Annotated in this window: 397 protein-coding genes, 1 tRNA gene, 3 rRNA genes, 6 pseudogenes and 1 riboswitch (2 of these 408 running past the window's edge); of the genes and pseudogenes, 172 read left to right on the forward strand and 235 right to left on the reverse strand. The window is 70.9% G+C overall.

Translation table 11 applies throughout. From position 1 onward, the window contains the following. Window positions 1-602, reverse strand: the 5' portion of a protein-coding gene (locus tag ACQCO7_RS08330; protein WP_464071208.1) for an SseB family protein. The gene continues 124 nt to the left of window position 1, outside the view; the window shows 602 of its 726 coding nt (coding positions 1-602); it begins with the start codon at window positions 600-602; the stop codon falls past the left edge of the window. Window positions 603-751: 149 nt separating this feature from the next. Between ACQCO7_RS08330 and ACQCO7_RS08335 the strand changes: the two genes are divergently transcribed. Beyond that, entirely contained in the window at window positions 752-1,681 is a 930-nt protein-coding gene (locus ACQCO7_RS08335) for a serine hydrolase (RefSeq protein ID WP_464071209.1), read from the forward strand. A gap of 82 nt (window positions 1,682-1,763) precedes the next feature. Here the strand turns inward: ACQCO7_RS08335 and mycP are convergent, their stop codons facing one another. Continuing rightward, on the reverse strand, window positions 1,764-2,960 hold the full coding sequence (gene mycP / locus ACQCO7_RS08340) for a type VII secretion-associated serine protease mycosin (RefSeq protein WP_464077174.1): 1,197 nt from the start codon (window positions 2,958-2,960) through the stop codon (window positions 1,764-1,766). Between the two features lie 293 nt (window positions 2,961-3,253). After that, a complete protein-coding gene (locus tag ACQCO7_RS08345) occupies window positions 3,254-4,225 on the reverse strand; it encodes a hypothetical protein (protein WP_464071210.1) in 972 nt (323 codons plus the stop codon). Window positions 4,226-6,453: 2,228 nt separating this feature from the next. Here ACQCO7_RS08345 and ACQCO7_RS08350 point away from each other — a divergent pair. Next, on the forward strand, window positions 6,454-7,656 hold the full coding sequence (locus ACQCO7_RS08350; protein ID WP_464071211.1) for an amino acid deaminase/aldolase: 1,203 nt from the start codon (window positions 6,454-6,456) through the stop codon (window positions 7,654-7,656). Here the strand turns inward: ACQCO7_RS08350 and ACQCO7_RS08355 are convergent. From ACQCO7_RS08355 to ACQCO7_RS08365, 3 genes are read right to left on the reverse strand one after another with little or no spacing between them, the layout of a single operon-like run. Beyond that, entirely contained in the window at window positions 7,653-8,435 is a 783-nt protein-coding gene (locus tag ACQCO7_RS08355; RefSeq protein ID WP_050374260.1) for a 3-oxoacyl-ACP reductase, read from the reverse strand. The two genes, ACQCO7_RS08350 and ACQCO7_RS08355, sit on opposite strands and share 4 nt — an antisense overlap. Then, entirely contained in the window at window positions 8,432-9,799 is a 1,368-nt protein-coding gene (locus ACQCO7_RS08360) for an aldehyde dehydrogenase family protein (protein ID WP_464071212.1), read from the reverse strand. Before ACQCO7_RS08360 ends, ACQCO7_RS08355 begins: the two co-directional genes overlap by 4 nt. Before the next feature lie 59 nt (window positions 9,800-9,858). Beyond that, entirely contained in the window at window positions 9,859-11,217 is a 1,359-nt protein-coding gene (locus ACQCO7_RS08365) for a glutamine synthetase family protein (protein ID WP_464071213.1), read from the reverse strand. A 75-nt stretch (window positions 11,218-11,292) separates the two neighbouring features. On the opposite strand from ACQCO7_RS08365, the gene ACQCO7_RS08370 reads away from it, so the two are divergent. Both ACQCO7_RS08370 and ACQCO7_RS08375 read left to right on the forward strand, forming a co-directional pair. Then, window positions 11,293-12,024, forward strand: a complete 732-nt coding sequence (locus ACQCO7_RS08370; protein WP_010350275.1) for a FadR/GntR family transcriptional regulator — start codon at window positions 11,293-11,295, stop codon at window positions 12,022-12,024. 47 nt (window positions 12,025-12,071) lie between these two features. Beyond that, on the forward strand, window positions 12,072-12,752 hold the full coding sequence (locus ACQCO7_RS08375) for a gamma-glutamyl-gamma-aminobutyrate hydrolase family protein (RefSeq protein WP_464071214.1): 681 nt from the start codon (window positions 12,072-12,074) through the stop codon (window positions 12,750-12,752). A gap of 2 nt (window positions 12,753-12,754) precedes the next feature. Here ACQCO7_RS08375 and ACQCO7_RS08380 read toward each other — a convergent pair whose 3' ends face one another. The 5 genes from ACQCO7_RS08380 to ACQCO7_RS08400 all read right to left on the reverse strand — a co-directional run bounded on the left by ACQCO7_RS08380 (window position 12,755) and on the right by ACQCO7_RS08400 (window position 18,681). Beyond that, window positions 12,755-13,666: a phosphotransferase gene (locus ACQCO7_RS08380; protein ID WP_464071215.1), complete on the reverse strand. Its 912-nt coding sequence runs from the start codon at window positions 13,664-13,666 to the stop codon at window positions 12,755-12,757. Between the two features lie 327 nt (window positions 13,667-13,993). Further along, on the reverse strand, window positions 13,994-14,908 hold the full coding sequence (locus ACQCO7_RS08385; protein ID WP_464071216.1) for a LysR family transcriptional regulator: 915 nt from the start codon (window positions 14,906-14,908) through the stop codon (window positions 13,994-13,996). A gap of 63 nt (window positions 14,909-14,971) precedes the next feature. Then, window positions 14,972-15,541 carry a helix-turn-helix domain-containing protein gene (locus tag ACQCO7_RS08390; protein WP_464071217.1) on the reverse strand — a complete coding sequence of 190 codons (570 nt, stop codon included), beginning with the start codon at window positions 15,539-15,541 and terminating at the stop codon, window positions 14,972-14,974. A 313-nt stretch (window positions 15,542-15,854) separates the two neighbouring features. After that, the gene (locus ACQCO7_RS08395) at window positions 15,855-17,657 is read right to left on the reverse strand and encodes an ABC transporter permease/substrate binding protein (RefSeq protein ID WP_464071218.1); all 1,803 of its coding nucleotides are present in this window, start codon (window positions 17,655-17,657) and stop codon (window positions 15,855-15,857) included. After that, complete coding sequence (locus ACQCO7_RS08400) at window positions 17,650-18,681, reverse strand: quaternary amine ABC transporter ATP-binding protein (RefSeq protein ID WP_464077175.1); 1,032 nt, start codon at window positions 18,679-18,681, stop codon at window positions 17,650-17,652. The genes ACQCO7_RS08395 and ACQCO7_RS08400 overlap by 8 nt, the downstream gene beginning before the upstream one ends. Before the next feature lie 205 nt (window positions 18,682-18,886). Here ACQCO7_RS08400 and ACQCO7_RS08405 point away from each other — a divergent pair, with 205 nt between their 5' ends. The 3 genes from ACQCO7_RS08405 (at window position 18,887) to ACQCO7_RS08415 (ending at window position 22,471) form a co-directional block, all read left to right on the forward strand. Next, complete coding sequence (locus ACQCO7_RS08405) at window positions 18,887-19,813, forward strand: 5'-3' exonuclease (RefSeq protein ID WP_464071219.1); 927 nt, start codon at window positions 18,887-18,889, stop codon at window positions 19,811-19,813. 173 nt (window positions 19,814-19,986) lie between these two features. Next, window positions 19,987-20,826 (forward strand): siderophore-interacting protein, encoded by an 840-nt coding sequence (locus ACQCO7_RS08410; protein ID WP_464071220.1) that lies wholly within the window; start codon window positions 19,987-19,989, stop codon window positions 20,824-20,826. A 139-nt stretch (window positions 20,827-20,965) separates the two neighbouring features. Next, complete coding sequence (locus tag ACQCO7_RS08415) at window positions 20,966-22,471, forward strand: amino acid permease (protein ID WP_464071221.1); 1,506 nt, start codon at window positions 20,966-20,968, stop codon at window positions 22,469-22,471. A 3-nt stretch (window positions 22,472-22,474) separates the two neighbouring features. Here ACQCO7_RS08415 and ACQCO7_RS08420 read toward each other — a convergent pair whose 3' ends face one another. Further along, complete coding sequence (locus tag ACQCO7_RS08420) at window positions 22,475-23,065, reverse strand: GNAT family N-acetyltransferase (RefSeq protein ID WP_464071222.1); 591 nt, start codon at window positions 23,063-23,065, stop codon at window positions 22,475-22,477. A gap of 86 nt (window positions 23,066-23,151) precedes the next feature. Between ACQCO7_RS08420 and ACQCO7_RS08425 the strand changes: the two genes are divergently transcribed. The 11 genes from ACQCO7_RS08425 to atzF all read left to right on the forward strand — a co-directional run bounded on the left by ACQCO7_RS08425 (window position 23,152) and on the right by atzF (window position 36,474). Beyond that, entirely contained in the window at window positions 23,152-24,114 is a 963-nt protein-coding gene (locus ACQCO7_RS08425) for a pseudouridine synthase (RefSeq protein ID WP_464071223.1), read from the forward strand. A 35-nt stretch (window positions 24,115-24,149) separates the two neighbouring features. After that, window positions 24,150-24,767 carry a TetR/AcrR family transcriptional regulator gene (locus tag ACQCO7_RS08430; protein ID WP_464071224.1) on the forward strand — a complete coding sequence of 206 codons (618 nt, stop codon included), beginning with the start codon at window positions 24,150-24,152 and terminating at the stop codon, window positions 24,765-24,767. A 270-nt stretch (window positions 24,768-25,037) separates the two neighbouring features. Next, entirely contained in the window at window positions 25,038-26,711 is a 1,674-nt protein-coding gene (locus ACQCO7_RS08435; protein ID WP_464071225.1) for an ATP-binding protein, read from the forward strand. Then, complete coding sequence (locus ACQCO7_RS08440) at window positions 26,708-27,115, forward strand: roadblock/LC7 domain-containing protein (protein ID WP_059047605.1); 408 nt, start codon at window positions 26,708-26,710, stop codon at window positions 27,113-27,115. Before ACQCO7_RS08435 ends, ACQCO7_RS08440 begins: the two co-directional genes overlap by 4 nt. Further along, complete coding sequence (locus ACQCO7_RS08445; RefSeq protein ID WP_464071226.1) at window positions 27,112-27,522, forward strand: DUF742 domain-containing protein; 411 nt, start codon at window positions 27,112-27,114, stop codon at window positions 27,520-27,522. The genes ACQCO7_RS08440 and ACQCO7_RS08445 overlap by 4 nt, the downstream gene beginning before the upstream one ends. Then, window positions 27,503-28,123, forward strand: a complete 621-nt coding sequence (locus ACQCO7_RS08450; RefSeq protein ID WP_464071227.1) for a GTP-binding protein — start codon at window positions 27,503-27,505, stop codon at window positions 28,121-28,123. The genes ACQCO7_RS08445 and ACQCO7_RS08450 overlap by 20 nt, the downstream gene beginning before the upstream one ends. 35 nt (window positions 28,124-28,158) lie before the next feature. Next, a complete protein-coding gene (locus ACQCO7_RS08455; protein ID WP_464071228.1) occupies window positions 28,159-29,619 on the forward strand; it encodes a cytochrome P450 in 1,461 nt (486 codons plus the stop codon). Between the two features lie 217 nt (window positions 29,620-29,836). Then, window positions 29,837-30,661, forward strand: a complete 825-nt coding sequence (locus tag ACQCO7_RS08460; RefSeq protein WP_464071229.1) for an urea amidolyase associated protein UAAP1 — start codon at window positions 29,837-29,839, stop codon at window positions 30,659-30,661. Beyond that, window positions 30,658-31,272 carry an urea amidolyase associated protein UAAP2 gene (locus ACQCO7_RS08465; RefSeq protein WP_464071230.1) on the forward strand — a complete coding sequence of 205 codons (615 nt, stop codon included), beginning with the start codon at window positions 30,658-30,660 and terminating at the stop codon, window positions 31,270-31,272. The genes ACQCO7_RS08460 and ACQCO7_RS08465 overlap by 4 nt, the downstream gene beginning before the upstream one ends. Further along, window positions 31,269-34,832, forward strand: coding sequence for a 5-oxoprolinase/urea amidolyase family protein (locus tag ACQCO7_RS08470; protein WP_464071231.1), 3,564 nt, complete (start codon window positions 31,269-31,271; stop codon window positions 34,830-34,832). Before ACQCO7_RS08465 ends, ACQCO7_RS08470 begins: the two co-directional genes overlap by 4 nt. A 16-nt stretch (window positions 34,833-34,848) precedes the next feature. Then, on the forward strand, window positions 34,849-36,474 hold the full coding sequence (atzF, locus tag ACQCO7_RS08475; RefSeq protein WP_464071232.1) for an allophanate hydrolase: 1,626 nt from the start codon (window positions 34,849-34,851) through the stop codon (window positions 36,472-36,474). A gap of 75 nt (window positions 36,475-36,549) precedes the next feature. Here the strand turns inward: atzF and ACQCO7_RS08480 are convergent, their stop codons facing one another. The 11 genes from ACQCO7_RS08480 to ACQCO7_RS08530 all read right to left on the reverse strand — a co-directional run bounded on the left by ACQCO7_RS08480 (window position 36,550) and on the right by ACQCO7_RS08530 (window position 47,892). Then, on the reverse strand, window positions 36,550-39,354 hold the full coding sequence (locus tag ACQCO7_RS08480; RefSeq protein WP_464071233.1) for a DEAD/DEAH box helicase: 2,805 nt from the start codon (window positions 39,352-39,354) through the stop codon (window positions 36,550-36,552). Window positions 39,355-39,473: 119 nt separating this feature from the next. Then, window positions 39,474-40,418, reverse strand: a complete 945-nt coding sequence (tatC, locus tag ACQCO7_RS08485) for a twin-arginine translocase subunit TatC (RefSeq protein WP_464071234.1) — start codon at window positions 40,416-40,418, stop codon at window positions 39,474-39,476. Window positions 40,419-40,465: 47 nt separating this feature from the next. Next, window positions 40,466-40,756, reverse strand: coding sequence for a Sec-independent protein translocase subunit TatA (gene tatA, locus ACQCO7_RS08490; RefSeq protein WP_464071235.1), 291 nt, complete (start codon window positions 40,754-40,756; stop codon window positions 40,466-40,468). A gap of 262 nt (window positions 40,757-41,018) precedes the next feature. Beyond that, window positions 41,019-41,213, reverse strand: a complete 195-nt coding sequence (locus ACQCO7_RS08495; RefSeq protein ID WP_464071236.1) for a hypothetical protein — start codon at window positions 41,211-41,213, stop codon at window positions 41,019-41,021. Window positions 41,214-41,278: 65 nt separating this feature from the next. Next, window positions 41,279-41,551 carry a hypothetical protein gene (locus ACQCO7_RS08500; protein ID WP_464077176.1) on the reverse strand — a complete coding sequence of 91 codons (273 nt, stop codon included), beginning with the start codon at window positions 41,549-41,551 and terminating at the stop codon, window positions 41,279-41,281. Between the two features lie 23 nt (window positions 41,552-41,574). Next, window positions 41,575-42,567, reverse strand: coding sequence for a helix-turn-helix transcriptional regulator (locus ACQCO7_RS08505; RefSeq protein ID WP_464071237.1), 993 nt, complete (start codon window positions 42,565-42,567; stop codon window positions 41,575-41,577). A 16-nt stretch (window positions 42,568-42,583) separates the two neighbouring features. Beyond that, window positions 42,584-43,537 carry a helix-turn-helix transcriptional regulator gene (locus tag ACQCO7_RS08510; protein ID WP_464071238.1) on the reverse strand — a complete coding sequence of 318 codons (954 nt, stop codon included), beginning with the start codon at window positions 43,535-43,537 and terminating at the stop codon, window positions 42,584-42,586. 130 nt (window positions 43,538-43,667) lie between these two features. Then, on the reverse strand, window positions 43,668-44,039 hold the full coding sequence (locus tag ACQCO7_RS08515) for an FKBP-type peptidyl-prolyl cis-trans isomerase (RefSeq protein ID WP_464071239.1): 372 nt from the start codon (window positions 44,037-44,039) through the stop codon (window positions 43,668-43,670). 80 nt (window positions 44,040-44,119) lie between these two features. Then, window positions 44,120-45,127, reverse strand: coding sequence for an FKBP-type peptidyl-prolyl cis-trans isomerase (locus ACQCO7_RS08520; protein ID WP_464071240.1), 1,008 nt, complete (start codon window positions 45,125-45,127; stop codon window positions 44,120-44,122). A gap of 125 nt (window positions 45,128-45,252) precedes the next feature. Continuing rightward, complete coding sequence (gene pafA, locus ACQCO7_RS08525) at window positions 45,253-46,614, reverse strand: Pup--protein ligase (protein WP_010350309.1); 1,362 nt, start codon at window positions 46,612-46,614, stop codon at window positions 45,253-45,255. A 9-nt stretch (window positions 46,615-46,623) separates the two neighbouring features. After that, complete coding sequence (locus ACQCO7_RS08530; RefSeq protein ID WP_464071241.1) at window positions 46,624-47,892, reverse strand: MFS transporter; 1,269 nt, start codon at window positions 47,890-47,892, stop codon at window positions 46,624-46,626. A gap of 93 nt (window positions 47,893-47,985) precedes the next feature. Here ACQCO7_RS08530 and ACQCO7_RS08535 point away from each other — a divergent pair, with 93 nt between their 5' ends. Continuing rightward, on the forward strand, window positions 47,986-49,011 hold the full coding sequence (locus ACQCO7_RS08535) for a LacI family DNA-binding transcriptional regulator (protein WP_464071242.1): 1,026 nt from the start codon (window positions 47,986-47,988) through the stop codon (window positions 49,009-49,011). Window positions 49,012-49,068: 57 nt separating this feature from the next. Here the strand turns inward: ACQCO7_RS08535 and prcA are convergent, their stop codons facing one another. The 6 genes from prcA to arc form a co-directional block, all read right to left on the reverse strand. Beyond that, window positions 49,069-49,830 (reverse strand): proteasome subunit alpha, encoded by a 762-nt coding sequence (gene prcA / locus ACQCO7_RS08540; protein WP_464071243.1) that lies wholly within the window; start codon window positions 49,828-49,830, stop codon window positions 49,069-49,071. Between the two features lie 61 nt (window positions 49,831-49,891). Further along, window positions 49,892-50,737, reverse strand: a complete 846-nt coding sequence (gene prcB, locus ACQCO7_RS08545) for a proteasome subunit beta (protein WP_464071244.1) — start codon at window positions 50,735-50,737, stop codon at window positions 49,892-49,894. After that, a complete protein-coding gene (locus tag ACQCO7_RS08550; RefSeq protein WP_464071245.1) occupies window positions 50,689-51,144 on the reverse strand; it encodes an endonuclease VII domain-containing protein in 456 nt (151 codons plus the stop codon). The genes prcB and ACQCO7_RS08550 overlap by 49 nt, the downstream gene beginning before the upstream one ends. 37 nt (window positions 51,145-51,181) lie before the next feature. Beyond that, window positions 51,182-51,400, reverse strand: a complete 219-nt coding sequence (locus ACQCO7_RS08555; protein WP_050374237.1) for a ubiquitin-like protein Pup — start codon at window positions 51,398-51,400, stop codon at window positions 51,182-51,184. Between the two features lie 154 nt (window positions 51,401-51,554). Then, the gene (gene dop / locus ACQCO7_RS08560) at window positions 51,555-53,066 is read right to left on the reverse strand and encodes a depupylase/deamidase Dop (RefSeq protein ID WP_464071246.1); all 1,512 of its coding nucleotides are present in this window, start codon (window positions 53,064-53,066) and stop codon (window positions 51,555-51,557) included. 274 nt (window positions 53,067-53,340) lie between these two features. Further along, window positions 53,341-55,107, reverse strand: coding sequence for a proteasome ATPase (gene arc / locus ACQCO7_RS08565; protein WP_010350319.1), 1,767 nt, complete (start codon window positions 55,105-55,107; stop codon window positions 53,341-53,343). A 252-nt stretch (window positions 55,108-55,359) separates the two neighbouring features. On the opposite strand from arc, the gene ACQCO7_RS08570 reads away from it, so the two are divergent. Then, on the forward strand, window positions 55,360-55,653 hold the full coding sequence (locus ACQCO7_RS08570; RefSeq protein WP_050374417.1) for a ferredoxin: 294 nt from the start codon (window positions 55,360-55,362) through the stop codon (window positions 55,651-55,653). A gap of 37 nt (window positions 55,654-55,690) precedes the next feature. Here ACQCO7_RS08570 and ACQCO7_RS08575 read toward each other — a convergent pair whose 3' ends face one another. The 3 genes from ACQCO7_RS08575 to ACQCO7_RS08585 all read right to left on the reverse strand — a co-directional run bounded on the left by ACQCO7_RS08575 (window position 55,691) and on the right by ACQCO7_RS08585 (window position 59,325). Beyond that, complete coding sequence (locus tag ACQCO7_RS08575) at window positions 55,691-56,263, reverse strand: hypothetical protein (protein ID WP_464071247.1); 573 nt, start codon at window positions 56,261-56,263, stop codon at window positions 55,691-55,693. 210 nt (window positions 56,264-56,473) lie between these two features. Then, complete coding sequence (locus ACQCO7_RS08580; RefSeq protein WP_409118368.1) at window positions 56,474-57,379, reverse strand: tRNA (adenine-N1)-methyltransferase; 906 nt, start codon at window positions 57,377-57,379, stop codon at window positions 56,474-56,476. A 41-nt stretch (window positions 57,380-57,420) separates the two neighbouring features. Continuing rightward, window positions 57,421-59,325: a site-2 protease family protein gene (locus ACQCO7_RS08585; RefSeq protein WP_464071248.1), complete on the reverse strand. Its 1,905-nt coding sequence runs from the start codon at window positions 59,323-59,325 to the stop codon at window positions 57,421-57,423. A gap of 766 nt (window positions 59,326-60,091) precedes the next feature. Between ACQCO7_RS08585 and ACQCO7_RS08590 the strand changes: the two genes are divergently transcribed. Continuing rightward, window positions 60,092-61,051, forward strand: coding sequence for a RecB family exonuclease (locus ACQCO7_RS08590; protein ID WP_464077177.1), 960 nt, complete (start codon window positions 60,092-60,094; stop codon window positions 61,049-61,051). Between the two features lie 73 nt (window positions 61,052-61,124). Next, window positions 61,125-61,796 carry a response regulator gene (locus ACQCO7_RS08595; protein WP_010350325.1) on the forward strand — a complete coding sequence of 224 codons (672 nt, stop codon included), beginning with the start codon at window positions 61,125-61,127 and terminating at the stop codon, window positions 61,794-61,796. Window positions 61,797-61,875: 79 nt separating this feature from the next. On the opposite strand, the gene ACQCO7_RS08600 is transcribed toward ACQCO7_RS08595, so the two are convergent. The 3 genes from ACQCO7_RS08600 to metH all read right to left on the reverse strand — a co-directional run bounded on the left by ACQCO7_RS08600 (window position 61,876) and on the right by metH (window position 68,193). After that, window positions 61,876-63,456, reverse strand: coding sequence for an ABC transporter substrate-binding protein (locus tag ACQCO7_RS08600; protein WP_464071249.1), 1,581 nt, complete (start codon window positions 63,454-63,456; stop codon window positions 61,876-61,878). 358 nt (window positions 63,457-63,814) lie between these two features. Next, complete coding sequence (locus ACQCO7_RS08605) at window positions 63,815-64,510, reverse strand: HAD family hydrolase (RefSeq protein ID WP_464071250.1); 696 nt, start codon at window positions 64,508-64,510, stop codon at window positions 63,815-63,817. 164 nt (window positions 64,511-64,674) lie between these two features. Further along, complete coding sequence (gene metH / locus ACQCO7_RS08610) at window positions 64,675-68,193, reverse strand: methionine synthase (protein WP_464071251.1); 3,519 nt, start codon at window positions 68,191-68,193, stop codon at window positions 64,675-64,677. A 328-nt stretch (window positions 68,194-68,521) separates the two neighbouring features. On the opposite strand from metH, the gene ACQCO7_RS08615 reads away from it, so the two are divergent. The 5 genes from ACQCO7_RS08615 to ACQCO7_RS08635 all read left to right on the forward strand — a co-directional run bounded on the left by ACQCO7_RS08615 (window position 68,522) and on the right by ACQCO7_RS08635 (window position 74,345). Then, a complete protein-coding gene (locus tag ACQCO7_RS08615) occupies window positions 68,522-69,286 on the forward strand; it encodes an IclR family transcriptional regulator (RefSeq protein WP_010350330.1) in 765 nt (254 codons plus the stop codon). 336 nt (window positions 69,287-69,622) lie between these two features. After that, complete coding sequence (locus ACQCO7_RS08620) at window positions 69,623-70,417, forward strand: MIP/aquaporin family protein (protein WP_464071252.1); 795 nt, start codon at window positions 69,623-69,625, stop codon at window positions 70,415-70,417. A gap of 96 nt (window positions 70,418-70,513) precedes the next feature. Continuing rightward, complete coding sequence (gene glpK / locus ACQCO7_RS08625; RefSeq protein ID WP_464071253.1) at window positions 70,514-72,052, forward strand: glycerol kinase GlpK; 1,539 nt, start codon at window positions 70,514-70,516, stop codon at window positions 72,050-72,052. A 44-nt stretch (window positions 72,053-72,096) separates the two neighbouring features. After that, a complete protein-coding gene (locus tag ACQCO7_RS08630) occupies window positions 72,097-73,713 on the forward strand; it encodes a glycerol-3-phosphate dehydrogenase/oxidase (RefSeq protein ID WP_464071254.1) in 1,617 nt (538 codons plus the stop codon). 95 nt (window positions 73,714-73,808) lie between these two features. Further along, entirely contained in the window at window positions 73,809-74,345 is a 537-nt protein-coding gene (locus tag ACQCO7_RS08635) for an SMI1/KNR4 family protein (RefSeq protein ID WP_464071255.1), read from the forward strand. Here the strand turns inward: ACQCO7_RS08635 and mtnK are convergent. Genes mtnK through ACQCO7_RS08655 form a run of 4 tightly spaced genes read right to left on the reverse strand, consistent with a single transcriptional unit; the run spans window position 74,321 to window position 79,197 of the window. Continuing rightward, window positions 74,321-75,487 carry an S-methyl-5-thioribose kinase gene (gene mtnK, locus ACQCO7_RS08640; protein ID WP_464071256.1) on the reverse strand — a complete coding sequence of 389 codons (1,167 nt, stop codon included), beginning with the start codon at window positions 75,485-75,487 and terminating at the stop codon, window positions 74,321-74,323. The two genes, ACQCO7_RS08635 and mtnK, sit on opposite strands and share 25 nt — an antisense overlap. 10 nt (window positions 75,488-75,497) lie before the next feature. Next, a complete protein-coding gene (locus ACQCO7_RS08645) occupies window positions 75,498-76,544 on the reverse strand; it encodes an ABC transporter permease (RefSeq protein ID WP_464071257.1) in 1,047 nt (348 codons plus the stop codon). 24 nt (window positions 76,545-76,568) lie between these two features. After that, window positions 76,569-78,110 carry a sugar ABC transporter ATP-binding protein gene (locus ACQCO7_RS08650; protein WP_464071258.1) on the reverse strand — a complete coding sequence of 514 codons (1,542 nt, stop codon included), beginning with the start codon at window positions 78,108-78,110 and terminating at the stop codon, window positions 76,569-76,571. Beyond that, the gene (locus tag ACQCO7_RS08655; protein WP_464071259.1) at window positions 78,097-79,197 is read right to left on the reverse strand and encodes a substrate-binding domain-containing protein; all 1,101 of its coding nucleotides are present in this window, start codon (window positions 79,195-79,197) and stop codon (window positions 78,097-78,099) included. Before ACQCO7_RS08655 ends, ACQCO7_RS08650 begins: the two co-directional genes overlap by 14 nt. 381 nt (window positions 79,198-79,578) lie before the next feature. On the opposite strand from ACQCO7_RS08655, the gene ACQCO7_RS08660 reads away from it, so the two are divergent. The 3 genes from ACQCO7_RS08660 to mtnB are packed head-to-tail and all read left to right on the forward strand — an operon-like array spanning window position 79,579 to window position 81,484. Continuing rightward, window positions 79,579-80,163 (forward strand): 1,2-dihydroxy-3-keto-5-methylthiopentene dioxygenase, encoded by a 585-nt coding sequence (locus tag ACQCO7_RS08660; protein WP_464071260.1) that lies wholly within the window; start codon window positions 79,579-79,581, stop codon window positions 80,161-80,163. After that, window positions 80,160-80,879, forward strand: a complete 720-nt coding sequence (gene mtnC / locus ACQCO7_RS08665; RefSeq protein WP_464071261.1) for an acireductone synthase — start codon at window positions 80,160-80,162, stop codon at window positions 80,877-80,879. The genes ACQCO7_RS08660 and mtnC overlap by 4 nt, the downstream gene beginning before the upstream one ends. Then, window positions 80,876-81,484, forward strand: a complete 609-nt coding sequence (mtnB, locus tag ACQCO7_RS08670; RefSeq protein ID WP_409118382.1) for a methylthioribulose 1-phosphate dehydratase — start codon at window positions 80,876-80,878, stop codon at window positions 81,482-81,484. The genes mtnC and mtnB overlap by 4 nt, the downstream gene beginning before the upstream one ends. An 87-nt stretch (window positions 81,485-81,571) precedes the next feature. On the opposite strand, the gene mtnA is transcribed toward mtnB, so the two are convergent. After that, entirely contained in the window at window positions 81,572-82,603 is a 1,032-nt protein-coding gene (gene mtnA, locus ACQCO7_RS08675; RefSeq protein ID WP_464071262.1) for an S-methyl-5-thioribose-1-phosphate isomerase, read from the reverse strand. A 312-nt stretch (window positions 82,604-82,915) separates the two neighbouring features. On the opposite strand from mtnA, the gene ACQCO7_RS08680 reads away from it, so the two are divergent. The 8 genes from ACQCO7_RS08680 (at window position 82,916) to ACQCO7_RS08715 (ending at window position 91,341) form a co-directional block, all read left to right on the forward strand. Continuing rightward, a complete protein-coding gene (locus ACQCO7_RS08680) occupies window positions 82,916-83,962 on the forward strand; it encodes a BMP family ABC transporter substrate-binding protein (protein WP_464071263.1) in 1,047 nt (348 codons plus the stop codon). Next, the gene (locus tag ACQCO7_RS08685) at window positions 83,943-85,544 is read left to right on the forward strand and encodes an ABC transporter ATP-binding protein (protein ID WP_464071264.1); all 1,602 of its coding nucleotides are present in this window, start codon (window positions 83,943-83,945) and stop codon (window positions 85,542-85,544) included. Before ACQCO7_RS08680 ends, ACQCO7_RS08685 begins: the two co-directional genes overlap by 20 nt. Window position 85,545: 1 nt before the next feature. Then, window positions 85,546-86,631 carry an ABC transporter permease gene (locus ACQCO7_RS08690; RefSeq protein WP_464071265.1) on the forward strand — a complete coding sequence of 362 codons (1,086 nt, stop codon included), beginning with the start codon at window positions 85,546-85,548 and terminating at the stop codon, window positions 86,629-86,631. Then, complete coding sequence (locus tag ACQCO7_RS08695) at window positions 86,631-87,497, forward strand: ABC transporter permease (RefSeq protein ID WP_464071266.1); 867 nt, start codon at window positions 86,631-86,633, stop codon at window positions 87,495-87,497. Before ACQCO7_RS08690 ends, ACQCO7_RS08695 begins: the two co-directional genes overlap by 1 nt. Next, window positions 87,494-88,246 (forward strand): nucleoside phosphorylase, encoded by a 753-nt coding sequence (locus ACQCO7_RS08700; RefSeq protein WP_464071267.1) that lies wholly within the window; start codon window positions 87,494-87,496, stop codon window positions 88,244-88,246. The genes ACQCO7_RS08695 and ACQCO7_RS08700 overlap by 4 nt, the downstream gene beginning before the upstream one ends. After that, the gene (locus ACQCO7_RS08705) at window positions 88,243-89,529 is read left to right on the forward strand and encodes an amidohydrolase (protein ID WP_464071268.1); all 1,287 of its coding nucleotides are present in this window, start codon (window positions 88,243-88,245) and stop codon (window positions 89,527-89,529) included. The genes ACQCO7_RS08700 and ACQCO7_RS08705 overlap by 4 nt, the downstream gene beginning before the upstream one ends. A 68-nt stretch (window positions 89,530-89,597) precedes the next feature. Then, the gene (locus tag ACQCO7_RS08710; RefSeq protein WP_055723049.1) at window positions 89,598-90,269 is read left to right on the forward strand and encodes a FadR/GntR family transcriptional regulator; all 672 of its coding nucleotides are present in this window, start codon (window positions 89,598-89,600) and stop codon (window positions 90,267-90,269) included. A gap of 154 nt (window positions 90,270-90,423) precedes the next feature. Further along, window positions 90,424-91,341, forward strand: a complete 918-nt coding sequence (locus ACQCO7_RS08715; RefSeq protein ID WP_464071269.1) for a PAC2 family protein — start codon at window positions 90,424-90,426, stop codon at window positions 91,339-91,341. Between the two features lie 78 nt (window positions 91,342-91,419). On the opposite strand, the gene ACQCO7_RS08720 is transcribed toward ACQCO7_RS08715, so the two are convergent. The 5 genes from ACQCO7_RS08720 to ACQCO7_RS08740 form a co-directional block, all read right to left on the reverse strand. Then, on the reverse strand, window positions 91,420-92,388 hold the full coding sequence (locus ACQCO7_RS08720; RefSeq protein ID WP_464071270.1) for an SMP-30/gluconolactonase/LRE family protein: 969 nt from the start codon (window positions 92,386-92,388) through the stop codon (window positions 91,420-91,422). Between the two features lie 187 nt (window positions 92,389-92,575). Continuing rightward, entirely contained in the window at window positions 92,576-93,805 is a 1,230-nt protein-coding gene (mshC, locus tag ACQCO7_RS08725) for a cysteine--1-D-myo-inosityl 2-amino-2-deoxy-alpha-D-glucopyranoside ligase (RefSeq protein WP_464071271.1), read from the reverse strand. A 122-nt stretch (window positions 93,806-93,927) separates the two neighbouring features. Next, the gene (locus tag ACQCO7_RS08730; RefSeq protein ID WP_464071272.1) at window positions 93,928-94,761 is read right to left on the reverse strand and encodes an SCO1664 family protein; all 834 of its coding nucleotides are present in this window, start codon (window positions 94,759-94,761) and stop codon (window positions 93,928-93,930) included. Beyond that, window positions 94,725-95,315, reverse strand: coding sequence for a DUF3090 domain-containing protein (locus ACQCO7_RS08735; protein ID WP_464071273.1), 591 nt, complete (start codon window positions 95,313-95,315; stop codon window positions 94,725-94,727). The genes ACQCO7_RS08730 and ACQCO7_RS08735 overlap by 37 nt, the downstream gene beginning before the upstream one ends. Before the next feature lie 91 nt (window positions 95,316-95,406). After that, window positions 95,407-96,090, reverse strand: a complete 684-nt coding sequence (locus ACQCO7_RS08740; RefSeq protein WP_464071274.1) for a histidine phosphatase family protein — start codon at window positions 96,088-96,090, stop codon at window positions 95,407-95,409. A gap of 61 nt (window positions 96,091-96,151) precedes the next feature. On the opposite strand from ACQCO7_RS08740, the gene corA reads away from it, so the two are divergent. Then, complete coding sequence (gene corA, locus ACQCO7_RS08745; RefSeq protein WP_464071275.1) at window positions 96,152-97,144, forward strand: magnesium/cobalt transporter CorA; 993 nt, start codon at window positions 96,152-96,154, stop codon at window positions 97,142-97,144. A gap of 156 nt (window positions 97,145-97,300) precedes the next feature. On the opposite strand, the gene ACQCO7_RS08750 is transcribed toward corA, so the two are convergent. Then, on the reverse strand, window positions 97,301-98,356 hold the full coding sequence (locus tag ACQCO7_RS08750; RefSeq protein ID WP_464071276.1) for an LLM class F420-dependent oxidoreductase: 1,056 nt from the start codon (window positions 98,354-98,356) through the stop codon (window positions 97,301-97,303). A 158-nt stretch (window positions 98,357-98,514) separates the two neighbouring features. On the opposite strand from ACQCO7_RS08750, the gene ACQCO7_RS08755 reads away from it, so the two are divergent. Both ACQCO7_RS08755 and ACQCO7_RS08760 read left to right on the forward strand, forming a co-directional pair. Further along, window positions 98,515-99,501, forward strand: a complete 987-nt coding sequence (locus tag ACQCO7_RS08755; protein WP_464071277.1) for an aldo/keto reductase — start codon at window positions 98,515-98,517, stop codon at window positions 99,499-99,501. A gap of 689 nt (window positions 99,502-100,190) precedes the next feature. Then, the gene (locus ACQCO7_RS08760; protein ID WP_464077178.1) at window positions 100,191-102,440 is read left to right on the forward strand and encodes a helix-hairpin-helix domain-containing protein; all 2,250 of its coding nucleotides are present in this window, start codon (window positions 100,191-100,193) and stop codon (window positions 102,438-102,440) included. A gap of 99 nt (window positions 102,441-102,539) precedes the next feature. Here the strand turns inward: ACQCO7_RS08760 and ACQCO7_RS08765 are convergent, their stop codons facing one another. Beyond that, window positions 102,540-103,280: a hypothetical protein gene (locus ACQCO7_RS08765; RefSeq protein ID WP_464071278.1), complete on the reverse strand. Its 741-nt coding sequence runs from the start codon at window positions 103,278-103,280 to the stop codon at window positions 102,540-102,542. A 47-nt stretch (window positions 103,281-103,327) separates the two neighbouring features. Here ACQCO7_RS08765 and ACQCO7_RS08770 point away from each other — a divergent pair, with 47 nt between their 5' ends. Next, on the forward strand, window positions 103,328-103,516 hold the full coding sequence (locus ACQCO7_RS08770; RefSeq protein WP_464071279.1) for a DUF5703 family protein: 189 nt from the start codon (window positions 103,328-103,330) through the stop codon (window positions 103,514-103,516). Between the two features lie 196 nt (window positions 103,517-103,712). Here ACQCO7_RS08770 and ACQCO7_RS08775 read toward each other — a convergent pair whose 3' ends face one another. The 3 genes from ACQCO7_RS08775 to ACQCO7_RS08785 all read right to left on the reverse strand — a co-directional run bounded on the left by ACQCO7_RS08775 (window position 103,713) and on the right by ACQCO7_RS08785 (window position 106,504). Continuing rightward, window positions 103,713-104,687 carry a chaplin gene (locus tag ACQCO7_RS08775; RefSeq protein WP_464071280.1) on the reverse strand — a complete coding sequence of 325 codons (975 nt, stop codon included), beginning with the start codon at window positions 104,685-104,687 and terminating at the stop codon, window positions 103,713-103,715. Window positions 104,688-104,810: 123 nt separating this feature from the next. Then, window positions 104,811-105,044, reverse strand: coding sequence for a chaplin ChpH (chpH, locus tag ACQCO7_RS08780; protein ID WP_010350369.1), 234 nt, complete (start codon window positions 105,042-105,044; stop codon window positions 104,811-104,813). Window positions 105,045-105,178: 134 nt separating this feature from the next. Next, the gene (locus ACQCO7_RS08785) at window positions 105,179-106,504 is read right to left on the reverse strand and encodes a M20/M25/M40 family metallo-hydrolase (protein ID WP_464071281.1); all 1,326 of its coding nucleotides are present in this window, start codon (window positions 106,502-106,504) and stop codon (window positions 105,179-105,181) included. Between the two features lie 183 nt (window positions 106,505-106,687). Between ACQCO7_RS08785 and ACQCO7_RS08790 the strand changes: the two genes are divergently transcribed. The 3 genes from ACQCO7_RS08790 to ACQCO7_RS08800 all read left to right on the forward strand — a co-directional run bounded on the left by ACQCO7_RS08790 (window position 106,688) and on the right by ACQCO7_RS08800 (window position 112,297). Then, window positions 106,688-106,772: transfer RNA gene (locus ACQCO7_RS08790), tRNA-Leu, on the forward strand. A gap of 270 nt (window positions 106,773-107,042) precedes the next feature. Next, window positions 107,043-110,885 (forward strand): Pls/PosA family non-ribosomal peptide synthetase, encoded by a 3,843-nt coding sequence (locus tag ACQCO7_RS08795; RefSeq protein ID WP_464071282.1) that lies wholly within the window; start codon window positions 107,043-107,045, stop codon window positions 110,883-110,885. A gap of 65 nt (window positions 110,886-110,950) precedes the next feature. Then, window positions 110,951-112,297, forward strand: a complete 1,347-nt coding sequence (locus tag ACQCO7_RS08800) for a M1 family metallopeptidase (protein WP_464071283.1) — start codon at window positions 110,951-110,953, stop codon at window positions 112,295-112,297. Window positions 112,298-112,513: 216 nt separating this feature from the next. On the opposite strand, the gene ACQCO7_RS08805 is transcribed toward ACQCO7_RS08800, so the two are convergent. Next, window positions 112,514-116,005: an AAA family ATPase gene (locus ACQCO7_RS08805; protein WP_464071284.1), complete on the reverse strand. Its 3,492-nt coding sequence runs from the start codon at window positions 116,003-116,005 to the stop codon at window positions 112,514-112,516. A gap of 86 nt (window positions 116,006-116,091) precedes the next feature. On the opposite strand from ACQCO7_RS08805, the gene ACQCO7_RS08810 reads away from it, so the two are divergent. Beyond that, entirely contained in the window at window positions 116,092-116,475 is a 384-nt protein-coding gene (locus ACQCO7_RS08810; protein WP_464071285.1) for a YchJ family protein, read from the forward strand. A gap of 3 nt (window positions 116,476-116,478) precedes the next feature. Here the strand turns inward: ACQCO7_RS08810 and ACQCO7_RS08815 are convergent, their stop codons facing one another. Further along, window positions 116,479-117,180 (reverse strand): FadR/GntR family transcriptional regulator, encoded by a 702-nt coding sequence (locus ACQCO7_RS08815; RefSeq protein WP_010350376.1) that lies wholly within the window; start codon window positions 117,178-117,180, stop codon window positions 116,479-116,481. Window positions 117,181-117,321: 141 nt separating this feature from the next. Between ACQCO7_RS08815 and ACQCO7_RS08820 the strand changes: the two genes are divergently transcribed. From ACQCO7_RS08820 to ACQCO7_RS08840, 5 genes are all read left to right on the forward strand, one after another. Then, a complete protein-coding gene (locus ACQCO7_RS08820) occupies window positions 117,322-117,840 on the forward strand; it encodes a gluconokinase (protein WP_464071286.1) in 519 nt (172 codons plus the stop codon). Window positions 117,841-118,172: 332 nt separating this feature from the next. Continuing rightward, window positions 118,173-119,570, forward strand: a complete 1,398-nt coding sequence (locus tag ACQCO7_RS08825) for a GntT/GntP/DsdX family permease (protein ID WP_464071287.1) — start codon at window positions 118,173-118,175, stop codon at window positions 119,568-119,570. A gap of 10 nt (window positions 119,571-119,580) precedes the next feature. Then, window positions 119,581-120,339, forward strand: coding sequence for an SDR family oxidoreductase (locus tag ACQCO7_RS08830; RefSeq protein WP_464071288.1), 759 nt, complete (start codon window positions 119,581-119,583; stop codon window positions 120,337-120,339). A gap of 14 nt (window positions 120,340-120,353) precedes the next feature. Continuing rightward, window positions 120,354-121,361 (forward strand): L-idonate 5-dehydrogenase, encoded by a 1,008-nt coding sequence (locus ACQCO7_RS08835; RefSeq protein ID WP_464071289.1) that lies wholly within the window; start codon window positions 120,354-120,356, stop codon window positions 121,359-121,361. Between the two features lie 623 nt (window positions 121,362-121,984). Beyond that, window positions 121,985-122,605, forward strand: coding sequence for a hypothetical protein (locus ACQCO7_RS08840; RefSeq protein ID WP_464071290.1), 621 nt, complete (start codon window positions 121,985-121,987; stop codon window positions 122,603-122,605). Window positions 122,606-122,665: 60 nt separating this feature from the next. Here the strand turns inward: ACQCO7_RS08840 and ACQCO7_RS08845 are convergent, their stop codons facing one another. The 3 genes from ACQCO7_RS08845 to ACQCO7_RS08855 all read right to left on the reverse strand — a co-directional run bounded on the left by ACQCO7_RS08845 (window position 122,666) and on the right by ACQCO7_RS08855 (window position 125,218). Further along, window positions 122,666-123,301, reverse strand: a complete 636-nt coding sequence (locus ACQCO7_RS08845; protein ID WP_464071291.1) for a cytochrome b/b6 domain-containing protein — start codon at window positions 123,299-123,301, stop codon at window positions 122,666-122,668. Next, window positions 123,285-124,019, reverse strand: coding sequence for a molybdopterin-dependent oxidoreductase (locus tag ACQCO7_RS08850; RefSeq protein ID WP_464071292.1), 735 nt, complete (start codon window positions 124,017-124,019; stop codon window positions 123,285-123,287). The genes ACQCO7_RS08845 and ACQCO7_RS08850 overlap by 17 nt, the downstream gene beginning before the upstream one ends. A 146-nt stretch (window positions 124,020-124,165) precedes the next feature. Beyond that, entirely contained in the window at window positions 124,166-125,218 is a 1,053-nt protein-coding gene (locus tag ACQCO7_RS08855; RefSeq protein ID WP_464077179.1) for a hypothetical protein, read from the reverse strand. A 527-nt stretch (window positions 125,219-125,745) separates the two neighbouring features. Between ACQCO7_RS08855 and ACQCO7_RS08860 the strand changes: the two genes are divergently transcribed. The 4 genes from ACQCO7_RS08860 to ACQCO7_RS08875 all read left to right on the forward strand — a co-directional run bounded on the left by ACQCO7_RS08860 (window position 125,746) and on the right by ACQCO7_RS08875 (window position 128,670). Then, window positions 125,746-126,633: a DMT family transporter gene (locus tag ACQCO7_RS08860; protein ID WP_464071293.1), complete on the forward strand. Its 888-nt coding sequence runs from the start codon at window positions 125,746-125,748 to the stop codon at window positions 126,631-126,633. A 208-nt stretch (window positions 126,634-126,841) separates the two neighbouring features. Further along, complete coding sequence (locus ACQCO7_RS08865; protein WP_464071294.1) at window positions 126,842-127,354, forward strand: NUDIX domain-containing protein; 513 nt, start codon at window positions 126,842-126,844, stop codon at window positions 127,352-127,354. A gap of 534 nt (window positions 127,355-127,888) precedes the next feature. Next, complete coding sequence (locus tag ACQCO7_RS08870) at window positions 127,889-128,281, forward strand: YidH family protein (protein WP_464071295.1); 393 nt, start codon at window positions 127,889-127,891, stop codon at window positions 128,279-128,281. Between the two features lie 29 nt (window positions 128,282-128,310). Further along, on the forward strand, window positions 128,311-128,670 hold the full coding sequence (locus ACQCO7_RS08875; RefSeq protein ID WP_464077180.1) for a DUF202 domain-containing protein: 360 nt from the start codon (window positions 128,311-128,313) through the stop codon (window positions 128,668-128,670). A gap of 283 nt (window positions 128,671-128,953) precedes the next feature. Here the strand turns inward: ACQCO7_RS08875 and ACQCO7_RS08880 are convergent, their stop codons facing one another. Next, window positions 128,954-129,898: an NADP-dependent oxidoreductase gene (locus ACQCO7_RS08880; protein WP_464071296.1), complete on the reverse strand. Its 945-nt coding sequence runs from the start codon at window positions 129,896-129,898 to the stop codon at window positions 128,954-128,956. A gap of 123 nt (window positions 129,899-130,021) precedes the next feature. On the opposite strand from ACQCO7_RS08880, the gene ACQCO7_RS08885 reads away from it, so the two are divergent. The 3 genes from ACQCO7_RS08885 (at window position 130,022) to ACQCO7_RS08895 (ending at window position 132,743) form a co-directional block, all read left to right on the forward strand. Further along, window positions 130,022-130,318: a hypothetical protein gene (locus tag ACQCO7_RS08885; protein ID WP_464071297.1), complete on the forward strand. Its 297-nt coding sequence runs from the start codon at window positions 130,022-130,024 to the stop codon at window positions 130,316-130,318. Between the two features lie 179 nt (window positions 130,319-130,497). Next, complete coding sequence (locus ACQCO7_RS08890) at window positions 130,498-131,523, forward strand: phosphotransferase family protein (RefSeq protein WP_464071298.1); 1,026 nt, start codon at window positions 130,498-130,500, stop codon at window positions 131,521-131,523. Window positions 131,524-131,528: 5 nt separating this feature from the next. Further along, window positions 131,529-132,743: an acyl-CoA dehydrogenase family protein gene (locus tag ACQCO7_RS08895; protein WP_464071299.1), complete on the forward strand. Its 1,215-nt coding sequence runs from the start codon at window positions 131,529-131,531 to the stop codon at window positions 132,741-132,743. Window positions 132,744-132,799: 56 nt separating this feature from the next. Here the strand turns inward: ACQCO7_RS08895 and ACQCO7_RS08900 are convergent, their stop codons facing one another. From ACQCO7_RS08900 to ACQCO7_RS08910, 3 genes are read right to left on the reverse strand one after another with little or no spacing between them, the layout of a single operon-like run. Further along, the gene (locus ACQCO7_RS08900; RefSeq protein ID WP_464071300.1) at window positions 132,800-133,393 is read right to left on the reverse strand and encodes a TetR/AcrR family transcriptional regulator; all 594 of its coding nucleotides are present in this window, start codon (window positions 133,391-133,393) and stop codon (window positions 132,800-132,802) included. Window positions 133,394-133,418: 25 nt separating this feature from the next. Then, window positions 133,419-135,074 carry a class I adenylate-forming enzyme family protein gene (locus tag ACQCO7_RS08905; protein ID WP_464071301.1) on the reverse strand — a complete coding sequence of 552 codons (1,656 nt, stop codon included), beginning with the start codon at window positions 135,072-135,074 and terminating at the stop codon, window positions 133,419-133,421. Then, entirely contained in the window at window positions 135,071-135,835 is a 765-nt protein-coding gene (locus ACQCO7_RS08910; RefSeq protein WP_409118057.1) for an SDR family oxidoreductase, read from the reverse strand. Before ACQCO7_RS08910 ends, ACQCO7_RS08905 begins: the two co-directional genes overlap by 4 nt. A gap of 176 nt (window positions 135,836-136,011) precedes the next feature. Between ACQCO7_RS08910 and ACQCO7_RS08915 the strand changes: the two genes are divergently transcribed. Beyond that, complete coding sequence (locus tag ACQCO7_RS08915) at window positions 136,012-137,274, forward strand: serine-threonine protein kinase (RefSeq protein WP_464071302.1); 1,263 nt, start codon at window positions 136,012-136,014, stop codon at window positions 137,272-137,274. A 61-nt stretch (window positions 137,275-137,335) separates the two neighbouring features. Here ACQCO7_RS08915 and ACQCO7_RS08920 read toward each other — a convergent pair whose 3' ends face one another. Continuing rightward, window positions 137,336-140,092 carry a penicillin acylase family protein gene (locus ACQCO7_RS08920; protein ID WP_464071303.1) on the reverse strand — a complete coding sequence of 919 codons (2,757 nt, stop codon included), beginning with the start codon at window positions 140,090-140,092 and terminating at the stop codon, window positions 137,336-137,338. A gap of 231 nt (window positions 140,093-140,323) precedes the next feature. On the opposite strand from ACQCO7_RS08920, the gene ACQCO7_RS08925 reads away from it, so the two are divergent. Then, the gene (locus ACQCO7_RS08925; protein ID WP_464071304.1) at window positions 140,324-140,926 is read left to right on the forward strand and encodes a hypothetical protein; all 603 of its coding nucleotides are present in this window, start codon (window positions 140,324-140,326) and stop codon (window positions 140,924-140,926) included. A gap of 65 nt (window positions 140,927-140,991) precedes the next feature. Here ACQCO7_RS08925 and ACQCO7_RS08930 read toward each other — a convergent pair whose 3' ends face one another. After that, on the reverse strand, window positions 140,992-141,810 hold the full coding sequence (locus ACQCO7_RS08930; protein WP_464071305.1) for a G1 family glutamic endopeptidase: 819 nt from the start codon (window positions 141,808-141,810) through the stop codon (window positions 140,992-140,994). 250 nt (window positions 141,811-142,060) lie between these two features. Here ACQCO7_RS08930 and ACQCO7_RS08935 point away from each other — a divergent pair, with 250 nt between their 5' ends. After that, complete coding sequence (locus tag ACQCO7_RS08935; protein ID WP_464071306.1) at window positions 142,061-142,960, forward strand: helix-turn-helix domain-containing protein; 900 nt, start codon at window positions 142,061-142,063, stop codon at window positions 142,958-142,960. Window positions 142,961-143,053: 93 nt separating this feature from the next. Here the strand turns inward: ACQCO7_RS08935 and soxR are convergent, their stop codons facing one another. Further along, the gene (gene soxR / locus ACQCO7_RS08940; protein ID WP_464071307.1) at window positions 143,054-143,518 is read right to left on the reverse strand and encodes a redox-sensitive transcriptional activator SoxR; all 465 of its coding nucleotides are present in this window, start codon (window positions 143,516-143,518) and stop codon (window positions 143,054-143,056) included. 116 nt (window positions 143,519-143,634) lie between these two features. On the opposite strand from soxR, the gene ACQCO7_RS08945 reads away from it, so the two are divergent. Next, a complete protein-coding gene (locus ACQCO7_RS08945; protein ID WP_464071308.1) occupies window positions 143,635-144,096 on the forward strand; it encodes a MaoC family dehydratase in 462 nt (153 codons plus the stop codon). A 93-nt stretch (window positions 144,097-144,189) separates the two neighbouring features. Here ACQCO7_RS08945 and ACQCO7_RS08950 read toward each other — a convergent pair whose 3' ends face one another. From ACQCO7_RS08950 to ACQCO7_RS08960, 3 genes are all read right to left on the reverse strand, one after another. Beyond that, the gene (locus ACQCO7_RS08950; RefSeq protein WP_464071309.1) at window positions 144,190-144,816 is read right to left on the reverse strand and encodes a TetR/AcrR family transcriptional regulator; all 627 of its coding nucleotides are present in this window, start codon (window positions 144,814-144,816) and stop codon (window positions 144,190-144,192) included. Between the two features lie 108 nt (window positions 144,817-144,924). Next, on the reverse strand, window positions 144,925-145,209 hold the full coding sequence (locus ACQCO7_RS08955; RefSeq protein WP_010356822.1) for a YiaA/YiaB family inner membrane protein: 285 nt from the start codon (window positions 145,207-145,209) through the stop codon (window positions 144,925-144,927). 86 nt (window positions 145,210-145,295) lie between these two features. Continuing rightward, window positions 145,296-146,447 carry an acyl-CoA dehydrogenase family protein gene (locus tag ACQCO7_RS08960; protein WP_464071310.1) on the reverse strand — a complete coding sequence of 384 codons (1,152 nt, stop codon included), beginning with the start codon at window positions 146,445-146,447 and terminating at the stop codon, window positions 145,296-145,298. Window positions 146,448-146,532: 85 nt separating this feature from the next. On the opposite strand from ACQCO7_RS08960, the gene ACQCO7_RS08965 reads away from it, so the two are divergent. After that, on the forward strand, window positions 146,533-147,192 hold the full coding sequence (locus tag ACQCO7_RS08965) for a TetR/AcrR family transcriptional regulator (protein ID WP_010356824.1): 660 nt from the start codon (window positions 146,533-146,535) through the stop codon (window positions 147,190-147,192). Here the strand turns inward: ACQCO7_RS08965 and ACQCO7_RS08970 are convergent. The 9 genes from ACQCO7_RS08970 to ACQCO7_RS09010 all read right to left on the reverse strand — a co-directional run bounded on the left by ACQCO7_RS08970 (window position 147,158) and on the right by ACQCO7_RS09010 (window position 158,725). Continuing rightward, window positions 147,158-148,477, reverse strand: coding sequence for an MFS transporter (locus ACQCO7_RS08970; protein WP_464071311.1), 1,320 nt, complete (start codon window positions 148,475-148,477; stop codon window positions 147,158-147,160). The genes ACQCO7_RS08965 and ACQCO7_RS08970 overlap by 35 nt on opposite strands. A gap of 147 nt (window positions 148,478-148,624) precedes the next feature. Beyond that, entirely contained in the window at window positions 148,625-149,920 is a 1,296-nt protein-coding gene (locus ACQCO7_RS08975) for an ABC transporter ATP-binding protein (RefSeq protein WP_464071312.1), read from the reverse strand. A gap of 200 nt (window positions 149,921-150,120) precedes the next feature. Beyond that, window positions 150,121-150,990, reverse strand: a complete 870-nt coding sequence (locus tag ACQCO7_RS08980; protein ID WP_464071313.1) for a class F sortase — start codon at window positions 150,988-150,990, stop codon at window positions 150,121-150,123. 16 nt (window positions 150,991-151,006) lie between these two features. Continuing rightward, the gene (locus ACQCO7_RS08985; protein ID WP_464077181.1) at window positions 151,007-151,576 is read right to left on the reverse strand and encodes a hypothetical protein; all 570 of its coding nucleotides are present in this window, start codon (window positions 151,574-151,576) and stop codon (window positions 151,007-151,009) included. Between the two features lie 184 nt (window positions 151,577-151,760). After that, entirely contained in the window at window positions 151,761-153,008 is a 1,248-nt protein-coding gene (locus ACQCO7_RS08990; protein ID WP_464071314.1) for an MFS transporter, read from the reverse strand. A 143-nt stretch (window positions 153,009-153,151) separates the two neighbouring features. Beyond that, the gene (locus ACQCO7_RS08995; RefSeq protein WP_464071315.1) at window positions 153,152-154,609 is read right to left on the reverse strand and encodes a CitMHS family transporter; all 1,458 of its coding nucleotides are present in this window, start codon (window positions 154,607-154,609) and stop codon (window positions 153,152-153,154) included. Between the two features lie 156 nt (window positions 154,610-154,765). Next, window positions 154,766-156,997: a molybdopterin oxidoreductase family protein gene (locus ACQCO7_RS09000; RefSeq protein WP_464071316.1), complete on the reverse strand. Its 2,232-nt coding sequence runs from the start codon at window positions 156,995-156,997 to the stop codon at window positions 154,766-154,768. Window positions 156,998-157,187: 190 nt separating this feature from the next. Continuing rightward, entirely contained in the window at window positions 157,188-157,805 is a 618-nt protein-coding gene (locus tag ACQCO7_RS09005) for a TetR/AcrR family transcriptional regulator (RefSeq protein ID WP_010354361.1), read from the reverse strand. Beyond that, entirely contained in the window at window positions 157,802-158,725 is a 924-nt protein-coding gene (locus tag ACQCO7_RS09010; RefSeq protein WP_464071317.1) for a nuclear transport factor 2 family protein, read from the reverse strand. Before ACQCO7_RS09010 ends, ACQCO7_RS09005 begins: the two co-directional genes overlap by 4 nt. Window positions 158,726-158,884: 159 nt before the next feature. Here ACQCO7_RS09010 and hmgA point away from each other — a divergent pair, with 159 nt between their 5' ends. From hmgA to ACQCO7_RS09025, 3 genes are all read left to right on the forward strand, one after another. After that, window positions 158,885-160,216 carry a homogentisate 1,2-dioxygenase gene (hmgA, locus tag ACQCO7_RS09015; protein ID WP_464071318.1) on the forward strand — a complete coding sequence of 444 codons (1,332 nt, stop codon included), beginning with the start codon at window positions 158,885-158,887 and terminating at the stop codon, window positions 160,214-160,216. After that, complete coding sequence (locus ACQCO7_RS09020) at window positions 160,213-160,962, forward strand: GntR family transcriptional regulator (RefSeq protein WP_464071319.1); 750 nt, start codon at window positions 160,213-160,215, stop codon at window positions 160,960-160,962. The genes hmgA and ACQCO7_RS09020 overlap by 4 nt, the downstream gene beginning before the upstream one ends. Window positions 160,963-161,233: 271 nt before the next feature. After that, window positions 161,234-162,367 (forward strand): type ISP restriction/modification enzyme, encoded by a 1,134-nt coding sequence (locus ACQCO7_RS09025; protein WP_464071320.1) that lies wholly within the window; start codon window positions 161,234-161,236, stop codon window positions 162,365-162,367. Window positions 162,368-162,414: 47 nt separating this feature from the next. On the opposite strand, the gene ACQCO7_RS09030 is transcribed toward ACQCO7_RS09025, so the two are convergent. Next, on the reverse strand, window positions 162,415-163,131 hold the full coding sequence (locus ACQCO7_RS09030) for a TetR/AcrR family transcriptional regulator C-terminal domain-containing protein (RefSeq protein WP_464071321.1): 717 nt from the start codon (window positions 163,129-163,131) through the stop codon (window positions 162,415-162,417). A 63-nt stretch (window positions 163,132-163,194) separates the two neighbouring features. Here ACQCO7_RS09030 and ACQCO7_RS09035 point away from each other — a divergent pair, with 63 nt between their 5' ends. Next, window positions 163,195-164,145 (forward strand): ATP-binding cassette domain-containing protein, encoded by a 951-nt coding sequence (locus tag ACQCO7_RS09035; protein ID WP_464071322.1) that lies wholly within the window; start codon window positions 163,195-163,197, stop codon window positions 164,143-164,145. Then, window positions 164,142-164,930, forward strand: a complete 789-nt coding sequence (locus ACQCO7_RS09040; protein ID WP_464071323.1) for an ABC transporter permease — start codon at window positions 164,142-164,144, stop codon at window positions 164,928-164,930. Before ACQCO7_RS09035 ends, ACQCO7_RS09040 begins: the two co-directional genes overlap by 4 nt. Window positions 164,931-165,131: 201 nt before the next feature. Here the strand turns inward: ACQCO7_RS09040 and ACQCO7_RS09045 are convergent, their stop codons facing one another. From ACQCO7_RS09045 to ACQCO7_RS09055, 3 genes are all read right to left on the reverse strand, one after another. Then, the gene (locus ACQCO7_RS09045; protein ID WP_050368996.1) at window positions 165,132-165,407 is read right to left on the reverse strand and encodes a hypothetical protein; all 276 of its coding nucleotides are present in this window, start codon (window positions 165,405-165,407) and stop codon (window positions 165,132-165,134) included. A 128-nt stretch (window positions 165,408-165,535) separates the two neighbouring features. Beyond that, entirely contained in the window at window positions 165,536-166,369 is an 834-nt protein-coding gene (locus tag ACQCO7_RS09050) for an anti-sigma factor (protein ID WP_464071324.1), read from the reverse strand. Beyond that, a complete protein-coding gene (locus tag ACQCO7_RS09055; RefSeq protein ID WP_010354373.1) occupies window positions 166,366-166,908 on the reverse strand; it encodes a sigma-70 family RNA polymerase sigma factor in 543 nt (180 codons plus the stop codon). The genes ACQCO7_RS09050 and ACQCO7_RS09055 overlap by 4 nt, the downstream gene beginning before the upstream one ends. A 207-nt stretch (window positions 166,909-167,115) precedes the next feature. Between ACQCO7_RS09055 and ACQCO7_RS09060 the strand changes: the two genes are divergently transcribed. The 4 genes from ACQCO7_RS09060 (at window position 167,116) to ACQCO7_RS09075 (ending at window position 174,156) form a co-directional block, all read left to right on the forward strand. Beyond that, window positions 167,116-168,648, forward strand: coding sequence for a DUF4331 domain-containing protein (locus tag ACQCO7_RS09060; protein ID WP_464071325.1), 1,533 nt, complete (start codon window positions 167,116-167,118; stop codon window positions 168,646-168,648). A gap of 430 nt (window positions 168,649-169,078) precedes the next feature. Beyond that, window positions 169,079-170,797 (forward strand): tetratricopeptide repeat protein, encoded by a 1,719-nt coding sequence (locus ACQCO7_RS09065; protein WP_464071326.1) that lies wholly within the window; start codon window positions 169,079-169,081, stop codon window positions 170,795-170,797. Continuing rightward, the gene (locus ACQCO7_RS09070; protein ID WP_464071327.1) at window positions 170,794-172,539 is read left to right on the forward strand and encodes a HoxN/HupN/NixA family nickel/cobalt transporter; all 1,746 of its coding nucleotides are present in this window, start codon (window positions 170,794-170,796) and stop codon (window positions 172,537-172,539) included. The genes ACQCO7_RS09065 and ACQCO7_RS09070 overlap by 4 nt, the downstream gene beginning before the upstream one ends. A 48-nt stretch (window positions 172,540-172,587) precedes the next feature. Then, window positions 172,588-174,156, forward strand: a complete 1,569-nt coding sequence (locus tag ACQCO7_RS09075; protein ID WP_464071328.1) for a serine/threonine-protein kinase — start codon at window positions 172,588-172,590, stop codon at window positions 174,154-174,156. A gap of 7 nt (window positions 174,157-174,163) precedes the next feature. Here ACQCO7_RS09075 and ACQCO7_RS09080 read toward each other — a convergent pair whose 3' ends face one another. Continuing rightward, window positions 174,164-174,961 (reverse strand): SGNH/GDSL hydrolase family protein, encoded by a 798-nt coding sequence (locus tag ACQCO7_RS09080; protein WP_464071329.1) that lies wholly within the window; start codon window positions 174,959-174,961, stop codon window positions 174,164-174,166. A gap of 263 nt (window positions 174,962-175,224) precedes the next feature. Between ACQCO7_RS09080 and ACQCO7_RS09085 the strand changes: the two genes are divergently transcribed. From ACQCO7_RS09085 to ACQCO7_RS09105, 5 genes are all read left to right on the forward strand, one after another. Next, the gene (locus ACQCO7_RS09085; protein ID WP_464071330.1) at window positions 175,225-176,427 is read left to right on the forward strand and encodes a S8 family peptidase; all 1,203 of its coding nucleotides are present in this window, start codon (window positions 175,225-175,227) and stop codon (window positions 176,425-176,427) included. 555 nt (window positions 176,428-176,982) lie between these two features. Then, complete coding sequence (locus tag ACQCO7_RS09090; RefSeq protein WP_464071331.1) at window positions 176,983-177,837, forward strand: glycosyltransferase family 2 protein; 855 nt, start codon at window positions 176,983-176,985, stop codon at window positions 177,835-177,837. Further along, window positions 177,834-178,991, forward strand: a complete 1,158-nt coding sequence (locus ACQCO7_RS09095) for a glycosyltransferase family 2 protein (RefSeq protein ID WP_464071332.1) — start codon at window positions 177,834-177,836, stop codon at window positions 178,989-178,991. Before ACQCO7_RS09090 ends, ACQCO7_RS09095 begins: the two co-directional genes overlap by 4 nt. Further along, entirely contained in the window at window positions 178,988-179,788 is an 801-nt protein-coding gene (locus ACQCO7_RS09100) for a polysaccharide deacetylase family protein (protein ID WP_464071333.1), read from the forward strand. The genes ACQCO7_RS09095 and ACQCO7_RS09100 overlap by 4 nt, the downstream gene beginning before the upstream one ends. Before the next feature lie 127 nt (window positions 179,789-179,915). Then, a complete protein-coding gene (locus ACQCO7_RS09105; RefSeq protein WP_464071334.1) occupies window positions 179,916-181,013 on the forward strand; it encodes a DUF5925 domain-containing protein in 1,098 nt (365 codons plus the stop codon). Between the two features lie 102 nt (window positions 181,014-181,115). On the opposite strand, the gene ACQCO7_RS09110 is transcribed toward ACQCO7_RS09105, so the two are convergent. Then, on the reverse strand, window positions 181,116-181,487 hold the full coding sequence (locus ACQCO7_RS09110) for a GntR family transcriptional regulator (RefSeq protein WP_464071335.1): 372 nt from the start codon (window positions 181,485-181,487) through the stop codon (window positions 181,116-181,118). A gap of 82 nt (window positions 181,488-181,569) precedes the next feature. Between ACQCO7_RS09110 and ACQCO7_RS09115 the strand changes: the two genes are divergently transcribed. Together ACQCO7_RS09115 and ACQCO7_RS09120 are read left to right on the forward strand one after the other, a co-directional pair. Beyond that, window positions 181,570-182,496 carry a GNAT family N-acetyltransferase gene (locus tag ACQCO7_RS09115; protein ID WP_464071336.1) on the forward strand — a complete coding sequence of 309 codons (927 nt, stop codon included), beginning with the start codon at window positions 181,570-181,572 and terminating at the stop codon, window positions 182,494-182,496. Beyond that, the gene (locus ACQCO7_RS09120; protein ID WP_464071337.1) at window positions 182,477-182,974 is read left to right on the forward strand and encodes a ribonuclease FAU-1 family protein; all 498 of its coding nucleotides are present in this window, start codon (window positions 182,477-182,479) and stop codon (window positions 182,972-182,974) included. The genes ACQCO7_RS09115 and ACQCO7_RS09120 overlap by 20 nt, the downstream gene beginning before the upstream one ends. 68 nt (window positions 182,975-183,042) lie before the next feature. Here the strand turns inward: ACQCO7_RS09120 and ACQCO7_RS09125 are convergent, their stop codons facing one another. Further along, window positions 183,043-183,657 carry a class I SAM-dependent methyltransferase gene (locus tag ACQCO7_RS09125; protein ID WP_464071338.1) on the reverse strand — a complete coding sequence of 205 codons (615 nt, stop codon included), beginning with the start codon at window positions 183,655-183,657 and terminating at the stop codon, window positions 183,043-183,045. Between the two features lie 106 nt (window positions 183,658-183,763). Between ACQCO7_RS09125 and ACQCO7_RS09130 the strand changes: the two genes are divergently transcribed. Continuing rightward, window positions 183,764-183,895 (forward strand): hypothetical protein, encoded by a 132-nt coding sequence (locus ACQCO7_RS09130; RefSeq protein ID WP_464071339.1) that lies wholly within the window; start codon window positions 183,764-183,766, stop codon window positions 183,893-183,895. A gap of 1 nt (window position 183,896) precedes the next feature. Here ACQCO7_RS09130 and ACQCO7_RS09135 read toward each other — a convergent pair whose 3' ends face one another. The 7 genes from ACQCO7_RS09135 to ACQCO7_RS09165 all read right to left on the reverse strand — a co-directional run bounded on the left by ACQCO7_RS09135 (window position 183,897) and on the right by ACQCO7_RS09165 (window position 191,793). Next, a complete protein-coding gene (locus ACQCO7_RS09135) occupies window positions 183,897-184,346 on the reverse strand; it encodes a GNAT family N-acetyltransferase (RefSeq protein ID WP_464071340.1) in 450 nt (149 codons plus the stop codon). 78 nt (window positions 184,347-184,424) lie between these two features. Continuing rightward, entirely contained in the window at window positions 184,425-185,327 is a 903-nt protein-coding gene (locus ACQCO7_RS09140; RefSeq protein WP_464071341.1) for an esterase/lipase family protein, read from the reverse strand. Between the two features lie 155 nt (window positions 185,328-185,482). After that, window positions 185,483-186,592, reverse strand: coding sequence for an NADAR family protein (locus tag ACQCO7_RS09145; RefSeq protein WP_464071342.1), 1,110 nt, complete (start codon window positions 186,590-186,592; stop codon window positions 185,483-185,485). Window positions 186,593-186,628: 36 nt separating this feature from the next. Then, a complete protein-coding gene (locus ACQCO7_RS09150; protein ID WP_464077182.1) occupies window positions 186,629-187,429 on the reverse strand; it encodes a slipin family protein in 801 nt (266 codons plus the stop codon). A 154-nt stretch (window positions 187,430-187,583) separates the two neighbouring features. Then, complete coding sequence (locus tag ACQCO7_RS09155; protein ID WP_464071343.1) at window positions 187,584-188,483, reverse strand: S1 family peptidase; 900 nt, start codon at window positions 188,481-188,483, stop codon at window positions 187,584-187,586. A gap of 461 nt (window positions 188,484-188,944) precedes the next feature. Further along, window positions 188,945-189,880 carry an LLM class flavin-dependent oxidoreductase gene (locus ACQCO7_RS09160; protein WP_464071344.1) on the reverse strand — a complete coding sequence of 312 codons (936 nt, stop codon included), beginning with the start codon at window positions 189,878-189,880 and terminating at the stop codon, window positions 188,945-188,947. Next, window positions 189,877-191,793 carry an FAD/NAD(P)-binding protein gene (locus tag ACQCO7_RS09165; RefSeq protein ID WP_464071345.1) on the reverse strand — a complete coding sequence of 639 codons (1,917 nt, stop codon included), beginning with the start codon at window positions 191,791-191,793 and terminating at the stop codon, window positions 189,877-189,879. The genes ACQCO7_RS09160 and ACQCO7_RS09165 overlap by 4 nt, the downstream gene beginning before the upstream one ends. 672 nt (window positions 191,794-192,465) lie before the next feature. Here ACQCO7_RS09165 and ACQCO7_RS09170 point away from each other — a divergent pair. Further along, window positions 192,466-192,903 carry a cell division protein SepF gene (locus ACQCO7_RS09170; RefSeq protein ID WP_010354399.1) on the forward strand — a complete coding sequence of 146 codons (438 nt, stop codon included), beginning with the start codon at window positions 192,466-192,468 and terminating at the stop codon, window positions 192,901-192,903. A 47-nt stretch (window positions 192,904-192,950) separates the two neighbouring features. Here the strand turns inward: ACQCO7_RS09170 and ACQCO7_RS09175 are convergent, their stop codons facing one another. Then, window positions 192,951-194,123, reverse strand: a complete 1,173-nt coding sequence (locus ACQCO7_RS09175) for an acyl-CoA dehydrogenase family protein (protein ID WP_464071346.1) — start codon at window positions 194,121-194,123, stop codon at window positions 192,951-192,953. A 334-nt stretch (window positions 194,124-194,457) separates the two neighbouring features. Next, on the reverse strand, window positions 194,458-196,038 hold the full coding sequence (locus ACQCO7_RS09180) for an MFS transporter (RefSeq protein ID WP_464071347.1): 1,581 nt from the start codon (window positions 196,036-196,038) through the stop codon (window positions 194,458-194,460). A 222-nt stretch (window positions 196,039-196,260) separates the two neighbouring features. On the opposite strand from ACQCO7_RS09180, the gene ACQCO7_RS09185 reads away from it, so the two are divergent. Together ACQCO7_RS09185 and ACQCO7_RS09190 are read left to right on the forward strand one after the other, a co-directional pair. After that, entirely contained in the window at window positions 196,261-197,544 is a 1,284-nt protein-coding gene (locus ACQCO7_RS09185; protein WP_464071348.1) for a mannosyltransferase family protein, read from the forward strand. Window positions 197,545-197,783: 239 nt separating this feature from the next. Continuing rightward, a complete protein-coding gene (locus tag ACQCO7_RS09190; protein ID WP_464071349.1) occupies window positions 197,784-198,806 on the forward strand; it encodes a phosphatase PAP2 family protein in 1,023 nt (340 codons plus the stop codon). Window positions 198,807-198,894: 88 nt separating this feature from the next. Here ACQCO7_RS09190 and ACQCO7_RS09195 read toward each other — a convergent pair whose 3' ends face one another. The 4 genes from ACQCO7_RS09195 to ACQCO7_RS09210 all read right to left on the reverse strand — a co-directional run bounded on the left by ACQCO7_RS09195 (window position 198,895) and on the right by ACQCO7_RS09210 (window position 201,532). Beyond that, window positions 198,895-199,110: an I78 family peptidase inhibitor gene (locus tag ACQCO7_RS09195; RefSeq protein ID WP_464071350.1), complete on the reverse strand. Its 216-nt coding sequence runs from the start codon at window positions 199,108-199,110 to the stop codon at window positions 198,895-198,897. A gap of 466 nt (window positions 199,111-199,576) precedes the next feature. Then, window positions 199,577-200,062 (reverse strand): hypothetical protein, encoded by a 486-nt coding sequence (locus ACQCO7_RS09200; RefSeq protein WP_464071351.1) that lies wholly within the window; start codon window positions 200,060-200,062, stop codon window positions 199,577-199,579. A 91-nt stretch (window positions 200,063-200,153) separates the two neighbouring features. Further along, window positions 200,154-200,705 carry a LysM peptidoglycan-binding domain-containing protein gene (locus ACQCO7_RS09205; protein ID WP_464071352.1) on the reverse strand — a complete coding sequence of 184 codons (552 nt, stop codon included), beginning with the start codon at window positions 200,703-200,705 and terminating at the stop codon, window positions 200,154-200,156. Window positions 200,706-200,821: 116 nt separating this feature from the next. After that, window positions 200,822-201,532, reverse strand: a complete 711-nt coding sequence (locus ACQCO7_RS09210; RefSeq protein WP_464071353.1) for a transglycosylase family protein — start codon at window positions 201,530-201,532, stop codon at window positions 200,822-200,824. Between the two features lie 522 nt (window positions 201,533-202,054). Between ACQCO7_RS09210 and ACQCO7_RS09215 the strand changes: the two genes are divergently transcribed. Next, on the forward strand, window positions 202,055-202,828 hold the full coding sequence (locus tag ACQCO7_RS09215; RefSeq protein WP_464071354.1) for a hypothetical protein: 774 nt from the start codon (window positions 202,055-202,057) through the stop codon (window positions 202,826-202,828). A 62-nt stretch (window positions 202,829-202,890) separates the two neighbouring features. After that, on the forward strand, window positions 202,891-203,283 hold the full coding sequence (locus tag ACQCO7_RS09220) for a hypothetical protein (protein ID WP_464071355.1): 393 nt from the start codon (window positions 202,891-202,893) through the stop codon (window positions 203,281-203,283). Window positions 203,284-203,326: 43 nt separating this feature from the next. Here ACQCO7_RS09220 and der read toward each other — a convergent pair whose 3' ends face one another. The 4 genes from der to ACQCO7_RS09240 form a co-directional block, all read right to left on the reverse strand. Continuing rightward, window positions 203,327-204,817 carry a ribosome biogenesis GTPase Der gene (der, locus tag ACQCO7_RS09225; RefSeq protein WP_464071356.1) on the reverse strand — a complete coding sequence of 497 codons (1,491 nt, stop codon included), beginning with the start codon at window positions 204,815-204,817 and terminating at the stop codon, window positions 203,327-203,329. 52 nt (window positions 204,818-204,869) lie between these two features. Continuing rightward, on the reverse strand, window positions 204,870-205,457 hold the full coding sequence (locus tag ACQCO7_RS09230) for a lysophospholipid acyltransferase family protein (protein WP_050369057.1): 588 nt from the start codon (window positions 205,455-205,457) through the stop codon (window positions 204,870-204,872). A gap of 154 nt (window positions 205,458-205,611) precedes the next feature. Next, entirely contained in the window at window positions 205,612-206,301 is a 690-nt protein-coding gene (gene cmk, locus ACQCO7_RS09235) for a (d)CMP kinase (RefSeq protein ID WP_464071357.1), read from the reverse strand. A gap of 120 nt (window positions 206,302-206,421) precedes the next feature. Continuing rightward, entirely contained in the window at window positions 206,422-207,507 is a 1,086-nt protein-coding gene (locus ACQCO7_RS09240) for a prephenate dehydrogenase (RefSeq protein WP_464071358.1), read from the reverse strand. Between the two features lie 261 nt (window positions 207,508-207,768). On the opposite strand from ACQCO7_RS09240, the gene ACQCO7_RS09245 reads away from it, so the two are divergent. After that, entirely contained in the window at window positions 207,769-208,185 is a 417-nt protein-coding gene (locus ACQCO7_RS09245) for a Rieske (2Fe-2S) protein (RefSeq protein ID WP_464071359.1), read from the forward strand. Between the two features lie 69 nt (window positions 208,186-208,254). Here the strand turns inward: ACQCO7_RS09245 and ACQCO7_RS09250 are convergent, their stop codons facing one another. From ACQCO7_RS09250 to ACQCO7_RS09300, 11 genes are all read right to left on the reverse strand, one after another. Continuing rightward, window positions 208,255-209,274: an ADP-ribosylglycohydrolase family protein gene (locus ACQCO7_RS09250; RefSeq protein WP_464071360.1), complete on the reverse strand. Its 1,020-nt coding sequence runs from the start codon at window positions 209,272-209,274 to the stop codon at window positions 208,255-208,257. Beyond that, window positions 209,271-209,993: an NUDIX hydrolase gene (locus ACQCO7_RS09255; protein ID WP_464071361.1), complete on the reverse strand. Its 723-nt coding sequence runs from the start codon at window positions 209,991-209,993 to the stop codon at window positions 209,271-209,273. The genes ACQCO7_RS09250 and ACQCO7_RS09255 overlap by 4 nt, the downstream gene beginning before the upstream one ends. 198 nt (window positions 209,994-210,191) lie before the next feature. Next, complete coding sequence (locus ACQCO7_RS09260; protein WP_464071362.1) at window positions 210,192-211,325, reverse strand: pseudouridine synthase; 1,134 nt, start codon at window positions 211,323-211,325, stop codon at window positions 210,192-210,194. Continuing rightward, window positions 211,325-211,891, reverse strand: coding sequence for an SMC-Scp complex subunit ScpB (gene scpB, locus ACQCO7_RS09265; RefSeq protein WP_464077183.1), 567 nt, complete (start codon window positions 211,889-211,891; stop codon window positions 211,325-211,327). Before scpB ends, ACQCO7_RS09260 begins: the two co-directional genes overlap by 1 nt. Window positions 211,892-211,941: 50 nt before the next feature. After that, window positions 211,942-212,883: a segregation and condensation protein A gene (locus tag ACQCO7_RS09270; protein WP_464071363.1), complete on the reverse strand. Its 942-nt coding sequence runs from the start codon at window positions 212,881-212,883 to the stop codon at window positions 211,942-211,944. 17 nt (window positions 212,884-212,900) lie between these two features. Then, complete coding sequence (locus tag ACQCO7_RS09275) at window positions 212,901-213,473, reverse strand: hypothetical protein (RefSeq protein ID WP_409118123.1); 573 nt, start codon at window positions 213,471-213,473, stop codon at window positions 212,901-212,903. After that, on the reverse strand, window positions 213,458-214,627 hold the full coding sequence (locus ACQCO7_RS09280; RefSeq protein WP_464071364.1) for a ParA family protein: 1,170 nt from the start codon (window positions 214,625-214,627) through the stop codon (window positions 213,458-213,460). Before ACQCO7_RS09280 ends, ACQCO7_RS09275 begins: the two co-directional genes overlap by 16 nt. A gap of 358 nt (window positions 214,628-214,985) precedes the next feature. Further along, window positions 214,986-216,101 carry an alanine dehydrogenase gene (gene ald, locus ACQCO7_RS09285; RefSeq protein ID WP_464077184.1) on the reverse strand — a complete coding sequence of 372 codons (1,116 nt, stop codon included), beginning with the start codon at window positions 216,099-216,101 and terminating at the stop codon, window positions 214,986-214,988. A 120-nt stretch (window positions 216,102-216,221) separates the two neighbouring features. Continuing rightward, the gene (locus ACQCO7_RS09290; protein ID WP_464071365.1) at window positions 216,222-218,279 is read right to left on the reverse strand and encodes a tetratricopeptide repeat protein; all 2,058 of its coding nucleotides are present in this window, start codon (window positions 218,277-218,279) and stop codon (window positions 216,222-216,224) included. Window positions 218,280-218,510: 231 nt separating this feature from the next. Further along, window positions 218,511-219,137: an NUDIX domain-containing protein gene (locus ACQCO7_RS09295; protein ID WP_464071366.1), complete on the reverse strand. Its 627-nt coding sequence runs from the start codon at window positions 219,135-219,137 to the stop codon at window positions 218,511-218,513. A gap of 86 nt (window positions 219,138-219,223) precedes the next feature. Next, window positions 219,224-220,894, reverse strand: a complete 1,671-nt coding sequence (locus ACQCO7_RS09300; RefSeq protein ID WP_464071367.1) for a CTP synthase — start codon at window positions 220,892-220,894, stop codon at window positions 219,224-219,226. A 518-nt stretch (window positions 220,895-221,412) separates the two neighbouring features. Between ACQCO7_RS09300 and ACQCO7_RS09305 the strand changes: the two genes are divergently transcribed. The 5 genes from ACQCO7_RS09305 to ACQCO7_RS09325 all read left to right on the forward strand — a co-directional run bounded on the left by ACQCO7_RS09305 (window position 221,413) and on the right by ACQCO7_RS09325 (window position 226,641). Continuing rightward, the gene (locus ACQCO7_RS09305; RefSeq protein ID WP_464077185.1) at window positions 221,413-223,215 is read left to right on the forward strand and encodes a glycoside hydrolase family 15 protein; all 1,803 of its coding nucleotides are present in this window, start codon (window positions 221,413-221,415) and stop codon (window positions 223,213-223,215) included. 321 nt (window positions 223,216-223,536) lie between these two features. Then, entirely contained in the window at window positions 223,537-223,881 is a 345-nt protein-coding gene (locus ACQCO7_RS09310; RefSeq protein WP_464071368.1) for a hypothetical protein, read from the forward strand. Further along, window positions 223,878-224,204, forward strand: a complete 327-nt coding sequence (locus tag ACQCO7_RS09315) for a hypothetical protein (RefSeq protein ID WP_464071369.1) — start codon at window positions 223,878-223,880, stop codon at window positions 224,202-224,204. The genes ACQCO7_RS09310 and ACQCO7_RS09315 overlap by 4 nt, the downstream gene beginning before the upstream one ends. 401 nt (window positions 224,205-224,605) lie before the next feature. Further along, complete coding sequence (locus tag ACQCO7_RS09320; protein WP_464071370.1) at window positions 224,606-224,977, forward strand: hypothetical protein; 372 nt, start codon at window positions 224,606-224,608, stop codon at window positions 224,975-224,977. A gap of 68 nt (window positions 224,978-225,045) precedes the next feature. Further along, on the forward strand, window positions 225,046-226,641 hold the full coding sequence (locus ACQCO7_RS09325; RefSeq protein ID WP_464071371.1) for a PucR family transcriptional regulator: 1,596 nt from the start codon (window positions 225,046-225,048) through the stop codon (window positions 226,639-226,641). 4 nt (window positions 226,642-226,645) lie between these two features. Here ACQCO7_RS09325 and ACQCO7_RS09330 read toward each other — a convergent pair whose 3' ends face one another. From ACQCO7_RS09330 to ACQCO7_RS09350, 5 genes are all read right to left on the reverse strand, one after another. Next, window positions 226,646-227,767, reverse strand: coding sequence for a glycosyltransferase family 4 protein (locus ACQCO7_RS09330; RefSeq protein WP_464071372.1), 1,122 nt, complete (start codon window positions 227,765-227,767; stop codon window positions 226,646-226,648). A gap of 333 nt (window positions 227,768-228,100) precedes the next feature. Then, the gene (recN, locus tag ACQCO7_RS09335; protein ID WP_464071373.1) at window positions 228,101-229,843 is read right to left on the reverse strand and encodes a DNA repair protein RecN; all 1,743 of its coding nucleotides are present in this window, start codon (window positions 229,841-229,843) and stop codon (window positions 228,101-228,103) included. 375 nt (window positions 229,844-230,218) lie between these two features. Next, entirely contained in the window at window positions 230,219-231,124 is a 906-nt protein-coding gene (locus ACQCO7_RS09340; RefSeq protein WP_055721544.1) for an NAD kinase, read from the reverse strand. Continuing rightward, window positions 231,121-231,936 (reverse strand): TlyA family RNA methyltransferase, encoded by an 816-nt coding sequence (locus ACQCO7_RS09345; RefSeq protein WP_464071374.1) that lies wholly within the window; start codon window positions 231,934-231,936, stop codon window positions 231,121-231,123. Before ACQCO7_RS09345 ends, ACQCO7_RS09340 begins: the two co-directional genes overlap by 4 nt. 56 nt (window positions 231,937-231,992) lie before the next feature. Then, complete coding sequence (locus ACQCO7_RS09350; RefSeq protein ID WP_464077442.1) at window positions 231,993-232,187, reverse strand: hypothetical protein; 195 nt, start codon at window positions 232,185-232,187, stop codon at window positions 231,993-231,995. Window positions 232,188-232,229: 42 nt separating this feature from the next. Between ACQCO7_RS09350 and ACQCO7_RS09355 the strand changes: the two genes are divergently transcribed. Beyond that, entirely contained in the window at window positions 232,230-232,577 is a 348-nt protein-coding gene (locus ACQCO7_RS09355; protein ID WP_464071375.1) for an SCP2 sterol-binding domain-containing protein, read from the forward strand. Here ACQCO7_RS09355 and ACQCO7_RS09360 read toward each other — a convergent pair. From ACQCO7_RS09360 to ACQCO7_RS09375, 4 genes are read right to left on the reverse strand one after another with little or no spacing between them, the layout of a single operon-like run. Then, on the reverse strand, window positions 232,561-233,526 hold the full coding sequence (locus ACQCO7_RS09360) for an ABC transporter ATP-binding protein (RefSeq protein ID WP_464071376.1): 966 nt from the start codon (window positions 233,524-233,526) through the stop codon (window positions 232,561-232,563). The genes ACQCO7_RS09355 and ACQCO7_RS09360 overlap by 17 nt on opposite strands. Further along, window positions 233,487-234,548, reverse strand: a complete 1,062-nt coding sequence (locus tag ACQCO7_RS09365; RefSeq protein WP_464071377.1) for a FecCD family ABC transporter permease — start codon at window positions 234,546-234,548, stop codon at window positions 233,487-233,489. The genes ACQCO7_RS09360 and ACQCO7_RS09365 overlap by 40 nt, the downstream gene beginning before the upstream one ends. 8 nt (window positions 234,549-234,556) lie before the next feature. Continuing rightward, entirely contained in the window at window positions 234,557-235,591 is a 1,035-nt protein-coding gene (locus ACQCO7_RS09370) for a FecCD family ABC transporter permease (RefSeq protein ID WP_464071378.1), read from the reverse strand. Window positions 235,592-235,649: 58 nt separating this feature from the next. Then, on the reverse strand, window positions 235,650-236,675 hold the full coding sequence (locus tag ACQCO7_RS09375) for an HAD hydrolase-like protein (RefSeq protein ID WP_464071379.1): 1,026 nt from the start codon (window positions 236,673-236,675) through the stop codon (window positions 235,650-235,652). A 72-nt stretch (window positions 236,676-236,747) separates the two neighbouring features. Here ACQCO7_RS09375 and ACQCO7_RS09380 point away from each other — a divergent pair, with 72 nt between their 5' ends. Next, the gene (locus ACQCO7_RS09380; RefSeq protein ID WP_464071380.1) at window positions 236,748-238,034 is read left to right on the forward strand and encodes a DUF1015 family protein; all 1,287 of its coding nucleotides are present in this window, start codon (window positions 236,748-236,750) and stop codon (window positions 238,032-238,034) included. A gap of 57 nt (window positions 238,035-238,091) precedes the next feature. Here ACQCO7_RS09380 and ACQCO7_RS09385 read toward each other — a convergent pair whose 3' ends face one another. The 6 genes and pseudogenes from ACQCO7_RS09385 to ACQCO7_RS09410 all read right to left on the reverse strand — a co-directional run bounded on the left by ACQCO7_RS09385 (window position 238,092) and on the right by ACQCO7_RS09410 (window position 246,721). Then, complete coding sequence (locus ACQCO7_RS09385) at window positions 238,092-238,955, reverse strand: tetratricopeptide repeat protein (protein WP_464077186.1); 864 nt, start codon at window positions 238,953-238,955, stop codon at window positions 238,092-238,094. Between the two features lie 537 nt (window positions 238,956-239,492). Then, a pseudogene (locus ACQCO7_RS09390) lies at window positions 239,493-239,846 on the reverse strand (DEAD/DEAH box helicase); the annotation flags it as partial. Window positions 239,847-240,375: 529 nt separating this feature from the next. Then, a 5S ribosomal RNA gene (rrf, locus tag ACQCO7_RS09395) occupies window positions 240,376-240,492 on the reverse strand. Between the two features lie 109 nt (window positions 240,493-240,601). Then, window positions 240,602-243,725 (reverse strand): 23S ribosomal RNA (locus tag ACQCO7_RS09400). A gap of 300 nt (window positions 243,726-244,025) precedes the next feature. Beyond that, window positions 244,026-245,552 (reverse strand): 16S ribosomal RNA (locus ACQCO7_RS09405). The 16S, 23S and 5S rRNA genes sit together here, the layout of an rRNA operon. 527 nt (window positions 245,553-246,079) lie before the next feature. Beyond that, window positions 246,080-246,721: a DNA-3-methyladenine glycosylase gene (locus ACQCO7_RS09410; protein ID WP_464071381.1), complete on the reverse strand. Its 642-nt coding sequence runs from the start codon at window positions 246,719-246,721 to the stop codon at window positions 246,080-246,082. 150 nt (window positions 246,722-246,871) lie between these two features. Between ACQCO7_RS09410 and ACQCO7_RS09415 the strand changes: the two genes are divergently transcribed. The 3 genes from ACQCO7_RS09415 to ACQCO7_RS09425 all read left to right on the forward strand — a co-directional run bounded on the left by ACQCO7_RS09415 (window position 246,872) and on the right by ACQCO7_RS09425 (window position 248,905). Continuing rightward, complete coding sequence (locus ACQCO7_RS09415; RefSeq protein ID WP_464071382.1) at window positions 246,872-247,654, forward strand: sporulation protein; 783 nt, start codon at window positions 246,872-246,874, stop codon at window positions 247,652-247,654. Between the two features lie 60 nt (window positions 247,655-247,714). Next, window positions 247,715-248,254: a YbhB/YbcL family Raf kinase inhibitor-like protein gene (locus ACQCO7_RS09420; RefSeq protein WP_464071383.1), complete on the forward strand. Its 540-nt coding sequence runs from the start codon at window positions 247,715-247,717 to the stop codon at window positions 248,252-248,254. Window positions 248,255-248,398: 144 nt separating this feature from the next. Further along, complete coding sequence (locus tag ACQCO7_RS09425; RefSeq protein ID WP_464071384.1) at window positions 248,399-248,905, forward strand: HNH endonuclease; 507 nt, start codon at window positions 248,399-248,401, stop codon at window positions 248,903-248,905. A gap of 69 nt (window positions 248,906-248,974) precedes the next feature. Here the strand turns inward: ACQCO7_RS09425 and ACQCO7_RS09430 are convergent, their stop codons facing one another. The 3 genes from ACQCO7_RS09430 to ACQCO7_RS09440 form a co-directional block, all read right to left on the reverse strand. After that, window positions 248,975-249,922: an SPFH domain-containing protein gene (locus ACQCO7_RS09430; protein ID WP_059048460.1), complete on the reverse strand. Its 948-nt coding sequence runs from the start codon at window positions 249,920-249,922 to the stop codon at window positions 248,975-248,977. A 164-nt stretch (window positions 249,923-250,086) separates the two neighbouring features. After that, entirely contained in the window at window positions 250,087-250,515 is a 429-nt protein-coding gene (locus ACQCO7_RS09435) for an NfeD family protein (RefSeq protein ID WP_010355646.1), read from the reverse strand. A 48-nt stretch (window positions 250,516-250,563) separates the two neighbouring features. Then, on the reverse strand, window positions 250,564-251,361 hold the full coding sequence (locus ACQCO7_RS09440; protein ID WP_464071385.1) for an ABC transporter ATP-binding protein: 798 nt from the start codon (window positions 251,359-251,361) through the stop codon (window positions 250,564-250,566). A gap of 347 nt (window positions 251,362-251,708) precedes the next feature. On the opposite strand from ACQCO7_RS09440, the gene ACQCO7_RS09445 reads away from it, so the two are divergent. Further along, a complete protein-coding gene (locus tag ACQCO7_RS09445) occupies window positions 251,709-252,491 on the forward strand; it encodes a hypothetical protein (RefSeq protein WP_464071386.1) in 783 nt (260 codons plus the stop codon). Between the two features lie 268 nt (window positions 252,492-252,759). On the opposite strand, the gene ACQCO7_RS09450 is transcribed toward ACQCO7_RS09445, so the two are convergent. The 4 genes from ACQCO7_RS09450 to ACQCO7_RS09465 form a co-directional block, all read right to left on the reverse strand. Beyond that, complete coding sequence (locus ACQCO7_RS09450) at window positions 252,760-252,999, reverse strand: chaplin (protein WP_055719594.1); 240 nt, start codon at window positions 252,997-252,999, stop codon at window positions 252,760-252,762. Window positions 253,000-253,158: 159 nt separating this feature from the next. After that, a complete protein-coding gene (locus tag ACQCO7_RS09455) occupies window positions 253,159-253,413 on the reverse strand; it encodes a chaplin (RefSeq protein WP_464071387.1) in 255 nt (84 codons plus the stop codon). A 173-nt stretch (window positions 253,414-253,586) separates the two neighbouring features. Then, entirely contained in the window at window positions 253,587-254,228 is a 642-nt protein-coding gene (locus ACQCO7_RS09460; protein ID WP_010355641.1) for a response regulator, read from the reverse strand. Further along, on the reverse strand, window positions 254,221-255,372 hold the full coding sequence (locus ACQCO7_RS09465) for a GAF domain-containing sensor histidine kinase (RefSeq protein ID WP_464071388.1): 1,152 nt from the start codon (window positions 255,370-255,372) through the stop codon (window positions 254,221-254,223). The genes ACQCO7_RS09460 and ACQCO7_RS09465 overlap by 8 nt, the downstream gene beginning before the upstream one ends. 402 nt (window positions 255,373-255,774) lie before the next feature. Between ACQCO7_RS09465 and ACQCO7_RS09470 the strand changes: the two genes are divergently transcribed. Next, the gene (locus ACQCO7_RS09470; protein WP_464071389.1) at window positions 255,775-256,470 is read left to right on the forward strand and encodes a transglycosylase SLT domain-containing protein; all 696 of its coding nucleotides are present in this window, start codon (window positions 255,775-255,777) and stop codon (window positions 256,468-256,470) included. 62 nt (window positions 256,471-256,532) lie between these two features. Here ACQCO7_RS09470 and ACQCO7_RS09475 read toward each other — a convergent pair whose 3' ends face one another. After that, on the reverse strand, window positions 256,533-259,007 hold the full coding sequence (locus tag ACQCO7_RS09475; protein WP_464071390.1) for an ABC transporter ATP-binding protein/permease: 2,475 nt from the start codon (window positions 259,005-259,007) through the stop codon (window positions 256,533-256,535). Between the two features lie 268 nt (window positions 259,008-259,275). On the opposite strand from ACQCO7_RS09475, the gene ACQCO7_RS09480 reads away from it, so the two are divergent. Next, window positions 259,276-260,742, forward strand: coding sequence for a streptophobe family protein (locus tag ACQCO7_RS09480; protein WP_464071391.1), 1,467 nt, complete (start codon window positions 259,276-259,278; stop codon window positions 260,740-260,742). Between the two features lie 471 nt (window positions 260,743-261,213). Continuing rightward, window positions 261,214-262,434, forward strand: a complete 1,221-nt coding sequence (gene serB, locus ACQCO7_RS09485) for a phosphoserine phosphatase SerB (protein ID WP_464071392.1) — start codon at window positions 261,214-261,216, stop codon at window positions 262,432-262,434. A gap of 45 nt (window positions 262,435-262,479) precedes the next feature. On the opposite strand, the gene ACQCO7_RS09490 is transcribed toward serB, so the two are convergent. The 4 genes from ACQCO7_RS09490 to ACQCO7_RS09505 form a co-directional block, all read right to left on the reverse strand. Continuing rightward, window positions 262,480-262,998, reverse strand: coding sequence for a SixA phosphatase family protein (locus tag ACQCO7_RS09490; RefSeq protein ID WP_464071393.1), 519 nt, complete (start codon window positions 262,996-262,998; stop codon window positions 262,480-262,482). A gap of 76 nt (window positions 262,999-263,074) precedes the next feature. Next, window positions 263,075-263,281: a hypothetical protein gene (locus tag ACQCO7_RS09495; protein ID WP_029184123.1), complete on the reverse strand. Its 207-nt coding sequence runs from the start codon at window positions 263,279-263,281 to the stop codon at window positions 263,075-263,077. Window positions 263,282-263,454: 173 nt separating this feature from the next. After that, on the reverse strand, window positions 263,455-263,571 hold the full coding sequence (locus tag ACQCO7_RS09500) for an SGM_5486 family transporter-associated protein (protein WP_010355634.1): 117 nt from the start codon (window positions 263,569-263,571) through the stop codon (window positions 263,455-263,457). 47 nt (window positions 263,572-263,618) lie between these two features. Then, window positions 263,619-264,956 carry a CynX/NimT family MFS transporter gene (locus ACQCO7_RS09505; RefSeq protein ID WP_464071394.1) on the reverse strand — a complete coding sequence of 446 codons (1,338 nt, stop codon included), beginning with the start codon at window positions 264,954-264,956 and terminating at the stop codon, window positions 263,619-263,621. Between the two features lie 84 nt (window positions 264,957-265,040). Here ACQCO7_RS09505 and ACQCO7_RS09510 point away from each other — a divergent pair, with 84 nt between their 5' ends. Continuing rightward, complete coding sequence (locus tag ACQCO7_RS09510) at window positions 265,041-265,730, forward strand: FadR/GntR family transcriptional regulator (protein ID WP_464071395.1); 690 nt, start codon at window positions 265,041-265,043, stop codon at window positions 265,728-265,730. On the opposite strand, the gene ACQCO7_RS09515 is transcribed toward ACQCO7_RS09510, so the two are convergent. The 3 genes from ACQCO7_RS09515 to fabG all read right to left on the reverse strand — a co-directional run bounded on the left by ACQCO7_RS09515 (window position 265,711) and on the right by fabG (window position 267,708). Beyond that, a complete protein-coding gene (locus tag ACQCO7_RS09515; RefSeq protein ID WP_464071396.1) occupies window positions 265,711-266,067 on the reverse strand; it encodes a hypothetical protein in 357 nt (118 codons plus the stop codon). The two genes, ACQCO7_RS09510 and ACQCO7_RS09515, sit on opposite strands and share 20 nt — an antisense overlap. A 148-nt stretch (window positions 266,068-266,215) precedes the next feature. Further along, a complete protein-coding gene (fabI, locus tag ACQCO7_RS09520) occupies window positions 266,216-266,983 on the reverse strand; it encodes an enoyl-ACP reductase FabI (RefSeq protein WP_319166609.1) in 768 nt (255 codons plus the stop codon). 5 nt (window positions 266,984-266,988) lie between these two features. Beyond that, the gene (gene fabG, locus ACQCO7_RS09525; protein ID WP_059044767.1) at window positions 266,989-267,708 is read right to left on the reverse strand and encodes a 3-oxoacyl-[acyl-carrier-protein] reductase; all 720 of its coding nucleotides are present in this window, start codon (window positions 267,706-267,708) and stop codon (window positions 266,989-266,991) included. A gap of 247 nt (window positions 267,709-267,955) precedes the next feature. On the opposite strand from fabG, the gene ACQCO7_RS09530 reads away from it, so the two are divergent. From ACQCO7_RS09530 to tyrS, 3 genes are all read left to right on the forward strand, one after another. Then, a complete protein-coding gene (locus ACQCO7_RS09530; RefSeq protein WP_464071397.1) occupies window positions 267,956-269,479 on the forward strand; it encodes a TldD/PmbA family protein in 1,524 nt (507 codons plus the stop codon). An 82-nt stretch (window positions 269,480-269,561) separates the two neighbouring features. Continuing rightward, window positions 269,562-270,956, forward strand: coding sequence for a metallopeptidase TldD-related protein (locus ACQCO7_RS09535; protein WP_464071398.1), 1,395 nt, complete (start codon window positions 269,562-269,564; stop codon window positions 270,954-270,956). Between the two features lie 44 nt (window positions 270,957-271,000). Then, window positions 271,001-272,269, forward strand: a complete 1,269-nt coding sequence (gene tyrS, locus ACQCO7_RS09540; protein ID WP_464071399.1) for a tyrosine--tRNA ligase — start codon at window positions 271,001-271,003, stop codon at window positions 272,267-272,269. 105 nt (window positions 272,270-272,374) lie between these two features. On the opposite strand, the gene ACQCO7_RS09545 is transcribed toward tyrS, so the two are convergent. Then, window positions 272,375-272,653, reverse strand: coding sequence for a GlsB/YeaQ/YmgE family stress response membrane protein (locus tag ACQCO7_RS09545; protein WP_010355624.1), 279 nt, complete (start codon window positions 272,651-272,653; stop codon window positions 272,375-272,377). A gap of 222 nt (window positions 272,654-272,875) precedes the next feature. On the opposite strand from ACQCO7_RS09545, the gene ACQCO7_RS09550 reads away from it, so the two are divergent. Both ACQCO7_RS09550 and ACQCO7_RS09555 read left to right on the forward strand, forming a co-directional pair. Further along, window positions 272,876-273,259 carry a DUF3099 domain-containing protein gene (locus ACQCO7_RS09550; RefSeq protein WP_464071400.1) on the forward strand — a complete coding sequence of 128 codons (384 nt, stop codon included), beginning with the start codon at window positions 272,876-272,878 and terminating at the stop codon, window positions 273,257-273,259. 204 nt (window positions 273,260-273,463) lie between these two features. Further along, window positions 273,464-273,682: a hypothetical protein gene (locus ACQCO7_RS09555; protein ID WP_464071401.1), complete on the forward strand. Its 219-nt coding sequence runs from the start codon at window positions 273,464-273,466 to the stop codon at window positions 273,680-273,682. A gap of 24 nt (window positions 273,683-273,706) precedes the next feature. Here ACQCO7_RS09555 and moaA read toward each other — a convergent pair whose 3' ends face one another. The 3 genes from moaA to ACQCO7_RS09570 form a co-directional block, all read right to left on the reverse strand. Next, window positions 273,707-274,696, reverse strand: a complete 990-nt coding sequence (gene moaA, locus ACQCO7_RS09560; RefSeq protein ID WP_464071402.1) for a GTP 3',8-cyclase MoaA — start codon at window positions 274,694-274,696, stop codon at window positions 273,707-273,709. Between the two features lie 157 nt (window positions 274,697-274,853). After that, window positions 274,854-276,476 carry a solute symporter family protein gene (locus tag ACQCO7_RS09565; protein WP_464071403.1) on the reverse strand — a complete coding sequence of 541 codons (1,623 nt, stop codon included), beginning with the start codon at window positions 276,474-276,476 and terminating at the stop codon, window positions 274,854-274,856. Continuing rightward, the gene (locus ACQCO7_RS09570; protein ID WP_010355616.1) at window positions 276,473-276,829 is read right to left on the reverse strand and encodes a DUF485 domain-containing protein; all 357 of its coding nucleotides are present in this window, start codon (window positions 276,827-276,829) and stop codon (window positions 276,473-276,475) included. Before ACQCO7_RS09570 ends, ACQCO7_RS09565 begins: the two co-directional genes overlap by 4 nt. Before the next feature lie 344 nt (window positions 276,830-277,173). Here ACQCO7_RS09570 and ACQCO7_RS09575 point away from each other — a divergent pair, with 344 nt between their 5' ends. The 8 genes from ACQCO7_RS09575 to ACQCO7_RS09610 all read left to right on the forward strand — a co-directional run bounded on the left by ACQCO7_RS09575 (window position 277,174) and on the right by ACQCO7_RS09610 (window position 287,719). Further along, complete coding sequence (locus ACQCO7_RS09575) at window positions 277,174-278,721, forward strand: S8 family serine peptidase (RefSeq protein WP_464071404.1); 1,548 nt, start codon at window positions 277,174-277,176, stop codon at window positions 278,719-278,721. An 85-nt stretch (window positions 278,722-278,806) separates the two neighbouring features. Then, window positions 278,807-280,258, forward strand: coding sequence for a CoA transferase (locus tag ACQCO7_RS09580; protein WP_464071405.1), 1,452 nt, complete (start codon window positions 278,807-278,809; stop codon window positions 280,256-280,258). Between the two features lie 31 nt (window positions 280,259-280,289). Next, window positions 280,290-280,487 (forward strand): hypothetical protein, encoded by a 198-nt coding sequence (locus tag ACQCO7_RS09585; protein WP_464071406.1) that lies wholly within the window; start codon window positions 280,290-280,292, stop codon window positions 280,485-280,487. Between the two features lie 162 nt (window positions 280,488-280,649). Then, window positions 280,650-283,223: an MXAN_6230/SCO0854 family RING domain-containing protein gene (locus tag ACQCO7_RS09590; protein ID WP_464071407.1), complete on the forward strand. Its 2,574-nt coding sequence runs from the start codon at window positions 280,650-280,652 to the stop codon at window positions 283,221-283,223. A 41-nt stretch (window positions 283,224-283,264) separates the two neighbouring features. Next, window positions 283,265-284,266, forward strand: coding sequence for a DEDDh family exonuclease (locus ACQCO7_RS09595; RefSeq protein ID WP_464071408.1), 1,002 nt, complete (start codon window positions 283,265-283,267; stop codon window positions 284,264-284,266). 57 nt (window positions 284,267-284,323) lie between these two features. Next, window positions 284,324-285,121 carry an SURF1 family cytochrome oxidase biogenesis protein gene (locus ACQCO7_RS09600; protein WP_464071409.1) on the forward strand — a complete coding sequence of 266 codons (798 nt, stop codon included), beginning with the start codon at window positions 284,324-284,326 and terminating at the stop codon, window positions 285,119-285,121. A gap of 55 nt (window positions 285,122-285,176) precedes the next feature. Then, on the forward strand, window positions 285,177-286,958 hold the full coding sequence (locus ACQCO7_RS09605) for a glycoside hydrolase family 15 protein (protein WP_464071410.1): 1,782 nt from the start codon (window positions 285,177-285,179) through the stop codon (window positions 286,956-286,958). A gap of 5 nt (window positions 286,959-286,963) precedes the next feature. Next, window positions 286,964-287,719, forward strand: a complete 756-nt coding sequence (locus ACQCO7_RS09610) for an SDR family oxidoreductase (protein ID WP_464071411.1) — start codon at window positions 286,964-286,966, stop codon at window positions 287,717-287,719. Between the two features lie 4 nt (window positions 287,720-287,723). Here ACQCO7_RS09610 and amaP read toward each other — a convergent pair whose 3' ends face one another. From amaP to ACQCO7_RS09635, 5 genes are read right to left on the reverse strand one after another with little or no spacing between them, the layout of a single operon-like run. After that, window positions 287,724-288,302, reverse strand: coding sequence for an alkaline shock response membrane anchor protein AmaP (gene amaP, locus ACQCO7_RS09615; protein ID WP_464071412.1), 579 nt, complete (start codon window positions 288,300-288,302; stop codon window positions 287,724-287,726). Between the two features lie 6 nt (window positions 288,303-288,308). Further along, window positions 288,309-288,944 (reverse strand): DUF6286 domain-containing protein, encoded by a 636-nt coding sequence (locus tag ACQCO7_RS09620; RefSeq protein ID WP_464071413.1) that lies wholly within the window; start codon window positions 288,942-288,944, stop codon window positions 288,309-288,311. Next, window positions 288,941-289,285 carry a hypothetical protein gene (locus ACQCO7_RS09625; RefSeq protein WP_464071414.1) on the reverse strand — a complete coding sequence of 115 codons (345 nt, stop codon included), beginning with the start codon at window positions 289,283-289,285 and terminating at the stop codon, window positions 288,941-288,943. Before ACQCO7_RS09625 ends, ACQCO7_RS09620 begins: the two co-directional genes overlap by 4 nt. Next, window positions 289,282-289,467, reverse strand: coding sequence for a hypothetical protein (locus ACQCO7_RS09630; protein ID WP_029184122.1), 186 nt, complete (start codon window positions 289,465-289,467; stop codon window positions 289,282-289,284). The genes ACQCO7_RS09625 and ACQCO7_RS09630 overlap by 4 nt, the downstream gene beginning before the upstream one ends. Window positions 289,468-289,498: 31 nt before the next feature. Next, window positions 289,499-289,963: an Asp23/Gls24 family envelope stress response protein gene (locus ACQCO7_RS09635; RefSeq protein WP_464071415.1), complete on the reverse strand. Its 465-nt coding sequence runs from the start codon at window positions 289,961-289,963 to the stop codon at window positions 289,499-289,501. A 94-nt stretch (window positions 289,964-290,057) separates the two neighbouring features. Here ACQCO7_RS09635 and ACQCO7_RS09640 point away from each other — a divergent pair, with 94 nt between their 5' ends. Next, the gene (locus ACQCO7_RS09640) at window positions 290,058-290,726 is read left to right on the forward strand and encodes a nucleopolyhedrovirus P10 family protein (RefSeq protein ID WP_464071416.1); all 669 of its coding nucleotides are present in this window, start codon (window positions 290,058-290,060) and stop codon (window positions 290,724-290,726) included. Window positions 290,727-290,880: 154 nt separating this feature from the next. On the opposite strand, the gene ACQCO7_RS09645 is transcribed toward ACQCO7_RS09640, so the two are convergent. The 3 genes from ACQCO7_RS09645 to ACQCO7_RS09655 all read right to left on the reverse strand — a co-directional run bounded on the left by ACQCO7_RS09645 (window position 290,881) and on the right by ACQCO7_RS09655 (window position 293,956). Continuing rightward, window positions 290,881-291,672 carry an enoyl-CoA hydratase/isomerase family protein gene (locus ACQCO7_RS09645; RefSeq protein ID WP_464071417.1) on the reverse strand — a complete coding sequence of 264 codons (792 nt, stop codon included), beginning with the start codon at window positions 291,670-291,672 and terminating at the stop codon, window positions 290,881-290,883. A gap of 118 nt (window positions 291,673-291,790) precedes the next feature. Beyond that, a complete protein-coding gene (locus tag ACQCO7_RS09650; RefSeq protein ID WP_010355597.1) occupies window positions 291,791-292,012 on the reverse strand; it encodes a helix-turn-helix domain-containing protein in 222 nt (73 codons plus the stop codon). Window positions 292,013-292,357: 345 nt separating this feature from the next. Beyond that, the gene (locus tag ACQCO7_RS09655; RefSeq protein WP_464071418.1) at window positions 292,358-293,956 is read right to left on the reverse strand and encodes an ABC-F family ATP-binding cassette domain-containing protein; all 1,599 of its coding nucleotides are present in this window, start codon (window positions 293,954-293,956) and stop codon (window positions 292,358-292,360) included. 189 nt (window positions 293,957-294,145) lie between these two features. Here ACQCO7_RS09655 and ypfJ point away from each other — a divergent pair, with 189 nt between their 5' ends. Further along, window positions 294,146-295,036, forward strand: a complete 891-nt coding sequence (gene ypfJ / locus ACQCO7_RS09660) for a KPN_02809 family neutral zinc metallopeptidase (RefSeq protein WP_464071419.1) — start codon at window positions 294,146-294,148, stop codon at window positions 295,034-295,036. Window positions 295,037-295,153: 117 nt separating this feature from the next. Then, entirely contained in the window at window positions 295,154-295,567 is a 414-nt protein-coding gene (locus ACQCO7_RS09665) for a VOC family protein (protein ID WP_040837098.1), read from the forward strand. 54 nt (window positions 295,568-295,621) lie between these two features. Here ACQCO7_RS09665 and ACQCO7_RS09670 read toward each other — a convergent pair whose 3' ends face one another. The 3 genes from ACQCO7_RS09670 to ACQCO7_RS09680 all read right to left on the reverse strand — a co-directional run bounded on the left by ACQCO7_RS09670 (window position 295,622) and on the right by ACQCO7_RS09680 (window position 299,279). Next, entirely contained in the window at window positions 295,622-297,103 is a 1,482-nt protein-coding gene (locus ACQCO7_RS09670; RefSeq protein ID WP_464071420.1) for a hypothetical protein, read from the reverse strand. 214 nt (window positions 297,104-297,317) lie between these two features. Then, window positions 297,318-298,439, reverse strand: coding sequence for an alpha/beta hydrolase (locus ACQCO7_RS09675; RefSeq protein ID WP_464071421.1), 1,122 nt, complete (start codon window positions 298,437-298,439; stop codon window positions 297,318-297,320). Window positions 298,440-298,610: 171 nt separating this feature from the next. Continuing rightward, window positions 298,611-299,279: a class II aldolase/adducin family protein gene (locus ACQCO7_RS09680; RefSeq protein WP_464071422.1), complete on the reverse strand. Its 669-nt coding sequence runs from the start codon at window positions 299,277-299,279 to the stop codon at window positions 298,611-298,613. 129 nt (window positions 299,280-299,408) lie between these two features. Here ACQCO7_RS09680 and ACQCO7_RS09685 point away from each other — a divergent pair, with 129 nt between their 5' ends. The 9 genes from ACQCO7_RS09685 to cobI all read left to right on the forward strand — a co-directional run bounded on the left by ACQCO7_RS09685 (window position 299,409) and on the right by cobI (window position 312,140). Continuing rightward, window positions 299,409-300,626 carry an anion permease gene (locus tag ACQCO7_RS09685; protein WP_464071423.1) on the forward strand — a complete coding sequence of 406 codons (1,218 nt, stop codon included), beginning with the start codon at window positions 299,409-299,411 and terminating at the stop codon, window positions 300,624-300,626. Window positions 300,627-300,646: 20 nt separating this feature from the next. Next, window positions 300,647-300,868, forward strand: a complete 222-nt coding sequence (locus ACQCO7_RS09690) for a hypothetical protein (RefSeq protein ID WP_059044788.1) — start codon at window positions 300,647-300,649, stop codon at window positions 300,866-300,868. Between the two features lie 149 nt (window positions 300,869-301,017). Continuing rightward, window positions 301,018-301,158, forward strand: a riboswitch (cobalamin riboswitch). Between the two features lie 101 nt (window positions 301,159-301,259). Beyond that, window positions 301,260-302,216, forward strand: coding sequence for a cobalamin biosynthesis protein (locus ACQCO7_RS09695; RefSeq protein WP_464071424.1), 957 nt, complete (start codon window positions 301,260-301,262; stop codon window positions 302,214-302,216). After that, complete coding sequence (locus ACQCO7_RS09700; RefSeq protein WP_464071425.1) at window positions 302,213-303,721, forward strand: cobyric acid synthase; 1,509 nt, start codon at window positions 302,213-302,215, stop codon at window positions 303,719-303,721. The genes ACQCO7_RS09695 and ACQCO7_RS09700 overlap by 4 nt, the downstream gene beginning before the upstream one ends. Next, complete coding sequence (gene cobN / locus ACQCO7_RS09705; RefSeq protein WP_464071426.1) at window positions 303,718-307,368, forward strand: cobaltochelatase subunit CobN; 3,651 nt, start codon at window positions 303,718-303,720, stop codon at window positions 307,366-307,368. Before ACQCO7_RS09700 ends, cobN begins: the two co-directional genes overlap by 4 nt. Then, window positions 307,365-309,350, forward strand: coding sequence for a putative cobaltochelatase (locus ACQCO7_RS09710; protein ID WP_464071427.1), 1,986 nt, complete (start codon window positions 307,365-307,367; stop codon window positions 309,348-309,350). The genes cobN and ACQCO7_RS09710 overlap by 4 nt, the downstream gene beginning before the upstream one ends. Beyond that, complete coding sequence (gene cobO / locus ACQCO7_RS09715) at window positions 309,350-309,949, forward strand: cob(I)yrinic acid a,c-diamide adenosyltransferase (protein WP_464071428.1); 600 nt, start codon at window positions 309,350-309,352, stop codon at window positions 309,947-309,949. Before ACQCO7_RS09710 ends, cobO begins: the two co-directional genes overlap by 1 nt. Next, window positions 309,943-311,394, forward strand: coding sequence for a cobyrinate a,c-diamide synthase (locus ACQCO7_RS09720; RefSeq protein WP_464071429.1), 1,452 nt, complete (start codon window positions 309,943-309,945; stop codon window positions 311,392-311,394). The genes cobO and ACQCO7_RS09720 overlap by 7 nt, the downstream gene beginning before the upstream one ends. Further along, window positions 311,391-312,140, forward strand: coding sequence for a precorrin-2 C(20)-methyltransferase (cobI, locus tag ACQCO7_RS09725; protein ID WP_464071430.1), 750 nt, complete (start codon window positions 311,391-311,393; stop codon window positions 312,138-312,140). Before ACQCO7_RS09720 ends, cobI begins: the two co-directional genes overlap by 4 nt. A 170-nt stretch (window positions 312,141-312,310) precedes the next feature. Here cobI and ACQCO7_RS09730 read toward each other — a convergent pair whose 3' ends face one another. Next, on the reverse strand, window positions 312,311-313,156 hold the full coding sequence (locus tag ACQCO7_RS09730; RefSeq protein WP_464071431.1) for a ZIP family metal transporter: 846 nt from the start codon (window positions 313,154-313,156) through the stop codon (window positions 312,311-312,313). 115 nt (window positions 313,157-313,271) lie between these two features. On the opposite strand from ACQCO7_RS09730, the gene cobM reads away from it, so the two are divergent. Genes cobM through cobC form a run of 6 tightly spaced genes read left to right on the forward strand, consistent with a single transcriptional unit; the run spans window position 313,272 to window position 319,595 of the window. Further along, window positions 313,272-314,093 carry a precorrin-4 C(11)-methyltransferase gene (cobM, locus tag ACQCO7_RS09735; RefSeq protein ID WP_464071432.1) on the forward strand — a complete coding sequence of 274 codons (822 nt, stop codon included), beginning with the start codon at window positions 313,272-313,274 and terminating at the stop codon, window positions 314,091-314,093. Then, complete coding sequence (cbiE, locus tag ACQCO7_RS09740; RefSeq protein WP_464071433.1) at window positions 314,090-315,325, forward strand: precorrin-6y C5,15-methyltransferase (decarboxylating) subunit CbiE; 1,236 nt, start codon at window positions 314,090-314,092, stop codon at window positions 315,323-315,325. The genes cobM and cbiE overlap by 4 nt, the downstream gene beginning before the upstream one ends. Further along, window positions 315,322-317,004, forward strand: coding sequence for a precorrin-3B C(17)-methyltransferase (gene cobJ / locus ACQCO7_RS09745; RefSeq protein WP_464071434.1), 1,683 nt, complete (start codon window positions 315,322-315,324; stop codon window positions 317,002-317,004). Before cbiE ends, cobJ begins: the two co-directional genes overlap by 4 nt. Further along, window positions 317,001-317,615, forward strand: a complete 615-nt coding sequence (locus ACQCO7_RS09750; protein WP_464071435.1) for a precorrin-8X methylmutase — start codon at window positions 317,001-317,003, stop codon at window positions 317,613-317,615. Before cobJ ends, ACQCO7_RS09750 begins: the two co-directional genes overlap by 4 nt. Then, window positions 317,612-318,541 (forward strand): sirohydrochlorin chelatase, encoded by a 930-nt coding sequence (locus tag ACQCO7_RS09755; RefSeq protein WP_464071436.1) that lies wholly within the window; start codon window positions 317,612-317,614, stop codon window positions 318,539-318,541. The genes ACQCO7_RS09750 and ACQCO7_RS09755 overlap by 4 nt, the downstream gene beginning before the upstream one ends. After that, window positions 318,531-319,595 carry an Rv2231c family pyridoxal phosphate-dependent protein CobC gene (gene cobC, locus ACQCO7_RS09760; RefSeq protein ID WP_464071437.1) on the forward strand — a complete coding sequence of 355 codons (1,065 nt, stop codon included), beginning with the start codon at window positions 318,531-318,533 and terminating at the stop codon, window positions 319,593-319,595. Before ACQCO7_RS09755 ends, cobC begins: the two co-directional genes overlap by 11 nt. A 138-nt stretch (window positions 319,596-319,733) precedes the next feature. Here cobC and ACQCO7_RS09765 read toward each other — a convergent pair whose 3' ends face one another. From ACQCO7_RS09765 to ACQCO7_RS09785, 5 genes are all read right to left on the reverse strand, one after another. Further along, complete coding sequence (locus ACQCO7_RS09765) at window positions 319,734-320,624, reverse strand: SCO1860 family LAETG-anchored protein (RefSeq protein WP_464071438.1); 891 nt, start codon at window positions 320,622-320,624, stop codon at window positions 319,734-319,736. A gap of 147 nt (window positions 320,625-320,771) precedes the next feature. Continuing rightward, complete coding sequence (locus ACQCO7_RS09770; RefSeq protein ID WP_464071439.1) at window positions 320,772-321,863, reverse strand: amidohydrolase family protein; 1,092 nt, start codon at window positions 321,861-321,863, stop codon at window positions 320,772-320,774. A 10-nt stretch (window positions 321,864-321,873) separates the two neighbouring features. Further along, entirely contained in the window at window positions 321,874-322,665 is a 792-nt protein-coding gene (locus ACQCO7_RS09775) for an amino acid ABC transporter ATP-binding protein (RefSeq protein ID WP_464071440.1), read from the reverse strand. Then, a complete protein-coding gene (locus ACQCO7_RS09780; RefSeq protein ID WP_464071441.1) occupies window positions 322,662-323,465 on the reverse strand; it encodes an amino acid ABC transporter permease in 804 nt (267 codons plus the stop codon). Before ACQCO7_RS09780 ends, ACQCO7_RS09775 begins: the two co-directional genes overlap by 4 nt. Next, entirely contained in the window at window positions 323,462-324,313 is an 852-nt protein-coding gene (locus ACQCO7_RS09785) for a transporter substrate-binding domain-containing protein (protein WP_464071442.1), read from the reverse strand. Before ACQCO7_RS09785 ends, ACQCO7_RS09780 begins: the two co-directional genes overlap by 4 nt. A 193-nt stretch (window positions 324,314-324,506) precedes the next feature. Between ACQCO7_RS09785 and ACQCO7_RS09790 the strand changes: the two genes are divergently transcribed. Both ACQCO7_RS09790 and ACQCO7_RS09795 read left to right on the forward strand, forming a co-directional pair. After that, window positions 324,507-325,610, forward strand: coding sequence for a pyridoxal-phosphate-dependent aminotransferase family protein (locus ACQCO7_RS09790; RefSeq protein WP_464071443.1), 1,104 nt, complete (start codon window positions 324,507-324,509; stop codon window positions 325,608-325,610). A 192-nt stretch (window positions 325,611-325,802) separates the two neighbouring features. Beyond that, entirely contained in the window at window positions 325,803-326,345 is a 543-nt protein-coding gene (locus tag ACQCO7_RS09795) for a DinB family protein (protein WP_464071444.1), read from the forward strand. A 114-nt stretch (window positions 326,346-326,459) separates the two neighbouring features. Here the strand turns inward: ACQCO7_RS09795 and ACQCO7_RS09800 are convergent, their stop codons facing one another. After that, complete coding sequence (locus tag ACQCO7_RS09800; RefSeq protein ID WP_464071445.1) at window positions 326,460-327,524, reverse strand: alkene reductase; 1,065 nt, start codon at window positions 327,522-327,524, stop codon at window positions 326,460-326,462. Between the two features lie 262 nt (window positions 327,525-327,786). Between ACQCO7_RS09800 and ACQCO7_RS09805 the strand changes: the two genes are divergently transcribed. Beyond that, window positions 327,787-328,212 (forward strand): MarR family winged helix-turn-helix transcriptional regulator, encoded by a 426-nt coding sequence (locus tag ACQCO7_RS09805; RefSeq protein ID WP_464071446.1) that lies wholly within the window; start codon window positions 327,787-327,789, stop codon window positions 328,210-328,212. 25 nt (window positions 328,213-328,237) lie between these two features. On the opposite strand, the gene ACQCO7_RS09810 is transcribed toward ACQCO7_RS09805, so the two are convergent. Together ACQCO7_RS09810 and ACQCO7_RS09815 are read right to left on the reverse strand one after the other, a co-directional pair. Further along, window positions 328,238-329,296: an aminotransferase class V-fold PLP-dependent enzyme gene (locus tag ACQCO7_RS09810; RefSeq protein ID WP_464071447.1), complete on the reverse strand. Its 1,059-nt coding sequence runs from the start codon at window positions 329,294-329,296 to the stop codon at window positions 328,238-328,240. An 83-nt stretch (window positions 329,297-329,379) separates the two neighbouring features. Then, window positions 329,380-330,111 (reverse strand): DsbA family oxidoreductase, encoded by a 732-nt coding sequence (locus tag ACQCO7_RS09815; protein WP_464071448.1) that lies wholly within the window; start codon window positions 330,109-330,111, stop codon window positions 329,380-329,382. Window positions 330,112-330,507: 396 nt separating this feature from the next. On the opposite strand from ACQCO7_RS09815, the gene ACQCO7_RS09820 reads away from it, so the two are divergent. Further along, the gene (locus tag ACQCO7_RS09820) at window positions 330,508-330,837 is read left to right on the forward strand and encodes a hypothetical protein (RefSeq protein ID WP_464071449.1); all 330 of its coding nucleotides are present in this window, start codon (window positions 330,508-330,510) and stop codon (window positions 330,835-330,837) included. Between the two features lie 6 nt (window positions 330,838-330,843). On the opposite strand, the pseudogene ACQCO7_RS09825 reads toward ACQCO7_RS09820, so the two are convergent. Both ACQCO7_RS09825 and ACQCO7_RS09830 read right to left on the reverse strand, forming a co-directional pair. Further along, a pseudogene (locus ACQCO7_RS09825) lies at window positions 330,844-331,451 on the reverse strand (DUF1349 domain-containing protein). A gap of 67 nt (window positions 331,452-331,518) precedes the next feature. Continuing rightward, a complete protein-coding gene (locus ACQCO7_RS09830) occupies window positions 331,519-333,048 on the reverse strand; it encodes an aldehyde dehydrogenase (NADP(+)) (RefSeq protein WP_464071450.1) in 1,530 nt (509 codons plus the stop codon). 140 nt (window positions 333,049-333,188) lie between these two features. Between ACQCO7_RS09830 and ACQCO7_RS09835 the strand changes: the two genes are divergently transcribed. The 3 genes from ACQCO7_RS09835 (at window position 333,189) to ACQCO7_RS09845 (ending at window position 335,963) form a co-directional block, all read left to right on the forward strand. Beyond that, window positions 333,189-333,962 (forward strand): IclR family transcriptional regulator, encoded by a 774-nt coding sequence (locus tag ACQCO7_RS09835; RefSeq protein WP_464071451.1) that lies wholly within the window; start codon window positions 333,189-333,191, stop codon window positions 333,960-333,962. Window positions 333,963-333,966: 4 nt separating this feature from the next. Beyond that, window positions 333,967-334,437 carry a GNAT family N-acetyltransferase gene (locus tag ACQCO7_RS09840; protein ID WP_464071452.1) on the forward strand — a complete coding sequence of 157 codons (471 nt, stop codon included), beginning with the start codon at window positions 333,967-333,969 and terminating at the stop codon, window positions 334,435-334,437. 77 nt (window positions 334,438-334,514) lie between these two features. Next, window positions 334,515-335,963 (forward strand): peptidoglycan D,D-transpeptidase FtsI family protein, encoded by a 1,449-nt coding sequence (locus ACQCO7_RS09845; RefSeq protein WP_464071453.1) that lies wholly within the window; start codon window positions 334,515-334,517, stop codon window positions 335,961-335,963. A gap of 16 nt (window positions 335,964-335,979) precedes the next feature. Here ACQCO7_RS09845 and ACQCO7_RS09850 read toward each other — a convergent pair whose 3' ends face one another. After that, a complete protein-coding gene (locus ACQCO7_RS09850; RefSeq protein ID WP_050375428.1) occupies window positions 335,980-337,437 on the reverse strand; it encodes an NCS2 family permease in 1,458 nt (485 codons plus the stop codon). Between the two features lie 288 nt (window positions 337,438-337,725). Between ACQCO7_RS09850 and ACQCO7_RS09855 the strand changes: the two genes are divergently transcribed. From ACQCO7_RS09855 to ACQCO7_RS09865, 3 genes are all read left to right on the forward strand, one after another. Beyond that, entirely contained in the window at window positions 337,726-338,292 is a 567-nt protein-coding gene (locus ACQCO7_RS09855) for a SigE family RNA polymerase sigma factor (protein WP_464071454.1), read from the forward strand. Continuing rightward, the gene (locus tag ACQCO7_RS09860; protein ID WP_464071455.1) at window positions 338,289-339,146 is read left to right on the forward strand and encodes a hypothetical protein; all 858 of its coding nucleotides are present in this window, start codon (window positions 338,289-338,291) and stop codon (window positions 339,144-339,146) included. Before ACQCO7_RS09855 ends, ACQCO7_RS09860 begins: the two co-directional genes overlap by 4 nt. 135 nt (window positions 339,147-339,281) lie before the next feature. Beyond that, a complete protein-coding gene (locus ACQCO7_RS09865; protein WP_464071456.1) occupies window positions 339,282-340,931 on the forward strand; it encodes a rhamnogalacturonan lyase B N-terminal domain-containing protein in 1,650 nt (549 codons plus the stop codon). On the opposite strand, the gene ACQCO7_RS09870 is transcribed toward ACQCO7_RS09865, so the two are convergent. From ACQCO7_RS09870 to ACQCO7_RS09955, 18 genes are all read right to left on the reverse strand, one after another. Continuing rightward, the gene (locus ACQCO7_RS09870) at window positions 340,928-341,845 is read right to left on the reverse strand and encodes a right-handed parallel beta-helix repeat-containing protein (RefSeq protein WP_464071457.1); all 918 of its coding nucleotides are present in this window, start codon (window positions 341,843-341,845) and stop codon (window positions 340,928-340,930) included. The genes ACQCO7_RS09865 and ACQCO7_RS09870 overlap by 4 nt on opposite strands. A 116-nt stretch (window positions 341,846-341,961) precedes the next feature. Beyond that, complete coding sequence (locus ACQCO7_RS09875) at window positions 341,962-343,083, reverse strand: right-handed parallel beta-helix repeat-containing protein (protein WP_464071458.1); 1,122 nt, start codon at window positions 343,081-343,083, stop codon at window positions 341,962-341,964. Window positions 343,084-343,140: 57 nt separating this feature from the next. Then, window positions 343,141-344,172, reverse strand: coding sequence for a pectinesterase family protein (locus ACQCO7_RS09880; protein ID WP_464071459.1), 1,032 nt, complete (start codon window positions 344,170-344,172; stop codon window positions 343,141-343,143). 1 nt (window position 344,173) lies between these two features. Further along, window positions 344,174-345,301, reverse strand: a complete 1,128-nt coding sequence (locus tag ACQCO7_RS09885; RefSeq protein WP_464071460.1) for a pectinesterase family protein — start codon at window positions 345,299-345,301, stop codon at window positions 344,174-344,176. Between the two features lie 117 nt (window positions 345,302-345,418). Further along, window positions 345,419-346,795 carry a pectate lyase family protein gene (locus tag ACQCO7_RS09890; RefSeq protein ID WP_464071461.1) on the reverse strand — a complete coding sequence of 459 codons (1,377 nt, stop codon included), beginning with the start codon at window positions 346,793-346,795 and terminating at the stop codon, window positions 345,419-345,421. A gap of 37 nt (window positions 346,796-346,832) precedes the next feature. Then, window positions 346,833-347,624, reverse strand: coding sequence for a rhamnogalacturonan acetylesterase (locus ACQCO7_RS09895; RefSeq protein WP_464071462.1), 792 nt, complete (start codon window positions 347,622-347,624; stop codon window positions 346,833-346,835). A gap of 142 nt (window positions 347,625-347,766) precedes the next feature. After that, window positions 347,767-349,107: an ABC transporter substrate-binding protein gene (locus ACQCO7_RS09900; RefSeq protein WP_464071463.1), complete on the reverse strand. Its 1,341-nt coding sequence runs from the start codon at window positions 349,105-349,107 to the stop codon at window positions 347,767-347,769. Between the two features lie 47 nt (window positions 349,108-349,154). Further along, entirely contained in the window at window positions 349,155-351,194 is a 2,040-nt protein-coding gene (locus ACQCO7_RS09905; RefSeq protein WP_464071464.1) for a pectinesterase family protein, read from the reverse strand. A 33-nt stretch (window positions 351,195-351,227) separates the two neighbouring features. After that, on the reverse strand, window positions 351,228-352,727 hold the full coding sequence (locus ACQCO7_RS09910) for a glycoside hydrolase family 43 protein (RefSeq protein ID WP_464071465.1): 1,500 nt from the start codon (window positions 352,725-352,727) through the stop codon (window positions 351,228-351,230). Continuing rightward, window positions 352,724-353,569, reverse strand: coding sequence for a DUF6807 domain-containing protein (locus ACQCO7_RS09915; RefSeq protein ID WP_464071466.1), 846 nt, complete (start codon window positions 353,567-353,569; stop codon window positions 352,724-352,726). The genes ACQCO7_RS09910 and ACQCO7_RS09915 overlap by 4 nt, the downstream gene beginning before the upstream one ends. Next, window positions 353,566-354,735, reverse strand: coding sequence for a Gfo/Idh/MocA family protein (locus ACQCO7_RS09920; RefSeq protein WP_464071467.1), 1,170 nt, complete (start codon window positions 354,733-354,735; stop codon window positions 353,566-353,568). Before ACQCO7_RS09920 ends, ACQCO7_RS09915 begins: the two co-directional genes overlap by 4 nt. Further along, window positions 354,732-356,015, reverse strand: coding sequence for a pectate lyase family protein (locus tag ACQCO7_RS09925; RefSeq protein WP_464071468.1), 1,284 nt, complete (start codon window positions 356,013-356,015; stop codon window positions 354,732-354,734). Before ACQCO7_RS09925 ends, ACQCO7_RS09920 begins: the two co-directional genes overlap by 4 nt. Then, entirely contained in the window at window positions 356,012-356,908 is an 897-nt protein-coding gene (locus ACQCO7_RS09930) for a carbohydrate ABC transporter permease (protein ID WP_464071469.1), read from the reverse strand. Before ACQCO7_RS09930 ends, ACQCO7_RS09925 begins: the two co-directional genes overlap by 4 nt. Then, window positions 356,905-357,840: a carbohydrate ABC transporter permease gene (locus tag ACQCO7_RS09935; RefSeq protein ID WP_464071470.1), complete on the reverse strand. Its 936-nt coding sequence runs from the start codon at window positions 357,838-357,840 to the stop codon at window positions 356,905-356,907. The genes ACQCO7_RS09930 and ACQCO7_RS09935 overlap by 4 nt, the downstream gene beginning before the upstream one ends. 97 nt (window positions 357,841-357,937) lie before the next feature. After that, entirely contained in the window at window positions 357,938-359,671 is a 1,734-nt protein-coding gene (araD, locus tag ACQCO7_RS09940; RefSeq protein ID WP_464071471.1) for an L-arabinonate dehydratase, read from the reverse strand. Further along, window positions 359,668-360,579 carry a dihydrodipicolinate synthase family protein gene (locus ACQCO7_RS09945; protein ID WP_464071472.1) on the reverse strand — a complete coding sequence of 304 codons (912 nt, stop codon included), beginning with the start codon at window positions 360,577-360,579 and terminating at the stop codon, window positions 359,668-359,670. Before ACQCO7_RS09945 ends, araD begins: the two co-directional genes overlap by 4 nt. Further along, on the reverse strand, window positions 360,576-361,232 hold the full coding sequence (locus ACQCO7_RS09950) for a GntR family transcriptional regulator (RefSeq protein WP_464071473.1): 657 nt from the start codon (window positions 361,230-361,232) through the stop codon (window positions 360,576-360,578). The genes ACQCO7_RS09945 and ACQCO7_RS09950 overlap by 4 nt, the downstream gene beginning before the upstream one ends. A 132-nt stretch (window positions 361,233-361,364) precedes the next feature. Beyond that, window positions 361,365-362,126 carry an MBL fold metallo-hydrolase gene (locus tag ACQCO7_RS09955; protein WP_464071474.1) on the reverse strand — a complete coding sequence of 254 codons (762 nt, stop codon included), beginning with the start codon at window positions 362,124-362,126 and terminating at the stop codon, window positions 361,365-361,367. Between the two features lie 163 nt (window positions 362,127-362,289). Between ACQCO7_RS09955 and ACQCO7_RS09960 the strand changes: the two genes are divergently transcribed. Further along, window positions 362,290-363,909 carry an MFS transporter gene (locus ACQCO7_RS09960; RefSeq protein WP_464071475.1) on the forward strand — a complete coding sequence of 540 codons (1,620 nt, stop codon included), beginning with the start codon at window positions 362,290-362,292 and terminating at the stop codon, window positions 363,907-363,909. Window positions 363,910-364,048: 139 nt separating this feature from the next. On the opposite strand, the gene ACQCO7_RS09965 is transcribed toward ACQCO7_RS09960, so the two are convergent. From ACQCO7_RS09965 to ACQCO7_RS09985, 5 genes and pseudogenes are all read right to left on the reverse strand, one after another. Continuing rightward, on the reverse strand, window positions 364,049-364,201 hold the full coding sequence (locus ACQCO7_RS09965) for a hypothetical protein (protein ID WP_464071476.1): 153 nt from the start codon (window positions 364,199-364,201) through the stop codon (window positions 364,049-364,051). After that, window positions 364,179-365,321 (reverse strand): cyclophane-forming radical SAM peptide maturase AmcB, encoded by a 1,143-nt coding sequence (amcB, locus tag ACQCO7_RS09970; RefSeq protein ID WP_464071477.1) that lies wholly within the window; start codon window positions 365,319-365,321, stop codon window positions 364,179-364,181. The genes ACQCO7_RS09965 and amcB overlap by 23 nt, the downstream gene beginning before the upstream one ends. Window positions 365,322-365,507: 186 nt before the next feature. Next, window positions 365,508-366,704: a TerD family protein gene (locus ACQCO7_RS09975; RefSeq protein WP_464077187.1), complete on the reverse strand. Its 1,197-nt coding sequence runs from the start codon at window positions 366,702-366,704 to the stop codon at window positions 365,508-365,510. A 129-nt stretch (window positions 366,705-366,833) separates the two neighbouring features. Continuing rightward, complete coding sequence (locus ACQCO7_RS09980; protein ID WP_464071478.1) at window positions 366,834-369,794, reverse strand: S8 family serine peptidase; 2,961 nt, start codon at window positions 369,792-369,794, stop codon at window positions 366,834-366,836. A 183-nt stretch (window positions 369,795-369,977) separates the two neighbouring features. Then, window positions 369,978-370,684: pseudogene (locus ACQCO7_RS09985) on the reverse strand (alcohol dehydrogenase catalytic domain-containing protein). A gap of 138 nt (window positions 370,685-370,822) precedes the next feature. On the opposite strand from ACQCO7_RS09985, the pseudogene ACQCO7_RS09990 reads away from it, so the two are divergent. After that, window positions 370,823-371,258, forward strand: a pseudogene (locus ACQCO7_RS09990) (RNA-guided endonuclease InsQ/TnpB family protein); the annotation flags it as partial. An 87-nt stretch (window positions 371,259-371,345) separates the two neighbouring features. Here ACQCO7_RS09990 and ACQCO7_RS09995 read toward each other — a convergent pair. Then, window positions 371,346-372,155 carry an NAD-dependent epimerase/dehydratase family protein gene (locus ACQCO7_RS09995; protein ID WP_464071479.1) on the reverse strand — a complete coding sequence of 270 codons (810 nt, stop codon included), beginning with the start codon at window positions 372,153-372,155 and terminating at the stop codon, window positions 371,346-371,348. Window positions 372,156-372,416: 261 nt separating this feature from the next. Between ACQCO7_RS09995 and ACQCO7_RS10000 the strand changes: the two genes are divergently transcribed. Both ACQCO7_RS10000 and ACQCO7_RS10005 read left to right on the forward strand, forming a co-directional pair. Beyond that, window positions 372,417-373,358: a 5-dehydro-4-deoxyglucarate dehydratase gene (locus ACQCO7_RS10000; RefSeq protein WP_464071480.1), complete on the forward strand. Its 942-nt coding sequence runs from the start codon at window positions 372,417-372,419 to the stop codon at window positions 373,356-373,358. Continuing rightward, window positions 373,355-374,515 (forward strand): hypothetical protein, encoded by a 1,161-nt coding sequence (locus tag ACQCO7_RS10005; protein WP_464071481.1) that lies wholly within the window; start codon window positions 373,355-373,357, stop codon window positions 374,513-374,515. Before ACQCO7_RS10000 ends, ACQCO7_RS10005 begins: the two co-directional genes overlap by 4 nt. 65 nt (window positions 374,516-374,580) lie before the next feature. Here the strand turns inward: ACQCO7_RS10005 and aac(3) are convergent, their stop codons facing one another. Both aac(3) and ACQCO7_RS10015 read right to left on the reverse strand, forming a co-directional pair. Further along, on the reverse strand, window positions 374,581-375,429 hold the full coding sequence (gene aac(3), locus ACQCO7_RS10010; RefSeq protein WP_464071482.1) for an aminoglycoside 3-N-acetyltransferase: 849 nt from the start codon (window positions 375,427-375,429) through the stop codon (window positions 374,581-374,583). A 209-nt stretch (window positions 375,430-375,638) separates the two neighbouring features. Further along, a complete protein-coding gene (locus ACQCO7_RS10015; protein WP_464071483.1) occupies window positions 375,639-376,205 on the reverse strand; it encodes a TetR/AcrR family transcriptional regulator in 567 nt (188 codons plus the stop codon). Window positions 376,206-376,407: 202 nt separating this feature from the next. Here ACQCO7_RS10015 and ACQCO7_RS10020 point away from each other — a divergent pair. After that, a pseudogene (locus ACQCO7_RS10020) lies at window positions 376,408-377,994 on the forward strand (MFS transporter). On the opposite strand, the gene ACQCO7_RS10025 reads toward ACQCO7_RS10020, so the two are convergent. From ACQCO7_RS10025 to ACQCO7_RS10050, 6 genes are all read right to left on the reverse strand, one after another. Then, window positions 377,927-378,121 carry a hypothetical protein gene (locus ACQCO7_RS10025; RefSeq protein ID WP_464071484.1) on the reverse strand — a complete coding sequence of 65 codons (195 nt, stop codon included), beginning with the start codon at window positions 378,119-378,121 and terminating at the stop codon, window positions 377,927-377,929. The pseudogene ACQCO7_RS10020 and the gene ACQCO7_RS10025 overlap by 68 nt on opposite strands. A 13-nt stretch (window positions 378,122-378,134) precedes the next feature. Then, entirely contained in the window at window positions 378,135-379,151 is a 1,017-nt protein-coding gene (locus ACQCO7_RS10030) for a 1-aminocyclopropane-1-carboxylate deaminase (protein ID WP_464071485.1), read from the reverse strand. A gap of 74 nt (window positions 379,152-379,225) precedes the next feature. Beyond that, entirely contained in the window at window positions 379,226-379,873 is a 648-nt protein-coding gene (locus ACQCO7_RS10035) for a GntR family transcriptional regulator (RefSeq protein WP_464071486.1), read from the reverse strand. A 70-nt stretch (window positions 379,874-379,943) separates the two neighbouring features. Beyond that, entirely contained in the window at window positions 379,944-381,524 is a 1,581-nt protein-coding gene (locus ACQCO7_RS10040) for a TROVE domain-containing protein (protein ID WP_464071487.1), read from the reverse strand. Window positions 381,525-381,878: 354 nt separating this feature from the next. Next, entirely contained in the window at window positions 381,879-383,312 is a 1,434-nt protein-coding gene (locus ACQCO7_RS10045; protein WP_464071488.1) for an alkaline phosphatase PhoX, read from the reverse strand. A gap of 185 nt (window positions 383,313-383,497) precedes the next feature. Continuing rightward, window positions 383,498-384,913 (reverse strand): hypothetical protein, encoded by a 1,416-nt coding sequence (locus ACQCO7_RS10050; RefSeq protein WP_464071489.1) that lies wholly within the window; start codon window positions 384,911-384,913, stop codon window positions 383,498-383,500. Window positions 384,914-385,245: 332 nt separating this feature from the next. On the opposite strand from ACQCO7_RS10050, the gene ACQCO7_RS10055 reads away from it, so the two are divergent. Continuing rightward, window positions 385,246-387,063, forward strand: coding sequence for an endonuclease/exonuclease/phosphatase family protein (locus ACQCO7_RS10055; protein WP_464071490.1), 1,818 nt, complete (start codon window positions 385,246-385,248; stop codon window positions 387,061-387,063). Here ACQCO7_RS10055 and ACQCO7_RS10060 read toward each other — a convergent pair. The 6 genes from ACQCO7_RS10060 to ACQCO7_RS10085 form a co-directional block, all read right to left on the reverse strand. After that, window positions 387,023-388,144, reverse strand: a complete 1,122-nt coding sequence (locus tag ACQCO7_RS10060; protein WP_464071491.1) for a cation:proton antiporter domain-containing protein — start codon at window positions 388,142-388,144, stop codon at window positions 387,023-387,025. The genes ACQCO7_RS10055 and ACQCO7_RS10060 overlap by 41 nt on opposite strands. Beyond that, window positions 388,141-389,178, reverse strand: a complete 1,038-nt coding sequence (locus tag ACQCO7_RS10065) for a hypothetical protein (RefSeq protein ID WP_464071492.1) — start codon at window positions 389,176-389,178, stop codon at window positions 388,141-388,143. Before ACQCO7_RS10065 ends, ACQCO7_RS10060 begins: the two co-directional genes overlap by 4 nt. Before the next feature lie 6 nt (window positions 389,179-389,184). Next, a complete protein-coding gene (locus ACQCO7_RS10070) occupies window positions 389,185-390,048 on the reverse strand; it encodes a hypothetical protein (RefSeq protein WP_464071493.1) in 864 nt (287 codons plus the stop codon). Window positions 390,049-390,114: 66 nt separating this feature from the next. Next, window positions 390,115-394,071, reverse strand: a complete 3,957-nt coding sequence (gene fxsT, locus ACQCO7_RS10075; RefSeq protein WP_464071494.1) for an FxSxx-COOH system tetratricopeptide repeat protein — start codon at window positions 394,069-394,071, stop codon at window positions 390,115-390,117. 23 nt (window positions 394,072-394,094) lie between these two features. Further along, window positions 394,095-394,868 (reverse strand): hypothetical protein, encoded by a 774-nt coding sequence (locus tag ACQCO7_RS10080; protein WP_464071495.1) that lies wholly within the window; start codon window positions 394,866-394,868, stop codon window positions 394,095-394,097. Window positions 394,869-394,913: 45 nt separating this feature from the next. Next, window positions 394,914-396,137 (reverse strand): FxsB family cyclophane-forming radical SAM/SPASM peptide maturase, encoded by a 1,224-nt coding sequence (locus ACQCO7_RS10085; RefSeq protein WP_464071496.1) that lies wholly within the window; start codon window positions 396,135-396,137, stop codon window positions 394,914-394,916. A gap of 464 nt (window positions 396,138-396,601) precedes the next feature. Between ACQCO7_RS10085 and ACQCO7_RS10090 the strand changes: the two genes are divergently transcribed. Genes ACQCO7_RS10090 through ACQCO7_RS10100 form a run of 3 tightly spaced genes read left to right on the forward strand, consistent with a single transcriptional unit; the run spans window position 396,602 to window position 399,773 of the window. Further along, the gene (locus ACQCO7_RS10090; protein ID WP_464071497.1) at window positions 396,602-397,753 is read left to right on the forward strand and encodes a TIR domain-containing protein; all 1,152 of its coding nucleotides are present in this window, start codon (window positions 396,602-396,604) and stop codon (window positions 397,751-397,753) included. Beyond that, window positions 397,750-398,820 (forward strand): hypothetical protein, encoded by a 1,071-nt coding sequence (locus tag ACQCO7_RS10095; RefSeq protein WP_464071498.1) that lies wholly within the window; start codon window positions 397,750-397,752, stop codon window positions 398,818-398,820. Before ACQCO7_RS10090 ends, ACQCO7_RS10095 begins: the two co-directional genes overlap by 4 nt. Beyond that, window positions 398,817-399,773 carry a TIR domain-containing protein gene (locus ACQCO7_RS10100; RefSeq protein ID WP_464071499.1) on the forward strand — a complete coding sequence of 319 codons (957 nt, stop codon included), beginning with the start codon at window positions 398,817-398,819 and terminating at the stop codon, window positions 399,771-399,773. Before ACQCO7_RS10095 ends, ACQCO7_RS10100 begins: the two co-directional genes overlap by 4 nt. Window positions 399,774-399,777: 4 nt before the next feature. Here the strand turns inward: ACQCO7_RS10100 and ACQCO7_RS10105 are convergent, their stop codons facing one another. The 4 genes from ACQCO7_RS10105 to ACQCO7_RS10120 form a co-directional block, all read right to left on the reverse strand. Further along, entirely contained in the window at window positions 399,778-400,512 is a 735-nt protein-coding gene (locus tag ACQCO7_RS10105) for an SRPBCC family protein (RefSeq protein ID WP_464071500.1), read from the reverse strand. A gap of 11 nt (window positions 400,513-400,523) precedes the next feature. Then, entirely contained in the window at window positions 400,524-401,138 is a 615-nt protein-coding gene (locus ACQCO7_RS10110) for an ArsR/SmtB family transcription factor (protein ID WP_464071501.1), read from the reverse strand. A gap of 94 nt (window positions 401,139-401,232) precedes the next feature. Continuing rightward, entirely contained in the window at window positions 401,233-401,889 is a 657-nt protein-coding gene (locus ACQCO7_RS10115; RefSeq protein WP_464071502.1) for a hypothetical protein, read from the reverse strand. After that, window positions 401,886-402,011: a hypothetical protein gene (locus tag ACQCO7_RS10120; protein ID WP_464071503.1), complete on the reverse strand. Its 126-nt coding sequence runs from the start codon at window positions 402,009-402,011 to the stop codon at window positions 401,886-401,888. Before ACQCO7_RS10120 ends, ACQCO7_RS10115 begins: the two co-directional genes overlap by 4 nt. A gap of 163 nt (window positions 402,012-402,174) precedes the next feature. Here ACQCO7_RS10120 and dapA point away from each other — a divergent pair, with 163 nt between their 5' ends. After that, window positions 402,175-403,050: a 4-hydroxy-tetrahydrodipicolinate synthase gene (gene dapA / locus ACQCO7_RS10125; protein WP_464071504.1), complete on the forward strand. Its 876-nt coding sequence runs from the start codon at window positions 402,175-402,177 to the stop codon at window positions 403,048-403,050. A 50-nt stretch (window positions 403,051-403,100) separates the two neighbouring features. Further along, on the forward strand, window positions 403,101-403,607 hold the full coding sequence (locus ACQCO7_RS10130) for a hypothetical protein (protein ID WP_464071505.1): 507 nt from the start codon (window positions 403,101-403,103) through the stop codon (window positions 403,605-403,607). 54 nt (window positions 403,608-403,661) lie between these two features. Here ACQCO7_RS10130 and dapD read toward each other — a convergent pair whose 3' ends face one another. The 3 genes from dapD to ACQCO7_RS10145 form a co-directional block, all read right to left on the reverse strand. Then, entirely contained in the window at window positions 403,662-404,651 is a 990-nt protein-coding gene (gene dapD / locus ACQCO7_RS10135) for a 2,3,4,5-tetrahydropyridine-2,6-dicarboxylate N-succinyltransferase (protein ID WP_409117699.1), read from the reverse strand. A 334-nt stretch (window positions 404,652-404,985) separates the two neighbouring features. Further along, window positions 404,986-405,525 carry a TetR/AcrR family transcriptional regulator gene (locus ACQCO7_RS10140; protein WP_464071506.1) on the reverse strand — a complete coding sequence of 180 codons (540 nt, stop codon included), beginning with the start codon at window positions 405,523-405,525 and terminating at the stop codon, window positions 404,986-404,988. Next, window positions 405,525-405,845, reverse strand: a complete 321-nt coding sequence (locus ACQCO7_RS10145) for a DMT family transporter (protein WP_409119537.1) — start codon at window positions 405,843-405,845, stop codon at window positions 405,525-405,527. The genes ACQCO7_RS10140 and ACQCO7_RS10145 overlap by 1 nt, the downstream gene beginning before the upstream one ends. Window positions 405,846-406,059: 214 nt before the next feature. Here ACQCO7_RS10145 and ACQCO7_RS10150 point away from each other — a divergent pair, with 214 nt between their 5' ends. Next, window positions 406,060-406,971: an AbfB domain-containing protein gene (locus ACQCO7_RS10150; RefSeq protein ID WP_464071507.1), complete on the forward strand. Its 912-nt coding sequence runs from the start codon at window positions 406,060-406,062 to the stop codon at window positions 406,969-406,971. Between the two features lie 75 nt (window positions 406,972-407,046). Here the strand turns inward: ACQCO7_RS10150 and ACQCO7_RS10155 are convergent, their stop codons facing one another. The 8 genes from ACQCO7_RS10155 to ACQCO7_RS10190 all read right to left on the reverse strand — a co-directional run bounded on the left by ACQCO7_RS10155 (window position 407,047) and on the right by ACQCO7_RS10190 (window position 413,602). Further along, window positions 407,047-407,379 carry a metal-sulfur cluster assembly factor gene (locus ACQCO7_RS10155; RefSeq protein ID WP_464071508.1) on the reverse strand — a complete coding sequence of 111 codons (333 nt, stop codon included), beginning with the start codon at window positions 407,377-407,379 and terminating at the stop codon, window positions 407,047-407,049. Then, entirely contained in the window at window positions 407,376-407,843 is a 468-nt protein-coding gene (gene sufU / locus ACQCO7_RS10160) for a Fe-S cluster assembly sulfur transfer protein SufU (RefSeq protein ID WP_464071509.1), read from the reverse strand. Before sufU ends, ACQCO7_RS10155 begins: the two co-directional genes overlap by 4 nt. An 18-nt stretch (window positions 407,844-407,861) precedes the next feature. Next, window positions 407,862-409,118, reverse strand: a complete 1,257-nt coding sequence (locus ACQCO7_RS10165) for a cysteine desulfurase (protein ID WP_464071510.1) — start codon at window positions 409,116-409,118, stop codon at window positions 407,862-407,864. After that, window positions 409,115-409,879 carry a Fe-S cluster assembly ATPase SufC gene (gene sufC, locus ACQCO7_RS10170; protein ID WP_409119532.1) on the reverse strand — a complete coding sequence of 255 codons (765 nt, stop codon included), beginning with the start codon at window positions 409,877-409,879 and terminating at the stop codon, window positions 409,115-409,117. The genes ACQCO7_RS10165 and sufC overlap by 4 nt, the downstream gene beginning before the upstream one ends. Window positions 409,880-409,886: 7 nt before the next feature. Further along, window positions 409,887-410,204, reverse strand: coding sequence for a bifunctional 3-phenylpropionate/cinnamic acid dioxygenase ferredoxin subunit (locus ACQCO7_RS10175; protein ID WP_464071511.1), 318 nt, complete (start codon window positions 410,202-410,204; stop codon window positions 409,887-409,889). Continuing rightward, entirely contained in the window at window positions 410,204-411,385 is a 1,182-nt protein-coding gene (gene sufD / locus ACQCO7_RS10180) for a Fe-S cluster assembly protein SufD (RefSeq protein WP_464071512.1), read from the reverse strand. The genes ACQCO7_RS10175 and sufD overlap by 1 nt, the downstream gene beginning before the upstream one ends. Before the next feature lie 64 nt (window positions 411,386-411,449). Next, on the reverse strand, window positions 411,450-412,865 hold the full coding sequence (gene sufB, locus ACQCO7_RS10185) for a Fe-S cluster assembly protein SufB (protein WP_464071513.1): 1,416 nt from the start codon (window positions 412,863-412,865) through the stop codon (window positions 411,450-411,452). Next, window positions 412,862-413,602 carry a helix-turn-helix transcriptional regulator gene (locus tag ACQCO7_RS10190; RefSeq protein ID WP_464071514.1) on the reverse strand — a complete coding sequence of 247 codons (741 nt, stop codon included), beginning with the start codon at window positions 413,600-413,602 and terminating at the stop codon, window positions 412,862-412,864. Before ACQCO7_RS10190 ends, sufB begins: the two co-directional genes overlap by 4 nt. Before the next feature lie 161 nt (window positions 413,603-413,763). Here ACQCO7_RS10190 and ACQCO7_RS10195 point away from each other — a divergent pair, with 161 nt between their 5' ends. The 4 genes from ACQCO7_RS10195 (at window position 413,764) to ACQCO7_RS10210 (ending at window position 417,483) form a co-directional block, all read left to right on the forward strand. Beyond that, window positions 413,764-414,558, forward strand: coding sequence for an AAC(3) family N-acetyltransferase (locus tag ACQCO7_RS10195; protein ID WP_464071515.1), 795 nt, complete (start codon window positions 413,764-413,766; stop codon window positions 414,556-414,558). Between the two features lie 44 nt (window positions 414,559-414,602). Further along, the gene (locus ACQCO7_RS10200; protein ID WP_464071516.1) at window positions 414,603-415,526 is read left to right on the forward strand and encodes an ABC transporter ATP-binding protein; all 924 of its coding nucleotides are present in this window, start codon (window positions 414,603-414,605) and stop codon (window positions 415,524-415,526) included. Continuing rightward, window positions 415,523-416,293 carry an ABC transporter permease gene (locus ACQCO7_RS10205; protein ID WP_464071517.1) on the forward strand — a complete coding sequence of 257 codons (771 nt, stop codon included), beginning with the start codon at window positions 415,523-415,525 and terminating at the stop codon, window positions 416,291-416,293. Before ACQCO7_RS10200 ends, ACQCO7_RS10205 begins: the two co-directional genes overlap by 4 nt. Window positions 416,294-416,469: 176 nt before the next feature. Then, complete coding sequence (locus tag ACQCO7_RS10210) at window positions 416,470-417,483, forward strand: COX15/CtaA family protein (protein ID WP_464071518.1); 1,014 nt, start codon at window positions 416,470-416,472, stop codon at window positions 417,481-417,483. Window positions 417,484-417,603: 120 nt separating this feature from the next. On the opposite strand, the gene ACQCO7_RS10215 is transcribed toward ACQCO7_RS10210, so the two are convergent. From ACQCO7_RS10215 to ACQCO7_RS10225, 3 genes are all read right to left on the reverse strand, one after another. Next, the gene (locus ACQCO7_RS10215) at window positions 417,604-418,662 is read right to left on the reverse strand and encodes an amidohydrolase (protein ID WP_464071519.1); all 1,059 of its coding nucleotides are present in this window, start codon (window positions 418,660-418,662) and stop codon (window positions 417,604-417,606) included. 140 nt (window positions 418,663-418,802) lie between these two features. After that, window positions 418,803-419,120 (reverse strand): hypothetical protein, encoded by a 318-nt coding sequence (locus tag ACQCO7_RS10220; RefSeq protein WP_464071520.1) that lies wholly within the window; start codon window positions 419,118-419,120, stop codon window positions 418,803-418,805. Between the two features lie 44 nt (window positions 419,121-419,164). After that, window positions 419,165-420,118, reverse strand: a complete 954-nt coding sequence (locus tag ACQCO7_RS10225) for a heme o synthase (RefSeq protein ID WP_464071521.1) — start codon at window positions 420,116-420,118, stop codon at window positions 419,165-419,167. Window positions 420,119-420,507: 389 nt separating this feature from the next. On the opposite strand from ACQCO7_RS10225, the gene tkt reads away from it, so the two are divergent. The 5 genes and pseudogenes from tkt to pgl all read left to right on the forward strand — a co-directional run bounded on the left by tkt (window position 420,508) and on the right by pgl (window position 427,643). Further along, window positions 420,508-422,595: a transketolase gene (gene tkt, locus ACQCO7_RS10230; protein WP_464071522.1), complete on the forward strand. Its 2,088-nt coding sequence runs from the start codon at window positions 420,508-420,510 to the stop codon at window positions 422,593-422,595. Between the two features lie 40 nt (window positions 422,596-422,635). After that, a complete protein-coding gene (gene tal, locus ACQCO7_RS10235) occupies window positions 422,636-423,754 on the forward strand; it encodes a transaldolase (protein WP_464071523.1) in 1,119 nt (372 codons plus the stop codon). A 6-nt stretch (window positions 423,755-423,760) separates the two neighbouring features. Then, window positions 423,761-425,284, forward strand: coding sequence for a glucose-6-phosphate dehydrogenase (gene zwf, locus ACQCO7_RS10240; RefSeq protein ID WP_464071524.1), 1,524 nt, complete (start codon window positions 423,761-423,763; stop codon window positions 425,282-425,284). After that, window positions 425,281-426,261, forward strand: a pseudogene (gene opcA, locus ACQCO7_RS10245) (glucose-6-phosphate dehydrogenase assembly protein OpcA); the annotation flags it as partial. The gene zwf and the pseudogene opcA, both read left to right, overlap by 4 nt. 608 nt (window positions 426,262-426,869) lie before the next feature. Then, window positions 426,870-427,643, forward strand: coding sequence for a 6-phosphogluconolactonase (gene pgl / locus ACQCO7_RS10250; RefSeq protein ID WP_464071525.1), 774 nt, complete (start codon window positions 426,870-426,872; stop codon window positions 427,641-427,643). A gap of 588 nt (window positions 427,644-428,231) precedes the next feature. Here pgl and ACQCO7_RS10255 read toward each other — a convergent pair. From ACQCO7_RS10255 to uvrC, 11 genes are all read right to left on the reverse strand, one after another. After that, the gene (locus ACQCO7_RS10255; protein WP_464071526.1) at window positions 428,232-429,446 is read right to left on the reverse strand and encodes an MFS transporter; all 1,215 of its coding nucleotides are present in this window, start codon (window positions 429,444-429,446) and stop codon (window positions 428,232-428,234) included. 128 nt (window positions 429,447-429,574) lie between these two features. After that, on the reverse strand, window positions 429,575-429,862 hold the full coding sequence (locus ACQCO7_RS10260; RefSeq protein WP_019885342.1) for an RNA polymerase-binding protein RbpA: 288 nt from the start codon (window positions 429,860-429,862) through the stop codon (window positions 429,575-429,577). Between the two features lie 262 nt (window positions 429,863-430,124). Then, a complete protein-coding gene (secG, locus tag ACQCO7_RS10265) occupies window positions 430,125-430,361 on the reverse strand; it encodes a preprotein translocase subunit SecG (protein WP_010352469.1) in 237 nt (78 codons plus the stop codon). A 99-nt stretch (window positions 430,362-430,460) separates the two neighbouring features. Next, window positions 430,461-431,237 carry a triose-phosphate isomerase gene (gene tpiA / locus ACQCO7_RS10270; protein ID WP_464071527.1) on the reverse strand — a complete coding sequence of 259 codons (777 nt, stop codon included), beginning with the start codon at window positions 431,235-431,237 and terminating at the stop codon, window positions 430,461-430,463. Between the two features lie 5 nt (window positions 431,238-431,242). Beyond that, a complete protein-coding gene (locus ACQCO7_RS10275; protein WP_464071528.1) occupies window positions 431,243-432,454 on the reverse strand; it encodes a phosphoglycerate kinase in 1,212 nt (403 codons plus the stop codon). A gap of 139 nt (window positions 432,455-432,593) precedes the next feature. Then, the gene (gene gap / locus ACQCO7_RS10280; protein WP_464071529.1) at window positions 432,594-433,598 is read right to left on the reverse strand and encodes a type I glyceraldehyde-3-phosphate dehydrogenase; all 1,005 of its coding nucleotides are present in this window, start codon (window positions 433,596-433,598) and stop codon (window positions 432,594-432,596) included. A gap of 229 nt (window positions 433,599-433,827) precedes the next feature. Next, window positions 433,828-436,776, reverse strand: a complete 2,949-nt coding sequence (locus ACQCO7_RS10285) for a M14 family metallopeptidase (protein WP_464071530.1) — start codon at window positions 436,774-436,776, stop codon at window positions 433,828-433,830. A 232-nt stretch (window positions 436,777-437,008) separates the two neighbouring features. Further along, window positions 437,009-437,998: a DNA-binding protein WhiA gene (gene whiA, locus ACQCO7_RS10290; RefSeq protein WP_464071531.1), complete on the reverse strand. Its 990-nt coding sequence runs from the start codon at window positions 437,996-437,998 to the stop codon at window positions 437,009-437,011. Beyond that, window positions 437,989-439,065, reverse strand: a complete 1,077-nt coding sequence (locus ACQCO7_RS10295) for a gluconeogenesis factor YvcK family protein (protein ID WP_464071532.1) — start codon at window positions 439,063-439,065, stop codon at window positions 437,989-437,991. The genes whiA and ACQCO7_RS10295 overlap by 10 nt, the downstream gene beginning before the upstream one ends. Continuing rightward, window positions 439,062-440,012 carry an RNase adapter RapZ gene (gene rapZ, locus ACQCO7_RS10300; protein ID WP_464071533.1) on the reverse strand — a complete coding sequence of 317 codons (951 nt, stop codon included), beginning with the start codon at window positions 440,010-440,012 and terminating at the stop codon, window positions 439,062-439,064. Before rapZ ends, ACQCO7_RS10295 begins: the two co-directional genes overlap by 4 nt. Then, window positions 440,009-442,036 carry an excinuclease ABC subunit UvrC gene (gene uvrC, locus ACQCO7_RS10305; protein WP_464071534.1) on the reverse strand — a complete coding sequence of 676 codons (2,028 nt, stop codon included), beginning with the start codon at window positions 442,034-442,036 and terminating at the stop codon, window positions 440,009-440,011. Before uvrC ends, rapZ begins: the two co-directional genes overlap by 4 nt. Window positions 442,037-442,333: 297 nt before the next feature. Here uvrC and ACQCO7_RS10310 point away from each other — a divergent pair, with 297 nt between their 5' ends. The 3 genes from ACQCO7_RS10310 to ACQCO7_RS10320 all read left to right on the forward strand — a co-directional run bounded on the left by ACQCO7_RS10310 (window position 442,334) and on the right by ACQCO7_RS10320 (window position 445,639). Continuing rightward, window positions 442,334-443,287, forward strand: coding sequence for a hypothetical protein (locus ACQCO7_RS10310; protein ID WP_464071535.1), 954 nt, complete (start codon window positions 442,334-442,336; stop codon window positions 443,285-443,287). A gap of 208 nt (window positions 443,288-443,495) precedes the next feature. After that, entirely contained in the window at window positions 443,496-444,731 is a 1,236-nt protein-coding gene (locus ACQCO7_RS10315; RefSeq protein WP_464071536.1) for a LacI family DNA-binding transcriptional regulator, read from the forward strand. Next, window positions 444,728-445,639, forward strand: coding sequence for a carbohydrate kinase family protein (locus tag ACQCO7_RS10320; RefSeq protein ID WP_464071537.1), 912 nt, complete (start codon window positions 444,728-444,730; stop codon window positions 445,637-445,639). Before ACQCO7_RS10315 ends, ACQCO7_RS10320 begins: the two co-directional genes overlap by 4 nt. Before the next feature lie 233 nt (window positions 445,640-445,872). On the opposite strand, the gene uvrA is transcribed toward ACQCO7_RS10320, so the two are convergent. Continuing rightward, a complete protein-coding gene (gene uvrA / locus ACQCO7_RS10325) occupies window positions 445,873-448,794 on the reverse strand; it encodes an excinuclease ABC subunit UvrA (RefSeq protein ID WP_464071538.1) in 2,922 nt (973 codons plus the stop codon). A gap of 222 nt (window positions 448,795-449,016) precedes the next feature. On the opposite strand from uvrA, the gene ACQCO7_RS10330 reads away from it, so the two are divergent. The 5 genes from ACQCO7_RS10330 (at window position 449,017) to ACQCO7_RS10350 (ending at window position 453,182) form a co-directional block, all read left to right on the forward strand. Continuing rightward, complete coding sequence (locus ACQCO7_RS10330) at window positions 449,017-449,703, forward strand: maleylpyruvate isomerase family mycothiol-dependent enzyme (RefSeq protein WP_464071539.1); 687 nt, start codon at window positions 449,017-449,019, stop codon at window positions 449,701-449,703. Between the two features lie 9 nt (window positions 449,704-449,712). After that, on the forward strand, window positions 449,713-450,369 hold the full coding sequence (locus ACQCO7_RS10335; RefSeq protein WP_464071540.1) for an MBL fold metallo-hydrolase: 657 nt from the start codon (window positions 449,713-449,715) through the stop codon (window positions 450,367-450,369). Window positions 450,370-450,673: 304 nt separating this feature from the next. Further along, a complete protein-coding gene (locus ACQCO7_RS10340; RefSeq protein WP_464071541.1) occupies window positions 450,674-451,561 on the forward strand; it encodes an ABC transporter substrate-binding protein in 888 nt (295 codons plus the stop codon). Then, window positions 451,558-452,433, forward strand: coding sequence for an amino acid ABC transporter permease (locus ACQCO7_RS10345; RefSeq protein WP_464071542.1), 876 nt, complete (start codon window positions 451,558-451,560; stop codon window positions 452,431-452,433). The genes ACQCO7_RS10340 and ACQCO7_RS10345 overlap by 4 nt, the downstream gene beginning before the upstream one ends. Then, window positions 452,430-453,182 (forward strand): amino acid ABC transporter ATP-binding protein, encoded by a 753-nt coding sequence (locus ACQCO7_RS10350; protein WP_464071543.1) that lies wholly within the window; start codon window positions 452,430-452,432, stop codon window positions 453,180-453,182. Before ACQCO7_RS10345 ends, ACQCO7_RS10350 begins: the two co-directional genes overlap by 4 nt. Window positions 453,183-453,235: 53 nt before the next feature. Here the strand turns inward: ACQCO7_RS10350 and aroQ are convergent, their stop codons facing one another. Continuing rightward, window positions 453,236-453,709 carry a type II 3-dehydroquinate dehydratase gene (aroQ, locus tag ACQCO7_RS10355; protein ID WP_409114492.1) on the reverse strand — a complete coding sequence of 158 codons (474 nt, stop codon included), beginning with the start codon at window positions 453,707-453,709 and terminating at the stop codon, window positions 453,236-453,238. A 96-nt stretch (window positions 453,710-453,805) separates the two neighbouring features. On the opposite strand from aroQ, the gene ACQCO7_RS10360 reads away from it, so the two are divergent. Continuing rightward, window positions 453,806-454,678, forward strand: the 5' portion of a protein-coding gene (locus tag ACQCO7_RS10360; RefSeq protein WP_464071544.1) for a S66 family peptidase. 174 nt of this gene lie beyond the right edge of the window; only the first 873 of its 1,047 coding nucleotides appear in the window; it begins with the start codon at window positions 453,806-453,808; the stop codon falls past the right edge of the window.

Consider the following 454,678-nt stretch of genomic DNA (forward strand, 5'->3'; position numbering starts at 1 on the left):
GTTTTTGCGGGTACGGCGTTGTCGGTCAGGACCAGGGCCAGCGTGCCGTCCGACTCGCCCGGGCCCAGGTACGCGTGCTGGACTCCTGGCTCTGCGGAGACCGCTTTACGTACCGCTTCCAGGACCGCCGGGTCTTCCAGTGGGTTTGTTGTCGTGCGGCCCTCCGCCAGGGCCAGCAGGGTTTGGCCCGTCAGTTCGAAAGGAACCGGGCCCGCCAGGTCCAGGATCACCGTGTCCGCCTTTTCGTGGGCCGCCGCCTCCAGTGCCTGGTGGAGGCGGACCGCTACCGGGCGGGCCTGGGGGTCCCACTGGGCCAGAGACGCCGTCGATGTGAATGCCGGGAGTGCCTTGCGCGGGCCCGCTTTCAGCGTGGGGATCGCCATGTCGCTCGTCTTCTCGTGACGCAGGCCGTTCTCGTCCTCCTCCACCTCGCCGAGGACCGCCACCACCGGGACCAGGAGGCGCGCGGTCCTCAGGGCCGCCAGGATCGCGGGGACCTCCGTGCGGTCCTGCGTCCATGCCGTGAGCGCCGCCGTGAGCGCCGGGTCGGCCGTGCCGTCGTCGTCGGGGAAGCCGGGGTCGGGAATGTTCTTGTTCGCCACGGTCGTCGACCCTATCGGGGGGATGCTGCTGCGGTTGTGCGGGGCCGGTAACCCCGCGGTCACCGGTTTCACGGTTCTCTCAGGAATCCCTGACACAGGTCTAACGTCCGTCTCACGGGAGACACAGTCACCGCCCCCACCATCGCGGGATGGAGTCCTCCAGACCTGCACGACGCCACCGCGCCCGCTCCTCCCGGCGCCGGACACTCCTCCTGTCCGTGCTCGCCGTCATCGCGATGGCCTGCGGGACGGCGTACGTGAAGACCCACGACGACGCTCCCGGCACCCCCGTATCCTCGGCCCCGGCGGCGACGTCCTCGCCGGCCGCGCGTACCCAGGAGGAGCCTGTGCCGGAGCCCGACCGCACCGCGTCACTGAAGACGGCGATGGGGGCGGTGAGCGTCCCCGGTGACGCCGCCGTGTCCGTCGGGGTGCTCGATCTGGCCTCCGGGGACAGTGCCGTGTACGGGGAGGCCGCGTTCGACACGGCCAGCATCGTGAAGGTCGACATCCTCGCGGCGCTGCTGCTCCAGGCGCAGGACGCGGGGCGCGTGCTGACCGCCCAGGAGAGGTCGTACGCCGCCCTGATGATCGAGAACAGCGACAACGACTCGGCGAGCGCCCTGTGGAACACCATCGGCCAGGCGGAGGGGCTCGACGCGGCCAACGACCGGTTCGGGATGACCGGTACGGAGGGTGGGGAGGGGGCGCTGTGGGGGCTCACGCAGACGACTGCCGCCGATCAACTCGCCCTGCTCCAGCAGGTGTTCGGGGAGTCGTCGACGTTGAGCGACGCTTCCCGGGAGTACGTCCGTGAGCTGATGGCGCAGGTCGAGGCCGATCAGGCGTGGGGGGTGTCGGCTGCCGCGCAGGGGGCGGAGTGGGCGCTGAAGAACGGGTGGCTTCCGCGTAGTACGACGGGGCTGTGGGATGTGAACAGCATCGGGCGGGTGTCGGCTGGGGGCGGGGTGTATCTGGTGGCGGTGCTGTCGGACGGGAGTGTGAGCATGGCGGCGGGGGTGTCGCTGGTGGAGGAGGTGGCGCGGGTGGCGGTGGGGGCGTTCACGGCGGGGTCGTAGCGATGGGGCTCGGTGCCGTAGGGAGTGGCCGGGTGTCGGCGCCGCTCAGGGCCCTGCGGCCCGCCCCGCCGGGGTCGTACCGTCAGAACTCCGTACGCCGCCGGCCCCGCCACAGCACCACCGACGCCACCAGCAGTACTCCCCCGGCGCCGCCCGCCAGTGGGCCCGCCCAGTCCGACGTGTCGGGGTCGTTCTTCTCCTCGTCGGGGCCCGTGCCGAAGTACTCCTTGCCGTACGACTGGGAGGTCAGGCCCTCCGGCTTGAGTTTCTCGGCGGCCCTGATCGCGGCGGCGGGGTCGATGAAGCCGTAGCCCCGGGAGTCGTCCCGGCCGCCGGTGGGGGCGTCGCGGGCGGTGGACTCCAGGACGTTCTTGATCTGCGCCGGGGTGAGGCCGGGGTGCGCGGACTTGACGAGCGCGACCGCGCCGGAGACGAAGGCCGCCGCCGCGCTCGTGCCCCAGCCCTCGTAGTACTTGTGGTCGGGGTCGGCGATCACGACGTCCACGCCGGGGGCGCTGACCGTGGCGTACCAGCGGCGGGTGGAGAAGGAGGCGCGTACGCCGTTCTTGTCGACGGCCGTCGCGGCGATGACGCCGGGGTAGGCGGCCGGGTACGAGATGTGGTCGCCCTTGTCGCCGCCGTTCCCTGCGGAGGCGACGACGACCGAGCCCTTCTTCAGCGCGTACTGGACGGCCTCGTCCTCGGCGGGCTCGGGGTGCGCGGACTCCGAGTCGTCGCCGAGGGACAGGTTGATGACGTCGGCGCCCTGGTCGGCGGCCCAGCGGATGCCTTCGGCGAGGGCGTTGCCGCGGGTGTTCCTCGCGCGCGTGCGGGCCGGGTCGCCGTCCTCCAGGATCACCCTGACGGGGAGGATCTTCGCCTCCGGGGCGATGCCCATGACGCCGTCGCCGTTGTCGTACCCGTGCCCGTGACCTGCGATGATCCCGGCCATCGCGGTACCGTGCCGCGCCCAGGCCCGCTGCCCCGGCACGGCCCCGAACCCGACGAGGTCCTTCGCGGGCAGGACGTTGCCGTCGAGGTCGGGGTGATCGGCCTCGACGCCGGTGTCCAGCACGGCGACGGTGATCCCGGCCCCCTTGGTCGTCCGCCACGCCTCCTGCGTGTGCATCGCGTCCAGGGCCCACTGCTGGTCGCGTATGCCGTCGGCGTAGGCGGTGGTCGGGGGGACGAGGGCGACTGCGGCGGCGAGGAGACAGCCGAGGAGGGCGGCGCGGCAGGTGGTGCGGCGGCGGGTGGTGAAGGGGGGTGGGGTGTGCATGGTGGGGGTGGCGGTGGGGTTGCTCGTGATGGGGGCCGGGGTCGCCCGGCGGGTGTGTGCGGCGGGCGGGGGCTCGGCGCGGTGGCCGCTCGGGGCGGGGGCCGGATCGGTCGGCGAGTTGGCGCCGTGGCTGCTCGGGGCGGGCGTGGCCGGCGGTGAGTCGCCGCAGCGGGTGCTCGTGTCGGCCCGGCGGGTGTGCGGAGCGGTTCGCGAGTCGGTGGGGGCGTTGTTCGTTGCGGGGTGTGGGTTCGGGTGGGGGGTCTGTGCGGGTGGCGATTCGTTTCCGTGGGTGGTCATGACGGCTGCTCCGTCGGGGCGGCGGCCTTGCGCAGGGTTCGTTCGATGCGGTCCGCGAGGCCCTTGGCCTCGTTGCCGAGGCCGGCCTGGGCCACGGACGACGTGGCGCCGGTCGCGGTTGCCTCGGCGGCGGGCTGGGGGGTGTCGACCGTGCGGTTGTCCGCCCAGCCGGAGACGGAGTAGACCACCACGGGCGCGTCCGTCAGGACCGACACCGTCCACGACGCGCGCTGCGCGGTGCCGAAGCGGGCGGCGAGGGTGTTCGGGGCGGCGTACGGGCGGGGCATCAGGTCCGTACGGCGGGCCAGGCCCTCCTTCTCGAACCTCGTGTCCAGCTCGCGCATGCGGGTCGCGTCGGCGGTCGTGAACAGGAGGCCGACGGTGGTCACGTAGCTCTGCGTCGCGTCCACGTACGTCGCTCTCAGGAGGCGGTCGCAGCCCGCCGGGGCGAGGACCTGTGTGAGCAGGGGGTCGAACGCGTTCGCGCAGCCCGCGTCCGGGGCGACGCCGATCCTCGTCCACGTCCTGTCCGCGCCGCCGGGGCCCGCGCCCTGTCCGTCCACCGTCACCGGGAACAGCTGGTCCACGGGGACGCTGTGCCAGATCGCCCCGGCCGCCGCGTAACTCCCGCCGGCCGCCGCCGCGTTGTCCCCGACCAGCCAACTACCGGTGACCGCACCGCCGATGAGACCCAGACCGAGGACGACGCAGGCGGCTGCGGCGGCTATGCGGCCACGGGCCAAGGGGGGGTGGGGGGTGACGCCTTCGAAGCGCTCACCGAAGGCGGGGGCCGTCGGGGGGGTGGGGGTGGCGGTCCAGGAGAGGGAGGGGTCGGGGGTGAGGTGGGGGGGCAGGGGGGAGGGGGAGGCGGGGGGAGGTGTGGGGTGGTTGGGGGTGGGGTGGGGGGCAGGGGTGCCCGAGGGAGCGATGAAGGAGGCCGGGGGTGCCGTGGAGGCTGGGGGTGTCATGGAGGTCGAGGGCACGGCGGAGGCCGGGGGTACGGCAGAGGTCGAGGGCGCTGCCGAGGCCGGGGGCGCCATGGAAGTCGGGGGCGCTGCGGAGGCCGGAGGCCGGGCGTCGCGGCCGGAGCCGGGGGTGTCCGTCGTGGGCTGCGGGGCCGTGGGCCGGGGGGATCCGCCGGTCGCGGGAGCCGAGTACTCACCGACGCGCCCGGAGGAGGTCGGGGGCGTCGGGTTCGGGACGGTCGTGGGCGACGGCATCGGGGGGTTCTGTTCGGGGGTGACACGGGTGGTACCGGGCCGCGCGGACTTGGGCGGGGTGGAGGGGCGCGGGGGGATGGGTTCGGCGGTCCGAGGGGGCCGGCTCTCGGACGCGGGAGTGGCGGCCGGGGGCGACGGGTTCTCGGAAGCGGGCGCTGTGGCCGGGCGCGGTGGGGCTACAGGACCCTCCGACGCGGGCCCCGTGGCGGGGCGCGGTGCGGTGTGGTGGCGCTCCGATGCCGGGGTACCTGTCGGACGCGGTGGGACAGAGTGGCTCTCCGGCCCGGGGGCGGTGGTGGGACGAGGTGAGGCAGGATGACTGCCCGACCCGGGCGCAGTGGCCGAGCGAGACTCGACACGGTGCCCCTCCGCCGCCGGAGTACCCACCGGGCGCGGCGGAACAGAGGGACTCTCCGACCCGGACGCAGCGCCGGGACGATGAGAGGCAGAGCGACTCCCCACCCCAGCCCCAGCCCCAGACGCCGAGCCGGGCTCAAAGCGACGCCCGTCCGACGTGGGACCTGAGCCCGAGCGGGACGGAGGCTTCGGGGCCCGTCCCGAGTCCGAAGTGGGCCGGCCCGTTCCGGAGCCGTGCGGAGACTCCGAGGGGTGTGCCGAGTCCGGAGGGGTGGAATTCGCCGCAGACTCGGAGCGGGCCGGAGCCTCCCGTCCCGACGCGGAACCGTCCCGCTCCGGCGAGGCGGAAGCCGCGTACGACACCCCCGGCGCGGACCGAGGACGCGGCGGCACCGTGGGGCGCGGCGGAGTGGCGCCGTCCTGGGCCTGGTCGTCGTACGACGGCGTCGGACGGGGTGAGGCCAAGCCGTCCGAGGGGAACGGAACGTCGAACTCGGGGGGACGTACCGAGGACGTCGGCGTCCAGGCCGGGGTGTCCGTCGGGGCCGGGCGGACCGGCGGCTCGCCGGAGGGACGGCTCGGCGGAGCCATCCGGCTACGCGAGAACGGCGTCCAGGCACTACCGGAAGCGGGCGAACGCGGAGTGTCACCGCTCGACGCCTGCGCGGCACGGGAGACGTACGGACGAACACCGTCGACGCTGAACGCTGCGCTGGACAACGCGGCGTCGCCACCGAACTCGCCGGCGGAAGGGGCACCGCTTACACCGAACTCGGCGCCGGAAGAGGTACCGCTGGCACCGAACCCGGCGTCGGAAGAAGCACCGCCGACACCAGAGGCGCCGCCAGGAAACGTGCCGTCGGCGCTGAACCCGGCCTCGGAGGAAGCAGCACCGGCACCGAACGCCGTGCCAGAAGACGTGCCGACCCCGGGCCCAGCATCAGAAGCGCCCGCACCGGACCCCGGCGTACCGCCGGACTGCACCCCCCGCCTGCCCCCACCGTCACCCACCCCCGGCCGAGGAGCCGAAGGCGCCACGTCCGGAAACCGGGCAGAAGCCTGCGGCGGCGGAAAAACATCCCCGCCGACCCCCGCACGCGGCACGCTCACATCACGGGAACCGTACGAAGCTCCCCGCGCACCATCACGCACCCCACCGAAACCAGCACCCGACCCCGCCTCGGCCCCCACTCCCCCAACCTCATCAGCGCCCTCTTCACCCACGCCACCCCGAACCACACCGTCCTCACTCACCTCATCCCAAGCCTCACCCCCCACAACACGCCCATCCCCCGCCCCCGCAGACCCCTCCCTCAAGGACGCCCCTTCCGAAACCGTGTGATCCGCCGGAGGGCGCCGCGCTTGCGTGCTCAAGTGCACCCCCCGTTTTTTCCTCGTACCGAGCCGCCCCGCGAGCGGCGGCGTCCCGGTGGACGGTGGTTCCCTCGGGCACGCATACCCGCACAGGTCGACCGGCATCCCGGCCGGAGCCGTCCCCCGTGCGTGCGCGTCACTCTACGGCTTGTCGTGGGGGGAGGGAGAACCCGTACCACCACCCCGGGGCATCTGCCCGTATCGTCCCCCTACCCTGCGGTAATCGCGTCTGGCAGGCTGCGTGCATGACTGTGCGCGCCGCCGACCGGGCCCGTTACGACCGGGCCACCGCTCATCTGGACGCTCCCCTCGCGATCGTCGATCTGGACGCCTTCGACGCGAACGCGGACGACCTGCGCCGCCGGGCCGGGGGGAAGCCGATCCGGGTGGCGAGCAAGTCCGTCCGCTGCCGGGCCCTGCTGGAGCGGGTGCTCGCGAGGGACGGCTTCGCGGGGCTGATGTCGTTCACGCTGGCGGAGTCCCTGTGGCTGGCCCGCTCGGGCTTCGAGGACGTCCTGCTGGCGTACCCGTCGGCGGACCGCACCGGGTACGGGGAACTGGCGGCCGACCCGAAGCTCGCCGCCGCCGTGACGGTCATGGTCGACGACGTGGCCCAGCTCGACCTGATCGACGCCGCGCGGGGCGACGGCCGTGAAGTGATCCGCGTCTGCCTGGAGTTGGACACGGCCCTCCAGATGCTGGGCGGCCGGATCAGGGTCGGCGCGAGAAGGTCCCCCCTGCGCACGCCGTCCCAACTCGCCGACTTCGCCCGCACGGTGACCCGGCGTCAGGGCTTCAAGCTGGTCGGCATCATGGCGTACGAGGGCCACATCGCGGGCGTCGGCGACGCGGTGGCCGGCCGCCCCTTCCGCTCGCGGGCGATCCGGCTGATGCAGTCCACGGCCCGCCGCGAACTCGCGGAACGTCGCGCCGAAGTGGTGCGCGCGGTACGGGCGGTGGCCCCGGACCTGGAGTTCGTGAACGGCGGCGGCACGGGCAGCGTGGAGAGCACGGTCGCCGAGGACGCGGTCACCGAGGTCGCGGCGGGTTCGGGCCTGTACGTCCCGCGTCTGTTCGACAACTACACGTCGTTCACGGGCCGTCCGGCGGCGCTGTTCGCGCAGCCGGTCGTACGCCGCCCGGGTGTCGGCGTGGTGACGGTCCTCGGCGGCGGCTACCCGGCCTCGGGCGCGCCGGGCGTGGACCGCCTGCCGGTGCCGTACCTCCCGGAGGGCCTGAAGTACGACCCGCAGGAGGGCCCCGGCGAGGTGCAGACGCCCCTGCTCGGCGCGCCCGCCGACGATCTGCTGATCGGCGACAAGGTGTGGTTCCGGCACGCGAAGGCCGGTGAACTCTGCGAGCGTTTCGACCAGTTGCACCTGATCGAGGGGGACACCGTCACGGAGACGGTGCCCACCTACCGGGGCGAGGGCCACACGTTCCTCTAGAGCGGGGTCACGTACGCGCCCGAGATCCCGCCGTCCACCAGGAAGTCGGTCGCGTTGACGAACGAGGAGTCGTCGCTCGCCAGGAAGGCGACGGCGGCGGCGATCTCCTCGGCCTCCGCGAACCGGCCCACGGGGATGTGCACGAGCCGCCGGGCCGCGCGCTCGGGGTCCTTGGCGAACAGCTCTTGCAGCAAAGGCGTGTTGACGGGTCCGGGGCACAGCGCGTTGACCCGGATGCCCTCGCGCGCGAACTGCACGCCGAGTTCCCGGGACATGGCCAGCACCCCGCCCTTGGACGCGGTGTACGAGATCTGCGAGGTCGCCGCGCCCATCCTGGCCACGAACGACGCCGTGTTGATGATCGAACCCCGCTGCTGCTGCCGCATGTAGGGCAGCGCGGCCTTGCAACACAGGTACACGGACGTCAGGTTGACCTCCTGGACGCGCTTCCAGGCGTCGAGCCCGGTCTCCAGGATCGAGTCGTCGTCGGGGGGCGAGATCCCGGCGTTGTTGAAGGCGATGTCGACGCTGCCGTACGTGTCGTAGGCGGTCTTGAAGAGCGCCTCGACCTGTTCCGGGTTGGTGACGTCGACCTTCACGAAGAGTCCGCCGACCTCGTCGGCGGCGGCCTTTCCGCCGGTCTCGTCGATGTCGGCGCAGACGACGTGCGCGCCCTCGGCGGCGAGGCGGCGGGCGGTGGCGAGGCCGATGCCGCTGCCGGCTCCGGTGATGACGGCGGTACGGCCGACGAGGCGGCGGCAGACAGGAGTCTCGGTCACTGTGCGGGGTCCTCCGTGCTGATGAAGACGTTCTTGGTCTCGGTGAAGGCGGCGAGCGCGTCGGGGCCGAGTTCACGGCCGACCCCGGACTGCTTGTAGCCCCCGAAGGGGGTCCAGTAGCGCACGCTGGAATGGGAGTTGACGGACAGGTTGCCCGCCTTGACGGCCCGTGAGAGCCGCAGCGCGCGGCCGATGTCCCGGGTCCACAGGGAGCCGGAGAGGCCGTACGGGGTGTCGTTGGCGAGGCGGATCGCGTCGGCCTCGTCGGTGAAGGGGAGCAGGACGGCGACGGGGCCGAAGATCTCCTCGCGGCAGGCGGGCGAGTCGGGGGCCTCGGCGGTCAGGACGGTCGGCGGGAACCAGAACCCGGGGCCGCCGGGGGCGCTGCCGCGCAGGGCGCCGGGTGCGTCGTCCGGCACGAACGACCGTACACGGTCGAGCTGTTGACGGGAGATCAGCGGTCCCATCTGGGTCTTCTCGTCGGCCGGGTCGCCGACGACGACGGCCGCGAGGGCCTCCGCGAGGAACGCGCGCGCCTCGTCGTACACGCTCTCCTGGACGAGGATGCGGGTGCGGGCGCAGCAGTCCTGGCCGGTGTTGTCGAGGAACGAGAAGGGGTCGAGGGCTTTCGCCAGGTCGGCGTCGGCGAACACCACGTTGGGGCTCTTGCCGCCGAGTTCGAGGGTGACCGGCTTGACCGACTTCGCGCAGCGTTCCATGACTTCGCGGCCGGTGCGGGTGGAGCCGGTGAACACGATCTTCGCGACGCCGGGGTGGTCGACGAGGGCGCGGCCCGCGATGTCGCCGTAGCCCGGGACGACTTGGAAGAGGCCCTCGGGAAGCCCGGCGTCCAGGGCGAGTCGAGCCAGGCGCAGGGCGGTGAGCGGGGTCGTCTCGGCGGGCTTGAGGACGACCGCGTTGCCTGCCGCGAGCGCCGGGAAGGAGCCCCAAGCGGCAATGGGCATGGGGAAGTTCCAGGGCGCGATCACGCCGACGACGCCGAGGGGTTCGAGGATCGTGACGTCGAGGCCGCCGGAGACCGGGATCTGACGGCCCGTCAACCTCTCGACGCCGCCCGCCGCGTAGAGGAGCAGGTCGCGCGCGTTGCCCGCCTCCCAGCGGGCGTTGCCGATCGTGTGCCCGGCCTCGCGGACCTCCAGCGCCGCCAACTCCTCGATATGGGCGTCGACCTGGTCGGCGAACCGGCGCAGGAGGCGGGCGCGGTCGGCGGGGGCGAGGGCGGCCCATGCCTCCTGGGCCTTCGTCGCGCGGGCGACGGCCGCGTCCACCTCGGCGGCGTCGGCGGCGGGGACCCTCTCGACGACCTCCTCGGTGGCCGGGTTGAGGACGATCAGCTCGGACAATTCCTGACCTTTCACAGTCGTGTCGCGGTGAACCAGCAGTAAAACAGCAGGCGTTCGCTCTACAGCCGTTCGAACGTGCGGCGCAGTTCCCAGTCCGTGACGGCCGCGTCGAACGCGGCGAGTTCCACGCGCGCCATGTTGAGGTAGTGCGCGACGACCTCCTCCCCGAACGCGGCCTCCGCGATGGGGCTGTGCTCCCAGAGGTCGGCGGCCTCGCGCAGGCTGGTGGGGACGTGTTCGTAGTCGCCGGTGTACGCGTTGCCCGCGCAGGCGGCGGGGAGTTCGAGCTTGTGCTCGACGCCGTACAGGCCCGCCGCGACGAGTGCGGCGACGGCGAGGTGCGGGTTGACGTCGCCGCCGGGGAGGCGGTTCTCGAAGCGCAGGGAGCGGCCGTGGCCGACGACGCGCAGGGCGCAGGTGCGGTTGTCGCGGCCCCAGGCGGCGGCGGTCGGCGCGAAGGAGCCCGGCTGGAACCGCTTGTAGCTGTTGATGTTGGGCGCGTACAGCAGGGAGAAGTCACGCAGGGCGGCGAGCTGACCGGCGAGGAAGTGCCGCATCGTGTCCGTCATACCGTCCGGGCCCGCGAAGACGTTCGCGCCGTCGGCGTCCGTCAACGACAGGTGGATGTGGCAGGAGTTGCCCTCGCGCTCGTCGAACTTGGCCATGAACGTGAGGGATACGCCCTCCTGCGCGGCGATCTCCTTCGCGCCGGTCTTGTAGACGGCGTGCTGGTCGCAGGTGACGAGGGCCTCGTCGTAGCGGAAGACGATCTCGTGCTGGCCGAGGTTGCACTCGCCCTTGGCGGACTCGACGGTCAGGCCCGCGCCGGCCATCTCGTTGCGGATGCGGCGCAGGAGCGGTTCGATACGGCCGGTGCCGAGGATCGAGTAGTCGACGTTGTACTGGTTGACGGGGGTGAGGCCCTTGTAGCCCGCGTCCCACGCCTGCTCGTAGCTGTCGCGGAAGACCATGAACTCCAGCTCCGTGCCGACCTGCGCGGTCCAGCCGAGTTCGGCGAGCCGGTCCAGCTGGCGGCGCAGGATCTGGCGGGGGGCCGCGCCGACCGGGGAGCCGTCCTCCCAGGCCAGGTCGGCGATCAGGAGGGCGGTGCCGGGGTGCCAGGGGATACGGCGCAGGGTGGTGAGGTCGGGGCGCATCGCGAAGTCACCGTAGCCGCTCTCCCAGGACGACATGGCGTAACCCCGGACGGTGTTCATGTCCGTGTCGACGGCGAGGAGGTAGTTGCAGCCCTCCGTACCGTGCTGGAGGACCTCGTCGAGGAAGAAGCGGGCCGCGAACCGCTTGCCCTGGAGGCGGCCCTGCATGTCGGGGAAGGCCAGGACGACCGTGTCGATCTCGCCCGCCGCGACCAGGGCGTGCAGATCCTCGACGGGCAGCGGGGCTATGCGGTCTGGCACGGAGGGCCTCCTCGATGGCGTCCAAGAGCCATAAGGTATTGCTGAAAACCATTGCTTGGGAAGGGGCACGGCCGGATGACGGTGGAGAAGAACACGGGTACGGGTGACCGGCTGACGCCGGTCCTGCGGCCGGTGCGGGCGGGCAACGGCTTCGAGGAGGCGCTGGAGCAGATCCTCCAGGTGGTCCGCCTCGGCCTCGTCCCCGGCGGCGAACGGCTGCCCGCCGAAAGGGAGTTGGCCGAGCGGCTCGGCATCAGCCGGGTGACCCTGCGCGAGGTCCTCAAGGTCCTCCAGGACCAGGGGCTGCTGGAGTCGAGGCGGGGGCGGTACGGCGGTACGTTCGTGCTGCCGCGCTCGGCGGACGGCGAGGACGAACTCCGGCGCCGGATCGCCGAGGTCGACATCGAGGACGTCCTGCGGTTCCGCGAGGTCCTTGAGGTCGGCGCGGCGGGCCTGTGCGCGAGCCACGGCCTCACCGACGTACAGGCCACGCGGCTGCGCGAGGCCCTCGCCGGGACCCACGACGCGCCCCTCGCCGACTACCGCCGCCGCGACACCCTCCTCCACCTCACCCTCGCCGAACTCTGCGGCTCCCCCTCCCTCACCGCCCAGTACGCCGCCGTCCGCGCCCAGGTCAACGACCTCCTCGACTGCATCCCCCTCCTCGTCCGCAACCTCGAACACTCCCAGCGCCAGCACGAGGCCCTCGTCGAAGCGGTCCTCGACGGGGACGCCGACGCCGCGCGCGAGATCATGCGCGAGCACTGCGGGGGCACGGCGGCGCTGCTGCGGGGCTTCCTCACCTGACCTCGGCTCTGCAAAGGTATCCCTGGAGTCCATTACCTGGAGGGTTCATGGCCGGTACGCCGCTCATCGGGATCAGCACCTATCTGGAGCCCGCCGCGAGCTGGCGCGTCTGGGAGCTGGAGGCGGCGCTGCTGCCCGCGGGCTATCCCCGGCTCGTGCAGCGGGCCGGGGGGATCGCGGCGATGCTGCCGCCGGACGCGCCCGCGCGCGCCGCGTCTGCCGTCGCCCGCCTCGACGGGCTCGTCATCTCCGGCGGTCCCGATGTCGATCCCGCTCTGTACGGGGCCTCGCGCGAGGCCCGTACGGATGTCCCCGCGCGCGAACGCGACGCCTGGGAAACGGCGTTGATCTCAGCGGCCCTCGATGCGGACGTGCCGCTGCTCGGCATCTGCCGGGGGATGCAGCTCCTCAACGTCACCCTCGGCGGGACGCTCGTCCAGCACATGGAGGGGCATGTGAAGGCGCCGGGGGTGTTCGGGCGGCACACCGTCACGCCGGTCGCGGGGACCCTGTACGAGGGGATCGTGGCGGAGGCGTCCAGTGTTCCGACGTATCACCATCAGGCGGTCGATCGGCTGGGGGCTGGGCTGGTCGCCTCCGCGTATGCCGAGGACGGGACTGTCGAGGCTGTCGAGCGGGGTGGGGGGTGGACGCTCGGGGTCCAGTGGCATCCCGAGATGGGGGACGACCTGCGGGTGATGCGGGCGCTGGTCGAGGCGGCGGGCTGACGTCACCGGACGCGGGTGCGGAGCCACTCCAACGCGGCGTCTCCCTGGGCCTGTTGGAAGGGGCGGAGGGTGGGGAGGCCGGGGGGAGCGGGTCTGCCCGCGCTGCCGAGGAAGTATCCGGTGAGCGCGGCCAGAGCGACGGTGACCGCGTCCCGGTCGGCCCTCCGGCCCAGGGGATGTTCCGTGAACACGGTCTCCGGGTCCGGGCCGCCCTGTGCGCGGACACTGGGGAGCAGGAGGAGCAGGTCCAGCCAGGGGGCGGCTCTGGTCACGTGGGGCCAGTCCACGAACCAGACGCGGTCGGTGCCGCCGGCCAACAACACGTTGTCGGCTCGCAGATCTCCGTGCGCGAGGGTGTCCCCTCGTACGGCTTCCTCCCACCCTTCGGCCCGCTGGAAGACCGGAAACCCCCGCTCCACCAGCTCCGGCCAGCCGCCGAACGCGTCCGCCAAGTCCTCCGCGGCGGAAGGCGCGTCGAACGGGGCGGGGGTCAGAACCCGCCCCAGTTCCCCGACGGCGTCCAGCACGACTCGCAACTCCCCTGACCTCCAGGGCACATGAGGCTGCCGCCCGGCGACATCCTCGAACACGAGGGCAACCCAGTTCCCGTCGTCATGCACCCCCAACAACCTCGGTGCGGGCACCCCTACGGGCAACGCCGCAGCATTCCGAGCCTCCTGCCGATGCAGAACGGGACTGAACGAATTCACGTCCCCACTGACGGCCTTGACGAACCCCCGCTTCCCCTGACCGGTCACCACCCGAGCCGCAACTCCCGGCGAAAACCCACCGCGCTGGGTAACGGCCCGCGCAACGGGCGCACCGAGTATCCCCGCAACGGCGTCACACACGGAGGCAGGCAGGTCTTCCCAGTCAAGACGGACACCGGCGGCGGGAGGGGCGGAGGAGTTCACGGGGACATGGTGGGCAGAGACAGGCGAGGATGCCCACCGCTTTTCCAAGGGGCGGGAAGGCGAACTCCCGCAAGAACTTGAGCACTATGCGGCTATGCCGAACCGGCACAACGCCGGCGCGAAGGGGGCGAGCCCTCGAAGGACACCGCAAGGAACCCCCCGGCCACACCAACGCCCCAAGGGGCGCGGGGCTGCATCACCATGCGGCTCCGCCGCGCGGGCGCGACCAACCACGACGAACCCTCACCCCCCACCCCACAGAACCCCCCACCTCAAACCTCGCCCCTCCAACAAACCGAGTCGGGTGGGTGGGTGGGCAAAGGCATCTCACCCCCGAGTCAACGCCAACAACTCCCGCGCAGGCCCCACCGGCCGATGCCCAGCCCGCCACACCGCCCTCAACTCCCGCCCCAACGCCACCCCTTCCACCGGCACGGACACCAGCCTCCGCATCGCCAGCTCCTCCCCCACCACCAGCTCACTCAGTACAGCGGGCCCGGCCCCACTCACCGCCGCCGCCTTCACCGCGGTCGTCGACGACAACTCGATCAACGGCCGAAGAGCCAGCCCACCGAGCGCCGCGTCCAGCACCTGCCGGGTCCCGGACCCCTTCTCCCGAAGAATGAGAGGGGTCGCGGCCAACTCCTCCCCCCGCAGAGGCTTCCGCCGCCGCCCCCAGGGATGCCCGGGCGCGACGACGACGATCAACCGGTCATGCCCGATGACGGCGGAATCAAGCCCCGCAGGCAGACTCAGCCCCTCCACGAACCCGAGATCGACCTCGTCCGCCAACAGCTGCTCGGCCACAGCGGCGGAGTTCCCCGCGAGCAACGACACCGCCGTATCGGGCCGTTGAGCGCGAAGCGCCAGCAACCACCCCGGCAACAGATACTCGGCGATGGTCATGCTCGCGGCGACCCGCAACCGGGAGTCCCGCCGGTCCCGAAGCGCCTGGGCCCCGACGTCGAACGCCTCGGCGGCCTCGACGATCCGCCGAGCCCAGTCGGTGACAAGGGCACCCGCATCGGTGAGCCGAGACCCGCGAGGAGACCGGTCGACGAGCGCGACCCCGAGCTGCCGCTCCATGGACCGAACCCGGCTGCTGGCGGCAGGCTGCGTGATCCCCAGTTCGCGCGCGGCGGCCCCCAGACTCCCCACCCGGGCAACGGCGAGCAACAGCTCAAGGGCGCCAAGATCAGGCACCCGATGGGAAAGGGGAACCACCACACCGTCGCTGCTCATAACATCAGCTTATGCCCAGAGCCCCCATAACCCCAGGTCAACCCCACAGAACCCCCGCCCCGCCTACCGCTGCTTCCCACCCCGCACAGCCTCGATGTGCTCGGCGACGGCCACGACCAGAATCCGCGTATCGGGAACGGTGGCCCGCCACCGATGCCGGACCCCGCCGGTCAGATACAGCGTGTCCCCCCGCCCGAGCCGATAGGCCCGCCCCTCCGCCTCGACCTCGACGGCACCGTCGGCGACGTACATCAACTGGTCGTTGCGGTACTGGAATTCACGCCCGGCGTCATGGTCGCCGGTGATCTCGGTGGCGTGCATCTGATGATGCCCCCGGACGAGTGACCGGGACCGGGGAAGGCCCGCGTCCTCCCCCTCGTCGGCGCGGACGACGTCGACGCTGCAAGCGGGATCGGCGGCGGCGAGCAGCTCGACGGCGGTCGTACGGAGCGCGTCCGCGACCTTCTCCAGGGACCCCGTGGAGGGCCGGGCCCGGTCGTTCTCGATCTGGCTGAGAAACGGCACGGACAGCCCGCTGCGCTCGGCGACAGCCGCCAGCGTCAGTTCGAGCGCATGCCTCCGACGCCGTACGGCCGCCCCCACGCGCAGGGGCCGTTCCTTGTGGTCGCCCATAGCTCCGGCTCCCTCCTCCAGCTCGTCGGTCCGCGTCGCCGTGCACACGCCGTCTGATGAGTTCTCTGCACCCTACGCATGTTCCGCAAACCGTTTCATGTGCCCGTCACATCGACGACACACCCCGTGACGCCCGACGCACGGGTTCGCGCCAGTGGATCACACCCACAAAGCCCGCGGAAACGGTCCCCGACCCCCCGGCGGGTCGCGAGCGTACGCCCCGTACGCCCCGAAGTCACCCGTCCGGCTCCCGCGGGGGAGGCCGAAGGGTGACTTCGGGGTACGGCATAGCTCTGCGTGGTTGGCCGAATCCTTACCGTGCCGCAGCGGCCTCGCTCCGCACCGGAGCCCACTTCTCCACCAGCCCGGGGTTCGCCTTGAGCCAGGTGCGTACGGCGTCCTGCTCCTTGCCCTTCCCGGACTTCTGGAGCTGCGCCTCCAGGGACGTCAGCTGCGCCTCGGTCATCCTGAACTCCTTGAGCCAGCGCGCCACTTCGGGCTGGTCCGCCGCGAACCCGGACCGGGCGACGGTGTGCACGTGATCGCCCTCGCCCCAGGCCCCGCGCGGGTCGGCCAGCTTCTTCAGCCCGTACTGGCTGTACGCCCAGTGCGGCGACCACAGCGTGACGACGATCGGCTGCTTGCGCGCGTACGCCCGCTTCAGCTCGGCCAGCATCGCCGGGGTCGAGCCGTCGACGACGTCGTACCCGTCGAGCCCGTACTCCTCGACGACCTTGTCCTTCAGCAGCCCCATCATCCCGGCGCTGGGCTCGATCCCCACGATGCGCCCGCCGAACTCCGAGGCCCGGCTCCTGAGATCGGCAAGGGAGTCGACGTCCTTCACGTACGACGGGACGGTCAGCTCCAGGGACGTCGGGCCGTACCAGGCGCCGAGGTCGTCGAGCCGGTCGCCGTACTTCTTCCAGTACTCGGCGTGGGTGGTCGGCAGCCAGGAGTCCGTCTGGAAGTCGAGCTGGCCGGTGGCGAGGCCGGTGTAGAGGGGTCCGGCGGCGTACTGCGTGGTCGTCACCTCGAAGCCGCGCTCCTGGAGGATCTCCTTCCACAGGTACGTGGACGCGATCCCCTCGTCCCACGGGATGTAGCCGATCCTGATCTCCTGCCCGCGCCCGACGTCCGTCCCCGACGCGTGCGCCGGAACCCCGTTCCCGCCGAACACCCCGAGCCCGCCCGCGACGACCGCGAGCACGGTCACGCAGGACATGGCCACGGCCGGACGCGGCCGGTACGTCCACGCGCTCCCCTTCGCCTTCGCCGCCGCCCGGCGTCCGAGCGGCGAGAGGCGGGTGCCGAGCGCGCCGGTCATCCGGTCGAGGTAGATCGCGAGGACGACGATCCCGAGCCCGGCCTCGAACCCGAGCCCGATGTCGAGCTGGCCGATGGCCTCGTTGACGGCGCCGCCGAGTCCGCCCGTGCCGACCATGCCCGCGATGACGACCATGGACAGGCCCAGCATGATGACCTGGTTGACGCCGGCCATGATGGTCGGCAGGGCGAGCGGCAGCTGTACGCGGAAGAGGGTGTCGCGGGGCGTCGTACCGAACGCCTCGGCGGCCTCGACGAGTTCGGCGTCGACCTGCCTGATCCCCAGCTCGGTCATCCGGACGCCCGGCGCGACCGCGAAGACGAGGGTCGCGACGACCCCGGCCGGTACACCCATGCCGAAGAAGAGGATCGCCGGGATCAGCAGGACCATCGACGGCATCGTCTGGAGCAGGTCGAGCACCGGCCGCAGCGCCGCGCTGACCGCCTTGGAGCGCGCCGCCCACACGCCGAGCGGGAGGGCGATCACCAGCGCGATGAAGGTCGCGACCAGTACCAGCGAGAGCGTCGACATCGACTTCTCCCACAGGTCCAGCGAGTCGATCAGCGCGAACCCGGCGAACGACAGCGCGCCCGCCGTGAGCCCGCGCAGCCACCAGGCGAGGACGGCGAGGATGCCCGCGAGCAGCAGCGGCTCGGGTGCGTTCAGGACGCCGTCGAGGACGTCGTACAGGCCCTCCACCACGGCCTTCACCGCGTCGAACAGCCAGGCGAGATGGTTGACGAGCCAGTCGACACCGGAGTCGACCCAGTCACCGAGGCGCAGCCTAGGCATGGGTACCCGCCTCCTCGGCCATGACCCCGACCAGCAGGTCCGACGTGACGACCCCGACGACCGTCCCCGCGTCGTCGAGCACGGCCACCGGATGATCGACGCGCGCGCAGATCGCGCACAGCTCCGTGAACGGCGTCCCCGGCGTCACGGTCTCGCACGAGCAGTCCGTCTCGTGCGCGTCGGTGTCCATGACGGCGGACGCGGTCAGCACGCGCGAGCGGTCGACGTCCTGGATGAAGGAGGCGACGTAGTCGTCCGCCGGGCGCAGCAGGATGTCCTCGGCGGTGCCGTTCTGGACGATGCGGCCGTCGCGCATGACGGCGATCCGGTCGCCGAGGCGCATCGCCTCGTTGAGGTCGTGGGTGATGAACACGATGGTTTTCTTCAGGGTCTTCTGGAGCGTGAGGAGCTGGTCCTGCATGTCGCGGCGGATCAGCGGGTCGAGCGCGCTGAACGACTCGTCCATGAGGAGGAGGTCGGCGTCGGTGGCCAACGCGCGCGCGAGGCCCACGCGTTGCTGCATACCGCCGGACAACTCGTCGGGCCAGGAGGACTCCCAGCCCTCCAGGCCGCACAACTTCAGCGCCTCGGTGGCGCGTCGCTCGCGCTCGGGGCGCGGGACGCCCTGGACGGCGAGGCCGTACGCCGCGTTGTCGAGGACCGTGCGGTGGGGGAAGAGCGCGAAGTGCTGGAAGACCATGGAGACCTTCCGCGCACGCACCTCCCGCAGCGCGCGGTCGTCGAGCGCGGTCAGGTCCTGGCCGTCGAAGCGGACGTGCCCGGCGGTCGGTTCCAGGAGGCCGTTCAGCATCCGCAGCAGCGTCGACTTGCCGGAGCCGGACAGGCCCATCACGACGAAGATCGAGCCGGGCTCCACGGTGAAGGACGCGTCGATGACGGCGGGCATGGCGCCGTCCGCGCGCAGCTCCTCGCGGGTCTCCCCCTTTCTGAGCCGCTCGACGGCGGCGTCCGGTTTTCTGCCGAACACCTTGTAGATCCGGTCTGCCTCCAGCGTGGCTGACACGCGCACCTCTCCGGTCGGGGACATGGTCGGGAGCGCAACGGGTTGCCGAGTACGCAACCGGCACCGCTCCGAGGGCGCGCCTGCCCGGACCTTTTCCGGCCAAACCCACAGGTGTCCCAGGTCACAGAGGTGCACACCTGTCTCACGCGGCCACGGGGGTGAACGCGGACGGGTCGCTGTCAGTGCCGTGCGGCATGATGCGGGGGTGACCGGACGACTGATGCTTCTCGACACCGCCTCCCTCTACTTCCGCGCCTATTTCGGCGTCCCGGAGTCCGTGAAGGCGCCGGACGGGACGCCCGTGAACGCGGTGCGCGGCCTCCTGGAGTTCATCGACCGGCTGGTCAAGGACCACCACCCCGACGAGCTCGTGGCCTGCATGGACGCCGACTGGCGCCCCCAGTGGCGGGTCGACCTCATCCCGTCGTACAAGGCGCACCGGGTCGCCGAGGAGCGTGCGGCCGGTCCGGACGCCGAGGAGATCCCGGACACGCTGTCCCCGCAGGTGCCGATCATCGAGGCGGTGCTCGACGCGGTGGGCATCGCGCGGGTGGGGGTCGAGGGGTACGAGGCGGACGACGTGATCGGCACGTTCACGGCGCGCGCGAAGGGGCCGGTGGACATCGTCACCGGGGACCGCGACCTGTACCAGCTCGTGGACGACGTACGGGGAGTCCGCGTCCTGTACCCGATCAAGGGCGTCGGCACGCTCCAGATCACCGACGAGGCCGTGCTCCGCGAGAAGTACGGGGTGGACGGGCGCGGGTACGCGGACCTGGCGCTGCTGCGGGGCGACCCGAGCGACGGGCTGCCCGGGGTGCCGGGGATCGGGGAGAAGACGGCGGCGAAACTGCTGGCCGAGTTCGGGGACCTGGCCGGGATCATGGCGGCCGTGGACGACCCGTCGGCGAAGCTGACGCCTTCGCAGCGGGGGCGGCTCGACGAGTCGCGGCCGTACGTCGCCGTCGCGCCGAAGGTCGTGCAGGTCGCCGGGGACGTACCGCTGCCCGAGGTGGAGACGGCGTTGCCGCGGGGGGCTCGGGACGGCGAGCTGGTGGCGGCGCTGGGTGCGCGGTGGGGGTTGGGCGGGTCGCTGGGGAGGTTGCTGGGGACGTTGGAGGGAACCCGGTGAGGTGACGGATTTCCCGTTCCGGAAGTCATGTTCTCGCAAAAAGGAGGGGCGTTCCCGCAGGTGGGCGGGGATCGTGCGGGAACACGCAAACAAGCCCCCTGGCGAAGGGGGCGAGAGTGGGGGGAGTGATGCTAACTTAGGTAAACCTAACCATAACAGCATGGGAGGCCGTCATGTCAGAACGTCCGGCACGGAAGCCGCGGAAGCCCCACTCCGCGCGGGTCGTCCGCACTGAACGGCTCACCCCGCACATGCAACGGGTCGTGCTCGGCGGCGAGGGACTGGCCGAGTTCGCGGCGGGCACCTGCACCGACCACTACGTCAAGATGCTGTTCGCCCCCGAGGGCGTCTCCTACCCGGAGCCCTTCGACATGGAACGCATCCGCGAGGAACTCCCCCGCGAACAATGGCCGGTGACCCGCACCTACACGGTCCGCCACTGGGACGCGGAACACCGCGAGCTGACCCTCGACTTCGTCCTGCACGGCGACGAGGGGCTCGCCGGGCCCTGGGCGATGCGCGTCCAGCCGGGCGAGACCGTCCACTTCATGGGACCCGGCGGCGCCTACGCCCCCTCCCCCGACGCCGACTGGCACCTCTTCGCCGGGGACGAGAGCGCGCTGCCCGCGATCGCCGCCGCGCTTGAGGCGCTGCCCGCGGGGGCCGTCGCCCACGCCTTCATCGAGGTCTCCGGGCCCGAGGAGGAGCAGAAGATCGACTCCGACATCGAGGTCACGTGGCTGCACCGGGGTGAGCGGCCGGTGGGCGATCTGCTCGTCCCGGCCGCACAAGGGCTTGAGTGGCCCGAGGGGCGCGTGCACGCCTTCGTCCACGGCGAGGCGCACTTCGTGAAGGAGCTGCGGCACCTGCTGCGCGTCGAGCGCGAGTTGACCCGCGAGGACCTGTCCATCTCCGGGTACTGGCGGCTCGGGCACGACGAGGACGGATGGCAGGCGTCGAAGCGGGAGTGGAACGCGCGGATCGAGGCGGAGCAGGAGACTCCGGCGGCGTGAGGCCCTGACGCCCGGGGGCCCGTGAGGAGTTGGGTCCGTCTCGGACATGCCCGCGTGACGCGTACGCAACAGCACTTCCCTAATTTCTGTCACCCGACAGGAATACGTGCTGGAGCACGCGCCCAAGGCAGGTGCCGCCGTGACGACCACCCCTCCCCTCCCCGACCTCCACCCCACGACAGCTCACCCCTCCGACTCCCTGGCGGAGTTCGGCTACCGCCAGGAACTGCACCGCAGCCTCGGCCGGTACGCCTCCTTCGCCGCCGGGTTCTCCTTCATCTCCGTCCTCACCACCGTCTTCCAGTTCTTCGCGTTCGGGTACGCGTTCGGCGGCCCCGTCTTCTTCTGGGCCTGGCCGGTGGTGCTGCTCGGCCAGCTCGCGGTGGCCGCCTGCTTCGCCGAACTCGCCGCGCGGTACCCGATCTCCGGGGCGATCTACCAGTGGTCGTCCCGGCTCTCCACGCCCGCGTTCGGCTGGTTCGCGGGCTGGATCATGGTGATCGGCCAGATCGTGGTGGTCGCCGCGGCGGCCCTGGCCCTCCAGATGGTCCTCCCCGCGCTGTGGTCCGGCTTCCAGCTCATCGGCACGGACCCCGCCCCCACGTCACCCGACGGCGCGGCCAACGCGGCGCTCCTGGGCGTGGCCCTCCTCGCCCTGACGACCGTGGTCAACGTCCTGGACAATCGTGTCCTGTCCGCCGTGAACCGCGTCGGCGTCACCGCGGAGATCATCGGCGCGATCCTCATCGTCGTCCTGCTCCTGACGCACTCGGAACGCACCCCGACGATCACGTTCGAAACCACCGGTCACGACGGGGTGCTGGGCGCCCTCCTCGTCGGCTCCTTCACCGCCGCGTACGTCATGATCGGCTTCGACAGCGCGGGCGAGATGAGCGAGGAGACCCATCACCCCCGCCGCACGGCCCCCCGCACGATCCTCACGGCCCTCACCGCCGCCGGCCTGCTGGGCGGCCTGATCGTCCTCGCCGGCATCCTCGCCGCCCCCAGCCTCACGGACGGCCGGCTGGCGACGGACGGCCTGAGCTACGTCCTGACGAGCAGCCTCGGCGACGGGGTGGGCAAGGCGCTGCTGGCGGACGTGGTGGTGGCCATCGCGGTGGCCACCCTGGCCATCCAGACGTCCGCCTCCCGCATGCTCTTCTCGATGGCCCGGGACGGCCACTTGCCGCTCGCGCGAACCCTGTCCCGCGTCAACCCCCGCACCGGCATGCCGACGGCCCCCGCGGTGACCGTGGGCACCCTCGCGGCGGCCCTGCTCCTGCTCAACTTCACGTCCCCGGAAGCGTTCCTGGCGATCGGCACGACCTGCATCGTCATGCTGTACCTGGCCTACGCGATGGTCACGGGCCCGCTCCTCGTCCAGCGCCTGCGCGGCACCTGGGCCCACTCCGAGGGCACGGACGAGACAGGCGCCCCCTTGTTCTCCCTGGGCCGCTGGGGCCTCCCGGTCAACGCGACAGCGGTGACGTACGGCGCCTTGATGACCGTCAACCTCGCCTGGCCCCGGGCAGCCGTGTACGACCCGGAGGGCGGTCACTGGTACTTCCAGTGGTTCACGGTGCTGTTCCTGGGGGCGACGGTGGCGCTCGGGGTGGCGTACCGGGCCCGGCGCCGGAAGGCGTGACGCTCAGGGGGCCGGGTCTCCCTGCACCCGCGCGTGGAGGTGCATGTCGTGCCACCCGTCGGCGTGGAGGCCCGCGCCTCGCCTGGTGCCCTCCAGGGTGAAGCCTGCCTTTTCGGCGACCCGGCAGGAAGCGTTGTTGGCGGTGGCGTGCTGGAGTTCCAGCCGGTGGAACCCGACCTCGTCCAGGGCCCACCGGCTCAGTACGGCGGTGGCCCGCGCGGCCACGCCCCGCCCCCGGGCCTCGGGGGCCGTCCAGTACGCCATCTCGGCGAGGCCGTCGTCGAGCACGATCTCCCTCAGCGCGACCCGCCCGAGCAGCGCATCGGTGCCAGCGTCGGCAACCGCCCACTGAGCGTTCCTCTCCCCCGACCACTGCCCCCGCCACTCCTGCACCCACCCCCCGGCCTCCTCCAGCGACCGCGCCGCCCGCAGGTGCCACCGGTGCATCACCGGGTCCTGGAAAACGGCGTGCACAGCAGGTACGTCCCCCGCCTCGAAGGGCCGCAGCAGCAGCCCGTCCGCCGTGGGCAGGCGAGGCTGGGGACGGCTGGAGAGGGTCCCGGCGGGGAGCACTGGGGCGGTGAGAAAGGGCATACGCAGATCCTGCCGGGGATGCCTGCCGGGATGCAGAGGTTTTTGACGGACAAGGCCCGCACCCCCACCCCGTACCCTGACCTGCCATGAGACGCCGTCGTACCCCCGCCCCTCCCTCCCCCCTCCCCCAGCGGGACGGTGTGGACCCGGTCCGGGTGCGGCTGCCTGGGGAGGGGACGTGGGGGACGGTTCAGGAGTACCTCGTCGGGCGACTCAGCGGGGCCGGAGAGGGTGTCGTCGAGGGCCTGTTCCGGAGAGGTGAGATCGTCGGCGTCGATGGGCAGGCCCTGGACGGGGACAGCCCCTTCGCGCCGGGGGCGTACGTGTGGTTCCACCGGGACGTCCCGCCCGAGATCCCCGTACCCTTCGCCATCGACGTCGTCTACCGCGACGCCCACCTCCTCGTCGCCGACAAGCCCCACTTCCTCGCCACCACCCCCCGAGGCAGCCACATCACCCAGACGGCGCTGGCCCGTCTCCGCAAGGGCCTAGGCATCCCCGCCCTCGGCGCGGCCCACCGTCTGGACCGGCTGACAGCCGGCCTCGTGATGTTCACGGTCCGTCCGCAGGACAGGGGCGCGTACCAGACGCTGTTCAGGGACCGGAAGATCCGGAAGGTGTACGAGGCGGTGGCCCCCCGCACCCCGCGCGAACCCCTCCCCCGCACCCTGAGTTCCCGCATGGAGAAACCCCGCACCTCCCTGACCACGCTGGAGATCCCGGGCCCCCCGAACGCGATCACGCACATCACCGAGACAGCGCACCGCGAGAACCTGGCCCGGTACCGCCTGACCCCGGAAACGGGCCAGACACACCAACTCCGCGTACACATGGCGTCGTTGGGGATCCCCATCCTGGGCGACCCCTTGTACCCGGAGGTCCAACCCCCCATCCCCCCGACGGACTTCCACCGCCCGCTCCAACTCCTCGCCGGAGAACTCCACTTCACGGACCCGGTCACGGGCAGGGAGCACCACCTGTACAGCAGGCGCACGCTGGAGGCGTGGGAGGAGTACGAGGAGTGGTCCGGGGGAAGCGCCCCGGCATAAAGGGCACGAGAACGCACGTGTGCGAGGATCCCCTCATGGCGACAACCCCAGGTGGACGGCGTGTAGGACGCCCCCGGGCGGTGGAGCGCGCGGGACGCGGCGCGGACCCCCGGCGGGAACTGCTGACGGCCGCGGCGGAACTGTTCACCGTGAAGGGGTACGCGGCGACGAGCACGAGGGCGGTGGCGGAGCGGGCGGGAATGCGCCAGGCGACGATGTACCACTACGTGTCCGGCAAAGAGGAACTGCTCGCGGAGCTGCTGGAGTCGACGGTGTCCCCGTCGCTGGCGTACGCACGGACGCTGCTCGCGAAGGAGCAGCCTGCCAGGGACCGCCTGTGGGAGCTGTGCCGGGCGGACGTGGAGGTGCTGTGCGGCGGCGAGCACAACCTGGGCGGCCTGTACCTGCTCCCCGAGGTGCGGGGGGAGCGCTTCGCGGGCTTCAGGGAGTCCCGGGATGAACTGAAGGCGGCGTACCGGGCGTTGGTGGCGGAGGCGACGTCCCTGAAGGACGGCGAGCTGAGCCTCCGTACCGACCTGGTCTTCGGCCTGATCGAGGGCGTGATCCTGGTCCACCGCTCGGACCCGGACCGCCCGGTCTCCGAGTTCGCGCGGGCGACGGCCGACGCGGCGCTGAGGATCGCGGGCGCCTGAACTCCCGTACGCACCGCCCGGGTTCACCCGCCCCGGCGTCAACTCTCGTACGCCCGTACCCGGTCACCGTACGCGTTCGAACGATTCCGCAGCGCGCAAACCGAACGACCATACCCCCACAGGGGGATCCCTTTCAGGCGGTTGCCGAACATGACCCGGCGTTGATCCGGTCGGACTAAGCTCGCCCACGGTGCGCCGAGTTGAGATGTATTCGTGCGCTTGTTCCCGAATATTCTGAAGATGCGGACAATTCCCGACAGAGGGTCCCTCATGGTGAGTGCTCAGTCCTCCACGCAGTCCCCGCCCGGACGTGAACGCCCCTTCGCCCGGGTGCTGTTGCCCCCGGCGATACTGATGACCGCGGTGAGCGGGGCGGCCCTCGCGCTGGTCCCGCGGTCGGCTCGGGTCGCGGTCGGCGTGTGCGGGGCCGTGGCCACGGTGCTGGTGGTGATGACGGCGGTGGAGGTGGTCCGGCGCGGACGCCGGCTACGGGAGCTGCACGCGGACGCGGAGCGCCGCACGGCCGCGCTGGAGCGGCGGATCGAGGCGTACGCGGACCTCAACCTGAGAGTCGTCGAGGACCACATCCCGACGGCGGTGAAGGTGCTGAGGGCGGGCAACTCCCCCCGGGAAGTGGTCCAGTTGATGCCGGACATCGACCCGACGTTCCGCGACCTCGACCGCGCCCAGGCGGGCGTCGTCACGCGGGTCCTGGACATCGTCGAGCACCAGGAGAACCTCCGGGACTCGGCGCTGCGGTCGTACACCTCGGTCGCCCGCCGCATCCAGGCGATCGTGCACCAGCAGAACGACGAGCTGCTGGAGATGGAGTACGACCACGGCAACAACCCGCACGTCTTCGACGACCTGCTGCGCATCGACCACGGCACGGCGATGATCGGCCGCCTCGCGGACTCGGTCGGCGTCATCGGCGGCGGCAGGCCGAGCCGCCAGTGGCCCGCGCCGGTGCCGCTGTACAGCGTGCTGCGCGGCGGCATGTCGCGCATCCTGGAGTACCCGCGGATCAAGCTGGAGTCGATCGCGAAGGTCAACATCCGGGGCATCTCGGTGGAGCCGGTCATCCACGCGTGCGCCGAACTCATGGACAACGCCACGCGGTTCTCCCCTCCGGCGAGCACGGTCCACGTGAACGCGATCGAGGTGCAGACCGGCATCGCCATCGAGATCGAGGACGCCGGCGTCAGCCTCAGCGAGGAGGGCCGCGCCCGGGTCGAACGCATCCTGGAGGACGCCAAGCGCGGCGAGGACATCCACGACGACGGCGGCGCCCCGCAGCTCGGGCTCGCGGTGGTGGGCCGGCTGTGCACGACGTTCAACATGCAGTGCTCGCTGCGGGTCTCGGCGTACGGCGGGGTCCGCGCCGTCCTGATCGTGCCCGCCGAGATGCTCACCGAGGGCCCGGAGACGATCTACGCGCACGGCATCGGCGCGGGCGCCACCCCGACCCTCGACCTCGGCGGCGTCAAGGGGCCGCAGCGCAGGCCGAAGAAGCGCCGGCCGACCAGTCCCCGGCTGCCCGAGGGGGTGTCCATGGAGGAGGAGACCCCGGAGGTCACCGAGTGGACGGCCGAGGGGCTGCCGCAGCGGCGCAGCAAGGCCGTCGTCTCCATCCTCGACTCCTACCCGGAGGCATACCGGCGCCAGCTCGCCGAGGAGGCCGCCGAGAAGGCCGCCGCCGAGCGCGGCGAGCCGGTGGCGGTCGACGAGGAGGAGGAGATGTGGGCAAAGGCCGCCGCGCGCGTGCTGGCCAAGCCCGCGCCGAGCGGTCCCGCGCCCGGCCTCGGCTTCGAGGCGTTCTGGGCGGGCCTGAAGGACAACACGCCCGAGGGCGTCCACCCCACCGACTTCACCCGCAATCCCACCGCATACCTGCACCTGATCGACGACAAGGCCACGGCCGACGACGAAGGGGACCCGACGTGATCAAGCAGCGCGCCAACTTCGACTGGATGCTCAAGGAGCTCTACAGCGGCGTCCCGGGCATCGAGATGATCGTGGTGCTCTCCGCCGACGGGCTGCGCATCGCCCGCTACGGCGGCGACCCGGACGCCGCCGACCGCGTCGCCGCCGCCTGCGCGGGCCTCCAGAGCCTCGCCGGGGCCGTCGCCGAGGAGATCCCCACCGTCCGGGGCGACATGAAGCTCGTCGTCATCGAGATGGACGGCGGCTACTTCTACCTGATGGCCGCGGGCGCCGGGGCCTTCCTCGCCGTCCTGTCCGACGTGCGCTGCGAGCCGGGCGCGATGAGCCTGCACATGCGCGACCTCGTCGTACGCATCGGATCGCACCTCACGAGTCCGCCCCGGCACAAAGGGCAGAGCGTATGACTCCTCCGCAACGCCGGCGACGCGGCGCCCTGCGCACCCTGCCCCGGCCGGCCGAACCGGCGGCGGGCGGGGACGGGAAGGAGAAGAAGGCCCCCGAACGGCTCTACACGATCTCGGACGCCGACGGCGAGCGCGCTCCCCTCGACCTGGTGACGCTCGTCGTGGCGCGGACCGAGCCGAACTCCTCGACCGGCCCCGAGCGGACGGTGGTGCTGCGGATGTGCGCGACGCCGCTGTCCCTGGCCGAGGTGTCCGCGTACCTCTCGCTGCCGTTCAGCGTCGTGTCCGTGCTGATCACCGACATGCTCGCGGCCGGACTCCTCGACTCGCGCGCGCCCGTCGTCCGGCAGAAGATCCCCGACCGGTCCCTCCTCGAAGCGGTGATGCATGGACTTCAACGCCTCTGACACGCTCCCCGGCCCACGCGCCGAGGACCGGCTCCCGCACTCCACCGCCGCCGCCGCGAAGATCGTCATCGTGGGCGGGTTCGGCGTCGGCAAGACCACCATGGTCGGCTCCGTCAGCGAGATCAGGCCGCTGACCACCGAGGAGACCATGACGCAGGCCGGGATCGGCGTCGACGACGACTGCGGCTCCGAGACGAAGACCGCGACCACCGTCGCCATGGACTTCGGGCGCATCCGCATCAGCGACGAGTTCGTGCTCTACCTCTTCGGGACGCCCGGCCAGGAGCGGTTCTGGTTCCTGTGGAACGGGCTCTTCGAAGGGGCGCTCGGGGCGGTCGTCCTCGTCGACACCCGGCGGATGGACGTGAGTTACGAGGTGATGGGGCGGCTCGAAGAGCGCGGGGTGCCGTTCATCGTCGGCGTCAACACCTTTCCCGACGGGCCCCGTTACCCGATTCCCGTGCTGCGCGGGGCACTCGACCTGCATCCCCGGATCCCGATCATCGAGTGCGACGTACGGCGGCGCGCCTCCAGCCGGGACCTCCTGACGACCCTCATGGCCTTCCTCAACACCCTTCTGGACAACGGCGCTCTCGTCTGACGCCGCCGTCCACGTCATGAAAGCGACCTCTTCCCGTGACGTCTGACCACACCACCACCGAACCCCCCGTCGGCTGCCCCGCCCACGGGCGCGGTGCGGGGGGACTGACCCGGCTGTTCGGGCCCGGCTCCGAGGATCTCAACGCGCTGTACGAGCGGTTGCGCGAGGAGCACGGGCCCGTCGCACCGGTCCTCCTCCACGACGACGTACCCGTCTGGATCGTCCTCGGGCACGCCGAGAACCTGCACATGGTGCGCTCCCCCACGCACTTCACCCGCGACAGCCGGATCTGGACGCCGCTCGTCGAGGGGCAGGTCAAGCCCGACCACCCGCTGATGCCGCACATCGCCTGGCAGCCCATCGCCTCGCACGCCGAGGGCGACGAGCACAAGCGGCTGCGCGCCGCCGTCAAGGCGTCCATGGAAGGGCTCGACGACCGGACGCTGCGCCGGTACATCAACCGGTCCTCGCAGCGGCTCGTCAACGAGTTCTGCGAGAGCGGGAAGGCCGAGCTGGTCTCGCAGTTCGCCGAGCATCTGCCGATGGCCGTCATGTGCCACGTCCTCGGCATGCCCGAGGAGTACAACGACCGGCTCGTGCACGCGGCCCGCGACGCGCTCAAGGGCACCGAGACGGCCATCGCCAGTCACGGGTACGTCATGGACGCGCTCAGCCGGCTGACCGCCCGCCGGCGCGCCGAACCCTCCGACGACGCGGCGAGCAAGCTCGTCACGCACCCCGCGAAGCTCACCGACGACGAAGTCCGCGAACACCTGCGGCTGTTGCTGTTCGCCGCGTACGAGGCCAGTGTCAACCTGCTGTCCAGCGTGCTGCTCCAGGTCATCATCGACCCGCGCTTCTACGCCAGGCTCAACGGCGGCCAGATGACGGTGCCCGAGGCGGTGGAGCAGTCCCTGTGGGACCACCCGCCGTTCAGCACGATCTTCGCCTACTTCGCCAAGGTCGACACGGAGTTGGGCGGGCAGCGCATCCGCAAGGGCGACGGGCTCCTCTTCGCGCCGGCCCCCGCGAACGTCGATCCCCTGATGCGGCCCGACCTCTCGGCGAACATGCGCGGGAACCGGTCCCACCTGGCCTTCGGCAGCGGCGCGCACGAATGTCCCGGCCAGGACGTGGGCCGCGCGATCGCCGACGTGGGTGTCGACGCGCTGCTCTTCCGCCTGCCCGATGTCCAACTCGACTGTCCCGAGTCCGAGTTGCGCTACACCCAGTCCATCTCCTCCCGGCATCTGGTGTCGTTGCCGGTCCACTTCGACCCGAAGCCGCAGCAGGACATCACGCACAAGCCGAGCCATGCGAACTTGCCTCAGCCTCGGGGGAGTTGGCCGTTGCCGGTGCGGCGGAAGACAGTGGAGGAGAAGGCTGCGGTGGAGGAGCCGGCGGTACCGGTTGTCACGCCGGCGAGCCCTCCGACGGGCGAGGAGCGGCGGCCGGGGGTGTGGCGGCGGGTGCTGACGTGGTGGAGGGGGTACTGAGAGGGACGCGGGGTTTCAGGGGGCGGCATGCACGGCGGCGGTATGCGCGGCGGCCCCCAGAAAGGGGACCGGCAGGGGCGGCGGGGGCGAGGAAAAATTTGCCCCCGCCGCACCCGTGAGCCCCCCGCAACCCCGCCGAAACCCCCGGGCAATCCCCCCGAATCCCCCGGCCTCTAATTTCTGTCGAGCGACAGAAACCGCCCGCCCGGAGGCCCTCATGGCAACAGCCACCCCGCACGGAGCCCGCGCCCACGCCAGAGCCCAGGAGGGCACGAAGGCAGCGGCCATGCCGGTGATACCGGCGAGAGAATGGCCGCAACCACCCTGCGAGGCAGGCCATTTGACGTGGGCGGAGACGGTGGCTGGAGGCAGCTACACGCACCGCACCCTGGCGAGGGGAACGGACCTGCGCCTCACGGACCTGGCAGGAGACGCGTGCGCGCACATCCTCCTGTACGCCGACACCCGCCCGTGGGAACGCCTGAACGTGGCGGACACGGTGAAGGTCCAGTGGAACGCGTACCTCACGGAGGGCACCCTCCTCCTCTCGGACCAGGGAAGGGTCCTGGCGACGATCACGCAGGACACGTCGGGACGGCACGACGCCCTGTGCGGCACGTCGACTCTCGTACGGAACAAGGCCCGTTACGGCGACGGCACCCCCCAGTCACCCACCCCCGCGGGCAGGGAACTCCTGAAACTCGCGGCGGCGAAGAACGGCCTGGACCCCAGGGACCTCCCCCCGTCGCTGTCGTTCTTCCAGGGCGTACGCATCCAGCAGGACGGCACCGTCGACTTCACCGGCTCCGCAGGCCCCGGCGCCGGCATCACCCTCCGCACGGAACAGGACGTGACGATCCTGATCGCGAACGTCCCCCACCCGTCGGACCCCCGCGAGGACTACACCAGTACCCCCCTGGAGGTACTGGCCTGGCGCGCAGCCCCCACGACGGAACAGGACCCCCTGTGGACATCCACCCCGGAGGCCCGCAGAGCGTTTCTCAACACCTCGGAGTTCCTCACGGCAAGGGGTCAGGCATGACGGTGGTAGCCCCCCGGTCGGCATGGTCGGCGACGGTACGCAAGGGCGAGTCCCTCACGATCACGGACCTGCACGGCAACCAGGCGGTCGACTTCCTGGTGTACGACGCCCAGGACACGACGATCCGCTACAGCGCCCCGGACACGATCCACGCACAGGGCAGCATCTTCCTGACGACGGGAAGCGTGCTGCTGTCGAACGAACACACCCCGCTGATGACGGTGACGAGGGACGACGTGGGCCGCCACGACACGGTGGGCGGCGCCTGCTCGAAGGAGTCGAACACCCTCCGCTACGGCCACCACACCTGGTCCCAGCACGCGTGCGTGGACAACTTCCTCGCGGAGGGCGCCAAGTACGGCCTCGGCAAACGGGACTTGGTGTCGAACATCAACTGGTACATGAACGTCCCGGTGGACGAGGACGGCGCGCTGGGCATCGTCGACGGCATCTCCTCCCCCGGCCTCCGCGTGACCCTGCGGGCGGAACGCGACGTCCTGGTCCTCGTCTCCAACTGCCCCCAGATCAACAACCCGTGCAACGGCTTCGACCCGACGGCGGTGGAGATGACGATCGAAGAGGCGCCAGGCGAAGAGGCGGGACAGGCATGACCTTCGACACCCTCCTCATAGCCAACCGGGGCGAGATAGCCGCCCGCGTCATCCGCACGGCACGCCAACTCGGCCTGCGCACCGTCGCCGTGTACTCCGACCCGGACCGCGCGTCCCCCCACGTACGCCTCGCCGACGAGGCGGTCCGCCTGGGCCCGGCCCCGGCGAAGGACTCGTACCTGAACCCCGGCCTCGTCCTGAAGGCCGCGCAGGACACCGGCGCGGGAGCGATCCACCCCGGCTACGGATTCCTCTCGGAGGACGCCGGTTTCGCCCGCCGCTGCGAGGACGCGGGCATCGTCTTCGTCGGCCCCACCCCGGCCCACCTGGACCTCTTCGGCGCGAAACACACGGCGAGAGCGGCGGCCCAGGCGGCAGGCGTCCCCCTGGCCCCCGGCACGGACCTGCTCCCCTCCCTCGAAGTGGCCCTGGAACAGGCCGGGTCGATCGGCTACCCGGTGATGCTGAAGGCGACCGGCGGGGGCGGCGGCATCGGCATGTCGGCCTGCCGCACTCCCCAAGACCTCACCGCCGCCTGGGAGTCGGTGCACCGCGTGGCCGCCGCCTCCTTCTCCTCGGCAGGCGTCTTCCTGGAACGCCTGGTGGAACACGCCCGCCACGTCGAGGTCCAGGTCTTCGGCGACGGCACCGGCAAGGTCGTCACCTTCGGCGACCGCGACTGCTCCCTCCAGCGCCGCAACCAGAAGGTGATCGAGGAAGCCCCGGCCCCCGGCCTCCCGGACCACATCAGACACCAACTGACCACCAGCGCCCACGACTTGTGCGCCTCGGTCGCCTACCGATCGGCGGGCACCGTCGAGTTCGTGTACGACGCGACCCGCGAGGAGGCGTACTTCCTGGAGGTCAACACCCGCCTCCAGGTGGAACACCCGGTCACGGAGGAGATCTACGGCGTCGACCTGGTCGCCTGGATGCTGCGCCTGGCCCAGGGCGACCGGGACATCGTCCGCACCCCGCCGGAACCACGCGGCCACGCCGTCGAGGCCCGCCTCTACGCCGAGGACCCCACCCGCGAACACCGCCCCAGCGCGGGCCTGTTGACGCGGGTCGCCTACCCGGACGGCGTACGCGTCGACGGCTGGGTGGAGACCGGCACGGAGGTGACGACGTCGTACGACCCGATGCTCGCGAAGGTCATCGCGCACGGCACCGACCGCGCCGACGCGCTGCGCCGCCTGTCCGAGGCGCTGGCCGGCACCAGGGTGGACGGCATCGAGACGAACCTCGGCCTGCTGCAAGCGGCGCTGGAGCAGGGCGAGTTCAGGTCGGCGGCCCACTCCACGGCGACCCTGACGACGGTCACCGACCCGACGCCCCGCATCGAGGTCGTGTCCGCCGGGACGCTCACGACGGTCCAGGACTGGCCCGGCCGCACCGGGCACTGGCAGGTGGGCGTTCCTCCGTCGGGCCCGATGGACGACCGCTCGTTCCGGGCCGGCAACCGCGCGCTGGGGAACCCGGAGGGCACGGCCGGGCTCGAATGCACGCTCCAGGGCCCGGAGTTGAGGTTCACGCACACGGCGCGGGTGTGCGTGACGGGCGCACCGGCGCCGGTGACGGTGGACGGTGCAAAGGCGCCGCAGTGGGAGCCGGTGACGGTGCCGGCCGGGGGCGTACTGAAGGTCGGCGCCCCGGCGGAACACGGGCTGCGGACGTACGTACTGTTCGCGGGCGGCCTGGACGTACCCCCATTCCTGGGCAGCGCAAGCACGTTCACGCTGGGACGGTTCGGCGGGCATGGCGGGAGGGCGCTGCGGCCGGGGGACGTGCTGCACGGCGGGACGCTTCCCGGTGAGGAGCACCGCGAGCCGGCGACGGGCGAAGCGGCGGCCCCCACCCCGGCCCCGGAAACCCCCCGCCCGGTCAACTCCCCCGCCTTCACCTCCACTTGGCACATCGCCGTCACCGAAGGCCCCCACGCCGCCCCGGAGTTCTTCACCGAGGCCGACATCCACGACTTCTACGCCGCCGACTGGAAAGTCCACTTCAACTCCGCCCGCACCGGCGTCCGCCTCGTCGGCCCCAAACCCCGCTGGTCCCGCACCGACGGCGGCGAAGCCGGCCTGCACCCCTCCAACATCCACGACACCCCGTACTCCGTGGGCGCCGTCGACTACACCGGCGACATGCCGGTCCTCCTCGGCCCGGACGGCCCCTCCCTCGGCGGCTTCGTCTGCCCGGCGACCGTCCACTCCACGGAACGCTGGAAGCTGGGCCAGCTCCGCCCGGGCGACACGGTCCGCTTCACCCCGGTCGACCCGACGGGCGCCGCCCGCGCGGAGATCGTGGACGGCGGCATCCTGGCCCGCGAGGGCGACGTCACCTACCGCCGCAGCGGCGACGACAACCTCCTGGTCGAATTCGGACCTCTGCAGCTGGATCTGGCGCTGCGCATACGCGTCCACGCCCTCATGGAAGCGGTGACGCGGGCGGCGATCGAGGGCGTCACGGACCTCACCCCGGGCATCCGCTCCCTCCAGATCAAGACGGACCCGGGCCGCCTCCCCCTGCCCGAACTCCTCGCCCGCACACGTGAGTTGGCTTCAGCGCTCCCGCCCACGGACCAACTCACCGTCCCCTCCCGCACGATCCACCTCCCCCTCTCCTGGGACGACCCCGCCACCCGCGAGGCCATCGCCCGCTACATGGCCGGCGTCCGCGACGACGCCCCCTGGTGCCCCTGGAACATCGAGTTCATCCGCCGCGTCAACGGCCTCCACACCCCGGACGACGTCCACCGCACGGTCTTCGACGCGGAGTACCTCGTACTCGGCCTGGGCGACGTCTACCTGGGCGCCCCGGTCGCCACCCCGCTCGACCCCCGCCACCGCCTGGTCACCACGAAGTACAACCCGGCCCGCACCTGGACCGCCGAGAACTCCGTCGGCATCGGCGGCGCCTACCTGTGCGTCTACGGCATGGAGGGCCCCGGCGGCTACCAGTTCGTCGGCCGCACCACCCAGGTCTGGTCCCCCTGGCAGCAGCGCGGCGCCTTCGAACCCGGCAAGCCGTGGCTCCTGCGCTTCTTCGACCGGATCAGGTGGTACCCGGTCGACGCGGACGAACTCCTCGACCTGCGTGCCGACATCACGTCCGGCCGCTTCGTCCCCCGCGTGGAGGAGGGCATGTTCTCCCTGGCGGAGTACGAGCGCTTCCTCACCGAACACGCCGACTCCATCGCGGAGTTCAGACGCACCCAGCAACACGCCTTCGCCGCCGAACGCCAAGCCTGGGAAGAGGCGGGCGAGTTCGCCCGGGCCGAAGCCGCCGACGCACCCCCGCCGCCCCCGGCCCGCATCGAGATCCCGCCGGGCGGACGCCTCATCGAGGCCGAATTCGCGGCGTCCGTCTGGCAGTTGAACGTCCAGCAAGGCGACAGGGTCACGACGGGCCAGCCCCTCCTGGCCCTGGAGGCGATGAAGATGGAGTCACGCGTCAACGCCCCGACTCCCGGAATCGTCCACGAGATCCTGACCAGACCCGGCGACCAGGTGGAAGCTGGAACAGCACTCCTGATCCTGACCCCGGCCGTGAACTGAAAGAGGAGCACCTCCCATGCTCATCACCCGAGTCCGCGCGGCCTACGCCCGCATCGACGCCGTGGACCGCCCGGAGATCTGGATCACCCTGCGCCCCCAGGCTGAGGTGGAGGCGGAGGCCCAGTCCCTGGAGACCCGCCTCGCGTCCGGCGAGCACCTCCCCCTCGCCGGCCGACTCCTCGCCGTCAAGGGCAACATCGACGTGGCCGGCCTCCCCACCACGGCCGCCTGCCCCTCGTACGCGTACGACCCCCCGGCCGACGCCCCCGTGGTCGCCCGCCTCCGCGCCGCCGGCGCCCTCGTCCTCGGCACCACGAACCTCGACCAGTTCGCCACGGGCCTGGTCGGCACCCGCTCCCCGCACGGCGCCGTACGCAATGCCCACGACCCGGCCCGCATCAGCGGCGGCTCCAGCTCGGGCTCGGCGGTCGCGGTGGCCCTGGGCATCGCGGACCTGGCCCTGGGCACGGACACGGCGGGCTCCGGCCGGGTCCCGGCGGCCTTCAACGGCATCGTCGGCCTCAAACCGACGAAGGGCCTGGTCCCGACGGACGGCGTGGTCCCGGCCTGCGCCTCCCTGGACTGCGTGACGGTCTTCGCCCGCACCCTGCGAGAAGCCGAACAGGCCCTCTCCCACATGATGACCACCCCGAGCCCCACCCCACCCCGAGCCCCGGGCCCCTGGCGCATAGCGATAGCCACCCCCGACCACCTGGGCCCCTTGGACGAAGGCTGGCAAGAGGCATACGACGCGACAGTCCACCAACTCCGGTCCGCAGGCGCCGAGATCCGCACCCTCGACCTCACCCCGTTCACGGAAGCGGCGGCGATGCTCTACGAGGGCGCCTTCGTCGCCGAACGCTACACAGCGGTGGGTGAGTTCATCGAAAAAGCCACCCCCGACCTGGACCCCACGGTAGCCACGATCATCACCAGGGCCCGGGACATCCCGGCCCACCAACTCTTCGCGGACCAGGCGAAACTGGCAACACTCCGCACCCAGGCCCTGAAGGAACTGGCAGACGCGGACGCCCTGTTGCTCCCCACCACCCCAACCCACCCCACGTTGGCGGAAGTAGCGGCAAACCCCTTCACCACCAACGCCCACCTGGGCCGCTTCACCAACTCCACCAACCTCTTCGACCTGGCAGCAGCGGCGATCCCCGCAGGCAAGGTGAACGACCTCCCCTTCGGCGTGATGCTGATAGCCCCGGCCCACACGGACGAACGCCTGCCCAGAATCGCGGAGCTGCTGACGAAAAACGTCCAGCTGGCGGTAGTAGGCGCCCACTTGACGGGCCAGCCCCTGAACCCCCAACTCCTGTCCCTGGGAGCGGTCCTGGACCGCACGACAACAACAGCCCCGACCTACCGCCTACACGCCCTGAACACGACCCCACCAAAGCCGGGTTTGGTCCACGTAGGCGAAGGAGGAGCAGCCATAGAGACGGAGATCTGGAGCATCCCCCCAGAGGGCCTGGGCCACCTCCTGTCAGCACTCCCCCACCCGATGACGCTGGGCAAGGTAGACCTGACAGACGGCACCCAAGTCACGGGTTTCCTCTGCGAACCAGCAGCGCTGGAAAACGCAGAGGACATCACGACGTATGGAGGCTGGCGCTCATATCTGAACAGGCGCTAGAGCAACGCCCCGTCTTTTTAGGGGCGCGGGGAACTGCGCGACCAGCCACAGTCAACCCGCGCCCGCCGCCAAACCTCACCCCACCGACGAATAGGCGACAACCCCCCGCAACACCCCCTCAACAGCCTTCCGCGCAGCCTTGGGCACCGTAGACCCCTCAGCCGGAGCCGCCGCAGCAACCTGCCCCAACACATCGATCACCTGCTTACACCACCGCACAAAGTCCCCCGCAGGCATCTCCGCCTCCCGAAGCACCTCGTCCAGCCCACTCCCGGAAGCCCACTGATAAACAGCCCAGGCGAACCCGAGATCCGGCTCCCGCTGCCCGACCCCCTCTGTCTGACTGATCTTGAACTCTTCCTCCAGCGCGTCCAACCGCCCCCAGATCCGCACCGTCTCCCCCAGCGCGGCCTTGGCCGCCCCGGACGGCACCTTGGGAGCCATCGCGTCATCGCCGACACGGGCCTCGTACACCAACGCGGAAACGCACGCGGCGAGTTCGGCGGGCGACAGCCCTTCCCAGACCCCGGCCCGCAGACACTCACTGGCCAGCAGATCGAGCTCACCGTACAACCGGGCCAACCGCCGCCCGTGCTCGGTGACTTCGTCCCCGCGCAGATAGTCCAGCTCGGTCAGCAGCGCGACGATCCGATCGAAGGTCCGGGCGATGGTGTTGGTCCGCCCCTCGATCCGCCGCTCCAGCTGGGACGTGTCCCGCAGCAACCGGTGATACCGCTCGGCCCACCGCGCATGATCCTCGCGCTCGGCGCACCCATGACAGGGATGCGCCCGCAGCTCCGCCCGCAACCGGGCGATCTCCCGGTCGTCGGCGGCCTGGGCCCGCTGCTTACGGGCCCGCTCGGGCGGAATATGCCCGGCCTTGGTCCGCAGTGCGGACGCGAGATCCCGCCGGGACTGGGGCGAGCGGGGATTGAAGGTCTTGGGAATCCGCATCCGGTCGAGCGCCTCGACCGGCACCGGGAAGTCGATGGAGGCGAGCCGCTTGACCTGCCGCTCGGCGGTCAACACCAACGGCCGGGGCCCGTCATGGTGCTCGAACCCCCGATGCCCGTTGGCCCGCCCCGCGGGCAGCCCCGGATCGAGAACGAGCGCGAGCCCGGCGTACTTGCCGGTGGGCACATGGATGACGTCACCGGGCTTGAGCCGCTCCAGCGCGACCGCGGACTCGGCACGCCGCTGAGCCACCCCCTGCCGGGCCAACTCGGTCTCGCGGTCCTTGAGTTCGCGCCGCAGCCGGGCGTACTCCTCGAAGTCCCCGAGATGGCAGGTCATCGACTCCTTGTACCCGTCGAGCCCCTCCTCGTTGCGCTGGACCTGCCGGGAGATCCCGACGACCGACCGGTCGGCCTGGAACTGCGCGAACGACGTCTCCAGCAGCTCCCGCGACCGGTGCCGACCGAACTGCTCGACGAGGTTGACGGCCATGTTGTACGACGGCCGGAAACTCGACCGCAGCGGGTACGTCCGCGTCCCCGCGAGCCCCGCGAGGTGCTCGGGGCTCATGGCCCGCTGCCACAGCACGACCGCGTGCCCCTCGACATCGATGCCCCGCCGCCCGGCCCGCCCGGTGAGCTGCGTGTACTCCCCCGGCGTGATGTCCGCGTGCTGCTCGCCGTTCCACTTGACGAGCTTCTCCAGGACGACGGACCTGGCGGGCATGTTGATGCCGAGCGCCAGCGTCTCCGTAGCGAAGACGGCCTTGACGAGCCCACGCACGAACAGTTCCTCGACGACCTCCTTGAAGGTCGGCAGCATGCCGGCGTGGTGCGCGGCGATGCCCCGCTCCAGGCCCTCCAGCCACTCGAAGTAGCCGAGGACGTGCAGGTCCTCGCGAGGAATCGCGGCCGTGCGCTCCTCGACGAGCGCACGCACCTCGGCCCTCGACTCGTCGTCGTTGAGCCGCAGTCCGGCGTACAGACACTGCTGTACGGCGGCCTCGCAGGCGGCGCGGCTGAAGATGAAGGTGATCGCGGGGAGCAGGCCCTCGGCGTCGAGCCGCTCGATGACCTCGGGGCGGCCCGGCGTCCACACGCGCGAGCGCGAACGGCGTTCCCGCTCCCGGTCGGCCTCCCGCATCCGGCCGCGCTTGCGGTCCTGGTACGACGGCTTGGACGCCTCCATGCGCGCGAGCCGGACGAGGTCGGGGTTGACGGCCTTCTTGCTGCCCTCGCCCTCCTCGAACAGGTCGTACATCCGGCGGCCCGCCAGCACGTGCTGGAACAGGGGGACGGGACGGTGCTCGGAGACGATGACCTCGGTGTCCCCGCGGACGGTGTCCAGCCAGTCGCCGAACTCCTCCGCGTTGGACACCGTCGCGGACAGCGAGACCAGGGTCACCGACTCGGGGAGGTGGATGATCACCTCTTCCCACACGGCGCCCCGGAACCGGTCGGAGAGGTAGTGCACCTCGTCCATCACCACGTACCCGAGGCCCAGCAGTGTCTGCGAGCCCGCGTACAGCATGTTCCGCAGCACCTCGGTCGTCATCACGACCACCGGCGCGTCGGAGTTGACGCTGTTGTCGCCCGTCAGCAGCCCGACCTTGTCCGCGCCGTAGCGACGGCACAGATCGGCGTACTTCTGGTTGGAGAGCGCCTTGATGGGGGTCGTGTAGAAACACTTCTTCCCCTGCCCGAGGGCCAGATGGACGGCGAACTCGCCGACGATCGTCTTTCCCGACCCCGTAGGAGCGGCGACCAGCACCCCCTTCCCCGCCTCAAGCGCCCGACAGGCATCGATCTGAAAAGCATCGAGCCCGAACTCATACATCTCGCGGAACCCGGCCAGCGCGGTCGCCTGCTCGACAGCACGCCTGCGCGCCGCCGCATACCGCTCAGCCGGGGAGAGGTCCTCTGTCATCGTGCTTCGAGCGTACCGGCCGCCACTGACAACGGGACGATCATTATCCGGATCCTGGACAAACGGAGACGGCCGGGCGCCTCGTGGGCGTCCGGCCGCGTCCTGCGATCAAGAGGAGGTCAGGTCACGTCGTCGTACCCGTTGATCCGCTCCGTGCTCGACTGGCCCGGCAGCGCGCGGGCGGAGCTCACGGATTCGACCTCGCCGATGTCCGAGGGAGTCAGGTCCAGCTCGGACGCCTCGTCGTCGCCGGGGCCCATTTCCTCGCGGCGGCGCTTGCGGCGGTCGTTGAGCAGCGAGAAACCGGTCGCGGCGAAGTACAGGGCGACGATGGGAGCCGCGAGCGACAGCATCGAGACCGGGTCGACGGTCGGCGTCGCGAAGGCCGCGAAGACCGTGACGCCCATGACCATGCCGCGCCACCAGCTGAGCATCCGCGCGCCGGTGACGATGCCGGTGAGGTTGAGCAGGACCAGCAGCAGCGGCAGCTCGAAGGAGAGACCGAAGACGATCACCATGCGGGTGACCAGGTCGAGCAGCTCGTCGAGCGGCAGGAGGTTGATCGTCCCGTCGGGGGTGAAGCCGAGCATCACCTCGGCCGCGGCGGGCAGCACGTGGTACGAGAACCAGCCGCCCGCCATGAACAGCGGAGCGCCGGCGCCGACGAACGCGTACGCGTACTTCCGCTCGTGCTTGTGCAGACCGGGAGCGATGAACGCCCACAGCTGGTAGAGCCAGACCGGGCTGGCGAGAACCACGCCCGCCGTCAACGACACCTTGATCATCAGCGTGAACGGGCCCATCAGGCCCGACATCGTGATGTTGCCGCAGGCGCCGTCCTTGCGCTTCGCCAGTTCGGTGAAGTCGGCTGTGCAGCCCACCTGGTGCCGGATCGGCTCCGTCAGGACGTTGATGATGTCCTGGTAATAGACGGCCCCGACAATCGCGCACAGGATGATGGCCAGCACGGCCTTGCCCAGGCGGTTGCGCAGCTCACGAAGGTGTTCCACGAGGGGCATCCGCCCCTCGGGATCCTTCTCCTTCTTGCGGGCAGACTTGAGCAACCCACGTTCCCATCTCGTACGGCGGGCCGGAGGTCACCGGCCCTGCGTCAGCGCTTGGTGGAGTCCGTCGGCTCGGTGACCGGGCGGGAGCTGGTCACGTCGCCGGGGGCCGCCTGGATGGTGCGCTGCGCGGACGCCTGGTCACCCGGGGTGGGCGGGGCGGCCGAGGTCGTGGAGGAGTTGCTGCCCTCCTCCTTCATCGCCTTGGCCTCGCTCTTGAGGATCCGCGCGGACTTGCCGAGCGAGCGGGCCATGTCCGGAAGCTTCTTCGCGCCGAACAGCAGGATGATGACGACGAGGATGAGAATGATCTCGGGGGCTCCGAGCCTTCCGAACATAAGTCTTTACCTTCTCACCGAGGCGGCTGGGTGGGGATGCTGTGCGACCGGCCGGACAGGTGTCCGAACGATCGTGCTCTCAGCGATCGTAACGCTCGAGGGTGAACGTGAGGCAATCCCCGTGCGTACTCCCTGTTCCGCGAATCGGGCCTCGTTCTCCGGTCCGCGACCAGCAGCGTACCCGCCGTACCGGTCGGCGCGGGAGGGAGAAGTCGCCCAAATCGCATCCGCCACCCGACTCACAGAACCGTCACAGCCGCACTCACAGCGAGTCGGCGGCCCGCGCGGTGCTCACCGCCGCCCGCTCCAGCTCCTCCGCGGCCCGCCCGATCCGCTCCGCGGACGCCGCCACCTGCGCCCCGAGCCGCCCCGCCGCCACGAACACCCGCACCGCGAGCACCCCCAGCACGACCAGCCCGAGAAATCCCACAGCAACCGCGACCATCGCCCAGAACATGCCCCGAGCGTAGCGCTCCACGGGAAGCCCGCCGACAGGCCGTCCCCGGCGGCCCCGGAAACCCCCTACGACCCCTGCAACCGCAGCGTCCGCACCCCGGCCCCCACCAGCAGCCCCACGATCCGCTCCCCCGCCGGCTTGCGCACCGCCTCCCCGCACTGCGGGCACGTGAAGGAGTAGAACGTCGTCCGGCTGCTCGCCCCGATCGCCAGCATGAACGCCTCGGCCCCCAGCTCGAACCGCCCCCGGCACTCGGGACACCCGGCGGTGAACACGACCGGCATGACGGTCTCGATTCCCACGTCCTTCATACCCGCGAAGGCCGTGGCGACCGTCATCCCCCGCTCCTCAAGCGTCTCGCTCACCCGCCCGCTCCCCCCGTCTCGACCTGGTCGTACGCGGCCAGCGCCTCCCGCGCCGCCCGCCGGGCACTGTCCGCGAGGTCCTGCGGGGCGACGATCCGCCCATCGGCCCCCAGCCTGAGCGCGAGCCGCCGCAGGGACGCGGGGTCGGGAGTGCGCAGGGTGATCCGCAGCCCCCCGTCGGGCAGCTCATCGGCGCTGTCGTGCGGGTAGTACTCGGCGACCCAGCGACCGCCGGGCCCCACCTCGACGACGACCTCGGGATCCTCGGCGGCGGGCTGCACGAGCCCCAGCGACAGATCCCGCGGCTCCACCTCCGGCGGCACCGACGGCTCGTCGAGGATCTTGATCTCGGCGACCCGGTCGAGCCGGAACGTCCGCCGCGCCTCGGACCGCCGGCACCACGCCTCGACGTACGTGTGCCCGACGCTGACCAGCCGGATCGGGTCGATCTCCCGCTCGGTGACCTCGTCACGCGCGGGCGAGTAGTAGCGGATCCACAGCCGGCGCCGCTCGGCGATCGCCCGGTCGACGTCGGCGAAGACACCGCCCTCGGACTCGAAGGTCACCGACAGACGCGCACTGGAGACGGCCGCCTCACCGGCCGCCGTCTCGACCTTCGCGGTGGCCCGCAGCAGCGCCTGCCGGTCGCCCTCGCGCAGCCCCGGCAGCGTGGCGACCGCACGCGCGGCGACCAGCAGCGCCGTCGCCTCGTCGGCGGCGAGCCGCAGAGGTTCGGCGACATCGTCCGGGTTGTGCCACCAGATGTGCTCGCCGTCGGTGTCGATGTCGAGGAGGTCCCCGCCCCGGAAGCTGGTCCCGCACATCGGCAGCACATCCAGGTCGGCGACCAGCTCCTCCTCGCTGATCCCGAACGCCCGCGCCACGTCCTCGACGCGCGCGCCGGGCCGCTCCTTCAGATACGTCACCAGCGACAGCATCCGCCGCGTCTGGTCGATCGCGTTCACCGGCCGTACCGGCTTTCCCGCCATGCTCTCCCCGTCCCCCTCAGCCCTTGGCCACGGCCCGCAGCCGGTCGACGACGCCCGCCCGCAGCTCGGCGGGCTCGACGACCACCACGTCCGGCCCGAACTCCACCAGCCAGGCGTCCAGACCGTGCCCGTACGGAATCTCCAACTCGTCCCACCCGTCCCCGAGTTCCCGGACCACGGTGGCTTTCGCCCGAAGGGGGTACCCGGAGCCGGTCCGCAGCCGGATCAGCGCACTGCGGTCGGCGCCCTCCCCGGCCCAGCCCGCCACAGTCTCCCGTACGGTGACGACGTCCGGCACCGGCATGATGTACCCGGTCCCCCGCGACCGCACCCGCCCGGTGATCCGCGACAGCCTGAACACCCGCTCCGCGCTCCGGTCCCGGTCGAACCCGGCGAGATACCAGTGCCCGCGCCAGCACTCCAGCGCCCACGGCTCCACATGACGCGGCTCGGGCCGCGCGGCAGTCGCCTTCCGGTACTCGAAGACGACCGGCCGACGGTCCCGGCACGCCAGCATCAGCGGTTCGAACGACGCCTCGTGCACGGGGATATGAGGCTCCAGCGCGCCGTGCGCCTCGTACGGGTCGACGTCCTCGGGAAGTCCCGCCGCGCGCAGCTTCTGCAAGGCGCCCGAGGCGGCTCCGGCCAGCCTCGCCTGCTGCCACACCTTCGCGGCGACGCCCAGCGCGGCGGCCTCCTCCGCGTCCAGCGTGATCGGCGGGAGCCGATTGCTGTCGCGGCGGGCGAGGTAGCCGACCTCGCCGTCCAGGTTCTCCACCGTCTCGATGACCAGGCCGAGTTCGCGCAGATCGTCCTTGTCGCGCTCGAACATCCGGTTAAAAGCGTCATCCGCACTGGCCTCGACATACGCCTCGATGGATTCGCGCAACTCCCGCTTGCTCAGCGGCCTGCGCGTCCCCAGCAGACACAGCGCCAGGTTCATGAGCCGCTCTGCCTTGGCAATGGCCATCGACGCCCTACGCCTTTCCTATGGTGCTTCCGACGGATGACCGTACCGCCCCGCGCCGCCCCGGCAAAAGCCGAGGGCCCACGCCCGTACAGGCATGGGCCCCACTCGGTCAGCTGCGGTCGTACGCTGCTCAGACCGCGATCAGGTCCACCACGAAGATCAGGGTGGAACCGGCCGGGATCGCCGGGGTCGGGGACTGGTCCCCGTACCCGAGGTGCGGCGGGATCGTCAGCTGACGACGGCCGCCGACCTTCATGCCCTGCACACCCTGGTCCCAGCCCTTGATGACACGGCCGGCACCCAGCGGGAACTTGAAGGCAGAGCCCCGGTTCCAGCTCGCGTCGAACTCCTCGCCGGTGGCGAAGGTGACGCCCACGTAGTGCACGGTCACGGTCTGACCGGCCTGCGCGACCTCGCCGTCGCCCTCCCAGATGTCCTTGATCTCCAGGTCCGCCGGCGGCTGACCCTCGGGAAAGTCGATCTCGGGCTTCTCGATGCTCACGTCAAACTCCTGGTCGTTCACAAAAAGGCAACCCGCACAGTGTTACACCCCGCGCGGCGTACCGAAGAAGCCAGGCGGTGTCAGGAAGAAGCCAGGATGTCCACCGTGAACACCATCGTCGACGTCTTCTCGATCCCGCTCCCGCTCGGCGGGTTGTCGCCGTAGCCCAGCGCCGGCGGTACGACGATGACGACGCGGCTGCCGACCTTCTTGCCGGTCAGCCCCTGCGCCCACCCCTTGACGACCTGCTGCAACGAGAACGACGTCGGCGCGCTGCGCTGGTACGACGAGTCGAACTCCTTGCCGGTCTCCCACACGACGCCCTTGTACTGGACGGCCAGCGTGCTGTCCGCCTTCACCACGGCGCCGTCGCCCTCGATGACGTAGTTCGCCACCAGGCCCTTCGGCGCGGCCGACTTCGGGATCTCCACCGACGGCGCCTTGCCGTCCGTGTTCGTCCCGACCTTCGGCAGCGCCGCGTCGTCCTGCGCGACGTCCTTGCCCTTCGCGGAGGACTTCGCGTTGAACGTGTCCAGCACGTCCACCACGAACACCAGCGTGTCCGTGCCCTTGATGCCCGCCTGCGACTGGCCCTGCGAGCCGTACCCCCAGGTCGGCGGGACCGAGAACTCGACCCGGCTGCCGGTCTTCTTGCCCGCGAGCGCGTACCGCCAGCCGTCGATGATGCTGCCCTGCGCGAGCTGGATGAACAACGGGGTCTTGCGGTCGTAGGAGTTGTCGAAGACCTTCGCCGTGTCCCAGATCTGGCCCAGGTAGTTCGCCCAGACGAAGTCCTTCTCCGCGATCGTCTGCCCGCTGCCCGCGATCAGCGTCTTCACCGCGAGCTGGTCCGACGGAGAGCCGCTGCCCTTCGCCACGGTCGGCTTCTCGCCGAGCTTCTGGCCCGCCGTCACGGCCGGCAGCGGACCGTCCACGACCTTCGGCGCCGGAGCATCCGACGGCGACCCGGACGCCGACTGCGACGCACTGTCGCTCGCCTTGCTCGAATCGGACTTGTCGTCGCCGCAGCCGGCGAGCGTGACCAGTCCCACGGGGACGGCGGCGAGGATGAGGGAGCGTCGGCGCACGGTGAAAGCCTCGTAATCGATCGATCAACTGGATGGCGTGCGCGCAACTCTACGGCGTGCAAAGGGCGCCGCACTGGAAACGTACGGCGCCCGTGTTGCGTTCCGGCCTGTCACCGGAACGTGTGTCACATCCCGGCGATCAGCTTCTCCACCCGGTCGTCGACCGAACGGAACGGGTCCTTGCACAGCACCGTCCGCTGCGCCTGGTCGTTCAGCTTCAGGTGCACCCAGTCCACCGTGAAGTCCCGGCGCTGCTCCTGCGCCCGCCGGATGAAGTCACCGCGCAACCGGGCCCGCGTGGTCTGCGGCGGCACCGACTTGCCCTGGAAGATCTTCAGGTCGTCACAGATCCGCGCCGCCTGTCCCTTGCGCTCCAGCAGGTAGTACAGACCCCGGCGACGGTGGATGTCGTGGTAGGCGAGGTCGATCTGCGCCACCCGCGGATGCGACATCGTCATGTTGTGCTTGGCCCGGTACCGCTCGATCAGCTGGTACTTCATCACCCAGTCGATCTCGGTGCCGATCCGGTCGAGGTCCTCCGACTCGATCGAGTCCAGTGTCCGGCCCCACAGTTCGAGGACCTGCTCGACCGTCCCCGTGCGGATACCGCGCCGCTCGCAGAAGTCGACGGCCTTCTCGTAGTACTCGCGCTGCACTTCGAGCGCCGACGCCTCGCGTCCGCTCGCCAGGCGCACCTTGCGCCGGCCCGTGATGTCGTGACTGACCTCGCGGATCGCCCGGATCGGGTTCTCCAGCGTCAGGTCCCGCATCACCGTGCCCGCCTCGATCATCCGCAGCACCAGGTCGGTCGCGCCGACCTTCAGCAGCATCGTCGTCTCCGACATGTTCGAGTCGCCGACGATCACATGCAGACGCCGGTAGCGCTCCGCGTCCGCGTGCGGCTCGTCGCGCGTGTTGATGATCGGCCGGGAACGCGTCGTCGCCGAGGAGACGCCCTCCCAGATGTGCTCCGCCCGCTGGCTCACGCAGTACACCGCGCCGCGCGGGGTCTGGAGCACCTTGCCCGCCCCGCACAGCAGCTGACGCGTCACCAGGAACGGGATCAGGATGTCGGCGAGGCGGGAGAACTCCCCGTGCCTCGCGACCAGATAGTTCTCGTGACAGCCGTAGGAGTTACCGGCCGAGTCCGTGTTGTTCTTGAAGAGGTAGACGTCGCCCGCGATTCCTTCCTCGTGCAGGCGCCGTTCCGCGTCCACCAGAAGCCCTTCGAGAATGCGCTCGCCGGCCTTGTCGTGAGTCACCAGTTCGGTCACGTTGTCACATTCGGGTGTCGCGTATTCGGGGTGCGAACCCACATCCAGATAGAGGCGGGCTCCGTTCCGCAGAAACACATTGCTGCTGCGGCCCCATGACACGACACGGCGGAAGAGGTACCGCGCCACCTCGTCAGGAGACAGACGCCGCTGTCCCCTGAACGTGCACGTGACGCCGTACTCGTTCTCCAGCCCGAAAATGCGGCGGTCCATGACTGAACATTACGCCCGATCCCCCGAACTGAAACGGGGTTCGGCAGCACGGTTCGGATCATTTTCCGACGACACCACCGCCACCGCGCGCACATCGGGCACCGCCATTACCCCCCTCGTCGCCAGCAAAACCAGCAAAGCGGCACCGCCCGCGACACCCGGCACCACGAACCCCCACAGCGTGCCGCCCGCCTCCACCACCGGGCCCGTCACCCCCGTCCCCAGCGCCTGCCCCACCCCGAACATCGTCACCAGCCACGAGAACGCCTCCGTCACCGTCCCACCCGGCGCGTACCGGTCCACCAGCACGAACGAACACGCGATCGCCGGCGCCAGGAACACCCCCGCCAGCGCCGTCAGCGCCACCATCGCCACCGCGCCCGGCCGCAGCATCAACGGCAGATAACACACCGCCAGCAGCGCCACGATCACCTCAAGACGCCGCTGCGCCGACCCCGGCCACGACCGTGCCCCGTACACCGTCCCCCCGGCCAGCGCACCGAGCCCCAGCGCCGCCAGCAGCCAGCCGTACACCGCGTCCCCGCCGTGCGCGTCCGCGTACGGCACCGACGCCACCGTGATCGAGCCCAGCGCCACCCCGATGAACACACACGCCCCCAGCAGCGCCAGCAGCGGACGCGAGCGCAGCGCGCCCAGCCAGTGCGCCTCGCGCGGAGCCGACCGCCACGCGCGCGAGGGCGGCGACACCACCACCGACAGCGCCCCCAGCACGCCCACCGCGTTGATCAGCAGCAGCGCCGCCCGCTCCGACCACAGCCCCGCGCACAGCGTCACCAGCAGCGGGCCGACCGTGAACATCAGCTCCTGCGCCACCGCGTCCATCGCGTACGCCGTGTGCACCTGGTCCTCGCGCTTCAGCACCGACGGCCACAGCGCCCGCAGGCCGCCCTCCAGCGGCGGCGTCAGGAGCCCCGCGGCCACCACCGCCGTACAGGCGAGCCAGAGCGGCTCCAGGCCCGCCCAGGCGAACACCGCCATGCCCAGGGCCGCGCCCAGCGCCGCCGGCAGCTGCACGCGCGGCTGGCCGTGCAGGTCCACCAGCCGGCCCAGCACCGGCTGGCCCACCGCGTTCGCCACGCCGTACACCGCCGCCAGCACCCCGGCCAGGCTGTACGTGCCGCCCTGCGCGCGCGTGAACAGCACGATCGTGATCGCCGCCGTCGCGCACGGCAGCCGGCCCACCAGAGTGCCGACCAGCAGCCGCGCCGCGTACCGCGCCCGCACGACCTCCCCGTAACCCGCCAGACCCCCGGCCATCGCGCCTCCCACCGCTCAAGTGTTACGTATAACGTCCAGGGTCATACGTACCATGTGGCAAGACGAACGGTCCAGGCAGGAGGCAGGCTCACGGTGGCACGCAGCAGCACCCGACCCACCAGCCGCGACGTCGCCGCAGCCGCCGGGGTCTCCCAGGCCGCCGTCTCCCTCGTCCTCGGCGACAAATGGCGCGGCCGAGTCGCCGAGACCACCGCCGAACGCGTCCGGCAGGCCGCCCGCGACCTCGGCTACCGCCCCAACCTCGCCGCCCGCAACCTCCGCCTCGGCCACACCCGCACCGTCCTGCTCGTCGTCCCCGCCCTCACCACCGAGTTCTTCGCCGGCGTCTACACCGGAGCCGCCCGCGTCGCCGCCGACCACGGCTTCGGCGTCGTCCTCTACCCCTCCCCCGAAGGCGTAGGACCCGCCCGCGACCCCTTCGCCAGCGCCTCATCCGCCCTGGACGGCGTCATCGCCTCCTCCATGGCCGCCGACGCCCTCACCGCCATCCGCGGCGACCAGCTCCCCCTCGTCATGCTCGACAGCGACCCCCACGGCAGCCTCGGCGCCGCCACCGTCAACCTCGACATCGCCGACGGCACCCGCCAGGTCGCCGACCACCTCCTCGGCCTCGGCCACCGCCACTACCTCCACCTCGCCGCCGACGTACCCTCCTGGACCTTCCACGTCCGCGCCCGCGCCCTCGCCGACCGCCTCCACGCCGTACCCGGCACCACCCTGCGCACCGCGCCCTCCCCCATCACCATCGAGGACGCTCGGCACGCCGTCACCCGGGCCCTGCGAGGCGGCCCCCGGCCCACCGCCGTCGTGTGCGACGACGACAAACTCGCCGCCGGCGCCTACAAAGCCCTGCGCCGCCTCGGACTGCGCGTCCCCGACGACATCTCCGTCACCGGCCTCGACGACCTCGCCCTCGCCACCGCCATCGACCCCGAACTCACCACCGTCCGCCTCGACGCCGAACTCTTCGGCGAACGCGGCATGCACGCCCTCCTCGCCGTCCTCGACGGCCGCACACCCGACCAGGACGACATCCCCGTGCGGCTCGTCGTACGCGGCTCCACCTCGGCGCCGCCGGCGTCTTCGGCGGGGGTCTGAAAAACCCCGTGCCCCAGCCGGAGGACCCGGCCGGGGCACGTACAGGGAAAGAAACGGCTACTTGCCGGAATCCGCGGAGCCCTCGGCGTCCTCCGCGCTCTCCGCCTCCGTCGCCGGGCCCTCCGCGTCCAGCAGGCGCGACAGCTGCGGGCCCACGATCCGCTTGAACTTCCGCTGCTGCGGGCGCGTACGGTCCAGGACCGCCACCTCAAGACGCTCCGCGGGAATCTCCCGCTGCGTCCCGTTCGCCTCCCGCGACAACGCCTGCACCGCCAGCTTCAACGCCTCCGCCAGGCTCATCCCGTCCCGGTGACGCTGGTCCAGATAGTTGCTGATCAGCTCGGCGTTGCCGCCCACCGCGACCGAACCGTGCTCGTCCACGATCGAACCGTCGTGCGGCAGCCGGTAGATCTGGTCACCCTCGACCGTCTCACCGACCTCCGCGACCACCAGCTCCACCTCGTACGGCTTCTCCGCCGACGACGAGAAGATCGTCCCCAGCGTCTGCGCGTACACGTTCGCCAGGCCCCGCGCGGTCACATCGTCACGGTCGTAGGTGTAACCCCGCAGATCCGCGTAGCGCACACCGCCGATCCTGAGGTTCTCGTACTCGTTGTACTTGCCCGCCGCGGCGAACCCGATGCGGTCGTAGATCTCACTGAACTTGTGCAGCGCGCGCGACGGATTCTCGCCGACGAACACGATGCCGTCGGCGTACTGCAGCACGACCAGGCTCCGGCCCCGCGCGATGCCCTTACGGGCATACTCCGCGCGATCCGCCATCGCCTGCTGAGGGGAGACATAGAACGGCGTCGACACCGGTTACCCGTCCTTTTCTGTGGAAGTCACTCGATCACCTGACAAGAAACGAGATCCGCCGCTACAGCAGCGCGGCCCGCGGGCCGTCCGGCTGCTCCAGCCGCCTCTCCAGCACCGAACGCGCGATCTCGGCCGACTGATCATCCGTCAGCCTGCGGAAACCCTCGTCGGTGATCACCGTGACGATCGGATAGATCCGGCGCGCGACATCCGGGCCGCCCGTCGCCGAGTCGTCGTCCGCCGCGTCGTACAGCGCCTGCACCACCAGGGTCGTCGCCTCGGACTCCGTCAGACCGCTGTGGAACAGCTTCTTCATCGCGCCCCGCGCGAAGATCGAACCCGAGCCGACCGCCGCGAAGTTCTGCTCCTCCGAACGGCCGCCCGTCACGTCGTAGCTGAAGATCCGGCCCTTCGCGCGGTTCATGTCGTAGCCGGCGAACAGCGGGACCACGGCCAGGCCCTGCATCGCCATGCCCAGGTTCGACCTGATCATCGTCGACAGGCGGTTCGCCTTGCCCTCCAGCGAGAGCTGCGCGCCCTCCACCTTCTCGAAGTGCTCCAGCTCCAGCTGGAACAGCTTCACCATCTCCACCGCGAGGCCCGCCGTGCCGGCGATCCCGACCGCCGAGTACTCGTCCGCCGGGAACACCTTCTCGATGTCCCGCTGGGCGATCATGTTCCCCATCGTCGCCCGGCGGTCGCCCGCGAGGATCACACCACCCTGGAACGTCACCGCGACGATCGTCGTCCCGTGCGGGGCCTCCACCACGCCCTGCACCGCCGGCAACTGCCGGTTGCCCGGCAGCAGCCCCGGCTGATGCACCGACAGGAAGTCCATGAACGACGAGGACCCGGGCGTCAGGAAGGCAGCTGGTAGACGCCCGGTGCTACGGGTATTGGCTTCCACGAGATTCCTTCCAGGTAGGAGGCCGCCCGACGAACCGCATCGGGGTCGTCCCCCAACTTGCCGATGGCCGAATTGCAGTTGAAGCACAGTACGCCACGGACCCTACCCGTCTCGTGGCAGTGATCCACATGAACGGCGGGGGCTTTCAGGCAGATGACACAGAGCCCCTTCTGCCCGGCGATCATCTCGTCGCGCTGGGCTTCGGTGAGGCCGTAGCTGCGCTTGAGATGCCTTGCCGCCCTTCGATCGCCCGGCACGCCTTGCAGCGGGTCGAGAGGCCGTCGGAGGCGGTCACATTGCGATGCCACTCGCCTGCAACCCGTCACGCATCGACCTGTTGCTCGCGAATGCCGCTCGCGGCTTGTACTCCTTACACCGCGAGCAGCGCTTCGCATCAGCCTCCACATTCAAAGCCAGCCCCCGATCCAGCCTTCAATTCAAAGGCTACTGACCGCCTTTTTGGACGAATCCACGAACGAAGTCCTCTGCGTTTTCTTCCAAGACATCGTCGATTTCGTCCAGAACCGAGTCGACGTCGTCGCTCAGCTTCTCGTGTCGTTCCTTCAGGTCCTCCGAGCCCGACGTCTCCTCCGCCTGCTCCTCGACCTCTTCGTTCGTCCGGGTCGCCTTCTGCTGGCCGCCGCCGGTGTCCTTGGTCGCCATAACCCTCACCCCGCTCGATTCGCCCGACATGTCGGTGATGATCAGACCCTATAGTCCGGGTCCGACATCGGCCCCGTGGTTGGCACAACGCACGGGGGCCACCTCGATGATTCCCGGCGGAGGGGGTTTCCACCCGTGTCCGGGGATCATGTGTTCAGCCGCCGGAGAGGACCCTGACCAGGTCTTCTGCCGTACGGCACCGGTCCAGAAGCTCCTTGACGTGATTTCGCGTTCCGCGTAGCGGTTCCAGGGTTGGGACGCGCTGGAGGCTGTCGCGCCCGGGGAGGTCGAAGATGACGGAGTCCCAGGACGCGGCGGCGACGTCGTCGGCGTACTGGTCGAGGCACCGCCCCCGGAAGTACGCCCGGGTGTCCTCCGGCGGCTCGGACACGGCCCGCTCGACGTCCCGCTCGTCCAGCAGCCGCTTGATCCGCCCCCGCGCGACGAGCCGGTTGTAGAGCCCCTTCTCGGCGCGTACGTCGGCGTACTGGAGGTCGACGAGGTGCAGCCGCGCGGCGTCCCAGTCGAGGTCGTCACGGCGCCGGTAGCCCTCCATGAGCTCCTTCTTGGCGACCCAGTCGAGCTCCCCGGCCAGGCTCATGGGGTCGCTCTCCAGCCGCGTGAGGGTGTCCTCCCAGCGCGCGAGGACGTCCTTGGTCTGCTCGTCGGCATCGGCGCCGTAGCGTTCCTCGACGTACTTGCGGGACAGCTCGTAGTACTCCATCTGGAGTTGTACGGCGGTGAGGGTGCGTCCGCTGCGGAGGGTGACGAGGCGCTGGAGGCTGGGGTCGTGGGAGACCTGGTGGAGGGTGCGGACGGGCTGGTCGACGGCGAGGTCGACGGCGATGAAGCCGTCCTCGATCATCGAGAGCACGAGCGCGGTGGTGCCGAGTTTGAGGTAGGTGGAGATCTCGGAGAGGTTCGCGTCGCCGATGATGACGTGCAGGCGGCGGTATTTCTCCGCGTCGGCGTGGGGTTCGTCGCGGGTGTTGATGATGGGCCGTTTGAGGGTGGTCTCCAGGCCGACCTCGACCTCGAAGTAGTCGGCGCGCTGGCTGATCTGGAAGCCGTGTTCGTGGCCGTCCTGGCCGATGCCGACGCGGCCTGCGCCGGTGAAGACCTGGCGGGAGACGAAGAAGGGCGTGAGGTGGCGCACGATGTCGCTGAAGGCGGTCTCGCGCTTCATGAGGTAGTTCTCGTGCGTGCCGTAGGAGGCGCCCTTGTTGTCGGTGTTGTTCTTGTAGAGGTGGATGGGCTGGGCGCCGGGGAGTTGGGCGGCTCGTTCGGCGGCTTCGGCCATGATGCGTTCGCCGGCCTTGTCCCACAGGACGGCGTCGCGGGGGTTGGTGACTTCGGGCGAGCTGTACTCGGGGTGGGCGTGGTCGACGTAGAGGCGGGCGCCGTTGGTGAGGATGACGTTGGCGAGGCCGATGTCCTCGTCGGTGAGCTGGCTGGAGTCGGCGGCCTCGCGGGCGAGGTCGAATCCCCGGGCGTCGCGCAGGGGGTTCTCCTCCTCGAAGTCCCAGCGGGCCCGGCGGGCCCGGTGCATCGCCGCTGCGTAGGCGTTGACGATCTGGGACGAGGTGAGCATGGCATTGGCGTTGGGGTGGCCGGGGACGGAGATGCCGTACTCCGTCTCGATGCCCATTACTCGCCGTACGGTCATGCGGCCCTCCTTGCCCGGCGGCGCCCTTCGTGGGCGTCGCTCAAGTACCGCTGGTGCTGCGGTGCGTGTGCGGTGCCCGTCCCCGCACTGTGCGACTCGGCGGTACGAAAGAGCCTAGAACGCCTGCGCGCCGTCGGGGAGATCATTTGCGTCATTGCCTCGGTCCGGCTTGTGGCCGGTTTTTCGGTTGTGCCTACGTGATGCCGCGTTTTCCCGGGGAGTAAAACGGGGCGGCTGCGAGTGCCTCGGGGGCACCCGCAGCCGCCCTGTCTTCTTACAGGTACTGTCCGGTGTTCGCCACCGTGTCGATGGAGCGGCCGGTGTCGGCGCCTTGCTTTCCGGTGATGAGGGTGCGGATGTAGACGATCCGCTCGCCCTTCTTTCCGGAGATGCGGGCCCAGTCGTCCGGGTTGGTGGTGTTGGGGAGGTCCTCGTTCTCCTTGAACTCGTCCACGCATGCCTGGAGGAGGTGGGAGACGCGGATGCCCTTCTGTTTCTGGTCGAGGAAGTCCTTGATCGCCATTTTCTTGGCGCGGCCGACGATGTTCTCGATCATGGCGCCGGAGTTGAAGTCCTTGAAGTAGAGGACTTCTTTGTCTCCGTTGGCGTAGGTGACTTCGAGGAAGCGGTTTTCCTCGGATTCGGCGTACATGTGCTCGACGGCGGTCTGGATCATGCTGTCGACGGTGACCGTCTTGCTGTCGCCGTGCTCGCCGACGTCGTCGGGGTGGAGCGGGAGGCGTTCGGTGAGGTATTTGCCGAAGATGTCCTTGGCGGCTTCCGCGTCGGGACGCTCGATCTTGATCTTCACGTCGAGGCGGCCGGGGCGCAGGATGGCCGGGTCGATCATGTCCTCGCGGTTGGAGGCGCCGATGACGACGACGTTCTGGAGGCCCTCGACGCCGTCGATCTCGGCGAGGAGCTGGGGGACGATGGTGTTCTCGACGTCGGAGCTGACGCCGGAGCCGCGGGTGCGGAAGAGGGATTCCATCTCGTCGAAGAAGACGATGACGGGGGTGCCCTCGGATGCCTTCTCGCGGGCGCGCTGGAAGACGAGGCGGATCTGGCGTTCGGTCTCGCCGACGTACTTGTTGAGGAGCTCGGGGCCCTTGATGTTGAGGAAGAAGCTCTTGCCCTGGGCCTGGCCGGTGACTTCGGCGACCTTCTTGGCCAGCGAGTTGGCGACGGCCTTGGCGATGAGCGTCTTTCCGCATCCGGGGGGTCCGTAGAGCAGGACGCCCTTGGGCGGGCGCAGTTCGTGCTCCTTGAACAGGTCCGGGTAGAGGTAGGGGAGTTCGACGGCGTCGCGGATGGCCTCGATCTGTCCGCCGAGGCCGCCGATCTGCTCGTAGCCGATGTCGGGGACTTCTTCGAGGACGAGTTCCTCGACCTCGCTCTTGGGCACGATCTCGTAGACGTAGCCGGAGCGGGGTTCGAGGAGGAGCGCGTCGCCGGGCCGGATGGTGACGTCGAGGAGCGGTTCGGCGAGCCGGACCACCCTTTCCTCGTCGGTGTGGCCCTGGACGAGGGCGCGTTCGCCGTCCTCCAGGATCTCCTTGAGGGTGACGATGTCGCCGACGCTCTCGTACTCCATGGCCTCGACCACGTTGAGTGCTTCGTTGAGCATCACTTCCTGGCCGCGCCTGAGGTCGTCGAGGTCGACGCTCGGGCTGACGTTCACGCGGAGTTTGCGGCCTCCGGTGAAGATGTCGGCGGTGCCGTCCTCGTTGGCCGTCAGGAAGACTCCGAAGCCGGCCGGGGGTTGTGCGAGCCGGTCGACCTCCTCCTTGAGGGCGACGATCTGGTCGCGGGCCTCGCGGAGTGTGTTGGCGAGTCGTTCGTTCTGGGCGGACACGCCGGCCAGGTTGGTCTGAAGCTCGACGATCCGCTCTTCGAGAATCCTCGTGTGCCGCGGAGAGTCGGCGAGCTTGCGGCGCAGGACGGCGATCTCCTGCTCAAGGTAGGCAATCTGCCCGGACGGGTCGTCGGACCCTCGTCCCGGGCGGATGCCGCGGTTCATGTCGTCGTCGTGGGCTGCCACGGTCCTCACCTCCTCCATGGGGAGCTGGACGCTTCCAGACCCTACCTGGGTGGGTGTCGGTTGAAACCCCTAGATCACAAAGACGGTCGGGGTGTGTCCGATCTTCACCCTTGCGCTCTCCCTCACGCCAGGGGAATACCCACCGAACATGATTGGGAAGCGGGTCCGGGTAGGGTCGAAGTGTTCAACGGCGGTCAGAGCCTGCATGGTTCCCGTGGGGCTCGGTGTTAAACGGCGGGAGTCTCGGGAGTGGTGGACGTGGTCGTGGAGGCGGGTGCGCTGGAGGTCTGGATCGACCAGGATCTCTGCACGGGGGACGGTATCTGCGCGCAGTACGCGCCGGAGGTGTTCGAGCTCGACATCGACGGGCTGGCGTATGTGCGGGGGCCCGGGGACGAGCTGTTGCAGCATCCGGGTGCGGCGGTTCCGGTTCCGTTGCCGTTGCTGGCGGATGTGGTGGATTCGGCGCGGGAGTGTCCGGGCGAGTGCATTCATGTACGGCGCGTTTCGGACAGCGTGGAGGTGTACGGCCCGGACGCGGAGTGACGGTTCGGTCACCCCGGGTCCGGAAACGTGGCTTGTTTCAGACGCTGTGCGCGCCGGCCGGTGTCGTGCGGATGAACCCGCCGTCCTTCCACCGCCACTGGGCGTCGCTCTTGACGTCGGGGCAGCAACGGGGCACGTCCGGCGTGGAGTAGCCGAGGATGCTCGCGCGTACGGCGCCGTCGGTGACCGTGACGGCGGTGACCGTGCTGCGGTCCCGGGCGGTGACGAGGGTGGCGACGACGCGCGGGGCGGTGTCCTTCGGGCCCCGGGTGAGGACGTACACGCTGTCGGGCGGGGTGCCCATGGGGGCGTCGCAGTGGACGACGGCGACGGTTTCCGGCCGTCCGTCTCCGTCGAGGTCTCCGGCGGCCTGTTTCACGACCAGTGCCTTCACGGGGCCGCAGTCCAGCGGGAACGTCACGCCGAGTACGGAGGGGGCGACGGCGGCCGGTCTGTCGTCCGCCTTCGTCGTGGGCTGTGCGGCGGTCGCGGGTCCCGGCTGGATCACCGAGGAGAGGGCGACGACTCCGGCGAGGGCGGTGGCGGTCGCGACCCAGTGGATCGGTCGGGTGTGCGTGTGGGCCAGTTCCGGGACGACGGGGTGCTGCACGAGAGCGCGTCTCCTGTGGGGCTGTGCCGAAAGGGGGCGGGAGTGCGTGGGGGGATGCGTGGGGGGTGCCCAGCATGCTGCCACACAGGGAGGGGTGGCGGAACGGCGGGGTGTGAAGGTCGTACAGGATGCCGGTACGACGATGCCGCGGCCGGGTTCCGTGGTGCTGTGGGGGAACTCGGCCGCGGCATGCGGTCGTTGTACGGGGTGTCAGCGGTCCCCGGCACCCGCGTCGGCGTTGGGGCCGGAGTAGTCCTCGCCGTAGGCGCCCTTGGCGGGGCGGCGGCGGCGCATCGGCGGCTCGACGCCGTCGGCGAGGCGGCGGGCGGTGAGGAGGAAGCCGGTGTGGCCGATCATGCGGTGGTCCGGGCGGACGGCGAGGCCCTCGATGTGCCAGTTGCGGATCATCGACTCCCAGGCGGTGGGCTCGTTGAAGGAGCCGATCTCGCGGATGGACTCGACGGTCCGGGCGAGCTGGGTGGTGGTCGCGACGTAGCAGCAGAGGATGCCGCCGGGGACGAGCGCCTTGGAGACGGCCTCCAGGCACTCCCAGGGGGCGAGCATGTCGAGGATGACGCGGTCGACGTCGGTGTCGGACAGGTTGTCCTGGAGGTCACCGACGGTGAGCTGCCAGGCGGGGTGCGGGCCCCCGAAGTAGCGCTCCACGTTCTGCTGCGCGATCTCCGCGAAGTCCTCGCGGCGCTCGTAGCTGTGCAGCATGCCCTGGTCGCCGACGGCGCGCAGCAGGAAGCTGCTGAGCGAGCCGGAGCCGACGCCGGCCTCGACGACGCGGGCGCCGGGGAAGATGTCGGCGAAGGCGAGGATCTGTCCCGCGTCCTTCGGGTAGACGACGGCTGCCCCGCGGGGCATGGACAGGACGTAGTCGGGGAGCAGGGGGCGCAGCGCGAGGTAGGCGACGTTCCCGGTGGTGCGGACAACGCTGCCCTCGGGTGCGCCGATCAGTTCGTCGTGCGGGAAGGAACCCTTGTGGGTGTGGAAGTTCTTCCCGGCTTCGAGCGTGAACGTGTAGTGGCGGCCCTTGGGGTCGGTCAGCTGAACCTGGTCCCCGACCTTGAAGGGCCCGCGCCTGCGGGCGGCACCGGTCGGTTCGGACATGTGAACAGCCTACCGGCGTTTCGGGGGGCCGCCGACCACGCTCAGCTGGGGCGGGCCATGGCCTTCACGAAGGCGCGTTCGACGTCGGCGGCGGACAGGACGCCGTAGATCTCGCCGGTGTCCTCGACGACGAGGTACTCGGTGGCGGGGGTGGCGCGCAGGACGTCGAGGAGGTCCTCGCCGGCGAGTTCGGCGGAGACGCGCATGCCGTCCGTGAGGTCCTGGGCCAGGCCGCTGACGGCGACCCAGGGGCGGCGGTGTTCGGGGACGCCGACGATGGCCGCCTCGCGGACGAGGGAGAGGGGTTCGCCGTTGGCGTCGACGACGACCAGCGCGCGGGCGCCTGCCGCGTTCGCCCGGCGCAGGGCCTCCGAGAGGGGGGTGTCCGTCTCCACCGGGACCGCGCGGCGGGTGAGGTTGCGGGCGCGCAGCTCGGGCAGGTGTTCGCGCAGGCGGGCCATGCGGAGGCTGTTGCCGGCGCCGGTCCAGATGATCGCGGCGAGGATCGCGGCGAGCAGGGCGTCGGTGACCGTGTCCATGCCGACGCTGTCCTCGGCGGTCGTGCCGAGTGCGCCGGACTGGGTGAGCAGGGGGAGGCCGATCAGGACGGAGACGGCGAGCGCCCTGCCGACCCAGGCCGCGGCGATCGTGCCGTTCATCGGCTTGCCGGTGATCTTCCAGACGACCGCGCGCAGCATCCGGCCGCCGTCCAGGGGGAGGCCGGGGAGGAGGTTGAAGATCGCCACGATCAGGTTGGAGATCATCAGGCCGGCCAGCAGGACGCCGGGGACCGTGCCCGGTTCCACCAGGAGCATCGCCAGGTAGAACAGGCCGGACAGGACGAGGGACAGCAGCGGGCCGACGAACGCGAGCCAGAACTCCCGGCCCGGTGTCTCCGCTTCCTTCTCGATCTCCGAGACGCCGCCGAAGAACTGCAACTGGATGCGGCGGACGGGGAGTTCGAAGCGGAGGGCGGCTACCGTGTGGGCGAGTTCGTGGATCAGTACGGAAGCGTAGAAGGCTACGGCGAAGAAGAGGGCGACGAGGTAGCGCCCGGCGCCGAGTTCCGGAAGCACGCGGTCCAGTTGTCCGCCGAACACCCAGGTGATGAGCGCGGCGACGAGGAACCAGCTCGGCGCGACGTACACGGGCACCCCGAACGGCCGCCCCATGAGAATCCCGCTGCGGGGTTCCCGCGCTTTCTCGGCCTCCTTCTTCCCGGCCCCGGCGTGACCGTGCGCGTGCGTACGGTCGGGGTGGGTGTCGGGGGTGGTGTAGGGGCTGGGGGTGGGGGGCTGGGGCTTCTCGGGACGCGCGGGCTCGGCGGGGAGGCGGATCTGGCGGGTCGTTTCGTCGGGCTGCGGCTCTGCGGAGGGCTGGGGGCTCGGGGCGGACGTGTCGCTCGGGCGCTCGGGATCGACGGGGCGGCTGGGCTGCCGGGTCGTGTCGTCGGTCGGCTGGGCGCTGGGCTCGGCGGGGAGGCGGATCTGGCGGGTCGTTTCGTCGGGCTGCGGCTCTGCGGGGGGCTGGGGGCTGGGGGCGGCTCGCTCGGGTTCCGTCGGGCGGCTGAGGGGCCGGGGCACGTCGCCGGAGGGCTGGGCGTCGGAGTCGGCCGGGGTGCTGGGGGCCTCGGGCTCGGCGGGGTGGCTCAGGTGCCGGGTCGCGTCGTCGGACGGCTGGGGGCCGGAGGCCGGGGTGTCGCTCCCGGTCGGAGGTTCTTCGGGGTGTTCCGGCTCGGCCGGCTGAGGAGGCGCGGTCGAGGGGGCTTCGGGGTGTGCGGTGTCGGCGGGGAGGCGGATCTGGCGGGTCGTTTCGTCGGGGGAGTCGTTCGTGGGGGGTTCGGGGGCGTGGGGGGGCTTGGACGCCTTGGGTGCGGGGTCGGAGGGGTGCTCGGTCGGCTGTTCGTTGTCCGGCCGCGGCTGCCCGCTTCCGCCGCTTTCCACCACGGTGTCCCCTCGATCGAAAGGTCTCCCGCTCCTGCCGGGCGGAAGGGTCTGTGACCGATGGTATGCGGCCGTCGCGACGCGTTCCGCCCCGGCACCCCCTGTGTTCGCCCGGCTGTCGGGAAGCGCGCGGGCGGGATGTGGGTGACTGTCAGTGGCGGGTCGTAGGGTCTGGGGCATGGAGAGCAGCAGCGAGGGTGTGGCGGAGGCCCGCAGGACCTCCGGTGGTGGTGCGGTTGTCGGGCGGTTGAGGGCTGGGGATGTGCGGCCCGTGGTGGCGGGGGTGCCTGTCGCGGCGTCCGGTGCCGCTTCCGCTTACGGCGCCGGTGAGGCGGCTGTCTCCGACGGTGCCTCCGCCGCTCCCCCGGCGTCCTCGGGCAGAGCTGCGGGTCGTGCTGCCGACGCGGTGGCGGCGTTGGTCGCGCGGGTGGGTGGGGTGGGTGTCGAGGGGGCGGACGGCGGGGGTGGTGGCGAGGGGGCCGGCGTCGGTGGCGTGGGGGAGGTCGCCGCGTATGTCTCTCTGGCTGCCGTCGGCCGTGGCGCCTCCGTCGGCGGGGCTTCTGCTGCCGGGGCTTCCGACGGTGGGACTTGCGCCGACGGAGCTGCGGCTGACGAGGTTTCCTCCGCCGAGACTTCCGCCGGCGGTGCCTCTCCCGCTGCCCCTTCTCCTTCTGCCCCTTCCCCCTCCGACGAGCCCCCGCTCCACTCCCCCGCCTCTCCGCCGACACCCATCCCCGACTCCAGCACCTCTGCCTCCCCGCCGACACGCATCCCCGACTCCAGCACCCCTGCCTCCCCGCCGCCCCCCGCCCTCGACTCCAGCGTCCCGGGCTCCCGCGCCCCCGGCGCCCCGGCCCCCCGTACCCCTGGCGCCCCGGCCTCCCGCACTCCCGCCGCTCCCGCCTCCCTCTCCCCCTCCCGTGCCAGTGACTTCATGCAGTGTCCGTTGCTGTACCGGTTCCGGGTGATCGACCGGCTGCCGGAGAAGCCGAGTGAGGCGGCGACTCGGGGGACGCTGGTGCACTCGGTGCTGGAGAGGCTGTTCGACGCGCCGGCCGGGGAGCGGACCGTGCCGAGGGCGAAGGGGTTGGTGCCGGGGCAGTGGGAGAGGCTGCGGGAGCACCGGCCCGAGGTGGCCGAGCTGTTCACGGACGATCCGGAAGGAGAGCGGCTCGCCCGGTGGCTGGGTGAGGCGGAGCGGCTCGTGGAGCGGTGGTTCACGCTGGAGGATCCGACGCGACTGGAGCCCGCGGAGCGGGAGTTGTTCGTCGAGGCCGAGCTGGAGTCGGGGCTGACGCTGCGCGGGATCATCGACCGGGTCGACGTCGCGCCGACCGGCGAGGTGCGGATCGTCGACTACAAGACGGGCAAGGCGCCGCGGCCGGAGTACGCGGAGGGTGCCCTGTTCCAGATGAAGTTCTACGCGCTGGTGGTGTGGCGCCTGAAGAACGTGGTCCCCCGCCGGCTCCAGCTCGTGTACCTGGGCAGCGGCGACGTCATCACGTACGACCCCGACCCCACGGACCTGGAACGGGTCGAACGGAAACTGCTCGCGCTGTGGGAGGCGATCAGCGAGGCCACCCGCACCGGCGACTGGCGCCCCCGCCCGACCAAGCTCTGCGGCTGGTGCGACCACCAGCTCCACTGCCCGGAGTTCGGCGGCACGCCCCCGCCGTACCCGCTCCCGGTCGAGCCGCCCACCCTGCGGGAGCCACAGCCTCAGGGGTGACCGGCCACAGGCCGGTCAGCCCCCTCCCCCCTCCGCAAGGCAGAATGGGCCCGGACTATCGAAGGAGACTTTCGTGGCCATCCGTGTCCTACTGGTCGATGACCAGCCGCTGCTGCGTACCGGCTTCCGGATGATTCTGGAGGCGGAGCAGGACATCGCGGTCGTGGGGGAGGCCGGTGACGGTCTCCAGGCGCTGGACCAGGTGCGGGCGTTGCAGCCCGACGTGGTGCTGATGGACATCCGGATGCCGCGGATGGACGGCGTGGAGGCGACCCGGCAGATCACGGGCCCGGAGCGCAACGGCCCGGCGAAGGTCCTGGTGCTGACGACGTTCGACCTGGACGAGTACGTCGTGGAGGCCCTGCGCGCGGGGGCCAGCGGCTTCCTGCTGAAGGACGCGCCGGCGAACGAGCTGGTGCAGGCGATCAGGGTGGTAGCGGGCGGCGAGGCGATGCTCGCGCCCAGCATCACGCGCCGCCTGCTGGACAAGTACGCGACGCACCTGCCGTCCGGCGACGACCCGGTCCCCGACACCCTGCACACCCTGACCGACCGCGAGGTCGAGGTCCTGAAGCTGGTCGCCCGGGGCCTGTCGAACGCGGAGATCGCGGCGGACCTGTTCGTGAGCGAGACGACGGTCAAGACGCACGTGGGCCACGTCCTGACGAAGCTGGGCCTGCGGGACCGGGTGCAGGCGGCGGTGTACGCGTACGAGAGCGGTTTGGTGCGGCCGGGAGCGCAGTAGTCGGCCTCCGGCACACCGACGCGGGGCGTCCCTTCGAGAAGGGGCGCCCCGTCGTCGTACCGGAAGTACCGGAAATTCCTCAGCCCTTGCTGAGTTCCCAGAAGCGGAAGACCGTCGACGCGTCGAGGCAGTATTCGAGGCCGTAGACCGCGTCCCGGGTGACGGCGTACTGCTTGGCCTGCCAGACGGGGAGGATGGGGAGCTGGTCGGCGACGATGTCCTGGAGCTGGGCGTAGTCGGTGTCGGTGTTGGCGCGGTTGCTCTGGGCGGCGGTGCGGGGGATGAGGGTGCCGGTGATGGTCTCGTTGGTGTAGCGGTTGTTCAGGACGTTGCCGTCGCCGAAGAAGGGGGCGGTGAAGTTGTCGGCGTCGGGGTAGTCGGGGACCCAGCCCTTGACGTAGACGCCGTACTTGCCGGCCTCGATGTCCTTCTCGTACTGGTCGAAGGCGACGGACTTGACCTTGGCGTCGAAGAGGCCGCTCGCGTTGAGCTGGGCGGCGATGGTCTTGAGCTCCTGGTCGGTGGCGGGGCCGTAGCGGGACGGCGTGGACCAGAGGGTGAGTTCGACCTTGTCGGTGATGCCGCCGGCGCGCAGGGCCTCTTCGGCCTTCTCGGCGGAGGGGCGGGCGCCGTAGCGGTCGAAGAAGGCGGTGTTGTGACCGGCGATGCCCGCGGGGATGATCGAGTACAGGGGGTCGGCGGTGCCCTGGTACACGTCCTTGATGAGGGCGTCGCGGTCGATGAGGTAGGCGATGGCGCGGCGGACGGGGAGTTTCCCGGCGACGGGGTCCTTCATGTTGAAGACGAGGTGCTGGACCTCGGCGCTGGAGCCTTCGACGACTTCGACGTCCTTGGTGTCGGCGCTCTGCTGGACGTCGGTGATGTCGGCGGCGGTCAGGCCCCGGTAGGCGATGTCGACCTTGCCGTCGAGGAGGGCTTTCTTGAGGCCCGCCTGGTCGCCGTGGAAGAACTTGAGGGTGACGCCGGAGTTCTTGACCTGGGCGTTTCCCTTGTAGTTCTCGTTGACGGAGAACACGGCCTGGTCCTCGCCGAAGGATTCGAGTGTGTAGGGGCCGGAACCGACGGCTTTGTCGTCCTTGCGCAGGCCGTTCGCGTCGTACTGCTTGCGGTCGACGATGGAGCCGGCGCCGGAGGCGAGTTTGCTGGGGAAGGTGGCGTCGGCGACCTTGAGGCGGAAGACGACGGTGTGTTCGTCGGGGGCCTCGACCTTGTCGAGCATGGGGAACATGATCGCGGGGCCGGACTCGTCGTTGATCTTCAGCGTGCGGTCGAAGGAGTACTTGACGTCCTCGGAGGTGAGGGAGTCACCGTTGCTGAACTTCAGTCCCGATTTCAGGGTGCACTCGTAGACCTTGGTCTCGGTGTCGGTGAAGGTGCACTCCTTCGCGGCGTCCGGCTCGGGGTCGGTGCCGCCCTTGGGGAAGGAGAGCAGGGACTGGAAGACGTTGTTGAACAGCAGCCAGGAGCCGGGGTCGTAGCCGGAGGCGGGGTCGGTGGCGAGGACGTCGTCGGACATCCCCATGACCACGGAGGAGCCGCTGCCCCCGGAGGAGCCGTTCTCGGAGCCGCAGCCGGCCAGCAGGCCGGAGGCGAGCCCTGCCACGATCGGGAGGACCGGCCACTGGGTGCGCTTGTTCACGTGTACGTGCCTTGTCGTCGGGATCTCGGTGTCTCGCCGGTCGGTTCGCGGCGACGATCGCGGGGTTCTCGGGGTTGTTCTGTACGAGGTTAGTGGGCGTCCGCGCGTCGGCTTGCGGGGAGCGGAGTTGACGGTTCCTCACGCTGTGGAGCCAGGTATGGACGGACCGGAGAATCGGGCCTGGAATGTTTCGTGCAGCGGTCCATCAATCGGGACACTTGACCGGTCCGGAGCGCGCCGGAATCCCCGTCCGCGAGTGGGGAAGGTCACATCGCGGCGGGGCGGAATTCCGGTCGTTCCCCGGGAATCCCGGAGATCCGCTGCCGTCCGTGAACTCCCAGGCCGCGGGGGGTTTCCGTCAGCCGGTCACGAGTGCGCGCAGGAACGTCACGTCGACGTGTTCCAGGGACGGGACGACGGTGCGGCGGGTGGCGGGGGCGATCGGGGCGACCGACGGGACGGCCACGACCTGGCATCCGGCGGCCTCGGCGGCGGCGACGCCGGTCGCGGTGTCCTCGATGACCGCGCATCTGGCCGGATCCACGCCGAGCCGGGAGGCCGCGAGGAGGTAGGGCTCGGGGTGCGGCTTGGTGCGGGCGACCTCGTCGCCGGCGACGGAGAACCGGAAGTGCTGGGGGCCGAGCGCGGCGAGGACGCGGTCGATGATGCGCCGGTGGGAGGCGGAGACCAGGGCCGTCGGCACGTCGTGCGCGGCGAGTTCGGCGAGCAGGCGGGCGGCGCCGGGCATCAGTGGCAGGGCGCGGCCGATGCGGTCCTCGAAGCCGTCGTTGAGCAGGACGGAGAGTTCGTCGAAGGTGATGTCGGCGCCGGTGGCCTCGATGAGGAAGCCGGCGCTGCGGGTCATGGGGCCGCCGACCACGACGTGCCGCCAGGAGTCGTCGAGGGTGTGGCCGAGGCCGGCGAAGATCTCGACCTCGACGTCCCACCAGAAGCCTTCGGTGTCCACCAGGGTGCCGTCCATGTCGAGGAGGACGGCCTGGAGGGCGGAGCCCTCGGCGGTGAGCGCTGCGGGTGCGGGGACCGTACTGGTCATCCACGACCTCCTTGTGGGACGAGAGGGACACGCAGGCCGGTCACTTCCCGGGTGGGGAGGCGACCGGCCTGCGGTGGACCGACAAGTGTACGACTCGATCGGTCGGGGCGCGTCTCGTTTGTTCCGGCCCGGGTTCTTACAGACGCGGTGGCGGGCCGGAGGGTTCAGCGGGCGTTGAAGTACTTCGCCTCCGGGTGGTGGAGGATGATCGCGTCGGTGGACTGTTCGGGGTGGAGCTGGAACTCCTCGGAGAGGTGGACGCCGATGCGTTCGGGCTGGAGGAGTTCGGCGATCTTGGCGCGGTCCTCCAGGTTGGGGCAGGCGCCGTAGCCGAGGGAGAAGCGGGCGCCGCGGTACTTGAGGTCGAACATGTCGGTGACCTCGGCGGGGTCCTCGCCGCCGAAGCCGAGTTCGGCGCGTACGCGGGCGTGCCAGTACTCGGCGAGCGCTTCGGCCAGCTGGACGGACAGGCCGTGCAGTTCGAGGTAGTCGCGGTAGGCGTTGGCCTCGAAGAGCTTGGCGGTCTCCTCGCCGATGCGGTTTCCCACGGTGACGACCTGGAGGCCGACGACGTCGGTCTCGCCGGACTCCTCGGGGCGGAAGAAGTCGGCGAGGCACAGGCGGCGGCCCCGGCGCTGGCGGGGGAAGGTGAAGCGGGTGCGTTCGTTGCCCTGTTCGTCGAGGAGGATCAGGTCGTCGTCCTTGGAGACGCACGGGAAGTACCCGTACACGACGGCCGCTTCGAGGAGGTTGTCGGTCTGGAGCCGGTCGAGGAGGCCGCGCAGGCGGGGCCGTCCCTCGTTCTCGACGAGTTCCTCGTACGTCGGCCCGTCGCCCGCGCGGGCCTGCTTGAGGCCCCACTGGCCCTTGAAGAGGGCGCCTTCGTCGAGCCAGCTGGCGTAGTCCTTGAGGGGGATGCCCTTGATGATGCGGGTGCCGTCGAAGGGGGCTTTCGGTACGGGGTTGTCGGTCGCGGTGTCCGACCTGACGTGTCCCTCCTCCTCGGGGCGTTCCTCGGTCTGTACGGCGGCTGCCGGGCGGACGCGGCGCTGTTTCAGCTCGGGGAGGGCGGCGCCGGGGACGCCGCGCTTGACGCCGATGAGGGCGTCCATGAGGCGCAGGCCCTCGAAGGCGTCGCGGGCGTAGCGGACCTCGCCCTCGTACAGCTCGTGGAGGTCTTGTTCGACGTAGGCGCGGGTGAGGGCGGCGCCGCCGAGGATGACGGGGTAGTCGGCGGCCAGGCCGCGCTGGTTGAGCTCCTGGAGGTTCTCCTTCATGATCACGGTGGATTTCACGAGGAGTCCGGACATGCCGATGACGTCGGCCCGGTGTTCCTCGGCGGCGTCGAGGATCGCGGAGACGGGCTGTTTGATGCCGAGGTTGACGACGTTGTAGCCGTTGTTGGACAGGATGATGTCGACGAGGTTCTTGCCGATGTCGTGGACGTCGCCGCGGACGGTGGCCAGGACGATGGTGCCCTTGCCCTCGGCGTCCGACTTCTCCATGTGGGGTTCGAGGTGGGCGACGGCCTTCTTCATGACCTCGGCGGACTGGAGGACGAACGGCAGCTGCATCTGTCCGGAGCCGAAGAGTTCGCCGACGACCTTCATCCCTTCCAGGAGGGTGTCGTTGACGATGTCGAGCGCGGGGCGGCTGGTCAGTGCCTCGTCGAGGTCGGCTTCGAGGCCGTTCTTCTCGCCGTCGATGATGCGCCGCTGGAGGCGTTCGTCCAGGGGCAGCGCGGCGAGTTCCTCGGCCTTGCCGGCCTTGAGGGACTTGGCGGTGGCGCCCTCGAAGAGCGCCATCAGCTTCTGGAGGGGGTCGTAGCCCTCCGCGCGGCGGTCGTACACGAGGTCGAGGGCGGTGGTGACCTCCTCCTCGCTGAAGCGGGCGATGGGGAGGATCTTGCTCGCGTGGACGATCGCGGAGTCGAGTCCGGCCTTGACGCATTCGTCGAGGAAGACCGAGTTCAGGAGGATGCGGGCGGCCGGGTTGAGGCCGAAGGAGATGTTGGACAGGCCGAGGGTGGTCTGTACGTCGGGGTGGCGGCGTTTGAGTTCGCGGATCGCCTCGATGGTGGCGATGCCGTCGCCCCGGGACTCCTCCTGGCCGGTGCAGATGGTGAAGGTCAGGGTGTCGATGAGGATGTCCGACTCGTGGATGCCCCAGTTGCCGGTGAGGTCGTCGATGAGGCGTTCGGCGATCTCGACCTTCTTCTCGGGGGTGCGGGCCTGGCCCTCCTCGTCGATGGTCAGGGCGATCAGGGCGGCGCCGTGTTCCTGCGCGAGACGGGTGACCTTCGCGAAGCGGGACTCCGGGCCGTCGCCGTCCTCGTAGTTGACGGAGTTGATGACCGCGCGTCCGCCGAGCCTCTCCAGGCCGGCCTGGATGACGTCCACCTCGGTGGAGTCCAGGACGATCGGGAGCGTCGAGGCGGTGGCGAGACGGCCGGCGAGTTCGTCCATGTCGGCGACGCCGTCGCGGCCGACGTAGTCCACGCAGAGGTCCAGCATGTGGGCGCCTTCGCGGATCTGTTCGCGGGCGATCTCCACGCAGTCGTCCCAGCGGGCCTCCAGCATGGCGTCGCGGAACTTCTTGGAGCCGTTGGCGTTGGTGCGTTCGCCGATGGCCATGTACGCGGTGTCCTGGCGGAACGGGACGGTCTGGTACAGGGACGCGGCGCCGGGTTCCGGGCGCGGGTCGCGCGGGGTGGGGGCGATGCCCCGGACGCGGTGGACGAGCTGGCGCAGGTGCTCGGGAGTGGTGCCGCAGCAGCCGCCGACCAGGCTGAGGCCGTAGTCGCGGACGAACGTCTCGTGGGCGTCGGCGAGTTCGGGAGCCGTGAGGGGGTAGCTGGCGCCGTCCTTGCCGAGGACGGGCAGGCCCGCGTTCGGCATACAGGACAGGGGGATGCGGGAGTTGCGGGCGAGGTAGCGCAGGTGCTCGCTCATCTCGGCCGGGCCGGTCGCGCAGTTCATGCCGATCATGTCGATGCCGAGAGGTTCCAGCGCGGTGAGCGCGGCGCCGATCTCGGAGCCGAGCAGCATCGTGCCGGTGGTCTCGACGGTGACCGAGACGATGATCGGTACGTCGATCCCGGCGAGCTCGCGGGCCCGCTGGGCGCCGATCACCGCGGCCTTCGTCTGGAGGAGGTCCTGGGTGGTCTCGACGATCAGGGCGTCGGCGCCGCCCTCGATGAGGCCCTCGGCGTTCTGCTGGAACGCGTCCCGGATGGTCGTGTAGGCGACGTGGCCCAGGGTCGGGAGTTTCGTGCCGGGGCCGATGGAGCCGAGGACCCAGCGCTGGCGGCCGTCCCTCGCGGTGTAGGCGTCGGCGGTCTCCCGCGCGATGCGGGCGCCGGACTCGGAGAGTTCGTGGACGCGCTCGGGGATGTCGTACTCGGCGAGGGCCGCGAAGTTGGCGCCGAACGTGTTCGTCTCGACGCAGTCGACCTCGGCGTCGAAGTACGCCTCGTGGACGGAGCGGACGATGTCCGGCCGGGTCAGGTTCAGGATCTCGTTGCAGCCCTCTAGGTCCTGGAAGTCCTCCAGGGTCGGCTCCTGGGCCTGGAGCATCGTGCCCATCGCTCCGTCGGCGACCACCACGCGGGTGGCGAGCGCCTCTCGGAGCGCGGACACACGGGTCCGGCTGTCGGCGGAAGGGGTCAGCGGCACAGAGGCCATGTATGGGCTCCCTCAGATGCGACGGCTGTCGGCTTTGAGGCCAGGGTAGCGGGGACCGGGGGTGTGCCGTCAGGTTGTTCCACGGGACGAAACGCGGGGGTCGAGTGATTCTCGTCCGGCCAGGAGGATCCGGTTCGTCCTGGTGCGCGGACACTTCGGGGGTTCCGGAGGGTGGAATGCGGGGGAACACGCGGGTGACGGTCGTTGGCAGGAGGTCGGCATGGACCGGTAGTGTTCGGCATTGTCGAACCGTGGCTGTGCGGGTGGGCCATGGGCACGCGGCCGGTGTGGACGTACGGCGGTCGAAGGGGACGGAGGCAGGACGGCGATGGCACGGAACATCCAGTCGCTCGAACGGGCGGCAGCGATGCTGCGGCTCCTCGGGGGCGGCGAGCGTCGGCTGGGCCTGTCGGACATCGCCTCGGCCCTGGGGCTGGCGAAGGGCACGGCGCACGGGATCCTGCGGACCCTCCAGCAGGAGGGGTTCGTGGAGCAGGACGACGCGTCGGGGCGGTACCAGCTGGGCGCGGAGCTGCTGCGCCTGGGGACGACCTACCTGGACGTGCACGAGCTGCGCGCGCGGGCGCTGGTGTGGACCGACGATCTGGCGCGCGCGAGCGGCGAGAGCGTGCACCTGGGGGTGCTGCACCAGCAGGGCGTGCTGATCGTGCACCACGTGTTCCGGCCGGACGACAGCCGGCAGGTGCTGGAGATCGGGGCGATGCAGCCGCTGCACTCGACGGCGCTGGGCAAGGTGCTGTCGGCGTACGACCCGGTCGCGCACAGCGAGGCGCTGGAGTCGGAGCGCAGGTCGTTCACGGACCGTACGGTGTGCGATCCGAAGGTGTTCGAGCAGGTTCTCGACATCACGCGCGCGCGGGGGTACGCGGCGGACGTGGAGGAGACCTGGGAGGGTGTCGCGTCGGTCGCGGCGCCGATCCACGACCGGCGGCGGATGCCGGTGGGCGCGGTGGGGATCACCGGCGCGGTGGAGCGGCTGTGTCCGGACGGCGAGCTGCGGCCGGAGCTGATCGCGTCGGTGCGGGACTGCGCGCGTGCGGTGTCGCGGGATCTGGGTGCGGGCAGGTTCTGAGAAGTACGTAAGAGGCCACCGGGACGTCGGGCGACGTTCCGGTTCTCGGCATACCCTGATCCGGACATAAGTGATCAGAAACGGACCGATCCCGCGAAGACCGATAACCCCTGGCTATCAATAACGATCGCGTTTCCGATAACAGAACTCTTGACGCACGCGTCACACCGGGACAAGACTCCCGTCCATTGGTCGGCATTGTCGAACACCTATCGGCAATACGCGCTAGAGTGTGACAGTGCCAAGGGCCGGTATCGCTCTCACTCCCGAGAGCACGGAACTCCCGGAGGGACCCGGGGTTCGGCTTCCCCTGGACGAAGGACAAAGGAGTCGCGGGTGTCCAGCTCCGACATCTTCATCGGCGAGACCATAGGTACCGCCCTGCTCATCCTGCTCGGCGGCGGCGTGGTCGCGGCCGTGGTACTCAAGGGCTCGAAGGCCCGCAACGCCGGCTGGCTCGCCATCACCTTCGGGTGGGGTTTTGCCGTTCTGACGGCCGCTTACACCACCGGACCGCTCTCCGGCGCGCATCTCAACCCGGCCCTGACGCTGGCGCTCGCGCTCAAGAAGGACGGCATCGACTGGAGCGACGTCCCGATCTACTGGGGCGGGCAGCTGCTCGGCGCCATGATCGGCGCGACTCTGGTGTGGATCGCCTACTACGGCCACTTCCACGCGCACCTCACCGACAAGGAGATCGTCGGCGACACCGACGCGACGGCCACCAAGGCCATCGAGGCGCGGGAACAGGGCGCGGGCCCGGTCCTGGGCATCTTCTCCACCGGCCCGGAGATCCGGGTGGTCTGGCAGAACCTCGCCACCGAGATCATCGGTACGTTCGTCCTGGTGATCGCGATCCTGACGCAGGGTCTCAACGACAGCGGCAAGGGCCTCGGCGTGATCGGCGCCCTGATCACCTCTCTCGTGGTCGTCGCGGTCGGTCTGTCCCTCGGTGGCCCGACGGGCTACGCGATCAACCCGGCCCGTGACCTCGGTCCGCGCATCGTGCACGCGCTCCTGCCGCTGCCCAACAAGGGCGGTTCCGACTGGGGCTACGCCTGGATCCCGGTGGTGGGCCCGCTCGTCGGCGCCGCTCTCGCCGCGGGTCTCTACAACGTCGCGTTCGTCTAGCAGCCGCGGGTTTCACCCGTACGAGGTACGGGTTTTCGAAACTCTCGGCGAACGCCGATCGTCAAGCCCCATAACCACGGAACCCAGGAGCAGACAGTGACCGACGCTCACACCACCGGCCCGTTCATCGCCGCGATCGACCAGGGCACCACCTCCAGCCGCTGCATCGTCTTCGACAAGGACGGCCGGATCGTCTCCGTCGACCAGAAGGAGCACGAGCAGATCTTCCCGAAGCCGGGCTGGGTCGAGCACGACGCGAACGAGATCTGGACGAACGTCCAGGAGGTCGTCGCCGGCGCCATCGCCAAGGCGGGCATCACGCGCGACGACATCAAGGCCATCGGCATCACCAACCAGCGCGAGACGACGCTGCTGTGGGACAAGAACACCGGTGAGCCCGTCCACAACGCGATCGTCTGGCAGGACACGCGTACGGACGCCCTCTGCAAGGAGCTGGGCCGCAACGTCGGCCAGGACCGCTTCCGCCGCGAGACCGGCCTCCCGTTGGCCTCCTACTTCGCCGGCCCCAAGGCCCGCTGGCTGCTCGACAACGTCGAGGGCCTGCGCGAGCGCGCCGAGGCGGGCGACATCCTCTTCGGCACGATGGACAGCTGGGTCATCTGGAACCTGACCGGCGGCGTCGACGGCGGCAAGCACTACACCGACGTCACCAACGCCTCGCGCACGATGCTGATGAACCTGCACACCCTCGCGTGGGACGAGAAGATCGCGGAGTCCATCGGCGTGCCGATGCAGATGCTCCCCGAGATCCGCTCCTCCGCCGAGGTCTACGGCGAGGTCACCGGCGGCCCGCTGGGCGAGCTGCTCGGCGGCATCCCGGTCGCCTCCGCGCTCGGCGACCAGCAGGCGGCCCTGTTCGGCCAGACCTGTTTCTCCGAGGGCGAGGCCAAGTCCACGTACGGCACCGGCACGTTCATGCTGATGAACACCGGCGAGAAGATCATCAACTCGTACTCCGGGCTGCTCACCACGGTCGGCTACCGCATCGGCGACCAGGCCCCGGTCTACGCGCTGGAAGGCTCGATCGCGGTCACCGGCTCGCTGGTGCAGTGGATGCGCGACCAGATGGGCCTCATCTCCACCGCCGCCGAGATCGAGACGCTCGCCCTGTCCGTCGAGGACAACGGCGGCGCCTACTTCGTCCCGGCGTTCTCCGGCCTGTTCGCCCCGCACTGGCGCTCCGACGCCCGCGGCGTGATCGCCGGCCTGACCCGGTACGTCACGAAGGCGCACCTCGCGCGCGCCGTCCTGGAGGCCACGGCCTGGCAGACCCGTGAGATCACCGACGCCATGACGAAGGACTCCGGCGTCGAGCTCGCGGCCCTCAAGGTCGACGGCGGCATGACCTCCAACAACCTGCTGATGCAGACCCTCTCGGACTTCGTGGACGCGCCGGTGGTGCGCCCGATGGTCGCCGAGACGACCTGCCTCGGCGCCGCCTACGCCGCCGGCCTCGCCGTCGGCTTCTGGACCAGCACCGACGACCTGCGCGCCAACTGGCGCCGGGCCGCCGAGTGGACCCCCCGCATGGACGCGGAGACCCGCGACCGTGAGTACAAGACCTGGCTCAAGGCCGTCGAGCGGACCATGGGCTGGATCGAGGACGAGAGCTGAGCGAGCACCCCCTCAACAGCTCTGATGAGGAGTAAGAACCCGACATGACCAGTCAGCCCACCCTCCAGACCGTGCCTGCCCTGGGGACGCACCCGGCCTCCGGCTCCAACCCGAGCCGCGCCGAGACCCGGGAACAGCTCTCCAAGGCGTCGTACGACCTTCTCGTGATCGGCGGCGGCATCCTGGGCATCTCCACCGCCTGGCACGCCGCGCAGTCCGGTCTGCGGGTGGCGCTGGTCGACGCCGGCGACTTCGCCGGCGCCACCTCCTCCGCCTCCTCCAAGCTGCTCCACGGCGGTCTGCGCTACTTGCAGACCGGCGCGGTGAAGCTGGTGGCGGAGAACCACTTCGAGCGGCGCGCGGTGTCCCGTCAGGTGGCCCCCCACCTGGCGAACCCGCTCACGTTCTACCTGCCCGTCTACAAGGGCGGCCCGCACGGCGCGGCGAAGCTCGGGGCGGGCGTGTTCGCCTACTCCGCGCTCTCCGCGTTCGGTGACGGCGTCGGCCACCTCCTGTCGCCCGCGAAGGCGGCGCAGGACGTGCCGGAGCTGCGCACCGAGAACCTCAAGGCCGTCGCGGTGTACGGCGACGACCAGATGAACGACGCGCGCATGGCGCTGATGACGGTGCGCGGCGCGGTCGAGGCCGGCGCGGTCGTCCTCAACCACGCCGAGGTCACCGGCCTGCGCTTCACCAACGGGCGGGTGACCGGCGCGGACCTCAAGGACGGGGTCTCCGGTGACGAGTTCGGGGTCAACGCGCGGCTCGTCCTCAACGCGACCGGGCCGTGGGTGGACCACCTGCGCAAGATGGAGGACCCGAACGCGGCGCCCTCCATCCGGCTCTCCAAGGGCGCGCACCTCGTCCTCAAGCGGACCTCCCCGTGGAAGGCCGCGCTCGCGACGCCGATCGACAAGTACCGCATCACGTTCGCGCTGCCCTGGGAGGACATGCTGCTCCTCGGGACGACGGACGAGGAGTACGAGGGCGACCCGGCGGACGTGTCCGTGACCGAGAAGGACACGGCGCAGATCCTGGACGAGGCCGCGTTCTCCGTCCGGGACCAGCAGCTGGACCGGGACAACATCACGTACGCGTTCGCGGGCCTGCGCGTCCTGCCGGGCGGCCCCGGGGACACGGCCAAGGCGAAGCGGGAGACCGTCGTCACCGAGGGCCGGGGCGGGATGCTGTCCGTCGCGGGCGGCAAGTGGACGACGTTCCGGCACATCGGCCGTACGGTCATGCAGAAGCTGGAGTCCCTGCCGGGCCACCCCCTGGGCGACGACTTCGAGCCGGTCTCCTCCCTGCCGAAGAAGCTCCCCCTCCCGGGCGTGGCGAACCCCCGCGCGGTCGCCCACCGCCTCCTGGTCGACAGCCCGGCCCCCGGCCCCCGCATGGCCGCGGACACGGCGAAGCACCTCGCGACCCACTACGGCTCCCTCGCCTTCGACATCGCCCGCCTGGCGAACGAGAACCCTGAACTCTCGGAGCGCGTCCACCCCGACGCCCCGGAGATCTGGGCCCAGGTCGTCTACGCCCGCGACAACGAGTGGGCGGAGACCCAGGACGACGTCCTGCGCCGCCGCACGACCCTGACGATCCGCGGCCTGGCCACGGACGAGGTACGGGCGAAGGTCCAGGACCTGCTCGACAAGAAGTAACGATCACCTCGAAAGGGGCGGCTCCTCCCGATGCCGGGAGGGGGGCCGCCCCTTTCGTGTGCCCGGTTGTCGGTGCCGGGTGTTATTCCTGAGGCATGGAGATCGAGAAGGCCGATCCGGAAGAACTCGCGGCGCTGCGGGAGGCGTTCGGGGAAGACACGTCACCGCTGGGCTGGGAGGAGGTGCGGCGGTTCGAGGAGGCGCACGGCGTGGTGCTGCCGGAGCCGTACCGCACGCTCGTGGCGGAGACAGCGGACGGTTCCTGCCAAGGGCCGCCGGAGTACGGGTGGGTGGAACTGGCCGAGAGCGCCGAGGGCCAGCGGCTGGCCGAGCCCTTCCCGCTCACCGGGACGTGGGTGTGGGAGGAGGACGACGGGGGCCACGAGGACCCCGGCGCCGTCGTCGAGCGGGTCTTCCACCACGGCTCGCTGAACCTGGGGACGGACGGGTGCGGTATGGACTGGCACCTGGTCGTCACCGGGCCGCAGCGTGGTCGCGTCTGGCACGTCACCGAAGCGGGTGCGATGCCGCACAGTGCGCCGGGGTTCGCCGGCTGGGTGCGGCAGTGGGTTGCCGGTGAGGAGTGGTTTCAGGAGAGCGAGGCGGTTCAGGCCAGCGAGGCCACGAGGTGACGTACCGACTCCGCGTCGGTCAACTCCTCGCGCCGCACGATCAGTTCACGGCCCAGAAGCAGCGCCCTGCGCGACGCCGGGACCGGGTCCGGCAGCGTCGTCAGGTCCGTCAGGTGCGCGAAGCCGATGATGCGGCGGACGATCTCCGTGCCGGCGTAGCCGATCGCGTCCGTCCAGACCCGGCGCAGGAAGCGGTCCAGGTAGGCGTCGTCGAAGAACGTGTCCACCCGCGTCGGCCACAGGCGGCGGAACTCCGTCTCGAACGCCTCCCAGGAGAGCCGGAGTTGGTCCGCGTGGTCCGTCAACCGGCCCAGGGCTCGTGCGCGTTCCTCCGAGACGAGGGCGTTCGCCCAGTACAGGCCCAGGTCGTAGCCGATCGGGCCGACGAAGGAGAACTCCGGGTCGAAGACGCGGACCACGTGGGCGCCGTCCCGCTCCCCCACCATGACGCTGCCCGTGTGGAGGTCGCCGTGCAGGAGTGCTTGCGCGCTGGTCATGAACGTGTGGCGGAGGTCGGCGACCTCGGTGCGCAGCACCCCGTCCGCACGGAACTCCGCCACCAGGTCCGTCAACTCCGGGAGCCAGTGGTTGTGTTCGTGCTCGATGTACGGCTCCGACAACACCACGTCCTCGGTGATCTTGCACAGCTCGGGGCTGACCGACGCGGCGACCAGGGCCTTGCGTTCGGCGGACGGCATCCCGAAGTCGCTGGTCGTGAACGTCAGTTGGGCGACGAACTCGCCGATCCGCGCCGACGTCCGCGTACCGTACGAAGCGCCCTCGTTGAGGAGCGTGCGCAGGACCTCCAGGTCGGACATGTCCTCCATGACGAGGGCGTAGTTCTCGGGGTCGTAGCCGAGGATCGCGGGGATCTTGTCGGGGGCGACGAGGGCGACGCGCTCGTACGCGCGCGCCTCGGCGTCCGCGCGGTCGGGGTTCATCGGCCAGGAGGGACCGGCGACCCGTACCCAGGGCAGCGCCTGCTTCACCGCGAGGCTGCGGCCGGCGAGGGAGGCGAGGAAGACCCGGTTCATGTTGCCGTCGGAGACCTCGCGGACCTCGGGGTCGCCGGCCTGACTCCAGTGGCCGCGCTCCCGCAGGTACGCCGGGATGTCCTCGGTCTCCAGGATGCGGTAACCCATCACAACTCCCTCATGCGGTACGGCGCTTGGACAAGGTGAAGCTGAAGACGAGCGCGAGGATCAGCACGGCGCCCTCGACGACGTCCTGCGTGTAGTACGGCAGGCCCTTGATGGTCAGCCCGGTGCTGATGATGCCGATGAGGACGGCGCCCAGCGCGGTCCCCCACACGTTGGGACGCCCCCGGCCGAGCACCGACGTACCGACCAGCGCGACGGCGACGGCCTCCAGGAGCTGCGAGGTGCCGGCGCTGACGTCGCCCTGTCCGATGCGGGAGGCGAGGATCAGGCCGCCGACCGAGGCGAGGACGCCGGAGATGACGTACGCGAGCGCGCGGTAGGCGCCGACGCGGATGCCGGCCAGCCTGGACGCCTCCGGGTTCGCGCCGATGGCGTACAGCACGCGCCCCCAGCGGGTGCGGGCGAGGAACACCCACGCGGCGACGGTCAGCCCGCCGAAGATCAGTACGGAGACCGGGATCCCGAACACGGTCCCCCGGTCGATCTTCAGGAACCCGGCGGTGAACTTCCCGGGCGCCGTCGACCCGTCCGACATGGTCATGCCCGGCGTGATCGACTGCCCGTCGACGAGGATCAGCTTGCTGCCCTGGATGACGAACATCGTGCCGAGCGTGGCCAGCATGTCGGGGATCTTCAGGACGACGATCAGCAGCGCGTTCAGCAGACCCGCGAGGGCGCCCGCGATCAGGACGGCGACGATCGCGACCGCGCCGACCTGGTTGTGGACGACCATCGTCTGCGCCGCGACCGACACCCCGAGCCCGGCGACCGCGCCGACGGACATGTCCATGCCGCCGACGGCCATGGTGAGGGTGACGCCGAGGCCGAGGATCGCGGCGACGGAGACGTACCGCAGCGTGTCGAGGAGGGTCGCCGACTCGCGGAAGGAGCCCTCGCTCAGCGCGAAGTACAGGAACAGCACGACCGTCACGAAGATGAAGCCGTACTTGATGACGGCGTTCTGGACGCGGACGGCGGTGGAGGTCGCGGACGGGGTCGCCGCCACCGCGCGGACCTCGGTGCTCTGAGTGGTGGTCATGACAGTTTCCTCAAGAAGCCGGGGTCAGACGGAGGCCGAGATGGTCTGGATCACGCGGTCGCGCTCCGCGTCCTCGCCGTACGCGTCGAGGTGGACCTCGCCCGCCGCGAGGACGACGACGCGGTCGGCGGTCTCCAGGATCTCGTCGACGTCGGCGGACAGGACGAGTACGGCTGCCCCCTCGGCGGCGAGCTGACGGGCGCGGCGGCCGATGTCGCGGCGCGCGCCGATGTCCACGCCTCGGAACGGTTCGTCCAGGATGAGGACGCGGGGGGTCTCGGCGAGCCAGCGGCCGACGACGACCTTCTGCTGGTTGCCGCCGGACAGCTCCTCGACGGTGCTGTGCTCGTCGCGGGTGACGACGCCGAGCGCGGCGATGGTGTCCCGGCCGAGGGCGTCCTCCCTGGAGGTCTGGAGGAGGCCCATGCGGGACAGCGACCTCAGGAACGGCAGCGACACGTTCTGGGCGACCGACCAGCCGGGGACGAGCGCGTCGGCGTGCCGGTCCTCGGGGACGAGGTGGACGCCGGCGCGGATCGCGTCGGCCGGGCGGCGGGGGGCGTACTCCTTGCCGTCCAGGTCGACCGCGCCCGCGAGGAAGGGTTCGGCGCCGAACAGGCCGCGCGCCAGCTCGGTCTTGCCGGCGCCCAACAGGCCGACGACGCCGGTGACTTCACCGGCGCGCAGGTCGAGGTCGAGGGGCTGGTGCTGGGCCGGGAAGAGACGTACGCCTTTCAAAGAAAGTGCCACCTCGCCGGCGGCCCCCTCGCGGACCGGGCGTGCCGTCGTCGCCTCCTGTTCCTGCGCGAGCATCGCGCGCAGGGCCGCGTCCCAGTCGAAGGGCTTCGTCTGGTCCTCGGTGAGACGGCCGTCCCGCAGTACGACCAGCCGGTCGGCGAGCGCGTCGATCTCGCCGAGGCGGTGGGAGACGTACAGCACGGCGATGCCGTCCTCGCGCATCTTCTCCACCAGGGCGAAGAGGCGCTCGGCCTCGGCGGCGGAGAGGGCGGAGGTCGGTTCGTCGAGGATGAGCAGGCGGGGGCGGGTCGCGAGGGCGCGGGCCAGGATCAGCAACTGGCGGTCGGAGATGCCGAGTTCGGTGACGTCTCGGCGCAGGACCGCGTCGCTCCAGCCGAGGCCGAGGGCCGCCTGGATCTCGCGGGCGCGGGCCAGCGTACGGCGACCGCTCAGGAACGGGTTGCCGCGCTGCTGCGCGAGTTCCTCGAAGACGAGGTTCTCGGCGACGGAGAGGCCGGGGACGATGCCCTCGCCGATCCGCTGGTGCACGGTCTGGATGCCCAACTTACGGGCGGCGGACGGGGATTGGAGGGCCACGGGGTCGCCCGCGACCCGGACCTCGCCGCCGTGTCCCGCGTGCACGCCGGACAGGATCTTGATCAGCGTGGACTTCCCGGCGCCGTTCGCGCCGAGCAGCGCGACGACGGTGCCGGGGGTGATGTCGAGGGAGACGGAGGCGAGGACGGTCTTGCCGCCGAACGCCATGCTGACGTCGGTGAGGCTGACGGCCGGTGTCTCCGCGGAAGCCGGTGTCTCAGTGGGCGACATTCGCGATCCAGTCCGCGGTCGACACCTGGGACAGGTTCAGCGCCGGCAGCGCCGTCCGCAGCTGGTCCATGTTCGCGATCTTCTTCTCGCGCAGGAAGTCCTGGGTGATGGCGACCGCCGGGAACTCGACGGTCGTCTTCCCGAGCTGGCCGGCCAGCTCCAGGGCCGTCGTACGGACGACCGCCGCGCCGACCGCCGACGGGTCCGTGCCGGCCGTGGCGACCCACGGGCTGTCGGCGGCCGTCATCTGCTGGATGTCCGCGTTGGAGACGTCCGCGCCGAAGACCTTGATCCTGCCCTGGAGCTTCTTGTTCTGGACGGCGAGGACCGTGCCCTTGGCGAGCTCGTCGTACGGCGCGAAGACGCCGGTGACGTCGGAGTTCTGGGTGAGTGCGGCCGACACCAGCGGCACGTTGTCCGTGGCGGTGGAGTCGGTGACCTTGCCGACCTTGAACGCCTGCTTCCAGCCCTGCGCGGTGACCTCGGTCTTCCAGACGGAGTCCCGCTTGTCGAGGGCGGCGTACCCGGCGACGTTGACGTACCCGACCTTGGCGTTCTTGCCGAGGGACTTCGCCATGACGTCCAGGACGGCCTGGGCCATGCTCGCGTCGTTCTGGCGGGTGGTGACGACGCCCTTGGTGGCCGTCTCCACGTCGTACACGACGACCTTGATGCCCTTCTTGACGGCCTCGTCGATCTCCGGCTGGATCGTCGCCGGGAAGCCGTGGTCGACGATGATCGCCTTGGCGCCGGAGTTGATCGCGGAGGAGAGGTCGGTGGCCTGCTTGGCGTTGTCGGCCTGCGCGTCGTACACCGTCAGGTCGATGCCCAGCGCCTTGGCCTGGGCCTTCGCGCCGTTGCCCCACTGCTCGAAGTAGTCGCCGGCGCCGCTCTGGCGGACCAGGGCCACCTTGACCGCGCCCGCGGCGAAGGGGGCGGGCTTCTTGCCGGTGGCGGCCTTGGCGGAGGCGGCCGAGTCGCCGCTCGTCTTGGTCGAGGCGTCCGAGGACTGGGAGCAGGCGCTCAGCGCGAGGGCTGAGACGGACACCAGCGAGAGCGCGGCGAGAGGCAGGCGGGTACGGGACATGAGGGGCTCCAGGTACGGGTGGTGCGAAAGAAATGCGCCAGCCGGCGCGCGCCGGGGAAGGCGAGGGGGCGGAGGCGAGGGCTCCGGGAACGGTCGGTCAGCGACAGCTGGCTGTGGTCGACCGGAGCAAGTCCACGTACAGCCGCCGCACGAGCAGCAGCGTCTTCATACACAGATCATGAGAACGGTTTCAGCCATACGTCAAAGGTGTAAAAGGGGATTCTCACGGAATGAGACAACGACTACGTCACACCGGGTGATCGTCCGACCTGGAGTTACCATCGCGGGACCGGCACCTGCCCCTTTCCTCCCCGACCGTCCGCAGCCCGTCTCGGCATCCGGACGGACCGGCCCTTCCAGACAGATCCTGGAGCTGCTGTCATGACCCTCCTGACCACCTGGTCCGAATCCGGCCCCGAGACTCAGATCCGCCGGACCTCCGACCCCGCCGAGATCGCCGAGGCGCTCAAGCCGCTGGGCGTGCGCTACGAGCAGTGGCCGATCCGCGAGGACGTGCCGTTCGACGCGGACAGCGAGACGGTGTTCTCGGCGTACGGACCGGAGATCGAGAAGCTGAACGCGCAGGAGGGCTTCACCACGGTCGACGTCCTCGGTCTGCACCCCAGCGACGACCCGGAGTTCCCGGCGAAGGCGAAGGCCGCGCGCGAGAAGTTCCTCCAGGAGCACACGCACGACGACGATGACGAGGTCCGCTTCTTCGTCTCCGGCTCCGGCATCTTCTACCTGCACGTGAACGGCGAGGTCCACGCGGTCTTCTGCGAGAAGGGCGACCTGCTGGGCGTGCCGCGCGGGACGACGCACTGGTTCGACATGGGCACGAACCCGTCGTTCACCGCGATCCGCTTCTTCCACGAGGAGGACGGCTGGATCGGCAACTTCACCGGTTCCCCGATCGCGTCCCGCTTCCCGGACTACGACACGATCGCCGCCGGGTACGTCGCGTGACGCTCCGGTACGCCGTCGACGCCGTGGTGCTCGACATCGAGGGCACCACGAGCGCGACGGGGTTCGTGGTGGACGTGCTGTACCCGTACTCGCGGGACCGGTTCGCGGAACTGCTGTCCCAGCGGGCGGACGAACCCGAGGTCGCGCGGGCGGTCGCGCAGGTCCGTGAGCTGACGGGCGAGCCGGACGCCGATGCCGCCGCGATCGAGAAGACGCTGAACGCGTGGCTGGACGAGGACCGCAAGGCGACGCCGCTGAAGACCCTCCAGGGGATCATCTGGTCGGAGGGGTTCGCGCGGGGCGACCTGGTCTCGCACTTCTACGACGACGTCGTCCCCGCGCTGCGCGCCTGGCACGCGGCCGGTGTGCGGCTGTACGTCTACTCCTCGGGGTCCGTCGCGGCCCAGCGGGCGTGGTTCTCCTCGACGCCGGACGGCGATCTCCTGCCGCTGACCTCGGGGCTGTACGACACGGAGAACGCCGGGCCCAAGCAGGAAGCGGCGTCCTACCGCCGTATCGCCTCGGCGGCCGGGGTCGAGGCGTCCCGGCTCCTCTTCCTCTCCGACCGGCCCGGCGAGCTGGACGCGGCCCGCGCGGCCGGGTGGCACGCGGTCGGCATCCGGCGGCCCGGGGAGCCGTACTTCGAGCAAGGCGTCGGGGACCACGCGCAGGCCGGGTCCTTCGACGAGATCACCGTTTCCAGGAGCACGTCATGACCGCCGACATCACCGCGCAGGACCTCCACGAGGCGGGTGCCGTCCTCGCCGCCGAGTCCGCCCGGTTCGCCTCCTTCGGCTGGATGCGGGGGACCTCCGGCAACCTGTCGGTGGTGCTGTCCCGGGAGCCGCTGCGGCTCGCGGTGACGGCGAGCGGGCACGACAAGGGGGAACTCACGCCTGCCGACGTGGTGTTGGTGGACGGGCAGGGTGCGGCCGTGCGGGGCGGCAAGCCGTCAGCCGAGGCCGAACTCCACGCGCGGGTCGCCGCGTCGACCGGGGCGGGGGCTGTCGTCCACGTCCACACGGTCGCGTCCGTGACGATGGGGCACCGGCAGCCGGGGGGCATCCCGTTCCGGGACATCGAGATGCTGAAGGGCGTGGGGCAGCCCGCGCACGACGTCGAGGTGATCCTGCCGGTCATCGCCAACAGCCAGGACATGAAGGAGCTGGGCGACCGGCTTGAGGAGGCGCGGAATCCCTTGATGCCGGCGGTGGTCGTGGCGGGGCACGGGTTGTACGTGTGGGGGGCGGACCCGCGTCAGGCCCGGCATCACACCGAAGTCGTGGAGTGGTTGCTGGAGTTGGAGCTGGCGCGGCGCTGAACGCTCATGGCGAAGGGGGACCCTGCGGTTTTCGGACCGCCGGGTCCCCCTTCTTCCATGACGTTTATGACGTTTATGACGTGCCGTCTACTTCAGCCGCTCTCCCGGCAGTTCGCCCGCCGAGACCTCCAACACCCCGCGTTCCGTGACCAGTCCGGTGATCAGGCGGCCCGGGGTGACGTCGAACGCCGGGTTGTGGCCGCGGGACTCGGCGGGGGCCATGCGGATGCCGCCCCACTCCAACACCTCGTCCTCGCGCCGGAGTTCGATGTGGATGTCGTCGCCGGTGGCCGTGGCGAGGTCGACCGTGGTCGTGGGGGCGGCGACCAGGAACGGGATCCCGGCGTCGGCGCAGGCGAGGGCGACGCCGACCGTGCCGACCTTGTTCGCGGTGTCGCCGTTGGCGGCGATGCGGTCGGCGCCGACGATGGCCGCGTCGACCTCGCCGCGCAGGATCGTGCCGGCGGCGGCGCCGTCCGCCTGGACGTAGTGCGGGATGCCCTCCTGGACCAACTCCCAGGCGGTGAGCCGCGATCCCTGGAGAAGGGGCCGTGTCTCGTCGGCGTACACGACCTCGACCCGCCCCCGCGCGTGGAGTTCGCGGACGACGCCGAGGGCCGTGCCCCAGCCGGTCGTGGCGAGGGCGCCGGTGTTGCAGTGGGTGAGGATGCGCAACGGCCGGTCGACGCCGGCCTTCTTGATCAGCCAGTCCGCGCCGTGCACGCCCATCGCGCGGTTCGCCTCGACGTCCTCGCGCTGGACGGCGGCGGCCTCCTCCAGGACGGCGTCGAGGCCCTCGGCGTACCGGGTCATGACGCGGTCGACGCAGGCCATGAGGTTGACGGCGGTGGGGCGGGCCTCGCGGATGCGGGCGACGGCGTCCAGGATCTGGAGGTCGGTCCAGTCCTCGCGCTCGCCCTGGATCAGCGCGACGGCGACCCCGTACGCGCCGGCGACGCCGATCGCGGGAGCCCCCCGGACGACGAGCCGCTGGATCGCGTCGACCAGGGTGTCCACATCGCGGACGTCCATGGTCTCGGTGCGGTGCGGCAGGAGGGTCTGGTCGATCAGCGCGAGGCCGGATCCGGTCCAGTCGACGGCACGCAGTTCCTGGGACATAAGGGATCGCTCCTGGGGGTCCTGTGGTGTCCGACACCGTACATGACCTTGGAGAACCACAGTCCGAGACGGTCTGCCGGGTGGCTGAAACCGAGTGGTACAGTCCACCACCGATTCCGCTGGCCGAGACGAAGGAGGAGACGTGCACCCGCTCACGAAGCGCCGTTTCCTGGACTTCGGCCGGTGCTGCGGCGACCGCTGTCGCGGCTGAGCACTCCCCCGCTCCCCGAAAGACCCTCCCCCAGCGCTCTCGCGGGCCGGCACCGTCGCCCCCGCAGAGCGCCGCTCGCCATACCCGGAAGGCCGCTCCCGATGCATCGCAGACCCCGCCGCACCCTCCAGCTCACGGCGCTCGCCGCCGGCACGGTCCTCCTCGCGACCGCCTGCAACGCCGCCGCGAAGAAGGACACCGACGCCTCCGGCACTTCCGGCACATCGTTCACGCTGGTCACCCCGGACGCCGTGGGCCAGAACGAGTTCCTGAAGCTCGCGGTCACCGGCGTCGAGGCGGCGGCGAAGGAGCACGGTGGCTCGCAGAAGGTGTACCAGTCCACGGACACCGCGTCTCAGCAGCAGAACGTCCAGGCGGCCGTGGACGCGAAGCCGGACGTCATCGTCCTGGTCGGCTTCGAGTTCGCGGACATCGTCGCCCAGCAGGCGCAGAAGAACCCGGGCCAGCGGTTCCTGATCGTCGACGCGTGCACGCCGAAGACGTACAAGAACGTGAGCTGCGCGGTCTTCCGCGAGCACGAGGGCGTCTACCTCGCGGGCGCCGAGGCGGGTCTGCTGTCCAGGTCGGGCAAGGTCGGCGCGGTCGACGTCCTCGACACCCCGCAGTTCCGCCGCTACAGCGACCCGTTCGCGGCCGGCGCGAAGAAGGTCGCGCCGAAGACGTCCACGGGGACCCGGTTCGTCGGCGGCCAGTCCCCCTTCGACGACTCGGCGCGTGCGAAGGAGCAGGCGAACACGCTTCTCTCGCAGGGTTACGACCAGCTGATGGCGGCGGCTGCGGCCGGTAACTACGGCGTCTTCGAGGCGGCGAAGGCCAAGGGTGCGTTCGCGTACGGCGTGGACGTGAACCAGTGCGTCTCGTCCCCCGGGACGGTCGTGGACAACGTGATCAAGCGCACGGACATCGCCGTCCAGAAGGGCATCGACGCGGTGCTCGGCGGCAAGGCGGGCACGACCGTGTCGTACGGCCTGAAGGAGGGCGGCATCAGCCTGACCGGCTTGGAGGCCGGGGTGGCGACCTCGAAGTGCGTGATCGCCCAGCATCCGGACGTGCTGACCAAGGTGAAGGCGCTGCGCGACCAGATCGTCTCCGGTGAGCTGACCGTCGATGACCCCGCCGCGAGCTGAGGCCGGGGTCGCCGGGGCCGCCGTCGAGCTGCTGGGGATCACGAAGCGGTTCCCCGGCACGCTCGCCAACGACTCCGTCGACCTCGCCGTCTCGCACGGTGAGATCCACGCCCTGATGGGCGAGAACGGCGCGGGCAAGTCGACGCTCATGTCGATTCTGTACGGCATGCTGCGCCCCGACGCCGGGACGATCCGCGTGGACGGCCGCGAGGTCGCCTTCGCGAACCCGTCCGACGCGATGGCCGCCGGGCTCGGGATGGTCCACCAGAGCTTCAAGCTGTTCGACTCGCTGACGGTCGCGGAGAACGTCGTGTACGCCGCCGAGCCGCGCCGCTTCGGCCTGGTGGACCGCGGCGCGGCCCGGCGCCGGGTGCGGGAGCTGGCCGAGGAGCACGGCCTCGCGGTCGAACCGGACGCGCGGGTCGGGGAGTTGCCGGTCGGGCTGCGGCAACGCGTGGAGATCCTCAAGCTGTTGCACCGGGGTGCGCGCACGCTGATCCTCGACGAGCCGACGGCCGTGCTGACCCCGGCGGAGGCGGACGCCCTGTTCGCCGTCCTCACGTCCCTTGCGGCGCAGGGGCGTTCGGTCATCCTCGTCACGCACAAGCTGCGTGAGGTGCTGGAGGGTTCGGACCGGGTGACGGTCCTGCGGGACGGGCGGGTCGTGTCGCGGCTGGTGACGTCCGGGACGTCGGCGGAGGAGATCGCCGCCGCGATGACGGGGCGGGCCGTGGAGCTGGACCGGGTGCACGCGGCGGGGACGCCGGGTGACACGGTGCTCGACGTGCGCGGTCTCTCAGCCCAAGGTGTCCGCGATGTGGACCTCGCAGTCCACGCCGGAGAGATCGTCGGGATCGCGGGCGTCGCCGGGAACGGGCAGAGCGAACTGGTCGAGGCGCTGGCCGGGCTGCGGCCGGTCACCGGTGGACGCGTCTGTGTCCAGGGCCGCGACCTCACGCACGCCTCCGCCGCCGAACGCCGCGCGCACGGGCTGGCGTACGTCCCCGAGGACCGGCACGCGGTCGGTACGGCGCCTGCGGCGAGCGTCGCGGAGAACCTCGCGATGGGACACCACCGCACCTCGCTGTCCCGGCGCGGCCTGCTGGCCCCCGGCGCGGTCCGCGAGCACGCGCGCACGCTGGTCGAACGGTTCGGCGTGAAGACGGCGTCCACCTCGGCGCCGGCCTCCTCCCTGTCCGGCGGCAACCTCCAGAAACTCCTCATCGGCCGCGAACTCGCGCACGAGGCGCCCCTGTTGCTGGTGGAGCAGCCGACCCGGGGCGTCGACATCGGCGCCGTGCAGAACATCCACGACCAGCTGGTCGCGTACCGGGACACCGGGCACGCGGTGCTCCTCGTCTCCGCCGAACTGAGCGAGATCCGAGGTCTCGCGGACCGGGTGCTGGTGATGTACGAGGGCCGGGTGACGGCGTCGTACGGGAAGGAAGAGGCGGACGAGCGGACGCTGGGGCTCGCGATGGCGGGCGGGAGCGGAAGCGGTGCGGCCGTGAGCGCGGGCGCGGGCATGGCGGGCGAGGGCATGAACAAAGGTGCGGGCATGAACGAGGGTGCGGGCAGCTGATATGACCATCGACCGCATAACCACCACCCTCCGCTCCCCCGTCACCACCTCCGTCCTGGCCGGTCTCCTCATCGGCGCCCTCTTCCTCCTCGGCACCGGCTCCGACCCCCTCACCGCGTACGACGCCGTCCTGACCGGCGCGCTCGGTGCGGACGGCATCGGGGCGACGCTGACCACCACGACCAGCGTCCTGGGCCTCGCCCTCGCGCTGGCCGTCCCGCTGCGGGCCGGGCTGATCAACCTCGGCGGCGACGGGCAGATGGTGCTGGGCGGCATCACGGCGGCGACGACGGCCCTGTACTCCCCGCTCCCGGCACCCCTGACCGTCGTCCTGGCCCTCCTCGCGGGGATGGCCGCAGGCGCCGGGTACGCCGTGCTCGCCGCCCTGTGCGAGAACCGGTTCGGCGTCCCGCTGCTGGTCAGCAGCCTGTTGCTGAGCTACCCGGCGGTGTCGCTGGCGTCGTACCTGGCCCGGTACCCGCTGAAGGAGCCGGGCTCCAGCCTCCCCCAGACGCGGGCGTTCCCGGACGGCGTGTCCCTGCCGACGTTCGGGGACTCGACGGTCACCGTCGGCCTGGTCCTCGTCGTCCTCGCGGCGGCGGCCTACTGGTTCACGGACAGGCGTACGGCGTTCGGGTACGAGATCCGCATGACGGGCCTCAACTCCCGTTTCTCCGCGTACGCCGGGGTCGAACGGGCGGGCCTGACAGTGAAGTTGATGTCGATTTCGGGTGCGCTCGCCGGACTCGTGGGCGCGATCGGGGTGTTGAGCTTCCCGTACCGCTTCGTGGACGGCTCGCTGACCGCGCCCGGCTACACCTGGACGGGACTCACGGCGGCGCTGCTGGCGACGGCGGCCCCGGTCGGCACGGTGATCGCGTCGTTCTTCTTCGCGGTCCTCCAGGTCGGCGGGCTCGCGATGGAGCGGACGACGGAGGTGCCGCGCGAGCTGACGCAGGTGCTCCAGGCGATCGTGATCGTGTTCCTGGCGGCCCGACTCCGGTTCCCGCAGCGGCTGTTCAGGAAGCTGAGGCCGCCCGGGAAACCGGAGCCGTCCGAGAAGTCCCCGAAAGTGGAGGCCGTCTGATGTTCTTCGACTCCGACCTCCTCATGTCGGCCCTGCGCGCCCTCACCCCGATCCTCCTCGCCGCTCTCGGCGGGGCGATCTGCGAGCGCGCGGGCGTGTTCAACATCGGCCTCGAAGGCATGATGCTGCTGGGCTGCTTCACGTCGGTCGCCACGAGCTGGTTCACCGGCAGCCCCTGGCTCGGTGTCCTCGCGGCGGCCCTCGCGGCGGCGGCGTACTCGCTGGTCCTCGCGGTCGGCGCGGTGACGCTGAAGGGCGACGCGGTGGTGCTCGGCATCGCCATGAACCTCCTCGCCGTCGGCCTGACGAGCTTCCTGCTGCGCACGGTCTTCGGCGTGCAGGGCACGTTCAGCGACCCGAGCCTCACCGGCCTTCCCCTGGTAGGGGGGTTCACCCCGCTCACGTACCTGTCGTGGCTCGCGGTGGCCGTGGCCGCGCTCGTGCTGTCCCGGCACGTGTGGGGCCTCAGGCTGCGCGGCGTCGGTGAATCCCCGGACGCCGCCGCGACGTTGGGGGTCAGCCCGGCGAAGTACCAGTACGGGGCCGTACTGTTGTCCGGCGTGCTGTGCGGACTCGCCGGTGCCCAACTCGCCCTGGGGAACGTCACGTTGTTCACCGAGAACATGACGGCGGGCCGTGGCTGGATCGCGGTCGTCGCGGTGATGCTGGGCCGTGCGCTGCCGGTCGGCGTGCTGCTGGCGGCGCTGCTGTTCGGCCTCGCGGAGGCGGTCGGCTTCCGTCTCCAGGGCGTCGGCCTGCCCCAACAGGCCACCGACGCCGCGCCGTACGTCGTCACGCTCGGTGCCCTGTTCCTGTCGACGGCCCGCCGCCGTCGCCGTACCCCTTCCTCTGGAGCCGTCTCATGACGCAGGACCTCCTGCCGATCACCCGAATTCCCCGTACCGGCCTGCCGGTTGACGCGGTCGTCGTCGGCGACCCGGCCCGTGCCGCCGCCGTCGCCGGGCTGCTCGACGGGGCGGCCGAGGTGTCGTACCACCGTGAGTACCGTGTCTTCAGCGGGAGTTGGAAGGGGCTGCCGGTCGTCGTCGCCTCGCACGGGGTGGGCGCGCCGGGCGCGAACCTCCTCTTCCAGGAGCTGGCGGACGCGGGGGTGCGGACGATCCTGCGGTTCGGTACGGCGGGTGCGATGAAGCCGGGGATCGCGGACGGCGACCTGGTGATCGCCGAGGCGGCGGTCCGGGACGACGGTGTCACCCAGCAGCTTCTCCCGCCGGAGTACCCGGCGTTCGCGGCCCCCGAGGCGGTCCTCGCCCTCCAGCGGGCGGCCCGCGAGACCGGCGCCCCGCACCACCGGGGCGTCGTCTGGACCCGCGCCGCCTTCCAGCCGGGCCACCTCCCCCTGTTCGCGTACACGGGCGTCGGCCTCGCCGCGATCGAGATGGAACTCTCCGCCCTCCTGGTCACGGCGTCCCTGCGGGGCCTGACGGCGGGCGGCGTCCTCGTCGTGGACGGCGCGAACGCCGACGAACTCGTCGACGAGGAGGGGGGCAGCGTGTACGACCCGCACCGGGACGTCGTCGCGGAGGGCGTCGAGCGCGGTGCCGTGGTCTCGCTGGAGGCGCTGCGGCTGCTGGCGGCGGAGAACCCCCGGTGAGCATCGACCTGTTGGTGCACGGGGGTGACGTCCTGACGGTGGACGACGCCGGAACTGTCGTACCCGAAGGCGCGGTCGCGATCCACGGCGGCGAGATCGTCGCCGTGGGTCCCGCCGAGGAACTCCAACAGCGGTACGAGGCCCGGGAGTCCATCGACGCCTCGGGATGCCTCGTCCTGCCGGGGTTCGTCAACACGCACACCCACCTCGCGATGACCCTCCTACGCGGCCGTGCCGACGACGTCACTCTCCAGGGCTTCCTGGAACGGGTGTTGAAGTGGGAGGCCGAGCTGCTGACCCCGGAGAACGTGGCGGCGGCGGTACGGCTGGCGGCGGCCGAGTCCATCAAGGCCGGGGTCACCACCGCGCTCGACATGTACTGGTTCCACGAGGCGGCCGAGCGGGTCGCGCGGGAAGCGGGCTGGCGACTGCTGACCGGACCGACGTTCATGGACGTCCCCGGCCCGCCGGACGGAATGACGTTCGAGGCGCGAACCGCGTGGGCGCGCAAGGACCTTGAGGCCCACACCCGCGTCCGCCCCGTCCTCTTCGCCCACTCCACCTACACCCTCTCCCCCGCCCAGCTCACCGAAGTCTTCGCCCTGGCGAGGGAGTTCGGCGCCCTGATCCACATCCACGCGGCGGAGAACGCCACCGAGGTCGCGACGGTCGAGGTCAAGTACGGGAAACGCCCTGTGGAGTTGCTGGACTCCCTCGGCCTCCTCGGCCCCGACGTCCTGCTCGCGCACGCCGTGGACCTGACCGGCCCGGAGATCGCGGCGCTGGCCCGCACCGGCACCTCGGTCGCCCACTGTCCCGTGTCGAACCTGAAGCTGGGCTGCGGCATCGCCCCCGTACCGAGGCTGCTCGGCGCGGGCGTCACCGTCGGCCTCGGCACGGACGGCGCGGTCAGCTCCAACACGCTGGATGTGCTGGGCGCCGTACGGCAGGCCGCGCTGGTGCACAAGGCGGGCGGCGACCCGACGGCGGTCGGTGCCGAGCAGGCCGTACGGATGGCGACCGCCTGGGGTGCGCGGGCGCTGGGGCTCGGGGACCGGATCGGGTCGCTGGAGGCGGGCAAGCGGGCGGATCTCGTCGTCGTGGACCTGTCCGGTCCGCATCTGCGCCCCCTGCACGACCCGTGGTCGACGCTGGCGTACGCGGCGCGCGCCGACGACGTGCGGGACACGGTCGTCGACGGGAGGGTCCTGCTGCGGGGGCGGGCGCTGACCACGCTGGACGAGCGTTCGGTGGTCGCGGATCTGGAGTCACTGATCGCCTGAACCCTCATAATGGCCGCTAGACCTCCGATGTCTGGGGTGTCGGAAACACGCACGCATGGGAGGCCGGGATGGCAGTCACCGACGAGGCGATCGAGAAGATCAAGGGAATGATCGTCTCGGGTGCGCTGCGCCCCGGCGACCGGCTGCCGAAGGAGAGCGAACTCGCCGCCGAACTGGGCCTGTCGAGGAACTCCCTGCGGGAGGCGGTGCGCGCGCTGTCGCTGATCCGCATCCTGGACGTGCGCCAGGGCGACGGCACGTACGTCACCAGCCTGGACCCCCAACTCCTGCTGGAGGCGCTGAGTTTCGTCGTCGACTTCCATCGCGACGACACCGTCCTGGAGTTCCTCGCGGTGCGCCGCATCCTGGAGCCGGCCGCGACGGCGATGGCGGCGCTGCGCATCAGCGAGCAGCAACTCGACGCGCTGAGTGCCCAGTTGGACCGGCTCGGCGACGGCCCCTCGGTGGAGGAGCTGGTCGCGTGCGATCTGGAGTTCCACCGGGGGATCGTGCAGAGCGCCGGGAACTCGGTGCTGTGCTCGCTGCTGGACGGCCTGTCGGGGCCGACGACGCGGGCCCGGATCTGGCGGGGTCTGACGCAGGAGGACGCGGTGGCGCGGACCCTGCACGAGCACCGGGCGATCCTGGAGGCGCTGCGGGACCGGGACGCGGAGGCGGCGCGGTCGTGGGCGACGGTGCACATCGCGAGTGTGGAGCAATGGCTGCGGGCGAGTCTGTGAAACCGGTTTCTGCGCGTTTGCGGTCAGGGGTGTCCGACGGCTCCGGACGGGGCAGTGATCCGTTCACTCCCCCGTCGAAGGGGGCTGCGGGCGCCCTTGCCGCACGCCGTAAGGTTGGGTGGTCAGGCGAGGGCACGTCGGAAGGAGGCGCTGGGTGATCGAGCTGGAGGGAGTTCCCGAGCTGATCGACCCAGTCATGGTGGCCGCGTTCGAGGGCTGGAACGATGCCGGCGACGCCGCCTCCACCGCCGTCATGCATCTGGAGCGGGAGTGGAAGGGCGAGGTGTTCGCGGCGCTGGACGCCGAGGACTACTACGACTTCCAGGTGAACCGCCCCACGGTGTTCATGGACGGCGGCGTGCGGAAGATCACGTGGCCGACGACGCGGTTGTCGGTCGTGCGGATCGGCGGCGAGAAGCCGCGGGACCTGGTGCTGGTGCGCGGCATCGAGCCGTCGATGCGCTGGCGGTCCTTCTGCAACGAGCTGCTGGGTTTCGCGCACGAGCTGGGCGTCGAGCTGGTGGTGATCCTGGGCGCGCTGCTCGGTGACACCCCGCACACGCGTCCGGTGCCGATCAGCGGGACGACGTCCGATCCGGACCTCGCGCGCCGGATGGACCTGGAGGAGACCAAGTACGAGGGCCCGACGGGCATCGTCGGCGTCCTCCAGGAGGCGTGCACGCACGCGGGCGTACCGGCGGTGTCGCTGTGGGCGGCGGTCCCGCACTACGTGTCGCAGCCCCCGAACCCGAAGGCGACGCTGGCGCTCCTCAACCGCCTCGAAGACCTCATCGACGTCCGCATCCCCCTCGGCGAGCTGGCCGAGGACGCGCGCGCCTGGCAGGTCGGCGTGGACCAGCTCGCGGCCGAGGACACCGAGGTCGCGGAGTACGTCCAGACGCTCGAAGAGGCCCGCGACACCGCGGAGTTGCCGGAGGCGTCCGGCGAGGCGATCGCCCGCGAGTTCGAACGCTACCTGCGCCGCCGCGACCCGGGCGACCCGAGCGAGAAGACGCGCCCGCCGAGGCCGCCGAAGGCCACGGGGGACGACGACGATTCGTCGGAGGACTGATCGGGGTCGGGGGCTGGACCGAGTGAGGGCGGTGCCGGGTGCACCGCCCTCACCCGTTTCACGCCGGCCCGATGACCGTCACGCCGGTACCGCGACCACCGCGTACGCCGTCTGAGGCGTCGGCGTCGTCGAGAACCGCGCGTTCGGCAGGTACAGCCGCCCCTTGTACGCGGCGGCCGTCGTCGGCACGTCGAAGTCCGTGTCGGTGATCCGCCGCAGGAACACCCCGCTCCGGCCGTCGGCGGCCAGCCGGAACACGTCGACCGCGTTCTGCTGGTTCTGTACGACGTACAGGAGCCGTCCGTCGCGCAGCAGCCCGTCGCCGTTGGTGAGCGGCGCCGCGTCCCCGAGGTCGACGAGCTCGGTCACTCCGGTGCGCGGGTCGACCCGGTGCAGCGCGCCCACGCCGGACTGCACGACGAGCAGCGCCGACCCGTCGGGCGTCCGCGTGATCCCGTTGGCGTTGAAGACCTCCCCGGGGACCTGCGTCCAGTCGCCGGTCAGGGGGACGCGTACGACGTCGTCGGCGGCCGGGAGTGCGCCGTCGCGGCCGAGGGGGAGGGCGTAGAGGGTGGGCTGGAAGGAGTCGGTGAACCAGGCGGCGCGCGGGGTGAGGAAGACGTCGTTGGTGAAGGTCGGGGTCGCCGTGGTGAGCCGGTAGGTGGCGAGGATCTCGCCGCTGCGGGCGTCGACGACGCGAGCGCCCTCGCCGCGTCCGGCGATGAACAGGCGTCCCCTGTCGTCGAGTTTGAGGCCGACGGAGGGGGTGCCGGGGCCGGCGGAGATGATCGTTCCCTCGCCGGTGCGCAGGTCGGCGCGGTAGATGGAGCCGTCGCGGAGGGAGCCGAGGTAGGCGTAGGGGGCGCGGCCGATGGCGATGCCTTCGGGCTGGAAGCCGTTCGGGAGGGGGATGAGGTCGGGCCAGGCGGCGCCCGTGCTGGCGTGGGCCGTCGTGCCGATGGCGGCGGCGCCGAGTGCCGCCGCGCCGGCGGTGAGCATCCGGCGGCGGGTCAGGGGGTGTGCGAAGGAACCGTGTGTGGATGCCACGGGGCGTCCTTCCGCGTGCGGGGACCGGCAGTTGGCCGATCCAGCGGTCAACTGGAACCCCACCCCATCACAACTGCCGCGCGGGACACAGGGGTTGACAGGTCATCGACAGCGTGAGGGGTGGTTCACCCGTACCGGTGACACGTGCCGGTACGGGGAACCACCCCTGTTCGCTTCGGCGTTGCCCTTACAGGGCAACACCCAGAAGAGCGTCGACGGCGCGGGAGACGACCCCGGGTGCGCCGATGTCGGTGCCGCCCTGTTCCTGCTGGCGGGAGGCCCAGCGGTCGACGGCGTCGAGGGCGGCCGGTGCGTCGAGGTCGTGCGCGAGCGCGTCGCGGATCTCCTGGACGAGCGGCTCGGCCTCGGGGCCGTCGGGGCGGGAGACGGCGGCGCGCCAGCGCGCGAGGCGGGCCTCGGCGTCGGCGAGGACCTGGTCCGTCCACTCCCAGTCGGCGCGGTAGTGGTGCGCGAGGAGCGCGAGGCGGATGGCGGCCGGGTCGACGCCGTCGCGGCGCAGCTGCGAGACGAAGACGAGGTTGCCCCGGGACTTGGACATCTTCTCGCCGTCCAGGGCGACCATGCCGGCGTGGACGTACGCCTTGGCCATGGGGAACTCGCCGGTCAGCGCGTGCGCGTGGGAGGCGCCCATCTCGTGGTGCGGGAAGACGAGGTCGGAGCCGCCGCCCTGCACGTCGAAGCCCATGCCGAGGTGTTCCAGGGCGATGGCGACGCACTCGATGTGCCAGCCGGGCCGGCCTCGCCCCAGAGAGGCGCCGTCCCAGCTCGGCTCGCCCTCGCGGGCGGCCATCCACAGCATCGGGTCGAGGGGGTTCTTCTTGCCGGCCCGGTCGGGGTCGCCGCCGCGCTCGGCGGACAGCAGGCGCATCGCGGCGGCGTCCAGGTGGGACACCTCGCCGAAGTGCGGGTCGGCCTCGACGGAGAAGTAGATGTCCCCTTCGAGCTCGTACGCCGCTCCGCAGTCCCGCAGGCGCTCCACGAGCGGCACGATGCCGGGTATGGCCTCGACGGCGCCTATGTACTGCCGCGGGGGCAGCATCCGCAGGGCGGTCATGTCCTCGCGGAAGAGCGCGGTCTCCTTCTCGGCGAGCGCGGCCCAGTCCACGCCGTCGCGCTCCGCGCGCTCCAGCAGCGGGTCGTCCACGTCGGTGACGTTCTGGACGTAGTGAACCTGCCGCTTGGTGTCGAGCCACACGCGCTGCACGAGGTCGAACGCGTTGTAGGTCGCCGCGTGTCCGATGTGCGTGGCGTCGTACGGCGTGATGCCGCACACGTAGATACGGGCGACGGGACCGGGGTCGAGGGTGACGAGGTCACCGGTCGCGGTGTCGTGGATCCTCAGGTCGCGGCCCTGACCAGGCAGGGCGGGGACCTCGGAAGCGGGCCAGGCATGCATGTCATGAGCGTAACCGGACCGTAGTTCGGTATACGAACCGGAGAGCGCCGGATGACGGAAAAGGCGGTCTTGCGGGGATCGGAGGGATGTGCGGGGTGGGTGGGGAGGTGTGCGGGAGGTTCTCAGACCGGTGGCCAGGGGATGGCGGGCCACTCGCCGCTGGGCTCCGGGTGCTTCCCGGTCGTCAGCAGGTCGTCGACCCGCGCGCGGGTGGCGTCCAGCTCCGCCGGGGTGATGAGGGGCGTGAGGGTCGCCGTGAGGGCTCCGGAGGGCTCCAGGGCCCCTCTGAGCGCCTTGAGGGTGTCCAGGGCCTCGTCGGTCAGGGGCTCGCCCGCCCAGCCCCACAGGAGCGTACGGAGCTTGTTCTCGGCGTTGAAGGTGACGCCGTGGTCGATGCCGTAGAGCAGGCCGTCGGCGGTGGGCAGGAGGTGGCCGCCCTTGCGGTCGGCGTTGTTGATGACGGCGTCCAGGACGGCGAGGCGGCGCAGCCGGTCGTCGTCGGCGTGCACCAGGAGCGCCGTCCGGCCCTCCCCCACCTCGGCGAACCCGATGGCCTTCCAGCCCGGCGCCGGTTCCTCCGTGTCGACGAGCGCGAGGAGTTCGGCCTCGGGGGACGCCTCGATCCACAGCTGGCACATGCCCTCGCCGTAGGGGCCGTCGCGCAGGACGGTCGGCGGGATGAGCCCCCAGCCGGTCGCGGCGGACACCTCGTACGCGGCGACCTCGCGCTGCGCGAGCGTGCCGTCGGGGAAGTCCCACAGGGGCCGTTCCCCGGCGACGGGCTTGTACACGCAGGCCGCCTCCCGGCCGTCGTGGGTCACGGTGCAGTACAGGGCCGCGTTGGAGGCGTCGCTGATGCGTCCGCGCACGGTCAGCTCACCGCGTGCCAGGAGCAGCGTGTCCGCGGGTTCGACGGTGGTCACGCCCCTCGCCGGTATCCGTTCTGGCGCGGACATACGTGTCCCTCCGGGTCGAGCGGCAGGCTGCACAGCGGGCAGGGCGGGCGGCCCGCGTTGACGACGTCCAGGGCGCGCTTGGCGAACGCGCGCGCCTGTGCGCCGGTGAGGCGGACCCGCAGCATCGGGGGGCCGTTCTCCTCGTCCTGGAGGAGGCGTTCCTCCGCCTCGGCGAGGTCCTCCTCGGTGTCCGCGTCGAGTTCCACGAGGGCCTGCGCCTCGACGATCATGCGCTGTTCCTCGCCGTCCCAGGCGAGGGCCATGGTGCCGACCCGGAACTCCTCCTCGACGGGTGCGTCGAGGGGCCGGGTGTCGGGGCTCTCGGCGGGGGCGACGGCGGGTACGGCGGCGTTTCCGCCGCTGCGGCGCACGACCTCGTCCAGCAGTTCGTCCATGCGCTCGGCGAGCGCGGCGACCTGGGTCTTCTCCAGCGCGACGCTGGTCACCCTGGGGCCGGCGACGGCCTGGAGGAAGAAGGTACGGCGTCCGGGCAGTCCGACCGTGCCGGCCACGAAGCGGTCCGGCGGATCGTAGAGGAACACCTGACGGGACACGTCCTGTCTCCAGTAAGAGTCGTGGGTTCGGATGACGTCCTGCGCGTGTACGCGCGCTGCGCGGACCGCTTCACCCTACTGCGGGCGACGATCACGGTGCGCCCGCACCGCCTCCCACCGTCGCGTGCCCGGTCGGCGGCTGTTCACGCGGGGCGAGGGAAGAAAGATCGCCGGTGTCTCCGAGGCGGACGAGGAAGGGGCGCAGGCGCGTGTAGCGGATCGCGGTCACGGAGCACGGTTCGACGGAGATGCGCTGGAACAGGTCGAGGTGCAGGCCGAGGGCGTCCGCGACGAGCGCCTTGATGATGTCGCCGTGGGAGCACATGAGGTAGACGGCGCTCTCGCCGTGGTCGCGCTCCACGCGCGCGTTCCACTCGCGTACGGCTTCGGCGGCCCGGGTCTGCATGGAGCGCATGGACTCGCCGCCGGGGAAGGCGGCGGCCGAGGGGTGGGCCTGGACGACCTCCATGAGGGGGTCGCCGCTCAGCTCGGCGAGTTTTCGTCCGCTCCAGTCGCCGTAGTGGGCCTCCCCGATGCGTTCGTCGGAGTGCGCGGTGATCCCGCGCGCGTCCAGGAGGGGCCGTACGGTCTCCTGGCAGCGCTGGAGGGGGCTGGTGACGACTTCCGCTATCGGCAGTCCGTCGAGCCGTCCGGGCAGGGCGGCGGCCTGCGCGGTGCCGCGTTCGTCCAGGGTGACGCCGGGCGTCCAGCCGGCGAGCACTCCGGAGGTGTTGGCGGTGGACCTGCCGTGCCTGACGAGGATGAGGGTGGGCATGCGGCCAGGGTAGGTGTCCGCGCGCGTGCGCTGTCTTCCGGGCGAAGGGAGAATCCTCTCCGTGATCGTCGACTGTGCCGTCTACCGTGAGGGCCGCCGGGTGGCGGGTCCGCCGGACTTCTCCGACGCGCTGGCCGGGGCGCGGGCCTGCGGCGGCTTCGTGTGGATCGGGCTGCACGAGCCCACCGAGGACGAGTTCACCCTCGTCACCGAGGAGTTCGGCCTCCACCCGCTGGCCGTGGAAGACGCCCTGAAGGCTCATCAGCGGCCCAAGCTGGACGTGTACGACGACTCGCTGTTCGTCGTCCTCAAGCCGGTCGGGTACGACCAGGACCGCGACACCGTCTCGGCGGGCGAGGTGATGGTCTTCCTCGGCGAGGGCTTCGTCGTCACCGTCAGACACGGCCAGGACGCCCCTCTGGCGGCCGTACGGCACCGTCTGGAGGAGGAGAGGCCCGAACTCCTCGCGAAGGGCCCCACGGCCGTCCTGTACGCGATCTCGGACGCCGTCGTCGACCGGTACCTGGAGGTCGCCACCGAGCTCCAGACCGACCTGGAGGGACTGGAGGCGGAGGTGTTCTCGCCGGACGGCGGGGACTCGCGCGGGGCCGCGTCGCGGATCTACACCTTCAAGCGCCAGGTCCTGGAGTTCCGGCGGGCCACCGGGCCGCTCACCCTGCCGCTGACCCGGCTGTCGGGGTCCTACGGCACGCCCGTGCCGTTCGTGCACGACACGTCCCGGCCGTTCTTCCGGGACGTCGGCGACCACCTCGCGCGCGTGAACGAGTCCGTCGAGGCGCTCGACCGGCTCGTCTCGGACATCCTGTCGGCCCATCTCGCGCAGATGAGCGTCCGGCAGAACGACGACATGCGGAAGATCTCCGCGTGGGCGGCGATGGCTGCGGTCCCGACGATGATCGCCGGGATCTACGGCATGAACTTCGAGCACATGCCGGAACTGCGGTGGGTGTGGGGGTACCCGGCGGTGATCCTGGTCATGGCCGCGTTCGAGGTGGCGCTGTACCGGCTGTTCAAGCACCGGGGGTGGCTGTAGGGCGTCGCGTCGGTCGGACAACTCACCCGTCCGACGTACCCCCGCCCCGTAACCCCGCGCGTGCAGTGACGTTGTTCCTCACAGTCGGCCGTGGCGGGGAGACCCCCGAGCCCCCGCCACGGCCGTGGAACCCTCCAGGGAGTGTCCCGGGGGTGGTTATGCCACCCCGGCCAGCTCCAGGGCCTCCGCGCCCGCGCGCAGGGCCGCGAGGCGTTCTTCGAGGGTGAAGCCCGCGGGGGCGAGGGTGAGGGTGGTGACGCCCACCGCGGCGTAGGACTTCATGCGGTCGGCGATGCGGTCCACCGAGCCGAGGAGGGCCGTCTTGTCGATCAGGTCGTGGGGGACGGCCGCTGCCGCGCCGGTCTTGTCGCCGGACAGGAACTTGTCCTGGATCTCCGCCGCCTCCGACTCGTACCCCATGCGCTGGGCCAGCTGGTTGTAGAAGTTCTGCTTGCGGCTGCCCATGCCGCCGACGTACAGGGCCGTGTACGGGCGGAAGGTGTCCGCGAGCTTCTCGACGTCCTTGTCGTCGCCCAGGGCGAGCGGCAGGGTCGGGCAGACGTCGAAGCCTTCGAGGGTGTGGCCGGCCTTCTCGCGGCCCGCGCGGATGTACTTCAGCGCGGTGTCCTCCAGGTGCTCGGCGGAGGGGAAGATCAGGAGCGCGCCGTCGGCGATCTCGCCGGTCTGCTCCAGGTTCTTCGGGCCGATCGCGGCGATGTAGAGCGGGATGTGCTCGCGCTCGGGGTGCACGGTCAGCTTGATCGGCTTGCCGGGCCCGCCGGGCAGCGGAAGCGTCCAGTGCTCGCCCTCGTACGACAGGCGCTCGCGGGTCATCGCCTTGCGGACGATCTCGACGTACTCGCGCGTGCGGGCCAGCGGCTTGTCGAACTTGACGCCGTACCAGCCCTCGGAGACCTGCGGCCCGGAGACGCCGAGGCCGAGGCGGAAGCGCCCGCCGGACAGGGAGTCCAGCGTCGCGGCGGTCATCGCGGTCATCGCGGGCTGGCGGGCCGGGATCTGGAAGATGGCCGACCCGACGTCGATCCGCTCGGTCTTGGCGGCGACCCACGTCAGCACGGTCGCCGCGTCAGAGCCGTACGCCTCGGCCGCCCAGCACACGGCGTAGCCGAGCCGGTCGGCCTCCTGTGCCACGGCGAGGTTGTCCCCGTCCATCCCGGCACCCCAGTACCCGAGGTTGATCCCGAGCTGCATTGGCCGCATCCCCTTACCGATCAGTAACGTCCGTTGTGGACAGACCATAGCGCGCACCCCCGCAAGGCCGGGAGTACCGGCCTCCCGATCCACAACCTGCGGATTCGGTTATCCACAGGCCACCCACCGCCCGGTTCTGGCCAGTAATCTCGGCGTTCATGGAGCAGAGGCATCTCGGCCGCACCGGCCTGCGCGTGTCCCGTATCGGGCTCGGCACCCTGACCTGGGGCCGCGACACCGACGAGCACGACGCGGCGGACCTCTTGAAGACGTTCTGGGAAGCGGGCGGCACCCTCGTCGACACGGCGGACGTGTACGGCGACGGGGACGCCGAGTACCTGCTGGGCCGCCTCATAGAGGGCCTGGTCCCGCGCCGGGACCTGATCATCGCGACGAAGGCGGGCAGCGTGCCCGACCCCGACCGCCGCTACGACGGCTCCCGGGGTCATCTGCTGGCCGCGCTGGACGCGTCGCTGGCCCGCCTCGGCACGGACTACGTGGACGTGTGGCACATCCACGCGTACGACCCCCACACGCCGATGGAGGAGACCCTCCAGGCCCTCGACATCGCTGTCTCCAGCGGGCGCGCGCGGTACGCGGGCGTCTCCAACTTCTGCGGCTGGCAGATCGCCAAGGCGGCCACCTGGCAGCTCGCCGCGCCCGGCACGCGTACGCGGCTGTCCAGCACGCAGATGGAGTACTCGCTCCTCCAGCGCGGCATCGAGCGCGAGGTGCTGCCCGCCGCGATCGACCTCGGCATCGGGCTGCTGCCCTCCTCGCCGCTCGGGCGCGGTGTCCTCACCGGCAAGTACCGGGGCGACGTCTTCCCGCCCGACTCCCGCGCCGCCTCCGACCACTTCGCGCCGTTCGTCGAGCCCTACCTCGACGACACGGCCAGCCGCATCGTCGACGCGGTGACGACCGCCGCCGACGGCCTCGCCGTCACCCCGCTGCACGTCGCCCTCGCCTGGGTCCGCGACCGGCCCGGCGTCGCCGCGCCCATCATCGGCCCGCGCAACGCGCAGCAGCTCAGCGCCGCGTTGTCAGTGGAGGCCCTTACGCTTCCAGACGAGATCTGCCGGGCCCTCGACGACGTGTCGGCGCCCGTGCACCGCTATCCCGATCACGACTGGAGCACGCTGTGACCACGGACCCGGAGACCACGGAGAACGAAGCGCCGGGGGCACCGGAGGGGGGAGCTGATGCCGGGGGCGGGGAGGCAGGGGTCGCCGGGGGCGGGGGAAGCGGGGGCAAGGCGGAGGACGTCGAGGGCACGGACGCCTCGGACACGGCGAGGGCCGGGGGCGGGGAAGCGGGTGTCGCCGGAGGCGGGGGAAGCGGGGATGGGGAGGACGCCGGGAGCGTGGAGGCCGAGGCACCCGCGCGTCCGGTGGCCGCAGGCGGGGAGACCGAGGCCGGGGAAGTGGGTCTCGCGGGGAATGGGGATGGAGTGGACGTCGGGGGTGACGAGAGCGCGGAGGGTGAGGTTGCCGGCGGGGAACCCTCGGGCACCGAGGAGGCCGCGGAAGGTGACGCGAGCGGGGAGACCGGTGGCGCGGAAGGCTCCGGCGAGGCTCAGAAGGGTGAGGCCGCGGCTCCCGAACTCACCGAGGCCCAGGCCGAGCTCGCCGCGCAGAAAGTCGAGCGGGAGCGGATCGCGCGGCGCAAGGCCGAGAAGGGCGGGCCGATCGCCGCAGGGGGCAAGCTGAGCGGGACCGCCGCGGATCTGCTGGCCGCCGTACGGGCCGTGGAGAGCGGCGCGAAGCCCGCGAGCGCGTACGCCGCACCGCCCTCGCGGAGCGTTCCCGGCCCTGGGCGACGTCCTGAGCGGGGGATGCCGGACGGATCCGCTCCGTCGGCTGCGGGGAACGCCACGACCGCCGGGGAGTTCGGGCCCGGCGAGGGAGACCGCGCCGCAGGAACCACCGGCGTCACGAGGACCGCCGGAGGCGTGGGTACTGACGCCGGGTTCGGGCCCGCTGGGAGCGTGGCCGGCGCGGGAAGCGCAGGTGGCGCGGGGGGCGCAGGAAGCGCGGGTGGCGCGGGAAGCACTGGGAGCACGAGGGGCGCGGGGGGCGCCGCGAGCCCCGGGGTCGCCGGGAACTCCCTGGCTCCGTCCTCCGGGGGCGCCGGAAGCCCCTTCGCCCCGTCCTCCGGGATCGCCGGAGAATCCCTGGCCCCGTCCCCCGGGCTCACCGAAGGCTCCCTGGTCCCGTCCCCAGGAACCGCCGGAACCCCCCTCGCCCCCTCCCCCACCCTCGTCGACGCCGTCCGGCATGTCCTCGTCGGCGGGTCCGCGCCCGAGTCCCTGGCGCCGCAGGTCGCGGTGGCCCTCGGAGAGGGCGCGGCGGAGTTGCTGCGGGAGGACCCCTGGCAGTTGCTGCGGGTCTCCGGTGTGCGGCCCGAGCAGGCCGACGGGTTCGCGCGCGCGTTGCTCGGAGCCGAGTGCGGGCCGGCGGACGAGCGGCGCGGACGCGCCGTGACGCTGTGGCTGCTGGAGCAGGCCGCGCTGGCCGGGCATACGGCGCTGGAGCTGCCGGCGCTGACCGCCGCTCTGGCCCAGCGGGGCGTGCCGGACGCCGACGGCGCCGTACAGGGCACCGTCGCCGAGGGGGAGGCGCTGATCTTCCAGGACGCGCTGGAGGAGCCCGGCGCGGCTCCCGTGCAGGACGACGAGGAGGAGGAGCGTCCCGTCCGTGTGCTGGTCGGCCTTGAGCGGTACGCCCTCGCGGAGGAGAGCCTCGCCGACGGGCTCGCCAGGATCGTCAACGCGCTGCCCGAGGACGACTCCCCCGCGTGGGAGACGGCCGCCTCCGCCGCCCCCCGTGGCGCCGCCGACCTGATCCGTGCCGTCGCCGCGAACGGCCTCGTCCTGCACACCGGCGGCGAGGCGTCCCGCGCGGAACCGGCCGCCCTCCTCGACGCGGCCCGCGCCCTGGGCCTGCGCGCGGTCGCGGCCTGCCACACGGCGGACGGCCGCCAGAGGTTCGCGGCACTGCTGAACGGGGGACGCGGGACCGGGGGAAACATCCCGCACCCCGCGCATCCCACGGAGGCCGGCGCAGGCACGTACGGCGCCCCGGCGGACACGCACAGCGGCCCCGCCCACGAACCCGCCCACGAACCCTCCGTCGTCACCCTCCCCGGTCTCCTCGCCGGGCTGGAAGGGCCCGGTCGGGACTCCGAAGGGGCCTTCGCGCTCGACCTGCTGGTCCTGCTCGACGCGCCTCAACTGGACGTCGAGGCCGCCGCGATGGTCGTCGAGTCGTTGGCGGACGGGGCCCGGCTGGTGCTCAGCGGGGACCCCGGCGTGTTGTGGTCGGCTGGCGCGGGACGCGTGTTCGGGGATGTGCTCGCCGCGCGCGTGTGCCCGCAGGTCGCTTCGCGGACGCCGGACCCGGGGCCGATCGGGGAGCTGGTCTCCGGGATCGGCATCGGGGAGCTGAACCAGGTGGCCGCGCCCGGCAAGGAGATCGTGATCGTGCCGGTGCGGGACGCCGGGGAGGCCGTGCACCGGACCGTGCAACTGGTCGCCGACTCCGTGCCGAGGGCGTTCGGGGTGTCCCCCGAGGAGACCGTCGTGATCACGCCGGGCCACGGCGGCGCGGCCGGTACGCGCGCGCTCAACGCGGCCCTCAAGGAGCGCCTGAACCCCGGCCCTGGCCGCTTCGCCGGGTACGACCCGGGTGACCTGGTCGCCTACGCCCCCGCGCCCGGCCGCACGCTCCCGGGCCGGGTCGTGGGCGCCGACGCGGACGGCCTGCGCATCACCTGCGCCGGCGCCGGCATCCTCGTACCGAAGGACCGCGTCGAGCAGACCCTGCGGCACGGCTGGGCGCTGACCGCCCACCAGGCGGCGGGCGCGCGCTGGCCGGCGGCGGTCGTGGTGCTGCCCGGGGACGCGGCGCAGGCGCTGTCGCGGGCGTGGGTGTACACGGCGTTCAGCCGTCCCGAGCGGCACCTGTCGGTCGTCCACGGCGTGGAACAGGCCCTCCCGCACGCGGTCGCCGAGGTTCTGCCGAAGCCGCGGACGACCCGGCTGCCGGTGCTGCTGCGCGGACAAGTGCCGGTGGCGACGGGGTAGGCGGGACGGCCCCAGGCCGGCGCAACGGCCCGGAGTGCGCGAAGGGCGCGGAGGAAACCCCGCGCCCTTCACCTTGAGCACCCGCGCCGCGAACCCCGGCTACCGCCGGTCCACGTCCAGCGGCTCCAGATCCTCCACGTCCTCCACATCGACCTCGTCCACGTCGTCGACCCCGTCGACTTCATCCACTTCGTCGACCTCGACCTCGACCTCGTCCTCGTCGAAGTCCTCGTCCTCCGACTCCTCGTCGAAGACCGCGCTGACGTCGAAGCGGCAGACGACCCGCTGGGGGTCGGCCTGGTCGAAGGGGGACTCCAGCCATTCGCCGGGGTCGGCCGGGTCGTCGGCGGCGACCACCCAGAGCGTCGAGTCGCCCTCCTCCAGGCCGAACTCCTTGTGCCGGGAGGCGATCTCGTCGGCCTCGTACTCGCCGAAGAGGATGCCGAGGGCGCCGTGGACGGTGCTCGCGGTGTCCTCGCCGCCGTCGTACTCCGCCGCCTCGACCCGCTGGGCCTGCGCGAGGAGCCGCTGGGGTTCGGCGACCGCGTAGTCGCGGCGGATCAGCACGCTCAGGGCGTTCGGCTCCTCCGGACCCGCGTACGGCGGAAGGGAGTCGTCGGTGCCGGGGATCTCGAAGGGGGTGACCTCGTCGTACCGGTCGTAGAGCAGTTCGTCGTACGTCTCCGCCGCAGCGGCCAGTTCGTTGAACGCCTCGTAGACGGCCGGGTCGTCCTCCCCCGACCGGCGTTCGACCGCGGCCAGGTGACGGTCGAGCGCGGTCTTCACCGCCTCGGCGGCGGCGCGTACCTCGGCAGCGGTGGGCTGCGCAGCATCAGACATAGTGCAGACGCTATCCGTACGAGGCACCAGCCCGCACAATAGATGCGATGCCGGAATACGAATTTGCCGACGTGTACGTACCGCGCGGGGTTTCCCGCAAGGAAGCCGCACGTCTGCTGACGGACCATGCCGAGTACGGTCACTGGGAGTTGCACCGTCTGAGCCTCATGCGGGACGGCAGCCGCAGGGTGCGGTTGCGGCGGCGGATCATCCGCCAGGTACGGGCCACGTGGTGAGCTGAAACGCGGACGAAGGGGACGGGCGAGACGACGGAGCGGGCCCCGCCGGGTCGGGGCCCGCTCCGTCGCGCTTTGCGCGCGGGGTGATCCGTGTGGCCGGGATCACCCTCGCGGTTTCACGGCAGTTGGTGCGCTCTGTGTCGCTTTGCCGTGATTTTTACGGCCGTTGCCTCAGCTTGGCCGAAGATCGCCGTCAGGAGGACGCGTGCCTCCGGCGGTAGAGCAGGGCGCCCGCGACCAGCATGCCCGCGCCGGCGGGGAGGGCGAGGCCCAGGGGGAGTTCGGCACCTGTGCTCGCCAGTTCCCCGGGGAGGGTGGGGCGTTGGGCGGTGTGGGGGACGTGGTTCGGGGGCGTGTGGTGGGTGGGGGTGGTGGGATTCGTGGGGCCCGAGGGGTGCGAGGTGCCCGGGTTACCGGGGTGACTGGGGCTGCCAGGGTGCCCCGGCGTACCAGGACCACCCGGGCTGCCAGGGTTACCCGGTCCGCCCGGGTTACCAGGGTTACCCGGTCCGCCAGGGCCGCCAGGGGTACCGGGTCCACCGGGCCCTCCCGGACCGCCAGGCCCCCCGGGCCCGCCCGGATGCCCCGGGTTCCCGGGATGCCCCGACGTCCCGTTCCCGCACTCGTTCCCGAACGCCGGATTACCGACCCCGACGACGTCGACGCTGTTGCCGCACAGGTTCACCGGTACGTCGATGGGGACCTGGACGTGGTTCCCGGAGCCGACCCCGGGTGACCCTCCGGCGTGCCCGCCCGCGTGCGCGCCCCCGGAAGCGCCGTGCCCGCCCCCTCCGCCGTGGCCACCGTCGCCGTACCCACCAGCCCCGCCGTACCCGCCTCCGCCGGGCGCCCCAGCCCCTCCGTACCCGCCGGAGCCGTGCCCGCCGGACCCGTACCCACCGGACCCGGCACCGGCCTTACCCCCACCCCCGTTCCCGCACGAGTTCCCCATCGCCGGATTGAGCAGCCCCACCACGTTCACGGTGTTCCCGCACACGTTCACCGGCGCGTGCACCGGCACCGACACCGTGTTCCCCGCGAGCACCCCCGGTGACTCCCCGGTGGAACCGTTCGCCGAGGAGTCCGCGTGGGCGACCCCTCCCGCCGCGGCGATCGCCCCCGTCGCCGCCGCCACGGTCATGAACCCCTTGCGGGTGACCTGTCGCATCGCTGATTACCTGCCCTTACTGATGTCCACGTGGTCCGCTGTTCCCGAAACCGGCCGGCCCCGGAGCGCATGGCGCGCGCTCCGGGGCCGGTACGGCGTGGACGCCCCCTCAGCGGGGTGGCGTCACTTGTTGATGCAGGTGTTGCCGAAGGCGGGGTTCAGCAGGCCGATCACGGAGATCGTGTTGCCGCACACGTTCACCGGGACGTGCACGGGGACCTGGATGACGTTGCCGGACAGGACGCCGGGGGAACCCACGGCAGCACCCTGCGCACCGGCGTCGGCGACGGCCAGGCCCGCACCCGCGAGAACGAGACCACCGGTGGCGGCAGCGGCGGCGACGACCTTCTTGATCATGTGTATTTCCTCCTGAGTAGGTAGACGGCCCAAGGAGCGGGCCGCACGACCTGTAACGAGGAGGAGCCATTGGGGCTACGAGCGTATGGTCGGATTCACCCGTCCGGGGCGGACCGAACAGGTGCGCGGCCCCTTCAGGACGCGTCGATGAACCGGTCCAGGACGCGCACCCCGAACCGGAGCCCGTCGACCGGCACCCGCTCGTCGACCCCGTGGAACATGCCCGCGAAGTCCAGCTCCGGCGGCAGCTTCAGCGGCGCGAAGCCGAAGCCGCGGATGCCGAGGTCGTCGAAGGACTTGGCGTCGGTGCCGCCGGAGAGCATGTAGGGGACGGCCTCGGCGGTGGGGTCCTCGGCGAGCAGCGCGGCGGACATGGCGTCGACGAGGGTGCCGTCGAAGGAGGTCTCCAGCGCCTTGTCGGAGTGGACGTCCTCGCGGCGTACGCGCGGTCCGAGGAGGCGGTCGAGGTCGGTGAGGAACTCCTCCTCGTGGCCGGGCAGGAAGCGGCCGTCGAGGTGGGCGGTGGCCTCGCCGGGGATGACGTTGACCTTGTAGCCGGCGCCGAGCTGGGTGGGGTTCGCGGTGTTGCTGAGGGTCGCGCCGATCAGCTTGGCGATGCCGCCGAGGCGGGCGAGGGTGGCCTCCATGTCCTCGGGGTCGAGGGGGGTGCCGAGCGCGTCGCCGAGTTCGTCGAGGAAGGCGCGGGTGGTCTTGGTGACGCGGACGGGCCACTTGTGGCGTCCGACGCGGGCGACGGCCTCGGACAGTTCGGTGATCGCGTTGTCGCGGTGGATCATCGAGCCGTGTCCGGCCGTACCGGCGACGGTCAGCTTCATCCAGTGCATGCCCTTCTCGGCCGTCTGGATGAGGTACAGCCGCCGCTCCTCGCTGACGGTGAAGGAGAACCCGCCGACCTCGCTGATCCCCTCGGTGACGCCCTCGAAGAGGTCGGGGTGGTGGTCGACGAGGTGGCGCGCGCCGTACGTACCACCGGCCTCCTCGTCCGCGAGGAACGCCAGGACGATGTCCCGGGGCGGCTTGCGCCCGCTGCGCAGCCGGTCGCGGACGACCGCGAGGGTCATCGCGTCCATGTCCTTCATGTCGACGGCGCCCCGCCCCCACACGCAGCCGTCCGCGACCTCGCCGGAGAACGGGTGGTGCGTCCAGTCGTCCGCGTTCGCGGGAACGACGTCGAGGTGGCCGTGGATGAGGAGCGCGGGCCGCGAGGGGTCCTCGCCCTCGATGCGGGCCACGGTGGAGGCGCGGCCGGGGTGCGACTCGAAGATCTCCGGCTCCAGGCCGACCTCGGCGAGCTTCTCCGCGACCCACTCGGCCGCCTGCCGCTCCCCCGGGCCCGAGTGGTCGCCGTAGTTGCTGGTGTCGAACCGGATCAGCTCGGAACAGAGGTCCACGACCTCGTCCTCGCCCCTGACGTACCCGTCCGTGCCCGTCTCGCTCACGCCGCTGCCTCCCACTGCCGGTTCCTGGTCTCCCCTCATCCTCCCTCCCCCGCCCCCGACACCCAAGACCGCTCCCACCTCGTCACACACCGTTCACGCCGGACCACCCGTGATCGAGCACCCCGGAAACCCTGGTAATGTTTACGACGTCGCCGCGGGGGAACCCCGCGCGAGACACACCCCGTCCGGGTGGCGGAATGGCAGACGCGCTAGCTTGAGGTGCTAGTGCCCTTTATCGGGCGTGGGGGTTCAAGTCCCCCCTCGGACACAGTGAGCGAAGGCTCCGACCAGTCGGTCGGGGCCTTCGCTCGTTATGTGGTGGATCTCTCCTCCCTACCAAGATCGCGCAGGTCAGAGCCCTGCCCGGGGTCTTGATCGGTGACTCGAACGGGTCTCTGCGGTGGCTGTCGAACCGGTTGATCCATAGCGTGGTACTAAAATTTCCGGCTTGTTACGGGCTGGAGCCGGACAACCCCAGGCATACCTGCGGGCCCGCCAGCGCCCCGGAGGTTTCCGGGCACGAGACGCGAGGGACCTGATGGCGGCCATACACGAGGTCAGCACGGCCTTGTTCGAAGAGGAGGAGACGGCGTTCGCGCGGTTCTCGGGGGGCTCTGCCGCCCCGGCGCGCACGCTCGTCGACGTCTTCGACAGCGCTGTGCGCTTCTACGGCGACGAGCCCGCGCTCGACGACGGAAACGCCCAGCTCAGCTACCGCGAACTCGCCGGTGAGGTGGCCCGGTTGCGGGGCCGGCTCGCGCAGGCGGGCGTCGGCCTCGGCGACCGGGTCGGGGTGCGGGTGCCTTCGGGGACGAACAATCTGTACGTCGCGATCCTGGCCGTCCTCGCGGTCGGCGCCGCGTACGTGCCGGTGGACGCCGAGGACCCGGACGAGCGTGCCGACCTGGTGTTCGGCGAGGCGGACGTCCGAGCCGTGCTCACCGGCGGGAACGCGATCACCGTCCACCCCGGCGAGGGCGGACAGGCGGGGCGGCCGGGCGTCGAGCACGACGCGTGGATCATCTTCACGTCCGGGTCGACCGGCAAGCCCAAGGGTGTCGCCGTCACGCACCGCAGCGCGGCGGCCTTCGTGGACGCCGAGGCTCGGCTGTTCCTCGCCGAGGAGCCGATCGGGCCCGGTGACCGGGTCATGGCGGGCCTCTCGGTGGCCTTCGACGCGTCCTGCGAGGAGATGTGGCTCGCCTGGCGCTACGGCGCCTGCCTGGTGCCCGTACCGCGTTCCCAGGTCCGCAGCGGCGCCGACCTCGGGCCGTGGCTGGTGGAGCAGGAGATCACCGTCGTGTCGACGGTGCCGACGCTCGCCGCGCTGTGGGAGCCCGAGACCCTCAACGACGTACGGCTGCTGATCTTCGGCGGCGAGGCGTGCCCGCCCGAGCTGGCTCAGCGGCTGGTGACCGAGGGCCGGGAGGTGTGGAACACGTACGGTCCGACCGAGGCGACGGTCGTGGCGTGTGCCGCGCTGATGACCGGCGAGGAGCCGATCCGGATCGGACTCCCTCTGGACGGCTGGGAGTTGGCCGTCGTGGACGACGCCGGTGAGCCCGTACTCATGGGCGGCACCGGGCAGTTGGTGATCGGCGGGGTCGGGCTCGCGCGGTATCTCGACGCGGAGAAGGACGCCGAGAAGTACGCGCCGCTCGAATCCCTGGGCTGGGAGCGGGCGTACCGCAGCGGTGACCTCGTCCAGGCCGATCCCGAGGGGCTGTTGTTCCTCGGGCGGGCCGACGAGCAGATCAAGCTGGGCGGGCGGCGGATCGAACTCGGCGAGGTGGACGCCGCGTTGCAGGCGCTGCCGGGTGTGGCGGGTGCGGCTGCGGCCGTACGGACCGCACGCAGCGGGAATCAGCTGCTCGTCGGGTACGTGGTGACGCAGGAGGGCTGGGACCAGGCGGCTGCCGTGGAGCGGCTGCGGACCGAACTCCCGGCCGCGCTGGTGCCGTTGCTGGCGGCGGTCGACGAACTCCCCACGCGCACCTCGGGGAAGGTGGACCGCAACGCGCTGCCGTGGCCGCTGCCGGATCTGCAGACCTCTTCCGCGAAGGAGGAGTTGTACGGGACGGAGGCGTGGCTCGCCGAGCAGTGGACGGACGTCCTCGGTACGCCCGTCGCGAGCGCCTCGGACGACTTCTTCGCCATAGGCGGTGGCAGCCTGTCCGCCGCGCAGCTCACGACGCGGCTGCGGGAGCGGTATCCGAGCGCGGCCGTCCTGGACATCTATCAGCAGCCGGTGCTGCGCAAACTCGCCCGGCATCTTGAGGAGTCGGCGCAGGACGACGGGGCGACGCGGGTGATCGCGCCGGTCCCGGTGCGCGCGCAGGTGATCCAACTCCTGGCGCTGCTGCCGCTGTTCACACTGACGGGGCTGCGCTGGACGGTGGCGCTGGCCGCCGCCGGGAACCTGCTGCCGGGGTACACCTGGCTGCCGACCGCGTCGTGGTGGGTGATCGGGCTCGTCGCGCTGGTGCTGTTCACTCCGGCCGGGCGGCTGGGGATCGCGGCGGGTGGTGCGCGGCTGCTGCTGCGGGGTGTGAAGCCGGGCCGGTATCCGCGCGGTGGCGGTGTGCATCTGCGGCTGTGGACGGCCGAGCGGCTGGCCGAGTTCAGCGGGGCGACCTCGCTGACCGGGGCCTGGCTGGAGCGGTACGCGCGGGCGCTGGGCGCGAAGATCGGGCCCGAGGTGGACCTGCACTCGCTGCCGCCGGTCACCGGCATGCTGAAGCTGGGGCGCGGGGCGGCCGTCGAGTCCGAGGTCGACCTGTCCGGCTGGTGGCTGGACGGGGACCGGCTGGAGATCGGCGCGGTGAAGGTCGGCGCGCACGCCGTCGTGGGTACGCGCAGTGTGCTGTTCCCGGGTGCGCGGGTCGGCAAGCGGGCGGAGGTGGCGCCGGGTTCGGCCGTCGCCGGTCAGGTCCCGACCGGGCAGCGCTGGGCGGGGGCTCCGGCGGTCAAGCTGGGCAAGGCGAAGCGGAACTGGCCCAAGGAGCGGCCGGCGCGGGGCACGTACTGGCGGTTCATGTACGGCCTGACGGGCGGCGCGCTCAGCCTGCTGCCGGTGGCCGCGGCGGCCGTCGCGCTGCTGGTGGCGTCGGTGTTCGTCCGTCCCGGCGGGGCGGTGTGGCCGGGCGTCCTGTACGCGCTCGTCCCGGCGACCCTCGCGTACGGCCTCGTCTACGCGTCCCTGATCCTCGTCGGTGTACGGCTGTTGAGCCTGCGGCTCGGTACGGGGACGTATCCGACGCACAGCCGGGTCGGGTGGCAGGCGTGGACCGTGACGCAGCTGATGGACCAGGCCCGCGAGACGCTGTTCCCGCTGTACGCCGGGCTCGTCACGCCCGTGTGGCTGCGGGCGCTCGGCATGCGGATCGGGCGGGGCGCCGAGGTGTCGACCGTGCTGGCGCTGCCGAGTCTGACGACGGTCGGTGAGGGCGCGTTCCTCGCCGACGACACGCTGACCGCGCCGTACGAACTCGGCGGTGGCTGGGTGCGGATCGGGAGGGCCGAGATCGGGCGGCGGGCGTTCCTCGGGAACTCGGGGATGACCGCGCCGGGCCGGTCCGTGCCCGAGGGCGGGCTCGTCGGGGTGCTGTCGGCGACGCCGAAGAAGGCGAAGAAGGGGAGTTCGTACCTGGGGCTGCCGCCGATGAAGCTGCCGCGCAGCGCCTCGGACGGCGACCAGAGCCGTACGTACGACCCGCCGGCGCACCTGCTGTGGGCGCGCGGGCTCGTCGAACTGTGCCGGATCGTGCCGGTGTTCTGCTCGGCGGGGATCGCGGTGCTGGTGGTGGCCGCGCTGTCGGTGCTGGGGCCGTGGGGGTTCCTGCTGGGCGGGGTCGTGGTGCTGGGGGCCGGTGTGTTCGGTGCGTTGCTGGCCGTCGCCGCCAAGTGGGCGCTCGTCGGGCGGCACCGGGCCGGGGAACACCCGCTGTGGAGCTCCTTCGTGTGGCGCAACGAGCTGGCGGACACGTTCGTCGAGGTCGTCGCCGTACCGTGGCTGGCGAACGCCGTGCCCGGGACCGTCGTCATGACCGCCTTCCAGCGGGGGCTCGGCGCGCGGATCGGGAAGGGTGTCTGGCTGGAGTCGCACTGGCTTCCCGAGGCCGATTTGGTGACGCTTTCCGACGGTTCCACCGTGAATCGTGGCTGTGTCCTACAGACTCACCTCTTCCACGACCGGATCTTGCGGACGGATACTGTGGTACTCCGTGAGGGCGCCACACTGGGCCCTGGCGGAATCGTGCTGCCCGGCAGCACGATCGGGGCCCGTACGACACTGGGTCCCGCGTCGCTCGTCATGGCCGCGGAGTCCGTCCCCGACGACACCCGCTGGCTGGGCAATCCCATCGAGTCGTGGCGCCCGTGAGCGCGGGCCACTCGGTGTCCATGAGTGACGGTTCGAGTGGCACGGCGCAGGGAGCGGACGCGGTAGTGGCAGTTCAGCAGACAGCGGGGCCGGACCCGTACTTCCCGGACAACGGCGACCCTCGCTACCGCGTGCATCGCTACGAGATCACGCTGGACTACCGTCCCGGGCCGAACCGGTTGTCCGGGACGGCCCGGATCAACGCGATCGCCGGGCGGGGGGCGCTCGGCGAGTTCTTCCTGAACCTCGCCGACTTCCGCATAGGCCGCGTCCGTGTCGACGGGCGGCAGGCCCAATACACCCACCGCGGCGGGCGGTTGCGGGTCCGGCCCGCCAAGTCCGTACGCGGGGGTGCCGCGTTCACCGTCGAGGTGCACTGGTCCGGGAATCCCAAGCCGGTCAACAGCCCCTGGGGCGGGATCGGTTGGGAGGAGCTGGGGGACGGGGCTCTGGTCGCGAGTCAGCCGGTGGGGGCGCCGTCCTGGTTCCCCTGCAACGACCGGCCCGCCGACAAGGCGTCCTATCTGCTGTCGGTGACCGTTCCCTCCGCGTATTCCGTGGTGACCGGGGGGCGGTTGCTCACGCGTACCACCCGGGCGTCCACCACCACGTGGGTGTACGAGCAGTCCGCCCCCACCTCCAGTTATCTCGTCGGGCTCGCCATCGGGAAGTACCAGACGGTTCTGCTCGGGGATCCCGGGCCCGGGGGTGTGCCTCAACATGGGCATATTCCCGCCGAGTTGCTTCCTCTCTTCTCCCGTGACTTCGCTCGGCAGCCCGCCATGATGGAGCTGTTCCAGGAGGTGTTCGGGCCCTATCCGTTCGACGAGTACGCCGTTGTCGTCACCGAGGAAGAGCTTGATGTGCCTGTCGAGGCACAGGGGTTGTCGCTCTTCGGGATCAACCACGTCGACGGGGCTCGGGGTTCGGAGCGGCTCGTCGCCCACGAGCTTGCTCATCAGTGGTTCGGGAACAGTGTGTCCGTCGCCGACTGGCGGCACATCTGGCTCAACGAGGGGCTGGCCAAGTACGCCGAGTGGTTGTGGTCCGAGCGGTCCGGGGGGCGGAGTGCTCATCAACTCGCCTCGGCTGCTTATCGGTTGCTCGCCGGGTTGCCTCAGGATCTGCGGCTCGCCGATCCTGGGCGGAAGTCGATGTTCGACGATCGGCTGTATGAACGGGGTGGGGTGGTTGTTCACGCTGTGCGGTGTCTGTTGGGGGACGCCGCGTTCTTTCCCATGTTGCGGGGGTGGGCCGGGTTGCATCGGGGGGGTGCTGTGACCACGTCCACGTTCGTGGCTCATGTGGGGCGGTTCGCCGCTGAGCCGGTGGACGAGTTTTTCGATGCGTGGGTTTACGAGGGGGCGTTGCCCGAGTTTCCGTCCATGCCGCCGGTTCCGCCGTTGCCGTAGGGCGGTTCGGCGGGGTTCGGGGGTGGGGGGCGCTGAGCTGGGGGCTTGGCGTTCGGTTCGGGGGTGTTCGGGGGTTGGGGGGTGAGTTTCCGGTGGGCGGGAGGGTGGGGGACCTACTCGTTTCGTCTTGTCTCGTTCGGGAGGACGGCATGCGGAAACTCATCAGCCTTCGTAGTGCGGTGATTCTGGGGGTTTCGGGGTTTGTGGGGGTGCAGGTCAGTGAGGATCTGGGGACGCCGGGGGGATGGGTGGCGGGGGTGGTGGGGGTGTGGGTGGCTGAGCGGCTGGATCGGATGGTTGGGGAGTGAGGAGGGGGTGGAGGTAGTCGGTTTCGTGGGGGGTCAGGAGGTCCCGGGGGTCTTCGTCGCCGAGGATGTGGGGGGCGTGGTGCGTGCACCAGGTGGGGAGGTCCAGGTGGATGGCTGTTCTGAGGAGCCAGGTGCGGGGGTGGGGGGCTTGGAAGGTGTCGTGGAGCGCCGAGAGAGCTGACTCGGTGGTTGGGGTGGTCAGGAAGCCGAGTTGTACTGATGAGGCGCTCAGAAGTCGTGCGATCGCCGTCGCCAGGGCCTCATCGGCGCCGGGGCGGGTGAGTTGGCGGCAGGCGCAGGCCAGGAGGGTGACGCGGGTTTCGTCCTCCAGGTACTGCGGTTCCGCCAGCCTCTTCAGGATGTCGTTCACGAAGGTGGCAGGGAGGCGCTCGCTTTCTCCGGCGAGGCGGCGGCTGATCGCGCTGTGCATCAGCCGTGAGCCTGGCTCCGTGTCGAATGTCGCAAGGCTCTCCAGACACCGTCTGTATATGCCTTGCAGGTCCCCATGAAGGTGAGGTGCCGACGGGGCCAGCAGGAGGGTGACCAGGTCACGGCCTGTGGGGATGACCTGTCTTCCGAGGTCCACGCGCGTGACACCTCCCATCGCCTCCCACACCGGGAGGGCCGGGCTCGCCAACTCGTCGATGTCCGGGTCGTGGAGGATCAGTGTGCGGCGGCCTGCGGTGAATCCTGGGCCGGCGTGGTGGTCGCTCGGTAGCAGCAAGATGTCCTGCCATCCCATGAGCCTTGTCACCATCAGTTGCGTGAACGCGTCCCACGCGTCCGGCTCGAACTGGGACTTCCAGAGTGTCGCGTGGATACGCCAGTTCGCGGCCGGATCAGGAGTGGTGCCTGCGATCTCAGAGAAGTAGAGGGCGTATTTACGGGCGAACGCCAACAGCAGGAGGTTCGCGCTGTAGCAGGCGTGGCGGTAGGTCACCGAGGTCGGGCCTGTGCTGTAGCCGGTGTCGTGTTCGACGGGGTACAGGGCTCGGGGGAACAAGGTGCGGATCGGGTCCGTGTTCGTGTTCGTCGCGGGGAGGAGGTCCCCTAGGTCGTCGATGATCTGTGCGCGGTCGGTCAGGGGTGCGCAGGACAGGAGCGCGAACAGGAGGGCGTCGTATCTGCCTCCGTCCGGACAACTGGCCAGTGTGCGGGCGATCTTGCGGGCGGCCAGGTACTCGCCGAACGTGGCGTGCAGGAACTCGTACCAGAGGTGGTCCTCGCCGTCCTCGTACGTGGCTCTGGCTTCGTGGATGAAGAAGAAGCGGCCGAAGAGGAGCCAAGGCGCGGAGTCCGTGGCGGAGTTGGCGGGGTCTCGGAGATGTGCAAGGTCGTGTTCGGCGTCCGTCGCGCTCACGCCCTGGCTGCCCCTGTTGAACATCGCCATGGCGATCACGGAGAGGAGGTCGAGTTCGTTCTCGACCTTTTCCTCCAGGAGTGTTGGGCGGAGACCCGGTTCCAGTTTGGTGATCTGGCGGCGTACGAAGAGTTTGAGGAGCCGTTCGTAGAGGGTGACCCGACTCATCGTCACCGTTGCTTCGGCGTCGGGCTCGATGGAGTGGTAGAGCGCGAGCATGAGCAACAGGAGGGGTTGCGGGGCGAGTTCGGGGTGTCGTTCGGCAAGGTCGGTGCGGCAGGGGCGGGCTCTGTTGACCGTGTTCCACAGACGCGTCCATCGGTCGATCCGCTCCTTGTCGAAGGGTTCCAGGCGGATCATGGTGCTGCCCGGCGGGATCGCGGCCTGGTCGGCGACGACTGTGCGGCTGGTGACGATCGCGGCTACCGGGAGCCCGTTGGTCGCTGAGCTGCGCTGGAAGTCCGCGATGTCCTGGAGGTAGCGGTAGTGGTCGGTGCCGCCTGCCTGGAGGAGTTCGTCGAAGCCGTCGAAGATCAGGACCGGGAGGACGCCGGGGGATGCTTCGGTCAACTCTGCCCAGGTGATGGTGCGTTGGGTGAGTCGGTGGAGGGCGTGGTTGATCTGTTCGAGGATGTCGGCGTCGGCCGGGACCGTGCGGAGTTCGATGCGGATCGGGAGGTAGTCGGTGGGTGGGAGGCGGGCGGCGAGGAGCTTGGTCAGGAGGGATTTTCCGGTGCCGGGGTCGCCGAGGACGATCAGTGGTTGGTCGAGGGTGGGATACGCGGTGAGGTGGCCGGCGAGGAAGGTCTGGATGTCCTGGTGCAGAGGGTGGGTGTGCCACCAGGCATCCATGTGTGGCCTGTTGTCGGGAGCGTGGATGACTGCGCGGCAGGAGGGGTTGACGTACCCCTGGGCGAGCTTGGGGATACGGGGGCCGGGATGGCTCTCTCCCGCCTCGCCGACCGGGTAGAGGGGGCGGCCCAGTTCGTGGCGGTGTATCTCCGCGAGGCGTGCGGGCCATTCGGCGGGCGGTGCGTCGCGGGCGAGGGTTCGCAGGAGGGTTTCCAGGGCGCCGAGCCCCGTTCTCTGGGCGCCCAGTTCACCGTAGAGCCGTTCAAGTTCCGTACGGGACCGGCCAGGTGGGCAAGCGGTCAGGTCGGCGCCGATGCCGTACCGCAAGTTGATCCAGACGTACAACTGCTGGCAGACCGTGGCGAGTTCGGCAACGCGCGACTCGTACAGGGCGACTGTCGCAGCGGTGTCGTCGGGCGAGAGGAAGAGGCTCAGCGCCTCGGCGACTCCGTCGTAGTACTGGACGACGCGGGCGTGATGGTCCGGACCGAACATGTCGGCGCCGAGCGGCGGAACCCAGGCGAGGCCCTCTTGGTCCAGGCTGACCTCGATGAGCTCGCCCGCTCCGACCCCGCCATCCCAACACGCGGGAAGGAGGGGACCTTTGATGCACGCTTCCACGACCAGCAGAGCGTGGGCCGCGCAGAACAGCCGCACTCTGTGCGGGTGGCAGGCTCGGCGCGCCTTCGCCGCCAGGTCCGCGAGCAGCCGCCGTGCGACCCGGTCGAACTGGTCGCGGAAAGCCATCAGTTCAAGTGCCGGCTCCAGGTCCTCCCGGTCGATGGCCGCCATCTCGGCGAGCAGGCGCTCGTCCTGTCCTGCCAGGATGCGGATATCTACGCTGAGGCCGTGCGGATAGCCACCGTCGTAGAGAGGAGGCGGCGGCACGTACGCGCTCCTCTCACAGTCGACGCAACCAACAGGCTCCCGCCCGGCGTTGCGGTCCCGGACACTCTCAGCCGCTTCCGACTCCTCAAGCCGGCGCCGCCAGTAGCCGACGTCGCCGCCGATCTCCTCCACCAGTTTCCTGACCACGTCCCAGTCCGGTGCGCTCGTCCGTTTCCCGTTCAGGAGTTCGGAGAGGGCCGATGGGCTCAGGTGGAGGCGGCGGGCCAAGTGCCGTTGGGGGACGCCCTGTTTGCGGACCTCGGCCTTGAGTGCACGCCAGAACGGCTCGACGTCCGCCACCCCGACCCCCTTGTCGTACGTGTCACCTGCGGTGAGCTTAGAAGCGCTCGGCGTGGCGGCTGGTGGGTTCCGGCAGAATGGGGGGCATGGCAGCACGTCCCACCCTTTGCCCTTGCGGTCTTCCCCAGTCGTACGACGCCTGCTGTGGGCGTTACCACGCGGGTCCCGTCGCCGCGCCCACCGCCGAGGCGTTGATGCGGTCGCGGTACAGCGCGTTCGTGAAGGGGAACTCGGCGTATCTGGTGCGGACTTGGCATCCCCGGACGCGGCCCGGGAGTCTGGAGCTGGATCCGGGGATGCGGTGGACCGGGTTGGAGATCCTCGCGACGCAGGACGGAACCGCGTTCCACAGCAAGGGAGTTGTGGAGTTCAGGGCCTCGTACCGGGGTGGGTCGTTGCACGAGGTGAGCCGGTTCGAGCGGGTCGACGGGGCCTGGGTCTACGTGGACGGGGAGTTTCCCGGCGCTTGAGGGTCAGGGGGCCAGTATGTCCAGTTCCTGGAGGGCTCCCTCGGTGATTTCGCGGGTCAGTCGTTCGGCGCGGATCGCGTCGCCCTCGCGGACCGCTTCGGCCACCTGGACATGGAGGGTGACGGCGGCGGGGTCGGGGTCGGCGAACATCACCCGGTGTTCCGTGCGGCCGGTGAGGACCTCGGCGACGACGTCCCCCAGGCGGGCGAACATCTCGTTGCCCGAGGCTGTGAGGATGACGCGGTGGAAGGCCACGTCGTGGATGAGGTAGCCCTCCAGTTTGTGGCCCCGGGAGTTGGCGACCATGCCGAGGACACACTCGGTCAGTTCGGCGCACTGTTCGGGCGTCGCGTTCTTCGCCGCCATGCCCGCCGCGACCGGTTCGATCGCCGAGCGCAGGACCGTGAGTGAGCGCAGCTGCCGGGGGCGGTCCGCGCCGGCCAGGCGCCAGCGGATGACCTGCGGGTCGTAGACGTTCCACTCGGCGGTGGGGCGGACGATCACGCCCACGCGGCGGCGGGACTCGACGAGGTGCATCGACTCCAGGACACGTACCGCTTCGCGCATGACGGAGCGGGAGACGTCGAAGCGCTGGGACAGCTCGTCGGTGCGCAGGACGCTGCCAGGGGGGTACTCGCCTGCGGTGATCGCGGGGCCGAGAGTGTCGAGTACATGGCCGTGCAGACCTCGGCCCGGAATGGTCATGCACTCAGCGTACGGCGTTCGCCACGGGCTCAAAAAGTCAGATTTATTTGGAGCGGGGGCTTGAATTCGTCGTACCTAATGGGTTTCAGTGGCGTTGACATCACGTGTCGGCAGCACGTCGAGGAAGACAGCGAGGTAGTGATGAGCACCCCCCAGGTCGTCGTGGTCATGGGTGTCGCGGGCACCGGCAAGACCACGATCGGTCCCCTGCTCGCGGCCCGGCTCGGCGTTCCGTACGCCGAGGGTGACGACTTCCATCCGCCGTCGAACATCGCGAAGATGTCGGCCGGTACCCCGCTGGACGACGACGACCGGTGGCCGTGGCTGGACTCGATCGGCGCGTGGGCGCACGAGCGGGCCGGGCTCGGCGGGGTCGTCAGCTGTTCGGCGCTGAAGCGGTCGTACCGGGACCGGTTGCGTGCGGCGGCCCCCGGCCTGCTCTTCGTGCACCTCAGCGGCTCGCGCGAGCTGATCGGGGAGCGCATGGGGCACCGGGAGGGTCACTTCATGCCGACCGCGCTACTCGACTCGCAGTTCGCCGCGCTGGAGCCGCTGCGGGCGGACGAGGCGGGCGTCGTGGTCGAGGTCTCGGGGCGGCCGGAGGAGATCGCCGAGCGGGCGATCGCCGCGCTCGGTACGGGTGCCGGGGCGCGGGGCTGATCGTTCTGCGGGTGCTGGCTCTGCGGAAGTAGCTCTCCGGAGGTAGTTCTGCGGAGGTAGCTCTCCAGGGCTACCTCCGCGGGGCTACCTCTATGGGGGTAACTCGCGAGGGGTAACCCGGCCGAGCTACCCCTCTGGTACTAGACCTGCGGAGCTACCCCGTCGGTACTACCCCGCCGGTACTAGACCTCCGGAGCTACCCCGCCATGCGTAACCCCCTCGCTCCACCCCGTCCCTCCCTTCCCCTTCTCACCCCCTGCCTGAGAGCTACCCCCACCAAGCCCTCCCCCGTCCACCCCGTCCACCCCTCCCCGTCTCCGTAAGGGACCCCCGTGACCAGACTCAGCGTCGAGATGCTGGCAGCGGACGCGCCAGAGCCGATCACCTCGGCCGGGCACGCTCAGCTCGGTATCGCCGTGCTGGCGGGCATCGCCGTCATCGTCCTGCTCATCACGAAGTTCAAGCTCCACGCCTTCCTGTCGCTGACCATCGGCACGCTCGCGCTGGGCGCGTTCGCCGGGGCGCCGCTGGACAAGGCGATCGCCAGTTTCGGCGCCGGCCTCGGCTCGACGGTCGCCAGTGTCGGCGTCCTGATCGCGCTCGGCGCGATCCTCGGCAAGCTGCTGGCGGACTCCGGCGGCGCCGACCAGATCGTCGACACGATCCTCGCGAAGGCGAACGGAAGGACCATGCCGTGGGCGATGGTCCTGATCGCCTCGGTGATCGGTCTGCCGCTCTTCTTCGAGGTCGGCGTCGTCCTGCTGATCCCGGTCGTGCTGATGGTCGCCAAACGCGGCAACTACTCGCTGATGCGGATCGGCATCCCGGCGCTGGCCGGCCTGTCCGTGATGCACGGCCTGGTCCCGCCGCACCCCGGCCCGCTGGTCGCGATCGACGCGGTCGGCGCGAACCTGGGCGTCACGCTGGCGCTCGGCGTGCTGGTCGCGATCCCGACGGTGATCATCGCCGGTCCGCTGTTCTCGCGGTACGCGGCCCGCTGGGTCGACGTCCAGGCCCCCGACAAGATGGTCCCGCAGCGGCCGTCGGAGGACCTGGAGAGGCGTCCGAGCTTCGGCGTGACCCTGTTCACGATCATGCTGCCGGTCGCGCTGATGCTGTCCAAGGCGCTCGTCGACATCGTGATCGACGACAAGGAGAACACCGTCCAGCGGGTCTTCGACGTCGCCGGCTCGCCGCTGATCGCGCTGCTCTCGGCCGTCCTGGTCGGCATCTTCACGCTCGGCCGCCCGGCCGGTTTCTCCAAGCAGCGGCTGAACGAGCTGGTCGAGAAGAGCCTCGCGCCGATCGCCGGGATCCTCCTGATCGTCGGCGCGGGCGGCGGCTTCAAGCAGACGCTGATCGACTCCGGCGTCGGCAGGATGATCCTGGAGATCTCCGAGGACTGGTCGATCTCGGCCATCCTGCTGGCCTGGCTGATCGCGGTCGCGATCCGGCTGGCGACGGGTTCGGCGACGGTCGCGACCGTCTCGGCGGCCGGTCTGGTGGCCCCCCTCGCCGCCGACATGTCCACGACGCACACCGCCCTGCTGGTCCTCGCGATCGGCGCGGGTTCGCTCTTCTTCAGCCACGTCAACGACGCCGGTTTCTGGATGGTCAAGGAGTACTTCGGGCTGAGTGTCGGCCAGAACCTCAAGACCTGGTCCGTCATGGAGACGATCATCTCCGTGGTCGCGGGTGGCGTGGTCTTCCTTCTGTCTCTGGTCCTTTAGGGGTACGACGATGACTCATCCTCTCTTCGACATCACCGGAAAGACCGCGCTCGTCACCGGGTCCAGCCGAGGTATCGGCCTGGCGCTCGCCCGGGGTCTCGCGGAAGCGGGCTGCACGGTCGTCCTCAACGGACGGGACGGGCAGCGGCTGGCCGAGGCCGCGCGCGAGCTGCCCGGCAAGGTGCACACCGCCGTCTTCGACGTCACCGACGGTCCCTCGGTCGCCGCCGGGATCAAGGACGTCGAGGAACGCGTCGGCCCGCTCGACATCCTCGTCAACAACGCGGGGATGCAACTGCGGGCCCCGCTCCTGGAGTTCACCGACTCCGACTGGCACCGCATCCTGGACACCAACCTCACCAGCGCGTTCCTGGTGGGCCGCGAGGCCGCCCGGTACATGACCGCGCGCGGGCACGGGAAGATCGTCAACATCTGCTCGTTGCAGAGCGAGGTCGTCCGGCCCGGCATCGCGCCGTACGCGGCGACCAAGGGCGCGCTGAAGATGCTGACCAAGGGCATGTGCGCGGACTGGGGGCCGTCCGGCGTCCAGGTCAACGGCCTGGGGCCCGGCTACATCGAGACGGAACTCACCCAAGCCCTCGTGGACGACGAGGAGTTCAGCGCCTGGGTGCGCAAGAGGACCCCGGCCGGACGCTGGGGCCGTACCGAGGACCTGGTCGGCGGGGTGCTGTTCCTCGCCTCCCCTGCGGCGGATTTCGTCAGCGGGCAGATCCTGTACGTCGACGGCGGCATGACGAGCGTGCTGTGAACGGGGGAACGCGGATGCTGGGCTGTGTCATCCATGCTCAAGGCGACCTGCGCGTCGAGGAGTTGACGCCGGTCGAGCCGGGTCCTGGACAGGCGCTGGTCGCCGTGCGCTACGGCGGGGTCTGCGGGTCCGACCTGCACTACTGGCGCCACGGCGGCGTCGGCGACTTCCGCCTCAAGGAGCCGATGGTCCTGGGGCACGAGGTCGTCGGTACGGCGTTGTCGGGGCCGTACGAGGGGCAGTTGGTCGCCGTCCACCCGGCGACTCCGTGCGGAGTGTGCCCGGAGTGCGTGGACGGGCGGCGCAATGTCTGCCGGGATACGCGGTACTTGGGGAGCGCGGCGCGGACGCCCCACGTGCAGGGCGGGTTCGCGGCGCAGATCGCCGTGCCGCAGGAGCAGTTGAGGGTGCTTCCCGAGGGGCTCGATCTGCGGCGTGCCGCTCTTGCCGAGCCGCTGTCCGTCGCGCTGCATGCCGTGCGGCGGGCCGGGGACGTGCGGGGGCGGCATGTGCTGGTGACCGGGGCCGGGCCGATCGGGTGTCTGGTCGTCGCCGCCGCGAAGGCCGCCGGTGCGGCTCGGGTGACGGTGACCGATCTGCTGCCCGCCGCGCTGGAGTTCGGGCGGATCGCCGGTGCTTCCGAGGTGGTGCGTGCCGATGATCCGTCAGATGCCGGGTGGCCTGCGGAAGTTGATGTCGCCGTCGAGGCGTCCGGGGTCGCCGCCGGGCTCGACACCTGTCTGCGGCTGATCCGGCGTGGTGGGGTCGTCGTGCAGCTCGGGATGCTGCCGCCCGGGCAGAGCCCCTTCGCCGGGAACCTCGTCGTCACCCGGGAGATCGAGCTGCGCGGGGCGTTCCGCTTCGACGTGGAGTTCGACGAGGCGCTTCAACTTCTCGCCGTGGAGCCCGCGTTCGACGGGCTGGTGAGTGCGGTGGTGCCGGTGGAGGAGGCGGAGTCGGCGTTCGCGCTGGCCGCCGACCGGGGGCGGTCCTGCAAGGTGCTGCTGGACTTCGGGGGCTGAGGGCGGGGCTTGGAGCGAGCGGGCCGGGGTGAACTCCCTGGCCCGCTCGCCGGTTTCAGCGGGGTGAGATGAACCCCCTTGCCTGCTCGCCGGTTTGAGCGGGTCAGGGTGAACTCCCCTGCCCGCTTGCCGACTTCACGAACCCTCCTCGCACCCCGGCGTCGCGGGTCAGGTTTCGGTGCGGGGGCGGGCGGCGCATGATGGAGGGTGACGACTGGGGGGACGTCATGGGGATTTCGCTGGGGACACGGATCTCGGCAGTGCTGCTCGCGGGGGCCGTGGCCGTGGTGACCGTGACGCTTCAGGAGAGGGATAAGCCTCGGGTACGGGGCGGGGGTGTGGTGCCGGAGGCCAGTTCCTCGGCGATGCGGTCGACGCCTGCGGTCACTTCGTCTCCGGCGCCTCGGACCAGTGCGCTGGAAGGGGCCACGGTCGGGCGGAGTGCTCCCGCACCTTCCGTGGTGCCGACTCTTCCCACGCCAAATCCCGGTCGTACGCCGCGTGTTGTCTCGGTCTCCTGGCTGCCGCCGGGGCCTGTGTCGCCCGATGCGGACCGGCTGGCGGATCCGGACAGTGTGTACGACGTGCTGCGGTCCCCGCCGCGGTGCCGGGAAGCGCTGGCGATGATCCCCGGGGGTGAACTCGGGGACGAGTGGCTGGTGTTGAAGGCGTTGACGCACGCGTGTCTCGCTGCGCGGGGTGAGGGCGGGAGTTGGGCGGAGGCGTCTCGGCCGGTGCGCGGGGTCAGTTGCAAGGGGATTGCCGCGCAACGGGTGTTGGATGAGCTGCTGGCGTTCCGGCGCGGGGCGCGGGGCGGGGATTCGGTACGGTTGGTCGCCGACTCCGGTGGCGCGCCCGCGTGTTCCTTCGGGGTGCGGGTCGTCGGGGGCGGGGAGGTGGCGGCCGGGGATGTGGTGCGGGTCCAACTGCTGGGGAGGTTCTTCGACTTCGGGGAGCTGGTGGCCGAAGGGGGCGCGGTCGTCGGGGAATTGCGGATGCCGTTGTTCCCTGCGGGAGACGCGGTGGAGTTCGTCGTACCGGAGTTCGCGGGGCCGGGGCGGGAGGTCGTGGATGTGCGGGTGGAGTACGGCGGGGTGCGGGCGGTCGCGGAGGGGGCCCTGGTCGTCGTACGGGAGGGTGGGGGTGGGTCACCGTCGCCGCCCGTGCGGGAGCCTTCGCCTTCTGCTGGAGAGCCGTCGCCGTCCGCCGGGTGGCCGTCGCCGTTGCCTCTCATCGACCGGTAGTCGCCCTCTGCCGGAAAGCCCTCCAGCTGGTGGCCCTCGGTCGCCTGGCCACCCTCGGTGTCAGCTTTTGTCCTCCGGGCGCCAGAGGGGGTGTTCGCGTCTGGCCCAGTTCCGGCTGACCGAACCCGTGCGCATGCCGTGGCGGGCCTCGGGGTCGGCGAAGGCCATGCCGATGTGGCCCGCGAGTACTACGCCGATCGTGAGGGCCAGCCAGTCGTGGACGAAGGTCGCGCTGGTGCGCCACATGATCGGGGCGAGGTGGGTGAACCACATCAGCAGGCCGGTGCCGAGCATGACCAGGGTGGCTCCGGCGATCCAGGCGGCGTAGACCTTCTGGCCCGCGTTGAACTTCGCGGCCGGGCGGGAGGAGTGGCGTCGGTCCCGGCGCAGGGCCGCGCGCAGCCAGATCCGGTCGTGCGGGCCGAAGCGGTTGAGGTGGCGCAGCTCGCCGCGGAACGCGCGCGAGGCGAGGCCGGCGAGGACCGGGACGGGCAGCGCGAGGCCCGCGAACTCGTGGATGCGGACGACCAGTTCGCGGCGGCCGACGAGTTCGGCGAACTCCGGGAGGTAGAGGCAGGCGGCAGTGACGACACAGATGCCCATGAGGAGGGCGGTGGTGCGGTGGATCCACCGCACGGCCGGGGCGAAGCGAGGGACGTCGGTCGTCGTCGGGAGGGTGTCAGCCGGTGGGGTCATCGTCCCGTCCGTTCGACTTGCCGACCCAGGCGTCGACGTCGTAGCCGCGATCCTCCCAGTAGCCGGGCTTCACGTCCTCGGTGACCGTGATACCTGAGAGCCACTTGGCGGACTTGTAGAAGTACATCGGGGCGACGTAGAGGCGGACCGGGCCGCCGTGGTCGTGGCCCAGGGGCTTGTCCTGCATGCGCAGGGCGACCAGGACGTCGGCGCGGCGGGCCTGGGCGAGGGTGAGGCTCTCGCTGTAGGCGCCGTCGAAGCAGGTGAAGCGGATCGCGCCCGCCTTGGACTTCACGCCTGCCGCGTCCAGGAGGTGCGAGAGGCGTACGCCCTCGAAGGGGGTGCCGGGGACGCGCCAGCCGGTGACGCACTGGACGTCCTTCACCATGCGGGTCTGCGGCATGGCTCTCAGGTCGGGGAGGGTGTACGTCGCGGGGCGGTCCACCAGGCCGTCGATCGTGAGGCGGTAGTTCGTGTCGTTCTTGCGGGGGACGGACGAGGTCACCGAGTAGTAGCGGAAGCCGCCGCCGTTCGGGAGGAGGCCGGTCAGGCCCGTGGGGTCCTTGCCCGCGATCGCGCCGAGCACGGACTCCATGCCGCGCTGGAGGACGGGTGCGGCGGCCACGCCCAGGGCGCCGAGACCGAGAGTGCCGAGGAAGACACGGCGGCCGATGGGGGTGCCGGCGGCGGGGGTCTCCTCGGGTGGTTCGGGGTGCACGTATCCATTCGAGCACTCGGGGGTGGGTGGGGGCCAGTCCTGCGGGGGAGTCACACCTGGTTCTCAGGTATTGACCGGGTAGTACGCGGGTGCCCCTCGGCACAATGCCGGGTTCTCTCCCGTACTGCGCCGGTTGTCCCTCCGTACTACGCCGGGTGTTCCTCGCAGCAGCCCCTGCCCAGCGTCCTCTCCCTCGCCGCCGTGAACGCCTTGTACGGGTCCTTGGCGGGGTAGGACCAGGGGCGGATCGTCGCGTGGTCGGCGATGCGGTGGAAGAGGGCCGATGCCTCGGCGGGGCGGCCGGCGCAGACCGTCGCGTGGGCCAGGTAGTTGAGGTCGAGCAGGCGACGCGGGTGGCCCTCGTGCTCCCACTCCAGCCACCAGTCGTACGCGGTCTTCATCACCTCGCGCGCCCGGTCGTCGGCCCAGTGCCCGGAGGCCGCCGGGTCGACGGAGAGGTGGCCACGGGCGGCGAGGACGCGGTAGCGCTCGGCGTGCGCGACGACCGGGAGGATCGCGAGCGGGGAGTCCGCGGGGGCCTGTTCGGCGGCCCAGGCCGCGAAGTCGTACACCTCGTGCAGCGGATCGGGCCCGCTGTCGGCACGGCGTTCGGCGAGGTGGGCGACCATGAGGTGGTGGGCCTGGTGGTGGTCAGGGTGACGCGAGCGGACCTCTTCGAAGAGCCGGACCACCTCGGCGTCGTCACCCTGCCGGGCCGCCTCGGCCTCGTCGTACCCGTCCCGCCGGGCCGCCTCGGCATCGCCATACTCGCCCCACCGGGCCGCCTCGGCCTCGTCGTACCCCTCCCCCCGTACCGGCCCGGCGCCCGCTCCCCCGCCCCTGCGGAACATCGCCAGCCGCAGCAACCCCAGCCACGGGGTCGGGTCCGTGGGAGCCAGGTCGGCCGCGATGACGCAGGCCGCGCGGGCGTCGTCGTGGCGCTCGGTCCTGCCTCGTACCGTGCGGCGGACCAGGGTCAGGGCGCGGAGGGTCGCCGCGTCGGCGTTGTCCGGTTCGGCGTGCAGCCAGTCCGTGGCCGCGGTGTCCGGTTCCAGGGCGAGGACGGCGGCTCGGTGGCCTCGGCGGTCCCAGTCGTCGCCCGTGCGGGCCAGGAGCGTACGGGCGGCCTGCCAGCGGCCCTGCGCCAACGCGGCGCGTGCGACGCCGAGTTCCGCGTCGTCGAGGGTGGCGTCGAGGATCCGGGGATCGCGTTCGCGACCGGGAACCGGGGAAGGCGGGGGTGGGGGCACCGCGGGTTTTCCTCGTCCTCCTGGCGCGACACTGGTTGCCGTCGGCCTGCGATCGGCCGATCACGCACAGCAAAGCCCCAGGCAGTGGTCACCGTCAAGGGCCGGGGGAACATGACACGTATCAAGTGGCTGTCCGGACAAGGGACTTGGCCGGGTGATCGCCGAGGTGAGCGCGCTGGTCGGGGGCGTGCGGGGCGGCCGGGGCGGGTGGGTCGCATGGCGTGAACGTGACGGCGATGTGGCGTACGCCATGGCGCGGCGGGGCGGCGCACCCCACGATGGCGGTACGGCCGTACTCCCCCGCGCGCTTTGCTTCACGTTGCTTCCGGGTGGGGGTCCCGGCCGGCGTCGAGACCCCGGTACCGGGGTACCCGTAGGACCGTTCTCGTACTACCCGGGAACGGTCGTAGCTCCTGAGCGCTACAGTCGGCCCACGACGACCGTGGCCCGACCGGATGATCATCGAGGTACGCAGCGTGTCGGTTCTGGTTCTGACTCTCGCCGTGAGCGCCGCCTGCTGTCTGGGTTTCGGATTCGTGCTCCAGCAGCAGGCCGCGCAGCAGGCGCCGCTCGGTGACTTCCTCTCGCCGCGCCTGCTGCTCGACCTCGTACGGGTGCCGCGCTGGCTCGGCGGGCTCGCGCTGATGGTCGCCGGGATGGTGCTCGGCGCGGTCGCGCTGGGGCAGGGCGAGGTGTCCCTCGTCGAGCCGCTGCTCGCGACGAACCTGCTCTTCGCGCTCGCCCTCTCCCGCCGGTACACCCGGCAGTCCCTCGGGCGGCAGGGGTGGGCCGGGCTCGCGCTGCTCGCGGGCGGGGTGACCGCGTTCATCGTCGCCGGTGAGCCGCGCGGAGGTCATGCCGTGGCCGATCCCTTCCGGCACTGGCTGATCATCGGCGCGATGATCGGGCTCGCGCTGCTGCTCACGACGTACGCGAAGCGGTCCCGGCTCAGTTCCGGGCCCGTGCTGCTCGCCCTCGCCGCCGGGCTCCTGTACGGCGTCCAGGACGCGTTGACGCGGGTCAGCGGGGAGCGGTTCGCGGCGGGCGGGGTCGTCGAACTGCTCACCGGGTGGCAGCCGTACGCCGTCCTCGCGCTCGGCGTGACCGGGCTCGTCCTCGTCCAGAGCGCGTTCGAGACGGCACCGCTGCGGATGTCCCTGCCGGCCCTCACCGCCGCGCAGCCGCTCGCCGGGATCATCTGCGGGGTGGGGTTCCTCGGGGACCGGCTGCGGACGGACACGGGGGCACTGGCGTGGGAGGCGGTGGGGTTGGCGGGGATCGTCGCGGGGATCGTGCTGCTGGGGTTGCATCCGGCGATGCCGCAGGGAGTGGCGGTGCGGGAGCGGGTTCTTCAGCGGCGGTGAGGTGCAGGGCGGGTGGGCGGGGCTCGGCGGGATCGGGGGCTCCGGGCGGCTGGTTCTCCGCGTCGCGGCTGGGCGCTGTTTCGGCTCGCCGGTCCCGCGCAGGTGCTCGCCGGTCCGGTACAGGTGCCCGTCCCGCGCGGGCGCTCAGCGTGCTCGTCGGAAGCGGCTGTCCGGTCCGTCGGCCCGAGGCTGCTGCTTGGATGGGCCCATGAGCGCTGCTGACGAGATCCTCGACATCGTCGACGAACAGGACAACGTGATCGGGCAGTTGCCCCGCGGGGAGGTGTACGCGGACGGGCTCCGGCACCGGTGCGTGTTCATCCAGGCCCGGGACGCCGAGGGGCGGCTGTTCGTGCACCGGCGGACCCCCACCAAGCTGGTGTTTCCCTCCCTGTACGACATGTTCGTGGGCGGGGTCGTCGGGGCCGGGGAGACGTACGACGCGGCTGCGTTGCGGGAGGCCGAGGAGGAGCTCGGCGTCAGCGGGCTGCCGCGGCCGGAGTTCCTGTTCAAGTTCCTGTACGACGACGGGGCGGGGCGGAGCTGGTGGTCCGCCGTGTACGAGGTGCTGTGCGAGCTGCCGGTCCTCCCCCAGGTCGAGGAGGTCGAGTGGTACGGGTTCCTGTCCGAGGAGGAGGTCGAGGGGCGGCTCGGGGAGTGGGAGTGGGTGCCGGACGGGCTCGCGGCGTACGAGCGGCTCAAGGAGTTCCGGCGCCGCTGAGGGGGGGTGGTGCCGGAGACGTCCCAGGTCCAGGGGGTGTGCCGGTCCCTGTCGCGTACGCCCTCGCCGGTCTCCGGCACCGCCTCCGCCAGCGCGAGGAGGTCCGGCCAGGGGAGGGCCGGGTCCGAGAAGGCGCCCTCTGTCGCGGCGAGCGTCCGGGGGCTGCCGGGGCGCGCGGGGTCCGTGAGGACGTAGTCGACGCCCGGGTCGTCGGGGAAGTCGGCGAACACGATCCATACGGTCCTGCCGTGCGGCAAGGGGATTCTGTACGTCGGCCACGTGCGCCACGCGTCGTACAGCACCTCGTACGCCGCGTCCACGTCCGCCGGGTCCGCTCCGAACGCCTCGAAGTACTCGGGGGACGCCGCGAGGTAGGCCGGCCAGAAGCCGGGCAGGGTGAGGTGGTGCTCGGCCGGGGCTATGGCGTGGCCGGGGTGCGCGTAGCCGTTCAGCGGCGTGGGAACCTCCATGCACCGACCGTAACGGCCGCCACTGACAACGCCCCCTCCCCGGCCGCCGGGTAGGGTTTTCGGCGTGATCGATTTTGTTCGGAACGTCCGTCTGTGGTTCGCGCCCTCCGCGGTCCGCGAGGAAGGGACGACGCCGGACTACCGCTTCTCCCTCGCCAACGAACGCACGTTCCTCGCGTGGCTCCGCACCGCCATGGCCCTCGTCGGAGGCGGGTTCGCGGTCGATCAGTTCCTGCCCGACCTGCGGTGGGAGTGGCGGGTCGGGTTCGCGTTGGCGCTGCTCGTCGCGGGGGTGCTGTGCGCGGTGCGGGCGCTCAACCACTGGGTGCGGTGCGAGCGGGCGATGCGGCGGGGGGAGGATCTGCCGACGTCGCGGTTTCCGGCTGTGCTGAGTCTCGTGGTGACGCTTGTCGCGGTGGCGATGGTGGTGGTCGTCGTTCTCGGGCGGAACGGGTGAGCGGGGTGGGGGTTCCTGAGGGGTCACCGATCCCGGACGCCGGGTCCGGTGATCACACCGGCACGCCACAGCCCTCCGCCGCCGCCCGCGACCCCGGCCTCCAGCCCGAACGTACGCGGCTCGCATGGCGCCGTACGACCCTGGCCGGTGCCGTCGCCGCCGCCCTCGCGATGAAGACCTTCCTGCACGGAGGACCCACGGTCGCCGGGGCGGCGATCTGCGCGGCGTGCTGCGCCCTGTGGCTGGCATTCCTGACGGTGGCGCACCGCCGTATCCAGACCCTGGCGTCCACGCCCCACCCGCCGGCCCTCACGCCGCGCCTGGCCACTGCGGCGGTGCTGTGCACGGTGGCCACGGCGGTCTGCGCGGCGGCGTTGGTGGTGGTGTAGGGCGGAGGGCGCGCGCGGGGAGCGGGGCGATCCGCGTCAGCCGGGGCGAGAACCCGATCGGGATGTACGCGCGCGCAGGAACGGGCGCCGCCCCGCCGGGCGGCTCAACGCGCGGGATGTGCGCCCGCGCGCGGGAACGCGCCCAAGCCCCCGCCCGCCCAGGCCGACCGCCCGAACCGCCCCACCCGCGCGCGAGCCGAACCGGCGCCACCTCCATCCCCACCCCTCCTGACCAGCCGGTCCTACCCGCGCACAAGCCCGCCTTCCCCTCACCCCCCACCCCCTACACCCCCTCCTCCCCCCAATCCACCGTCACCACGATCTTCCCCCGCGTCCGCCCCTCCTCGTTCAGCCGGTACGCCTCAGCCGCCCGTTCCAGCGGGAACGCCTCGGAGACGTGCACCGAGATCACTCCCTGCTCGGCGAGTTCCGAGAGGCGGGTGAGGTCGGCCGCGTCGGGGCGGACCCAGAAGTAACGGCCGCCGTAGCCGAGGACGTCGCCGTCGGCGATGGAGGCCAGGCGGCCGTCGCCGCCGAGGACGTCGGCGGACGCCTTCAGCGCTTCGCCGCCGACCGTGTCGAGGGCCGCGTCGACGCCCTCGGGGGCGAGGCCCCGGATGCGGTCGACCAGGCCCTCGCCGTACGTCACCGGCTCGCCGCCCAGGGAGCGTACGAAGTCGTGGTTGCGTTCGCTGGCCGTGCCGATGACGCGGCAGCCGAGGTGGTGGGCGATCTGGACGGCGAGGGAGCCCACGCCGCCCGCTGCGGCGTGCACGAGGACCGTCTCGCCCCTTTTGACGCCGAGGGCGTGGACGAGGCCCTGGTAGGCCGTGAGGCCCGCCAGGGGGAGCCCTGCGGCCTCCTCGAAGGAGAGGTTGCGGGGCTTGCGGGCGAGCGTGCGGACGGGGGCCGCGACGTACTCGGCGAAGGTGCCCCGGGAGAGGAAGTCCTCGCGGACGTACCCGATGACCTCGTCGCCGACGGCGAACTCCGTGACGGAGACGCCGGGCTGGACGACGACGCCCGATACGTCCCAGCCGGGGACGACCGGGAACACCGTGTCGATGATCCCGTCGAGGTACCCCTCGCGGGCCTTCCAGTCGACGGGGTTGACGGCGGCGGCCCGTACCTTGACCAGCACGGAGTCGGGGCCGACCTTGGGCTCGCGGATCTCGCCGTACTCGAACACCTCGGGTCCGCCGTACCGGCTGTAGCTGATGGCCTTCATGGCTTCGACCATCCGGGCTGGGCGCGCGCCACGCAAGCGGTGTGCCCCGATATACGCCATATGGGCCGTTTGCGTGGGAACCTGAGGGCAGCAATTCCCCCACACCTCCCGAAGGTGAGCACCATGAGCGTTCTGCACCAGGAACACCCCACGCACCCCCACGCGCACGGCCCGGACTGCGGTCACGCGGAGGTCCGGCACGGCGACCACGTCGACTACGCGCACGACGGCCATCTGCACCGCTCGCACGACGGCCACTGGGACGAGTGCGAGCCGGGCGGTCATGTGACGCACGACGGTCACGACCACCAGCACGACGAGAACTGCGGCCACGCGCGCGTGCAGCACGGCGACCACGTGGACTACGTGCACGACGGTCACCGGCACGCGGAGCACGGCGACCACTACGACGACCACTGACCACTGACGCGCACGCGCGTAGGTCCGAAAAACGTTCCTGACGGCTCCCCGCGCACCCGCGCGGGGAGCCGTACCCCTAGGGTGGCCCCGATCACGTCGGCGCCTCGTACTGGACGACATACCGACCGGTCGGCATCATGAGACCCACGTCCACTGTCGCACGCACCCAGGAGCGCCGTATGAGCACCGATCATCCACCCGGGCTCGACCTCGACCGGCTGCGCGTTCTGCTCGACGGAGAACTGCCCGGCCTGGTCACGGGACCGCTGTCCGGGCAGCTGATCGAGGGCGGGCGCTCGAACCTGACGTACACCGTCTCGGACGGCGCGCGGCGGTGGGTCGTACGGCGGCCACCGCTGGGGCACGTGCTGGCGACCGCGCACGACATGCGGCGCGAGCACCGGGTGATCGACGCGCTGCACCGCGAGACGGGCGTACCCGTGCCGGGGCCGCTGCTGCTGTGCGAGGACGAGGAGGTGCTGGGGGCGCCGTTCTACGTCATGGAGTTCGTCGAGGGGACGCCGTACCGGACCGCCGAGGAGCTGGTGCCGCTGGGCGCCGAGCGGACCCGGGGCGTGATGCTGTCGCTCGTGGACACGCTCGTCGAGCTGCACGGCGTGGACCCCGTCGCGGTCGGGCTCGGCGACTTCGGGCGGCCGGAGGGGTTCCTGGACCGGCAGCTGCGGCGCTGGGGGAAGCAGCTCGACGCGTCCCGCGACCGCGACCTCGCGGGGATCGACGAGCTGCACGCGGCGCTCGGCCGCAGCCTGCCCTCCTCGCCCGCGCCCACGATCGTGCACGGCGACTACCGGCTCGACAACGTCCTCGTCGGGGACGACGACCGGATCCGAGCGGTTCTCGACTGGGAGATGTCCACTCTCGGCGATCCGATGACCGATCTTGGCCTCCTCGTGATGTACAGCGTGCCGCTGGAGATGCCGAACTCGCCCGTATCGACGACTGCCGAGGCTCCCGGGCACCCCTCCCCCGCCGAGCTGATCGAGCGCTACGCGCGGCGGTCCGGGCGGGACGTCTCGGACGTGTCCTGGTACACGGCGTTCGCCTGGTTCAAGCTCGCCGTCATCCTCGAAGGCATCCACTACCGCTACACCCTCGGCCGGACGGTCGGGCGCGGCTTCGACCGCATCGGGGAGCTCGTCCCCGTCTTCATCTCGCACGGACTGACCACTCTCCAGGAAGGCTGACCGGCATGGACTTCGCGTTCGACGCGCGCACGGAGGAACTGCGCGGGCGGCTGCTCGCCTTCATGGACGAGTACGTCTATCCCGCCGAGGAACTCGCCGAGGCGCAGCGTGCCTCTCTGGCGTCCCCGTGGGACACCCCGGCGGTGGTGGACGACCTCAAGGCCGAAGCGCGCCGACAGGGCCTCTGGAACCTCTTCCTGCCCGATCCCGCGTACGGCGCCGGCCTCACGAATCTCCAGTACGCGCCCCTCGCCGAGATCACCGGGCGCTCGCCGCAGCTCGCGCCGACCGTCCTGAACTGCTCCGCCCCCGACACCGGGAACATGGAGGTCCTCGCGCAGTTCGGGGACGACGCGCAGCGCAAGCAGTGGCTGGAGCCGCTGCTCTCCGGGGAGATCCGGTCCGCGTTCGCCATGACCGAGCCCGAGGTGGCCTCCTCCGACGCCACCAACATCACGACGTTCATCCAGCGCGACGGCGACGAGTACATCGTCACGGGCCGCAAGTGGTACATCTCCGGGGCCATGAACCCCGACTGCAAGATCTTCATCGTCATGGGGAAGACCGATCCCGACGGGGCCGACATACGGCGTCAGCAGTCGATGATCCTCGTCCCGCGCGACACGCCCGGGGTCACCGTGCATCGGGCCATGAAGGTCTTCGGGTACGAGGACCACTACCACGGCGGGCACGCGGAGGTGGTCTTCGACCACGCGCGCGTGCCGGTCACCAACCTCATCGGCGAGGAGGGCGGCGGGTTCGCCATCGCGCAGGCGCGGCTCGGCCCCGGGCGCATCCACCACTGCATGCGGCTCATCGGGATGGCCGAGCGGGCCATCGAGCTGATGTGCCGGCGGGCCGTCTCGCGCGAGGCGTTCGGGAAGGCGCTGGCCCAGCAGGGGGTCGTGCACAACTGGATCGCCGACGCGCGCGTGACGGTCGAGCAGCTGCGGCTGCTCGTGCTCAAGACGGCCTGGATGATGGACACCGTCGGCAACCGGGGCGCCCACACGGAGATCCAGTCCATCAAGATCGCGACCCCGCGCGCGGTCGTCGGCATCATCGACCGGGCGATCCAGCTGCACGGCGCGGGAGGCCTGAGCCAGGACTTCCTGCTGGCCGAGCTGTACGCGGGCGCGCGCACGCTGATGATCGCGGACGGGCCCGACGAGGTGCACCAGCGGTCGCTGGCCCGGCGGGAGCTGAAGAAGTACCTGTAGGGATGCGCGGGTAAGGGGCGGTCACCAGGGTGGCCGCCCCTTACACCTGCGCTCTGTCAGGGTCGCAGTGCCCTCAGCAGCAGGTCCGCGAGGTGTTCCGCGACCTCCTGCGGGCTCAGCGTGCCGTCCGTGCGGTACCACGTCGGCAGGTGGTGGACCGAGCCGAAGTGGTAGTCGACGACCAGGTCGGCCGGGGTGGCCTTCGAGAAGACGCCCGCCTGCTGGCCCTCCTCCACCAGGGCCCGGAAGCGCTCGTGGTAGTGGCGGCGTTCCGAGCGGACCTGCTTGTACTTCTCGGGGCTCAGGTGGTGCATCGAGCGGAAGAAGATCGCGGCGTCGTCGAGGTTCTCGATCGTCGTGACCACCACGTCGGCCGCCGCCCCGCGCAGGCGCTGCTCGATCGGCTCGTCGGCGTTCGCGAACGCGTCGAGGCGTTCCTGCTGGACGCGCAGCACGCGCGCGTAGACCTCGTGGAGGAGGTCGTCCTTGGAGCCGAAGTAGTGGTACAGGGCTCCCTTGGTGACGCCGGCCGCCTCGACGATCTCCTGGACCGAGGTGCGGTCGTAGCCCTGCTCGGCGAAGAGCCGGGTGGCGGCGGCGAGGAGCCGTTGCGGGACGGGGGTGCCGTCGTTGTCCGTCGATCTGGGCACTGCCGCCACCTGCCTTTCCTGGGGACTAATCGTTCTCTGTGGTGCGGGAACGCAGTTCCCGACGCAGGATCTTCCCACTTGCCGTCTTGGGGAGTTCCGGCAGGATCTCCACCTGCCTCGGGTACTTGTAGGCGGCCAGTCTCTCCTTGCAGTACGCGGCGAGGTCGTCCGGGGTCACGGCGGCGCCGGGACGCAGGCTGATGTAGGCGCGCACGGTCTCACCCCGGTACCCGTCAGGTACCCCCACGACGGCCGCCTCACGTACGGCGGGGTGCGTGTACAGGACGTCCTCGACCTCGCGCGGCCACACCTTGAACCCGGACGCGTTGATCATGTCCTTCTTGCGGTCGACGACGTACAGCCACCCCTGCTCGTCCATGAACCCGATGTCCCCCGTACGCAGTTCCCCGCCGGGGAACGTCTCGGCCGTCGCCTCGGGGCGGCGCCAGTACCCGGGTACTACCTGAGGACCACGCACGACGATCTCCCCGTGCTCCCCGAACGGCACCTCTTCTCCGTCGTCGCCGAGGATGCGGACGACGGTATCGGGGCCCGGCAGCCCGACCGCGAGGGTGCCGGAGACGGGGTCGACAGGTGCCTCGTGCTGGGGCGGTACGGAGGCGGCGGGCGCCGTGCACTCGGTGAGGCCGTAGCCGTTGCGGATGTACGGCCCGAACCCGGCCCGGAACCGCTCGACCAGCGCCGGGGGCACGGGCGCGCCGCCGGAGCTGATGTGGACGAAGGAGGAGAAGTGGTCCGGGCTCGCCCCGGGATGCGCGGCGAGGGCCATGAACGCCGTGGAGGGGCCGACAGTGTAGTGCGGCCGGTGCTCCGCGAACGCGTCCAGGACGACGCCGGGTTCGAAGCGGTACGTCAGGACGAGGGTGCCCGCGCTGTTGAGGCAGGCGCCGAGTTCACAGACCATGCCGGTGATGTGGAACAGGGGCGCGAGGGCGTAGTACACGGGCGCGTCCGGCAGATGCAGCCAGGCGCGCTGCCGGTCGGCGTTGCACATGAGGTTGCCGTGCGTGTTGGTGGCGCCCTTGGGGGTACCGCTCGTACCTGAGGTGTAGCTGATCAGCCCGATGCCGGCCGGGACGAGGACCCGCCCCTCGGGGGCCTTGCCGCCGCGCCGGGCCACCTCGACGAGGTCGTCGGCGTCGGTGGGGTTCGGCTCGAAGTTCAGGACGCGCGCGTCGTACCGCGTCTGGAAGTCCAGCTCGCTCGCGGTGAGCGCGAACCGGACCGGCGAGTCGGCCGCCGTAGCTCTCAGGTACGAGTCCCAGGCGCGCTCCGTGCAGATCAGCGCGGTCACCTCGGCGTCCCGCAGGACGTGGGCGACCTCGCCCGACTTGTACATGGGGTTGACAGGTACGACGATCGCGCCCGCCTTCCAGGCACCGAGGAGCGCGAGCACGAAGTGGGGGGAGTTCTGGAGCACTACGGCGATCCGGTCGCCCTGGGCGATGCCCCGGTCGGCCAGGTGGCCCGCCACGGAGTCGGTGAGGGTGTCCACCTCGGCGTACGTGAGGTGTCCGTCGAAGTACGTGAGGAAGGTGCGTTCGGGGGCCGTCCGCACCGCGTCGCGCAGGGCGTCGACCATCGAGTCCAGCGGGGTGACCGGGGCGCGCTGGGCGTCGTCCAGGAGGGCGGTCCAGGGCTTGTCGGCGTACGTCGTCACTGTGCCGCCTCCCACTTCTGCTGGAGGCGGTTCATGGTCGTCAGCCAGCCGTCGGGGTCGGCTGCGCGGCCCTGGTAGTACCCCGCTACCTCGGGGTGAGGGAGGATCAGGAAGCGGTCGTCCTCGATGCCCCGCATGAGGGCGTCCGCTACTTCCGGGGGATCGATCGCGGTCGGTTTGAGGACCAGCTCTCCCGCGCTGCCCGACTCCTCCAGCATGTCGGTGCGTACGCCCTGGGGGCAGATCGCGTGGACCTTGAGTCCTCGGTGGCGGTACGTCAGGGAGAGCCACTCGGCGAAGGCGTAGGCGCCGTGCTTGGTGACGCTGTAGGGGGCCGCGCCGATCATCGTGAGCAGGCCCGCCGCCGACACCGTCGACACGAAGCGGCCCTCGCCTCGCTCCAGCCACTGAGGGAGCAGGGCCTGGGCCGCGCGGACGTGTGCCATGACGTTGACGTCCCAGGCCAGGGCCCAGACGTCCTCGCCGGCCGACTCCGAGCCGCCCGAGCCGACGCCGGCGTTCGCGCAGTAGACGTCCACTCGGCCGCCGAGGGCCTCGCGGGCCTCGTCCACGACGACGGAGGCGTCCCCCGCGACCGCGATCGCGCCGATCTCGTCCGCCACGGCCTTCGCCCTCGCGCCGTCCAGGTCGTTGACGACGACGCGTGCGCCCTCGGCGGCGAACCGGCGGGCGAGCGCCGCGCCGATGCCTCCTCCGCCCCCGGTCACGACAACTCCGGCACCTCGAACGGCTTCCACCATCGGGTCTCCTTCGACACGACACGTGCGGCTCGGAACGGGTACAGACTAACCAGTCGGTATGTGAGGGGGAAGGGGGGTCGGGGCGTGGCGCGGGGCGGTGTGGTGCGTGACGTATGGCCAAGTCGGGCCGTTAGCGGGACACTGCGCCCACATCGCTCCGGGGGACGGAGGCCGGGATGGCCGAATCCGTAATGACTGTCGCTCCCTACTGGCAACTCACCTTCGACGCGGACGGGGACGTGGACCCCGTCGAGCGTGACCGGCTGCTCGGCGAGGCCGGAGCGCGCAAGGTGCGGGATCTGGTGTTCTTCTCGCACGGGTGGAACAACGACCGTTCCCGTGCCACCGCCCTCTACCGGGCGTTCTTCGCGCCGTTCCCGCAGCTCGCGCCGGACGCGAGGCTCGGGTACGTCGGTGTCGTGTGGCCGTCGATGCGGTTCTGCGACGAACCCATCCCGGATTTCCCGCACTTGACGGTCGCTCAGGAAGGCTGCCTGGACGACGGCACCAAGAACGCCCTCCTGGAGACCTTCCCCGGCAAGTCGGCGACCGTCGACCGGATCGCCCTGCTGCTGGACCGACGCCCGCCCGGCGACGCCGGGTTGGCGGAGTTCGGGGAGCTGGTGGGCCGGCTCGTGGACGCCGTGCCGGCGAGGTGCGTGACGGACATGCCGGACGAGGGCGTGCCCGCGATGCTCTCGGAGTCGGCGGCGGAGATGTGCGCGGAGTTCGCGGAGGCGCTCCAGGAGGCGGACGGGACACGGGAGTTCTCGTTGCCGAACCCCTGGGACGGCGCCAAGGAGTTGCTGCGGCAGGCGACGTACTACGCGATGAAGCGCCGGGCCGGGACGGTCGGCGAGCGGGGACTCGGGCCGTTCGTCGGGAAGCTGGCGGCGGCCGTGCCCGGCGTCCGGGTCCACCTGGTCGGGCACAGCTTCGGCGGCCGGCTGGTGTCGTTCGCGCTGGGCGGCCTTGCCCCCGGCGTGCGTTCGGTGAAGTCCGTGACGCTGCTCCAAGGGGCCTTCTCCCACTACGCGTTCGCGGCGAAGCTGCCGTACGACCAGGGTGCGCGCGGAGCGTTGCAGGGGAAACAGGCCCTGATCGACGGGCCGTTGACATGCTGCTACTCCTCGTACGACCAGGCGCTCGGGACGATGTACCCGCTGGCCTCACGGATGGCGGGGGACGCGCGCGGGGCGATCGGGGACCTGCTGGGCGACAAGTGGGGCGCCATGGGGCACAACGGGGTCCAAGCGGTGCCGGGGACAAGGGCGTTGACTCTCGCGGACGCGCTGCGGGGCCCGTTCCCGGCATCCGGGTGCGTCAACGTGGACGCGGCGGCCGTCGTCCGCAAGGGCGGTCCCCCGTCGGGCGCGCACAGCGACATCGTGCACCCCGAACTCGCGCGGGTGGTCCTGGCTGCGGGGCGGATCAACTGAGGCGGGGCCGGGCCCCCGAAGGTGAACCCGGCCCCGCTGTACGGCACTTACCGGTCGACGCTCACCGGTGTGACGTGAACTCCACCACCTGCTGGTAGGTGGGCCGGTTCTGCCAGCTGATGTTGTAGTGCTTGATGCCTCCGAGGGGGCGCTGGAAGATCGAGTCGGCGCACCACTGGTTGCCGGCCGCGCAGAGGGCGTCGCCGGGGTAGACCTGTGCGGCGGTCTTGCCCGCGGCGGTCTTGAGGGTGCTGATCAGGGTGTCGCGGCAGGCGGTCAGGACGCCGTTCCCGCAGTACGTCCGGGCCAGCGGGTCCTGGACGGTCTGGCCGAGGACCGACCTGATGTCCTTGTCGACGTAGCTCCACCACCCGTACTGGAAGGAGCTGCCCGCATGCGAGCCGGTCGGGCCGTGGGCCGCCGAAGGTGCCTCGTCCACGGGGAGGTTGGCGGTGATGGCGGTGAACAGGCCGCTGCCGAGGCCGGGTTGGAACTCGGCCTGCACGAGGAGCGGCCACCACGCGTCGAGGATGCGGACCGCGTCGGCGTCGGCGTACGTCTTGGAGCCGGCCGAAGTCTCCGTGCGTTTGCCGCCGTTGGCGAGCCAGGTCTGGAGTTTGGTGACGGCCGCGGCTGCCGTGGAGTCGGTGACCGTCGAGCTGTTGACGACCTTGAGGAGGTCGGGGAGGACGTCCTCGGCGCGCAGGTCGGTGAGGGCCGCGTCCGCCATCGCCTTGGTGAGGGAGGCGCGGGTGACGCCGCCCGCGGCGACCAGCTTCTTCACCCGGTCCTCCAGCAGGTTGCCGCGGTGCACCGAGCCCTCGCCCCAGGGGGCGCTGGTGTAGTCCTTGGCCTGCTTGTTGTTCCAGGAGATGTAGTAGTCCTGGTCGACGGACTGCGGGTGCTGCGAAGAGGGCGTGTACTCGGCGGTGTTGGTGGTGGGGTTCCAGTTCTTCCAGTCGTACGCCGCCTGCGCCCAGACCGGGAACTCGGCGTCGACGCCGCTCGCGCGGACCGGGTTGTCGCCGGAGTTGTAGTACGCGGTGTGCTGGGAGTCGGCGTAGAACCAGTTGAAGGTGTAGTTGATGTGCTGGACGGCCTGCTGGAAGGTGTCCGGGCCCTTCACGAAGCCGGGGTCGTTGAGCATCTGGAAGCCGATGATCGAGTCGGCCTCGTGCAGGTAGGAGGAGCGCAGGGTGGTGTAGGCGACCTTCTTGCCGCCGACGGTCGCGCGGTGGGTGACGGGACCGTACTTGGTGCGCCACACGCGCATCGTGTACGCGCCGGCGGCGGTGCCGTCGGCGGTCGTCGGCTTCCACGCGTTCTTCTGCTCGACCTTGTCCATGGCCGTACAACTGCCGTGGTACAGGTAGTGGTAGTCGTCCTGGCAGAGCTCGACAGCGTACGTGTCGATGATGTCCTGGCCGGACGTCGTAGCACTCCAGGCGTAGTCCTGGCCCCTCCCGAGTTCTACGTACATCGAGAGACCTGCGAACGACGCGCCACGGGCACTGATTCCGGGACCCTGGATCTCCTGGAGAAGGAGGAGCTGTGGAGCGAAGTAGCCGGTCTGGGGGCCGAAGACGGCGACGGGGTGGCCGCTCGCGGTGTGCGCGCCGTTGACGACGAGGGCGTTGGACATGCCGCGCTTCGCGGAGGTCGTGGCGGCTGCCGCGGCGGTGGCGGCGGGGCCTCCGGTGCCGGTCGCGTCGTAGACGAGGGGTTCGGCGGCGACCGTACCGGCGTCGGGGAGCGCCTCGCCCTGGGGGCTGGCGGGCTTCGTGGCGTACGGGAAGCTCTCGCCGTTGTGGACGGTGACGACGGCCTCGGCGTCGTTGCGTTCGCGGAAGGACTCCCAGACCTTGGTGCCCTCGGTGACGCCGTACTGCTCCTGCGCGGCGAGCAGGGAGATCGCGTTGTTGACCTCGCCGCCGCCCCCGGAACCGAAGAGGGCGCCGATGACGGACGCGAGCGCCACCATGTCGGTGACCTTGAAGTGGTCGATCGTGCCGGCGTTGGTGATCGAGTCCTTGTGCCCGGTGAGGACGTACTCGCCGGGGAAGTAGCGCCCGCTGTCGGAGGCGTCGATGTAGGAGTTGATGCCGTCGAGGTAGGCGTTCACGTCGGCGAGGGCCTGCTGGCCGCGCGCCCCGCTGGTGGCGACGGCGTTGTCGATCTGCGCCTGGAGATCGGCCTCGGTGTAGGGGGCGTTGCGCCAGAACTGCTGCTCAAGGCCCTGGTTGGAGGGGTCGCCGCCGGCGAAGCCGGTGAGCTGGCCGCGGCCGACGTGGCGGAAGACGTCCATCAGCCACAGCCGGTCCTGGGCCGCCGCGTACCCGGCGCCGAACTCGGTGCCGTACCGAGTGGTCCCGGTGATGTGCGGGACGCCGGTCTTCTTGTCACGGACGATCTTGACGTCGGTGCGGCCGGCCGGCTGGAGCGTGGAGGCGACCTGGTCGGCGGGCACGCCGAACGACGCGTCGTTGAAGAACGTGTTGATGGTGGCGTTGGTGAGGGCGGGATAGCCCTTGGCCAGGTTGTTGTACGGGCCGAGCTGGTCCTCGGCGTGGTCGGGCTGGGTGCCGAACGCCTGGTTGAGGATGATCTGCGCGAGGGTCGCGTTGCCGTTCTGGCCCGGCGGCAGGATGTCGGAACACTGTCCGCCGCAGTAGTCGTTCGGTTCGGCCGCCTCGGCGGTGGCGACCTGGGTGAGAGGGGACAACAGACCGGCGAGGAGCGCGCATACGGTCGCGCTCTTCAGGAACCCGGGGAATCCGCCGGGAGTTCTCAGTCTGTCGAGGGGAGTTCGCCGTGGCATGTGCAGCTCCTAGCGACGGGGGTGGCCGGAAGGTTACCGCCGGTATCCCCGGGATTGAAGATGAACATGCGTCAAGTTTTTCCCGGCTTCTTACCTCGGCGAGAACTGTCCCGACATCGGATGGAGCCGAATCGAGAGTCGATACGTCTATTCGACGACGTCGCGCGAGTTCGGCGCGGCGGCGCCGAAGTGACCGAAGTACAGGTGCAGGTGTGACGGAGGTGCAAGGCGATGGCAGGTTTCCGGAGTCTGGCGAGACAGGCGCGCGATCCGCGCAGCGATCTGGCGCTGCGGCGTTACTCGCTGCGCAAGTGCCTTGAGCGGTTCGCCCCTTACGGGCACAGGGCGACCTGGGACCACCTCTCCTCACGGGCCGGGTTCGGCCCCGAGGACCGCTCTCCCGACCCGGTGCGGCTCGTGGCCGCACTGGAGGAGCTGGAGGAGGCGCGGACGGTGTGGCTGGCGTACGAGGCGGGTTTCGCCGAACGGCGCAGGAAAGAGAAGCACGACGGACTGCGCAGGCCCGGCAGTTTCGACGACTGGCACCGGCTGACCTGGGGCGGGTTCGGCGTGGCGTGGTGCGACGACCCGCGGCTCCACCCCCGTGAGCCGCTGGCCGAGGTACTGCGCCGGCTGATCGCCGCACTGGAGCGGGAACCGGGCGATGGTTGCCCGGTGTGCGGTGGCGAACGGCTCCTGTGGAAGTACGACCTCGACCACGAGCCGTCGGCGGGTCCGGTCTGCACGGACTGCGGCATATTGGTCCCGCGTCCGGTCCTCACGCCGGAGGCACTGGCGTTCGCGCGCCGGGGGCGGTCGCTCGTCCCGGCGTAGTACCTGAGAGGGAGGCGGGGGTGCGACGGGGATGCCGCACCCCCCTGATTTCAGGGAGTCTCAGATCACGCCGACTTCCACGCCACCGAGAACGCGCCGCTCGACAGCGAACCCGGCTGCGCGCGGACCGTACCGCCGCTGTTGGTCATCGTGATCTTGTCGGGCGAGGCGTTGTCCAGGTTGGAGCCGTTGGCCTTCGCGCCCGTGAAGCCGACGCTGCCGAAGTCGGCCAGCTTGGCGAGCGAGCCGTCGACCTCGGGCGCCTCGGCGATGACCTCGGCGGAGGCGTTCTGGAAGTCGGAGGAGCCGGCGTCGGTCTGGGACTTCGTCCACCCCTGGGTGGAGTCCTTCAGGGTCATCGTGAAGTCGTCGCCGTTGTAGGTCACGGTCGCGGTCAGCTTGTCGCCGCCCTTGACCGTGACGTCGTCCCACGCCGTCGAGGCGGCCGGCAGGACCTCCCACCAGGCGCCGTACACGGCCTGGCCGTTGATGCAGTCGGCCTCGGTGCCGGTCTGCTCCAGCGCGTCGTTGCCGTCGCCGTCGAGGCCGACCCAGAACGAGGAGTACGTGGTGGCCGAACCGCAGGTGACCGTCGGCTGGGTCCAGGAGGTGGTGACGGAGGTGAAGGCGCCGGAGGAGCCGGTGGCCGCGTAGCCGGACCAGTTCGTGGACGTCTCCGAGGCGTTGACCTTGCCGGAGTGCTTCAGCGCGCCGTGCGGGGCGTGGTTCTCGTGGCTCTCGATGGACTGGGTGAGCTGGCGCGGCGCCTTCGCGGCGGTCGTGGCGGTCGCGGTCTGGGTCGCCGCGAGCGCCGGGGTGGCGAGGGCGGCGGTGAGGGTGCCCGCTGCGAGGACGGCGAGGCTCGCGGACCTGATGCTGGACATGAACTCTCCGTGTTTCCGGGGGAGGTGGGGGGACATGCGGCGGTGACCAGCAGCTTCCGGGAGCCCTCATGGGCATGGCAAGAAGTCCGAGTGCGTTCAGTCCTGCGGGAATTGAGCGGCAATGCGACCGAAACAGCGGCCAGAAGAAGGTTTTAGATTCGGACGGTTTCGATCAAACAAGCGGAAACTTTGATCAAACATCCGGACGGCGGCCTTCCGCTCCGTGGTGCGCCCGGGCGGAGACTGGGGGATGCACGGGGAGAGACCGTTCCACGAGGAGCTGCGGGCCGCCATCGCCGCGAGCGGCCTGAGCCTGGACCGGATCCACGAGCGGCTGCGGCTGCGCGGGGTCCCGGTCTCCGCGGCGACCCTCAGCTCCTGGCAGTCGGGCCGCCACCAGCCCGAACGGCGGCGCTCCCTCTCGGCGTTGGCGGTCCTGGAGGACGTCCTGTCCCTGCCGCCCGCCAGCCTCAGCGCGCGGCTGGCTCCGCCCCGGCCCCGGGGACGGTGGCTGCCGCCCGACGACGGGCTCTCCTCTCTCGACCGGGCCTGGCCGCTCGGGGGCGCGCGGGACGCCGTCGACGTCCGGTGGGACTCCTCGCTGACGCGGCTCAGCTGCCACAACCGGGCCGAGGTCGACGGACAGCGGCGGCTGCGGTCGCTGTCCAGCCGGCGGCTGCTGCGCGCGGAGGCCGACGGGGCGGACCGGTGGATCGCCCTCTACCGGCTCGACTCCCCCGGGCCGCTCCCCCTCATCCGGCTCGCCGAACCGCTACGGCTCGGGACCGTCGTCGAGCTTCCCGAGGAGGGGCTCGTCGTCGCGGAGATGCTGTTCGAACGGCCGTTGGCGCGAGGGGAGACGGTGATCGTGGACTACACCGTCGAGCACCGCGAACCCCGGCCGGTGACCCGGCACGTCGAGACGGCGATCCATGTGCCCATGCGGGAGCACCTGTTGGAGGTGCGGTTCGATCCGGGGGCGCTGCCGTACTCCTGCTACTCCTACCGGACCACGGGACTTGAGGGGGACGGCAGGGGGGCGCGGTTCCGGCGGGAGCAGCGGCTGCGGGTGGACGCGGCGGGGGTGGTGCACGCGGTGGCACTGGGGGCCGGGGAGTGCCGGTTCGGGATTCGGTGGGTGTGGGGGTGAGGCGGTACGGGTGGAGCGGGGCCGGAGTTGGGGGGGGAGCCGGGGAGGGGGTGCAGGACCTGTCGTACGGGGTGGACTGGCGGCGCGAGTCCCTCATCCCTCCCGGTGTTCCACCACCAGCCGTGAGCCGCTGAGGCGGTTGCCGAAGACGTCGTCCGGGTTGGACAGGACGCAGGTGTCGAGGGAGAGGCAGCCGCAGCCGATGCAGTCCGTGAGGTGGTCGCGCAGGAGGTTCAACTGCTTGATGCGCTCGTCCAGTTCGGACCGCCACGCCTTCGACAGCCGCGTCCAGTCCTCCCGCGTCGGCGTCCGCTCCTCCGGCAGCTGGGCCAGCGCCTCCCTGATCGTCGCGAGCGGTATCCCGACCCGCTGGGCCGCCCGCACGAACGCCACGCGCCGCAGCGTGTCACGGCCGTACCGGCGCTGGTTCCCGGACGTGCGGCGGCTGGCGATCAGCCCCTTCGCCTCGTAGAAGTGCAGCGCGGACACGGCGACACCACTGCGCGCCGACAACTGGCCGACGGTCAGCTCTTGGACGTTCTCGTGGATCTGGGGCACCCGTCCAGCCTAGTGGGGTGATCACGCCTGGACCGGTCCGTTGACAGGGTCCCCCCGACCGACCATGCTAAGCAGTTGCTTAGACTTCGGGACTTCGCAGCGAGAGGCCGGGAACCATGGCAGAGCCGAGGATCTTCACGTCCGCCGACGAGCTCAAGGCGGCGGTGGGCGAGCAGTTGGGGTACAGCGACTGGGTGGAGGTCGACCAGAAGCGGATCGACCTGTTCGCCGAGGCCACCGGGGACCACCAGTGGATCCACGTCGACCCCGGGAAGGCCGCGGCCGGGCCGTTCGGCACGACCATCGCGCACGGCTATCTGACGCTGTCGCTGCTGCCGCTGTTCGGACCCCAGCTGATCCAGGTCGACGGCGTGAAGATGGGCGTCAACTACGGGACGAACAAGGTCCGTTTCCCCGCGCCCGTCCCGGTCGGCTCCCGGCTGCGCGCCACCGCGCGGATCAGCTCCGTCGAGGACGTCCAGGGCGGGGTACAGATCGCCCTCGCGTTCACGGTGGAGCGCGAGGGCGGCGACAAGCCGGTGTGCGCGGCGGAGTCGGTGTCGCGGTACTACCTCTAGAGGCGGTACTACCTCCAGAGGACGAGTACTCAAGGGATACCTCCGCAGGGGCTGCCTCCGCAGAGCTACCCCGCGAGGGCTACCCCCGGAGAGCTACCTCGCCGCCCCCACCATCCGCAGTACGAGGTCGGCGTACAGCTCGCCGACCTCCTCCGGTGTCCGCGTCCCGTTCACGTTGAACCAGCGGGCGACGTCCACGCACAGGGAGAGGATCGCAAGCGTCGTCCCGCGTACGTCGATGACGTCGAACTCCCCCGAGGCGACCCCGTCGTCGAGGATGCCGCGCACCTCCGCGTTGACCTCGCGGCGCAGGGCGACGATCTCGGCGCGGGCGTCGGGGCCGAGCGCGTCGAGCTCGTACTGGACGACCCGGGCCGTCGTACGCCGTACCGCGTGCCAGCGGACGAAGGAGCCGACCGCGTCGGCGAGGCGGTCGGCGGCGCTGCCCTCGCGGCGGGCCGCGCCGCGCAGGATGCCGAGCGCCTTGTCGTGGCCGATGCGGCTGATGCGGTGGAGGAGTTCCTCCTTGGTCTTGTAGTGGATGTAGAGCGCGGCCGGGCTCATGCCGGCGCGGCTCGCGATGTCGCGGGTGGTGGTGGCGTGGTAGCCGCGCTCGGCGAACGCCTCGACCGCGGCGACGAGCAGACGCCGGGCCGCGTCGGGCGTGACCTCTTCCCACGGCTCGGCCTCGCCGCCGATCGTGTCCTGCGCCGTACTCATCGCTCACCGACCCTTCTCACAGACAGTCGCCCCACCATACCGCCGAAGGTGAGCGGGCGCTTAGCCGGGCCGGTCGAAGCGGCGTCCGCGCACGGAGGCTTCCCGCGTTCAGAGCTTCTCGAACGGGTCGTGCTCGGCGAGGAGCTTCTCCAGGCGGGCCTGGTCCACGCGGCCGACGATGGTGCTGGCCTCCTGGCGGTCGCGGATCACCTTGGCGAGGGTGAAGCAGGACGTCACCAGGTAGAGGACGGCGATCGCGAGGAAGGCACGGACCCAGGCGTCGGCGCTGAGCTGGTAGATGCCGACGGAGGTGGCCGCCATGGCGACGGCGAAGGAGGCCACGGCCTGACCGTAGAAGGCGGCGGTGCTCTGCTGCTTGGGTGTGTCACTCATGGGGACGAGTCTCGGCGGACGTGGCCCGCGCCACATCCGCCGTAGTACTCAGGAGGTACTCAACCGAGGGAGACCTGAGAGGTAACTCAGAAGGCTGACACCCCGGTCAGCGCCCGCCCGATCACCAGTTTCTGGATCTGGCTGGTCCCCTCGTACAACGTCATCACGCGCGCGTCCCGCAGCAGCTTCCCGACCGGGTACTCGTCGATGTAGCCGTACCCCCCGAACACCTGGAGCGCGTTGTTCGCGGCGCGTACGGCGGCCTCGGAGGCGAAGAGCTTCGCCTTCGACGCCTCGGTCGTGAACGGCAGCCCCCGGTCGATGAGATCGGCGACGCGCCAGGTCAGCAGGCGGGCGGCGTCGACGTCGACCGCGATGTCGGTGAGCAGCTCCTGCACGAGCTGCCGGCCCGCGATCGGCGTACCGAACTGCTCGCGCTCCCCCGCGTACCCGACGGCCGCGTCCAGCGCGGCCTGCGCGATCCCGACGCAGCCGGCCGCGACCGACATCCGCCCCTTGGCCAGCGCCGACATCGCGACGGAGAACCCCTTGCCCTCCTCGCCGACCAGCGCGGACGCGGGGATGCGGACGTCCTCGAAGACCAGCTCGGCGGTGGCCTGCCCGCGCAGCCCGAGCTTGCCGTGGATGGTGCGGCGGGTGAGGCCGGAGGTGTCGGTGGGGACGAGGAACGCGGAGACACCGCGATGGCCGGGAGCGTCGGTGGAGCGCGCGAAGAGGAGGACGACGTCGGCCCAAGTCCCGTTCGTGATGAACATCTTGGCGCCGTTGACGACGTAATCGTCACCCTCACGTACGGCCCGGGTGACAAGGTTCCCCGCGTCGGACCCGGTGCCGGGTTCCGTCAGTCCGAAGCACCCCAGGTATGACCCCGACGTCAGACCTGGGAGCCAGTGCCGCTTCTGCTCCTCGCTCCCCCACGCGGCGATCGTCTTGGCGACGAGGCCGAGGGAGACGGAGACGATGCCGCGCACCGAGGAGTCGCCGCGCCCCAGCTCCTCGGTGACCAGGCAGTACGCGAGGTGGTCGCCGCCCGAGCCGCCGTACTCCTCGTCGATCGTGAGGCCGAGGAAGCCGACCTCGCCGAGTTTCTTGACGATGCCCCGGTCGACGGCCTCGGCGCGGTCCCAGTCGCGGACGTGCGGGGTGATCTCGCGGGCGACGAAGTCCCGGGCGAGGCGCTGGACGGCGGTCTGTTCCTCGGTGAGTTCCAGGTTCATACGGCCGCTCCCCGATCCGTCCGGCGGTTCCCGCACCGGTAAATTACCACTGCTAGTTTTCTGGCGCAGCCCTACTATGAACGCCATGGCCCGACCGCACAAGCCCTTGCTGAGCACCGAACGGATCGTCGCCGCGGCCGGGGAGCTGATCGACGCGGAAGGGCTCGCCGCGCTCTCGACACGCCGGCTCGCCGCCGAACTCGGCGTCAGCGGGCCCTCGTTGTACAACCACTTCCGCACCAAGGACGAGATCGTGGAGGCGGTCGCGGACGCGGTGAGCGCGCGGGTCGACCTGTCGATGTTCGAGGACGGCCGCGACTGGCGCACCGCGCTGCACGACTGGGCGACGTCGTACCGGGCCGCTCTGAGGGACCACCCCAACATCGTCCCCGTACTCGCCCAGGGCCCTGGGCGTAGACCTGCGGGACTACGGGTCGCCGACGCGGTGTACGGCGCGATGGTCCGGGCCGGGTGGCCCGCCGCGCAGGCGACGTCCGTCGGGGCGCTGATGCGGTACTTCGTGATGGGGTCGGCGCTGGGGTCGTTCGCGGGCGGGTTCGTACGGGACCGCGGCGCGTACGACCCCGCCGACTACCCCCACCTCGGCCAGGCGCACCTGCTGGCCGAGCAGCAGGAGAAGGTGGACGAGCGGGCCTTCGAGACCGGGCTGACGGCTCTACTGGACGGTCTGGAAGGCCAGTTCGCGAGGTTCAGCGTGAACGGGCCCGGTCCGCAAGGACCTTGATGGAGACCAGGGCGATCACCGCGAGGCCGATGATGTACGCCGAGACCGACATCGACGTACCCGTCGCCTCCAGGAGCAGCACCATCACGAACGGCGCGAGTCCGCCGCCCGCGACCGCCGCGATCTGGTAGCCGAGCGAGGCTCCCGTGTAGCGCATCTCCGGGGTGAACAGCTCGGCGAACAGGGCGGCTTGGGGGCCGTACATGATGCTGAGGAAGCAGCCGGCGACGAAGGTGGAGACGGCCAGCCACAGCAGCGAGCCGGTGTCGATGAGGAGGAACATCGGTACGGCCCACAGGGCGATGCCGGCCGCGCCGATCGCGTAGATCCTGATGCGGCCGACCTTGTCGGAGAGGGCCGCCGAGGCGGGGATCAGGACGAGTTGGGTGAGGCTGACGCAGAGGGAGACGGTCAGGACCGCGCTCCTCCTCATGTCCAGGTCACGGGTCGTGTAGTCGAGGACGCCGGTGATCAGGATGTAGAACGTCGCGGTGTTCACGGCGAAGGAGCCGCCGGCGAGGAGGACCGTGCCGAGGTGGTGGCGCAGGACCGTGCGCAGCGGGGAGCCCTGTCCGGACTGTTCCTTGTTCGCCAACTCCCGTTCCGCCGCACGGAATTCGGGGGTCTCCTCGACGTGGCGGTGGATGTACCAGGCGAGCGCGAGGACGAACAGCCCTATGACGAACGGGATCCGCCAGCCCCATGCCTCGAACGAGCTCTCGCTCGTGAAGGCACCGGCCAGCAGGAAGACGGAGTTCGCGGTCACCACGCCGATGGGGACGCCGAGTTGGACGAAGCTGCCGTAGATGCCGCGCTTGCCCTCCGGCGCGTACTCGGTCGCCAGCAGCATCGCGCCGCCCCACTGGGCGCCGACGGCGATGCCCTGCACGACGCGCAGCAGCACCAGCAGGATCGGCGCGGCCACGCCGATCGTGTCGTACGTCGGGAGCAGCCCGATCGCTGTCGTCGCCACGCCCATCAGGGTCAGCGCCAGGACCAGCATCGGCTTGCGGCCCCGCTTGTCACCAAGCTGACCTGCGACGATCCCGCCGATCGGGCGGGCCAGGAAGCCGACGGCGAACGTCGCGAAGGCGGCGAGGATACCGGCGGTGGAACTCCCCGACGGGAAGTAGAGGTCTCCGAGCACCAGAGCGGCGGCGATCCCGAAGACGAAGTAGTCGTACCACTCCACGGCCGACGCGAGCGCGGCGGCCGTGGCGACCCGGCGGTGGGACGCCGCGCGGGTAGGGGTGGTACGGGGGTGAGCGGTGGGGAACGTGTCCATGCGTGCACACTCCGTGGGGTGCGGGGACGTTCCCGGGAACATACTGACCGGACGGTATGGGGTCAACGGAGCTGACGGGAAACGAGGGGTGTGACCTGTTCGGGGGGCTGCCCTCAGAGGGCCTGCCCGGATCGTCGCACCGGGCGGTTACTCCGCCAGGTCCGGGAGGTGGGTGGGGGTCGGGGAGATGCGTTCGCCCTGGGGGGCGAAGACGAAGAGGTGGGCGAGGTCCACCAGGAGGGGGAGTTGGGTGCCTGGGCGGAGGTCCAGGTCGGGGGTGGTGCGGACTATCAGGTCGCCGGATACCTGAGGGGGACGGGTAGGGGGTGGGGGCGTCGAGGGTGCGGGGCGGGGGCGTAAGCGGGTCAGGAGCGGGGGTGTCCTGCGGCGGCGCGATGGGTGGAGAGGTACGGGGTGGGGGGATTCCAGGGTGGGGACCTGGGCCGGGGTCGAGCCCGTGTCGAAGTGGGCCAGGACCTCGTGGCCCTGGAACTCGACGTGCCGGACCAGGCCGGTGATCAGGGTCTCCCCGGGGCGTGCCGCTCTGCCGGGGGCGATGCGGATCGCCTCGGAGCGCAGGCCCACGATCACCTCGCGGCCCTGCTGGACGCGGAGCAACTTGTGCTCCGGGGAAAGGGGTTCGGGCAGCCGCAGCGCCTGTCTGCCGAGGCTGATCGACATCGCGCCGTCGAGCGGGGCACGGACCACCCCGCGCAGGAGGTTGATCCTGGGGGTGCCGATGAACGCGGCGACGAAGACGTTGCGGGGCAGCGCGTAGACGTTGCGCGGCGTGTCCACCTGCTGGAGGACGCCGTCGCGCAGGACGGCGACCCGGTCGCCGAGGGACATCGCCTCGGCCTGGTCGTGCGTGACGTACAGGGTCGTGACCCCCAACCCCGTGGTCAGCTGCGAGATTTCGGCCCGTAAGTGGGTGCGGAGCTTCGCGTCGAGGTTGGAGAGCGGCTCGTCCATCAGGAACGCGGAGGGGTGGCGGGCCAGCGCCCGTCCCATCGCGACGCGCTGACGCTCACCGCCGGAGAGCTGCGACGGATAGCGCTCCAGCAGGTCCTCGATGCCCAGCATCCGCGCGGTGGCGTCCACTTGGGGCGAGGGGTCCACGCTCGGCGACTCCATCCGCAGCGGGAAGCCGATGTTGGCGCGGCCCGTCATGCTCGGGTACAGCGCGAAGTTCTGGAACACCATCGCCATGTCCCGCCCGGACGGCGGGAGTTGATTGGCGTACGCGCCGTCGAGCAGCAACTCCCCCTCGGTGATGTCCTCCAGACCGGCGATCATCCGCAGCACGGTCGACTTGCCGCACCCGGACGGGCCGAGCAGCACCAGGAACTCCCCCGGTTCGACGTCCAGCGTCAGCCCGTCCACGACGCGGACGCCCTTCGCGTACACCTTGGTCACGTCGTGCAGAGAGATCGCGCGTGTCATGAGTCTCGTCCCCGGCGCCCGGCCGTCCCCCACGGGTCGTACGGGACGGGTGAGCAAGGGAAGTTAACGGACCGCGCGCCGGTGAGGGAAGGGATCGGACGGCATGGTCCGAGGGGTGAGAAAGCGGACGTCCGGATTCAGCGGGAGGGGCGACAACCACCCTTGCCGCACAGGCGGTTCGGGGTGCGCGAACCGCCTGCTCAGCCTCCGCGCACCCCGGTGAGATGCGCGAACACGACCGTGTTCCCCGAGTACCCCGTACGCCGGTCGTACCGCCCCGCGCACGTGATCAGCCGTAGCTCCGCCCGCCCCCGGTCCCCGTACACCTCCCGGTCGGGGAAGCCCTTCTTGTCGTACGCCGTGACCCTGTCGACCGTGTAGACGGCGGTCCGCCGGTCCACGCGGTGTACCTCCACGAGGTGACCCGGGGTGAGCTCCTTGAGCCCGGCGAAGACCGCTCCGGCGGTGTGGGTGTCGAGGTGCCCCACGGCGACGGCGGTACCGGAGCCGCCGGGCGCGGGCCCGCCGGTGTACCAGCCGACCAGGTTGGGATCGTCGCCGGGCGGCACGGTGAGACGGCGGTCGCGGTCGAGGGGCAGGGGCATGACGGGGGCGTCGACGTCGAGGTAGGGGATGACGAGGCGGGTGGCTCTGGAGGGGGACGGGTAGGGGGCGGGGGGCGCGCTCCTCGCGCCCGCGCCCGCGCCGGAGGCCGGGGGCACGCTTCCCGCGCCGGGACGAGCGGGCGAGGACGCGTTCCGGCTGCCGGGACGCGAGGCCGGAGAGGCGCTCCCCCTGCCGGAACCAGAGGCCGAGGAGCCGCTCCCCGCACCGGCGCCGGACTCCGCGAGAACGCTCTTCGCGTCGGCGCCGGGAGCGTGCGCGGCGCTCACCGTCGGCGGCTCCGGATCGCCGGCCCACCACACGCAGCCCGTCGTCAGCGCGGCGGCCACCACGAGCGTGCGGGTGAGGCGGTAGGCACGGGTGCGGTACCAGGGGCGTACGGGGGGACGCCGCCGTACCCGTGGGCCGGGCCCGGCGCCCGGGGAGGCGCCGGGGAGCTGGGGCACGCGTACTGCTCCGGAGCTACGCGGCACCGTGCGGGCGGCGGCGGAGCCGGAACCAGGCCATCGCGCCGACCGCGGTGACGCCGACGGCCGCCGCGCCGGTCAGCGGGCTGAAGGCGTCGGCCTTGGCGAGACCGCCGCCGCCCGCCGGGGGACCGCCGTTGGGTCCGCCGGGGCCACCCCCGGGGCCGCCCGGACCGCCCGGCGGCGGGCTGCTCGGCGGGTTGGTGGGCGGGGTGTCGGGGCAGTCGACCTTGAAGACCTTCATCTTGCCCGCGCCGTTGCCGCCGACGATCTTCCAGGTCAGCTTGTACTGCCCGGTCGGCAGCAGCAGGTTCTCGGTGACGCCCGCACCGTTCGTGAGGGTGAGGGAGTCGGAGAGCGAGGCGGTGGTGCCGGACTGTCCGCCCTGGGGCTTGATCGTCCAGTCGATGCCCTGGGCGGTGTCGAAGTTGAAGGCGTCCAGGTAGAACCGGCAGACCTTCGGCTGGTTGGCATGGGCGGCGACCGCGGTGTCCACCATGTGGACCTTGACGTCGCCGTTGTCACCGGGTGCGGCGACGGCGGCCGTGGCTCCCAGGAGTGTCATACCTGTGGCGGCGAGGGCCGTCAGGGCGGCGGCCCTACGAGAGGGGTACGGACGAGAGAGATACCTGAGAGTCACACAGTCCTCCGATTCGGATGATTGTCATCTTTTTCGGAAGCCTGTGCCGATGAGATGCGCGATCGGCGGGAGCACCGCCGTACGGGGCGTCAGTCCTCACTCTTACGGCTCAGCGAGAGGCGTCTCGCCGCCGGGGAGAACGGTCCCTCTCAGGTACCTCCCCCTCGGGTACCCCCTCCCTGTCCCCCGGAGGTCCCGGTGCCCGCAGCGCCACCCCCGACGACAGCAGCAACAGCACCCCCAGCATCAGGAACGGCGCGGCGACCCCGGCGGCACCGGCCATCAGCCCCGCCCCGGCGGGCGCAGCGACCTGCGCGAGCCGGTTGCCGGTGAGGCGCAGCGCGAGCGCCGTCGAGCGGGCGGAGGCGGGGGCCGCCTGGACGACCGTCGTCATCGACAGGGGCTGGCCGACGCCCAGGCAGAAGCCGAGCGCCGCGAGAACCGCCCCAAGTGCCCACACCGGTACGGGAATCGCGATCGCCGCACACAGCAGCGCGGCCAGCAGACAGGTCAGGGTGAGGAGCCACGTGCGGCCCAGCAGCCGCAGCAGCGGGGTGAGGATCAGGCGGCAGGCGATGGAGGCGGCGGCGCGCAGGCTGAGGAGGAGGCCGACGGCCGACGGGGAGATGCCGCGGTTCTCGCCGACGACGGGGAGGTACGCGGTGAGGATGTCCGTCGCGGAGAGCACCGACATGCTGACGAGCATCCCGGCGGGCACTCCCCGGGTCCGCAGAATCCCCGTCACGGACACCCGATCGCCTTGCCGCGCACGGGACTTGGGGACGGTCGCCCGGTCCTCGATCCGCCACAGCGAGCTGACCGCGACGGCCCCGCCCGCCCCGGCGACGAGGAGGGCGAGGGCGCTCGTGCCGGCCAGGTCGCCCCCGCCGATGAGGGCACCGGCGGCGACGGGCCCGGCGAGCTGGCCGAGGGAGGCGCCGATGGTGAAGTGCCCGAAGTTGCGGTCCTGTTCGTGCGGCGCGGACTGCCGGGCCACCAGCGACTGCGCGCCGATGACGAAGCTGAGGTGCCCGAGCCCCATCACGCCGCTCCAAAGGGCCATCGCCCACAGGGAGTCGGCGACACCGCTCATCGCGCAGCCGCCCGCGATCAGGACCACACCGGCCGGCAGCAGCGGGGCGCAGCGCCCGTGATCCGTACGGCGGCCCAGCGGGACCGCGACGAAGAGCGGCAGCAGCGCGTACACCCCCGCGATGACGCCGACCGCCCGCTCGTCGGCGCCCAGCGCGAGGGCCCGGTAGGAGACCGCGGGCCGGGCCATCGACACCGCGCCCTGCGCGAAGGAGAAGGCGACGACGAGCCTGAGCAGCCAGCCGCGGTTCCCGCCGGGCCTCACAAGTACCTCCAGGTGCAAGCCGGTTGAGCCGGGTCCTGAGCTAGTGCCGCGTCAGGCGACGTTCGCCCCGTCGCGACGCCCGGCACGCACTCTCGCCGCACCGGACGCCGCTCCTTGACGGGCAAACGTCGCCTGACACGGCACTAGATGATCCCGAAGAGCATGCCCGCCGCGAGGATCACCAGACAGGTGAGACAGGCCCACTTGACGACGAACCGGGTGTGGTCGCCGAACTCGACCTTCGCCATGCCGACGAGGACGTAGACGGCGGGGACGAGCGGGCTGGACATGTGCAGCGGCTGGCCGACGAGGGAGGCGCGGGCGATCTCCAGGGAGGAGACGCCGTGCGCCTGGCCGGCCTCGGCGAGGACGGGGAGGACGCCGAAGTAGAAGCCGTCGTTGGACATGAAGTAGGTGAGCGGGAGGCTCAACAGGCCGGTGACGAAGGCCATGTGGGGGCCCATGCCGTCGGGGATGTTGTCGACGAGCCAGCGCGCCATGTGGTCGACCATGCCGGTGCCCTTGAGGACGCCGGTGAAGACGGCGGCGGCGAAGACCATGCCGGAGACGTTGAGGACGTTCTCCGCGTGGGCGGCGAGGCGGGCCTTCTGGTCGGGCATGTGCGGGAAGTTGACGGTCAGGGCGAGGGCCGCGCCGAGCAGGAACAGCACCGGGATCGGCAGCCACTCCATGATCATCGCGGTGAGGAGGGTGACCGTCAGGAGCGCGTTGAACCAGTACAGCTTGGGGCGCAGGGTGGAGCGGTCGGGGTCGAGGACCCGGAAGCCGTCGTCCTCGTCGCTGTCGTCGCCGCCCGCCGCACCCGTGGACCCCGTAGTACCTCCGGCAGAGCCCGTGGACCCCGTCATACCCGTAGTACCCCCGGCGGCGCCCTTGGTCTCCGTAGTACCCGTAGTACCCGCGCCGACCAGCACCGTCTCCGACTCCGTGGTCTTCTCCTCGACCAGCACGTCGTCCAGCGTCAGCACACCGAGCCGCTTACGCTCGCGGCGGCCGAGGACGTACGAGAGGGCGAACACGAAGACCAGGCCGACGGCCAGCGCCGGGATCATCGGTACGAAGATGTCGCTCGCGTCGAGCTTCAGCGCGGTCGCCGCGCGGGCCGTCGGGCCGCCCCAGGGCAGCGTGTTCATCACGCCGTTGGCCATGGCGGCGACGCCGGTCATCACGACGAGGCTCATCTTGAGCCGCTTGTAGAGGGGGTACATCGCCGAGACGGTGATCATGAAGGTCGTGGAGCCGTCGCCGTCGAGGGAGACGATCGCCGCGAGGATCGCCGTACCGACGACGATCCTGAGCGGGTCGGCCTTGCAGAACTTCAGGATGCCCCGCACGATCGGGTCGAAGAGGCCGACGTCGATCATCACACCGAAGTAGACGATCGCGAACATGAGCATGGCCGCGGTGGGGGCGAGGCCGGTGACGCCGTCGATGACGTAGTCGCCGAGGTGGGCGCCCTTGCCGACGAACACGCAGAACAGTGCGGGGATCAGTACGAGCGCCGCGATCGGCGACATCTTCTTCAGCATGATCAGGACAAGGAATGTCGCGATCATGGTGAAGCCGAGGATGGTCAGCATGAGTTGGATACCTAACGTTCGCCCTTGAACATCCCACCGGGGGCTGGCGGTGCGACGACGTTAGGTGGCGCGCGAGAGTGTTAACAAGACGTTGACACGCGAGCAATAAGCGCAAAACTCCTGGTCAGGTACTAGAGCTCTAGTACTGGTGGGGTATCAGCGGACCGGGTCAAGTTCGACGGGTACGCCGTTGAGGACCGCGTTCCCCGACAGGGGGTCCAGCAGTCGGCCGTCGAGGAGCTGGTTGACGTTGACGCCGGGATCGAGGGCCGCGTGGCTCATGCGGGTGCCGGGGCGGTCGTGGCCCCAGCCGTGCGGGAGGCTGACGACGCCGCGCCGGACCGAGTCGGTGACCTCGACGGGTGCGGTGACCGCTCCCCCGGCGCCCTTCACGCGGACGTACCCGCCGTCGGTGACACCGAGGCGTTCGGCGTCCTCGGGGTGCAGGTGCAGGGTGCAGCGGTTCGAACCGCCGGTCAGGGGCGGCACGTTGTGCATCCAGCTGTTGTTGGAGCGCAGGTGGCGGCGGCCCACGAGGACGAGCCCCGTGGGGAGTTGGGCCATCGCGCGGACAAGTCGCGGGAGGTCGGCGGCGATCGGCTCCGGGAACAGCTCGACCTTGCCGCTCCGCGTCTTCAGCGGCTGCGGGAGACGCGGGCGCAGGGGGCCGAGGTCGATGCCGTGCGGGTGCGCGAGCACCTTCTCCAGGGTGACGCCGTCCGGCCGTACGCCGAAGCCGTCGCCGTACGGGCCGAGGCGGAGCATCAGGTCGAGGCGGCGCTCCACGCCGTTCTCGCCGGTGAGTTGATCGGCGAGGTCCTTGGGGTCGCGGCCGTACGCCGGGGAGTGCGTCTCCTTGACGGCCTTGCCGAGGGTCTGGGCGATCACCAGGTCGTCGACGGCGGACGGGTCGGCGCCGTGCATGCCTGTCGCGGCGAGAGTGAGGCGCGCGAGGATCTCGCTCTCGGCCATGCGGCCGGGCTCCAGCGGGATCGCGGCCCGGTTGTAGCGGACCTGGGCGCGGATCGCGAGGGTGTTGAGCGCGAAGTCGTGGTGCGGGCTCTGCGAGGGCGGCGGCGGGGGCAGGATCACGTCGGCGTGCCGGGACGTCTCGTTGAGGTAGGGGTCGACGCTGACCATGAACTCCAGGGATTCCAGGGCCTTGTCGAGCCGGTCGCCGTCCGGGGCGGACAGTACGGGGTTCGCGGCGACCGCGATCAGCGCGCGGATCGGCTCGCCCTGCGCCGTCGCCGTGTCGATCTCCTCGGCCAGCGCGGAGAGCGGCAACTCGCCCTTGGCCTCCGGATGTTGGCTCACCCGCGACCGCCACCTCCCCAGCGCGAACCCGTGACTGGGTCCCGCCGGACGCGGCGTCTTGTCCGTCGCCGCCTGGGGGAAGAGGGCGCCGCCGACGCGGTCGAGGTTGCCGGTGAGGATGTTCAGGACGTCCACGAGCCAGCTCGCGAGCGTGCCGTACGGGACCGTGCAGCTCCCGATCCGCGCGTACACGGCGGCAGTCGGGGCGGCGGCGAGGTCGCGGGCGAGGGTGCGGATCGTGTCGGCGTCGACGTCGCAGGCGGCGGCCACGGCGTCGGGGGTGAACTCGCCGACGGCGCCTTGGAGTTCGGCCAGGCCCTGGAGGTGCGGGGTCAACTCCCCCGTCTCCACGAGGTCTTCGGCGAACAGGGTGTGCGCCATCGCCGCGAGCAGCAGGGCGTCCGTACCCGGCCGGATCGGGACGTGGCGGTCGGCGAGCTTCGCGGTGCGGGTGCGGCGCGGGTCGATGACGACGAGGGTGCCGCCGCGTGCCTTCAGCGCCTTGAGGCGGCCCGGGAAGTCGGGAGCCGTGCACAGACTCCCGTTGGACTCAAGGGGGTTGGCGCCGATCAGCAGGAGGTGGTCGGTGCGGTCGAGGTCGGGGACGGGGATGGCGTTCGCGTCGCCGAAGAGGAGGCCGGAGGAGACGTGCTTGGGCATCTGGTCCACCGTCGAGGCGGTGAAGTAGCTGCGCGTGCCGAGGCCGGCGAGCAGGACGGGCGGGTAGAGGGCGCCGGCGACGGTGTGCACGTTGGGGTTGCCGAGCACCACGCCGACCGAGTCGGCGCCGTACCGCTCGGCGGCGCCGCGCACTCCGGCGGCCACGGCGTCGAACGCCTCCGTCCAGGTGGCCTCCCGCAGCTCGCCGTCCCTGCGGACGAGCGGTGTCCGCAGCCGGTCGGGGTCGCCGTCGACCGCGCCGAAGGACGCGCCCTTGGGGCACACGAAGCCCTTGCTGAACACGTCGTCCCGGTCTCCCCGGGCCCGGGTGACCGTGGTCCCCTCGATCGTGAGCGTCAGACCGCAGGTGGCCTCGCACAGGGGGCAGACACGCAGGGCGGTTCGGGACACGGGTCCTCCCGGAGGGGCGGCGGCTTCGGCGCGGGTACTGATACGCGGGTACTAGTACGCAGGTACTACTACTCCGAGCGTACCGACCGGTAGGTATTACGGGGAGTCCTTTGGAGTTACTCCTTGAGGGGGAGGGGACTACGACGCCCCCGGCTCGGCGTGCTCAATACGGCACGCCCGACCCGGCCCCTCAGTCCAGCACCCTCGCCAGATACGCCCGCAGCAGCTCCCGCGTCTCGTCGATCACCCTCTCGTCCCCCTCCGGGGACAGGCGGAAGGCCAGGTGGACGAGGGTGTCGGCGGTCTCGACGGCGATCAGGAACGTCCGGCGCAGATCGTCGTCCGGCGTCCGGTCCAGGTACGCCGAGAGGAGTTCCGTCAGGCGGTCGGCGACGCGCGTGTTGGGCTCGGCGTGCCGGGAGCCGACCGGGATCTGGTTGCCGAAGTCGACGAGGGAGAAGCCGGGGGCGGTACGGGTCATCTCCAGGTACTCGTCGAGCACCGCGTCCATCGCCGCCCGCCAGTCCCCGGCGCCGGCCCGCTTGAGCCGCTCGGTCACCCGGGTGGAGTACCTCTCAAGGTTGCGCTGGGCCAGCGCGTCGGCCATCTGCCGCTTGTTCCCGAAGAAGCGGTACACCGAGCCGATGGGCACGCCGGCCCGCTGGGCGACGGCCCGCGTGGAGAGGTCGTCGTAGCCCACCTCGTCGAGGAGGTCCGCGCACGCGTCGAGGATCCTGGTCAGCCGTTCCGCACTCCGGCGCTGGACGGGCGCGCGGCGCAGCGATGTCGCTTGGGGCACGGAGTTCATGATGCCTTTCCGCCGGTGGCCGGGGTACCCCGCTCCTCGGGACGGAACGGGCTGCCGACCGCGCTCGGCTCCGCGGAGGTGCTAGAGGCTACCGCCGTAGTACCGGAGAGGGACCGGGGGCTCCTGGAGGGGGTGTGCACGACGAGGGAGGCGTACGGGGAGTACGGGTAGGGGTACGAGGCGACCGCGGCCGTCGGGAACGGCGCGCCCGAGGCTGCCGTCGGGAGGCCCGGGGCACCTTGCCCCGCCCCGGCGCCGACGACTCCCGCGCCCGGCCGACCCGCCGCGACACCCACGCCTGCGCCCGCCGAGCCCACCGCGGTGTCCGCCGCGCCCCACGCCCCCAGCGCGACCCTCGTCGGCGACGCCGAGCCCGAAGGCGACGCCGGCCCCGACGCCCCCGGCGATTCCTCCGGCTCCGATGCCGTGATGTCCGCCGTGCTCTGTACCGCCTTGCCGTCCACCGCCCACACCGTGCCGTCGTCCGCGTACAGCCGGGCCGTGACGTGGTGGGTGCCGTGCGGCAGGTAGCCCACGCCGATGCGGTACCTCGGGGTGCGCAGTTCGGCGAGCGGCTTCTCGTCGACGTACAGGCGCGCGGCCCCCCGGCCCTCGACGGCCCGCGCGGCGCTCCCCTGGGGGGAGAAGCGGAAGTTGCGCAGCGTGAGCCGCACATCCCAGCTCCCGTCGGAGTCCGGTTCGACCTGGACGCCCACCCAGGGCGCCCCCTTGCTGCCGACCTCCCGGTACCGGCGGCCCGCCTCGTCCGTGTCGTCCAGGAGTTTTCCGGCAGGGGCGGTCGACGCCCCGCTCTTCCCGTCTCCCTGTTCGGAGCCGGCACCGGACCCGCAGCCCGCGAGTCCGGTCGGCAGCAGGACACAGACCGCGAGCGCGGCGAGAAACCCACGCGTCCACGACATGCCGTGAGCCTAGAACAGCGCTCCGGCGCCCGAATCCCCCTGAGGTCTGGTTCTCGTCCCCCCGTGATCGTCCTACCAGAGGACTACACGGGTACCCCTTGCGAGCCGGTCCTTTCATTCCTACGGTGATACAGAGGATTCGGACGCGAGGGAGCGACGATGGCCACGGACGCGCGCAAGACCGCGGAGGGACTGACGTACCTCACCGGCTTCGGCAACGAGCACAGCTCGGAGGCAGTGCCCGGCGCGCTCCCCGAGGGCCGCAACTCCCCCCAGCGCGCCCCCCTCGGGCTCTACGCGGAGCAGCTCAGCGGTACGGCGTTCACCGAGCCGCGCGCCCACAACCGGCGCTCGTGGCTGTACCGGATCCGGCCGAGCGCCGCGCACCCCGCGTGCGCCCGGACCGACAACGGCGCGATCCGTACGGGACCCTTCACGGAGGCCGTCCCCGACCCCAACCGGCTGCGCTGGGACCCCCTTCCGGAGCCCGCCCCCGGCACCGACTTCCTCGCCGGGCTCTGGACGGTCGGCGGCAACGGCGACGTCACGCAGCGCGCCGGGATGGCCGTGCACCTGTACCACGCGAACGCCTCCATGGACCGCGTCTTCTCCGACGCGGACGGGGAGTTGCTGATCGTCCCGGAGCGCGGCGGTCTCCTGCTGCACACGGAGTTCGGCCAACTCCACGCGGAACCGGGGCACATGGCGCTGGTCCCGCGCGGCGTACGGTTCCGTGTCACCCTCCTCGACGCGACCGCCCGCGGGTACGTCTGCGAGAACTACGGCGCCCCCTTCCGGCTCCCCGACCTCGGCCCGATCGGCGCCAACGGCCTGGCGAATCCACGGGACTTCAAGGCACCGGCCGCCGCGTACGAGGACGTCGAAGGTCCCGTCGAGGTCGTCAACAAGTTCTGCGGCAACCTCTGGCGGGCGACGTACGGCCACTCCCCGCTCGACGTCGTCGCCTGGCACGGCAACCTCGTGCCGTACGTGTACGACCTGCGGCGCTTCAACGTCATCGGGACGATCTCGTACGACCATCCCGACCCGTCGATCTTCACGGTGCTGACGTCGCCGTCGGACACACCGGGGCTCGCCGGCGTCGACTTCGTGGTGTTCGCGCCGCGTTGGCTGGTCGGCGAGGACACGTTCCGGCCGCCGTACTTCCATCGGAACGTGATGAGCGAGTACATGGGGCTGATCGAGGGGGCGTACGACGCCAAGGCCGACGGCTTCGTGCCGGGCGGGGGGTCGCTGCACAACATGATGTCCGCGCACGGGCCCGACCGGGAGACGTACGAGCGGGCGAGCGCCGCCGAGCTGAAGCCCCAACGTCTCGACGACGGGCTGGCGTTCATGTTCGAGACGCGCTGGCCGATCACGCTCGCGGCGCATGCCGGGGAGCGTCTTCAGGAGCGGTACGACGATGTGTGGCGGGGGCTGGAGCGGCACTTCCGTCCCGGGCACCGGAGTTTCCGGCCGGCGCCATGACCTCCTTCGCCCCGGACTCGCTCACCCTCAACGCCAAACTCCCTCTCTGGTACCAGGTTTCGCAGTCGCTGCGCGCCTCGATCCTCGGCCGCTCACCCGACGCGCCCCTGCGCCTGCCCACAGAGGAGCAACTCGCGGTCCACTACGGCGTGAGCGTCCTCACGATGCGCCAGGCCCTCAAGGAGCTGGAGACCGAGGGCCTCATCACCCGCCACCGCCGCCGGGGCACCTTCATCGAACCCAGCGCCCAACGCGGTACGCCCGTACGCCTGTTGGGCTCGGTGGACGCGATCGTCGCCCAGCAGTCGGGGATGCGCACGCGGCTCCTGGACCACGGCGAGGTCCCCGTCCCGCCCGAACTGGCCGCCCACTTCCCGGACTTGCGCGAACTGGCGACGTACCACCGCCTCCGCTCCGACGAGAGAACGGGCGAACCCACCAACCACGCCCGCAACTGGCTCCGCCCCGAGCTGGCCGCCCGCATCACCCCGGACGCCCTCACCCGCCACCCCATGACCAAGGTCCTCCGGGACATCGCCCACGCCGGCATCGCCCGCATCACCGACACGATCGAGGCCCGCCTCGCGGACCCGGAAACCTCCCGCCTCCTCCAAGTCCCGCTGCTCAGCCCGATCCTGCACTACACGGGCATCACGTACGACACGTCGGGCCAAGTCCTGGACGTCGCCGTCATCCACTATCGAGGGGACCGCTTCTCGTTCACGGTGACCTTGGACGCACCGTGAACACGGCCCACGGGGATGCCCCGGGGCACGGTTCGCGGCGGACGTGCCGTTGCCCGGTGCCTCGTCCGGCCATGAAGTCCGCGCTGCCGCCATCACTCCCCCGGGCAACTCGCCCACCCGCTCTCCGGGTTCGACGCCGTCGGGTCGCGCACCCTCCCCGTACGCACCATGAACGGGCACCCGGCGAAGGCGATCCAGCTCCTCGTGCGCGCCCCCGAGGCGACATGAACCCCTATGTCCCCTCTACGGCCCGCGCCGAGTCCGACGTACCATGCCCTGCGTGACGCACGACGACGCTCCGCTGCTCGGTGACCTCATGCCGTGGGCCGTTGGGCCGCCACGGGTGGGGCGGGGGTGGCCGGTCGGGCCGGACGAAGGGGCCCTGAAGGCTCGGTGGGGCGTGCTGCTGAAGGCCGAAGGGGCCGAGCGGACGGCGCTGTTCGAGCCGTCCCGGGGCCGGACGCCGGACTCGACGGTGACCCAGCTGCCGGGGCAGGCCACGGACACCGGCAGGCTCGCGCACGCCGAAGGCCCCTGCCCGCCCCCGGTGCGCGTCCTGTACGCCCCGTACGACGAGCAGTGGCTGATCCCGGACCACCGGCTGATCGACGTGGCCCGGCCGGAGTTGTGGCGGGTGGCGGACGAGCGGCAGGTGTTCCTGGTGGAGACGCCGGACGGACTGCTGGCCGGCGCGCATCTGCCCCTCCTGGGTCGTACCCGGGTACGACCCCTGTACCGCCGCCCGGGAGGACAGGAGCCCAACCTGGCCCCCGGCCTCCTGGACCACCTCGCCGCTCACCTCAAGGCATCCCCCACCCCCGAGGACGTACTCGCCTGGATCCTCGCGACGACTACCCCCACAGAGCTACGGGTCCCCCTCACGGACGACCCCGAGGTCTGGGCCGAGGGCACCCGCAGAGGCCACCGCATCCTCTGGCTGCACCGCCGAGGCGGTGACCGCCCCAAACTCCCCGGCGGCAGCCGCCCCTACGTCCGAGCCCCGATCCCGGCCCGCCCCCAGCACGTCCACTACGACCCCGAGGACCAGACCCTCCACCTCGACGAGGGCAAGGTCTCCCCGGTCCCCCAGGAAGCCTGGGACTTCACGCACGGCGAGGCCCGGGTCCTGGAGCAGTGGGTCACGGCACGGACCGAACGGGGCGAGCAGGGCACCCTGTCCGCGCTCGGCCCCCGCACCTGGCCCCAGCCGTGGACGTCCGAACTCCTGGAACTGATCACGGTATTGACACTCCTGACGGAGCTGCGCGAGCCGTTCGCGGCGGAGCACCGGATCAAGGACCTCCACTCTGCGGGCATCCTGCCGCCCCCACCCCGCTCCCGCCGCCCCGCCTCGGTCCTGGACCACCAGGAGGAGGGCCCGGCAGGGCAGTTCACCCTGCTGTAGCCCCGGGGTACGAGACCCGCCTCAACCCCTAAGTACGAGCCCTGGCCCTACCCCCTGGGTACGAACCCGTCCAGCACCCGCCGCAACGCCTCCTCGAACACCGCCTCCATATCGATCGGCCCCGCATCCTCCGTGAACGCGGCGGCCATCCGCGGATACTTCCCGCTCATCACCTGCGCCCCCAGATAGGCGATCCGCACGGCGTTCTCCTCCTCCTCGGACCAGGGCAGCGACCGTGTCCGCTCGGCGGTGGCCAGCTCGCCCGACACGTAGACGGTGACCACGCCGTTGATCATCGCGACGAGCTGCATCTTCATGCCGTACGCCATCCCGGTCAGCGGGTCCAGGCAGGTCAGGCAGTGTTCCAGGTAGCGCAGGGCGTTGGGGCTGAAGCCGTAGGACGCCGACATCAGGCGGGGCAGCCAGGGGTGGCGGAGCATCAGCGCGCGCGTCTGGCGCCCGACGCGGAGCATGTCGGCCCGCCAGTCACCGCTCGGCTCCCACAGCTCGTGCTCGCCGCTGACCGCGTCCATCATCAGCTCGTACAGGTCCTCCTTGCGGGGGACGTAGTTGTACAACGACATGGTCCCGCAGCCCAGTTCGGCGGCGACGTGCCGCATGGAGACCTCGTCGAGCCCCCGCGCGTCGGCGATGCGGACGGCCGCCGCCGCGATGTCGGCGCGCGTGAACGCGGGCCGGGGCCCCCGGCCGGTCCGCTCGGGACGGGTCCAGATCACTTCGGGTACGGACGGACGGCCCGCCATCGATCATCACCTCGCCCCCCATCGTAGTTACGTACACCGTACGTAGTGCGCTATGGTCGGGCCATGACTTCTACGTACGCTGTACTTAGTGAAGGTCTGGAGAAGCGGTTCGGCGAGGTCCACGCCGTCCGGGGGCTCGATCTGGCCGTCCCCGAGGGCACGGTCTGCGGCGTCCTGGGCCCGAACGGGGCCGGCAAGACGACGGCCGTACGCCTGTTGACGACCCTGCTGCGGCCCGACGCCGGGTCCGCGCGCGTGGCGGGGCACGACCTCGCACGGGAGGCCGCCGCCGTACGGCGCGCCATCGGCGTGACCGGGCAGAGCACATCGGTGGACGGCGATCTCACCGGCCGGCAGAACCTACGCCTGTTCGCCCGCCTGCACCGGGTGCCGGGGCCGGGAGAGCGCGCCGCCGACCTGCTGGAACGGTTCGGCCTCACCGAGGCCGCCGACCGGCCGGCGTCCACCTACTCGGGCGGGATGCTGCGCCGCCTCGACCTCGCGGCGAGCCTGGTCCGCCGCCCGGCCGTGCTCTTCCTCGACGAGCCGACCACCGGCCTGGACCCGGCCAGCAGGAACGACGTCTGGGACGCCGTACAGGAGGTGCGGCGACAGGGCACCACCGTGCTGCTCACCACGCAGTACCTGGAGGAGGCGGACCAACTCGCCGACACCATCGCCCTGGTCGACCGGGGACGGGTCGCGCGGACCGGAACACCCGCCGAACTCAAGGCGGTTGTCGGCACGTACGCCGAGGCCATCGTCGCCGATCCGGACCTGCTCGTGAAGGCCGCCGCCGTGCTCGACCAACTGACCGGCGGTGAACCGGTGTTCGACCACGAGCGCGGCGCGGTCGGCGCGGTCACCCGCGACACCACGCTCACCCTCCCCCGCCTGGTGCGCGAACTCGACGCGGCGGGCGTGCCGTTGCTCGACGCGAGCCTGCGACCACCGACCCTCGACGAGGCGTTCCTGCGCCTCACGGACAGCGTTCAGGAAGGCAGGGCGGCATGACCGCGACCACGCTCCGGTACGACGGGACGGCCATGCTCGGCCGTCAGCTGCTGCGGGTCCGCAACAACCCGGCGCTGGTGATCCTGACCCAGACGATGCCGATCACGATGCTGCTCTTCTTCGGCTACGTCTTCGGCAGCGCGCTGGCGATGCCCGGCGCGCAGTACCGTTCCGTCCTCGTGCCCGGGCTGCTGGTGGCGACCGCGGCGAACGGGATCATGACGGGGATGTTCCAGGCGGCCCAGGACGTCCACCGCGGGGTGACGGACCGGCTGCGGACCCTGCCGGTGAGCCGGGCGGCGGTGCCGCTCGGGCAGGCGGTGGCCGACCTGGTCGTCACGGCGGCCGGGACCGTGCCGTTCCTGCTGGTGGCGCTGGCGGTGGGCTGGCGGGTCGAGGGCTCGGCGCCCGCTGCGGCCGGCGCTCTGGCGCTGCTGCTGCTGTTCCGGTTCGCCTGCACCTGGGTGGGCGTCTTCCTCGGGCTGCTCTCGCGCAGCGAGGAGGCCGCGGGTCAGCTCGGCAGCGCCACGTTCATGCTGCCGCTGCTGTCCAACGCCTACATCCCGACCGACAACCTGCCGGGCTGGCTGCGCACGATCGCCGAGTGGAACCCGATCAGCGCGCTGACGACGGCCCTGCGCGACCTGTTCGGCAACGCGCCCGTGCCCGAGGGCGCGGCCTGGCCGGTGGCGCATCCGGTCGCGGGTTCCCTGCTGTGGTGCGCCCTGCTGATCGGTGTCTTCGCGCCGGCGGCAGTACGGCGGTACGCGCGCGCCCAGCGGTGAGGTGAACGGGGTGGTGGACCGCCGAAGCCGGGGGATCTTCGGCGGTTCGCGACATAACCGGACGAGCGGGTACGGGAGTCGAGGGAGCGGGAGTCGGGAGCCCGCGCCCGGGTGAGTGCGCCGGACACCGCCGCGGCCGTGGGGATGACGGACTGCGGCGGGGGACACGGCGGTGTGGTGGGCCGCCTGAACAGGGGCCCGTCAGTGCCGGCGGCTCCCGAAGAGAGAGCGACGGAGCCGGCGCAGCGGCGCGAAGAGCGAGACGCGGCTCACTCGGCGGCCCTGGTCGCTGGGCTGGTGTCGGGTGTCGCGCGCGGTCAGCTCACGCATGAGCGAGGTCGCCTCGACGGTCTCCCTCTGCGGTATGGCGGGGCCCGCCAGCACCGAGAGGTGACGGTCGAGCCGCGAGCTGGTCGCGCTGCTACCGCACGTGATCGCAGGGACCCTCGCCCTGCTGCGCATCGTTATCTGTTCCATCGTCACTCCCCACCCGTACGAGTCCACCCGACCCCGGGCAGGTTAACCCTATCTCCCCCTGGGGTCACGCGTGTATCGCGTTCACAGGATCAGCCTTCCCCGCAAGGGGGTTGACGACTCCCCCGCGATTACTCTCCGAATCCAACCGATTTCAGGGCGAGTTGGACAACTGGCTGCGAAGTGGGCTGAGGTGACCCGCCGGCGGGCTCCACCGTCACAGCGAGTGACGTCGCGTCGGAGCTGAGACCCGTCGCCACCAAGGGCGTGTCGCCGTCGAAGAGTCCGAGCGAACGGGGCTCCACATCGGGCCGCATGAGCCAGAGTTGATGCACCTGGCCGCCTCCGAGTCCGCCGTACCCGCGCAGCGTGACGATCGCGTCGCCCTCCGACGCGGAGGCGATGACGCCGATGCTGCGGCCCTGCGCGTCCCGGCCGTTCCCGGCGCGGGCGTCGGGTGCGGAGAGCACCTGCGCGATGTCCCGCGCGCGGTCCTGCGCGGCGTCCAACTGGTCCTGCGTCCGGCTGGTTTGGACCGCGAAGAGGGAGGCGACGACGAGCGCGGCGGCGGCCGTGATGGTGGCGAACGGCGCGAAGAGCGGACGGCGCGCGCGGGGAGCGCGTGAAGCACGGGAGCGTCCGGGCGGCGGCTGCGCGCCCCACACGTGCGGCGGAAGCTGAGGCGCGCGCTCCTGAACAGCGCGCGCCCCCGCCGACTCCTGCGGGGTGACCTGTACGGCGGCCAGCACCCGGTCGCGCATCGCGGCCGGCGCGGGCGCGGCCGTCGACCACGCCAACCGGACGGCGTCCTCGGCGAGTTCACGGACCTCGGCGGCGCAGGACGTACATGTACGCAGGTGTTTCTCGAAGCGGCGGCGCTCGTCACCGTCCAGTGCGTCGAGGGCGTAGGGGGCGGCCAGCGAGTGGAGGTCCCCTCTGCCCAGCAGACGGTTCAGGACGCTCATGCGGCACCTCCCAGGCAGTTGCGCAGCCGCGTGAGCCCGTCGCGCATCCTCGTCTTCACCGTGCCCAGCGGCAGGGAGAGCCGCTCGGCCACTTCACGGTACGTGTAGCCGTCGTAGTACGCGAGAGTGACGGACTGGCGCTGGAGCGTCGTCAGCCGGCCGAGACAGCGGCGTACCCATTCGCGCTCCATGCCCGCCTCGACCTCCTCGGAGACCTGGTCGAAGGCGGGGTGGTGGGTGCGCAGGGCCTCGCGCTGCTCGCGTTCGCCGGCCGCGCGTACGCTGCGGACCCGGTCGACGGCGCGGCGGTGGGCGAGCGTGAGGATCCAGGACAGGGCGCTGCCGCGCGCGGGGTCGAAGGTGGCGGCCGAGCGCCAGCACTCCAACAGCACTTCCTGAGCCACCTCCTCCGACTGCGACGGATCGCGCAGTACGCGCCGTACGAGACCGAACACCGGACCGGAGACCAGACCGTACAACTGCTCGAAGGCCCGCTGGTCCCCTCGCGCCACGAGCACCAGCAGGTCGTCCGCCTCCATGCGGTTCCCCTCTCCGCGGCCACAGCCGGGCCGTCCTGTCACACCAGGCACTCGCACGCGCACACACCTCCGGTGGAAGTACGGATCTGACGACCCGAAACGCGGGTCGGGGGCAAAAATAAAAAACTTTCGGATCGACCAATCCGAACAGCCCTCCCGCTCCGTATACCCGTCCGTCAAGCAAGTTGGGACCTCAGGACGGACGGCATGACGACACCTAACTTCCGGAGCGCCGCAGGGCGCAGGAGCATCGCGACCCTGATCTGTGGCGCGCTGGCCGCGGGCGGACTCACCGCCGCCTCGGTGGCCCTGCTGGAACCGGGGGTCGCCGCCGCTTCCAGCCACCGCGAAGCTCCGCTGATCTCCGGCACCCCGCAGTACGACAACACCGACGTGTACGCGTTCGTGAGCCCGGACCACCCGGACACCACGACGCTCGTCGCGAACTGGATCCCGTTCGAGGAGCCGGCCGGCGGCCCGAACTTCTTCCCGTTCGCGGAGGACGCGCAGTACGACCTCAACATCGACAACGACGGTGACGCGCGCCAGGACCTGACGTTCCGGTACACGTTCAAGACGCACGTCAAGAACAAGAAGACGTTCCTCTACAACACCGGCGCGGTCGAGAGCCTCGAAGACCCGGACCTGAACGTCACGCAGACCTACGACCTGGAGCTGATCAAGCTCAAGAAGGGCAAGGTCCAGCACGAGACGAAGATCGCCAGCGATGTCCCGGTGGCGCCGTCGAACGTCGGCAAGGCGTCCATGCCGAACTACGCGAAGCTGCGCGACCAGGCGATCTACAAGCTGTCCAACGGCTCGAAGACCTTCGCGGGCCAGGCCGACGACCCGTTCTTCCTCGACCTGCGCGTCTTCGACCTGCTGTACGGCGGGAACCTCTCCGAGGTCGGCAACGACACCCTCAAGGGCTACAACGTCAACACCATCGCCCTCCAGGTGCCGAACGACATGATCCGCGAGGCGGCGCACCAGCCGATCGTCGGTATCTGGTCGACGACGCAGCGCAAGAACGCCCGCGGCAAGTTCGAGCAGGTCTCCCGGCTCGGCAACCCGCTGGTGAACGAGGTCGTCAACCCCATCAAGGACAAGGACAAGTTCAACGCGTCCCAGCCCAAGGACGACGGGCAGTTCCTGAAGAACGTCACCAACCCCGAGCTGCCCAAGCTGATCGAGGCGATCTACAAGATCAAGGCCCCGGCCGAGCCGCGCAACGACCTCGTCGACGTGTTCCTCAAGGGCGTCAAGGGGCTCAACCAGCCGCCGTACGTGACGCCTTCGGAGCAGCTGCGGCTCAACACGTCCATCAAGCCGACCGCCAGCCCCAAGCGGCTCGGTGTGCTCGACGGCGACAACGCGGGCTTCCCGAACGGGCGTCGCCTCACGGACGACGTCATCGACGCCGCCCTCCAGGTCGTCGAGGGTGAACTCGTGGGCGCCAAGAACGACTTGGGCGACGCGGTCGACAAGAACGACAAGAACTTCGAGAAGTCCTTCCCGTACGTCGCTCTCCCGACCGAGGGGTCGCGCGGTCCCGTCGCGAAGGGTGTCGACGGCGGCAACGACGTCCGCAGCCAGCTCGGCAACGCGCTCCAGCCTGCCGGGGCTTCGGAGACGGACAACAACACGCTGATCGCGGCGTCCGCCGGGGCCGGCGCGGCCGGGGTGCTGCTCATCGGCGGTGGCCTGATGTGGTTCCGGGGCCGGCGGCGGGCGTACTGACGCCCACGCGGTGACCTGGCCGGGGAGAACCCCGGCGCAGTGACCGGGCCGGGGAGACCCCTGCAACTCCCCGGCCCTGACCCACCGACCGGCGCGGCCCGGACTGAACCGAATCCCCCACGGACCGGGCCGCGCCGACCGCAGGAAGACCGAGAGCGACCGAGGAGAGGGCATGGCCCCGCGCACCGACAGCGGCGAACCGGACCGGACGGAATCCGGGAACACCCCGGACCCCACGGACCAGCCGAAGCCGAAGGGGCGGCGGCCCGAGGGAAGTTCACCGCGGCCCGAAGCGGCACCGACACCCACGACCACCCTGACGGGGGCCAACTCCTCGGCGCCCGCCGCTCCTTCGGGGGAGCGGGGAGATATAAGGGAGCAGGGGAAGGCCGGTTCGCAAGGAGCGGGTTCGGCGGACCAGGCCGACCCGGTGGAGCAGGCCGACTCGGCGGACGAGGCCGGTAAGGCGGACAAGGCCGGTGCGGCGGAAGCGAGCGGTTCCGAGCTGGACGGCTCCGAGCCGGACGGTTCGGCGAAGGCCGCTGAGAGCGGGACGCGGGACGCGGAAGACTCCGCGCCCACGACCGCCCCGACCCCGGCTTCGGCTTCGGCTTCGGCTTCGGCTTCGGCTTCGGCTTCGGCTTCGGCTTCGGCTTCGGCTTCGGCTTCGGCTTCGGCTGAGCCTGACTCCGGTGCCCCCTCCCCCGCTTCGGGCGAAGGCCCCCCGTCCGACACCCCCGACACCGATGCCCCCGCGCCCGCCCCCACCGACCTCGACCCCCGAGTAGCCGCCGTCCGCCGCGCCAGCGCCGCGGGCCGCCGCTGGCGTTCCCTTCAACTCGGCGCCTGTGCCGCGATGTTGGCCGTGGCCCTCACCGGCGGAGCCATAGCGATCGGCGCGATGAAGGACGGCAGCGCGGCGCCCGTCGCAACCGCCTCGGCGGTCTCCCCCGGCCTCCTCAACAGCGGCGACATCGACAGCGCGATCACCGCGCTCCAGACCCATCTCCGAGCCCAGCCACGGGACTTCGGCAGCTGGGCCACCCTCGGCCTCGCCTACGTCGAACAGGCCCGCACGAAGGGCGACCCCTCCCGCTACCCCCAGGCGGAGAAGGCGTTCACGAAGTCCCTCGAACTCTCCGCCGGCAACGGCCAGGCACTCGCCGGCCGCGCGGCACTGGCTGCGGCCCGCCATGACTTCCCCGGCGCCCTGAAGTACGCGGACCAGGTCCTCAAGGACAACCCGTACAACGAGCGCGCCCTGTGCACCCGCGTCGACGCGTTGGTCGAACTCGGCCGCTACGACGAGGCGTTGACGGCGGCCGAGACGGCGGACACGCGCCGCCCCGGCATCCCGGTGTTCACCCGCTACGCGTACGTCCAGGAACTCCGGGGCGACGTGACGACGGCCCGCCGCGTCCTGGAACAGGCCCTGGCCGGCTCCACGGCGAAGGGCGACATCGCCTACGTGGCGAGCCAGCTCGGCCAACTCGCCTGGAACCAGGGCGACTACGAGACGGCCCTCACCGACTACGCCCGAGCCCTCACCGCCGACGAGAACTACCTCCCGGCGCTGGAAGGCCGAGCGAAGGCACAGGCGGCGAGCGGCCAACAGGCGGAAGCCCTCAAGGGGTTGGAGTCGGTGGTGGCCCGCTACCCCCTCCCCGCACCTCTGGTGGAACTCGGCGAGCTGTACGAGGCACGCGGCGCGGACGGCGACAGGATGAAGGCGGCCGACCAGTACGCCCTGGTCGACGCCTGGACCGCCCTCGCCCGGGCCAACGGCGTGAACGCCGACCTGGACACGGCCCTGGCCGCAGCCGACCACGGCGACAAACAGGCGGCACTGCGCGCGGCCCAGGCGGAGTGGGACCGCCGCGAAACGGTCCACACGGCGGACGCCCTCGCCTGGGCGCTGCACGTCAACGGCCGTGACGCGGAAGCCCTTCCGTACGCGAAGAAGGCCACCGCGACGGGCTACCGCAACGCGTCCTTCCTCTACCACCAGGGCATGATCGAGAGCGCCACCGGCCACCAGGCGGACGCCCGCGCGCATCTCACCAAGGCCCTCGCCCTCAACCCCGGCTTCTCCCCCCTCGGCGCCCGCACCGCGCGCGCCGCCCTCAAGACGCTGGAGGCGAACCAGTGATCTCCCGTCGTCTGTTCGCCTCCAGCGCGGCCGTCCTGACGGCCGGGTGCGCGCTCGCGCTCCTTCCCACCGCCAACGCGAGCGCGCACCCACTCGGCAACTTCACGGTCAACAGGTACGACGGCCTGGTCGCCGCCCCCGGCCAACTCCGCGTCACGCACGTCGAGGACCTCGCCGAGATCCCGGCGACCCAGGCAAAGCCCACGATCGAACGCCTCGGCGGCCTGACCCCGTGGGCAGAGCAGCGCTGCCAGACGGCCGCCGCCGACAGCAAGGTCACCGTCAACGGCACTGCGGTCACGCTGACTTCGGCGTCCGCGAAGGCCACCGTACGGCCGGGCCAGGCGGGCCTGAACACCCTGCGCGTGGAGTGCGAGCTGAACGCTCCGCTGCCGAAGGGCGAGTCGGTCTCCCTCACGTTCCACAGCGCGGGCGCCTCAACCGGCCCCGGCTGGCGGGAGATCACGGCACGCGGCGACCGCATGACGCTCACGGAGTCGGACGTCCCCGAGAAGTCGGTGTCGAACGAACTCACCTCGTACCCGCAGGAGTTGCTCTCTTCTCCGGCGGACACGACGACCGCTGCCACGGCGATCGAGCCAGGCGGTCCGGCGCTCACCGAGAACGAGCGGACCGCCCCCGGCGCCGCCATCCTCCCGCGTGGCGCGGACCGTTGGACCCAGGCGCTGGACGACCTGGTCGCACGCCAGCACCTGACGGTCGGCTTCGCCGCGCTGGCGATCGTCCTCGCGATCTTCCTGGGCGCGATGCACGCCGTGGCGCCCGGCCACGGCAAGACCATCATGGCCGCGACGGCCGCCGCGCGGGGCGGCAAGGCCCGCATGAAGGACGTCCTCCCCCTCGCCGCGTCGGTCACCGTCACGCACACCATCGGCGTCGTGGCCCTCGGCCTCCTCGTCACCGCCGGCTCGGCCGCCGCGCCCTCCGTCATCACCTGGCTGGGCCTCGCGAGCGGCGCACTGGTCGCGGTGGCGGGCGCGACACTGTTCCGCAAGGCGTGGAAGAACCGTAGGCACGGACACGGACATGGCCATAGTCACGGTCATGACCACGGCCACTCGCACGATCACGATCACGGGCACAGCCACTCGCACGACGACGACCACGGTCACAGCCACGGTCACGACCATGGGCACCCCCACTCCCCCAAGCCCTCCCCCTCCCGCCAACTCGCCCTGGTGGGCGCCGAGTCGACCTCAGCCACCACCACCGCACTCCCCAACTCCCCCTCCCCCACGCCCAGTCACGACCACAGTCACACTCACGAACACGACACACACCACCACGACGACCACCACACGCACGACCACCACACGCACGAAGACCACACCCACACGCACACCCACAACGGCCACACCCACACCCACTCCATCGCCCCCACCCTCCGGGGCACGATCCTCCTCGGCCTGGCCGGCGGCATGGTCCCCAGCCCCTCCGCCGTGGTCGTCCTGGTGGGCGCCGCCGCCCTCGGCCAGGCATGGTTCGGCCTGCTCCTCGTCATCGCGTACGGCATCGGCCTGGCCCTCACCCTCACCGCGGCCGGTTTCGCGGTCGTCCGCCTCGGCAGCCGCGTCTCCCGCCTGCTCGACGAGGGCCCGCGCTGGACGTCCCGCCCGGTCATCGCCCTGGTCCGCCGCAACATGCCCCTGTGGTCCGCGCTGGTCGTCGTCGCACTCGGCGTCGGACTGATGCTCAAGGGGGCGGCAACCGTACTGGGCTGAGCTAGCTTTGGGGAGTATCCGCGAGCGAGGGTGCGAAGAGGGGGAGCGATGTCCGAGCAACCCGGAGGCGAGCGGCTGATCGCGGACCGCTACCGACTGCAATCCCCGCTCGGCCAGGGCGGGATGGGCACGGTGTGGCGCGCGCGGGACGAGGTCCTGCACCGCGAGGTGGCCGTCAAGGAGGTCCGGCCGCCGGCCGGTCTGTCCGCACCGGAGATCGAGCGCATGTACGCCCGCCTGGAGCGCGAGGCGTGGGCGGCGGCACGCGTCGCGAACCGCAACGTCGTGACGGTGTACGACGTCGCGATGCAGGACGGTCGCCCGTGGATCGTGATGGAGCTGGTGCGCGGCATCTCGCTCGCCGAACTCCTGGACGCGGAGGGCCCGTTGGCGCCCGCGCGGGCCGCGTACGTCGGTGCCGAGGTGCTGTCCGCGCTGCGGGCGGCGCACGACGCGGGGGTGCTGCACCGGGACGTCAAACCGGCGAACGTGCTGCTGTCGAACGACGATCGGGTCGTCCTCACCGACTTCGGGATCGCGAGCGTGGAGGGCAGTTCGGCCATCACGATGACCGGCGAGGTCATCGGCTCCCCCGAATTCCTGTCCCCGGAACGGGCGTTGGGCCGCACCCCGGGCCCGGAGTCGGACCTGTGGTCGCTGGGCGTCCTGCTGTACGCGGCCGTCGAGGGCCACTCCCCGTTCCGCCAGGACACTCCGCTGAGCACGCTACGGGCCATCGTGGACGAGGAGTTGCCGCCCCCGCACCGGGCGGGCCCGCTCGCCCCGGTCATCGAGGGCCTGCTCCGCAAGGACCCCGCCGAACGCCTCACCCCCGACCGCGCGGAGCAGGACCTCAGGATCATCGCGGCGGGCGGTACGGCGCGTACGGTGCCGTACACCCCGACGATCGTGCCGTCGCCCCCGCCACCCCCGATATACCAACCCCAGTCCCCCACCGAGCCGTTGGTACGCAACCAGCCGGGTCCCTCCGGGAGCAACCGGCGCGCCACGGCCGTACTGGTCGCGGGGGTGCTGGTCGTCGCGCTGGCGATCGGGGGGCTGACCTACGCGCTGCTGAACAACGAGGGCGACGGCGAGGCCAAGGGTGGGCAGCAGACCAACAGCCAGTCGCAGGGGGTGAGTTCACCGCCGGCCAGCCGGAGCGAGGAGCCGCCACCGTCCCCGTCTCCGTCCCCCACTCCGACGCCGACGCCGAGCAAGGAGAAGCCGCCGCAGTCGGTCGCGGTGACCGTGAGCGGTGAGGGCACCGACTACTCGGGGACCTGCCCGCCCCCGAAGTCCCAAGCCCCGGCGTTCACCGCGACGTTCACCGTCGGCCGGGTGCCCACGACGGTGTCGTACCGGTGGGTGTCGAAGGACGGTCAGGCCGTCGACTCGGGCTGGCGGACGCTGGAGTTCGCCGACGGAGGGGGCACGTCGCAGAAGGCGCGGGTGTTCCTGACGACGGGCGAGGAGAGCGGGACGTTCGAGAACGAACTGTGGGTGGAGGTGCGCCGGCCCGCGAACGCGAAGTCCAACTCAGTGCCGTTCTCGGTCACTTGCGAGACGGAGACTCCGTCGGGCGGAGCCTCCCCCTCGCCGTCCGTATCGTACTGACGGTCCGTCAGTCGTTCGCGTTGAGCACCGGCAGATAGCCGCCGGACTGGCCGGCCGCCGTCGGGTGGTACGACTCGCCGGCGTTCAGCAGTTCGAGGCTGTGCAGCCAGGGACTGCCGGAACAGAGTTCGTGCCCGGCGAAGGTGGTGCGGACGTCGCCGAAGGCGAAGCCGTGGTCGGCGGCGCGCTTGGCGATGGCCGCGTCGATGTAGTCGGCGGCACCGTTGATCGCGCTGCGCTTGGTCTCGGAGAGGCCGATGCAGGTCGCGCCGAGCTTGTAGAAGCGCGGGTAACCGAGCACGACCACATGGGCATTGGGAGCTTTGGAGCTGATCGCGCTGTACACGCTGTCGAGTCGGCCGGGGAGCGTCGAATCGACGTACGCCTTGGCGGTGTTGATGCGGCCCAGGCAGGTGCTGTCGCTGCCGAGGACGCAGGTCGTCATGACGTCGGCGAACCCGGCGTCGTTGCCGCCGATGCTGATGGAGACGAGGCCGGTCGCGGAGCCCAGCCCGCCGAGCTGGCCGGAGAGGACGTCGCTGGTGGTGGCGCCCGAGCAGGCGGCGAAGGTGAACGAGGAGGGCGAGTGGGCGGCGTTCCAGAGGTACGGGTACGCCTTCGTGCTGCGTTTGCAGTCGCCGCTGGAGCTGATGTAGCTGCCCGATCCGACGCCGGAGGAGTAGGAGTCGCCGAGGGCGACGTAGCCGCCGGTGGCGGCCTGGGCGCTGCCGGCTCCGCCGGTGAGGGCGGCGGTCGCGGCGAGAACCACTGTGCTGACGAATACGGCAATTCGGGAACGTCTCATGGAACCTCCCTTTAGCAGCATGTCTGCCACAACTGTCGTAGCAACCACACGTGTTGACGGGAAGTGCTCATGCCAAGACTTTTGAGCACGTACCGGGGCCGGTTCCCGACTCTTTCCGATCGTTTTATTTCGCGCACATGTCAAGTTTGTTGACAAGCGTTCAACCCTCTTGTTCTACGCAGGTAGTTGGCGGAGTCTTTACCTCCACAGCCGCCCTCCCCCCACCCAGGGAGCGGCATCGCCTAGCGGAGGACATCCTCGTCATGGCACAACTGCGTAGTCACAAAGCCCTGTTGACCGCCACCCTCGCGGCAGCAACCCTCGTCGGCGGGCTCACCGCACTGCCCGCCCAGGCCGCACCGGCCGAGGGCAAGGTCGTCGCGGCCGGCTCCCCCACCGCCGTCAAGGACAGCTACATCGTCACCCTGAAGTCGCAGGCCGGCCTCAAGTCGGCCTCGGCCGCGGGGAAGAACCTCATCAAGGAGTACGGCGGCGAGGTCGACAAGACCTTCGGCGCCGCGCTCAACGGCTACACGGCGACCCTCTCCGCGCAGGAGGCCCGCAGACTCGCGGCCGACCCGTCGGTGGCCTCCGTGGAGCAGAACCAGACCGTCCGGCTGGCCGACACCACGCAGTCCAGCGCCCCTTGGGGCCTCGACCGCGTCGACCAGGCCGCGCTCCCGCTGTCCGGCACGTACACCTACCCCGACAGCGCGGGCAGCGGCGTCACGGCGTACGTCATCGACACCGGCGTCCGCATCACGCACGCCCAGATCAGCGGCCGTGCCACGTACGGCTACGACGCGGTCGACGGCGACACCACCGCCTCCGACGGCAACGGCCACGGCACGCACGTCGCGACGACGATCGCGGGATCGACGTACGGCGTCGCCAAGAAGGCGAAGATCGTGGCCGTCCGGGTGCTCGACAACAGCGGCGGCGGCACCACGGCCGGCGTCATCGCGGGCGTCGACTGGGTGACGGCGAACCACTCGGGCCCCTCGGTCGCCAACCTCTCGCTGGGCGGCGGCGCGTCCGCCTCGCTGGACACCGCCGTACGCAACTCCATAGCGAGCGGCGTCACGTACGCGATCGCGGCCGGGAACAGCAACGCCAACGCCTCCTCGTCCTCCCCGGCCCGCGTCACCGAGGCGATCACCGTCGGCGCCACCACCAACACCGACGCGCGCGCCAGTTACTCCAACTACGGCTCGGTGCTGGACATCTTCGCGCCGGGTTCCTCCATCACGGCCGGCTGGTACACCAGCGACACGGCCACCAACACCATCTCCGGTACGTCCATGGCGACCCCGCACGTGGCGGGCGCCGTCGCGGTCTATCTGGCGGGCCACACGTCGGCCACCCCGGCCCAGGTCGCCACCGCGCTCGTCTCGGGGTCTACCACGAACGTGGTGACCAGCCCCGGCAGCGGCTCCCCGAACCGGCTGCTGAAGCTGGTCCCGTAATACCCGTAGTACCCGTAATACCCGCACATCTCAGCTGATGTCCCTGTTCCCCGGAGGCGCCCCACAGCCTTCGGGGAACTCCCATGTCAGAGGCCGGAGTCGAGGAAACTTTCCGGGCCGCGGCGGGAACCGATGACGGACGAGACGATGTGTAACGGTCAAACGAACAAAATCGTGAGCCCTCCCTTCAGGTCTTGCCATACGGGCTCATTCATCAATACCGTCGTACATCTCACTCGCATCGGACCGTCGGACGCGGCACCAGGGGAGGGCTCAGGGACCGCGGCGGCACCGGAGCGGGAGCGCGGTAGGGGGGTGCCGAGCTCGGTCGCCGAACAGGGCGGCCGGGCCGTGCCGCGCGGTCGGCCGCCGTAACCTCAGGCGGCCGTCAGCTTTGCCAGCTCACCCGGCCGACCCGGGCCGGCGGACGCGACGCGCTCACGTCGCCTGCGCCGGGCCCTGGTCCCTCCGGGGGAGAAACCCCCCTTTCGAACCGGACTTTCAGCCGGGCCGCCCAGGGGCGGGCGGTCCGACCGGACGAGAGGGACCAGACTCATGAGTTCCGTTCTGCAACCGGCGACGACGGGCCAGGACCGCCTGGCCGACGACACCGCCATCACATACCGCCCGATCTCCTCGCACCTGGCCATCACACCGCCCGTGAGCGTCGTGATACCGGCGATGAACGAGGCCGAGAACCTTCCGTACGTCTTCAAGACCCTGCCCGACTGGATCCACGAGGTGGTCCTGGTCGACGGCAACTCCACCGACGCGACCGTCCGCGTCGCCCGCGAACTGTGGCCCGCCGTCAAGGTCGTGGCGCAGCAGGGGCGCGGCAAGGGCGACGCGCTGATCACCGGGTTCGAGGCGTGCAGCGGCGACATCATCGTGATGGTCGACGCGGACGGCTCGGCCGACGGCAACGAGATCGTCAGCTACGTCTCCGCGCTGGTCTCCGGCGCCGACTTCGCCAAGGGCTCGCGGTTCGCCAACGGCGGCGGCACGGACGACATGACCTTCATCCGGTGGCTCGGCAACCGCGTGCTGTGCGCCATCGTCAACCGCAAGTTCGGCGCGCGCTACACCGACCTGTGCTACGGGTACAACGCGTTCTGGCGGCACTGCCTCGACAAGATCGACCTCGACTGCACGGGGTTCGAGATCGAGACCCTGATCAACATCCGGGTCGTCAAGGCGGGGCTGAAGGTGCAGGAGATACCGAGCCACGAGTACCTGCGCATCCACGGCGTCTCCAACCTGCGGGCGGTACGGGACGGACTACGGGTACTACGGGTCATCCTCAGGGAGCGGTCCAACCGGCGTGCGCTGCGCAGCCGCCGGCGGAAGTCGCCGCTGCTGGACACGGCCCCGGTGCTCGACGCGGGCCGAGCCCGGAGTGACGCCTCGTGATCCCGCTCGACATCTCCGTGGTGATCTGCGTCTACACCGAGGACCGCTGGGACGACGTCCTCGCGGCGGTCGCCTCCGTACGCGCGCAGAGCCATCCGGCGCGGGAGATCCTGCTGGTCGTCGACCACAACCCGGCGCTCCTGGACCGGCTGGCTCTGGAGTACAAGGAGACTTCAGAGGTACGGGTCCTGGCCAACGCCGGTCCGCGCGGACTGTCCGCCGGGCGCAACACCGGCATCGCCGCGTCCTCCGGCGAGGTCATCGCCTTCCTCGACGACGACGCGGTGGCCGAGCGGGACTGGCTGCGCCGGTTCGCCGACCCGTACAGCGACCCCCGGGTCCTGGCGGTCGGCGGGCGCTGCGAGCCCGTGTGGTCCTCAGGGCGTAGACCCGCCTGGTTCCCGGAGGAGTTCGACTGGGTGGTGGGCTGCTCGTACCGGGGCCTGCCGCCCGGCCGGGTCCGGGTACGGAACATCCTCGGCGGCAACGCCTCCTTCCGGCGCAGCGCGTTCGACCTCGTCGGCGGGTTCGCGAGCGGCATCGGGCGCGACGGCGACAAGCGGCCGATGGGCGGCGAGGAGACCGAACTGTGCATCCGGCTCGGCCAGGAGAGACCCGACGCGATCCTGCTGGTCGACGACAGAGCCGTCATCCACCACAAGGTCCCCCCGGCCCGCGAGCACTTCGCCTACTTCCGCACCCGCACCTACGCCGAGGGCCTCTCCAAGGCTCTGGTCGCCCGCAGCGTCGGCACCGACAAGGGGCTGGAGTCCGAACGCCGGTACACGACACGGGTGTTGCCCGCCGGAGTCGCACGCGGCCTGCGCGACGCCCTGCGCGCGAGGCCCGGCGGGGCGCAGCGGGCGGGGGCGATCGTCGCGGGGGTCCTCACGGCCGCGGGCGGCTATGTCGTGGGCACGGTCCGGGCGCGCCGCAACGGCACGACGTTCGCGGTGGCGCCGATCGACCGGGCAACGGTCAGCGGGGGCAAGGGGGTTGAGGCGGAGGGCGGCGCTGCGGGGACCCCGGCCGCAGCGGAAGCCGGCCTCGCGCCAAGCTCTACCGCGGGGGAGACCGGCGTCGCGGCGAGCTCGGCCCCTGTCGATCCGGGCGACCGGGCCGCCGCCGGGTACGACGATGAGGGCGCCGCATGACCGACGTGCGCGTCCCCATCCTCATGTACCACGCGATCTCCGCCGAACCCCGCGCCGCGACACGGGAGTTGTCGGTGTCGCCGGAGGCGTTCGCGCGGCAGATGGAGCTGGTCGCGGCGAGGGACTTCACCCCGCTCACCACGGCCGCCCTCGCCGCGCGCTGGCGTTCGGGCCGCCCCCTGCCGCCGCGCCCCGTCCTCATCACGTTCGACGACGGCTACGAGGGCGTCCACCGCCACGCCCTCCCCGTCCTCGCCCGACTCGGGTTCCCGGCAACCCTGTTCGTGTCCACCGGCTGGATCAAGGGCGCGTACGACACCGGCGGCGCCCTCGACACGATGCTCGACTGGGAGCAGATCCGCCAACTGGCCGACGCCGGCGTGGAGATCGGTGGCCACAGCCACTCCCACCCGCAGCTCGACCAGCTGAACGAAGCCGCCCTGCGCGGCGAGTTGACCCGCTGCCGGGATCTCGTCGCCGACCGGCTCGGCGCGCTGCCCGTGTCGTTCGCCTACCCGTACGGCTACTCCGACCGCCGGGTCCGCACCGCCGTCCGCGAGAACGGCTTCGCCCAGGCCCTCGCGGTCGGCAACTCCCTGGCCCGGCGCGCACAGGGCCCGTACGCCCTGCGCCGGGTGACCGTCCGCCGCCGCACCACGGACGCCGGGTTCACCCGCCTCCTCGACGGCCACGCCGTCACCCGCACGTTCGCCAAGGACCGCACCCTGACGAAGGGGTACGCCCTGGTACGCCGGACGCGCAGGGCCGGGAGGAGAGCGGCGGGGGCGCTGATCTGAGGCGGGACGTCGTACGACGGTAGGGGGGGTAGGGGGCGCGGGCGCGTACCCGTACCCCTCCCTCTCAGGTACGTCATACCCGGAAACCGGGTGTACGGCCCGCCCTTCGTGCCGGATCATTGCGGGCATGTCTGTCGAGCCCCCGCACGACGCCCCGCCGATCCGGCTCACCGTGAACGACTCCGACTCACCGTCCGACGTCGTGAACGTGCTGTTCCTCGGCCGGTTCACGACGGGCGAGCAGCCGTACTCGCACGCGGCGAACATCGACCGCGTCCGCTCGGGCGCGACCCTGCTGCCGCCCGGCGCCAAGGTGCTGCACGTCGCCCGGGCCGACGACCGCAGCGCGACCCTCGCGGAGGGCGAGGGCTGGACCCTGCTGGCCACCCGCTGGAACCGGGGCGCGGACGTCACGGTCACGGCGACGTCCCCCGAACTCGCCGAAGAGATCCTCGCCGAGGCGACGGACGGCGCGGCGGACGTGCCCGAACCGCAGCCGGACGACGTGCCGATGGGGTTCTGGTACGTCTCCCCGCGCCGGGGCGCGCACCGTACGACCCGGCAGATCTCGGCGGAGACCTGGGAAGAGCTGCGCCCCAACTACACGGCCCCCGTGGCCGAGGCGATGGACACCCTGATGCGGACGACCCCGGAGGACATCTCCGGCCGTCTGCTCCTCCTGCACGGCCCGCCCGGCACCGGCAAGACCTCCGCGCTGCGCACGCTGGCCCGCTCCTGGCGCGACTGGTGCCAGGTCGACTGCGTCCTCGACCCCGAGCGCCTCTTCAGCGACGTCGGCTACCTCATGGACATCGCGATCGGCGAGGACGACGCGTCCGGCAGGTCCCGCTGGCGTCTGCTCCTCCTGGAGGACTGCGACGAACTGATCCGGGGCGGGGCGAAGCACGAGGCGGGCCAGGCGCTCTCCCGTCTCCTCAACCTCACGGACGGCCTCCTCGGCCAGGGCCGCAACGTCCTCGTCGGCATCACCACGAACGAGGACCTCGAACGCCTCCACCCCGCCGTCGTCCGCCCCGGCCGCTGCCTCGCCCGCATCGAGGTCGGCCCCCTCACCCGCCCCGAAGCGATCAAGTGGCTCGGCACGGACGAAGGCATCGGCCGCGAGGGCGCGACGCTGGCGGAGCTGTACGCGCAACGCCGGGGGACGTCCCCGACGACCCTCCCGGAACAGAGGACCGACACGGACGCGGGCCTGTACCTGTAGCGCTCACGTCCGTAGCTCTCGGGAGGTAGCTCTCGGGAGGTAGCTCTCGCGTCGTAACTCTCAGGCTGTACCTCTTGCGATGTACCCCTCACGCCGTACCCCTCACCCCTCCCCGAACGCCGCCCGAACCGCCTCCCCCACGGCCCCCGCCACCGCCTCCTCCCCGAACCCCAGCCGCCGGGCCCGCTCCACATACGCCTGCGCCGCAGCCGCCAGCTCCCTCTCCGCCGCATCCCCCGCAGCGGCGACGTACGTCCCGTTGCGCCCCCGTGTCTCGATCACCCCGTCCGACTCCAGCGCGCGATACGCCTTGGCGACCGTGTTGGGCGCGAGGCCGAGGGAATCGGCGAGCGCACGGACCGTGGGGAGCCGGTACCCCACCGGCAGGGCCCCCGTCCGCGCCTGCTCGGAGATCTGCGTACGCACCTGCTCGTAGGGCGCGGGGCCGTCGATGATGTCGATCGTCAAGGTCACCCCCCGATTCTTCCGCACCCGCACACCCCCCGCCGGAAAATGGGAGGCACCTCCCGAGCCCCCCGCCCTAACCTCCGCGTCTATGACCATCACCGTGCGAGATCTCCGCCTCGACGTGCCCGCCGACCCCGAAGCCTTCTGCCGGGTCCGCGACGCCGCCCTCCCGTACCTCCTGTTCACCCCCGCCTCGGTGGCCCACGACATCACGCACAGCCACCCGGACGCCCGCGTCCGCAGGCTCGTCGCCGAGGTGGACGGCGTGCTCGCCGGCACGGCCCAGATCAGCCTGGCGCACGACGCGCCGGAGCCCGGCAAGGGCAATCTGAACGTGTACGTCGACCCCGCGTACGAGGGCCGGGGCGCGGGTACGGCCCTGCGCGAGACCGCGGAGGAGTACCTGTCCGGCCTCGGCGCCACCCACCTGTACGCCTGGGTCCTGGACGCCCCCCGCAACCTCGCGTACGCCGAGCGCGCCGGCTACCGCCCCAGCCGCTCGGCCCACTTCCTGCGCCTGGACCTGACGACGGCGGACCTCACCGCGCCGTCCGTCCCCGAGGGCGTCGAACTGCGGACGGCCGCCGACTACGCCGCCGACCCGCGCCCCCTGTTCCAGCTCGACGCGGAGGTCACCTCCGACGAACCCAGCGACGTGGGCGCCGAGTTCACGGACTACGAGGCGTGGGTCGCGGAGAACTGGCGCCACCCCCACTTCGACCCCGCCCTGACGAGCGTGGTCGTCGTCGACGGCCGCCCCGTCGCGCTGAGCGTCGCCCACACCGACGGCGCCGGCCGCTACCACACGGCCATGACCGGCACGGCCCGCGCCCACCGGGGCCGCGGCCTCGCGAAACTCGCCAAGACCGCCTCCCTGCGCCGCGCCCGCGAGGCCGGCTGCACGGTCGCCCTCACCGGCAACGACACGGACAACGCGCCCATGCTCGCGATCAACAAGGGCTTCGGGTACGAGATCCGCGCGACGGAGGTACGCCATGTCCGCGACCTCGTCTGACCCGTCCCTGGAGGTGGTCCTCCGCAAAGCGGGCCGCACGAAGATCCGCTACCCCGCGATCCTCCTCTCCGACGACGGCACCCACATCACCGTCCGCGCCCCCTGGGCCGGCACCGGCACCCGCGACTTCGGCTTCGTCCGCTTCGAACCCGGCGACGTCTTCACCGAGCACTACTGGCGCGACCGCTGGTACGCGATCAAGGAGGTCCGCACCTCCACCGGCACCCTCAAGGGCTGGTACTGCGACATCACCCGCCCCGCCGTCCGCACGGACCTCACCCTCACGGTGGAGGACCTCGACCTGGACCTCTGGCACAACGCCTCCGGCACGGAGGTACTCCGCCTGGACGAGGACGAGTTCGAGGAAAGCGGCCTGCGGACCCGCGACCCGGAGGCGGCGAAGGCGGCGACAGCGGCGCTGGACGAGCTGGAGGAGTACGCGAGGAGGACGGGCGGGCTGGAGGGGTTGCTGGCGTAGGGAGAGGGGGCGGCGCGGCGTGGCTCCCCGGCAGCCCCGTACCGCCCCTCCCGAACCCCAGCCCCCTCTCACCCCACCGCCACCACCACGTACCGCACGTCATCCACAGCACCACCCCACAACCGGTCGTCCCCGTCCAGCCGCTCCACCCGAGCACTCCCCCCACCCCTCTCCACCAGCTCCACCAGCCGCTCCGCCGGAATCCCCGCCGGCGTGACCGACCCCCACACGCCCTCCACCAGCACCATCCGCCCGCCCGCCCGCAGCAGCCCCCGCCAGCGCGCGAGCGCCCGCGCGGGGTCCGGCAGCGCCCACAGCACGTGCCGTACGAGGACGACGTCGAACCGCGCGGCCCCGACGGGTGGCTCCTGGGCGTCCCCCAGCAGGAACCCGGCGTCGTGGGCGGCGAGCTTGGCGCGGGCCAGTTCGAGCATCGCCGGGGAGCGGTCGACGCCGGTCACCCGGTGGCCCCGTTCCGCCGCGAGGAGCGACAGGCTCCCCGTCCCGCACCCGAGGTCGAGCACGTCGGAGGGGGCGGCCGGCAGCCACGTATCCATCCGCTCGCCCCACGCCCGCCGGACGACGGGATCCCGCAGCCCGTGATCCGCCTCCTCGTCGAAGGACCCGGCGGCGAGATCCCAGTCGACCCCGCCCGCCACCGCACCATCACACCGATCACTCATGCCCCCAGAGTGACACCCGCCACTGACAACCGGCCTCCGATGAGCCACTCTCCCCCAAAGGGCCCGCCCCGCACCCACGGACCAGGCGGCCCCCGAAGGAGGCCCCATGCGCCGCACAACCCTCCAGAAACCCCAGAAGAAGCAGACCCCCCGCTCCCGGGAAACCCCCGATCCCACCCCCGCCACGCGCCCCGAGATCCGCAAGGACATCGTCCGCACATGGTGGCCGGAGACGTGAATCACCCGAGCCGCTTGCGGTAGTGGACCCGGTCGTAGACCCCGTCCGTCCGCCGCTCCACGACCTCGTACCCGTACCTCGGGTAGATCTCCTGGTTCTCCCACATCAGCGCGTTGGTGTAGAGCCTGACCTCCCCGAGCCCCGCTGCCCGCGCCCGCGCGTCCACGAACCGCAGCAGCCTTCCCCCGAGTCCCTGCCCGTGGGCGTCCGGATGCACGGCGACGCTGTCGAGGAACAGATGGTCGTCGTAGTCCCGAAGTACTACGACCCCGACGACCGGCTCCCCCACGACGAACACCCGCCCGGCGTCGACGTCCGCCGCGTGGTCCGCCTCCATCGGCTGAGGTACGACCCCGATACGTGCGATGTACGGCCGGTACGCCGCGTCCGTCACGGTCCGTACGGCCGGTACGTCGGCGGCGACGGCCGCTCTGATCTCGCTGTACGCCATGCCCCGGACCGTACCCGCCCCAAAACCCCGAAGGGCCGCCGTCCCGAGGACGACGACCCTTCGAAGGTCAGGTGCATGTCAGCTGAAGACCGATGCGCAGGTCGTCGGCTTCGCCCGCGCCGGGTCCAGCGCGTTCGCGACCTCGTGGAACGCGATGCGGTCCGTGAGGCCGATGAGGGCGTGTTCGGAGAGGTCGAGGGGGCAGAGGTCCTGGATGAGGACGTTCCTGACGCCTGCGCCGGTCAGGAACTGGGACTGGTAGGGGGTGACGACCTCGTCGTACTTCGTGGCGATCACGGTGTACTTGACGCCGGGAACCGTGTCGCCGCCCGCGTTCAGCTTCGTCAGGAAGTCCGACCCTACGATCTGCTGCGCGAGCGCCGGCGTGCTGAGGTCGAGCCACTCGCGGGCGCCGGGGAAGTAGGGGAGCAGGTTGGTCAGCCCGCTGAGCGTCGTCCCCCGGTTGCTGGGCGAGATCGCGACGAGGGAGTTCACCTTCGCCGCGCCACCGAGGAACTTGAGGTAGTACCGGGGCATCATCCCGCCCTGGGAGTGCCCGACGAGATCCACTTTCGCGGCGCCGGTCGCGGCGAGCACCTTGTCGACGTACGCGGCCAACTGCTCGGCCGACTTGTCGATCGGCCCGAGCCCGTGGATCAGCGGTACGCCCTCCAACTGGCCGTAGTCCAGGGCGAAGACACAGTAGTCGCGGCCGACGAGATAGGGGCCGAGACCGAGCCAGTTGTCCACGGAGTTGGCGAGCGTCCCGTGGACGAGCACGATCGGCCGGGGATGCGCGGCGGACGGCTTGCACGAGTAATCATTCCACCCTCCCCCACGCTCGGCTTCGCTCGCGCGGGGGGACCCCCAGCTGACGGCGGACGAGGACTCGGCATGCGCGGCGGACGCGGGAACGGTAGCGGCGACAGCCGCCAGCAACAGCGCTGTCAGAGGTCTGAACAGGCGTCTCCAGTGCAGCATCGATCGATCTCCTTGCGGCTCAAGGGGGGAGGTGCAACGGCACTAAGCCCTGTGATCCGGATCACGAGGATGCTGTTCACTCTTCAAGTTACGGACGAGTAGCCGAACTGGGAAGTTACGCGTCGGTAAAAACTCGCAGACACCCCCTGGACCAACTAACCTCTCCCCGCCACCACTTCCGCCCGCACCAACTCCAGCAACCGGCCGATCCAGTTACGCCCGCCCCCACTCCCCGCGTCCCGCCAGTACGGCGAGTCCGAGAACCCGGTGTAACGGATCATCGCACCCCCGGTCCCCACCAACACCTCGGCCAGCGCGGGATGTTGCTCGAACTTGGCCCGCAACAACCCCGCCATGACGGCGAGTCGGACCTCGGCCCAGTCCGCTCGTCGTACGGCACGGCCACCCGCCTCCCGAGCCCCACGACCGTCGCGGGTGCCCCGGATCGCCGCACGATCGACGGGGTCCACCGCGGAAAGAGCCCAATACCCGTGCAGGACGGTCGGATAGACGACTCCCCCGTACTCCACCGGCGCCGGATAGTCGTTGCGCAACACGAACAGCCCCGACCCTTCGGGCCACCCGCCGGGATACACCACCTCGGACACCTCGACCGGCGCCCCTACGCCCACGGCAGGATCGTCCGCGTACGCAACGGCCTCGTCCTCCGCCGCGACCCCCGCCCGCAGATACTCCAGCACCCCCCGCTGCATCTCGTCCGTCACCACCGGCCCGTCCCCGTCGACCCGCGCCCCCACCTCGGTGAACAGCACCCGCAACGGCCGGTCCAGCCGGTCCATGTCACCGAGGCAGAAGATCCGCCGATGAGCGGGGATCGCCAGATACGCCTCCCGGAGAAGCCCCCGGCTGCGGTCGTCGGGTGTCGCGCAGAACCGCCGGATCGCATCGGAACACCGCATCACGGCAGTGGTCCGCCCGGCCAACTCCTCGACGAGGTCAGCGACTTCGAGCAGAAAGCTGTCGACCGTACGCGGCTCGCCCCACCGCCGCCCGCCCCACCCCCGAGCCGGCTCGACCCGAACCGGTGCTCCCGGTTCCGTGAGGGCCACCCGCCCATCCCTCAACCACCGCTCCAGCCCAGCGAGTTCGGTCGCCTCCCCACACACGACGACCCCATCGGCGTACACGATCAGATCGTCGACGAAGTACGCCTCCCCCATCAACTCCCGCCGCCACACATGACACCACGCACCGGGAACCCGCTCCCCGTCCACCACCCGATACGTGGGCCGCCGCCAAGCCATGCGCAAACCCTAGGACAGCCGAAGTCACCAAGCCCGCTACGACGCCTTCCCCCCACTCTCCGGCGGCAACTGCGGTGGCGGCGCCGCCCGTTCGAGGAACCGCAGCAACTCCACCGGAAACGGCAGCACAAGCGTCGAGTTCTTCTCCGCCGCGACGGCAACCACCGTCTGGAGCAACCGGAGTTGCAGCGCGGCCGGCGTGTCCGCCATCTCCTGGGCCGCCTCGGCGAGTTTCTTCGACGCCTGCAACTCCGCGTCCGCGTTGATGACCCGGGCCCGCCGCTCACGGTCCGCCTCGGCCTGGCGGGCCATGGACCGCTTCATCGTCTCGGGCAGGGACACGTCCTTGATCTCGACGCGATCGATGGTGACGCCCCACTCGACGGCAGGGCTGTCGATCATCAACTCCAGCCCCTGGTTGAGCTTTTCGCGGTCGGAGAGGAGATCGTCGAGGTCGCTCTTGCCGATGATGGACCGCAGCGACGTCTGCGCCATCTGAGACACGGCGAACCGGTAGTCCTCGACCCGGACGATCGCCTCGGCGGGAGCCGTCACCTTGAAGTACACAACCGCGTCGACCCGCACGGTCACGTTGTCCCGGGTGATCCCCTCCTGCCCCGGCACCGGCATCGTGACGATCTGCATGTTCACCTTACGGAGCTTGTCGACACCGGGAATGATCATCGTCAGCCCCGGCCCCCGCACATCCGGCCGCAGCTTCCCGAGCCGGAACACCACCCCCCGCTCGTACTGCTTGACGACCCGCGCGGCGGCGGTCGCGTACACGACCCCGGCGGTCACCAACCCCGCTCCCACCGCCACCAGTTCCTCGACCACAACGGCCACCGCCCTCCGTGCGTCAGACCTGCGTCCAGGGGCTCCCCCGACGGTAACCCGCCCCGCGTACAAGGGGGAGCCCCCGCACGCCGGTTGCGTACGGGGACTCGGAGCGCTCGGCCCGGTGCACTCGGGCAGAATCACTGACGGTACGTCAGAACACGCTCACGCCGTACGCGTTGAGCGCCTCGACCACCGGCTGGAAGAACGTCGTCCCGCCGGAGGAGCAGTTGCCGCTGCCGCCCGAGGTCAGCCCGTAGGCGATCCCGCTGGTCGAGTACAGCGGGCCACCGGAGTCGCCGCCCTCGGCGCAGACGTTGGTCTGGATCATGCCGTAGACGACGTCGCCGCCACCGTAGTTGACGGTCGCGTTGAGGGCCGTCACCCGGCCGCTGTGGATACCGGTGGTCGAGCCGTCACGGTAGACCGTGGTGCCGACGCTCGGCGTACCCGCGCTGGTGATGTCCGTGTTCCCCGCGGTCCCGGACTTGGTCACCGAGTTGTTGGTGTACCGGACCAGCGCGTAGTCGTTGGTCGGGAAGCTGTAGCTGACGTTCGAACCGAGCACGGTCGACTGGCCGGAGTTGGAGTACCAGGTCGACGCGACCTCGCCGCAGTGACCGGCGGTGAGGAAGTAGTACGTGCTGCCGCTGACGACGTTGAAGCCGAGCGAACAGCGGTAGCCGCCGCCGTAGATGGCGTCGCCGCCGGCGATGAGCTTGTTGAACTTGCCGGGCGTGTGCTTGATCGTGAGGGCGCCGGCCTTGCTGCCCGCGTCCTTCTTGAGCTGCGCGATCTCCGTGGCGGAGACCGTGCTGTCGACGGTGACGACCACCCGGTTGGTGGCCGCGTCGACGGCCCAGGCGGTGCCCGGGATGTCGGACTTCAGCACCGAGCCGCTGACGCCGCTCAGTTCGGAGGCGCTGAACGTGTGCGCGTCGGCGGCGTTCGCGGTGGGGACGGCGAAGCCGGCGGCGGCGACGAACCCGGCCGCGAGGGCGACCATGCGGGTGCGTCTCTTGTGGGTGGTGGGGGTGGTGCGCTTGTTCCTCACTTTTCGTTCCCTCCCGGGAAGCCAGGGGGCCCGCGTGGGGTCGGGGCCCGTGAGGCGCAGCCAGGGCCGGATTCCGCCCGTGAAACCAGGGATGGATGCCCCCGGCAAGCGCTGAGGAAGGAGTATTCGGCCGAACGGACGGTCGGCGCAAGAGCCCCCCGACCGCTCGCCGCACGCAAGAGCGCCTTTCGGCCGAGAACCGGAGTTGAGACTGTGAGGTATGAGCTGTTTCAGGCCAACTTCGTCTTCTGTACGACGATGACGGCCCCCGATCGGTTCCCCAAAACCCCCAACTCCCAGTTGAGGCACACCCCCGCACCCACCCGCCACCGGCCCCGACCCGACTGCCCCCGGCGCACATCTACCCGGGTCACGCCCCACACCTGCGCGTCCCCGGGGGACGGCCGAAAACACCCCCCGGAACGCCCCCTTCCGCGAACTCCGCACCGCCTCCCACGACTTCACCGCGACGCCTGGACGGGCCGCCCCAGCCCCAGGTGCTCGCGCAAAGTCGCCCCAGGGTAGAACGTCCGGAACAGCCCCCGGTGTTGCAGCAGCGCGACCGTCCCGTTGACCAGCCGCTCCAGATCCCGGCGCGGCTCGACCGGCGTCAGATGGAACCCGTCGACGGCCCCCTCCCGGTGCCACCCGGCGATCAGCTCCGCGAGATCCACGGGCCCGCCCCGGTACGACGGCCCCCGCGCACTCGCCCTCGGCCCGCCCCCGCCGTGCCCGGGTACGGCGGCCCGCTCCCCGTCCCCGAGGTCGATCACCAGCGCGGCCAGCACCCGCAGCGCGTCCGGGTCCCGCCCCGCCTCCCCGGCGAGCGCCCGCAGCCGCTCCCGCACGGCCCGCGCCTCCCCGGCCCCCGCGACGCGCACGAGCGCGACATCGCCGTACCGCGCGGCGAAGCCCCACACGGCGGGGTCACCGGCATCGACGACACGCAGCGGACAGGCGCCCGGAGAGACGCCGGCCCCCGAAGACACACGCGCCTCAGGAAAGGCACCCGCCCCTGAAAACCCGCCCGCCTCCGCGAACGCCCCAGCCCCAGCCCCAGCCCCAGCCCCAGCCCCAGCCCCAGCCCCCGAAAACGCGCCGGGAAACCCGAAGTAACCGCTCCCACAACCCTCCGCCGACACCAACCCCCCACCCCTCCCCCCACTCACCCGATCCAGCCCGACCACACCCGCCCCCTCGACGGACATCGCCACCAACCCCACCCGCCGGGTCACCGCAGCCGCCTCCGCCAGCACCCCCACGACATCCCCCGCACCCCCGAGCGTCACGAAGTCCAGCCCACCCCGCTCGGCCAGCCCCACCAACTCCGCGCAGTCCTCCCCCTCGGGCACATCCACGGCGGCGGCGAGATGCGGCAACCCCCAGGACGCGCTCACCGCGCCCCCTCCCCGCGCAGAAACTCGAGCACCGCCCGAGCGGTCGCGTCGTTCTGCCGGAACGCCGGCCCCCCGGTCCGGGGCCGCGTGAACGCCCCCGGTGTACGCCCGTCCGTATACGGCCCGAGCGCGAACCGCCGAGGATGCGCGCGCCCGTCCGCGTCGAGCACCCGCCCGTCCCGCGCGTCCACCCGCAGCAGCCCGGCGTCGGTCTCCCCCACCCCCTCCTCGGCGAGCCCCCGCAGCAGCGGATCCAGCGCCCGCCCCACGGACGCCTCCGGCAACCGCGCCTCGACGAGCGCCCGAGCCTCCACAACAGCCCCGGGCACGTTGGGACTTGACGCCCGGAACACCCCGTCCTCGGCGCGCACCTCCATCTCCCCGCCGACGAACCTCAGCACCCCCGCCCGGGACAACGCGAGCATCTGCCGCAGCCGGGGTCCGGGCGGCCCGGACGCGAGGTAGCTGAAGAACCCGTGCCAGGAGGAGGCGACTTGCCCCCCGAGGCGTATCAACTGGCCGTACACGGAGAGGAGTCCGAGGAAGACGGCCAAGTCGGCGCTGTGCACGTCATCATGACGTCGCGTCAGATCCGCCTCGATGTGCGTCCGCATCCCGTCCTGGAACTCCTCCGGCGACCCGTACCGCGCCCCCGCCAACGGCCGGTCCAGCACCGCCAGATCGAGCCGGTCCCGGGGATCGGGCACGGCCTCGGCGACCAGCGCCCGCAGGTCCGCCCCGCTCCCCGCCGCGTACTTCTCCTCGAAGTCGGCCCAGTCCATCGCCGTCCGCCCGGGGTGCGCCGAGAACAGCCGGTGGTAGTGCGCGAACCCCAACTCCTTCTCCACCAGCGGCCACACGTCCCGCCGGTAGTCGAACCCGCCCTCCCTGGCGAGGAGTTCGTCGATCTCGCCGGGCCCGAGGAACCGGGGCAGCGGCGGACGCTCACCGGTGAACTCGTACCCGATCTTCGACCGGTACGGCACACCCCGCCGCGACCCCACGTACAGCACCGGCTCCCGCCCCGACGGCACGTACACCTCACCCTCGTACCGCCCACCCCGCCCCTCGGTGAGCAGCACCATCAGATCGACGAACGCGAGCCCGAACCCCCGTACGAGCACGGGCGCGCCGGGTTCGAGCGCGGAGAGGTCGCTGTCGGCGGTGAAGTCGGGCGGCAGATGGACGAGCCCGTGCCGCGCGGCGTACGAGGCCAACGCGCGCTGCTCGTCGTCGAGTTCGGCGTCGAGATGCCCGAGGGCGAGGACGACGAGGTCGGCGTGGAGGACGTCGTAACCGCCCCCCGCACCCTCGCGACCGGCTCTCGCACCCTCGTAACCAGCCCCGGCACCCACGTGACTGACCCCCGCCCCCTCGTGACCGACCCCCACCCCCTCGAAGCCAGCCCCGCCCCGCACCCCGGCCACCGGCCCAGCCCCGCCCGCCGCGCCCGCGCCCGCGCCCGCCTCCAGCCACACCTCCTGCCGCCCGTCCCGCGCCCCGGCAACCCGCACCGCCCGCCGCACATGCCGATGCACCCGCACCCCCGCCGGCAGCGCGGCGACCGCCTCCTCGTAGAACCACCCCAAGTACCGCCCCTGAAGCTGCCGGTCGGCGAACGTGCCCCCCTCGATCCGCGCCCACTCGTGCAGCGTCGGCCCCGCCCGCACCGGCCCCTCCATGCTCACCGTCTCGTCGGTGAACATCGTGACGTCCTCGGCATGGGAGTTCATCCACAGCAGCGGCGACTGCGCGGCACGCCAGATACGGCCGGCGCCCGGTGGATGCGGATCGACGAGGTGGATGTCGAGGCCCGAACCGTCGTACAGCTCCGGCGCGTTGGCAGCGATGCGTTCGATCAGCCCGACCCCTCGGGGTCCGGCGCCGACGATGACGAGGGAAGACGAAGACATGGCAGGCTCCGTGGCGGAAGTCCCCCGGGCAGGGGGTGGCGAAGTGCCTTCACACGGAGCGGCGACGCGGCCGAGCCCCTCAGCAGGGCCGCACCCCGAGGGTACGACCGCGTTTCCCCTCGCTGTCAAGGCCGTCCACACTGTGGGCGGTTCGTCTCAGGTCGGTTGACTCGTATCCGGAGACCTGTTCCACTTGCCCCATGCATCCGCAGCTGTGGCTGGTCACCCGCTCCCACATCGACTTCGGTCGCGTGTGGTCCTGTTCCTGTTGAGCTGACCGCCACCCGCCCCACGGCTTTCGCCGGGGCGCTCCCGATGCCCTCCTCCCCGCCTTCACACGTGCGCCTCCCCTCACCCCGCACACCCTCCTGACGCTCGGTCAGCATCCGTACGCAGACTGACAATCAGCCCGCGTCGAGCCCGAACGGTCGCATCCGTTCACCCATACGCACCGCTTGTCACCCGTCCGCCACAAAGAATCGTATTTCACTCTCAGTCAGCAGCCGTACACGTTACGACCCTTGGGGCACTTGGACTCTCGACGAATCGGCTGTGCACCAGTACCGTCACAAACCCCCCGCGCGGCGTCTATCCACTTGGCGCGACATCCGCATCATGGACGACCATGGGTCCTGCGGATAGCAAGCAAGACCGCTGTGAGAGGAGGCGTCCATGGGATCGGTGCGCAAGGCGAGTGCCTGGCTTGGCCTCGTCGACGACAACGACGACGAGCGTTACTACGACGACGACTACTCCGAGGGGACCGACTCCGGCGAAGCCTGGGTCACCGACCCCCGGGTCAAGGTCGCCACGGACACGGCCGAGGAGAAAGGCCGCCGGATCGGCACGGTCACCCCGGACAGCTTCCGGGACGCCCGGGCGATCGGCGAACTGTTCCGCGAAGGCGTACCCGTGATCATGAACCTGACGGCGATGGAGGCCGCCGACGCCAAGCGCGTCGTCGACTTCGCCGCCGGGCTCATCTTCGGCCTGCGCGGTTCGATCGAGCGCGTCTCCACGCGCGTGTTCCTGCTGACCCCGGCCAACACCGAGATCGTCAACGGCGACCCCGGCGGCCACCGCACGGACGGTTTCTTCAACCAGAGCTGAGGCAGGGCCGCTCACCGGCCCTGCCCCCTGGGGTTCAGGTCCGGGGGTCAGCGGAAGGCGTCGAGTCCGGTGAGCGCCTTGCCCAGCACCAACTGGTGCATCTCCACGGTGCCTTCGTACGTCAGCACCGACTCGAGGTTCGTCGCGTGCCGCATCACCGGGTACTCCAGCGAGATCCCGTTGGCGCCGAGGATCGTCCGCGACGTACGGCAGATCTCGATGGCTTCGCGTACGTTGTTGAGCTTGCCGAAGCTGACCTGTTCGGGCCGGAGCCGTCCCGCGTCCATCCGCCGGCCCAGGTGATGCGCGAGCAGTACCCCCTTGTGCAACTCGACCGCCATGTCGGCGAGTTTGGCCTGCGTGAGCTGGAACGCGCCGATCGGCTTCCCGAACTGCTCCCGGGTCCTGGCGTATTCGACGGCCGCCTCGAAACAGGCCCGGGCCGCCCCCATCGCGCCCCACACGATCCCGTACCGGGCATGCGACAGACAGCTGAGCGGCCCCTTGAGCCCCACGACCTCGGGCAGCACGGCGTCTTCGGGCAACCGTACGTCGTCCAGCACCAGTTCACTGGTCACGGACGCCCGCAGCGACCACTTGTGCTTGATCTCCGGCGCGGAGAACCCGGCAACATCGGTGGGCACGACGAACCCCCGGACCCCGCCCTCGGTCTGCGCCCACACGACGGCGACCCCGGCGACGGACCCATTGGTGATCCACATCTTCCGCCCGTTGAGAACCCAGTCGCCCCCGTCGCGCTTGGCGTAGGTCCGCATGGACCCGGGATCGGACCCGTGATCGGGCTCGGTGAGCCCGAAGCACCCGATCACCTCCCCAGCGGCCATCCGAGGCAGCCACTCCTGCTTCTGCTCCTCGCTCCCGAACCGATGGATGGCGTACATGGCAAGGGACCCCTGCACGGAGACAAGCGACCGAATCCCCGAGTCCCCGGCCTCCAGCTCCAGACAGGCCAACCCGTACTGCACAGCACTGGCCCCCGCACACCCATACCCCTGAAGCGACATCCCGAGGGCCCCGAGCGCCCCCAACTCCAGGGCCAGCCCCCGCACATCGGGCAACTCCCCCGCCTCGTACCACCCCGCGACCCCCGGCAACACCCGATCCCCCACCCACCGCCGCACGGTCTCCCGCACGGCAAGATCCTCGGGCGACAGCAGCTCATCGATCCCGAGCAGATCCCCAGCATCGAACGTTCCCACGTTTCCTCCCAAAACTAGCACTGCTAGTTACACACCACCCCGGAACCTACGCCCCACAGTCCCACCCCAACAACCCCTCAGAAGGGAACCCACGACGACGGGAAAGCCGAGGGGCCGAGGGGCCGAGGGAGCCGAGGGGAGAAAACGAACGGGAACTGTCAACGCAGGCGACCGTTCCCACCTAAGGGGCGCGGGGAACTGCGCGCCCAGCCACAAACAACCCGCACCCGGCCCTCATCAGCAACCCACCCCCACACCCCCCGAACCACCCCCACACCCCCAGCCGCCAACGGCGCAACACCCCCACAGGAGACGCCCACCCTCCAACAAACAGTCACGGGCGGCGCGCGGGCGGGCAAGCCCCCCGAGGCCCAGGCACCTCCACCTGCATAACCCGCGGCAACCGCAACGCCATAACCGCCCCCAGCAACAACAACCCCGCACTGACCAGCAACGTCACATGCAACCCATGCACGAACGACTCCCGAGCCACCCGCCGCAACACCCCTCCCGCAGGCCCCCCGATCTCCCCCGCAACGTCATACGCCTCCCCCAACGAATGCCCAGCGGCAGCAGAAGCCTCCGCAGGCACCCCCACCACCCCCACCACTCCCGGCTTGTAAGCGGCGTTCATCACGCTCCCCAACAACGCGATCCCGATCCCCGCCCCCAGCTGATACGACGTCTCCCCCACAGCCGCAGCCCCACCCGCCTGCTCGGCAGGAGCCTCACTCAGCATCGACTCGTACGCGGCGAACAAGGTCGTCTCCAACCCGAACCCGAGCAGCACGAACCCCCCGAGCAACAACCCGGCGTTGTCGGATCCCCCCATCCCGGTAAGCGTCAGCACGGCGACAGCGGTCAGCACGAACCCCCCGCACACCATCCGCCGGGGCCCGACCCGCCGCAGCAACCGAGCCCCAGCGAGGCCCGCGGCCATCGCCGCGATAGTCAGAGGCAACAACCGCAACCCGGTCTGAAGCGGCGAAAGCCCCAGCACCAGCTGCAAATACTGCGCGGCGATCAACTCCAGCCCCACCAGCGCCAGCATGGCCAGCACGATGCACAGCACGGCGGTCCCGAACGCGGGCCGGGCGAACATCCGCAGATCGACGAGCGGACAGTCCCGCCGCCGCTGCCGCCGCACGAAGAGGACGAGCAACCCACCCCCAAGAACGAGCGGCACAAAGGTCAGCCCCCCGAACTCCCCACCACCGAGCTGCTTGACCCCGAGGACGGCACAGAACAACCCGGCGGCGGCCATGAGCGCCCCGACGACGTCCCAGGGCCCATGGCTCTCCCCCTTGGACTCGGGCAGCAACCACCGCCCGACAGGCAGACTGACCAGCATCAACGGAATGTTGACGAGGAAAACGGACCCCCACCAGAAGTGTTCGAGCAGGAACCCCCCGAGCAGCGGCCCCGCGGCGGCCCCGACGGCGGCGACCGCACTCCAGATCCCTATGGCCAGCGCCCGCTCCCGCCGATCGGGAAACACCTGCCGAAGAATCGACAGCGTCGCCGGCATGATCATCGCCCCGCCGACCCCGAGCAGAGCCCGCGCGAGGATCAGCACCTGCGCACTCCCGGCGAAGGCGGCAAGCCCGGAGGCCACCCCGAACAGCGCGTACCCGAGCAACAGCACCCGCCGCCGCCCGACCTTGTCCCCCAGGGTCCCGAAAAGGATCAGCAGAGAAGCACAGACCAACGGATACGTATCGACGATCCACAGCAGCTCGATGGCCCCGGGCTTGAGATCCTCGGTGACAGCAGGCACAGCCACGTGCAACACAGTCGCATCGACGGCGACCAGCAACAGACTCACGCACAACACGACGAGCACGACCCACCGCTGCCCCCCGGCCCGCTCGGCGGGGCGTCCACGCATGGCTGTAGCCGTCATGGTCCCGGACATGCGCGTACCTCCCAGCTGATTCGCACGTCCGGCGGATTCACTGGGCGGGGACTCCCAGGGCTCGGCCGGAGAGGAGCGGTGTCCCCGGCCCACGCAGACGAACGGCGAGTGCATCGCAGCGTACGCGAGTTCGCCCCCCGAGCACGTGGCGGACCTCTCAGACGCCACCTGCAACCCATGTGGCGTACACCACTCGTCCACACCCCCCTGATAATCGGGCCCATGACCGAGACAGCGGCACGCGTCCCCCCGACCCTGCGCCGGGCGGCCCCGGCCCTGCTGGGATACGCGGCGGTCCGTGCCCTGGGCCTGGTGGCGCTGGCGATCTGGAGCGCCGCGAGGGACAAGAGCGCGTACACGTTGTTGACGGCGCGCTGGGACTCGTTGTGGTACGTCCGCGTGGCCGAGCAGGGGTACGGCTACGAGGTCCGCCTCCCGAACGGCGACGTCCACTCGAACCTGGCGTTCTTCCCCCTCCTACCCTGGCTGGAGCGCCTCCTCCACTCACTGACCCCGCTGTCGTACGCCGACGCGGGTTTCACCGTCTCCCTCCTCTCCTCTCTCGCCGCGGCCTGGGGGATCTTCGCGGTCGCGGACCATCTGTACGGCACCCGCGCGGCGGTGTACGCGGTGCTGGTGTGGGCGGTGCTCCCGGTCGGGATCGTGCAGTCGATGGCGTACAGCGAGTCGTTGTTCACCGCGCTCGCCGCCTGGGCGTTGTACGCCGTCCTGACCGGCCGGTGGGTCACGGCGGGCGTGCTCGCGTCGCTGGCCGGTCTGACCCGCCCGGTGGGTCTCGCGGTGGTGGCTGCGGTGTGGGTGGCCGGGCTGGCCTCCCTGCTCCGGGAACGGACCGCGCCCGGCCCGGGTTCCTCCGGCGAGCCCGTTCACTCGTCCGTGTCACCCGGCGGCACGGCGCCCGCGACCGGCGCGCAGGAGGCGGCGCGCGCCCCCGACACCTCCGTCCTCGCCCCGCCCCCGCGCGCGGGGACACCCACCGGCGCGCGGAACCTGCCGCGCGCCCTGGGGCTCCTGCTCGCGCCGCTCGGCTCGCTCGGCTACGTCCTGTGGGTCGGCCACCGCACCGGCGACGGCCCGCTCGGCTATCTCGACGTCCAGGCGGGCTGGCGCAACGGCTTCGACGGCGGCTACGCCTTCGCCCGCTTCGTCGCCGAGAAGTTCACCTCCCCGCCCGGCGCCCTCGCGGGCCTGGCGCTGATCGCGGGGGTGGCCCTGCTGCTGCGCCTGTACGCCGTCTGCGTACGGCAGCGCCAGCCGCTGCCCGTGCTCGTGTACGCCGGTGTCGTCCTCGCCCTCGCGCTGTGCGCGTCGAGCTACTTCGGCTCGAAACCGCGTCTGCTGATGCCCGCGTTCCCGGTCCTGCTGCCGTTCGCGCTCGCGCTGGCCAGGTCGCGTACGGCGCGGTCGGTGCTGGTGGTGGGCGGCGCGGCGGTGGCGTCGGCGGTGTACGGGGCCTGGTGGCTGAACGGCTCGGGACCGCCCTGACCCCGCCATGATCGCTTTTCGCGGACCCCGTTAATTCCCGACTACCACCGGTCGAACTCATTCATAACTCCGCCGAAACTCGCACCTCGATTGATCAAAGGAAATGAAGGTACGAACGGCCGCCGATTTCGGATTGAGGGGGAATAAACGGCATCCTGAGAGCAATCCCACATCACATCGTCATCACAAAGCCGTGGATTCGCGGGGGAACAGACCTCACTCGCTGTAACGTCGATTGGGTGCGTACCGAACGAAACCTCACCCGTCTGGACCGGGTGTTCGCGAGACTGGACCGGGAGCCCGAACGCCCGGCCCACATCGTTTTCCCGCGGATGAGCCGGCACCGGGTCGCACTGCTGTCCGCGACCCTGGCCTTCTACCTGGCGATCGTCTGGCTCGTGGTGACGACCTCGTGGCTGGTCCGGTTCGACTGGCAGGTCATGTTCTTCCGGCCGTACCAGCAGTGGCCGTCGATCCACGCCTTCCTCGACTACTACGTCGTCCTCGGCCAGCGCGGCCCGACGGCGGTGATGGTCGCGGCCTGGCTCGGCTGGCGTTCGTGGCGCCAGCACACCCTGCGCCCGCTGCTCACGCTCGGCGCCTCGCTGCTGCTGCTGAACATCACGGTCGGCGCCGCGAAGATCGGCATGGGCCGCCTCGGACCCCACTACGCGACGACCGTCGGCTCGAACGAGATGGGCCTGGGCGGCGATATATTCCCCAGCGGCCACACCGCCAACGCGGTCGTGACCTGGGGAATCCTGGCGTATCTGGCGTCCACGCCGAGAGCCCGCCGCTGGCTGTCCGCCGTCTCCGCGCTGGTGTCGCTGGGAGTCGGCCTGACCACCGTCTACCTCGGTACGCACTGGCTGAGCGACGTCCTGCTCGGCTGGGCCGCCGGCCTGCTGGTCCTGCTGGCGCTCCCCTGGTGCGAGCCCCTGATCGCCCGCGCCGAGGCCGGAATCCTGGACCTGCGCGACCGCCTGCGCGACCGTCGCAGCACCGCGCCCGCGCCTGTGCCCACGCCCGTGCCCGCCGCGCCGGTCACCGTGCCCGTCTCGCTGGTGGCCCCCCGCAAGGTCGTCGACCTGGAGAAGGCCCCGATCCCGCGCCCGCCGAGAGCCCCGGCCTACCTGGCACCCGGCCCGCACACCACGCGCGCCGAGCGCACCCCGGTCACCCCGATCGGCAGCCGCCGCCCCCCGCACGCCGACCGGCTGCCTCGCGGTACGACGGCCTCGGCCGCCCGCCCCGGCGCCTGAGAAGCACCGGTACGCACACCCCGGAGCCCTACGACGACGGCGCCGGCCCAGTTGGGAAACTGGGCCGGCGCCGTCGTCGTAGGGCGTCTCAGCCCTTCCAGGCGCGGGTCACATGGTTGTCGCGGACCTCGAAGTTGAGGCGGCCCACCCGGTACTCCATGGTGATGATCGCGCCGGGCGGCAGGGACCTGACGGTCGGCCACCCCCGTTGCCGGGCGCGCTGTTCGGCGTCCTCGGCCGTGCGGCCGACGTAGTCCTCGGGGTTGTCCTGGGGCTCCTCGGCGGGAGGGGGAATCGGTGCCATGGCGCCACGCTAGGCCCACCGATCGCGCCGCGTGAAGCCCGGGTTCCCGCTTCTGGTCACACTTCAGTCACAGGATCACGGGGCGTGTTTCGGTCCCGGTCCGTCACACGTACGAGCGGATCCGGACGAGTTCCGTGCGTATTCGAACGCAATTGCCGCAGGCTCGGGCGCGGCCCTGGAAATCCACGCCTCAATTCGTTTCCGGCCGTCTGGCGCATTCTCCTTCCGGGCCCGGTCCGGTGATCTGACGAACCGTGGGAAATACCCGACTCCCGCACACGCACCCTGCTGGAGCGGGCATCATGCCGGGTTCCAGGGGGCCGACGGCGGGCGAACGGCCGGGGCGGGGCGGGTGGCCGTCGTCGCCGACGAGCTGATGCCGTTGCGGATCGGAGCGCCGGACGTCGCCTTCCCCACGCCACAACTTCACGGCACTCCCCCGCAGCCGGCCTCGCCCAGAACCCCTTCAGCACACCGGCGCCCCCGCCGGAGTCGCCGTCGGCGTCGGCTTCGGCAGTGCGCACAGCGTGCTCGCCGAGATCTTCCACACCCCCGCCTGTTCGACGGCCGTGCCGGTCGCGTCCGAGGCCGTGCCCGGCAGCGTGTACGTCACCAGCGCCCGCTTGTCCGAAGCGAACCGGATCTCCTTGACGTCGGCGCCGCCCGCGGACGCGTCGTACGTCCGGAGGACCCCCGCGAGGAGCTTGCCGTTCTCCAGCAAGGACTGTCTCTCCTTGAGGGACGTCCCAGGGGCGAAGAACTTCGTCCAGGCGGCGCGGATGGACTGCTGCGCGGCGGCCGTGTCGGCGGGAGCCGTGGGCCGGGACGAGGACGGGGACGGCGACGGGGTGAAGCGGGGCAGCTTGTCGTCGGGGTCGTGGCTGCACGCGGCGAGTGCGAGGAGAAGCGCGGCCACCCCTGCCACCCGCAGCGTGCCGTTCCGGAGAGCCATCTGATGCACCACCATGTGTCGACGTCGGCCTGCCAGAAGGCATCTTGCAGTCAATCGCCGTTGTACGACAGCCACTTGAGCCACAGCGAGATCAAACCGGCACCTGTGTCAGCGGCGGCCCGAAGACGGCCGTCGGACGCTCCCGGGCCCCGGACGCGGGGAGCACGAGGAACGTACCGGGGTTGAGCCGGTCCGGATACGCCCCCACCACATCCTTGTTGGCCCGGTACAGCGCCTTCCAGCCGCCCGCGACACGGTACTCGGCGGCGATCCCGGAGAGCGTGTCCCCGGACTTCACGATGTACACGCGCCCGTGGAGCCGGTACCGCTCGGAGCACGCGGGCCACGCCTCCCACCCCTGGAGCGCCAACACCTCCCGCGCGACGGCGATCTGCTGCTCCCGGGAGGCGAGGTCGGCGCGCGGGGCGTACGAGAGCCCCCCGAACTCCTTCCAGGTGGGCGCCCAGAACTGGAGCCCGCCGTAGTACCCGTTGCCGGTGTTCGCGTCCCAACGCCCCCCGCTCTCGCACTCGGCGACACAGGCCCAGGGCCACTGATCGCGGGCGCAGTCGTAGGAGACCGGCACGGGCGACGGAGCGACGAGGAGCGGCAGCAGGGCCGTCAGCAGAGGCACGAGCAACATCGCGTCACCGTAGACAGCGCCCCCGTACCCCTCCCCCAGCCGCGCCACACGACGGCGGGGGTCCCACCCGGTCGGCTCACCGGATGGGACCCGGTCCCGGACGCTCGGGCGGCGGCTCAGACGAGCAGCCGCTGCCCCGGCATGATCAGGTCGGGGTTCCCCCCGATGGCGGCCTTGTTGGCCGAGTACAGCCGACCCCAGGTCGTGCCGTTGCGCTCGGCGATGCCGCTGAGCGTGTCACCGGCGCGGACGGTGTAGTTCGCGCCCGGCGTCGCCCGGAGGGTCCCGCGCGAGGACCGCTCGGGAGCCGAGTTCTCGCGCGAACTCTCCCCGGTGGAGCCCTTCTTGGCGGAGCTCTTCTTGTACGAGTTCTCGCTCTTGTACTTCTTCACCGACCCGGAGCCGGAGTTGGCCGACCCGGAGCCCGAAGACCCTGACCCCGAACCGGAGTTGGACGGCGCGCCGCCGTAGGCCCCGGCACGGGACGAGCACACGGGCCAGGCACCCCAGCCCTGCCCGCGCTGGACCTTGCTCGCGACAGCTATCTGCTGCTCCCGGGACGCCTGGTCGGCGGTGGACGCGTACGCGGTCCCGCCGTAGGCACGCCACGTGGAGGCGGAGAACTGGAGTCCCCCGTAGTAGCCGTTGCCGGTGTTGATGTGCCAGTTGCCGCCGCTCTCGCACTTGGCGATCCTGTCCCACACCCCGCTGTCGGCCGCGGCGGCGTTGCCGCTCGTGGCCAGCAGACCGAGGGGGGCGAGGAGCGCTGCCCCGGCAAGGACAGCGGTCGTGCGGGCGCGGCGGGTGTTATCGGCACACTCGGACATGAAGTTCCCTCTCCACGGACCCGGATTTCCCCCTGACGGGCGGGACGCTATCCGCGCATGGACGCCGATATCGCGTTCCGCCCCCTGTGCGCCGACGTGATGCATCGGCGCGCTGTCTGTCCCAGCGCGGTCGCCGCACAGGTTCCGGGTGGTGCTCTGTGCACCGGCGGAGGAATCTAGGAGGCCTGACGAGGCGTTAGCAACCAACTCCCTGTTTCCGCAGGCCAGTTAGGAGTTACCGGGGGTAACAAAGAGGATTGAACAGCCTTCACATCCCATCATTTCGCGATATGTCGACCATGAACCAGAGCGCCCTGTGAGTCACCTCACGGAACCAAGGCCCGTAACCCGCCCGTTACTTGACCATGCGTGTTCGAATCACACCCCAAAGTGACCGACCGCGTCAGGTGGCTCGGTTCAGTCCTCCCAGGTGCGTGACTCCCACCACAGCTCGCCCGTTGAGCCTGAATGAGCCGGGGACCCACCCGGCCCGCCACAGCACCGCATCCCGAGGGAGCCCCCGTGCCGCGCATGCTCGACGTCAGCGACGAGGTACGCACCGAGATCGGCGACGAAGAAGCCGACCGGCTGCTCACCGGAGACAACGCCCCGGGCAGTTACGACTGCACGTCCTGCCGCACCCCGGGCGACTCCGAGCACGAGCGCACCAGCACCGTCCTGTTCATCGGGGACGAGACCGCCGTCCTCGCCTTCGCCCACGCCGGCTGCCTGCCCTCCCAGGTCGTCCAGGTGACGGAGGAACAGCTCCAGGGCGCCGTCCGCTCCATCGGCAGCGCACCCGAGCCCGCCAAGGCCGTACCGGAGCAGGCGGTGCTCGGGGTGACGAGCGGACTCCTGCTGATCGCCGGGGAGTTGCACCCCGCGCTGGTCGTCGAGCCGACCGCTCCGATCGCGCGCCCCGGCTCCACCGGCGCCGGGGACGACTTCCTGCCGCTCCTGATCGAGCAGGGCTTCCAGCCGGTCGGCCAGATCACCGAGGTGCCGCCGGTACGGCACGGCTGGTCGGTACTGCTCGCCGTCGGCCAGCTGCACGCGATCCTCCAGCCCGGCCCCCATGGCGCCCAGCCGGCGGCCTGGTGGCAGGCGCACCAGCCGCTCCAGGTCACCGACGGCTGGCGGGCCGCCGCCAACAAGCACCAGCAGGTACTGATGTTCGCGGCCCCGGTCGGCTCCATCGGCCGCCAGCCCCGCGAGGACCTGCTGAGGGACGCCCTGGACAAGGCCGCCGCGAACGGACGCCTGGTGGCCGCGGCCCTGCCCCTCGCGGGCACGTGACCCTCACCCCGGTCACACCTGTCGCACCGCATCCCTTGCCCACCCGGGTCGTTTGGACTGACGTGCACACATACGACTCTTCCCGGTGGCCGTCCTACGCCGCGATCCCGCCCGCCCGCCCCGGACAGGACCCGCAGTCGGCCACCCCGATCTACGACGCGCTCTACACCGAGTACGTCAAGTCCTTCCGGGCGCTGCCGGGCGACCGGAGCGGGGAGGAGGAGCTGGGGTTCACGGCGTTCGGGGGCGGGTCCGGACACGGCGGCGGCGGGTACGCCGGGGGGTACGCGGCGTCGCACACCGGCACGTACAGCGCCTACAGCGCGGGGGCGCAGAGCGCGCGGCAGCAGGGGCAGTGGCAGCGGGTGGGGACGCTGGGGCAGCAGCAGCCGTACCAGTACCAGGGGACGCAGAACCTCCCCGCGCTGCCGCCGGGCCCGCGCCGGGGGTACTGAAAAAGGGCGGCTCCGTCGGGAGCCGCCCTTTTGCTGTAACCGCTTACTTCTTCTTGCCGCGCTTCTCGCGCACGCGCACCGAGATATGGATCGGCGTGCCCTCGAAGCCGAACTCCTCGCGCAGACGGCGTTCGATGAAGCGCCGGTAGCCCGCCTCGATGAAGCCGGAGGCGAAGAGCACGAAGCGCGGCGGCTTGGTGCCGGCCTGGGTGCCGAAGAGGATACGGGGCTGCTTCCCGCCGCGGATCGGGTGCGGGTGCGCGGAGACCAGCTCGCCGAGGAACGCGTTCAGGCGGCCGGTCGGCACCCGCGTCTCCCAGCCCGCCAGCGCCGTCTCGATCGCCGGGACGAGCTTCTCCATGTGCCGCCCGGTGCGCGCCGAGACGTTCACGCGCGGCGCCCAGGCGACCTGGCCCAGCTCCGTCTCGATCTCCCGCTCCAGGTAGTAGCGGCGCTCCTCGTCGAGCGAGTCCCACTTGTTGTACGCGACGACGATCGCGCGGCCCGCCTCGACGGCCATCGTGACGATCCGCTGGTCCTGTACGGAGATGGAGTCGGCGGCGTCGATGAGGATGACGGCCACCTCGGCCTTCTCGACGGCGGCGGCGGTGCGCAGCGAGGCGTAGTAGTCGGCGCCCTGCTGGAGGTGGACGCGCTTGCGGATACCGGCGGTGTCGATGAACTTCCAGACGACGCCGCCGAGTTCGATCAGCTCGTCGACCGGGTCACGGGTCGTGCCCGCGATCTCGTTGACGACGACGCGGTCCTCGTTCGCCACCTTGTTCAGCAGCGAGGACTTGCCGACGTTCGGGCGGCCGATCAGCGCGATCCGCCGGGGACCGCCGACGGCCGTGCCGAAGGACTGCTCCGGCGCCTCCGGGAGCGCCTCCAGGACGGAGTCCAGCATGTCGCCGGTGCCCCGGCCGTGCAGCGCGGAGACGGGGTGCGGCTCACCGAGGCCCAGCGCCCACAGGTACGAGGCGTCCGCCTCGCCGCTCTGCCCGTCCACCTTGTTGGCGCACAGCACGACCGGCTTCCCGGACTTGCGCAGCAGCCGTACGACGGCCTCGTCGGTGTCCGTCGCGCCGACCTTGGCGTCCACGACGAAGACGACCGCGTCGGCCGCCTCGATCGCGTACTCCGCCTGCGCGGCCACGGACGCGTCGATGCCGAGGACGTCCTGTTCCCAGCCGCCGGTGTCGACGACCTTGAACCGGCGTCCGGCCCACTCGGCCTCGTACGTCACGCGGTCCCGGGTCACCCCCGGCTTGTCCTCCACGACGGCCTCGCGCCGTCCGATGATCCGGTTGACCAGCGTCGACTTCCCGACGTTCGGCCGCCCGACCACGGCCAGCACCGGCAGCGGGCCGTGCCCCGCCTCCTCGATGGCGCCCTCGACGTCCTCGGTGTCGAAGCCCTCTTCCGCGGCGAGCTCCATGAACGCCGAATACTCGGCGGCCTCGGCTTCACCGAGCGCTCCGTGGTCGTACTCGGAGTGGTTGTCGTCGTTCATGAAGTTCCGTACCTCGTTCATCGTGGTGATCGGTGGACCGGCCGGTATCGACCGATCCACTACTAAGTGTCGCTTAGCGTCCCGTGAGACGCTTCGCGTTTTCCAGGTGTGCGGTGAGCTGCTTCTGGATACGTTCCGTGGCCTCGTCCAGGGCCTTGCGGGTGCGGCGGCCCGTTCCGTCGCTCGCGTCGAAGGGGTCGCCGAAGACGACGTCCACGCGAGAGCGCAGCGGGGGCAGCCCCTTGACCAACCGCCCCTGCCGCTCGGAGCTTCCCAGGACGGCCACGGGGACGATCAGCGCGTTCCCGCGTACGGCGAAGTAGGCGAGGCCCGCCCGCAGCGCCGCGAAGTCTCCCTCACCCCGGCTGCCCTCGGGGAAGATCCCCAGGACGCCGCCGTTCTTCAGGACGTCCAGCGCCTGGGTGACGGCGCCCCGGTCGGTCGAGTCCCGGTCCACCTTGAGCTGGCCGATGCGCAGCAGGAAGGGGTCGAGGGGGCCCACGAACGCTTCCTTCTTGATCAGGAAGTGCGTGGGCCTGGGTGCCACGCCCATCACCATCGGGCCGTCGATGTTGTGCGAGTGGTTGACGGCGAAGATGACGGGGCCGGTGGCGGGGACCCGCCAGGATCCGAGCACGCGGGGTTTCCAGAAGCCGTACATGAGGCCCACGCCGATCCGCCGGCCGACCTCGGCACCCTTCTCGGAGGGTACGGAGGGAGCGGCCGGTGTGTCCGGCGCGGAGTGCTGCCCGGTGGGCCGCAGACGCCGGGTGAGCCGGAACGTCCAGGCGGACCGGGTGGGGTGTGTGGTCACGTCACTTCCCCGCCCGCTTCTCCTCGACGAGGGTCACGACGCACTCGATGACCTGGGTCAGCGTCAGCTCCGTGGTGTCCACCTCGACCGCGTCGTCCGCCTTGGCGAGCGGCGAGGTCTTGCGGCTGGAGTCCGCCGCGTCGCGCTTGACCAACGCCTCGCGGGTGGCGGCGACGTCGGTGCCCTGCCCCAGCTCCCCGCTGCGCCGAGCCGCCCTGGCCTCGGCGGACGCGGTGAGGAAGATCTTCAGGTCGGCGTCCGGCAGGACGGTCGTCCCGATGTCCCGGCCCTCGACGACGATCCCCTGCTCCACTCCGGCGGCGATGGACCGCTGCAACTCGGTGATCCGGGCACGCACCTCGGGCACCGCGCTCACGGCACTGACCTTGGAGGTCACGTCCTGCGTCCGGATGGGCCCGGCGACGTCCACCCCGTCCACCTGGATCGTCGGCGCGGCCGGGTCGGTCCCCGAAAGGATCTCCGGCTTCCCCGCGACCGCGGCGACGGCCTCGGCATCGTCGACGTCGATCCCATTGCTCACCATCCACCAGGTGATCGCCCGGTACTGGGCCCCGGTGTCCAGATAGCCAAGCCCAAGCGCCCCGGCCACAGCCTTCGACGTACTCGACTTCCCGGTGCCGGAGGGACCGTCGATGGCAACGATCACAGGCTGAGCGGCGCCGTTTTCCACGGGGGGACACCTTCCTGGTGCATGGTGGTGGGATCCGGGACGACAAGAACGCCCCGCACAAGGTTACTGCGTACACATCACCCCCCACCCCGGTGCCCGGGACCGCCCGCCTCCCGCCGGCTACTGGCGTACCCCCCAGCCCCGCTCCCGCAGAGCCGCCGACAGCACCGGCGCGGCCTTCGGCTCCACCATCAGCTGCACCAACCCGGCCTGCTGCCCCGTCGCGTGCTCGATCCGCACATCCTCGACGTTCACTCCCGCCCGGCCCGCATCCGCGAAGATCCGGGCCAACTGCCCCGGCTGGTCATCGATGAGCACGGCGACGACCTCGTACACCCGGTGCGCGGCACCGTGCTTCCCCGGCACCCGGACCTGCCCCGCGTTCCCCCGCCGCAGCACGTCCTCGATCCCGGCGACCCCCGCCTTCAGCTGATCGGGATCCCCGGACTCCACGGCCCGCAGCGCCCGCACGGTCTCGTCGAGATCCGCGGCGACGTCGGAGAGCAGCTCGGCCACGGGCCCAGGGTTCGCGGACAGGATGTCGATCCACATCCGGGGATCGGACCCGGCGATCCGCGTCACGTCCCGGATCCCCCCGCCGGACAGCCGCACGGCGGACTCCTCGGCATGTTCCAGCCGGGCGGCGACGAGGCTGGCCACGATGTGCGGCATGTGGGAGACGAGCGCGACGGCACGGTCGTGGGCGTCGGCGTCCATGACGACGGGCACGGCGCGGCAGTGGGAGACAAGCTCCAGCGCGAGATTGAGCACCTCGGTCTCGGTGTCCCGCGTGGGCGTCAGCACCCAGGGCCGCCCCTCGAACAGCTCGGCGGAAGCGGCGAGGGGCCCGGACTTCTCCCGCCCGGACATGGGATGCGTCCCGAGGTACCGGGACAGATCGACGCCGGCGGCCTCCAGCTCCCGCCGGGGCCCGCCCTTGACGCTGGCGACGTCGAGATATCCGTACGCGACCCCGCGCCGCATGGCGTCGGCGAGCACCCGGGCGACATGGGCGGGCGGCGCGGCGACGACGGCGAGATCGACGGCCCCGTCCGGAGCCTCGTCGGTCCCGGCCCCCAGCGCGGCGGCCGTCCGGGCCTGCTCCGGATCATGATCGGCGAGGTGGACGACGACGCCCCGCTGTACGAGGGCCATGGCGACGGACGTCCCGATGAGCCCGGTCCCGATGACGAGCGCGGTCCTCACTGCGCGATGTCCTTCCGCAGCCCGACCCGCTCCCTCTCCCCGGCGTCGCCCCCATCCACCTGGACGGCCCCCCTGACCGCTCGTACCGCCACGCCACCGCTCCTCGCTGTTCCGTCCCGCACACCACGCCTCTGGACCACCCAGCGTAATCAGCACCACTGACAACGGCGCGCCCGCCCGCCCCCTGAGACGGCCGACGCCTTTGTGCCACTCCGTCCCGGTTGCTTCTCGTTGCCGCCCGTCGGTGCCAGGATGACGCGCATGACGCTCCCCGCGACCCGCCGAACGGTCCTCCTGACGTCCCTGATGACGACGAGCGCGGTGGCGCTCACGACAGCCTGTGGCGGCTCCGACGACAAGGACAGCTCCTCCTCGGACAGCACCCCGGGGACGACGGAACTCGCCAGGACCTCCGACATCCCGGTCGGCGGCGGCAAGATCTTCAAGGACCAGAAGGTCGTGGTCACGCAGCCGGTGAAGGGCGAGTTCAAGGCGTTCTCGGCGGTCTGCACGCACCAGGGCTGCACGGTGGCCACCGTCGCGGACGGCACGATCGACTGCCCCTGCCACAAGAGCATGTACAGCATCACGGACGGCGCGGTGAAGGGCGGCCCGGCCCCGCGCCCGCTGCCCGCGAAGGAGATCACGGTGAAGGGCGACACGATCACCTTGGTGTGAGCCTCACGCGCGCGCGAAGAAGCCCCCTCGTGCGCGCGTGAAGAGGCCCCCTCGCGCGCGCACCACCCCTCACTCGTCCCACAACGCCCCGAGGGTCACCAGCTCGCTCCCGTACTCGATCCGGTCCGCCCACTCCGTGGGCCACGCGTCGATCCCCAGCCAGGCCCCCGCGAAAGCGCCCGTGAGACAGGCGATCGAGTCGGAGTCCCCGGAGGAGCAGGCGGCCCTGCGCAGCGCGGTCACCGGCTCCTCGGGGAACAGCAGGAAGCAGAACAGCCCCGTCGCGAGCGCCTCCTCGGCGATCCACCCGGCCCCGGTCGCGAGACACGGGTCGGCCTCCGGATCGGGAGCCCGCAGAGCCGCCTCCAGCCGGTCGAGAACGGCGAGGCACTCGTCCCACCCGCGCGCGATGAAGTGCTCCGGGCTCGGGTCCTGGCTGCGGGTCCACAGGTCCCCCAGCCAGTCCCGTCGGTACCGGGACCGGTTCGCCAGCGCGTACGCGCGCAGGAGCCCGATCAGGGCGTCGGGCCGGGTCCCGTGCACGAGGAGCCGTACCGCGTGCGCGGTGAGGTCGGAGGCGGCGAGCGCGGTGGGGTGGCCGTGGGTGAGCCCGGCCTGGAGCTGGGCGGCGCCCGCGCGCTGTTCGTCGCTGAGCGCGGGCGCGAGTCCGATGGGCGCGACGCGCATGTTGGCGCCGCACCCCTTGGAGTCGATCCGGCTGGCGTCCTGCCAGTGCCGGTCGGGGTCGTCGAGCAGCTCGCACGCCCTGAGACAGGTCGCTCCGGGTGCGCGGTTGTTCTCCGGGGAGTGGTACCACTTCACGAACTCCTCGCGCACCGCCCGCTCCATCCCCAGTGGCCCGAGCACGCCCCGGTCCCTCGCGGACCGCAGCCCGCGCGCGAGGGCCAGCGTCATCTGCGTGTCGTCGGAGACGATCGCCCGGGAGGCGAGCGGCATCTGCCGCCATGGCCCGAACTTGGCGACGATCTGGGGGACGTCGTTGAACTCGGTGGGGAATCCGAACGCGTCCCCCAGCGCCAGCCCCATCAGGGCCCCGGAGGCGGCGCGCTTGTGCGCGGTGTAACTCATGAGGGACGTCCTTCTGTGGAGGGCCGGACGAGCGGCGGGTGGAGAGCGGTGGCCGTTCCCGCGCGGTAGAGGGCGGCGGGTTTGCCGCGTCCCCCGGTGAGCCGGGCGGCGCCCGCGCGGGCCGGTTCGACGAAGCCGGGTGTGGCGAGGACCTTGCGGCGGAAGTTGGGCCGGTCGAGGCAGGTGCCCCAGACGGTCTCGTACACGCGTTGCAGCTCGCCGAGGGTGAACTCGGGCGGGCAGAACGCGGTGGCGAGGCACGTGTACTCGAACTTGGCGCCCACGCGTGCGCGTGCGTCGGCGAGGATCCGGTCGTGGTCGAAGGCGAGCGGCCCGGCCGCGTCGTACGGCGTCCAGCGGGCCTGTGCGGCGTCGCCCCCGCCGTGCGGTTCGGGGCCGTCGGGGACGAGGGCCGCGAAGGCGACGGAGACGACGCGCATCCGGGGGTCGCGGCCGGGGTCGCTGTAGGTGCGCAGCTGCTCCAGGTGGAGGCCGGCGGCGTCGGTGAGGCCGGTCTCCTCGGCGAGTTCGCGCAGGGCGGCTTCCTCGGCGGACTCCTCGGGCAGCACGAACCCGCCGGGCAGGGCCCACTGCCCGGCGTACGGCGGCCGGCCCCGTTCGACGAGCAGGACGTGCAGGGCGCCCGCGCGCAGGGTGAGCACCGCGAGGTCGACGGTCACGGCGAAGGGTTCGTACGCGTGCTTGTCGTAGCCGTCCACAGTCGCCCCCCGCCTTTATGGTCACCTCGACCATAAGCAGCGCTCCCACCGGCGACAAGACCCTGACCTCGACCGGCACCAGCCCTCCACAGAACCTCCGAAAGCCCCCAGTGCCCCCAGGAGCCCTTGTCCGGAACGCGACGGCGGCCGATCCCGGAGAACCCGGGATCGGCCGCCACGGAGCCGCACAGCCGCCTTCTAGAGGTCGACCTCCTGCATCAGCATCCCCACCTCGGTGTTGGACAGCCGCCGCAGCCAGCCCGACTTCTGGTCGCCGAGGGTGATCGGGCCGAAGGCGACCCGCACCAGCTTGTCCACCGGGAAGCCCGCCTCGGCGAGCATGCGCCGCACGATGTGCTTGCGGCCCTCGTGGAGGGTCACCTCGACCAGGTAGTTCTTGCCGGTCTGCTCGACGACCCGGAAGTGGTCCGCGCGTGCGTACCCGTCCTCCAGCTGGATGCCGTCCTTCAGCCGCTTGCCCAGATCGCGCGGGATCGGGCCGACGATGTGCGCGAGGTAGACCTTCTTCACGCCGTACCGGGGGTGGGTCAGGCGGTGCGCCAACTCGCCGTGGTTGGTGAGCAGGATGACGCCCTCGGTCTCCGTGTCGAGCCGGCCCACGTGGAACAGCCGCGTCTCACGGTTGGTGACGTAGTCGCCGAGGCACTGCCGGCCCTCGTTGTCCTCCATCGTGGAGACGACACCGGCGGGCTTGTTCAGCGAGAAGAACTGGTACGTCTGCGTCGCGACCGTCAGCCCGTCGACACGCACCTCGTCCTTCTCGGGGTCGACGCGCTTGCCCTGTTCCAGGACGATCTCGCCGTTGACCTCCACGCGCGCCTGCTCGATCAGCTCCTCGCAGGCCCGCCGCGAGCCGTAGCCCGCGCGCGCGAGGATCTTCTGGAGCCGCTCGCCCTCCTGCTCGGCGCCCGGGAAGGTCTTCGGGAGCTTGACGTCCTTCTTGTCTGCCTTATCGGCGTATCGCTCCCGGTTGCGCTCCTCCGCGCGCGCGTCGTACTCACGCGAGGTCGCCGGGACCCAGCGCCCGCGCCCGCTGCTGCCCGCGGACTGCTTCGGGCCGCCCTTGGCGCCGCCGCGCGCCGAAGCGCCGCGCCCGGACTTGGGGCCCTCCGGGGAGGCGCCGGGGCCCACGTCGTAGCGCCGCTCCTCGGGACGCGGCCTCTTCGGCCGGCCGGCCTGGTTGTCGTCGCGGTTGTTGCCGGCGCCGCGCTGACCGCCTCGGCCCCCGCTGTTCCCGCCGCGGCTGCCGCTGTTGCCACCACGGCTCCCGCCGTTGTTTCCGCTGCTGTTCCTGCCGCTGCTGCTTCGCATCAAAGTTCCGTCTTGTCGTCTTCCTCTGAATCCGGAGCGTCCGGATCGAACGACGGGACCCCTTCCAGCGTCTCGGCCTCGATCGCCTCCGCCTCCGGGAGGAAGGGCGCGAGGTCCGGAAGCTCGTCCAGACCGCGCAGGCCCATCCGCTCCAGGAAGTAGTTCGTCGTCGCATACAGGATCGCACCTGTTTCGGGTTCCGTGCCCGTCTCCTCGACCAGGCCCCGCTGGAGCAGGGTGCGCATCACGCCGTCGCAGTTCACTCCGCGCACCGCGGAGACGCGGCTGCGGCTGACCGGCTGGCGGTAGGCGACGACCGCGAGCGTCTCCAGCGCCGCCTGGGTGAGGCGGGCCTGCTGGCCGTCCAGGACGAAGCCCTCGACGGCCGCCGAGTAGGCGGGCCGCGTGTAGTAGCGCCAGCCCCCGGCGACGGCCCTCAGCTCGAAGCCCCTGCCCTGCGCCGTGTACTCGTCGGCCAGCTCCCTGAGCGCGTCCACGACCTGCCTGCGGGGCCGCTGGAGGAGCTTCGCGAGATGCTCCTCGGTCGCCGGTTCGTCGACGACCATCAGGACGGCCTCCAGGGCGGGCTTGAGGTCCAGCTCCACGACGCCCTCGTTCACGTCTCCTCCTCCTCGGTCGGCCGGTCGAACTCGTCGGTCACCGCGGCGGCTGCGTCCCCGCCGGTCCACCGCACGAGCAGGTCCCCCAGCGCCGTCTCCTGGTCCAGCTCGACCGCCTTGTCCCGGTACAGCTCCAGCAGCGCAAGGAACCGGGCGACGACGGTGAGCGTGTCCTCGGTGTCCTCGACGAGCACCCGGAAGCTGGCCTCGCCGAGCTCCCTGAGCCGCGCGACGACGATCAGCGCCTGCTCCCGCACGCTCACCAGCGGCGCGTGGATGTGGTCGACGTACACCTGGGGCTTCGGCTTCGGCTGCATCGCCTTCACGGCGAGCCTGGCGAATCCTTCCGCCCCGATGCTGATCACGACCTCGGGCAGCAGCTCGGCGTGATGCGCTTCGAGCCCGACGGTACGGGGGTAGCGGCGCCCCTCGACGTCCAGGCGGTGGTTGAGGATGTCGGCGATCTGCTTGTACGCCCGGTACTGCAAGAGCCGCGCGAACAGCAGGTCCCGCGCTTCGAGGAGCGCGAGGTCGGCCTCGTCCTCGACCTCGGCGGCGGGCAGGAGCCGCGCGGCCTTGAGGTCGAGCAGTGTCGCGGCGACGACGAGGAACTCGGTCGTCTGGTCGAGGTCCCAGTCCGGCCCCATCGCCCTGATGTGCGCCATGAACTCGTCGGTGACCTTGGACAGGGCGACCTCGGTGACGTCCAGCTTGTGCTTGGCGATCAGCTGGAGCAGCAGGTCGAAGGGACCTTCGAAGTTGGCGAGCCGGACCTTGAAGACCCCGTCGGGAGACGCCTCTTCACGAACCGACGCCTCTTCACGAACCGGCGCCTCCTCGGGAACCGGCGGATCCTCCCCGGCCCCCGGCCCCCGACCCAGTGCGCGTCGGCGGCCGGCCGGGGCACCGGCGGCAGAAGACGTGTCGTACGAGGTCATAGCCCCCGAAGGTACCCCTAACGCCCCCGCAACCTGCGTACGAGGATGCTCGCGTCACCGCGGGACTCCAGGTCGGCCAGGACGACGGCGACCGCCTCGCGGACGATGCGGCCCCTGTCGACGGCGAGGCCGTGCTCACCCCGGAGCACCAGGCGCGCGTGCTCCAGGTCCATCAGTTCCTCGGCGGAGACGTAGACGGTGATCTTCTCGTCGTGGCGTTCGCGGCCGGAGGGACGGCGGGCGGCGGCGCGGCTCCGTTTGCGGGACTCGGCGTCGGCGGAAGCGGCGGCGTTGACAGAACCTTCCTGCGCCCGCCGCACACGCCCGTCGCCCCTGCTGCGGGACTCGCCCCCGTCGCCCTGGCCGGCGTCGGTGGCGACGTGTTCGGCCCCGTCGCCGTCGCCGCCCTGCGCGGGCACGGCGAGCGGCGCGTCCTCGGCGGACACCCCGCCGCTCGCCCCTTCGCTCTCACCCGCCTGCCCCGGCACCCGGCCCTCGCCGGGCCGCCGGGGAGTGGACGGCTGGAGCGCCGTTCCCCCTGTCGTGCGGAAGAGTTCGTCGGCCCCCGGCAGACTCACTCGGCGTGACACCGGGCGAGCACCTCCCTGGCGAGCTGACGGTAGGCGGCGGCGCCGACGGAGTTGGACGCGTACGTGGTGATCGGCTCGCCCGCGACCGTGGTCTCCGGGAAGCGGACGGTCCGGCCGATCACCGTGTGGTAGACGTGGTCGTCGAACGCCTCGACGACCCGCGCGAGCACCTCACGGCTGTGCACGGTCCGCGAGTCGTACATCGTCGCGAGGATGCCGTCCAGTTCCAGCTCGGGGTTGAGGCGCTCCTGGACCTTCTCGATGGTCTCGGTGAGCAGCGCGACCCCGCGCAGCGCGAAGAACTCGCACTCCAGCGGGACGATCACCTTGTGGGCGGCCGTGAGCGCGTTCACCGTGAGCAGGCCCAGGGAGGGCTGGCAGTCGATGACGATGTAGTCGTAGTCGTCCAACAGCGGCTTCAGCGCCCGCTGGAGGGTCGACTCGCGCGCGACCTCGGAGACCAGCTGGACCTCGGCCGCCGACAGGTCGATGTTGCTCGGCAGCAGGTCCATGTTGGGGACCGCGGTCTTCAGCAGGACCTCGTCGGCCGACATACCCCGCTCCATGAGCAGGTTGTAGACCGTGAGGTCGAGCTCCATGGGGTTGACACCGAGACCCACCGACAGCGCGCCCTGCGGGTCGAAGTCCACGAGCAGCACCCGCCGGCCGTACTCCGCGAGCGCGGCACCCAGGTTGATGGTCGACGTGGTCTTGCCGACGCCGCCCTTCTGGTTGCACATCGCGATGATCGTCGCGGGCCCGTGATCGGTCAGCGGGCCCGGGATCGGGAAGTACGGCAGCGGACGTCCGGTCGGGCCGATGCGCTCGCGACGCTGGCGTGCGGCGTCGGGCGCGAGCGTGGCCGCGTACTCGGGGTCGGGCTCGTATTCGGCGTCGGGGTCGTAGAAGTGCCCGTCGGGCAGTTCGTCGTAGTCGGCGAAGTGGTTGTGGGGCGCGCCACTTCCGTCGCCGGCCATGGCGTTCACGTGATGGCCATCCATGCTCTGGTCTGCTGTCCGCAGGGTCTGCGGACTCTGGTGGGCTGCGAAGGTACGCACAGCGACGGAGCCGACAGCCTCGGTTCCCTCAGGGCTTCGGCCCCGGACAGGCGTTCCTGCTCGACCACCCCCGGGAGAAAATGTCGACTCATTCACAAGTCGTCTTACCTCCTTGGTGACCAGGGAATTTCTAGACAGGTCAGCGTGGCACCATGCCGACGGTTGGCGACTCTATGGCGTGTCGGCCGTTCGCAGCAACACAATCCGCCGGACCCGGCCGGATGTGTCGGCAAAGAAACATGACGCTGTCAAGGGCGTACGACCGTCGCACAGCAGGTTTCACCGCTGTACGAATCGGTCGAAGGGTTACGTTCGCGGCGAGTTGACCGAGCATCGCAAAGTGACCATACACACATTGGGCCGGACCTTATGGACAAGGCCCGGCCCGCTGTGCGTCGTTGACGCGTCTTGTTGACGTATCGCCTTTATGAAAAGGTGACTTGAAGTCGGCCGGTCACCCCAGCAGCGACGTCAGTTCGACGTGCTCAAGCCCGTGCGCCTCGGCGACCTCGCGGTAGACGACCTTGCCGTCATGGGTGTTGAGCCCCTTGGCGAGCGCGGGGTCGCGCCGCAGCGCCTCGGCCCAGCCGTGGTCGGCGAGTTCGACGATGTACGGCAGGGTCGCGTTGGTGAGCGCGTACGTCGAGGTGTTGGGGACCGCGCCGGGCATGTTGGCGACGCAGTAGAACACCGACTCGTGGACGGTGAACGTGGGTTCGGCGTGGGTCGTCGGCCGGGAGTCCTCGAAGCAGCCGCCCTGATCGATCGCGATGTCGACAAGGACACTTCCGGGCTTCATCCGGGCCACCAGCTCGTTGGTGACCAGCTTCGGCGCCTTCGCGCCGGGGATGAGGACGGCGCCGACGACGAGGTCGGCTTCCAGGACGGCCTTCTCCAGCTCGAAGGAGTTGGACATGATGGCCCGCACCCGGGTGCCGAACACCTTGTCGGCCTCGCGGAGTTTGTGGATGTCCCGGTCCAGCAGCGTGACGTGGAAGCCGAGTCCGATCGCGATCTGCGTGGCGTTCCACCCGGAGACCCCGCCGCCGATGACCACCGCCTTGGCGGGCTGGGTCCCCGGCACCCCGCCGGGCAGGACCCCGCGACCGCCGGCCGACCGCATCAGGTGGTAGGCGCCGACCTGGGGCGCGAGCCGCCCCGCGACTTCGGACATCGGTGCGAGCAACGGCAGCGCGCGCCCCGGGAGTTCGACCGTCTCGTAGGCGATCGCGGTGGTGCCGGAGGCGACGAGCGCGTCCGTGCACTCCTTGGACGCGGCCAGGTGCAGGTAGGTGAAGAGCGTCTGGTCCTTGCGCAGCCGGTGGTACTCCTCGGCGACCGGCTCCTTGACCTTGAGCAGCAGATCGGCGGCGCCCCACACCTCGTCCGCCGTCCCCAGGATCGCGGCGCCCGCCGCGGCGTACTCCTCGTCCGGGATCGAGGACCCCACCCCGGCGCCGCGCTCGATGACGACCTCGTGGCCGTGGCGCACCAGTTCGTGCACACCGGCGGGGGTGATGGCCACCCGGAACTCGTTGTTCTTGACCTCGCGGGGGATGCCGACCTTCACGTCGATCACGGTCCTCGGCTCATGGGACGTATACGTATGCGTATACCGGGATATGTCGCACTGGTGGCGCGACAGAGCCAGTCTAATGAAGGTGTTCCCGGTGTCCAGCCTTCCAAAGCATCAATCTTCGGCTGATGTGCCACGGATTTCGTAGGTGTTATCCCCGTGTTCCGCCTCGGAATCATGGCCGGGACGCTCCTCGGCCAGCATCCGGTCGGCCGCCGCCCGGTGCACCCGGGCCGCCGCCGGGTCGCCGAGGTGCTCCAGCGTGTCGGCGAGGCGCAGGTGGAGCGCGGCCTGCAACCGCTCGTCCTCCGCGCGCCGCGCCCACTCCACCGCCTCCTGGCAGGTCCGCAGCGACTCCTCCGGCCGGCCCGCGTACTCCTGGACCCGCGCCAGTTCGCTGAGCGCCCGCGCGTGCGCCCCCATGTCCCCGTTCTTCCGGTGCCCGGCGGCCGACGCCCGCCACGCCCGCTGCGCCTCGCCGTACCGGCCGGCGTACGTCTGCGCGGTGGCGATACGGCCGTACAGGCGCGCGGCGTCGGCGCGTTCGTCCCGGGCGAGCCGCTGGGCCAGCGCGCGGCCGTACCAGTCGGCGGCCCGCTCGTAGTCCCCGAGTTCGAGGTGCGCGCCGCCGATCGACTCCATGGCCCGACCGGTCGCGTACGGGTCGTTCGCCTCGCGCCCGGCGTCCAGCGCGGACCGGTAGCGGGTCAGCGCCTCCTCGGTGCGGCCGGTGCTCGCGTCGACGTCCGCGAGGTTCAGCAGCGCCGCCGCGCGCTCGCGCGGGAGGTCGCGGCGTTCGGCGACGTCGAGGACGAGGTGGTGGACGCCGTACAGGTCGGGGGCGGCGGCCCGGGTGCCGAAGTGGGCGACCATCGCGCGCACGAACTGGGACATCAACCGGCGTGCCAGGGTGTCGAGTTCACCGTCCGCGACCGCGAGGCGGGCCGAGGCCAGCAGGGCCGGGCGGCGCAGGCGCAGCCAGTCGCCTGCGGCCCGCTGGCTGGGGAAGCGCAGGGCGCGCGGGAGGCCCTGGAGGCGGGCGCGGGCCTGCGGGTTCTCCGGTTCGGTGACCGCGCGGCAGGACTGGAGGAGGCGGACCGTGCGCTCCAGCATGCGCGCGCGGGCCAGGTGCAGTTCGGCCGGGCGGTCGTGGGTCTCGGCGGCGGCCTTCAGCAGGGGGTACAGGCAGCCGGGTACCTCGTACTGCGGGATCGGCGAGTCGACCGCGTGCAGCAGGCCCTGCGCGGTCAGGTCGTCCAGGGTGGTGCGGGCGGCGCCGATCGAGCAGCCGGCCAGCGCGGAGGCGGTGTGCGGGTCGACGAGGCCCGCGGGAGCCAGGCTCAGCAGTCGCAGTATCCGCGCGGCCGGCGCCGGCAGTCCCGCGTGCACGAGCCGGAAGACCCGGCTCAGCGGCGTCCCCTCGTCCCCCTCCGCGCGCAGGTGCTTGGCGAGGTCGGCGACGGCCGCCGTCGGCCGCGCGGCCAGCCATCCCCCGGCCAGCACCAGCGCGGCGGGCTGCCCCTGGCACACCTCGACGAGCCCCTCCGCCGAGCGCGGGTCGACGGTCACCCGCACCGACCCGGTCGACCGGGTCAGCAGCTCCAGCGCCGACTTGGTGTCCAGCCCGCCCAGCGTGCACGGCCGCACATCGGCGATCCCGGTCAGCGGCCCCCCGGACACGGCGACGACCAGGCACTCCGGGTTGTCCGGCAGCAGCGCGTCCACGTGTTCGGCACCCGGCGCGTCGTCGAGCAGCAGCAGCGTACGGCGCTCGGCGAGCGCGTCCCTCAGCAGCGCGGAGAGGTCGTCCTGGTCGGCCCCGGCGGGCGCCTCGACGTCCAGCTCGGCCAGCAGGTCGCGGGCGGCGCGCTCGACCGGTACGGGCGTGCCGTCCGGCTCGGCGAGCCGTACCCGCAGGACGCCGTCCCGGTACTGGCCGGCGACCTGGCGGACGAGTTCCTCGGCGAGCGCGGTACGGCCGGACCCCGGCCGGCCGGCGATGAGCAGCACCCGCGCGCGGGGCGACTTCTTGCCGACCAGGGTGTCCAGGCCGACGCGCTCGATATCGGCCCGCAGCTCCTTCGACTCCCTGGTCCGGCCCAGGAACTGGCCCTCCGTCGCAGCGTGGCCCGACAGCGGCACGCCGTCCGTCTCCACTGCCTGATCCGCCACGGGCCACGCTCCCGTCTCACACACGCGCAACACCGGCACGCACTCTCGGCTCACTCAACGGGAGCCTAGTTCACGCTCTGCAACCTTCTTCGCTGAGCGCGGCCATGACGGCCCCTCAGGTCCCCTGATCGGATCAGCCGATGGTCATACCGAGAGGGTGACCCTCCGAGGGACCGAGGAACGATCACACGGGGTTCACGTTTGCGTCAGAAACGGTCATGCAGTGAACGGTCACGCCTCGAACGGCCGCGCGGGCCAGGCCGCCTCCGCCGCACGCAGCGTCGAAAGACCGTCCCCGGCCCGCGCCGCGACCAGCGACAGCACCCCCACCACCAGGCAGTTGTTGTGCAGCTCCCCCGCGAGGATGCCCCGCACCAGCTCGGCGACCGGCACGCGCGCGTACTCCATGTCCGCCTCCTCGTCCTCGACCTCGAAGCGCTGCCCCTCGGCCTCGGAGAGCCCCCGCGCGAGGAAGACGCGCACGGCCTCGTCGCAGCCGCCGGGCGTGGTGTAGACGTCGGTGAGGACGTGCCAGCTCTCCGCCTTGACGTGCGCCTCCTCGTACAGCTCGCGCTGCGCCGCGTGCAGCGGGTTCTCGCCGGGGACGTCGAGCAGACCGGCCGGGATCTCCCACAGCTTCTCGCGCACGGGGTGGCGGTACTGCTTGATCAGCAGCACCCGGTCCTCGTCGTCGAGGGCGAGGACGGCGACCGAGCCGGGGTGGACCTGGTAGTCGCGGCGGACCACCGAGCCGTCGGGCATGACCACGTCGTCGGTGCGCACGGACGTCTTCTTGCCGACGAAGGGAGTGTCCGTCGCGCGGACCTCCCACTCCTGCGGGGTGTCCTTGATCGTCATTGCTCTGGCCTCTCCGACGTGCGCAAGCGAAAACCGGGGCGCTCCCGTTGAGAGGGAGACACCCCGGCCACCGTACAACCGGTGTGCTACTTCGAACTCCTGCGTACCCCACCGGCCCGCTGGCGCTCGACAGACGCCTTCACCAGCCCGGCGAACAGCGGGTGCGGACGCGTCGGGCGCGAGCGCAGCTCCGGGTGCGCCTGCGTGGCGACCAGGTAGGGGTGGACCTCGCGCGGGTACTCGACGTACTCGACGAGCTTGCCGTCCGGGGACGTGCCCGAGAACTGGATGCCGGCCTTCTTCTCCAGCTCCGCGCGGTAGGCGTTGTTGACCTCGTAGCGGTGGCGGTGCCGCTCCTCGACGTACTCCTTGCCGTCGTACACCTCACGGACGATGGAGCCCTCGGCGAGCTTCGCCGGGTACATGCCGAGCCGCATCGTGCCGCCCATGTCGCCCTCGCCGGCCACGATGTCGAGCTGCTCGGCCATGGTCGAGATGACCGGGTGGGCCGTGGCCGCGTCGAACTCGGTGGAGTTGGCGTCCGGGATGTCCGCGAGGTTGCGGGCCGCCTCGATGACGATGCACTGGAGGCCCAGGCACAGGCCGAGCAGCGGCACCTTGTTCTCGCGGGCGTACCTGATCGCGCCGACCTTGCCGAGGACACCGCGGTCGCCGAAGCCGCCGGGGATGCAGATGCCGTCCACGTCGGCGAGCTGGGCGGCGGCGCCGGCCGGGGTCTTGCAGTCGTCCGAGGTGACCCACTTGATCTTCACGCGGGCCTTGTTGGCGAACCCGCCCGCGCGCAGCGCCTCGGTGACCGAGAGGTAGGCGTCCGGGAGGTCGATGTACTTGCCGACCAGGGCGAGCGTGATCTCGTGGTCGGGGTTGTGGACGCGGTCCAGCAGGTCGTCCCACGTCGTCCAGTCCACGTCGCGGAACGGCAGGTCCAGCTTGCGGACCACGTACGCGTCGAGGCCCTCGCCGTGGACGGTCTTCGGGATGTCGTAGATGGAGCGCGCGTCCGGGCAGGCGACGACGGCGGACTCGTCGACGTCGCACATCAGGGAGATCTTGCGCTTGATCGCGGTCGGCACCTCGCGGTCGCAGCGCAGGACGATCGCGTCGGGCTGGATGCCGATGTTGCGCAGCGCGGCCACGGAGTGCTGGGTGGGCTTGGTCTTCAGCTCGCCGGACGGGCCGATGTACGGAAGGAGCGAGATGTGGACCACGAACACGTTGTCCCGGCCGACCTCGTGACGGACCTGGCGGACCGTCTCCAGGAACGGCAGCGACTCGATGTCGCCGACCGTGCCGCCGACCTCGGTGATGACGACGTCGACCTCGTCGGTCGCCATCCGGCGGATGCGGTGCTTGATCTCGTTGGTGATGTGCGGGATGACCTGCACGGTGTCGCCCAGGTACTCGCCGCGCCGCTCCTTGGCGATCACGGTGTTGTACACCTGGCCGGTCGTGACGTTCGCGCTGCCGTCCAGGTCGCGGTCGAGGAAGCGCTCGTAGTGGCCGATGTCCAGGTCGGTCTCGGCGCCGTCGTTCGTGACGAACACCTCGCCGTGCTGGAAGGGGTTCATCGTGCCGGGGTCGACGTTCAGGTAGGGGTCGAGCTTCTGCATGACCACGCGCAGACCGCGAGCCTTCAGGAGCATGCCGAGGCTGGAGGCGGTCAGGCCCTTGCCGAGCGAGGAGGCGACACCCCCGGTGACGAAGATGTGCTTGGTCGTCGTAGATTTCGGCGTCATGGCCAAGAGGGGGCTCCCGTGGTCGCGGTCTGGGGGTCGCTGCGGTTCGGGGGTTTCGTGACCTCCGGTCCACGGGCTACCAGCGTATCAGCGCCCCGGAGAGATGGCTTCCGCCCACGCTCCGCGCACGCGCCGACACAAGTCTTTGACGAGGATTTCGTGTTCCTTGACGACGCTTTCACCCTGACTCACCCATTCGGCGCAGCCGCGTCGGCGAGAGCGGCACACAGATCATCTGCGTGAGCCGTATCCTGCTCAGACACTCGCTGCCGAGCCCGCCCGCTGCTTCACGGGACACCCCCGTCCGCGCACCGGAACAGCGAACGCTCGTCGGCTAGTTGAGCGAGAAATGCCAATGGGAAACGGCGTTTTGCCACAGGGCAGGACGGCTGGTTTGCTTCACACCTCGACACCGTGTTTTTCGAAGGTTTTCGAAAAACATGTTCTTGACACCGACCCCTTGACCGCAAGAAGCCCCCTTCACCGGGGGTGACGTGGCCGTTCGACTGGAGTTGCACGTGGCCGGGCGCATCGAAGACTACGCACTCATCGGAGACATGCAGACCGCCGCACTGGTCTGCCGGGACGGCACAGTCGACTGGCTGTGCCTGCCCCGCTTCGACTCGCACGCCATCTTCGCGGGCCTGCTCGGCACGGAGGATCACGGCTTCTGGCGCCTGGGTCCCGCCCATCCCGCCGAATCCGCTCCCCCGCCGGCCACCCGGCGCACCTACCGGGGCGACTCGCTGATCCTGGAGTCCGAGTGGGAGACCCCGCGCGGCACGGTGCGGGTCACCGACTTCATGCCCCCGCGAGACGGCGCGCCCCAGCTCATCCGCATCGTCGAGGGCGTCTCGGGCCGGGTGCCGATGCGTTCGGCGCTGCGCATGCGCTTCAGCTACGGCCGGATCGTCCCCTGGGTCCACAAGCACGAGGGCCGCACGGTCGCCGTCGCGGGCCCGGACTCGGTGTGGTTCGACACGACCGCACAGACGTACGGCAAGCAGCTCACGACGTACGCGGACTTCACGGTCGCGCCGGGTGACCGGATCGCGTTCACGATCTCCTGGGAGCCCTCGCACAAGCAGCCCCCGCCGCTCCCCGAGCCGGAGGCGTCGCTGGAGGCGACCGAGGATTTCTGGCGCGAGTGGGTCGCGCAGTGCACGTACCACGGCCCCTACCGCGAGGCCGTGATCCGCTCGCTGATCACGCTGAAGGCCCTCACGTACGCCCCCACCGGCGGGATCGTCGCCGCGCCCACCACCTCGCTGCCGGAGGACATCGGCGGCGTACGCAACTGGGACTACCGCTACACGTGGCTGCGCGACGCCGCGATCACCCTCTCCTCGCTGCTGCGCACCGGCTACCGCGACGAGGCGCGCGCCTGGCGCGAGTGGCTCCTGCGGGCCGTCGCCGGTGACCCGGAGAACCTCCAGATCATGTACGGCATCGCGGGCGAGCGCGAGCTCGGCGAGGCGGAGCTGGACTGGCTGCCGGGGTACGAGAAGTCGGCGCCGGTCCGCGTCGGCAACGGCGCCGCCCATCAGCTCCAGCTCGACGTGTACGGCGAGGTCACCGAGGCGCTGCACCTCGGCCACATGACCGGCCTCGCCCGCAACGACTACGCCTCGCTGCTCCAGCTCAAGCTGATCCGCTACCTGGAGGACCACTGGAACGTGCCGGACGAGGGCATCTGGGAGGTCCGCGGCCCGCGTCGGCACTTCGTGCACTCCAAGGTGATGGCCTGGGTCGCCGTCGACCGCACGATCAAGCTCATCGAGTCCGGCGACGCGGACGGGCCCCTGGAGCGCTGGCGCGAGCTGCGCGACGACATCCACCGGGACGTCTGCGAGAAGGGGTACGACAAGGAGCGCAACACCTTCACGCAGTCGTACGGCTCGAAGGAGCTGGACGCGTCGCTGCTGCTGATCCCCCAGATGGGTTTCCTCCCGCCGGACGACAAGCGTGTCATCGGCACGATCGAGGCGATCCAGCGCGAGCTGTCCACCTCGGACGGCTTCATCCTGCGCTACCCGACCTCCGGCGGCGACGAGGGCGTCGACGGCCTTCCCGGCGACGAGGGCGCGTTCCTGGCGTGCTCGTTCTGGATGGCGGACGACCTCGCGATGATCGGCCGGGTGGACGAGGCGCGCAAGCTCTTCGAGAAACTCCTCGCCCTGCGCAACGACCTCGGCCTCCTCGCCGAGGAGTGGGACCCCCGCCTGAAGCGCCAGGTCGGCAACTTCCCGCAGGCATTCAGCCACGTCCCCCTGATCGACACGGCCCTGCGCCTGACGGCATCGGGCGCGTACGGCGGCTGACGCCTGTGGGATCTCAAATCTCGTGTCGGAATCTCACGGCCAATGTCGGATCGACGTCGGATACGACACCGGCCGTGAGACTGCCCACGTCAGAGTGTCCCGTCTCAGCGAACCGCGGCTTGTCGCACTGGTCTGTGTGTGGATCTTGCGATGCAGGGGGCCGGAACGGGTTGAATGAGACGCTGTCCCGCTTTGGGGTGGCTCTTGTCTCGGTACAGGTGGCCTGTCTCACTTCCGCTGCGTGAGATGGTCGTGCCCATGACCGAGAAGGTGCCGTGATCTCACTACCCGCCTGTCAGTGGTGATCGCCATCATGGGGATATGACCAACCCGAACCTGGCCACCGGCAGTATCTGGCGGCTCCACCACGGCGACCAGGAGATTGCTCGGCTGACCGTGACCGGCGCCGATATGCCCTGGGCTCACGCCGAAGTCGAGACACTTCCTGGCTTTGAAGAGTTCCGTCCCCTCTTCACTGAGCAAGAGCGGGCTGTCGACGAGGAGGACTGGGAGCAGGCCGACGCTTGCTACACCCAGATCCGCACTGCGCTCACCATGACGTTTCCCAACGGCCGCCCGGTCGCTGAGTTCATGCTGCACATCCACGACGATGGCACCGCCGGCTGGCGCTGGCACGACGAGCCCTTCGACGCGGTGAACCAGTGACGCGCTGGCTTCGCTGCTTCTGGGACGAGGAAGCCGTCTGGTTCTACTTCGAACTGGACACCGATGGATACGTGATCCGGCAAGTCGAGTTGCAGGAGCTCGGAAGCAAGGCTTTAGCCGCTGCCTCGCTGGCCGAGTGGCAAGAAGCCCAAAGAGACGGTCGGTTGACTGAATACGAGAGCGTCTACGGCCTGACCGCGGAACCGCCCATCTCTGAGTGGGAGGGACACGACCCGCAGTGGTTGCCGGCCAACGAGTTCGAGAGCGTTTGGTCGACCGCCCGTCGGCAGATTCGGGATCGTCGGCGGCAACATCCTTCCTGAGCACGTCCACCGGTGCGGCCTTTGATAAGGAAACTGCCATCTTCAGTGCGAAACCGGTCGTCAAGCGTCTCTCGACCCTGACAAGGCCCTGCTCAGGTGGCATCGCCCTCGCCATGATCAACGAGACGCGCCACCGGCACCGCCCGCGGGTCTTCCACGACACCTTGTTATCCCCCCAGTAGGTCGCGGTTCAATCCGTCACCCCGCAGGTCAGCGGCGCCACCTCTCCAAGATCTAATGAGACAGGACACAGAGGACCGGCGGCCCGAGCCGCTCTGCGTGGACCGTCGAGGATCCGACACGGGCGTGAGACTCCAGCGTCCGACACGTCGTGAGACTGCGGATGAAGCCGCAGGTCATGGAGGCGGCATCCGAAACGAACGGCGAGAACCTACAACGCCGTGCCCACGGACCAGGTCGCGAAGCGGCTCCTGAGCCTCGCCCGCCAGGACCCCGCGATCACGGGAGCCGCCTTCACCGGCTCCCACGCCACGGGCCACACCGACGAGTGGTCCGACCTCGACCTGGTCCTCGCGATCCACGGCGACCGCACACCGGTCGTCGCCGCGTGGAGGGTTGCCTCGGCTCACGCCAAGGGGGCTCATCTGGTGGAACTCGGCCTGGAGCCGACGCTCGTGCGGTACCTGGACGTGGAGGAGCTGCTCAGGGCGCTGGGGGCGGCGGCGGGGGTGCTGGCGGCCGAGGTCGGGCACTGGGATGCGGGGCTCGCGGGGCGGCTGGGGCCGGGGCTGGAGGAGCTGGCCGCGCGGTAGGGGGGGCTGGTGGGGGTCGTGGCCGTCCGCCCGCGCCGGAGTCCGTCGTCCCCAGGTAGCGTCCCCGTATGGACACCCCTCCCGACCACATCACCGTGCGCCGTGCCCTGGAGCTGCCGGGGCTGCGGCGTGGGCTGCCGGAGGTGCTCGCGGGTGCGGAGGGGCTGGAGCGGGGGGTGCGGTGGGTGCACGCCGGTGAGGTGCCGCACATCGCCTCGCTCCTCAAGGGGGGTGAACTGCTGCTCACCACCGGGTACGGGCTCGGCACCCGCCCCGCCGAACAGCGTGCGTTCGTGCGCACCCTCGCCGAGCGGGGCATCGCCGCGCTCGTCGTCGAACTGGGGCCCCGTTTCACCCGGTTGCCGGCAGCGCTGGTCGAGACGGCGCGCACGACGGGGCTGCCGCTGGTCCAACTCCACCGCGAGGTGGCCTTCGTGACGGTCACCGAGGAGATCCACACGGAGATCGTGAACGGGCACTACGCGCTGCTCCAGCGGGCGGAGGAGGTGCATCGGCGGTGCACGGACGCGTTGCTCGGCGGCGGGGGGATCCCCCAAGTGCTGGGCATCCTCGCGGACTTCAGCGGCAACCCGGTGTTCCTGGAGACGGCGGAAGAGCGACTGCTGTACGCGGCCGGGCCCGAGGGGGCGGAACCGCTTCAGGTGTGGGAGAGGCTGAGGGGGGTGGGGCGGGAGGCACCTTCGGGGGCGGTGGTGGTGGAGGTGCCGGGTGGGGCCGGGGGCGTGAGCGGTGGTCCGGTGCGTGCCAGGCTCGTACTGCTTCCCGTGCGCGCCCCCCTCACCCCCGTACACCGCATCGCCGCCGACCGCGCCGCCGGCCTCCTCGCGGTCGTCCTGATGCAGGCGCGGCAGGAGGAGGAGCTGGCCGCGCGCGGGCGGGGTGATTTCCTCACCGACCTCGCGGAAGGGCGGATCGCCGCCGAGGACGCGCCGGCCCAGGCCAGGGTGCTGGGGTTCAAGCCCGGCGCCGGTCCCCTGCTGCCGGTCGTGATGCGCCTCGGCGATCCCGGGACGCTCACGGCGAGGGCACTGGCGGAGGAACTGGCGTCCCTGGGCGTCCCGGTCCTGCTCGGCGTCCGCCCCGTGGAGGGCCGTGTCCTGGTCCTCCTGGGCCTGCGCACGGAACAGGACCGCGCGACGCTGGCGGACCGGGCGGCGGCGGCCCTCCACGCCGGAGCCGACCGAGCGGGCACCCGGCGCCCGGGTTCCCCGCCGCCGGTCGTCGTCGTCGGAGTCCCCGGCACCTGGACAGCGGCGGCGGCAAGCCTCCACCACGCGACCGAGGCGGCGACAGCGGCCCAGGGCCTCCCGCCCCAACCCTGGTACGACGCCCGCCACTTGGACACGGACCTGTTGCTGTGGCGGCTACGGGACCACCCGGACCTGGCGGCGTTCGTGACGAGAGCGATCGGCGCCCTGCGATCCCACGACGCCAGAGCCAGGCCCCCGCTGCTCCCCACGCTGGAAACGTACTTGGCGCACGCGGGCCGCAAGGCGGAGACGGCGAGGGAACTCCACCTGAACCGGCAGACGTTGTACAACCGCCTGGCGAAGATCGGCGAGTTGCTGGGAGCGGACCTGGAGGACCCGCAGACGGTACTGACCTTGAGCCTGGCGCTGAGGGCGAGAAGGTACGTGTCCTGAGCCCCTACCCAATGGGCCGAGGCTGGGTCAACTCGTCGTAGACGCTCAGCACTTGCGCCACCGTCTCGTCCTCCGTGGGCCAGCTCCCCACCTGCCGGCCCCCCAACTCCCGCAGCACCCCCCGCCGTTCCTCGTCCCCCAGCAGCCGGACCACCGCCCCCGCCAACGCCTCCGCATCCCCTGCCGCCACCAACTCCGCCGCGTCCCCCACGAGTTCCCGCACCCCACTGGTCAGCGGAGCCACCAGCGGCACCCCCGCCCGCAGAGCCTCCTGCGCGAAAACGGACCGGGACTCGTCGACCCCCGGCAGCAACGCCAGATCGGCCGCCCCCAGCAGTTCGGGCACATCCTCCCGCCGCCCGACGAGCAGCACAGGCAGCCCCTCCCGGTCGATCCGCGCCTGCAACTCCCCCCGCGACGGCCCCTCTCCGGCGACGACGACCAGCGGAACGGGATCGAGGAACCGCCAGGCACGAGCCGCGTCGAGCAGCACCTCGTACCCCCGGTACCGGTCGAGCGACCCGACGGCAAGCAGCAACGGCCGCTCGCCCACCCCGAGTTCGGCCCGCACCTTGTCCCCCGGCAGCACACCGGAATCCCGCTGCCCCGGCAGGGACACGGCGGCGAGCCGGGCGTCCCGGGCCCCCGTACGCCGAGCCCGGTCGACAAGGTCGGAGGTGGTCCCCAGCACGACGGTGGCCGCCTTGACGACACGCCGCTCCAGCACCCGCAGCAGATGCGCGCGAGCCCCCTCGGCCCGGGCCCCGTTGTGCCAGGTGACGATCAGCGGCGTACGGCGCCCACTGAGCGCGAGGACGGCCCTGAACGACGCGTGCAGCCCGTGCGCGTGGACGAGGTCGGCATCGGAGCAGGCGGCCCGCAGCGCCGCCACCGACCCCGGATCGCTGCTGCGCGGCACGGGCACGTGGTCCGCGCCGGCGCCGGAGAAGTCGTAGGCGTGATCGGACTCGGAGGGGGCGCACACCGTGACCCGTACGCCCCGCGCGACGAGCCCGGCGGTCAGCGAGCGCACGTGCGCGCTGCTGCCGGCGTTGCCGCCGCCGAGTACCTGCACGGTGCGCAGCGGCGCCTGGCCCTGGGACGAAGGGCTGCTCACGTGGCTCACGTGGCCGGAACTCCTGGCTCGGCGGGGGACGGTCACGAAGAAACGTACAGAAGGAACGCACGGGGACCCGCCCCGCGCACCTTCCTCCGTGTCCTCCAAGGATGCCAGCACGTACGGGTGTTCCGGACCGCCCCGCGGTCGCGAACCCCCGCACCTGAACCCTCTTGTCACCCACATGAGTGACGCCGTCCGGTTACGTACGAACAACCTCTCCACGGGTGGAGAACTTCGCACACCCGGCCGTCACAGCACCCCCGGACGACCCGCACATCACCCGTACGGCCTATAGGAGCGGGGGCGCGCCCCGTCAGGAGCGCGCCCCCGTCACGCCTTCTACGCGTCCGCGCGAGCCGTCGCCAGCAGTTCCTCCGCGTGCGCCCGGGCCGTCTGCGAGTCCTCCTGCCCGGCGAGCATCCGGGACAGCTCCCGGATCCGGTCCTCGCCCTCCAGGACCTTCACGCCGGAGCGGGTGACGGACCCGTCGCTGGTCTTCTCGACCAGCAGCTGCCGGTCGGCGAAGGCCGCGACCTGCGGGAGGTGGGTGACGACGACGACCTGCGCGGACTTGGCGAGCTTGGCGAGGCGCCGGCCGATCTCGACGGCCGCCTTGCCGCCGACGCCGGCGTCGACCTCGTCGAAGAGGTACGTGGGGACGGGGTCCGTCCCGGCGAACACGACCTCCACCGCGAGCATCACGCGCGACAGCTCACCGCCGGACGCGCCCTTGGCGATCGGGCGCGGCGGGGCGCCGGGGTGCGGGGCGAGCAGCAGCTCGACCTCGTCGGCGCCGGAGGGGCCGTACGCGACCGTCCGGCCGTCGACCTCGACGCCCTCGGGGTCCTCGGTCTGGCGGATCGCGAACGACACGCGCGCGTGGGGCATCGCGAGGGAGGCGAGTTCGGCGGTGACGGCCGCGGCGAAGCGGTCGGCGGCCTCGGTGCGGGCGTCGGTCAGCGCCTGGGCGAGCGTGCCGAGTCCGGTGCGCAGGGCGTCGCGTTCGGCGGTGAGTTCGTCCACGCGCTCGTCGTCGGAGTCCAGTTCGGTGAGGCGGGCGGCGCTCGTCTCGGCCCACTCCAGGACGGCGTTCACGTCGGTGCCGTACTTGCGGGTCAGGGCGGTGAGGGCGGCGCGGCGCTCCTCGACCGCCGCGAGCCTTCTGGGGTCGGCGTCCAAGTCGTCGGCGTACCCGGCGAGTTCGCCCGCCACGTCGCCGAGGAGGATGCCGATCTCGCCGATCCGGTCCGCGAGCGCGGACAGCGCCGGGTCGTGCGAGCGGACGGCCTCCAGGGCGCGCTGTGCGCCCGCTACGAGGGTTGCCGCGTCGATGCCCTCCGGGTCCTCGGGGTTGCCCGCGAGGGCGGCGTGCGCGAGGGTCGCGGCCGAGGACAGCGCCTCGGCGTGCCCGAGCCGCTCGGCCTCCTCGGAGAGTTCGGCGTCCTCGCCGGCGCGGGGTTCGACACCGGCGATCTCCGCCAGCCCGAAGCGCAGCAGATCGGCTTCCTGCGCCCTTTCCCGCGCGCGCGTGGTGATCTCGTCCAGCTCGGCGGCGACCGCCCGCAGCCGCCGGTACGCCTCGCCGTACTTCACGAGCTGCCCGGCGACAGCGTCACCGGCGTACCGGTCGAGCGCCTGCCGCTGCCGGGTGAGCTTCAGCAGGCCCTGCTGATCGGTCTGCCCGTGCACGGCCACCAGTTCATCGGCCAGCTCGGCAAGCACCCCCACGGGCACGCTCCGCCCGCCGACATGCGCCCGCGACCTGCCTTCCGCCGAAACGGTACGGCTGATGAGCAGAGCCCCGTCGTCGAGCTCGGCCCCGGCCTCCTCGGCCCTGAGCGCCACGGCGCCCCCCGAGGGCAGGGAGATCCGCCCTTCGACGACGGCCCGCTCGGCCCCGATCCGCACCAACGCCGGATCCGCCCGCCCCCCGAGCAGCAGACCCAGGCTGGTGACCACCATGGTCTTCCCCGCCCCGGTCTCCCCGGTCACGGCGGTGAACCCGGACGACAACTCGACAACAGCGTCGTCGATGACTCCGAGGGACCGTATCCGCATCTCTTCCAGCACGCAGAAGACCATACGAGGTGGACGGGGAAGAGCGCGAGGCACCCTTGTCACCCGGGCGGGTGGAGGTGGGGGGGCGGGTGAAGACGGGGTGATCGAAGAGGGAAGGGGGCGGAGGCCGGAAGCAGGGGGAACCGAAGTCGCGGGACCAGGGCCGGGCCGGGAGCTGAGGGCCAGGGCCCGAAGCGGGCGGGAGCCGAGATCACCCGAACGGCAGCCGGGGCCGAGCAGACAGCGCCGGGCAACCGCGGGTCTTTCAGTGGCGCGGGGCTGTATCGATATGCGGCTCCGCCGCGCTGGGGGTACCTCCCTGCTCGAAGAGCTTGGGGGAGCGACCAGCCACAGACTCCCCGCACCCGCCCACGGCGAAGCACCACCCCCCGCAGCCAGCTAGTGCGGTGCCCCCCTCCACCCAGAAACCGGCAGCGCGAACTTCGCCACCAACCGATCCGTGAACGACGCGTGATGCAGCCGCGCCAACCGGACCGGCACAGCCCCCCGCCGAACCTCCACCCGAGCCCCCGGCGGCAGCTCGACCGTCCGCCGGCCGTCACACCACAGCACCCCCGGCGGGATGTGCGGCAGCACCTCCACGGCCAGCACGGAATCCGGCGACGTCACCAGCGGCTTGGCGAACAGGGCGTGTGCGCTGATCGGCACCATCAGCAGCGCCTCCACCTCGGGCCACACCACAGGCCCCCCGGCGGAGAAGGCGTACGCGGTGGACCCGGTCGGCGTCGACAGGCAGATGCCGTCGCACCCGAACCCCGTCACCGGCCGCCCGTCGATCTCCAGGACGACCTCAAGGAGCTTCTCCGCCCCGGCCTTCTGGACGGCCGCCTCGTTCAGCGCCCAGTCCGTATGCACGATGTCCCCGTTGCTGTGCACGACGACATCGACGGTCATCCGCTCCTCGACCTCGTACGCCCGCGTCACCACCCGGTCGACGACCTTGTCGAGATCGTCCCGCTCGGCCTCCGCGAGGAACCCCACACTCCCGAGGTTGACGCCGAGCATGGGCACCCCGGAGGCCCGCGCGAACTCGGCGCCGCGCAGCAGCGTCCCATCCCCACCGAGGACGATGAGCAGCTCACACCCCTCAAGGCACTGCGGAGTGGCCTCGCCAACCAGCTCGACCTCCGCCGGCAACGGCAGATCCCGCGCCTCGTACTCCAGGACCCGCACCCCGATCCCGGACCGCAGCAGCCCCTTCACGACGAGCTCGGCACTGCGGATGGCGGCGGGCCGCCCCGTGTGCGCGAGCAGGAAAACAGTACGACCTGAGTTCTGGGTCACCGCGGCCCCTCCGCCACTGCACGATCGACATCGGCCGGGTCCAGAGCGGGCGCCCCGGCACGCAGCCACAGAAAGTATTCGACATTCCCGGACGGCCCGGGCAGCGGACTCGCGGTGACCCCGTTCACACCGAGCCCCAGCCCGGCGGCGCGAGCGGCCACCCCCCGCACGGCTTCGGCACGGAGTTCGGGACTGCGTACGACCCCTCCGCTGCCGAGCCGTTCCTTCCCCACCTCGAACTGCGGCTTGACCATCATCACCAGGTCGGCGCCGGGTTTCGTGCACCGCGCCAGCGCGGGCAGCACGAGCCCGAGCGGGATGAAGGACAAGTCCCCCACGACAAGATCCACAGGCTCCCCATCGATCGCTTCAAGCGTCAACTCGCGTACGTTCGTACGGTCCTTGACGGTGACGCGTTCATCGCTCCGGAGAGACCACGCGAGTTGTCCGTATCCGACGTCCACGGCGACGACGTGCGCGGCCCCGGCCCGCAGCAGCACATCGGTGAACCCGCCGGTGGAAGCGCCCGCGTCCAGCGCGCGCCGCCCCTCGACGACGAGCCCCCGCGGCACGAACACCGACAGCGCGCCCGCGAGCTTGTGCCCGCCCCGGGACACGTACTCGGGATCGTCGTCGTCGGCCTGCACGACGATCGCCGCGGCCGTCTCCACCTGGGTCGCCGGTTTCGTCGCGACGGTCTTCCCGACGCTCACCCGCCCCGCCTCGATCAGCTGACTGGCGTGCTCCCGCGACCGCGCCAGCTTCCGCCGCACCAGCTCCGCGTCCAACCGTCGACGCGCGACTCCTGCCACCTTGGGTCCAACTCCCGATTCCGGTACGACTGTTTCCCGTTACGACTGATTTCCCGTTACGACGGTGAGGGCCTCGAAGGGCCCGGGCGGCTGTCGAGCGCGGTGAGCGCATCGCGCAGTCCCCGGTGTACATCCTCGTACACCTCGACGTGCCCCTCGGTCGCGAGGTGCCCGGTGTCGGCGAGCCGGTCGAGGAGGGTGTCGACCTCGGGGTTCCCGGTGGGTGCGCGGCCGTCGGCGGCATCGTTCATGCCCCGACGCTACCGCGTGCCGCCGGTGTACGGTCGATCACGATGGCCACGATCGAGGAGTGCCGTACGGCACTGGAGAAGCTCGCGCGGAACATGCGCGGCGCCGAGGGCGACGTACGCGCGGCGGCGAGCATGGAACGCACGGTGAGCTGCCGTATCACCGACCTGGACGTCACGTTCACCGGCCGTATGACGGGCGGCGCGATCGTGGTGGACGGCGTCGCGCCCGGACCGCCCGCCGAGAAGGCGCAGATCAGACTCGCCATGACCGGGGACGACCTGGTGGCGATGGTCGCCGGTGAGCTGAACTTCGCGAAGGCGTGGGGCTCGGGCCGGGTGAAGCTGGAGGCGGGCTTCCGTGACCTGCTGAGCCTCAGGAAGCTGCTGTAGCGGCCTTCGTACGGGCCTGCCGGGCGGCCGGCACGACCAGCGGCGTCCCCGTCTCCGGATCGTCGATGACCTGGCACCGCAGCCCGAACACCTCCTCCACGAGCCCCGCCGTGACGATGTCGTTCGGCACGCCCTCCGCGATGACCTGCCCGTCCTTGAGGGCGATCAGGTGGGTCGCGTAGCGCGCGGCGTGGTTCAGGTCGTGCAGGACGGCGACGAGCGTGCGCCCCTGCTCCTCGTGGAGCTGCGCGCACAGGTCGAGGACGTCGATCTGATGCTGGATGTCGAGGTACGTCGTCGGCTCGTCGAGCAGCAGCAGCGGCGTCTGCTGTGCGAGCGCCATCGCGATCCACACACGCTGCCGCTGCCCGCCGGACAACTCGTCGACGTACCGCTCCGCGAGCTCCGCGACGCCGGTCTGCTCCATCGACTCCCGTACGACGCGCTCGTCCTCGGCGGACCACTGGCGCAGGATGCCCTGGTGGGGGTAGCGGCCCCGGCCGACGAGGTCGCCGACGGTGATCCCGTCGGGCGCGATCGACGACTGCGGGAGCAGCCCGAGGGTACGCGCGACCTTCTTCGCCGGCATCGACTGGATGACCTGTCCGTCGAGCAGCACACGGCCCTGCTGGGGTTTCAGCATCCGCGACAGCGCGCGCAGGAGGGTGGACTTGCCGCAGGCGTTGGGCCCGACGATGACGGTGAACGACTGGTCGGGTATCTCCACGGAGAGCTGTTCGGCGATGACTCGCTGGTCGTAGGCGAGGGTGACGTTCTCGGCGGAGAGACGGTTCACGGTGTTCCTTGGGAGGTGTGGGGTGCCGGGGATGGGGGCCTTGCGTGGGGCGGGGGCTTTGTGTGGGGCGGGGGCTTTGTGTGGGGCGGGGGTCTTGCGGTCGTACGATCCGCTCATATCCGGCCCGCCTTCCGTTCGGTGACCAGCAGCCACAGCAGGTACACGCCCCCGAGCACCCCGGTGACCACACCGACCGGCAACCGGCCGTCCCCGAACAGGCGTTGAGACGCCCAGTCGGCGGTGACGAGAAGGGTCGCGCCCATGCACAGGGACGGGACGAGGTTCGGGCCCGGGGAGCGGGTGAGGCGGCGGGCGAGCTGCGGCGCGGTGAGCGCCACGAAGCCGACGGGGCCGGCCGCGGCGGTCGCCGCGGCGGTGAGCAGGACGGCGGACACCATCAGCAGCATCCGTACGCGTTCCACCCGCACCCCGAGCGCGCCCGAGACGTCGTCGCCCATCTCCATCATCCGCAGCCCGCGCGCGTTGGCGAGCACGAGCGGCACCAGCACGCAGACCAGCGCGAGCAGCGGCCAGACCTGCTTCCAGTCCCGCCCGTCGAGGGTCCCGGTCATCCAGACGACGGCCCGCGCGGCGTCCACGATGTCGGCCTTGGTGATGAGGTAGCCGTTGACCGCGGTCGCCACGGCGGAGACGCCGATCCCGACGAGGACGAGCCGGTAGCCGTGCACGCCCCGCTTCCACGCGAGCAGATAGATCAGCGTGCCGGTGACGAGCCCGCCGACCAGTGCCCCCAGCGTGACCTGCGCGGTCGACCCGGAGAACAGCACGATCATGACCAGCGCCCCGGCGGTCGCCCCCTGGCTCAGCCCGAGGACGTCGGGACTGCCCAGCGGGTTGCGCGACACGGCCTGGAACAGCGCCCCGCCGAGCCCGAGCGACGCCCCGACCAGCAGCCCGACCAGGACACGCGGCAGCCGCAGCTCGTTGACGATGAACTCCTGGCCCGGATTCCCGTCCCCGAACAGCACCGTGAGGACGTCGGACGCGGGGATCGGGAAGTCGCCGGTGCCGATGAGCACGACGCTCGCGGTGAGCGCGGCCAGCAGCAGGACGAGGGTGACGGTCAGGGCGCGGGGATCGAGGCGGACGGAGAGGCGGCCGGTGCGCAGGGCACGGGGTGCGGCCGGAGTACGGGGAGCGCGGCTCCTGGGCATCGTCGTCTTCACAGCTGGGCCGTCCTCCGCCGCCGTACGAGAAAGATGAACACCGGCCCGCCGACGATCGCCGTGATGATCCCGACCTGCACCTCGGAGGGCCGCGCGACGACCCGTCCGAGCACGTCGGAGCCGAGCAGCAGGACGGGCGACAGGATCGCCGCGTACGGCATGATCCAGCGCAGGTCGGGGCCGGTGAACGAGCGCACGGCATGCGGGACCATCAGGCCCACGAACGCGATCGGACCGCACGCCGCGGTGGCCGCCCCGCACAGCACGGTCGCCGCGAGCATCGACAGCGCGCGCGTGCGGCCCAGGTTCGCGCCGAGTGCCTTCGCGGTGTCGTCGCCCATCGCCACGGCGTTGAGGGGGCGGGCCAGCGCGAAGGCGAGGAGGGTGCCGACGGCCAGGAACGGCAGCACCTGGCGGATCGTTTCGTCGGAGGCGCCGGAGAGCGAGCCGACGGTCCAGAACCGCATCCGCGCGAGCGCCGCCTCGTCCATGATCATGACGGCCTGGAGGTAGCCGTACAGCGCGGCCGTGATCGCCGTCCCGGCGAGCGCGAGCCGTACGGGGGTCGCGCCCCGGCTGCCGCCCAGGAACCAGACGAGCGCGCCGACCGCCGCCGCGCCGAAGAAGGCGAACCACACGTACCCGCTCAGGCTCGTGACGCCGAGGAAGGTGATCGCGGTGACGACGGCCGCCGAGGCGCCCGCGTTGATGCCGAGGAGCCCAGGGTCGGCGAGCGGGTTGCGGGTCAGCGCCTGGAGTACGGCTCCGGCGAGCCCGAGCGCGGCGCCGGCCAGGAGGCCGAGGAGCGTCCGCGAGAGGCGGTCGCCGACGACGACGTCCGCGTAGTTCCCGGAGTCCTGGAACAGGCCGTGCCAGACCTGCCCGAGGGACAGCTCTTTCGCGCCGATGGCGATACTCGCGACGGCGACCGCCGCGAGGAGCGACACCGAGAGCACGAGCCCCAGGAAGCGCGCCCCTCGCCTGTCTCGGGGTGGGGAGACCGCCTGTTCCGGAACACTGTCGACCAACACGAAGGTTAGGTTAGCCTACCCTGCCATGCGCTCCGGGTGGCCGCTTCCCCACCGCGCCTCAGACCCCCAGCCGGGCCAGCGCCTTCCCCCCGTCCAGCTCGCAGGAGCCCTCGCCCGCCGCCGTCCACGCCGCCGCACACAGCGCGCGCAGGCCGTCCAACGCGTCGCCCTCGCCGGTGAGTTCGAGGTGCTCCGCCGCCGTCGCCGTCCAGCCTCCGCAGCGGAAGCCCGGGCCGTCCGCGGTGACCTCCGGCTGGCCCGTGAGGAGCCCGCGCAGGTCCCGGTCCACGTACGTCGGGCGGTGGTGCGGCGGGGCGGCGAGGAGCTGGGCGCCGTCCGTGACGCCGGTCAGGACCAGGAGGGAGTCGACCTCGCCGTTGAACGCGCCCTCGATGTCCGTGTCGAGCCGGTCCCCGACGACCAACGGCCGCTCAGCGCCCGTACGCAGGATCGTCTCCCGGTGCATCGGGGGCAGCGGCTTCCCCGCCACCTGCGGCTCCGCGCCGGTCGCGATCCGGACGACCTGGACGGCCGCGCCGTTGCCCGGGGCGATCCCGCGCCCGCTGGGGATCGTCAGGTCCGTGTTGGACGCGAACCACGGCACCCCGCGCGCGATCGCGTACGACGCCTCCGCGAACCGCCCCCACGGCAGTTCCGGGCCGCCGTACCCCTGGACGACGGCCACGGGATCGTCGTCCGCCGACTCGACCGGCACGAGCCCGCGCTCGCGCAGCGCGACCCGCAGCCCCTCGCCGCCGATGACCAGCACGCGCGCGCCCGCGGGGACCTGCTCGCTGATCAGCCGGGCGACGGCCTGCGCGGACGTGATGACGTCCTCCGGAGCCGTGTCGATCCCCAGCTCGGTCAGGTGACCGGCCACCGTGTCCGGCGTCCTGAGCGCGTTGTTCGTCACGTACGCCAGGCGCATGCCCCCCGCGCGGGCGCGGTGCAGCGACTCGACGGCGTACGCGATCGCGTTCCCGCCCGCGTACACCACCCCGTCGAGATCGAGCAGCGCGGTGTCGTACGCCTCGCTCAGGGCCTGCCCACTGCCGTCCGGAACCCTCCGCACGCCCTGCCCCATACCCCACGCTCCTCGTTCGCTCGCCTTTCCTCCGATCATCCCCCATGCCACTGACAGCCGTACGATGCCCTGATGAACACAGCAGGTCACTCGCAGGCAACGGCGCCCCGAGGTCTGGAACTCACCCCGTTCCGAGGGCTTCGCTACGACCCCGACCGGGTCGGCGGACTCGCCGCGGTCACCTCGCCGCCGTACGACGTCGTCGTCCGCCCGGACGGCCTGCACGAACTGCACGACGCCGACCCGTACAACATCGTGCGCCTGATCCTCCCGCAGGCCACCACCTCGCGCGCGCGAGGCGAACAGGCCGCCGCGACCCTGCACGAGTGGCTCACCGAGGGCATCCTCACCCCGGACCCCGCCCCGGCCCTGTACGTCTACGAGCAGCGCCACGCGGACGGCATGCTCCAGCGCGGCCTCATCGGCACCCTGCGCGTCTCGGAGCCCTCCGAGGGCGTCGTCCTGCCGCACGAGGACGTCATGCCGCACGTCGTCGCCGACCGCGCGACCCTCATGCGCGCGACCCGGGCCAACCTGGAACCGCTGCTGCTCACCTACCGGGGCGACGGCGGCCCGACGGCGGACCTCGTCGAGCGCACGGCGGCCCGCGCGCCCCTGTTGGCGACCACCACGGACGACGGCTACCACCACCGCCTGTGGCAGGTCACCGACCCGGCCGAGGTCGCCGGCGTCCAGGCCGACCTGGCCCGCCACCAGGCACTGATCGCCGACGGCCACCACCGCTGGGCGACGTACCGCATGCTCCGCGCGGAGCACCCCTCCCCCGGCCCCTGGGACCACGGTCTCGTCCTCCTCGTCGACACGGCCCGCTATCCCCTGCGCGTGCGCGCGATCCACCGCTACCTGCCGGGTCTGCCCGTCAGCGAGGCGCTGGCGGCTCTGGAGGGGCGCTTCCGGGTACAGCGGCTGGAGGCCGCGCTTCCCGAGGCGCTGGAGGTGCTGGCCGACGCCGCGTGCGCGGGGAACGCGTATCTCCTCGCGGGGGACGGCGGGTTGTGGCTGGTCGACCGGCCGGATCCGGAGCTGCTGGCGCGCACGGTCCCTGCCGGGCATCCGACCGCCTGGCGCACGCTCGACGCGACCGTCCTGCACGCGGCGCTCCTCGCCTCGGTCTGGGAGATTCCGGAGGACGATCCCGCGCGCGTGGCGTACATCCATGACACGGAGGCGACCGTGCTGAAGGCCGAGCGGGACGGGGGGACGGCGGTTCTGCTGCATCCCGTGCGCGAGGAGGTCGTGCGGGAACTGGCCCGACAGGGGGTGACGATGCCGAGGAAGTCGACGTCGTTCGGGCCGAAGCCGGCTACGGGGTTGGTGCTGCGTGCGGTGGGTGTGTGAGGGCGCTCAATAGACGAAATGGGCCTCCTCTTTTAAAGAGGAGGCCCATTTCGATCGTCAGGCGTTGTCGTCGGAGTCCTTCTTGACGTCCTTCTCGTCGGCCGGTTCGGCTGCTACGGCCTCGTCGACCTCGACCTCTTCGTCGACCTCGTCGTCTTCTTCGTCCTCGTCGGCCTCTTCGGCTTCCTGGGACGACGAGGGCTCGGTCGCCTCGGGGGTCTCGGGGGTCTCGGCGTCCTCGTCCGTCATGGCGTCCACGAACTCCACGCCGTCCAGTTCGGCCAGGCGGTCGGACGCGTCGGTGCTGCCGTCGCGGTCCGCCTCGACGGCCTTGGCGAACCACTCGCGCGCCTCGTCCACGCGCTCGGCCTCAAGGAGGGCGTCCGCGTACGCGTAGCGCAGGCGCGCGGTCCACGGCTGGACGGAGTTGGACGCCAGCTCGGGGCTCTGCAGCGTCACGATCGCCGCGTCGAGCTGGCCCATGTCACGCCGGGCACCCGCCGCGACGAGCCGCATCTCGACCTGACCGGCCTTGTCCAGCTTGTTGACCTCCGGGGCACCGGCCATGTCCAGCGCCTTCTCCGGCCGCCCGAGCCCGCGCTCGCAGTCGGCCATCACCGGCCACAGCTCCGTGTTCCCGGTCATCCGCCGGGCCGCCCGGAACTCGGCGAGCGCCTCGCTGAACTTCTGGTTGGCGTACGCCGCGAACCCGGCCGCCTCGCGCACGGCGGCGACCCTCGACGCCAGCCGCAGGGCGACCTTCGAGTAGTCGTACGCCTTCTCCGGCTCCTCGTCGATCAGCCGCGCCACCATCACGAGGTTCCTGGCGACGTCCTCGGCGAGCCCCTTCGGCAGGCTCAGCAGCTCCTGCCGTACGTCCTTGTCGATCTCGTCGCCCGTGACGTCGTCCGGGATCGGCAGGCGCTTGATCGGCTCGCGGTCGCGGTCACGGTGGTCCCGGTCATCACGCCCACGGAAACCGCCACGGTCGTCCCTGCGGTCGTCACGACGGTCATCGCGCCGGTCGTCACGCCCACGGAAACCGCCGCCGGGGCGCCCACCCCGGTCGTCGCGGCGGGGGCCGCCGTAGCTGCCCCGGCCACTGTCACGCCGGTCGTCGCGGCGGAAGCCACCACGGTCGTCGTCGCGGCGGAAGGGGGGACGGTCGTTGTCACGGCGGTCGCCGCCACTCTGGGGGCGGTCGTCGCGGCGGTCGTCCCTGCGGAAGCCGCCACGGTCACGGTCGTCGCGCTGGAACGCCGGACGGCCACCACGGTCGTCACGGCGGGGGCCGCCGTAGCCGCCACGGTCGCCCTGGGGACGGTCGTCACGGCGGTCGTCGCGGCGGAAGGGAGGACGGTCGTTGTCACGGCGGTCGCCCTGCGGACGGTCGTCACGACGGAACCCGCCACGGTCGTCCCTGCGGTCGTCACGCCGGTCGTTGTCACGGCGGAAGGACGGACGGTCGTCGTCGCGACGGAACGAGGGACGGTCGTCGCGGCGGGGGCCGCCGTAGCCGCCACGGTCACCCTGCGGACGGTTGCCCTGCGGGCGGTCGTCCCGGCGGAAACCGCCACGGTCGTCACGACGGTCGTTGTCGCGACGGGGACCGCCGTAGCCACCGCGGTCGCCCTGGGGACGGTCGTCACGGCGGTCGTCGCGGCGGAAGGGAGGACGGTCGTTGTCACGGCGGAACGAGGGTCGGTCGTCGCGCCTGTCGTCCCGGCGGAACCCACCCCGGTCGTCACGGCGGTCGCCGCCACCCTGGGGGCGGTCGTCGCGGCGGTCGTCCCTGCGGAAGCCGCCACGGTCGCGGTCGTCGCGCTGGAACGCCGGACGGCCACCACGGTCGTCACGACGGGGGCCGCCGTAGCCGCCACGGTCACCCTGCGGACGGTCACCCTGCGGACGGTTGCCCTGCGGGCGGTCGTCCCGGCGGAAACCGGCACGGTCGTCACGACGGTCGTTGTCACGCCGGCCGCTGTAACCGCCGCGGTCGCCCTGGGGGCGGTCGTCACGGCGGTCGTCGCGGCGGAAGGGAGGACGGTCGTTGTCACGGCGGTCGCCCTGCGGACGGTCGTCACGACGGAACCCGCCACGGTCACCCCGGTCGCCCCGGCCGCTGTCGCGTCGGTCGTCGCGGCGGAAACCGCCACGATCGCCGCGCTCACCACGGTCGTTGCGGTCCCCACTGTCCCGTCGCCGCTGGTCGCGCTCCGGTCGGTCGTCGGGAGAGTTGGTGGACATGGGTGACTCCTGTCTTCGGTACCTCAAAGCATTGTAAAAACAAAAGGACCCCTGGTCCCAGCTGAACGCTGGGACCAGGGGTCCTCCAAAGATTGTTCGGCGGCGTCCTACTCTCCCACAGGGTCCCCCCTGCAGTACCATCGGCGCTGTAAGGCTTAGCTTCCGGGTTCGGAATGTAACCGGGCGTTTCCCTCACGCTATAACCACCGAAACCCTAATGGTTTCGAGCGAACAAGCACACTCTTTAATTGTGTGGGGTTCTGCTCTGAAGCCGACAACAGTTCGTTGTCTCAGAACTAACACAGTGGACGCGAGCAACTGAGGACAAGCCCTCGGCCTATTAGTACCAGTCACCTCCACCCCTTACAGGGCTTCCAGATCTGGCCTATCAACCCAGTCGTCTACTGGGAGCCTTACCCTCTCAAGGAGGTGGGAACACTCATCTCGAAGCAGGCTTCCCGCTTAGATGCTTTCAGCGGTTATCCCTCCCGAACGTAGCCAACCAGCCATGCCCTTGGCAGAACAACTGGCACACCAGAGGTTCGTCCGTCCCGGTCCTCTCGTACTAGGGACAGCCCTTCTCAATGTTCCTGCGCGCGCAGCGGATAGGGACCGAACTGTCTCACGACGTTCTAAACCCAGCTCGCGTACCGCTTTAATGGGCGAACAGCCCAACCCTTGGGACCGACTCCAGCCCCAGGATGCGACGAGCCGACATCGAGGTGCCAAACCATCCCGTCGATATGGACTCTTGGGGAAGATCAGCCTGTTATCCCCGGGGTACCTTTTATCCGTTGAGCGACGGCGCTTCCACAAGCCACCGCCGGATCACTAGTCCCGACTTTCGTCCCTGCTCGACCCGTCGGTCTCACAGTCAAGCTCCCTTGTGCACTTACACTCAACACCTGATTACCAACCAGGCTGAGGGAACCTTTGGGCGCCTCCGTTACTCTTTAGGAGGCAACCGCCCCAGTTAAACTACCCATCAGACACTGTCCCTGATCCGGATCACGGACCCAGGTTAGACATCCAGCACGACCAGACTGGTATTTCAACGACGACTCCACAACCACTGGCGTGATCGCTTCAAAGTCTCCCAGCTATCCTACACAAGCCGAACCGAACACCAATATCAAACTGTAGTAAAGGTCCCGGGGTCTTTCCGTCCTGCTGCGCGAAACGAGCATCTTTACTCGTAGTGCAATTTCACCGGGCCTATGGTTGAGACAGTCGAGAAGTCGTTACGCCATTCGTGCAGGTCGGAACTTACCCGACAAGGAATTTCGCTACCTTAGGATGGTTATAGTTACCACCGCCGTTTACTGGCGCTTAAGTTCTCAGCTTCGCCACACCGAAATGTGACTAACCGGTCCCCTTAACGTTCCAGCACCGGGCAGGCGTCAGTCCGTATACATCGCCTTACGGCTTCGCACGGACCTGTGTTTTTAGTAAACAGTCGCTTCTCGCTGGTCTCTGCGGCCACCCCCAGCTCAAGGAGCAAGTCCTCTCACCAGTGATGGCCCCCCTTCTCCCGAAGTTACGGGGGCATTTTGCCGAGTTCCTTAACCATAGTTCACCCGAACGCCTCGGTATTCTCTACCAGACCACCTGAGTCGGTTTAGGGTACGGGCCGCCATGAAACTCGCTAGAGGCTTTTCTCGACAGCATAGGATCATCCACTTCACCACAATCGGCTCGGCATCAGGTCTCAGCCTCAATGTGCGACGGATTTGCCTATCGCACGGCCTACACCCTTACCCCGGGACAACCACCGCCCGGGATGGACTACCTTCCTGCGTCACCCCATCACTCACCTACTGCAAGTCTGGTCCGTCGGCTCCACCACTTCCCTTTGCCCGAAGGCTCCGGGACGGCTTCACGGACTTAGCATCGCCTGGTTCAATGTTTGACGCTTCACAGCGGGTACCGGAATATCAACCGGTTATCCATCGACTACGCCTGTCGGCCTCGCCTTAGGTCCCGACTTACCCTGGGCAGATCAGCTTGACCCAGGAACCCTTAGTCAATCGGCGCACACGTTTCCCACGTGTGAATCGCTACTCATGCCTGCATTCTCACTCGTGAACCGTCCACCACTGCCTTCCGGCGCAGCTTCACCCGGCACACGACGCTCCCCTACCCATCACAGCAGGCGTTGGCCCTATATGCTGCAATGACACGACTTCGGCGGTACGCTTGAGCCCCGCTACATTGTCGGCGCGGAATCACTAGACCAGTGAGCTATTACGCACTCTTTCAAGGGTGGCTGCTTCTAAGCCAACCTCCTGGTTGTCTCTGCGACTCCACATCCTTTCCCACTTAGCGTACGCTTAGGGGCCTTAGTCGATGCTCTGGGCTGTTTCCCTCTCGACCATGGAGCTTATCCCCCACAGTCTCACTGCCGCGCTCTCACTTACCGGCATTCGGAGTTTGGCTAAGGTCAGTAACCCGGTAGGGCCCATCGCCTATCCAGTGCTCTACCTCCGGCAAGAAACACACGACGCTGCACCTAAATGCATTTCGGGGAGAACCAGCTATCACGGAGTTTGATTGGCCTTTCACCCCTAACCACAGGTCATCCCCCAGGTTTTCAACCCTGGTGGGTTCGGTCCTCCACGAAGTCTTACCTCCGCTTCAACCTGCCCATGGCTAGATCACTCCGCTTCGGGTCTTGAGCGTGCTACTCCATCGCCCTGTTCGGACTCGCTTTCGCTACGGCTACCCCACCCGGGTTAACCTCGCAACACACCGCAAACTCGCAGGCTCATTCTTCAAAAGGCACGCAGTCACGACGTTGCATGCAAGCATGCAACGCGACGCTCCCACGGCTTGTAGGCACACGGTTTCAGGTACTATTTCACTCCGCTCCCGCGGTACTTTTCACCATTCCCTCACGGTACTATCCGCTATCGGTCACCAGGGAATATTTAGGCTTAGCGGGTGGTCCCGCCAGATTCACACGGGATTTCTCGGGCCCCGTGCTACTTGGGTGTCTCTCAAACGAGCCGTTGACGTTTCGACTACGGGGGTCTTACCCTCTACGCCGGACCTTTCGCATGTCCTTCGCCTACATCAACGGTTTCTGACTCGTCCTGTCGCCGGCAGACGACAGAAGAGAGATCCCACAACCCCCACGACGCAACCCCTGCCGGGTCTCACACGTCGTAGGTTTGGCCTCATCCGGTTTCGCTCGCCACTACTCCCGGAATCACGGTTGTTTTCTCTTCCTGAGGGTACTGAGATGTTTCACTTCCCCTCGTTCCCTCCACATACCCTATGTGTTCAGGTATGGGTGACAGCCCATGACGACTGCCGGGTTTCCCCATTCGGAAACCCCCGGATCAAAGCCTGGTTGACGGCTCCCCGGGGACTATCGTGGCCTCCCACGTCCTTCATCGGTTCCTGGTGCCAAGGCATCCACCGTGCGCCCTTAAAAACTTGGCCACAGATGCTCGCGTCCACTGTGCAGTTCTCAAACAACGACCAACCACCCGTCACAACCCACTCACGCAGGTTTTCACCGGGGTCGGCATCACGAGGGAGTTCATTCCCTCAGACACCCAACAGCGTGCCCGACCCGAACCCGTCCGGAGATCATGCTTTCCACGCCCCTAAGAGCAGTACTTGCAGCCTCCGACCCGATGTTCCGGCCGAATAATCAACGTTCCACCCATGAGCAACCACCGCAGAACGTTCGCCTGCGTTATGGCCCTGGCTGCCTTACGGCAGCTAGATGCTCCTTAGAAAGGAGGTGATCCAGCCGCACCTTCCGGTACGGCTACCTTGTTACGACTTCGTCCCAATCGCCAGTCCCACCTTCGACAGCTCCCTCCCCGTGAGGGGTTGGGCCACCGGCTTCGGGTGTTACCGACTTTCGTGACGTGACGGGCGGTGTGTACAAGGCCCGGGAACGTATTCACCGCAGCAATGCTGATCTGCGATTACTAGCAACTCCGACTTCATGGGGTCGAGTTGCAGACCCCAATCCGAACTGAGACAGGCTTTTTGAGATTCGCTCCACCTCACGGTTTCGCAGCTCTTTGTACCTGCCATTGTAGCACGTGTGCAGCCCAAGACATAAGGGGCATGATGACTTGACGTCGTCCCCACCTTCCTCCGAGTTGACCCCGGCGGTCTCCTGTGAGTCCCCGTCACCCCGAAGGGCACGCTGGCAACACAGGACAAGGGTTGCGCTCGTTGCGGGACTTAACCCAACATCTCACGACACGAGCTGACGACAGCCATGCACCACCTGTACACCGACCACAAGGGGGCGACCATCTCTGGCCGTTTCCGGTGTATGTCAAGCCTTGGTAAGGTTCTTCGCGTTGCGTCGAATTAAGCCACATGCTCCGCTGCTTGTGCGGGCCCCCGTCAATTCCTTTGAGTTTTAGCCTTGCGGCCGTACTCCCCAGGCGGGGAACTTAATGCGTTAGCTGCGGCACCGACGACGTGGAATGTCGCCAACACCTAGTTCCCACCGTTTACGGCGTGGACTACCAGGGTATCTAATCCTGTTCGCTCCCCACGCTTTCGCTCCTCAGCGTCAGTATCGGCCCAGAGATCCGCCTTCGCCACCGGTGTTCCTCCTGATATCTGCGCATTTCACCGCTACACCAGGAATTCCGATCTCCCCTACCGAACTCTAGCCTGCCCGTATCGAATGCAGACCCGGGGTTAAGCCCCGGGCTTTCACATCCGACGCGACAAGCCGCCTACGAGCTCTTTACGCCCAATAATTCCGGACAACGCTTGCGCCCTACGTATTACCGCGGCTGCTGGCACGTAGTTAGCCGGCGCTTCTTCTGCAGGTACCGTCACTTTCGCTTCTTCCCTGCTGAAAGAGGTTTACAACCCGAAGGCCGTCATCCCTCACGCGGCGTCGCTGCATCAGGCTTCCGCCCATTGTGCAATATTCCCCACTGCTGCCTCCCGTAGGAGTCTGGGCCGTGTCTCAGTCCCAGTGTGGCCGGTCGCCCTCTCAGGCCGGCTACCCGTCGTCGCCTTGGTGAGCCATTACCTCACCAACAAGCTGATAGGCCGCGGGCTCATCCTTCACCGCCGGAGCTTTCGACCCCCGCCCATGCAGGCAGGAGTGATATCCGGTATTAGACCCCGTTTCCAGGGCTTGTCCCAGAGTGAAGGGCAGATTGCCCACGTGTTACTCACCCGTTCGCCACTAATCCACCCCGAAGGGCTTCATCGTTCGACTTGCATGTGTTAAGCACGCCGCCAGCGTTCGTCCTGAGCCAGGATCAAACTCTCCGTGAATGTTTACCCGTTATCGGGTGCACAACACAGAAGAGCGGAACGATCGGAGGAATGATCCGACCGTTCACAGCGTCCTCGCTGTGTTTGTTTCAAAGGAACCTCATCCTCGGCCATCGGCCGGGGACGGGGTATCAACTAATCTGGCGTTGATTTTTGGCACGCTGTTGAGTTCTCAAGGAACGGACGCTTCCTTCGTACTCACCCTCTCGGGCTTTCCTCCGGGCTTTTCCCTTCGGTCTTGCGTTTCCGACTCTATCAGATCCTTTTCTTGATCCGATTCCCTGTCGGCGGGACGTCTTGGGCTTTCTCGCTTTCGCTCGTCGGCCTTTCGACATTCACTACGTTAGCCGATCCTCTCGGCAACTCATAATCGAGTCTCCGTGAGTTCGAATTCGGGCATGCGGACATGACGAATTCGATCCCGCTGAGGGATGTTGCTAGGTAGTGGGTTGGCCGCTTCCGGCTCTCGGCGATCGCCGTACCGGGTCAAGCGGCTCGGGCTACGTTACGCACCTTCCAGGGGAGCGTCAACTTGAGCGACGGCGGGGAACGTGGGCCCGATAGGGGCTCACCGTCGGGTCGCCGGAGATCCAGAACCGCCACGGGTGGACGGCGCCGTCGCCCGAGACCCCGGTGCGGGGACCGCTGTTGACCTGGCCGGAGGGGACGGGTGTGCCGGTGAGGACGCGCAGCGGGGTGTCCTCGGGGGTGCACGCGTCGGTGCCGTCGAGGGACCGGTCGATGTCGAGTGCCGTCGCCAACCGGGCCGGGCCTTTGGCGAGTTCTTTGTCGTTCCGGGCCGATAGTCGACGTTTGCGGGCCGGTTCGGCGCCTTCCAGGACCTCGCCGGCGCGCAGCAGGACGGCGCTCGGCTCACCGTCGGGACCGCAGACGAGGTTCATGCAGTGCCACATGCCGTAGGTGAAGTAGACGTACACATGACCGGGCGGACCGAACATCACGCCGTTGCGGGCGGTGCGTCCGCGGAAGGCGTGGGAGCCGGGGTCGTTCTCGCCGTCGTACGCCTCCACCTCGGTGATGCGCAGGACGATCGGGCCGTCCGGGGTCGTGCGGACCAGGAGGCGGCCGAGGAGGTCGGGGGCGACCTCCAGGACGGGGCGGTCGAAGAAGGTCCTGGGGAGAGGCGTACGGTCGGGGCTCGCGATCATGGCCGTCGAGCGTAGTGCAGTCGGGGCGCGCGCCGGGGTGGTGTCCGAAAGCGCCGGTTGCCGGGGTGGGGTGCGGAACCGGACGTGGCCTGAACGCGTTTGTAGGGATCAAAGGCCCGGTCAACCGGTCGTAAAACACGAGGGAGAGTCATGGCGTTCAAGAAGCTGCTCGCGAGCCTGGGTGCGGGCGGGGCGTCGGTGGAGACGGTGCTGACCGAGGTCAACGTCGTACCGGGCGGGGTCGTGCAGGGGGAGGTGCGGATCCAGGGCGGGTCCGTGAACCAGAACATCGAGGGGCTGTCGATCGGGTTGCAGGCCCAGGTCGAGGTCGAGGGGCAGGACGCGGAGTACAAGCAGAACATCGAGTTCACGAAGGTCAGCCTCGGCGGCGCCTTCGAGCTCCAGGCCGGTGCCGTGCACGCGGTGCCGTTCGGGCTCGACATCCCGTGGGAGACGCCGGTGACGACGATCGCCGGGCAGCCGCTGCGCGGGATGCACATCGGGGTGACGACGGAGCTGGCGATCGCGCGGGCCGTCGACTCCAGCGACCTCGACCCGATCAACGTCCACCCGCTCCCGGCGCAGCAGGCGATCCTCGACGCGTTCACGCAGCTCGGCTTCCGGTTCAAGAACGCCGACATGGAGCGCGGGCACATTCGCGGTACGCGCCAGAAGCTGCCGTTCTACCAGGAGATCGAGTTCTTCCCGCCGCAGCAGTACCACGGCCTCAACCAGGTCGAGCTGAGCTTCGTCGCCGATGAGAACGCGATGGACGTCATCCTTGAGATGGACAAGAAGCCGGGCCTGTTCAGCGAGGGCAGCGACACGTTCCGCTCCTTCCAGGTGGGGCTGCGCGACTTCCAGGGGACCGACTGGGCGGCGTACCTGAACCAGTGGCTGGCCGAGGTCGGCAGCAAGCGGAACTGGTTCTAGGCTCGGGGTTCCGAGGAACGACGTCCTCGGACGTGTTCAGACGTATTCAGGAGGTACCCAGTGTCCGAGCTCAAGCGACGGCCTCTCCCCCATGACTTCCACCCGCCCGTCCCGGCGTTCACGGTGACGAGCGAGGACGTCGCGGAGGGCGGCACGCTCAAGGCCGGTCAGGTCTACGCCGAGGGCAACGTCTCGCCGCACCTGCGGTGGGAGGGGTTCCCGGAGGGGACGAAGAGCTTCGCGGTGACGTGCTACGACCCGGACGCGCCGACGGGCAGCGGGTTCTGGCACTGGGTGCTGTTCGACATCCCGGCGTCGGTGACGGAGCTGCCGGCCGGTGCGGGCACGGGAGAGTTCAAGGGACTGCCCGACGGCGCCGTACATGTCCGCAACGACTACGGGACGCGGGACTTCGGTGGGGCCGCGCCGCCGGCGGGGGACGGGCCGCACCGGTACGTCTTCACGGTGTACGCGGTGGACCAGGAGAAGCTCGGTGTCGACGGGGACGTCTCGCCCGCGTACGTCGGGTTCAATCTGCGGTTCCACGCGATCGCGCGGGCGCAGTTGATCGGTGAGTACGAGGTTTTGGCCGGGAGCTGAAGTTCACCCGACGTTTGTCCGCCTCTGGTCTTGGAAGTGATCAGGGGCGGGCATTTTTTATTGCGTTGTCCATCTCGGCGTGCCCGTCCAGAGTTGATCCACGCCCGCCGGGGAGCGGGCCGATGCGCACGGGAGGTGGGCTGGATGCGGGACACGCTGGTGCTGAACGCGAGCTTCGAGCCGCTGTCTACGGTGACGTTGAACCGGGCTGTCGTTCTGGTGCTCCAGGACAAGGCCGTCGTCGAGCAGGCCCACCCCGAGCTGCGTATGCGGGGCGCCGAGGTCGACATACCCGCGCCCCGGGTGATCCGGCTGTGCCGGTACGTCCGGGTGCCGTTCCGCAGACGGGCGCCGTGGTCGCGCCGGGGGGTGCTGGTGCGGGACCGGCACCGGTGCGCGTACTGCGGGCGCAGGGCGACGACCGTGGACCATGTGGTGCCGCGGGCGCAGGGCGGCCGGGACTCCTGGCTCAATACGGTGGCGTCCTGCGCGGAGGACAACCACCGCAAGGCCGACCGGACGCCGGAGCAGGCGGGGATGCCGTTGCTGAGGGAGCCGTTCGAGCCGACGCCGGCCGATGCGATGCTGCTGTCGCTGGGGACCGAGGACTTCCGGGCGCTGCCGGAGTGGCTGAGCCTGGACGCCGCGTAGGGCTTCCGGTACGTCGATGGGGGTCCCCAACCTGAGTTGGGGACCCCCATCGACGTACCGGAGAACACCTCAGTCGATCGGCGGCTTCTCGCGCTTCTCCAGGTTGCTGCCGCCGCCGTTGTCCGAGCCGCCTCCGCCGCCCAGGCCGCCGAGGCCGCCCACCGCGCCGGAGAGGCCCTTGAGGGCGTCGCCGATCTCGCTGGGGACGATCCAGAGCTTGTTGGCGTCGCCCGCGGCGATCTTGGGGAGCATCTGGAGGTACTGGTAGGAGAGGAGCTTCTGGTCGGCGTCGCCGGCGTGGATGGCCTCGAAGACCGTGCGGACGGCCTGGGCCTCGCCCTCGGCCTTGAGGGCGGCGGCCTTGGCCTCACCCTCGGCGCGCAGGATCTGGGACTGCTTCTCGCCCTCGGCGGTGAGGATCGCGGCCTGGCGGGTACCTTCGGCGGTCAGGATCGCGGCGCGCTTGTCACGGTCGGCGCGCATCTGCTTCTCCATCGAGTCCTGGATGGAGGTCGGCGGCTCGATCGCCTTCAGCTCGACGCGGTTGACGCGGATGCCCCATTTGCCGGTCGCCTCGTCGAGGACGCCGCGCAGGGCCGCGTTGATCTCCTCGCGGGAGGTGAGGGTCCGCTCCAGGTCCATGCCGCCGATGATGTTGCGCAGCGTGGTGACGGTGAGCTGCTCGATGGCCTGGATGTAGGAGGCGACCTCGTACGTCGCCGCGCGGGCGTCGGTCACCTGGTAGTAGATGACGGTGTCGATGTTGACGACCAGGTTGTCCTGGGTGATCACCGGCTGCGGCGGGAACGGGACGACCTGTTCGCGCAGGTCGATGCGGTTGCGGATGGTGTCGATGAACGGGACGACGATGTTGAGGCCCGCGTTCAGCGTGCGTGTGTAGCGGCCGAAGCGCTCGACGATCGCCGCGCTGGCCTGTGGGATGACCTGGATCGTCTTGATCAGGGCGATGAAGACCAACACCACCAGGATGATCAGAACGATGATGACCGGTTCCATCGTGCTCCCCGTACCCTTCTCCGCCTCGGCGCTTTCCGACGATCTTATGGGTGCCGACTGGCTGTGGACGATCATATGGGTGCAGAAGATCTTGCCGGTCGAGTCTGACAGACCTTCACATAACTCGCGGGTCGTTCAGTTGAGTTGGGACCGGGCGCCGAGGGTCACAGGACGATCGCCGTAGCGCCTTCGATGTCCACGACGTCCACCTCCTGGCCGGGTTCGTAGGCGCGGTCGCCGTCCAGGGAACGGGCGGACCAGACCTCGCCGGCGAGTTTGATGCGTCCTCCCGCACCGTCCACGCGCTCCAGGACGACGGCCTGCCTGCCCTTGAGCGCGTCGATGCCGGTGGGCAGGTGGGGGCGGCTTCTGCTGTGCCGGTTCGCGATGGGGCGTACGACGGCGACGAGCGCCACCGAGACGATCACGAAGACCAGGACCTGGCTGACGGCGCCGAAGCCGAGTCCGGCCACGACGGAGGCGGCGATCGCGCCGACCGCGAACATGCCGAACTCGGGCATGGCCGTGATCACCAGCGGGATTCCGAGCGCCGCCGCGCCGACGAGCCACCACACCCACGCGTCGATGTTCACAGGTCAATGGTAGGTCCGCGAGGTCGGCGCGGACAGGGTGCGTGCCGGTCAGGAGAGCGGCAGTCCCTGGGCCGTCCAGCGGTCGCCGACCTGCTCGACGACGAGGGGGAGGCCGAAGCAGAGGGAGAGGTTGCGGGAGGTGAGTTCGAGTTCCATGGGGCCCGCGGCGAGGACCTTGCCCTGGCGGATCATCAGGACGTGCGTGAAGCCGGGGGCGATCTCCTCGACGTGGTGCGTGACCATGATCATCGAGGGGGCGATGGGGTCGCGGGCGAGGCGGCCGAGGCGGCGTACGAGGTCCTCGCGGCCCCCGAGGTCGAGGCCGGCGGCGGGTTCGTCGAGGAGGAGGAGTTCGGGGTCGGTCATCAGGGCGCGGGCGATGAGGGTGCGCTTGCGCTCGCCCTCGGAGAGGGTGCCGAAGCGGCGGTCCAGGTAGTCCGTCATGCCGAGGCGGTCGAGGAAGGCGCGGGCGCGGAGTTCGTCGACGTCCTCGTACTCCTCCTGCCAGCCGGCCGTCATGCCGTACGCGGCGGTCAGGACGGTCTGGAGGACCGTCTGGCGCTTGGGGAGCTTCTCGGCGAGGGCGATGCCGGCCATGCCTACGCGGGGGCGCAGTTCGAAGACGTCCGTGCCGGGCTTGCCGAGCGTCTCGCCGAGGACGGCGACCGTGCCGGCGCTCGGGAAGAGGTACGTGGAGGCGAGGTTGAGGAGGGTCGTCTTGCCCGCGCCGTTCGGGCCGAGGATGACCCAGCGCTCGCCCTCCTTGACCGACCAGGAGACCTGGTCCACCAGCGACCGGCCCTCGCGGACCACCGATACGTCCTGAAGCTCCAGAACATCGCTCATGAGCGCGTTGTCTCCCCTTGCAGTGTGGCCGGTCTCGGTTGTCGCGTGCGCCAGTCGGCTCGGCGGCCGTGCGCGGGTGGGCGCGGCCCCTTCGGGAAAATCTACGCCACCGGTCCGGCGGCCTGTTCCATCGGTCCGGTCCTTGGGCGCCTCTGATGGGTATCCGCGGAAGAAGGAGCGGCGTTCGGTGCGTGCTCTCGGGGTGCCGCGTGGAAGTCCTCGTAGCGGCGCTACGAGGACTTTCGCGCGGTGCCGCGAGTGGGGGTCCCCCCTGCTCGAAGAGCTTGGGGGAGTGCCGGGCCTCGCGACGCCGCGGAGGCCCATCAGAGGCGCCCTAGGCTGGGGGCATGCTTGCTGAACCGCGCGCTGGTCGCCTCGCCGCTTGGGGAAATGCCCTGTTGGCCGGACTTGTCTCTCCGGACGACGCTGTCGTCGCCGTGGTCGGGGAGGACGCGGTGCACCGGGTGGAGGGGTTGCCCGGGGAGGCCGCGCCCGTCGGACTCACCCTGGCGCTGGGGCGGTTGAGGGCGCTCGGGGTGAGCGGGCTGCGGGTCGCGCTGCCCGCGCCGGGGCATCCGCTGGGGCTCAGCGGGCCGCCGGAGTTCAACGCGCGGGCGCTGGAGGCGGAGGAGGCGGTGGTGTGCCACGGCGCCGCTCTCGGTCTGGTGCCGGAGGTCTTCGAGGCGGGGCCCGCCGGGGACGTCCACGTCGAGGTGACCTGGCACTGTCTGCCGGTCCGCGAGGCGCCGCCGGCCGATGTGCCGTCCCTGGGCGAGGCGGAGCGTGAGCTTGCCGAGGCTCTGCGGGACGCGACCGCTGTGCTGTCCCGGCTCGATGTCGCCGGGTCCGGGCCGGTGGCCGAGGCGGCGATCGACGCGTACCGCGCGCGTGCGGAACGGGGGCGCGAGCTGCTGGCGCCGGGGTACCCGCCGCGCGCCGTACGGGTCCTCGAACTCGCCCAGCGCGTGGGCCTGTTGGTCTCCCTCGCCACGGAGAACGGGCCCGGCGGCGCGGTGAGCGCGTCGGAGATGGCGGCGCGGGGGGCGGCGCTGCGGCCGGTGGAGCGGACGGCCCGGCGGGCGTCGGTGGCGGCGTACAACGCGTATGTGGAGGAGCGGGAGCGGGGGTGAGGACGGCGCCGGGCTCCCCCTGGAGCGGGAGCGGGCCGGAGACGGCGCGAAGTTCCCGGCGGCGAGAACGCCCGGGATGCGGCCGGGTCGCCTTGAGCGGGAGCGGGGCTGGAGACGCCCCGGTGCTCCCCGGGAGTGGGCGTGAGGCCGGCGGCGGGAGCGGGGCTGGAGACGACCCCGGGGGCGCCACCCGGGAGCCGGGCCGAGACGGCTGCGGGGCCCCACCCGGAAGAGTGGGGCCCCGTGGCCGTGTGCACAAAAGGTGACGTCAGTCGTTGACGCCCGTGTTGCCGAACGCCGGGTTCAGCAGGCCGATGACGTTGACCGAGTCGCCGACGACGTTGACGGGGACGTGGACCGGGATCTGGCCGACGTTGCCGGAGCCGACGCCCGGGGACTTCACGGCAGCGCCCTCGGCAGACGAGTCGGCGACGGCTGCACCGGCCGAAGCACCAGCGGCGATACCGGCGACGGTGAGGGCCACGGCGGCCTTCTTGGCGATGTTCATGAGAAGCGTTCCTCCTGCGTTCGCGTATCCGACCCGGCCACGGGTCGTGCGCTGTCCAACGCGGGAGCGGTCATGAACGGCACGGGATCCGGCCGCGATTGCGCCCGTTCGGATCATTGAAGCGACGGGACGATCAACCGACGGGCCGTTTGTAGAACTTCAGCGGTTGATGCCGAGGTTGCCGAACGCCGGGTTGAGCAAGCCGATGACGTTGACGCTGTTGCCGACCGCGTTGACCGGGACGTGCACCGGCAGCTGGATGACGTTGCCGGAGACGACGCCCGGGGAGTCGTGGGCCTCGCCGAAGGCACCCGCCCCCGAGCCGCCGTCGGTCGCGGACGCGAGACCGGCACCGGCGGCGAGCAGCCCACCCGCCACCATCGTCACAGCGGCGGCCTTCTTCAGGTTCTTCACTTCGCATGCCCTCCTGGCGATTGACCACGACGGTCGCCGTGGCACGCAGGGAGAACGGCGCACCCCCGGGAGAGGATGCGCCATGTGGGTGACATTCCCACGACAGTATGAATCTCGGACTGGAGCTGATCCCTCCGATTACGGCTCCCGCACGCCCCCTGACCAGCCCCTTCTCACCCCGTCACGCCGTGCCGCACGGCCCACAGCGCGGCCTGCGTACGGTCCGCCAGGTCGAGCTTCATGAGGATGTTCGAGACGTGCGTCTTCACGGTCTTCTCGGACAGCACGAGCGCCCGTGCTATCTCCCGGTTGGACCGCCCGTCGGCGATGAGCCCGAGGACCTCCCGCTCGCGCTCGGTGAGCGTCCCGCCCCTCCCCTGCCCGCCCGGCGACTCCTCCTGGGAGAGCAGCGCCCCGGCGACCTCGGGCTGGAGCAGGACGTGTCCGGCGTGGACGGAGCGGATCGCGCCGGCGAGGGCGTCGGGATCGACGTCCTTGTAGACGTACCCGGCGGCGCCCGCGCGCAGGGCCGGGACGACCGTCCGCTGCTCGGTGAAGCTCGTGACGATCAGCACGCGCGCGGGGTTGTCGAGGTCGCGGAGCTTGCGCAGGGCCTCGACGCCGTCCATGCCGGGCATCTTGACGTCCATGAGGACGACGTCGGGGCGCAGCTCCTCGGCGCGGGCGACGCCCTCCTCGCCGTCCCCGGCCTCGCCGACGACCTCTATGTCGTCCTGCACCTCCAGGAACGTACGCAGTCCGCGGCGGACGACCTGGTGGTCGTCGACCAGCAGCACCCTGATCGGCTCAGCCACCGGGGACCTCCATCTCGATGACGGTGCCCTGGCCGGGCTCCGATGTCACGGTCAGACGGCCGCCGACGCCGCCGGCGCGGTCCCGCATGGAGACCAGGCCGAGGTGGCGGCCGGCGCGGCGGACGATGGCGGGGTCGAAGCCCTTGCCGTCGTCCGTGACGCGCAGGACGGCGCCGCCGTGCCGCTCGTGCTTCTCCAGGGTGACGTCCACGCGGGCCGCGCCGGAGTGGCGCAGGGCGTTGTGGAGGGCTTCCTGGGCGACGCGCAGGAGGGCTTCCTCCTGGGCGGCGGGCAGGGCGCGCACGCCCCGGGCGGCGAGGGTGACGCGCGCGGTGTGGGCGCGGTCGAGGACCTGTATCTGGGTGCGCAGGGTGGCGACGAGGCCGTCCTCGTCGAGGGCGGCGGGGCGCAGCTCGACGACGGCCGCGCGCAGTTCGTCGGCGGCCTCGGCGGCGAGGGCGGCGACCTGGTGCAGCTCGCCCTTCGCGCGCGCGGGGTCGCGGTCGACGAGGGCGGCGGCGGCCTGGGCGGTCAGGCGCAGGGAGAACAGTTTCTGGCTCACCGCGTCGTGCAGCTCGTGCGCGAGGCGGGAGCGTTCCTCGGCGATGGTCAGCTCGCGGCTGCGCTCGTACAGGCGCGCGTTGGTGAGGGCGATCGCGGCGTGCTGGGCGAGGATCGCGAGGAGGTCCATGTCCTCGTCGGTGAATCCGCACTCGCCGTGGGTCCTGGGGCAGTTCTTGTTGGCGAGGAAGAGGATGCCGACGACGTCGTCGCCGTTGTGGATGGGCAGGCCCAGGAAGTCCGACATCTCGGGGTGCGCCTCGGGCCAGCCCTCGAAGCGGGGGTCCTTGCGCACGTCCGCGAGGCGCTCGGGCCTGGCCTCCTTGAGCATCGCGGCGAGGATGCCGTGCTGGCGGGGCAGGGGGCCGATGGCCTTCCACTCCTCGTCGCTCACGCCGTCCACCACGAACTGGGCGAAGCCGCCGTGGTCGTCCGGCACGCCCAGCGCCGCGTACTGCGCGTCGAGCAGCTCGCGCGCGGAGGCGACGATCGTCTTGAGGACGTCGCGCACCTCCAGATGCCTGCTCATCGCCAGCAGCGCGGCACTGACCGCCGCCAGCCCTGACCTGGGACCTTGACTCATGTCCTCACGGTACCGGCGGGGTGTGACAGCGCGGATCGGACCGGTGACGGGCACGGGGGTCGGGCGGTGGTCCTAGGGCTGAGGTCGGGGTCGGCGGGGAGAGCGTCACCGTTCGCGTTGCTTCAGCAACTCCCGGTGAGACCGTTACGCGCCCGGTGTGAGCCCGCACATAGGACCCATATCACCTACGAAGGTGAATAGGAGATAAACAGGGACCACCTGAACGGGAATGATTGGGCGTTGTGGGGCGATTTGCCCACCCCGACTCCACTAAGCGACATCGTAGATCACACCTTTGCCCAGCCATTTTGCTGCCGCTAAGAATGGCTCCCGTCGCTCAGCCCCGCGTCCCCCGACGGACATTCCGAGCGACCTCCCCGCCAATCGAAGAGGTCACCCGCCATGCCCAAGAACACGCACAAGATCGCGATAGCCGGCGCCGCCACCCTCGGTGCCGCCGCTCTCGCCTTCGCCGTCGTGCCGGCCGACGCGCAGACCACCACGAGCGAGGCCGCCCTCCCCGCGAACGTCGCCTACCGCACGGACGCCAAGGCGGGCGTGACGGACCAGTTCTCCTCGACCGGCTCGAAGATCGAGGCCATCGCCGCGCAGAAGAAGGCGCAGGCCGACGCGGTCGCCAAGGCCGCCGCGGCCAAGAAGGCCGCCGCCGCGAAGGCCGCAGCCGCGAAGAAGGCCGCCGTCGACCGCGCCGCGAAGACCGCCGCGAGCCGCTCCGCGCAGCGCGCCGAGATCAAGCAGATCGCCGTCAAGACGTACCCGGACAACCTCGACGGCTGGATCCGCAACGCGCTCGACATCATGGACGACAAGGGCATCCCGGGCTCCTACAACGGCCTGTACCGCAACATCATCCGGGAGTCCTCCGGCAACCCCTGGGCGATCAACAACTGGGACAGCAACGCCGCGATGGGCATCCCGTCCAAGGGCCTGCTCCAGGTGATCCAGCCGACGTTCACCGCGTACCACGTCTCCGGTACCTCGAAGAACATCTACGACCCGGTCGCCAACATCACCGCCGCCGCCAACTACGCGGCGCACCGGTACGGCTCGATCGACAACGTCAACAGCGCGTACTGACGCACGCAGCGAGAAGGGCGCCCCCTGCACACAGGGGGCGCCCTCGTCGTCGTACTCAGGAGCTACTTGCGCATGACCTCCGGCTCGTGCCGGCGCAGGAAGCGGGCGACGAAGAAGCCGCAGATCACGCCGAGCGCGATGAGGGCTGCCATGTCCATGCTCCAGGCGCCGACCGTGTGCTCCCACAGCGGGTCGGTGCCCTCGCCCTCCTTGGGCGGGCTGATCCGGTTGAAGTCGAGGGTCGCGCCGGCGGCGGCGACGGCCCAGCGGGACGGCATCAGGTACGAGAACTCGTTGACGCCGATCGAGCCGTTCAGCGTGAAGAGGCAGCCGGTGAAGACGACCTGGATGATCGCGAACATCACGAGCAGCGGCATCGTCTTCTCGGCGGTCTTCACCAGCGAGGAGATCACCAGGCCGAACATCATCGAGGTGAACCCGAGCGCCATGATCGGCACGGACAGCTCGACCAGCGTCGCGCTGCCGAGGACCAGGCCCTTCGCGGGGATCTCGCGGCTGGCGAAGCCGATCACGCCGACCAGCAGGCCCTGGAAGACGGTGATCATGCCGAGCACGAACACCTTCGACATCAGGTACGCCGAGCGGGACAGGCCCGTCGCGCGCTCCCGCTCGTAGATGACCCGTTCCTTGATCAGCTCGCGGACCGAGTTCGCCGCGCCCGCGAAGCAGGCGCCGACCGCGAGGATGAGCAGGACGGTGGTCGCGGTGCCGTTGGGAACGATGCGTCCGCTCTGCGCGTTGACCCCATTGGGAAGGAGGCCCTTGTCGGCGTCGATCAGCAGGCTGACCGCACCGAGCACCGCGGGAAGGATCACCATGAGAGCGAGGAAGCCCTTGTCGGACATGATGACCGAGGAATAGCGGCGCACCAGCGTGCCGAACTGACTCAGCCACCCCTGTGGCTTCGGCGGTTTCATCGCCTGCATGACCGGGACCTGTACGGCCTGCGGGGCGACGGCGTCGAGGTCCGCGGCGTACATCTGGTAGTGCTGCGAGCCCTTCCAGCGGCCCGCCCAGTCGTAGTCGCGGTAGTTCTCGAAGGCGGAGAAGACGTCGGCCCAGGTGTCGTAGCCGAAGAAGTTGAGCGCTTCCTCGGGCGGCCCGAAGTAGGCGACCGAGCCGCCGGGAGCCATCACGAGCAGCTTGTCGCAGATCGCGAGTTCGGCCACCGAGTGGGTGACGACGAGGACCGTGCGGCCGTCGTCGGCGAGGCCGCGCAGGAGCTGCATGACGTCGCGGTCCATGCCCGGGTCGAGGCCGGAGGTCGGCTCGTCCAGGAAGATCAGCGACGGCTTGGTGAGCAGCTCCAGGGCGACGGAGACGCGCTTGCGCTGGCCGCCGGAGAGAGAGGTGACCTTCTTCTCCTTGTGGATGTCCAGCTTCAGCTCGCGCAGCACCTCGTCGATGCGGGACTCGCGCTCGGCGGTCGTGGTGTCGGCCGGGAAGCGGAGCTTGGCCGCGTACTTGAGGGCCTTCTTGACCGTCAGTTCCTTGTGCAGGATGTCGTCCTGCGGGACCAGGCCGATGCGCTGGCGCAGCTCGGCGAACTGCTTGTACAGGTTGCGGTTGTCGTACAGCACCTCGCCCTCGTTGGCCGGGCGGTAGCCGGTCAGCGCCTTGAGCAGCGTCGACTTGCCGGAGCCCGACGGTCCGATGACCGCGATCAGCGACTTCTCCGGGACGCCGAAGGAGACGTCCTTCAGGATCTGCTTGCCGCCGTCGACCGTGACCGTCAGGTGCCGCGCGGAGAACGAGACCTCGCCGGTGTCGACGAACTCTTCGAGGCGGTCGCCGACGATCCGGAACGTCGAGTGGCCGACGCCGACGACGTCCGCCGGGCCGAGCAGCGCCGTACCGCCCTTGGGTATCGGCTGGCCGTTGACGTACGTGCCGTTGTGCGAGCCGAGGTCGCGGATCTCCATGCGGCCGTCGGGCGTCGAGTGGAACTCGGCGTGGTTGCGGGAGACCTGGAGGTCGGAGACGACCAGTTCGTTCTCCAGGGCGCGGCCGATGCGCATGACGCGGCCGAGCGCGAGCTGGTGGAACGTGGTCGGGCTGCGGTCGCCGTAGACCGGCGGCGCCCCCGCGCCGACGCCGGGGCCCTGCTGCGGGATGTGCGCGGCGGGCTGCTGGTTCCAGCCGGCGGCCTGGGCGGCGTACGGCTGCTGGTGCTGCTGTTGCTGTTGCTGTTGCTGCTGGTGTGCTTGATGTGTCACCGGCACCTGGGCCGCCGTCAGGTTCAGGCGGGGGCCGTCCGTCGCGTTGCCGAGGTTGACGGCGCTTCCCGGGCCCAGGTCGATGCGCTGGATCCGCTGGCCCTGCGTGTACATGCCGTTCGTGCTGCCGTGGTCCTCGATGACCCAGCTCCGGCCGTCGAATCTGACCGTGGCGTGCCGCCAGGAGACCCTGGCGTCGTCGAACACGACGTCCCCCTGAGGGTCGCGTCCGAGCGTGTAGGCCCTGGACGGATCGAGCGTCCAGGTACGTCCGTTTACTTCTAGTACGAGTTCAGGCACTCCATGCCCCACTGAGTTGTCCCCCGATATGCCCCTCATCCAGAGGGAGTCTAGGGATGTCGAACATCGGGGGGAACTATTTCAGTAGCGGCCCCCTGACCGAAAGTCGGGCCTTGCCAAGGGTGGTCGGAGGTTGTTCGGGAGTTGTTCGAGGCTTGTGAAGGCGGCGTCCACGCGGCGTCGTCGGCACCGTTGACGGGGTGGAAACCCACCCCGAGAGTGGTAAACGCACGCGAGGGGGACAGACGCGGCGGATCGGGGGGTCTGCATGGGTGCGGGGACGAGTGCGGGGAGCGTAGGACGAACGCCGTACGGGCGGGGTACGCCGTGGGGAGACGTCCTGTTGACCGCGGTCGCCGCGGTGAGCTGGGCGTTGATCGGGATGGCGGGGGTCGCGGCGCTCGGGCTGCATCTCCTCCAGGCCGATTCCGCCGCGTCGCTCGGGCCGATGACGGCGGCCGTGGTGGCGCTCGGGGCGGGTGGGTCGGTGTCGCCCTCGGGGGACCTGTCCGCGTTCGGGATGACGGGGGCGAAGGCGGCCGGCGCCATCGAAATCGCGCCACTCGGGGTGGGGCTGGTCGGGGCGCTCCTTCTGTCCTGGTTCTTCCTGCGGTCCCTGCGTACGGCGGGAGTTGTCGTGCCGCTTTCCGAACTCCTCGTCCGGGCGGGGGCGGTGGCCGCGTTGTTCGTCGCGATGCTCGGGGGGCTCGCCTGGGCCGGACACGATGTGATCACGATCGACGGGGGGTCGCTCGGCGGGGGGTCGCTGAAGTTGCCCGGGGTCGGGGATCTCGGGGGGCTGCTGCCGGATCGGGTCGGGGATCTCGTCGAGGCGAAGGCGGCGGTCGGGTTCACCGTCGACACGGGGGCGACGCTGCTGGGTGGGTTCGCCTGGTGCGCCGGGGTTCTGGTGCTCGCGCTGCTCGCCTCCCGTCGTACGCCCCTGCCCCTGAGCTGGGGGTTCGTCCACCGTGTCGTGCGGCCCGCCGTGTCCGCCGTCGTGTCCGTGCTGCTTGTCGCCGTCGCGGCGGGGTGGGCCGCCGCCGTGTTCGCGTCCCTCCGTGACGACCATCCGGGCCGTATCTACGGCGCGGCGCTGCTCGGGGCGCCCAACGGGGTGTGGGTCGGCGTCGACGTCGGGTTGTTCGTGCCGCACGACGGGCGGGCCGGGGGGATCCTCACGTACGTCCTGCCGGACCCGCTGGACCGGCTGCTCGCGTCCGGGGGCCGGCAGTCCGTCACCCTGCCACGGCTCGCCGAACTCGACGGGCGCGTGTGGTTGTTGGGGGTGGCGGCGGTGTTGATGATGCTGCTGGCGGGGGTGTTCGCGGCTGTCCGGACACCTGTTCCCGTGGGGGGTGGGCGGCGGTTCGTCGGGGGGTGTGCCGTGCGGTTGGGGGTCGTTACGGGGGTGGCGTTGGCGTTGCTCGCTCGGGTGACGGTGGTTTCCGTGGACGCGGGGTTGTCCGTGCTGGGGTTCGATGCGGTGGGGGCGGGGTTGATGCTGCGGGGGGACGTGGTGGTGGCGGGGCTGGCCGGGGTGGGGTGGGGGTTGGTGGCCGGGGCCGCGGGGGCGGGGTTGGCGTGGGTGAGCGGGGCTGCGGGGAAGGGGGTTTCCCGGTTGGCGGTGGGGTCTGGTGGAGGCGGCGGGGGCAGCGGGCCTTATGCGCCTCGGCCGTCGTATCGGGCGCCCGACGCCGAGACGAATCCTTATTTGCGGAAGCCGGAGGGGTGAGGGGTGGAGGGGGTGGGTGCGGTGGTGGTTCGGGTGCGGGTTGGTGGGTGGCTGGGGTGGGGGCATTGGCGCTTGCCCGCGCCGGCGGGGTGCCGCTGCGCCCACCCGTGCCGCCCCTAGCGGCACGACTGCCCGCAGCTAGGTGAGGCGAGTGGAGCGGGCGCGGGGCAGTGGGGGCGGCGCGGCTGGCCGCAGCTGCGCGGGGCGAGTGGAGCGGGTGCGGGACGGTGCGGGGCAAGTGGAGCGGGTGCGGGGCGGTGGGGGGCGGGTGAGGCGGCGCGACTGGCCGCAGCTGCGCGGGGCGAGTGGAGCGGGTGCGGGTTGGTGTGGGGTGGGTGGGTTTGTGGTGGGGGTGGGGCGTGAGTGTGTCGTCGTAGCATGTCCGTCATTTTTTTGTCGTTCAGTGTTTTCCGTCCGACTGTCGGACCTGGGCGGCGCGCGGGGAGAGGGGGCGGTTACGGTGTAGGGACCATGAGCGATACGCAGACGCAGGCTCCGGCCTCGGACGTTCCCACTCTTCTCGTCAAGATCTTCGGCAAGGACAGGCCCGGTATCACGGCCGGGCTGTTCGACACGCTGGCCGCTTACGCCGTTGACGTGGTCGACATCGAGCAGGTGGTGACTCGGGGGCGGATGGTGCTGTGTGCGCTGGTCACCGAGCCGCCCCGGGGGCTGGAGGGGGAGCTGCGGTCGACCGTGCACAGCTGGGCCGAGTCGATGAGGATGCAGGCGGAGATCATCTCCGGCCTCGGTGACAACCGGCCGCGCGGCCTCGGCCGCTCGCTCGTGACGGTGCTCGGGCACCCGCTGACGGCTGAGGCGACGGCCGCGGTCGCCGCGCGGATCACCAAGGCCGGCGGCAACATCGACCGTATCTTCCGGCTCGCCAAGTACCCGGTGACGGCGGTGGAGTTCGCGGTCTCCGGCGTCGAGACGGAACCTCTGCGGACCGCGCTCGTCACGGACGCGGCGGCGCTCGGCGTCGACATCGCGGTCGTCGCGGCGGGGCTGCACCGGCGGGCCCAGCGGCTGATCGTCATGGACGTCGACTCGACGCTCATCCAGGACGAGGTGATCGAGCTCTTCGCGGCGCACGCCGGGTGCGAGGAGCAGGTCGCGGAGGTCACGGCCGCGGCGATGCGGGGTGAGCTGGACTTCGAGCAGTCGCTGCACGCGCGCGTGGAGCTGCTCGCGGGGCTCGACGCGTCGGTGGTGGAGAAGGTCCGTGAGGAGGTCCGGCTGACGCCGGGTGCCCGGACCCTGATCCGTACGCTGAAGCGGCTCGGGTATCAGGTCGGGGTCGTGTCCGGCGGGTTCACGCAGGTCACCGACGACCTCAAGGAGCGGCTCGGGCTCGACTTCGCGCAGGCGAACACGCTGGAGATCGCCGACGGGAAGCTGACCGGGCGGGTCACCGGCGAGATCGTCGACCGGGCCGGCAAGGCGCGGCTGCTGCGGAGGTTCGCGGCGGAGGCGGGCGTACCGCTCGCGCAGACCGTCGCCATCGGGGACGGCGCGAACGACCTCGACATGCTCAACGCGGCGGGTCTCGGTGTCGCGTTCAACGCGAAGCCGGTCGTCCGGGAAGCCGCGCACACGGCCGTCAACGTGCCGTTCCTCGACACCGTGCTGTACCTGCTGGGTGTCACCCGGGAAGAGGTCGAGGCTGCGGACACGCACGACGAGGACTGACAGAGCCCGGCGCCGCTGCGGGCGGGCCGGGCTCCCGGGGTCCGGTCAGGCGCTCGGGGTCCAGAAGTCGACGAGCTTGCCGACTCCGTGCTCGACGCTCTTCCAGGAGCCCTCGAAGGTCAGCGCCGCGAAGGCCGAGGTCGGGAAGCCGGTGCGGTTCATCTTCGCGAGGAGGTCGCCCTCCGCCTCACCCGCGAGCGCGTCCGCGAGGGCGTGCACGCCCGGGTTGTGGCCGATCAGGATCAGGCTGCGTACGTCGTCCGGCGTCTCGTTCAGCACCGCGATCAGTTCGCCCAGGGACGCCTCGTAGATCCGCTCCTCGTACACCGTCTTCGGGCGTTCCGGGAGTTCGCCGACCGCGAGCTTCCACGTCTCCCTCGTGCGGGTCGCGGTCGAGCACAGAGCCAGGTCGAAGCTGAATCCCGCGTCCGTCAGTCTGCGGCCCGCGACGGGGGCGTCCTTTCGGCCACGCTCCGCGAGGGGCCGCTCGTGGTCGTCTCCGTCGTTCCAGTCGGCTTTCGCGTGTCGCAGGAGGACGATCTTGCGGGGTTCTTCAACGCTCATACGTCCCAGCTTCGCATGAAACAGGCCACCGGGCTCGGGGAGTTGACGGGGTTCGGGGGGTGTTCGAGCGGGTCGCCTAGCTCGTCATCAGCTGCTGGAGGCGTTCCAGCAGTTGCGTCACCGTCGGGTGTGTGGCCGCCGCCTGGGTGTCCGACGGGTTCAGGACCATGCCCAGCAGGACGAGGAACGCGAGGATCGGGAGGGCCAGCGCCCACCAGGGGATACGGATGTCCGCGCCGCCCGTGGTCGCCGGGTGGGGGCGGGTGTGGGAACGGGCCGGCATGGTTCCTCCGCAGCGCTTCGAGTGGTCCCGTGGCCGTCTCCCACGGCCACACCTCGAAGGTACGCAAGTCGCAAGGGCCGGCCCATCCGGACTTCCACCCACTTCACCCTGACCCTCACCCCCTAGGGGACGGGGGGTTAACCCCACCCCCGGTGTCCCCGGGGGCGGGTGGGTCAGGGCGAGGCGATCGTGGCGATGACGGCGATCACGATGAAGATGGCGAAGAACGAGCCGAAGACGATGAGCATCTTCCGCTGGCCGTTCTGCGGATTCGGGTCGAGCAGAGGCATACGACCAGTTTCGCACCCGGTACGAGGAAGGCGGGGGCCGGGGTGACTCAGGCGGCCAGTTCCTCCTCCACCGTGCGCTTGCGGCCCGCCAGGACGCCCACCGCGGTCTGGGGGACCAGGAGGAGGGCCATGAGGGTCAGGGGGACGTGCCAGTCGCCGGTGGACTGGTAGAGGACGCCGATCAGGAGGGGGCCGGGGATGGAGATCAGGTAGCCGACGCTCTGGGCGAACACCGAGAGCCGGGCCACGCCCGCACCCGTCCGGGCCCGCATGCCGACCATCGTGAGGGCGAGGGGGAAGGCGCAGTTGGCGATGCCGAGGAGCAGGGCCCAGAGCCAGGCGCCGGCGGCGGGAGCGACGTACAGACCCGTGTACCCCGCGAGGCCGCAGACACCGAGCGCGACGACGATCGGCCCCTGGTGGGGCAGCCGGGTGGCCAGCCGGGGGATGACGAAGGCCAGGGGCACGCCGAGGACCATGGTGACGGCGAGGAGCAGCCCCGCGGTGCCCGCGGAGACCCCGGCGTCCCGGAAGATCTGCGGCAGCCAGCCCATCGTCACGTACGCGCCGGTGGCCTGGAGCCCGAAGAAGACGGCGAGCGCCCAGGCGGTACGGCTGCGGGTGATCCGCAGGGGCGCGGCCCGGGACGCCGGTCCGCCCGCAGGGATACCCGGCTGCGCGGCCCCGCGCGCACGTGCCGCCTGGGCGCTCGCCGGTTCACCGTTCCCGGTATCCGCACCAGCCCGCCGTACCCCCCGCCCGAACAGCACCCACGGCACCACCGCCGCCCCCGCGAGCCCCGCCCACACCGCGAGCCCGACCCGCCAGCCCTCCCCCAGCGCGTCCGTCAGCGGGACCGTGACCGCCGCCGCCGTGGCCGTGCCGAGGGCCAGGGCCATCGAGTACAGGCCCGTCATGGGGCCCACGCGGTCCGGGAAGTGGTGTTTGACGACGACCGGCATCAGGACGTTGCCGACGGCTATGCCCATGAGGGCGAGGGCGGTGGCGGCGAGGAAGCCGGGGACGCCGCCGATGTAGGGGCGCAGGAGGAGGCCCGCGGTGAGGGCGACCAGGCCCGCGCCGACGGTCCGGGTGGCGCCGAAGCGGTTCGCGAGGCGCGGGGCCGTGATGCCGAAGACGGCGAAGCACAGGGGCGGTACGGACGTGAGGAGGCCGGCGACGCCGCCGCTCATGCCCATGCCGTCGCGGACCTCTTCGAGGAGCGCGCCGAGGCTGGTGATGGCGGGGCGGAGGTTGACTGCGGTGAGGACGATCGCGAGGACGAGGAGCCGCTTGGGCGTGCGCGAGCCGGGTTCCGGCGTGGCCGGTGCCGTGTGCGCCGGGGGTGCCGGGACCGTCGTCCGCCGTGCCGTCTTGCTCACCATGCACCCATCATAGAATCATAGGATGATTCCCTGTCCAGCTCCGGCCTCCTCGTCCGCCCCGCCCCTCCCGTGCGAAGGTGTCCCATGGCCCTGACCCACCCTCGCCGCTCCGCCCTCTCCGAACAGGTCATCGCGGCCCTGCGCCAGCAGATCACCTCCGGTGAGTGGCCCGTCGGCTCCCGCATCCCCACCGAGCCCGAGCTGGTCGAGCAGCTGGGCGTGGCCCGCAACACCGTCCGCGAGGCGGTCCGCGCGCTCGCGCACAACGGCCTGCTCGACATCCGGCAGGGCTCGGGGACGTATGTCGTCGCGACGAGCGAACTCGCCGGCGTCATGCAGCGCCGCTTCGCCGGTGCCGACCCCCGCCACATCGCCGAGCTGCGCGCGGCCCTGGAGTCCAGCGCGGCGCGGCTGGCCGCGGAACGCCGTACGGACAAGGACCTGCGTCAGCTGGACGCGCTGCTGGCGCGGCGGGAGGAGGCGTGGGCGTCCGGGGAGCGGGAGGCGTTCGTGGCGGCGGACGCGACGCTGCACCTGGCGGTGGTGGCGGCGTCCCACAACGACGCGATGACCGCGCTGTACGCCGACCTGGGCGAGGTGCTGCGGGACTTCCTGCGCGACGACGTGGGGCCGGAGCTGTCGCCGGGGTCGTACGTGGAACACGCGCGGCTGATCGAGGCGATCCGCGCGGGGGACGCGCGGGGCGCGGCGGCGGAGGCGGCGGGGCACGCGTTCGGGTGCCGGTTCGAGGCGGTCACCCCCGCTGGTGGCTGACCCACACCGTACGGATCTCCTTCCAGCAGCGGCCGGTGAGCCGTACGGTCCTGGCGGGGCCCGCGTCGACGGGCGGCGTGTCCGTGTCGATGTCCCACCAGCGCGCGCACTCCACGTGCAGGCGGACGCGGTCGGTGCCGGGGTAGGGGTTGTGGCACCAGGCGACGGCCTGGGAGCCCGTCACACCGGTACGGCACTCGGCGCCGAACGGCTGTACGCGCGCGGGGGGTGACGGTCTCTGCGGCGGCACGCGCGTGTGGGGCAGCGCTTCGTACGGCAGGCACAGCAGCAGGGCGACGGCGGCTATCGCAGGGGTGACGCTGCGGGACAGGCGCACAAGGGGACCTCCTGGGAGAGACGTACTCCTACAGGCGTACTCCCAGCCTGCGCCGCTGTCCCGGTCCGGTGCCCGGTCTGGAGGGCCGAACGGGTGAGGGCCCGTACCCGGGGCACAGCTCCCGGAGACGGACCCTCTCAGGAAGACGTCACGCGCCGATCGCGTGCAGCCCGCCGTCCACGTGGATGATCTCGCCCGTCGTCTTCGGGAACCAGTCGCTCAGCAGGGCGACGATGCCCTTGCCGGCCGGCTCCGGGTCCTTGAGGTCCCACTCCAGCGGGGAGCGGTGGTCCCAGACGGCGGCCAGGTCGCTGAAGCCGGGGATCGACTTCGCGGCCATGGAGGCGAGCGGGCCGGCGGAGATGAGGTTGCAGCGGATGTTCTGCTTGCCGAGGTCGCGGGCGACGTAACGGCTGGTGGCTTCGAGGGCGGCCTTGGCCGGGCCCATCCAGTCGTACTGCGGCCAGGCGTACTGCGCGTCGAAGGTGAGGCCGACGACGGAGCCGCCGCTCTGCATCAGCGGCAGGCAGGCCATGGTGAGCGACTTCAGGGAGTACGCCGAGACGTGCATGGCCGTGGCCACGGACTCGAACGGCGTGTTGAGGAAGTTGCCGCCGAGCGCGTCCTGCGGCGCGAAGCCGATGGAGTGGACGACGCCGTCGAGGCCGCCGAGCTCCTCGCCGACGATGTCGGCCAGCCGGCCCAGGTGCTCGTCGTTGGTGACGTCCAGCTCGATGACCTTGGTGGGTTTCGGCAGCTTCTTCGCGATGCGCTCGGTGAGCGTCGGCCGGGGGAACGCCGTCAGGATGATCTCGGCGCCCTGCTCCTGGGCCAGCTTGGCGGCGTGGAAGGCGATGGAGGACTCCATCAGCACACCGGTGATCAGGACGCGCTTGCCGTCGAGGATTCCGCTCATGGTGATCAGTGACCCATTCCCAGTCCGCCGTCAACGGGGATGACGGCTCCAGTGATGTACGAGGCTTCGTCGGAGGCGAGGAACCGCACCGCGGCGGCGATCTCCTCCGGCTGCGCGTACCGGCCGAGCGGCACCTGGGACACGATGGCGGCGCGCTGCTCGTCGGTGAGGACCTTGGTCATGTCGGTGTCGACGAAACCGGGGGCCACGACGTTGAAGGTGAGGTTGCGGGAGCCCAGCTCGCGGGCGAGGGAGCGGGCGAAGCCGATGAGGCCGGCCTTGGAGGCGGCGTAGTTGGCCTGGCCGGGGCCGCCGTACATGCCGACGACCGAGGAGATCAGGACGACGCGGCCCTTCTTCGCGCGCAGCATGCCGCGGTTGGCGCGCTTGACGACCCGGAAGGTGCCGGTGAGGTTCGTGTCGATGACCGACGTGAAGTCGTCCTCGGACATGCGCATCAGGAGCTGGTCCTTGGTGACACCGGCGTTGGCGACGAGCACCTCGACGTTGCCGTGCCGCTCCTCGATCTCCTTGTACGCCTGCTCGACCTGCTCGGGGTCGGTGATGTCGCACTTGACCGCCAGGCAGCCCAGTTTGGTGAGGGCCTCCGGAGGCTCACCCGTGCGGTACGTGATCGCGACCTTGTCGCCGGCGTCGGCGAATGCGCGGGCGATGGCGAGGCCGATGCCCCGGTTGCCTCCGGTGACGAGAACCGAGCGGCTCAACGGATCACCCTTTCGATAGAGGTCTGACACACCCGCCCGGCCCAGCGAGCGACAGGCGGCTTCCCCGAAAACCTATCCGCCCGCCCCCTTTCACGGACATTCGGGCACCGACAGTGGGTCATGAACCTGGCTGTGGGGTTCCTACAGTCGGCGCCGGGGGCCGGATTTCGGGGGAACGCGCGTGGTGGGACATGATTCACTGCCTGCGACGGTCATCACAGGCGAGCACCCCGAAGGGATTCCACTCGTGCCCCATGAGATCGATCCATCGTTCCTGGCTCTCCCCCTACGCCCCCTCGCGGACGCCGCGCTCGCGCGTGCGCGCGCGTTGGGGGCCGAGCACGCGGACTTCCGGTTCGAGCGGGTGCGCAGTGCGGCGTGGCGACTGCGGGACGGGCGGCCGGCGGGGTCGTCGGACTCCACGGATCTGGGGTATGCCGTGCGGGTCGTGCACGGCGGGACCTGGGGGTTCGCCTCCGGGGTGGATCTGAGCATGGACGCCGCCGCGAAGGTGGCCTCGCAGGCGGTGGCGATGGCCAAGCTGTCCGCGCAGGTCATCAAGGCGGCCGGGTCCGACGAGCGGGTGGAACTGGCGGCCGAGCCGGTGCACGCCGAGAAGACGTGGGTGTCGGCGTACGACATCGACCCGTTCTCCGTGCCGGACGAGGAGAAGACCGGGCTGCTCGGGGAGTGGAGCGGGCGGCTGCTCGCGGCGGACGGCGTCGGCCATGTGGACGCCTCGCTGCTGACCGTGCACGAGAACAAGTTCTACGCCGATACGGCGGGCACGGTGACGACGCAGCAGCGCGTCCGGCTGCACCCGCAGCTGACGGCCGTCTCCGTCGACGAGTCCAGCGGCGAGTTCGACTCGATGCGCACGCTCGCGCCGCCGGCCGGCCGGGGCTGGGAGTACCTCACCGGGACCGGCTGGGACTGGGACACCGAACTCGCCGAGATGCCGTCGCTCCTCGCGGAGAAGATGCGCGCGCCGAGCGTCGAGGCGGGCCTGTACGACCTCGTCGTCGACCCCTCCAACCTGTGGCTGACGATCCACGAGTCCATCGGCCACGCCACGGAACTCGACCGCGCGCTCGGCTACGAGGCCGCGTACGCCGGGACCTCCTTCGCGACCTTCGACCAGCTCGGCAAGTTGCGGTACGGCTCCGAGCTGATGAACGTCACCGGCGACCGCACGGCCGAGCACGGGCTCGCGACGGTCGGGTACGACGACGAGGGCGTCGAGGGCCAGTCCTGGGACCTGGTGCGCAAGGGCACGCTCGTCGGGTACCAACTCGACCGGCGGATCGCGAAGTTGACGGGGCTCGGGCGCTCCAACGGGTGCGCGTACGCCGACTCGCCGGGCCATGTCCCCGTCCAGCGCATGGCGAACGTGTCGCTGGCGCCCGACCCGGCGGGCATGTCCACGGAGGACCTCATCGGGGGCGTCGAGCGCGGCATCTACGTCGTCGGCGACCGCTCCTGGTCCATCGACATGCAGCGCTACAACTTCCAGTTCACCGGCCAGCGCTTCTTCCGCATCGAGAACGGCCGCCTCGCAGGCCAGCTCCGGGACGTCGCGTACCAGGCGACGACCACGGACTTCTGGGGGTCGATGACAGCGGTCGGGGGTCCCCAGACGTACGTGCTCGGCGGCGCCTTCAACTGCGGCAAGGCCCAGCCGGGGCAGGTCGCGGCGGTGTCGCACGGCTGCCCGTCCGCCCTCTTCAAGGGCGTCAACATTCTCAACACGACGCAGGAGGCCGGGCGATGAGCGCCAGCAGCGAGGTCGGCCGGGGGTCCGGGGGTCGCCCCCCGGGCAAGCACAGTCTCAACACGACGCAGGAGGCCGGGCGATGAGTGCCGCCGTCAACAAGCCGCACGAGATCGTCGAGCGGGCCCTGGAGCTGTCCCGTGCGGACGGGTGTGTCGTCGTCGCGGACGAGCAGTCGTCGGCGAACCTGCGCTGGGCGGGCAACGCGCTGACCACGAACGGCGTCACGCGCGGGCGCACGCTGACCGTGATCGCGACCGTGGACGGCAAGGAGGGCACCGCGTCCGGCGTGGTGACCCGGGCCGCCGTCACCAGCGACGAGCTGGAGTCCCTCGTCCGGGCCGCCGAGGACGCCGCGCGCGCCGCAGGGCCCGCCGAGGACGCGCAGCCGCTGGTGTCGGGGACGCCCGCCTCGCCGGAGTTCACTCAGGCGCCCGCCGAGACGTCGTCCGCCGTGTTCGCGGACTTCGCGCCCGCGCTGGGCGAGGCGTTCGCCCGCGCGCGGGCGGGCGGGCGCGAGCTGTACGGCTTCGCCCACCACGAGCTGGTCTCGACGTACCTCGGCACCTCGACGGGGCTGCGGCTGCGGCACGACCAGCCGAACGGCACGCTGGAGCTGAACGCCAAGTCGCCCGACCGTACGCGCTCCGCGTGGGCCGGCTGCTCGACGCGGGACTTCAAGGACGTCGACCCGGCGGCGCTGGACGCCGAGCTGGCCGTACGGCTGGGCTGGGCCCAGCGACGTGTCGAGCTGCCCGCCGGGCGGTACGAGACGCTGCTGCCGCCGACCGCCGTCGCCGACCTGCTGATCTACCAGATGTGGTCGCAGTCGGGGCGGGACGCGACCGAGGGGCGGACGGTGTTCTCGAAGCCGGGCGGCGGTACGCGGCTCGGTGAGCGGCTCACCGAGCTGCCGCTGTCGCTGCGCAGCGACCCGCACGAGCCGGGGCTCGAATCCGCGCCGTTCGTCATCGCGCACTCCTCCGGCGGCGACACGTCCGTCTTCGACAACGGGCTGCCCGTGCGGGCGACCGAGTGGATCGGGAACGGCGAGCTGAAGAACCTGATCACGTCCCGGCACAGCGCCGCGCTGACGGGGCTGCCGGTCGCTCCCGGCGGGGACAACCTCATCCTCGACGGAGGCGGCTCGCAGTCCCTGGACGAGATGGTCGCGGCGACCGGGCGCGGGCTGCTGCTGACGTGCCTGTGGTACATCCGCGAGGTCGACCCGGCGACGCTGCTGCTCACCGGGCTCACCCGGGACGGGGTGTACCTCGTCGAGGACGGCGAGGTCGTCGGGGAGGTCAACAACTTCCGGTTCAACGAGTCGCCGGTGGACCTGCTCGGGCGGGCGGTCGAGGCGGGGCGTACGGAGAAGACGTTGCCGCGGGAGTGGAGCGACTGGTTCACGCGGGCGGCGATGCCGGCGCTGCGGGTGCCGGATTTCAATATGAGCTCTGTCAGCCAGGGCGTATAACCTCGTACCTGATTACCGGTACATCGCGAGGAGACAAGAGAACCGTGACGGACATCGTCGACGAGCTGAAGTGGCGCGGGCTCTTCGCCCAGTCCACCGACGAGGACGCTTTGCGCAAGGCGCTCGCGGACGGTCCCGTCACGTTCTATTGCGGCTTCGACCCGACCGCGCCGTCCCTGCACGTCGGACACCTGGTGCAGGTGCTGACCGTACGGCGGCTCCAGCAGGCCGGGCACCGGCCGCTGGCGCTGGTCGGCGGGGCGACGGGCCTGATCGGCGACCCGCGTCCGACGGCGGAGCGCACGCTGAACTCGCCCGAGGTGGTGGCCGGCTGGGTGGAGCGGCTGCGCGGGCAGATCGAGCCGTTCCTGTCCTTCGAGGGCGAGAACGCGGCCGTGATGGTCAACAACCTCGACTGGACGGCCGGGCTCTCGGCGATCGAGTTCCTGCGGGACATCGGCAAGCACTTCCGCGTCAACAAGATGCTGACGAAAGACTCCGTCGCGCGCCGGCTGGAGTCCGACCAGGGCATCAGCTACACGGAGTTCAGCTACCAGATCCTCCAGGGCATGGACTTCCTCCAGCTCTACCGCCGGTACGGCTGCACGCTCCAGCAGGGCGGCAGTGACCAGTGGGGCAACCTCACGGCCGGGCTCGACCTGATCCACCGCCTGGAGCCGGGCGTCGAGGCGCACGCGCTGGCCACTCCGCTGATGACGAAGGCGGACGGCACGAAGTTCGGCAAGACCGAGGGCGGGGCCGTGTGGCTCGACCCCGAGATGACGACGCCGTACGCGTTCTACCAGTTCTGGCTGAACGTCGACGACCGGGACATCTCCTCGTACCTGCGGATCCTGTCCTTCAAGTCCCGTGCGGAGCTTGAGGAGTTGGAGAAGCAGACGCAGGAGCGTCCGCAGGCTCGGGCCGCTCAGCGGGCGCTGGCCGAGGAGCTGACGACCCTCGTCCACGGGGCCGCGCAGACCGATGCCGTGATCGCCGCGTCCAAGGCGCTGTTCGGGCAGGGCGAGCTGGCGGACCTCGACGAGAAGACGCTGGCGGCGTCGCTCTCCGAGCTGCCGCACGTCCAGGTATCCGAGCTGGGGCTCGTGGTGGATCTGTTCGCGGAGGTCGGGCTGGTGGCCAGCAAGTCCGCTGCGCGGCGGGCCGTCAAGGAGGGCGGGGCCTACGTGAACAATGCGAAGGTCGCTTCCGAGGACGCGGTGCCGGCGAAGGAAGATCTGCTGCACGGTCGGTGGCTCGTGCTGCGGCGGGGGAAGAAGAGTCTTGCCGCTGTGGAAGTGATGGGCGCCTAGCCGCCGTTCGGGGCGCGGGAAGCTTTGCGGCTGCCGGTTTGCCGTGGCTGGTCGCGCGGTTCCCCGCGCCCCTTGGGTACGTGGGCCTACCCTGCGTCTCCTAGTTCACGTGCGCTGCTTGTTCCTGCCCAGCGTCGCCGAGTACGCCATGTCGCCCAGGAAGACGATCACCACCGCCGCGATCAGCTGGAACGCGTGGCGGCCCCAGTCGATGCCCCGGGTCGCGTCGATGCCGACGGCCCGGGCGAGGGCGTTGCCGGCGATCGCGCCGAGGATGCCGAAGATGGTGGTCAGCCAGAGAGGGCTGTGCTGCTTGCCCGGGATGATCGCCTTCGCGAGCAGGCCCAGCACGAACCCTACGATGATCGCCCACAACCAGCCCATGGCTGCCTCCTTGTACGGATCGACGTGAGCATTGGACCCAGTGTCGGTCCGGTCGCCGTACGCCGCATGTCGAGGCCGGCGTACACGGCTGGGCGCAGGAGGATCGCCGGGCCCGGCGATGCCCCGGGCTCGAAGGCCGTGCGGGCGCGGCGTAACGTGGAGGACGCCCGGGGCCGGTTCCGTGCCCGGGGGGAGTCGTAGGCGGGCGGACGGTGGAATGTGATGCGGAAGCAGGGTGCCGAGGGGAACGGCCAGGTGTTCCGGATCACCGGGGCGCGGCAGGGTCTACAGGACGACGTGAGGAAACGGCAGCGGCGGTACATCATCTCGATGTCCGTGCGGACGGTGTCGGTGGTGCTCTCGGCGCTGTTGTGGAACGTGGAGCGGCATGTCGCGATGGTCGCGCTGGCCCTCGGGATCCTGCTGCCGTACATCGCGGTCGTGATCGCGAACGCGGGGCGGGAGAACGCGCCGGGGCTGCCGTCGACGTTCGTGCCCTCGCCGGGGCGGGCGCGGCTGGCGGGACCGCCCGTTGCGGAGCGTGCACCGGAATCACCGGCGGCGTCCTCGGCGGCTGACGCGGGGCCGGGTGCTACCGGTCGGTAGCAGTGAACGCACTGTCCGTCCGCTGTGGACAAGGCTCAAGAAAAGCTCAGATCAATCATGTTGTTCAGGTCCCGTGCGGGCGTTCTGCCGTGACATACTTCCTACGCGCTCCGCATCCCCCGTCGGAGCGACGGACCGACGCCGGGCAGCTCCCCCCGTGGCTGCTCGGCGTCGCCTTTGTGTACGGGTATGCGGGACGGCGCTGTGACTGACGAAACCCCCATCTGCTCGGCCAAGGGCTGTCGCGACGCCGCTGTGTGGGTGCTGGCCTGGAACAACCCGAAGATCCATACGCCGGAGCGGCGCAAGACGTGGCTGGCGTGCGAGGAGCACCGCGAGCATCTGTCGCAGTTCCTGGGGGTGCGGGGGTTCCTGAAGGACGTCGTCGAGTTCGAGGACTGGAAAGCTCCCGAAGGAGCCTGATCAGCCCCGGCATCAGCCTTGGGGTCAGCCTCCGATCGCCGACATCGGCCGCTGCGGCTGCACGAACGCCGGGTCGTCCAGCCCGGCGCCCGCCTTCTTGCCGTACATCGCGACGCTCCAGATCTTCGCCAGCTCCTCGTCGGACGCGCCCTCGCGCAGGGCCGTCCGCAGGTCCGTCTCCTCGCGGGCGAACAGGCATGTGCGGATCTGGCCGTCGGCGGTGAGGCGGGTGCGGTCGCAGGCGGCGCAGAAGGGGCGGGTGACCGAGGCGATGACGCCGACCTTGTCGGGGCCGCCGTCCACCAGCCAGCGTTCCGCCGGGGCCGAGCCGCGTTCGTCCTGCGTCTCGGGGGTGAGGTCGAAGCGGGTGCGCAGGGACGTGAGGATGTCACCGGCGGTGACCATGCCGTCGCGAGTCCAGCCGTGCTGGGCGTCCAGCGGCATCTGCTCGATGAAGCGGAGTTCGTAGGCGTGCTCGACGGCCCAGGCGAGGAGGTCGGGGGCCTCGTCCTCGTTGAAGCCCGGCATCAGGACGGCGTTGACCTTGACGGGGGTGAGGCCCGCTTCGCTCGCGGCGGTGAGGCCGTCCAGGACGTCCTGGTGGCGGTCGCGGCGGGTGAGGGTCCTGAAGACGTCGGGGCGGAGGGTGTCCAGCGAGACGTTGACCCGGTCGAGGCCGGCCTCCTTGAGGGCGGTGGCGGTGCGCCGCAGACCGATGCCGTTGGTCGTGAGGGACATCTGGGGGCGGGGGGCGAGGGCGGCGACGCGCTCGACGATGCCGACGAGGCCGGGGCGCAGGAGGGGTTCGCCGCCGGTGAAGCGGACCTCCTCGATGCCGAGGAGGCGTACGGCGATGTCGATCAGGCGGACGATCTCGTCGTCCGTGAGGAGGTCGGGCTTGGCGAGCCATTGCAGGCCCTCTTCGGGCATGCAGTACGCGCACCGCAGGTTGCAGCGGTCCGTCAGGGAGACCCTGAGGTCGGTGGCCTTGCGGCCGTAGGTGTCGATGAGCATCCGGGTCCCCTCCCCCGCCGTACGTCTCGGAATTGCCTTTCCGTTATCTGCGAGCCTACGTGACAGCACTGACAACGATCGAATGGTCTCCGGACGTGCGAAGGGCCGCGCCGCCGGAGGGGGTGCGGCACGGCCCTTCGGGTCACGGGCGGTGGCGTCAGTGCGCGCCGGTGCCCGTGAGGGAGCGGACCTCCAGCTCGGCGTACTTCTTCGCGTCGGGCTCCTCCTTCGAGAGGTAGGTGCCGACGATGCCGAGGAGGAAGCCGACCGGGATCGAGATGATGCCGGGGTTCTCCAGGGGGAACCAGTGGAAGTCGACGTCCGGGAACATCGACGTGGCCTTGCCGGAGACGACCGGCGAGAACAGCACCAGGCCGACGGCGCTGACGAGACCGCCGTAGATCGACCAGAGGGCGCCCGTGGTCGTGAAGCGCTTCCAGAAGAGGCTGTAGAGGATGGTCGGCAGGTTGGCGGAGGCGGCGACCGCGAAGGCGAGGGCGACGAGGCCCGCGACGTTCAGGTCGCGCGCGAGGGCGCCCAGCAGGATCGATACCGCGCCGATACCGACGGTGGCCCAGCGGGCGGCGCGGATCTCGTCCTTCTCGCTGGCCTTGCCCTTCTTGATGACGTTGGCGTAGATGTCGTGCGCGAAGGACGACGAGGACGCCAGCGTGAGGCCGGCGACCACCGCGAGGATCGTCGCGAAGGCGACGGCGGAGATCGACGCGAGCAGGATGGCGCCCCAGTTGGAGTCGACGCCGCCCAGATGCAGGGCCAGGAGTGGCGCGGCCGTGTTGCCGGCCTTGTTGGACGCGGTGATCTCGTCGTGCCCGATGAGCGCGGCGGCGCCGAAGCCGAGGGCGAGGGTCATCAGGTAGAAGGCGCCGATGAGGCCGATGGCCCACAGGACGGACTTCCGGGCGGCCTGCGCGGTGGGCACGGTGTAGAAGCGGATGAGGATGTGCGGGAGCCCGGCGGTGCCGAGCACCAGGGCGATGCCCAGCGAGATGAAGTCCAGCTTGGTGGTGCCGGTGAGGCCGTACTTGAGGCCCGGCTCCAGGAAGGCCGCGCCCTTGCCGCTGTTGTCGGCCGCGCTGCCGAGCAGGTCGGAGATGTTGAAGTCGAACTTGAGCATCACCAGGAAGGTCAGCAGCAGGGCGCCCGCCATGAGGAGGACGGCCTTGACCATCTGGACCCAGGTGGTGCCCTTCATGCCGCCGATGGTGACGTAGACGATCATCAGCAGGCCGACCAGCGCGACGATGCCGACCTTCCCGGCGTCGCTGGTGATGCCGAGGAGCAGCGAGACGAGGACGCCCGCGCCGGCCATCTGCGCGAGCAGGTAGAAGATCGAGACGACGATGGTGGAGGTGCCGGCGGCCGTCCGGACCGGGCGCTGGCGCATCCGGTACGCGAGGACGTCGCCCATCGTGTAGCGGCCGGAGTTGCGCAGGGGCTCGGCGACCAGGAGGAGGGCGACGAGCCAGGCGACCAGGAAGCCGATGGAGTAGAGGAAACCGTCGTATCCGAACAGGGCGATGGCGCCCGCGATGCCGAGGAAGGAGGCGGCGGACATGTAGTCGCCGGCGACGGCCAGGCCGTTCTGGAAGCCGGTGAACTGGCGCCCGCCCGCGTAGAAGTCGGCGGCGTCCTTGGTCTGGCGGCCCGCCCAGATGGTGATGACCAGGGTGGCGGCGACGAACACCGAGAACAGGCTGATGATCAGCGTGCGGTGCTCGCTCGCCGCGCCGCCGGCCGCAAGAGTGGTCAGGGCGCTCATTCGGCGTTCTCCATACGGGTCTTGATGGCCTCGGCCTTGGGATCGAACTTGGCGGCGGCGGTGCGCGCGTACCACCAGGCGATGAGGAACGTGGTGAGGAACTGGGCGAGGCCGAGGACGAGGGCGACGTTGATGTTGCCGACGACCGTGGTGCCCATGAAATCGCCCGCGTAGTTGGAGAGCAGGACGTACAGCAGGTACCAGGCGATGAAGCCGACCGTCAGCGGGAAGGCGAACGAGCGGTAGGAGCGGCGCAGTTCGCCGAATTCCGCGCTCTCCTGCACCGCTTCGAACTCCTCGGCCGATGGCCGCTGCGCTGGGATCTTCGAGGGGGGCGGTGTCTCGGTGGCCACGGAGTCTCCTCGCGTTGCGAAGGTCGGATCTAACGGACGTACAGGCATATATGTACAGGCATACGACGGAAGCTCGATCGGCCTCGGGCTTCCTGCCCAAGGTCACGGCGCCGCGTTGGGGCTGGTTCAACTCGTTCGGGTTGTTTCGAAAGTTGACGTCCGGGGAATCCGGCTCCCCTCCGCGACGCCCGTCAGGTGCCCGGATTCCGGAACGCGATCTCCGGAAGCCATTGCTGCGGGGCGAGTCGGGCGGATAGTTTCGGGGCGTACCGCTGGTCATGTACCTGCCCGGTCGCGAACCTCGCGCCCGGTGCTTCGCCATACCCGGATGATGTGGAGACCCCATGGCTCATCTGCCTTCGAGACGCCGTCTCGCCCTCGCGGCCCCGCTCGTGCTGTCGCTCACCGCGTCCCTCGGCTTCCTGCCGACGGCGGCGACCGCGGCGCCCGTCGACTCGGCCGCGTCCTCGGCCACTTCGGCCTCCGCGGCCTCTACCGAGGCCGGGACGCTGACGTACGTCGTCAACACGAAGGCGGACCACCGCACGATCGCGTCGGTGAAGAAGGCGGTCACGGCGGCGGGAGGGACCGTCGTGATCGCGTACGACAGGATCGGCGTGATCGTCGCGCACTCCGCGAACCCGGCGTTCGCCACCGAGATACGCACGGCGCGGGGCGTGCAGTCGGCGGGCGCGACGCGTACGGCGCCGCTCACGGCGGCCGGCACGACCGACGAGGGCGCGGTCCAGAAGCTGACGCAGGCGCAGGCCGCTCAGCTCGCCGCCGATGCCACCGCCGGTCAGGAGCCGATGGAGGCCGACCAGTGGGACCTGCGCGCGATCGGCGCGGACAAGGCCGCCGAGATCAACCCCGGCAGCAAGAAGGTCACCGTCGCCGTCATCGACACGGGCGTCGACGACACGCACCCCGACCTCGCCCCCAACTTCTCCGCCTCGCAGTCCGCGAGCTGCGTCGGCGGGGTCGCCGACACGACGCCGGGCGCCTGGCGGCCCGCCGACCCGAGCCACTACCACGGCACGCACGTCGCCGGTGAGATCGCCGCCGCCCGCAACGGCATCGGCGTCGCCGGGGTCGCGCCGGGCGTCAAGGTGTCCGGGATCCGCGTCTCGCAGGGCGAGGGCCAGTTCTTCTACCCCGAGGCGGTCGTCTGCGCGTTCGTCTTCGCCGCCGACCACGGCGTGGAGATCACGAACAACAGCTACTACGTCGACCCGTACCTCTACAACTGCCTCGACGACCCGGACCAGAAGGCCGTCGTCGACGCGGTGAACCGGGCCCAGTCGTACGCCCAGCGCAAGGGCACCCTCAGCATCGCCTCCGCCGGGAACTCCAACCACGACCTCGACTCCGACGCGATCGAGGACACCACCAGCCCGAACGACACGACGCCGGTGACCCGCACGATCGACCCGCACAAGTGCCTCGACGTCCCGGCGCAGCTGCCGGGCCTGGTCACGGTCAGCGCGACCGGCGTCAAGGGCACCAAGTCGTACTACTCGACGTACGGTTACGGCCAGGTCGACGTCGCCGCGCCCGGCGGCGACCGGTACCAGATCCCGGACACCCCGTCCCAGAACGGCCGCATCCTCTCGACGCTGCCCGGCAACACCTACGGCTACCTCCAGGGCACGTCGATGGCCGCGCCGCACGCCGCGGGCGTCGCCGCGCTCCTCAAGTCGACCCACCCGTGGGCGTCCCCGGCCCAGCTCACGGCCCTGCTGAAGCTCCAGGCCGACAAGCGGTCCTGCCCGACCGAGCCGTACGACGGCAACGGCGACGGCGTCGTGGACGCGACCTGCGTCGGCGGCAAGTTCTACAACGGCTTCTACGGCTCCGGCGTCGTCAACGCCCTGAAGGCCGTCAAGAAGTAGCCCCGCACGGGGGCCGTCCCTCCCGTTCCCGGCACGTCCGACCCGCGTGGGCGTGCCGGTGGGAGGGGGGAGCATAGTGATGGACATGATCGATACAGCGGTGGCGTGGGACGCGCTGGGCGGGGATCCGGCGCTGCTGTCCGGGGTTTCGGTGACCGCCCGGGAGGGAGTGCTGGCGTCCCGGCTGCCGGTGCGGGAACTCGCCCGCGCCTGTGTCGCGGTGTGTTCGCTGGCCGCCGCCGAGCTGGGTGCCCGGCGGGCCGGGGCGACCGAGGTGCCCGGTGTGCGGGTGGACGACGGAGCCGTGGGAGCCGCGTTCGTGAGCGAGCGCCACCTGCGGGTCGGAGGCCGGGCTCCGGTGACGTTCGCGCCGTTGTCGCGGTGGTGGCGGACCGGGGACGGCTGGGTGCGGACCCACGCGAACTATCCGCATCACCGGGAGCGGCTGCTGCGGGGGCTGGGGGTGCCGTCGGGGGAGCCCGACGCCGTCGCCGCCGCCATGGCCGAGCGGTCGGCCGTCGAGGTGGAGGAGACGGTGTACGGGGTGGGGGGACTCGCGGTGGCGTCGCGCACCCGCGCGGAGTGGGAGAGGCATCCGCAGGCGGTGGCGGTGGGGAGGCGGCCGTTGGTGGAGTGGGAGCGGTTGGGGGAAGCGGGCGCACGCGCGCGCGGGGAGAAGGGGGCCGGGGGTGGCGCGCACGCGCGCGGGGAAGGGCGGTTCGGGCAGGAGGCGGGTGGGCGCGGGGAGGCGCACGCGCGCCGTCGTCCGGTGGTGCTTCCCGCCGCCGGTCTGCGGGTCCTCGACCTCACGCGGGTCATCGCCGGTCCCGTCGCCACGCGGACGCTCGCTCTGCTCGGGGCGGACGTGCTGCGGGTGGACGCGCCGCAGCTCGCGGAGTTGCCCGACCAGCATGCGGACACGGGGTTCGGGAAGCGGTCGGCGCTGGTGGATCTGGCCGTCGACCGGGAGGTGTTCGAGGGGTTGCTCGCTTCGGCGGACGTCGTCGTCACGGGGTACCGGCCCGGCGCGCTGGACCGTTTCGGCCTCTCCCCCGAGGCGCTCGCCCAGCGGCGCCCCGGGGTGATCGTCGCGCAGTTGTCGGCGTGGGGCGCGTACGGGCCGTGGAGCGGGCGGCGGGGGTTCGACAGCCTGGTGCAGGTCGCGTCGGGGATCGCGGACGTCGAGGGCGACGGGGAGCGGCCCGGCGCGCTGCCGGCTCAGGCGCTGGATCACGGGACGGGGTATCTGCTGGCCGCTGGGGTGCTGCGGGCGGTGACCGAACGGGACTACGGGGACGGGTACGGAAGGGTGCTGCGGTTGGCGTTGGCGCGGACCGCTGCGTGGCTGACGGAGGAGGGTGGCAGGGCGGGCCGCGGCTCCGGGGACGGTCCTGACGCCGGGCCCTGGCTCGCCGAACGGGACAGCCCGCTCGGGCGGTTGCGGTACGCGCGCTCGCCGGTGGAGTTCGAGGGCGGGCCGGTGGACTGGGAGAGGCCGCCGGGGCGGTGGGGCGCGGACGAGGCACGGTGGGGCTGAACCCGGCAGGGCGGGCGGGATCCGGCGCGGGGTGACGAGCCCGCCGTCGCCGCTGTGCGGGGAGTTGCCCGGCCTGCGCCGCGTCGGGCAGCCCACCGCCGTGCCGCCGTTCGTCGCGCGGGCGGTGGTCGAACAGGCGCGGCGCGGCGGGGAGTTGCCGCGAGGGCGGGATGTTCCGGCCGCCGCGAGCGGATTCCCGGCACCGGCCCCGTCCCGCCGGGCCGCCTGATCCCAGGCCGGGAAAAACCGGTGGCCCCGCCTTTCCCCCACCCCCTACCGTCATCCCCACGGGGGCGGCTCCCCGGTGTGCTTCCTTCTCACTTCCTGAAAAGTTCCTAGCGCACCCCCTCTCCGCCCCCGCCTCTCACCTCACCTTCCCGGGGGACCCCTCTTGACCGAACTCGCCTCCGTCCTGCTGCGCCGCCTCCGCACCGTCTACGTCGACCGGCCGGGCCCGCGCCCGGGTGACCCTTCGACGACGGACGGCATGACAGCGCTGGAAGCCGAGTTGCTGGACCGGGGGTTCGCGCCGGACAGGCGGCTGAGGGAGGCCCTCGCCTGGCTGGGACCGGCCGGACTGGCAAGCGCGGGGCGGGAGTTGATCGCGCACATAGATGCCGAACTCGGCGCGGACCGCACGCACATGCCGCTGTTCCGGAACTTCCCGGTGTCCGTGCCGGACGACACCGGGGCGCTCTGGGTGGACCGCGTCTTCACGCTGCTCCTCCAGTGGCCGCAGCAGCCCTGCGTCCTGTGCGCGACGGTGGCGAGCGTGCACCCGGTCTCCCCGTGCGCGCACCTGGTGTGCCGCGAGTGCTGGGACGGCGCCGACTACGCGGGCTGCCCGATCTGCCACCGCAGGGTCGACGCGACGGACCCGTTCCTGAAGCCGGCCCGGCCCCGGCGCCGGGGCGAAGCCGCCGCAGGCCCCCTCAAGCTGCTCGCGCTGGGCACGGACGCGCGCGCGGACGCCGTGACGGCACTGCGCACGCTCCTCGCCCGCCGCACCCCGCTCCCGCCCCGCGACCGGGCGGATCTCGGCGTGCTGCTGGAGCACGCTCCAGGGGGCGTGGAGTGGTTCCCGCAGGACGTGCCGGTCCGGGAGACCAAGGCGCTGACGCTGGGCCGTCTGCTGGCCGTACAGAGCCGCCGCGAGGACGTTCTCCCGCTGCTGGACACGCATCTGACGACCGCTACGGACGTGTTGCGGCTCCTGTGCGTGTGGTCCGGCGGAGACGCGGACCTGATCGAGCCGCCGAGAATGCGCTCGCTCCCGCGCGGGATACGCCGGCGCCTGCTCACCGCCCTGGAGCGGTGCCCCCGCCTGGTGGAGGACCTCCTGCGCCACCCGACCGCCTGGAAACGCGCGGCCGAGACCCTGCACCCCTTCGAACACCACACCCGGCACCCCAGGACGACCCTCGCCTTCGCGGTCCTCAGGGGTACGCCGCTGACGGGGGAACTCGGCGAGGAAGTCCTCCGCACGGCAGCCGCCCACCCCCACGAGGTACGGATCGACGGCGCGCGCGTGAGAGCGGCGACCTGGCACGCGCGCGTGGAGGAGGCCCTGGCCGGCGGACACACCCGCGCGGCCCTGGATCTCCTGGCACAGCGCCCCGGCGAGCTGCTGCGCCGCCTGGACCACGTCCTGCGCCTGGAGGACCTCCGGACGCTCCCGGACGACTTCGCGGACGTCCTGCGCGCGGCCCTCCCCCAGGCGGGCCCGGCGCCCCTGCTGGCGGCCCTGGGGCGCCTGAGGGTCCGTCACCTCCCGGCCGCGCGCCGGGTGTTCTTCCCGCGCGGCCAGGTCACGCACGCGTACACGGTCGACGACACGCGCCCGCCGCTCGCCGGCGCCGTGACGGAGGCGGTGTGCGCGCTGCTGGAGGCGGAGGCGGTACGGCGCCTCGCGTCGGCCCCGCGCGTGGAGCTGGCCGTGGTGGACTCGGCGCTGGCCGGGCTCGCCGTGCCGGCGACGGAGCGGGCGGACGCGAAGGCGCTGGTGTCGGTGCCGCGCGGGAGCACGCAGCCGCTGCCGCGCGGTGAGGTCCTGCGGCTGTTCCTGCACTGGACGGAGCCCGCGCGCACGCGCGTGGACCTCGATCTGTCGGTCGCCCTGTTCGACGAGGGGTGGGAGCAGGTCGGTCTGTGCGACTACACGAACCTGGTCCACGGCGAGCGCTGGGCGGTGCACTCCGGCGATCTGACGTCGGCTCCGGCGCCGGACGGCGCGACGGAGTACGTCGACCTGGACCTGAACGCGCTGAGGGCGCACGGCGTGCGGTACGCGCTGCCGGTGGTGTTCAGCTTCAACAACATCGCCTTTGAGCATCTCCTGGACGCGTTCGCCGGGTTCATGACACTGACATCAGGGTCCGGGGCGGCGTACGACCCCCGGACCGTGCGCCAGCGGTACGACCTGGCCGGGGACTCGCGGATCCACGTCCCGATGCTGGTGGACCTCAAGGAGCGGACGTTCCTGTGGGTGGATCTGCACCTGTCGGGGTCCGAGGGGCTGCACAGCGTGGGCCGGCACTCGACGGCTCTCGCGCGGGTGGGCCGGGATCTGCACCAGTACTTCGCGTCGGGGCGGTCGACGCTGTGGGACCTGACGGTGTGGCACGCCTGCGCGCGTGCGCGGGAGGTGACGGTGATCCGGCGGGCGCCGGTACCGGGGGCGCTCGACGAGCTGTGGCACTACCGGTGCGGTGACGGGGAGTCGGCCACGGCGTTCGCCGCGCGCGTACGCGTGCTGGACCCGCCCGACCGCCAGGAGCCGGTCGGTGACGCGGACGCGGCGGCGTCCGAACTCGCCGCGAAGAAGCGGGTGTTGCTCGGTCTGGTGCACGGCGGGATGGCGCCCGAGGGGGCGAGCGGCGAGGTGTACCGGCTGCTGCCGGGGCCCGTCGACGGGGCGGGGCTGACGCCGCTGGCGGCGGGGGATCTGGTGGCCGCACTGGGGTGAGGGGGCAGGGCTGTCGGTGTCGCCCCGTATCCTCAGGGACCATGCTCGAAGACCGCACGCTCACCACTCCGTCGCCAGTCGACTGGCCCGGCACATACCCCGAGGGGTATGCCGTGGTCGACGTCGAGACCACCGGGCTCGCGCGGGACGACCGGATAGTGTCCGCGGCGGTCTACCGGCTGGACGCGCGCGGGGAGGTCGAGGACCACTGGTACACGCTGGTGAACCCGGAGCGCGATCCGGGGCCGGTGTGGATCCACGGGCTGACGAGTGACGTGCTCGAAGGGGCGCCGCTCTTCGCCGAGGTCGCCGAGGAGTTCTCGCGGCGCCTGGACGGGCGTGTACTCGTCGCGCACAACGCGGTGTTCGACTGGCAGATGATCGCCCGCGAGTACGCGCGCTCGCAGCAGCAGGCGCCCGTCAGGCAGCGGCTGTGCACGATCGTGCTGAGCAAGGAGCTGGGGCTCCCGCTGCCGAACCACAAGCTGGAGACGCTGGCCGCGCACTTCGGCGTCGTCCAGCAGCGCGCGCACCACGCGCTGGACGACGCGCGCGTGCTGGCGGAGGCGTTCCGGCCGAGCCTGCGGGCCGCAGCCGCGCGCGGGGTGCGGCTGCCGCTGCACGAGTGCCGGCCGCTGACGGAGTGGCAGGACCGGCCCGCGACGCCGTGGATCGGGCGGCAGAGCGGCGGCTACCAGCAGCAGTCGACGCCGACGACATGGCGGCCGTCCCGCAAGCGGCCCGCCTGCCCCTACCCGAACCCCGGCCGCTTCGAGGACGGCAAGCCGCTCAAGCAGGGCATGCGGATCGCGTTCTCCGGCGACACGTCGACCGAGCGGGACCTCCTGGAGGACCGCGCGGTGGAAGCCGGTCTGCACGTCTCCACGAGCATCTCCCGGCTCACCAGCCTCCTGGTGACCAACGACCCCGACTCGGGCACGTCGAAGGTCCTCAAGGCCCGCCAGTTCGGCACACCGGTCGTCGACGAGGCCGCCTTCGGCCAGCTCCTGCGGGACGTCGCGGCGGCCGGCTCCGGCGAGTAGCCAGCCGCGTCCGACCCTGCCGGGGGCCGCGCGCGGAGCGGGTTGTACGGTCGTGGGGTGTACCGCTTCCTGTTGTCCCGGCAGTGGGTGATCCTCACGCTGGTCGCCCTCGTCCTCATCCCTACGATGATCCGGCTGGGCATCTGGCAGATGCACCGGTACGAGATGCGGCACGCGCGCAACGAGCTGGTGGCGAGCGCCCTGCACGCGGACCCGGTGCCGGTCGAGAGGCTGACGTCCCCGGGGCACGAGGTCACCCGCGCCGAGCGCTACCACTCGGTCACGGCGGTCGGCCGCTTCGACGCCGCGCGCGAGGTCGTCGTCCGCCGCCGGGTGAACGCGGACGACGAGGTCGGCTTCCACGTGCTGACGCCGCTCGTGCTGACGGACGGCAAGGTGGTGCTGGTCAACCGGGGCTGGATCCCCGCGGACGGGCCCAGCCAGACGGCGTTCCCGAAGATCCCGGCGCCCCCCGCGGGCCAGGTCACCGTCACCGGGCGGCTGATGCCCGACGAGACGACCGCGGCGAGCGGCATCAAGAACCTCAAGGGCCTGCCCGACCGGCAGATCATGCTGATCAGCAGCGGCGAGGAGGCGCACCGCCTGAACGCCCGGGTCCTCGGCGGCTACCTGGTCCTGACGGACCCGGAGCCCAAGGGCGACACCCCCGAACTCATCGGCAGGCCGGGCGACGAGAACGCGGCCCTGAACTACGCGTACGCCATCCAGTGGTGGCTGTTCGCGGCGGCCGTCCCCTTCGGCTGGTTCGTCCTGGTCCGCCGCGAACGGCGCGACCGCGCGGAGCGGGAGCAGACGGCGGACGAGCCCGAGAAGGCGGAACCGGCGACGGTGTAGCTCGCGCGGGCGCGTGTCTGATTGCCGGTCCCCTTCTCCGGGAATCCGGACCTCCATGCGCATCGAGGACTACGCCGTCGTCGGCGACGAACAGACCGCCGCGCTGGTCGGCCGGGACGGCTCCGTCGACTGGCTCTGCCTGCCCCGCTTCGACTCGGGCGCCTGCTTCGCGCGTCTGCTGGGCGACGAGGAGAACGGCCACTGGAGGATCGCGCCCAAGGGGGCGACCGGCCTGTGCGCCCGCCGGTCGTACCGGGGCGACACGCTCGTCCTGGACACCGAGTGGGAGACCGGGGACGGCGCCGTCCGGGTCACCGACCTGATGCCCCAGCGGGACAGGGCGCCCGACCTCGTACGGATCGTGGAGGGGCTGCGCGGCAGGGTCACCGTACGCAGCACGCTGCGGCTGCGGTTCGACTACGGGTCGATCGTGCCGTGGATGCGCCGCTCGGACGGCCACCGGGTCGCCGTCGCGGGGCCCGACTCGGTGTGGCTGCGCAGCGAGCCGCCGGTGCGGACGTGGGGCGAGGACTTCGGTACGCACGCGGAGTTCGAGGTCGCCGAGGGCGAGAAGGTCGCGTTCGTGCTGACCTGGCACCCGTCGCACGAACCGCAGCCGGCCCGGGTGGACCCCTACGAGGCCCTGGAGGCGTCGTTGGAGGACTGGGGCGCCTGGTCGGCCCGCTGCCGCTACAAGGGGCCGTACGAGGCCGCTGTGCGGCGTTCCCTGATCACGCTGAAGGCGCTGACGTACGCGCCGACGGGCGGGATCGTCGCCGCGCCCACCACCTCGCTGCCGGAGGAGCTGGGCGGCGTGCGCAACTGGGACTACCGGTACTGCTGGCTGCGCGACTCGACGCTCACCCTGGGCGCGCTGCTGTCCGCCGGCTACCACGAGGAGGCCCGCTCCTGGCACCGCTGGCTCCTGCGCGCGGTCGCCGGCGACCCGGCCGACCTCCAGATCATGTACGGCGTGGCGGGCGAACGCCGGCTGCCGGAACAGGAGTTGCCGTGGCTGTCCGGCTACGAGAACTCGCGCCCCGTACGCATCGGCAACGGCGCCGTCGACCAGCTCCAGCTCGACGTGTACGGCGAGGTCATGGACTCCCTCGCGCTCGCGCGGGACGCGGGGCTGCCCGCGCGCCCGCACGTGTGGGCGCTCCAGCGCGCGCTGATGGAGTGGCTGCGCGACAACTGGCGCCGGCCCGACGAGGGGCTGTGGGAAGTGCGGGGCGGGCGGCGCCAGTTCACGCACTCCAAGGTGATGGTGTGGGTCGCCGCCGACCGCGCCGTCCGCGCGCTGGAGACGCACCCGCACCTGCGCGGCGACCTCGACGGCTGGCGCGAGCTGCGCAGCGCCGTGCACGCGGAGGTGTGCGAGCGGGGGTACGACGCCGAGCGGGGCACGTTCACACAGTCCTACGGGTCCGTCGAACTCGACGCCGCGCTCCTGCTGATCCCGCGCGTGGGGTTCCTGCCCGGCGACGACCCGCGCGTGATCGGCACCGTCGACGCGGTGCGCGCGGAACTCGGCCGCGACGGGCTGCTGCGGCGCTACAGCACCGACGGCTCGACCGTCGACGGGCTGCCCGGCTCCGAGGGGACCTTCCTGGTCTGCTCGTTCTGGCTCGTCGACGCGCTGCACCTGACCGGCCGCCGCGAGGAGGCGCTCGCCCTCTTCGAGCGGCTCGCCGGGCTCGCCAACGACGTCGGGCTGCTCGCCGAGGAGTACGACCCCGCCGTCGGGCACCAGCTCGGCAACTTCCCGCAGGCGTTCAGCCACATCGGGCTCGTCAGCTCCGCCCTCGCCCTGTTCGGGGACGGGGAGGCAGGATAGGGGCCATGGATCTTGGACTGAAGGACCGGGTGTACGTCGTCACCGGGGCCACGCGCGGACTCGGCAACGCGGTCGCGCGCGAGCTGCTGGCGGACGGGGCGAAGGTGGTCGTCTCCGGGCGGGACGAGGAGCGGGTCGCGGAGGCGGCGCGCGGGCTGGGCGAGGGCGCGGTCGGGGTCGCCGTCGACAACGCGGACGCGCAGGCACCGGAGCGGCTCATCGCCCGCGCGCGCGAGGCGTTCGGCGGGTTCGACGGGATTCTCATCAGCGTGGGCGGGCCGCCGCCGGGGTTCGTCGCCGACAACACGGACGAGCAGTGGGAGGCCGCGTTCCAGTCCGTCTTCCTCGGCGCGGTACGGCTCGCGCGCGCGGCTGCCGCCGAGCTGGACGAGGGGGGTGTCATCGGGTTCGTGCTGTCCGGGTCCGTGCACGAGCCGATCCCCGGGCTGACGGTCTCCAACGGGCTGCGGCCCGGTCTCGCCGGGTTCGCGAAGTCGCTGGCGGACGAGCTGGGGCCACGGGGCATCCGGGTCGTGGGGCTGCTGCCGGCGCGCATCGACACGGACCGCGTGCGCGAGCTGGACGGGTTGTCGGCGGATCCGGAGGCGACGCGGGTCGCGAACGAGGCGCGGATTCCGTTGCGGCGGTACGGGCGGCCGGAGGAGTTCGGGCGGACAGGAGCGTTTCTGCTGTCGCCGGCCGCCTCGTACCTGACGGGGATCATGGTCCCGGTGGACGGCGGGATGCGTCACGGGTTCTGACCCGTCAGCTGACCCTTTCCGCCTTGTGCTTCATCGCCCGCATCCTCACCTCCGCCGGCAGCGCCTTCAGTGCCGCCGAGTCCCGCGCGCGCGTGAGGGAGTGCGTGATGAAGTTCCGTAGCGCCTCCCCCGGGGACGCGTGGGGTTCCACCCTCAGGTGGACCCGCGTCTCCGGGGCGTCGCGGCGGCCCGTGAGGTGCACGCGCGCGTGGGAGACGCCGTCCAGGTGGGCCGTCTCCGTGGCGAGGACGTTCTCCAGGGCGCTGCCCCTGAGGATCGCCGATTCGCCGTCGCCGGTGTCGATGAGGACCTCGCTGAGGCGGCGGCGCCGGAGGTTCGCCGTCAGCCACCACAGGGCGAGCAGGACGAGCAGCGCGAGCCCTGCGACGACCGTCGGCCACCACCAGCCCTCGTCGCGCCAGCGGGTGCGCCGGGAGGCCGTCAGGAGGGCGTCGTGGCGGTCGCCGTGGAGCCACCAGGAGGGCGGGTCCGCGCCCAGCCCGATCGCGAGGACCGAGCCGCCGAGGGCGAGCAGGGCCAGCCCGACGAGGCAGAGCAGGACACGGTTGACGGTGCGGAGCATCAGGGGTCACCCCTTCTTCGCGGGCCGGCGGACATGGATCGACAGCGCCGGAGGGCGGGCCAGCCCGAGGCCGTCCAGCGCCGCCGCGAGCGTGCCCTCCAGATCCGCGCGGACCTCGTCGAGATCGCGGAAGTGGGACACCGTACGGACGTCGATACGGCGCCGTCCCATCCGTACGTGGACGGACTGGACGCCGGACACCTCCATCGCCCGGTCCCGCAGGACGAGCGCGGCGGCGTCGCGGTGCAGGCCCGCGCGTACGTCGGGGTGGGTCGGCCGCATCGGCAGGACGTCGCGGTGGCCCGGGGTCACCGCGAGCAGCAGGGCCAGCAGCCCGAGGGCGACGGCGACGCCCGCGCCGGTGCGGACCCAGGTGTCGTCCAGGGGGCGCGCGGCGAGCTGGTGGGCGAGTTCGCGGCGCCAGCGCATGGCCGGGTGACCGGCGCGGACGGCGGCGACGTCGTACAGGAAGAGACCGGCCACGGCGAGGACGAGGACGGCCGTGAGGGCGGCCGGTGCCCGGCGGGGGGACCAGAAGCGGCGTACGCCTGCCGGTGGGGGCGCCGCCTCGGGTTCCGGTTCCTTGTCCATGATCACCGGCAGCCGCTGGGTCGTGCCTTCGCCGCCCTGGGGTTCGCTCATCGCGTCCTCCCCTGTGCCTCGCCGGGGACCACCGTCGGGTGGAGCCGTTCGATCGTGACGGTGACGTCCGGCACGTCCATTCCCACCAACGCGCGTACCCGCTCGACCACGTTTCGACGCACCGCGCGGCAGCGCGCTCCGATATCGGTGGGGTAGTCGAGTTCGAGGGCCACACGCACGCGCGCGCGGCCGTGCGAGACGACCACCATGGCGTGCGGGGGCGCCGCGTCGGGCGGCAGGGGGCCGAGGGCCTCGCGGGCCGCCTGGGAGGCGATCTTCGCGACCACCCGGTCGGCGATCCGCGTCGCCCCGCGCTCCCCCGCCGCGACGGTGGACGTCATCGGCGCCGGTCGTCGCGCGAGCGCAGGAAGTCGCCGATCTCCAGGTCCCCTTCGAGGAACCGGCCGACGACGAACCCGATGGCGCCGAGGGCGGCCACCAGGAGGAAGGCGCCGAACCCGCCGAAGTACCCGGCGAAGCCCAGCGCCATGCCGGCGATCATGCCGATCACGGCCCTGCTCATGTGTCGTCCCTTCGCGTCGCTGGCCACGCGGTCACTGGATCCGGGGTTCCGGCTCGTCGTCCTCTTCGTCGGGCAGCTTGACGTCGCTGACGGCGATGTTGACCTCGACGACCTCAAGGCCGGTCATCCGCTCGACGGCGGCGATCACGTTCTCGCGGACGGCCCGTGCGACGTCGGCGATGGAGACGCCGTAGTCGACGACGATCTCCAGGTCCAGCGCGGTCTGCACCTCGCCGACCTCGGCCTTCACGCCGCGCGAGACGGACTTGGAGCTGCCGGGGACGCGGTCGCGCACGGCGCCGAAGGTGCGGCTGAGTCCGCTGCCCATGGCGTGCACGCCGACGACGTCCCGCGCGGCGAGCCCCGCGATCTTCTCCACGACGCCGTCGGCGATCGTCGTCCGTCCCCTGGTCCCGGGGTCGCCACCCCCGCGTTTCACCGCCTTGCGCACCGTCTGATCGGTCTCGGCGGCGGAGTTCTGTGTGGTGTCGGTCATGATCCGTACGTCCCTTCCGGCCGGTGTCCTTCGACCAAACCAACCGTAAGCGCGGTTGCCCCATAGCGCCCCGGGGATGCGGCAGGCTGGTGGAATGACTGCGGAGCAGCACTGGCGTCAGACGGTCCGGCAGCAGCTCGGACTCGGCAGGTTCCTTCCCCTCGGCGGCCCGCGCGACGGCTGCTGGATCGCGGAGAGCGTCGCGGAGACGGTCCTCGCGCGGGCGGTGGCGGGCAACGTGGAGGGCGCGCGTCTTGGCCCCCTGCGGCTGGCGCTCGCCGACCCCGAGAACGCGCACGACCCGGCCGTACCGCCGCCCCCGACGGCCCTCCCGCCGGGCCCCCTGAAGATGACCGCGGAGTTCTCCGCCCGGCCGACGGAGCCGTTGCCGAACTCGGCCGCCCGGCTGCGGGCCGCCCTCGCGGCGGCGTCGGCGGAGCGCCTCGGCCTCGTCGTCACGGAGATCGACCTGCGGGTGACGGGCCTGGTCCTCCCGGAGGACCCGCCGGACGAGCCGGAGCCGCTCCGGCCGTGGCGGGGGCCCAGGCCGGACGAGCTGGCCGGGGTGCCGGGGCTGCTGGGCGGCACCGTGCGCCTGGAGGACCGGGCCGGGGCGAACGCGCTCCCGCGCCCGCACGCGCGCGTGGAGATCGCCGTACGCGCGGACCTGCGGACGCTGGACGTGGCGCGGGAGGCCCGCACGGCGGCGCAGCGGCTGCCGGGGAGCCCGACGGCGGCGGTGCTGGTGGTCGCCGTGGGGTGAGCGGGCGGAGGTGACGCGGGGGGGCGGGCGCGCCTCCGGCAGCCTCACCGGCTCCGGCGCCGGGCAGGGTGTGACGCGCGCGGGCATGGCGCACCGGCACGATCTACCGCCGCTGCCCCGCTTCCGGCACCGGTTCGTCGCACGGCCCCGCCCGTTACTCCCCCAGCCCCGCCAGGTCCCTGAGGCGACGGGACTGGGCGGCACGCTCGGCCGCTCGCTGGTCGTCGTACGAGCGGCCCGCCGCGCCCTGGAGGAGCGCCTTCGTCTCCACGACGGCGTCCCGGGGGGCCGCGAGGAGGGCGGTCGTGAGGTCCTTGACGGCCGTGTCCAGGTCAGCGGCGGGGACGGCCGTGTTGGCCAGGCCGATGCGGACGGCCTCCTCGGCGTGGACGTAGCGGCCCGTCAGGCAGATCTCCGCCGCGCGGCCGTAGCCCACCAGGGAGACCAGCGGGTGCGTGCCCGTGAGGTCCGGGACCAGGCCCAGGCTGGTCTCGCGCATCGCGAACTGCACGTCGTCGGCGACGACGCGCAGGTCACAGGCGAGCGCGAGCTGGAAGCCCGCGCCGATGGCATGGCCCTGGACAGCGGCGACGGACACGACGTCGCTGCGCCGCCACCAGGTGAAGCCCTCCTGGAACCCGGCGATGGCGGCGTCGAGTTCGGCGTCGCCACGGCGTGCGAGGTCCACGAAGGACGGTTCGCCCTCGATGCCCTCGGGCGTGAACATCTGCCGGTCGAGCCCGGCGGAGAAGGACCTGCCCTCACCGCGCAGCACGACGACACGGACGGAGCCCGGCAGTGACCGACCGGCCTCGGCCAGCGCCCGCCACATCGCGGGGCTCTGCGCATTGCGCTTGGCCGGGTTGGTCAGCGTCACCGTCGCGAGCGCGTCATCGACGGTGAGCCGTACGCCGTCCTTGTCCAGTGCCGGTGCGAGCGAAGCCATGGGGCGCCTCCGATGGGTGCGGTCACCTGAGTACAGCTAAGTGACTGCACAGTAACCACCCGGTCGATCTGTGCGCCGACCGGGTGGCCACCATCGAGGAACGATGGGCCGCCCGACGTCAGGACGTGGCGGCCTTCTTGCCCCTCGTCGCGCCGCCACGCCCACGGAGCGTGACGCCCGACTCGCTGAGCATCCGGTGGACGAAGCCATACGAGCGGCCGGTCTCTTCGGCCAGCGCTCGGATACTCGCACCGGAGTCGTACTTTTTCTTCAGGTCTGCCGCGAGCTTGTCGCGCGCGGCGCCGGTCACCCGGCTGCCCTTCTTCAGAGTCTCGGCCACCCGTGCCTCCTCATGGGAAGTGCGCTCTGGTCCCCTCATGATCACCCCTCCCGGCGATCCTGGCCACCCATTCGGCAAGGTCCGTGGGTGAGGGTTTTGACGACAGGAGCACGTCTCCACAAACGGAAGACGACATTCCGAACGGCCGTGTCCGCCCGGTCGAACGCCACTTTGCGTGAACACGCAGGTCAGAGAGACACGAAGGCCGACCCCCCGTCGACGGTTGTCGACAAAGGGGCCGGCCGGGAAAAGCGGAACGGACACACCTCGATACGAGGAGATCTCACACAGATGATGGATCACCGGTAGGCCGAATGATCCATACTCAGTGGATCATCCATTCGATCAAGCCAGGGCGACCAGATCCGCGTAGTCCGCGCCCCACAGGTCCTCGACGCCGTCGGGCAGCAGGATGATCCGCTCGGGCTGGAGCGCCTCCACCGCGCCCTCGTCGTGGGTGACGAGGACGACGGCGCCCTTGTAGGTGCGCAGCGCGCCGAGGATCTCCTCGCGGGAGGCCGGGTCGAGGTTGTTGGTGGGCTCGTCGAGCAGCAGGACGTTCGCCGAGGAGACGACGAGGGTCGCGAGCGCGAGCCGGGTCTTCTCGCCGCCGGACAGGACGCCCGCGGGCTTGTCGACGTCGTCCCCGGAGAACAGGAACGAGCCGAGCGTCTTGCGGACCTCCACGAGGTCGAGGTCGGGCGCGGAGGAGCGCATGTTCTCCAGGACCGTGCGCTCCGGGTCGAGCGTCTCGTGCTCCTGCGCGTAGTAGCCGAGCTTGAGGCCGTGACCGGGCCGCACCTCGCCCGTGTCGGGCTTCTCGACGCCGCCGAGGAGACGCAGCAGGGTCGTCTTGCCCGCGCCGTTGAGGCCGAGGATGACGACGCGGGAGCCCTTGTCGATGGCGAGGTCGACGTCCGTGAAGATCTCCAGGGAGCCGTACGACTTCGACAGGCCCTCCGCCATCAGCGGGGTCTTGCCGCAGGGCGCCGGTTCCGGGAAGCGGAGCTTGGCGACCTTGTCGGAGACGCGGACCGCCTCCAGGCCCGCGAGCAGCCGGTCGGCGCGCTTGGCCATGTTCTGCGCGGCGACCGTCTTGGTGGCCTTGGCGCGCATCTTGTCGGCCTGCGAGTGCAGGGCGGCGGCCTTCTTCTCGGCGTTCTGCCGCTCGCGCTTGCGGCGCTTCTCGTCGGCCTCGCGCTGCTGCTGGTAGAGCTTCCAGCCCATGTTGTAGACGTCGATCTGGGCGCGGTTGGCGTCCAGGTAGAACACCTTGTTGACGACCGTCTCGACGAGGTCCACGTCGTGGGAGATGACGATGAAGCCGCCCCGGTAGGTCTTCAGGTAGTCCCGCAGCCAGATGATCGAGTCGGCGTCGAGGTGGTTCGTCGGCTCGTCGAGCAGGAGCGTGTCCGCGTCGGAGAACAGGATGCGGGCCAGCTCCACGCGGCGGCGCTGACCGCCGGAGAGCGTGTGCAGGGGCTGGCCGAGGACACGGTCGGGGAGGTTCAGCGCGGCGGCGATCGTCGCGGCCTCCGCCTCGGCGGCGTACCCGCCCTTGGTGAGGAACTCGGTCTCCTGGCGCTCGTACTGCCGCAGCGCCTTCTCGCGGGTGGCGCCGCTGCCGTTCGCGATGCGCTGTTCGTTGTCGCGCATCTTGCGGATCAGTACGTCGAGCCCGCGCGCGGAGAGGATGCGGTCGCGGGCGAGGACGTCGAGGTCGCCGGTGCGGGGGTCCTGCGGGAGGTAGCCGACCTCGCCGGAGCGGGCGACCTGGCCCGCGGCGGGCTGGCCCTCGCCGGCCAGGACCTTCGTCAGGGTCGTCTTGCCGGCGCCGTTGCGGCCGACGAGGCCGATGCGGTCGCCCTTGGCGACGCGGAAGGTGGCGCTCTCGATGAGGATGCGCGCGCCTGCGCGCAGTTCGATACCGGAGGCGGAGATCACGGACAGACTCCAAGGCGTGTTCGGGTGACTGGACGAGGGTGTGCGGACGATCCCGTCGTCTAATGCGCGAGGAGAATGGCCATGGGGCCAGTCTAACGGGGGCCCGCAAGGAGTTTTGCGGCCACGGGCGCTGGGCCGTCCGGGTGAGCTGCGGGGGCGGGGACGCCGATCGCACGGCACGCTGGGCGCATGCAGTTCGACGACGACGCACCGCTGGACACCTCCGAGGTACAGGACGTGCGCGGGAGCCGGATCCCGGGCGGGCGGGCCACCGTGGGCGGCGGGATCGCCGGGGTGATCGCGCTCCTGCTGGCACTGTTCCTCGGCGTCGGCCCCGACCAGCTCGGGCTCTCCTCGGGGAGCGACGGGCCGACCGCGTCCGCCTCCTCCCTGGCCCAGGTGCAGCAGTCCTGCCGGACCGGGCGGGACGCGAACACGAAGGACGACTGCCGGATCGTGGCCGTCGTCAACAGCGTGCAGGACTACTGGAGCGAGGAGTTCCGGCAACGCGGCGGGACGTACACGCCGTCGCCGACGGTCCTGTTCAGCGGGCGCGTCAACACGGCGTGCGGGGCCGCGAGCGCCGCCGTCGGGCCGTTCTACTGCCCCGGCGACCGCAAGGTCTACCTCGACCTCGGCTTCTTCGACGAACTGCGCACGAAGTTCGGGGCGAGCGGCGGGTCCTTCGCGCAGGCGTACGTCGTCGCGCACGAGTACGGCCACCACGTCCAGGACCTCCTCGGCACCCTCGGGCGCGCGCAGGACGGCCGTACCGGCGCGAACAGCAACGCGGTGAGGGTGGAACTCCAGGCCGACTGCTACGGCGGTGTCTGGGCGCGGCACGCCACCACCACGAAGGACCCGGCGACCGGGCGGCCCCTGCTGACGAACCTCACCGACGCGGACATCCGCGACGGCCTCGACGCGGCGGCCTCCGTCGGGGACGACCGGATCCAGGAGCGGTTCCAGGGGCGGGTCACGCCGGAGTCGTGGACGCACGGGTCGGCGGCGCAGCGGCAGCAGTGGTTCGACACCGGGTTCCGCAGCGGTGACATGGAGCGGTGCGACACCTTCCGGTGAGCCGGTCCGTCCGGCTGTCGCGGGCTTTCCGACGCCGTTGTCAGTGGCGGGTGCCAGACTGGGCGACAGGTGATTTTCCGGCAGGAATCCCCAGGGATCGGTCAGGGAGTGGTCGGCATGGCGGGAGCGGCGAGCGGGCGTCCGAGCATCTGCCCGACGGTGCTGTACGGCGACGCGAAGGCGGCGATCCGGCAGCTCACGGAGGCGTTCGGCTTCACGGAACTGACGGTGTACGAGGGCGAGGGCGGGGTGATCCTCCACGCCGAACTGGTGTACGGGAACGGGGTCGTGATGCTCGGCTCCAAGGGGCGGGGCGGAGTCTTCGACACGGTGATGAAGGGGGCCGGGCCGACGGGGACGTACGTCGTGGTGGACGACGTGGACGCGCATCACCGGCGGGCGGTGGAGCAGGGCGCGGAGATCCTGATGCCGCCGACGGACCAGGACTACGGGGCGCGGGACTACATGGCGCGGGACCTGGAGGGGAACGTGTGGTCGTTCGGGACGTACGCGCCGGAGGTCAGGGGGTGAGATGAGGAGGCTGTGGGGGATGCCGGGGGCGGTGGGGCGCCCCCTGCGGGGCGGTCAGCTGCCTCCGGTGTGGACCTGGAAGGCCGCTCTGCGGACGGCCTTCGCGAGGGCCGGGTCCGGGTGGGCGGCGGCGAGGGCCACGAGGACCTGGACGGTGCGGGGGTGGCCGACCGCGCGGACCTCGTTCAGGAGCGCGGGGACGGTCGGCTGGAGCGCCGATTCGAGGTGGCGGACCAGCATCGGGGCCTCGCCGTGGTCGGCGACGGCGGCGGCCGTGTCCACCCAGAGCCAGGTCGCCTCCTCGCGCGTGAGGACCTCGTGCGCGTCCTCCGGGTCGACGCCGTCGTGCTCCGCGAGCCACAGCAGGGCGTACGGGCGCAGGGCGGGTTCGTCGACGACCGCGCGGACGTCCGGCTCGGCCGGGGCGCCGACGACGCGCAGCGCCTCGAAGGCCAGGCCCCGCAGGAGGGCGTCCTCGCCGCGCGCCGCGACCAGGAGTTCCGTGACCGCGCTGCCGACCGTGCGGGCCGCGAGCCAGGCGCGGTACTCGGAGCGGGCCGCGTTCGGGCGCAGTTGGGCGCAGCCTCGGAGCATGTCCTCGGCGGCCTGCTCGATGTTCCCGGCGGGGCTCTGCGCGGCCACGCAGATCTGCTCCAGCTTGACCCAGGTCGCCCAGCTGCCCAGGGGGGTGAGGGTCGCCTGCCCGCCACCGCCGGTGAGCGCACCGACGATGGCCAGCGCGTGGAGGGCCCAGTCGAGGAGGGGGGCGAGTTCGACGGGGTCGGGGGCGGTGGGGAGTGGCTGTTTGGTGAGCCCGGCAACTCCCGTGGGCGCGGCGGGTTCCGTGCCGGTCTCCGTCGGCGCCTCGGCGAAGCCCTCGTCCCCGTCCGCCCCCGCGGCGTACGGGATCTCGCAGCGTTCCGTGCGGAGTTCGGTGACGCGTTGGGCGAGGAGGTCGAGGAGCTGTTCGACGGGGACAGGCCCGGCGGAGAGTTGGAGGAAGGAGAGGACCTGCGGCATCGCCGAGACGACCTCGGCGACCGTGGCGGGCTCCTCGTCGGCCGGTTCGGGGACCGCGAGGGACCAGGCGTCGAAGAGGGCCACCCAGCCGCGGAGCACCGCGCTGTCGTCGCGGTTCCAGGCGCGCAGCCGCCAGCCGGGGCGCGCGCTCGCGCCGTGCACCTCGATGAGGCCGGCGAGCCTCGCGGTGTCCCAGTCGGAGCGGACCTGGTCGACGCTCAGGCCGAGGTCGCTCGCCGCGCGCCGCGCGGTCGCCTCGGAGAGGGTCGCCCTGCCGTCGATGGTCGCGGCGTCCTTGCCGGGGCCGAGGGCGTTGTCCGCCCAGCGGGCCACGCGGGCGGCGGCGGCCAGGCCCGAGCGAGCCATTCTGGCCAGTTCCGCCGGGGCCGGTGTGCCTTCCGGGGGGCGGGGCGCGGCGCGGCGCGGGCGCCGCTGGTTCACAGCTGAGGGGGCGGCGGCCAGGGGTCGCGGGCGGACGAGTCGAAGCCTGGAGTCGCGCGGGATACGGGACGTCACGGGTGCAGTCTTCCGGTTGACGGTCCGAAAACCCAAACGGAATGTCACGGGGGGCTACGGGACTGGCCAACGCACGGGGTGCGGAGAGGGGACGGAGAGGGTGCTCGGGACGGGGACGGGACCAAGCGGAACGCCCGCTACCGGGGCGGGTGGATGTGCCGGGACTCACACCGGCGGGGCCCGGTGTTCGGCCGGCGCCGTTCATGTCGGCCGCTCACATCAGCGGCGTCAAGAACCTCCGCAGGGTCTCCTCGTACGCCGCCGGGTCCGCGTTCCACATCGCGCCGTGCGGGGCGTCGCGGACCTCGTGGAGGGTCGTGAGCGCGGGCGCCCGCGCGGCGAGGCGGCGGGAGAGGTCCCAGGGGGCGACCGTGTCGCCGGGGCCGTGGACGATCAGTGTGGGGACGCCGGGGAGCGTGCCGTCGTCGTCCGGGGGCTCCGCCCCGTTGCCGAGGCGGCCCAGCGCCGCGCGGACCGCCAGCGGGAGCAGGGCGCCCGGGGTGCGGCGGGCGGCGGCCAGCGAGCGCAGGGCCGTCTGCCAGTCGAGGAGCGGGGAGTCGAGGACCAGGCCGCAGACGCGGTCGGCGAGGCCGGAGCGGGTGGCCGCGCGCAGGGCCATCGCCGCGCCGGTCGACCAGCCGAGCAGGATCACGCGGTCGGCGCCGTGCGCGAGGGCGTACCGGATCGCCGCGTCGACGTCCCGCCACTCCGTCGTACCGAGGTGGTTGAGGCCGTCCGGCGGACGCGGCGCGCCCTCGTCGCCCCGGTAGGCGGGCACCAGGGTCGGGAAGCGGCGGCGGTGCAGGAACCCCAGGACGTTCAGGGCGTGTTCGCGGCCCGCGCCGAGGCCGTGCACGGCGATCACCCAGGTGCGGCGCGCGCCGGGCACGAACCAGGCGGGCAGCGTGCCGAGTTCGCCGGGGACACCGACGTCCGTGTGGGTCAGGCCGAGGGCCGTCGCCGGGTCGCCGACGTGCAGGCTCGGGGTGAGGCGTACGGCCGTGCCGGGGCCGAGCGTGCCGTACGAGACGCGTTCCAGGCGGCGGACGACCGTGTCGGCGTCGCGCGGGGCGTTCGGCAGGACCGGGCCGATCACCGCGTGGACGTCCGCGCCGGTGATGCCGTACGTGCCGGGTCTGAGGGCGGCGAGGTCGCGGGTGAGCGTGATCCGGCCGGCGGCGGTGGCATGCACCGTGAGCTTGGGTTCCGTCGGCAGGGGCCGGCCCGGCGGCGCCTTCAGCGCCGGGTCGCTCGCCATCCGGCCGGCGGCGACGCTCGCCGCGCCGGCGGCCACTACTGCGGAGACGGCGACGGCCGTCGCTTTGACTGGGCGCACGGGTCCAGTGTCCGGGTGGTTCGCGGGGGAGGCCAGTGGTGCGGGGCCGGGCCGGGGGCTCGGCGGAGCCGGACGGGTGGGCTCGGCGGGGGCGGCGCAGGGTGCGGCGTGGCTTTCGTACGGCCGTTGGGGGCGTGTGCCCGGCCGGTACCCCGCCGACGGCGCGTCCCCTCAGACCGTCCCCTGCCCGTACCCCTTCAGCTTGTCCCCCGCCTCCCGCACCTGGTCCGGGGTCAGCAGGCTCGGGGTGTGGCCCGGGACCGAGGCCGCCGTCAGCCAGAGGTGGCACATCCATTCGAGCTGGGCCGTGTCGGTGAAGGCGCGGTCGAGGGTGGGGGCGTACGCGAGGGTGCCGTGGTTCTGGAGGAGGCAGGCCGTGCGGCCTCGGAGGGCCGTGAGGATGTTGTCGGCGAGCTGCTCGGTGCCGTACGTCGCGTAGGGGGCCACGCGGACCGGGCCGCCCAGGGCCCCCGTCATGTAGTGGACCGCCGGGAGTTCGGGGACGAGGGTGGAGACGGCCGTCGCGTGGACGGCGTGGGTGTGGACGACGGCTCCGGCGTCGGTCGCGCGGTAGACCGCGAGGTGCATGGGGAGTTCGCTGGTCGGCCGGAGCGTGCCGAGGACCTGGGTGCCGTCGAGGCCGACGCCTGTCACGTCCTGGGGCCCCAGCCGGTCGTACGGAACGCCTGTCGGTGTGATCAGGACCACGTCTGCGAGCCGTACCGAGACGTTTCCCGATGTACCCACCACGAGTCCGTCGGTGACCGTGCGGCGTGCCGTCGCGATCAAGGACTCCCATGCCGCGGCCTCTTCGGGACGCGGGCGCCTCTGCTCAGCCATACGGGTGATCCTGCCAGGTGTCGGAGTCATGCCCACAGTGACACCGCGAAGCCCTGTCCAGTTCATCTTCCGTTCATCCAGGTTACCTACGTTCAACCTGCCGATTACTACGAACGATTGTCTGGGTAAATGGAAAACTTCTCGCTGATCCTCGCGATAGTGGTGGTAACCGCTCTCGCGTTCGATTTCACGAACGGTTTCCACGACACAGCCAACGCGATGGCCACCACCATCTCGACCGGCGCACTGCGGCCCAAGGTGGCGGTGGCCATGTCCGCCGCACTGAACCTTGTGGGGGCGTTCCTCTCCGTGGAGGTCGCGAACACGATCTCCAAGGGACTTGTCGACGAAAGCGGTATACGACCCGAGGTGATCTTCGCGGCGCTGGTCGGCGCGATCCTCTGGAACCTGCTGACCTGGCTGGTCGGCCTCCCCTCCAGCTCCTCGCACGCCCTGATGGGCGGCCTGATCGGCGCGACGCTGGCCTCCGCCGGGACCGGCGCGGTGCACGGCGACGTGCTGGTCACGAAGGTGCTGATTCCCGCAGTCGCCGCGCCGATCGTCGCCGGGGTCGCCGCGATGCTGGCGACGCGGCTGTCGTACACCCTGGCGAAGAAGGCCGACGGAAACGCGGCCGAAAAGGGTTACCGGTTCGGGCAGATCGCCTCGGCCGGGCTCGTCTCGCTGGCGCACGGCACGAACGACGCGCAGAAGACGATGGGCATCATCACGCTGGCGCTCGTCGCGGGCGGCTCGCTCGCGCCCGACTCGGACCCGCCCACCTGGGTCATCCTCTCCGCCGGCCTCGCGATCGCGCTCGGCACGTACCTGGGCGGCTGGCGCATCATCCGCACGATGGGCAAGGGCCTCACCGACCTCCAGCCGCGCCAGGGGTTCGCGGCGCAGACGTCCGCCGCGACGGTCATCCTCGCGTCGTCGCACCTCGGCTTCTCCCTCTCCACCACGCACGCGGTCTCCGGGTCCGTGATGGGCGCGGGGCTCGGCCGCAAGGGCGGGGTCGTGCGGTGGTCGACGGCCACGCGGATGTTCGTCGCGTGGGGGCTGACGCTGCCGGCCGCCGCACTGGTCGGGGCGCTCGCGGAGTCGGTCACGGACCTGGGCGACTGGGGTACGGCCGCCGTCGCGGTGTTCCTCGTCGCGTCGAGCGCCGCGATCTGGAAGGTCTCGCGGCGTGAGGTCGTGGACCACAACAACGTGAACGACACGGACGAAGCCGTCGCGACTCCGGTCGCCGGTGCCGTCGAGGCCGCCGACATCAAGGTCGTCATCCCCGCTCCGGCGACCGCCACCACCGACCCGGCCGCTCCCCCGGCCGCGACCGTCTGACCCCGAAGGACACCGCAACCATGAAGATCGACTGGTCCGCACTCGGCTCCGTCTTCGGTGTCAGCCTCGTGGTCACCGTCGGGATCGTGACCCTCTTCACGCTGGGCGTGATGGGCCTCTCCCGCCACGAACGCGCCCAGGCCGACGGGGGTTCGGCGGCGCTCGCGGTGACGGGGGCGTACGCGTGTTTCGCGGCGTGCCTGGGGGCTGTGGCGTACGGCATCAGCCTGATCGTCGCCTGAGCTCTCCGGAAAACCGGCAGCAACCGTTTGCACAACCCCGTGCGGCTTCGGCTGTGCGGGGTTTCGTGCGTGGGTGTGGGCCGGGTCACGGGTGGGGCCGTGTGGGGTTCTGCACACTCCGCTCTCGCAGGTCAACGGTGAGTTGACGGGTGTTTGAGGCCCGTGGTGGACTGCCAGGGCCATGTACGGCGGCTCAGGAGGAAGTCCGGTGCGAATCCGGCGCGGTCCCGCCACTGTGACCGGGGTAGTCATCCCCGGGAGCCAGGAACTCCCACCGCCGGTCTCGTCGAACCAGGGCGTGGACACCCTGAGTGAGGACATACCGCCATGCTCGGCCGCCGATTGAGGAACCGACTCCGACCGCCGACCGTTCCCACGGCCGGCTGAGCCGATGGGTGCCGATCGCATCTACGCGTACGGCGCCGCCGCCGGACTCCTCGGTGACCTGCTGTTCGGCGATCCCCGCCGGGGGCATCCGGTCGCCGCGTTCGGGCGCGCCGCGGTGTCTGTGGAGCGGGCGTTGTGGCGCGACCACCGGGGGTGGGGGGCGCTGCACACGGCTGTCTGCGCGGGGGGCGCGGTGGCTCTCGGCGCGGCCTCGCAGGCTGCCGTACGCCGCTCCCCCGCCGCTTCCCTCGCCCTGACCGGCGTCGCCACCTGGGCGGTCGTCGGCGGTACCTCCCTCGCCCGCGAGGCCCGGCACATCGGGCGGTCGCTGGCGGCCGGGGACGTCGACGCGGCGCGGGCGCGGCTGCCGCACCTGTGCGGGCGCGATCCGCAGGCGCTGGACGCCGACGGGATCGCGCGGGCCGTTGTGGAATCGGTTGCTGAGAACACGTCCGACGCGGTGGTGGGCGCGCTGGTGTGGGGGGCCGTGGGCGGGGTGCCGGGGCTGCTCGGGTTCCGGGCCGTCAACACGCTCGACGCGATGGTGGGGCACCGGTCGCCCCGGCACCTGCGGTACGGGTGGGCCTCGGCCCGGCTCGACGACGTCGCCGGGTGGCCGGGGGCCCGGCTGACGGCCGTGCTCGCGTGTGTCGCCGGGGACGATGCGCGGGGGGCTGTGCGGGCCTGGCGGGCGGACGCGGTGACGCATCCGAGCCCCAACGCGGGGCCGGTGGAGGCGTCGTTCGCGGGGGCGTTGGGGGTGCGGATGGGGGGGACCTTGTCCTATGCGGGTCGTGTTGAACACCGGCCCGTGCTCAACGGGGGTGGACGCGGGGTCGTCGTCGGGGACATCGAGCGGGCGGTACGGCTGTCCCGGCGGGTGAGTTGGCTGGCGCTGGGGGCGACGGTCGCTGGACGGATGTTGTGTAAACGGTTGCTGAAAAAGGGGGCCAGCGTATGAGCGGCGGGCTACTGGTCGCCGGGACCACCTCCGACGCCGGGAAGAGTGTCGTCACCGCCGGGATCTGCCGGTGGCTCGTACGGCAGGGCGTGAAGGTCGCGCCCTTCAAGGCGCAGAACATGTCCCTCAACTCGTTCGTGACCCGCGAGGGTGCCGAGATCGGGCGGGCGCAGGCCATGCAGGCGCAGGCGTGCCGGATCGAGCCGACCGCGCTGATGAACCCCGTGCTGCTGAAGCCCGGCGGGGAGCGGAGCAGTCAGGTCGTGCTGATGGGGAAGCCCGTCGGCGAGATGGACGCGCGCCGGTATCACGGGGGCCGGCAGGAGCAGCTTCTCGGGACGGTGCTCGACTGCCTCGCCGAACTCCGGTCCACGCACGACGTGGTGATCTGCGAGGGCGCCGGATCGCCCGCCGAGATCAACCTGCGGCGCACCGACATCGTCAACATGGGCATCGCCCGGGGCGCGGGGCTCCCTGTGCTGGTGGTCGGGGACATCGACCGGGGCGGCGTCTTCGCCTCGTTCTTCGGGACGGTCGCCCTGCTCTCGCCGGAGGACCAGGCACTGGTCGCCGGGTTCCTGGTGAACAAGTTCCGCGGCGATGTGTCGCTGCTGGAACCGGGGCTGGAGATGCTGCGCGGGCTGACCGGACGGTCGACGTACGGGGTGCTGCCGTTCAGGCCGGGCCTCGGGATCGACGAGGAGGACGGCATGGCGGTGTCCCTGCGGGGCGCCGTACGGGAGTCCTCGCTCGCGCCGCCGGTCGGTGACGAGATCCTCCGGGTCGCCGTCTGCGCCGTGCCGTTGATGTCGAACTTCACGGACGTGGACGCGCTGGCCGCCGAGCCCGGCGTGGTGGTGCGGTTCGTGGACCGGCCGGAGGAACTCGCGGACGCGGACCTGGTCGTCGTACCCGGAACTCGGGGGACGGTGAAGGCACTTGAGTGGCTGCGACAGCGGGGGCTGGCCGTCGAGCTGGCGCGCAGGGCCGCCGCCGGGAGGCCGACTCTGGGGATCTGCGGCGGTTTTCAGCTGCTCGGCGAGCGGATCGAGGACGACGTCGAGTCGCGCGCCGGGGTCGTCGACGGGCTCGGACTGCTGCCCGTGCGGGTGCGGTTCGCCCGGGAGAAGACCTTGACCCGGCCGGTGGGCGAGGCCCTCGGGGAGCGGGTCGAGGGGTACGAGATTCATCACGGGATCGCCGAAGTCGTAGGCGGCGACCCCTTCTTGGACGGCTGCCGGGTCGGCGCCGTCTGGGGTACGCACTGGCACGGCTCCCTGGAGTCGGACGGCTTCCGACGGGCCTTTCTGCGCGAGGTGGCGGCTGCCGCGGGCCGCCGTTTCGTGCCCGCCGAGGACACCTGCTTCGCCGCGCTGCGCGAGCGACAGCTCGATCTGCTCGGCGACTTGATCGAACAGCACGCGGACACAGACGCGCTTCTGCGACTCATCGAGTCGGGAGCGCCGCAAGGACTGCCCTTCATCCCCCCGGGAGCGCCCGCATGAGCACAGTTTTGCTGTTGTCGACCGCCGACACGGACCTGTTGGCGGCGCGCGCCTCCGGCGCCCCGTACCGGATCGGCAACCCGACCCGGGTGGACGTCACCGGGGAACTCCCGGCGCTGATCGAGGGCGCCGACATCGCTGTCGTCCGGCTCCTGGGCGGCAAGCGGGCCTGGGAGGACGGGCTCGCGGCGCTCAAGTCGGCGGGGATTCCCACCGTGTTGCTGGGCGGCGAGACCGTGCCGGACGCGGAGCTGATGGCCGAGTCGTCGGTGCCGGCCGGGGTCGTGGCGGAGGCGCTGCGCTACCTCGTCGAGGGCGGGTCGGCGAACCTCGTCGAACTCGCCCGATTCCTCTCCGACACCGTGCTGTTGACCGGTGAGGGGTTCGAAGAGCCCCAGAAGATGCCGGAGTTCGGGGTTCACGGGTCTTTTGAGATCCGCGAGGACCGTCCCACCGTCGGCGTTCTCTTCTACCGGGCCCACGAGTTGAGCGGCAACACCTCCTTCGTCGACACCCTGTGCGACGCGATCGAGGCGCGCGGCGCCAACGCGCTTCCCGTGTACTGCGGTTCGCTGCGCGGCGCGGACGCCGGGCTGTACGAACTCCTGGGCGGGGCCGACGCGTTGGTGGCGACCGTCCTCGCGGCCGGCGGCACACACGCCTCGGACGCCTCGGCCGGCGGTGACGAGGAGGCGTGGGACATCGGCGCGCTCGCCGACCTCAACATCCCTGTGCTGCAAGGGCTCTGCCTCACCTCGTCGCGCGCGGCGTGGGACGAGTCGGACGCCGCGCTCTCCCCCATGGACGCGGCGATGCAGGTCGCGATCCCCGAGTTCGACGGGCGGATCATCACCGTCCCGTTCTCCTTCAAGGAGCAGGGCCCGGACGACGTCCCGGTGTACGTCGCCGACCCCGAGCGGGCCGGGCGGGTCGCCGGAATCGCCGTACGGCACGCGCAGTTGAAGCACAAGCCGAACGCGGAGAAGAAGGTCGCGCTGGTCTTCACGGCGTACCCGACGAAGCACTCCCGGGTCGGCAACGCGGTCGGTCTGGACACGCCCGCTTCGGCGGTGCGGGTGCTGGACGCGCTGCGGGACGCCGGGTACGGGGTCAGTGGATACCCGTCCGAGGGCGACGAGTTGATCCACCGGCTCATCGAGGCCGGTGGCCATGACGTGGAGTGGCTGACCGAGGAGCAGTTGGCGTCCGCGCCCGCGCGGGTGCCGCTCGCGGACTACCAGGCGTGGTTCGGGAAGCTGGACCCGGAGTTGCGGGACGCGATGACCGAGGCGTGGGGCGAGCCGCCGGGGTCGCTGTACGTCGACGGGGACGACATCGTCCTGGCCTCCCTCCAGTTCGGGAACGTCGTCGTGATGATCCAGCCGCCGCGCGGCTTCGGGGAGAACCCGATCGCGATCTACCACGACCCGGACATGCCGCCGTCGCACCACTACATGGCCGCGTACCGCTGGCTGGACAACTCCTTCGGCGCCGACGCGATCATCCACATGGGCAAGCACGGCACGATGGAGTGGCTGCCGGGCAAGGGCCTTGGCCTGAGCGGCGGTTGCGCTCCGGACGCCGTGCTCGGTGAACTGCCGCTGATCTACCCGTTCATCGTCAACGACCCCGGCGAGGGGACGCAGGCGAAGCGGCGCGGGCACGCGACCGTCGTCGACCACCTGGTGCCGCCGATGGCCCGCGCGGACACGTACGGGGACCTCGCGAAGCTGGAGCAGCTCCTCGACGAGTACGCCCTCGTGAGCGATCTCGACCCGGTGAAGGCGCCTGCGGTGCGGGCGCAGATCTGGACGCTGGTGAAGGCCGCCGAGCTGCATCACGACCTGCATGTCGACGAGCAGCCGGGGGACGACGCCTTCGACGAGTTCGTCATGCACATCGACGGCTACCTCTGTGAGATCAAGGACGTGCAGATCCGCGACGGGCTGCACATCCTCGGCGGCGGACCGGTCGACGAGGCTCGCGTGAACCTCGTGCTGGCCGTGCTGCGCGCCTCCCAGGTGTGGGGCGGCCAGGCGAACGCGCTGCCGGGTCTGCGGGCCTCCTTCGCCGCCCATTTCGGGCTGGTCGAGAAGGAGTTGCTCGCCGAGCCGGGGGCCGCGCTGAAGGTGCCGGTGGAGTTGAGCGAGCTGGTGGAGGGTCCCGCGCGGACCGCCGCCGACGCGATCGACCTGCTGGAGCAGCTCTGCCGGCGGGTCGCGCTCGGGATGGAGGAGCGGGGCTGGGCGGTGGAGGCCGTGCCCGCTCTGGTGCGTGAGGTACTCGGGACCGAACTGCCGGACGCCGTCGCCGTGTTGGAGTTCGCGTGCGATGAGGTCGTGCCCCGGCTGGCCCGTACGACGGACGAGATCGGCCACATCTTGCGTGCGCTGGACGGGGGTTACGTCCCCGCCGGGCCCTCCGGGTCGCCGACGCGCGGTCTCGTCAACGTCCTGCCGACCGGCCGCAACTTCTACTCCGTCGACCCCAAGGCCATTCCCTCGCGGTTGAGTTGGGAGGTCGGGCAGGCGCTCGCGGACTCGCTCGTGCAGCGGTATCTGGCGGACACCGGGGAGTACCCGAAGTCCGTGGGGCTCACCGTCTGGGGCACCTCCGCGATGCGTACCCAGGGCGACGACATCTCCGAGATCCTCGCGCTGCTGGGCTGCCGTCCGGTGTGGGACGACGCGTCCCGCCGCGTCACCGGGTTCGAGGTCGTCCCCCTGGACGAACTGGGGCGCCCCCGCATCGACGTCACCGTCCGCATCTCCGGCTTCTTCCGGGACGCGTTCCCGCACGTCGTGGGGTTGCTCGACGACGCCGTACGCGCGGTCGCCGACCTGGACGAGCCCGCCTCGGGGAACTTCGTCAAGGCGCACGCCGACGAGGACACGGCCGAGCACGGCGACCGACGCCGGGCCACCGCCCGGATCTTCGGCTCCAAGCCAGGTGCGTACGGGGCCGGGTTGCTGCCGCTGATCGACGCGCGGAACTGGCGGTCGGACGCGGATCTCGCCGAGGTGTACGCGGTGTGGGGTGGTTACGCGTACGGGCGGGGGCTGGACGGGCAGGCGGCTCGGGGGGACATGGAGACGGCGTTCAAGCGGATCGCGGTCGCCGCGAAGAATGTGGACACGAGGGAACATGACCTCGTCGACGCCGACGACTATTTCCAGTACCACGGCGGCATGGTCGCCATGGTGCGGCACCTCACCGGCGCCAACCCCGAGGCGTACGTGGGGGATTCGGCGACGCCGGACCAGGTGAAAACCCGCACGCTCGGCGAGGAGACCCACCGCGTGTTCCGCGCGCGGGTGGTCAACCCCCGCTGGATGGCGGCGATGCGGCGGCACGGGTACAAGGGCGCGTTCGAGATGGCCGCGACCGTGGACTACCTGTTCGGGTACGACGCCACGGCCGGTGTCGTGGACGACTGGATGTACGAGAAGCTCAGCGCGGAGTACGTCTTCGACCCGGAGAACCGGGACTTCATGAAGAAGTCCAACCCGTGGGCGCTGCGCGGGATCACGGAGCGGCTGCTTGAGGCCGCCGACCGTGGGCTGTGGGCGGAGCCCGACGCGGACACGCTGGAGCGGCTGCGTGCCACGTACCTGGAGCTTGAAGGCGACTTGGAGGGCGACCAGTGAGTACTCCGTTTCCGTTCACGGCAGTTGTGGGGCAGGACGATCTGCGGCTCGCGTTGCTGTTGAACGCCGTGTCTCCCGCTGTCGGCGGCGTCTTGGTGCGTGGCGAGAAGGGCACCGCGAAGAGCACCGCCGTGCGGGCGCTTTCGGCGTTGCTGCCGGAAGTGTCGGTGGTCGCGGGGTGCCGGTTCTCCTGTGATCCTTCCGCCCCTGATCCCGCCTGCCCGGATGGGCCGCACGAGGCCGGGGGCGGGACCCAACGGGCCGCCCGTATGGTCGAGTTGCCCGTCGGGGCGTCCGAGGACCGGCTCGTCGGGGCGCTCGACATCGAGCGGGCGCTCGCCGAGGGTGTGAAGGCGTTCGAGCCGGGGCTGCTCGCCGACGCGCATCGCGGGATTCTGTACGTCGACGAGGTCAACCTCTTGCACGACCACCTCGTCGACCTGTTGCTCGACGCCGCCGCGATGGGGGCGTCGTACGTCGAGCGTGAGGGCGTGTCCGTGCGGCACGCCGCTCGGTTCCTGCTCGTCGGGACCATGAATCCCGAGGAAGGCGAACTCAGGCCGCAGTTGCTCGACCGGTTCGGGCTGACCGTCGAGGTCGCCGCCTCCCGGGAGCCCGATCAGCGCGTCGAGGTCGTGCGGCGGCGGCTCGCCTACGACGACAACCCCACCGAGTTCTCGGCGCGTTGGGCCGGTGAGGAGACTGCCGTACGGCAACGGATCGTCGCCGCGCGGGAGTTGTTGCCGTCCGTGCGGCTCGGGGACGGGGCGTTGCGGCAGATCGCGGCGACCTGTGCGGCGTTCGAGGTCGACGGGATGCGGGCCGACATCGTGATGGCGCGTACCGCTACCGCGCTGGCCGCGTGGGCGGGGCGGACCGAGGTGCTGGCGGAGGATGTGCGGCAGGCCGCGTTGCTGGCGCTGCCTCATCGTCGTAGGCGAAATCCCTTTGACGCGCCGGGACTTGACGAGGACAAGCTCGACGAGACGTTGGAGGAGTTCTCGGGGGAGTCTCCCGAGGACGACCCCGATCCGGACGGGCCCGGTGGGGGTGGCGGGCAGCCGTCGCCTTCGCCGGAGGACGGGCCGCAGGGTGGGGACAGTGCCGCCCAGCCCGAGGCCGGTGAGGGCGGCGCGCCGGTCGGGGGCGGGGAGCAGTCCGCCGTACGGGCCTCCGAGCCGTTCCGTACCAAGGTGTTGAGCGTGCCGGGGATCGGTGAGGGGGCTGCCGGGCGGCGGTCTCGGGCGCGTACCGAGCACGGTCGTACGACAGGGGCCCGGCGGCCTCAAGGGGCGCTCACCAAGCTGCACTTGGCGGCCACCGTGCAGGCCGCCGCGCCGCATCAGCGGGCTCGGGGGCGGTCCGGGCCGGGGCTGGTGGTGCGGCGGGACGATCTGCGGCAGGCGTCGCGGGAGGGGCGGGAGGGGAACCTCGTCCTGTTCGTCGTCGACGCGTCCGGGTCCATGGCCGCCCGGCAGCGGATGAGTGCCGTGAAGGGGGCCGTGGTGTCGTTGCTGCTCGACGCGTACCAGCGGCGCGACAAGGTGGGGCTGGTGACGTTCCGGGGGACCTCCGGGGACCTCGCGCTGCCTCCCACCTCGTCCGTCGACGCCGCTGCCGCGCGGCTGGAGTCGCTGCCGACCGGGGGGCGTACGCCTCTTGCCGCCGGGCTGCTGAAAGCCCATGACGTGCTGCGCGTCGAGCGGTTGCGGGATCCGGCTCGGCGGGCGCTCGTCGTCGTCGTGACCGATGGGCGGGCCACCGGAGGGCCCGAGCCTGTCGCTCTTGCCGGGCGTGCCGCTCGGTTGTTCGCCGCCGACGGGGTCGCCTCCGTCGTCGTCGACTGTGAGTCGGGGCCTGTGCGGTTGGGGCTCGCGGGGCAGCTCGCGGGTGAGCTGGGGGGTACGGCCGTGACGCTCGACGAGCTGCGGGCCGATTCGATTGCCGGGCTGGTCAAGGATGTTCAGAGGAGGGCCGCGTAATGCCTCAGGGGCAGCCGAGTGTGGTGCCGGACGACGGACTGACGACCCGTCAGCGTCGTAATCGGCCACTTGTCGTCGTACACACGGGAGTCGGTAAGGGGAAGTCGACCGCCGCGTTCGGGCTTGCCCTGCGCGCCTGGAATCAGGGGTGGCCCATCGGGGTGTTCCAGTTCGTCAAGTCCGCGAAGTGGAAGGTCGGGGAGGAGAACGCCCTTCGGGTGCTCGGGGCTTCCGGTGAGGGCGGGTCCGTCGACTGGCACAAGATGGGTGAGGGGTGGTCCTGGGTCCAGCGGGACGACCAGATGGACAACGAGGAGAAGGCCAGGGAGGGTTGGGAGCAGGTCAAGCGCGATCTCGCCGCCGAGACGTACCAGCTGTACGTGCTCGACGAGTTCGCGTATCCGATGCACTGGGGGTGGGTCGACACCGATGAGGTCGTCGACGTGCTGCGCAATCGGCCTGGTACCCAGCATGTTGTGATCACCGGGCGCAACGCTCCCGAGAAGCTGGTCGGCATCGCCGATCTCGTCACCGACATGTCCAAGGTCAAGCATCCGATGGACGCGGGGCAGAAGGGGCAGCGGGGTATCGAGTGGTGAGGTCCGTTCCTCGGCTGGTCATCGCCGCACCGTCCTCCGGGAGCGGGAAGACCACTGTTGCCACGGGGTTGATGGCCGCGTTCGCCGCGCGGGGGGTTGTCGTGTCTCCGCACAAGGTGGGGCCGGACTACATCGATCCCGGGTATCACTCGCTGGCCGCTGGGCGGGTGGGGCGGAATCTCGACGCGTACCTCTGTGGGCCGGAGTTGGTCGCTCCCCTGTTCCTCCACGGGGCTCAGGGGTGCGACCTCGCCATCGTCGAGGGTGTCATGGGGATGTACGACGGGGCCGCCGGTGAAGGGGAGTTGGCGTCCACGGCCCAGGTCGCCAAGTTGTTGCGGGCGCCGGTGGTGCTGGTCGTCGACGCGTCGTCGCAGTCCCGGTCCGTCGCCGCGCTCGTGCATGGGTTCGTTTCCTGGGATCCCGAGGTCCGGGTGGGGGGTGTGATCCTCAACAAGGTGGCGTCCGACCGGCATGAGGAGTTGTTGCGGGAGGCGTTGGAGGAGGTCGGGGTGGCGGTGTTGGGGGTGTTGCGGCGGGTTGCTCAAGTGGATGTGCCCGCGCGGCATTTGGGGTTGGTGCCGGTGGTTGAGCGGCGGGGGGAGGCTGTTGAGGCGGTGGCGGCGATGGCTTCGCAGGTCGAGGCGGGGTGTGATCTGGAGGCGTTGATGCAAGTGGCCCGAGGTGCTGGGGAGTTGGGGGGCGATGTGTGGAGTCCGGGTGCGGCTCTGAGTTTTTCGCCCCCGCCGCCCCTTCCCGATCCCAACCCTGGGGGCTGCCGCCCCCAGCCCCCCGCTTCGGCCCTGAAAGGGCCTCGTCCTCAAGCGCCGGACAGGCTGGAAAGGCCTGTTGTGGCCATTGCCGGTGGGGCCGCTTTCAGTTTTTCCTATGCCGAACACGCCGAACTGCTCAGCGCCGCCGGGGCCGACGTCGTGACCTTTGATCCGTTGCGGGACGAAGCGCTTCCCGACGGGACCGCCGGGCTTGTCATCGGGGGCGGGTTTCCCGAGGTGTACGCCTCCGAGTTGTCCGGAAACGAGGCTCTGCGCAAGGCCGTTACCTCGTTGGCCGAGGGTGGGGCTCCTGTTGCCGCCGAGTGTGCCGGGCTGCTTTATCTGTGCCGGGAGCTCGACGGGGTTCCCATGTGCGGAGTTGTCGATGCCTCCGCCCGGATGAGTGAGCGGCTGACCCTCGGGTATCGGGATGCCGTCGCCGTCAGCGAGAGCGTGCTCGCCGGGGTCGGGACGCGGATGCGGGGGCACGAGTTTCATCGGACCGTTGTCGAGCCGGGGGCCGGCGCCGCTCCTGCCTGGGGGTTTCGGGGGGCTCGGGGTCGAGTGGAGGGGTTCGTGGCGCGTAATGTGCACGCGAGTTATTTGCACACGCATTGGGCCGGCGAGCCCGGTGTGGCCCGTCGGTTCGTGGAGAGGTGCCGGACGTCATGAGCAGCAAGCTGGTCGGGGTCGGTGTGGGGCCGGGGGATCCGGAGCTGGTGACCGTCAAGGGGGTCAACGCGCTGCGGGACGCGGATGTCGTCGTCGTACCCGTCATGGCTGCGCCTGACGGAAAAGACGGGGGCGAGCGGGGACGCGCCGAGGCGACGGTGCTGCACTACGTCCCGGAGGACAAGGTCGTACGGATCGTCTTCGCGTTGAACGAGCGCAGTGACCGCGGTCGGCGTGAGGCCGCCTGGGACGCCGCCGGGGAGCGGGTCGCCGGGTTGTTGCGGGAACATGCGGCTGTTGCGTTCGCGACCATCGGGGACCCGAACGTGTATTCGACGTTCACGTATCTCGCGCAGACCGTCGCGGAGCTGGTACCGGGGACGGTCGTCGAGACCGTGCCGGGGATCACGGCGATGCAGGACCTCGCGGCGCGGTCGGGGGCCGTGCTGACGGAGGGGACCGAGCCGTTGACGCTGGTGCCGGTGACGGCGGGGGCGGCGGTGCTGAAGGAGGCACTGGCGGGGGCCGGGACCGTCGTGGCGTACAAGTTCGGGCGGCAGGCGGCGGAGGTCGTCGAGGCGCTCCGGGAGACCGGGCGGATCGAGGGGGCCGTGTGGGGGGCTTCGCTGGGGCTTGAGGGCGAGACCGTGCGGGCCGCGTCGGAGCTGGACGGGGAGCCGTTGCCGTATCTGTCGACGCTGATCTCGCCGGCGCGGCGGGGCAGCGGGCGGGGTGGGAAGTTGTGAGACCGGTTGCTGTGGGGGTTGTGGAGCCGCGTTCCGTCGTACGGCGGCGGGTTGTGCAAGCGGTTGCACAACAGGGGTCGGGCCGGGAGCAGCGGTCGGGCCGGCGGTTTGTGCAAGCGGTTGCACAACGGTCGTCGGCCCGCGAGTTTGTGCAACCGTTTCCGCAACCCTCACCCCGCCAGTCCCACCACCAGCCAGATGAACGCCACCCCCGCGATCGTGCACAGGACCGTCGAGCGGGCCGGGTGGTCGTGGTGGGCCTCGGGGAGGATCTCGGCGGCGGCGAGGTAGAGGAGAGCGCCGCCGAAGAAGCCGAGATAGCCGCCGAGCAGTTGCTCCGGGACGGTGATGAACGTCGTCGAGAGGGCGCCGGCGACGGGGGCCGCGGCGTCCGCGAACAGCATGGTCAGGGCCTTGCGGCGGGCGTTTCCGTAGAGGCTCGTGATCGTGTACGTGTTGAAGCCGTCGGCGAAGTCGTGGGCGATGACGGCGAGCGCGACGGCCGTCCCCATACCCCCGCCGACCTGGAAGGCCGCGCCGATGGCGACGCCGTCCATGGCGCTGTGGCCGACCATCGCGGCGGCGGCCGTGAGACCGACCTCGGGGGCGCGGCCGTCGCGGAGCCTCCGGGGCGCGTCGGTGTCGAGTGGTCGAGCGCGCGGAGGCCCGAAGGGCTGAGCACGGTCGGCCGCTCGACACCGACTGGAGCGCGCCGGAGGCGGAGCCGAGTAAAGGTGCTCTTCCGCGCCGTGCGCGGCCTGGCGGAGCGCGAGGAGGCGTTCCACCAGATGGGCCAGCAGGAACCCCGCGACGAAGAGCAGGAGGGCGGCGGGGACGCCGTACACCTCGTTGCCCGCCGCGTCGAGGGCCTCGGGGAGCAGGTCGAGGCCGACGACGCCCAGCATCAGGCCGCCCGCCAGGCCCAGCACCAGATGGCGGCGGTCGGTCACCCGCTGTGCCGTCCAGCCGCCGGCCAGCGTCATCAGGAACGCGCCGAGCGCGACGAAGACCGCCATGAGGACTTCGTATCCGATCTCCCCTTGTTCGCGCATGTCCGCAGGTCGGCGGCCCGTACGGCCGTCGGTGTGCCGGTAACGCTCCAGTAACCCCTTTCTGAAAGGACTCTCCCCCATGGCCGATGCCCCCACCGGCAAGGTGACGTTCGTCGGTGCCGGCCCCGGCGCCGCCGATCTGCTGACGTTCCGGGCCGCCCGGGCCATAGCCGAGGCGGACGTGGTGATCTGGGCGGCGAGCCTGGTCCAGGCGGAGGTGCTGGAACATGCGCGCGAGGGGTCGGAGATCCTCGACTCGGCGACGATGTCGCTGGAGGACGTCGTCGCCGTGTACGAGCGCGCGTACCTGGACGGCCTGAAGGTGGCCCGCATCCACTCCGGTGACCCGGCGCTGTGGGGCGGGACGCAGGAGCAGCTCGACCGGTGCGAGGAACTCGGCATCGAGACGGAGATCGTGCCCGGGGTGTCGTCGTTCTCGGCGGTCGCGGCGATCGCGGGGCGCGAGCTGACGGTCCCGGAGGTCTCGCAGTCCGTCGTCCTGACCCGCCTCGGCGGCGGCAAGACGCCGATGCCGCCCGGCGAGGAGGTGCGGGAGTTCGCGCGGCACGGTACGACGATGGCCGTCTTCCTGTCGGCGGCGCGCAGCGGACAGCTCGTGCGGGAGCTGCTCGAAGGGGGTTACCCGACGTCGACGCCGGTCGTGATCGCCTACCAGGCCACGTGGCCCGAGGAGTTGGTCGTGCGGTGCACGATCGAGACGCTGGAGGAGACCGTCAAGGAGCACAAGCTGTGGAAGCACACGCTGTTCCTGATCGGCCCGGCGCTCGGCGCGCGCGGCACCCGCTCGCACCTCTACCACCCCGGCCACTTCCACGGGTACCGCAAGGCCGACCCGGAGGCCCGCAAGGCGCTGCGGCGTGAACGGGGTGCGAGTACGTGATCACCGTCGTCGGTACGGGGACCGGGTCGCCGGTTCCCCAAGAGGTGCTGGACGGCGCGGAGTTGGTCGTCGGGGGGCGGCGGCATCTGTCCGCGGTCGCGCTTCCCGAGGGTGCCTCGACGATCGTTCTCGGCCCGCTCGCGCCCGCGTTCGACGTCGTGGAGAAGTACGTCGGTGAGGGGCGGCGCGTCGTCGTGCTCGCCTCCGGTGATCCGGGGTTCTTCGGGGTCGTGCGGTCGCTCGCCGAGCGGTTCGGGCCGGGGGCGCTGGACGTGCGGCCGGGGGTGTCGTCGGTGGCGACCGCCTTCGCCCGGCTGGGAGTTGTCTGGGACGACGCGGTCGTGGTGAGCGCGCACGGGCGGGACCCCCGGGTCGCCGTGAACGTGTGCCGGGCGTTTCCCAAGGTGGCCGTGTTGACCGGGCCCGGGGGCGGGCCCGCCGAGCTGGGGGCCGGACTCCTCGGGTACGAGCGGGAGTTGGTCGTCGGGACGGCGCTGGGTGATCCGGCGCTGGAGCGGGTCGAGCGGGTGACGCCGAAGGAGGCGGCTGCGCGGGACTGGGGTACGGCGGTGAGTGTCGTGCTGTGTCTCGACGCGCGGCGTTCCCGTACTCAAGTGCGGTCGCTGGCCGGGGGGTTCGCCTTTCCGGAGGGGTGGGCCCTGGCGGAGGGCGACTTCGCGCACCGGGACTCGATGATCACGAAGTTCGAGGTGCGGGCGCTCGCGCTGGCCCGACTCGGGCCCCGGGCCGGGGAGTTGGTGTGGGACGTGGGGTCCGGGTCGGGGTCCGTGGCCGTGGAGTGCGCGCGGTTCGGGGCTGCCGTGTCGGCCGTCGAGAAGGCGGCGGACGGGGTGGAGCGGGTGCGGGCGAACGCCGCCGCGCACGGGGTCGACGTCCATGTGGTGCATGGGGTCGCGCCTGCCGTGCTGGCTGAACTCGACGATCCTGACGCCGTGTTCGTGGGCGGTGGGGGCGGTGAGCTGCCCGCCATCGTCGCCGAGTGCGCCCGTCGGGCACGGCGCGTGGTCGTCGTGGCGATGGCCGCGCTCGACCGGGTGCCCGCCGTGCGGGCGGCGCTGTCCGGTGCCGGGTTCTCCTGTGACGGGGTGCTGTTGCAGTCGTCGCGGCTCGCGCCGCTGCCGGGGGATGTGACGCGGCTCGCGGCCACCAATCCCGTGTTTCTGCTGTGGGGCGTGCGAACGTCCTTTTCTGACGAAGGAGTTGCTCAGTGATCGGCCTGATTTCCGCCACGTCGGCGGGGGCTGCGGCACGGGACCGGCTGGCCGTGGCCTGGCCGGACCGTACGCGGGTGTACGACGGGGCGGTGGGGGACGCCCTGCGGGCCGCGTTCGCGGAGTGCGAGCAGGTGGTGTGCTTCCTGGCGACGGGGGCGACGGTGCGGATCCTCGCGCCGCTGCTGTCGGACAAGGGGGCCGATCCCGGGGTGGTGTGTGTCGACGAGGGCGGGCGGTTCGCCGTGTCGCTGCTCGGCGGGCATGGCGGTGGGGCCAATGAACTCGCCGTGGAGGTCGGGGAGTTGCTGGGGGCTCAGCCTGTGGTGACCACGGCGACGGACTCCGTCGGGGTGGCCGGTCTTGACATGCTCGGGGTGCCGGTCGAGGGTGATGTGGCGGCCGTGTCGCGGGCTCTGCTCGACGGGGAGCCGGTCGTGCTGGAGGCGGAGGTGCCGTGGCCGTTGCCTCCGGTGCCGTTCGCCGCCGACGGTTCGTACACGGTGCGGTTGACGGACCGCGCTGTCCAACCGGCCTCCCGGGAAGTCCTGTTGCGTCCGCCGTCCCTCGTCGTCGGTGTCGGCGCCTCCAGGGGTGCGCCCGTCGACGAGGTGCTGTCGGTGATCGAGGACGCCTTGCGGGACGCGGGGTTGTCGGCGCGCAGTGTCGCTCGACTCGCCACGGTGGACGCCAAGTCGGAGGAGCCCGGCATCCTGGAGGCCGCCGCGCGGCTCGGGGTGTCCGTGGTGACGTACTCCGCCGAGGAGTTGGCCGGGGTCGAGGTGCCGAATCCCTCGGACGCGCCGCTCGCCGCCGTGGGGACGCCGTCCGTCGCGGAGGCCGCCGCGCTGGTCGGGGGTGGTGAACTCCTCGTCCCCAAGCGGAAGTCGGCGGGTTCTCCGGCGATGGCGACCTGTGCTGTCGTACGGCTTCCCGTGCGGGGGCGCCTCGCGGTGGTCGGGCTCGGTCCGGGGGCCCGGGATCTCCTCACGCCGCGCGCGAAGGCGGAGTTGCGGCGGGCGTCCGTGCTCGTCGGCCTGGATCAGTACGTCGATCAGGTCCGCGACCTGCTGCGGCCCGGAACTGTCGTGCTGGAGTCGGGACTTGGCGCCGAGGAGGAGCGCGCGCGGACCGCTGTCGCCGAGGCGCGCAAGGGTCGGGCCGTCGCGCTGATCGGCAGCGGGGACGCGGGCGTGTACGCGATGGCGTCGCCCGCGCTGGCCGAGGCATCGGACGACATCGACGTCATCGGCGTACCCGGGGTGACCGCCGCGCTCGCGGCCGGGGCGATCCTGGGGGCGCCGCTCGGGCACGACCACGTGTCGATCAGCCTCTCCGACCTGCACACGCCGTGGGAGGTCATCGAGCGGCGCGTACGGGCGGCGGCCGAGGCCGACTTGGTCGTCACGTTCTACAACCCCCGTTCGCGGGGCCGGGACTGGCAGTTGCCGAAGGCGCTGGCGCTGCTGTCCGAGCACCGGTCGGCGTCGACCCCCGTCGGGGTCGTACGGAACGCCTCGCGCGCCGACGAGTCGAGCCGGGTGTCCACCCTGGGTGAACTCGACCCGGCGACGGTCGACATGATGACCGTCGTGACCGTGGGCAACACGGCCACCAGGATCATCGCGGGGCGCATGGTGACGCCGCGCGGCTACCGCTGGCAGGAGGAGGCGCGGTGAGCCCGATCGCAGGGGACCCGACGAACCGGGTCGTCCACCCCATCGAGCAGGAGTCCTTCCGGCGGCTGCGCGCCCGCCTGGACACCTCGCACTTCCCGCCCCTGTCGCGGGCGGTGGTGGAGCGGGTCATCCACTCCGCCGCCGATCTGGATTACGCGGCCGATCTCGTCCTGGACGAGGGCGAGTTGGCGGCGGCGCACATCGCGCTGCACGCCGGTGCGCCCGTCGTCGTCGACGTGGAGATGGTCGCGGCCGGCATCACCCGGCGGGAGACCGTCTGCCGGCTGAAGGACGCCAGGTCCGGCCCGGGGCTGACCCGTTCGGCCCACGCGGTCCGGCTGGCGTACGAGGAGGTCGGGCCGGGGGCGATCTGGGTGATCGGCTGTGCGCCGACCGCGCTGGAGGAGCTGCTGACCCTGGACGCCTCCCCCGCCCTCGTCATCGGTCTGCCCGTCGGGTTCGTCGGGGCGGCCGAGTCGAAGGCCGCGCTGCGCGGGAGCGGGCTGCCCGCCGTGTCCAACGTGTCCGAGAAGGGCGGTTCGGCGGTTGCCGCCGCCGCGCTCAACGCCCTGCTGTACCAACCGAGTTCCGCTTCCGAGGAGATTCAGTGACCACCCCGCCGCCCGCCCTGCTCATCGCCGGCCACGGCACCCGGGACGACGCCGGTGCCGAGGCGTTCCGCGACTTCGTACGGGAGTTGGGGCGCCGCAACCCTCAACTGCCGGTCGCCGGGGGCTTCATCGAGCTGTCTCCGCCGCCACTCGGCGACGCCGTGACCGAACTGGTGGAGCAGGGCGTCCGCCGCTTCGCCGCCGTGCCGCTGATGCTGGTGTCCGCCGGGCACGCCAAGGGCGACATCCCCGCCGCGCTCGCCCGCGAGAAGGAGCGCCACCCCGGGATCTCGTACACCTACGGCCGTCCGCTGGGCCCGCATCCGGCTCTGCTCGCCGTCCTGGAGCGGCGGTTGGAGGAGGCGCTCGGCGGTTCGTCCGCACGTACGCCCGAGGACCGTGCCGACGTCATGGTGCTGCTCGTCGGGCGCGGTTCGACCGACCCCGACGCCAACGCCGAGGTGTACAAGGCGGCCCGGCTCCTGTGGGAGGGGCGTGGGTACGCCGGTGTCGAGACCGCGTTCGTGTCGCTCGCGGCGCCGGACGTGCCGAGCGGGCTCGACCGGTGCGTGAAGCTGGGGGCGCGGCGGATCGTCGTCCTCCCCTACTTCCTGTTCACCGGCATCCTGCCGGACCGGGTCCGCCACCAGACCGAGGGGTGGGCCGCCGCGCATCCCGAGGTGGAGGTCTTCTCCGCCGAAGTCATAGGCCCCGAGCCGGAGTTGCTGGATCTGGTGATGGAGCGGTACGCGGAGGCCGTCCAGGGCGACATCCGGATGAACTGCGACTCGTGCGTGTACCGGATCGCGCTGCCCGGCTTCGAGGACAAGGTGGGGGCGGCGCAGCAGCCGCACTTCCACCCCGACGACGACGGCCACCATCACCACGGCCACTCCCACGGCCACTCGCACTCCCATGCCCACTGACAGCCACGATCTGCGCCACCACGGCGACGCCGAGGTCCGCGACGACGGTTCCCACCTCGTCGACCTCGCCGTCAACGTCCGTACGGACACGCCGCCTTCGTGGCTGCGGGCGCACATCGCCGACTCGCTGACCGGCCTGGCCGCCTATCCCGACGGCCGGGCCGCGCGGGCCGCCGTCGCGGCGCGGCACGGGCTGCCGGTGGAGCGGGTGCTGCTGACGGCGGGGGCGGCGGAGGCGTTCGTGCTGCTGGCTCGCGCCCTGAAGGTCCGTCAGCCTGTCGTCGTGCACCCGCAGTTCACCGAGCCCGAGGCGGCCCTTCGGGATGCCGGGCACGGTGTGGGGCGCGTACTGCTGCGGGCCGAGGACGGGTTCCGGCTGGACCCGGGGCTGGTTCCCGAGGACGCGGACCTGGTGGTGATCGGCAACCCGACGAATCCGACGTCGGTGTTGCACCCCTCCTCGTCGATCACCGGACTCGCCCGTCCTGGGCGGGTGTTGGTGGTCGACGAGGCGTTCATGGACGCGGTGCCGGGTGAGCGGGAGACACTCGCCGGGCGAACTGACGTACCCGGCTTGGTGGTTCTGCGGAGTCTGACGAAGACGTGGGGGCTGGCGGGGCTGCGGATCGGGTACGTGCTGGCGGAGCCGGAGGTCATCCGGGCGCTGGAGCGGGCGCAGCCACTGTGGCCGGTGTCGACGCCCGCGTTGGCGGCTGCGGAGGCGTGTGTGTCGGCGCGGGCGTTGGCGGAGGCGGAGGGGGCGGCGCGGCGGATCGCCGTCGACCGGGCTCATCTGGTGGACGGGTTGCGGGAGTTGGGGGTTCACGTGGTGGGGCCGGCGGAGGGGTCGTTCGTGTTGGTGCGGGTTCCTGGGGCGGAGGTTGTGCGGGAGCGGTTGCGGGAGTCGGGGTACGCCGTGCGGCGGGGGGACACGTTTCCGGGGCTGGACGGGGAGTGGTTGAGGTTGGCGGTGAGGGACAGGGGGACGACGGAGGGGTTCTTGGCTGTGCTGGAGAAGGTACTGGGCGGACGCCGAGCGTCGTTGGGTGCATGAGAAAGGGCCGGGTGACCTGCGTTCTTTTAGGGGCGCGGGGCTGTGTCGATCTGCGGCTACCGCCGCGTGGGCGCGACCAGCCACTACGGCGCTGCACCCGCCACTGTTCCCCGCCCCCTCCCCCTCCCCCTTTAGGCGCTAGTTCCTCCGCCCCCGCCGAGCCAGAAACACCGCTCCCCCACCCACCGCGAGCAACGCGGCAGCACCACCGGCGATGTACGGCGTACTCGAACTACCCCCGGTCTCCGCGAGGTTCGCCTCGACCGGCTCCCCCTTCGGCTCGACAGCAGCCTCCTCGGCCTCCCCCTGGGGCTCGGTCTGCCGCACCGGAGCCGCAGGCGTCTCGCAGGTCGACTTGACCAGCGTCAACGACCCCTGTACCTCGGCGACGTTGAGGCTCAACGGATTGACGCTGACGGAGAGTTCGAGCGCGGTGGCCGCAGCCGTACGGGACGTGGTCTCCCGCTTGGACAGATCGAGCCGCACCTCCCCCACCCCGGGCACCTTGACCTCGGTCGTCCCTCCGGCGGACACCGTCACCTTCTTGCCCAGCACGGTCACCGCCCCCAGCAGATTGGCGTCGGCGACAGGCGCCTTCCCGACCTCGCAGACCGCCTTGGAGCTGACCGCCTCGATCTCGACGAGGGACAGCAACGGCAACCCGGGAACGTGAAGTTTCGCGTGGGCGAGCCGACTTGACGCCTCGGCCTTGCTCTCCTGGACATCCGCCTTCGCCTCGGCGACATCCGCACGGAGGACGCTGAACGGCTGCCCCTTGTCGACCCCGTCCAGCGTCGCCGTGAGCGCGGTCTTCTCCGCGGACGCGGGCGCCTGGACCTCGTTCAGCGAGACGGCCAGGGGGACTTGGACCGTCTTGTTGAGGAGGGAGACGTCAAGCCCGGTGCGCAGGACGACGGCACCGGCACGACCTTGCTCGGTAGCATGCGCGGCACTCGCGCCGGCCAGGACCGCGGGACCTGCGGCCAGGACGGTAGCCGTCGCCATCGCGGCGAAACGGCGTGCGGGCATACGGAAGTTGGTGTTAGTCACTGTGGTGGGACCCTCAGTAGTGATTGCTCGGGACCCCGAAAGAATTACGCAGTACGAGCGAACGATCAGCGAACCAGGTCGAGTTCACACGATCGTGGGTACGTCATTCACGTGTTCGACACGACGTCACCTCATGACACGGCCGTTCAGCACCACGTGTGACGGATCGGCCAGTACCCGTACGTCCGTTCGCGGGTCCTGCGCGTAGACGACGAGGTCGGCGGGGGCGCCCTCGTCGAGGCCGGGCCGCCCGAGCCATGCGCGTGCTTTCCACGTCGTCGCCGCGAGCGCCTCGACGGGAGGGATCCCGGCGGTGACGAGTTCGGCGACCTCCTCGGCGACGAGCCCGTGCGGCAGGGTGCCGCCGGCGTCGGTGCCGACGAAGACGGGGACCCCGGCGTCGTACGCGCTGCGGACCGTGTCGTAGCGGCGTTCGTGCAGGCGGCGCAAGTGGTCCGCCCAGCGGGGGAACTTCGCCTCGCCGCCCGCCGCGAGGGTCGGGAACGTCGCGATGTTGACGAGGGTGGGGACGATGGCGACGCCGCGTTCCGCGAAGAGGGGGATGGTGTCGTCGGTGAGGCCGGTGGCGTGCTCGACGCAGTCGATGCCGGCCTCTACGAGGTCGCGCAGGGAGTCCTCGGAGAAGCAGTGCGCGGTGACGCGGGCGCCGAGGGTGTGCGCTTTGCTGATAGCGGTTTCTACGGCTTCCCGGGGCCATGTCGGGGTGAGGTCGCCGACCTCTCGGTCGATCCAGTCGCCGACCAACTTGACCCAGCCGTCGCCTCGTTGAGCCTCCTGGGCGACGTACTCGGTGAGGTCCTCGGGTTCGATCTCGTGGGCGTAGCCTCGGATGTAGCGGCGGGTGCGGGCGATGTGGCGGCCGGCGCGGATGATCTTCGGGAGGTCGTCGCGGGTGTCGGCCCAGCGGGTGTCGGAGGGGGAACCGGCGTCGCGGATGAGGAGGGTTCCGGCCTCGCGGTCGGTGAGGGCCTGTTGCTCGGCGATGTCCTGTTCGACGGGGCCGTGCGGGCCCAGGCCGACGTGGCAGTGGGCGTCGACGAGGCCGGGGAGCGTCCACCCCTCGACGGTACGGATGTCGCGGGCGGTGGGGGGACGGTCGTAGGAGACGCGGCCGTCGATGATCCAGAGGTCGTCGCGGATGTCGTCCGGTCCGACGAGGATCCGGCCCTTCACATGCAGCACCGCTTGATCGTTCATGGGCAGCACATTAGTCAGCGCCTTCTTCGACCTCAGCCGCCGCCGGGTCCAGCAGGCGGGACAGGAAGTGGCGGGTGCGTTCGTGGGTCGGGTTGGCGATGACCCTGGTCGGCGGCCCTTCCTCCACCACCACCCCGCCGTCCATGAACACCACCCTGTCCGCGACTTCGCTCGCGAACGTCATCTCGTGTGTGACGACCATCATCGTCATGCCGTCGTCCGCGAGCATCCGCATCACCGCGAGGACGTCGCCGACGAGTTCGGGGTCCAGGGCGGAGGTGGGTTCGTCGAAGAGCATCACCTCGGGGCCCATCGCCAACGCCCGGGCGATGGCGACGCGTTGCTGCTGGCCGCCGGAGAGGGAGGCGGGGCGGGCGTGGGCCTTGTCCTGGAGGCCGACGCGGACGAGGTTCTCGTGCGCGACGCGCTCGGCGGTCCTCTTGTCCCGCTTCAGGACCCGGCGTTGGGGGAGGGTGAGGTTCTCGGTGACAGTGAGGTGCGGGAAGAGGTTGAACTGCTGGAAGACCATGCCGATCTGCCGCCGGGCCGCGTCGATGTCGACGTCGGGGTCGGTGAGTTCGACTCCTCGTACGACGACTTTTCCGCGCGTCGGCTGTTCGAGCAGGTTGACGCAGCGCAGGAGCGTCGACTTGCCGGAGCCGGAGGGGCCGATGACGCAGACGACCTCGCCGCGCGCGACCTCCAGGTCGATGCCGCGCAGGACCTCGTTGTCGCCGAACGCCTTGTGGAGGCCGGTGACGTGGATCTCGGGGGCCACGAAATGGCTCTGCGTGTCGCTCACTTGGACTCCATCCGCCGGACCACGAACCCGAGCGGCACCGTCACCAGCAGATAGCAGAGTCCGGCGACCAGGATCGGCGTCGAGTTGGCCGTCGTACTCGCCAAGTCACGCCCGTACTTGGACAGTTCGCGTTCCTCCAGGGTGACGCCGAGGAGCAGCACCAGGGACGAGTCCTTGAACAGGATGATCAGTTCGTTGGTGAGCGGCGGCAGGATGATGCGGACGGCCTGCGGGATGACGACGGAGAGCATCGCGCGGGCGGAGCTGAAACCGAGTGAACGGGCCGCCTCCGTCTGCCCTTTGGGGACCGCCTGGATGCCCGCGCGGAACGTCTCCGCCATGTACGCGGCGCCGACCAGGCCGAGGGCGAGCGCGGCCTTGCCGTACGTGCCGCCGACGATCTCGGTGCCGGGGAAGGCGAGCGGGACGGCGACGCCGATGAAGACGAAGATGAGCAGGGCGGGCAGGCCCCGGAAGATCTCGATGTAGACCCCGGCGACCCAGCGGTAGGGGCCGACGGACGACAGCCTCATCAGCGCGATGAGCAGGCCGAGTACGAGGCCGAGGGCGAACCCCGACAGCGTGTACAGCACCGTGTTCCTGAGGGCCAGCGTGATGACGTCCGGGAACATCTGGCGGGCGATGTCGCCCTGCGCGAACTGGTTGCGCAGGCGTCCCCAGTCGGCGCCGAGGGCGAAGGCGAGGACGGCGGCGACGAAGACGGCGTACTGGGCGGCGCGGCTCAGCCGCTGTTTCTGGCGCCGCGTCAGCTTCGCCGTCTGCACGCCCTGTTCGGTCATGACGCGGACGGCGAGGCCGCTGCGGCGTCGTACGGGCCGATCCACTTCTCGTACAGCGTCTTGTACGTGCCGTCCGAACGGGCCTGTGCGAGCGCCTTGTTGATGACAGCGAGGAGTTTCGTGTTGCCCTTCTCGACCGTGAAGCCGTACTGCTCACCGGTGTTGAGGTTGTCGACGACCTTGAAGGCGTCCGCGTTGGCCTTGGTCTTCAACCAGCCTTGTACGACCGGGTAGTCGATGATGACGGCCTTGACCTGGCCGGTGCGCAGGCCGTTGAGGACGGCGTCGGAGGACTCGAAGGAGACCGGGTCGAAGCCCTGTTTCTTCGCGTAGTCCTCGCCGGTCGTCTGGGCCTGGGCGCCGAGCTTGGCGTTCTTCGCCCTGACGTCGGCGAGCGAGGTGAGGCCGCTCTTCCTGTCGACCAGGACGGCCTGGGTGGCGTCGAAGTAGGGGTCGGAGAAGTCGACGTTCTTCTTGCGTTCGGCGGTGATGGTCATGCCGGCGGCGGCCACGTCGCACTCCCCCGAGTTGAGGAAGGCGCCGGTCTTGAAGTTCTCGAAGGGGGTGTCGAGGATCGTCTGCTTGACGCCGAGGTCCTTGGCGACGAGGTCGATCAGGGAGACGTCGAAGCCCTGCACCTTGCCGTCGATCTCCGACTGGAACGGGGGGTAGGGCAGGTGGGTGCAGGTGGTGAGCTGTCCGGCCTTGGCGAGTTTCACGCCGCCTGCGGCCGTCCTGGAGCCGCTGTCGCCGTCGTCGCTCGACGTGCAGGCGGTGAGGGCGGCGAGGAGGAGGGCCGCGGCGGTGAGGGCCTTCAGGCGGGTACGGCGGCCGGGGAGCGGGTGCACGTGGACCTCCGTAGGGGGTTGCCCTGGTATTCCCTGATGTGGCTCTGCGGTCGTAGTGATGTAGTACCGACGATCAGGGAGGCCGGGCCGTCTCTCAAATCGGGCCGGGGGTGGTGGGGGCCGTACGGATGAACGGGTACGGGTTTACGCTCTTGTGCGTCGACCGTTCGTGAGCAGCGAAAAGAGCAGCGCCGTGACCACCCATCCCCTCCTCGACCTTCCCCCGCTGAGCGCCGCGCACTTCGCCTCGATCGAGGACCGGGTCGCGAAGCTGCTGGGCACCTCGCAGGACGTCGTGATCATGCAGGGCGAGGCGCTGCTGCCGCTGGAGGGGGCGATCCGGGCGAGTGCCGGGCCCGGGACGACGGCGCTGAACATCGTCACCGGCCCCTACGGGCAGACCTTCGGGAACTGGCTGCGGGACTGCGGCGCGACGGTGATCGACCTCGCGGTGCCGTTCCACACGGCCGTGACGGCGGCGCAGGTCCGGGAGGCGTTCGCCGCGCATCCCGCGATCGACTTCGTGTCCCTGGTCCACGCGGAGGCGGCGACCGGCAACACGAACCCCGTCGCGGAGATCGGGGAGGTACTACGGGAGCACGACGCCCTGTTCTACCTCGACGCGGTCGCCTCCATCGGCGCCGAACCCGTACTGCCCGAGGTGTGGGGGGTCGACCTGTGCGTCATCGGCGCGCAGAAGGCGATGGGCGGGCCCGCCGGGGTGTCGGCGGTGTCGGTGAGCGAGCGGGCCTGGGCGCGGATGGCCGCGAACCCGGGGGCGCCGCGCCGCTCGTACCTCTCCCTCCTGGACTGGAAGGACCGCTGGGTCGACGCCGGCCGGGGGACCCTCCCGCACGCGCCCGCGCAGCTGGAGATGCTCGCGCTGGAGGCGTGCGTCGAGCGCATCGAGGCGGAGGGCCTGGACACGGTCATGTCCCGCCACGCCTCCGCCGCTGCCGCGACCCGCGCGGGCGTACGGGCGCTGGGCGGCGGCCTGGAGCCGTACGTGTACGACGCCGTCGAGGCGGCCCCCGTCGCCACGACCCTGCGGACGCCGTCGGGAGTCCCGGCCTCGGAGCTGGTCGCGCGGGCCCTGGAGCTCGACCCCTCGCTGCCGCTCGCGGCGGGCGGGGGTGCGCTGGCCGCCGAGATGATCCGGGTGAACCACTACGGGGCTCACGCGGCGTTGGACGTGGTGGTGGCGTGCCTGTCGGTGCTCGGGGACGTGCTGGTGGAGCGCGGGGTGGAGGCGGACGCCGGGGCGGCGGGGCGCGCCGCGGAAGGGGCTTGGGGATAGGGGTACTACGCGCGCGGCTACCCCTGTGGTACGGGGTACTGGAGGGGTGGCGAAGGCACGGGCGTCCCGCGAGGTGCGCCGGGGTACCCGGGTAGTCCTGGGGTACGAGGGTTTCGGCCATCCTCCGCGTCTTCACGACGCCGCCGCCGTAAATCCTCCGCGCACCCCCGTCGGCTGCGCCATGCTCCCCGTATGACGACCGACTCCTCCACCCCCGCTCCCCCGCTCGCCCTTCCCGACGGGCGGCCCGTCCCGCCGTGGACGGCGGACGAGTCCGCCATGCTGGAGAGCTGGCTCGCCTTTCACCGGACGACGCTGGAGCTGAAGTGCGCCGGGCTGGACGACGAGCAGGTGCGGCGGGCCGCCGCCGCGCCGTCCGAGCTGACGCTCCTCGGGCTCGTCCAGCACATGGCCGAGGTCGAACGGAACTGGTTCCAGCGGGCGTTCGCGGGGCTTGAGGTGCCGTACGTCTACGAGGAGAAGACCGGTTACCGCCTCTCCCCCGACCGGGGTCTCGACGAGGCGCTCGGCGTATGGCACCGGGAGATCGCCCGGAGTCAGGAGCTGATCGCCGGGCACTCCCTCGACGAGACCGGGCACCTCGCCGACGGTCCGTTCGCCGGTACGCCCCTCAGTCTGCGCTGGATCCTCATCCACCTGATCGAGGAGTACGCCCGGCACAACGGGCACGCGGACATCCTGCGCGAGGCGATCGACGGGACGACGGGGGCGTGAGGGCGGAGGTATGAGGGGGTGAGGGGGGCGTGCGGCTGTGCTGCCGGGCGCCTCTGCCTCGTACCCCCACCCCCCTACCTGAGAGTCAGCCCCTGAGCGTCAGCCTCCTGGGGGTCAGCCCAGCGTCGGGTAGTCCGTGTAGCCCTTCTCCGTGCCGCCGTAGAACGTCGCCGCGTCGGGCTGGTTGAACGGGCCGCCGGACTTCAGGCGGGCGGGGAGGTCGGGGTTGGCGAGGAAGAGCTGGCCGTAGGCGATCAGGTCCGCGGTGCCGTCCTCGACGAGGGAGAGGGCGTCGGGGCCGGTGGGGCCGTCGGTCGCGGGGCTCAGGACGAACGCGTTGCTGAAGCTCTTGCGCAGCGTCAGGGTCAGCTCGCGGATGTCGCCGACCTCCATGACGTGGACGTAGGCAAGGTCCAGGCGGTCCAGCTCGGCGATCAGCGCGGTGTACGCGGGCTCGGGGTCGGGCTCCGAGATGTCGTTGAGGTGGTTGCCGGGCGAGAGGCGGATCGCGGTGCGGGCGGCGCCGATCTCGGCGACGACGGCGCGGGCGACCTCGACGGCGAACCGGATGCGCTTCTCCGGCGTACCGCCCCATTCGTCGGTGCGGTGGTTGGTGCCGGGCGCGAGGAACTGGTGGATCAAGTAGCCGTTGGCGCCGTGGAGTTCGACGCCGTCGAAGCCCGCGTCGATCGCGTTGCGGGCGGCGGTGGCGAAGTCCTGGACGGTCTCCCGGATCTCGTCACCGGTCAGCTCGCGCGGCGCGACCATGTCCTTGGGGCCCTCGGCGGTGAAGACCTGCCCGTTCGCGGCGACGGGCGAGGCGCCGACGTTGACGACGCCCTCGGGCAGCAGCGAGGGGTGGCCTATGCGCCCCGCGTGCATGAGCTGGGCGAAGATCCGGCCACCGGCCTCGTGCACGGCGTCGGTGACCTCGCGCCACGCGGCGACCTGCTCGGCTGAGTGCAGTCCGGGGGTACTGGGGTAGCCCTGGCCTACCACGGACGGCTGAATCCCCTCCGTGACGATCAGTCCGGCCGTAGCCCTCTGGACGTAGTACTCGACGGTGAGGGCCGTGGGCAGCCCGCCCTCGGCGGCACGGCTGCGGGTCATCGGGGCCATGACAATGCGGTTGGCGAGGGGGGTGCCGGAGAGGTCGATCGGATCGAACGCGGTGGTCACGTGAGACTCCAGGAGACAGCGGGGTGCACGACGAGTTGCACAACCGGTTGCGCAACAGGTCGCATCACTATTTATATGGCCGACCAAGTAAGTAGCCGGACGTCACCCTACCCCACTTGTTTGGCCGACCAATCATCTCGGGGTCGGCGGTAGACTTCCGGACAGCGGAAAACGAGGCGGGGAGTGAGCGATGGAGGCCGGGGACCACACGGACACCGCCGGGGAACACGCGAGCGCCGGCGAAACGCGGTGCTCCGGTCCGATGAACCACGCCCTGATGCGCGCCGCCCGGCTGCACCGCCACACCAGCGCGCGCCTGCTGCGCGGGCTCGGCCTGCACCCCGGCCAGGAGCTGGTGATGATGCACCTCTGGGGCTGCGGCGCCGCCCGCCAGTCCGACCTGGTGAAACTCCTCGACCTCGACCCCTCCACGGTCACGAAGATGCTCCAGCGACTGGAGCAGGCCGGACACGTACGGCGGCTGCCTGACCCGGCCGACGGGCGCGCCGTCCTCGTCGAGGCCACCGACACCAGCTCGCGCATCCTGGAGGAGGTCGAGCGGGTGTGGACGGAGCTGGAGGAGCGGGCCCTGGCCGGGTTCAGCGGCCCGGAACGGGCGCAGTTCCTGTCGATGCTGCGGCGCGTGGAGGGGAACCTCTGCACGGGGGAACGGCCGGAGGGCTGCTGACCGTACGGGCGGGCGCCGGGTGTTCTCAGCGCAGCGCCGCCAGCAGGGTGTCCACGTCCTCCCGCGTGTTGTTGAGGTGGAAGGACGCCCGCAAGTTGCCCGCCCGGTTGGAGACTTGGATGCCCTTCTTCGCCAACTCCGGCTGGCGTACGCCCAGTCCGGGGACCGACACGATCGCCGAGCCGTCCGCCGGGAGCACCCGGTGGCCCAGTGCCTCGACTCCCGTACGGAAGCGGTCGGCCAGGCTCAGATCGTGCGCGTGGATCGCCGACACCCCTATCTCCTCCACGAGTTCGAGGGACGCCCGCAGGCCCGCGTAGCTGAACAGCGCCGGTGTCGTGTCGAACCGCCTTGCCGAGTGGGCGAGTTCGGTGACCGGGCCGTAGCAGCTGTCCCACGGGGTTTCCGCCGCGACCCAGCTCGCGAGGAGGGGGACCAGGGTGCCGAAGTCCTCCGGGACCGTCAGGAACGCCGAACCGTGCGGGCCCAGCAGCCACTTGAAGGTGACGCTCGCCGTGTAGTCGTACTCGTTCGCGTCGAACGGGAGCCAGCCTGCCGCCTGCGAGAAGTCGACGTACGTGCGGGCGCCGTGCCGCCGTGCCGCCTCCCTCAGCGCCGGGAGGTCCGCGATGCGGCCGTCCGCCGACTGGGCCGCGCTGACCGCGATCAACTCCGTGCCGGGGCGCACCGATTCGGCCAGCCGGTCCAACGGGACCGTGCGGACCTTCAGGTCGCCCCGGACGTGGAACGGGTTCAGTACGGACGTGAAGTCGTCCTCCGCCGTGAGGACTTCGGCACCGGGCGGGAGGGACGCCGCGATCAGGCCCGTGTGCGTGGCCACCGAGGCGCCCGCCGCGACGCGCTCCGCAGGGACGCCGGCCAGCCTTCCGTACGCGGCTCGGCAGGTCTCCACGTCCGCCCACAGCGGGTCCAGCGGCTGTCCCTGCGCCCGTAGCGTCACCGCTTCCTGGATCGCGGTGACACTGCGGGCGGGGAGGAGGCCGCTGCTGGCCGTGTTGAGGTACGTGGTGCGGGGGGCGAACTCGGTGCGGACGAGGTCCTTGAAGGTCTCCGGCGTCTCCATACGTCCACTGTGCGGGTGCCGGGGGCCGTCGTCCATCGTCACTTGCTACGCCGTACCTTCAAGGGGCACTTGACGGAGAACGGTTACCGTGCCGTTTCCTCGCGCTGCGGGACCGCGCAGCCGTCCGGGCCGCATGCCTCCGCGTCGCCCTGGTCCAGCAGCGTCAGCGGGGAGCGTTCGCCCCACGCCTGGGTGAGGGCCTGTGCGAAGACCTCCGCCGGCTGGGCTCCCGAGACGCCGTACTTGCGGTCCAGCACGAAGAACGGGACGCCCGTCGCGCCCAGTTGGGCCGCCTCCCGCTCGTCCTCCCGTACCGCGTCCGCGTACGCCTCCGGGTCCGCCAGCACCTTGCGGACCTCGTCCGCGGCCAGGCCCGCCTCCGTCGCCAGCTCCACGAGGCGTTCGTCACCCTCCGTGTAGACGGAGCGCTCCTCCGCGAAGTTCGCCCGGTAGAAGATCTGGATCAGCTCGTCCTGCCTGCCCTGCTCCTTCGCGAGGTGCAGGACCCTGTGCATGTCGAACGTGCTGCCGTGGTCCCTGCCCCTCGTCCTGTACGCCAGGCCCTCCGCCTTCGCCTGCGTGCCGAGGTTGTCCTCCGCCGCCTCCGCCTGGGCCTCGCTGATCCCGTACTTCTTCGCGATCATCGGGATGACCGGGACGTTCTCGCTCTTGCTCCAGCCCGGGTCCAGCTCGAACGACCTGTGGACGACCTCCACCTGCTCCTTGTGCGGGAAGGCCGCCAGCGCCTTCTCGAAGCGGGCCTTGCCCACGTAGCACCACGGGCAGGCGATGTCGCTCCAGATCTCGACGCGCATGTCTTCGGCTCTTTCCGGTCGTCTCGTGCGGAGACTTCCTCCGCCGTCTTGCGTGAACGTTCAACCAGGGGGGTTCATTCCCGCCTCGCCGTATGGCCGTGTCCGGCCGTGGTCGTATGCCTGCGGCAGCCCCGTTCCCTTCGGTGGGGGCTTGGGTAGCGCCCATCCGTCGTGGGTGAGTCGGTGCCGCACCGGGGGGTGTCCGTCTTCGGGTCGGCTGACGCGTTTCTTGGTTTGTCGCTTGCGAATGCGCCGACCGCTGCGGGCGGACACCCCCGGTGCGTCCCCTTCCCGCCGTTCGCGGGTTTCCCCTTGCCCGTCTCCGGTTGAGGTCCGGTCGGGCCGCTAGCATCTACGCGCCCTGTCTGGTTTGTCGTGATGATCAGGAGTTCTTGCGTGGATGACCATGGAGACGACTTCGGGCCCTGGGGGTGGGAGAGTGCCAGTACGGGGGTGCGGCGGAGTGAGGAGGAGTGGGCCGCCATCGCTCGTTGTGTGCGGCATGCCGTGAACAAGGTGAGTCCGGCTCTGCCGCTCTGCCTTCCCGGGGAGCCTCAGGAGTGCGGGCGGCCCGCTCAGCAGCATGTGCTGGCCTGGTCGGCTCATCTCAAGGCCGTCGCTCATCATCTGGTCGAGCAGTCCACGCCCAGTAAGGCTCGGGGGGCCCATGCCGCTGGGCCGTTGTACCGGCGGCGGTTGGCCGAGTTGCGGGAGCGGAGCGGGTAGTCCCCGTCAGCTGCCGTCCCTCAAGTCCTTTGGCCAGTACGGGCGGTACTCGATGTGGTCGTACGTCACCACGCACTGTTCGCCCATCGGGGACTGGGCCATGAAGCCGATCAGGGCCGCGCCCGTCTCTTCCGTGTCGCCCAGGGTGAAGAGGCGTACGAAGGTCCAGTGTTCGCCGTCGCGGGAGGCGTGGAAGGCCAGGGCCCGGCCGGTGCGGCTGATTCGGAGCCAAGCCGAACTGCCGTCCACCGTGAAGGAGTTGGCGTCGTCCGAGTGGCCCCGGGTCACCACCGTGCAGACCGTGGGAGTGGTCGGGGAGAGTTCCAGGCAGAGTTTGGCCCAGGCCCGGTCTGCCACGTGGACGTACAACACCCCTGCGTCGAACGGGGACTTGAAGCCTACGGTGACGCGGGCGATGAGCTGGAAGTCCCCCTCCGGGGCGCCCAGGAGGCGGGGGGCGTCGGAGGCCGGTTCCAGGGATTCCTCGGTGGGTGAGACGAAGCGGTCCTGTCGCGCCCCGGCCCATCCGCTGAGGACGCCGTCGTCGTAGGACCAGTGGCCGGCGGGGCCGTAAGTCCTTAGGGGGAAGGGGATTCGGGAAGCGAGAGATCCATGGACGAATCATCTCAGGGGATACCTTCAAGGGCGCGGGGCGGTCACCGCTCCGCGCCCCCTGCGGTCTTAGCGCTCCAGAACCCCGTTGAACCTGCGGGGCAGGCCCAGTTCGTTCTCGTCCCGCAGCTCCAGCGGCAGCAGAGCCGTGGGCGTCGTCTGGTAGACGACCGGCCGCATCCAGCGTTCGATCGCCGTGCCGCCGACGGACGTGGACGTGGACGTGGTGGCCGGGTACGGGCCCCCGTGGTGCTGGGCGGCGGCGACCGCGACGCCCGTGGGCCAGCCGTTGACCAGGACGCGGCCGGCCAGGGGGGTCACCTCCGCGAGGAGGTCGGTGCCGCGGCCCTCTCCGGCGGCCTCCGCCTCCGACAGCTGGACGGTGGCGGTGAGGTTGCCGGGGAGGCGGGACAGGACGGAGGTGACCTCGGCGTCGTCCTCGTAGCGGACCACGACGGTCACCGGGCCGAAGCACTCTTCGAGCAGGAGGTCGTGGGCGCCCTCGGTGGCGAGGCGGGCCGCCGGGACCGTGAGGAAGCCGGGGCTGACCGTGTGCTCGCCGCCCGCGCCCGGGGTCACCGGGGACTCGACGTCCGGGAGCTGGGCTCGTTCGGCGACGCCCGCGATGAAGTTGTCGCGCATCCGGTGGTCCAGCAGGACGCCCGCGTCCGTGTCGCTGACGGCGGCCGTGAGGGACTTGACCAGGCCGTCGCCCGCCGCGCCGGAGGGGACGAGGACCAGGCCCGGCTTGACGCAGAACTGGCCGACGCCGAGGGTCATGGAGCCGGCCAGGCCCGTACCGATGGCCTCCGCGCGCTCGGTGGCGGCGGCCTCCGTGACGACGACCGGGTTGAGGGAGCCCAGCTCGCCGTGGAAGGGGATGGGGGTGGGGCGCGCGGCGGCGGCGTCGAAGAGGGCGCGGCCACCTCGGATGGAGCCGGTGAAGCCCGCGGCGGCGACCAGCGGGTGCTTGATCAGCTCGATGCCGGACTCGAAGCCGTGGACGAGGCCGAGGACGCCCTCGGGGATGCCGTGCGCGGCGGCGGCACGGCGTACGACCTTGGCGACCAGCTCGGAGAGCGCCGGGTGGTCGGGGTGGGCCTTGACGACGACCGGGTTGCCGGCGGCCAGCGCGCTCGCGGTGTCGCCGCCGGCGACCGAGAAGGCGAAGGGGAAGTTGGAGGCCGAGTAGACGGCGACGACGCCGAGCGGGACCTTGTAGCGGCGCAGGTCCGGGATCGGGGGCGTGGCCGTGTCGTCGGGGTGGTTGATGACGACGTCGAGGAAGGCGCCCTCGTCGACGATGGCCGCGAAGGCGCGGAGCTGGTAACAGGTGCGGGCCAGCTCGCCGTTGAGGCGGACCGGGCCGAGCGCGGTCTCCGCGTCGGCGGTCTCGACGAGGGCTTCCTTGGCCGCTTCGAGCTGGTCGGCCGCGCCGCGCAGGAAGGCCGCGCGGACGGTGCGGTCGGCGAGGGAGGCGCGCGCGGCGTGGGCGGCGCGGACGGCGGCGTCGACCTCCTGGGCCGTCGCCTCGTCGGCGACCTGCTCCCGCTGCTTCCCGGTTCGGGGGTCGACGCTCCAGACTGGTGCTGCTGCCACCGGGGGTCCCTCCAACAAGTCGTGCCGCGGTGTCCTGTCGCCACCAGCACTGTTCGATATACTGAACGCTGTCCGTGCTGGTGAATATGCTGTTGCAGACTATAACTTCAGCTTCTCGTCGAACGAAGGGGTCACAGTCGATGTCGGCAGGCGAGGCGGGGGGCGGGGCCCAGGTCAAGTCCGCGGTGCGGACGGTCGAGCTGCTGGAGTACTTCGCGGGCCGGCCCGGGATGCACTCCCTCGCGGCGGTCCAGGAGGCCGTCGGCTACCCCAAGTCCAGCCTCTACATGCTGCTGCGCACGCTGGTGGAGCTGGGCTGGGTGGAGACGGACGCGACGGGTACGCGGTACGGCATCGGGGTACGCGCGCTGCTGGTCGGTACGTCGTACATCGACGGCGACGAGGTCGTCGCGGCGGCCCGCCCGACCCTCGACCGGCTGTCGGACGACACGACCGAGACGATCCACCTCGCGCGCCTCGACGGCACGAACGTCGTCTACCTCGCGACCCGCCAGTCCCAGCACTACCTGCGCCCCTTCACGCGCGTAGGGCGCCGCCTGCCCGCGCACTCGACGTCCCTCGGCAAGGCCCTCCTGTCGACGTACACGGACGAACAGGTCCGCAAGATGCTCCCGGAGACCCTCCCCGCGCTCACCGAACACACGATCACGGACCGCGAGAAGCTCATCGAGGAACTGCACGCCATCCGCGAACAGGGCTTCTCCGTCGACCGCGAGGAGAACACGCTGGGCCTGCGCTGCTTCGGCGTCGCGATCCCGTACCGCACGCCCGCGCGGGACGCGATCAGCTGCTCGGTCCCGGTGGCCCGCCTGACGCCCGCGCACGAACAGCTCGTCAAGGACGCGCTGTTCGACGCGCGCGACCGGCTGACACTGGCGACACGTAGGCTCTGACCGCATGGACGTCGTACTGCGCGCGGTGCACGACAGCGATCTGCCGGTCTTCTTCCGGCAGATGGCCGACCCCGAGTCGGTGCACATGGCCGCCTTCACCCCTCAGGACCCGACGGACCGGGACCGTTTCGACGCGCACTGGAAGCGCAACCTCGCCTCCGACGCCGTCCTGCGCACGATCCTGGCCGACGGGGACGTCATCGGGCACGCGGCGGTGTACGGCGATCCGGACGAGCGGGAGGTCACCTACTGGGTCGACCGGTTCTATTGGGGACGCGGGATCGCGACGGCCGCGCTGCGCGCGCTGCTGGCGGAGGTTCCGGAGAGGCCGCTGTACGCGCGCGTGGCGCTCGACAACGCGGGGTCGCTGCGGGTGCTGGAGAAGTGCGGGTTCCGGGAGAGCGGGCGGGAGTCCGGGTACGCGCACGCGCGCGGGGGCGAGATCGAGGAAGCCGTCCTGGTGCTGGACGCCTGATCGCGCGTACATGAACGTCGGGTGAGAAAACGGGCGGACGGGAACTCTTCGGCCGCCGCGTTCGTCTGTTTGTTCGTATGAACAGGACCATCAGGCGTACCGCCGTCTTCACGCTGCTGCTCGTGTTCGCCCTGCTGGTGAGGGCGACATGGGTGCAGTTCTACGAGAGTCAGGCGCTCGCGGACGATCAGCTGAACCGGCGGAACGCGATCGAGACGTACTCGGACCCGCTCGGGAACATCATCGTGGCCGGGAAGTCGGTGACGGGGTCGGCGCAGACGAGCGGCGACCTCAGGTACAAGCGGACGTACACGAACGGCAAGCTGTACGCGGCGGTGACGGGGTACGCCTCGCAGGCGTACGCGCCGACGCAGCTGGAGGGCATCTACGCGGACGTGCTGAACGGCACGGACACGCGCCTGAAGACCGTGATGGACACGGTCACGGACCAGCGCGCCGCGCCGGGGAACGTGATCACGACGATCGACCCGGCCGTCCAGAAGGCCGCGTACGACGCGCTGGGCGACAACAAGGGCGCGGCCGTCGCGGTCGACCCGAAGACGGGGCGCATCCTCGCGGTCGTGTCGACCCCGTCGTACGACCCGTCGACGCTGACGGACGCGAACACGGCCGGCGCGGCCTGGAAGAGCCTCAACGCGGACGCGGACAAGCCGCTGGTCAACCGCGCGCTGCGGCAGCCGCTGCCCCCGGGGTCGACGTTCAAGCTGGTCGTCGCGGCTGCCGCGCTGGAGGACGGCCTGTACGACAGCGTGGACGCGAGGACGGACAGCGAGAACCCGTACACGCTGCCGGGGACGCGCCAGGTGCTGGCCAACGAGAACGCGTCCGCGCCGTGCACGAACGCCTCGATCCGGGTCGCGCTCCAGTACTCCTGCAACAACGTCTTCGCGCACATGGCCGTCCAGCTCGGGCAGGACAAGGTGCGGGCGATGGCGGAGAAGTTCGGGTTCAACAACGAGGCGCAGGACGTCCCCGTGCGCCCGTACGCCAGCGTCTACCCGAAGGGCATGGACCCGGCGCAGACGGGCCTGACCGGCATCGGCCAGTTCGACGTGACGGCGACGCCGCTCCAGATGGCGATGGTGTCGGCGGCGATCGCGAACGGCGGCAAGCTGGTCTCGCCGCACATGGTGTCGCAGGTCACCAACAGCGGCGGTGACGTCCTGGAGGACGTGGACGGGGAGGCGACGACCAGGCAGGTCGTCAGCTCGGGCACCGCCGAGCAGCTCCAGTCGGCGATGCAGACGGTCGTCGAGGACGGGACGGGGACGAACGCGCGGATCAGCGGGGCGACGGTCGGCGGCAAGACGGGTACGGCGCAGCACGGCGAGAACAACAGCAAGACGCCGTACGCGTGGTTCACGTCGTACGCGAAGGCCGGGGACAGGGAAGTGGCCGTCGCGGTGATGGTCGAGCAGTCGGACGCGGCGCGGTCGGAGGTCAGTGGGAACGGGCTGGCCGCCCCCGTCGCGAAGGCGATGATGGAGGCGGCCGTCAAGGGGTGACGCTTTCCTCGGAGGGCTACTTCGTGCCGAGGATCTGCTCGATCGGGTCGATCGCGAAGTACACGGCGAACAGCGCGCTCGTCCCCCACAGCAGCCAGTGGATGTCCCGCGCCTTCCCGAGGACCGTCTTGATCAGCACGTACGCCAGGAACCCGGCGCCGATGCCGTTCGTTATGGAGTACGTGAAGGGCATCACGGCGATGGTGAGGAAGGCGGGGATGGCGATCTCGTAGCGGTCCCAGTCGATGTGCTTGACCTGGGTCATCATCAGGAAGCCGACGGCGATGAGGGCGGGCGCGGCGGCCTGGAGGGGGACGATGGTCAGGAGCGGGGTGAAGAAGAGGGCGAGGGCGAAGAGACCGCCGGTGACGAGGTTGGAGAACCCGGTGCGTGAGCCTTCTCCGACGCCTGCCGCGGACTCGATGTAGGAGGTCGCGGAGGACGAGGAGGAGGCGCCACCGGCGACGGCGGCCACGCCGTCGATCAGCAGGACGCGGCCGAGGTTGGGGACCTTGCCCTCCTCGTCCAGCAGCCCGGCTTCCGCGCTGATCCCGACGACCGTGCCCATCGTGTCGAAGAAGTCCGACAGGATCAGCGTGAAGATCAGCAGGACGACGGTGATCACGCCGACGCCGGGCGCCGAGAACGCGCCGAACAGGCTGAAGTGGCCGATCAGCCCGAAGTCCGGGGTGTCGACGACCTTGTCGGGCCAGCTCGGCGTCGTCAGCCCCCAGCTCTTGATGTCGGCGACCGCGTCGATGACCATCGCGAGGGCGGTCATGGTGACGATGCTGATCAGGATCGCGCCCTTGACCTTGCGCGCGAGCAGCCCGATGGTCAGCAGCACGCCGAGGCAGAACACGAGGACGGGCCAGCCGGTGAGGTTGCCGGTGCCGCCGAGCTGAACCGGCACGGTGGTGTTCGCCGCGTCGGGGATGCGGGTGACGAACCCGGCGTCCACGAAGCCGATGAACGCGATGAACAGCCCGATCCCGACGCTGATCGCCTGCTTCAGCGGCTGCGGTATCGCGTGCATCACGGCCTCGCGCAGCCCGGTGACGACGAGCGCGCAGATCAGCAGCCCTTCCAGGACGACGAGGCCCATCGCGTCGTCCCAGCTCATCAGCGGCGCGATCTGGAAGGCGACGACCGCGTTGAGGCCGAGTCCGGCGGCGAGGGCGAGTGGGAGGTTGCCGCCGACGCCCATGACGATCGTCATCACGGCGGCGACGAGCGCGGTGGCGGTGGTCAGCTGGACCGGGTCGAGGGTGTGGCCGTACTTGTCCTTGGCGCTCCCGAGGATGATCGGATTCAGGACAAGGATGTACGCCATCGTGAAGAACGTCGCGAGGCCGCCGCGTGTCTCCCGGGCGAACGTCGAGCCGCGTTCGGAGATCCGGAAGAACCGGTCGACGCCGTTCAGCGCGGGTGGTGCGGCACTGGGCCGGTCGGTCTTCTCTTGCGTCTCGGACATGGCGGACACTCCTGGTTGCCGGTTGGATCAGTGTGCGGATGCTGGCTGGATTGTTCCCGCGTTGAACTCCCTTCAGGTTTTCGCCGTGTTACGGATTCGGGATCCGCAACGGCCGGTCCCTCACACGGCGTTCGAAGACCCGTACGAACGCACAAGTCGATCACTGCTACGCTTCCGCATCTCGTCCCGGCAATCTCCCCGGGGCATCCCCATGTCATCCACATGGCACGCATGGGCGCCGACCCCCACCGAGCGCCGGAACGTCGCACATCGAGAAGAGGTCAACCCGTGGGCACAGTCGTGGACGACGCCGCCTCCGTGGAGTTCCATACCTTCTTCGACCGCCACTACGCCGAACTGTCGCGGCTGGCCTACCTGTTGACCGGGGAGTCGGACACCGCCGACGATCTGGCGGCGGACGCGCTGCTGGCGCTGTGGCACCGCTGGGACCGGGTGCGCGCGGCCGACCACCCGGTGGCGTACGCCCGGGGGGTCGTCGCCAACCTGGCGCGGACGAAGATCCGCAGCGCGGTGCGGGAGCGGCGCAGGATCGCGCTGTTCTGGTCGCAGCGCGAGGAGAAGACGGAGAACCCGGATGTCGCCGGCGTGGTGGACGTGCAGTCCGCGCTGCGTAGACTCCCCTTCCGCAAGCGCGCCTGCGTCGTGCTGCGGCACGCCTTCGACCTCTCCGAGAAGGACACCGCGCTCGCCCTCGGGATCTCGGTCGGTACGGTGAAGAGCCAGACCTCCAAGGGGATGGCCGAGTTGCAGAAACTGCTCGGCGCCGAGAAGGCTCCGAAGCGGGTGCACGCCGTGATGGCGCGCACCTCCGAGTCCGCGGGAAGGGACCGATGACCATGCGCCGGGACGTGCACGACGACTTGCGCGCCCGGCTGCACGAAGCGACCGAGCGGCACGAGCCCGACCGCGCGCGCATCCTGGCCCGCGTGGAGCGCGGCATGATGGCCGCGCCGGACCGGCAGAGCCACCGTTCGACGCGGCCGGTGCTCGGCTGGGCGCGGATCGTGGGCGCGACGGCGGCGGTCGCCGGGATGCTCGCGGTCGGCGGGTACGCGGTGGCGTCGGCGGTGAAGAGCGAGCCGCCGGCCGAGCAGACGGTCGCGGTCTCCCCCACGCCGATGGTGTCGCCGGACGCGACGAGCCGTCCGCCGAACTCGCCCTCTCCGTCGCCGAGTTCGAAGGGTGAGGCGCCCAAGTCCACGGACCCCGGCCCGAGTCGTACCGCAGGGGCGTCGCCGTCGCCGCAGGTCGGCACTCTTCCGCCGGCAGCCGGGACGAGCGACGGGCCGCTGTGGTCCGACGGTTCGGTGGATCCGCACAGCAACGACTTCTGGGCGCAGAGCGACGTCACGCTCAAGGTGTCGAAGGAACTCACCGCGCTCACCGTGCAGTTGAAGGTCGCGCAGACCGGCGGGGTGACGAACACGGGGGCCTGGCGGTCGCTGCCGGAGGACGACTTCACGTTCACCGTCGGCGAGAAGGACGGGTTCCTGGTCTACACGTGGGTGCTCAAGGACGGGCGCACGGTGAGTCCCGGGGAGTGGGTGTTCGCCGGTCAGTACGACCATGACCGGGGCGGGCGGGACGCGCGGGGCGACACGTACGTCGCCGGCGGGACCGCCGAGGGCAGGGCGCGGTCGGTGGGCGGGGGGTTCGCGGCGGCGGACTCGGCCGAGCCGGGTTCCTGACGGCGTTCACGGCACGTTCTCCGGCTGTGTTTCTCCGGCTGTGTCGGAAAAAGTTTCCGCACCAGCGGCAACCCTTTCCCCACCGGTGACAACTTCAGGACGGCACCACCCCCACCGACCGACGGAGCGCCACCCTTGAGCACGCACAGAAAACACCTCTCCCGCCGCCGTGTCCTCGGCGGCAGCGCGATCGCCGTCGCCGCGGCGGGCGCGGCCGGGGTCGTCTCCTCGGCATCGGCGGCGGCCTTCGGGTACGCCGACGACGGCAGGAACTACGTGGTCAACACGGGTGCTTCCCTGGTCTTCAAGGTCTCCAAGACGACCGGCGACATCACTTCGCTGGTCTACAAGGGCAAGGAGTACGAGGGGTACGGCGGCCGGCACTCGCACGTCGAGTCGGGTCTCGGCTCCGCGACCGTCACCGTGAAGCAGTCCGGCTCGACGATCCTCGTCAAGGCGGTGCACGGCCCGATCACCCAGTGGTTCGCGGCGCGCGACGGCCAGGACAACGTGTACCTGTGGACGGACAAGGCCGACGCGTCGTTCACGGCGACGCGTTTCCTGGTCCGCCTGAAGCCGGGCGTCTTCCCCAACGAGGGGTCGGACTCCTGGATCGAGGCGTCGGACAAGGTGATCGAGGCGGGGGACGTCTGGCGGCGGGGTGACGGGACGACCCACTCCAAGCACTACTCCGGCAAGCGGGTCATCGACTACGACTACGTCGGCTTCAAGGGTGCCGACTCGGCGCTGTGGATGGTGCGTTCGAACCACGAGAAGGCGTCCGGCGGTCCCTTCTACCGCTCGCTGCTGCGCCACTCCAACGACCTCGGCGCCGGGCTGTACGAGATCCTCCACTACAACCAGGCCCAGACCGAGCCGGAGCGGTTCGGTCTCCAGGGTCCGTACGTCCTCGCCTTCACCGGTGGTGCGGCTCCCGCGTCGTCGCTGCTGCACGGCAACCTCGACACGTCCTGGGCCGACGGGCTCGGCATCACCGGCTGGGTCGGCAAGAAGGGGCGCGGCAAGGTCGCGGGGGTCGGGCTCAAGGGGATGTCCTCGGCGCACCCGTACACGGTGGGGTTCGCCAACGCGGACGCGCAGTACTGGACGAGGGCGGCGGGCGGGACCGGTGCGTTCTCGTGTGCGGGGATGCTGCCGGGGACGTATCAACTCACTGTCTACAAGGGCGAGTTGGCGGTGCACCGGGCGACCGTGAAGGTGACTGCGGGGACCACCACCGCTCTCAACTCCCTTTCCGTCAGCGGCGATCCGTCCACCGCCAGGGCCGTCTGGCGGCTCGGCGACTGGAACGGCACACCGTCCGAGTTCAAGAACGCGGCGCTCATGACGTACGCGCACCCCTCCGACGCGCGCGCCGCGAAGTGGACGGGGAACGTGACGATCGGGAGCGGGGACGCGGCGTCCTTCCCGGCGTACATGTGGAAGGCCGTGAACGACGGGGTGCAGGTCCACTTCAAGCTGACGGCCGAACAGGCGTCGGCCGCGCGGACGTTGAGGATCGGGGTGACGGACGCGTTCGCGGGCGGGCGGCCCCGGGTGACGGTGAACGGGTGGACCTCGGCGGTCCCGGTGGCGCCGTCCCAGCCGTCGACGCGGTCGCTGACGACGGGGTCGTACCGGGGGAACAACCACACGTTCACGTACACGGTGCCGGCGACGGCGCTGGGCGCGGACAACGTGCTGACCCTGAACATCGTCAGCGGTTCGAGCGGCGAAACATTTCTGAGCCCGGGGACGGCGTTCGACTGTATCGATCTGCTCTAGCGCTCAGCCGTCACCTCGCTGTCCCAGCTGTTCGCGATACTCACCGTGGAATTCCCCGGCTTCCGCTGGCCCCCTTTGTTTCCCGTCGACATATTCCGGGCCAGCCGGGCCTTTCCCGCGGCGAAGGAGAATCCCGTGCCCTTGTTGGCGTACGCGGTGTTGTCGTTGACCAAATGAGCGGCGGACGCTCCCCCGCCGCCCAGCTCGAATCCGTTCTCGTTCCCGGATGCCCAGTTGTGCTCGATGGTGACCGGCGAGGAGAACTGCCACAGGTCGATTCCGTCGCCCGTATTGTCGTAGAGGCGCGCGCCGGTGACCTTGTTGCCCGTCCCGGAGCCGAACTTGATCGCGACGCCGTCCGCGTTCTGGCCGTGGTTGCCGTGACTGTCCAGGTTCTGGACGAGGTTGCCCACGGTGCCGTCACCGCGCAGTGTGAACCCGGAGTCGCCGTTGTACGCGGTGACGAGGTTCCTGAAGACGCCGCCGGTGGACGACGTGACGACGAATCCCTGGGCGGGCGAATTCTGGAAGGTGATGTTCTCGACGGTCCAGTAACTCCCGTAGATCCCGGCGAGCCAGGACCCCGCGGGAAGCCTGGACCCGTCGATCTTCACTTTCTCGGTGCCGTACGCCTTGAGGGTGATCCGCGCGGAACTCGCGCCGCTGGCCGTGGATTTAAGTGTGGCGGCCGGGGTGTACGTACCGCCGCGCACCTGAATGGTCGTCCCGGCGACCGCGTTCCTGACGGCGGATTCGAGCGCTGCGGTGGTGGAGACGGTGACCGTACTGGACGCCGCCTGGGCGCCGTGATCCGAGAGGCCGAGATATACGCCGCCCGCTCCGGCGGAGAGGGAAATCGCCGCGGCGATCGAGAGCGTACGGGTTCTGCGATGGCGTCCGGGGCCGATTCGCACGGGGTGTTTCCTTTCCTCGGGAACAGGATCGGAAACGAGTCGTCGCGGCGGCGGGAAAAGGTTGCCGTTCCCGCGAAAGTCGTTCGCAACTTTCGCGGGGACGGCTGCGGCGTACATCAGTCCATGGTCGCGCCGATGGTCGTCGACCCGGTCGTCAGGAACGTCGTCGCGGGCAGAGTCCCGCTGGAGCTACGGGAGTTGTACGTCGAGGACGCGTCCGTGGAGCGGAAGGACGGCGTGCCGACGCCGGAGTCCCAGTTGTTGCCGGACGACGTGGCGCCCGACCCCTTGCTGACCGAGCCGCCGCCGTTGCCGACGGCGAGGTTCTTGCCGAGCTTCGCGGTGCCGGTCGCGAAGTAGTAGCCCCACTTGCCGTTGGCGTACGCGGTGGTGCGGTTGATGACGATCGCGCCGGTGTTGCTGTTCTCGGTGAAGCCGTTGCCCGCGTTGCCCCAGGCCGCCGAGTTGTTGACGGAGTGGGCGACGGAGGGTCCGTTGCCGCCGAGCTTGTACCCGTTGCCGTTGCCCTCGAACGCGGAGTCGCCCCAGCGGTTGACGCCGTTGCCGAAGGCCCAGGTGTGCTCGATGGTGACCGGCGAGGAGAAGGACCAGAGGTCGATCCCGTCGTCCGAGTTGTTGTAGAGGCGCGCGCCGGTGACCTTGTTGCCGGTCCCGGAGCCGAACTTGATGGCGACGCCGTCCGCGTTCTGGCCATGTGTCGCGGCGTCGTAGTTGCCGTAACTGTCCAGGTTCTTCACGGTGTTGTTGACCGTGTTCGCGCCGGTGAGAGTGAACCCGGAGTCGCCGCCGTTGATGGTCCTGATGTTGTTCCAGGTGGTGCCGGTGCAGGACTGGCAGACGACCGCGCTGTCCTTGGAGTTCTGGAAGGTGATGTTGGAGACGTTCCAGTAGGACGCGGTCAGCTTGAAGATCCAGGAGCCCGCGGCCATCGAGGACCCGTCGATCTTCACGGTCTCCGAGCCGTACGCGGTGAGCGTGACCGGCGAGCCGGAGGTGCCGTTGGCCGTCGACTGGAGGGTGGCCGTCGGATAGTAGGTGCCGCCGCGCACCTGGATGACCGTACCGGCGGTGGCGTTCTTGATGGCGTTCGCGAGGTCGGTGGAGTTGCTGACGACGACGGTCGCCGCCTGCGCCTGGGTGGGCAGGACGGCGATCCCGGCCCCGAGGGTCAGGGCGGCGAGTGCGGTGAGCGGGGTGAGAACGGTACGACGAGACATGGAGTGCGGTCCCTTTCGCCGTGGGGGGATGGGGAGTTGGGGTGGTGCGGGGTGGTGCTAGCGGTGCGCTCGGGGACGCCAGTTCCCGAGGTAGGTACGCGGGGTGTGGACGACCGCCGCCGCGTCCGTCAGGTGGGGCCGGTTCTCCGGCACCGAAGTCACCGCGCCGGGGCCGGAGTTGGCGTACTCGGCGAAGCGCATGGTCTGCCAGGGGTACGCCTCGCGCATGTTGGTGTACGGCGCGACCGCGTCGATGCCGGACCCGATCCAGGTGTCCCGAACTACCAGCGAGGGCCAGGCGGTTGTCTCGTACGACGGCACCCAGGGGCGGGCGATCTTGTACGCCGCGTCCTCGGCGCCGGAGGTGATCCGGCCGCGCACGGCGAGGAAGCCGTAGGGGTTGGCGCGGGCCGTGGAGGGGGCGAAGACCATGCCCTTGGGGGTGAAGGGCACGTCCCGCTGGAGGGTGTGGAAGCGGCACGTGTCGAAGACCGCGCGGGCCCGCCCGAAGACGAAGTCGACGTCTCCCTCGATGTGGCAACGCCGGTAGTACTGGCGGTCGAAGGCGTCCAGCGCGGTCGTGTCCGCGAACAGGGTGTCCTGGTGGGCCAGGAGGCGGACGTTCTCGACGTGCGTGCGGTCGCCGGTGAGGTAGGCGGCGACCGCCTGTGTGCCGGTGATGTCAGGGTGGTCGGCGCGCAGCCAGTCATTGGCGAGCGTGAGGTCGAGGACGGTGAGGCCGGGCGCCGCCGAGGTGAACGTCGCGGAGCCGGCCGTGCCGTAGGTGCCCGAACCGTCGGGTTTCGGCGTGCCGTTGGCGTTGTCGTAGACGATGACGGCGGCGCGGGGGTCGCGGACGGCTCCCCTGATCGTCAACTCGGCTCTGTCGGCGGGGATGTCGACGACTTCGCGGTACGTGCCGGGGTGGACGACGATCGTCCAGCCGGGGCCGGTGACGCGGTCCACGGCGGCCTGGACGGAGTCGCCGGGGTGGACGTGGACAACTCGCCTTGTGGGTACGGCGGTTGCTGGGGACGCTGCGGTAATCGCTGCGACTGTCCCCCCGATCAGGAAGGCGCGGCGGCGCATCTCAGCAGCCCTCCGGTTCCCAGTCGCCCAGGTACGCGGCCCGGGTCGCCGACTCGGCCTGTACGGCGGTGAGTTGGGGGCGGTTCTCGGGGACCGTGATCACCGCGCCGGGGCCGGAGTTGCGGTACTCGGCGAAGCGCTGACTCTGCCAGGGGAAGCTGTCCGACATGTTCGTGTAAGGGGCGACCGCGTCGATGCCGGCGGCGAGGCGGGTCTCGCGGACCGTGAGCATCGGGCGGGCCGTCGGGTCGGAGCTGGGGACCCAGGGGCGGGCCAACTTGTAGTAGGCGTCCGGTGCTTGGCTGGAGACGCGGCTGTGCGAGACGAGGTAGCCGCGCGGGTTGGCGCCTGCCGTGGAGGGCGCGAAGACGAAGCCGTACGGTGCTCCCGCGAGGTCGGTGCGGGTCAGTGTGCGGAAGTGGCAGCGTTCGAAGACGGCGGTCGCTCGGCCGAAGACGAAGTCGACGTCGCCCTCGACGTAGCAGTCCGTGAAGTACTGGCGGGCGAAGGCGGTGAGGCTCGACGAGTCGGCGTACAACGTGTCCTGGTGACCGAGGAAGCGGCAGTGGTTGAAGGCGGTGCGGTCGCCCTGCACCTTGATGGCGACGGCTTGGGTGCCGGTGATGTCGGGGTGGTCGGCGCGCAGCCAGTCGTTGGCGAAGGTGATCCAGCGGGCGGTGAAGTCGGCGGCCTGGACGGTGGTCGTGGCCGAGCCGGTGGTGCCGTAAGTGCCCCCGCCGGGCTTGGGAGTTCCGGCCGCGTTGTCGTAGACGACCACCACGTCACGGGGATTGTGGGAGGCACCGATCCAGGTCATGCCGGTGCGGGTGGCGTCGACGGCGACCGTCTCGCGGTAGGTGCCGGGGGCGAGGATCAGGGTCCAGCCGGTGCCGGTGGCGGCGGTGACGGCGGCTCGGACGGAGGTGAAGTCGCCCTGGCCCGCTGTGTCGACGTACAGAGTCTGGGGGGTGAGACGGGCGGAGGGGGAGCCGTAGCGGCCGAACGGCCTTGTGGGGCGGGGGTGTTGGGTCGTCGCCGAGGCCGGGGTGGAAGGTAGCGCGAGTGTGGCTGCCGCTGCTGCGGCGGTGATGAATCCCCTTCTGGAGAGGGGGAGTTGAGGCGAGGGCATGGTGCTCCTTCGCGGGGGTCACGGGGTTTCGCTGAGGTCTCGGGGTGCACGGAGCGCGGCGTGCGGGAGGGTGCCGGGACGGTGTGCAGGACCGTCCCGGCACGTCTGGGGAGGCGGTCAGCGCGCTCGGCCGACGCCCGCGCCGCGCGCGACGATCGAGGGGACCAGGCACGGGGAGTCGACCCGGGTGCGCAGGGTCGGAGTCCAGCCCGCGCCGGACTGGAGGGTCTCGGCGGGGATCTCCGCGTTGTGCACGGCGACGAGGTCGACGGGGCGGCCGTTGACGTAGTTGTTCTCCGCCGTCAGCGGGGCCTCGCTCCACTTCTTGATGACCTTGCCGACACTGGTCCCGGCGGGCAGCGAGATCGCGTTGTCGCTCGCGTAGAGCGCGGAGTTGATGCCGACGCCGAAGAGGTAGTAGTCCGACTTCTGCGCCTCTTCGACCACGTAGTGGTTGTTGTAGACGTCGACCTGCCCGAACCGCACGCGCGGGGAGCGCTGGAGGATCCCGTCGAAGCGGTTGTGGTGCAGGGTGACCTTGAGCTTGCCCGCGTCGAGCGCGGAGGTGCTGTCGCTGTTGCCGATCAGCATGTTCTTGTCGTGGTTCTCGAACGAATTCCACGACACGGTCACGTAGTTGGAGCCGCGCACAATATCGGTGAGGCCGTCGTGCTGCTGGAACACCTTGCCGAAGTAGACCGGGCGCTCGCTGTCGGGGTAGCGCCCGTCGGTGAGCGTGTTGTGGTCGATCCACACGTGGTCGGTGCCGAAGACGACGACCGCGTCGTACTCCGAGTTCCAGTTGCCGGTGTGGTTGTCGTCGGTCGGGTCCCACTTGGGGAAGCAGTCGAGGGGGGCCTCGATCGTGAGGTTGCGCAGGATGACGTTCGAGACGCCCTTGATCTGCAAACTCCCGCCCAGGATCCCGGAGTTCCTGCCGACGCCGACGATCGTCGTGTTGCTCGGGATGTTGGCCTTGATGACCGAGTCCTGGTTCGCGGCGGAGGCGACGCGGGCGTCCTCCTGCGGGCCCATGGCGACCTTGTCGTTGCCGTAGACCGCCGGGTCGTAGTCCTTCAGGTACTGCTGGAGGTCGTACCCGCCCGCCTCGAAGGCGTCGCAGCCCTCGGAGACCGCGTCGATCATCCCCCGCACTTTGATGATCTTGGGAGCGCTCCCGCCGGCCGCGAGGGCGGCCTTGAACTCCGCCCAGGTGGTGACGGTGTAGACGTGTTCGGCGTCGGCTGCGGCGCCGCCGGTGGTGCCGGTGCCGTACGAGCCCCAGCCGTCGCCGGTGCCGAGTACCTGGCGGGAGAGGTCGGTTCCGCGTGGCTGGGCCTGGGCCTGGGCTGCGACGCCGGTCAGCGACAACACCAAGGCTGTGCAGCCCAGGAGGGCGCCGTATCTGCGGATGCTGGTGCTGGTGCCGGTACTGGTGCCGGTACTGGTGCCAGTGCTGATGCTGGCATGATCATGACACTTCTGTGCGTGCATGGTGCGGCTCTCCTTTTCAGGAACAGGGGGTGGGGTGCTAGGCGGCGACGGCGTCCGGCCAGGTGATCCACGACTCCGGGATCTCCTGGTCCAGCCGGCACACCTCGCGCCGCGCCAGCACCCTGGTTCTGACCAACTCCCGTGCCACCAGGCGGGCTACGGCGATCGCGCCCGGCGGGTTGAAGTGCGTGTTGTCCTGCTCGGTGGCGGTCCAGTTGAAGTACTTCTTCGTCTCCTCCACGCCGAGCTGCTGCCACAGGGCGAGGGAGAGGGCTTGGGTGTCGAGCAGCGGGACGTCTTCCGCTGCCGCCAGTGCTCTCATCGACGCGGGGTATTCGCCGTGGGTGGGCTGGGAGGTGCCCTGGGCGTTGAATCTGCGGCGTTCCACGGGGGTGGCGAGGACGGGGTGCGCACCTTTGACGCGGGCGCCGTTGATGTAGAGGCGCAGATAGTCCTGGTACGTCGTCCAAGGCTCCGTGTAGCGGGTGGGGTCCTCGGCCTTTTCGTCGTTGTGCGCGAACTGGATGAGGAGGAAGTCGCCGGGTTTGATCACGTCGAGGATGGCTGTGAGGCGACCCTCGTCGACGAAGCTCTTGGAACTCCGGCCGTTCACGGCGTGATTGGCGACGGCGATTCCTTTGTGCACGAAGAAGGGGAGGGCCATGCCCCAGCCGGTTTCGGGAGCGGCGGGGGCGTATTTCTGGGCGGCGGTGGAGTCGCCGGCGATGTAGAGGGTGCGGCGGTTGGCCGCTTGGGCGGGGGCGGCGACGCCGAGGGGAATCGCAGCAAGGGCGGCGACCGCGGTGATTTGTCGACGGCTGATGGACATACGTTTAGCCTTTCAACCGGGGGTGCGCTTCTCAAGGGGCGCGGGGCTGTGTCGATTTGCGGCTCCGCCGCGTGGGCGCGATCAGCCACAGGCGGCCTGCACCCTGCGACGTACAGGCCACCCGTACGGCGAAACCCAGCGATTAACCCCGCTGCTGCTTCCACTCGGCCTGGGCCGCGTTCAATTCCTCGGCCAACTTGTCCAGGAAGTCCTTCGCACTCATCTTCCCGAGCAGCACCTTCTGGAAGTTCGGCTCATTGTCGGCCTTGGAGATCGTGTTCCAGTCCGGCAGGTAGTACGGCAGCTGAACAATGCTCGTCGACCCGTCGGTCAACGCCGCAGCCGCCAGTTTCGTGGGCTCCGCCTGCTGAACCCACGCATCCCCCGCCGCCTCCGTATTCGCCGGCACCTGCCCGGCCGACTCGTTGAACTTCGAGTTCTCCGCCTTGGACAGCGCGAACTCGATGAACTTCCACGCGGCCTCCTTGTTCTTGGAACTCTTGAACACCCCGAGCCCGTCGACAGGGTTGGAGACCTGAACCCGCTTTCCGTTCGCGGCAGTGGGCGAGGGAATCCCCCGGAACTTCCCGACCCCGAGCGCCTTCACATGATCCTGATAGGAACCGAGGTTGTGGTTGAGCATCCCGATCGTGCCGGAATCCCACTGCGCGACCATCTTCGTGAAGTCGTTGTTGAGGTCGGCGGAGGGGGTGACCTTCTTGTAGAGCGCGGCGTACTTCTCCAGCGCGGCGACGTTCTTGGGATCGTTGACGGTGGTCTTGTCACCGTTCCAGAAGGAGGTGATCTGGGACTGCCCGTACATCGCGTCGAGCGCTTGCGCGATGGACCCGGCACCACCACGGATGGTGTAACCGAATTCGTTCTTGCCGGAGTTGGTGAGTTTCTCGGCGGCGGCGTAGAAGTTGTCCCAGGTGGTGGGCGGCTGGAGCCCGGCCTTCTGGAAGAGGTCGGTCCGGTAGTACAGAACGCCGTTGTTGGCGGAGGTGGGAATGGAGTAGAGCGTCCCGTCACCGCCCCCGGCGGCTTTGAGGGAGGCCACCATGTCCTTGTTGAGCTTGCTGCTCAGCGGCGATTTCGCGAGCTTGTCGTCGAGCGGCTCCAGCGCGTCCTGCGCGGCGAACCCGGCGAGCATGGCCGCGCCGACCCCGCCGACGTCGGGCAGACCGCCGCCCCGGATCGTGGTGTCCACCTTGGACTGGTACTCGGTCGCGGCGATCCCGACGTACTCGACCTTGATGTCGGGGTTGGCCTTCTCGAAGTCGGAGATGACCGTCTTCCAGATGTCGGTGCGGACACCGCCGTTGTTGTCCCAGAAGACGATCTTCCCGGTGCCGCTGCCCTCGGACCCCTTGGCACCACTGCCGCTGCCGTCGTCGCCGCAGGCGGTTGTGGTGAGGGCGAGCACGGACCCCAGGGCGACGGCCGCGGCGGCGCGGCTGTTTCTGCGGTTTCTGTTCTTCATCGGTCGGCTCTCTTCATTGAGGTGTCGGCTTGGTTCGGTCGTGGGGGTCAGTGCGTGCGGGCGGTGTGGGGTGCCCAGCCGTCGGCGCCCTTGAGGTAGGCGGCGACGGTGTGCGCGGCGGCCTGATCGTCCGTCAACTGCGGTCGGTCGGCGGTGACTTCGGCTCCGGCTCCGTGGTTGCGGTACTCGGTGAAGCGGGCGTCGCGCCAGGAGAAGCCGCTCATGTCGGTCCAGGGCGCCGCCTTGATCGCGGCGGGGAGTTCGGTGTCGCGGATCAACACCTGTGCCACGGCGGCGGGTTCACCGCCGGGGTGCCAGGGCCGGCCCAGGTGGAAGCTGCCGGCGGGGGCGTCGCTGACGATCCGGGAGCGGGTGATCAGGAACCCGTAGGGGTTGCCCGTCCAGGTCGAAGCGGCCGTGATGTAGCCGTTGTTGGTGTCGGAGCCCCGGCTCAGCGCCCGGATCTCGGACCGTTCGATGACGGTCGTGGCGCGGCCGTAGACGAAGTCCACGTCCCCCTCGATGAAGGAGTCGCGGATGTAGACCCGGCTGACGGTGGTCAGGTTGGGGCTGTCGGTCATCAGGGTGTCCTGGTTGCCCAGGAAGGCGGTGTCCTCGAAGACGATCCGGTCGCCGGTCGTCTTCATCGCCAGCGCCTGTTCGCCGTTCAGCTCGACGGCGGCCTCGTCGAAGTCGTTGCTGAAGGTGAGGTGCCGGGCGGTGACGTCGTTCGCGGCGATCCGTACCGTCGCGCTTCCCGTCGAACCGCCGTACGCGGCGGGCGTGTCGTAGACGATGACGGTGTCGGCGCGGCTCTGTCCAGTCCCTTGCAGGAGGATCTTCGGCTTGTTCGCCGGGACGAACACCTTGGCGCGGTAGGTGCCGGGGGCGATGGCGATGGTCACGGGTACGTCGTTGCCCGCCGGTACGGCGTCCACGGCCGCCTGGACGGTCGGGTAGGCGGCGGGGACGCTCAGCGTCGTGCCGATCTGCTGCTGCGGGCCGGAGAAGCGCGTCACCAGCGCGGGTACGGCTGCCGCCGGGTCGAGCCGATAGCCGTAGAAGTCACGGGGGTTGAAGGCGGTTCCCCAACTGTCCGTGCGGCCGGTCGTGTTGCGCAGGATCGAGCCGCGCTGCACCAACTCGGCTGTGGCGTCGGCCTGGTAGGGGTGCTGGACGCCGTCGTAGTAGCTGTTCTCGATGACCATCCTGGTGCGGCCCCGGGACCAATTGCCGTACGTCCAGACCGGATCGCCGTCGCCGACCTGTGCGGACAGGTAGTTGTTGTAGAGGTGCGCGTAGGCACAGTTGTCCGCCGAGGGGTTGCGTTGTTTGGTGCCGGTGAACCAGTTGTGGTCGATGGTGATCTGGGTGAGCGCGTTGGTGGTCCAGCCGATGCCCAGCGCCTTGTTGTGGTCGCGGAACTGGTTGTAGGAGACGGTGACGTACTGGCTGTCCTTGCGGATGTCGAGCAGTCCGTCGCCCATGTGCTGGAGGCGGTTGTGGTCGATCCACACGTGGTCGACGGTGTCCATCTGGATCGCGTCGAAGTCGGTGGTCTTGCCGTCCCAGTCGCCCTCGACGTACGAGTCGCGGATCGTCAGGTTGCGGATGATGACGTTGCTGGTGCCGGGGGTGAGGTGGAGTTCACCGTGGACGATCTCGCCGGTGTCGCCCACGCCGATGACGGTCTTGTCGGAGCCGACGACGATGTTCGCGCCGAAGGGCTCCACGGCGATCGAGCCCTTGACGCGGATGACGTAAGGCTCGGGCGCGGAGGCGTACTTGACCAGGGACGCCTGGTCGGTGACGGTGACGACCCGGCCGCCGGCGCCGCCGGTGGTGCCGCCCGCGAGGGAGGCGAAGCCGTGCGGGGTGTCCGTCCAACGGGAGGGGTGCGCAAGGGAGTTGCTCGCGGCGGGGCCGTGCGCCAAGCGTGCCCCTTCAACGGCCGTTCCCTGAGAAGCCGTTGCTCCGGCGGCACCCGCCTCCCCGGCCGTTCCCGGTCCCAGGGCTGCGACCATGCCGAGCAGGGCGGCCAGGACCAGCCCGGCGCCCGGTCTGCGCTTGCTAGGGAAGTGCGTCATTGCGGCTCCCAACAGGCGTGCTGAGTACGTGAGTTACAGAGTTCTGATCCTGAAGCGGGTGAACACGGCGGACCCCGCGTGTCCGCTCCCCTCGGGTGCGAGGGCGACGAGTCCGAGCAGGGCGCCCACCCACCGCCAGGGCGTGGCGGCGAAGACGGGGCCCGACGGACGCAGGCCCTCGCCGACGTCGTAGAAGAACCGGCAGCGCGCCCCCGCGCCGATCTCGATGCGCAGCCGTACGCGTCCCGTCGGCACCAACTGCGGGTGCGCGGCGTCGCGTTCGCGCTCGGCGACGCCTTCCGCGAACCGGTGCACGAGGTGGACCGTGCCGTCGGGTCCGCGCTGGAGCCCGATCCAGCTGAACGCGTCGCCGAGGACGGCGAGTCCGCCCCGGGCGCCGGGGTCCTCGCTGGGCAGTTCGAGGTTCACCTCGACCGCCGAGGGGAGCCCGGGGAGCCGCTGGGTGAGGATGTTCGGGAGTTTCCGCAGGTCGTGCGCGTCGGCGGTGCGTACGCAGGACAGCCGCAGGCCGTCTCCCGAGTGCTGGGTGGCCCAGCCGTCCTGCGGGTTCGCCGTCCACGCCCACTGCCGGCCGAAGCGTCCGCCGGGGAAGTCGTCGTCGGTGGCGGGCGCGGCGTCCGGCTGCGGGGGCAGGGCGGGGCGTTCGTGTACGGCGACGGGGGCCCCGTCGGCGCCGAGGACCGGCCAGCCGTCGTCGCCCCAGCGCATCGGCTGGAGGTGAACGACCCTGCCGTAGGCGCCGCGTTGCTGGAAGTGGAGGAACCAGTCCTCGCCGGCCGGGGTGCGTACCCAGCCGCCCTGGTGGGGGCCGTTGACGTCGGTGTCCTTCTGTTCGAGGACGATGCGTTCCTCGTAGGGGCCGAAGAACTCCCGTGCGCGGAAGGCTCCTTGCCAGCCGGTCTCCACTCCCCCGGCGGGGGCGAAGATCCAGAACCGGCCCTCGTGGCGGTAGAGCTTGGGGCCTTCGAGGGTGAACCAGCCGGGGATGCGGTCGGCGTCGACAATGACCTTGCCCTCGTCGAGAAGTGACCGTCCGTCAGAGTTCATGCGGTGGCCGGTGAGGCGGTTCTTCACGCCGGAGCGGGACTTGGCCCAGGCGTGGACGAGGTACGCCTCGCCGGTCTCGTCGTCCCACAGGGGGCAGGGGTCGATCAGGCCCTTGCCGGCCTTGACCAGGTGCGGGCGGGTCCAAGGGCCCCTGATCTCGGGGGCGTTGACCTGGTAGATGCCCTGGTCGGGGTCGCCCCAGAAGATCCAGAACCGGTCGTCGTGGTGCCGCAGCGAGGGTGCCCACACCCCGCAGTCGTGCCGGGGGCTCCTGAACTCGGCGGCGGGCTCCAGGAGTTGCAGCGCGTGTCCGACGAGCGTCCAGTTGACGAGGTCGCGCGAGTGCAGCAGCGGCAGCCCGGGTGCGCGGCCGAAGCTGGACGCGGTGAGGTAGAAGTCGTCGCCGACGCGCAGGACGTCGGGGTCGGACCAGTCCGCGTTGAGGATCGGGTTCGTGTACGTCACTGGCTGACCGCCTTCCGGACCAGGGCCGTCGCCTCGTCGCGCCCGAGCCGTCCGTCGGCGACGACGGTGACGACGCGGCGTACGACGGTCCCGCCGGGCGGCACCGGCAGCCGTTCGGCGGACGCCAACGACGAGCCCACGCCGGGGTATTCGGCGGTGCGGACGAACCAGGGGTCGCGTCGGGTGAGGTCGGTGGCGCCCGCGAAGACGAGGGTCCAGTCGGCGCCGGCCAGAGCGAGCCAGTCGGCGCGCGTGCCGTGCACCTCGGCCTCGCCCTTTGTCGACGGGGTGAAGACGTCGGGCGGTGAACTCTCCTTGCGGGCCCGCCAGAAGAAGCCGCCGTACGCCGCGCCGGGGCGGCCGTTGGTGGCGGGGCTGCCGATGGACAGCGGTGCCGGGCCGGGGTTGGTGAGGGAGAAGGTGAAGTCCAACGCCCAGGCGGTGTCGGTGAGTTCGGTGGCGGCGACGGTACGGCGCTCGCGCAGCAGCTCGGTCGTGGCCGTGGTCCAGCGCAGCTCCTCCACGAACCCGTCGGGGTCGCGGAGCTGGAACCCGGTGTGGCGCTGGACACCATGGTTGTCCAGTTCTGTCGGTCCCTGGTCGCGCACATAGGTGCGCCCGCCCCAGAAGTTGAACCCCTCGACGTCGGGTACGGCTACACCGACGCCGAGGTGGTGGAGGTGGTCGGCCGGGGTCAGCTCGGTGACCGCCGTGCCGGCGAGGGTGGTGACGGGGTGGAGGTAGGGGCGCGGGGAGAGCCGGGCGGGCAGCTCGGGCCGGGTGACGTAGCGGCCGACCGGTCGGCCCGCGACGCGCAGGACGGCGGTGTCGGGAGCGGTCATCGGGTGCTCACCTCTTTCGGCCGCGTCCGGGAGGCGCCGTCGCGCCGCGCCCAGCCGGCGCCGAGTTCGGAGTAGAGAGCGAGGGAGTCGGCGACTTTTTCCACGAGGCCGTCGATTCCGGGAACCACCCGGCGATTCTCCTCGTTCAGGAGGTACCAGGCGGTTTCGGGCAGTGGAGCCGGGTCCGGGGCGGTGCGGATCGCTTCCACGACCGTCATGAAGGCGCCGGTGGAGTCGGGTGGTACGAGAAGGGTGGTGGTGTCCGTCAGGTGATCGACGAGGTTTTCGAGGAGGTCGGTGCGGCCGTACTCGTACTCCTCCGGGCCGTGCCCGGCGCGCTGGAGGAGGACGCGGTCCTGCTTGTACCAGTAGGTGATCCGGCCCTTGCTGCCGTGGACGAGTACGTACGGCTCGCCCGGCCGCTCGGCGCACAGGGTCGCGGCGACGGTGACCGGACGGCCGTGGGAGGTGGTGACGCGAACGCAGGAGGTGTCGTCGGACTCGATGGTGTTGGCGTGGAACAGCTCGGTCTCCACGCGGGTCACGTCCTCGGCGCGGACGGCGCCGTCCAGGGCGAGGGCGGTGGCCACGGCGTGGGCGAGCGGGTTGGTGAGGGCGCCGTCGATGACGTCCACGCCGTTCAGGCGCCGCCTGCCCGCCCAGGGGGCGCGCCGGTAGTAGGACTCGGCGCGGGCCCAGGCGCCCGCTCCCCCGACCCCGGTGACCTCGCCGATCGTCCCGTCGGCGATCAGGTCCCGGATCGCGGGGACGGCGTGCGAGCCCAGCGACTGGAAGCCGATCTGGCAGGCGACACCGGCCGCCGCGACGCCGTCGGCCATGCGGCGGAACTCGGCGTAGGACGGCGCCGGGGGCTTCTCCAGCAGGAGGTGCACGCCCCGGCTCGCGGCGGTCAGGGCGAGGTCGGTGTGGGTCGGGATCGGCGTGCAGATGACGGCGATCCGGGCGCCGGTGGAGTCCAGGAGGGCGCCGAGGTCCGGGGACTGCGCGGGGGTGCCGAGCCCGGTGGGGATCTCGTCCGGGGTGAGGGGGGTGAGTTCGCAGATGCCCGCGAGGCGGACGATGCCCTTGTCCTGGAGGCGGAGGATGTTGTCGAGGTGCCAGCGGCCGTGGCCGCGTGCGCCGGCGAGGACGATGTCGAAGCTCATGGGTGCCTCCCCGCGCCCGCGCCCCGGGCCACCGCCCGGTCGGCCGCGTCGGCGCTGTCGATCGTGGTGTGCAGGGTGGGTGTCCAGCCGACGTCGGCGGTCAGGTCGCGTTCGCTGCCGGAGTTGTAGGCGTTGTGGATGGTGAGGAGGTCGACGGGGTAGCCGTTGAAGAGGGTGCCGCTCTGGTGGAGGGCGGTGCCGTTCCAGCTCTTGACCAGGTCGGCGGCCTCGATGTGGCCGGGGGTGTGGAAGGCGTTGTTCTCGGCGTGGATCGCGGACTCGGTGGAGACGCCGATCGAGTAGCGGTAGTCGTCGCCGGTGACGAGGTAGCGGTTGTTGTAGAGGTGCACCTGTCCGAAGCGGACGCGGGGCGCGCGCTGGACGACGCCGCGGAACTCGTTGTGGTGCAGGGTGACGCGAAGCTTGCCCCGGTCGCCGGTCACGGTGTCGCCGGAGCCGATGAGCATCGCCTTGTCGTGGTCGGCGAAGCGGCTCCAGGAGACGGTGACGAGGTCGGAGGCGTTGGTGATGTCCAGCAGGCCGTCGTGGCGCAGGTAGTTGCGGGCGAAGTGGACCGGCTCGTCGGCGTCGGGGTGGCCTCCGTCGCCGAAGGTGACGTGGTCGACCCAGACGTGGGTGGCTCCGGAGAGCCACAGGTTGTCGTACGCGGTCTTCCAGTCGCCGAGTCCGCCGCCGTTGGGCTGCCAGACGGGGAAGCAGTCGTAGGCGTCGCGCAGGTCGAGGTTTCGGACGATGACGTTGGTGGCGTTCCTGACCTGGAGGTTCGCGCCCTTGACGACCGCCTTGCCGACCCCTACGAGGGTGGTGTTGGACCCCACCTTGAGGACTACGCGCTCGGCCTGCCGGGCCGCCGATGCCTGGCGGGCGTCCTCCTGCGGCCCGGCGGGCTTGGCTGCCCCCCAGGTACGGGGGTCGTACGCGGCGAGGTACGCCGTCAGGTCGTACCCGTCGGTCGCGTAGTCGGCGCAGTCCAGGCGGCGGCCCCGGTCGTCGGTGTTGGCGTCGATCGTCCCGGCGACCTTGATGATCTTCGGGGTGTCGCTGCCGTCGTCGAGGGCGCGGGCGAGTTCGGCGCGGGTGGTGACGGTGAAGACGTGCGCGGGGTCGGCGGCCGAGCCGCCGGTGGTGCCGGGGCCGTAGGACGCCCAGCCGTCGTTCGCGGGGAGGGTGTCGCGGCTCGTGTCGCGGGCCTCGGCGTGGGCCGGGAGGGCGAGTAAGGGCAACAGGGCTGCCGCTATGGCGAGTTGACGGAGTCTCATCCCTTCACCGCCCCCGCGCTGAACCCGGTGATGAGCCACTTCTGGATAAACGCGAAGACGATCACGACGGGTACGGCGGCGATGATGCCGCCCGCGGCGAGCGCGCCGAGGTCGACGCTGTCGGCGCTCATCAGGGTGTTGAGGCCGACGGGGATCGTCTGCTTGTCCTGGTTGCTGAGGAACATCAGCGCGAACAGGAAGTGGTTCCAGGAGTGCACGAAGGCGAAGGAGCCGACGGCGATGATCCCGGGCCGCAGCAGCGGCAGGACGACGATGCGGAACGCGGTGAAGCGGTTGCAGCCGTCGACCCAGGCGGCCTCTTCGAGGGAGTACGGCACGTTCTTGATGAAGTTGCTGATCAAAATCATCGACAGCGGGAGCTGGAAGACCGTCTCGGCGATGATGACGCTGACCAGCGAGTTGATCATCTTCAGCTCGGCGAAGATCTCGAAGAGCGGTACGAGCAGCAGCGCGCCCGGCACGAACTGCGAGCACAGCAGCGCCAGCATGAACCCGCGCTTGATCTTGAAGTCGAAGCGGGCGAGGGCGTAGCCGCCGGCGAGGGCGACCAGGGTGGTGACGAGGAGCGTGGCGATGCCGACGTACACGCTGTTCTCGAAGTAGGTGCCGAACTGCCGCTCCGTCCACACCTTTTCGAAGTGGTCGAAGGTAATGGGCCATGGCACGAGGGAAGTCGACCCGGCCGGGCGGAGTGCGAAGAGGAGGATCCAGTAGAAGGGGATGAGCGTGAAGACGAGGTAGACCGACAGGGGCAGGTAGATCTGCCAGCGGGGGACCTCGTCCCAGGCGCGGCGGTGCTTCGACGGGCGTTGTGGCGTGGGGAGTTGGCGCACGGGGGCGGGGGCCGGCTCGGTGGCGTGGGTGGTGGTCACTTGGACTCGCCTCCGAACTTGCTCAGCCGCAGATAGATCATCGAACAGAAGAGCAGGATCACGAACGCGACCGTGGTCAGGGCGGACGCGTAGCCGAAGTTGTGGGATTCGACGCTGGTGTTGGCGATGTAGAGCGGGAGGGTTGTCGTCTCTCCCGCCGGTCCGCCGCCGGTCAGCGTGTAGAGGAGGTCGACGTTGTTGAACTCCCAGACCGCGCGCAGCAGCGTGGAGAGGACGATCGCGTCCTTGAGGTGCGGCAGCGTGATGTGCCAGAACTGCTTGAGTCTGCTCGCCCCGTCGACCTCGGCGGCCTCGTAGAGGTCCTTCGAGACGGACTGGAGGTCGGCGAGGATGAGGATCGCGAAGAACGGCACCCCGCGCCACAGGTCGGCGACGACGACGGCCGGGAAGACGGTCGAGGTGTCCGACAGCCAGCTCGTGCCGTACGAGCCGAGCCCCAGGTCGGCGAGGTAACGGGTGATCCCGGTCTGGGAGTTGTAGAGGAGCACCCAGATCGCGGAGGTCAGTACGCCGGAGACGGCCCAGGGCGAGAAGACGAGCGCGCGGCCGAGCGCCCGCCCCACGAACGTCTGGTTGACGATCAGCGCCAGCGCGAGGCCGAACAGCAGCTGGAGTCCCACCTCGACGAAGACCCACTTGGCGCTGAAGGTGAGCGTGTCCCAGAACTGCGGGTCGTCGGTGAAGATCTGCCGGAAGTTGTCGAGTCCGGCGAATCCGTCGCGCCAGGGCTTGGTGGGGTTGAAGTGCTGGAGGCTGTAGTAGAAGACGCTGATCACCGGGTAGGCGATGAAGCCCAGCATCAGCAGGGCCGCCGGTGCGATCAGCAGGTACGGGAGCCTGCGCGGAGTGGCGGAGGCCCGGCGCCGCCGGGGTGGCGCGGGCTTTTTCGCCACGGCTGCGGCTTGGGCCATGACTGTTCTCCGTTCATGTACGTCGTCGTGCGGTAAGCGCTTTCTTCGCAGGCAGGCGGGTGCCTGGCGGTGTGGTGCGGTGGTGCCGTGCGGTGGTTCAGCCGGCGTACGGGTCCTGGACCTTGCCGGGGCGCGCGAGGAACTCGAAGTCGCAGCCGGTGTCGGCCTGCGTGATCTGCTCGTTGTAGAGGGCGCCGTAGCCACGTTCGTAACGGGTCGGCGGGGGCGTCCAGTCCGCCCGGCGCAGCGCCAACTCGTCGTTGTCCACGTCGAGTTGGAGGGTGCGGGCGGCGACGTCCAGCGTGATGGTGTCGCCGGTGCGCACCAGCGCGAGGGGGCCGCCGACGTACGACTCGGGCGCGATGTGCAGGACGCAGGCGCCGTAACTCGTGCCGCTCATACGGGCGTCGGAGATGCGGACCATGTCGCGGACGCCCTGCTTGAGCAGGTGGTCGGGGATCGGCAGCATGCCGTACTCGGGCATCCCCGGGCCGCCCTTGGGGCCGGAGCCGCGCAGGACCAGGACGCTGTCGGCGGTGATGTTCAACGCCGGGTCGTTGATGGTGCGTTGCATGGTCTTGTAGTCGTCGAAGACGACCGCGCGGCCGGTGTGCTTGAGGAGGTTCTGGTCGGCGGCGATGTGCTTGATGACCGCGCCGTCGGGACAGAGGTTACCGCGCAGGACGGCGACCCCGCCCTCGGCCGCGACCGGGTTGTCCCGGGGGCGGATGACGTCGTCGTCGTGGACGACGGCTCCTTCGAGCTGTTCCCCCAACGTCCCGTTCACCGTCGGCCTGTCGAGGTGCAGCAGGTCGGTGACGCGGGTGAGGAAGGCGGGCAGGCCGCCCGCGAAGTAGAAGTCCTCCATCAGGTAAGTCCGGCCGCCGGGGCGGACGTTGGCGAGGACCGGGACGGTGCGGGCGATGCGGTCGAAGTCGTCGAGGGTGAGCTTGAGGCCGACGCGGCCCGCCATCGCGATGAGGTGGATGACCGCGTTGGTGGAGCCGCCGAGCCCGAGCACGGTGGTCACCGCGTCCTCGAATGCCTCGCGGGTGAGGATCGTCGACGGCTTCAGCCCCGTCCAGGCCAGCTCCACCGCGCGGCGCCCGGAGGCGGCGGCCATCCGCTCGTGCGCGGAGTCGACGGCCGGGATCGAGGAGGCGCCCGGCAGCGTCATGCCGAGGACCTCGGCGGCGGCGGTCATCGTGGACGCCGTCCCCATGGTCATGCAGTGGCCGGGGCTGCGCGCCAACCCGCCCTGGAGTTCCCGCAGTTCACAGTCCGTCAGGTTTCCGGCGCGGTGCTCGTCCCAGTACTTCCACATGTCGGTGCCGGAGCCGAGGGTCTCGCCGCGCCAGTGGCCGGGCAGCATCGGCCCCGCCGGCACGAAGAGTGACGGTACGTCAGCCGAGGCGGCGCCCATCAGCAGGGCGGGCGTCGACTTGTCGCAGCCGCCGAGCAGGACGGCCGCGTCGACCGGGTACGACCTGAGCAGCTCCTCCGTCTCCATGGCGAGGAGGTTGCGGTAGAGCATCGGGGTCGGCTTCTGGTAGGTCTCCGAGAGGGTGGAGACCGGGAATTCGAGGGGGAAGCCGCCCGCCTGCCACACACCCCGCTTGACCGCCTCGGCGCGCTCGCGCAGGTGGACGTGGCAGGGGTTGATGTCGGACCAGGTGTTGAGGACGGCGATCACCGGGCGGCCCCGGTACTCCTCGGACTCGTAACCCAGCTGGCGCATACGGGCGTTGTGTGACCAGGTGCGCAACTGGCCTTCCGTGCCGTACCACTGATGGCTTCTCAGCTCTTCGGGTGCCTTGCGCGGTGCGTTCACAGGGACCACCCGGCGGCTATCGCGGCGACCTCGGCGCGCTCGTCCTCGGGCAGCGTCCGGCTCGGCGGGCGCACCTCCCGGCGGCACAGTCCGAGCGAGGCCAGGGCCTCCTTGACGACGGTGACGTTGTTCGCGGAGCCGTTCGCCGCGCGCAGTTCCTCGAAGCGCCGGATCTGCTCCCAGACCTTCATCGCGGCCGGGTAGTCCCCGGACCGGAGCGCTTCGATCATGTTCAGCGAGACGGCCGGGGCGACGTTCACGAGCCCCGATGTGAAGCCGGTCGCGCCGGCCGAGAAGTACGAGGGGGCGTACGGCTCGGCGAGCCCCGCGACCCACACGAACCGCTCCAGGCCGGCGTCCCGCGCGAACGCCGCGAACCGGGACGCGTCCGGGACGGCGTACTTGACGCCGATCACGTTCGGGCAGGCGTCGGCGAGTTCGGCGAGCCGCTCACCGCGCAGCTGCGCGTTGCGGACGTACGGCACGACGCCCAACTCCGGTACGGCCTCGGCGATTTCGCGGTGGTAGTCGACCCAGCCGGCCTGCGAGACGTACGGGTGCACCGGCTGATGGACCATCACCATCTGCGCGCCGAACGCCCTCGCGTGCCGGGCGGCTTCGACGGCGCTCGGGATGTCGTGGCCGACGCCGACGAGCACCACGGCGCGGTCGCCGACCTCTTCGAGGGTCAACTCCGTTATCCGGCGCCGCTCTTCGGGAGTCAGCGTGTAGAACTCCCCGGTGTTCCCGTTGGGGGTGAGCGTGGTGATCCCGGCGTCGAGGAGCCGGCGCAACAGGGCCCGGCAGACGGTCTCGTCGACGCCGCCGTCCTCGGCGAACGGGGTCACCGGGATGGCGACGACGTCGGCCAGGGCCGCGCGCTGGGTCTCGAACGCCACGTTGCTCATTCCTGGCCTTCCTGGTTCGCCTCGCCGGGGAACGCCCGCTCGACGAAGGATCCGATGTGGGCGTGCAGGGCGAGGGCCGCGCCGTCCGCGTCGCCGGCCAGGGCGAGCCGCAGGATCTCGCGGTGCTCGCCGGCCTCCCGCTCCCAGGAGGGCGACGCCGCCCACGCCACGGCGGAGACCAGCGCGGCCTGGTCGCGGACCTCGTCGAGCATCCGGCCGAGCAGCGGGTTGCCGCACGGCAGGTACAGCGCGCGATGGAACTCCCGGTTGGCGAGGGAGCGTTCGGCGGTGTCGGCGGCCTCGTCGGCACGGGTCAGCGCGTCGCGCGCGGCGTCCAGGGAGGCTCCCCGGCTCACCGTCCGCCGCAGCGCCTCCGGTTCGAGCAGGAGCCGTACGTCGTAGACCTCGCGCGCCATGTCCGCGTCCACCATGCGCACCGTGACGCCCTTGTACTGGCTCATCACGACGAGTCCGGTGCCGGCCAGGGTCTTGAGCGCCTCGCGCACCGGGGTCTTCGACACCCCGAAATGTGCGGCGAGTTCGGTCTCCACCAGGGCCTGACCGGGCGTCAGGCGCCCGGTGAGGATGCGGCGTTTGATCTCCTCCAGGACGTACTGCGTCCGGGACGGGATCGGCGTGGGCACAGACGTCATGCGCGCCTCTCGGAAGTCGCGTATCTGATCTCGCGTATCGCGTCTCATATATGACGTACGAAGTACGACGCGTTGAAGGTAGGGAGGGGGTAAGTGTTTCGTCAATGCTTCTGACAAAGCTTCTGACGGAAGTCAGAAGCGGAACGTCTCACCCTCACGTGCCATCCGGGTGGGTCCGCCGAAGGCCAGCGCGGCGCGGCCGGTCGCCGTCTGCCGCTTGAGAGTCGGTCCCACGTGCGTGACGAGCAACTCCCGTACGCCCGCCTTGCGCGCCGCCTCGCCCGCGTCCTGCGGTGTCATATGCACTTGTTCGCCGTCGCGATGCCGGTCGTGCCTGTCGATGTCTGCCTCGCACAGCAACACGTCGGCTCCCGAGGCGAGTTCGGTGAGCGCGTCGCACGGTCCCGTGTCCCCCGAGTACGCCAGGACGCTGCCCTGGCACTCCGCGCGCAGCCCGTACGCCTCCGTGTCGTGCCGGACCGCCCGCGCGGCGAGGCGCAGGTTCCAGTGCCGGACGAGGAGGCCGTCGTACAGCGGCCTGAAGTCGAGGATTCCGCTGAGGAAGCGGACGTCGGCCCTGCCGAGGAACCCGGCGACCCGCAGGGCGCAGTCGCGGGGCGCGTACACCGGGATCGCCGCCGCCGGGGTCATGCCGCCGAACGCGAACGCGTACACCGCCGACAGCAGATCCGCGCTGTGGTCGGCGTGCAGATGCGACAGCCAGATCGCCGTGAGGCGACTCGGGTCGGTGTGCCGCTGCAACTCCGCGAACGTTCCCGGACCGGCGTCCACCCATATCTCGGCGCCGCCGCCGCGCAGGAGGTAGCCCGAGCAAGGCCGGTCGGGGGCCGGGTGGGGGGAGGCGGTGCCGAGGACTGTGAGGCTCAGGGGCATGGGTCGGAGGGTACGGGTGAGGAGGGTGGCGTGTACCCCGTACGGACTACCCGGGTACGCCTCCGGAGCTACCCCGGCCTCAGAGGCGACCGTGCCCTCGGCGTCGTACCTAAGGCTGATGCCCGATGTCGTACCCCCCTCCTTAGACCCACGATGACCAGGCATGACGACAACCATCCGGGCCGTCCTGCGGGATCGTGACGCGGCCCTCTACCTCACCGGCGTCGTGGTCTCCGGGTTCGGGACCTCGGCGCTCTGGCTGGTCTCCGGCGTCTGGGTCAAGGACCTCACCGGGTCCGACGGGCTCGCGGCGCTGTGCATGCTGGCGATGTGGGCGCCGACGCTCGCGGGGCCGCTGCTCGGCGCGCTCGCGGACCGCTTCCCGCGCCGGCCCCTCCTCATGACCTCCAGCCTCTTCCTCGCCGCGCTCCTGCCGGTCCTGTTCGCCGTCGACTCCCCCGGCCTCGTCTGGCTCGTGTACGGCGTCCTCCTCGTGTACGGGGCGACCGGCGTCGTCAACGACGCCGCCGAGGCCGCACTCGTCGCGAACACCCTCCCGGCGTCCCTGCTCGGCGACTTCAACGGACTGCGGATGGCGATCACCGAGGGCATGAAGCTGGTGTCGCCGCTCGTGGGGGCGGGGTTGTACACGGTGTACGGCGGGCCGGCGGTGGTGCTGCTGGACGCGGCGACGTTCGTGGTGGCGGCGGGGGTGTACGCGGGGCTGCGGGGCGGGAGTTCGGGGGACGGAGGGCCAAGGCCGGGACAGGGAGCGGGAGTTGGGGGGCCGATGGGGAGGCGGGCGGGCGTCGTGGGGGCGCTGCTTGCGGGGGCGTGGGGTGCGGCTCGGGGTGCCGGGCGGGCTCGGAGTGCCGGGCGGGCGTGGGGTGCCGGACGGGCGTGGGGTGCCGGACGGGCGTGGGGTGCGGCGCAGGGTGCCGGGCGGGCGCGGGATGCAGCGCAGGGCGCCGAGCAGGCATGTGGCGCCGGACGGGCGCAAGGTGCGGCTCGCAGTGCCGGACGGGCGTGGGGTGCCAGGCGGGCGTGGGATGCGGCTCGGACATGGGGCGACGCGCGCCCACCTCGCTCGCGGGCACGGGACGTCTCCCGCTCACCCGAGGAGCGGACCTCGCAGTCACCCCGGCAAGCCGCGCCGCCCTCCCCCCGCCGACGCCTCCGCGCCCTCCGCGCCCTCCTCTCCCCCTCCTTCGCGGGCGCCCGCCACCTCTGGGCCCACCCCCGCCTGCGGCCCCTCGTCCTCGCGGGCGGCTTCTCCATGCTGTGCGCCGGGCTGAACGGTGCCCTGTTCTACGCGGTGATCGACGGGCTGGGCCACTCCCCCTCGTACGCCGGGGTGTTGTACGCCGTGCAGGGGGCCGGTTCCGTGAGTGTCGGGCTGCTGTCGGGGCGGGCCCTGCGGTGGCTCGGGGAGCGGAGGTTCGCGGCGTGGGGGATCGCCGTGACGGCTGTCGCGGTGGCGCTGCGGGCGGTGCCGTCGGACGGTGTCGCGCTGCTGTCCAGCGCGGCGATCGGGGCGGGGCTGCCGTGCGTCCTCATCGCCGCGCTGACGGCCGTACAGCGGGAGACGCCGGACGCGGTGCTGGGCCGGACGGTGGCCACGGCGAACACGCTGGTGTACGCGCCGAACGTGATCGGCCTCGGGGTGGGCGCGGGGTTGGTCGAACTGGTCGACCACCGGCCGGTGTTGGTCGTCCTCGGGGTGACATGGCTGGCGGTGGGCTCGCTGTTGCTGCGGGGCGGCGATGAACGGCCCACGCGGTGACGGGAGTTGAGCAGCCGCGCCGGGGCCAGGGTGGTCGCACCCCCGTGGATCCCGCCGCCGGTGAACTCCCCCCGTCCGCCCGGAGTTGAAGCGGGCGCCGCCCCGTCGACGGGAGGCGGCGCCCGGTGGGGCGGTCCGGTCAGAGCTGCGGCAGCAGGTACGACCAGCCGAAGATGCTTGCCGTGTCGTGGAGTTCACCGGCCCGCGCGGTCGGCTCGGCGAGCGGTTCGCGGCACGCCTCGATACGGAGGGTCAGCGGGGTGGGGGCCTCAGGGGCGGGCGTGTTCGGCATGGCGCAGGATTCCTTCCAGGAGACTGATCTTGCTGGTCCGGCAGTAGTCGGTTTCGGTGCTGTCGAGGCGGCCGGTCTCGAAGTACTTGTTGGCAGCCTGCCCGCCCCGGCAGTACGTGAAGTGGTCGCAGGTACGGCGGCAGTTGGCGACCCCGGCCAGCGCCTCGGCGACCCACGGCACCCGCGCCGCGCGGGCCGCGAGCGAGGTGAGCGGGGTGCGCAGGACGTTGCCCGCCGCGAACCGCCCGTGCCGGGGCGAGCTGAAGCCCGCCAGCTCGGCGCCGACGGGGAGGTAGTCGCCGTCCCAGGTGACCAGGGGCAGCGGTACGACGGGACGCTCGGCGCGCGCCGCCGCCGTACCGGCGAGTTCCTCGCGGAGATAGGTGTACGCGTGGTCGAGTTCCCGCACCGGGATGCCGGGGTCGGCCTGCCAGCACGCGGCCAGCTCCTGCCAGAACGCCACCGCCGGCCGCTCGCCCGAGTGGCTTCCCGCGTACACGCCCTTCTTCTCGGCGAGGTTCACCCCGAGGCTGTCGCAGCCGAGGTCACGGGCGAACCGGTACACGTCCCGGGCGGCGCCCGGCGAGACGTCGGCCACGACCGCGATCAGCCCGAAGCGGATACCCGCCCGGCGCAGCGCCTCGACGCCCTTCAGCGTGCGGTCCGTCGACGGGTGCCCCGACCAGTCCACGCGCGCGGCGTTCGCCTCGTCCGGTCCGTCGAGGCTGATCGTCACGCGTACGGGGGTGGTGGCGAACACCTCGCACCAGGCGTCGTCGATGAGCGTGCCGTTGGTCTGCACGGCCTGGACGACGGGGTGTTCCCCGCCCGGGCCGAACGGTTCGACGAGGGCGCGGAAGTGGGCCGGGCCGACGGTGAGCGGTTCACCGCCGTGCCAGACGACCGCGACGGGGCGCTCCCGGGACCACTCGCGGACACCCGCCGCCACCGCGCGGGCGACGTCCACGCTCATCCGGCGGGAGATCTGCCGCTCCGGCAGGTAGCAGTAGGCGCAGTCGAGGTTGCACAGGGTCGTCGGCTGCATCAGCACGACCGAGGGCGCCTCGGCCAGCCGTGCGGCACCTGTTCGCGGGGACACGTCCGGCGGGGGAGCGCTCACCCGTTCACCGTAGGGGCGTCGATCACGCGATGTCCCTGTTCGGCGGAGGGTTCACCCGACCGAGCGAGCGCGCGAAGCGGCGGGCGGGGCGGCGAGGGGCCGAGGCGGCGGGCGGGCGGCCTCCCGCGCGCCCTCGTGGGAAGCGCGCCGCTCGATGCAGGGGTCGCCCCGCCCGATACCGGCCCCCTACAGCGCCTGCGCCGCCGGCTTCACCATGTTCCGGACCGTCCGCGCCTTCACGAACTCGCCCATCGCGGTCATCTCCCACTCGCCCGTGAACTGCTTGATCAGCTTCGCCATCATCACCCCCGTCTGCGCCTCCGCGCTGGTGAGGTCGAAGCGGACCAGTTCCTCGCCGGTCGCCGCGTCGATGAGGCGGCAGTACGCCTTGGCGACCTCCGTGAACTTCTGGCCGGAGAAGGAGTTCACGGTGAAGACGAGGCCGGTGACGTCCTGCGGGATGCGGCCGAGGTCGACGACGATCACCTCGTCGTCACCGCCGCCCTCGCCCGTGAGGTTGTCGCCGGAGTGCTTGACCGCGCCGCCGAGGATGGACAGCTTGCCGAAGTAGCAGCTGTCGACGTGGTTGCGTTGCGGCCCGTAGGCGATGACGGACGCGTCGAGGTCGATGTCGCGGCTGCGGTACGCCGGTTCCCAGCCGAGGCCCATCTTGACCTGGGAGAGGAGCGGCCGGCCGCCCTTGACCAGGGACACGGTCTGGTTCTTCTGGAGGCTGACGCGCCCCTTGTCGAGGTTGATCTTCCCGGCGCCGGGCGGCGGCGTGGCCGGCATCGGGGGCGCGGCGGCGGGCGCCGGGGTCGAGGCGACGGACCGCGCGGGGGCGGGCGCCACGGGCGCGGGCGCGGGTGTGGACGCCGGTGCGGGCGCCGGTTCCTCGACCGTCACCCCGAAGTCCGTCGCGATGCCCGCGAGGCCGTTGGCGTACCCCTGTCCCACCGCGCGGACCTTCCACGCGCCGTTGCGGAGGTAGATCTCGACGATGACGAGGGCGGTCTCGGCGCCGAGCTGGGGCGGGGTGAACGAGGCGATGGCGCCGTTGTCGTCGGCGCCCCGGATCGTCGCCGTCGGTTCGATGCCCTGGAAGGTCTGGCCCGCCGCGTCGGGGCTCGCGGTGACGACGATCTTCTCGATGCCGGGCGGGATCGCGGCCGTGTCGACGACGATCGCGTCGGGCGCGGAGCCGCCGCCGGAGCGGTACGTCACCCCCGGGCCGTTCGGCTGGTTGTAGAAGATGAAGTCGTCGTCCGAGCGCACCTTGCCGTCGGCGGTGAGCAGCAGGCCCGACACGTCGAGCCGCACGGGCGCGGTGACGTCCACCGTCACTCTCGCGACGGGGAGGGGGATGTTCGAGCCGGGGGTCATAGCGGTCATGCCGGGTGAACGAACGAGACCTCTTTGCCGTTCCCTTACCCGCTCTCCCGTCCCGTCTTCATTCGAACGGGTGACCCCGGGCCTGACGGCCGGGGGTCACCCTCGCTCAAGGACGGAGCCTCAGTTCAGGCTGACCACCGTCCCCGCGCCGCTCGCGTACTCGACCCACCCGGTGGACCGGGCGCCCGTCCCGACCCCGGACCAGGCGGCCGTCACGTTCACCGGCGCCCCCGGAGTGGTGGTCGCCGAGGCAGGCGTCACGGAAAGCGACCCGGCGGGAACCGAACCGCCCCCGACCACGTTCACCTGGTACGTGTACGGCGTCGTCCCCGGAGTGCTCGCCCCGGCCTCCTGGATGACGGCGACGAGGTAGGTCCCCGCCTCCGGCTTCGTCAGCACGACGTTCGCGACGCCCTGCGCGTCGGGCAGCGCGACGGCGGAGTCGACGAGCTGTCCGTCGACGATCCGCCCGTACACGAACCCGACGACCCCGGTCGTCGCCCCGAACCGCACGGTGATCTCGGCGGCCTTGGTCCCGGCCGGCACGGCCGGCAGGTAGTCGGCCTCGTCGGCCCCGGTCAGCGTCCCGCTCTCGGGCGTGGCGGAGACCGGCCCGGTGGGCGTCGCGGTGAACGCGGCGGCGGCCGAGGTCACCTGGTAGGCGACCTGCCCGGCGGCGCCCGTACCGGTCACCCGCGCGGGTGCGCGGACGGCCTGCGGGGTGACGACGATCGGGCTGCGGACGGACGTACGGCCGGACGTCCAGGTCAGCGACCCGGTGTCGGCGACCCCGACGGGCGCGGAGGTGACGTCGAGCTTCACGGTGAACGTCTTGCGCTCACCCGGCCGGGTGAACCGCAGGGTGGACGGCTTGACGGTCGCCTTGACGCCCGGCAGGTCGACGGAGGCCCGGTAGACGCCCGGCGTGACGGCGGTGACCGTACGGGTCACGGTCTGGCTGCCGACGAGGTCGCCGACGGCGATGGACGCCGAGTTCAGGTCGCTGGCGTCGATCGGCTTCGCGCCCGTGCCGGTGTCGATGCCGAGACCCTCCAGGTAGCGCAGCCAGTCGTGCTCGGAGGAGTCGTAGACGAGGCCGGGCCGCAGCATGCCCCACGCGGAGACCTCGCCGGCGCCCTGGGCGAAGACGTCCTCGCTGGGCTTGCCCTCGGGCGTCAGGGTGGGTGTCGTGGTCGTCATCATCGCCGACTTGATCGCCATGGGCGACCACTTGGGGTGCAGCGCGAGGTAGATCGCGGCGAGCCCGGTGATGTGCGGCGCCGACATCGACGTACCGGAGTAGAAGTCGAAGTCGTGGCCCCGGTTGGACGGCGGGGCGACGGCCGCGAGGATCGTCACGCCGGGCGCGGAGATGTCCGGCTTGAGGACGTCGCCGTTGTTCTGGAGGGAGGGTCCGCGCGAGGAGAACCCGGCGACCTGCGGGTAGGCGATGTCCGCGCCGCCGACGACGAGGGACGCCGTCGCGCCCGCGCCCGCCGCGTAGGTGCGGACGGCGGTGGAGTCCGGGATGTTGAGGTGGACCGTCGGCAGGCTGTGCGAGTCACCGTCGGTGCTGCCCTGGGAGACGTTGACGAGGACCATGCCGACGGCGCCCGCGCGCTTGGCCTCGGCGGACTTGGCGACCCGGTCGACGACGCCCCGGTCGCAGACGACGAGTTTGCCCGCCGCCAGCGCCGGATCGAGTGTGCCGGGGGCGCAGATCGCGGCGTCGGTGGCGCTCGCGCCCGCGTTCTTCACGGCCGTCGAGCGGACGAGCGGCGCGGGGCCGACCGTACCCGTCAGCGTCGTGCTGATGCCGGTGTAGCGCTCGCCGTTGCCGAGGACGACGGTGCCCTTGTACGGCTCGATCGTGCTCGCGGCGACGGTCGTCGTCCACGGCGCGATGTTGTCCAGCGTGCTCGCGCCGGGGCCCGCGTTGCCGCCGGAGGTGGAGATGAAGACGCCGGCCGCGGCGGCGTTGCGGAACGCAATCTGGATCGGGTCGTCCACGGGGGACTCGGAGTCGCTGCCGATGGAGTAGTTGATGACGTCGACGCCGTCGGCGGTGGCCTGGTCGATCGCGGCGACGATGTCGCTGGTCAGGCCGCCGGACTGGGTGCCGTCCTTGCTCTCCCAGAGCACCTTGTAGACGGCGATGGCCGCGCCCGGGGCGACGCCGGAGATCTTGCCGTAGGAGCGGCCGTCGATCGAGGCGGGCACGTTCGTGTTGCCGGCCGCCGTGGAGGCGGTGTGCGAGCCGTGGCCGCCGCCGTCCCTCGGGGACATGTAGTCCTCGCGGTTGGCCTCGGGCACCCACTCGCGCCAGGCGTCGCCGTACTGGCGGGCGCTGATCACCTTGCGGTTGCAGTCGGCGGCCGTGAACTCCTCGCCCGTCTCGCAGGTCCCGGTGAAGGTCGCGCCGTCCGTCTTGCGCATGACGGTCGTCGTCCCCCTCAGGTAGGGGCGGTACTTGTCCCAGGCCGGGGGCTTGGCCGCGGTGAGGGCGGGCGCGGCGAAGGAGGTGCTCTCGGGCCAGATGCCGGTGTCGAGGTCGCCGATGACAACGCCCTTGCCGGCGTTGACGGTTCCGCCGAGCGCCGACCAGAGGCCGCCCCGGCCGGACAGGTGCAGGTAGTCGACGGAGTTCTTGTCGTCGGTCGCCTTGTGGATCCGGTCGGGGGTCACGGAGACGACGCCCTTGGTCGCGGCGAGCTTCAGGATCTGGGCCGGAGTCAGCTTCGCGGAGAAGGTGTTGGTGGTGACGGAGTAGTGGTGGGCGACCTTCGCGCCGACCTTCTTCGCCGCCGCGTTCTGCTCGTCGACGAGGTGGGTGCGGTAGCGGCGGGCCTCGTCGGTGGTGACGTCGACCTTCTCGCCCGCGTCCGGCTTGGTCGCGGGGATGCCGTCGACGCCGCCGTCGTAGGTGGCGATCGGCTGATCGGTGAGGGTGACGAGATAGCGGCCGGATATGGAGGCCGGGGCATCTGCCGTGTCCGCCGCGGCAGTTGGCGCCGCGAAAGGTGCGGCGGCCAGGAGCAGGGCGGCGACGGACACGCCGACCGTCGTTGGTCTTCGGTTCATGAAGTCCCCCCAGAGACAAGGAAGAAGACGAAGGAGACAAGCGGAGACAAGCAAGGACAGGGGCGGGAGGTTGTCGTCGCCCCTGCCGCGAGTCGTTCGGGACGGTGTCAACAGCCGTGCGGCGGTTGGCGGTTCATGGTGCACACGGTGCGGCCCGAAAGGGAATGGCGCCTGCCTGAACCTCTACCGGGGCACCACGACGACCTTGCGCCCCACACCCTTCGCGAACCGCTCCAGCGCCTGCGGGTACCGCTCCAGCGGCAGCCGGTCACTGACGAACACGTCCGGGTCGAGCACCCCGCCCGCGAACAGCTCCGCCGCCCGCTCGAAGCTGTGCAGCACGGCCATCGAACCGGTGATGGCGATCTCCTGGTTGTAGCTGCGGTACGGGTCGACGGTGACCCGTGTCGCGTGGTCGGCGACGCCGAACTGGTGGAACGTGCCCGCCTTCGCGACCCTGCCGAGCCCGTCCTGGATCGCCGCCGCGTTGCCGGTCGCGTCGACGACGATGTCCCAGCGCTGGGGGCGCTCCAACTCGTCGGCGTTCTCCGCTGCCTTGGCGACACCGAGCAGCCTCGCCGTCGCCAGCCGCGCCGGGTTGACGTCGACGCTCGCCGCGTCCTGGGTGCGTACGTGGTCGGCAGGCGTACGCAGTTGGCGGCCGGGGCGAGGGCGTAGCGAGCCGCTCCCCCGGCCGTGGTGCCGCCGATCGCGGCCCAGCGTTCGCAGAGGTTGTTGCGGCCGGTGCGGCAGTACGCGCACTCGTGGCCCGGCACGATCGGCAGGCTGGGCGCGAACTCGCCCTGGAGGATGTGCAGATCGGCGCCGCACAGGCCGCAGGCGGCGGCCTTCATGTCGTGGCTCCCCGACTTGGCCGCATGAGCGTTCATCGGGCTTCTCAAGAATGTGAGGTGGTCCGGAAGGACCGACGTCCACCGGCTACCGGCCGACACCCTTCGCTCACACAGAAGCCGATACCGTGTGAGGTATGGCGCAGCAGGTCAAGCGGGCGTTCAAGCACCGCTTCTAGCTTCTTCGCCGGGCGCGCCAAGTACCCCCGGCACAAGTCGCGGAAGAAGTCCCGCGCTTCGGCCGAGTACACCCGCTCCGCCTTCACCTGGCGCGACGGACACCTGACGCTCGCGAAGATGACGGAGCCGCTGGACATCCGCTGGTCGCGTCCGCTCCCCGAGGGGGCAGAGCCGACCACGGTGACGGTGTCCCGCGACGCTGCGGGGCGCTGGTTCGTGTCCCTGCTGTACGACGACCGCATCGCCCCGGCGCAAGGTCGCCGAGGTCCACGCCAGGATCGCCGACCGGCGCCGCGACTTCCTGCACAAGCTCACCACTCGTCTCGTCCGTGAGAACCGAACGGTCGTGATCGAGGACCTCACCGTCCGCAAGCTCCTCAAGAACGGCAGACTCGCACGCGCCATCAGTGACGCGGCCTGGACGGACCTGCGCGGCAGGGGCGGTCCGGGCAGGGCCGGTGCCCGGAAGGGCTGCGGGCGGGCCCGTTCGGTGCCCGCCCGCATGATCCCGTGGGGGGGGTCAGTGCGGCCAGATCGGCGGGTCCGTCACGAAGCCGCCGCCGAGGTACGCGTGCGCCTCGTTGCCCTCCTGGAGCTCTCCCTGCTCGGCGATCAGCTTCTCGGCGTACGGCTCGGAGTCGTCCTGCGGGTCGTAGCCCAGCGCCCGCGCGGAGGTGAGGTCCCACCACAGGCGCGTGTTCGCGGACGAGCCGTGCACAACGGTGTGGCCGACGTTCTCGGCGGTCAGCGCGGCGTGGAAGAGGCGGGCGCCGTCGGCGGGGCTCATCCAGATCGACAGCATCCGTACGGAGGTGGGTTCGGCGAAACAGGAGCCGATGCGCACGGAGACGGTCTCCAGGCCGTGCCTGTCCCAGTAGAGCTGCGCCAGGTCCTCGCCGAAGGACTTCGACAGGCCGTAGAACGTGTCGGGGCGGCGCGGCGTGTCGACCGGGATCAGCGGGTCGCCCTCGCGCGGGCGCGGGGTGTAGCCGAGGACGTGGTTCGAGGAGGCGAAGACGATCCTGCGGACGCCCTCCGCGCGGGCGGCCTCGTACAGGTTGTAGGTGCCCTCGATGTTTGCCCTGAGGATCTTCTCGAACGAGGATTCCAGGGAGATGCCCGCGAGGTGGACGATCGCGTCGACACCCCGTACGGCTTCCCTGAGGGCGTCGCGGTCGGTGAGGTCGGCGGTGATCGCGCCGGGGTCGCCGTCGACCGGGACGAGGTCGAGCGAGCGCAGGTCGTAGCCGTACTCCGGGAGCAGGCCCCGCATCAGGGTGCCGAGGCCACCGGCGGCGCCGGTGAGCAGGACGGTGCGCGGAGCGGGCATCCTCGGGTCTCCTCATCGCGTGTTCGTTGCGCGGGCGCGCGGGCGCATGCGTGATCGATATTCACATGCTTGGACAAGCTAAGTTTCCCGCCGTGTCCCGTCAAGGGGGCACGAAGGCGGGAATTCCGCTTTCGAGAGCACCTCCGCCCGCTTGACCCGTCGCGACAGGGCTCCTTAGGGTGGTCGTGTTCATAAATATGTACGTCGATCAGAAGCGTGACCGCGTTCTCTCTGCGGTCGCCCGACCGCCAGGGAGAGCCCGTGCCGACCGCCCCTCTCGCCGACCGTCTGAGCGCCCCCACCGGGCCCCTCTTCTTCCCCGTCACCGCCTACGGCCAGGACGGCTCCCTCGACCTCGACGCCTTCCGCGCGCACGTACGCGCGGGGGTCGACGCCGGTGCGGCGGCCGTCTTCGCGTGCTGCGGCACCGGGGAGTTCCACGCGCTCGACCCGGACGAGTTCGAGGCGTGCGTGCGCGCGGCCGTCGAGGAGACCGCCGGGCGCGTCCCGGTCGTCGCGGGCGCGGGGTACGGGACGCGGCTCGCCGTCCGGTACGCGCGCGTGGCGCACGAGGCGGGCGCCGACGGGCTGCTCGTCCTGCCGCCCTACCTGGTCGTCGCCGGACAGGAAGGGCTGCTGCGGCACTACCGCGAGGTGGCCGCCGCGACACCGCTCCCGGTGATCGTCTACCAGCGCGACAACGCGGTGTTCACGCCCGGGACGGTCGTCGAACTCGCGCGCACGGAGGGCGTCGTCGGCCTCAAGGACGGACTCGGCGACCTCGACCTGATGCAGCGCATCGTCAGCGCCGTACGCAGCGAGGTCCCCGGTGACTTCCTGTACTTCAACGGGCTGCCGACCGCCGAGCAGACGCAGCTCGCGTACCGCGCGCTGGGCGTCACGCTGTACTCGTCCGCCGTGTTCTGCTTCTCGCCCGAGATCGCGGGCGCGTTCCACCGCGCGCTGCGCGAGGGGGACGACGTCACCGTGAACCGTCTGCTCGACGGGTTCTTCCGGCCGTACGTCGAACTGCGCGCGCAGGGGCGCGGGTACGCCGTCTCGCTCGTCAAGGCCGCCGTGCGCATGCGCGGGCTCGACGTCGGCGAGGTCCGGCCGCCGTTGCAGGAGCCGGCCGAGGATCATGTGAAGCAGCTCGCGCAGTTGATCGAGCGCGGGCACGCGCTGCTGGAGGAGGACAAGTGAAGGCGTCCACGTTCGTCTACCCCTGGGACGTCAACGGTGATCCCGGGGCCCCCGCCCGGATCGCCTCCCTCGGTGTGGAGCAGGTGACGCTGGCCGCCGCGTACCACTCGACGCGCGCCCTGACGCCCCGTCACCCCCGGCATCGCATCGTCACCGCCGAGCACGCGGCGGTCCTGTACGGCCCTGACGCGCACTGGGAGGGCCGGACCCTCCGTCCGTACCCCGCCGGGTCCTGGGCGCCCGGAGAAGCCTTCTCGGAGGCCGCGCAGGCCCTTTCCGCCGCCGGCCTGGAGATCCACACGTGGGTCGTCCTCGCGCACAACTCCCGCCTCGGCGCCGAGCACCCGTCCACGTCCGTGGTCAACGCGTACGGCGACCGCTATCCCTGGGCGCCCTGCATCGCGCAGCCCGACACGCGCGCGTACCTGATCGACCTCGCCGCCGAGGCCGCCGTACGCCCCGGCGCCGCCGGCACCGAGCTGGAGTCCCTCGGCTGGTACGGGCTCCAGCACCTGCACGCCCACGACAAGACGGGCGGCGTGCCGCTGGGCGACGCGGGGATGTACCTGATGGCCCTGTGCTTCTGCGCCGTCTGCCGCGAGGGGTACGCCGGGCACGGCGCCGACCCCGAGGCGCTCGCCGCCGCCGTACGGCGGGCTCTGGAGCCGCTGTGGAAAGGCGCGCCGGACGACAACGGCTGGTCGGGCGTCGAGAAGCTCCTCGGCGAGACGTACGCCGCCGCCACGCGCGCGTGGCGTGACGAACGGGCCCGCACGCTCCAGGAGGCCGCCGTGAACGCCGTCCGCGCGGCGGCCCCGGCCGGCTTCCAGATCCTGCTGCACGCCGACCCGGCGACGTACCACGTCGGCGCCAACCCGGGCGTCGACCCCGCGCACATCCTCTCGGTCGCCGACGGCGTCGTCGTCCCCTGCGCGGGCGGCCCGGAACTCCTCCCACCGTTCGCGGAGACCGGCCAGGACGCGGTCATCGCGGCGAACTTCGGGATCGTCTCCGCGATGGGGGGCCGCCCCGGGGACCTCGCGGCCGATGCCGCCCGCGCGCGGGAGCTGGGGGCGACGGAGATCCGGCTGTATCACGCGGGGTTGGCGTCGGATGCGGATCTGGAGGTCACTCGGGGGGTGTTGGCTGCGCGCTGAGGGTGGGGGCGGGCATCAGGAACGGCGGGCCGGGGCGGGCAAGCGAGCCGCTCCCCGGCACCCGCCTACCCCGCCAGCTTCCCCTCGATCCACGCGCGCGCGAAAGCGACCGTCTCCCCCGCCTCGAACAGGTAGCTCTCCGCCGCGCCGACCCGCCCCCGCCGGCCGATTCCCGCCGCCAGCATGTCCCGTGCGATGACCTCGAACGGTTCCGTCCCCTCGGGGACCACGGCCGAGTAGTCGAACGCGCCCTCCTCCGAGTCGATGTCGTGGAAGCGGCGCCAGACACGGCGGCCGTCCTCCAGGACCGGCTGTTCGTAGTCGACGTACCTCTTGCCGGGGGCCTCGGCGAGGGCTTCCGCGTGGTGCAGCAGGGTCAGGGTGTCCAGGGGAGCGCCGAGGAGGAGGACGCGGCCGGTGTGGGCGACGAGCCGGGCGAGAGGGCTGCCGGGGCCGTGGGGGTCGTTCCAGGGGTGGTCGGACATCAGGGCGTCCGCCGCCGCGCCCAGGGCCGCGAAACTGGCGTCGGGATGGCGGCTGCGTACGGCTCCGGGCCGGCGGCGCAACGCCTCGGGCAGCCGCCCGTTGTTGTGATCGGCCTCGCTCGACTCGACGTCGTACGCGGGGTGTTCCGCGCGCAGGGCGTCCTGCCACTCCTGGGGCCAGGTGACGAATTCGTACGGGGGCGCGTCGTTCCAGCCGCAGGTCACCATGAGGGTCCCGCGCGGCCCGACGACGTCCTGGAGCGCGCCGATCACCGTCGGGGGCCCGCCCGCGACGTAGCCGAGCGCGGACATGCGGGTGTGGAACATGACGACGTCACCGGCCGCGAGGCCGAGCGCGGCCAGGTCACGGCTGAGCCGGGTACGGGTCACAGGGCCGCCGGAGCGCTTCAGCGGGTCCATCTCGTCCATGGTCACGAACCTATCCCCCGGGCCGGCCGAACTGCCGTACGCCGAGGGCGATTTCGAACCACCGCCCACAACGCGCACCCCGGCCTCCGAGCGCAACTCCCCTCGCCCTGGAGGCGACTCACGCCCTGAGTCCCGCCCCGGCCTTCGAGCGCATCCTTCCCCCTCGGACCCCCTCCCTGCGCCCTCGCCCCTCTCCCTCGGGGCCTCCCCTACCCCTTCAACCCCGCCACCAACACCCCCACATACCGCCGCACCTCTCCCCCATCCCCCTGCCCCAACTCCGCCGCCGTAGCCACCCCGTGCGCCAACCGCAGCACATCGACGGCCGACAGGTCCCCCCGCAACGCCCCCACCTCCTGGGCCCGTTCGACAAGCCTCCCCGCGGCCTCCTTCATCCGCGTCCCGCAGACGCTGACCGCGGCGACGCTCCCGTCGGTGACGGCGGAGCCCAACAGCGCCTTCATGCCCCGGACTTGGATGGTCCCGACGCAGAGTTCGTGGAGCCACTCCTCCAGGGCCTCCCCCGGCGGGAGTTCCGCGCCGAGGGAGTCGGCACGCAGCGCGAGCGCCTCGATGTGATCGACGTACGCCGCCTCCAACAGCGCCTGGCGCGTGGGGAAATGGCGATAGAGCGTGCCGGAGCCGACGCCGGCCCGCTTGGCGATGTCGTCGAGGGACGCCGACTCCCCGTGCTCGGCGAAGGCTTCGGCAGCGGCTTTCAGAAGACGTTCGTAATTGCGGCGGGCGTCCGCGCGCATGGGCTTGACCTGCGTCATCCAGCAACTCCTCGCGACCCCATACAGCCACTCCTCGTCCCACACGCCCACCGGCTCCTTGCGAAGCGGGGACTCTCTCCGTATTTTCGGGCACTAACCGGGGACAGTCCCCGGTTATCCCGGAGCGACACGGCGACCGGCACACCGCGCTGCCCGCATGCTCCACCACTCCACCCCGAGGACACCAGACAGGGAGCACCCCATGTCCACCCCGTCCCCCGAACCCGCGCCCCCACCGGGTGCCGTCCTGCTCGTGATCGTCGCCGCGTACCTGATGGTCGGCGTCGACGCCACCGTCATGAACGTCGCCCTCCCCGCCATCCGGCAGGACCTCCACTTCACGGACACCACCCTCTCCTGGGTCCTCAACACCTACACCCTCGCGTTCGGCGGGTTACTCCTCCTCGGCGGCCGGACCGGGGACCTCCTGGGCAGGCGCCGCGCCCTCACTCTCGGCGTCCTGGTCTTCACCGGCGCCTCCCTGCTCGGCGGACTCGCGCCCGACGGCACCTGGCTGCTCGTCGCCCGCGCACTACAGGGCATCGGCGCCGCCCTCACCGCCCCGAGCACCCTGGCCCTGCTCACGAGCACGTTCCCGGAAGGCCCGCGCCGCCACCACGCGCTCGGCGTCCACTCCTCGACCGCGGGCATCGGCGCATCGGTCGGCCTGGTGCTCGGCGGCATGCTCACCTCGTGGGCGTCCTGGCGCTGGGCCCTGCTGATCAACGTCCCCGTCGGCGCGGCGATCGTCGCCGCACTCCCCCGGCATGTCCCCGAAACCCCGCGCCACACAGGCGAGTTGGACATCAAGGGCGCCCTCACGGGAACCCTCGGCACGACGTCGCTGGTGTACGGGTTCATCGAGGCGTCGGAGCGGGGGTGGACACACGGCACGACCCTCGCCGCGTTCGCCGCGGCGGCCGTACTCCTCTGCTGCTTCACGCTCGTCGAGACGCGGGCCGCTCAACCCCTCATGCCGCTGCGGCTGTTGGCCGACCGCAACCGCGCGGGCGCGTACGCCGGGGTGATGCTGGTGCCCGCCGGGATGTTCGGCGCGTTCTACTTCCTCACACTGATCAGCCAACAGGCGCTGCACTAGAGCCCGTTGAAGACGGGGTTCGCCTTCCTGCCGCTGACCGTCGCGCTGTTCACGACGGTCCGCCACGTCCCCCGCCTCCTCGCCCGCCTCGGCGCGAAGCCGCTCATGCTGACCGGTACGGCCCTGCTGACCGCGTCGGCGTCGTGGCTCTGGCGCATCGAACCCGGCGACGGCTGCGCGGCGGGACTGCTCGGCCCCCTGCTGCTCACCGGCCTCGGGATCGGCCTGTGCCTGATGCCGCTGAACGCGACGATCCTCGCCAACGTCCGTCCCCCCGAGGCCGGTTCGGCGTCGGGGCTGCTCCAGACGTGCCAGTGGCTCGGCGGCACCGTGGGACTCACCGTGCTGGTCACGGTGTACGGCACCGCCGCCCGCGACGCGAGCGGCACCCCCGGCGAGATCCTCACCGAGGGTGCCTCCCACGCGTTCGGGGTGGGCGCGCTGATCTCGCTCGCGGCGCTGCTGACGGTGGCGCTGGTGATCCGTACCCCTCGAACTCCCGTGCCACCGCAGCCCGTTGCGCCACCGCAGCCCACCGCGCCACCGGAAGCCGACGCACCGCTCCAGGCCACCGCGCCCCCGGAAGCCGTCACGCGACCGGGAGCCGCCCCGCACCCGCCCGTCACCTCTCCGTCGCCCCCGCCGCCAGATCCCGGAGGAAGTGCCGCGCCCCGACCAGGAACACGATGATCAGCGGCACCACACTCATCAACGCCCCGGCCATCACCAGCGAATAGTCCGCCTGGTAAAGGACGTTGAGGTTCGCCGGCGCCAGCCGGAACATCGGCAGCGTGATATCCGGCCTGCGCCGGAACATGATCCCCTTGTTCTCAGAACAGCGCGCTGTACGCGTTCAGCGCCGGCTGCCCGCCCAAGTGGGCGTACAGGACGGTGGATTCGGCGCCGATCTCGCCCCGCCGGACCAGATCGACCATCCCCGCCATGGACTTGCCCTCGTACACCGGGTCGGTAATCATGCCCTCCGTGCGGGCCGCGAGGCGCATCGCGTCGAGGGTCGTCTCGTCCGGGACGCCGTAGATCCCGGCGTGGTAGCGCTCGTCCAGCTCGACGTCGTCCTCGGTCAACTCGCGCTTGACGCCGATGAGTTGGCCGGTGCGCTGCGCGATGCGGGCGATCTGCGTCCGCGTCTCGACGGGCTTCGCGGAGGCGTCGATGCCGAGTACGCGCCGGGGACGCCCGCCCGCCTCCTCCAGCGCCGCGAACCCGGCGACCATCCCGGCCTGCGTGGAGCCGGTGACGGAACAGACCACGACCGTGTCGAAGAAGACGCCCGACTCCCGCTCCTGCTCGGCGACTTCGTACGCCCACCCGGCGAACCCGAGCCCACCGAGCGGATGGTCGGAGGCGCCCGCCGGGATCGCGTACGGCGTGCCGCCCGACTCCTCCACCTCCCTCAGCGCCAGCTCCCAGCTCTCCTTGAACCCGATCCCGAACCCGGCCTTCACGAGCCGGACGTCCGCGCCGGCGAGGCGGCTGATCAGGATGTTGCCGACCTTGTCGTACACGGAGTCCGGCCAGTCCACCCAACTCTCCTGCACCAGCACGCACTTGAGCCCGGCGCGCGCGGCGCAGGCTGCGACCTGGCGGGTGTGGTTGGACTGCACCCCGCCGATCGACACGAGCGTGTCGCACCCCTTCGCGAGGGCGTCGGCGACCAGGTACTCCAGCTTGCGCGTCTTGTTGCCGCCGTACGCCACACCGGAGTTGCAGTCCTCGCGCTTGGCCCACAGGGCGGCGCCGCCGAGGTGCGCGGTGAGGCGCTCCAGGGGGTGGACCGGGGAGGGGCCGAAGAGGAGGGGGTAACGGTCGTACGAGGAAAGGGACATGAGGTTCTCCCGAACGGGTCTCAAGAAGCACGGAATGTCACGAGGAACGCGAACTTTCAGACGAGATCGACCTGTCAGACGAGGTCGACGAGTTCTTCGAGCCCCCGCCAGATCTCCGCCGTCGCCCGCACCGCCCCGGCCACGTCCCCGGCCTCGCACGCGTCGATCAGCCGCTCGTGCAGCCCGGCGGACCGGCAGTTGCCGCCCTCACCGAACCGGCGCCGCTCCAGGCGGCGGATCAGCGGCGTGTAGCGGGCGATCGTGGCGGCGGCGGCGCGGTTGCCGCCCACCCGGACGAGTACGTCGTGCAGCTCGTCGTCGGCGAGGAGCGCCGCGTCGACGTCCCCCGCGACGACGGCGCCCGCGAACCGCTCGTTGGCGGCGCGCATGGTGGCGATGTCCGCGAGGGTGAGGCGGGTTACGGCGATCCTGGCCGCCAACTCGTGCATCGCACCCACGACGGCGGCGGCGTCCCGCACCTCGCTCGCGACGAGCGGCGTGACCCGCGTATAGCTCTGCGGCTTGCTCTCCAGCAGCCCTTCGTCCACGAGCCGCGCGAACGCCTCCCGCACCGGCGCCCTCGACAGCCCCAGCCGCTCGGCCAGATCGATGTCCCGCACGACCGCCCCGGGCTCGATCTCCCCGCTGACGATGGCGTCCCGAATGGCTTCACAGGCACGGTCCCTGAGGAGGGTACGGCCCACGGGTCTTATGGCTTCCATGAATTGAAATGTTAAATGTCAGTCAGATGAAGGGCAAGGCCCGCACTCCCCCGAAGTGCGGGCCCCATGCTCAGACGAGCCACGGCCAGTCGGCGTTCCGTGCCCTCTCCAGCAGCGGCACCATCCGGAACGCCGCGTCCGAAAGCCCGCCGAACGTATGCCGGTTGGCCGTCCCGGAGGGACCGTGACCGGCCCGGTACCCCGCCAGGTTCCAGGTGTAGACCGGGATGTCGGCCGGGACCTGCCCGGTCGGGTCGCCGTGCGAGCTGTACGCGTACTGCTCGTCGGTGACGATCAGCACCCGGTCCTGCCCCCGGTAGTGGGAGCGGATCGCGGAGACCGTGTCGGTGCCGCCGAGGTCGCCGAAGCGCTCCAGGATCCTCAGCACCGACTCCCCCTGGTCGAAGGCGAGTCGACGGCTCGTCGTCCCGAACTCGACGAGGTCCGCGTCCTCGGCGCGCAGCGCGAGCGCCGTGCCGAAGATCGCCGCCGCGTCGGCCCGGTTGAGCTGCGAGCGCTCCGAGAGACGGGACCACATCGAGCCGGACCGGTCGACCAGGACGAGGGTGCGGCCGGGCAGCGCGGGCACGTTGGCCAGCGAGTGCCCGAGCGCCCGCTCCAGCGGGTACGCCCAGCGCAGCGAGGGCGCGTGCCGGTACGCGGCGAGGTAGCGGAACGGGAACTGCCGGGAACGCGCGACCTGTTCGGGATCGCTGATCCGGGCGGCGACCCGCGCGGCGACCTCGTCGGAGACGCCGGCCTCGTCGAAGTTGCGCAGGTTCCGCAGCAGCGCCATCGCCCCCATCGAGGGGATCACCGCCTCCCACGCGTCCTTGTCCATCGGCCCCTGGAGCCAGCCCGCCAGTGCCTCCCACGTCATCCCGGCCGCCGCGAGCCGCTCGGCACCGCCGTCCGACGTGACGACCGCCCGCCGCCGCTCGACCGGCAGCTCCATCAACTCCCGGTGCGCGCGCAGCACTTGGTCCGAATCCGGCGCCACGGCCGTCTCCGGGTGGTGCCGCCGGTCCAGCGCGTACCGGAACAGCTCGCCCTGCCAGGGCTTCGCCGGGTCCGGCGCCGCGTGCACCAGGTTGAGGATGTCACCGAAGCGGTATCCCTTGGCCGAAGTGTCGTACTTCAGCAGGGACTTGGCGTGGTAGAGCCGCCGTACGGCGTCTGCGACGCCGCGCTTGACTGGCTTCGGGACGTTACGGCCGTGAGTCACCGTCCAGTAGGCGAGCAACTCGCCGGGCTCGTCAGGGCGTTGCAGTACGGAGTCGACGACGCCGCGATTCGAGGGGCCCTCGGTGACGCCGGCCGCGAGGCGCGCGTGCACGTACTCGGCGGCGCCGACCACGGCCGCCGTACGGAGATTGCCCTCGCCGCGCAGCCAGCCGAGGAGTCCCGCCGTCCACTCGGGGTCGGTGACCGCCAACTGGCGTACCAGCGTGGTGAACCGGTTGTCCCGGTCGGCGCCGGACTCGTAGAAGGTGTTCTCGGAGACGAAATTGGCGACCGCGAGCAGGAAAAGTTCGGAGCGGGCGTCTCGTTCGTGACCGCGACCGCCCTCGCCGGTGCGCAGGGTGCGGCCGGTGGTGGTGACGGGAGACGTCGTCCGCGCCTTCGTGGCACGGGTGTTGAAACGGGCCATGGTGAATTTCCCCCGAAATTCGGTGAGTCGTGGGGGAAGGCACGGCGCGTGGAGGGTGCCCGAGGTCAGGAGTCGGCGACGGACTTATTCAGATGCTCTACCGGATTGAGCTACGCCGGCCGTGAGCCGGCGACGGGATTCGAACCCGCAACCGTCCGATCCAGAGAAGTAACCGTTGCCTGCGCACCGGGCACCCACCACAAGCCGCGCCTCCCGAGATCAAGTCGACTGCGGTATCGGATTCTTTGGAAGAAGTAACCGCGGTCCGCGCACCGGGAGGTGCGTGCTTTCGTGTCTCCGACTCTAGGAGACGCGGCCTGCCGGGGTCGAACTAATTAACGCCCCCCGAAACACTCACCGCTTCTGCCGCTTCCACGGCCCCGTGATCGCCACCATGATCCCCGGCGTCTGGATGTTGGCGTACAGCGTCCGCCCGTCCGGCGAGAAGGTCACCCCCGTGAACTCGCTGTACTCCGGGGCCTCTTCGGTCCCGGCGTTCAGTTCGTTGCGGGCGATGGGGTAGGTCCGGCCGGAGTCCGTGGCGCCGAAGAGGTGCTGGATCCCCTCGCCGTCCTCGGCGATGACGAGGCCGCCGTAGGGGGAGACGGTGATGTTGTCGGGGCCGTCGAAGGCGCCGTCCCGCGCGGGGTCGGGGTTGACGCCCAGCAGGACCTTCAGGGTCAGCGTGCGCCGCTTCGGGTCGTAGAACCAGACCTGCCCGTCGTGCTGGACGGGGCTCTCGGAGCGGGCGTAGGAGGAGACGACGTAGGCGCCGCCGTCCGCCCACCACATGCCCTCCAGCTTGCGGGCGCGGGTGATCTCGCCGTCGGCGAACTGCTTGCGCACGGCGACGGTCTTCGCGTCGCGGTCGGGTACGTCGACCCAGTCGACGCCGTACACCGTGCCGGTCTTCGTCGCCCGGGACAGGTCGTCCACGAACTTGCCGCCGGAGTCGAAGCACTTGGGCGCCTGGAGGACGCCGGCGTCGTCGGCGAGGGTGCGGAACCTGCCCCGGCCGTGCTCGAAGCCCTTCGGCGGGGTCCAGCGGAAGAGCAGGCCGTTGGGGGTCGCGGCGTCCTCGGTGAGGTAGGCGTGGCCGCGCTTCGGGTCGATGACGACGGCCTCGTGGTCGTAACGCCCGAAGAACTTCAGGGGTTTGGGGTCCTGGTTGGCCCGCCGGTCGACGGGGTCGACCTCGAAGACGTACCCGTGGTCCTTGGTCATCCCGTTCGTGCCGGCCCGGTCGGAGTTCTCCTCGCAGGTCAGCCAGGTTCCCCAAGGGGTGCGCCCGCCCGCGCAGTTGGTGGACGTCCCGGCGATCCCGACCCACTCCGCGACCCGCCCGCCGGGCCGCACCTCGACGACCGTGCAGCCACCGGAGGCGGCGGGGTCGTACACGAGCCCCTCGGTGAGCGGCACCGGGTGCGCCCACTTCGAACGCGGCCCCTTCAGCTCGTGGTTGTTGACCAGCAGCGTCGTACCGCGCGGCCCGTCGAAGGCCGCCGTCCCGTCGTGGTTGGACGGCGTGAACTCACCGGTCTCCAGCTTGGTCCGCCCGCTGTACGTGATGACGCGGTACGAGAACCCGGCGGGAAGCGCGAGCAGCCCCTTGGGATCGGGCAGCAGCGGACCGTACCCGACACCCCCGTGCTCGCACCCCTCGCTCTCGACGTCGGTGGAGGCAAGGGCGCCCGGCGCGGTGGCGAGCGCTCCCGCGCTGCCGGCCAGCACGACCCCGGCTCCGGTGAGCGCGGATCTCGCGGCGAAGTCCCTGCGGGTGAGCGACATGTTGTCTCCTGAGACGAGTCGGATGCCGTGGAGGGTGGCGCGCGGAAGTCCGCGAAGACACACTTCCGCTCACGCTTTAACGCCAGTTGAACAACGCCCTACTGGGGCGCGGGGCTGCATCCAATATGCAGCCCCGCCGCGTGGGCGCGACCAGCCCACAACGACCTGCACCCGCCCTCCGAAGCTCAACCCCCCTGCTGCGACCGCGCCTTGAACGCCGCCTTACGAGCCTCCTTGGCCACCCTCTTGTCCGGGTGCAACCGCCCCATCGCCTCCAGCACATCGGCGGTAGCCGGATGCCCCACCCTCCACACCGCCGCGAAGAACCCTTCGTGCTGCGCCGCCAACCCCTCCACCAACGCCTGGAGTTCCTCGGAGTTCCCCTCCGCAGCCAGCTGCGCGGCCACCGTGTCGATGGTCAGCCAGAACACCATCTCCTCGGACGGCGCAGGCACATCAGCGACCCCCAGCTCACTGAGCCACACCCGAGCGAGCCCACCCAGCTCAGGATCGTCGAGGACCTCCCGCACGGCGGGCTCCGCCTCCACCCCCACCAGCGACAACGCCTGCTGACACCGCAACCGCCGCAGCGGAGCCCCCTCGTCCGCACCCCGTGCAGCCGCCAGCAACTCCCGCGCCGCATCGAGGGGTTGACGCAGCCCGAGCCACTGCTCGGTCTCGGCCCGCGCCGCGCGCGACCCGTACGACGCGGTCCCGTCGAGCAGCGCGTCGGCGCCCTTGTCGGCGAGTTCCCCCACCGCCGGCACGACGAACCCGGCGTCGAGGAGCCGGGCCCGCAGCCCGTACCGCCCGAGCGCGGTGAGCCGCACCATCCCGTACCGCGAGACGTCCGTCTCGTCGACGCCCTCGGCGACCTCGCCCTCCATGAGCGCCTCGTCGACGGGCTCGTACTCGACGAGCCCGACCGGCTCCAGCAGCCGGAACTGGTCGTCGAGCCGCATCATCGCGTCGGAGACCTGCTCCAGGACGTCGTTGGTGGGCTCCCCCATGTCCCCGGGGACGATCATCGAGGCGGCGAGGGCGGGCAGCGGCACGGGCCCCTCGCCGGGACCGTCCTCGCTGACGGACAGCAGGTAGAGGTTGCCGAGGACCCCGTCGAGGAACTCCGCCTCGGCCTCGGGGTCCCAGTCCAGCTCGGAGAGGTCGACCCGGCCGCCCTCGTCCATCATCTCCATGAGCGCGTCGAGGTCGGGGGTGCCGGCGTCGGCCAGGACGGTCTCCAGCGCGGCGAGCCAGACGGTCAGCACGTCCTGCGGGGAGCCGCCGAGCAGCGCGAGGTCCTCGCCCGTACGGACGGTCCCGGCCTCCTCGTCGACGATCTCGACGAGCCCGGCGTCGACGGCGACCCGCCACGCCTCGCTGGCGTACGCGGGCGCGTCCTCCCCGGTCAGCCCCAGCTCCTCGGCGGCGGCCGGCAGCTGCTCCTCCGCGAGCCCGCCCCCGGCGTCCACCCGGGTCGCGGGCCCGGCCCACCGGGCGAGCCGCGCGGCCCGCTCCAGCAGCGGTACGGCGAGGGCGTCCCGCGCCAGCTCCGCTTCGGTGGCGAGCCGCACGGGTGGCAGGGGGGAGCTGTCTGACATCGGCTGTTTCTCCTCAGCGAGCACCGGCGGTACGACCCGTAGTACCTGTAGTACCTGAGACCGAGACGGCCTGTCGTACCTCACCCCGAAGCCTAGACGGGTTTCGTCCCCCGACGCCCGGTTCACCTGCCCGCCGGCCCCCGTACATGGCCGAAACCTTGACAAGTGGCGAGATCAACAAGGAGATTGACGCGCGTAGAAAGAAGGGGCGGCCGTACGCCCGTCCCCCCGCTTTCTACGCGTGTCACGTACCTGCCAGACTCAGGTTCCCGCACTTCCCCCCACGCGCTGTGCCGTCCTCGCCCCGCCCACTCCCGCCCCGGAGGGATCACTTGCCCAGCAAGTCGTCCGCGCGTCTCGCCGCGCTCACCGTCGCCGCCGTCTGCTCGGCCGCGTCCACCGTCGTCCTCGTCTCGCCCGCGCACGCGGACACCGTCCGTGTCCACGACATCCAGGGCACGACCCGGATCTCCCCTTACGCCGGCCAGCAGGTCACGGACGTCCCCGGCATCGTCACGGGCATCCGTACGTACGGCTCGTCCCGGGGTTTCTGGATCCAGGACCCGAACCCGGACGCGAACCCGGCGACCAGTGAGGGCGTCTTCGTCTTCACCGGCTCCACCCCGAAGGGCGTCGCGGTCGGCGACGCGGTCACGGTCACGGGAACGGTCTCGGAGTTCGTCCCCGGCGGGACCGCCTCCGGCAACCAGGCCGTCACCGAGATCACGAAGCCGACGACCACCGTCGTCTCCAGCGGCAACGCGCTCCCGGCGCCGGTCGTGATCAGCGCCCGTTCGGTCCCGGCGGCGTACGCGCCCGCCCCGGACGGCTCGGTCAACGGCCTCACCCTGGAGCCGAAGAAGTACGCCCTGGACTACTACGAGTCCCTGGAGGGTATGAACGTCCAGGTCGCCGACACCCGCGTGGTCGGTGCCACGGACCCGTTCACCGAGCTGTGGGTGACGGTGAAGCCGTGGGAGAACGTGAACCGCCGGGGCGGCACGGTGTACGGCTCGTACACGTCGCAGAACACCGGCCGGCTCCAGATCCAGTCCCTCGGCGCGACCGCCGACTTCCCGGCCGCGAACGTCGGTGACACGCTCAAGGGCGAGACGACCGGCCCCCTCGACTACAACCAGTTCGGCGGCTACACCCTCGTCGCGAGCAAGCTCGGCACCCTCGAAAGCGCCGGTGTGCAGCGGGAGTCGACGCGCAAGCAGGCACGGAACGAGCTGGCGGTCGCGACGTACAACGTCGAGAACCTCGACCCCTCGGACACCACCTTCGCCGCGCACGCGTCCGCGATCGTGAACAACCTGAAGTCGCCCGACATCGTGTCGCTGGAGGAGATCCAGGACAACAACGGCGCGAAGAACGACGGCACGACGGCCGCCGACGTCACGGTCACGAAGCTGATCGACGCGATCGTAGCGGCGGGCGGCCCGAAGTACGACTGGCGTTCGATCTCCCCGGTCGACGGCCAGGACGGCGGCGAGCCCGGCGGCAACATCCGCCAGGTGTTCCTCTTCAACCCGCAGCGCGTCTCCTTCACGGACCGCGCGGGCGGCGACGCCACGACGGCCGTCGGGGTCACGAAGGTGCGCGGCAAGGCCGAACTCACCGTCTCCCCGGGCCGGATCGACCCGGCGAACGAGGCGTGGAAGAACAGCCGCAAGCCGCTCGTCGGCGAGTTCACCTTCCGCGGCAAGACCGTCTTCCTGATCGCCAACCACTTCAACTCCAAGGGCGGCGACCAGGGTCTGACCTCGCAGTACCAGCCCCCGGCCCGCTCCTCGGAGGTCCAGCGCCACCAACAGGCCACGCTGGTCAACGCGTTCGTCAAGAACGTCCTGGACACCCAGAAGAACGCGGACGTCATCGCCCTCGGCGACATCAACGACTTCGAGTTCTCCGGCACCGCGCAGATCCTGGAGTCGGACGGCGCGCTCTGGTCGGCGATCAAGTCCCTGCCGAAGAGCGAGCGTTACTCGTACGTCTACCAGGGCAACGCGCAGGTCCTCGACCAGATCCTGATCAGCCCCTCGATCCGCCGGTCCTGCGACTTCGACTACGACTCCGTGCACGTCAACTCGGAGTTCCACGACCAGATCAGCGACCACGACCCGCAGGTGCTGCGCTTCCAGCCGTAGCGGTACGGATACGACGGCCCGGTCCCCTCTTTCGCCGAGGGCCCGGGCCGTTCTTACGCCGAGGAAACGGGCCGCCGCCCTTCCCTGTCCTCCCTACGGCCGAATTGGCCAGGAAATGCAGCAGGTTGACGGTCACGATCGCGGGCGCGACGATCCCCGGCGCGCGCGGGAACGCCGGTTCGAGGGACAGCGCGAGGACGATCGCCGTGACCCCGTTCTGCTGGCCCAGCGAGAGCAACACCCGGTCGGTGCGCGGGAGCCGGCGGGTCAGGACGGCCGCGACGACGGCGTGCGCGGCGAACGCGGCGGCGCCGAGGACGACCCCGTACCCGACGCTGACGCCCCCGACGAGCAGCATCCCGAGCAGGAACGCGGCCGTGGCATAGGCCGCTCTGGTCACCGCGCCCACGAAACGCCCCACCAGCTCCGGCCGGAAGAACAGCCCGACGACCGCGATCCCCAGCATCAGCGTGTACGACGCGGCCAGCACCAGCATCCCCACGACCAGCACGACCCCGGCGGCGTCCGCCCACCGCCCGCGCCATCGCCGGACGAGGAACCAGGCGCCCCCGGCGACCGCCACCAGGACGGCGCTCCAGCCGAGTTGGGCCGCGTAGCCGCCCGCCGAGCCGCCGATGCCCTCGCCGTGCGCGACCAGCGGGACGGTGAACGCGGTGAGCAGGACGGTCACGGGGTCGTCGAAGGACGCCCAGACGGAGAGGATCGTCTTCGCGCGCGGGGACATGCGGGAGGAGTCGCGCAGGGCGGCGACGGAGAGGGGGTCGACCTGGGCGACGGTGACGGCGAGGACGAGGTACGCGGGATCGTCGAGCGTCAGCCACAACACCCCGGCGATGAGTGCCGCTTTGGCGACGACACCGACCGTCACCGCGAGGCCGATCAGCCCCAGGTGCTCGCGGGCCTCGCGCAGCGAGATGTCGGAGGTGCTGCCGTAGAGGCCGACGGCGAGCAGGAGCATCGTCGCGAAGAGGAACGCGTCGGACCCGCTGACCTCCCCGGTGCCGTTCCCCACCGCCCAGCCCGCCGCCAACAGGCCCAGCAGCAGGCCGAGTTGCCTCACCCGGACGTGAACCGGTCGGGCGCCAGGACGCGTTCCACGGCCGTCGTCAGCTCGGCCATCCTGAGGTCGGCGTGGAAGACGCGGTCCTGGTTGAGGGTGACGCCGAGCAGGAAGGGCCCATCGCCGACGGCGGCGTAGTAGAGGGCGCCCTCGTCGACGTCGAGGACGGTCCGCGTGAGGCGGCCGGGCAGGACGGCCCTGAGGGAGTGGTTGAGGCGGGCGACGACGAACGGCAGCCGCTGGGCGATGTCCTGGTAGCGGTCGCGGCGGCTCTCCCGGCTGATGTTGCGGAAGTAGGGGGCGAGCTGGGCGAGTTCGAGGACGTCGGTGGAGAGGAGGCCGGACGGGTCGTGGTAGGCGACGTAGTGCAGGTCCTCGACGGACAGCGCGGCGGCGCAGGCGGTGAGGAGGGTCTCGGGGTGCGGTCCGACGGCGCCGGAGCGGTCGGTGTGCAGCGCCTCGGTGACGGTCGCCGGGCCGTCCGGCTGCGAACGGCCCACGGGAGGCGGCTTCTTGTGGTCGGCCGCCTCGAACCCGCCGTAGTTCGGGCCGCGTTGGCGCAGTATCTCGGCGAACCGGACGGCGAGGCGGGCCATCGCCCGGTCGCCGGACTCGTCGTGCTCGCCGCCGAGCGAGACGCCGGTGAGGTACTCGCCGGGGCGGACGTAGTAGTGGAAGACGGATGCCTCACCGAGTCTCAGCACCGTACGGATGAGCCGTCCGCTCTCGGCGGGGCGCAGGGCGCGGTCCATCCGGCCGAGCAGGAAGTTGAGCTGGCGTCCGACGCGGATGTACAGCTCGCGGTCGACGGCGGCGTCCTCGGCGACCGACTCCAGTATGTCCACGGAGTAGTTGTAGACACCCCGGTGGTAGGCGGCGACGTGGTGAAGCCCGTCGGAGTGCAGCGCCTCGGCGCACATCTCGACGAAGTCGTCGCTGGCGGTGGTGACATGGGCCGCGCGCAGGCGCAGCGGGGTCACCACCGAGGTCCCGGTGGGAGTGTCGGTTCGGTCGGGGTCCGCGGTGTCCACCACGCCTCCTCAGTGGCCGCCTGGGCCGAAGCCGGTGCGGAACAGGTCGGGTTCGAGCGCTTCGAGGCCCTCGCGGAACGCCTTGCCGAAGGGGCTCTGCGGGCCGGGCAGCGCCCCCTGGGCGACGGTCTGCGCGGCTCGGGGGTCGTAGGGCAGGTCGAGAACGGTTCGTACTGGCAGTGTGTCCCCGGAAGCTGTCCCTCCAACCCCGTTCGGCGAATTGTGGCCGGGAAGTCGCGGACCGGGACCGGGTCTGTTCGCCACGTATCCCGCGAGTCTGCCCAGCAGCCCCGCGCGCTCCAGTTCGGCGGTGAGTTCGCGTACGGCGGGATGGGTACGGCCGTCCGGCGGGCCGACGAGGAAGACGTACTCGACGGCTTCGCACACCCGGCGCGTGCACGGCCCCCACCCGGTGCCGCAGTCGACGAGGAGGCAGCCGGCGACCTCGGCGAGGCTCTCGGCGGCCCGGCCGACGATGTCGGGCAGGTCGGGGCGGGCGGCGAACGCCGAACTCCCCCTGCCGCGCAGGCCGTTGAAGAGGCTCATGTGCCGGCTGCGGCCGTCCCGGGAGGACAGCTCGCGCAGCAGCGGCTGGGCGACGCGGTCGCACAGGGCGATCTTCTCCTCGCGCGCGAACCCGACGAGTCCGCAGCCCTGTTCCTCACCGCAGGCCCGCTGCCAGGCGGTGAGCAGCGAGGTGAGCCCGGCGCTCTCCAGGTCGGCGTCCATGAGGACGACGTCCTGTCCTTTGGGTCCCATCTCGGCGTCGATCAGCGCTCCGGCGGTCGCCGTCACGAGGCTCGCCCCGGTCCCGCGCCACGGTGAGAGCACCGCCGCCGACCAGGGTTGCCCCCACTCCCGCCCGTTCCTCACGGCCGTACCCTTCCGTCTTCGTGCAGGTCATCAACTGGTGCCCGGCATCCGGATGCTGACACTCGATCAGATGTACGGCACGTCGATGTCCAGCTCTATGCGCTGCCCGCCGGGTCCGCTGCCGCCGCTCTCGCCGGCGCGGGTCTGGCTGTCCTGGAGGTTGGTCGCGGCGAACGAGGTGAGGGGGTGGTGGTCGCCGCAGCGGACCCGGAAGCGTTCGTAGGTGCGCCGGTCGAGTTCGAGGGCGGCGGCCGACTCCCCCACGAACACCAGGGCGCTCGCGTGGCCGAGGGCCGCGATGAGGGTCAACGGGTGGTCGGAGCCGAGGGTTTCGGCGAGTCCCCGCCAGCCCTGTTCGCTCGTCCCGGCGACGCCGTCGAGGATTCCGGCGGAGCGCCGGCACAGGGCGAGGTTGGCCTGGGCGATGCGGTGGAAGGGGTGGCCCTCGTGCCAACTCGCGTACCCGCGTACGGATTCCTCGGCGAGCCGGCATGCCTGCGCGTGTTCGCCGAGGAGCCTGAGGTCGGCGGCGAGGGCGAGGGAGGCCGCGAGGCGTTCGTGGTGGTCGGGTCCGGCGTAGGCGAGCCAGCCGGCCATGGCGTCGGCGTCGCACTTGCGGGCGGTGCGCAGCCGGTCCGGGTCGTGGCGTCCGGTGCGGCGCAGGGTGGCGGCGAGGGCGCGGCCCGCGTACAGGGTGACGGGGTCGGACTCGCCGTGGTGGCGTTCGGCGTCCGCGAACGCCTGGCGCAGCTGGGCGAGGGAGGTGGGGTAGTCGCCGGACTCCCGGTAGCGGCAGCCGAGTTGGACGGCGAGGCTGAGGGTGAGTTCGTGGGTGATGCCGAGGACGCGACGGCTGCGCTCGTAGGTCTCGCGGTGCAGGTCGAGGGCCTCGGCGGTCATGCCGACCATGGCCAGGGAGAGGCCGAGGTTCAGGAAGGCCATCAGGGAGTACGGGTTGTCGGCGCCGGAGACGGTGGTGAGGATGTCGGCGGTCGACTGGTCCTCGGCGAACGCGTCCTGGACCTCGCCGAGCGCGCGCAGTTCGGCACCCCGGCCGGTGGCGCTGCGCAGCGTGTACGGGTGTTCCAGGCCGAGGCCCGCCCGCAGCCGGTTCAGCGCGCGGTGGTTGACGCGTTCGGCGTCGGCGAAGCGTCCCGCGTCGCGGTGCACGTTGCCGAGTTCGACGGCGAGCCGCAGCGTCAGGATGTCGTCGGTGACTTCGAGGTCGCCGTGCCGCTGCGTCCAGGTCTCCAGGAGCTGTTCGGCGAGCGTGCGGGCGGGGTCGAGGCGGCGGGCGAGGCGCCGGTGGCGTACCTGGTTGACGAGCCAGCGCCGTACGTCGGGGTCGTCGCTGAGGGCGGCGCCGCTGGGGTCGACGTGCTGGTCGAGTTCCTCGAACACCGGCTGGTGGCGCTCCTCGTCGGCCTCCGGGTCGGGCGGTACGAGGGAGGCGAGGACGCGCCCGGTGGCAGCGCGGGACTGCTGGAACTCCTCGGCGGTGAGGGCGTCGCGCAGGAAGCGCAGGCCCATGGGGTCGCCGACGACGCGGCCGACGCCGAAGTCGGTGCGGGCCAGGGCCCGCTGGCCGAGCGCGTGGAAGGCGCGGCCGGCGGTGGCGGGTCCGGTGGGCTCCTCCTCGGGGCACAGCCAGCGCAGGGCGGCGGGGCTGCGCAGGACATCGAGGGAGGCGCCGGTCGGGGCGAGGTGGGCGAGCAGCAGCAGGAACCGTTCGGCGCTGGGGTGGTCGGCGCGCAGGGACTCCATGGAGACGGCCCAGGTGGCGTGCGCGGCGGCCGGGTAGCCGGGTTCGCGGGCGGCGCGGGACCGGCCGCCCTCGGCGCGGGTGCGCATGGCGAGGGCGTAGGCGGCGACGGCCTCACGCAGGGGCGGTCCGGCGTTCTTGATGTAGGCGGCGGCCTGTTCGACGGTCTGCGGGAGGCGTCCGGAGACGGCGAGGATGTCCTGGGCCAGGTCGGCGGCCAACCCCGGGAAGTGCAGGCGCAGTTGCTCGCCCGCCTCGGCCTCGGTGGGCATGCCGATCTCGATGGGCCGGCCCGTGGCGTGCCAGTCGGTGGCGTCGGAGGTGATCAGGACGTGACTCGAACCGCCGCCCGGGACAAGGCCATTGAGATCGGCGGGGCTGCGGACGTCGTCGTACACGAGCAGGAAGCGCCGGTGGTCGCCCCAGCCGTCGGCGAGGGCGTCCAGGGTGCGGGCGACGGCGTCGGTCGCGGAGCGCCGGGCGACGCCCAACCGCTCGCCGAGCGCGGCGAGTTCGTCGCGGACGCAGTCGGCGGTGTCGGCGCGCAGCCACCAGATCGCGTCGTAGTCGGGGGCGAACCGGTAGGCGAACTCCAGGGCGATCCGGCTCTTCCCGACGCCGAGCGGGCCGGTGAGGATCGCCGGGGACACGGGCCGGCCGGGCGGGAACGCGTCGCGCAGGGCGCCGATGCACTCCTCGCGGCCCTGGAAGGTGGCGCCGCGCGGTGGGGTCTTCCAGATCTTCGGGTTCTGCCCGGGGAAGCGCACCCCGCCCGAACCCGGGGCGCGGGCCTGGCCGTTCTGCGCGAAGTGCTCCAGAAGCAGCTCCTCGGCCTCGCTCTCCCCGAGGTTCTGCAAGTGCGGCCCCTTGAGGTCGCCGAGCGGCGGCCGTACCCGGGTCTCCTCGACCCGCACGGCGACGATCGAGTCGCTCCGGTCCCCCGACCCGAGCCGCCCGGCGGCACTCAGGTGCTGCTGGATCACGGCGTCCAGCTCGGGCGCGGACTGGAGCGCGGGCGACACTACGAGGATGGTGTACGAGGGTTTCGCGTCGGCCGGCATCGTGTGCGGGTCCCACCGCGCGGTCGTCTCGCAGCTGATGCCGAGCCGGGCGAGGACTCCGCGGATCCACTCGGCCCACAGCCGGTCGGGGGCGGCGTGCACGATGCGCGCGGTGCGCAGGCCGGGGGTGCGGACCTCCTCGAACCGCTCGGCGAACCTGAGGCGCAGCGGCTCGGGGACGGGGCGGACGCAGGAGATCTTGCCTCGGGTGATCTCCTGCGCGATCCGTACGTACGCGTCGAGCTGGAGGGATTTCGTGCCGGGGCGCAGCGTGAAGGGGACGAGGGTCTCCTCGTAGGCGAACGCCGGGTGGTGCGGGACCTCGACCTGGCCCCAGTACTCGTCGAGGGAGCCGGTGGTGAGGGGGGCGACGAGTCCGGCGAACTGCCGTTCCACGTAGGCCCGCCTGCGCCCCGCCTTGCCGGGCTCGGCGTGCTCGACGCGCATCGGGACGGGCAGGATGCGGATCTCCCGCCCTGTCTCGCGGGCCTGCTGGTGGATCTGGCGGGCGACGGAGGCGGTGCCCTCGATGGACTGGTTGCTGAGGTTGAACCCGGCGACGACGACGTCCGGCAGCCACAGGGTGCACACGGACGCGTTGTCGGAGTGGCCGGTGCGGCTGTCGATCAGGACGTAGTCGTACGGCCCTCGGCGCAGCCGTTCGCGCAGCGTCTCGACGTAACGGCGGCCCTGGTGCTGGCCGTAGAACGCGGACCAGTCGAAGTAGGCGACGCGCTCGCTGTACTCGTCGTTCTGGACGCCGGGGCCGAGGTAGTCGATGGTGCCCCGGGGGCGGAAGTCGCTCCAGCGGAGGGTGTCGCGGTGCGGGAGGACGTCGGTGTGCGTCGACAGGAGCTCGGACAGGTGCTGTTCGAAGGTGTCCTCGTCCACCTCCTGGGCCCGCTCCTGTGCGAGCAGCGCCTCCACGTCCCGGCCGTAGCCCTGGACCATGTCGACGACGCCGGTCGTGCGGCTCAACTCGGCGTCGTTCAGGAAGGGATGGTAGAAGCGGTGGAGTCCGGGGGACTCCAGGTCCCAGTCGACGACGAGCACGCGGCTGCCCTCGGTCGCCAGGATCCAGGCGACGTTGGCCAGGGCCATCGTGCGTCCCACGCCTCCTTTGTAGGAGTAGAACGTGACTACGGTCGCCGGTTCATGGGCGGCCTCGGCGCCGGGCGGCTCCGGCTCCACGCTGCTCATTGATGCTGCTCCACATGTTCGCGTCAGCCATGCGGTCCGCGGAGGACGGGACGCTCACCGTCCGCCGGGGAGGAGAACCAGGATCTGGTGCGAGGGGGCGAGTCCGGCCGCTCGATCGCGGTCCCCGGGGGGGCCGTCTCCTGTGGCGTACCGGTGCGCCCGCTGAGCCACGGTACCGGTACGGGGGCAAGGTGCACATCCCATGAGACGACAGACGTACGGGACATAGCCCGGAAAGGGGTCAGGTACCCGGCGTCATGTGCGGTCATGGTGGGGGGTGTTCGGTCCGCCGCCGACAGTACCCGCTCGGCGACATTCCGCAACACCCGTAAGTAGCCGCCCCTCGCGGCCGGGTCGCGGATCAACTGCCCTACTCCGCTGCGGGGATAGTCCGTCCCGGCGGGCCGGCCCGACTGCCGGGCCGTCTCCTCGACCAGCCGCGCGGGCAGCCCGGCGCTCTGCCACACCACCCCGACCGGCCGCACCGAGGCGTCGCCGGTACGGTGCAGGCGCCAGCTGAGGCGCTCCTCGAAGACGGAGAGGTCGTAGGTGCAGGAGGGGCTGCGGAAGTATTCCTGGGAGTAAAGGACCACCAGGCAACGGCAGTTCATCGCCGGGACCTCGGCCGGCGGGGCGAGCGCCAGATCGCTGCGGCGGTGGTCGGCGAGGAGTCCCTCGTACCCCGGCTCGCGGTTGGTGCGCCCCCGGATCTCGGTCTGGAGATCCGCGTGGAAGTGTTCGACGTCCCGTCGCCCCGCACCCTCGACCGCATGGCTGACGAAGAAGTACGGCACCATGCTCGCCTCCCCCCGGCCCAGCCCAGGCCCTTGCGTTCCCTTTGATCAATGCAACGGCTCTACCCCGGCGGGCATCCCCATGGTAGAGGGATTCCCTTGCTCTGTAACGGGGTTGTGACGCTCTTTCACCAGTGCGAGCAGACTGTCGTTCACGCGTTCGGAAACGTGCGCGATGAACGCCTTGAGATCGGCGCAGTAACAGGACGGGTTGTCGTACCCGCCCGCGGCCCGGTACCGGTGCGCCCGCAGCCCTCCGCCGCACACGCGTACGACGGGACAGTCCCGGCACTCGCCGCACAGCCCGCCGATCCCCGCCCGCTCGGCCGCGAACCCCGGGTGCGCGGCGGCCTCGTCGAGGCTGTGCCGGGCGAGATGGAAGCCGGTGCTCGCGGCTCCCTCGTGTACGGCCTTGAGGATGTCGTTCTGCTCGATCGCGCCGTCGGGCTGGATCACGACGACGTCGGAACCGCCGACTCCCCATACTTCGGTGCCGGACGCCCCGCCGAGGAGGACGTCCACCAGCGAGTCGAACATCCGCACCGGGACCTCGCGGACCGGCGCGTCGAACCAGCGGTCGAAGGCCGCCGCGAGCCAGCGGGCGTACGGGGTGTCCCCCGACTCCAGGCCGGGCGGCGGGTGCTGGCGGGTGCCGAGCGGCAACAGGAGGTCCAGGGACGGGGGTTGCTGCTTCAGGAGGGCCTCGTAGGTCTCCACCGGGTCGGCCGCGAGGTCGACCGTGCACAGCAGTCCGGCGTACAGGGACGGGTGTGCGCGCAGCAGCTCCAGCGCTTTCAGTACGTCGTCGTACGTCCCCCGGCCCGACGCGCGCCGCCGGCGCCGGTCGTGCGCCTCCCGCGTTCCGTCGAGGCTGACGCCCGCGCGGATGCCGTACCGCTGGAAGACGTCCAGCCAACTCGCCTCGATCTGGGCGCCGTTGGTCTGGACGACGAGGTCCAGCGGGGTGTCCAGGTCGCGCCACTGCTCGTGCAGCGCCTGCGCGAAGTGCGCGATGCGGCGCGGGCCCGCGAGGAGGGGTTCGCCGCCGTGCAGCATGACGCGGGCGCGTGGCGGGCGGTGCGCGCGGACGTGGTCCGCTATCCGACGGGCCGTCAACTCCCGTACGGCATACGGCATCGCGCGGGGCTGGGTGGACCAGCCGGTGTCGCGGAGGGCGTAGACGTAGCAGTCGGGGCAGGTGAAGTCGCAGCGGGAGTACAGCTTGACGACGAACTGGGAGAAGGTGACGGCCGGTTGGGTGTCAGACGGCACTGTGCCACCCCGGCGGGGTGAGGGGACCGCTCCTGGTCCGGCGTAGGAGTGCCTCGATGATCGCGGAACGCGGTAAGCCGTGCAGCTGATCCCCGGACGCCGCCCGGACCAGGTCGGCTAACTCTCCCTGTTCCCGCCTGCCTTCACTGTCGCGCTCGGTCCTCTTCACGCCAGACTCCATTCCCCCCGAGCCCCGCGCTCGCGCCGGGACCGGCCCAGGACCCTGCTACAGTCCGGGACTCGTGAGACGTCGGCGAATATCACCCCGTACGCCTGACGTGTGCCCGTACGCCTGACGTGTGCGCCCGTCAGGCACTCTTCACTGTACCCAGGGCGGTCAAGGAAGCCTATCCTCAAGGAGCGGGGGCCCCGGACCGACCCGGAGCCAGACGTTGCGAAGCACAGGTCCAAGCCGGTGAGAGCAACGCCCTGCCGGCCACCCGGCGGCAGTCTGCGAGGGGCGCGTGGATCGATCCGTCAACTACTTCTACACCAGCTGCACACAGGCCGACGGCTGGCCGTCGCTCAGCCGCTTCCACGCCGACCTGGAGTACCGGCTCAAGGCCCAGGAGGGCTTGTGGGTGGCCGGTGTGCTCGGACCGCAGACAGGCTCGGGACCGGTGCTGGAGCGCGGGGTCACGCGGGTCGGCGTGCTGGTCGCGCTGTACTCCCGGCACTACTTCCAGGACCGTGACTGCGGCCTGGAGTGGTCGGTGTTCCAACGCCGCGTCCGCAGCCAGGAGTTCCTCACGGACCAGCCGCTCGCCGACTGCGTGATCCCCCTCGTGTGGAATCCGGAACCCCCGTACGAACCTCCCGAGGGCATCCCGGCCCCCTGGCCGTTCCTCACCGAACTGGACGGCGCGGGTTCCGAGGCCGGTCGACTGTACGAGAGCAGAGGCCTGTCGGGTCTGATGCAGTCCCAGCTCCCCGAGGCGGCCGACCTGTACGTCGCTCTCCTGGGCCTGCTCGCGCGCCGGATCGCGAAGGCGCAGGGCTTCCGCCTCGAACCCCTGGAAGGCGACGAACTCCGCACGCTCACACCGGCGTTCGGCACGGCCCCCGCACCCGCGCGCGTCGGCCGGACCGTCCCGGGTGGCGACCTGGTGACCCACGGCTCGGGGAACGGCGGCTACCTGCGCTACTCCGACGTGGGCCACCGAGGAAGCGGTCCGCCCGCCCGACTCCGCTCCGTCGCCATCAGTTACGTCGGCGCCGACCAGCCGTGGGCCGACTGGATACAGGAGGTCCTGGAGGAGGACCCCGGCACGGCCACCGTCCACCAGGTGCGCTGGAGAACGGAGTTGGAGCCGCTGTCGGAAGCGGTCGCGCGGGCGCGGGCGGAGAGTTCGCGAGTCGTCGTGGTGTTCTCGCGCAGCTACTTCACCGCCGGAGCACCCGACCCCTATCAGTGGGAGGAGGTGTTCATCGGGGCGGACGCGGCGGACCTGATCCCCGTTCAGATCGACACCGAGCCAAGGCCGTTGCTCGTGCGCCGGGGTGTTCAGGTCGCCCAGCTCACCGGCTCGGACGAGGCGCAGGCGCAGCGTCTGCGCGACATGGTCGACGACGCGGGACCGACCGTACCGGGTCAGCGCGAGGGGGACGCGCGGTGACCCTCCCCCTGCCGCGCTCGGCCCGTCCGGCGACGGCGCCGCCGCCGATATCCAACATCCCTGAACTGGGGCTGCCGTTCACCGGCCGCGACGAGCAGATCGCCCAGCTCACCAGGCTCTTCCGGCAGTACGGCCATGTCCTGCTGCACGACGCCGAGTCGGGGCAGGGGTTCGGCAAGACCCAGATGGCGATCGCCTATTGCCAGCGGTTCACCCGGCGTTACGACGTGGCCTGGTGGTTCGAGTGCTTCGGCGAGACCGACGACGACCGGCTGCTCACGCTGATCGAGACGCAGGAACAGGAGCTGCGCGAGCGCTGCGCGCAAACGCTGGGCGGGCCGCCGAAGCCCAGACCCGACAGCAAGTGGCTGTTCGTGTACGACAACGTCTCCGATCCCGACCGCATCTACGAGCACTTCGTCCCCGGCACCGGGCACCGTCTCGTCACCTCCCGGACGAAGGGCCTCACTTGGGGCGAGAACCGCCTCGAACTCGGCGGACTCAGCCCGACGGTCGCCGAGGGCCTCCTCCTCGAACACGCCGACGGCCTCACCAACGAGCAGGCCGAATACCTCGCCCGCCGCGCGGGCTGCCACCCCGGCACACTCCTGACGACCGCCGAGTTCGTCTACCAGTTCGGCTACGAGGGCTACCTGGACCAGCTCGGGCCCAGCACCCCGCCGCACGGCACGCCGGTCCCCGGCTCCGGCAGCCTCCTCGACCCGACCGACAAGCGCACCCTCATCGAGGCCATCGTCCGCTCCCCGTCAACGGCACGCGCGAGACCTTCGACCTGTGGGTCCAGTCCATCCGACTCGCCGTGGGACCGGGTCTGTTCGCCCCGCTGGTCGACGGCGGCTCGGCCCGCAACCGCGTCATCGCCATCGTCAACGAGGCCGCCCCTTCGGGGGAGATCCTCAGCGCCCTCGCGGACGCCCTGGAGGAACAGGGCAACAATGAGGCGACACGCGTCGTACGCCACCTGGTGGACAAGGCGACCAAGAACCGGCGGACGAACGGCCACGGCTGACGCCGGATGGGCCCACGACTTCGGGGAGGATCCGTGACCGGCCGACCGCCGTTCTTCTTCACCAGCTACGCCGAACGCCGCGCCGACAGCGACCTGGTGGAGCAGTTCCATGCCCGGCTCCAGCAGGAGGTGGAGATCAAACGCGGGCGCTCGGCCCCGAACGAGGGCTTCCTCAACACCGGTGCCGTACGGCTCGGTCAGGGCTGGCGCCGGAAGATCGGTACGGCGCTGGGGCGGACCAGATTCCTGGTCGTCCTGCTGACGGACGACTACCTCGCGAGCTCTTGGTGCGCGCGGGAGTGGGCGGTGGTGAAGGAACGCGTACGGCTCGCGGGGCCGGAGGAGCCGGTGGCCCTCCTGCCCCTCTTCTGGACCGGGGTCAGCCGCGAACTCCCGGCGGAGGTCGCCGACTTGCAGCTCCGGATGGCGACGCTCGGCGCGGCGTACACGGACCGGTGCCTGGTCGACCTGATGCGGGAGGACCCCCGGGCGTACGAGAAGTTCGTGATCGGCCTGACGGACCACATGGTGAAGGAGGCGTCGGCCCAACTGCCGGAGATGGACGGTGACTTGGCGGCGAGCTACCCACCGGCATTCGGGTTGGCGGCACCGGAGGGGGAAGAGGAGGCTGCGCAGGCCACCCCGGTCGCCGCCTTCGCCGAACCGGAGCCCCCGGCCGAGACTTTCAGGAAGGTCGACCTTATCGACGCCTTCGTCCGCTCCCCCATCTCCGGCCCCCGCGAGACCTACGACCTCTGGCTGGAGTCCGTCCGACTCCTCATCGCCCCCGTCCAGTTGGCCCCCGGCACGGACGCCGGCACCCTGCGGAACCGCGTCATCGCACTGATCAACTTCGCCTTGCTGCGACTGCGAGAGACCCCGGATGTCCTCCTGGCCCTCGCCGAAGCCCTGGAAGAACTGGGCGACCACGAGGCGACCCGCGAAGTACGCCGCCTCGTCGACCTGGCCGCACGGAACAGGAAGCGGTGACCCCCTACCCCCCGAACACCCCGTCCAGCCACCCCTGCCAACCCGCCTCCGCAGCCTTGGGATCCGCGCCCTCCCCGAAGTCATGCACGCTGATCCCCACCGGCGCCCCCCACCTCCCACGCCCGAACACCCGGACAAGCTCCCGCTCGGTCCGCAACCCGATGAACTCCGGCGTCCGATAGTCGAGTACGGCCTCGAACTCACGCGGCCCGCGCACGGCAACCCGCTCCCCGACGACCTCCCCGACCCCCAACTCCCGCGCCACCAGGGCAAGAGCGTCCGGCGTCGCAGAAGCAGCCGGCCCCTGCACCGAGGAGAACGCCACCGCCCGCGGAGCGAAGTGCGTCAAGTACTCCCGCAGCGTGTGCAGATAGAAGTCCGTGTGCCGCCCGGCCCCGTCGTACTGGTTCTCCCAGTCGTCGACGAAGATCCCGCTGTGCACGTACCGCACCCACGCCCGCCGCCCCTCGTCCCGGGGCTCGACGGTGTAGTCGAGCTGGTTCCGGGACTGGACGGCCATGCCCACGTCCTCGCTCACGTTCGTGTACCGGTACGGCGGTTCCCACGCCGTGACGGTCGACCCGAACGGCCCGCTCCCCCCGACGCGAGGCTCGGGCGCCTCCATGGGCCACAGATACGCCCCGGAGTTCCGCGTCACCGCCTCCCACACCTGCTCCGGCGTCGCGTCCACCTCGAACTCGCGGACGATCTCGAATTCCTTCTCCGTGCCCTCGGACATGGCAACTCTCCTCACTTCTCAGTCAGTTCGGTACGGGACGGCGTCTCTTTGAGCGTCGGGTGCAGCCCGAGCACGATCCGGTGATCACGCCCGCCCGCCGCGTCCGGCGCGTCGTACTTACGGATCAGCGCGCTCACCCCGGCCGTTAACTCCTGGACGAACGCGGCCCGTTCGGCGGCGGACGCGAACCGCACCTCGCCGTCCAGCGCGTAAGTGGCCAGCCCCTGACGGGCTTTGGCCGCGCCGGTGATCAGCGAGCCGACGTCCCGTACGAGCCGTGCGCCCAGCGCCAGCAGCCAGCGCGCGGAGAGCTGGTCACGGAACCTGTCGGGGTCCGGCTGCACCTCCGCGAGGGCCAGCGGTGAGATGACGTACGACGCGGCGGTGGCCCGCATCAGCCGCTCGGTGACATTCCCCTTGCGCCGCTCCCCGGCCAGCTCGACCAGCCCGTGCTTCTCCAGCGCCTTGAGGTGATAGTTCACCTTCTGCCGGGGCAGCCCGACCCGCCCGGCCAGCATCGCGGCGGACGCGGGTCCGGCGGCCAGCTCCGCGAGCAGCCGCGCCCTTATCGGGTCCAGCGTCGCGGCTGCCGCCTCGGGGTTCTCGATCACGGTGACGTCCAGCATGGCTCCACCGTCTCACCGAAAACTTTTTTTGTCCAGGCGAGAAGAGTTGTCGGTGAGCGGGCATGACTAGACGCCCCCTGTGAGGGGCTCCGCCTTACGCCTTCTCCCCGTCCTCCCCCAGCCGCGACAACTGGCTCTGGAACCAGTCCAGCCGCGCCTGCAACAGCGCGGCCTCCGCGGTGAGTTCGGGCACCCCGAACCGCGCGGGCACCTTCCCCTCCCGGGCGACGACCCGCAGCCCCTCGCCGGCCAGCCGCGCGAACGAGGCGAGGGAGACGGCGGTACGGCCCCGCACGCAGCCCGCGCAGGACGCGGCGAGCCCGAGCCACCCCGGCCGACCCCACCCGGCGTCGGCGAGCGCGGCGGCGGGGGCGCCACAGGCGCAGGGCCCGACGGTCATCGTGCGGACACGCTGTCTCGCGTACCGGAACCCCAGCTCGAAGCGGATGTAGGCGCCCAGGACGGTCACGTCCAGCAGCACCGCGTCACGGTTCTCGGCGACACAGAGCAGCCCCTCGGCGGTACCCCGCTCGTGCACGCAGTGGAACCCGCAGTCGCACCGCCGCTGCGGCGCCCGGTGCCGCAGCCCGTACCCGCACGACGCCTCCGCGACCACCCCGTACGGCAGCGCGCCGCCCAGCGACACGCCCGTGAACCCGGCCCGGGTGCCGTCGTACGACAGCACCGGGCGAGCGATCTTGTATCCGGTCGGCGGCCGATCCGGACGTTCCTCCGGCAGCCGCAGCCTCATCGGCCGACCGGCACCTCTTCGACGGCCAACTCCTGCTGCTCGTCGACGAGTTCGACCTCGTCCTCGACGACGTCGACGCACTCTTCCGCGACGCCGGTGGCGACTGCCCTGCCGAGCCTCATACTGCCTCCCCTGTGGCGGTTTCCCTCGGCCATGGTGACGGACGGACGGGCGTTTGGACACAGGGCCTCACCAGGGCGGACCGCCTTCGGAGAAGCACTGCTAATCAATACCGGGTAGCAGATTTAAGTAGAGCTACACCATCACCCCGCCGACACTACTCCCATGACCACCTTCGGCCGCGCCCTCTGCGCGATGATCACCCCCTTCACCGAGACCGGTGCCCTCGACCTGGACGGCGCGCAACGCCTGGCCGCCCACCTGATCGGCGAGGGCTGCGACGGCCTGGTCCTCTCCGGCACGACCGGCGAATCCCCCACGACGACGGACGCGGAGAAGTCGGCGCTGGTACGAGCGGTACGGGAAGCCGTGGGCCCAACCACCCCCATCCTCACGGGAGTCGGCACCGCGGACACCCACCACTCGGCCCAACTCGCCCTGGACGCGGCCAAGTCCGGCGCGACAGGCATCCTCCTGGCGCCGCCCTACTACAGCCGCCCGCCCCAAGCCGCCGTCGAATCCCACCTCCGCGAGATCGCCGACCTCAGCGAACTCCCGGTCATGCTCTACGACATCCCCTCCCGCACCGCCACCCGCCTCGAACCCCCCACCCTCCTGCGCCTGTCCGAACACCCCCGCATCATCGCGGTCAAGGACTGCTCCTACGACTTCCTCGCCGCCCAGAAGCTCATCTCCCGCACGGACCTGGCGTACTACGCGGGCTGCGACGAACACAACCTCGCCCTGTACGCCGTAGGCGGCACGGGCTACGTCAGCACGATCGCGAACGCCGCCGCCCGCCAAGTCCGCGGGGTCCTGGACCTGTTCGACGCGGGTGACACCTCGGCAGCGGCCCGAGCCCAGCAACGCCTCATCCCCCTCACCGAGTTGATGATGGCCTCCGACCTCCCCGGCACGGTCACCGCCAAGGCCCTCCTCGCCGACCTGGGCCTCCCCTCGGGCCCGGTACGACGCCCACTCCTGAACGCGGACACCGAGACGAGGAGAGCGCTGCGCGCGGCGTACGAGGAATGCGGATGACGCCGTCCATGAACTGACCGAAAAGACGACCCCCCTCTACCGTGAGCACCATGCCACCCCGCCCCCTCCTCTTCCTGGACGTGGACGGCCCGTTGAACCCCTACGCGGCCCAACCGGAACGCCGCCCCGAGGGCTACACGACCATCCGCGCCACAGTCCCCTCCCACCCCCGCCCCCTCCGGGTCTGGCTCAACCCCACCCACGGCCCTTCCCTCCTGGCCCTCCCCTACGACCTGGTCTGGGCAACGACCTGGATGTCCCTGGCGAACACCTGGATAGCCCCGACCGTGAATCTCCCGCCCCTCCCCTACGTCGACTTCGGCGCCGACCTCCTCGCCCTCCGCCCCGACGAACTCCACTGGAAAACACCCCACTTGCTGACGTACGCCGCAGGCCGCCCCTTCGCCTGGGTGGACGACGAGCAGTCCCCGGCGGACACGGAGTACGTCACGGCCCACCACCCCGCCCCAGCCCTCCTCCACCACGTGAATCCCCGACTGGGCCTGAGGGAGGGCGACTTCAGGGTGTTGGGGGAGTGGGCCGCCGCCAACGCGTGAGCGCCCTCCCCCGGGCCGGGGCAGAGCGCTCAGCGAACCAGCAGGCGGTGTCGGTCAGTTGTGGCTGTGCAGGATCTCGTTCAGCCCGCCCCACACCGCGTTGTTCGGCCGAGCCTCGACCGTCCCGGTGACGGAGTTGCGGCGGAAGAGGATGTTCGACGCGCCCGACAGCTCACGAGCCTTCACGATCTGGCCGTCCGGCATGGTGACGCGGGTGCCGGCGGTGACGTACAGGCCCGCCTCGACCACGCATTCGTCGCCCAGGGCGATACCCACCCCGGCCTCGGCCCCGATCAGGCACCGCTCGCCGATCGTGATGCGGACGTTCCCGCCCCCGGACAGCGTGCCCATCGTGGACGCCCCGCCCCCGATGTCGGAACCGTCCCCGACGACGACCCCGGCGGAGATACGGCCCTCGACCATGGACGTGCCGAGCGTCCCCGCGTTGAAGTTGACGAAGCCCTCGTGCATGACGGTCGTGCCCTCGGCGAGGTGCGCACCGAGGCGGACGCGGTCGGCGTCGGCGATGCGGACGCCCTTGGGGGCGACGTAGTCGGTCATGCGGGGGAACTTGTCGATGGACGTCACCTGGAGGTGGAGCCCCTCGGCGCGCGCGTTCAGCCGGACCTTCTCGACGTCGTCCACGGCGACCGGCCCCAGCGAGGTCCACGCCACGTTCGCGAGGAACCCGAAGATCCCGTCGAGGCTCAGCCCGTGCGGCTTCACGAGCCGGTGGGAGAGCAGGTGCAGCCGCAGATACGCGTCGTGCGCGTCCACCGGCTTCTCGGCCAGCGAGGAGATGACCGTACGGACCGCGACCACCTCGACACCCCGGCGCGCGTCGGCCCCGATCGCCTTCGCCGCGCCCTCCCCGAGCAGTTCGACCGCCTTCTCGGCCGACAGCCGCTCACTCCCCGAGGGGCCGGGCCCGGCGTCGAGGGCGGGGGCGGGGAACCACGTGTCGAGTACGGTCCCATCAGCGGCGATGGTGGCAAGACCCGCGGCCACCGCGCCGCCGGTACCAGGTGCAGTCGTGTCACTCATGGAGGAAACCTAACCGGCGAATACCCACAGAAGCGAACCAGCCGAAGGCTGTCTCAGGGTACGAACGACCAGACCGACGGCGAGAACGGTACGAGGCACCTCAGGCAAGCACCCCTGACAGTCCCCGGCGCGGCGGGAGAGCAGCGTACGGCGGGGAGTGGGGTGCCGGGGGTGCGGCGCAGCCCGTCGCTTACGAAGACACCAGCGCACGGCTCGGTCCACCCCACCGGCCCACACCGTCCGCGACGGGCTCGCCGCACCCCCGGCACCCCCGACCCACCCCCGAACCCCCGCGCCCCACGCCACGCCACAGCGGCCCCGCACACACAACCCCTCACCCCCCGATCACCCTCCCCAACACCTCCCGAGCCGCCCCCTCGTCATACCCCACCCCCGTCAGCAACACCTGCAAACAGATCCCGTCCAGCAACGCCACCACCCCCCGAGCCGTCACCTCATCCGTCCTCCGCGCCAGCAACTCCCCCGCGGTCTCGGCCCATTCCCCCGCCACCACCTTCAACGCGGGCCGCCGCAAAGCCGCGAGATACAGCTCGTACTCCAACTCCACCCGCCCCACATCCCCTTGCAGCCACTCCCCCAGCAACCGAGCGAGCCCGCCCGCGAGATCACTCCCCGACTCCCACAACTCGACCTCGCCCGCGAGCATTTCACCGAACCGCTCGTTAGCCTGCCGAAGCGCGGCGACCATCAGCTCGTCCAGCGTGGCGAAGTGATAGGTCGTCGACCCGAGCGGCACATCCGCCTCGGCCGCGACGGTCCGATGGCTCAGCCCGTCCAGCCCCTTCCGCCGTACGACACACAGCGCCGCGTCGATGATCCGCTGCCGCCGCTCGGGGTCGTACCGCCGCCCCATCAGTGCGCCCCGCCGAGGTTGAGCACCACGACTCCCGCCACGATCAACAGAATCCCGGCGATCTTCGCACCCCCGACCCCGTCCCCGAACAGCACGACGCCGATCACCGCGATGGTCGCCGTACCGACGCCCGCCCAGATCGCGTACGCCGTCCCGATGGACACGCTCCGCAGCGCCTGCGCGAGCAGCGCGAACGACACGACATAGCCGAGCCCGGTCAGCAGGGACGGCCACAACTTGCTGAAACCGTCGCTGTACTTCATCGCGCTGGTGGCAATCACCTCGGCGAGGATCGCGCCGGCGAGCATCAGGTATCCCATGCGTACGAGCGTACACATCGATAGGTACACCCGTACACATACACACGCGCGACGCCGCTGATCCCGCCCTGTGAACGGCAGTTGAGAAAGCGTTATCGAACGCGATCACCCAAACAGGTACTCCCCCGTCACAGGGTCCACTAGTGTTTCACCGTTCACACACCGGGCCCCCGCATTCGCGGCCCCGCCATGGGCGCCGCTGGAGGATCAGCGCATGCCATTCAAGAAGTCCCGGCCCTCTCAAGAGAATTCGTGGGAGAACGGCTGGGCCCCGGACATCTCGCGGGCCCCCGGCACCCGACGTCTGTGGCTGGCCGGTGCCCTCGCGCTGGCCACGGTGACGGCCTGCGTCACGGCGATCACCGTCATGGACCAGGAGTCGGTCAAGTCCGACGAGGCGAAGCAGGCCGACACGAAGTCGGCCAAGGAGGCCGGCCCCGGCCTGATCTCGTTCGCCACCCCGACGCCGGGCGCCTCGGCCTCCGGCGGCAAGGGCAAGGAGGAGACCGCGGGCGGCACCACCCCCTCGGGCTCCCCCTCCCCGTCCGCCACCCCCTCGGGCTCCCCGTCCCCGGCGGACGGCGACGGCAAGGACACCGGCGACAAGGGCACCGACGGCAAGGGGACCGGCGGCTCCAAGCCCGCCCCGGCCCCCACCCCGGCCAAGCCGGCCCCGAACAAGCCCCCGGCGCAGCCCGCGACCAACCCGTACGACCGTTCGCTCAGCGCCGTCAACTACCCCGACCGCTACTGGCACGTCAGCAACGGTCTCGTGAAGCTCGACGCGCCGGGCGGCTCGGAGTCCCGCGAGGACTCCACCTTCACGGTCGTCCCCGGCCTCGCCGACAACTCCTGCTTCACCTTCAAGACGCACGACGGCGCCTACCTGCGCCACCGCAACTTCGTCCTGCGGGCCGAACGCAACGACGGCTCCCGCCTGTTCTCCCAGGACGCGACCTTCTGCTCCTCGCCCTCCCCCTACTCGGACGCCGTGATGCTGCGGTCCGTGAACTACCCCAACTACGTCCTGCGCCACAAGAACTTCCAGCTCCGCCTGGACCCGTACGGCTACAACACGACGATGCGCCAGGACTTCTCGTTCCGGGTGACGACACCGCTCGGATAATCACACCGCATATCGCACGCAACAACAGAGGGCGAGGTCCGTGAAGACTTCGCCCTCTGTCATGCTCAAGCACTCTCAGACGTTGAACCCCAACGCCCTCAACTGGTCCCGCCCGTCGTCCGTGATCTTGTCCGGTCCCCACGGCGGCATCCACACCCAGTTGATGCGCAACTCGTTGACCAGCCCGTCAGTGGCCGACTTGGCCTGGTCCTCGATGACATCGGTCAGCGGACAGGCCGCCGACGTCAGGGTCATGTCGATCGTCGCGATGTTCGCGTCGTCGATGTGGATGCCGTAGATCAGGCCGAGGTTGACGACGTCGATGCCCAGTTCCGGGTCGACGACGTCGTACAGGGCCTCGCGGACCTCTTCCTCCGACGCCGGCTTCAGCTGCACGGTCTCGGTCATGCCGTCTTCCTTTCCGCGTCGGACGAAGCGAGGGCCTGGGCCGTCGCGTCCTTCCAGGCCATCCAGCTCAGCAGGGCGCACTTGACGCGCGCCGGGTACTTGGAGACCCCGGCGAACGCGACGGCGTCCTCCAGGACCTCCTCCATCGCGTCGTCGGGCTCGATCCGGCCCTTGGACTGCATCAGCTCCAGGAAGGTCTCCTGGATCTTCTGCGCGTCGGCGAGATCCTTGCCGACGAGGAGTTCGTTCAGGACGGAGGCACTGGCCTGGCTGATGGAGCAGCCCTGGCCCTCGTACGACACGTCCTCGATCGTCGTACCGTCGTACTTCACGCGGAGCGTGATCTCGTCGCCGCACGTCGGGTTCACATGGTGCACCTCGGCGTCACCGTCCCGGAGACCACGCCCGTGCGGGTTCTTGTAGTGGTCCAGGATGACTTCCTGGTACATCGAATCCAGCTTCACGGTTTCAGCTCACGCCCTTCAGCCGAAGAAGTTCCGTACGTGCTCCAGCCCGTCGACCAGAGCGTCGATCTCCGCCGGCGTGGAGTACAGATAGAACGACGCTCGCGTGGTCGCAGGAATTCCGTACCGCAGGCAGACGGGCCGGGCACAGTGATGACCGACACGTACGGCGATCCCCTGCTCGTCCAGCACCTGACCCACGTCGTGCGGGTGGATGTCACCGAGCGTGAACGAGATCGCGGCGCCCCGGTCCTCGGCCGTCGACGGTCCGATGATCCGCAGATCCGGCACCGACAGCAGCCGCTGGACCGCGTACTCCGTCAGCGCGTGCTCGTGCGCCAGGATCTTGTCCATGCCGATCGCGCTCAGATAGTCGATCGCCGCACCCAGACCGACCGCCTGCGCGATCGGCGGCGTCCCCGCCTCGAACTTGTGCGGAGCCGGCGCGTACGTCGACGAGTGCATCGACACGGTCTCGATCATCTCGCCGCCGCCCAGGAACGGCGGCAGATCCTCAAGGAGTTCCTGCCGCCCCCACAGGACACCGATCCCGGTCGGCCCGCACATCTTGTGACCGGTGAAGGCCACGAAGTCCGCCTGGAGCGCCTGCACGTCCAGCGGCATGTGCGGCGCGGCCTGCGAGGCGTCGACGCAGACCAGCGCACCGACCTCCTGCGCCCGGCGCACGATGGCCTCGACGGGGTTGACCGTGCCGAGGATGTTGGAGACCAGCACGAAGGAGACGATCTTCGTCTTCTCGGTGATGATCTCCTCGATGTTGCTGAGGTCCAGCCGGCCGTCGTCCGTGAGGCCGAACCACTTCAGCTTCGCGCCGGTCCGCTGCGACAGCAGCTGCCAGGGCACGATGTTGGAGTGGTGCTCCATCTCCGTGATGACGATCTCGGTCTCGGAGTCCACGCGGTAGGGCTCGTCGGCCCAGCCCAGCATGTTCGCGACGAGGTTCAGCGACTCGGAGGCGTTCTTGGTGAAGATCACCTCGTCCCGCGAGGGCGCGTTGATGAAGGCGGCGACCTTGTCGCGCGCGCCCTCGTACAGCGCCGTGGCCTCCTCGGCGAGCACGTGCACACCGCGGTGGACGTTGGCGTTGTGGCGCTCGTAGTACTCGTTCAAGGCGTCCAGCACCTGGCGCGGCTTCTGCGAGGTCGCCGCGTTGTCCAGGTACACGAGCTTCTGGCCGTCGTGGACCTGGCGGTCCAGGACGGGGAAGTCCTTGCGGATCGCCTCGACGTCGAGGAGGCCCGGCAACTGCGTCACTCTGATGCGCCGCCCTTCGTGTATACCTCGTAGCCCTCGTTCTCCAGCTTGTCGGCGAGCTCGGGGCCGCCCGACTCGACGATCCGGCCGTTGGAGAAGACGTGGACGTGGTCGGGCTTGATGTAGCGCAGGATGCGCGTGTAGTGCGTGATCAGCAGCGTGCCGACCTCGCCGGACTCGCGGACGCGGTTGACGCCCTCGGAGACGACGCGCAGGGCGTCGACGTCGAGGCCGGAGTCCGTCTCGTCGAGGATCGCGATCTTCGGCTTGAGCAGTTCGAGCTGGAGGATCTCGTGGCGCTTCTTCTCACCGCCGGAGAAGCCCTCGTTGACGTTGCGCTCGGCGAAGGCGGGGTCCATGGAGAGCCGCTCCATGGCCTCCCGGACCTCCTTCACCCAGGTACGCAGCTTGGGGGCCTCGCCGCGGATGGCGGTGGCGGAGGTCCGCAGGAAGTTCGACACGGAGACACCCGGAACCTCGACCGGGTACTGCATCGCGAGGAACAGGCCCGCGCGGGCGCGCTCGTCGACGGACATCTCCAGGACGTCCTCGCCGTCCAGCAGGACCGTGCCGCCGGTGATCGTGTACTTCGGGTGACCGGCGAGGGAGTACGCGAGCGTGGACTTGCCGGAGCCGTTGGGGCCCATGATGGCGTGCGTCTCGCCCTGCTTCACGGTCAGGTCGACGCCCTTGAGGATCTCCTTCGTGGCGTTGTCGGCCTCGACGGTGACGTGCAGGTCTCGGATTTCAAGCGTTGCCATGGATGCCTCAGGACTCCTGGGTGAGGGAGACGAACACGTCGTCTCCTTCGATCTTTACGGGGTATACGGGGACGGGGCGCGTCGCGGGGAGGCCGGACGGCTTGCCGGTGCGGAGGTCGAAGGAGGAGCCGTGCAGCCAGCACTCGATCTGGCAGTCCTCCACCTCGCCCTCGGAGAGCGAGACGTTCGCGTGCGAGCAGATGTCGTGGATCGCGAACACCTCCCCCTCGGTCTGCACGACCGAGACCGGCGTGCCGTCGAGTTCCACCCGCTTCGGGGTGTCCTCCTCCAGCTCGCTCAGTCCGCAGGCGCGTAGGAAGGCCATCAGACGGACGCCTCCAGCTCCGCGTCGATCTTCACGAGCAGGCGCTCCTCGATGTCCGGGACACCGATCTGCTGGACCAGCTCGGCGAAGAAGCCGCGCACGACGAGCCGGCGGGCCTCGTCGGCCGGGATGCCGCGCGCCATCAGGTAGAAGAGCTGCTCGTCGTCGAACCGGCCGGTCGCGGAGGCGTGCCCGGCGCCGACGATCTCGCCGGTCTCGATCTCCAGGTTCGGTACGGAGTCGACGCGCGCGCCGTCGGTGAGGACGAGGTTGCGGTTCAGCTCGTACGTGTCCGTGCCCTCGGCCTTGGCCTCGATGAGGACGTCGCCGATCCACACCGCGTGGGCGCCCTCGCCCTGGAGCGCGCCCTTGTAGACGACGTTCGACTTGCAGTGCGGGGTGTTGTGGTCGACAAGGAGGCGGTGCTCCTGGTGCTGCCCGGCGTCGGTGAAGTACAGCCCGAACAGCTCGGCCTCGCCGCCGGTCGCGGCGTAGGAGACGCGCGGGTGCAGCCGTACGACGTCGCCGCCGAAGGTGACGACGACGGACTTGAAGCTGGCGTCGCGGCCGATCAGCGCGCTGTGCTGGGCGACGTGGACGGCCTTGTCGTCCCAGTCCTGGACGGAGACGACGGTGAGCTTGGCGCCGTCGCCGAGGACGTACTCGACGTTGGCCGCGACGACCGCGTCACCGGTGTGGTCGATGACGACGACGGCCTCGGCGAAGGCGCCGAGCTCGATGAGCTGGTGGCCGAAGGAGGTGCCGCCCTCGCCGTGCACGGCGATGCGGATCGGCTCGGTGAGGACCGTCTCCTTGGGGACGGTGATCACACCCGCCCGCTCGAACGCGGAGTACGCCTGAGCGGCGACCCGGTCGACGGGGGCGCCCGTCCGGCCGAGCCGGGCGTCGTCGCGGCCGGCCAGCTCGACGGTGACGCCCTCGGGTGCCTCGACGGCCACCGTGACACCCTCGCCGGTGGCGACGGCGGTGCCGTCGTGCAGCCCGCGCAGGCGCTCCAGCGGGGTGAACCGCCACTCCTCCTCGCGGCCGTGGGGGACGGGGAAGTCCGCCACGTCGTAGGACGGGGGCGCGCTCATGCGGGTGGCGACGGTGGACTCGGCGGCCACCGCGATGGCGCCGGCGGTGGTGGACCCCACCGGGGAGTTCTGAGCCTCAGCCATGGCTGTCGTAGTGCTCACTTTCTTACGCTTGTATGACGTGCGAGGGCGACCCGAGGGGCCACGGTCAGCCGACCGCGCCTTCCATCTGGAGCTCGATCAGCCGGTTCAGCTCCAGCGCGTACTCCATCGGCAGCTCCTTCGCGATCGGCTCGACGAAGCCGCGCACGATCATCGCCATCGCCTCGAACTCGGTCATGCCCCGGCTCATCAGGTAGAAGAGCTGGTCGTCGCTGACCTTGGAGACGGTCGCCTCGTGGCCCATGGACACGTCGTCCTCGCGGACGTCCACGTAGGGGTACGTGTCGGAGCGGGAGATGGTGTCGACGAGCAGCGCGTCGCACAGCACGTTGGACTTGGAGCCGTGGGCGCCCTCGCCGATCTCGACGAGACCGCGGTAGGAGGTACGGCCACCGCCGCGCGCCACCGACTTGGAGACGATGTTGGAGGAGGTGTTCGGCGCCATGTGGACCATCTTGGAGCCGGCGTCCTGGTGCTGGCCCTCGCCCGCGAAGGCGATGGAGAGGGTCTCGCCCTTGGCGTGCTCGCCCATGAGGTAGACGGCCGGGTACTTCATGGTCACCTTGGAGCCGATGTTGCCGTCGACCCACTCCATGGTCGCGCCCTCGTAGGCGACGGCGCGCTTGGTGACCAGGTTGTAGACGTTGTTCGACCAGTTCTGGATGGTCGTGTACCGGCAGCGCGCGTTCTTCTTGACGATGATCTCGACGACCGCGCTGTGCAGGGAGTCCGACTTGTAGATCGGCGCCGTACAGCCCTCGACGTAGTGCACGTAGGCGCCCTCGTCGACGATGATCAGGGTCCGCTCGAACTGGCCCATGTTCTCCGTGTTGATCCGGAAGTAGGCCTGGAGCGGGATCTCGACGTGCACGCCCTTCGGCACGTAGATGAAGGAACCGCCGGACCACACGGCCGTGTTGAGGGAGGCGAACTTGTTGTCGCCGACCGGGATGACCGTCCCGAAGTACTCCTTGAAGAGCTCCGGGTGCTCCTTCAGCGCGGTGTCCGTGTCGAGGAAGATGACGCCCTGCTCCTCCAGGTCCTCGCGGATCTGGTGGTAGACGACCTCGGACTCGTACTGCGCGGCGACGCCCGCGACGAGGCGCTGCTTCTCCGCCTCCGGGATGCCGAGCTTGTCGTACGTGTTCTTGATGTCCTCGGGCAGGTCCTCCCAGGACTCCGCCTGCTTCTCCGTGGAGCGCACGAAGTACTTGATGTTGTCGAAGTCGATGCCGGAGAGGTCGGAGCCCCAGTTCGGCATAGGCTTCTTCTCGAAGAGGCGCAGGCCCTTGAGGCGCAGCTTCGTCATCCACTCGGGCTCGGACTTCTTGCCCGAGATGTCCTTGACGACGTCCTCGTTCAGTCCTCGCTTGGCAGCGGCACCGGCCTCGTCGGAGTCGGCCCAGCCGTACTCGTACTTGCCAAGACCCTCTAGTTCGGGGTGGGCAGTCTCCGTGGTCATGCTGGGTTCCTCCCGGCCGTGCTTGCTGATGCGGTGTGGGAAATCTGGGGGTCCTTCGGGCCCGCCGAGGCCCTCGGGACGAACGTCGTGCACACGCCGTCGCCGTGGGCGATGGTCGCGAGGCGCTGGACGTGGGTGCCGAGCAGCTCGGCGAAGAACTCCGTCTCCGCCTCGCAGAGCTGCGGGAACTGCTCCGCGACGTGCGCCACGGGGCAGTGGTGCTGGCAGAGCTGCTCTCCCACGGGCGCGCTCCGGGCCGTAGCAGCGTACCCGTCCGCCGAGAGGGCCTTGGCCAGGGCTTCCGTACGCTTCTCGGGCGGGACCCCGGCGATGGCCCGGCGGTACGCGGGCGCCTGCGCGGCGACGCGGGCCCGGGCGAACGCGGTGACCGCGTCCTCGCCGCCCTCGCGCTCGGCGATCCAGCGCAGCGCCTCGGCGGCCAGCTTGTCGTAGGACTGGTCGAAGGCGTCCCGGCCGCAGTCGGTCAGGACGAACACCTTCGCGGGACGGCCGCGGGTGCGGGCGCCGTAGACCCGCTGCTCGCGGGCCTCCACGACGGTGTCGGCGGCCAGCGCGTCCAGATGGCGGCGGACGGCCGCCTGGGTCAGGCGCAGGCGGGTGGCGAGTTCGGCGACGGTGGAGGGGCCGTGGTCCAGGATCGAGCGGGCGACGCGGTTGCGGGTGGACCGCTCCCCGGTAGCCAGCTCCTCCTGCGGTGCCTCACCGACGTTTTTCACAACGCCATTGTTGCGTAATTCCCCAGGGTCGGGCAAGCCGCGCCCGCTCCCCCCTGCGGTGCCCTGCGTCACTTAGGCATACCTAATCTGACCTGCGGAAACGATCTTCCGTCCGGTCAAACCGGTGGACCCCGGCCCGGCCCTGCGGGACACTCCCGACCATGCCCACACCCCTTCCCACCGGCCCACTCGTCACCCGGAAGACCCTCGCGGACGACCTCCGCACGCTGGGTGTGAAACCGGGCGAAAACCTCCTCGTCCACTCCTCCCTCTCCGCCCTGGGCTGGGTCAACGGCGGCGCGGTCGCCGTCATCCAGGCCCTCCTCGACGCCCTCGGCCCCACCGGCACGCTCACCGTCCCCACCCAGTCCGGCGACATCTCCGACCCGGCCCAGTGGGAGGACCCCCCGGTCCCCGAGTCCTGGTGGGAGGAGATCCGCGCGACCATGCCCCTCTACGACCCCGCGCTCACCCTCACCCGGGGCATGGGCGTCATCCCCGAGACGCTCCGCCGCTGGCCCGGCGCCCTGCGCAGCGCCCACCCCGAGACCTCGTTCGCGGCGCTCGGCCCGGACGCCGCGAAGATCACCGCGAACCACGCCACCGACTGCCAGCTCGGCGAGCACAGCCCCCTGGCCCGCCTGGCGGAGCTGGACGCCCGCGTCCTCCTCCTCGGCGTCGGCTACGACAACTGCACCACCTTCCACTTCGCCGAGTACCGCGTCCCCAGCCCTGTCACCACCCACGGCCACCCCACCCCGGACGGCTGGCGCACGGTCACCGACCTCGCCCTCTCCGACGAGGGCTTCGAGGAGCTCGGCCACGACTACGAGCGCGACCGCCCGGTGGTACGGGGCCGGGTGGGCGCGGCGGACACCCGCCTGTTCCCGGTCCGGGACGCGGTGGCGTACGCGGAACGCTGGCTGCCGATCCACCGGCCGTACGAGATCCCCTGACCCGGCCGCCCGAACCCCGTCCCGGCTCCCTAGACTCGTCTCTCATGCGAAGTGAGCCTGTCGTCCAGGTCCGGGCCCTGGTCAAGCGGTACGGCACCAAGACCGCGGTGGACGGCCTCGATCTGGTGGCCCTGGGCGGTGTCACCGCCGTGCTGGGGCCCAACGGCGCGGGGAAGACGACGACGATCGAGGTGTGCGAGGGGTACCGGCGGGCGGACGGCGGGACGGTGCGCGTGCTGGGGCTCGACCCCGTCGCCCGGGCCGCCGAGCTGAAGCCCCGGATCGGCGTGATGCTGCAATCGGGGGGCGTGTACTCCGGTGCGCGCGCCGACGAGATGCTCCGGCACATGGCGAAACTCCACGCCCACCCCCTCGACGTGGACGCGCTCATCGACCGGCTCGGCCTCGGCAGCTGCGGCCGGACCACCTACCGCCGCCTCTCCGGCGGCCAGCAACAGCGCCTCGCGCTCGCCATGGCCGTCGTCGGCCGCCCGGAACTCGTCTTCCTCGACGAGCCCACCGCCGGACTCGACCCCCAGGCCCGCCACGCCACCTGGGACCTCGTACGGGACCTGCGCGACGACGGCGTCTGCGTCATCCTCACGACGCACCACATGGACGAGGCCGAGCAGCTAGCCGACGACGTCGCGATCATCGACGCCGGGAAGGTCATCGCGCAGGGCTCCCCGGAGACCCTGTGCAAGGGCGGCGCCGAGAACACCCTCCGCTTCACCGGCCGCCCCGGCCTGGACGTCGGCTCCCTGCTGAAGGCCCTCCCCACGGACTCCGCCGCCGCCGAACTCACGCCCGGCTCCTACCGGATCACCGGCACGATCGACCCCCAACTCCTCGCGACGGTAACCTCCTGGTGCGCACAGCACGGCGTGATGCCGGACCGCATCTCGGTCGAACGCCACACGCTGGAGGACGTCTTCCTGGAACTGACCGGCAAGGAGCTGCGCGCATGACGGCAACGGGCGCCTACACCCCCCGCCCCGGGCCCGCCCCCCTCCCCCGCATGATCGCGGCGCAGGCGGCCCTGGAGACGAAGATGCTCCTGCGCAACGGCGAGCAGCTCCTCCTCACGGTCATCATCCCCACCCTCCTCCTGGTCCTCTTCAGCTCGGTGGACATCGTCGACACGGGCAGGGGCAAGTCGATCGACTTCCTGACCCCCGGCATCCTGGCCCTCTCGGTCATGTCCACAGCCTTCACAGGCCAGGCCATCGCCACAGGCTTCGAACGCAGATACGGAGTCCTGAAGCGCCTGGCGTCGTCCCCCCTCCCCCGCTGGGCGCTGATGACGGCCAAAACGGCATCGGTGCTGGTGACGGAGGCCCTCCAGGTAGCCCTGGTGACGGCGATCGCCTTGACCCTGGGCTGGTCCCCCCAGGGCAACCCGCTGACGGTCTTCCTGCTCCTCCTCCTGGGCACGGCAGCGTTCTCGGGCCTGGGCCTGTTGATGGCAGGCACGCTGAAGGCGGAAGCAACACTGGCAGCGGCCAACCTGGTCTTCCTGCTCCTCCTGGTAGGCGGCGGCGTCATCGTCCCGATGGACAAATACCCGCCGGCCGCCCAGGACGTCTTGTCCCTCCTCCCCATCTCAGCCCTCTCGGACGGCCTCCGAGACGTCCTCCAACACGGAGCGGGAGTCCCGTGGGCGAACCTGGGCATCCTGGCGGCATGGTCGGTAGCGGCCCTGGCGGCAGCGGGCCGCTTCTTCCGCTGGGAGTAACCACAGCGAGCCCGCGCCCACTCACCCAGCTCACGTAGCTGCGGGCACCCGTGCCGCTAGGGGCGGCACGGGTGGGCGCAGCGGCACCCCGCCAGCGCGGGCAAGCACCAATGCCCCTACCCCAGCCACCCCCATACCGGCCCCCTCGTGAACGCATGCACAAGCCCCCGCCTACGATGGACCCCGTGCCGAACCTGACCCCCGCCGACGCCGCAGCCGCCCTGCGCAACCCCCTCGCCTACATCGCGGCCCGCTGGACCCCAACCCCCCGAACGGTCCAGCGCGCAGCCCTCGCCGCGCTCGTCATGTCCGTCGTCATCGTGGTCACCGGCGGCGCGGTCAGACTCACCGGCTCCGGCCTCGGCTGCCCGACCTGGCCGAAGTGCACCGACACCTCCCTCACGGCGACCAGCGAAATGGGCCTGCACGGAGCGATCGAGTTCGGCAACCGCATGCTGACGTACGTCCTGTGCGCGGCGGTCGGCTGGGCCATCATCGCGGCGAGGTCGGAGAAGCCGTACCGCAGGTCCCTCACCCGCCTCGGCTGGGCCCAGTTCTGGGTGGTCATGGGCAACGCGGTGCTGGGCGGCATCGTCGTACTCGTCGGCCTCAACCCGTACACGGTGGCGGCCCACTTCCTCCTCTCGTCGGCACTGATCGCGGTGGCGACGGTGATGTGGCAGCGCACGAGGGAGGGCGACGAGGCCCCCCGCCCGGTGGTGGGCAAGGCGGTCCAGCAACTCGTCTGGTCCCTGGTCGTCGCCTCGGCGCTGCTGATCGCGATCGGCACGATCGTCACCGGCGCGGGCCCCCACGCGGGCGACTCCAGCGAGGTGGACCGCATCCCGATCGACTGGGAGACGATCGCGAAGCTGCACGCGGTACTGGCCTGGATCGTCGTGACGCTGACGTTCGCCCTGTGGTTCGTCCTGAAGGCGGTGGACGCCCCGAAGCCCCCCCTGCACAGGACCCGGGAACTGTTCCTGATCCTGCTGGCGCAGGGGGGGCTGGGGTATATCCAATACTTCACCAACCTGCCCGAGGTGTTGGTCGGGGCGCACATGTTCGGGTCTACGGTGACGTGGATCTGGGTGCTGCGGGTGCTGTTGTCGCTGCGGGAACGACCTGCTGACGAACCGACCGTCTCGGCCCCCGCCGCTGCCGGCAGGTTCGAGCCGGCTCCGAGCTGACAAACGGCGTATGCCGCACGGCGCGGGGACAAAACTCGCGCAAGGCACGGTGGGTTATGTCCAGTACGGACCACCCCCGCAGGCGGCATACGCCATAGGCGCCAACGAGCCGCCCGTGCGTTAGTCACCCACCCCGTACACCCGCCGAGCGTTCCCGGAAGCCAGCATCCCCGCCACCCGCTGCGCATCCCCCAACAGCCAGGCCCCCTCGGCCACCCACCCCCCGAACACCCGCGCCACCGCCTCCTGGAACAGCCGCGCGGCGACGAGGTGCAGCTCCGGCAGCGCGCGGGCCCCGCTGGAGTAGAGGACCTTGCCGAACGGGGCGAGTTCCAGGGTCTCCGCGAGGACGGTGGCCGCGCGGGCGCCCGTGTGCAGGAACGCCGTCCCGCAGTCGACGTACACGTGGGGATACGCCGCCGCGAGGTGGGCGGCCTCCCGGTGCCGGGGATACGCGTGCAGCAGGATCAGATCCGTCCCCAGCCCCGACGTCGCACGGATGAGGTCCACCGGCAGCACCGGCCCCACCCGCAGTTGCAGCGGGCGCCCCGAGGCGAGGGCGATCCACAGCAGGTGGCGCAGGAGGACGGGGTCCCGGACCGCGTCCCCGGCGCGTCGGCCCGCGAGCCAGCGGCCGGCCGCGCCCCGCACCTCCCCGGCGTCGGGAGGCTCCGGCGCGACGACGTGTCCCGCCGCGGCGAAGGCGACCGCGTTCGCGGCGGCGCCGTGCATGGACTCCGCGAGGTTGGAGAGGAACCCCTCGACCGTCCCGGACGTGTCCGCGACCTGCTGCGCGAGGAGTTCGAGGCGGACGATCTCGCGCGCGTCGGCGTCGGCGGTCGCGGCGAGTTCACGGGGCTGCGTGAGGTCGTCCGGCACCCCGGTGTCGACGAGGAACGTCGTCACCCCCGACCCCCGCAGCAGCCGCCGCCCCGCCTCCAGCACCCCCAGCTCACGCCGCCTGGCCAGGTAACGCGCGGGCGGGCAGTGGGGTTCCAGGTCCAGCGCGGGCGGACACCAGCGGCGTACGGCGAAGCCGGTCTGCGTGTCGAAGAGGGTGGTACCGGAGGCGGGCGGCCCGTCCGTACCCGCGAGCCGCGCCTCGAACGTCCCCAGACCCAGCTCGGTCCGCAGAACGCCGTGACAGTACTGGTCCACCAGGGACGGCGTCTCGATCATCCGGTCTCCCTGTGGGTGGCGTCGCCTTACAGGGGTTAACGGGAGAGGCGTACGTCAGGTCGCGGTTGACGCGGGGAGCACCCGAAAAAGACCGCGCGCCCCGGGAAGCGCCCCCGACCGCCGGAAAGCCTCAGCCGGCCTCAGCCGCCGAGCTGGATGCCGGCCATCCGCTTCCACTCGTACGGCCCGGTCTCCACCTTCGCCGCGAACTCCCCGTCGAACTCCTCGTGACGGGTGATCCCGGCCTTCTCGACGGCGGCCACGGCGACGTCGTACGAGGGGGCGACCACGTCACCCCACCCGCCGTCCGCGCCCACGAGGACGATCCGCGCCCCGCGCTGCCCGATGTACGCGACCTGTCCCTCCGCACCGCCGTGCGCCTTCGCGAACGCGCCGATGCGCTTGGCGAGCTTCGCCGCCGTACGGTCCTGCCGGTCCTGCGTCTTCGTGTCTGCCATACCCGGATGCTACCGGCGGGTAGGAAACACCGGCAAGGAACGGATCAGTGGAGGAAGGGGTCCACGGCGACGGCGACGAACAGCAGGGAGACATAGGTGATCGACCAGTGGAACAGCCGCATCTCCTTGAGCTTGGCGCCCTCGACCTCGGCCTTGGCCCGGTTCTGGAGGGCGTGCGCCTCCCACAGCCACCAGCCGCCCGCGGCGAGCGCGACGACCGTGTAGAACCAGCCGGTGTAGCCGAGCGGCGTCAGCAGCAGGGAGACGGCGACCATCACCCAGCTGTAGATGACGATCTGCTTGGCGACGACCTTGTTGGAGGCGACGACCGGCAGCATCGGCACACCGACGCGCGCGTAGTCGTCCTTGACCTTCATGGACAGCGGCCAGTAGTGCGGCGGCGTCCAGAAGAAGATGACGAGGAAGAGGATGACCGGCGCCCACGCGAGCGAGTCGGTGACGGCGGTCCAGCCGATGAGGACCGGCATACAGCCCGCGATACCGCCCCAGATGATGTTCTGGGAGGTACGTCGTTTGAGGATCATCGTGTAGACGACGACGTAGAAGAGGAGCGCCCCGAGGGCGAGCCACGCGGACAGCCAGTTGACGGCGAGCCCGAACAGCAGCGTCGAGCCGACCGCGAGCGCGATCCCGAAGGCGAGGCACTCGCGCGGCGAGACCATGCCGGTGACCAGCGGACGCTGCGAGGTGCGGTCCATGAGCGCGTCGATGTCGCGGTCGATGTACATGTTGAGCGCGTTCGCGCCGCCCGCGGACAGGTAGCCGGCGAAGCAGGTGATGAGCACGAGCCCGAGGTCGGGAACCCCCTGCTGCGCCAGGAACATCACCGGAACGGTGGTGATGAGGAGCAGCTCGATGATCCTCGGCTTCGTCAGCGCCACGAACGCCTTGACACGGGCCCCGAACGGCCGCTGCACCGGGCTCTGGTTCGCACCCGTAACCCCTACTGGACGGGATTCGACGGCCGTCACGCACACCCCTGAAAGAGATATCCCAGCAAGCCTCCCCGTGTGAAGTCCCGGTAAAGGCTCGCGCGTACCACGCCACTGTAGACGTTGCCCATACCTCGGCCTTCGCGGGGGTACCCCGTGTTGGAAGGGCCACCGGGAGGGGGGACAGAACGGGCGCGCGACGGCTCGTTTGAGTGCTCGGATGACGCGCTCCGTATTCAGATGCCGAGCCCCGGGAACCCGGTCGACAGGCGGATCCCGAAGACTCCCGGCAGTCTGGACGGACGGGAGAAACCGCACGTACTTACGGGGGTAGGCTCGACAACGGCCGGTGGGCCCCCGTACACCGGCAGCCGGTGGGCGCGTTGCCCGAGCAGCCGGTGAACCGAACATGTGGAGAGGAGCCCTGACCCAGGGTGAGCACCAAGCCGACCACCACAGACCTCGACTGGACCGAGTTGGACCAGCGGGCCGTCGACACCGCCCGCGTCCTGGCCGCCGATGCCGTACAGAAGGTCGGGAACGGCCATCCGGGTACGGCGATGAGCCTCGCGCCGGCCGCGTACACCCTCTTCCAGAAGGTGATGCGGCACGACCCCGCCGACGCCGACTGGGTCGGGCGCGACCGCTTCGTGCTGTCCGCCGGCCACTCGTCCCTCACTCTCTACACCCAGCTGTACCTGGCCGGCTTCGGCCTGGAGCTGGACGACCTGAAGGCGTTCCGGACGTGGGGCTCGAAGACCCCGGGCCACCCGGAGTACGGCCACACCACCGGTGTCGAGACGACGACGGGCCCGCTCGGCCAGGGTGTCGCGAACGCGGTGGGCATGGCGATGGCCGCCCGCTACGAGCGCGGCCTGTTCGACCCCGAGGCCCCGGCGGGCGAGTCCCCCTTCGACCACTTCGTGTACGCCATCGCCGGTGACGGCTGCCTCCAGGAGGGCATCTCCGCCGAGGCCTCCTCCCTCGCGGGCCACCAGAAGCTCGGCAACCTGGTCCTGCTGTGGGACGACAACCACATCTCGATCGAGGGCGACACCGAGACGGCCGTCTCCGAGGACACCGTCAAGCGGTACGAGGCGTACGGCTGGCACGTCCAGCGCGTCGCCCCGAAGCCGGACGGCGACCTGGACCCGCACGCGATCTACAACGCGATCGAGGCCGCGAAGAAGGTGACGGACAAGCCGTCGTTCATCGCGATGCGCTCGATCATCGCCTGGCCCGCCCCGACCGCGCAGAACACCGAGGCCGCGCACGGCTCGGCGCTCGGCGACGACGAGGTGGCGGCCACCAAGCGCGTACTGGGCTTCGACCCGGCGCTGACCTTCGAGGTCTCCGACGAGGTCATCACGCACACGCGCGGCGCCCTGGAGCGCGGCGCGCAGGCGAAGGCCGACTGGGAGAAGTCGTTCCAGCTGTGGCGCGACGACAACCCGGAGCGCGCCGCCGAGTTCGACCGGATCAACGCGGGCGAGCTGCCCGCGGGCTGGGAGGAGAAGCTCCCGGTCTTCGAGGCGGGCAAGGGTGTCGCGACGCGTGCCGCGTCCGGCAAGGTCCTCCAGGCGCTCGGCGCGGTCATCCCGGAGCTGTGGGGCGGCTCGGCCGACCTCGCGGGCTCCAACAACACGACGATCGACGCGTCGTCCTCCTTCCTCCCGGCGGACAACCCGCTCACCGAGGCGGACCCGTACGGCCGCACGATCCACTTCGGCATCCGCGAGCACTCGATGGCCGCCGAGATGAACGGCATCGCGCTGCACGGCAACACCCGCATCTACGGCGGCACGTTCCTCGTGTTCTCCGACTACATGCGCAACGCCGTGCGGCTGTCCGCGCTGATGCACCTGCCGGTGACGTACGTGTGGACGCACGACTCGATCGGCCTCGGCGAGGACGGCCCGACCCACCAGCCGGTCGAGCACGTCGCCGCGCTGCGCGCGATCCCGGGCCTGAACGTGGTCCGCCCGGCCGACGCCAACGAGACAGCCATCGCCTGGCGCGAGATCCTGCGCCGCGGCAAGCGCGAGTACGGCGTCTCCGCGCCGCACGGCCTGGCGCTGACCCGGCAGGGCGTGCCGACGTACGAGCCCAACGAGGGCACGGTCAAGGGCGGTTACGTCCACACCGAGGCGTCCACGGGCACCCCCGAGGTCATCCTGATCGCGACCGGCTCCGAGGTCCATGTGGCCGTCGCCGCGCGGGAGCTGCTGGAGGCCGAGGGCACGCCGACGCGCGTGGTCTCGATGCCGTCGGTGGAGTGGTTCGAGGAGCAGACCCCCGAGTACCGCGCCGAGGTGCTGCCCGCCTCGGTGAAGGCGCGTGTCTCCGTCGAGGCCGGGATCGGTCTCACGTGGCACAAGTACGTCGGTGACGCGGGCCGCATCGTTTCCCTGGAGCACTTCGGCGCTTCGGCCGACGGCAAGGTCCTCTTCGAGGAGTACGGCTTCACTGCCGAGAACGTGGCCGCGAAGGCGCGGGAATCCGTCGCCGCCGCCCAGCGCTGACGCCCATAAGACACCCCACGTACGTAGGAGATGTAATTCCATGACAGACGCACTGAAGCGCCTCTCCGAGGAGGGCGTCGCGATCTGGCTGGACGACCTGTCGCGCAAGCGGATCACGTCCGGCAACCTCGCCGAGCTGATCGACCAGCAGCACGTCGTGGGCGTCACCACCAACCCGTCGATCTTCCAGAAGGCGATCTCGTCCGGCGACGGCTACGAGCAGCAGGTCACCGACCTCGCCGCCCGCAAGGTCACTGTCGACGAGGCGATCCGCATGATCACGACGGCGGACGTCCGTGACGCCGCCGACATCCTGCGCCCCGTCTTCGACGCGTCCGGCGGCCAGGACGGCCGGGTCTCCATCGAGGTCGACCCGCGCCTCGCGCACGAGACGGCGCCGACGGTCGCCGAGGCCAAGCAGCTCGCGTGGCTGGTGGACCGCCCGAACACGCTGATCAAGATCCCGGCGACCAAGGCGGGCCTCCCGGCGATCACCGAGGTGATCGGCAACGGCATCAGCGTCAACGTCACGCTGATCTTCTCCCTCGCCCGGTACCGCGAGGTCATGGACGCCTACCTGGCCGGCCTGGAGAAGGCCAAGGCCAAGGGCATCGACCTGGCGGGCATCCACTCGGTCGCCTCCTTCTTCGTGTCCCGCGTGGACACCGAGATCGACAAGCGCCTGACCGCGCTGGGCACGGACGAGGCCCTCGCCCTCAAGGGCAAGGCGGCGCTCGCCAACGCGCGGCTCGCCTACCAGGCGTACGAGGAGGTCTTCTCGTCCGACCGCTGGGCGGCCCTGGAGAAGGCGGGCGCGAACAAGCAGCGTCCGCTGTGGGCGTCGACCGGCGTGAAGGACCCGGCGTACAAGGACACCCTGTACGTCGACGACCTGGTCGCGCCGAACACCGTCAACACCATGCCGGAGGCCACCCTGCTGGCCACGGAGGACCACGGCCAGATCACCGGCAACACCATCGCGGGCACGTACGAGCAGGCTCGCGCCGAGCTCGACGCGGTGGAGAAGCTCGGGATCTCGTACGACGACGTGGTCCAGCTCCTTGAGGACGAGGGCGTCCAGAAGTTCGAGGAGTCCTGGAACGACCTGCTCAAGTCGACCGAGGCGGAACTTGAGCGCCTCGCTCCTTCGGAGGGCTGATTTCACTTGTCGAGCAGCAATCCGCTGCGTGACCCGGCAGACCGGCGGCTCCCGCGCATCGCGGGGCCGTCGGGCCTTGTCATCTTCGGTGTCACGGGCGATTTGTCACGTAAAAAGCTGATGCCCGCCGTGTACGACCTCGCCAACCGTGGCCTGCTTCCGCCGGGTTTCTCCCTGGTCGGGTTCGCGCGCCGGGAGTGGGAGCACGAGGACTTCGCGGCCGAGGTCCACGACGCCGTCAAGGAGCACGCGCGCACGCCGTTCCGGGAGGAGGTCTGGCAGCAGCTCATCCAGGGGATGCGCTTCGTCCAGGGCACCTTCGACGACGACGAGGCGTTCGAGCGGCTGCGCGCCACCATCGATGAGCTGGACAAGGCACAGGGCACGGGCGGCAACTTCGCCTTCTACCTGTCCGTGCCGCCGGGCGCCTTCCCGGTGGTCATCCAGCAGCTCAAGAAGCACGGCCTCGCCGATCAGTCGCGCGGCTCGTGGCGGCGCGCCGTCATCGAGAAGCCGTTCGGGCACGACCTGAAGTCGGCCGAGGAGCTGAACGCGACGGTCGAGGACGTCTTCGCGCCCGACCAGGTCTTCCGCATCGACCACTACCTCGGCAAGGAGACCGTCCAGAACATCCTGGCGCTCCGGTTCGCCAACACGATGTTCGAGCCGATCTGGAACCGGTCCTTCGTGGACCACATCCAGATCACGATGGCCGAGGACATCGGCATCGGCGGCCGGGCCGGTTACTACGACGGCATCGGCGCGGCGCGCGACGTCATCCAGAACCACCTCCTCCAGCTGATGGCCCTCACCGCGATGGAGGAGCCCGCCTCCTTCGACGCGGACGCGCTCGCCGCCGAGAAGACCAAGGTCCTCGGCGCGGTCAAGCTCCCCAAGGACCTCGGCCGCGACACCGTCCGCGCGCAGTACGCGGCCGGCTGGCAGGGCGGCGAGAAGGTCATCGGCTACCTCGAAGAGGACGGCATCGACAAGGCGTCGAAGACCGACACGTACGCCGCGATCAAGGTCGAGGTCGACAACCGCCGCTGGGCGGGCGTGCCGTTCTACCTGCGCACCGGCAAGCGGCTCGGCCGCCGTGTCACCGAGATCGCGGTCGTCTTCCAGCGCGCCCCGCACTCCCCCTTCGACACGGCGGCCACCGAGGAACTCGGCTCCAACGCGATCGTCATCCGCGTCCAGCCGGACGAGGGCGTGACGGTCCGCTTCGGCTCCAAGGTGCCGGGTACGTCGATGGAGATCCGGGACGTGTCCATGGACTTCGCGTACGGCGAGTCCTTCACGGAGTCGTCCCCCGAGGCGTACGAGCGGCTGATCCTGGACGTCCTGCTCGGCGACTCGAACCTCTTCCCGCGCACCGAGGAGGTCGAGCTGTCCTGGCGCATCCTCGACCCGATCGAGGAGTACTGGGACACCCACGGCAAGCCGGCCCAGTACGCGGCGGGCACCTGGGGCCCCGACGAGGCGGACGAGATGCTCGCCCGCGAGGGACGGAGCTGGCGCCGGCCATGAAGATCGACCTCACGGACACCACCGCCGGCAAGATAAACAAGGCCCTGATCAAGGGCCGCCGCGAGATCGGCACCCCGGCCGTCGGCATGGTCCTCACCCTGGTCCTCGTCACCGACGAGGAGAACGCGTACGACGCCCTGAAGGCGGCCGGCGACGCGTCCCGCGAGCACCCCTCGCGCACGCTCGTCGTCATCCGCCGCGTCTCCCGCTCGCCGCGCGACCGCACGCAGTCGCGCATCGACGCGGAGATCCTGCTCGGCGCGGACGCCGGGACCGGCGAGACCGTCGTCCTGCGGCTGCACGGCGAGGTCTCCGACCACGCCCAGTCCGTCGTCCTGCCGCTGCTGCTGCCGGACGCGCCGGTCGTCGTCTGGTGGCCGGTCACCGCGCCCGCCGACCCGGCGAACGACCCGCTCGGCGCGCTCGCGCAACGCCGGGTCACCGATGCGTACGCCGCCGAGCAGCCGGTCCGCGAGCTGACCGCCCGCGCGAAGTCGTACGCCCCCGGCGACACGGACCTCTCCTGGACCCGCATCACGCCCTGGCGCTCGATGCTGGCCGCGGCTCTCGACCAGGTCACCTGCGAGGTGACGGCCGTCGAGGTCGAGGGAGAGGAGTTCAACCCGAGCTGCGAGCTGCTGGCGATGTGGCTGGCGGACCGTCTCGACGTCCCGGTCCGGCGCACGCTCTCGGCGGGCCCCGGCCTGACCGCCGTCCGCCTGTCGACGGACATGGGGCCCATCGCCCTCGACCGTACCGACGGTTCGGTGGCGACCCTGTCGATCCAGGGCCAGCCTGACCGCGCGGTCGCCCTGAAGCGCCGGGACACGGTCGACCTGATCGCGGAGGAACTGCGGCGGCTGGATCCGGACGACACGTACGCGTCCGCGCTGCGGTTCGGGGTGGAGCGGCTCAACTCGTCGGTGTCGAGGGCGTTTCCGGCGCCGGTGACGCGGGCGGCGGGTGGGGGGACGGCTGCGGGGTCGGTTGCGACTCTGACGCCGGAGACGGACTCGGGCGGGGCTCCGGCTTCGATGCCGGGTCCGGCCTCGGGCAGGGCCTCGACGCCGGGTTCGGTCGTGGCTTCCGGCTCGGGAGCGGTGCCGGGCTCGACGCCGGGTTCCCCCTCGGGCTCGACGCCGGGCTCGGGGTCGGCCTCGGGCAAGGCTTCGGCTTCGACGCCGGGTTCCGTCGTGGCTTCCGGCTCGGCGCCGGGCGCCGCCTCGGGTTCGGCTGCGGTTCCTGCCTCGGGCGCCGCCTCGGGCTCGGCCTTGACGCCAGGCTCGGCTTCGACGCCGGGTTCCCCCTCGGGCTCGGCTGCGGTTCCTGCCTCGGGTTCGGTGCCGGGTTCGGCTTCGCGTTCCGTGCCGGCTGCCTCTTCTCCTCCCGCCTCGGCCCTCGCCGATCCCGTCGCCATCCCTAAGACCGACTCCTCCGTCGAGGGAGCGCGAAAAAGTGGTGCTGCCGGAGCAGGTGAACCCGCAGGAGGGGGAGCCGGAGGAACTCCCCCCGCTCCCCCGGCGGCTGCGCAAGCTCCCGTACTACCGGCCGAAGCGCCGCAGCCGGTGAGGAAGGCCATCTCCCCATGACCGCACCCCAGTTGGTCGTCCACCGCGACAAGGAGCTGATGGCGCAGGCCGCCGCGGCCCGGCTCATCACGCGGATCGTCGACGCGCAGTCCTCGAAGGGCAGCGCGTCGATCGTCCTCACGGGTGGCCGCAACGGCAACGGCCTGCTCGCGGCGCTCGCGACAGCGCCCGCGCGCGACGCCGTCGACTGGTCGCGTCTCGACCTGTGGTGGGGCGACGAACGCTTCCTCCCCGAGGGCGACCCCGACCGCAACGTCACCCAGGCCCGCGAGGCCCTCCTCGACTCCGTCCCCCTCGACCCGAAGCGCGTGCACGCGATGCCCGCGTCGGACGGCGAGTACGGGACGGACGTGGAGGCGGCGGCGGAGGCGTACGCGGAGGAACTGGCGAGGTCGGCCGACCACGGCGACGTCCCGACGTTCGACGTCCTGATGCTGGGCGTGGGACCGGACACGCACGTGGCGTCCCTCTTCCCCGAACTCCCCGCGGTCCGCGAGGAGACCCGCACGGTGGTGGGCGTCCGAGGCGCCCCGAAACCCCCGCCCACGCGAGTCACCCTCACCCTCCCCGCGATCCGGGCGGCCAAGGAGGTCTGGCTCCTCGCGGCGGGCGAGGACAAGGCCCAGGCCGCCGCGATCGCCCTCTCGGGCGCAGGCGAGATCCAGGCCCCGGCGGCAGGCGCCCGCGGCCTCGCCCGCACACTCTGGCTCCTGGACCGAGCGGCGGCATCCCACCTCCCGCGCGCGCTGTACCCGCCGGCAACGGCGTAACCACAAAGGCTGCGGGCCCCGTCTGTCACAGACGGGGCCCGCAGCCTTTTGTACCCACCGCAGCCTTTTGTACCCACCGCAGCCTTCGTGCTCACCGCACCCGAACACTCACCACATCAGAGGTCCGCCACCGCACAGGATGCCGATCCTTGGGCCCCTTCAGCCCATACGCGACAGCCCGAAACTCCAGCCCCCCACGCCGCACCCCCTTCACCTGCACAGCAACCCGCCCCTCAGGCCCACCCCGCCGGACCACACCCCCACACCCCACCTGCCGCCAGGCCGCTTTCCCACTCCGCTCCTGAAGACATATCCGCAGATACTGAGCGGCATCGTCGTCCCCATGAGCACTGACCTTGAAGACCTTCCCCACGCCGACCGCCCGGGGCGCCACCACGGACACATCCCCCTTGGCGTAAGCGGGCCCAGCGGCCAGAGCCACGACAGCGAGCCCCACCCCGACCCCACTCAGCCCTTTACCGATCCCACGCACAGCGACCCCTCCCAAGAAATATTTCCCGCCACCCCTCCAGATGCGAAAACGCCCCCACGGGTTGCAACGGCCCGGAAGACTCCATCTCCCGGTCATCACGCCTTCGGCACCAGCGTCGGCGCGTCAACAGGTACGTCCGCCTTGGCCGCCGGTGCCAACGAGGCGACGGCGAGCAGGAACAGCAGGGCCGCGAACAGGACGGGCGCGTTGAGCCCGAAGGCTTTCGCGACCACCCCACCGAGCAGCGCACCGACCGGCGCCCCCGAGGTGGAGGCCGTACGGAAGGCCGCGGCGATCCGCCCCAACAGCCCCTCGGGGCCGCGTTCCTGCATGAGCGTCATCTGGTTGACGTTCCACACCATGCCCATCACACCGAGCAGCGCCATCCCGACGAGCAGCGCACCGAGATGCCGTACGGACCCCATGGCCACGAGGGAGACGAGCTGAACGGTCCCGCCCCACATCAGCGCCCGCGCCCGCCCGAACCGCCGGGCGACGCGCTGCGCGAGGAACCCTCCGGCGATGGACCCCACGGAGTACGCGGTCATGGCGGCGGCGAACCCGGCGTCCCCCGCGTCCAGCCACCGCGTGACGACCAGGACCAGGGTCGCGATCAACGCTCCCATCCCGATGTTGCACAGCAGCGTGGCCGTACAGATGGCGCGCAGCACCCGGTCCCGCCACAACACCCGTATCCCCTCGGCGATCTCCCCCCGCAGCGTGCTCCCCGTGGCCCGCGCCTCCCGCGCGACGGGCCGCACCCGCAGCGAGGCGATGAGCCCGGCGGCGACGAAGTAACTGACCGCGTCCACCACGAACGGCACAGCCATCCCCACCAGCACGAGCACCGGCACGACGGGCCCCGCCACCAGCCCCCCGGCAACTTGCTGACCGGTCATCAACCGAGCATTGGCGGCCCCGAGCTGATCCCGCTCCACCACGGACGGCAGCAAAGCGGTAGAAGCATTGTCGAACAACGTCTGAAGGGTGGTCAGCACAAAGGCAAGCCCCAACAACACCCCCACAGAAACCTCCCCAAAAACCACCACCACAGCGAACCCGGCAACCAGCACCCCCCGCACCACATCAACAGCCCACATGGCCCGCCGCTGATCCACCCGATCAGCCAACGCCCCACCCACCAGCCCGAACAACAACCAGGGCACATACCCACAAGCGGTAACAGAGGCAATCACCAACGGATCATCGGTAACCCGCACAGCCAACAACGGCATAGCGGTATTCCGCAAAGCATCCCCAAACCGCGACACAACAGCGGCAGACCACAATCGCCAGAACTCGCTACCCATACCCACAAGGTAGAGGCCACCACTGACAACGGACCTCAGCCCCAGTCCTTTAGGGGCGCGGGGAACTGCGCGACAAGCCACGACGGCGCCGCAGCCCCGAAACCAACAGACCGCGGCACCCCGGTGGGTTAAATCTCGCCCCGCAACTTCGCAAGAGCCTCCGCCAAGATCGCCTCACCATCAGCATCACTACGCCGCTCCCGTACATAAGCGAGATGCGTCTTGTACGGCTCGGTCCGCGGCGGAGCCGGCGGATTGTCCCGGTCCTGCCCCGCAGGGAACCCGCACCGCGGACAGTCCCAGGTATCCGGCACCTGCGCGTCACTCGCGAAACTGGGCTGCGTCTCATGCCCGTTGGAGCACCAGAAGGAGATGCGCAGTCGGGGTGCGGACTCGCCCCGCTCGGCCTCGCCCATCGGCCCCGCCCCGACCCGGCTTCCTCGGATCGCGTTGCCACTTGCCACGGTCGTAACTCCCTGCGTGATGGTGCCGCGAAGCGAGTCGGCGTTTCGCTCCACTGCGAGCGGCTCAGTCTACGTAAGACCAACCGGCCTAAGGCCCAACGCGCGTCCAGTGATTGGAGTTACCGCACACAGACGCAAGCCCCATGATAGGCCGCGCCAAGGAGCGCGTACCGGACATGGGGCTTTGCGTGCGTATTGTGCTGGGGGACGCCGCTCAGTTGTTGGCCTTCATGATCAGGCCGAGGACGATGATGCAGGCGAACCAGAGCAGACCGACCACGACGGTGATGCGGTCGAGGTTGCGCTCGGCGACCGAGGAGCCGCCGACGGAGGACTGCATGCCGCCACCGAACATGTCGGAGAGGCCGCCGCCCTTCCCCTTGTGCATCAGCACCAGCAGCATCAGCAGCAGGCTGAAGACGATCAGGGCGATGGAGAACCCCAGAACCACGGCTGGACCAACTTCCTCGGATGCGGATGACGACGGGGACTTCAGCGGGTAGTCACTGAGGTCCCCGTCAGGGTACGACGGATCGCGGCTACGGCCTACTCACTGATCCCGGAAGCGCACGATCTTGACGAACTCGTCGGCGTCGAGGGAGGCGCCACCGACGAGGGCGCCGTCGATGTCGGCCTGCGCCATGATCTCGGCGACGTTCCCGGCCTTGACGGACCCGCCGTACTGGATACGGACCTTGTCGGCGAGCTCCTGGTCGTACAGCTCGGCGAGCTTGCCCCGGATCGCGGCGCAGACTTCCTGCGCGTCACCGGCGCCGCAGACCTTGCCGGTGCCGATGGCCCAGACGGGCTCGTAGGCGATGACGACGGTCTCGGCCTGCTCGGCGGCGACGTCCTTGAGGCCGCCCGCGACCTGGTCGAGGGTGTGGGAGACGTGGTTGCCCGCCTCGCGGACCTCCAGCTCCTCGCCGACGCACAGGATCGGGGTGATCCCGTGCTTGAACGCGGCCTTGACCTTGGCGTTGACGATCTCGTCGGTCTCGGCGTGGTACTGGCGGCGCTCGGAGTGGCCGACGGCGACGTACGCGCACTTCAGCTTGGCGAGCATGGGGCCGGAGATCTCGCCGGTGTAGGCGCCGGAGTCGTACGCGGAGATGTCCTGGGAGCCGTACGTGATCTTCAGCTTGTCGCCGTCGACCAGGGTCTGCACGGAGCGCAGGTCGGTGAAGGGGGCGAGGACGGCGACCTCGACGGCCTCGTAGTCCTTGTCGGCCAGGGCGAACGCGAGCTTCTGGACGTGGGCGATGGCCTCAAGGTGGTTGAGGTTCATCTTCCAGTTGCCCGCCATGATCGGCGTGCGGGTGGTCATGAAGGTCAGTTCTCCAATGCGGCGAGGCCGGGGAGCGTCTTGCCCTCAAGGTATTCGAGGGAGGCGCCGCCACCGGTCGAGATGTGGCCGAATGCGGTCTCGTCGAAGCCCAGGGTGCGCACGGCCGCGGCGGAGTCGCCGCCGCCGACGACCGTGAAGCCCGGGGAGTCGAGGAGGGCCTGGGCGACCGCCTTGGTGCCCTCGGCGAATTCGGGGTGTTCGAAGACGCCCATCGGGCCGTTCCAGAAGACGGTGGCGGCGTCGGCGATCTTCGAGGCGTACAGCGTGCCGGAGGCGGGGCCGATGTCGAGGCCCATGCGGTCGGCGGGGATGGCGTCGGCGGCGACGGTGGTCGAGCCGGCCGGGGTCTTGTCCTTGAGGTCGGGGAACGCGGGGGCGACCACCGCGTCGACCGGCAGGACCAGCTCGACGCCGGTCTTCTCGGCGCGCTCGACGTACTCCAGGACGGCGGGGAGCTGGTCCTCCTGGAGGAGTGAGGCGCCGACCTCGTGGCCCTGGGCCTTGAGGAAGGTGAAGGCCATGCCGCCGCCGATGAGGATGCGGTCGGCCTTGCCGAGGAGTTCGTCGATGACGGCGAGCTTGTCGGAGACCTTGGCGCCGCCGAGGACGACGACGTACGGGCGCTTGACGTCGTCGGTGAGCTTCTTGAGGACGCCGACCTCGGTGGCGATGAGGTACCCGGCGTAGTGCGGGAGGCGCGCGGGGAGGTCGAAGACGGAGGCGTGCTTGCGGTGCACGGCGCCGAAGCCGTCCCCGACGTACACGTCCGCGAGGGCCGCGAGCTGGTCGGCGAACTCGCCGCGCTCGGTGTCGTCCTTGGCCGTCTCGCCCGCGTTGAAGCGGAGGTTCTCGACGACCGCGACCTGGCCGGGCTCCAGGCCGTTCACGGCGTCGTGGGCGGCGGGGCCGACGGTGTCCTGGGCGAAAGCCACGGGCGCGCCGAGCAGCTCGCCGAGGCGTTCGGCGGCGGGCAGCAGCGAGAACGCGAGGTCCGGGGCGCCCTTGGGGCGGCCGAGGTGCGAGGCGACGACGACCTTGGCGTCAGCGGCGACGAGGGCCTCGATCGTCGGCAGGACGGCGCGGATCCGGCCGTCGTCGGTGATGAGACCGCCGGCCAGCGGGACGTTGAGGTCGGCGCGGACGAAGACGCGCTTGCCGGACACGCCTTCGGCGAGGAGATCGTCGATCGTCTTCAATGCAGTCTCCAGGAAAAGGGGCTCTGACGGTGGCGGGGAAGTACGGGTGCTTGCACGTGCGACAGGGCCCGGGCAGCGCCTCTTCGCATGCTGCCCGAGCCCTGCGGCTCACATCGGTGCGGTGCCTGTCAGGCGGTGATCAGAGCCGGGCGCCGACGAAGACCGTGAGGTCGACGAGGCGGTTGGAGTAGCCCCACTCATTGTCGTACCAGCCGATGATCTTCACCTGCTTGCCCTGGACCATGGTCAGGGACGAGTCGAAGGTGCAGGAGGCCGGCCAGTTGACGATGTCCGAGGAGACGATCGGGTCCTCGGTGTAGTCGAGGTAGCCCTTCAGCTCGCCCTGGGCCGCCTTCTGGAAGGCCGCGTTGACCTCTTCCTTCGTGACCACGCGCTCGGTCTCGACGACGAGGTCGGTGACGGAACCGGTCGGGACCGGGACGCGCATCGCCATGCCGTTGAGCTTGCCGGACAGCTCCGGGATGACCACGCCGAGGGCCTTCGCGGCGCCGGTGGACGCCGGGATGATGTTCTCGGCGGCGGCGCGGGCGCGGCGCAGGTCCTTGTGCGGGAAGTCCTGGAGGCGCTGGTCGCTGGTGTAGGCGTGGACCGTGGTCATCAGGCCCGAGACGATGCCGAAGTTCTCCAGGAGAACCTTGGCCATCGGCGCCACGCAGTTGGTGGTGCAGGAGGCGTTCGAGATGATGTCGTGCGCGCTCGCGTCGTACTTGTCCTCGTTGACGCCGAGCACGATGGTGATGTCCTCGTCGGTCGCCGGAGCGGAGATGAGGACCTTCTTGGCGCCGCCCGCGATGTGCTTGGCGGCGTCGGCGCGCTTGGTGAAGATGCCGGTCGACTCGATGACGATGTCGACCCCCAGGTCGCCCCACGGGATCTGGGCGGGGTCGCGCTCGGAAAGGACCTTGATGACATGGCCGTCGACCGTGATGGTGTCGGCGGTGTGCGTGACCTCTGCCTTGAGACGGCCGAGGACCGTGTCGTACTTGAGCAGGTGGGCGGTGGTCGCGGTGTCACCCAGGTCGTTGACGGCCACGACCTCGATGTCGGCACCCTGCGCCAGCAGCGCGCGGAAGTAGTTGCGGCCGATACGGCCGAAGCCGTTGATGCCTACGCGGATCGTCACGAACCGATCTCCTCGTTGGTACGCCGGCCTTCGTCGCCGGCGAGCTGTTTTTGGGATGTCCCCGACCACCCCCGACCCTACCTCTCCGAGGCGGCGCCGGTGACATCGAGTCGTCCCATACGCGGCGAGGCGGCCCGTACCCACCAGTAGGGGTACGGACCGCCAGGACCCGGAAAACCTTTTCACACGATTCGGTTACGAATCATGGACCGCCCTTGACCGGGCCGGTTCACCTCTCAAGTGAGGCGAGGGCCTTTCCGATGAGCGCCTTGCGCTCCGCCGCCGTGGTCAGGTGCTCCAGGCCGAAGCCCAGCAGCACGGTGTCCTTCGTGGTGACGGCGCCGTACGTCTGGAACAGCGCGCCCGTGCGCGTCCAGTCCTTCAGCACGGCCGGGCTGCCCGCCGGGGGCCCGGTGACCTGCCAGGCGCCGAGCGAGGTCTCGAAGCCCTCCGCCTGGGTCGCCGCGCCGCCCACGACGACGGAGGTGTCGTCGAGGAGCACGCCGTGGCCGCCGGTGCCGGGGTCGGTGACGTACGCGAACGACACCTCGACGCTCTTCCCGGCGTACGCGCTCAGGTCGAACTCGACCTGCTGCCAGCCGCTGGAGGTCCCGGTGAACGCGTTCCAGGCGCCCGAGGTCCCGGCGTTGGCGCAGGTGCTGCCGTTCAGGGTCAGGTAGTGGCTGAGCCAGGGGTGCTCGCCGATGTAGAAGCCGGCGCCGCACTCCGCCGGTACGGCCGTGCCGGTCGCGCCGCTCTTCTCCGGCAGGGTCGTCCAGTCGGCGCCGCCCGCGCTGTGCGCCTCGACGATCGCGTTGTCGTACCCCTGCTCGGTGTCCCAGAACAGCCGCGCCCGCAGCGTGGGCTGCTGGGCCGCGGTCACCGAGGTCAGGTCGATGGTCCGGGTCAGCCGCTTGTAGGCGTCGTCGGTGTGCACGGCCGCCGCCATGTACGACCCCGAGTACGGCCCGTACGGGTTGACCGTCCCGGCGTACTGCCCCGCGCCCGCGCTCGCGAACTGGGGGTACGTGTCGGCCGGGAGTTCGTCCGAGGTGACGCCGTACGTGCCCGCCTGGTCCAGCGGGTTGCCGGGGGCGCCGGCCAGCAGGCCGGAGAAGCCGGTCAGCTTCCCGGAGCCCGTGACGCCGCTCGCGCCCGCGACCGACGTGCGCGAGTAGGCGCCCAGGTAGTACTGGCTGAAGTCGTCGGAGGGGGTGCCGTCGCCGAGGTCGACCGCGCCGCCGGCCCGCTCGCCGGCCTCGATCAGCTTGCCGCCCTCGTTGAGGTAGGCCCGCAGTTCGAGCTGCGTCGGGTTACCGGGGACCGCGGCGCCCGTGTAGTGCACGACCGTACGGAAGTGCTTCAGCACCCCGAGCGCGTCCGGCACGCCCTGCGTGGCCACGTCCCACACAACCGCCTTGCGGCCGTTGGCCTTCAGCGCGTCGACGTACGCCTGCGCCTGCGTCGCGGCGGCGCCCTCCTCGGCGACGACGAGCGTGTCGGCGGCGGCCCGCCTGGCCACGGTGTACGTGAACTTGCCGCTGGAGACCTTCTTGCCGGCCTTGGCCCGGCCGGTGAACCACACCTCGACCTTGTCCCCGGGGTCGCCGTCCCGCACCTTCGCGCGGTACTCGTCGTAGAAGAGGTTGTCCTCCCCGCCGAACGTCTCCCCGCCCTTCCAGGACCGCAGCGCCGTGCTGTGCGTACGGCCGCCGTTGACGCGGTACTTGAGCTCCTTGTCCCGCAGCGACCTGCGGGCGACGACGGAGACCTCCTGGTCGGCGCCGCGCGAGTACGACGTGGTGAAGGGGGCCGGGGTGAGGTCGGCGGCCTTCAGGCCCAGCGAGGACTTCGGCTGGTCCGGGGTCAGCGCGGACTCGGCGACCGAGAGCGCGAACGGGATGTTCTTCGCGAACTCCTGCTGGATCAGCTTCTCGTCGTCCGGGAACGTGAAGACCGAGCGGCAGTCGGCCGCGTTCCACTGGTCGTTCGGGTCGAGGTCGGACGCGGTCTGGCACGTCGACATCTCCGGGGTGAACATCGCCATCCCGTTGACGTTCGACGCGTGCCCGTCGGCCTCGCCGTTCGTCGTGTACAGCTCCGAGGAGACCTGCGGGTGGTAGCCGGGGATCGCCGAGTTGGCCGGCGTACCGGCGAGCGCCTTGTAGACGACGTCGTCCGGGGTGTCCGTCGCGACCTGCCAGCCGACCCCGTACAGCAGCAGCTGGGCGGCGGAGTGGTAGTTGATGCCGTACGTGAACCCGATGCGCTTCTCGAAGGAGTCGAGCGCCTTCGTCTCCGGCTCGGAGCCGGGCGCGGTCCCCCGGTAGGTCTCGTTGGTCGGGTTGGGGGACGAACCCTCGTCGTCGTAGCCCCACCGGTAGGCGAAGTTGCGGTTCAGGTCGACGCCGTCGCCCGTCGCGATCACGCCGTCGCCGTTGTTGTCGCGCAGGTTCTTGCGCCACATGCGGGTGGAGGCGTCCTTGAACGTGTAGTCGTAGCCGTCCGGGTTGGCCGAGGGCAGGAACCACAGCTCGGTGGAGTCGACGATCTTCCTGATCCGCTTGTCGCTCTTGTAGTTGTCCAGGTAGTAGTGCATCAGCCGCCGGGTCATCTCCGGGGTGATCCACTCGCGCGCGTGCTGGTTCGAGGCGTACAGGACGGCCGGCCTGCTGCCGTCCTTGGTCTGCTTCGCGCCCTTGGTGAGCTTCAGCGCGAGGATGTCCTGGCCGTTCACCGTCCTGCCGATGGAGACGACCTTCGTGAGGCCGGGGTTCTGCTGCGCGGTGCGGAGGATCTCCTCCTTGAGGCCGCCGCTGCCGCTGTAGGGGCGGAACACCCCGTCCGACGCGGCCTCCACGCGGCGCTCGGCCTTCGCGGAAAGGGTGTGCTCCGTGAGGTCGACGCCCTGCTTCTCCAGGGCGCCGGCCTGCTGGTCGGTGAGGTAGACCTCGACGGTCGCCTCGCCCTTCGCCGGGACCGCCTCACTCAGCTCGTGCCCGTCCTGGCCCGCCTTGAGCAGCAACGGCACCTGGGCCTTGGTGACTTCGGCACGGAAGACCTTGACCTCGTCCCCGTTCCCCGTGCTGCCCGGCTGCGCCTGCGCGATCGGCGCGACGGCGGCTCCGCCGGCCAGCAGCGCCCCTACGGCGAGGATCGATCTCGCTCTGCGTCTCATGAACTCCCCTAGCCCTGGTCCACCACATCGACGAACAGGTGCTCAGGCTCATGACAGGGACACAGCTCCGTCAAGGGTGCCTCAGGGGAAAACCATGCGGACGGGTCAATCTTCGGGGAGGGTGTGGTGACGGAGGGTCAGGGAGCTGTGGGATGGGGGCGGTTGGTGAGAAGCGTGTGCTTCCGGTGGCCGGAAGGCGCCGCCCTCGGAGGCGACGCCCGGTGTCAGGGGGTCAGCCCGCCAGGTTGTCGGCCAGCTCGTCGCTGAGGTTCGCCTCCGTGCTGGGGATGCCGAGGTCGCTCGCACGCTTGTCGGCCATCGCGAGGAGGCGGCGGATACGGCCGGCCACGGCGTCCTTGGTGAGCGGAGGGTCGGCGAGGGCGCCGAGCTCTTCGAGGGACGCCTGCTTGTGGTCCATGCGCAGCCGCCCGGCGGCGGCGAGGTGCTCGGGGACCTCCTCGCCGAGGATCTCCAGCGCGCGCTGCACCCGAGCCCCGGCGGCGACGGCGGCCCGCGCCGAGCGGCGCAGGTTCGCGTCGTCGAAGTTGGCGAGGCGGTTCGCGGTGGCGCGGACCTCGCGCCGCATCCGGCGCTCCTCCCAGGCCAGCACCGACTCGTGCGCGCCGAGCCTGGTCAGCAGCGCCCCGATCGCGTCGCCGTCGCGGACGACGACCCGGTCCACGCCCCGCACCTCGCGGGCCTTCGCCCCGATGGAGAGCCGGCGGGCGGCGCCGACGAGAGCGAGCGCCGCCTCGGGGCCCGGGCAGGTCACCTCCAGGGAGGAGGAGCGGCCCGGCTCGGTGAGGGAGCCGTGCGCGAGGAAGGCCCCGCGCCAGGCCGCCTCGGCATCGCAGGTGGCCCCGGAGACGACCTGCGGGGGGAGCCCCCGGATCGGCCGTCCACGGCCGTCCACGAGGCCCGTCTGGCGCGCGAGCTGGTCGCCGCCGGCGACCACTCTCACGACGTACCGCGAACCCCTGCGCAGCCCGCCGGGTGCCATCACGATCAGTTCCGAGCTGTGCCCGAAGATCTCCAGGATGTCCCGTTTGAGCCGGCGGGCCGCCATCGCCGTGTCCAGCTCCGCCTCGATCACGATCCGCCCGCTCACCAGGTGCAGGCCGCCGGCGAACCGCAGGATGGCCGAGACCTCCGCTTTCCTGCAGCAGGTCCGGGTGACGGGGAGCCGGGAGATCTCGTCCTTCACCGCTGCCGTCATCGCCATGGGCCGATCCTTCCATGCATCCGAAAAATACGGTCGTACGCGGCGGCCAGCAGCTCCGGGTCGTGCCGCGGAGTCCCGTCGGGCCGGGCCACCGGCGCCAGCTCGACCGCGGCGCCGAACGGTTTGGCGGCGTCGGTCAGGGATTCGCGGTCGGGCACGGCGGCCTCGTCGGCCAGCACCACGTCCAGGGCGAGTTTAGGGGCGTGTCGCCCCAAAACCTCCAAATGACGCTGCGGGGAGAACCCGTCGGTTTCGCCCGGCTGGGGGGCGAGATTCAGCGCGAGCACCCGGCGCGCCTTCGTCTGCGTCAGGGCCTCCACCAGCTCCGGGACCAGCAGATGGGGCATGACGGAGGAGAACCAGGAACCGGGTCCGAGAACCACCCAGTCGGCGTCCCGTACGGCCTCCACGGCCTCCGGCACGGCGGGCGGGTCGTGCGGCACGAGGTGCACGGACTGCACCTCGCCGGGCGTCAGCGCGACGGTCGCCTGCCCGCGTACGGTGTCCACCTCGTCCGGCCGCTGCGGGTCGTGCCCCTTGACCAGGGCCTCCAGCTCCAGCGGGACCGCCGACATGGGCAGCACCCTGCCGTGCGCCCCGAGGAGCTTGCCGACCAGGTCGAGGGCCTGGACGTGGTCCCCGAGCTGCTCCCACAGGGCGACGATCAGGAGGTTGCCGACCGCGTGGCCGTTGATCTCGCCCTGGGACTGGAAGCGGTGCTGGACGACCCGGGCCCAGGTCTGGCCCCAGTCGTCGTCCCCGCACAGCGCGGCGAGCGCCTTGCGCAGGTCGCCGGGCGGGAGCACGCCCAGCTCGTCCCGCAGCCGGCCGCTGGAGCCGCCGTCGTCGGCGACGGTGACGACGGCCGTGAGGTCGCCGGTGATCCGGCGCAGCGCGGCCAGCGAGGCCGACAGGCCCATGCCGCCGCCGAGCGCGACGACCTTGGGCTGCGCGCCCCTGCGGCGCGGTCTCGCCCCGCGCGCCTCGACCGGCCGCCCCGCCCGGCCCGACTGTCCCTCGGGCACCCCCCTGCGCAGCCGGCCCAGCCGCGGAGTACGTCCTGTCATTCCCGTCCCATGTCCCGGTGCACGACCACCGTCTCCACGCCCTCGGCCGCGAGTCGCGCGGCGAGCTTCTCCGACATCGCCACGGACCGGTGCTTGCCGCCCGTACAGCCGACGGCGATGGTCACGTACCGCTTGCCCTCACGACGGTAGCCCGCGGCAATCAGTTGGAGAAGTTCGGCGTACCGGTCGAGGAACTCCTTCGCGCCGGGCTGGCCGAGGACGTACGCCGAGACCTCCTCGTTCAGGCCGGTGTAGGGGCGCAGCTCCGGGACCCAGTGGGGGTTGGGCAGGAAGCGCATGTCGACGACGAGGTCGGCGTCCACGGGGAGGCCGTACTTGAAGCCGAACGACATGACCGTGGCCCGCAGCTCCGGCTCCTCCTCGCCCGCGAACTGGGCGTCCATCTTGGCGCGCAGCTCGTGGACGTTGAGGCTGGAGGTGTCGATCACCAGGTCGGCGTCCCCGCGCAGCTCGCGCAGCAGCTCGCGCTCGGCGTCGATGCCGTCGACGATGCGGCCGTCGCCCTGGAGGGGGTGCGGGCGGCGCACCGACTCGAAGCGGCGCACCAGCGCGTCGTCCGAGGACTCCAGGAACACGATCCTGCGGGTGACGCTCTTGGACTCCAGGTCGGCGAGGGACTCGCGGAGGTTGTCGAAGAAACGCCGGCCGCGGACGTCCACGACGACGGCGATCCTCGCCACGTTCCCCTGCGAGCGGGCGCCCAGCTCCACCATGGTGGGGATCAGGGCGGGCGGCAGGTTGTCGACGACGAACCAGCCGAGGTCCTCCAGGCACTTCGCGGCCGTCGAACGGCCGGCTCCCGACATGCCGGAGATGATCACCAGCTCGGGGATCGCCGCCTCGGGGATGCCGGGCTGCGGGGTGTCGGGCGGCGGGGTGTCGGTACTCACCTGTGCTTCTTCCTGACGCTTCTCGTGCTCGTTCATGGCTCCTGTCCCCGTTCCTCGCGTCCTTCGCGCACTTCGTCTTCCATGATCTCTCCCGTGGCCGTGTTGACGGCGGGTGCCGCCGGGGCCGCCTGCGCGAGGGTCACGGCGATGGTCTCGGCCGTCTTGCGGCCTATGCCCGGAACCTCGCAGATCTGGTCGATCGTCGCGGAACGCAGCTTCTTCACCGAGCCGAAGTGCTTGATCAGCGCCTGCTTGCGGGTGTCGCCGAGTCCCGGTACGTCGTCCAGCGGGCCCGCACGGAACCTCTTGGCCCGTCTGGTGCGCTGATACGTGATCGCGAACCGGTGCGCCTCGTCGCGCACGCGTTGCAGAAGGTACAGGCCCTCGCTGGTCCGTGGCATGACCACCGGGTCGTCGTCGTCCGGCAGCCAGACCTCCTCCAGGCGCTTGGCGAGCCCGCAGACGGCGATGTCGTCGATGCCGAGTTCGTCCAGTGCGCGCTTGGCTGCCGCGACCTGAGGCTGACCGCCGTCGACCACCAGGAGCTGCGGAGGGTAGGCGAACTTCTTGGGGCGGCCGTCCTCCTCCGTGAAGGCGTTGCCGGAGGTCTGGGGGTCGCCGGGGTCTTGAGGGTCCTCGTCGGTCCACTCGCCGGTGCGTTCCTTCTCCGCGAGGTAGCGGCGGAACCGGCGGGTGATCACCTCGTGCATGGACCGGACGTCGTCCTGGCCCTCGAAGCTCTTGATCTGGAAGCGGCGGTACTCGCTCTTGCGGGCCAGGCCGTCCTCGAAGACGACCATGGAGGCCACGACGTCGTCGCCCTGGAGGTGGGAGATGTCGAAGCACTCGACGCGCAGGGGCGCGCTGTCCAGGCCGAGGGCCTCGGCGATCTCCTCCAGCGCGCGGGAGCGGGTCGTGAGGTCGGAGGCGCGCTTCGTCTTGTGCAGGACGAGGGCCTGCTGGGCGTTGCGCGCGACGGTCTCCATCAGGGCCCGCTTGTCGCCGCGCTGCGGGATGCGCAGGGAGACGGCGGCGCCGCGCCGCCCGGTCAGCCACTCCTGGACCGGCTCCACGGGCTCCGGCAGCGCGGGGACCAGGACCTCTTTGGGGACCGCGTCCCCGGTCTCCTCGCCGTAGAGCTGCTGGAGGGCGTGCTCCACGAGGCCCGCGGTCGTCACCGCCTCCACCCGGTCGGTGACCCAGCCGCGCTGGCCGCGCACCCGGCCGCCCCTGACGTGGAAGATCTGGACGGCCGCCTCCAGCTCGTCCTCCGCGACGGCGATCAGGTCGGCGTCGGTCGCGTCCGCGAGCACGACCGCGCTCTTCTCCATCGCCTTCCTGAGGGCCTCGATGTCGTCCCGCAGCCGGGCCGCCCGCTCGTACTCCATCTCGTCGGCCGCCGACGCCATCTGCTTCTCCAGCCGGCGCAGGTACGTCCCCGTCCGGCCCGTCATGAAGTCGCAGAACTCCTCGGCCAGTTCGCGGTGCTCCTCGGCGGAGACCTTCTCCACGCACGGCGCCGAGCACTTCCCGATGTACCCCAGCAGACACGGCCGCCCCGTCCGCGCCGCGTTCCTGAACACGCCCGCCGAGCACGTCCGGACCGGGAACACCCTCAGCAGCAGGTCCACCGTGTCCCGGATCGCCCACGCGTGCCCGTACGGCCCGAAGTACCGCACACCCTTCTTCTTCTGGCCCCGCATCACCTGGACCCGCGGGTACTCCTCGTTCATCGTCACCGCGAGGTACGGGTAACTCTTGTCGTCCCGGTACTTCACGTTGAACCGCGGGTCGTACTCCTTGATCCAGGAGTACTCCAGCTGGAGCGCCTCGACCTCCGTGGACACCACGGTCCACTCCACGGACGACGCGGTCGTCACCATGGTCCGCGTCCGCGGATGCAGCCCGGCCAGGTCCTGGAAATAGCTCCCCAGCCGCTGCCGCAGGCTCTTGGCCTTCCCGACGTAGATGACCCGCCGGTGCTCGTCACGGAACCTGTACACCCCCGGAGACTCCGGGATCTCACCCGGCTTGGGGCGGTAGCTGGAGGGATCGGCCATACCCCCCACCCTACTGTCGCCGACTGACACTCAGACGTCGCGGAGAAGTCGCCCGCGGGCGAGGGTCCGCGGGGTGGGTGGGCCCGTTCCGGTCCATTCCGGTCACCCCTCTCGTCCACCCCCGTCACAACTGTTGTCGCCGCCTGAGCGACACGCTTCAATGCGGGGAACTCGGGGCCGTGAACAGCGTCGTACGGGTGAGCCGTAGGAAGAGGCAGAAAACCCTCCTGCGTCATCGGGGAGGCCCCGATCCACGCGAACGGTCTGACCAGCCGTTGTTCACAGAAAGGCCCCTCCATGCCGCACGCCGCACAGCACGCGGGCCCCTCCGACGTCACAGCGGAACTGGACACGGCCCTGCGAGGCGGCCCCTTCCACGTCGCCCTGCGGGCCGCGATAGCCGCACGCGGCCTGCCCCTGCAACGCGTCCAGCACCATCTCTCCCGCTACGGCGTCAGAGTCGGTGTCACCAGCCTGAGTTACTGGCAGCAGGGTGCCCGCCGCCCCCAGCGCCCGGAGTCCCTGCGCGCCGTCCGTGCCCTGGAGGAGATCCTCCATCTGCCGGAGGAGTCCCTGATCCGCCTCCTCGCGGAGGCCGAGGGCGACGCCGCTCCCGGCCGCCCCGCCGCCCGCTCCTACCGCGCCCTCCTCCAGGCCACCGACGTCATGGAGCGTCTCCTCACCGACCTGGGCTGCCCGCTCGACCCCGGCCTCCAGACCATCGGCCACCACGAACGCGTCCGCATCGGCGCCGGCCGTGAACTCCTCAGCCGCGAGGCCCACCACATCGTCCGCGCCCACCGCGACGGAGTCGACCGCTTCGCCGCCGTCCACCACGGCGACCCCGGCTGCACCCCGGACCGGATGGAGGTGCGTGCCCTGGAGAACTGCCGCACCGGCCGCGTCCGCCACCACCAGGAGACCGGCATCCTCGTCGCCGAGCTGCTCTTCGACACCCGGCTGCGCCCCGGCGACACCTTCCTCTTCCGCTACGAGGTGGAGGACGGCACCGCCGGCGCCTCCCGCGAGTACGTCCACGACGTCAACCTCGCGGGCGGCCAGTACGTCCTCCAGGTCCAGTTCGACGAACAGGCCCTCCCCGCCCGCTGCCACCGCTTCACCCAGCACTCCTACGCCGCCCCGCGCACCGGCCGCCACCCCCTCCCCCTCAGCGGCAGCCACCACTCGGTCCACCTGGTCGAACCCCGCCTGCGCACCGGCATAGTGGGCATCGGCTGGGACTGGGAGTAACCGGCCTCGCACCACCCCCACCTCCCGAAGCGGCCCGTCACCCCGGAGCCCCGAACTCCGGGGCCGCTCCCCGCTCGCCGTCGGCCCGCCCCAGCCTGATCCGTTTCCACCAGACGTAAACGCTTGCGCAAGCGTTTACGTCCCCCGGAAATTGCGATACCTTCCCGGCCGTACCGACACCCGTACCGCCCGCCGAGGGGAGCCCACCATGGCGACCATGGCCGACGTCGCCCGGCACGCGGGAGTCTCCGTCGCCACCGTGTCCCACGTCCTCAACGACACCCGCCCGGTCCTCCCGCACACTCGCCGGGCCGTCCTCGACGCGGTCGACGCCCTCGGCTACACGCCGAACACCCTGGCCCGCTCCCTCGTCACCTCCCGCACCCGCTCCATCGGCCTCGCGGTGTCGACGCTCACCAACCCGTACTTCACCCAGATCCTCCAGGGCGTGGAGACGGCGGCCCTGGAGCACGGCTACAGCCTCCTGATAGCCGACCCCCACGACGACCCCGCCCACGAGCGCACCGTCGTCCAGCTCCTGCACGAGCGCCGGGTCGACGGGCTCGTCGTCGCCCCTTCCGCCGATCCGCGCGGCCTCGTCTCCTATCTCACCCGCCACCGCGTCCCCACGGTCCTCCTCGACCGCGTCCTCGACGCCCCGCCCGGTGCCGGCCCTCTCTTCGACCAGGTCTGCGCGGACAACACCAAGCCGACCGCCGGCCTCGTCACCCACCTCGCGGCCCTCGGCCACCGCCGCATCGCCCTCGTCGCCGGCCACCCCGGCCTCAGCACCACCACGGAACGCGTCACCGGCTACCGCCAGGCCCTCACGACGGCCGGGCTCCCCTTCGATCCCCTCCTCGTCGCCCACGCGCCCGCCATCCGCAGCGGCCCGGCACTCCCGGCCTCCGCCGACCGCCTCCCTCACCCCGGCTCCGCCGCCCCGGACGCCCTCCTTCCCGCCACGCCCCTCAGCGCCGCCCCTCCACAGCCCGCCTCCGCGACCCCAGGCCCTCTCGCACCTCCCGCCCACTCCGCCTCCCCCTCCCCCTCCCCCTCCGCCGAGCAGGCCACCACCGCCCTCCTCGCCCTCCCCGACCCGCCCACCGCCCTCGTCACCGGCAACGACGCCATCACCCTCGGTGCCCTGACCGCCCTGCGGGCCCGTGGGCTCACCGTGCCCGGTGATCTCGCCCTGTGCTGTTTCGACGACTTCCCCTGGGCTGACCTCCTCTCTCCCCGTCTCACCGCCGTCGCCCAGCCCGGCCGGGAGATCGGGGCCCGTGCCGTCCGTCTGCTCCTGGACCGCCTCGCCGAGCCAGCCCGTCCGACCCGCACCGTCCGCCTCCCTTCCGTCTTCGTCCACCGCACCTCGTGCGGCTGCCCCGAACAGCCCCTCGGCAGCGAGCGGTCCACGCACCGCCAGAGAGGAACCGACTCGTGATCGTCGTCACCGGAGAAGCCCTGATCGACCTGGTCCCGCTCGGCGAGGGCGCCCTCGCCGAACTCCAGCCGGCGCTGGGGGGCGGGCCGTACAACACCGCGGTGGCCCTCGGCCGCCTCGGCTCCCCCACCGCGTTCCTCTCCCGCACCTCCACCGACGCCTTCGGGGACGCCCTGCTGGAGGGGCTGCGCTCCTCGGGCGTCGACGTCTCCCATGTGCAGCGCGGCCCGGAGCCGACCACGCTGGCCGCCGCGACCCTGGACGAGGACGGGGCCGCCGCCTACTCCTTCTACGTCGACGGCACCGCCGACCGCCTCTTCACCGCGCCGGCCGAACTGCCCCCGGGCACGGAGGCGGTGGCCTTCGGCACCTGTTCGCTCGTCCTGGAACCGGGAGCGAGCGCCTACGAGCGGCTGATGCGCGACGCCTCCGCCAAGGGCCTGTTCACGCTGCTGGACCCGAACATCCGCCCCGGCCTGATCTCCGACCCGGACGCCTACCGCGCCCGCTTCCGGAGCTGGCTGCCCCATGTCACCCTCCTCAAACTGTCCGAGGACGACATGCTCTGGCTGGCCATCACCCCGCTCGACCTGCTGGCCTCCGGTCCGTCCGCCGTCGTCGTCACGCACGGCTCGGCCGGGCTGTCCCTGTTCCTCCCGGGCGGGAAGGTGTATCCGGTGCCCGGCGACGAGGTGGCGGTGGTGGACACCATCGGCGCGGGGGACACCGTGAACGCGGCGCTCCTGCACGGGCTGTCGGAGATGGGGGTGCTCTCGGCCGCCGCGATGGGGGGACTCAGCTACGAGGCCTGGTACCGGCTCCTGAGCTTCGCCGCGCGCGCCGCGGCACTGACCTGCTCCCGGGCGGGGGCGGAACCGCCGTACGCCTCCGAACTGGAGGACTTCTGACTCGCACGCTGTGGCGTTGTCAAGGTTCGCCTGTCTGACCATGAAACGGACGGCGCCCCACGGGGAGTTCCCGTGGGGCGCCGCAACCTGTGGATCTTCTTATCGTTCATCACACGGCAGGTGTGCTGAGTTCTCCGCCGCAGCGGGGGTGTTCCGTTCCTTCGGGAGGTCCTCGGCGCCGACCGAGTGCCGTCCCCGCGCCTGCGGGGGTATCCGGCCTCAGCCACCTGCCTCTATCGCTTCGCCCCTGGCTTCTTCCGGCCGCCTGTCTTCTTGGCGGGGGCCTTCGTCGGCCCGGCAGCATCGCTGATCCTCGCCGGGTCCAGAATCTCCCTCAGGAACTTCCCGGTGTGGCTGGCCGGAACCCCCGCGATCTCCTCCGGCGTGCCCTCGGCGACGACGACGCCGCCGCCCGCGCCGCCCTCGGGGCCCATGTCGACGACCCAGTCCGCGGTCTTGATGACGTCGAGGTTGTGCTCGATGACGATGACCGAGTTGCCCTTGTCGACCAGACCCGAGAGGACCTTCAGGAGCTTGCTGATGTCCTCGAAGTGCAGACCGGTGGTCGGCTCGTCCAGGACGTAGACGGTCCGCCCGGTGGACCGGCGCTGGAGTTCGCTCGCGAGCTTGACGCGCTGGGCCTCACCGCCGGAAAGCGTCGTGGCGGACTGGCCGAGACGGACGTAGCCGAGGCCGACGTCCTTGAGCGTGCCGAGGTGCCGGGAGATCGAGGGGACCGCCTCGAAGAAGGCCGTGGCCTCCTCGATCGGCATGTTCAGGACCTCGGCGATGGACTTGCCCTTGTAGTGGACCTCCAGGGTCTCCCGGTTGTAGCGGGCCCCGTGGCAGACCTCGCACGGGACGTAGACGTCCGGGAGGAAGTTCATCTCGATCTTGATCGTGCCGTCGCCCGCGCAGTTCTCGCAGCGACCGCCCTTGACGTTGAAGGAGAAGCGGCCGGGCAGGTAGCCGCGGACCTTCGCCTCGCTGGTCTCGGCGAACAGCTTGCGAATGTGGTCGAAGACGCCCGTGTAGGTCGCCGGATTGGAGCGCGGGGTGCGGCCGATGGGCGACTGGTCGACGTGGACGACCTTGTCGACGAGGTCGTCGCCGTCCACGCGCGTGTGCCGGCCGGGGACGCTCCTCGCGCCGTTCAGCTCGCGCGCCAGGTGCGTGTACAGGATGTCGTTGACCAGCGTGGACTTGCCGGAGCCCGAGACGCCCGTGACGGCGGTGAAGACGCCGAGCGGGAAGGAGACGTCGATGTCCTTGAGGTTGTTCTCGCGGGCACCGTGGACCGTGAGCTGCCGGGCGGGGTCGCGCGGGCGGCGGAGGTCCGGCAGCGGGATGGACTTGCGGCCCGAGAGGTACTGCCCGGTCTGCGACTCGGCGTTGTCGAGCAGCTCCTTGTAGGAGCCGCTGTGGACGACCTTGCCGCCGTGCTCACCGGCGCCGGGGCCGATGTCGACGACCCAGTCGGCGACCTTGATGGTGTCCTCGTCGTGCTCGACGACGATGAGGGTGTTGCCCATGTCGCGCAGCCGCACCAGCGTCTCGATGAGCCGGTGGTTGTCGCGCTGGTGCAGGCCGATGGACGGCTCGTCGAGGACGTAGAGGACGCCGACGAGTCCGGAGCCGATCTGGGTGGCGAGGCGGATGCGCTGGGCCTCGCCGCCGGAGAGCGTGCCGGCCGCGCGGTTCAGCGAGAGGTAGTCGAGGCCGACGTCGACCAGGAACCGCAGCCGCTCGTTGACCTCCTTGAGGACGCGTTCGGCGATCTTCTTGTCGCGCGCGTCGAGCCGCAGTTCGCCCAGGAAGTCCGCGCAGTCGCTGATGGACATCGCGGAGACCTCGGCGATGGACTTCTCCATGACCGTGACCGCGAGGACGATCGGCTTGAGGCGGGTGCCCTCGCAGGTCGGGCAGGGCACCTCGCGCATGTAGCCCTCGAAGCGCTCGCGGCTGGCGTCGCTCTCGGACTCGCTGTGCCGGCGCTTCACGAACGGGACGGCGCCCTCGAAGGGCGTCGTGTAGACCCGCTCGCGGCCGTACCGGTTGCGGTAGCGGACCTCGATCTGGGTCTTGTGGCCGTGCAGCAGGGCCTTCTTGGCGCGCTGCGGGAGGCCCGCGAAGGGGATGTCCGTACGGAACCCCAGCGCGTCGGCGAGGGCGCCGACCAGGCGGCCGAAGTAGTCCTTCGTGTGGCCGTGGGACCAGGGGTGGATGGCGCCCTCGTCGAGGGACTTGTCCTCGTCCGGGACGATCAGCTCGGCGTCGACCTCCATGCGCGTGCCGATGCCGCTGCACTCGGGGCAGGCGCCGAAGGGCGAGTTGAAGGAGAAGGAGCGGGGCTCCAGCTCCTCGAAGGACAGGTCGTCGTACGGGCAGTACAGGTGCTCCGAGTACATGCGCTCGCGCTCGGGGTCGTCCGCCGGGAGGTCGACGAAGTCGAGGACGACCATGCCGCCGGACAGGCCGAGCGCGGTCTCGACGGAGTCGGTGAGGCGGCGCTTGGCGCCTTCCTTGACCGTGAGGCGGTCGACGACCACCTCGATGGTGTGCTTCTCCTGCTTCTTGAGGACGGGCGGCTCGGAGAGCTGGATCGTCTCGCCGTCGACGCGCGCGCGGGAGTAGCCCTTGGTCTGGAGGTCGGCGAAGAGGTCGACGAACTCGCCCTTGCGCTCGCGCACGAGCGGCGAGAGGACCTGGAAGCGGCTGCCCTCGGGCAGCTCCAGGACCTTGTCGACGATGGCCTGCGGCGACTGGCGCGAGATCGGGCGACGGCACTGGGGGCAGTGCGGTTTGCCGATGCGGGCGAAGAGCAGGCGCAGGTAGTCGTAGACCTCGGTGATCGTGCCGACCGTGGAGCGGGGGTTGCGCGAGGTCGACTTCTGGTCGATCGAGACGGCCGGGGAGAGGCCCTCGATGAAGTCGACGTCGGGCTTGTCCATCTGGCCGAGGAACTGGCGGGCGTACGAGGAGAGGGACTCCACGTAGCGCCGCTGGCCCTCCGCGAAGATCGTGTCGAAGGCGAGGGAGGACTTGCCCGAACCGGACAGGCCCGTGAAGACGATGAGCGAGTCACGGGGCAGGTCGAGCGAGACGTTCTTCAGATTGTGCTCGCGCGCGCCACGGACGATGAGACGGTCGGCCACGCCGGTCCGCACCTTTCTTGAGAGAAGTGACAGGGGCGGGGCCCCCGTCTTTCCCAGACTAAGGGGAGCCACTGACAACGCCGGTCGGATTCACGGGTTGCGAACATCCCCTGCCATCCAGCATGCCCGACGCCTGCAAGTCACCGTATCGCACGTACATTCGATTCACGGCGTCCACAAGACACCTTCACCCGATGGAGTGACGGGGCTAGGGTCGGCCCCATGACTGATCACGTGCGTGACCTGGACGCTGTACGGGACGCGACGGAGCGGCTGCTGAGCGCGGTCGCCGGACTGGACAACGCGTCGGTCGCCGAACCGTCACGGTTGCCGGGCTGGAGCCGTGGCCACGTCCTCGCCCACCTGGCCCGCAACGCCGACGCTCTGGCGAACGTCCTGGGCGGTCGCCCGATGTACGCGACCGCCGAGGTCCGGGACGCGGACATCGAGCGGGACGCCCCGCGCGCGCTGGAGGTCCACCTCGCCGACCTGAGCGCGAGCAACACGCGCTTCCTGGCCGCCGGTGACGCCCCGGCCGACTGGTCGCGGACCGTGACCCTGCGCAACGGCGTCACGGACAGCGCGGCCGAGATCCCGTTCCGGCGCTGGGCCGAGGTCGAGCTGCACCACGTGGACCTGGGCATCGGGTACGGCCTGACGGATCTCCCGGAGGACTTCACGGAGCGGGAGATCGCCTTCCTCGCCGGCCGGTACGCCGCCCTCGCCTCCGTACCGCCGACCCTCCTGACGGACGGCACGCGCGCGTGGCGCACGGGCCGGGCCGGGGACTCTCCCGAGGTGACCGTCACGGGCTCCGGCGCCGGGTTGCTGGGCTGGCTCGCGGGGCGTCCGGGGGCCCCGGCGCCGGTCGCCGACGGCGGTCTCCTGCCGACGCTGCCCCCGCTATAGGCTGCGGCCATGACGTACAGCGGACAGGTGACGGTCGGCGGCCCGGCGGACGTGCACGAGCTGAAGGACCTGATGATCACCAAGATCGCGGTCGGCCCGATGAACAACAACGCCTATCTGCTGCGCTGCCGGGCCACGGACGAGCAGTTGCTGATCGACGCGGCGAACGACGCGCACACCCTGCTCGGGACGATCGGTGACGACGGCATCGCGTCCGTCGTCACGACCCACCAGCACGGCGACCACTGGCAGGCGCTCGCGGAGGTCGTGGCGGCCACCGGCGCGCGCACGTACGCGGGGCGCGCGGACGCCGAGGGCATCCCGGTGCCGACGGACGTCCCCGTCGACGACGGCGACGTGATCCGGGTGGGCCGCGTGGAGCTGACCGCGCGTCACCTGGTGGGGCACACGCCGGGGTCGATCGCGCTGGTCTACGACGACCCGCACGGCCATCCGCACGTGTTCACCGGCGACTGCCTGTTCCCCGGCGGGGTGGGCAACACCCGCAAGGACCCGGAGGCGTTCGCGAGCCTCATCCGCGACGTGGAGACGAAGATCTTCGACGTCCTCCCGGACGAAACATGGGTCTACCCGGGCCACGGCGACGACACGACCCTGGGCGCCGAGCGTCCGCAGCTCCCGGAGTGGCACGCGCGCGGGTGGTGAGGCACGGGGCCCGCGCCCCGTACGAACGCCTCCGCGCCCCGTGTGAATCGCGCACCCGCGCCGGACCGCCGCACGCGCTCCCCGCGCGCGTGTGCGTGCGGTCCACTGGTCCACGTGCCCCGCGCGGGAAGACGGCTCCCGCTCGGCAAAGGGCCGCCGGTCTCTCGCATTCCCCGCCCTTGGCCGGCGGCCCAGGCACATCCTTCGCCGTCCCGTTCACATGAGCGCAACAGGCGTTCCCACTATGCGGACACCTACTGTCGTGAACTGGACAATCCGGCGCTTTCGCTGCCACTCTCCGGCCATGCGCCTCGTCCCCCGTGTCCAGCGCCGTGCTCTCACGGCCGCCGCCGTCGCCCTCCTCGCCACCGCCGTGGGCTGTGCTCCCCAGTCGGACGACAAAGCCGGTGCGACGCCCTCCGGTTCGTCGTCCGGCGCCGCGTGCGCGAAGGGCGCCCTGGCGACCACGGCGTCCGGCAAGCTGACCGTCGGCACCGACACGCCCGCGTACGAGCCGTGGTTCAAGGACGACAAGCCGTCCAACGGCCAGGGCTTCGAGTCGGCCGTCGCCTACGCGGTGGCGCAGCGGCTCGGTTACGGCAAGGGCGCCGTCGTCTGGCAGACCGTGCCGTTCAACAAGGCGTTCGCGCCCGGTGTGAAGACCTTCGACTTCGACATCAACCAGGTGTCGATCAGCAATGAGCGCAAGAAGGCCGTCGACTTCTCGTCCGGCTACTACGACGTCCGGCAGGCCGTGATCGCGCTGAAGGGCACCAAGGCCGCGCGGGCGAAGAGCCTGGCCGACCTGAAGGGCCTCAAGCTGGGCGCCCAGGTCGGCACGACGAGCCTGGAGTACATCCAGGACGTCGTGAAGCCGGGGCAGGAGGCCGCCGCGTACGCCGAGAACGACCAGGCCAAGGCCGCGCTCCAGAACAAGCAGGTCGACGCGATCGTCGTGGACCTGCCGACCGCGTTCTACATCACCGGCGCGGAGATCACCGACGCCACGATCGTCGGCCAGTTCGAGAACCGGAGCGGCGCCGCCGAGCAGTTCGGGCTGGTCCTCGACAAGGGCAGCGCGCTCACGCCCTGTGTGACGGCCGCCGTGGACTCCCTGCGCAAGGACGGCACGCTGGCGAAGCTGGAGCAGCAGTGGCTGTCCGACGCGGTCGACGCCCCGGTGTTCAAGTGACGGTCACCAAGGCCGAGGAGGAGCACGCGTACAGCCCGTCGGAGCGCCGTCTGGAGCGCGAGCGCTACCGGCGCACGCGTGCGCGCAGGGCGACGGCGATCGCCGCGCTGTCGACGCTCGTCGTCGCCGTGGTGCTCTATCTGGTCGTCGTCAACGCGCCGGGCTGGCAGCGCACCAAGGAGACGTTCTTCGACGGGCACTACGCGCGCGAGGCGCTGCCCAAGGTCCTCGAAGGGCTGTGGCTGAACCTGCGGCTGCTGGTGGTCTGCGGGGCGGCCGTCCTGGTGCTGGGCATGCTCATCGCCATCGCGCGCACGCTGCGCGGACCGGTCTTCTTCCCGCTGCGGGTGCTCGCCGCCGCCTACACGGACTTCTTCCGGGGCCTGCCGCTGATCATCAACCTGATGATCGTCGTCCTGGGCGTCCCCGCGCTGCGCCTCCAGGGGGTGACGGTCGATCCGGTGCTGCTGGGCGGTACGGCGCTGACGCTGACGTACTCGGCGTACGTCGCGGAGGTGTTCCGCGCGGGCATCGAGTCCGTGCATCCCTCGCAGCGCGCGGCGGCCCGCTCGCTGGGTCTTTCGAACCGGCAGGCGCTGCGTCACGTGGTGCTGCCGCAGGCGGTGCGCCGTCAGGTGCCGCCGCTGCTGAACGACCTGGTGTCCCTCCAGAAGGACACCGGCCTGGTGTCGATCGGCGGCGCGATCGACGCCGTACGCGCGGCGGACATCATCGTCGGGCGCAGTCTGAACTACACGCCGTACATCGTCGCGGGGCTGCTGTTCGTGGCGCTGACGATCCCGATGACCCGGTTCACGGACTGGGTGACGGCGCGGATGGACCGTCAGCGGTCCCAGGGAGGTACGGCATGAGCGGCGCGCCGGTGCTGCGGATAGAGTCCGTGCGCAAGACGTTCGGCGGGTCCGTCGTCCTCAGGGACGTCGATCTGGAGGTCGCCCCGCACACCGTGACCGCGCTGATCGGCGCCTCCGGTTCGGGCAAGTCGACGCTGCTGCGGTGCGCGAACCTGCTGGAGGACATCGACGACGGCGCGATCTGGCTGGACGGCGAGGAGATCACCGACCCGCGCGCGGACCAGGACGCGGTACGGCGCCGGATCGGCGTGGTCTTCCAGTCGTACAACCTGTTCCCGCACATGACGGTCCTGGAGAACATCACGCTCGCCCCGCGCCGCGTCCACGGCGTGCCCCGCGAGGAGGCCGAGGAGCGGGCCAGAGAGCTGCTGGAGCGCCTCGGACTGGCCGGCAAGGCATCCGACTACCCCGACAGGCTCAGCGGCGGCCAGCAGCAGCGTGTGGCGATCGTGCGCGCTCTCGCCGTACGGCCCCGGCTGCTGCTCCTCGACGAGATCACCGCCGCGCTCGACCCGGAGCTGGTCGGCGAGGTCCTGAACGTCGTCCGCGACCTGAAGGGCGACGGGATGACGATGGTGCTGGCCACCCACGAGATGGGCTTCGCGCGCGAAGTCGCCGACCAGGTCTGCTTCCTGGACGGCGGCGTGGTGCTGGAGCGTGGCAGCGCCGAGCAGATCTTCGGCGCCCCGCGACAGGAGCGCACCCAGCGGTTCCTGCGGCGGATCGTGGAGGCCGGCCGCCTGTAGCGGGCACCGGTGTAAGGGGCGTCAGCCGTGGACGACGCCCCTTACACGGCTCGTCACGCCTCCGCCGCCCCCTCCCCCGCCAGCGCCGCGACCCGCTCCACCCCGAACACGTACCCCTGCACCCCGCACCCCGCGATCACCCCGTCCGCGCGCAGCGACACGTACGAGTGGTGCCGGAACGCCTCCCTCTTGTGGATGTTGGAGATGTGGACCTCGATCACCGGCAGCCCGTCACAGGTGTTGAGGGCGTCGAGGATCGCGACGGAGGTGTGCGAGTAGGCGCCCGGGTTGATGACGATCCCGCAGTGGCTGAGCCGTGCCTCGTGGATCCAGTCGACGAGTTCGCCCTCGTGGTTGGACTGCCGGAAGTCGACCGTGCCGCCGTGGGTGGCCGCCGCCTTGACGCACAGCGCCTCGACGTCCGCGAGCGTGTCGGACCCGTAGATCTCCGGCTGGCGCTGGCCCAGGAGGTTCAGATTGGGGCCGTTGAGGATCATGATCGGGGCGTTGGCCAGGGTGCGGGGCACGGTTCCTCCGGTCCGGTCGGGGCGGCCCGGCGGGGCCGCCGCTCGCCTCCGGTTTATCACGGTGCGCCGTTCGGGTGAGGCCCGTACCGTGCGGTCATGGCAGCTCCCGCGTACCCGCCCAAGCCGTCCCCCGGTGACCGTGTCGCCGTCGTCTCGCCGTCCGCCGGGCTGCCCGGCCTCTTCCCGCGCCCGTTCGACCTCGGACTCGCGCGCCTGCGCGAGGAGTTCGGCCTGGAACCGGTCGAGTACCCGACGACCCGCAGGATGGGCGCCACCCCGCGGGAGCGCGCCGCCGACCTGCACGCGGCCTTCGCCGACCCGCGGATCAAGGCGGTGATCGCGTCCATCGGGGGCGACGACCAGATCACCGTCCTGCCGTTCCTGGACCGGGAGCTGATCCGCGCGAACCCGAAGCCGTTCTTCGGGTACAGCGACAACACCAACCTGCTGGCCTACCTGTACAGCACGGGCATCGTCGGCTACCACGGCGGAAGCGTCATGGTGCAGTTCGGCCGCCCTCTCGCCATGGACCACGAGACCGCCGGCTCCCTGCGCGCGGCCCTGTTCACCTCGGGCCCCTACGAACTGCGCCCCGCGGCCCGCTGGAGCGACATCGAGGGCGACTGGGCCGACCCGGAGACCTTCACGCGCGCGCCCGAGACCCGCCCCGGCACCGGCTGGACCTGGCTGAACGCCGACCGCGTGGTGGAGGGCCGCAGCTGGGGCGGCAACCTGGAGATCCTCGCCCGGCTCCTGACGGCCGACCGCGAGATCGCCGCGGACCCTTCGGTGCACGACGGCGGCGTGCTGTTCCTGGAGACCTCCGAGGACCTGCCCAGCGCCACGGAGGTCTTCCGCGTCCTGCGCAGCATGGGCGAGCGCGGGCTCCTGAGGCGCTTCCCGGCGCTTCTCATGGGCCGGGCCAAGACGTGGTCCTTCGAGCGGCCGAACGGCCCTCAGGCGAGTGCA

It is taken from the genome of Streptomyces saintjeani (genome assembly GCF_055409605.1).

What these genes read in the sequence shown, in the direction of transcription:
- ACQCO7_RS09010 (WP_464071317.1), bottom strand. Translation starts at nt 158,725, where the DNA reads ATGTCGTGGACGCGTGGGTTTCTCGCCGCGCTCGCGGTCTGTGTCCTG.
- ACQCO7_RS08655 (WP_464071259.1), bottom strand. Translation starts at nt 79,197, where the DNA reads ATGTCCCGTACCCGCCTGCCTCTCGCCGCGCTCTCGCTGGTGTCCGTC.
- ACQCO7_RS10210 (WP_464071518.1), top strand. Translation starts at nt 416,470, where the DNA reads ATGGACCCCGTGCCGAACCTGACCCCCGCCGACGCCGCAGCCGCCCTG.
- ACQCO7_RS09495 (WP_029184123.1), bottom strand. Translation starts at nt 263,281, where the DNA reads ATGCCGGCCCGTTCCCACACCCGCCCCCACCCGGCGACCACGGGCGGC.
- ACQCO7_RS09915 (WP_464071466.1), bottom strand. Translation starts at nt 353,569, where the DNA reads ATGACCGCTCCCGACACCGCCGTCCTGCGCGTCGCGGGCCGACCGGTC.
- ACQCO7_RS08510 (WP_464071238.1), bottom strand. Translation starts at nt 43,537, where the DNA reads ATGGCCATTGCCAAGGCAGAGCGGCTCATGAACCTGGCGCTGTGTCTG.
- ACQCO7_RS09250 (WP_464071360.1), bottom strand. Translation starts at nt 209,274, where the DNA reads ATGAGTTACACCGCGCACAAGCGCGCCGCCTCCGGGGCCCTGATGGGG.
- ACQCO7_RS09195 (WP_464071350.1), bottom strand. Translation starts at nt 199,110, where the DNA reads ATGGCACCGATTCCCCCTCCCGCCGAGGAGCCCCAGGACAACCCCGAG.
- cobM (WP_464071432.1), top strand. Translation starts at nt 313,272, where the DNA reads ATGGCCGATGCCCCCACCGGCAAGGTGACGTTCGTCGGTGCCGGCCCC.
- ACQCO7_RS08845 (WP_464071291.1), bottom strand. Translation starts at nt 123,301, where the DNA reads ATGACCCCACCGGCTGACACCCTCCCGACGACGACCGACGTCCCTCGC.
- ACQCO7_RS09090 (WP_464071331.1), top strand. Translation starts at nt 176,983, where the DNA reads ATGAGTTCCGTTCTGCAACCGGCGACGACGGGCCAGGACCGCCTGGCC.
- ACQCO7_RS09595 (WP_464071408.1), top strand. Translation starts at nt 283,265, where the DNA reads ATGCTCGAAGACCGCACGCTCACCACTCCGTCGCCAGTCGACTGGCCC.
- tal (WP_464071523.1), top strand. Translation starts at nt 422,636, where the DNA reads ATGACAGACGCACTGAAGCGCCTCTCCGAGGAGGGCGTCGCGATCTGG.
- ACQCO7_RS09510 (WP_464071395.1), top strand. Translation starts at nt 265,041, where the DNA reads ATGGCCCTGACCCACCCTCGCCGCTCCGCCCTCTCCGAACAGGTCATC.
- ACQCO7_RS09450 (WP_055719594.1), bottom strand. Translation starts at nt 252,999, where the DNA reads ATGAACATCGCCAAGAAGGCCGCCGTGGCCCTCACCGTCGCCGGTATC.
- dop (WP_464071246.1), bottom strand. Translation starts at nt 53,066, where the DNA reads ATGACCGTACGGCGAGTAATGGGCATCGAGACGGAGTACGGCATCTCC.
- ACQCO7_RS09310 (WP_464071368.1), top strand. Translation starts at nt 223,537, where the DNA reads ATGACCAACCCGAACCTGGCCACCGGCAGTATCTGGCGGCTCCACCAC.
- pgl (WP_464071525.1), top strand. Translation starts at nt 426,870, where the DNA reads ATGACCGCACCCCAGTTGGTCGTCCACCGCGACAAGGAGCTGATGGCG.
- ACQCO7_RS09695 (WP_464071424.1), top strand. Translation starts at nt 301,260, where the DNA reads ATGGGTGCCGATCGCATCTACGCGTACGGCGCCGCCGCCGGACTCCTC.
- ACQCO7_RS08935 (WP_464071306.1), top strand. Translation starts at nt 142,061, where the DNA reads ATGCACGGGGAGAGACCGTTCCACGAGGAGCTGCGGGCCGCCATCGCC.
- ACQCO7_RS09535 (WP_464071398.1), top strand. Translation starts at nt 269,562, where the DNA reads ATGAGTGCCGCCGTCAACAAGCCGCACGAGATCGTCGAGCGGGCCCTG.
- ACQCO7_RS09210 (WP_464071353.1), bottom strand. Translation starts at nt 201,532, where the DNA reads ATGTCCGAGTGTGCCGATAACACCCGCCGCGCCCGCACGACCGCTGTC.
- ACQCO7_RS09630 (WP_029184122.1), bottom strand. Translation starts at nt 289,467, where the DNA reads ATGAGCAGGGCCGTGATCGGCATGATCGCCGGCATGGCGCTGGGCTTC.
- ACQCO7_RS09545 (WP_010355624.1), bottom strand. Translation starts at nt 272,653, where the DNA reads ATGGGCTGGTTGTGGGCGATCATCGTAGGGTTCGTGCTGGGCCTGCTC.
- ACQCO7_RS08680 (WP_464071263.1), top strand. Translation starts at nt 82,916, where the DNA reads ATGCATCGCAGACCCCGCCGCACCCTCCAGCTCACGGCGCTCGCCGCC.
- ACQCO7_RS08495 (WP_464071236.1), bottom strand. Translation starts at nt 41,213, where the DNA reads ATGTTCTGGGCGATGGTCGCGGTTGCTGTGGGATTTCTCGGGCTGGTC.
- ACQCO7_RS08865 (WP_464071294.1), top strand. Translation starts at nt 126,842, where the DNA reads ATGAGCGCTGCTGACGAGATCCTCGACATCGTCGACGAACAGGACAAC.
- ACQCO7_RS08890 (WP_464071298.1), top strand. Translation starts at nt 130,498, where the DNA reads ATGAGCACCGATCATCCACCCGGGCTCGACCTCGACCGGCTGCGCGTT.
- ACQCO7_RS08795 (WP_464071282.1), top strand. Translation starts at nt 107,043, where the DNA reads ATGGCGGCCATACACGAGGTCAGCACGGCCTTGTTCGAAGAGGAGGAG.
- dapD (WP_409117699.1), bottom strand. Translation starts at nt 404,651, where the DNA reads ATGAGTGACACGACTGCACCTGGTACCGGCGGCGCGGTGGCCGCGGGT.
- ACQCO7_RS10110 (WP_464071501.1), bottom strand. Translation starts at nt 401,138, where the DNA reads ATGCTGGACGTCACCGTGATCGAGAACCCCGAGGCGGCAGCCGCGACG.
- ACQCO7_RS08500 (WP_464077176.1), bottom strand. Translation starts at nt 41,551, where the DNA reads ATGACGGTCGCCACGGCCTTCGCGGGTATGAAGGACGTGGGAATCGAG.
- ACQCO7_RS08755 (WP_464071277.1), top strand. Translation starts at nt 98,515, where the DNA reads ATGGAGCAGAGGCATCTCGGCCGCACCGGCCTGCGCGTGTCCCGTATC.
- ACQCO7_RS08335 (WP_464071209.1), top strand. Translation starts at nt 752, where the DNA reads ATGGAGTCCTCCAGACCTGCACGACGCCACCGCGCCCGCTCCTCCCGG.
- ACQCO7_RS10045 (WP_464071488.1), bottom strand. Translation starts at nt 383,312, where the DNA reads ATGTCGCTCACCCGCAGGGACTTCGCCGCGAGATCCGCGCTCACCGGA.
- ACQCO7_RS08530 (WP_464071241.1), bottom strand. Translation starts at nt 47,892, where the DNA reads ATGGCCGGGGGTCTGGCGGGTTACGGGGAGGTCGTGCGGGCGCGGTAC.
- ACQCO7_RS10310 (WP_464071535.1), top strand. Translation starts at nt 442,334, where the DNA reads ATGCCGCACGCCGCACAGCACGCGGGCCCCTCCGACGTCACAGCGGAA.
- ACQCO7_RS10330 (WP_464071539.1), top strand. Translation starts at nt 449,017, where the DNA reads ATGACTGATCACGTGCGTGACCTGGACGCTGTACGGGACGCGACGGAG.
- ACQCO7_RS09425 (WP_464071384.1), top strand. Translation starts at nt 248,399, where the DNA reads ATGCGGGACACGCTGGTGCTGAACGCGAGCTTCGAGCCGCTGTCTACG.
- ACQCO7_RS08470 (WP_464071231.1), top strand. Translation starts at nt 31,269, where the DNA reads ATGACCTTCGACACCCTCCTCATAGCCAACCGGGGCGAGATAGCCGCC.
- ACQCO7_RS08450 (WP_464071227.1), top strand. Translation starts at nt 27,503, where the DNA reads ATGGACTTCAACGCCTCTGACACGCTCCCCGGCCCACGCGCCGAGGAC.
- ACQCO7_RS09980 (WP_464071478.1), bottom strand. Translation starts at nt 369,794, where the DNA reads ATGAACCGAAGACCAACGACGGTCGGCGTGTCCGTCGCCGCCCTGCTC.
- ACQCO7_RS08635 (WP_464071255.1), top strand. Translation starts at nt 73,809, where the DNA reads ATGGAGATCGAGAAGGCCGATCCGGAAGAACTCGCGGCGCTGCGGGAG.
- ACQCO7_RS08630 (WP_464071254.1), top strand. Translation starts at nt 72,097, where the DNA reads ATGACCAGTCAGCCCACCCTCCAGACCGTGCCTGCCCTGGGGACGCAC.
- ACQCO7_RS08555 (WP_050374237.1), bottom strand. Translation starts at nt 51,400, where the DNA reads ATGGCGACCAAGGACACCGGCGGCGGCCAGCAGAAGGCGACCCGGACG.
- ACQCO7_RS09975 (WP_464077187.1), bottom strand. Translation starts at nt 366,704, where the DNA reads ATGACCCCCGGCTCGAACATCCCCCTCCCCGTCGCGAGAGTGACGGTG.
- ACQCO7_RS09005 (WP_010354361.1), bottom strand. Translation starts at nt 157,805, where the DNA reads ATGAACTCCGTGCCCCAAGCGACATCGCTGCGCCGCGCGCCCGTCCAG.
- moaA (WP_464071402.1), bottom strand. Translation starts at nt 274,696, where the DNA reads ATGCTCATCGACACCTACGGCCGCAAGGCCACCGACCTCAGGGTCTCC.
- ACQCO7_RS09325 (WP_464071371.1), top strand. Translation starts at nt 225,046, where the DNA reads ATGGACACCCCTCCCGACCACATCACCGTGCGCCGTGCCCTGGAGCTG.
- ACQCO7_RS09960 (WP_464071475.1), top strand. Translation starts at nt 362,290, where the DNA reads ATGACGACAACCATCCGGGCCGTCCTGCGGGATCGTGACGCGGCCCTC.
- ACQCO7_RS09920 (WP_464071467.1), bottom strand. Translation starts at nt 354,735, where the DNA reads ATGAGCTTCGACATCGTCCTCGCCGGCGCACGCGGCCACGGCCGCTGG.
- ACQCO7_RS09565 (WP_464071403.1), bottom strand. Translation starts at nt 276,476, where the DNA reads ATGAGCGCCCTGACCACTCTTGCGGCCGGCGGCGCGGCGAGCGAGCAC.
- ypfJ (WP_464071419.1), top strand. Translation starts at nt 294,146, where the DNA reads ATGCAGTTCGACGACGACGCACCGCTGGACACCTCCGAGGTACAGGAC.
- ACQCO7_RS09040 (WP_464071323.1), top strand. Translation starts at nt 164,142, where the DNA reads ATGACCGCGACCACGCTCCGGTACGACGGGACGGCCATGCTCGGCCGT.
- ACQCO7_RS09730 (WP_464071431.1), bottom strand. Translation starts at nt 313,156, where the DNA reads ATGGCGGTCTTCGTCGCGCTCGGCGCGTTCCTGATGACGCTGGCCGGC.
- ACQCO7_RS09875 (WP_464071458.1), bottom strand. Translation starts at nt 343,083, where the DNA reads ATGTCTCGTCGTACCGTTCTCACCCCGCTCACCGCACTCGCCGCCCTG.
- ACQCO7_RS09140 (WP_464071341.1), bottom strand. Translation starts at nt 185,327, where the DNA reads ATGCTGCACTGGAGACGCCTGTTCAGACCTCTGACAGCGCTGTTGCTG.
- ACQCO7_RS09620 (WP_464071413.1), bottom strand. Translation starts at nt 288,944, where the DNA reads ATGAGCGAACCCCAGGGCGGCGAAGGCACGACCCAGCGGCTGCCGGTG.
- mshC (WP_464071271.1), bottom strand. Translation starts at nt 93,805, where the DNA reads ATGCATGCCTGGCCCGCTTCCGAGGTCCCCGCCCTGCCTGGTCAGGGC.
- rapZ (WP_464071533.1), bottom strand. Translation starts at nt 440,012, where the DNA reads ATGAACGAGCACGAGAAGCGTCAGGAAGAAGCACAGGTGAGTACCGAC.
- ACQCO7_RS09840 (WP_464071452.1), top strand. Translation starts at nt 333,967, where the DNA reads ATGGACGTCGTACTGCGCGCGGTGCACGACAGCGATCTGCCGGTCTTC.
- ACQCO7_RS08925 (WP_464071304.1), top strand. Translation starts at nt 140,324, where the DNA reads ATGGCAGGTTTCCGGAGTCTGGCGAGACAGGCGCGCGATCCGCGCAGC.
- mtnK (WP_464071256.1), bottom strand. Translation starts at nt 75,487, where the DNA reads ATGGGTTACCGCATCCTGGAGACCGAGGACATCCCGGCGTACCTGCGG.
- mycP (WP_464077174.1), bottom strand. Translation starts at nt 2,960, where the DNA reads ATGCACACCCCACCCCCCTTCACCACCCGCCGCCGCACCACCTGCCGC.
- ACQCO7_RS10285 (WP_464071530.1), bottom strand. Translation starts at nt 436,776, where the DNA reads ATGAGACGCAGAGCGAGATCGATCCTCGCCGTAGGGGCGCTGCTGGCC.
- ACQCO7_RS09025 (WP_464071320.1), top strand. Translation starts at nt 161,234, where the DNA reads ATGCCCTGCGTGACGCACGACGACGCTCCGCTGCTCGGTGACCTCATG.
- tatA (WP_464071235.1), bottom strand. Translation starts at nt 40,756, where the DNA reads ATGTTCGGAAGGCTCGGAGCCCCCGAGATCATTCTCATCCTCGTCGTC.
- ACQCO7_RS08505 (WP_464071237.1), bottom strand. Translation starts at nt 42,567, where the DNA reads ATGGCGGGAAAGCCGGTACGGCCGGTGAACGCGATCGACCAGACGCGG.
- ACQCO7_RS09100 (WP_464071333.1), top strand. Translation starts at nt 178,988, where the DNA reads ATGACCGACGTGCGCGTCCCCATCCTCATGTACCACGCGATCTCCGCC.
- ACQCO7_RS08435 (WP_464071225.1), top strand. Translation starts at nt 25,038, where the DNA reads ATGGTGAGTGCTCAGTCCTCCACGCAGTCCCCGCCCGGACGTGAACGC.
- ACQCO7_RS09895 (WP_464071462.1), bottom strand. Translation starts at nt 347,624, where the DNA reads ATGTCCATCAGCCGTCGACAAATCACCGCGGTCGCCGCCCTTGCTGCG.
- ACQCO7_RS10040 (WP_464071487.1), bottom strand. Translation starts at nt 381,524, where the DNA reads ATGGCCCGTTTCAACACCCGTGCCACGAAGGCGCGGACGACGTCTCCC.
- ACQCO7_RS09500 (WP_010355634.1), bottom strand. Translation starts at nt 263,571, where the DNA reads ATGCCTCTGCTCGACCCGAATCCGCAGAACGGCCAGCGGAAGATGCTC.
- ACQCO7_RS10335 (WP_464071540.1), top strand. Translation starts at nt 449,713, where the DNA reads ATGACGTACAGCGGACAGGTGACGGTCGGCGGCCCGGCGGACGTGCAC.
- ACQCO7_RS08995 (WP_464071315.1), bottom strand. Translation starts at nt 154,609, where the DNA reads ATGCTGACCATCCTCGGCTTCACCATGATCGCGACATTCCTTGTCCTG.
- ACQCO7_RS10195 (WP_464071515.1), top strand. Translation starts at nt 413,764, where the DNA reads ATGCCCACACCCCTTCCCACCGGCCCACTCGTCACCCGGAAGACCCTC.
- ACQCO7_RS09080 (WP_464071329.1), bottom strand. Translation starts at nt 174,961, where the DNA reads ATGAGACGTTCCCGAATTGCCGTATTCGTCAGCACAGTGGTTCTCGCC.
- ACQCO7_RS08760 (WP_464077178.1), top strand. Translation starts at nt 100,191, where the DNA reads ATGCCGGACGGATCCGCTCCGTCGGCTGCGGGGAACGCCACGACCGCC.
- ACQCO7_RS10350 (WP_464071543.1), top strand. Translation starts at nt 452,430, where the DNA reads ATGAGCGGCGCGCCGGTGCTGCGGATAGAGTCCGTGCGCAAGACGTTC.
- ACQCO7_RS08970 (WP_464071311.1), bottom strand. Translation starts at nt 148,477, where the DNA reads ATGGACACGTTCCCCACCGCTCACCCCCGTACCACCCCTACCCGCGCG.
- ACQCO7_RS09200 (WP_464071351.1), bottom strand. Translation starts at nt 200,062, where the DNA reads ATGGCTCTCCGGAACGGCACGCTGCGGGTGGCAGGGGTGGCCGCGCTT.
- ACQCO7_RS10115 (WP_464071502.1), bottom strand. Translation starts at nt 401,889, where the DNA reads ATGAGGCTGCGGCTGCCGGAGGAACGTCCGGATCGGCCGCCGACCGGA.
- ACQCO7_RS10035 (WP_464071486.1), bottom strand. Translation starts at nt 379,873, where the DNA reads ATGGAAGCCATAAGACCCGTGGGCCGTACCCTCCTCAGGGACCGTGCC.
- ACQCO7_RS09205 (WP_464071352.1), bottom strand. Translation starts at nt 200,705, where the DNA reads ATGTTGCTCGTGCCTCTGCTGACGGCCCTGCTGCCGCTCCTCGTCGCT.
- ACQCO7_RS09270 (WP_464071363.1), bottom strand. Translation starts at nt 212,883, where the DNA reads ATGACCTCGTACGACACGTCTTCTGCCGCCGGTGCCCCGGCCGGCCGC.
- ACQCO7_RS09135 (WP_464071340.1), bottom strand. Translation starts at nt 184,346, where the DNA reads ATGGCGTACAGCGAGATCAGAGCGGCCGTCGCCGCCGACGTACCGGCC.
- ACQCO7_RS09030 (WP_464071321.1), bottom strand. Translation starts at nt 163,131, where the DNA reads ATGGCGGGCCGTCCGTCCGTACCCGAAGTGATCTGGACCCGTCCCGAG.
- ACQCO7_RS09260 (WP_464071362.1), bottom strand. Translation starts at nt 211,325, where the DNA reads ATGCGAAGCAGCAGCGGCAGGAACAGCAGCGGAAACAACGGCGGGAGC.
- ACQCO7_RS08915 (WP_464071302.1), top strand. Translation starts at nt 136,012, where the DNA reads ATGGCCGAATCCGTAATGACTGTCGCTCCCTACTGGCAACTCACCTTC.
- ACQCO7_RS09470 (WP_464071389.1), top strand. Translation starts at nt 255,775, where the DNA reads ATGCCCAAGAACACGCACAAGATCGCGATAGCCGGCGCCGCCACCCTC.
- amaP (WP_464071412.1), bottom strand. Translation starts at nt 288,302, where the DNA reads ATGCTCCGCACCGTCAACCGTGTCCTGCTCTGCCTCGTCGGGCTGGCC.
- ACQCO7_RS09035 (WP_464071322.1), top strand. Translation starts at nt 163,195, where the DNA reads ATGACTTCTACGTACGCTGTACTTAGTGAAGGTCTGGAGAAGCGGTTC.
- ACQCO7_RS08955 (WP_010356822.1), bottom strand. Translation starts at nt 145,209, where the DNA reads ATGAGTGACACACCCAAGCAGCAGAGCACCGCCGCCTTCTACGGTCAG.
- ACQCO7_RS08605 (WP_464071250.1), bottom strand. Translation starts at nt 64,510, where the DNA reads ATGACCAGTACGGTCCCCGCACCCGCAGCGCTCACCGCCGAGGGCTCC.
- ACQCO7_RS09955 (WP_464071474.1), bottom strand. Translation starts at nt 362,126, where the DNA reads ATGCCCCTGAGCCTCACAGTCCTCGGCACCGCCTCCCCCCACCCGGCC.
- ACQCO7_RS10145 (WP_409119537.1), bottom strand. Translation starts at nt 405,845, where the DNA reads ATGGGATACCTGATGCTCGCCGGCGCGATCCTCGCCGAGGTGATTGCC.
- ACQCO7_RS09230 (WP_050369057.1), bottom strand. Translation starts at nt 205,457, where the DNA reads ATGTACGGCTTCTGGAAACCCCGCGTGCTCGGATCCTGGCGGGTCCCC.
- ACQCO7_RS10295 (WP_464071532.1), bottom strand. Translation starts at nt 439,065, where the DNA reads ATGACAGGACGTACTCCGCGGCTGGGCCGGCTGCGCAGGGGGGTGCCC.
- ACQCO7_RS08465 (WP_464071230.1), top strand. Translation starts at nt 30,658, where the DNA reads ATGACGGTGGTAGCCCCCCGGTCGGCATGGTCGGCGACGGTACGCAAG.
- ACQCO7_RS09625 (WP_464071414.1), bottom strand. Translation starts at nt 289,285, where the DNA reads ATGACGTCCACCGTCGCGGCGGGGGAGCGCGGGGCGACGCGGATCGCC.
- ACQCO7_RS08480 (WP_464071233.1), bottom strand. Translation starts at nt 39,354, where the DNA reads ATGACAGAGGACCTCTCCCCGGCTGAGCGGTATGCGGCGGCGCGCAGG.
- ACQCO7_RS09125 (WP_464071338.1), bottom strand. Translation starts at nt 183,657, where the DNA reads ATGAGTGATCGGTGTGATGGTGCGGTGGCGGGCGGGGTCGACTGGGAT.
- ACQCO7_RS09550 (WP_464071400.1), top strand. Translation starts at nt 272,876, where the DNA reads ATGCGGAAGCAGGGTGCCGAGGGGAACGGCCAGGTGTTCCGGATCACC.
- atzF (WP_464071232.1), top strand. Translation starts at nt 34,849, where the DNA reads ATGCTCATCACCCGAGTCCGCGCGGCCTACGCCCGCATCGACGCCGTG.
- ACQCO7_RS09835 (WP_464071451.1), top strand. Translation starts at nt 333,189, where the DNA reads ATGTCGGCAGGCGAGGCGGGGGGCGGGGCCCAGGTCAAGTCCGCGGTG.
- ACQCO7_RS08975 (WP_464071312.1), bottom strand. Translation starts at nt 149,920, where the DNA reads ATGACACGCGCGATCTCTCTGCACGACGTGACCAAGGTGTACGCGAAG.
- ACQCO7_RS10120 (WP_464071503.1), bottom strand. Translation starts at nt 402,011, where the DNA reads ATGAGGCTCGGCAGGGCAGTCGCCACCGGCGTCGCGGAAGAGTGCGTC.
- cobN (WP_464071426.1), top strand. Translation starts at nt 303,718, where the DNA reads ATGAGCACAGTTTTGCTGTTGTCGACCGCCGACACGGACCTGTTGGCG.
- ACQCO7_RS09130 (WP_464071339.1), top strand. Translation starts at nt 183,764, where the DNA reads ATGCGCCGCACAACCCTCCAGAAACCCCAGAAGAAGCAGACCCCCCGC.
- ACQCO7_RS10220 (WP_464071520.1), bottom strand. Translation starts at nt 419,120, where the DNA reads ATGGCAGACACGAAGACGCAGGACCGGCAGGACCGTACGGCGGCGAAG.
- ACQCO7_RS08370 (WP_010350275.1), top strand. Translation starts at nt 11,293, where the DNA reads ATGACGGTGGAGAAGAACACGGGTACGGGTGACCGGCTGACGCCGGTC.
- ACQCO7_RS09085 (WP_464071330.1), top strand. Translation starts at nt 175,225, where the DNA reads ATGGCACAACTGCGTAGTCACAAAGCCCTGTTGACCGCCACCCTCGCG.
- ACQCO7_RS09635 (WP_464071415.1), bottom strand. Translation starts at nt 289,963, where the DNA reads ATGACCGACACCACACAGAACTCCGCCGCCGAGACCGATCAGACGGTG.
- ACQCO7_RS09680 (WP_464071422.1), bottom strand. Translation starts at nt 299,279, where the DNA reads ATGGCTGAGCAGAGGCGCCCGCGTCCCGAAGAGGCCGCGGCATGGGAG.
- ACQCO7_RS09995 (WP_464071479.1), bottom strand. Translation starts at nt 372,155, where the DNA reads ATGCCCGCTCCGCGCACCGTCCTGCTCACCGGCGCCGCCGGTGGCCTC.
- ACQCO7_RS08765 (WP_464071278.1), bottom strand. Translation starts at nt 103,280, where the DNA reads ATGTCTGATGCTGCGCAGCCCACCGCTGCCGAGGTACGCGCCGCCGCC.
- ACQCO7_RS09810 (WP_464071447.1), bottom strand. Translation starts at nt 329,296, where the DNA reads ATGGAGACGCCGGAGACCTTCAAGGACCTCGTCCGCACCGAGTTCGCC.
- ACQCO7_RS08580 (WP_409118368.1), bottom strand. Translation starts at nt 57,379, where the DNA reads ATGTCCGAACCGACCGGTGCCGCCCGCAGGCGCGGGCCCTTCAAGGTC.
- ACQCO7_RS08425 (WP_464071223.1), top strand. Translation starts at nt 23,152, where the DNA reads ATGAGACGCCGTCGTACCCCCGCCCCTCCCTCCCCCCTCCCCCAGCGG.
- ACQCO7_RS09375 (WP_464071379.1), bottom strand. Translation starts at nt 236,675, where the DNA reads ATGGGGCAGGGCGTGCGGAGGGTTCCGGACGGCAGTGGGCAGGCCCTG.
- ACQCO7_RS10260 (WP_019885342.1), bottom strand. Translation starts at nt 429,862, where the DNA reads ATGGGCGAGGCCGAGCGGGGCGAGTCCGCACCCCGACTGCGCATCTCC.
- dapA (WP_464071504.1), top strand. Translation starts at nt 402,175, where the DNA reads ATGACCACCTTCGGCCGCGCCCTCTGCGCGATGATCACCCCCTTCACC.
- ACQCO7_RS08695 (WP_464071266.1), top strand. Translation starts at nt 86,631, where the DNA reads ATGTTCTTCGACTCCGACCTCCTCATGTCGGCCCTGCGCGCCCTCACC.
- ACQCO7_RS09410 (WP_464071381.1), bottom strand. Translation starts at nt 246,721, where the DNA reads ATGATCGCGAGCCCCGACCGTACGCCTCTCCCCAGGACCTTCTTCGAC.
- ACQCO7_RS10140 (WP_464071506.1), bottom strand. Translation starts at nt 405,525, where the DNA reads ATGGGGCGGCGGTACGACCCCGAGCGGCGGCAGCGGATCATCGACGCG.
- ACQCO7_RS09115 (WP_464071336.1), top strand. Translation starts at nt 181,570, where the DNA reads ATGACCATCACCGTGCGAGATCTCCGCCTCGACGTGCCCGCCGACCCC.
- tpiA (WP_464071527.1), bottom strand. Translation starts at nt 431,237, where the DNA reads ATGACCACCCGCACGCCGATCATGGCGGGCAACTGGAAGATGAACCTC.
- metH (WP_464071251.1), bottom strand. Translation starts at nt 68,193, where the DNA reads ATGGCCTCTGTGCCGCTGACCCCTTCCGCCGACAGCCGGACCCGTGTG.
- ACQCO7_RS09050 (WP_464071324.1), bottom strand. Translation starts at nt 166,369, where the DNA reads ATGAGCGTCCTGAACCGTCTGCTGGGCAGAGGGGACCTCCACTCGCTG.
- ACQCO7_RS08345 (WP_464071210.1), bottom strand. Translation starts at nt 4,225, where the DNA reads ATGACACCCCCAGCCTCCACGGCACCCCCGGCCTCCTTCATCGCTCCC.
- pafA (WP_010350309.1), bottom strand. Translation starts at nt 46,614, where the DNA reads ATGGACCGCCGCATTTTCGGGCTGGAGAACGAGTACGGCGTCACGTGC.
- ACQCO7_RS09055 (WP_010354373.1), bottom strand. Translation starts at nt 166,908, where the DNA reads ATGGAGGCGGACGACCTGCTGGTGCTCGTGGCGCGAGGGGACCAGCGG.
- ACQCO7_RS09060 (WP_464071325.1), top strand. Translation starts at nt 167,116, where the DNA reads ATGACGACACCTAACTTCCGGAGCGCCGCAGGGCGCAGGAGCATCGCG.
- ACQCO7_RS08750 (WP_464071276.1), bottom strand. Translation starts at nt 98,356, where the DNA reads ATGCAGCTCGGGATCAACCTCGGGTACTGGGGTGCCGGGATGGACGGG.
- ACQCO7_RS08645 (WP_464071257.1), bottom strand. Translation starts at nt 76,544, where the DNA reads ATGACCACCACTCAGAGCACCGAGGTCCGCGCGGTGGCGGCGACCCCG.
- ACQCO7_RS08950 (WP_464071309.1), bottom strand. Translation starts at nt 144,816, where the DNA reads ATGAGTACGGCGCAGGACACGATCGGCGGCGAGGCCGAGCCGTGGGAA.
- ACQCO7_RS08550 (WP_464071245.1), bottom strand. Translation starts at nt 51,144, where the DNA reads ATGTGGAGGCTGATGCGAAGCGCTGCTCGCGGTGTAAGGAGTACAAGC.
- ACQCO7_RS09120 (WP_464071337.1), top strand. Translation starts at nt 182,477, where the DNA reads ATGTCCGCGACCTCGTCTGACCCGTCCCTGGAGGTGGTCCTCCGCAAA.
- mtnB (WP_409118382.1), top strand. Translation starts at nt 80,876, where the DNA reads ATGACCGCCGACATCACCGCGCAGGACCTCCACGAGGCGGGTGCCGTC.
- ACQCO7_RS08830 (WP_464071288.1), top strand. Translation starts at nt 119,581, where the DNA reads ATGACTCATCCTCTCTTCGACATCACCGGAAAGACCGCGCTCGTCACC.
- sufD (WP_464071512.1), bottom strand. Translation starts at nt 411,385, where the DNA reads ATGGCTGAGGCTCAGAACTCCCCGGTGGGGTCCACCACCGCCGGCGCC.
- recN (WP_464071373.1), bottom strand. Translation starts at nt 229,843, where the DNA reads ATGGTCTTCTGCGTGCTGGAAGAGATGCGGATACGGTCCCTCGGAGTC.
- ACQCO7_RS08430 (WP_464071224.1), top strand. Translation starts at nt 24,150, where the DNA reads ATGGCGACAACCCCAGGTGGACGGCGTGTAGGACGCCCCCGGGCGGTG.
- ACQCO7_RS09815 (WP_464071448.1), bottom strand. Translation starts at nt 330,111, where the DNA reads ATGCGCGTCGAGATCTGGAGCGACATCGCCTGCCCGTGGTGCTACGTG.
- sufB (WP_464071513.1), bottom strand. Translation starts at nt 412,865, where the DNA reads ATGACCACGGAGACTGCCCACCCCGAACTAGAGGGTCTTGGCAAGTAC.
- ACQCO7_RS09245 (WP_464071359.1), top strand. Translation starts at nt 207,769, where the DNA reads ATGACGCTCCCCGCGACCCGCCGAACGGTCCTCCTGACGTCCCTGATG.
- sufC (WP_409119532.1), bottom strand. Translation starts at nt 409,879, where the DNA reads ATGGCAACGCTTGAAATCCGAGACCTGCACGTCACCGTCGAGGCCGAC.
- ACQCO7_RS09165 (WP_464071345.1), bottom strand. Translation starts at nt 191,793, where the DNA reads ATGTCTTCGTCTTCCCTCGTCATCGTCGGCGCCGGACCCCGAGGGGTC.
- ACQCO7_RS09430 (WP_059048460.1), bottom strand. Translation starts at nt 249,922, where the DNA reads ATGGAACCGGTCATCATCGTTCTGATCATCCTGGTGGTGTTGGTCTTC.
- ACQCO7_RS08835 (WP_464071289.1), top strand. Translation starts at nt 120,354, where the DNA reads ATGCTGGGCTGTGTCATCCATGCTCAAGGCGACCTGCGCGTCGAGGAG.
- ACQCO7_RS09765 (WP_464071438.1), bottom strand. Translation starts at nt 320,624, where the DNA reads ATGCCCGCACGCCGTTTCGCCGCGATGGCGACGGCTACCGTCCTGGCC.
- ACQCO7_RS08810 (WP_464071285.1), top strand. Translation starts at nt 116,092, where the DNA reads ATGGCAGCACGTCCCACCCTTTGCCCTTGCGGTCTTCCCCAGTCGTAC.
- ACQCO7_RS08615 (WP_010350330.1), top strand. Translation starts at nt 68,522, where the DNA reads ATGGCACGGAACATCCAGTCGCTCGAACGGGCGGCAGCGATGCTGCGG.
- scpB (WP_464077183.1), bottom strand. Translation starts at nt 211,891, where the DNA reads ATGGTCGTCGACGAACCGGCGACCGAGGAGCATCTCGCGAAGCTCCTC.
- ACQCO7_RS09885 (WP_464071460.1), bottom strand. Translation starts at nt 345,301, where the DNA reads ATGCCCTCGCCTCAACTCCCCCTCTCCAGAAGGGGATTCATCACCGCC.
- ACQCO7_RS10205 (WP_464071517.1), top strand. Translation starts at nt 415,523, where the DNA reads ATGACGGCAACGGGCGCCTACACCCCCCGCCCCGGGCCCGCCCCCCTC.
- ACQCO7_RS09170 (WP_010354399.1), top strand. Translation starts at nt 192,466, where the DNA reads ATGGGATCGGTGCGCAAGGCGAGTGCCTGGCTTGGCCTCGTCGACGAC.
- ACQCO7_RS09105 (WP_464071334.1), top strand. Translation starts at nt 179,916, where the DNA reads ATGTCTGTCGAGCCCCCGCACGACGCCCCGCCGATCCGGCTCACCGTG.
- uvrC (WP_464071534.1), bottom strand. Translation starts at nt 442,036, where the DNA reads ATGGCCGATCCCTCCAGCTACCGCCCCAAGCCGGGTGAGATCCCGGAG.
- ACQCO7_RS09805 (WP_464071446.1), top strand. Translation starts at nt 327,787, where the DNA reads ATGAACCACGCCCTGATGCGCGCCGCCCGGCTGCACCGCCACACCAGC.
- ACQCO7_RS09575 (WP_464071404.1), top strand. Translation starts at nt 277,174, where the DNA reads ATGGCTCATCTGCCTTCGAGACGCCGTCTCGCCCTCGCGGCCCCGCTC.
- ACQCO7_RS08775 (WP_464071280.1), bottom strand. Translation starts at nt 104,687, where the DNA reads ATGCGACAGGTCACCCGCAAGGGGTTCATGACCGTGGCGGCGGCGACG.
- ACQCO7_RS09605 (WP_464071410.1), top strand. Translation starts at nt 285,177, where the DNA reads ATGCGCATCGAGGACTACGCCGTCGTCGGCGACGAACAGACCGCCGCG.
- ACQCO7_RS09665 (WP_040837098.1), top strand. Translation starts at nt 295,154, where the DNA reads ATGGCGGGAGCGGCGAGCGGGCGTCCGAGCATCTGCCCGACGGTGCTG.
- ACQCO7_RS08445 (WP_464071226.1), top strand. Translation starts at nt 27,112, where the DNA reads ATGACTCCTCCGCAACGCCGGCGACGCGGCGCCCTGCGCACCCTGCCC.
- ACQCO7_RS09935 (WP_464071470.1), bottom strand. Translation starts at nt 357,840, where the DNA reads ATGGCCCAAGCCGCAGCCGTGGCGAAAAAGCCCGCGCCACCCCGGCGG.
- ACQCO7_RS09300 (WP_464071367.1), bottom strand. Translation starts at nt 220,894, where the DNA reads ATGACGCCGAAATCTACGACGACCAAGCACATCTTCGTCACCGGGGGT.
- ACQCO7_RS09860 (WP_464071455.1), top strand. Translation starts at nt 338,289, where the DNA reads ATGACCATGCGCCGGGACGTGCACGACGACTTGCGCGCCCGGCTGCAC.
- whiA (WP_464071531.1), bottom strand. Translation starts at nt 437,998, where the DNA reads ATGGCGATGACGGCAGCGGTGAAGGACGAGATCTCCCGGCTCCCCGTC.
- ACQCO7_RS09690 (WP_059044788.1), top strand. Translation starts at nt 300,647, where the DNA reads ATGAAGATCGACTGGTCCGCACTCGGCTCCGTCTTCGGTGTCAGCCTC.
- ACQCO7_RS08690 (WP_464071265.1), top strand. Translation starts at nt 85,546, where the DNA reads ATGACCATCGACCGCATAACCACCACCCTCCGCTCCCCCGTCACCACC.
- mtnA (WP_464071262.1), bottom strand. Translation starts at nt 82,603, where the DNA reads ATGTCCCAGGAACTGCGTGCCGTCGACTGGACCGGATCCGGCCTCGCG.
- ACQCO7_RS08920 (WP_464071303.1), bottom strand. Translation starts at nt 140,092, where the DNA reads ATGCCACGGCGAACTCCCCTCGACAGACTGAGAACTCCCGGCGGATTC.
- ACQCO7_RS09180 (WP_464071347.1), bottom strand. Translation starts at nt 196,038, where the DNA reads ATGTCCGGGACCATGACGGCTACAGCCATGCGTGGACGCCCCGCCGAG.
- ACQCO7_RS08895 (WP_464071299.1), top strand. Translation starts at nt 131,529, where the DNA reads ATGGACTTCGCGTTCGACGCGCGCACGGAGGAACTGCGCGGGCGGCTG.
- ACQCO7_RS10050 (WP_464071489.1), bottom strand. Translation starts at nt 384,913, where the DNA reads ATGTCAGACAGCTCCCCCCTGCCACCCGTGCGGCTCGCCACCGAAGCG.
- ACQCO7_RS09295 (WP_464071366.1), bottom strand. Translation starts at nt 219,137, where the DNA reads ATGACGATCAAGGACACCCCGCAGGAGTGGGAGGTCCGCGCGACGGAC.
- ACQCO7_RS09465 (WP_464071388.1), bottom strand. Translation starts at nt 255,372, where the DNA reads ATGAGTCAAGGTCCCAGGTCAGGGCTGGCGGCGGTCAGTGCCGCGCTG.
- ACQCO7_RS09845 (WP_464071453.1), top strand. Translation starts at nt 334,515, where the DNA reads ATGAACAGGACCATCAGGCGTACCGCCGTCTTCACGCTGCTGCTCGTG.
- ACQCO7_RS09445 (WP_464071386.1), top strand. Translation starts at nt 251,709, where the DNA reads ATGCTTGCTGAACCGCGCGCTGGTCGCCTCGCCGCTTGGGGAAATGCC.
- ACQCO7_RS09365 (WP_464071377.1), bottom strand. Translation starts at nt 234,548, where the DNA reads ATGCCCAGGAGCCGCGCTCCCCGTACTCCGGCCGCACCCCGTGCCCTG.
- cobI (WP_464071430.1), top strand. Translation starts at nt 311,391, where the DNA reads ATGAGCAGCAAGCTGGTCGGGGTCGGTGTGGGGCCGGGGGATCCGGAG.
- ACQCO7_RS08960 (WP_464071310.1), bottom strand. Translation starts at nt 146,447, where the DNA reads ATGAACCTGGAACTCACCGAGGAACAGACCGCCGTCCAGCGCCTCGCC.
- ACQCO7_RS08710 (WP_055723049.1), top strand. Translation starts at nt 89,598, where the DNA reads ATGGCAGTCACCGACGAGGCGATCGAGAAGATCAAGGGAATGATCGTC.
- ACQCO7_RS08820 (WP_464071286.1), top strand. Translation starts at nt 117,322, where the DNA reads ATGAGCACCCCCCAGGTCGTCGTGGTCATGGGTGTCGCGGGCACCGGC.
- ACQCO7_RS09440 (WP_464071385.1), bottom strand. Translation starts at nt 251,361, where the DNA reads ATGAGCGATGTTCTGGAGCTTCAGGACGTATCGGTGGTCCGCGAGGGC.
- ACQCO7_RS09610 (WP_464071411.1), top strand. Translation starts at nt 286,964, where the DNA reads ATGGATCTTGGACTGAAGGACCGGGTGTACGTCGTCACCGGGGCCACG.
- ACQCO7_RS09700 (WP_464071425.1), top strand. Translation starts at nt 302,213, where the DNA reads ATGAGCGGCGGGCTACTGGTCGCCGGGACCACCTCCGACGCCGGGAAG.
- ACQCO7_RS08880 (WP_464071296.1), bottom strand. Translation starts at nt 129,898, where the DNA reads ATGAAGGCCATCAGCTACAGCCGGTACGGCGGACCCGAGGTGTTCGAG.
- ACQCO7_RS09905 (WP_464071464.1), bottom strand. Translation starts at nt 351,194, where the DNA reads ATGACGCACTTCCCTAGCAAGCGCAGACCGGGCGCCGGGCTGGTCCTG.
- ACQCO7_RS08910 (WP_409118057.1), bottom strand. Translation starts at nt 135,835, where the DNA reads ATGGTGGAAGCCGTTCGAGGTGCCGGAGTTGTCGTGACCGGGGGCGGA.
- ACQCO7_RS10150 (WP_464071507.1), top strand. Translation starts at nt 406,060, where the DNA reads ATGCCATTCAAGAAGTCCCGGCCCTCTCAAGAGAATTCGTGGGAGAAC.
- ACQCO7_RS10200 (WP_464071516.1), top strand. Translation starts at nt 414,603, where the DNA reads ATGCGAAGTGAGCCTGTCGTCCAGGTCCGGGCCCTGGTCAAGCGGTAC.
- ACQCO7_RS09355 (WP_464071375.1), top strand. Translation starts at nt 232,230, where the DNA reads ATGGCCACGATCGAGGAGTGCCGTACGGCACTGGAGAAGCTCGCGCGG.
- ACQCO7_RS09645 (WP_464071417.1), bottom strand. Translation starts at nt 291,672, where the DNA reads ATGGCTTCGCTCGCACCGGCACTGGACAAGGACGGCGTACGGCTCACC.
- ACQCO7_RS08770 (WP_464071279.1), top strand. Translation starts at nt 103,328, where the DNA reads ATGCCGGAATACGAATTTGCCGACGTGTACGTACCGCGCGGGGTTTCC.
- ACQCO7_RS09770 (WP_464071439.1), bottom strand. Translation starts at nt 321,863, where the DNA reads ATGAACGATCAAGCGGTGCTGCATGTGAAGGGCCGGATCCTCGTCGGA.
- ACQCO7_RS08385 (WP_464071216.1), bottom strand. Translation starts at nt 14,908, where the DNA reads ATGAGCAGCGACGGTGTGGTGGTTCCCCTTTCCCATCGGGTGCCTGAT.
- ACQCO7_RS08660 (WP_464071260.1), top strand. Translation starts at nt 79,579, where the DNA reads ATGACCCTCCTGACCACCTGGTCCGAATCCGGCCCCGAGACTCAGATC.
- ACQCO7_RS09880 (WP_464071459.1), bottom strand. Translation starts at nt 344,172, where the DNA reads ATGCGCCGCCGCGCCTTCCTGATCGGGGGGACAGTCGCAGCGATTACC.
- ACQCO7_RS10155 (WP_464071508.1), bottom strand. Translation starts at nt 407,379, where the DNA reads ATGACCGAGACCGTGCAGCTGAAGCCGGCGTCGGAGGAAGAGGTCCGC.
- ACQCO7_RS08730 (WP_464071272.1), bottom strand. Translation starts at nt 94,761, where the DNA reads ATGTCCGCGCCAGAACGGATACCGGCGAGGGGCGTGACCACCGTCGAA.
- ACQCO7_RS08965 (WP_010356824.1), top strand. Translation starts at nt 146,533, where the DNA reads ATGGCCCGACCGCACAAGCCCTTGCTGAGCACCGAACGGATCGTCGCC.
- fxsT (WP_464071494.1), bottom strand. Translation starts at nt 394,071, where the DNA reads ATGAGCAGCGTGGAGCCGGAGCCGCCCGGCGCCGAGGCCGCCCATGAA.
- ACQCO7_RS09850 (WP_050375428.1), bottom strand. Translation starts at nt 337,437, where the DNA reads ATGTCCGAGACGCAAGAGAAGACCGACCGGCCCAGTGCCGCACCACCC.
- ACQCO7_RS08375 (WP_464071214.1), top strand. Translation starts at nt 12,072, where the DNA reads ATGGCCGGTACGCCGCTCATCGGGATCAGCACCTATCTGGAGCCCGCC.
- der (WP_464071356.1), bottom strand. Translation starts at nt 204,817, where the DNA reads ATGAACGAGGTACGGAACTTCATGAACGACGACAACCACTCCGAGTAC.
- ACQCO7_RS09045 (WP_050368996.1), bottom strand. Translation starts at nt 165,407, where the DNA reads ATGGAACAGATAACGATGCGCAGCAGGGCGAGGGTCCCTGCGATCACG.
- ACQCO7_RS08985 (WP_464077181.1), bottom strand. Translation starts at nt 151,576, where the DNA reads ATGACACTCCTGGGAGCCACGGCCGCCGTCGCCGCACCCGGTGACAAC.
- ACQCO7_RS08840 (WP_464071290.1), top strand. Translation starts at nt 121,985, where the DNA reads ATGATCCCCGGGGGTGAACTCGGGGACGAGTGGCTGGTGTTGAAGGCG.
- ACQCO7_RS09640 (WP_464071416.1), top strand. Translation starts at nt 290,058, where the DNA reads ATGACTGCGGAGCAGCACTGGCGTCAGACGGTCCGGCAGCAGCTCGGA.
- ACQCO7_RS10015 (WP_464071483.1), bottom strand. Translation starts at nt 376,205, where the DNA reads ATGACGCAGGTCAAGCCCATGCGCGCGGACGCCCGCCGCAATTACGAA.
- ACQCO7_RS09480 (WP_464071391.1), top strand. Translation starts at nt 259,276, where the DNA reads ATGGGTGCGGGGACGAGTGCGGGGAGCGTAGGACGAACGCCGTACGGG.
- serB (WP_464071392.1), top strand. Translation starts at nt 261,214, where the DNA reads ATGAGCGATACGCAGACGCAGGCTCCGGCCTCGGACGTTCCCACTCTT.
- ACQCO7_RS09185 (WP_464071348.1), top strand. Translation starts at nt 196,261, where the DNA reads ATGACCGAGACAGCGGCACGCGTCCCCCCGACCCTGCGCCGGGCGGCC.
- hmgA (WP_464071318.1), top strand. Translation starts at nt 158,885, where the DNA reads ATGGCCACGGACGCGCGCAAGACCGCGGAGGGACTGACGTACCTCACC.
- ACQCO7_RS10025 (WP_464071484.1), bottom strand. Translation starts at nt 378,121, where the DNA reads ATGTTCCGGCGCAGGCCGGATATCACGCTGCCGATGTTCCGGCTGGCG.
- ACQCO7_RS09145 (WP_464071342.1), bottom strand. Translation starts at nt 186,592, where the DNA reads ATGGCTTGGCGGCGGCCCACGTATCGGGTGGTGGACGGGGAGCGGGTT.
- ACQCO7_RS09890 (WP_464071461.1), bottom strand. Translation starts at nt 346,795, where the DNA reads ATGCACGCACAGAAGTGTCATGATCATGCCAGCATCAGCACTGGCACC.
- ACQCO7_RS08410 (WP_464071220.1), top strand. Translation starts at nt 19,987, where the DNA reads ATGTCAGAACGTCCGGCACGGAAGCCGCGGAAGCCCCACTCCGCGCGG.
- ACQCO7_RS10315 (WP_464071536.1), top strand. Translation starts at nt 443,496, where the DNA reads ATGGCGACCATGGCCGACGTCGCCCGGCACGCGGGAGTCTCCGTCGCC.
- ACQCO7_RS09780 (WP_464071441.1), bottom strand. Translation starts at nt 323,465, where the DNA reads ATGACCGAACAGGGCGTGCAGACGGCGAAGCTGACGCGGCGCCAGAAA.
- ACQCO7_RS08685 (WP_464071264.1), top strand. Translation starts at nt 83,943, where the DNA reads ATGACCCCGCCGCGAGCTGAGGCCGGGGTCGCCGGGGCCGCCGTCGAG.
- ACQCO7_RS08930 (WP_464071305.1), bottom strand. Translation starts at nt 141,810, where the DNA reads ATGTCCAGCATCAGGTCCGCGAGCCTCGCCGTCCTCGCAGCGGGCACC.
- ACQCO7_RS10080 (WP_464071495.1), bottom strand. Translation starts at nt 394,868, where the DNA reads ATGGTGCCGTACTTCTTCGTCAGCCATGCGGTCGAGGGTGCGGGGCGA.
- ACQCO7_RS09020 (WP_464071319.1), top strand. Translation starts at nt 160,213, where the DNA reads ATGACCTCCTTCGCCCCGGACTCGCTCACCCTCAACGCCAAACTCCCT.
- ACQCO7_RS10105 (WP_464071500.1), bottom strand. Translation starts at nt 400,512, where the DNA reads ATGTCCGAGGGCACGGAGAAGGAATTCGAGATCGTCCGCGAGTTCGAG.
- ACQCO7_RS09950 (WP_464071473.1), bottom strand. Translation starts at nt 361,232, where the DNA reads ATGACGTCTGTGCCCACGCCGATCCCGTCCCGGACGCAGTACGTCCTG.
- ACQCO7_RS08815 (WP_010350376.1), bottom strand. Translation starts at nt 117,180, where the DNA reads ATGACCATTCCGGGCCGAGGTCTGCACGGCCATGTACTCGACACTCTC.
- ACQCO7_RS09380 (WP_464071380.1), top strand. Translation starts at nt 236,748, where the DNA reads ATGAACACAGCAGGTCACTCGCAGGCAACGGCGCCCCGAGGTCTGGAA.
- ACQCO7_RS09900 (WP_464071463.1), bottom strand. Translation starts at nt 349,107, where the DNA reads ATGAAGAACAGAAACCGCAGAAACAGCCGCGCCGCCGCGGCCGTCGCC.
- ACQCO7_RS08420 (WP_464071222.1), bottom strand. Translation starts at nt 23,065, where the DNA reads ATGCCCTTTCTCACCGCCCCAGTGCTCCCCGCCGGGACCCTCTCCAGC.
- chpH (WP_010350369.1), bottom strand. Translation starts at nt 105,044, where the DNA reads ATGATCAAGAAGGTCGTCGCCGCCGCTGCCGCCACCGGTGGTCTCGTT.
- ACQCO7_RS09945 (WP_464071472.1), bottom strand. Translation starts at nt 360,579, where the DNA reads ATGAGCAACGTGGCGTTCGAGACCCAGCGCGCGGCCCTGGCCGACGTC.
- ACQCO7_RS09415 (WP_464071382.1), top strand. Translation starts at nt 246,872, where the DNA reads ATGGCGTTCAAGAAGCTGCTCGCGAGCCTGGGTGCGGGCGGGGCGTCG.
- ACQCO7_RS08390 (WP_464071217.1), bottom strand. Translation starts at nt 15,541, where the DNA reads ATGGGCGACCACAAGGAACGGCCCCTGCGCGTGGGGGCGGCCGTACGG.
- ACQCO7_RS08395 (WP_464071218.1), bottom strand. Translation starts at nt 17,657, where the DNA reads ATGCCTAGGCTGCGCCTCGGTGACTGGGTCGACTCCGGTGTCGACTGG.
- ACQCO7_RS09795 (WP_464071444.1), top strand. Translation starts at nt 325,803, where the DNA reads ATGACGACCGACTCCTCCACCCCCGCTCCCCCGCTCGCCCTTCCCGAC.
- fabI (WP_319166609.1), bottom strand. Translation starts at nt 266,983, where the DNA reads ATGAGCGGAATCCTCGACGGCAAGCGCGTCCTGATCACCGGTGTGCTG.
- ACQCO7_RS09965 (WP_464071476.1), bottom strand. Translation starts at nt 364,201, where the DNA reads ATGCCGAACACGCCCGCCCCTGAGGCCCCCACCCCGCTGACCCTCCGT.
- ACQCO7_RS09925 (WP_464071468.1), bottom strand. Translation starts at nt 356,015, where the DNA reads ATGAGACTCCGTCAACTCGCCATAGCGGCAGCCCTGTTGCCCTTACTC.
- ACQCO7_RS09505 (WP_464071394.1), bottom strand. Translation starts at nt 264,956, where the DNA reads ATGGTGAGCAAGACGGCACGGCGGACGACGGTCCCGGCACCCCCGGCG.
- ACQCO7_RS08460 (WP_464071229.1), top strand. Translation starts at nt 29,837, where the DNA reads ATGGCAACAGCCACCCCGCACGGAGCCCGCGCCCACGCCAGAGCCCAG.
- ACQCO7_RS09580 (WP_464071405.1), top strand. Translation starts at nt 278,807, where the DNA reads ATGATCGATACAGCGGTGGCGTGGGACGCGCTGGGCGGGGATCCGGCG.
- ACQCO7_RS10215 (WP_464071519.1), bottom strand. Translation starts at nt 418,662, where the DNA reads ATGATCGAGACGCCGTCCCTGGTGGACCAGTACTGTCACGGCGTTCTG.
- ACQCO7_RS10030 (WP_464071485.1), bottom strand. Translation starts at nt 379,151, where the DNA reads ATGTCCCTTTCCTCGTACGACCGTTACCCCCTCCTCTTCGGCCCCTCC.
- cobC (WP_464071437.1), top strand. Translation starts at nt 318,531, where the DNA reads ATGCCCACTGACAGCCACGATCTGCGCCACCACGGCGACGCCGAGGTC.
- cobO (WP_464071428.1), top strand. Translation starts at nt 309,350, where the DNA reads ATGCCTCAGGGGCAGCCGAGTGTGGTGCCGGACGACGGACTGACGACC.
- ACQCO7_RS08350 (WP_464071211.1), top strand. Translation starts at nt 6,454, where the DNA reads ATGACTGTGCGCGCCGCCGACCGGGCCCGTTACGACCGGGCCACCGCT.
- ACQCO7_RS08885 (WP_464071297.1), top strand. Translation starts at nt 130,022, where the DNA reads ATGAGCGTTCTGCACCAGGAACACCCCACGCACCCCCACGCGCACGGC.
- ACQCO7_RS08700 (WP_464071267.1), top strand. Translation starts at nt 87,494, where the DNA reads ATGACGCAGGACCTCCTGCCGATCACCCGAATTCCCCGTACCGGCCTG.
- ACQCO7_RS08945 (WP_464071308.1), top strand. Translation starts at nt 143,635, where the DNA reads ATGGCAGAGCCGAGGATCTTCACGTCCGCCGACGAGCTCAAGGCGGCG.
- ACQCO7_RS10130 (WP_464071505.1), top strand. Translation starts at nt 403,101, where the DNA reads ATGCCACCCCGCCCCCTCCTCTTCCTGGACGTGGACGGCCCGTTGAAC.
- ACQCO7_RS09350 (WP_464077442.1), bottom strand. Translation starts at nt 232,187, where the DNA reads ATGAACGATGCCGCCGACGGCCGCGCACCCACCGGGAACCCCGAGGTC.
- ACQCO7_RS08740 (WP_464071274.1), bottom strand. Translation starts at nt 96,090, where the DNA reads ATGCCCACCCTCATCCTCGTCAGGCACGGCAGGTCCACCGCCAACACC.
- ACQCO7_RS09685 (WP_464071423.1), top strand. Translation starts at nt 299,409, where the DNA reads ATGGAAAACTTCTCGCTGATCCTCGCGATAGTGGTGGTAACCGCTCTC.
- ACQCO7_RS10175 (WP_464071511.1), bottom strand. Translation starts at nt 410,204, where the DNA reads ATGGCCTTCCTACGCGCCTGCGGACTGAGCGAGCTGGAGGAGGACACC.
- ACQCO7_RS10340 (WP_464071541.1), top strand. Translation starts at nt 450,674, where the DNA reads ATGCGCCTCGTCCCCCGTGTCCAGCGCCGTGCTCTCACGGCCGCCGCC.
- ACQCO7_RS10255 (WP_464071526.1), bottom strand. Translation starts at nt 429,446, where the DNA reads ATGGGTAGCGAGTTCTGGCGATTGTGGTCTGCCGCTGTTGTGTCGCGG.
- ACQCO7_RS08650 (WP_464071258.1), bottom strand. Translation starts at nt 78,110, where the DNA reads ATGTCGCCCACTGAGACACCGGCTTCCGCGGAGACACCGGCCGTCAGC.
- ACQCO7_RS09075 (WP_464071328.1), top strand. Translation starts at nt 172,588, where the DNA reads ATGTCCGAGCAACCCGGAGGCGAGCGGCTGATCGCGGACCGCTACCGA.
- ACQCO7_RS09490 (WP_464071393.1), bottom strand. Translation starts at nt 262,998, where the DNA reads ATGAGCGTTGAAGAACCCCGCAAGATCGTCCTCCTGCGACACGCGAAA.